Genomic DNA, 461,373 nt, shown 5'->3' with positions numbered 1-461,373 from the left:
TTCGCTGAGCGGTAGCCTGCTCGGGGCGATCGCCAGCCTCAACGACTTCAACGGTGGGGTCTCTCGTCTCACCGGTGGCACCAGCGCGATGGATCTTGCGCTCGGACACAGTAACTCGCTGATCGGTGACGTCTGGCAGACCGCGCGGAAAGCCATCAATCCGTTCCAGGGCCTCTCCGACACGTTCCATGCATTGACTCACACCGGCAACAGCGCTGCGATCGCTACCGCCGCGCAGGCCAATGCGACCAGTAAGGCAGTGAAGCCGGCCGAGACGCTGACGGACAAGATCAACCGGCAGACCAGCGCCACCGATCAACTCATCTCCACCATGTTCCGGATGCAGAATCTGGCCCTCGGGCTGTCCGGTAGCGAGATCACCTACCGGCAGTCGATTGCCGACGCGACACAGTCGGTGCGGGACAACGGCAAAAACCTGGATCTCAATACCGCGAAGGGTCGGGCCAACAAGACCGCGCTCAACAACCTTGCGCAGTCCGCGAACGACGTGACGGCAGGGATGCTGCGCGCCGGCCGTGGCACCGCTGCTGCCTCACAGGCCGCGCAGGCGTCCCGTGCGCAGTTCATCGGCATGGCCGAAAAGATGGGCCTGTCCAAGGCTGCGGCGAAGCGGCTCGCCGATCAGGTGCTGCTGACGCAGCGCCAGATCAACGCGATGCACGGCAAAAATGTTCCGATCACGTACACGATGAACGGCACCAACTTCACCCTCAACACCAGGACGCCTAGCCGCGTCGGTGGGCTCGCCGGAGGTGGTCCGGTCAGCGGTCCGGGCTCGGGCACCAGTGACCGCGCCGGCGTGTTTGCCCTGAGCAACAATGAGTACGTCGTCAAGGCCGCGTCCGCACAGAAGTACGGTCAGAAGGCCATGAGCTCGGTGAACTCCGGTACGGCGATGGTCGTTCCCGGAATGGCTGCCGGCGGAGCGGTCAACATCCATGGCACCGGTGTGTTCAAGGATCAGGCACAGCTGCGCAAGGTGCTCGGGGCTGGTTTCGCGCCGGCCGTCAGCAGTGCGGCGGGTGCCGGCGCAGGGGTTGAGCGGTGGCGCGGAGTCGCCCTGGCCGCGTTGGCAGCGGCGCATGAGCCGGCCTCGTGGATCGGATCACTGCTGCGGCGGATGAACCAGGAATCCGGCGGAAATCCGCGTGCCATCAACCTCTGGGACTCCAACGCCAAGCGCGGTATGCCGAGCCAAGGGCTCATGCAGACAGTGCCTGGGACGTTCGCGGCGTACGCCGGTCCGTACCGGGGTCGCGGGATCTACGACCCGTTCGCGAACATCTACGCGGCTATCAAGTACACCGTCGCGCGGTACGGCTCGGGGCCTGCCGGCTGGAACAGGCCCGGTGGCTACAAGAATGGCGGTTGGCTGATGCCTGGTCAGACCGCGTACAACGAAACCCGCAAGCCGGAGGCGGTGTTCAACCAAAGCCAACTCGCCTCGATGGGCCGTCGTAGCCAGGAGGTCAACATCAACGTGAACGGGACCGTGCTGGACTCCCGGACTGTCGACCAGATCATCTCGGAGATCCGCAAGCGGGTGTGGACGCACTCGAACGACGTTCACGCGGTGTTCGCCCGGTCTGGACGACGGCCCGGACGACGATGACGGATATCAGGATCTCCGACAACGGCGAGGTGAAACTGCTCGCTGCGCGGCTCCGTGCTATGGCCAACGGCGGTCTACAGCGCGAGCTCGCCACCGGTTTGGATAAGGCCACGAAGCACCTGGACCTGGACGTGCGCGAGTCCGCACTAGAGCATCTGCCGAAGCGCGGCGGACTGGCCGAGGTGGTCGCGAGCTCGCACATCGAGGTCGCGAAGATCACGCCGCTGCGGGTCCGGATCATTGCCCGAGGCATCAGTCAGCTTGCCTTGCTCAACAAAGGCTTCGTGAACCATCCCACCTACGGGCACCGGCCGTGGCGGTTCGAGGCGATCGCGAAGGCTCGGGGATGGTTCGACCGCCCGCTGCAGAAGAGTGCACCGGCAGTACGTCGAGAGCTCGAACGGGCCATGAATCGCACCGCGAGGCGCATCGTCGGAAAGTAGACTCCCGCGTGCTTACTGCCGTTGCCACGCCGGGGAACAAGCGACGGTCCGAGGATACTAGGGAATCCTCGGACCGTCGCTGTACGTCTAGCTGTGCCGGAGCTCGCGCAGGTTGCGGGCCAGTGCATCCTGGCAGACGGCGAGCAGCAACAACACGTCCGACAGATCCATGCCAGCCGGGTTGAGCGCGTCCTCCGTGCCGCGATCGTACGCGGCGCGTTCCGCCTCGGTGGCGTTCTCGTAATCGTAAGATCCAGTCATGGTCGGGGCCTCCAGTCAGGTGCCGATCTAGGGACCGGTCTGGAGTGCCTGCTCCGGCCGGTCCCGCCTTGTAGGTGGGTACTCATCGAGCATGCGCCCGCGAGCCGGCACGGCGCAACGTGCGACTTGTGGGCGGTACCTGATGTGACCTGGTGCTACCTGGTGAGCCTTGATGAGGCGTGGTGGGCGAGACGACCCGTGTCCAGCCGGCGGACAGGCACCTAGTGGCACGCCGGTGGCACGAAGAAGGCCACTCCCGGTGGAAGTGGCCCGTGACCTGCGTAAACGTTGCTCCCGCGACTGGACTCGAACCAGTAACCTGCCGGTTAACAGCCGGCTGCTCTGCCAATTGAGCTACGCGGGATCGTGGTAGTGCGTGACCCCGAAACCCTGAGGACCTGAGTAGGTTAGCAGGCGGGAAGCGAACTACAAAAACGGGATTCGGCTCCCTGCGGGGTCAGATTCCGAACTCGTCGCGGACCTGCCGGAGCGCGGCCTCCGCGGCGTCCACTACCCCCGGCTGGTCGGGCTCCAATCCCTTGTCCAGAACGAAGTTCCAGGTGACCGGGGTATCGGTGACAGCCGGATTCCGGCGGCCGACGATGCGTACGCCGCGTTTGCCGGCCAGCGGAACGTGGCGCTGGACGATGATGCTCGCGTCGACACGTTCACGCAGGAGCTGGCCGAAGCGTCCGGGGTCCTCGACCTTGAGCTCGGTCGCGCGCAGCGGCGTACCGAAATCGGTCGTCTCGTAGATGTGCAGCACCGATGCTTCGGAGTCCCAGTTGGCGCGCTCGATCTGCTCCCAGCCGACCCGGTGATCGGCGTCCGTGGAGTCCGACGGCAGGTAGACGGCTGTCCGCGTGCCGGCGGCCCAGCGGCCGTTGGTCAGCTGCACGGCGGCCAGGATGTCTTCCTTGCTCCCGGTCGCTTCGCGGGCGGCCGCCGAGACGGCGTCAGCCAGCTCACGCGGCCAGGCAGTGCGGAGAAGTCTCACATGTTCATCATCCCAGTCTGAGCAAAGTCGGTGGATCGAGGGTCAGGCGACGTAGTCGCGGAGCTGAGGGAGGGCTCGGCGGCGCAGGTGGCGGAGGGCTTCGCGTTCCAAGGTGCGAACTCGTTCGGTGGTCAGGTCGAGGCGGGTGGCGGTTTCTTCAGGAGTACAAGGGATCCGGCCCTGCAAGCCGTAGCGATGCAGCAGGACGGACTGGTGCAGGTCATCGAGGAATTGGAGGTGGTGAGCGAGGTCACGGCGGAGGGCGGCACGCAGAACGATCGGATCGTCGTCGATCACCGAATCGGACTCGTCGAGGTCCAGGCTCTCGGGTTGGATCCGCCACGCCTGGGCGCGCTCGACCCGCGCGACGGTGAGGCCGGCCGCGTGGGCCAGCTCGGGATTGGTCGGCTCGCGGCCCAGTTGCTGCGTCAGGTCGTTGCGGCTCGTCGCCACCCGGGACGCGTCGGCATACGCCTGGGCCGGCATCCGGACCAGCCGCGAGCGGTCCGAGATCGCGCGTCCGATCGACTGGCGGATCCACCAGATCGCGTACGTCGAGAACCGGTGCCCGAGCCGATGATCGAACCGCTCGACCGCTCGCATCAGCCCGATGTTGCCCTCCTGGATCAGATCGAGCAGCGAGATGCCCTTCCCGGCGTACCTCCGGGCCAGCGAGACAACCAACCGCAGGTTGCCCTCGATCATCCGGTGCCACGAGAGCCGCCCGAGCGCGACCACCTGCACGAGCTCGCCCGAGTCAGGCCGCCCCGGATCGCCGTTCAGCTGCTCCGCCGCCAGCAGTCCGGCCTCGATCCAGTGCGAGTGCTCGCTCACCTCCTCCAAGGTCAGTAGTTCGTGCTGCCCGATGTCGCGCAGGTACGCCACCAGCGCGGTCACGTCCGCCGGATCACAGTCCAGATCTGCCATCCCGTCCCTCTCGCCGCCGAATCTCCTTACCCAAGAGAGTGCCGCGATTCGGCCGGCCAGAACGCGGTGACTTCAAGTATGTGGATAACTACGAAAAGTCAGTTCCAGGCTGGGTAGGACGGCGCGACCTCGGCGTACCGATCGGACCAGGAGGGGAGCTCGGCGTCGTCGAGCCAGGCCTCGAGCCGGTCGAAGAAGGCGTGCGTGCCCGGGATGAAGCCGCGGGCGTTCTGCTCGGACAGGCCGGTGTGCGTGAAGGTCAGCAATGTCCCGTCGCCAGAAGGGCGCAGCTCATAGCGAACGACGCTGTCCTCGACGATGCGCTGATGCCATTCGTGCTCGAGCACGTATGGCGGCTCCCAGACCAGGATCCGGCCGGTCAGCCGCTTCGCGTCCGGCGCCGCCGGGGGATCGGTCGGGATCATCTCGATGGTGCCGCCGGTGCGCCCGTCGATCACGGTCTCGCCGAACCAGGCCTGGCGTTCGAGCGGATCGGTGAGCGCCGCCCACACGCGCTCGATCGGGTAGGGGAGGTGGCGGCGGAAGGTCATCGTGGTGCGGTCGCCGTCGATGGCGAGCTCGCCCAGGCGGTCAGGTGCGGTCATGCGGGGGCTCCTCGGGGTTGTCGGCCAGATGCTGCTCGAGGGCGTCGAGGTGCCGCGGCCAGTACTTGCGGTACCGGCTGATCCAGTTCTCGATCTCCATCAGCCGGTCGGCGCGCAGCGCATAGATGCGCTTCTGACCCTCCGGCCGTACGTCGACCAGCCCGACCTCGCGCAGGATCCGCAGATGCCGGGAGACGGCCGGCTGGGTCAGCCGGTGCAGATGCTCGACCAGCTCACCGGCGGGTCGCTCGCGCTCCGCCAGCAGATCGAGCACTTCCCGGCGGCTCGGCTCCGCGATCGCCTCGAACACGTCCATGCCGAGAAATATTACAGAAGGCATATATAGAGTTCAAGTGATATATCTCAGGCGTACGCGCGAAGCCCGCTGAGGAGGCCCTGGTGGAACGGGTTGGCATCGACCGCGTCGAACCAGGCCGCTCCGGTGACCAGCGGTTCGGGCGGAGGGACGACGACCGCCGCAGGTGTGGCGCCGGCCGGACCGCGCCGACGGAATTGATCCTCGAGCTCAGGGGCGGGCATATCGGGCAGGAGAACGAAGGTGTCAGCGGGCAGGGCAGCGGTTGCGTTGGGGGAGAAGGCCTCAGGAGCGTCGGCCGCGAGGGCGGCGAAGGTGGTCGCGGCCCGGGCGGCGGCGCCGGCCGGGTCCTGGCGAACCTTCTCGAGGTCGGCGAGGACCGTGGAGAAGGTGACCGACGAATCGCCGTAGTCGATGAAGCGTGAGAGTTTGCCCGTCTTGATCCGGGTGGCGGCAGGAGCCAGCGGATTCATCAGCGACGGTACGCCGTACCGAGCCCGCCCGCCCACGACGACCAGGCGGATGTCTGCTTCGCGAGCGACGATCAGCGAGCGGTAGAAATCGGGGTCCGAGCGGCGGACGACGATCAAGTCAGCCAGCGCGCCGCGTTCCAGTCGACCCAGCGGCCGCGGCCACACCCCGGACAGCGCGTCGCCGGGGTTCGAGGTCAGCATCCGGACAAGTTCCTCGTCCGTGAAGACCGACTGGGTCTTGTTCCACAGGTCAGCGACCTTCAACTCCCACAACACATTCCGCGTCCCCGACGGACCCCAGTCCGATCCGAGGCACAACCGCACCCCGGCGGCGTGCGCGGTTCTCACATCCGCCGTTGCCCCGTACAACCACAGGTTCGAGAACGGCGACCACACCAGCGTGGAATTCCCGGCCCGCATCGCGGCGAAATCATCGGCGTTCAATGCGCCGCCGTGAATCGCCACGAGTTGTGGTTTCACGACGTCGACGGCTTCCAGCAACTGGAACTCGGACCGCAGTTTCGGATCCGACCCCTCCGCCGAATGCGCGATGAATCCACGCCCGGCTGCGACCGCCGCGGCGTACGGCGCCAGTGCTTCCTTGCTGTCGGCAACAAGTGTGCTGACCCGGATGAAATCGTCGTGGGTGCCGAGTTTCTCCGAGTCGATGTTCCGGATCAGGTCGTTGTCCGGCGGCACGGCGCCGCGCGGGTTGCCCTGGATCGACGTCGTACCGCCGATGATCGCCCGCGTCTCGACGTACCTGAGCAGGGCTCGCCCCGCGGCCGCGCCGAGCAATCGGGCCGGCTGGCTGATCTGGGCGCTGTACGTCGGCGCGCCGCCCCACTGGTTGTGCGAGGTCCACGGCTTCTTCCGCGCCGGCTCGGTCCACAACGGCAGGCTGTTGTACATCAAGTGATTGTGTAGATCGATCAGCCCGGGATAGATCAGCCCGCCGGCGGCGAGTTGTACTGCGTTCTCGAAACCGGCCGGTATCGCGTCGATGGGAGTGACCGCCGCAATCAGTCCGTCATCGCCGACATACACCGCGCCACCGGGAAGAATCTGTCCGTCCGGTCGCATTGTCACCACGGTTCCACGCAGTACAAACATGGCTTGCCCTCCCGTAGAATTCCCCCTGCCGCCCCTGATCTTGAGCGTAAGGTCACGGATCGTCTCAGGGGAGATTTGGGGGGCAGAAGTATGGCGATGCTCGATTTCGATCCCGGCCCGCCGGACACGGTGGCGCAGCACTTCGCGAACGTCCCGAGTTATGCCGACGTCCAGGAGTTGTTCTGGTACGACTGGGGCCCGGTGTTCTACCGCGGCCGGCTCGACGGCTCGGGCCGGTTGCTCGCCGTCGCGTCCGATCCCGGACCGACGGAACGGATCGCCGGCCGCACGCTCGTGGGTGACGCCGGGCAGCGCGTGCAGGGCTTCCTGACGAAGCTCGGCCTGACCGTCAGCTACACACTCGTCAACGCATACTCCTACGCGCTGATACCGTCCCGCGCGCAGCAGGCCGCGCCGTTGCTCTCCAGACCCGATCAGCTGACCTGGCGCAACACTCTGCTCCAGTTGATCACCGGCCCGCAGTTGCAGGCGATCGTGGCGTTCGGCGTCCAGGCCAGGTCGGCCGTACACCTGTGGACCGACAAACCCGACGTACCGGTCTTCGAGGTGCCGCACCCGTCCAGTCGCAACGCGAAGGCACTTGTCGACGGCTGGCGCGCGGCGATCACCGAACTGCGCACGATCGTGACGCCGGACCCCGATGGCGACAACACCGGCGCCAACTACGGCCCGAAGTTCCTGGAGACCGACTACGCGGCCGTTCCGCCGCGCGACCTGCCCTTCGGTGTGCCGCCGTGGCTCGGCAACGACGCCTGGGGACGGCACGACAAACCACGTCATAACAACAGTGTCGAACGCCCGGACACCGACGTTCTGAACACGCTTGTCTGGCGCGCACCCAAACTGGACTGAAAGTTGTCCCCTGCTGCCGCTACCTTGGTCGGATGCGAGTGGCGACGTGGAATGTGAACTCGGTCAAGCAGCGGATGCCGCGGTTGCTCGACTGGCTCGACGAGCGGCAGCCGGACGTCGTGTGCCTGCAGGAGACCAAGCTCGCGGACGACGCCTTCAACGCCCTGCTCGGCGCCGAGCTGACCGATCGCGGTTACCAGATCGGTCTGTACGGCGAACCGCAGTGGAACGGCGTCGCGCTCCTGTCGAAGGTGGGGCTCGAGGACGTCGTCACGGGTGTCGCCGGCGCGCCCGGCTTCCCGAATCCTGAGGCGCGGGCCGTTGCCGCAACCTGTGGCGGCATCCGGATCCACTCGCTGTACGTGCCGAACGGGCGCGTCCCGGACTCCGATCACTACCACTACAAGCTGGCCTGGCTCGCTGCCCTGACCGAGGTCATCGCGAACGGTCCGGCCGACCAGATCGTCTGCGGTGACATGAACATCGCGCCGACCGACGCCGACGTTTTCGACCCGGCGGCGTACGTCGGTCAGACGCATGTGACTCCACCCGAGCGGCAGGCGCTGGCGGAGCTGATGGCCGCGAAGGACCTGCACGACGTCGTCCGCGACCGCTGGCCGAGCGACCGCATCTTCAGCTACTGGGACTACCGCGCCGGCATGTTCCATCAGGATCTCGGCATGCGGATCGACCTGATGCTCGCGACCGATCCGGTGGCGGAGCGGGTCAAGGCCGCGTGGATCGATCGCAAGGCTCGCAAGGGCACCGGGCCGAGCGACCATGCCCCGGTGATCATCGATCTCGACACCGCGCCGGACGGCGATATCGGTCCGGTCGTGCCACCGCCGTCCGCGCCGCGGACCGGCCGGAAGAAGACGACCAAGCTTCCCCAGAGCCGCTGATGCGCCGCCTCGCTGCAGTCGCGATCCTCGTACTCGCGACCCTCACCGCCTGCAGTGACGACAAACCGCCCGCGCCGAGCCCGGTCGCGTGGACGAAGGTCGACACCCCGGCAGAGCCTGTCACGCTCACCGCCCACGACGACCAACTGCTGATCGGCCTGCGTCATCGCGGCGCCAAGGTCGTCCCGGAGCTCCTGCTCCAGGACAGCACCGGCAAGCGCACGCCGATCACCGTCAAACCCAACCCGGCCAGCCCGTACGCGGCCGAAGCCATCTGGTACTCGATCGCGTACGACGGGAAGCAGCTCCTCGCGCTCGGCGGCGCGGCCGGCGGCGCGCACTCCAACACCCGCTGGACGGTCTGGTCCGGCACACCCCAAACCGGACTCATCGAACAGCCACAGGACTTCTTCACGTTCGGCGGCCAGACCGCGGGCGACCTCTACAGCGCAGTCATCACGCCGAGCGGTCGCGCGCTGCTCGGCTCGTGGGGCGGCGTGGAGACCGGGAACGACGCCATGGTCTGGCTGCCCCAGGGCAAGAACTGGACCCGGCAGGATCCGACGAAGACGGCGCTGCAGAGTACTCCGAACCTCCTGGTCGGCCCCGGCTTCGGTACGACGCTCGGCGAGAGCATCGTCCTCTTCGGCTCGCAGGTGCGCCTAGCGCCCAACGTGGTCGCCCAGGAGGCAGCCGTCTGGCGATCGACCAAGCTCAACCAGGGCTGGTCCCGGATCGTCCTGCCTGAGCCGGGCAACCGTAGCCAGGTGAACACCGCGACCTGCGCCAAGGACTGTGTGATCTCCGGGTACGTCGACGGTCAGCTCGCGCTCTGGCAGCTCGACGCATCCGGTACGGCGAAGCGTCTCCAAGGCGTGCCATCCGTCCCGGTCGGCGACAAGGACAAACTGCCGCCGCCGGTCGTCGACGGCGGCAAGATCATCCAGATCGTTGCCCAGGACAACAAGGTAAAAGTGCTCACCTACCAGGACAGTCACTGGACCGTCCAGGACTCACAAGGTCCGGCCGGCCAGGTGACCGACGACGTACTGATGCCGGATCACAAGCTCTACCTGATCGCCGGCACCACGCTCTGGCAGACCACACTCAGCTGACCTCTTAGCTGACCTCTTAGCTGAGGAGCCCTTTCACGTACGCCGCCTGGCCCGCGTGCTGCGCGCAGTCGTCGATGACGCTGACGAGTCGCACCCCGAGCGAGACCGGCGGGTTCCACCGCTTGTCGACGATCCGGTCCAGACCTTCGTCGGTCACCGTCGCGAGGAACTGCACAGTGCGCGCGTGCACGGCGTCGTAGTACCCGAGCAGCTGATCCGCTGACAGTTGAACCAGCGCCACCTGGTCGGACGTGTGTGCGTATCCGGTGTCGGCTGCGGGCAACGGCAGACCGAGCCGCTCGTGCCAGCCATCCGCCGTGTACACCTGGTCATATCCACCCGCGCCCGCGAGGTGGTCGTCCTGGACCCGGGTCAGGTGCCAGACGAGCCAGGCGATCGAGTTGGCCGAGTCACCCGGCCGCGCCGCGAGTGTCTTGTCGTCGAGCCCTGTCACGACATCGTGCAGGACCTCCTGAACCCGGCTGTGTGCGTCCAGCAGCAGTTCACTTGTCTTCATACCGGCCACCGTAGTCTTCGACTGGGACAGTTCTGAGAAGAGGGAGCAATCGTGGAATATCGCACGCTGGGCACGAGCGGCGCCGTGGTCTCGACCTACACGCTCGGCACCATGACGTTCGGCAACGAGACCGACGAGGCCGGTGCGCACGTACAGCTGGATCGATACACCGAGGCCGGCGGGAATTTCATCGACACCGCGGACGTGTACACCGGCGGTGTGTCCGAGCAGATCGTCGGACGCTGGCTGGCGAAGAGCTCCGCCCGCGACAACGTCGTACTGGCCACCAAGGGCCGGTTCCCGACCGGTGACGGGCCGAACGACGTCGGCACGTCGCGTATCCATCTGCGGAAGGCGCTGGATGCGTCGCTCGACCGGCTTGGCGTCGAGCACATCGACCTGTACCAGCTGCACGCGTGGGACCCGGTCACGCCGCTCGAGGAGACGCTGAGCTTCCTCGAGGACGCCGTACGGGCCGGCAAGATCGCGTACGGCGGGCTGTCGAACTTCACCGGGTGGCAGCTGCAGAAGGCGTGCGACCTGATCGGGTACCGCGGCTGGTCGAAGCTCGTGACGCTGCAGCCGCAGTACAACCTGCTCGTGCGTGAGATCGAGTGGGAGATCGTGCCGGCCGCGCAGGAGAACGGGCTGGGTCTGCTGCCGTGGTCGCCGCTCGGCGGCGGCTGGCTGACCGGGAAGTACTCGTTCGACGAGGAGCCGACCGGTGCGACTCGGCTGGGTGAGAACCCGGACCGCGGCGTCGAGTCCTGGTACCGGCGCAGCCGCAACCAGCGGGTCCGTGACGTGGTCGACGCGGTCCGGGAGATCGCCGAGGCTCGCGGGATCTCGATGGCGCAGGTCGCGCTCGCCTGGCTGGTCGACCGGCCGATGATCACGTCGGTGATCCTCGGCGCCCGCACGCTCGAGCAGCTCGACGACAACCTCGCAGCGGCGGATCTACACCTCACCGCGGAGGAGACCGCGAAGCTGGACGAGGCGAGTGATCCGGGCGCGGCGGACTACCCGTACGGCGGTCCTGGCGTGGCGCAGCGGGGCCGGCCGATCACCGGCGGGCGTTCCTGAGAGCAGTCTCAGGTAGCTGAGAAATCTCAGCGGAAATGCCCCCAGATTCCGCGTGTTCGTCCGCGATGGTTCCGGCGCGCCGCGGTTTGCGGGAGGCTGTGTGGGCCGACGAGCCATCACGCCCGGTGGCTCCCGGTCCGCACAGCCCGAAGGAGAGTCAGCAGTGATGATCCGCCACAATCGCAGGCTTCCCCTGGCCGCCGGCCTCGGCGCCGCTCTGGTCGCCGCCGTCGCCGTCCCAGCCGTTGCCCTAGGCCACGATCAGGGTGCGCCGACGACCACCCCGGTCAAGCATCTGGTAGTGATCTTCCAGGAGAACGTCGCGTTCGACCACTACTTCGCGACGTATCCGCGGGCCGCCGATCCGGCCGGCGAACCGGCGTTCACCGCGGCCCCGGGGACGCCAAGTGTGAACGGCCTCAACACCCCACTCGCGGCGCCGAACAACCCGAATTCGGCTCAGCCGTTCCGGCTCGGCCGGAACCAGGCGCAGACCTGCGACCAGGACCACAACTACACCGACGAGCAGATGGCGGTCGACGCGGGTCTGATGGACAAGGTCGTCGAGACCGTCGGTCGCGGCGCCGGCACCTGCGCGGACTACGGGCACGGAAAAGGCCTGGTGATGGGCTACTACGACGGCAATACCGTCACCGGTCTGTGGAACTACGCCCAGCACTTCGCGATGAGCGACAACTCCTACGGCACGACGTACGGTCCGTCGTCGGTGGGCGCCATCAACCTGGTCTCGGGACAGACCCACGGGTTCAGCGCCGACGGCGACGCCGTGCCGGCCGCCACCGGAACCATGATCGGCGATCCGCAGCCGGCCGGCGACAAGTGCAACACCCGCGACAGCTCGACGGTCACCGACTCGAAGAACAAGAACGTCGGAGACCTCCTGAACGCCAAGAACATCAGCTGGGGATGGTTCGAGGGCGGATTCGCCGACTGTACGGCGACGCACACGGACCTCGGCGGGGTCAGCAGCGCCGACTACATCCCGCACCACGAGCCGTTCCAGTACTACAAGAGCACCCAGAACCTGCAGCACACGCCGCCGGCGTCCGTCGACGAGATCGGTCACAACGGACCGGCAAATCATCAGTACGACCTGAAGGATTTCTGGGCGGCCGTGAACAACGGCAGCACGCCAGCTGTGAGCTACCTGAAGGCGGCTGCGTACCAAGACGGGCACGCGGGCTACTCGACTCCGCTGGACGAGCAGCACTTCGTGGTCGACACGATCAACCGGTTGCAGAAGTCGAAGGACTGGAAGAGCACGGCCGTCGTCATCGCCTACGACGACAGCGACGGGTGGTACGACCACCAGGTCGGTCCGGTGGTGAACCAGTCCGACGACCCGGCGCACGACGCGCTGACCGGTGCGAACTGCGGCACGAACCCGGCCAGGATCGCCGGTGGATATCTGGACCGGTGCGGGTACGGCCCCCGGCTCCCGCTGCTCGTGGTCTCGCCGTACGCGAGGCAGAATTTCGTCGACCACAGCGTCACGGACCAGACCTCGATCCTGAAGTTCGTCGAGGACAACTGGAAGACCGGTCCGATCGGCAACTACTCGTTCGACGAGAAGGCGGGCTCACTCGACAACCTGTTCGACTTCCACCACAAGGCGAAGGCGCTCTATCTGGACCCGGTCTCGGGTCAGCCGGTGAAGCACTAAGACCCGAGGGCAACGCGGAGAGCGGCGTACGACGCAACCAGCGCACGCCGCTCCTCCGCCAGCAGCGGGTCGGCGCGATCGCATCCGGCTCGGACCCAGCGGTCCGACAGGTCCATCGCCTCGACCCGTTTGCGCGCTGCCCGGCGTACTGCGTCGCGGTCCGCGTCGTACACGTAGGAGTAGAGGTCGATCAGTGCAGTCTCGAGCTGCTCCTTGGTGACATCCGGCGAGTGCTGGTGCTCGCGGTGGATGCGCCACCACTCGACCTCGAACGCGGCGGCGCGGGCCGGGTCGAAGAGCAGTCCGCTCGAGGCGGCGACGAGCTCGTAGAAGCGGCGCATGTACGCGCGCGCCGCATCCGGCTGGTTGTCGGGGTACGGCGCCCAGACCTGGTTGGCACGGAGTACGTACCAGGCTCCGCTGAGTGTCCGGTGCGGTGCCATGCCGAAGCCGGCGCTGACCATGCCGACCGCGGCGACGAGGAACTCGCGCCACTCATGCCGGTAGTAGGCGGTCCAAGCGTCCGTCTCGCGGTTGCCGACGACCACCGGGTCGAAGGACAGTGGACCTGTTCTGATACGCATGATCCCTCCCCCTGAGGAGATCCGATGAACGATGGTAGTCCGATCGCGGATGTGGTGGCGCGCATGCAGCAGCGCCTCGACGACCTGCCGGAAGAGCTCGCGCACCGGCGGTTCTTCCTCAGCACCTACCAGCGCACGACGCAGGCAGTGGGGAAGGCGATCGACGACGCCCGCTTCGAGGACCCGGCGTGGGTCGAGGTCTGGGACGTGAAGTTCGCCGAGTTGTACCTACAAGCCCACGATGCAGACATCGCGGCGCGGGTGGGGGAGGAAGGCCGGTCGTCGTGGGGTGGGGGGCCGGCTCGGCCTTGGCGGTTGGCGTTCGAGGCTTCGAGGGACTTGCCGGCGTTGGGGCATGTGTTGTTGGGGATCAATGCGCATGTGAACTACGACCTGCCGCAGGCTCTGCTGGAGGTGATCAGTGATGAGGACTTCTTGGAGCCGGCGTTGATGGATCGGCGGCGGCGTGATCACGAGCGGATCGACGGAGTGCTGTCGCAGCGGGTCGCGGCCGAGGACGGCGAGCTGGCGGCGACTGGAGCGCGCAGTTTGCTGGACCACGTGCTCACCCCGCTCAACCGGCTGGCCTCACAGCGCTTCCTGCGTGAGTCGCGCCAGAAGGTCTGGCACAACACGTTCGAGCTGCAGCGAGCGCGCGTCGGAGGCACCTACGACAAGCGACTGGCCGAGCTGGAGGTCCTGAGCGCCGCCAAGGTCGCCGACCTCCTAAGGCCGGGCCAGGTGTTGCTGCGGCTGGCCGTGACCGGCTTCGGCGTCACGCTGCCACCGGTCTAGCTCGGTAGTACGCCGGACCACAGGAAACCGACAGCCAAACAGAACAGCGTCACCAGGCCGAACACTCCGACCCACAGCAACGCCGGCACACCAGTCAGCCGCCGCAACTGATCAGCGTCCGAGCTACGCCCCTGCCCGCCACGCCGTGACCGCTGCAGCTCCATGACCGCTCGCGGCGCAGCCAACAGCAGGAACCACGTGAGCAGGTGAGCAAAAGCGGTCTGTACCTCGGCAGACCCCCACCACGACACTCCGAACACCACAGCGCCGAACACCAGCACAGACCACAGTCCGAAGAGATTGCGGATCTGCAGCAGCAGAATCACCAGCGCGAGCAACAGCCCCCACAGCAGCGCCACGGCGTACCCACGACTCAGCACGAACGCTGCAGCCAACCCAAAGAGCGCAGGACCGGGGTAGCCGGCGAGTAGTACTGCGATCATGCCCGCGCCGGTCGGCTTGCCGCGCGACACCGTAACGCCGGACGTGTCCGAGTGCAGTCTGATCCCGGACAGCTTCCGTCCGACCAGCAAGGCGATCAGACCGTGCGCGCCTTCGTGGGCGATCGTCACGACCTGCCGCGTGTGCCGCCACAACGGTCGCCAGGCGATCAGCAGCAGTGCGACCACACCGGTCCCGATCACCAACTTCAGAGACGGCTCGGGCTGGACCGACGTGATGCTGTTCCAGAACTCACTCACCCGCACATCCTGACAGGCAGGTGGTCAACCGCCCGCCGTTGACATCGTCTGGTGTGCGAACGACCGTTGAGAGATCGCGGGGGGAGGGGCCGTTTTGCTTTGGGGGAAAGATGTCTCAACCACGCACGATGACACGCACGGGGAAGAAGACCGCAGCCGCTGCGAAGAAGGCCGCCGCCAGACGGCGGACCACGGCAGCCGTCAAGGAAGCAGCGGCCGTCCCGCTGCCCGACTTCCTCGACTCCGCGGGAACGCTGACGCTCGATCAGCGCAGACTGCTGGTGGATCAAGCGCTCCTGCTGCTCGGTGAGAACTACGTGCACCTGCCGCTCAAGGTCGCGATGCACGCGGTCAACCCGCTGCAGCGCCTACGCGTGTTGCGCGCCCGGATGGAGCGCCAGACGGACGACACGATGCAGGAAGAGTGGATGTTCCACCGCGAGATGTCGAGCATCTTCCACTCGGTCCGCGACCTGCACACGAACTACCTGCTGCCGGTGCCGTTCGCCGGGAAGATCGCGTTCCTGCCGTTCATGATCGAGAAGTGCTACGACCCTGAAGACATAGGAGGCAACGAGCACTACCTCATCACCCGCACGATCACCGGCTACCAGGCGCCGCAGTTCGGTCCGGGCGCCGAGGTGACGCACTGGAACGGTACGCCGATCGCCCGCGCGGTCGCCCTCAACGGTGCGGTGTTCGCGGGCAGCAACGACGCCGCGAACCTCGCCCGCGGCCTCGAATCGCTCACGCTCCGGCCGCTCGTGATCCAATCCCCGCCCGACGAGGACTGGGTGACGCTGACGTACGTCGGTCTGGACGGCTCGAACCAGGAACTCCGCGAGCAATGGAAGGTCGCCACCAACCTCCCGCCGATGACCGACCTCGACGCAGTCAGCGAGGCGTCGGCGTTGATGGGCCTCGACCTCGACTCCGACGAGAAGTCCCGCGCGAAGAAGGCCTTGTACGTGCGCGACGTCGTCGAGCTCGAACGCGGTCAGAGTTCCGCCGAGCTCGCCGCACCGGCCGCTGTCGCCGGCGCCGACCTGCCGACCACAATGCCGGGCGTGTTCCGCGCCCGCGAGGTCGTCACGTCGTCCGGCAACTTCGGGCATCTGCGGATCTTCACGTTCAGCGTGCAGGACCCGGTCGCGTTCCGGGACGAGTTCGTCCGGCTGGCCGCGATCCTGCCGCAGAACGGCCTGATCGTCGACGTACGCGACAACGGCGGCGGACACATCTACGCCAGCGAGTTCACCCTCCAGACGATGACGCCGCGGCGGATCTCGCCGGAGCCGGTGCAGTTCATCAGTACGCCGCTCAACCTGAAGATCTGCCGGCGGCACAAGGACAACCCGGCCGGGATCGATCTCGGTCCGTGGTTCGACTCGCTCGACCTGGCGATCGAGACCGGTGCGCAGTACTCCGCGGCGAAGCCGATCACGCCCGAGGACGGCGCGAACGACGTCGGGCAGACGTACCACGGGCCGGTCGTGCTGATCACCGACGCACGGGTCTACTCGGCCACCGACATCTTCACGGCCGGGTTCGCCGACCACGAGATCGGCACCATCCTCGGCGTCGACGACAACACCGGTGCGGGCGGCGCGAACGTCTGGACCCACGGCCTGCTCGCATCCCTGCTCAACGAGCCACCTCCGCCCGACGAGACGTCGCCGTACATCGCCTTGCCGAACGGCGCGAACCTGCGGGTCGCAATCCGCCGCACCCTGCGCGTAGGCAAGCTCGCCGGTACGCCGGTCGAGGACCTCGGCGTGAAACCGCACGAGACGCACCGGATGACCAAGGCCGACCTGCTCGACGGCAATGTGGACCTGCTGAACAGGGCCGGTGCGCTGCTCGCCGCGCTACCGGTTCGCAGGCTCGACCTGAAGACGTCGCTCAGCGGCACGACGCTCACGGTCGCGATAGATGCCCAGAGCATCGATCGGGTCGACGTCTATCTCGACGAGCGCCCGATCAGCTCCGAGGATCTGACCGGGCCGCTGAGCATCGACATCCTCGAGGTGAATCCGGGCGCGCTGCTGCGGGCGGACGGATACACGTCGGGGAACCTGGTCGCGAGCCGTCGGGTTACCGTCTGAGGTATGCAGACCCTTCACCTGACCGCCGAGGAAGAGGCAATGCTCGGCGGTCGGGACGGGGACGGCGTCGCGCTCGCGATGCGCGTGATCGTCGGTCAGGCGCGGATCTCGGACGCGCCGCGGCTGGTCGAGATCACGTCAGCGCACGTCGACTCGTGCCTGTACCACGGCCAGGTCAGTCTGGACTTCGCCCACCGCCTGGTCGACCTGGGCGCTCGGGTACGCGTCCCGACGACGCTGAACGTCGGCTCGATGGACCTCATCCACCCGGCCCTCGTCCGCGATCAGGAGCTGGCGGCCGCGGGGCGGGAGCTGATGGCGGCGTACGTCGACCTCGGATGTACGCCGACGTTCACGTGCGCGCCGTACCAGCTCCCGAACCGGCCCGGGCTCGGGGAGCACATCGCGTGGGCGGAGTCGAACGCGATCGTGTTCGCGAACTCGGTCCTCGGCGCGCGCACGGATCGGTACGGCGACTTCCTCGACGTCTGCGCGGCGATCACCGGACGAGCGCCGTACGCCGGATTGCAGACGTCCGAGGCGCGGCAGGGGACCGTGGTATTCGACTGCCGGGCGTTGGGAGACTTCCTGCATTCGGAGCTGGCGTATCCGTTGCTCGGGCACCACATCGGGTCGGTGGTAGGTGCTGGAATCCCTGTGCTGGTAGGGATTCCAGCAGAGGTGACCGAGGATGATCTGAAGGCGCTGGGCGCGGCGGCCGCGTCGGCTGGGGGAGTTGCGTTGTTCCATGCGGTCGGCATTACGCCGGAGGCGCCGCGCGAGTTCGCTGAGCTTCCGGTGCGCGAGGTCGATCTCGACACCCTGCTCCGCGTCAGGCGCGAGTTGTCGACGACCGGTGAGCTCGATGCGGTGAGCGTCGGTACGCCGCACGCGTCGTACGCCGAATGTCTGCGGCTCGCGGAGTTGCTGAAAGACGGGCCGCCGCTGAAGGTGCCGTTCTACCTGTCGACCAACCGCCACACGCGGGAGCGGCTCAAGGGCGCCGAGCTGGACGTGTTGGAGAACGCCGGCGTGACCGTGGTCGTCGACACCTGCACGTACGTCACCGCGATCCTCTCGCCCGACTGGAAGAACGTGATGACGAACTCCGGCAAGTGGGCGCATTACGCACCCGGAAACATCAACGTCAGCGCGGTCCTCGGCTCGCTGGCCGAATGCGTCGCGTCGGCCCGTGCCGGTCGGGTCGTCTTCGAGTGATCATCCGAGGCCGCACTCTCCACCCCGGCACCGCGACCGGCGAGCCGATCCGCCTCACCGCGCCGCTCTCGTTCTGGGGCGGGACCGACGAACACGGTCGCATCGTCGACGCGCATCACCCGCAGTGCGGCGCCGTTCTCACCGGTCGCATCCTGATGATGGAGTCCGGCCGCGGCTCCAGCTCAGCCAGCAGCGTCCTGGCCGAACAGATCCGCGCCCGCACCGCACCCGCCGCGATCATCCTGACCCGCCCCGACCCGATCATCCCGCTCGGCGCCCTCGTCGCCGCCGAGCTCTACAACCTCGACCTCCCGGTCGTCCTCGCGCCGTACGACGCCATCCCGGACAACGCGCGGTTGCACGTTTCGGCCACACCGACCGAGGCAACCATCACCTGGACGACCGCATGAGTACGGCGGTTGCCGCGAAGAGGACTGCGCAGCCGGCGAGGGCGATCGGGAGGGTGGTCAGGCCGGCGAGGGTGGAGATCGTGATGCCGCAGACGATCTCGCCGAGGTACTCGAGCTGGGCCAGGAACGAGTGGGTCGTCGCGCGGATGTCTGCGGTCGTGCGGGTATTGATCCAGATCGTGCTGATGACCCGCGTCAGCGGGGTGACGATGCCGTTCAGGAGTACGACGGCGATCGCGCCGAGGGCCGGATCGCGGGCGAATGCGAGCAGGAGCATGCTGAGTACGCCGACGAGCGCTGCCAGCGCGTAATCGGTCGCGGCGTGGATCCCGGTGATGCGCCGCGTGACGAGCCGCAGAACGACCGCACCGACGGCCAGCCCGACCACCCCGAGCGCCGTGAACCAAAGGATCGACGGCGGCAGGCCGAGGTCGATCAGCTGCTTCTGGGTGAGCCGGCCGGCCGCATCCGAGGCGCCGTTGACGAGGAACGTCGCGGCGAAGATCAGCAGGATCGCGCGGCTCCGGCGTACGAGCGTGACACCGCGGACGAAGGTGGTCCACGACGTCGACCAGCGGGCCGTGCGGGTCGGGACGAAGTTGTGCTCGGTGAAGCGGAACGCGACGTACAGCGCGAGCGACATCATCGCGACGCCGGCAACCATGATCGTGACGTCGCGCCGGGTCGCCCAGGCGAGCAGACCGAGCGCGATCAGGCCGGTCGCGGCGCCGGTCAGCTGGGCGCGGGCGGCGCGCGTCAGGACGAAGTTGATCCGGTCGGGCCGATCGAGCTCGTCGGTGATCAGCGCGACGTCCGATCCGCTCGCGAACGTCCACGAGATACCCCACAGCACCTGGGTCGCGAGGAGAGCCGGGAACGACTCGAACAGTCCGGTCGCGAGCATCGCCGTACCCATCAGCACCTGGGAGATGACCAGCGACCACTTGCGGCTGATCGTGTCCGCGATGACACCGGCAGGTACTTCGAACACGAGCGCGAACGCACTCTGGACGGACCCGATCAGCACGAGCTGGGCCGGGGAGAGGCCGGCGTCGACGACCAGGTAGACGCTCGTGACCAGCCACCATCCGTTGTGCAGGACCGCGCGCATCCACGTCCACCGGATGAAGACCTTCTCCATGCCGATCGATCCTTCCGGGGACTACGGAGCGGCGCCAGCCAATATCCGACCGCTGTGAGGTGAGGATCACAGTGCAAAACGAATGACCGTTCTTGATCTCAGCAAGGCCACAGGCGCAGGGTGGAATTACAGAGAACGAGCGTTCGGTTTGAGGCTGGGGGTCGGCATGGCGCAGATGACTCTGGACCGGGTGGGGCAACCCGCGCTACCGGAGCTGGGGCGGAGTCGTAGGGGTGGGGTATGGCGGGTTGTCCGCGAGATCGCGCTGCTGGCGGTGCTGTTCGGGGTCTACAACCTCGGACGGTTCCTGTCGGCGGAGCACTCGGGGTCCGCGTTCAAGCACGCCCACGAGTTGATCCGCTGGGAGGCCCGGCTCGGGCTGCCGAGCGAGGCGACGCTCCAGCATCACGCGCTGCAGGTCGACGGGCTCGCCCGGGCCGCGAACCTGTTCTACGCGACCGTGCACTTCCCGCTGACCGCGATGGTCCTGCTGTGGTTGATGATTCGCCGCCCGGCGGAGTACGGGAAGGCGCGCTGGGCGCTCGCGTCGCTGACCGGGCTGGCGCTGATCGGGCACATGCTCTTCCCGCTTGCGCCGCCGCGGATGATGTCGGGCTGGGTGGACACGGGCGTGCTGCTCGGCCAGTCGGTCTACGGACCGAGCACGCACTCCGGGGTCGCGAATCAGTTCGCCGCGATGCCGAGCCTGCACGTCGGCTGGGCGTTGATGGTCGCGGTGTTCCTGATCCGCGCGACGCGGTCACGGTGGCGTTGGCTGTGGATCGCACATCCGCTGCTCACCTTCACGGTCGTCGTGGTCACCGCGAACCACTACTGGCTGGACGGTCTGGTCGCGATCGCGCTCGCAGTACCGCTGCTCCTGATCTTCGACAGTTCGTCGTCGGCGCGGACGAGGAAGGGCTCGCGTTCGAGCACCAGCCTGGCTGCGGCGGCGCCGATGTCGAACCAGAGCCCGATCAGCTCGAGCCGGCCCTGAGCCTCGGCCTCACGGACACACGCGAAACTCCGCAGGTTCTCGAGTTGTACGGCGACATTCGCGACGGACAGCTTGTCCGCGGGTGAGAGCTTCACGCCGGTGGCCGGATCGATGATGTCGGGCAGCGCGACCGCACGGCGTACCGACGGCTCCAGGTGCCGCAGCCAGCTCTCCAGGCCGGAACCCTCTGGTACGTCGGCAGCGAGCGCGGCAGCGGCGGCGCCGCAGGAGGAATGACCGCAGACGACGATCGACTTCACGCCGAGCACTTCGACGGCGTACTCGATCGCGGCGTCGACGGAGCTGCTGTTCGAGCCCTTCGGCGGCACGAGGTTGCCGATGTTCCGCACGCAGAACTGGTCGCCGGGACCGCTCGTGGTGATCATCGTCGGCACGATCCGCGAGTCCGCACAGGTGATGAACAGATGCTCGGGTCGTTGCCCCTCCGCCGCGAGTCGCGCGAGCAGCGGGCGGATCTCATCGGCCGAGGCCTCGAACTTGCGGACACCGTCCAGCATCTGCCGACCGGACTGAGCACGATTCAGCTCGACGATGCCGCCGCGGGCGATGTGCCCCCGCCGCCAGTCCTCGATCGCCTCGTACGCTGCGTGGTCGAGATGATCCACGGTGAGCTCGACCCGAACCGTCGCACCGGCCGGGATCGACCGCAGCGTCCGCACGAGTGACGCGACCCCCAGGAACACCAGCGTGCCGCGGATCCGGACGGTCCACACGCCGTCGGACTCGGTTGCGGTGACGGTCGCGCGGGCAAGCCGGTACAGCACGCGCACGACCGCGAGCACCAGGCCGAGCAGTACGCCTTCCGCGAGTCCGAGTGCGGCGACGCCGACCGCCGTCACGACGTACACGAGCAACTCGTCGTGCCTGCGCAACGTGCGGATGTGAGCGAGCTGCACCAATCGCAACCCGGTGACAAGCAGTACGCCGGCCAGTGCGGCCATCGGGATCAGCTCGAGCATCGCGCCGGCGGCGAGCACGAACGCCGCGATCCACAGGCCGTGCATGATCGCGGACGCCCGCGTCCGCGCGCCGGCGGCGACGTTCGTGGACGAGCGGACGATCACGCCGGTGACCGGCATACCGCCGAGGGCGCCGGACAGCGCATTTGCTGCGCCCTGGCCGATCAGCTCGCGATCGAGGTTGCTCCGGTTGCCGCGATGAAGCTTGTCAACGGCAACGGCCGACAGCAACGACTCGACGCTGGCGACCAGCGCAACGGTCAGCACGGCGGTCACGATCTCGATCGGCGCGCCTTCGGGCATCGTCGGCAGGATCAGACTCTGCAGCGGATGGTCCGGCAGGTCGACCCGTGTCACGTCGGGCATCCACACCGCGGCCAGCGCAGTCACCGCAACCACGGCGACGAGCGGTGCCGGAATCACCTTTATTTTGGGGATTCTGGGCCAGGCGAGCACGACCGCGACCGTCAAGATGCCGACGACAACGGAATGACCGTGATGCGTGATCAGTTGCGCGGGCAGCGCGATCACGTTGTCGATCAGCGAGCTCTGAGCCTTGCCGCCGAGCACGACATGCAGTTGCTGGACGGCGATCGTCACGCCGATCCCGGCAAGCATGCCGTGCACGACGGCGGGAGACAGTGAGAGCGCCAGCCGCCCGATGCGGGTGACGCCCAGCAGGATCTGCAGGACACCGGCGGCGCAGGTGACGGCAGCGGTCGCGGCCCAGCCGAACTGGGTAACGAGGCCGGCGACGACCACGGTCAGCCCGGCGGCCGGACCGCTGACCTGCAAGGGGGATCCGCCGAGCGCACCGGCGACCACGCCGCCGACCACAGCGGCCACCAGGCCGGCGATCAGCGGTGCGCCGGATGCGGCGGCGATCCCGAGGGAGAGGGGTACTGCGATAAGGAAGACGACCAACGATGCAGGGAGATCGTGGTGAAGGATGGTCTTCCAGAGCTTGGGAGGTGAAGAGGTCGGCACGGGTGGTCCTCCGGCGTCGGTGCTCAGGGCAACTGCTCGGGCATCAGGCGTCGAAACAAAGAGTGTCGATCTGGTTACCCACTGTACTGACCCGTTCAAGCCCGCACCAGCGGCAATATTTGCTCAGAGCATCGATTCGTCCGGGAACAGCACCCGGCGCGCGTGATCGGTGTCGGTGTACTCCCGGACCGCGACGATCACACCGTCCCGAACAGTGAAGACCGCTCCACATTTGTTGGCATACGCGCCACCGGCCCGGGCGGTCGCCTGCGCAGTCCACTCGGCGAACACCTGCTCGCCGTCGGCGATGACGTTCGTGAGTGCGATGGCAACTGGTGTATCCGGCGCGAAGAGCTTGCCGGCCACCGCACCCAGGAACTCGTCCATGACCAGATCCCTGCCCTTCCAGTCACCGGACAACGGAAGGTCGCCCGGGTAGGTCCAGACGACGTCCGGGGCGAAGCTGGCGTGCATGGTCGCCCGGTCACCCGCCGCCACCGCTTCGACGTACCGGGTCACGACGGTCTTCGGATCCATTGGTGTTGCCTCCTTGTGCAGAGTGAGTACGGCGTTGCCGCGGATGCGGCGATGACGAAGGTCGTCGAGTACGGCGTCGGTCCGGGACCAGTCCTCGACGCGGCCGAGCTCCGGATGGAGCCGGCCCGAGGAAACCAGCCGGACGAGCGTGGCCAGGTCCTGGTCGTCGGCGCCGTGGACGTAGTGGAAGTGCCGGATGCGCGCGGCCTCCGGGGCGGTGAAGAAGTCGAAGAAGTCGAGGGTGACCGGTTGCCGGCTGGCCTCACCGAACCAGATCAGGTCACCACCGGGGACCAGCTTCGACAACGCGACCGGCAGGCTCTCACCACCGACGGACTCGAGCACGAGGTCGAACGGACCACGCGCGTCGGCGACGTCGTACACGAGGGTCTCGGCGCCGAGTTCGAGCAGACGCGCGCCGCGGGCCGGGGAGGAGACGACCGCGGTGACGGCCGCGCCGGCGTTGGCCGCGAGTTCGGTGAAGTAGTGCCCGACCCCGCCGGATGCGCCGGTCAGCAGGATCCGTCGCCCGATCACGCTGCCCGCCGTACGCAACAACCGCAGCGCCGTCAGCCCCGCGAGCGGCAGCGCGGCGGCCTGCTCGAACGAGATGGCGTCCGGCAGTACTGCGACCTGCGTGGCCGGTGCGGTCACCCGCTCGGCCCACCCGGAGTGCGGCAGATGTGCGACCACCCGACTGCCGACAGGCGGACCGTCCTCAGCCGCCTCCAGAACCCGGCCCGCAATGTCCTTGCCGGGCCGCCAACCCTCCCTCGGGCGCTCCAACTGGAAGGTCTCGCCGCGATTGATGGAGAATGCCGCGACCTCGATCACCAGCTCGCCTTCGCCCGGCCGGACCTCGTCGACGTCGGCGAGCCCGACCTTTCCGGTGTCCACCGCAACCACTGCCCTCATTGCCGTTCCGCTCCTTCAACTAGACTCGGCAACGACGCTACGAGCGGGTCGTGGCGGGCCGGAAGACAGCACTTACTACTGCCATAGGCACCAAATGGATACCGACCAGGTCAGAGGCAAATGGGACGCCACCAAAGGGGCCTGCCCGACACGTCAGGTGCTGGGCCGGATCGGCGACACCTGGACGATGCTCGTCATCAGCACGCTCGAGAAGGGCGGCACGCTGCGCTCCGGGCAGCTCAAGTCGATCATCGAGGGCATCACCCAGAAGATGCTCACGCAGACGCTCCGCCACCTCGAGCGCGACGGCGTCGTACGGCGTGAGGTTGTTCCTACTGTTCCGGTGACGGTGACCTATACGCTGACGCCGCTCGGCCTGAGCCTGGCCGCGGCCGTCGCGACGATGCGCACCTGGGCCTACGCCCACATGGACGAGATCGCCGCAGCCCGCACCGAGTACGACGCCAACCTCTGAGGAGTCACGTGGATCTGCAACTGACCGGGAAGACTGCTGTCGTCACCGGGGCCAGCAAGGGCATCGGGCTTGCCTGTGTCGAGGCGCTCGCCCGTGAAGGCGTGACGGTGATCGGCATCTCCCGTGATCCCGCCAATCTCGCCAAGGCCCAGGAGCAGTTGCCGGATATCACCTTCGGAGTGGAAGCGGTCGACCTCACCGATCCCGACGCGACGAAGGCTGTCTTCGAGCGGATCGGTGTACCGGACATCCTGATCAACTGCGCGGGTGCGGCCCGGCGTACTCCGGTGGACGAGCTGGACAGCAAGGCGCTGCATGCGGCGATGGAGGCGAAGTACTTCACGTACATGCACGCGACCGAGGCCGTCATCCGCGGGATGGCGGAGCGCGGTAGCGGCGCGGTCGTGAACGTCGTCGGCCAGGGCGGCCGCGCCGCGAACCCGCTGCACATCGGCGGTGGCGCGGCCAACGCTGCGCTGATGCTGGCGTCGGTCGGCTATGCGAAGGCGTACGCCGGCAGCGGCGTGCGGGTGAACGTGATCAACCCGGGTACGACCCGCACCAACCGCGTCGACGAGGGGCTCGAGGCCGCGGTCCGCGCGACCGGCAAGCCGAAGGACGAGCTTCTCGCCGAGATGGTCCGCGACGTACCGATGGGCCGCTTCGGCGAACCCGAAGAGGTCGCGAACGTCGCCGTCTTCCTCGCCTCCCCACTGGCTGGCTACGTCACCGCCTCGATCATCACGATGGACGGCGCCACCACCGCAGGCATCTGATCACCGAACGGCTCCGTCGGCCGGCCGGGCAGCTGGGTTCGAGAACGGGGTGATCGGGCGTTCTTGGGGTACGCCGTCGATGGTGATGTCGACGTTCTCGTTGAAGAAGGCGACGTGGCCGGCGACCGGCAGCAGGGGTGCTGTTGGGAAGTCGTAGGACCAGGCGACGTCGGCGACCGACGGGACCGACCAGTACTCCGAGGTGCGGCCCTTGTACGGGCACGCGGTGACGGTCTCGGACGGGGTGAGGTGCTCCAGGTGGACCGACGTCTTCGGGAAGTAGTAGCGCGGCGGCAGCCCGGTCTCGAAGACGATGACCGTGGAGCTCGAGTCGGCGAGCGTGATGCCGTCCACGGCCACCTCGACCCGGCGGGTGGAGTTGATCGCGTCCACCCGCGAGTACGGGTTGCGGGGGTGGACGAAGACTTCCTCGTCTTCCTCGAACCAGCGGTCCAGCGCGTCCCATTGGAACCGGACGCGGTCCTTTGCGACGCCGTCGTCGTACACCCAGGCGTGGCCTGATCCGGCGTTGTGCACGCGGGCGACACCGTGCCCGAACGTCTTCGTCTCGCCGGTGTCGGTCAGTACGCCGTCGGCCACGTCCCCGAGCGGGAGGTAGTACTGCGGGTACGGCGGGAACTCCCACAGGTAGATCGCGTCCATCGTGTCGAGGACGACGCGGTCGTCGAGCATCGCGCGGATCCGCCGCGGGACCGGTGCGGTGCCGCCGGGCGGGATCAGGGGTTCGGGATAGGCGCTCATTGATCCAGTAAAGCGCGGGGCCGGCCCTGGTGGTGCCGGCCCCGCGGTCCGATGGACCGGATCAGACGGTGATCCAGTCGATGTCGGCGATGTAGCCGTTCGGGTTGCTGACCTTGATCGCGTTCGCCCCGGCCGTCAGCTTCATCGGGAGGTACGTGACCTGCGGCGTACCCCAGTCGTTGTCGCCGAGGCCGCTGTAGTTGACCCAGTAGCTGTCGGTGCCGTTGACCGTCAGCATGCTCTGCCGGCTGGTGTCGCCATCGGTGTAGGCGATCTTGACCAGGTACGTCCCGGTCGTCGGCACGGCGATGTTGTTGAGCGTCACCGTCGACCCGTAGCCGATGTTGCCGATCTTCGAGCCACCCGAACACAGGCTGCACCCGGAGACACTCGCGTCCCCGGTCAACGTGCTGCTCGACGCCTCGGCCTCGTACCGCGCGGGTCCGGCAGAGGTCACCATCGTCACCGGCGCACTAGCTCCAGACGTGTTCCCGCTCCTGACACCTCGCACGGTGAACGAGTACTGCGTCTGCGGCAACAAACCGCTGACCACTGCGCTGGTGCCCGACGAGGTCGCCACCTGCTTGCCATTGGCAAACACCTTGTACGACGTCGCGCCCGCGGCCGGCCGCCACGTCAGCGTGGTCGTCGTACGGCTGACGTCGGTCGCCGTCAGATCGGCGGGCGTGGCAACCGGAACGTGACTCGGACTGATCTTGTACAGCTTCGACCCGTGCGCCGGCAGCTGAGCGCTGACCGCTCCGCTGACCTTGCGCGTGTTCTGGTTCGCCCAGATATCGCGGACAGTCGCGTTCCCGTCGATACCGAGCTGGTCGAAGTTACCGGTCACCGTGGCGGGGGAGTCGGCCAGGTTGAACAGCGCGACCGTCGTACTGCCGTCCTTGTTGTGCGCGTACCAGACCTGCTGCAGCTGGTCCTGGTCCAGCGGACGCGCAGGGTTACCGGACTGGTCGATCGCGATGACCTCGCGGTTCGTGAGGAGCTTCAGGCCGTACGCGTCCAGCTTGGTCAGGTCGTCACCGGCGAACAGCGGCGCCGAGTTGATCGCCCAGAACGTCATGTAGCTCTGTCGTTCGGCGTCGGTCAGCCCGTCCATCGCGCCGACACCGACGTTGAGGGCGTCGAGGTTGTTCCAGTGGCCCGGTCCGGCGTCGTCGATCCACTGCGGGAGGTCCCACCAGCGTGCCTTCACCGAGCTGTCCCATTTGACGATCGTGTCGCAGTAGCACTCGACGTCGGTGTCGATCCGCCAGCCGTTCGAGTTCTGCTTCCACACGTCGGCGTACCGATGGCTGAGCGACCAGGACAGCGTGTACTGCATCGGCCGGCCGGCGTTCTGTACGGCGCGCCACCAGGCCTCGATATCCGCGGTGTTGTTGTGGTTCGGATCGTCCGGCGCGCCCTTCCAGGAGCCCGGGCCGACGCCGTCCATCTTGATGAAGTCGACACCCCAGGACGCGAACAGCTTGGCGATCGAGTCGGCGTACTTCTGCGCGCACGGGCTGTCGTAGTTGATCTTGTACGCCGCGTCCCAGCCGTTGGTCTTGCGCAGGTCGGGGTAGACGATGTCGCGCGTGAAGCAGCCGGGCGCGTCGTAGATCGGCGTGTTGCCGTCTCGATAGACATCCGTGCCCAGGCCGACGGTGGTGTAGATGCCGAACTTCAGGCCGAGCTTGTGGATGTCGTCGCCGACCGCCTTCATCCCGCGCGGGAACCGCTTCGCCATCGCGACCGGGCGGCCGTACTCGTCGCCGCCGTCCTGCCAGCCGGCGTCGACGTTGATGTACTCGTAGCCGTACGGCTTGAGCTTGGTGGCCAGGGCCTTCGCCTGGGTGAGGATGTTCTTCTCGCTGATGAAGCTGCCGGGGCCGTCGGGGTTGACGCCCGGGTAGTTGGTCGACTGCAGGCTCCAGCTGCTCCAGCCCATGTACGGCGTGGCGGCGACCTGCGGATAGCTGGGCTTGTGTTCCGGGGCGGCATCGGCGGGGGCGGTTGCGGCTGCCGTCGACACCAGGGCGATGGCAGCCAGCACGGTCAGAGTGGGGCGTCTCAAGGACATGCGATGTTCCTCCGGGGGAGGAGTGAGCGGACGCGGCCGAGCCTAGGTCGGGTTAATTTACCCAGTCAAGTATTCGGCGCCGGTGACTTCCTGTGACACGACTGCCATGGAACCTTGATCAACTTCGCTCCGCGGCCGGGTCGTCGTACCAGCAACAGGCCGGCTTCGTGAGGACGCCGGCCGGGTGTCGAGAACTACGGCGTCGACCTCGACCTCGGTACGCATGTGGTGGCCGGCAACGCACCGATCGAGGTGCGGACGACGCGCGCGTCGTACAGCTCGCCGGTGGTCGCGATGCAGTACGTCAACGGCAAGGCGACCCGGCAGTTGCCGAAGGGTCTTGTCACGGACTTCTCCGGGCTGGGGAAGTTCCTGCACATCACGCTCACCGATGCCTCGGGCAAGAAGGTGCTCGACAAGGACCAATCGCTGTGCCTGAACGGCGAGGGGTCACGGACCCGGCCGGACGCGCCCGCGACCTCGCCGTACCCGGACGGCTGTACGGCGAACCCGTTCACGCAAGGTGCGGTCTGGGGTCTGCAGACGGGATGGTCTTCGCGGACGTACGGCGGTGACGATCCGGTACAGCTTGCCAACGGCAAGTACAAGGCAACGGTCACGGTCAGCAAGGGGTATCGGGACTTCTTCAAGATCCCGGCGGCGGACGCATCGGTGAGCCTGAACGTGACGATCCAGAAGGGCGACACGTGCGTGCGCGGTTGCTTCGGAGGTAAGAAGGCGGCAGCGAGCTCGGTGGCGCTGAAGCCTCACACGGCCCGTCCGACCGGGAAGGCGAGCGTGCCGAAGGGCCCGAAGCCAGACCTGCGGCCGGTCCCGGCCTGGGGGATCGTCGTCGCGCCGGGCGACGAGGGTACGCCGGACGCGGCCAAGGACTTCCTGCAGTTCTCGGCGACCGTGTGGAACGCGGGTCCGTCGCCGCTGGTGCTGGACGGGTTCCGGCAGCAGGGCAAGGACCTGATGGACGCGTACCAGTACTTCTACGACACGCACGGCAAGGAGGTCGGCTACCAGAACACCGGGACGCTCGAGTGGGACGGCCGGCCCGGACACAACCACTGGCACTTCACCGACTTCGCCCGCTACAGCCTGCTGAACTCCAAGCAGACCGAGGTGGTCCGGAGCCAAAAGGAGGCGTTCTGCCTGGCCGCGACGGATGCCATCGACTACACGGTCAAGAACGCGAACTGGCACCCGTACAACACCGATCTGCACACCGCCTGCGGCGACCACGGCTCGCTGTCGGTGCGTGAGGTCCTTGACGTCGGCAACGGCGACACCTACGAGCAGTCGTTGCCCGGGCAATCCTTCGACATCACGAACCTTGCCAACGGCACGTACTACGTCCAGGTGAGCGCCAACCCGGAGAACCGCCTGTACGAGTCGAACACGAAGAACAACGTTGCCCTACGCAAGGTGATCCTGGGCGGCAGCAAGCACCACCGCACCGTCCAGGTCCCGCCTGTCGGCGTCATCACCACGCCGTGAGTAGATGCCCGGGGCAGGTCCGATCCGAGTGGAAGGCAGCAGCTCGGACCTGCCCCGGGTGCTATGTGTGGTGTTGCGGGCGGCGACGTGCGCGGCTCGGACGCAGGTGCGAGTCCATCCGCGCGTGCTGACGACGGCCCAGGACGAACGGGCGCGACGTACGGGTGATGGGAGTGGTCGCCGCCGGGGCAGCGAGCATGATCTCCGCCTGCTGCAGGTTGAGCCGGAGCGGGACCTGGTGCCACGGGGACCTGGTCCGGACGAGGACCAGCCGGAACTGGCCGTCCCGCCGCAGCCGCAGGCCGATCGCGATCGTCGCCACCGCCGGGATCAGCCCGGCGAGCAGCAGCGCCGACCGCGCCCCGAAGTGCTGTGCGAGGAACCCGACCGTCGGCCCGCCGATCGCGCCGCCCCCGATGAAGACCAGGTTGTAGATCCCGGAGACCCGGCCGCGCAGGCCGTCCGGAGTGGTCAACTGGACCATCGACTGGGCCGCGGTCAGGAACATCAGGGTCGCCATACCCATCGACGCGAGGACCGGGATGAAGGTCCACAGCGACGGTTGGATCGCGGCGAGTACTTCGGTGATCGTCAGCAGGCACGCGATACCGATCAGGTTGCGCAGCCGGGTCGGCCGCACACGGCGGGCCGACAGCAGCGCACCCGCCAGTGCGCCGAACGCGACGACCGAGTTCAGGATGCCGTACCCCGAAGCGCCGATCTGGAAGACCCGGTCGGCGAAGGCGGTCAGCGTGACCGCCAGGCTGATCGTGAACATGCCGTAGATCCCGACGAGCGCGATCGCCCACCGCACGGCCGGCTCGTGGAACGCATACAGCACGCCGTCGCGCAGGCCGTCCCGGATCCGGATCCCCGCGCTCGCCTTGCGGGCCGCGTGGTATCCGGGCATCTCGCTCTCCCGCATCCGCAGCAGCGCGCTGATCGAGGCGAAGAACGTGCAGGCGTTGATCGCGAACGCCCACGGCGTACCGAGGACGCCGAGCAGTACGCCGCCGAGCGCCGGGCCGACCATGCTGCCGAGCTGGAACGTCGACGACACCATGCTGATCGCGTTCCGCACCGTGTCGCGGGGGACGATCTCGGTGACGAACGACTGGCGGGTCGGGTTGTCGACCGCGGTCGCGAGACCCAGGACGAACGCCATCGTGTAGACGTGCCAGACCTGGACGTGGCCGGTGAACGCGACCGTCGCGAGGACGGCGGCACAGGTTCCGAAGGTGGTCTGGGTGGCGAGCAGGACCTTCCGCTTCGGGAAGCGATCCGCGATGACGCCGCCGTACAGGCCGAGCAGGAGGGTGGGGGTGAACTGCAGCGCGGTCGTGATGCCGACCGCGGTCGCGCTGCCGGTGAGTGTGAGCACCAGCCAGTCCTGCGCGATGCGCTGGATCCAGCCGCCGGTCGAGACGACCAGCAGTCCGCTGACCAGGAGACGGAAGTTGCGGACCCGCAGCGCGCTGAAGGTGTCCTTGAAGCCCGGGCGGCGCTGCGACTCCCGGAACTCGGTGCGGTCGGTGGTGCGGTGGAGGTGGAAATCGGTGGACGGGACAGAACCGGAGGTGGCCCGGGTGGTCAAGAGCGATCCCTACGCGTGTGGACTGGTCAGGGGAGGACACCTCCATCCTCACGGTTAGGTACTGGATTCCCCCAGCGAATTACTCCTATTAGTCTTATAGCGTCACGTAATGAAGGGGTGAATCGATGTACGACCCGGACCAGCTGCGCACGTTCCTGGCGGTGGCGCAGTCGCTCAGCTTCACGCAGGCCGCCGAGCGGCTGGGCATCCGGCAGCCCACGGTGAGCCAACATGTCCGCAAACTCGAGGTGGCCGTCGGGCGACCGCTCTTCGTCCGTGACACCCGCACTGTCACCCTGACCGCGGACGGCGAGGCGATGGCCGGATTCGCCCGGACCATCCTGGCCGCGCACGAAGAGGCCGCCGGGTACTTCACCGGCTCCGAACTCCGCGGCCGGCTGCGGTTCGGCGTGACCGACGACCTCGCGCTCACTCCGCTGCCGAAGATCCTGCGCGACTTCCGTCAGCTGTACCCGCGGATCGACCTCGAGCTGACCGTTGCCCAGAGCCCGAACCTGCTCCGCCGGGTCGAGTCCGGCCACCTCGACCTCGCCTACGTGAAGCACGGCGCCGGCGGCGGCTACGAGCCCAACGGCCGGCTGGTACGACGTGATCCGCTCGTCTGGGCCGGTATCGCGGGGACCCGGATCGCGCCCGACGGACCGGTGCCGCTGGTCGCGTACCAGGCGCCGTCGCTGAGCCGGTCGCTCGGCGTGCAGTCGCTCGAACAGGCCGGCCGCACCTGCCGGATCACGTGCATCGTGCGCGGCGTCAACGGCGTACTCGCGGCTGTCCGGGCCGGGCTGGGGATCGCGATCTTCGCGCGGTCGCTGATGCCCGCGGACCTGGTCGAGCCGCCGCCGAGCGCGGGCCTGCCGGAGTTGCCTTCGATCGACCTGGTGCTGATCACGAACCCGCGGGCCGCGAAGGAGCCGGCCGAGGCGCTGACGGCAGCGATCCTCGGCAGCAACGCGCCGCTGAAGCCGGACGCCGTGCTCGATCCGCAGGCGCCGGCTAGATCAGTGCGTCACCGCGCAACACCAGCGTGATGATGCTGACCGCGGCGATGGCGATCGTGACCAGGAACGGCGCGTTGCGCCAGAGCAGGATCGTGACGAGCAGTGCCGCGACGACGACGAGCGCGATCCAGCCGACGATGCCGATCGCCCCGGCGGGCGCGATCACCAAGAGCCCGGTCGCGAGTGCGAGCGGGAGCGGAGCGAGCAGGCGGGCGTAGGACCCGAGCCGCTGTGGCCACCCCCGTACGCCGGTCGCGAGGTCGTCGGCCAGATCGGGTACGACGTTTGCCAAATGGGCACCGATCCCCAGAAGAGCGCCCGCGGCGGTGGCCCACCACGGCGCCCAGACCTGTGCGGTACCGAGCGTCACGAACGAGGGCAGCGCGCCGAACGCGACGGCATACGGGAGCCAGGAGATCACGGTCGACTTGAGGCCCAGGTTGTACGCCCAGGCGCAGGCGACGAAGAGCAGATGAACCAGGCCGGCCGCCAGTCCGTTGGCAAGGGAGACCGGAATCGTGACGACCAACATGATGCCGGCGCCGATCGCGAGCGTCCGGCGACTCACCAGTCCGCGCACCACGGGCTTGTCCCGGCGGTTCACAATGGTGTCGCGGGCGGCATCAATCGCGTCATTGCTCCAGCCGATCGAGAGGTGGCCGGTGAGGATCGTTGCTGCGACGAGGAGACACCCGGCCGGACTTCGCCCGGCCGACCAGGCGACAGCCGTGACCAGAGCGGTCACGGCGACAGTGGGCCCGGGGTGGCAGGCAAGAGCCAGACCTTTGACGGTCTTCACCGACGTAACGATGCCACGATGACGCGGATCGCAGCGGTCCGGCCCGCGCTCCCGCCGTACCGCTATCCGCAGTCTTCGCTGACGGAGGCGTTCGCCTCGATCTGTCTGCCGGACGGCCGGAGTTCTGCGCTGCTGCGACGGCTGCACGCGAATGCGGGGGTGTCCTATCGGCATCTCGCGTTGCCGCTGGAGCGGTACGCCGCTTTGAAGGACTTCGGTGAGGCGAACGACGAGTGGATCGCGACGGCTGTCGAGCTCGGCGCGGAGGCGGTCGCGGGGGCGGTGAAGGACGCGGGGCTGGCGCTGGACGACGTCGACGTACTGATGTTCACGACGGTCACCGGGGTGGCGGCTCCGTCGATCGATGCGCGGGTGGCGATGCGGCTCGGGCTGCGGGAGGACGTGAAGCGGCTGCCGTTGTTCGGGCTCGGGTGCGTCGGGGGAGCAGCGGGGATTGCGCGGCTGCACGATTACCTGACGGCCTGGCCGACGCAGGTCGCCGTACTGCTGTCGGTGGAGCTGTGCTCGTTGACATTGCAGCGGGACGACGCCTCGTTGCCGAACCTGGTGGGTGGAGCGTTGTTCGGGGACGGCGCGGCTGCGGTGGTACTGACGGGGTCGGAGCATCCGCTCGCGTCCGGGCCTTCGGTGGTGGCGACGCGGTCGCGGCTGTACCCGGACTCGGAGCGGGTGATGGGGTGGGACATCGGGTCGGGCGGATTCCGGATCGTGCTCGGGGCGGACGTGCCTGAGGTGGTGCGCAAGTATCTGGGCGGTGACGTCCGGGGGTTCCTCGAGGATCACGGGCTGACCGTGCCGGAGATCGGTACGTGGGTGAGTCACCCGGGTGGACCGAAGGTGCTGGATGCGGTGTCCGAGACGCTGGAGCTGCGACCGGGAGCGCTGGATCTGACCTGGACCTCGCTGGATGCGGTCGGCAACTTGTCGTCGTCCTCGGTGCTGCACGTGCTCGGTGACACGCTCAAGCTGGATCCTTCTCCTGAGGGTCCGGGCGTGCTGCTGGCGATGGGACCTGGTTTCTGTTCCGAGCTCGTGCTGATGGAGTGGTGATGTACGGCTGGTATCTGGGCCTGGTGATCCTGGTTGCGTGCGAGCGCGTGGCCGAGCTCGTGGTGTCGCTGCGGAACGCGAAGTGGAGCTTCGCTCGGGGCGGGGTGGAGTCCGGGCGCGGGCACTATCCGTTCATGGTGGTGCTGCACACCGGACTGCTGGCCGCGTGCATGGTGGAGGCGTTGCACCGGCCGTTCATCCCGTGGCTGGGGTGGACGATGCTGGTCGTGGTGGTGCTCGCGCAGGGGTTGCGGTGGTGGTGCATCTCGGTCCTCGGACACCAGTGGAACACGCGCGTGATCGTCGTACCGGGGCTGCGGTTGGTTGCCGGCGGCCCGTATCGGTGGATCCGGCATCCCAACTATGTGGCGGTGGTCGCGGAGGGGATCGCGCTGCCGCTGGTCCACACCGCGTGGATCACAGCACTGGTCTTCACTGTGTTGAACATCCCGCTGCTCGCCGTCCGCATTCGCACCGAGGAGACCGCACTCAACTCCGCGCTGGTCAAGTGATCGACCTACTCGTTGCGGGCGCGGGTCCGGCCGGGGCGGCTACTGCGATCCGGGCTGCCCTGGCCGGCCTGTCGGTAGTCGTTGTCGAGCCGCGCTCCGGCCCTATCGACAAAGCGTGCGGCGAGGGGATCGCCCACAGCGCCGTCGAATACCTGACCCGCCTGGGCGTGGAACTTTCCGGCCGCCCGTTCCACGGAATCCGCTACGTAGACGCCACCCACCAGGTAGACGCCCGCTTCACCGCCGGACCCGGTCTCGGAGTACGCCGCACCACCCTCCAGTCAGCCCTCCTGAAGCGACTAGCCGAACTGAACGTCCCCGTCATCCACGACCGAGTCGGCCCCATCACCCAAAACACCACCTCGGTAACCGCCGCCAACCACACCGCCCACTACCTAGCCGCCGCCGACGGCCTCCACTCCCCAATCCGCCGCCAACTAGATCTCTCTGATGGAAAGTCTGATGAGGTACGTCGTGGGCTTCGGCAGCACTTCGCCGTGGCTCCCTGGACTGATCTTGTCGAGGTCTACTGGTCTCGTCTCGGTGAGGCCTACGTGACGCCGGTCGCCGACGACCTGGTCGGCGTCGCGATCCTCACTTCCGCGCGTGGCACCTTCGACTCGCATCTCGACGCCTTTCCCGCGCTCGAGCGCCGCCTGCGGGGAGCCGAGGCGGCGAGTGCGGTGATGGGCGCCGGTCCGCTCCGCCAGCGTGTGCACGCGCGCACGGCCGGCCATGTCCTGCTGGTAGGTGACGCCGCCGGGTACGTCGACGCGCTGACCGGTGAAGGCATCGCCGTCGCCCTGCGCACCTCCGCAGAGCTTGTCGACTGCATCCGCGCCAACCGCCCGCAGGACTACGAAGCAGCCTGGCGTCGCGTCTCCTGGGAGTGCCGCCTGCTGACCGCATCGTTGCTCTGGGCCCGCAGCCGCCCGCTGCTCGCCCCACGCATCGTCCCGGCCGCCGCCGCACTCCCCGGCGTCTACCGCACCATCGTCAACCGGTTGTCCTAGGCAACGGTAGGAGAAATACCGCAGGCCCGGCGATCGCTCAGACAATCGCCGGGCCTGCGTACGGCCCGAGCTTCCTGGTGAAAAGCTCGGACCCGAGCCGTTCCGGCCTCCTGGTGAAAGGCCGGACCGGCTGACAAGGAAGACTCTGTCAGCCGGATGTTGCCCAACAGTTGCCGGAATATGAAGCCTTGTTACACGGGCCTGTGGCGTACATCTCAGTGTCGGCTCAGTGCTCGGTGCGTACGGCGGCGATCTGCAGCTGCAACGCCAGCCGCTCGCGCGGATCCGAGAGATCCAGCTCCGCGATTTCCCCGATCCGCTTCATCCGATGCCGCAACGTGTTCGTATGCAGGTGCAACTCCCGCGCCGCCCGCTGCGGCTGCCCCGGATAATCAAGCCACGCCTGTAACGTTTCCACGTATCCCGTGTCATGGTCGATGTCGTGCCGCAGCAACGTCGCGAGCGGACCATCCAGCTTGGTGGTATCAAGCGACGTCACCGCTCGGTGAACAGTCAGCACGTGCCACGCCTCTTCGACCCGCAACGCCGGCCCGGGCGCGACACCCCGCCGTACGAGACCGAGCAACTCGACCGCCTCGGCCCGTGAGCTCGGCAGATCGGCAGGACCGCGCGCCGGACCACCGGCAGCCGCGTACGTGCCCGGCGCCTGCTCCTGCACGAGCTTCTGCAACCAGTTCCACGACCCTGGCCCGTCCGTGTCCGTGACAACGGCCAGCACCGTCCCGTCCAGATCAGCCAGCTGCGGCTCGCTCCACCCGTGCCGACGCCCGGTCGACTCCCACAGGTCCAGCTGCTGCGGTACGTCGTACCCGTCCGGCGAGCCGAGCGCCACCACCCGCCACGGCTGCCGCGGGAGCCGTACGTCGACCGGACTGTCCGGTGAGAACTGCCGCAGGATCGTCCGCAGCCGATCGATCGCACTCCGCCGCGCCACGTCGGCCTGAGCGCGCAACCGCAACAGGTGCAACGCCAACACGGATGCGGCGTTGCTGAGCTCCGCAGTGACCGCATCACTCACCGGACCGTCGACAACAGCCCAGATAGACCCCAGCCACTCACCACCAGCCCGGACCGGTACGACGAGACGCGGGCGGATGCCATTCGGACCGTCCGGCACCAGGAACGGCTCGCTGGACCGCGCCAGCCGCCGGAAGATTCCACGGGCCCGGAAATGCGCAATCACCTCGGCCGGCACCCGACGACCGACGATGGTGGACACACGGGTCGGGTCGGTGAAGTCCTGACCAGAGGAGTACGCCAGTACCCGCGACTGGTTGTCCTCGATGGTCACTGGCGCATCGACGATCGCTGCGGCCGCATCTGCCAGTGCGAACAGCTCCTGGTGTACTCCGGCGTCTCCGGCGGCAGGGGAGTCCGGCGCGGCGGCGCGGTCGATGACGCCACGCATCAGCCACACCACATGCGCCCACGTGACGCTCGGCTGCAGCGCGACAAGGGTGAGCCTGGTCTTTTCCGCTGCGGTGAGCACGGTCGGCTCGTGGGCGAGCGCCGTACGCAGAACGACGCCGGACGCGCTGCTGGCCGCACAGCGCTCTACGAGCTCCACAGCGTCCTCTGCGTCGCGCAGACCGAGTCCGAGCACCAGATCACCTGGCTGACCTGTCGCAGCCTCCTGCGGGTCAGCCAGGAACACGTCACGGACCTCGCTGTCGCCCTTGCCGGTCACCACCATCTCGAAGAGGGCGGGGCCGACGGCGGCAATCAGGTCAGGCGCAGTGATCACCAGGTTATTGTGCTCTCAGCACAGTAGTTTGTCTCGTCAATGGTGTGATCGCACCATGACAGCCGCTGGCGGGGGCCGCACCATCGATACATGACCACAGCTGGTTCCGCAGTACCGCACATCGTTCCTGACCGCGTTGCCGTCGTCGGCGCGGGCATGGTCGGCCTGGCCACCGCCTGGTTCCTCCAGGAGGCCGGTGTCGAGGTGACCGTGCTCGACCGTGAAGGTGTCGCCGCGGGCGCGTCCTGGGGCAATGCAGGCTGGCTGACACCCGGCCTGGCCACCCCGCTCCCGGAACCTGCGGTCCTCAAGTACGGCGTCCGTGCGGTGCTGAGCCCCGCCTCACCGGTGTATGTCCCACCGACCGCGAGCCCGCGGCTCCTCAAGTTCCTCACCCGCTTCGCTCGCAATAGCACCGCCGGACGCTGGAAGACAGCAATGGAGTCGCTGGTCCCGATCAACCGCCAGGCGCTGGACGCGTTCGACTTCCTGGCCAAGGCCGGTGTCGAGGCCCAGACGCACGAGGCCAAATCGTTCCTGGCCGCGTACCGCACCGTCGAGGAGCGCAGCGTGCTGCTCGAAGAGATCGAGGCCATCCACGCCGCGGGCCAGGGCATCGAGTTCGAGGCGATCAGCGGTGACGACGCCCGCGCGATCGAGCCCTCGCTGTCCGACGAGATCGGGGCCGCGATCCGGCTGCACGGACAGCGGTTCATCAACCCCGGTGCGTACGTGAAGTTGCTGGCCGACTCGGTGATCGCCCGCGGTGGGCAGATCATCAGCGGTGTCGTCGTGAAGGACATCGTCGACGAGATCCGCGGCGTCCGGTTGGTCACCGGCGACGGCGAGACCGACCCGTTCGACGCGGTCGTGATGGCGACCGGCGCGTGGCTGGGTGACCTGGCGCGGCAGTTCGGCGTTCGCACTGTGGTGCAGGCAGGTCGTGGGTACAGCTTCAGCGTGCCGATGGCGCACGTTCCGGCCGGGCCTGTCTACTTCCCGGCGCAGCGCATTGCCTGCACGCCGCTGGGCGACCGGCTCCGCGTCGCCGGGATGATGGAGTTCCGCAAGCCGGAGGCGAAGCTCGACCCGCGCCGGATCGACGCGATCGTCGAGGCCGCCCGGCCGCTGCTGCGTGACGCCGACCTGGACGCCCGGACGTTCGAGTGGGTCGGTCCGCGACCCTGTACTCCGGACGGCCTGCCGCTGATCGGCGCGACCGCGTCGCCGCGGGTCTTCGCGGCCGGCGGGCACGGTATGTGGGGTATCACCCTCGGCCCGATCACCGGTCAACTGCTGGCCGAGACCATCACCACCGGCCGTGCGCCGGAGGAACTGCGGCCGTTCAACCCACTCCGCTGACGACGCGGATGACGTGGCGGGACCCCGACGACGTGGTCCCGCCAGTCCGCTGACCGTCTCCTCGAGCAGCTCTTCGGTGACCCTCCTCGGGCAGCACCTCATCTGCCCGCACGACCTCGGCCACCACGTCGCCGCTCCGGTCAGCCCCAAGAGCGGGCCCTGGCGTTTTTCTCCTGCCCAGGGCCCGCTCTTTTCTGTTTTCTGTCGGTGGGCTGTGCGAGGGTTCCTGCCATGGTGCTCAGGTGGTACACGGTCGTGATCGACTGCCACGACGTCCGCAAGCAGGCGGCCTGGTGGGCCGAGGCGTTCGGCTGGAAGACGATCATCGAGACCGATGACGAGTGTGTGAATGTCCCTGGCTGGGTCGAGCAGGACTCCTTCCAGGACATGCCCTGGGAGCGGATCGGCCCAGGCATGGTGTTCGTCCCTGTGCCAGAGGGCAAGACGGTGAAGAACCGGCTGCATCTGGATTTCGCGCCGCACACGAGCCAGGACCGCGACGCCGAGATCGCCCGCCTGGAGGCACTGGGCGCCACCCGCGTCGACGTCGGCCAACCCGAGGGTCCGAGCTGGACCGTCCTGGCAGACCCCGAAGGCAACGAGTTCTGCGTCCTCAGCTCACGCGACTTCTAGATGCCCGCTGACCTGACGATCCAGACCGAAGTGCCGCCGTCCCGCATCCCGGAGCTAACAGACCTGATGCGTACGGCGTGGTGGATGTCGGACCGCACACCTGCCGAGGTCGCACGTCTCCTCGAGCACTCGGACATCGTCACCACGGTGTCCCTCGCCGACCGCCTGGTCGGCTTTGCGCGCGTGCTCACCGACTACACGCACCTCGCCCTGGTGCTGGACGTGATCGTCGACGAATCCCACCGCGGCTCCGGCCTGGGCGTCGCTTTGTTGGATGCCGTGGTCAACCATCCCGAGCTCGTCGACGTGCGCAGTCTCGAACTCGTCTGCCAGCCGGAGCTCATCCCGTTCTACCGACGGTGGGGGTTCACGGACCAGGTAGGCAGGTCCACGCTCATGCGTCGTACGGCCGATGCCCGCTTGACCTCTTGCTGATAGCTGACGACACAGGCACGATCACCAGGACTCGCCAACGACGTACGGAGGCCATGCCCGATGTCGGACGTGAACCAATCACCGCCTGGCCGTCCTGTGCCGTCCGCTCCGCCAGGACCGCCCGCTCACTTCGCACCCTCCAGCCGACCCGAAGCGCCTGCGTGGACCGTGAAGGCCAGGCCGGTGGTGGATGTGTCGTCGCGGATCCTCTGCCTGGTGATCGGCGGCGCGTTGCTCGTCGCCGGGCTCGTCGGGCTGTTCACCGGCGTCGGCCAAGGACCGCTCATCACCGTTCTCGCGGCGGGGCTGCTGCTGGTGATCATGCCGTCGATCGTCGACCGGATCAGGCGCCTGAAGTTCGGGGAGTTCGAAGTACACCTCGTCCGGCAGATCGCCGCGACCGCACGGAAGACCGCCGGCACCCTGCAGGCCCTGGGCATGGAGAAGCAGCTCGACGCCTACGCAACGATCTACACCGAGCTGCGCGGGCCCGAGCTGAAGGCTGTCCGCGGTGAGATCCTCGACCGGATCGTCCAGCGCGTCGCGAACGCGTCCGCCGTGGAGAAGTTCGACAAGGACGAGGTCAGGGAGCTGTTCTTCACCGGCTCGCCGATCGTCCGCGTCCTCGCCCTCGGCCTGATGGAGGGCGACCTGTCCCTCCTCGACAGCGAAGTACTTCACGAGGCGATCAGTAGGTCGCTCACCGGCAACGAGCAGTACCACGCGCTGAAGATCGTCCGGAACGGCTGGGGCCGCCTCGGACCTGACGAACGCACCCGGCTGATGACCGCGATCGACACCAATCGCCAGATCGGCGCCGGTCCGGACCGGAAGGCCGTGGCACAACAAATCCGGGAGCTCGCTGGGAGCTCCCGGATAGTTTGAACTGTTTGATGCAGCGTTGGTGCACGGGTCAGTGCGTGTGCGGCTCGCTGCCGTGCTCCGCCTCGTGGGCGGCGATCTGCGCCTTGACCTCTTCCATGTCCACCGCGCGCAGCTGACCGATCAGGTCCTCCAGGCTCGCCGACGGCAGCGCACCGGCCTGCGAGTACAGGACGACGCCGTCACGGACCGCCATCAGCGTGGGGATCGACGAGATCTGGAAGGCCTGCGCCAGCTCGCCCTGAGCCTCGGTGTCGACCTTGCCGAACGTGATGTCCGCATGCTGCTCGGACGACTTCTCATAGACCGGTCCGAACATCTTGCACGGGCCACACCACTCGGCCCAGAAATCCACCAGCACGAGACCGTCGCCACCGACCACCTCGTTGAAGTTGTCCTGGGTCAGCTCGACCGTTGCCACTACGACCTCCGAAAGTAGATGAGTACGACTAGCTCAACACCGATCGGCCCTCGACTTGTTCCCGGCCCCGGACCGCGCACGCCGGTCACTGTCGTACGCCGTACGACAGTGACCGGAATGCGGAGTCTCGTATGTGACCTGGGCCACGTCGTCAGATGGGTGAGTCCACGAAGGGTGACGCGTAGTCCTGCACCTCACCGAGAATCGACGCGGCCGCCTCGGGGGTGAGGTCGGCGCGCTCGCGCTCTGCAACAATCATTTGTTGCAGCAGCCGGGTCTCACCCGCAGTAGCGAGCCCGGTGATCTCCGGGTGACCGTTGAGCAGCCACGCGGTGGCGGCGGTGATGTAGCGCTGCTCGTCGAACGGCCGGTACCACGTGTCGTAGGCCTTCTGCTCGCCGTCCTGCCAGTTGCGGCGGGCAATCATCTTGATCGTCATCAGCGCTGCGTCCGACGCCTTCACGGCCTCGACCAGGCCGGCGTAATCAGCGGCGTACTGCGGATCCGTCGACAGCTTGTAGTTCAACGGGGTGAGCACGCTGTCGAAATCGAACCGGCGCAGGCCCTCGGTGTGCACCGACGGCGCCTGCTCGGTGTGGCCGGTGATGCCGATCGCCCGGACCATGCCTTCGTCCTTGGCCCGGATCGCCGCTTCCAGCGATCCGCCCTTGCCGGTGACGAGATCGAGGTTCTCCATGTCGCAGACGGCGTGCATCTGAATCAGATCCAGGTGGTCTGTCTGGAGTCGCTCCAGTGAACGGTTGATCTCGCTCCAGGCCTCCTCGACCGTCCGGCGGCCGGTCTTGGTGGCGAGGAAGATGCGGTCGCGGATCTCGGGCATCCGCGGTCCGAGCCGGAGCTCGGCGTCGCCGTAGTCGGCGGCCACGTCGAAATGGTTGATGCCGGCATCCAGAGCTTCCTGGATCGAGGCATCGGCGCGGTCCTGGTCGACTCCGCCGAGCGACGCGGCGCCGTAGATCAGTACCGAGCTCTGGTGTCCGAGTCTGCCCAGTCGGCGAGTTTCCATCCTGGTCCTCCACGGGGTAGCAGGTTCACTCCGACCCTATGCCCGGAAGCGTCTTGGGCAAGCGGTTGTCCACAGGCGATTTTGACCCCCTCGCCACGGGAGAGTTTTCCACAGGCGGATCGCCGGATCGGTTACTATCTGTGATCAGTTGGTGCATTCTGTACCTAGCTGTTCGCACGGATATTCGAAACCTGTCCACGGCGTGTGGCAGGGTGTGCGCTGCCCGGTCGACCTGAACGGTCATGAGAAGGAGCTATGACGACGGTGCCGAAGGTGTCACGCTTGGCCGGTAATAGTGACGGTGAGGGTGACACTTCCCGCGAGCGGGGTAACAGTATGGCTGCGGGGAGCGATGGACCATCCGGATCCTGGGCTGAGGTCTCCCGGAGGACGGTTGCTTGCCGTATCCTCCCGGCTACTGTCCGCGTAACTGCTGTCTGAGGGGCGGGTAGGGATGAGTTGGTGGCGAACTGCATTGAATCTGCCGCCAAAAGGTGAGCATTGGTCGGACCAGCGCCGGACCAAGAAGGCGGGCAAAGGACGCCCGCAGAGCACCGCACCGGAGTGGTGGGACCACCCCGGTGGCCCGGTGTCACCGACCCCTCGCCAGGCGCAGGGCGTAGCGGCGCAATACTCCGCTCCTCAGCAACAGGGACCGCCTCCGCCCGGTGGCGTGATGGCGCCGCCCCGTCGGCCGGCGCAGCGTCCTTCAGGTCCTTCAGGTCCTCCGGACGTGCCGCATCAGGACCCGGCGCACCGCACACCCGAACGTTTGAAACAGCGTTCCCCGCACGGATCCCACGGTGCTCACGCTGCGCCGGGCCCGGCCCGGGAGGTGCTGGAGCCTGGACAGACGCCGTGGTCGACCGAGCCGGAGTCGTCGTTTTCCACGTGGGCAAGGCGATTCTTCCGCGGCCTCGTCGTCGTCGTGCTGCTGCTGGCAGCCATCAGCGGCATCCGCTCCTGGATCAGCCCGAACCGGACACCGGAGACCGTCGTCAGCGGGCAGAGCAGCTTCCCGGCCGACGAGTCCCGTGCAGTCGCGACGCGGTACGCCGTTTCGTACCTGACGTGGGACGAGGACAACCCGGACGCGCGTCCTGCGCAGATCGGTCTCGACCTCGCGGCCGGACTGGACAGTCGCGCGGGATGGAACGGTCGCGGCAAACAAACGGCTGACGTTGCCTATCCGGGTGAGGTCACGCCCGACTCCAACGGCCTGACCGCTGTGGTGGATGTCCGGGTCCGGGTGCACACGTTCGCGCGGCAGGGCAGGGGCTGGAAGGCCGGACCGATCATCTGGGAGCGCGTGTCGGTCCCGGTCGCGCGGACCGCGGCGCGCGTTGTGACCAGCGGGCCGCCGACGTTCGTGCCGGACATCCGGGCGGCGCTGCCCGACAACATGCCCCAGGCAGGGGCACCGGACGACGACTTGACCGCGGCGACGCAGAAGGACGCGGAGGCGTTCTTCGGTGCGTATGCCGAGTCGGACAACAAGGTCTCGGCAGTGACCGCGCCCGGCTCGACCATCCGCAGCCTGAACGGTGCGGTGAAGTTCGGCGCGCTCAAGGATTGGCAGGTCTACACGGGTAACGACGACGAGCGGCGGGCGACCGCGGCCGTCACCTGGGACGGGGCGGGGGACACCACCTTGGACCAGACGTACACGCTCACGTTGAGGCGTACTGTCGCCACCGACGGAGCACAACGATGGCAAGTGGCTGCCGTCGGATGATTCCAGCGACTGGCCATCGGATGACCGAGGCAACAAGGGAGACACCGCAATGATGACGCACGAACTGGCTGCGAGCGTGGTTCAGCTTGCCGTGCCCATGGCCGACCCCAACGTCCCTACGGGCGCGGACTTCAAGGACTGGGTCCTGGTCATCGCGGGGAACATCTTCATCGCGATCCTCGTGTTGCGTGCCATCGGCCACTACTTCAAGCGCGAGTGGGGCGAGCTGTTCGGCCACATCGCGGCCGGGGTGCTGGTCGGCGGGCTGATCTACGCCAACAACCAGACCATCAACGTGCTCAAGGGCTTTTGGGGATTGCTGTCCGGAGGTAATTGATGCGCGTCGGCCGTACCCTCACTCACCACTTCGAGATCGAGACCCGGCAGTACGACCTGCTCGGCATCGACCTCGGAGAAGGCGCCCGGCGCCGGATGATCATCTTCGGTGCGGTGATCATCGTGCTCTGGATCGCGTTGCTGTTCCCGTTCATCGGGGTGCCGAAGAAGCCCACGGTCAGTCTGTATGTCGTTCCGCCGTTCGTGATCACCGCGTTCGGCTGGCGGCCCGGCAAGTTCCACGAACGCCGCCGCCGGGTGACCGAGTGGGCGCTGGCCGTGCGGTACGCGTTGCGTGCACATCGCCCGATCATCGGTCTCGGCGCGCGGGCCGCCGACAAGACGGAGTACCTGCCGTGGCGTGAGCGCGTCGCGACCCGGAAGGTTGCCGACCTGGCGAAGGCCAGAGTGACGCCGGAGTGGGAACGCGAGGTCGTGGTGGAGCTCGATCCGATGGTCCGCGCGGGTGCGGACATCACCGTGAACCAGCGGGCCCGCCTGCTGGGTTCGGATCACGTACAACGGGTGAGTCGCAGGACGTCGTCAGGGAAGGGCCGCGAATGAAGATCGCTGACAAACTCCTGAACCTGGTGGGGGTCGGCCGCGAGCGCGGCCTGCCGCCACCTCGTCTTGTTGCCATCGCTGACGGCCTGCTCGTGACCGAGCGCAGCGCCGAGGCATGGTTCCTGATCTCGGTGGCCAACACGGACCTCGCCACCGAGTCCGAGCAGGACGCAGCTCTGGACGCAGCCGTCAGCGCTGCAGCGACGATCCTCGGCGACAGGCTCAGCCACCTGAAGGTGGTGTGGGGCCGTTCGACCGGTCAGGACTACATCGACTCGATGGCCGGCCATTACCGGCTGGGCGACCACGAAGCATGGGCGCAGACCCGGGCCGACCGGATCGACGAGATGCGGATGCCTGAGCGGTACGTCGCGCTCGGCGTACATCTGAGTGACCGTGACCCGCGGGCGACCGCGCAGGTGCGCGGATCGATCAGCGACGCTCTTGGTACGACGTCGTGGCGGGTCAGTGCGCGCGAGCTCGCGCACCTGGACGAGCGGGTGCGCAAGCTCGCTCGTCAGCTCGGCTCGACGGTCTGGCGCGCGCACACCGCGCCCGCCGAGGTGATCTCCTGGCTGATCAGCCGGGAGATGCATCGCGGTGCGGTCGCGGCGCCGCGGCGTGGTCTGATCACGGGTGCGTCGCTGGCTCGGCTGACGTCGGGGCGCGTGGTGCCGTACACCGATCACCTGCGGATCTACGACACGCGTGGGCAGATCGCGGCGTACACGACTGTCCTGGCCATGACCGACTTCCCCGAGGAGCTCGAGACTCCGGGGGCGGGGGAGTGGCTGCGGACGCTGTCGGAGATCAAGGCGATCGACGACGACGGTGAGGAAATCGACGTCACTGTCGAGGCGTCTGTGCGTTTCCGGGTGCTGACGAAGAAGACTGCGCGCCACCTGGTCGACGAGACCCGGAAGAGCGCGAAGGAGCAGCGCCGTTCGGCCGCGAAGGGTACGGCGGAGGAGACCGCCGACGAGATCGTGGAGACCGAGCGTGTCATGCGTGAGGTCAAGCGCGACATCAACCGCAGTGGTCTGACGCTGGTCGAGGATCACCCGCGGTTGCTGGTCAGCGCGGACACGCGTGAGGACCTGGAAGCTTATGTAGACGCGGTGATCGCGCACTACGCGGACCGTGGCATCACTGTGGCCGCCGGTGCTGACGAGCAGCGCGACCTGTGGCTGGAGTCCTTGCCGGGTGACCAGTTGCGCGTGCCGGACCTCGGGCATGTGCGGGAGTCGACTGCGTTCTTCGGATCCTGGTTCTGGGGCGGTGCGTCGATCGGTGACGCGACCGGTCCGGCTATCGGCTATCTGACCGGGTCGACGCCTGGTCTGGTGCGGTTCGACGCGGCTGCTGGTTCTGCTCTTGGTGACGCGACGACGACGCTCTTCCTGGGCCGGTCCGGTCGAGGCAAGACGACTGCGGCGATGCTGGGCGGTCTGGACTCCGCGTTTGCCGGCGCTTGGGTCCCGTTGCTGGACCTGAAGGGCGATGCCGCGGGTGTGTCGGCGGTCGCCGCTGAGTACGGCGTACCGACTGCTGTCATTGAGATCACCGCACAGTTCTCCGGCGCTGCAGACCTGCTGCGCGTGCTGCCTGTTGACGATGCGCTGCTGCAGGCGCCTTCGCAGCTGATGCTTCTGCTGCCGCCGCATCTGCGTGGTGCGGCCGAGGCTCCGGTCATGGCCGCGACCCGCGCCGAGATCCAGTCGCCTGATCCGTCCTCGTGGGGCGTCATCCAGCGGTTGTGCGCTTCCGACTCGGAGACCGTGCGTACGGTGGGCTTCGCCCTGCGCGACCTGGTCGAGACCGGTCTCGGCTCGGTCGTCGCCGGCCCGCCGTCCGGCCTCTCGTCCCTCACCACGAACCCAGGTCTCTGGGTCGTGCAGATGCCCGGCCTCACGCTGCCGTCCCCCGAGTCGGCGCCCGAGTCCTGGTCCCCGATCGAACGCGTCGGCATGGCCTGCCTCCGCGGCTGCCTCGCCTGGATGGTCCGTACGACGGGCCGCCGCGAGTTCCGCGGCCGCTCGAAGGTCGTCATCGTCCCCGAGGTCCACCTGCTGACCAAGACCCCGGACGGCGCGTCCTTCCTGGACTACATCGCCCGTGTCGGCCGTGCACTCGGCGCCTCACTCGTCCTGGACACCCAGGACCCGGCGTCGATCTTGAAGCTTCCCGGTCTGGTCGAGCAGATCACGACCCTCTTCGCCTTCAGCCTGCGTTCCCGCGAGCAGGTCGACTCGCTCCTCGAGCTCCTGGGCCGCCCGCAGACCGCGCCGTACCAAACCCTGGTCCGCGGCATCAACACCGCCGCCAACGGCAAATCCATCCGCCACGGCCACTGCATCATGCGCGACCGCTGGGACGAAGTAGCCACCGTCCAGATCGACATCCCCAGCCAGCAGGTAGCAGCCCTCCTCCGCACCACCCCCGAATCCGAACACGCCAACACCCCCACCCAACCCGCCCTCCCCGCGGCCGCCCCCGAAGACCCCTTCGCCGAAGACGACCCCCACTTCGAACCAGCCGCCACCGCCACCGCCCAATCCGAAGCCCACACCCAAGCGCCGACGTACCAGGACGCCCCATCGCACAACGGCACCTCAAACGGCAACCCGTCCTACGCCGGCCCTCCCGCCGCACCTAACGCCGGCCCTCCCGCGGCGCCTAACGGCGGCCGGCCGGCCGCGCCCAACGGTGACGCGTCCTACGGCGCTCCCGCCGTACCCAGCGACGCCACGTCCTACCGAGGCACTCCCACCGCCCCGGACGGCCACACGTCCTATAACGGCACCCTCGCCGCGCCTCAGAACGGCGTACCTGCCTCACCGAACGGCGCCGCCCCGTCCCGCCCCAAGGCCCCGCAGCACCCCGCGCCTCAGGCCCAGCAATCACCGGCCCAACCGAGCGCACCGTTCCAATCTGCATCACAGCAAGCGCAGTCAGGTCCCCCCGCCCCCGGACCGACCTACGCTCCCACGCCCTCGCCGGCAGACGAAACCCCGGTAGCCCAGCAAAACGGCCACCCACCAACCCCCAACGGCCAGGACCACGCCCTCGAAACCGGCCACCCTCATTCCAACGGCCAGGACCCCCGCCCCACCCTCCGCCACGACTCCCCGATCGGCCCCGACGAGGTCTACGACCAAGAAGCCGACGAGGCCGCCTACAACGAAGCCATGTACCCCGCCCACCCCGACGACCCCACCCCCGACCCAGACCGCCCCACCGGCAACAAGGAGCACGTCGCATGAGGTGGCCCCGCCGCCTCAGAACCGCGGCCACGGTCCTCTCGATCTCCTTCATAATCACAGCCCAGGTAGCCCTAGCCGCCGACCCAAACCAAGGCCCCACCAACCCCACCGGCTTCGCCGACCTCCTGCCCACCCCCGACCTAACCCACGGCGACACCCGAACCCTGTTCGAGCAGTACAGCCCGATGAATTACGGCTTGGATTTCGACACGGGTCTGACCGACACCTTCAACATGATCTTCAACGGGTACGCCTACATCGTCATGATGTACATCCTGGCGATAACCCGCGCGGCGATCTCTGTCGGTTGGTGGCTGTTCTCATTCACCGACGTCAAGCCACTCACCGATGCAACCGCCACAACGATCGGTGCTACAGGCACGCAACTCGTCGGATGGTTGTTACCGTCAGCTCTGGCATTCGGTGCGGTAGCTGCCTACACGCAGCGTCGGGCCACAGGCAGCGCCCTTGGCCAAATGGTTTGGGTTCTCGTTGCGGGTGTGCTGAGCGTCAGCTTCGCAGTGGCACCGGCAACTTGGTTGCGCGGAGTCGACGGTGCGCGTCAGCTCGGGGCAGGTGCAGTGATGAGCGCATCGTCAGATGCCTTAGGGCCAACGATTCAGAGTCCGATTCCGTGGCCCGAGCCGGGTTTCACCGGCACAGCTAGAGACACCTTGCTGCGAAAATCGGCCGACGCGAGTTGGCGGGGATTCGCGGTGACGCCTTGGTGCATCGCAGAGTTCGGATCGATCTCGGCGTGCGAGCGTTACGGGAAGGGCATGCTCGACGTCGGTGTCAGCGCGGACGCCCGGAAGGACTACGTCAACAAGGTAATCGTTCCTGCCGAGGGCGGCGATGACGCTCCAACTGTGAAGTGGGTCAAGGGCGACAACCCATTCGGACGTACAGCCGTCGTCATGCTTGCCGCGATCGCTGCCACACTGTTCGGGTTCCTGAACATCGCCTTGGCTTTCACGGCTCTGATGGCGTTCATTGGGGCACTGTTGCTTCTTGTCGTCGGGGTGTTCTTCGCTTGTCTTTGGATCATCCCCGGTCGTCCTCGCCAATGGGGATTGAACTGGTTCGAGGCACTTGTAGGCCTTGTCCTGCAGTCCTTCCTGGCGATGCTTGTCTTCGGAACTGCACTGACCCTTGTCACGGCTGTGTTCACGTTGACCGGCCCGTTGGGTTGGCTGCCCGTTACCGGACTGGCAATTGTCGTGTTGATCGTCGGATTCCGGCTGCGGCGTTTGCTGGATAGCCTCACGACGATGATGCGGCCTGGTGCCGGCAGCATCATGTTGGGCGGGCTTGCGCGTCGTGGCGCGATGAGTGCGGTCAAGCGGGTCATGGGTGCCCTGAGCAGTCGGGGTGCAGCGCCGGCACCTACGGAGCGGAGTCGGGATCGCATCCGGACGACGGAGCCTGCTTCTCAACGGGTCTCGTCTGTTCGGGTGTATCGGCAGGCTCCTGTGGTTGGTTCTCTGGGGCGGGGTTCGGCTGGTAGTTCGCCGCATGAGCTCACCTCGGGCATGGGTGGTCGCCGCATGGATGGAGCGGCTGGAAGCCCGAGCGGGGCCGGTCCCGGTGGTCAGCATGCGGCGGCTGCTGGTGCTGCTGGCGGAGCGGCTGGTCGACTCGCTTCCGCAGCCACACCCAGCCGTACAACCTCGGGCCTCAACCTCGCTCGCGCGCGTTCGCAATCGAAGGATGCTGACAAGCGTCCGACGATCACGGTCACAAGTGCGGGAGTCGCAGCGACGACCAACTCCTCGTCGGGAGGAGCACGTCGAGCCAGTGGTGACGCGCAGAAGGCTCGTCATTCGCGGCGGCCCATTCCGGTGCCTTCCAATGATGTCCGCTACGAGCCGCGTGCACACACGCACTCCGCGAGCCTGCGCGAAGGGCCGCCGAAGGGACAACGAGTTCGGCGGAAGGCGTCGACGTCACAGCCGCGGAGGTTCCGGGAATACTCGGCTGTCACCAAGGACGGCGTGACGGTGCACGTGCCGACGCGTAGGTGATGTCGGATGGCCCGGAAACCCAAATCGCCGCACGACCGCCGGGAAGGCGCCAGTCAGTCGCGGCATCGCGCACCTGACCCGACCGGGCCGAAAACGGACGGTCGGGAAGGTCAGCCGCGCCCTGATGCCCCTGAGGGCTGGCGCTCGCTGATGAGCAACGACTACGACTACCCGGAAGAGTTGGACGATCTCCACGGTCGCGACCGGCGCCGTGCGAAGAAGAACTGGCGTCGTGATGATCATGTGCAGCGCATGGCCTGGCTACGCAATCAGCGCCAGGCCGAACCGACGAGCCCCGCGGCCATTGTGGTCCTGGTCGTCATCCTGATCGTGGTCATCCTCGGTGTCGGCGGTGGACTGCCGCGGCTGCTGGGCGGCAAGAACAAGGACGACGGAGCCCCGATCAGCTTGCTGACACCTGGTCGCTCGGTCGTGCTCCCGACTGCGCCGTCGACCCAGTCGAACGAACCCGTCGCTCCCGCGAGCTCGGACCTCACCACTCCGCCGCCCGAGACTCAACGACCGGCAGCCGAGGCGACAGCTATGGCGACCGATGTCGTCAGCGCGTGGGCGCGAGCCTTCTACACCCGCGACCCGGCAACGGAGACGTACGCCGCACTCGTGGCGAAATGCGCGAAATACATGACCTCCGAGGTGGCGTCGAGCTTCACCGCCGCGGGAGATCCGACGTACGAAGCGCTCAAGAGCGATGGCGGTAAGTCGACGGTTCTCGCAGCTCCGGTCACTGCTCCACCTGCAAATGCGGAGGCTCCGGTCGACACTCCGAGCCGCATCACCCGCTTCGTCAAGGTCACTATCGACGTCACCGGCAAGCACGCTCAGCGGTTCGACGTACCGCTGCTCATCACGCTGGCAAACCAGAACGGTCAGTGGGTCATCAGCGACGTGTCCGGCGGTACGGGACCGTGACGGCGGAGGACTGCGATGTTCGACGAGCGTGATCTCGGTCATGGGCTCCTGTCGGTCGTCGGGCGAGGGTGGGCTGCCAAAGGTGCGGCCGCGCTGGCGGTCATCGGGGTCGCAAGCCTGCTGATGCTTGCTCCGTTCGGTGGCGGTACGACGAACCAGGCTGCTTGCCCCGTCGGACTTCCCGGCCAGGGCGGCGACCCTAAGCCCAGCGGGCCACTTCGTACGACGCAGGTCGCTTTCGCCAAACTGATCGACAGCGTCGCCGTGCAGCGAGGCCTACCGGGCAAAGCGACGCTGATCGCTTTGATGACGGCATTGGTCGAGTCAGATCTCCAGAACCTCACCTACGGCGACGCCGACTCGGTCGGTCTGTTCCAGCAGCGACCCGCGGCGGGCTGGGGGTCGCGGCTTCAGATTATGAATCCGCGGTACGCCGCCAACGCGTTCTTCGGCGGCTCCCAGGCGCCAGATCCGCCCGGACTCGTGGACATCAATGGCTGGCCCTCGATGGCGCTAGGTGATGCTGCTCAGGCAGTCCAGGTATCCGCGTTCCCTGACAGGTACGCCGTACGCGAGCAAGAGGCCCGCGAGATCGCCTCTGCAGCCGGCATCGATCTGACCAGAGCTGGGAACCCGTACGCCGGTCGCACCGGCGCGCCGGCCGGTGGGTCAGTCGTCGATGGATTGCAGGACGACGACAACTGCGGTCAGTCGGGCGGATTGACCGCAGGCAAGCCGGTCAACGGCGTCTGGCCACAGCAGAAGGCGACCGTCACAGATCCGACTGGTACCGGTGGTTTGGTGACGCCGCGTACGGCGGCCTGGGTCGCGGCGGCGCGCAAGAATCTCGGCAACTTGAGCATGAGCTGCTGGGACGCGCACGCATGGAATCCGACCAGCGACCACCCTCGCGGCCTGGCATGTGACGTCATGGTCGGCACAGACGCCAGACAGTCCGCGCCCGCTCGCGCCCGCGGCGACCAGATCGCGAACTGGGCCGTGACCACCGCCGGACAGACAGGCGTGCACTACGTGATCTGGTACGGCAAGATCTGGTCCGCCCGCCGCGGCACCTGGATCCCGTACAACGGCGGCGGCGTCTACAACCCAACCGACGCCACCGGCGGCCACTTCGACCACGTCCACGTGTCCCTGTACTGATAATGAACGGACCCAACCCGCCCAACCCCGAGGAGAAGCGTCCAATGACCGGCCCCGGTGAACCCTACGACCAGAGTGGTGGTGAGGGGTCCAGGCCCGGCCCGGTGCCGCCCTATCCCGGCGCGCGAGGCTACAACCAGCCACAGCCACAGCCTCAGTTGCCCGGTCCTGCCGGTGGACACTCTCAATCTCGGCCACGCAACTTGCCCGAGGCCTCGGCCTGGACGGCCTTGTTGTCGGCCGTTCCGTGGTTCTTCTGGAGCCTGGTTCTCGTCATTTGGATCGCAGGTGCGATCGGATTCAAGTGGGGCTGGATCGTGATCGCACTCTGGATCCTGTCCGGTGCCATGATCCTGCTGCCGTCAACCGAGGAACTGCTGGCGAAGTACCTTTTCCGACTGCGCCGACCGACGCTTGTTGAGCAGCAGAGGCTGGGCCCGGCTTGGCAGCACCTTCTCGGCCGAGCCGGTGTGCCTGATCGACGGTTCTCATTGTGGATTCAGGAGTCGGACGAGGTTAGTGCGACACCAACTCCCGGGCACACCGTCGCGGTTACGCGATGGTCGCTCTACACCCTGCCTCCGCAGCACCTGGAAGCGGCTTTGGCTCACGAGTTGAGTCACCACCTCGGCGGGCGGGCGTGGCTGAGCCTGGTCAACTTCTGGTACTCGATCCCGGCTCGATGTGGGTTGATCGTCGTACGCGCGGTCGCGCGCCTGATGAGACGCGTGCCTGCTCTTGGATGCATCATCGGCGGCTTCATGATCATGGCGTACGCCGGCATTGTGCTTGCGGCGTTCACCTTCGGCCACGGGTATATCTGGCCGATTCTCTTTCTCACTCCATTTATCGCCCCGCCCTTCCTTGCCTGGCTCAATCGCTGGCATGTCAAGGAGGCTGACCGAAAGGCGGCCATGCTCGGGTACGGCGCCACCTTGGTGCAAGTCTTGTACGGATGGCAGATGCAGCATCAACAGGACCTGGGTCGCGAGAGCAGCCGTCGAGCGCAGGTGATGTCGAGCACGCCGTCGTTGGTGGAGCGCGTGCACACACTCGAGCAAGCAGGCGGAATTCCACCCGCCGCATGGGGCTGACGTGGAGTCGATTCTGGCCTGAGGAGGCAAGAGACCGCGGCGCACGGAGTCGGATCCGAAAATGCGCCGCGGTCTCGTCGGTATCAACGGTGTTAGCGCACCTCCGCCGACAGGAGAACGATACCTGAGTCAGGTGTCGGTGCGGGTGATGGTGTGGGTGGCGTTGGGGTTTGTGAAGGTTAGGAGGTTGTGGGCTTCTGACTCGATTGATTGCCAGGCTTGGTGGGAGAGCTTGGTGGTGGGGGCTATTTGTAGGGTGGTTTGGGTTTTGGATTTGGATTGGGTCCATAGGGCTTTGGTGTAGCCGTTGTGGAGGATTGTGCCTTTGGTTAGGAGGGTTTGTAGGGGGAGGGAAGTGGGGGTAGGGGTGGGGGAGAAGCGGGTGCGGTCGGCGTGGGAGAGGAGGAGGTTGTCGTATTCGGGGAGGAAGCGGGTGGGGGGTTCGGTGTCTTCGGGTGGGAGGGGGATGTCGGGGAGGTCGTAGAGGGGGCGGTTGGAGTCGGGGGTGGTGTAGGTGCGGAGGTCCAGGCGGTCGAAGATTTCGGCCAGGTGGGTGAGACCGGACCAGGTTTGGGCGTCGGCTACGGTCGCGGGGCCGTAGGCGGCTAGGTAGCGGAGTACCAAGGCTTCTGCGGAGGGCTTGGTGGTGATGGGGGAGTTGAGCCAGAGGTCGGCGGTGGTCATGGTGGGGTTGCCGCCTTTGTTCCAGATGCCTCGGGGTGGGATCTGGATGGTGGGGAGGAGGCAGCGGACGGCGTGGGCCAGGGCGGCGGGTTCGCGGTCGGGCCAGAGTTTGGCGAGGTGCTCGCGGAGTTGGACGGCCGTAGCGGGGCTCTCGGTCATGCGGTCGATGCCGGCTTGGAGTACGGCGTCCATGTCGAGGCCCTCGAGGCGGTGCCGGCCGTAGGTGATGTTCTGGTAGATCTCGCGGTCCAGGCGGGGCTGGATGAGCGGCCGGAAGGCGAGGAAGTCGCGGCTCGAGACCAGGTGGATGGTTGCCCGCATCAACGAACCGCGGACGGCCTGGCGGTCCTCCAGGAGCTTGACGAGTTCAGCAGGCTGGAAGTCCTTCAGCCGGGTCCAGAGGCCGACGTACGGCGCGAGCGGGGCCTGGGCCTGCATGCCGGCCAGGTGCTCGATCGCTTCGAGGGCGGTGGCGTCGTGGCGTTCGAGCAGCCATTGGCGGTCGAGCGTGGCACGGTTCAGTGCCTGCAGGCTCAGCGTCGTCATGACGGGATCCTCTCCTGAGTGTTGCTCCAACGCTAGAAGAGGTAGCGGTCAGAACCTGTCCGCTTCCAAGCCCAGACCTGCCGCGAACGCGGTGAGGAGATCACGCCCTGCAGGCCACAGGTCGAGGTCGCTGTCGCTGTTGATGTGGCCCAGACGGGGCAGGGGGATGTGAGGCGTTGCCCAGGATCGGGCGAGGCGGGCCGCAGCGGTGGGGCTGCAGTAGGGGTCGTCGGTGCTGGTGACGAGGACGGTGGGAACGGGGAGGCGAGGGGCGGGGAGGGAGGCGAAGGTCGGTAGGCGGTCCGTTGGGAAGGTCTGCGCCTGCGGGTCGGGAGGCGCGACCAGGAAGGCGCCGCGGATGCGAGTGGGTGGTGGTGACTGGGTCAGCCAGTGGGACAGGGCATGGCAGCCGAGGCTGTGCGTGACGAAGACGATGTCGTCAGCCGCACTCTCGACGGCCCGCGTGATCGCGTCGGACCAATCGGTGAGGTCCGGCGCCGACCACGACGACGGCTGAATCCGCAAGGCGGACGCGAGCCACTCGCTCTCCCACCGCGACTGCCAGTGATGTACGTCGGAGCCGTCGAGGCCGGGGATGATGACGAAGGTCATGAACTCTCCTTTGCGTGTGAACGCCTGCCATCATGGAGGAGTCATCGTCGTACGGCGCCCTGAGCGGATGAAATGAAGGTCGATGAGCGAGGCAACGATTGGTTCATTGGACCCGATCGACCGGGAGATCCTGGCGATCCTGCAGACCGACGGCAGGCTGAGCGGGGCCGATATCGGGCGGAAGGTGAACCTGTCGCAGCCCGCGGTATCGGCACGGATCCAGCGCCTGGAACGATCCGGCGTCATCACCGGGTATCGCGCGGTCGTCGACCCCGCCAAGGTCGGGCTCAACATCCACGCCGTCGTACGCGTCCGGACCACACACGCGCGGATCCCTGAGTCGCTCGAGCTGTTCGCGACGTTGCAGGAGGTCGTCGCGACGTACCGGCTGACCGGTGAGGACTGCTTCCTGCTCGACGTGCACGCGCCCGACGCCGGCCGGCTCGAGCAGGTGGTCGACGCGATCGGCCGGCTGGGGCCGGTGAGCACCTCGCTGGTACTGCGTGAGTACCCGGGCAAGCCGCTCGCCCTCGGATAACAGGATTTCCCTTGCCGCCGTGAAATCCGCAGAATCACGCGGAGTTCCGCTTCCCAGCGGGCGGTACGCCGAACTAGGGTTCGACGGATCGTAGTGGTTGCGTTACGCAACAGGAACGTGGGAGGGAAGCGAATGTCGAAAAGCCGGAAGGCGCTTGTGGCCGCCACCGCAGGACTGGCGACTGTCGCGCTCGGGTTGTCGTTCACCAGCGCCGCGGGGGCCGCGCCGCAGGCGGCGACAGCCAATCCGAACGGGCTCAAGCTGATCAAGACGAAGACGTCGTTGCTCGGCAAGCACTACTGGTACCAGCAGACCTTCAAGGGCCTGCCGGTCGTCGACGGGTACTACGCCAAGCACGTCGCGAAGGACGGCACGGTGCAGATCGCGGACGGGCGGGACGCCGTACCGGCGAACCTCGATGTCAGCGCGAAGGTCGCGCCGGCGTCCGCGACGCAGACCGCGAACGCGTCGGTCACAGCGCAGGCGGCCCGGTCGCGAGCGGCCGGGCCGAACAAGAGCTTCGCGAAGCAGCCGGACGCGACCAGCGGCGCCGCTCAACTCGCGGTTGTCGGCGGACCGGACGCCCGCCTGGTCTGGACCGTCACCAGCCGGTCGACCGAAGGCGTCAGCCAGTCGCTCGTCGACGCGAAGACCGGCAGTGTGGTCGCGTCGAAGGTCATCAGCGACAACGTCGACGGCCGCGGCTCGGTCTTCGACCCGAACCCGGTGGTCAGCACGCAGAACGAGAAGCTGACCGACATGAACGACAAGAACCAGGACGCGCTGTTCCTGGCGCAGAAGAACGTGGTCCTGCGCAACCTGGACGGTTCCGGGAAGCTCAACGGCGCCTTCGTCAACATCAAGGAAGGCAACGGCGGCCTCGCGCAGAACAAGAACAACACATTCGTCTACCAGCGCGCGAACAACAAGTTCGAACAGGTGATGGTGTACTACCACATCAACCAGGCGCAGGAGTACATCCAGTCGCTCGGGTTCAAGGACGCGAACAACGAGTCCCAGGACTTCTCGGTCGACACGATCCGCGACGACAACTCGTTCTACGACCCGTCGACGGACATGATCACCACCGGCGACGGCGGGGTCGACGACGCCGAGGACGCCGAGGTCATCTGGCACGAGTACGGTCACGCCATCCAGGACGACATCGTCCCGGGATTCGGCGAGTCCGAGCAGGGCGGTGCGATCGGTGAGGGCTTCGGCGACTACTGGGCCGTCACCATGTCGGTCCCGGTCAGCAAGGGCTTCAACCTGCCGTGCGTGATGGACTGGGACGCCACGTCGTACACGAGCGACGAGCCGCACTGCCTGCGTCGTACCGACACCGGCAAGACCACCGACGACATCGACGGTGAGGTGCACGACGACGGCGAGATCTGGTCGAACGCGCTGTGGGACATCCACCAGGCGCTCGGCCGGACCAAGGCGAACAAGCTGATCCTCGAGGCCACGTACTTCTACGACCCCGACACCTCGTTCGCCGCCGCGGCCCAGGACACCGTCCAGGCTGCCCGGCTGCTGTACGGCAAGGCCGCCGCGCAAACGGTGACCGACGCCTTCAAGGCCCGCAAGATCCTGAAGTAGCGGCTGCAGGTCGTGCGCCCACCACTACTGTGGGCGCATGACCTGGAGTACTGCGGATATTCCTGACCTCACCGGAAAACTGGCGCTCGTCACGGGTGCTACGAGCGGACTCGGGTACGAGACCGCGCTGGAGCTGCTGCGGCATGGCGCGGACGTGCTGGTCGCGGCGCGCAATCCGGAGAAGGCGGCGCGGGCTGCGGAGACGTTGACGCAGAAGGCCGGGAGAGCGCCGACCGTGCTCGAGTTGGACCTCGCTGATCTTGCGAGTGTCGAGAAGGCGGCCAACGAGGTCGGTACGTCGTACGAGCGGCTGGATCTGCTGATCAACAACGCCGGCGTGATGGCGCCGCCGTACCGGGAGACCGTCGACGGGTTCGAGCTCCAGCTCGGCACCAACCATCTCGGTCACTTCGCACTCACCGGCCGGCTGATGCCGTTGCTGGTCAAGGGCAGCCGTGTCGTGACGGTCAGCTCGTTCATGCACAAGACCGTTCGCGGCATCAGCAAGGCCGACCTTCGCCGGCCGGCGGGCAGCTACCGGAAGTGGGAGTCGTACGGGAAGTCGAAGCTCGCGAACCTGCTCTTCATGCTCGAGCTCGATCGCCGCGCGCGTGCTGCCGGGGTCGGCCTGCTGAGCGTCGGTGCGCATCCCGGGTACGCCTCGACGCACCTGCAGGCTGCTGGGCCTGAGCTTGCCGGCAATCTCCGTCAGGCGCAGCTCTGGGCCGCCGCGACCCGCCTCGTCGCGCAATCCGCCGCGGCCGGTGCGTGGCCGAGTCTGTACGCCGCGACGTACCCGGATCTGCGCCCCGGATCGTTCGTCGGACCGGGCTTCTTCGAGTACCGCGGTACGCCGAAGGTCGTACTGCCGACGCGGACTGCGCAGGACGCTGGGCTGGCCAAGGAGCTGTGGGACTGGTCTGTCGAGGCGACTGGGGTTGATCCAGCACTCACCGTGCCGAGGTAGTGACACAGCGGCAACTTTCTGGTTACCCTCCGGTAATTCCCGAACGCCGGAGGTTCCAGTGCGCAGACTTACGGTGGCAATCACCGGCGCCCTTGCGGTCGCTCTGACCCTGATCACGATCGGTCCGAGTGCTGATGCCAGCCAGACCGCGCCGGGCTTCAGCGCGGTATACCAGCGCATCCCCGGCGCCGGTGGGACCGAGATCGGCGCGGTCGTACTCACTCCGACCGGGCAGGGGGACGGCCCGTTCCCGCTCGTGGTGATGCCGTCGAGTTGGGGTGTGCCGAACGTGGAGTACGTCGGCCAGGGGACGAAGCTGGCCACGGCCGGGTTCCAGGTCATCTCGTACTCCAGCCGAGGCTTCTGGGATTCCGGCGGCGGCATCGACATCGCCGGACCGCCGACCGTCGCCGACGTCAGCAAGGTGATCGACTGGGCCGGTCAGCACACGCCGGCCGACACCAGCCGGGTCGCTGCAGTCGGGATCTCCTACGGCGCTGGTACGTCGCTGCTCGCCGCCGCGAAGGACTCGCGGATCAAGGCGGTCGGCGCGCTCAGCGGGTGGGCCGATCTGATCCGGTCGCTGGATCCGAACCACACCGTCGCGCTTCAGTCCGTCGCCGGTCTGCTTGCCCTGGGCAACATCACAGGCCGGCCCGGGCCGGAGATGGCTTCCCTGCAGACGAAGTTCGTCACCGGTGACTTCGACGGTGCGATCGCGGAGGCGAGTCAGCTCTCGCCGGCGCGGTCCGCGGCGACGATGGTAGACCAAATCAACGCGAAGAAACCGGCTGTGTTCCTGGCGAACGCGTTCGAGGATTCGATCTTCCCGCCGTCGCAGTACACGGACTTCTTCACCAGCCTGACGGGGCCGAAGCGGCTGCTGCTTGCGCATGGCGATCACGCGACGCCGGAGGTGACGGGAGCGCTTGGTCTACCAAATGAGACGTGGGACGAGCTTGTCGACTGGCTGCGCCACTACCTGACGGGTGCGGACAACGGTGCGGACGCCGAGCCGCCGGTGCAGCTGAAGTCGCAGCGTGGCACGTGGCGCGGGTATGCCAATTGGGCGGCGGTCGGGCAGCCGCGGACGTCGTACATGACCAAGGCAGGAGCGCTGCAGGGTGGTGCGTCGACTGGGTGGAGTCGGTCGATCGGAGCTGGTATACCAACGGTCGCGGATAGTGGGGTGGCGCTCGTATCCGGTGCGCTGCAAGGGCTGCTGTCGATTCCGACGGGTGTTGTGACTCCCTTGGTGGACAGGTCGTTCGCCGGGGTCTGGTCCGGGCCGGCGTTCAGTAGCGCGACGGTTGTGAATGGTATGCCGAAGTTGCATGTCACCGTGAAGCCGTCGGCGGCCAGTACTTCGCTCTTCGCCTATCTGTACGACGTTGATGCGCTGGGGGTCGGGTCGTTGATGTCGCACAAGCCGTACACGCTGCGCGGTGCTACGCCGGGGAAGGCGGTGCCGCTCGACGTAGGGCTGGAGGCGACGAGTTGGGAGGTGCCGGCCGGGCACCACCTCGTGCTGGTGGTGGACACCGTGGATCCGCGGTATCTCGGGCGGAGCGTGATCGGGTCGACGGTGACGTTCAGTTCGCCTGCCGGTGATCCGTCGTGGATCAGCGTTCCGGTGGCGGCGTGAGCGTCAGCCGCCGAGGATTCCTCGGCTTCACCGCGGCCGCGCTCGCTCCGATCCACCAGGCCGCGACCCGCGAAGCACCCGAACCGGGCGCGCCGAGCCCGGAGGCGCACGGCCGAGAGCCTGCAGGCGGTCAGGTGGAGGACCGCACGTTGTATCTCGGGACGTACGGGGACAGCATCGGCATCGCGACGTACGACGAGGCCGGGAAGATCAGCCCGGCCGGCAGCATCGCTGGTATACCAAACGCGTCCTTCGTGATCCGGTCCGGCAACTTCCTGTACGCCGTGAACGAGCAGGATGCCGGCGCCGTCACAGCGATCGACATCTCGGGCACCCCGCGAGTGCTGAATCGTCAACCCAACAAGGGATCCGGGCCTTGCCATGTCGCCAAGATCGGCGACTATCTGCTCAGTGCGAACTACGGATCCGGCGACATCGCGGTTCACCCGATCGCCGCAGATGGAAGCCTTGGGCAACAAACTGATCTGGTCAAGCACCAGGGCTCGGCGCCGCACGCGCACGAGATCGTGCAGGCGGGTCAGTACGTGCTCGGCGTCGACCTCGGCACGGACTCGATCTACACCTACACGCTCGCGGACGGGAAGCTCGGGCTGCAGCACCAGGCGAAGGTCAAGACCGGTGCCGGTCCGCGGCATTTGGTATTCCATCCGTCCGGCAACTACGCGTACGTCGCCGACGAGCTCGACAGCACGGTCACGATCTGCGGGTACGACGACGGCGTACTGACCGTGCTCGAGTCGCTCCCGGTGGGCGAAGGGGAGAACTATCCGGGGGAGGTGGTGATCTCCGCGGACGGACGCTTCGTCTACCTGACCAACCGCGGGCACAACAGCATCGCGATCTTCAGCACCGACGGCCCGCACCTCGAGCTCGTTGGTATACCAAACTGCGGCGGCGACTGGCCGCGGCACTGCGCGTTCGACCCGACCGGCCGCCTGCTCTTCGTCGCCAACCAGAAGTCGAACAACATCACCACGTTTGCGGTAGACCAAACGACCGGCGCCCTGACCCAGGCAAGCGACTTCAGCACGCCGACCCCGGTCTGCGTCAACGTTTGATCAGAAAGGGTTCGGGATGCGAAGTCCGGGCGTAACCCCGATCCTGGTAGGTACCGATCAGGGGAGGTGAGTGCGATGGCCGCACCGAGCCAGGTGCTCGCACCCCATTCGACGATCCGGTTCCGGCCGCCGCGGTTCGGGCTCGGCGGTTCGCATCTCGGCGAGCTGCCGGGCCCGGACGGCGACGCGACCGCGGTTGCCACCGTCGATGCGGCATACCAGGCGGGCATCCGGTTCTTCGACACGTCCCCGGCGTACGGCGACTCGGAACGACGACTCGGTACGGGGCTGCAGAAGCGCCCACGGGGTGAGTTCCTGGTGTCGACGAAGGTGGTCGGAGACGATCCGAAGACCTCGATCGACGAGAGCCGCGCGCAACTAGGACTCGCGATCGACCTCGCGTTCGCCCACGACGAGTCGGCCTACCCGAGGCTCGACCGGCTGAGGCGCGAAGGGATCATCAAGGCCGTAGGAGCAGTGTCGGACGACTGGCAGGAGCTCGACCGCCTGGTGCGCGACGTCGAGTTCGACTGCGTGCTGCTGACAGCGCAGTACTCGCTGCTCGACCGTACCGCCGTACCGCTGCTGGATCGTTGCCTAGCGCGCGGAGTCTCCGTCATCGTCTCCGGCGTACTCACACCACAGGTCCTCCACGCAGACACCGTCGAGTCCCGGCGCATCTCGGCAGTCTGCGAGCGGTACGGCGTTTCCCTCCCGCAGGCCGCACTCGCCTTTCCCAGCAGGCATTCCGCGGTCACGTCAGTATTGATCGCGGCATCGTCACCGGCCGAGATCCGCGCCGACGCAGCACTGGTCCGCCAGCCCGTACCGGAGAAGCTCTGGCGGGATCCGGAGTTGCTGCGCTTGCTATCCTGACGAGAGGAGTTCACGGCAAGCGGGCTCCCCGGACGAGCGGCGCCGTACCCGGTCTGTCAAGACGGCGCCCCACCCTGACGGAGGGGGTCGTCCTCATGCACGTACTCGACGTTCTCGAGATCGTTGGCGCGGTCACCATTCTGCTCGCGTTCGCCGCCGCTCAGGCAGGTCGCCTGCGCCAGCGGACCATCACCTACCAGCTTCTCAACCTGATCGGCTCAGGAGTCCTCGCCACCATCGCCGCGATCCAGCTCTCCTGGGGCTTCCTGCTGCTGGAGGGCAGTTGGGCCGTCATCAGTCTGATCGGCCTGCTAACCCTGAAACGACGGCAACAGACCGACTAGAACTTGTCGCCCGGGTTCGTCGCCGTGCCCGTGCCCGACGGGAGCGTGGTCGGGATACCGGTCGGGACCGGGCTCGGGCTGACCGTGATGGACGGTGAGGTCGAGCCGGTGCCCGGCGGCGGCGTGGTCGGCGTGACGGTGACGGTGGCCGTGTTCGTCGGTGTCGGGATGACGGGTTCCGGCTCGAGCGGCGCCGCGTGGCGGAACAGCAGCCACGCCAGGAAGACGGCCAGCGCCATGATCAGCGCCATCGTCAGCAACGCGAACGCGAGCGCCCACCGCGATGCCGGGCGCAGAGCGTTCGGCCACGGCAGCGGCCAGATCCGGAACAGACCAGGACGCCGGCGGCTCTCCCAGTAGTGACGGAACTCCGGCCCGCGCAGCTTGCCGATCTGCGGGATGCGATCCATCAGTACTGCGGACAGGATCTCCTCGCCGCGACGCTCCGCGATCAACCGCTCGTCGGACGCCGCGCTCGACCCGTCGTCCTCCCGGATCGGCCCGACCGCGACCCAGAGCGCGAGGTCGTCGTCATCGCCGTCGTTGTGGCCCAGTACGGCTTCCTCGGGCAGGTCGTCGACGGCGTACACGAACCGGTCGCGGGCGGCCGCGTCGTCCGCGGAGCCCTCGGTCATCATCGCGACGACGACGTTCCGGCCGGCCTCGTCGCTGGCCGTGTAGAGGTAGCCGGCGGCGTTAGCGCCGAGCCGGCCGCGGAGCCAGAACTCGCCGACCCGCGGCGGGTCCTCCGGTTGCAACGGGAGAGCTTCCGGAATCTCCAGCGCACGGCGCTCCTCCGGCGGGTCCGCCGGCTGCACCTCGGTCTGGGATTCGGTCGCAGTCATCACCCCAATCCCACCACATCCCTGGTAGCACTGTCGCCACGGCCGTGCGGTAACGGTCGGCGCGCGCGATTTGGCTCGGAGGGGCAGGATGGGGGAGGACCCGGTGGGCCCTGCGCCCGCTGGCCCCGGTGATCTGATGGAATGACCGGTGTTGCGAAGTGGGGAATGACATGGTCCGCGCACGCGGGCCCCGGAAGGACATGCATGACCGAGACGACGATGCCCACGGGTGCCGTGGCCCAGCAGTCCAGGCTGATCGGCGAGGCCGTCGCTGAGGTCAAGCGGGTGATCGTCGGCCAGGAGCACATGGTCGAGACCCTGATGGTGTCGCTGCTCGCGAAGGGTCACTGTCTGCTCGAGGGCGTCCCGGGTGTCGCGAAGACGCTGGCCGTCCGCACCTTCGCAAGCGTGGTCGGCGGCACGTTCGCCCGGATCCAGTTCACCCCGGACCTGGTCCCGTCCGACATCGTTGGCACCCGGATCTACCGGCAGACCCGCGAGACCTTCGACATCGAGCTCGGTCCGACGTTCGTGAACTTCGTGCTGGCCGACGAGGTCAACCGCGCACCGGCCAAGGTGCAGTCGGCGATGCTCGAGCTGATGGCCGAGCGGCAGGTGTCGATCGGCGGCCAGACCTTCCCGATGCCCAAGCCGTTCATCGTCATCGCGACCCAGAACCCGATCGAGTCCGAGGGCGTCTACCCGCTGCCCGAGGCGCAGCGCGACCGCTTCCTGGTCAAGATCGACGTACCGCACCCGCGCGGGCACGAGGAGTTCGAGATCCTCCGCCGGATGAGCGTCGACCCGCCGGAGCCGCGGCAGGTGCTCAAGCCCGAGACGATCATGGAGCTGCAGCGCTCGGCCGAGCAGGTGTTCGTCCACAACCTGGTCGCGGAGTACGCCGTACGCCTGGTGATGGCGACTCGTACGCCGACCGACTTCCACCTGCCCGACCTGGAGCCGATCATCGAGCTGGGCGTCAGCCCGCGCGCGACCCTCGGCCTGATCGCCGCCGGCCGGGCGCTGGCGCTGATCCACGGCCGGGACTACCTGCTGCCGAGCGACATCCAGACCGTCGCACTCGACGTCATGGGCCACCGTCTCGGCCTGACCTTCGACGCGGTCGCGGACAACATCGACCCGCGGGCCGTGATCGAGCGGATCCTGGCCACCGTCCCGCCGCCGCAGCCGGTGTGGCGCGACGGAGCCGACGGCACGGGCCGCCCGGAGTTTGTGTAGTGCCGAACCGACGAGACCCGCGGGCTGCGATGACGATCTCGCAGCTCGCTCCCGAGCGTGCGTTGCGGCGGCTGGAGCTGACCGTCGTACGGCGCCTCGAGGGCTACCTGCACGGCGAACACCTGGGGCTGCTCCCGGGTCCGGGCACCGAGCTGGCCGAAGCGCGTGAGTATCAGGTCGGCGACGACGTACGACGGATGGACTGGGCCGTCACCGCGCGGACCACGATCCCGCACGTCCGCGACCTGATCGCGGACCGTGAGCTGGAGACGTGGGCGCTGGTCGACCTGTCCGGCTCGATGGACTTCGGTACGTCGACCCTCGAGAAGCGCGAGCTCGCTGTGGCGGCTGTCGCGACCGTCGGGTTCCTGACCCACCGCCTCGGTGACCGCTTCGGCGGGCTGATGCTGCGCGACTCGGCGCTCCGGCGCTGGCCGGCGCGATCCGGGCGGCTTGCGCTCTACGGCCTGCTGCGCGCGTTGCTCGCCGAGCAGTTCAGTGGTGACGAGGAGGCGCATCGCAGCGATCTCGCCGCGGCGCTGGAGTCGATGGCCCGGACCCAGCGCAAGCGTGGACTGCGAGTGATCGTGTCCGACTTCCTGACCCCGCAGGACGGTGAGGTCGCGAGCCAGATCGAGCCGTCCTGGGAACGCGCGATGCGCAAGCTGACCGCTCAGCACCAGGTGCTCGCGGTCGAGATCGTCGACCCGCGCGAGCTCGAGCTGCCGAACATCGGCGTCGTCACGATCGGTGACCCGGAGACCGGCGAGGTGCGCGAGATCGACACCCGGCGGCGCAAGGTCCGGGAGGCGTTCGCGGTAGCCGCTCTCGCACAACGGGAACGAACCAGGGCCGCTCTGCGTAGGGTAGGTGCGGGGCATCTTGTACTGCGGACCGACCGTGACTGGGTCGCCGACACCGTGCGGTTCGTGCTCGCCTACCGGCGAGTGGCGCCCCGCCTGCACCAACCGCCGAAGGGAGTGGCTCGCTGATGGAGTTCCTGTCTCCGGCCAGATTGTGGTTGCTGCTGCTGATCCCGCTGATCGTCGCGGGGTACATCTTCCTCCAGCACCGTCGCTCGCAGTACGCGTTGCGGTTCACGAATATCGCGTTGCTGGACCGGGTCGCGCCGCGGCGGCCGCAGTGGCGGCGGCACCTCGCCGTCGGGCTGGCGCTGCTGGCCGCGATGACCTGCATCCTGGCGTTCGCGCAGCCGAAGGACAAGGTCAAGGTGCCGCGTGAGCGGGCCACGATCGTGGTCGCGATCGACGTCTCGCTGTCGATGATGGCGACCGACATCGAGCCGAACCGGCTGGAGGCCGCGAAGGAGTCGGCGAAGGAGTTCGTCAACAACCTGCCGACGAAGTTCAACGTGGCACTGGTCAACTTCGCGGGTACGGCGTCGATCATCGTGCCGCCGACCACGGACCGGGCGACCATCGACCGGTCGATCGACGGGCTCGAGCTGGCCGAGTCGACCGCGACCGGTGAAGGCATCTTCACCTCGCTGCAGGCGCTCACCCAGGTCCCGCCGGATCCCGCGCACCCGAACGACCCGGCCCCGGCCCGCATCGTGATGCTGTCGGACGGCAAGCGCACGGTCGGCCGGACGGCGCAGGAAGGCGCGCAGGCCGCCAAGGCGAAGAACACCCCGGTGTACACGATCTGCTTCGGCACCGACTCCGGCTTCATCGAGATGGACGGCATCCGGCAGCGAGTACCACCGGACCGCACCGAGCTCCGCAGCATCGCCGAGACCACCGGCGGCGAGGCATACACCGCGGAGTCCGCGGGCGAGCTCAAGGACGTCTACAAGGACATCGGCTCCTCGGTCGGGTACGACGAGGTCGACAAGGAGATCACCGCCCGGTACGCCGGTATCGCGATGCTCTTCACGCTGGCCGCCGCCGGCGCCTGCATCGCGCTCGCGACCCGGTTCCCGTAATCAGCCCGGCCCGGGAGCCTCGCCGCTCGTCGACCTGAATCGCGACACGATGGTGATGTAGTTGACACGGCGAGGTTACTGGTGTTGAAGGTGCTCGTGGTGCAAGATGTACGAGTCTGCCAGGACTGACAGGTGTGTTTCGAGAACGCTGGGGAAGGCGCCCCTCGAGCACAGGAGGTCCCGGTGGCGACAACTCGTGGCGTTCTGTACGTCCACACGGTGCCGTCAGCGTTGTGCCCTCATGTCGAGTGGGCCGCGGGCGGCATCCTAGGCGTGCCCGTAAAACTGGATTGGACACCGCAACCAGCGGCCCAGGGCACGTACCGGGCCGAGCTGTCCTGGCAGGCCGAGGCCGGCACCGCGGCCAAGCTGGCATCCGCCCTGCGCGGATGGCAGAAGCTGCGGTTCGAGGTCACTGAGGAGCCGAGCAACGGCGTCGAGGGCGAGCGGTACTCGTTCACGCCGGAGCTCGGGGTCTTCCACGCGACCACCGGCGTGCACGGCGACATCATGGTGCCGGAGGAGCGGCTGAAGGCGGCCATGCTGAAGGCGGCCAGCGGCGAGGCCGACCTGACCGAGGAGGTCGAGCGTTTGCTCGGTCGCCCCTGGGACGACGAGCTCGAGCCCTTCCGCTACGCCGGCGACGGTGCACCCGTCCGCTGGCTCCACCAAGTTGTCTAAGCGGTTCCTGAGAACTTGAGAAGAAAGCCGTGAAGGGCGGAGCTTTCCGCGAACTTTTCGATGAGACTGAGCATCAGACTTCTACAAGGGTGGGAGGGGCCGTGGCCGCTGGGCCACCGGGTGTCGGGACACCCCCGGTGGTTGTTAACAACAGCGGCCGCACCACGTGAAGGGCACGGATCTACGGATCCGTGCCCTTCCAGCCGTCAAAACCGTTAAAGCGGAATGTTGCCGTGGTTGCCGCGGACAGTCCCGCCGGCCTCTGCCTTCGCCAGGGCGGTTGCCAGGGCGGTGCGGGTGCGAGTGGGCTCGACGACCTCGTCGACGACGCCGATCTCGCGGGCGCGGTCGATGCCGCCGGCAATCGTCTCGTGTTCGGCGGCCAGTTCGGCCTCGACCTGCGGCCGCAGTTCAGGGTCGACCTCGGCCAGCTTCCGGCGGTGCAGCACCCGTACAGCCGCGACCGCACCCATCACAGCCACCTCGGCCCGAGGCCACGCGAACACGCGGGTTGCCCCCAACGACCGCGCATTCATCGCGATGTACGCCCCGCCGTAGGTCTTCCGCGTCACCAACGTCACCCGCGGTACGACGGCCTCAGCGAATGCGTGCAGCAGCTTCGCACCCCGCCGTACGACGCCGTCCCACTCCTGCCCGACCCCCGGCAGATAACCCGGTACGTCGACCAGCACGACCAGCGGTACGCCGAACGCGTCGCACATCCGGACGAACCGCGACGCCTTCTCCGCCGATAGCGCGTCCAGGCAACCACCGAGGCGGAGCGGATTGTTGGCGATCACGCCGACCGTCCGCCCACCGAGCCGGCCGAGCGTGGTGACGATATTCGGCGCCCATCGCTGGTGCAGTTCGACCGAGGAAGCCCCGTCGAGCACCCCTCCGACCAGCGGATGGACGTCGTAGGCACGCTTGGCCGACTCCGGCAGGAACCCGGACAGATCCGTGTCCGGGATGTCCGTGGACATCGAGCCCTGGTTCGCGAGCAGGTCGGTGAGCCGACGGGCCTGCTCCAGAGCGGCCGTCTCGGAGTCGGTCGTGATGTGGACGACCCCGGAGCGCCGGCCGTGCGGCTCGGGCCCGCCGAGCCGGAGCATGTCGACGTCCTCACCCGTGACCGAGCGGACCACGTCCGGCCCGGTCACGAAGATCCGTCCCTCGGGACCGAGGATGACGATGTCGGTCAGCGCCGGACCGTACGCCGCGCCGCCCGCCGCCGGGCCGAGCACGACGGAGATCTGCGGGATCTTCCCGGACGCCTGCGTCATCGCGTAGAAGATCTTGCCGACCGCGTGCAGGCTCAGCACGCCCTCGGCCAGCCGCGCGCCGCCCGAGTGCCACAGGCCGACGATCGGCACCTGCTCCTCGCGCGCGACCTCGTACGCCTTGACCACGACGTCGCAGCCCTCGTCACCCATCGCGCCGCCCATCACGGTGGCGTCCGAACAGAACGCGACGACCTTCGCCCCGGCGATCCGCCCTCGGGCCGCGATCATCCCCGACAGGTTGTCGGGGGTGATCAGCTCCAGGCTGCCCGGGTCCAACAGGTTCGTCAGCCGGGTGACCGGATTACGCGGGTCCACCTCACGGGGCAGTTTGGCGGGTTTCGCCGGGGCAACGGTCATGGGGTCCTCCGAAGGGAGTTACAGCGATTTGAACGCGATGGCGGCGTTGTGGCCGCCGAAACCGAACGAGTTGTTCAGCGCCGCGATGTCCCCTTCGGGCAGCTTGCGCTGCTCGGTCGCGACGTCAAGGTCGATCTGGTCGTCGAGCTTGTCCACGTTGATGGTCGGCGGCGAGACCCGGTTGTGCAGCGCGAGCACGGTCGCGACCGACTCCACCGCGCCGGCTCCACCGAGCAGGTGGCCGATCATCGACTTCGGCGCGGTCGCGACCGCGTGGTCGGCGTCCTTGCCGAGCGCCTGCCGGATCGCGAGCGACTCGGCGATGTCGCCCTGCGGCGTCGACGTGGCGTGTGCGTTGATGTGGAAGATGTCGGCCGGGGTCAGGTCGCCCTCGGACAACGCCCGCTCCATCGCCCGCCGCGCACCCGAGCCGGTCGGATCCGGCTGCGCGATGTCGTGGCCGTCGGCCGAGATGCCCGCTCCGGCGAGCTCGGCGTACATCTTCGCGCCGCGCGCCTTCGCGTGCTCGTACGACTCCAGGATCAGTACGCCGGCACCCTCGCCGAGCAGGAAGCCGTCGCGGTCGACGTCCCACGGACGCGAGGCGCGCTCCGGGTCGTCGTTGCGCTTGCTCAGCGCCTGCATCATCCCGAACGCGGCCAGCGGCAGCGCCATGATCGCGCCCTCGGAGCCACCGGCGATGATCACGTCCGCGCGGCCGAGCCGGATCTGGTCGAGCCCGAGCCAGATCGCCTCGTTGCCGGAGGCACAGGCCGAGACCGGGGTGTGTACGCCGGCCTTGGCGCCGAACTCCAGGCTCACGTACGCCGCGGACGAGTTCGGCATCAGCATCGGGATCGCCAGCGGCGACACCCGGCGCGGGTTCTGCTGCAGGGCGTCGTAGTTGGACAGCGTGGTGTGCAGGCCGCCGATACCGGAGGCGACTGCGACGCCGAGCCGCTCCTTGTCCATCCCGGAGTCCTCCAGGCCGGAGTCGGCCCAGGCCTCACGGGCGGCGACGACGGCGAGCTGCGCCGTCCGGTCCAGGCGGCGGGCCTTGACCCGCTCGATCACCTCGGTCGGGTCGACCGCGGCCGGTGCGGCGATCTGCACCGCCAGGTTCTGCACCCACTCGTCGGTCAGCCGCCGCGCACCGGAGCGTCCGGCCAGCAGCCCTTCCCAGGTGCTGGACACGTCGCCCCCGAGCGGGGTCGTGGCTCCGAGCCCAGTGATGACGACTCGGGTCTTCGACATGGTTACCTCATCCTTCACATGAGAGATCTGCGGTTGGGAGCGAGGGGTGTGTACTGCGTGGTGCTCATCGAGCCGGCATCGGCCGCAGCCCGATGAGCACCCGGGCCAGCACGGTTGACGGCGTACGTCAGCCGTTCTGGGCGCGCTCGATGAACGCGACCGCGTCGCCGACGGTCTTCAGGTTCTTGACCTCGTCGTCGGGGATCTTCACGTCGAACTTCTCCTCGGCGGCCACCACGACCTCCACCATGGAGAGCGAGTCGACGTCGAGGTCGTCGGTGAAGGACTTGTCCAGCTGGACGTCCTCCACCGGGATGCCGGCGATCTCGTTCACGATCTCGGCGAGGTTGGAACGGATCTCTTCGGTGCTGGCCATGTTCTCTGGTTCCCTTTCGGATTTCTGCTGGCTGTACAGCCGGTGCGGCCACCTGAGCCGCCCCGGACAACTATGGACTACGGCAGGCGGATGACCTGGGCGGCGTACACCAGTCCCGCACCGAAGCCGATGATCAGGGCGAGGTCGCCGCTCTTGGCTTCGCCGGCCTCCCGCATCGCGGTGATCGCGAGCGGGATCGACGCCGCCGAGGTGTTGCCCTGGCGCTCGATGTCGCGCGCGACCTTGACGTGCTCAGGTAGCTTCAGCGCCCGCCGCATCGCGTCGGTGATCCGCATGTTCGCCTGGTGCGGCACGAACAGGTCGAGTTGCTCGGCCTTCACACCGGCCACGTCGAGCGCCTGCTGCGCGGTCTTCGCCATCTCGAACGACGCCCAGCGGAACACCGGGTTGCCGTCCATCGTGAGGTGCGGCCAGTTGTGGTTGCCGAACACCTCCTGCCACGACTCCCGCTGGCTGATCACCTGGTGCTGCGTGCCGTCGGAACCCCACACCACCGGGCCGATCCCCGGTTCGTCGGTCGGTCCAACGATCGCGGCACCGGCGCCGTCGGCGAAGATGAACGCCGTACTGCGGTCGGTCCGGTCGGTGATGTCGCTGAGCCGCTCGACGCCGATCGCGAGCACGTACTTCGCGCTGCCGCCGCGGACCAGGTCGTTCGCCATCGCGACGCCGTAGCAGAAGCCCGCACAGGCAGCGGAGATGTCGAAGGCCGCAGCAGTCGGGGCGCCCACCGCGACCGCGACCTGGGTCGCGATCGCCGGCGTCTGGTACAGGTGGGTGACCGTCGAGACGATCACGCAGCCGATCTCGGACGGGTCGATTCCGGAGTCGGCCAGCGCGCCCTTGGCCGCGTTCACCGACATCATCAGCACGGTCTCGTCGTCGCTGGCCCAGCGCCGCTCCTTGATCCCGGAGCGGGTCTGGATCCACTCGTCGCTGGAGTCGATCTGCTCGAGGATCTCGGAGTTCGGCACGATGCGCCGCGGGCGGTACGACCCGATGCCGAGGACTCCGGCGTACGTCGAACCCGTCGACGCCGTGATCATGCGGGGCTCCCGGCCGGGTGCAGGCGGACCAGCGGCTGCCCCGGGGCGACCGGGTCGCCTTCCTCGGCGAGCCACTCGACCACGATGCCGCCGTGCGGAGCGGTGACAGCGACCTCGTCGCGCAGGCTCTTGACCGTCGCGACCACCTCGCCGGCCTCGACCTTGTCGCCGGTCTCGTGGGGGGTCTGCTCGGCGCGGGTGAAGGTGCCCTTGATCGGGGCGACCAGCAGGCGCCACGTCGGGGAGGCGTCGATCTCGGACGGGCTGCCGTGCTTGTCCACGAACGCGCGGGCGTCGTCGAGCTGGTCCGGGGTCTTGAGCGCGAACGTCTCGACACCCTTCAGTGTACGCCGGGCGATGCCGGTCAGCGTGCCCGCCGGCGGCAGCTCGAGGATGCCGGTCACGTCGAGGTCCGACATGGTCTGCATGCACAGGTCCCAGCGGACCGGCGCGTTCACCTGGTTGACGAGCCGCTGCAGGACGTCCCGGCCGTCGTGGATGACGTGGCCGTCGCGGTTCGAGATCAGACGGGTCCGCGGGTCGTGGGTGCTGATCGCGGTCGCGTACTTCGCCAGCGTCTGCACCGCCGGCTCCATGTGCCTGGTGTGGAACGCGCCGGCGACCGACAGCGGGATCAGCCGGGTCTTGGCCGGCGGGTCCGCGGCCAGCGCGGCCAGCTCCTCAACGGTGCCGGCGGCAACGATCTGGCCGGGGCCGTTGTCGTTCGCCGCGGTCAGGCTGTGCTCGGCGAGCTTGGCCAGGACCTCCTCGCGGTCACCGCCCAGGACAGCGGTCATCGAGGTCGCGGTCTGCGCGGCCGCGGCAGCCATCGCCTTGCCGCGCTCGCGGACCAGGACCATCGCCTGCTCGGCGGTCAGCACACCGGTACCGGCCGCGGCGGCGAGCTCACCGACGCTGTGGCCGGCGACCGCGCCGACCTTGGTGAAGGCGTCGGCCGGGTGCGGGAACACCGCCAGCGCGGCCAGCATGCTGGACGCGACCAGCAGCGGCTGCGCGATCGCGGTGTCGCGGATCGTGTCCGCGTCGGCCGCCGTGCCGTAGTGGGCGAGGTCGAGACCGGCCACCGCGGAGAGCCAGTTCAGCCGGCTCTCGAACACGGGATCCGCCAGCCACGGCTCGAGGAATCCTGGGGTCTGGGCACCCTGACCGGGTGCGACGATGACGAGCACGTGCCCACTCTCCCTCAACAGGGCCCGTCGGGAGCCGCAGGGCGAGCACGAATTCTTCCGGGCCGGTTTGTAGGGATCCTACAAAACGGCTGTTCCGGGCTCCGGATTGAGCAGGCGACCCAAGGTCAGTGCGACACGCAATGTGAAAGCGTCGCGGGGATCCAGCGGGTTGTACGCCGTGATGTCCGCCACACGCTTGAGTCGGTACCGGACGGTATTGGCGTGGATGAACATCGCGCGGGCCGTCGCCTCGATCGATCCGCCGGAGTCGAGGTACGCCGAAACCGTGTCGAGGAGCACGCCATCGCCGACCGTGAGCGGGCCGTAGACCTCATTGGCGAGCTGGCGGCGGGCGTGGCCGTCTCCGGAGAGTGACCGTTCGGGCAGGAGTTCATCGGCCTGCACCGGCCGGGGGGCACCGGGCCAGGCGGCCGCGGCGCGGAGGCCGGCTACGGCGGCGCGTGCCGAGGTGACGGCCGACATCAGGTCTTTCACGACAGGGCCGACGACGATCGGGCCGGGTCCAAACCATTGGGCCAGTTTTTGTACGATCTCGACAGGTTTGCTCGTACCGCCGAGTACCACGACCAGGCGGTCGCCCTGGATCGCGCAGAGCGCGTCGGCGCCGGCCTCACGGGCTGCGTTCCTGACCATGTCGGCGACGTGCGAAGCCGTTTGGGCGTCCTCGGCGCTCTGGGCCCGTCCGACGACAACGGCCACCTCGGCCGACCCCGTCGTACCGGCGGCTCCGGTCCAGCCGAGGGCGGAGGCGCGGGACCGGACTGATTCGTCTGCCTCGCCGCGGATCACCGAGTCGACGAGGAGGGCCTCCAGCCGGGCGTCCCAGGCGCCGCGCATCTCGGCGGCCTGCGCGTAGACGGTAGCGGCGGCGAAGGCGACCTCGCGGGCGTAGCGCTGGATGGCCTCGTGGACGATCGGTACGTCGTCGGGCGGTAGCAGCGTGCCGATGGTGGTCTCGATGGTTTCGATCGTCGTCCGCACCAGGTCAACCGTCTGGTGCAGCGAGATGACCCGGGTGAACTCGCGCGGCGCGGATCCGAAGATCCGGGTCGGCATCGAGGAGTGCGCCTCGGGATCGCGGAACCATTCGACGAACGCCGAGATCCCGGACTGCGCCACCAGCCCGATCCAGGACCGGTCCTGCGCCGAGAGCTCCCCGAACCAAGGCAGCTTCTCCTCCATCGCAGCCATTGCCGCGGTGGCGAGCGCCCCGGTCGCGCCCTGCAACCGCTCCGCCCGCGCCACGTGCGCACCCTTCGCCACGGACCGACCATAGACCCCGGATCCCCAGGCCATCACAATCGCAGCTCCGAGGCCGGGTCCCGCCTGGCCCCGGGCCGTAGGCCCGATTGTGATGGCCTGGGGATCCGCGCTGCCATGATGGGTGCATGACGGACAAGGCGGGCGTGGAGGACGCGATCGCGGCGTTGCGCGCGATCGGGTATTACCTCGAGCGGGACCGGCAGCCGACGCACCGGGTGAAGGCGTACCGGCGGGCCGCCGACACGATCGCCGCGCTGCCGGCCGCCGAGGTGCGTGCTCGCCGCCGGGCCGGGACGCTGACCGAGATCGCCGGTATCGGCCCGAAGACCGAGGCCGTCATCGTCGAGGCGATGGACGGCGCGACCCCGTCGTACCTGGTCAAGCTGGAAGAGGCTGCGGGGGAGCTGACCACGGCGGGCAACCAGCTGCGGGCGGACCTGAAGGCCGACCTGCATCTGCACTCCGAGTGGTCCGACGGTGGCAGCCCGATCGAGGAGATGGCGCGTACGGCGCATCGCCTCGGCCACTCGTACGTCGCGCTGACCGACCACTCGCCCCGGTTGACCGTCGCCAACGGGCTGTCCCGCGAACGCCGGCTGCAGCAGCTCGAGGTCGTTGCCGAGCTCAACAAAAAGCTCGCCGACGAGCTGGACGGGTTCCAGATCCTGAACGGGATCGAGGTCGACATCAACGAGGACGGCACGCTCGACTGCGACAGCGAGATCCTGGCGCGGCTCGACGTGGTCGTCGCGAGCGTGCATTCGAAGCTCCGGATGGCGTCCGAGCCGATGACCGAGCGGATGGTCCGCGCGATCGCGAACCCGCATGTCGACATCCTCGGCCACTGCACCGGCCGGTTGATCACCGGCGGCCGCGGTACCCGGCCCGAGTCGGAGTTCGACCCCGAGGTGGTCTTCGAGGCCTGCCGCCAGTTCGGGACGGCGGTCGAGATCAACTCGCGGCCCGAACGCCTCGACCCACCCAAACGCCTGCTCTCGATGGCCGTCGAGATGGAGTGCATGTTCTCGATCGACACCGACGCGCACGCGCCCGGTCAGCTCGACTGGCAGGTCTACGGCTGCGAGCGCGCCGAGGACTGCGGCGTCACGCCTGACCGCGTCATCAACACCTGGGACCAGCAGCAACTCCTGGAATGGACCGCATCATGAGTGATCTCGAGAAGGATCCGGCGGAAGTCATCGGCACCGGGGATTGCGAGGGCCCCGCGCTGGAGCTGCTCGAAGGGCGCGAGGTCGTGCTCGGACGATCGACGACGGTACGCCGGCTGCTGCCCAACAAGAACCGTCGCATGGTCGGCGCGTGGTGCTTCGTCGACCACTACGGCCCGGATGATCTGACCCAGCGCGTCGACTCGTACGACGTACCGGGGGAGCGCGGCATGCAGGTGCCGCCGCATCCGCACACCAGCCTGCAGACGGTCAGCTGGCTGTTCGAAGGCGAGATCGAGCACCGCGACAGTGTCGGATCGCATGCGTTCGTGCGGCCCGGCGAGCTCAACATCATGACCGCGGGCAACGGGATCGCCCACTCCGAGATCTCGGCCCCGACCGCGCCGCCGATGCTGCACGGAGCGCAACTGTGGGTCGCACTTCCCGAATCGGTGCGTACGACGACCCCGCCGGCCTTCAACGCGTACGCCGATCTGCCGCAGCTCGACTTCGACGGCGCGCACGCCACGGTGATGATCGGCACCGTCGCCGGTGTCACCTCGCCGGCGCCCGCGTTCACTCCGCTCGTCGGAGCCGACATCACCATCGAGCCCGGCCGGACGCTGGCCCTGCCGCTCACCCCGTCCAACGAGTACGCCGTACTCGTCGTCGACGGATCGCTCACGGTCGGGGAGCTGGCCCCGGCGTTCGGCGAGATGGTCTACCTCGGCGCCAACCGCCAGTCGATCGATCTGGTTGCCTCCGACAACGGAGTTCGTTTCCTCCTGCTCGGCGGCGAACCCTTCGAGGAGCAGCTGGTGATGTGGTGGAACTTCATTGGCCGCTCTCACGAAGAGATCGTCGCCGCCCGGCAGTCCTGGCAGGATGCGATCAGCGGCGGCGGCAACGACCGCTTCCGGCCCGTCCCCGGCTACGACGGCGATCCGCTCCCGGCGCCACCGCTGCCGGCTATCGCACTGAAGCCACGACCGCGGGCGCGCTGACGCGGCGGCGGTAGTAGGCCCAGGTCAGGACCAGGAGGGCGGGGCCCCAGAGGTTCAGCGGGGTGTAGCAGGTGAGCATCAGGACCTTCCAGCCCGTGCTGGAGAACGGGATGAACTGGTCGGTGTAGGCGTTGCGGAAGGCGTACGTCCAGAGCGCGATCAGGGACAGGCCGCCCAGGGTCGCGGGGATGATCGCGGCGTACGGGTGAACGGCGCGGCCGCCGATGAGCGGGATCCAGCGCGGAGCGACCTCGCCCCAGCGGCTGACCATGCCCAGGGCTGTCAACGCGACCAGCTCGGAGAAGACCGTCAGGCAGACGACGTACACCTTGCCGCCGGCGCCTGCGAGCCGGGCGGCATTGCCGTCCGGGTCCAGCATGCCCATCGACGAGCCGAAGACCAGCCCGAGTCGCCACAACCCGGACGGCAGCACCATGAACGGGATGAGGTGCGCCAGGCGGTACGCCCAGCGGGGGACAGGACGCTCAGTTGTGTTCACCCAGACAGCATCCGGCCGACGGCCCTGCCGTCACCTCACCCGCCAGAGGGAATGCGCTCCCTCCGGAGGACCTTTCACAGCAGGTCGTGATCGCGGGCGTACGCCGCAGCAGCCGTCCGTGACGGTACGTCGAGCTTCGCGAAGATGTTGGTGAGGTGCCGGGCGACCGTCTTGTCGCTCAGCACCAGCAGTCCCGCGATCTCGGCGTTACTGTTGCCTACCGCAACTAAGCGCAGGACGTCCAGCTCCCGTCCCGTCAGCCCGCCAGTACTGCGACCGATCAGTTTCTCGGCCTCCTGGCGCGCCCCGGCTGCCCCGAGTTCGGCGAACGTCCGGCATGCTGCGGTCAGCTCAGCGATCGCCGAGTCCTCGTCCCCGAGCAATCGAACCGCCCGCCCGACGAGCACCTTCGCCCGAGCCATCTCGTACGGCGCCCGCAGCTCACCCCACAGCTGCACCGCCGTCCGCGCCAGCGGCAGCGCCCGATCGGCATCCTCGCCCGCCAAGGCGACGAGGGCCGAGCAGTACGCCGCCGACGCCCGTAACCCCGCACACCCGAACTCCTCGGCGATCGTCGACAACTGACCAGCCGCCAGCTCGGCCTCAGCCGGCTCATCGCCTGCGATCAGCACCTCGACCGCCCCCGCCAGCAGCCGCGACCGATGCACCGGATCACCGGTCTCCGCAAGCAGCCGCCGTACGGCGGCAATCGCGCCCGACACCCGCCCGCGCGCTGTCATCAGCAGCGCACGCCCCGGCTGCGCCTCGTACCCGTAGCTGGCCGCCTGGTCGTACGACGACTCCGCCGCCACGTACTCACCAAGGACCCGCAGTACGTCGCCACGCTCGCTCATCGCCAGCCCCGCCGCCGCGTCGTACCCCAACGCCGCATACCGCTGGCACGCGTCCTCGAACTCTGCCAGCGCCTCCGGGTACGCCGCATGCAGCCGCAGGATCTGCCCTCGATGGACGGCGCACTGCCCGGTGAACGGCACCAGGTCCGGCTGCGTGTCGCACCAGCGGGTAAGTGCGGTCGTCCACGCCGATGCCCGCGCGAAGTCGAGGACTTCCTGGCACGCGTCGATCATCGCGCAGTAGACCGTGCCCGCGAAGACCGGTGACAGCTCGCCGGCCGCGACGCCGACCATCGCTTCGTCCAGCGTGGCAAGGCCTTCCGGCACATGACCGGCGTACATCATCATCCGGCCCTTGCAGACCAGACCTTGCGCGAGCAGGTCCGGATCGCCGTGCCGACGCGCCACGCTGACGATCTCGTCGCCGGTCGCTACCGCGCCGGCGAAGTCGCCGCGATCCACGCAGCGGAAGAAGTCGTGGATCAGCAGGTACCCGCGTTCGACCACGTCGGCGGGGTGGTCGGCCAGCAACCGCTCGGCCCGTGCGGCCCACCCGCTGCCGACGGCGCCCTCGCCGCGGCCGTTGTGCACCCGGGCCAGCCAGAACGCGAACCGGACCGCGCCCAGCACCTCGCCGTTGTCGATCCGCAGCCGGTATCCGCGCTGCAGCGCCCGGATGCACGCGTCGATGTCGCCGAGCAGGAACGTGGCCATCGCCAGGGTCATCAGATCGTCCGCGCCGAGACCGACCGTCCCCGGATCACCGTCGGCCGCGGTCAGCCGGTCATACGCAGCGGCCCAGTCGCGTCGCTCGAACGCGATCCGGGCTCGCTGCAGATCGTCGACAATCCCCATCAGATGTCCCCCACTGGCGAGCATGCCCTGCCGACTCAGGCGGGGGCAAGACTCCGCTCGGGGCGGACCCGGGCCGCGACCCGGCGGGCGATGTACGCCGCGTCCCGGCCGACCCCCGGCAGCACCATCGAACTGAACGCGTACTGGAACGACAGCCCGCAGAAGAACAGGCCCGGCGCGTTCTCCGCCACCCCGCGGTACTCGCGCGGCCAGCCGTCCGGGCCGACGATCGGGAGCTTGATCCAGTCGAACACCTGCTGGAAGCCGGTCGCCCAGACCACGTTCGCGACGTCCAGTACCCGTCCGTCGGCCAGCATCGGCAGACCGTCCTGCGTCCCCGTGACCCTGGCAGGGATCCGCTGGACCCCGCGCTCGGTCAGATCGGCCCGCTTGACCCGGATCATCGGGCCGCCGTGGTGGCGGATGTGGTCCATCTCTTTCCTTCCCACCGGCGTCCGGCGGGTGAGCACATGCCGCCACGCGAACAGAATGAGCGGCCAGAAGAAGACCTGGCTCGGCTTGCCCGGTGTGAACGGCACCTGCCCGGGATCGCGGCCGCACAGGATCGTCCCGTGCGTCTGTGCTACCTCGTACGCGATGTCGGTGCCGGAGTGCGACCCGCCGACCACGAGAACAGCGCCGTCCTTGAGCTGCTCCGGCCGCTGGTACTCCGACGAGTGCAGCTGCCGGATCGCCGGGTCGAGGTCGACGGCGAAGTCCGGGAGGTACGGCGTACGCCCGAAGGTGCCGGTGGCGACGACGATGTTGTCCGCGGTGAGCTGCTCGCGCCCGACGGTGACGATCCACTGGTCGTCGAGCCGTTCGAGCTTGTCGACGCGCGTGTTCTGCCGGATCGGGAGGTCGAAGCGCTCGGCGTACGACGCGAGATAGTCGGCGACCTCGTCCTTGCCGGGGTAGTGCCACGGGTCGGCCGGGAACGGGAAGCCGGGCAGACCGTCGTACTTCGCCGGCGAGTAGAGCTTGAGGCTGTCCCAGTGCGACCGCCACTGGTCTCCCACTCGCGCGTTGCCGTCGAGGATCGTGAACGGCTCACCGAGCCGCTGTAGGTGGTAACCGGTGGCGAGCCCGGCCTGTCCTGCGCCGATGATGATCGTGTTCATGCCTCGACGCTAGGTTTCGCGGGGCATCCGCCGCGTCGGACGGAATGCGCAACTTCGGCCCGGCCGCGACTACGAGGTTTGTCGTACGCGAGTCAGAGCTCGATCCAGTAGCGCCGGGTCAGGCCCAGCCAGGTCTCGCCGACGTCCTGCAGGACGCCGCCGTTGCGCTCGATCGTCCGAGCCGACGCCACATTGTCGTCGTCGCAGCTGACCATCACCCGGTCCATCCCGCGGGCGCGGGCCCGGTCGAGCACCTGGCCGAGCGCCCAGGTCGCCAGACCGCGACCACGGGCCGAGGGGCGTACGCCGTACCCGATGTGCCCACCGCCCGCGGCCAGCTTCTCGTTCAGCGCGTGCCGCAAGGTGATCGCGCCCAGGTAGTTGCCGTCCTCAACGATCCACCAGTACGTCGCGGGCACCCGGTCCGGCGTGATTTCCACCGAGTCGCTCTGCTGGCGCAAGCGCTCGACCCAGTCGGCGAAGCCCTCGGCCGTGGTCAGATCGTCGGCCTCCCATAGCCCGGCGCCGTCCTGGTGCTCGTCGCCCCACTCGCGGGACGACTCCAGGAAGGAGTCACGCAGTTCGACGGTCGGCTCGATCAGTTCAGGCATGGTCAAGAGGGTATGGCCGGTCGGCCGCGCGATCCCAGCGGATATGCAACGGGCCGCCCATCCGGAGATGGGCGGCCCGTGCCAGGCGTTGCGGCGTCAGGCGCCGGCGCCCTCTTGCTTCACACCGGCGACCGCGGTCGGGTCGTCGATCCGGTACTTGCGGGCCGCCTCGGCGGCGACCTCCGGCTTGACGTCACCGCGCTTGGCGAGGATCTCCAGCGTCGCGACGACGATCGACTCGGCGTCCACCTGGAAGTGCCGACGGGCCGCGGCCCGGGTGTCGGCCAGACCGAAGCCGTCGGTGCCGAGCGAGGTGTAGTCGTTCGGGACCCAGCGGGAGATCTGGTCCTGCACCGCGCGCATGAAGTCGCTGACGGCAACGACCGGGCCCTTGGTGTCCTTCAACTGCTCGGTCACGAACGGCACCTGCTCCGGCTCGTCCGGGTGCAACAGGTTGTGGTGCTCCGCGGCCACCGCGTCGCGGCGCAGCTCGTTCCACGAGGTGACGGACCAGATGTCCGCGGCAACGGAGTACTCCTCGGCGAGGATCTGCTGGGCCTTGCGCACCCACGGCAGCGCGACACCGGACCCGAGCAGCTGCACCCGCGGTACGTCGTCACCCTCGGCGGTCTGGTACTCGTCGAAGCGGTACATGCCCTTGAGCAGGCCGTTGACGTCGAGGTTCTCCGGCTCGGCCGGCTGTGCGACCGGCTCGTTGTACACCGTGAGGTAGTAGAAGACGTCCTCGCCGACCGGCTTGTCGGTGTCCAGGCCGTAGCCGTACATCCGGCGCAGGCCGTCCTTCACGATGTAGGCGATCTCGTACGCGAACGCCGGGTCGTAGTGCACGACGGCCGGGTTGGTCGAGGCGAGCAGCGGCGAGTGTCCGTCCGCGTGCTGCAGTCCCTCACCGGTCAGCGTCGTCCGGCCGGCGGTCGCGCCGATCAGGAAGCCGCGGCCGAGCTGGTCGCCGAACGCCCACATGAAGTCGCCGGTCCGCTGGAACCCGAACATCGAGTAGAAGATGTAGAACGGGATCATCGGCTCGCCGTGCGTGGCGTACGCCGTACCGGCCGCGATCACCGAGCCCATCGCGCCGGCCTCGCTGATGCCCTCGTGCAGCAGCTGTCCCGCCGTGGACTCCTTCCACGACAGCAGCAGGTTGCGGTCGACGGCCTCGTAGTTCTGCCCGTGCGGCGAGTAGATCTTCGCGGTCGGGAACATCGAGTCCATCCCGAACGTGCGGTACTCGTCCGGGGCGATCGGGACGATCCGGTGGCCGATCTCCGGGTCCTTCATCAGGTCGCGGAACAGCCGGACCAGCGCCATCGTGGTCGCGATCGGCGCGTGGCTGCCCTTGGCCAGCGGCTTGTACACATCGTCGCCCGGCAGCTTCAGCGTCTTCGGCTGCACCCGGCGGGCCGGCAGCGAACCGCCGAGCTGCTTACGCCGGTCCATCATGTACTGGTACTCCGGCGAGTCCGTGCCGGGGTGGAAGTACGGCGGGTTGTACGCGTCCTCGAGGTCCTTGTCCTCGATCGGCAGGTAGAGCCGGTCGCGGAACGCCTTCAGGTCGTCCGACGTCAGCTTCTTCATCTGGTGGGTCGCGTTGCGGCCCTCCAGCGCCTCGATCGTCCAGCCCTTGATGGTCTGGGCCAGGATCACGGTCGGCTGGCCGACGTGCTCGGTCGCGCTCTTGAACGCGGCGTACACCTTGCGGTAGTCGTGACCGCCGCGGGGCAGCTTGCGCAGGTCCTCGTCGGACAGGTTGCTGACCATCTGCTGCAGCCGCTGGTCGCCGCCGAAGAAGTTGTTCCGGATGTACTCGCCGGACTCGACGGAGTACGTCTGGAACTGGCCGTCGGGCGTGGTGTTCATCTTGTTCACCAGCGCGCCGTCGTGGTCCTGGGCCAGCAGGTTGTCCCACTCGCGGCCCCAGATCACCTTGATCACGTTCCAGCCCGCGCCGCGGAAGAACGCCTCCAGCTCCTGGATGACCTTGCCGTTGCCGCGGACCGGTCCGTCCAGCTGCTGCAGGTTGCAGTTGATCACGAAGGTGAGGTTGTCGAGCTCCTCGCGCGCGGCCAGGCCGATCGCGCCGAGCGACTCCGGCTCACCCATCTCGCCGTCACCGAGGAACGCCCAGACGTGCTGCTGGCTGGTGTCCTTGATACCGCGGTTGTGCAGGTACCGGTTGAAGCGCGCCTGGTAGATCGAGTTCAGCGCGGCCAGTCCCATCGAGACGGTCGGGAACTCCCAGAAGTCCGGCATCAGCCGCGGGTGCGGGTACGACGACAGGCCCTGGTGCGGGCCGCGCGACACCTCCTGGCGGAAGCCGTCCAGGTCGTTCTCGGAGAACCGGCCCTCGAGGAAGGCGCGCGCATACATACCCGGGGAGGCGTGACCCTGGATGAAGATCTGGTCGCCACCGCCCGGGTGGTCCTTGCCGCGGAAGAAGTGGTTGAAGCCGACCTCGTACAGGCTGGCCGCGGACTGATAGGTGGCGATGTGGCCGCCGACCTCCAGGCCCTTGCGGTTGGCCTTGCTCACCATTACCGCGGCGTTCCACCGGATGAAGGCCCGGATCCGGCGCTCGATGTGCTCGTCGCCGGGGAACCATGGCTCCCGCTCGGGCGGGATCGAGTTGATGTAGTCGGTGCTCCGCAGTGCGGGCACGCCGACCTGTCGCTCCCGGGCTCGCTCGATCAGTTTGAGCATCAGGTAGCGCGCTCGCGCCTTGCCCCGTTCGTCCAGGACCGCGTCGAGCGATTCGACCCATTCACGCGTCTCGTCGGGGTCGATGTCGGGGAGCTGGGTGGGCATCCCCTCGGTGATGATGGCTGGTGGTTCGTGTCCGGAAGCCACGGTGTCCTGCCGTTCTCTCTGGTTTCTCTTCACCGCAATCCTGTCACCTGTTCGGAATGCGTTCTACTTCGCCTTCCTTTCCGGCCCGATTCCGGCTGGCCGGGGCCGATCCCAGCGGACACGCCCGGTACCCGCCACGCGGATACCGGACACGTCACGGATCCCTGGTGCATACTTGCGCGACGCGGTACGTCACGATGGACTATCGCCAGCAGGATGGTACTGACACCCACCCCCGGGCATGCGGGGACCACGGAGGAGGACACGTGAGCGCGACCGCGGACCACGCGGACGGCAAGAGCGGAGTGCCGAACATGGCCTCCCGGCTCGGCCTGGAGGCCGGCTGGGTCGTCCAGGAGATCGGGTACGACGAGGATTGCGACGACGATTTCCGCGATGCGATCAGGGAGATCACCGGCGAGGCCTTCGTCGACGAGGACACCGACGAGGTCGTCGACGTGGTCCTGCTCTGGTTCCGCGAGGACGACGGTGACCTGGTCGACGCATTCTTCGACATCCTGACCGACCTGAAGGCCGGCGGGGTCGTCTGGCTGCTCACGCCGAAGGTCGGTCGCGACGGATACGTCGAGACCAGCGACATCACCGAGGCCGCCCCGGTGGCGGGCCTGGCCACGACCAGCACGCTGAGCGTGACTGACGACTGGTCCGCGACCAAACTGGTGGTTCCGAAGTCCGGCCGCCGCGGGTGACGATCCCGGCTGCAGGCAGCCGGGCCCCCGACTTCAGCACTCGGAACCAGTACGGCGAACAGGTCCGGCTGAGTGACTTCGCCGGCCGCCGGGACGTCGTACTGGTCTTCTATCCGTATGCCTTCAGCCAGGTCTGCACCAGCGAACTGGCCGCCCTCCGCGACCGCCCGGACGTGCTCGCGGCCGCCGAGTTCCTGGCGATCTCGTGCGACCCGATGTTCACCCTCCGCGCGTACTCCGATGCACAGGGTCTGGACTTCAGCCTGCTCACCGACTTCTGGCCGCACGGCGAGATCGCGTCGTCGTACGGCGTCTTCGACGCGGACCGCGGTTGTGCGTTGCGAGGCACCTTCGTCGTGGACCGCACGGGAGTGGTCCGGTGGTCCGTCGTCAACCCGATCCCGGAGGCCCGCAACCCCGACGAGTACGCAGCGGCATTAGCAGCCCTGAACCTCAGGTAGACTCCTCCGGTCGTTTGATCCGGGCGGATAGCTCAGCGGTAGAGCGCTTCCCTTACAAGGAAGATGTCGGGGGTTCGATCCCCTCTTCGCCCACCTCATCCGGTTCAGAAGACCGCCTTCACCAGGCGGTCGAGTGCCGGCGGGAAGACCTGCAGCAGGTCCACCTCGGCGTCTCCCATCGTGATCAGTGCGGTCAGCGTCCTGGTGCCGTCTGCGCTGCTGAACATCAGGGCGCCGTACCCGCCCGGTGCGCTGCCGTTGTGGTGGTAGATGGTCTCTGAACCGGTGTCCTGCGCGAACAGGCCGAGGCCGTAGTTGAGCGGTCCGCTCTTCGGCTCCGGCGCCCGCATCTCGGCCAGTAGGTCGGCGGGCAGGAGCTTCCCTCTCTGCAGCGCAGACATGAACACCTGCAGGTCCTGGGTGGTCGAGAGCATGCTCCCAGCGGCGAACAGGAGCGAGGGGTTCTGCTCCGTGACGTCGACCAGCTTCCAGTCGTCACCGTCCTGGTAGCGGAAGTACCCGTGCGAGTGGGCTCCAGGAATGTCCGTCCGGTCACCCGGCTCCAGCGTGCCGCTCAGCTCGAGCGGCTTGAGGATCCGCGACTCCAGCTCCGCGGCGAACGGGCGGCCGGTGACGGCCTCGATCAGCAGCGCGGCGACCGTGTAGTTGGTGTTGGCGTAGCTCTCCACTCGGTGCCCGGCTCGAACCGTGCCGGCTTGGCCAGCGCGAACTCGACCAGCTCGTCCGGCGTGTAGCCCTGCAGCCGGTGTTCGACCCAGTCCTTGCCGGTCGCCGGGAGGCCCGGTACGACAGTGCCGTCGGGGAAGTACTCGCCCGTGTAGTTGAACAGCCCGCTGGTGTGGTTGAGCAGCATCCGCACGGTGATCCGCGGGTCCAGCTCGAACCTGGTGAGCTGCGGCGCGACCGGGCCGTCCAACTCGAGCCTGCCCTCGGCCACCAGTTGCAGCACGACGGTAGAGACGAAGGTCTTGGTGACGCTGCCGACCCGGCCCTGTCCGTCCAGCGGCGGCTTCTCCGCGCTGCCGAGCTCACGGATTCCGGCGGTACCGACCCACTCTCCGTGCTCATCGTGCACGCGCAGTTCGAGTCCGCCGAAGCCGGCGTCGACGAACTCCTGGGCCGCCTTCTGCAGCTCCGGGCGGTCCTGGTGGTCGGTGGGGGTTTGCGTCCACATATCCGTGCTCCTCGGTCTGTTCGTTGCTGTCGAGAACCACGATGCCGATGCGTCCTGACACCGGACCGTCATCGCGCTGACACGTGGTCTAGGCGTCCAGCAAGGGCAGCGGTGCGAAGGAGTGGTCGGCCCAGAGGCGCCGCGACAGCTCCTCGGGGTACGGCGTGATGGTCAGCTCGGTAGTGAATTGGGCGACCTGCCGGTGTGTGGCGTCGTACTGCGGCCAACCGGGATCGCCGGCGTGGGCGAAGGCGGTCCACGCCGTCCGGAACAGCTGCGAGACCTGCTCCGCCGCAGGGAGTTGCTCTTGGTCGAGGAGGAAGCCGAGCAGGTGTGTGGTGCCGAAGACGAGAGGTACGTCGAGGCCGTGGCAGGCGCCGAGGCCGGTGTCGGGCCAGGCGAGCTCGTAGGCGTACGTACGTCCTCCGCCGGCGATGTGTGCCTCGGCCAGGCGGTGGCTCGGCATGCGGAAGAGCCAGTCGGAGTGGATCAGTTCGTAGAGGCGTTCTGCGGTCGCGTCCGGGTAGGCCTCGCGGTAGCCGTCTGGCGCGAGTATCCGCAGCGCGGTCGCGGCGTCCGCGTCGGTCAGGTTGCCGAGGCGACCGTCGGCGGCGAGCATCAGCCGGTACTCGTCTCGCGTGTGCCCGGCGATCAGCTCGACCTCGCGGGCGGCTCCGTCAGCCAACGCCTCGAACGGCGTACGCGGGAGGACGTCACCGTCGACGACCGGCGCGAACGGGATGCCCAGGTACGCCGGCGCGCCCCACCGGCTGATCTCCGGCTGCATCGCCGTGGCCAACATGTCCGAGGCGGCGACGAGGTCGGCCGTCGGGACGCGGCGCAGATCGTCGACCGTCGGCGCGACGTCCAGCAGGGCAGCGATCTCGGTCATGATGTCGGCGGCCAGCGGCGGTGCGAAGAACGTCCCGGGCGCACTCTGCGTGATCGCCCGGCGAAACAGACCGGCAGCTCGGGGCATGGCGAGGAGCGCGGCAACCGAGCCTGCCCCGGCCGACTCTCCGAACACCGTGACCCGATCCGGGTCGCCACCGAACACAGCGATGTTCGCGCGCACCCACTCCAGCGCGGCGACCTGATCGAGCAGGCCGCGGTTCGCCGGCGCGCCTTCCAGTTGCCCGAACCCGTCGACCCCGAGCCGGTGGTTGAACGTCACCACGACGACATCACCTTGGCAGGCCAGGCGTGTCCCGTCGTACGACGGATCGCCGGACTGCCCGATCGCGTACGCACCGCCGTAGACCCACACCATCACCGGAAGCTCCGAGGTGAGATCCGGCGACCAGACGTTGACCGTCAGCCAGTCGTCGCCGGTCGCCGGGTTCGACGGCGGTCCGAAGACGAGCGATTGGGGCGGCGGCGGTCCGAACGAGAACGCGTCGCGCACGCCGTCCCACGGCTCGGCCGGTTGCGGCGCCGCGAACCGCAGTACGCCGACCGGCGGCCGGGCGAACGGGATGCCGCGGAACACCGACAATCCGTTCTTGCTGTGTCCCCGAACGAGTCCGGTAGTCGTGCGGACCTCTGGGCCCGTCTCACTCATTGGCCCATGTTCTCGCCGTCTGCACGACCTGTCGCCAGGTTTGGCACCGTGGGCCGTATCGGAACGCGTTGACACTCGTTGTGATCGGTGTCGTGAGTCGCACAATTCTTAACCATCGGCTGGTGAGAACGGGCTCCTCCAGGGCGGGTCGCGGCTGGTAGGGTTCACGGCTGTCGGTCGGCGCGATGACATACCGGGTGCGCCCGGTCACGGCATCGTTCCGGCAGGCGGAAATACGGGGCTGCTTTCGGTTGAAGTGAGGCGGGTCTGCCCTGAACCCGCTCCGTCCAGTTCGGGAGGCGCGTGTCCGTGGGTCGCCAACTGGTCGGCGTCTCTATGCTCGTAGCCGGCGTGTGCACGCGTCCCGTCGTACCCGCACCTGAGCCCCCGATGCAGCCCGTCGTCCAGCTGGTGGTGGCCTCGGCGTGAGAAGTGGTGCAGACCGGCCGGCGATCTCCACCGGGCCGGCATTGATGATTCCCGCCGGGTACCCGCGCGACCTGCCGAGCGCGCTCCTGCGCGCCGCGCGTGACTTCAGTGCCGCCGGCGTGGTCGAGATCGGGCCGGATGGCCGCGAGACCAAGCTGGACTTCCCGACCCTGCTCGAGCTTGCTGCCCGGATACTGGCCGGCTTGCGCGCGAACGGTGTACGCGCCGGTGATCCCGCGGTCGTGCACTGCACCGAGCCGGTCGGATTCTTCGCCGCGTTCTGGGCCTGCACGCTCGGCGGCATCCGTCCGCTGCTCGTCGCGCCGAACCCCGGCGGCGACCGGACCGAGGAAGGCCGCGAGCGACTCCGCAAGATCACCGACCTGCTCGGCTGGACGGTCCTGATCGGCCGCCCGTCCGACCTGCCGAACGACCTCGGCCTCCCGGTCCTCGACCCCGACGCGATGGCCGGCCACGAGCCGACCTCGGACTTCCACCGGCCCGCCGCGGACGACGTCGCCGTACTGATGCTGTCGTCGGGATCGACCGGTGCGCCGAAGATCGTGCAGCTGACGCACCGCGGTCTGGTCGAGTTCGCCGCTGGTACGCCGGCGATGCTGCCGGTCCGACCGGGACAGACGACGCTGAACTGGTTGCCGCTTGATCGCAGCGGCGCGTTCTTGCTGTACCACCTGCTGCCCGTGTTCACAGGGTGCACGAACATCCATGTGAACACGGACTGGGTGCTGGCCAACCCACTGCGCTGGCTCGACCTGATGGATCAGCACCGCGTCAACCACTCGTGGTCGCCGAACTTCGGGTATCGGCTCGCGACGGCTGCTGTCGCGGGAGAGCCGGACCGGCATTGGGACCTGTCCGCGCTACGCAGTCTGGTCAGCGGCGGCGAGCAGATCACTGTGCCGGTGATGTCTGAGTTCCTGCGCGTGACGAATCGGTTCGGCGTCGTACCGGAGACGTTCGTCGCGGCGTGGGGGATGACCGAGACGGTCACCGGGATCACCTTTGCGCGGCCGGGTCTGACGCCGAATGTGCATCGCGTACGCATCCCACCGACCGGCGTGGTCGATTGGGTGGACCAGCGGCCGTCGTCCGGGAAGGTCGCCGTCGCGCGGCCCGGCAAGCCTCGGACCGAAGCACCTGGCGTTCTGTCGCTGGTGTCGGTCGGGGCACCGGCACCTGGTACGACGGTGCGCATCGTGGCACCGAACGGCGCCGTACTGCCGGAGGGGCGGATCGGTCAGCTGCAGGTCGCGTCGGCTCGGGTGACGCCCGGGTACCTCGGGAACCTCGAAGCCGATCGCACCGCGTTCCCGGTGGGGAACTGGCCGGCCCGCAAGTGGCTCGCAACCGGCGACCAGGGCTTCATCACCGGCGGCCAGGTCGTCATCACCGGCCGCGACAGCGAACGCATCATCATGTCTGGCAAGCTCCACTACGCCCACGACATCGAGTCCGTCGCGACAACTGTGGTCGGTGCCGAGCACGGTCTGGTGGCCGCCTGCGGCGTCGCCGACGAAGAGTCCGGGACCGACCGTCTGGTCGTGTTCTACGCGCTCACCCCTGACTCGGTCCCCGGCATGGACCAGGCCATCCGAAGCCTGATCCAGACCCGCCTCGGCCTCCCCGCGCAGGTCGTCGGCGTACCCCGCCGCGACTTCCCCACCACCCCCGGCGGCAAGATCCTCCGGCCCCTGCTGAAGCAGCGCTGGATCGACGGCACCCTCCTCCAACCCCCCGCCGCCCCCCACGTAGAACCAGCCGGCGCCACCCCCAACTCCGGCCCCACCGGCCAAGGCCCCTCGGCAACCCCCGAGACGACTCCGTACGCCGACGAGGACCCCTCAGAACGCACCACCGAACTCCCAGTAGTCCGCCTGGCCTGGAAACGCGAACTCCAAAACTCCATCCCCACACCCCCCCAACGCCCCACCCTCGGCACGCCACCCCAGACCCAGCCGACGTCCGAGCAGCCGACGTCTGAGCAGCCGACCTCCGCTGAGGCCGCCTCCGCGCAGCCCCTGCAGGAGCAGCCGGCATCTGCCCCCGTGGTGCCAGGTGCTGTGGCGTCCGAGCTCGCCCCCGAGCCCGCGCAGCAGCCCCCATCCGAGGAGGCGCTACCCGCTCCCGAGGCATCCGGCGCCGAGGTGTCGGAGTCCGAGGTGTCGGAGTCCGCTGCGTCCGAGTCCGCTGCGTCCGAGCTCACTTCGCCCTCGGCCCTCGAGCCCACGGCGTCCGAGCCAACGGACGCGCCGACTCCGGTGTACGCCGATGCGCCCGCAGACACCGCGCCCTCGCCCGACGCCACGTCCCCGGCAACCAGCGAACTCTCGCCGACGGCACGCTCCACACACCAGACCACGCAAGAACCTGACGCCGAGCTGCCCGCGTCCGACCTCACCACAGACCCCGCAGCTGAGCCCGAGCCACCGGCCGAGCCCACCACGCCAGCAGCACCCGCCTCTGCGTCCGAGCGCGACCTCACTCCTGAGCCGACCGCGGCAGAGTCGCCAGCGGCCCCGACGCCCGCAGCCGAGCCGCCCGCGTCCGAGGCCACCGCAGTGCCAGCGGCCGAGCCCGAGCTGACGTCCGAGTCCGCCGAGTCTGTCACGCGTACAGATCCCGCGCCTGACGACACCGCAGTACCTGCATCCGAACCTGAGGCTGTCGAGCCGGACTCGCCCGCAGCGCCCACGTCTGAGGACGAGTCTGAAGCTGGGGCGACCCAAGAACCAGCGGCGGAGCAGGCAGACGCCGTACCTGCCACTGCAGCCGAGGCAGACAACGAACATCTCGTCGACGAACCGCAGGACGCCGCGCAGGACCACTCAGATGTTCAGGCGGACGGTCTTGAGGACGACGCAGAGCACGAACGCTCTTCGCGCGACGAGACGACCGACGACGAGCCAAATGATGCGCAGCCGACACCGGTAGCTGCGGACGCAGACGGCGAGGAGCAGTCCACCACCGACGCCGCGGCCGACGAGCAAGCCGCGGACGCAGAGCTCGAGGCAACTGACTCCACCGAGTCCGAGGCAGCCGAGAGCGCCGAGCCTGAGGCAACCGCATCAACGGACTCCGACAAGCCCGACACCAGCGAAGCCGAAGATCCCGGCGCCGCCGAGCCCGACGTACCCGAGGCTGGCGAAGCCGAAGAGGCCGGCGCCGCCGAGCCCGACGTACCTGAGGCTGGCGAAGCCGACGAGGCTGAAGCCGCGATTGCCGAAGCCGCGGCGGGTGAGGCCGTGGCGGCTGAGACGACTGCGGCGGGTGACGACGCGGCCGTAGGCGGCGTCGTTGAGGATGAGCAGGAGACGGGTGCTGTTGAGGCTGCGGACTCGCAGGAGGCCGAGGCTGACGCTGAGGCAGTCGGGGCTGCGGCTGGCTCGGGTGAGGCTGCAGCGGCTTCGGACGCGGAGACTTCTGAGCAACCGGCAGGGGCGGTCGGGTCGGATCGCACGGAGGCTGCAGGTGTTGAGGAGGAGTCGGCCGCTGATGAGGCTGAGGACTCCGAGCAAACCGGCGCTGACGATGCCGAGGTAGCTGAGGCCGCGGGTCAGGGAATTGCCGCGGCAGGCGACGAGTCGTCTGAGGGCGCGGCCGAGGAAGACGGATCGCAGGACGTCGAGGGCGCGGAGACCGCCGCGCTTGATGCCGATGCCGATGCAGGTGAGGTCGGTGAGCGCGAAGCGGGTTCAGAGGTTGAGGCCGCCGCAGCCGGTGCGGAGGCGGCCGGAGAGCTCTCGCAGGATGCGGATGCTGAGCAGGGCGAGCTTGTTGCGGAGAGCCAGCCAATTGCCGAGCAGCCGGCTATCGAGGACGAGCAGTCGGCGGCGGAGGCTGGTACGACTGCTGTAGCTGCAAGTGCAGCACCCGCGACCGCAGCGTCCGCATCCGCAGGACCCGCCACCGGCGTACCGGCGTCCGAGATACCGGCGTCCGACGTACCGGCGTCCGGCGTGCCGGTGACCGAGGTACCTGCAACCGGCGTACCCGCGACTGCCGTACCCGCGGCCGCCGCGCCTGCGTCCGGCGTACTCGCGCCTGCCGCGACCGCCGCACCTCCCACTGCCTCGGCGCGGGTTGGTGTGGTTGAGCCGGTCGCCATTGTCGGGCTCGCCGGGCGGTTTCCTGGGGCTGAGGGGGTCGCGGAGTTTTGGGAGAACTTGGTTGGGGGTGTGGAGAGCGTTCGGCGGTTCTCTCCTGAGGAGGTGGGGCAGGGGGACGGGGCGGTTGCCGTCAGTGGCGTGTTGGAGCATGTCGAGTCGTTCGATGCGAAGTTCTTCGGGTTGAGTGATCGCGAGGCGGAGCTGATGGATCCGGCTCAGCGGTTGTTCCTCGAGGTTTGTCATCAGGCGTTGGAGCATGGTGGGTACGCCGGTACGTCCGGCCGTGTCGGCGTCTTCGCGGGCTCGGGCATGAACCTCTACAACCGCCAGCATCAGTCGCGCGACTCCCTCGCTACCCGGGTGGCATACCGCCTCGGTCTCACCGGCCCCGCGATCGGTGTGCAGTCGGCGTGGTCGTCGTCGCTGGTCGCCGTACACCTGGCCTGTCAGGCGTTGCGTTCGGGCGACGCGGATCTCGCGCTCGCCGGCGCCGCCGCCGTACAGGTGCCTCAGGCAACGAGTTATCACCCGACGCCGGAGTCGATCCTGTCGCCGAGCGGTCATGTGCGCGCGTTCGCCGCGGATGCCGACGGCACGGTCGGCGGCAACGGCGTCGCCGCGGTGCTGCTGAAGCGTCTCGACCAGGCCCTCGCCGACGGCGACACGGTGTACGCCGTGATCCGCGGTACTGCGGTCAGCAACGCCGACGCCCCGTCCGGGAACCAGGTCGAGCTGATCGAGCGCGCGCTCGAGCGGGCCGGGTTCGACGCCGACTCGCTCAGCTACATCGAGGCCAACGGGATCGGCAGCCCGACCGCCGACGCGGCCGAGATCCGCTCGCTGACGACCGCGCTCCGAAGGCACACCGACAAGGTCGGGTTCTGCACGATCGGCTCGGTGAAGCCGAACATCGGCCACCTCGACAGCGCCGCGGGTATGGCCGGCCTGATCAAGACGATCCTGATGCTGCAGCACCGGATGCTGGTCCCGACGATCAACTACACCGCGCCGAACCCGGCCCTCGCCCTCGACGGCAGCCCGTTCGTGATCGGCACCGAGGCGCGCGAATGGACGGCCGACGGTGCGACGCTGCGCGCGGGCGTCAGCGCGATCGATGCCGGCGGCACCAATGCGCACGTGATTCTCGAGGAGGCGCCCCGGCAGATCCGCCGCGGCGACGACGGCCCCGTCGTACTCCCGCTGTCCGCGCCCGACCCGGATGCGCTGGCCGACCTCGTCGAGCTGTACCGCACGGACCTCGACCACGGCACCGGCCACCGCCTCATCGACCTCGCCGGTACGGCGGCCCTCGGCCGGCCCGCGCACCGGCACCGGATCGCAGTCGCGGGTGGCACGGAGGCCGAGCTGGTCGAGGCGCTCGGGTCCGCGCAGGCAACCGAGGTACCGCGTGGCGGACCTGGCCCGCTGGGCTACGCGTTCACCGGACAAGGCGCCGCGCGTCGGGGTATGGCAGCCGGGCTCGCCGCGCGCTTCCAGGTGTTCCGCTCGGTGCTCGACGAGTGCGACCGCGTGTACCACGAGGAGACCGGCGGCAGCCTGCTTGAGCTGCTCCTGACTCCAGCGGCCGGTACTGCGGAAGGCGTGTGGCCGACCGAGACTGCGCAGCCGGCGCTGTTCGCGTTCGAGCTCGCCCTCGCGCGGCTCTGGCAGTCGTTCGGTGTGCAGCCCGCGCTTGTCGTCGGACACAGCGTGGGGGAGTACGCCGCGCTGTGCGTCGCGGGCGCGCTGTCGCTGCAGGACGGCGTACGACTGACCGCGAAGCGTGGCGAGCTGATGCAGCGCGGAACGGTGCCCGGGGCAATGGTCTCGGTCCGCGCGGACGCCGATCGGGTTCGCGAGATCGCCCGCACCGCAGGCGTGGAGGTTGCTGCAGGCAACGGTCCGCAATCCTTCGTGCTGACCGGGTCCGAGGTGATCGTCGGGCAACTCGCGGAGCAGTTGGATCGGCTCGAAGTCGCCTGGCAGCGACTGGATGTTGACCGGGCGTTCCACAGTTCGTTGGTCGACCCAATACTGGCCGACTTCGCCGAGATCGTCGGCGAGATCACGCTGAAGCCGTTGCGGACGCCGATGGTGTCGAGCTGGTCGGGCGATCTGCTCGAGTCCGGGACCGTGCTCGACGGCGACTACCTGGTCGGGCAGCTGCGCCAGCCGGTGTTGTTCGGGGATGCGGTCGAGGCGGTCACGGCCGCTGGTTGCCGGCGATTCCTGGAGCTCGGCCCGGACGCCGTACTGAGCCCGGCCGGTCGCCGGATCGCGCCGAACAGCACCTGGATCCCGGCGCAGCGCCTCGGCCAGGACCCGGTGCTCGCGACGATGAACGGGCTGGCCGAGCTGTACGAGCAGGGCACCGAGATCGCCTGGGCGAAGGTCTACCCCGGCGGCGGGCGCGTGCCGTTGCCGACGTACCCGTTCCGTCGCGTGTACCACCCGGTCGACCCGTCGGTGACGGTGCTGGTCGGCCCAGGTACGGCGGTTGCCGGGGACAACAATGCGGTCGCGGCGCGGGTGCAGCCGAACCCGTTCGAGCGGGCCGCGCGGGCGCAGGCGCCGGTGTTCGAGCCGCCGTCGAACGCGGCGGTGAAGCGGATCCCGCTGGACCCGCCGACGCAGCCTGCGGAGCCCGAGCCGATGGTCGTCGAGGAGAGCGAGCGCTCGCCGTTCGCGCTGCCGGCCGAGACGCACGCGATCGACGCGGACTACCTGACGCAGGCCGGAGCGCTGTCGGGGAGCGAGGCCGAGCGGTATCGCGAGTCGTTGAACGTCGTGCTCGATTCGACGTGCGAGCAGCTGAACCTCGATCCGTACGACCTGACGGTGGACCACACGTTCGCCGAGCTCGGTGCGACACCGGCGTCCATGGCGCCGGTGATCGACGAGATCAACAGCCGTTTCGACGCTGAGCTGGTGCCGGACGATCTGTTCCTCACGTACACAACGCCGCACAAGCTCGCGACTGCAGTAGCGGTCCAAACCGCCGAACCGGAAGCCGAGCCGGAGCCTGAAGCTGAGACCGAGCCCACGGTTGATGCGGAGGCCGAGGGTGCTGAGACGCCGGCCGCGGGTGCTGAGGTTGATGAGGAGCCGGTAGCAGAGCAGGTACGGGATCCGCGGGCCGCGTTGGCAGTCCTCGGGTCGGGCCTGGCCGAGCTTGCAGCGAAGGTGGACGAGGCCGCGGCCGCGACCAGCGAGGCTGAGCTGCCGGGTAGCGGGATGGCAGCGCTCATGTCGCAGCAGCTCCGCGTCGCAGGCCAGCTGGTCGACGGCGTCACCCAACTCATGCGTGAGCAACTTGCCCTTCTCGGCGACCAACCAGACGAAGCCGACGAGACAGAGCAGGCCGCACAAACAGAGCAGTCGGAGCAGGACGCGGCGGCAACCGATCAGCAGGACGACTCCTGGGTCGACGACGACCTAGAGGCCGCAGCGCAACGGCAAGCAACCGATGACGAGCGCCGCGCCGACCTCTCGTACTGGAACCGCGTGCTCGCCGGCGCCGAACCGTTGGTCCTCCCCGCGGATCACATCCGGGCAACCGGCGACGACACCGTTGCCTCGGTCAAGCAAGAGCTGGAGGAAGAGCTCGGCGACGCCGTGTTCGCCTTCAGCCGCGAGCGCAAGCTCAGCCCCGTGATGACGATGCTGGCCGCGGTCGCCACCGTCCTCGGCCGGTTCGCCGCGCAGGAGGACGTGACGATCGGCTCGGCGCTCACTCGCCCCAAGGGCGACACCTCGACCGCGCCCCGCCGCGCGCTCCCGTTGCGCATCGACCTCTCCGGTGAGCCCGACCTGGGCGAGCTTGCGCAGCGCATCCGCGACATTACCGCCGGCGCGTTCGACCACGCCGGCACCGACCTCGCCGTACTGGAGCGCGACCCGCTCTTCCAGATCGTCGTCGACTTCGAGGACGGCGACGACGAGCTGCCCGCGACCGTCGACCTCCGGTTCCGCCTGACCCACCACGGCGCCGGCATCACGTGTACGGCGGACTACCGGCCCGGATTGTTCGAGCAGGCAACGATCGAGCGACTGCTCGACTACCTCGCCGAAGTGTTGCGCAGGGCAACGAACCGGCCCGACCTCCGGATCCCGCAGCTGGTCATCCCGATCGAGGCAGACCTCAAGGCGCTCCGCGAACTCGAGGCCGACGTCGACCCGAGCGGTCCGATCGGCCGGGTACGCCGTGACGCGGTCGTCGCCGGCGAACTCAGCGGACTGCACACACTCTTCGAGCAGCAGGTCGCCCGTACGCCGGACGCGATCGCCCTGGTGCAAGGCGATCGCGAGCTCACGTACGCCGAACTCGACCGTCGCTCGAACGCGGTCGCGTGGCAGCTGGCCGACCTCGGCGTGAAACCCGGCCAGCTGGTCGCCGTACGCGTTGCCCGAGGCACCGAAATGGTCGTCGCGGTCCTCGCCGTACTCAAGTCCGGCGCCGCGTATCTGCCGCTGGACCCCGGCGTACCCGAGTCCCGCTGGGCGTTCATGGTGCAGGACGCCGCGGCCGTCGCGCTGGTCGGTGACGACGCCGCGCTGGCCGACCGGCTCGGTCTCAGGCTCGTCCCGGTCGCCGCAGCGGACGGCGATCCGCGAGCACGCCAGGCCCCGCCGGTGCGCGCGGCGGCCGATGATGTTGCCTACTGCATCTACACGTCCGGCTCGACCGGGAACCCGAAGGGCGTCCTCGTCCCGCACCGCGGTCCGGTCAACCTGGTCCGGCACTACCTGCGGACCCGCCGATCGCTGCGGACGCTGCAGTGGACCTCGTTCGGCTTCGACGTACACGTGCAGGAGATGTTCACGACGCTGGCCTCCGGTGCGGCGCTCGTACTCATCGGCGAGGATGACCGGTACGACCCGGACGCGGTGGTGGCCGCGCTGCGCGATCACAACGTCGAGCGGTTGTTCATGGCGTTCAGCCCGCTGACTGCGCTGCTGGCGACCATGCGTCGCCTGCCCGAACTGCCCGCGCTGCGCGAGATCGTCGCGGGCGGCGAGGCGATGGTGCTGACGCACAAGGTCAGAGACTTCCTCTCCGCGCACCCGGACTGCCGGCTGTTCAACGAGTACGGCCCGACCGAGGCGTCGATCGTGACCACGATCCACGAGGTCGACCCGGCCGAGGACCGGCCCTCGATCGGCCGCCCGATCGAGGGTGTCGTCGTATGCCTCCTGGATGCGTTCCTGCGGCCCGTGCCGGTCGGTGCCGTCGGCGAGATCCACCTCGGCGGCGCCGCCGTTGCCCAGGGCTACATCGGGCGCCCGGAGGAGACCGAGCACGCGTTCGTGCCGGATCCGGGCCACCCGGGCGCCCGTCTGTACCGCAGCCGCGATCTCGGCCGCTGGCGCGCCGACGGCATGCTCGAGTACCTCGGACGCGCCGACGACCAGGTGAAGATCCGCGGACACCGCGTCGAGCCCGGCGAGACCGAGCACGTGCTGGCTGACCAGCCCGGCGTGGTCGACGCGGTCGTGGTGGCCCAGGCGAACCCGGGCGGCGACATCTGCCTGATCGGGTACGTCGTCCTCGAGGACAGCGATCCCACCGTCCTCGCGCGGCTGATGCTTGACCTCGGCAAGGAACTGCCGATCTACCTCGTGCCGGCGGACCTGATCCCGATCGAGGAGCTCCCGCTGGACGACAACGGCCGCCTCGACCGCACCCGGCTCCCCGAACCGGAATGGCTCAAACCCTAGTTCTGCACCGTGGGCGGGGGATCAGGTTCGGTAACAGCCCTCCCGCAGCCACCGACCGCCGTCCACGATGCAGAACCCGCGTTCGATCTCGTCCCTCCACCAGATCGATCACTCACCAAGTCGGTCGGACGCCTCCGGAGGCTCGGTGGTTCCCAACCTGCGGGTCACACGATTGCGGCGGGTGAGTCTCCTCGCCCGCCGCTCCCGTGTCCGGTTGATCCAAGGCCCCCCTCGATCAACCGCTCCGGCCGGTCCCAGGCCCCCCTCAGACCGTCCGTGGATGACGGTGCCCCCACCCCATCCATCCCTTGAATCGGGCTGGACGGGGTAGTCGTTACACAGATTCCTGAGATTCGTAAAAATTGCGCAAAGATGCGCGAGATAAGCCTTTCCGAGCGGATGAAGTTGTGCGGTTCAGGCGACGGAGGCCCAGGCCAGGTGCGCCGCGCCGAGCAGGCCGGCGTTGTCCAGCTGAGCGGGCTCCACGGTCAGCTCCGCGACGAACGGCAGCTGCGCCAGCCGCTTCACCCACGCCTGCACCGGGTCGAACAGCACCGATCCAGCCTTCGCGACCCCTCCGCCGATCACGACTGTCGTCAGATCCACCGTGACCGCGGTCGCCACGATCCCGGCTGCCAGCGCCTGCGCGCCGTCGTCGAAGATCGCCAGCGCCAGCTCGTCACCTGCTGCAGCGTCAGCAGCCAGTACGGCGGCATCCACGTCCTCGTCCGCACGCCACCCGCGCCGCTTGGCCCGCGCAACCATCCGCGGCCCGCTCGCATAAGCCTCGACGCAGCCGTAGGACCCGCAGGCGCACGACTCGCCGTCCTGGTCGACCACGACGTGGCCGATGTGCGCCGCGTTGCCTGACTGCCCGATCCAGGGCTTGCCGTCGACGACCAGGCCGCCGCCGACGCCGGTCGAGACCACGATCCCGAGCAGGGTGTCCGCGTCCCGGCCGGCGCCGCTCCAGAACTCACCCAGCGCGAAGCAGTGTCCATCCAGCCCAAGAGCCACGGGTACGTCGCCGGTCAGCGCCCGCACGCGGTCGACCAAGGGAAAGTTGCGCCACCCGGCGATGTTCACGGGGGAGACCAGGCCGTGCTGCTGGTCGACCGGACCGGCGGAGCCGATGCCGACGGCCAGGGGAGTGACGTCGCCGCGGACGCGCTTGATCAGCTCACCGAGCGCGGCGAACACCTCGTCGGCGTCGCCGGGCGGGGTGGCGATCCGGTCGCCGGTGAGAATCGTGCCGTCCGCGGACACCAAAGCGGCGGCCATCTTCGTGCCGCCGATGTCGATTCCCAGCACGGTCTCCCGCGCCATCGCTTCGTCGTCGCTCATCGTCCCCCCGGTCAGGGCGGTCAGGTCGAGAGACAACGTTATCCGTAGTCGGCTCGAACAGACAGAGGTGAATGCAAGTAATCACGGTAAACCCGCAGGAAGACGGCAGTTAACTGCCATGACAGGTCCTGACAACGATGCCCCTCCGGGCGTCGAAAGGCGGCTAATTATTAGCTGTCGGTGACGGGGTGGCGCGCGAACCCCGCGGCAGGAGAGGGTTGGGGGATGAGTGATCAACTGGATCGGGACGCCGCCGGCTCGCTGGTTGTCGGCTTCAGTGGGACGACTGCCACCGACGAGCTCCGGCGGGCCGTCGCCGATGGGCTCGGGGCGGTCATCCTGTTCACGCGCAACGTCGCGAGTGCCGAGCAGGTGGCTGCCTTGACGGCCTCGCTCCGGGCGGAGCGCCCGGATCTGATCGTTGCGATCGATCACGAAGGCGGCGAGTTCAGCCACCTCGCCCCGGCGAACCCGTGGCCGCTCGCCTCACCGCGCCTGCTCGGCGACCTGGACGACGTCGACCTGACCCGCGCCTCGGCTCGCGACGCCGCGGCAACGCTCGCTGCGCTCGGCATCGACCTGATGCTCGCCCCGTCGGTCGACGTGAACAGCAACCCCGCGAACCCGATCATCTCCACCCGATCCTTCGGCCGTACTGCGGATGTCGTCTCGCGGCACGGCGTCGCCTTCGTCGAGGGCGTTCACGAAGCCGGCATCGCCGCCTGCCCCAAGCACTTCCCGGGCCACGGCGACGTGGCGGTCGACTCACACTCAGACCTCCCGCGCGTCGACCGCTCGATCGAGGAGGTCAAGGCGGTCGAGCTGGCACCGTTCCGGGCGACCATTGCCGCCGGCGCCGACGTCGTGATGAGCGCGCACATCGTGTTCTCGGCGTACGACGACCAGCCCGCCACGCTCTCGCACCGGGTGCTGACCGGCCTGCTCCGCGAGGAGCTCGGCTTCACCGGAGTCATCACCACCGACGCGCTCGAGATGCAGGCGATCACCAAGAACCGGTCGATCGAGGATGCTGCCGTCGCATCGATCGCCGCCGGCGCCGACCTGGCGATGATCGCGGTCGGTACGGCGGACGCACAGGCGCTGATTGCCCGCGTGGCCGATGCCGTGCGTACCGGCACGCTCCCCGCCGAGCGTGTCTCCGACGCGGTCGCGCGGGTCCGCGCTCTAGCCGCGTCGCTCGGTCAGCGCACCCGCCAGCCGGGTCTCGACGGTGCCCCGATCCGCGAGGTCGCCGCCCGCGTGGTGGCCAATCAGACGTTCCCCGCGCTCGGCCCCACGCCGTACGTCATCGATCTCACCCAGGGCCTGCACCCGGCCTGGAACCCGTACTTCTCCGGCCTCCCGGAGATCTTCACCCGCGTCGCTCCCGGCGCGGACGGCGTCGTACTGCGCGGCGAGCACCGCGACACCAACGCCGCCGAGCCCGAGAACGACGACATCGCCAAAGCCGCTCAGGCCGCTGAGGGCCGCCCGCTGGTGATCGCGATCCAGGACGCCGGCCGCACACCGTGGATGCGCGACGCCCTCACCCACCTTCTGCAGAAGCACACCGGTGACGTGTTCGTCCTCTGCACCGGCATCCCCGAGGACCGGTCCGTCGTCCCCGCCGGCATCCCGTCCGCGACAACCTCGGGCCGTAACGTCGTCGTTCTGGAGGCGGTCGCCAAGGAGCTGACCCGCTAGCCACCTTCAGCTCGGCCGGGAACCGAGCTCCAGGTCGAGGGCGTGTTGCTCGACGTAGTTGAGGGCGTGCCGGACGGCACCCACGGACACGATCGCGTCGCCGAGGGACGAGACGGCGACGCGTGGCGGCGTACTGGTGTAGCCGGCCAGGTGCTTCTCGAGGTCGGGCAACAACGCGGCGGCGGCCTCGGCGACCGCGCCGCCGAGGACGACGAGCTCGGGGTTGAACAGGATGCCGACGGTGGCGATCACCCGCGCGGTCCGGGCGGCGATGTCCTGAAGGATGCCTAGGGCAACTTCATCGCCGTCGGCCGCCGCGCTGAACACCTGCTCGGCGGTCACCTCGCCGGCGTCGGCGAGCTTGCGCAGCAACGTCTCGACGGACGGGTCGGCGACGGCCGCCGTACCGTTCTCGCGCGCGATCCGCGCGATGCCGTGCGTGTCACCCACACCCTCGATCAGCTTGAGGAACACCATCTCGCCGGCGCCGCCTCGGCTCCCGTGAAGGAGCCGCCCGGAATCCATCAGCCCGGACCCGAACCGCTCACCGGCCAGCAGTACGACGAGGTCGTCGACGTTGCGCGCCTCGCCGCGCCAGTGCTCGCCGAGGGTGGCGAGGTTCGCGTCGTTCTCGAGCAGGACGGGCCAGCCGTGCAGCTCGGTCAGCCGTTTCGCCAGGTCTCCGTCGAAGCGCCGCCAGAACTCGTCGTCGACCAGGATGTTTCCCTCCCGGTCGACCGGCGCCGCGACCCCGACGCCGGCCACCAGCACCTGCTCGTTCGACACGCCGGCGGCGGCGAGCGCCTCGATCACCGTCTCGTGCACGATCTCGGTCCGCTCGCCCGGCGTCTTCACCTCCGCCGCGGACCGCCCGGCCTTGGCGACGGTCTCGCCGCGCAGGTCGGAGACCAGCACGGTCGTCTTCGAGGCGCCGATGTCGATGCCGAGCACGTGTCCCGCGCGGTTGTTGTACTCGAACCGCCGCGACGGGCGGCCGACCGACGTACGGCCCGGGTCGAGCTCGACCACCCAGCCCATCGAGATCAGGTCGTTGCAGACCGCGTGCACGGTCGCCCGGGTGAGGCCGGTGGCCTCGATCAGGCCGGTACCTGTCATCACCCGCGCACGGGTGAGCACGCCCAGGACCTTGCCCGCGTTCACCCGCCGCAACATCGTCGGGGTGGCCGTCGGCGGGGTCGCCGGTGGTTTCGCCATGCTCCGCCTCTCCAGGAAATAGCCACTTGACCTGTCGTCCTACCGACCGCAGAATACATGCAGATTCTAAATTTAGAGCCTATATATAAACCCTGGGTTACCAACAGATTCCGAGTGAGGCGAATCGTGACGAGTCCGCAGACGACGGATCCCGACTGGTGGCGGCAGGCTGTCGTCTATCAGATCTACCCGCGCAGCTTCGCCGACGCCAACGGTGACGGCGTCGGGGACCTGCCGGGCATCATCAGTCGAGTCCCGTACCTGGTGGCGCTGGGGATCGACGCAGTCTGGCTGAGCCCGTTCTACCCGTCCGCGCTGGCCGACGGCGGGTACGACGTCGACGACTACCGCAACGTCGACCCACGGCTCGGGACCCTGGACGACTTCGACCAGCTGATCGAGGCACTGCACGCCGCGGGGATCAAGCTGATCGTCGACATCGTCCCGAACCACACCTCCGACCGGCACGAATGGTTCGTCGAGGCGCTCGAGGCGGCCAAGGGCGAGCCGGCCCGCGAGCGGTACATCTTCCGCGACGGCCCCGACGGCGCCCCCGACCAGCCGCCGTCGGACTGGGACTCCGTGTTCGGCGGTTCCGCCTGGGCGAAGACCGACGACGGCCAGTGGTACCTGCACATGTTCGCCGCCGAGCAGCCGGACCTGAACTGGCGGCACCCGGAGGTGCGCGCGGACTTCCTGGAGACGCTGAAGTTCTGGTCGGACCGTGGCGTCGACGGCTTCCGCGTCGACGTGGCGCACGCGCTGGTGAAGGACCTGTCCGAGCCGTTCCCGTCGAAGGCCTCGCTGCCGCGGCAGTCCGAGTCCAACGGCAAGCACCCGCTCTGGGACCAGGACGGCGTCCACGAGATCTACCGCGACTGGCGCAACCTGCTGAACACCTACGACCCGCCGAAGTCCGCTGTCGCCGAGGCGTTCGTACCGGCCGCCCGCCGGGCCCGGTACGCGAGCGCCGACGGGCTCGGTCAGGCGTTCAACTTCGACCTGCTGCAGGCCGACTTCGAGTACGAGAAGTTCCGCAAGGTGATCGAGGAGAACCTCGCGCTCGCGGAGGAGAACGGCTCGTCGTCGACGTGGGTGTTCTCGAACCACGACGTCGTCCGCCACGCCACGCGCTACGGCCTGCCGAAGAACCCGAAGGGCGGCTGGCAGGACGGTAAGGACTGGCTGCTGAGCAACGGCACCGAGCCCACGGTCGACGTCGCGCTCGGCCTGCGCCGGGCCCGCGCCGCCACGCTGCTGATGCTCGCGCTGCCGGGATCGGCGTACCTGTACCAGGGGGAGGAGCTCGGTCTGCAGGAGGTCGGCGAGCTGCCGGCCGCGAACCTGCAGGACCCGGCGTACTTCCGCTCGAAGGGCGCCGAGAAGGGTCGTGACGGCTGCCGGGTGCCGATCCCGTGGACCGTCGAGGGCCTGTCGTTCGGCTTCGGTCCGGGTGGGTCGCACCTGGTGCAGCCGAAGTGGTTCGGGGCGTACTCCGTGGAAGCGCAGGACGGCGACCAGGAGTCGACGCTGAGCCTGTACCGCAAGGCCCTCGCCGTACGGCGTGGTCTGCGCACCGGCAACTCGCTGACCTGGGTCGACGCGACGGACTGGGTCCTGCACTTCACCCGCGACGGCGGCTGGCAGTGCATCACGAACTTCGGCGCGGCTCCGGTCGAGCTGCCCGACGCCGCTGTCGTGCTGTCCAGCGGTCCGCTCGAGGGCGACAAGCTGCCGAGCGCCACAACTGCCTGGCTGATCTAGCCGGGTCCGAAGACTCGTTCCGGTCAAGCCGTCGGCCCCTGTCGGCGGCCCTCCCCCTGTGACTGGGACGACCCGCCGGGCGGGCGACGTGGTGGATGCGGCGGGGCGGTCGCACCGCCGCGCCCGGACCGGCGGAACTGGTTGTGGCGGGGGCACCGGGCGGCTGCCCCCGTCACAATCCTGTCAGGATAAGCGCGTGACGACGCTTGCTGATGTGATCTCGGTGATGGACCGGCTGTACAACCCTGCCTGGGCCGAGTCCTGGGATGCTGTCGGGTTGGTGACCGGGGATCCGGAGCAAGAGGTACGGCGGGTGTTGTTCGCCGTGGATCCGATGCGCGAGGTGGTCGACGAGGCGATCGGCGGCGGGTTCGACCTGCTCGTCACGCATCATCCGTTGTTGCTGCGCGGTGTGAACAGTGTCGCGACGACCACGCCGAAGGGCCGGGTCATCAACGACCTGATCCGCGGTGGCGTCGCGCTGCACGTCTGTCACACCAACGCCGACAACGCGAATCCAGGAGTGAGCGACGCGCTCGCCGCCGCGATCGGGCTGCGGGAGACGCGGCCGTTGAAGGCGATGCCGGCCGACCCGATGGACAAGGTGGTCGTGTTCGTCCCGGTCGAGGAGACGCAGGCGATGCTGGATGCGCTGGCGAAGGCCGGTGCCGGCCAGATCGGCGACTACGAGCGGGCGGCGTGGAGTGGCGTCGGCGAGGGGACGTTCCGGCCGCTCGAAGGCGCGAACCCGACGATCGGCAGCGTCGGCGAGATCGAGGTCGTCCCGGAGAACCGCATCGAGATGATCCTGCCGCGGCGCAAGCGCCGAGCGGTGGTCGAGGCTCTGATCGCGGCGCATTCGTACGAAGAACCGGCGTACGACATCTATGAGCTGGCGCAGCAGCCGAGTGAGCGCGGCGGCGGGCGGATCGGCGTACTCGCGGAGCCGTTGCCGCTGGCCGATTTCGGCCGGCTGGTCGCGGAGAGCCTGCCGCGGACCGAGCACGGCGTCCGGGTGTCCGGGGACCTGGACCGGATGATCGGGACCGTCGCGGTGGTCGGGGGAGCGGGCGATTCGGAGTTCGATCGGGTCCGATCCGCCGGCGTCGACGCGTACCTGACGGCGGACCTCCGCCACCATCCCGCCACCGAGGCGCGGGCGTACGGCGACCCGGCGCTGGTCGACGTGGCGCACTGGGCCAGCGAGTGGCCGTGGCTCGCGGATGCGGAGCGGCTCCTGCTCGCTGGGCTGGCGGCACAAGGCAGTACCGTGGACACTCACATCTCAACGCTCTGCACGGACGCATGGACCCTGCGAATCTGAGCGCGCCGCCACACTTCTGAAGGAGCCGACTCTGAACGCCGAGCCCGCCGTCCAACGCCGGTTGCTGGACCTGCAGGATCTGGACCTGCAGCTGGATCAGGTCGCGCACAAGCGCGCGTCGTTGCCCGAGCACCAGGCGCTCAAGGACCTGACGGGCGAGAAGTCCGTGGTCGACCGCGAACTGGTCACCGCCGACACCGAGGTCAGTGACCTGCAGCGCGAGCAGAAGAAGGCCGACAGCGACGTCGAGCAGGTCCGCCAGCGCCGCGCGCGCAACCAGCAGCGGCTCGACTCCGGCCAGGTCACCTCGCCGCGCGACCTGGAGAACCTGCAGCACGAGATCGGCTCGCTCGACCGCCGGATCTCCGACCTGGAGGACTCCGAGCTCGAGGTGATGGAGAAGCTCGAGGCCGCCGAGGTCGTGCAGGCCGACCTGCGGACCCGCGCCGAGGCGTTCGCCGGCCGCCAGTCCGAGCTGGAGACCTCCCGCGACGGAGCGCTCAAGGAGCTCGACGAGCAGCGCGCACAGCTCGGCGACAAGCGCACGGCCGTCGCAGCGGAGCTGCCCGAGACCCTGATCGCCCAGTACCAGCGGCTGCGCGAGCACAACGGCGGAATCGGCGCCGCGCCCCTCGTCGGCAAGCGCTGCATGGGCTGCCGGATGGAGCTCGCCCCGTCCGATCTCAACGCGATCAAGGCCGCCCCGCCGGACGCCGTACTGCGGTGTGAAGAGTGCGGCCGCATCCTCGTCCGTGCGTCGGAGAGCTCGGTATGACCTATTCGCACGTCATCGTCGAAGCTGACGGTGGATCGCGGGGCAATCCGGGACCGGCGGCGTACGGCGCTCTCGTGCGCGACCCGGCGACCGGCCAGGTGATCGCACAGCAGGGCAGGACGCTCGGCATCGCGACCAACAACGTCGCGGAGTACTCCGGACTCGTCGCCGGGCTGCAGCTTGCCGCGGAGTACGCGCCGGATGCCTCGATCGAGGTGCGGATGGACTCGAAGCTGGTCATCGAGCAGATGGCCGGCCGGTGGAAGATCAAGCACCCGGACCTGAAGCCGCTGGCGATCAAGGCGCAGAGCCTCGCACCGTTCGGCACCGAGTGGACCTGGGTGCCGCGCGCGCAGAACTCGGCCGCCGACGCGCTCGCGAACAACGCGCTCGACGGCGTGGACATCCCGCTGACACCCGCGCCGGCCGCCGCGAAGCCTGCAGTGGCGCAGGAGCCGTCGGATCTACAGAAGGCGTTGCAGGGCTGGGGTGCGCAGGCCGAGCCGCCGACGCAGCTGATCTTCCTCCGGCACGGCGAGACACCGCACACCGTGGAGAAGCGCTTCTCCGGGGCAGGTGGCGACGACCCGGCGTTGAGCGATACCGGTCGTGCGCAGGCTGTGGCTGCAGCGGAGTACCTGTCGCGGATCGGCGGGGTCGACGCGCTGGTGACGTCGCCGATGGTGCGCGCCCGGCAGACCGCCGACGCGGTGGCGAGCAAGCTCGGGCTCGAGCCGATCGTCGACGACGGCTGGATCGAGTGCTCGTTCGGCGACTGGGACGGGCACACGTTCGCCGAAGTACAGCAGAAGTGGCCGGATGCGCTGAACGCCTGGCTGGACTCGACTTCGGTGGCGCCGCCTGGCGGCGAGTCGTTCGATGCGTGTGCGCGGCGAGCGCGGTCGGCGCGGGACGGGCTGCTGGCCCGGTACCCCGGCAAGACCGTTGTCGTGGTCACGCACGTGACGCCGATCAAGCTGATGGTCCGATCGGTGCTCCAGGCCCCGATGTCGTCGATGTTCCGGATGGAACTGCGCCCGGCAACCCTCACCGAGATCCACTGGTACGCCGACGGCCTGGCGTCACTGCGCTCCTTCAATGTGCAGCCTGCTCTAGTCTGACGCCATGCCGCTGCAGAGAGTTCACTTCGCCGAGGATGTTCCGGAGGTGTTCCGGGCGTCGTTGCAGGACATTCGTCGGGAGCAGGAGGTCCCGGCCGACTTCCCGCCTGAGGTGACTGCTGCGGCCGTGGCAGCGGCGGCGAGCGTGCGGTTGCCGGAGCTCGACCGGACGGACATCGACTTCGTCACGATCGATCCGCCGGACTCGATGGACCTCGATCAGGCGCTGCACATCGAGCGGACCGGCGACGGGTACACCGTGTACTACGCGATCGCCGATGTCGCCGCGTTCGTCCAGGCCGGCGACCCGATCGACGCTGAGGCCCGCAAGCGCGGCGAGACGCTGTACGCGCCGGACAAGCGCACTCCGCTGCACCCGCCGGAGCTGTCCGAGGGCGAGGCATCGCTGCTTCCCGACCAAGTCCGACCGGCTCTGCTCTACACGATCACGGTCGACGCTCGCGGTGAAGGCACCGGTGTCACATGCGAGCGTGCCCTGGTGAAGTCGCGGGCCAAGCTCAACTACGCCGGCGTACAGAAGGATCTCGACGCGGGTACGGCGTCCGAGTCGTTGCAGCTGCTCCGCGAGGTCGGGAAGCTCCGCGAGGAACGCGAGCTGGAGCGCGGCGGCGTCAACCTGCCGATCCCGGACCAGGAAGTCGTCACTTCCAACCACGGCTGGGGTCTGGAGTTCCGCGCCCCGCTGCCGGTCGAGGGCTGGAACGCGCAGATCTCGCTGCTGACGGGCATGGCCGCCGCGCAGCTGATGATGAAGGGCAAGATCGGCATCCTGCGTACGCTGCCCGAATCGCACGACGACCTCCGGCGCAAGCTCGGCAACACCGCGAAGGCGCTGGGACTCGTCTGGCCGGACGAGACGACGTACGCCGAATTCATCCACGGGCTCGATCCGAAGGTGCCTGCGCACGCGGCGATGCTCGCGGCCTGCACGGTGCTGTTCCGCGGCGCCGGGTACGTGGCGTTCGCGGGGAGCGTGCCGGCGTCGCCGCAGCATGCCGCGATGAAAGCGGAGTACTCGCATGTCACCGCGCCGCTGCGTCGGCTGGTGGACCGCTGGACCGGGGAGATCTGCGTCGCGCTCTCGGCGGGTGCGGAGGTGCCGGCCTGGGTGCGGGAGTCGATGGACGAGATCCCGAAGATGATGGACGACGCGGATCGGCGCGCGCACGCGTACGAGCGGTCGATCGTCAGCATGGTCGAGGCGGGGCTGGTCGCGGATCAGGTCGGGTCCGAGTTCGACGGCGTGATCACCGATGTCGACGAGCGGGACAAGAACCGCGGCATCGTCGCACTGTCGGCGGTGGCGATCGAGGGCCGCGTCACCGGTACTGCGTTGCCACTCGGCAAGGAGGTCCGGGTGAAGCTCGTCGAGGCTGACATCGCCAAGCGGACCGTCTCCTTCGAGCTAGTCGGCTAGGTAGCCCTCCAGCGCGGCCGTCGTTCGCTCCAGGTCGCCGGTCGCGAGCAGGTCGATCAAGGCACCACGGAGCATCGCCAGAACGCCGGTACGCCGGGCCGCGGACTGGACGGCGTCCGGATCCGGCTGTGTTGCCTTGAGCAACTCGAGCCAGTCGTCGACCGTGGAGCGCGCGAAGTCGGCCCACGGACCCTCAGGTGCGACGAGGGAGCGCCCGTACGCCTCGACCCAGAACGTCATCAACGGCCGCCTCTCCGCAGCGGACATCCAGGTCCACAACTCGCGCGCGACGACGTCGAGTCCGGGCGGTACGTCGTGCTGATCCTGGATCCGCCGTAGGAGGTCGAGCTCGTCAGCGCGGGCGCGGGCGAGGAGCGCCCGGATCAGGCCGTCCTTGCTGTCGAACAGGAACAGCAGCACACGCGGGCTGGACCCGATCGCGGTCGCCAGCGGACGCAGCGACAGATCCGCCAGCCCGTGCGTGAGCGAGTAGGCGTACGCGCGCTCGAGCAGTTCCCGCTGGCGAGCAGAGGGGGCTTCCTTAGTCGTTGCCACGGGGCTAGTATCTCGTACTGAAACAGTCGTGTCAGTAGATCGGGTGGACGAATGATCAGAAAGCTGGGGCAGCCGGGCGATCTCGGCTGGGTGGTGCAGGCACACGCGGAGATTTACGCGGCGGAGTACGGCTGGAGTGCGCAGTACGAGGTGCTGATCGCGCAGATCGTGTCGGCGTACGCGTCCGATCACGACGGCGAGCGCGAGGCGGCGTGGATCGCCGAGGTGGACGGGGAGCGGGCCGGGAGCATCTTCTGCGTCCGCGGTCCGGACGAGACGACGGCACAGTTGCGGCTCCTGCTGGTGACACCGGCGGCGCGTGGGCTGAAACTCGGCGCGGCCTTGGTCGATACCTGCTTGGAGTTTGCTCGGGGTGCCGGTTACAAGCGGATGGTGTTGTGGACCAACGATCCGTTGGTTGCCGCGCGCCACATCTACCTGGCACGCGGGTTCCGGCTCACGGCCACCGAGCCGCACGAGATGTGGGGAGACTCGTTGGTTGGCCAGACCTACGAGTTGGACCTCTAGCTCCTGCAGGCGGGAGCGCCCGGTGATGCGGTCTTGTAGATCGCGTGCGACAGGAAGGTGTTGAGGTACCCGTTCGTGACGGTGAGGGCGTGGCGCGGGCCGACGCTGCCGAGCGGCAGGAACTTCCTGAGCGGGTAGGCCAGGTAGTAGACGCCGTAATCGGTGAAGTTGAAGTGCCGGCTGCCGGGGATCGTCGCACACCAGGACGTCTCGTTGCTTGCCTTGAGCAATGACAGTGCGCGGTTGCGGTCCGCGTCGTTCTTGGCGTCCGGGCCGCACACGCTGGTGATGCACGAATCGTCCGCGCCGAGCAGCATGATCGGCGCCTTGACCCCCTTCGTCACCACGTCACCGAACTGGCTGCCGTCCAGGTCGACCGCGGCCGCACAGCGCTGGTCCTGCCGGCATGCTTCGAGCGATGCCGCTCCGCCGAACGAGTGACCGACGTACGACGGTCCGACCGAGGAGTCGACGGAGCCCGGGAGCTGTTTCGCGACCATGCCCGCGGCGAAGCGGGCGTCGGCGGCCCAGACGGTGACGAGGTGGTCGCCGACCTGCTGCGAGCTCTCGCTGCTGTCGCCGAGGTTCGACGGGTTCGCTTCCGGTTTGCTCTCGACGGTCTGCCCGCCGAGGACGGTGAGGTTCGCGCTGTACGTCGGTGTGACGCCCGCGACCAGGTACCCGTGGCTGGCGAGATCCTCCGCAATGGAGGCGTACATCGGGGCGGACAGGCCCATGCCCGGCATCAGTACGACGACCGGGAAGCGGCCGGGTGCGACGGCGACGCGGTCGAGGGCCCGGTCCTGGAGGGTGTCGAACGGTCCTTGGAAGACCGAGATCGGTGACTTGAGGTGCAGGCCGTTCCACTGGCCCGGGGCGTACTGGACGCGGCGGCCGGTGGTCTCCTTCGCGACCGGGTACCAGAGCCAGACGGCGAGCTTCCGCGGGCCGTTCGCGTACGGGTCGCGGCGTGGTGTGTCGGTCCACTCGAACGTCCGCCGGCCGACCTGATAGTTCCCGGTCAGCTCGGGCAGCGATACCGGTTCGGACCGCTGGACGAGCACCCAACCGACGTACCCGGCGCCACCGAGCAGAACGATCAGCAGCAGGATCACGATCCCGGTCCGCATCCGTCTCCGCATGGCTCCAGTTTCTCATCGCCTGCGGGTCGAAACGGGCTCCGACCCACGCGCGCCGCGGCACGCGTGGGTCGGCAGTCCCAGCTGTCAGCTAACGGATTGGATGATCACGTCCCCCGAACCGATGAGGACGTTCGCGTCCGTCCGGACCTCCACGTTGCCGTAGAGAACCCGCCCGGAAGCAGCTACCGCAGTCGGCGTCACAGTTGCCGGCGCGGTCCACACCGCGCCTGCTGCCCGCAGCGCGTTGGCGTCCGTCACCGCGATCGTTCCGTACGCCGGGTTGGCGAGAACGTCACGGTAGTTGTACGTCGTCGACCCCGACGGCACGGCGAACCCGTCGACGAGGATGACCCAGATACCTACTGCCGGGTTGTTCACCGTGACCGCCTCCACGGCGGTACTGCCCGCACTCTGCGCCGCCAGCACGCAGCTTCCGCTCGTGCAGTTGTACGCGAACAGATCGAGGTCGGCATTGAGATCACTCGCGCCGCCGATCGCGGCCTTGAGCGAGGTCGTCCCTGGTGTCACGTTCACCTGGAACTGTTGCTGCGCGCCGTCCGCGATCGTCGGGGTGGCCAGCTTCGCGCTGCCCAGTGCGGTCCCGACAGCCCTACCGGTGAACGGACCCTGCAGGTTCGTCATCGTGTACGAGCGGCTGATCGGCTGCCCGAGCGTGCCGCTGGCGATGACGTCGGGGTTCGGCGAGACCGACGCCCCGAGCAGCGATGCCGTCAGCGTGTACGGCGTGTTCAGGAGGTCCGACGTACGCCGGGCCTCGACGGTGATCTCCCACACGCCGGGCAGCGGATTGCTGACCGTACGGCTGAGCGGATCCGTACACGACCCGCCGGGGACCGGTGGGCTGTAGCAGTACAGGCTGTTGGTCTCGGCGTCCTCGCTGGGAAGGCCGTACGGGCTGAAGCGCAGGAATCGCGCCTGGCCGGTGCCGGCCGTCGCATTCGGACCGGTCAGGTCCACCTTGAGTGCGGTGACGCCGGCGGGCACCCGGAAGAAGTAGCTCGTGGTCTGGTTGCGACCGATCTTCCCGGAGACCGTCTTGGCCGGAGTCGCCGTCGACAGCTCGTTCGGCACCACGATCGTGTTCAGGGTCTGGAACTCGATGCCCGGTGAACTGGTGTCGTCGAACTGCAGCAGCGCCGAGTGCGCGCCGACGGACTTGGCCTTGACCAGGACCGGCAGCGATACGTCGGTGTTGAGCGGCAGCATGACGTTGCCGGCGGTGACGAAGGTGCCGTCGCCGCTGAGCCACGACAGCTTGTACTTCACGTTGCCGGCCGGTCCGGAGGTACGCCGCAACGTGTAGGTGCGGGTGTACTGCGTACCGAGGACGACGCCCTCACGGTCGTTGATGCCGATACCGATACCAGGGGTCGCGAGGAAGCCGGACAGCGCCGTACTGACCGGAACCTTCGCGCTGATGGTGTCGGTCCGCGGGAGCTGCTTCAGCAGGTTCCACGCGGCGTTGACGTTAGCCAGGCCGTTGCCCTGCTCGTAGGCGCTGTAGTCGGTCAGGAACCGTGCTGACGAGAACAGCGACTTGCGCAGTTGCGCCGGCGTGACCGTGAGGCCGTTCGCCTTTGCGGCGCTGAGCAGCAGCGCGCCTGCGCCGGCCATCTGCGGCGAGGCCATCGACGTACCTTGGAACATGCCGTAGCCCGGTGGCAGCGTGTACGTGCCGACGACCGGTTGCCCTGGTTGCCAGGTCGGGACGGCCGATATCGCCGAGCCCGGTGCGACGATCTCCGGCTTGAGCGCGCCGTCCTCGGCAGGGCCGCGGGACGAGAACGGGTGCAGGTTCTCGGCCGGACCGGTCTTCGAGCCGTAGTTCGCCAGCCAGCTCGCGCTGGTGATGTACGACCCGACGGCCACGACCTTCGAGGCGACGGCGGGATCGCCCATGGTGTTCATACCCGGACCGCTGTTACCGGCCGAGAAGAACATCTGGACGCCGTACGTGTCGATCAACGAGTTGTAGAGCTGCGCGCGGGCGTTGTTGCCGTCGTTCAGCGCCGGCAGGCCGCCGATCGACATGTTGATCGCGTCCACGTGTGCCTGGGTGACCGCGTAGATCATGCCCTCGAGCAGCGCGTGGTTCGTGCAGCCCGCGATGAACAGGCAGACCCGGACCGAGACCAGCTTGGCGCCCGGTGCGGCACCGCTCATCTTTCCGCCGAGCAGCTTGTTGCCGGCCACGATGCCCGCGACGTGCGAACCGTGCGCGCCGGAGACGATCCCGATGTTCACCACGTTGTCCGTCGGGTCGGTCTGCACGACGAACGGCATCGACTCGTTGATCGGCGTGGCCGGGTTGTCGGTCCCGAAGGTGCCGATGTCGTAGTTGACCTTGTAGTCGGTCATCGGCCGGTCGTCGGAGAACGTGCCGTTCTGGTTCGTGTCCACCCAGACCCTGCCGGTGGCCTTGTTCCAGGCGACGCCGAACGTCCCGCTCGAGCCGGCCGGGTTGCCGTCGCGGTTGACGTCGTTGCCGAGCTCGCCACCCAGGCGCGGGTCACGTTCGTTGAAGGTGCCTGTCTGGACACTGCCCTCGCCGGGGAGGCCGACCGTGGCGCCGTCGACCGTGGTGTTCATCTGGATCCACGTCGGGTCGTTGTCCGCGTTCGTGTTGCCGACGAACGTCGGGTCGGTGTATGTGACCCAGTCGACGATCTTGCGCTCGCCGGTCGAGGTCGTGTTGAGCGCCGGGTGGCTCAGGTCGACCCCGGTGTCGAGGATGCCGACGGTGGTGCCGCGGCCGTCCCAGGTCGGGTGCTGGTTGACGAACTGCGCCGAGCCGATGTCACCCGTCGGCATGTACGGGTTGACCCGCGGAGTCGTTGCCTTCGGCGGCGGCTGCGGGGCCGGATCCACGGTGCCTTCCGGCCGCGGGTCCTCCAGCGGGATCACGTCGTCGACGTCAGCCGCCTTCACGCCCAGGACGTTCGCGACGTCCTCGGCCTTGTCGATGCTGATCTTGACGCGCAGGTACCCGATCGAGTCGGTGCGCTTCTCGACGGTTCCGCCGAGCTTCGCGACCTGCTTCGCGACCTCGTTGCTCTGGCCCTTGTCGGCGGCGACCAGCAGGGTGACCGTCTTCTGGCCCTTGGTCCGTGCCTTCTGCAACAACGCCTTGTCGCTGTAGCCGAGATCCTTCTTCGGCCTCGGCGGATCTGCCGCGGCCGGAGTTACCCCGATCAGCGCGCCGACCAGCACGGTTGACAGCGCGAGAACCCCGAATTTCCTGGTTCGAGACAGCATTGTCCGAATCCCCTCCCCATGACCCCGTAGCCGTGACTCGTTACAAGCTCGTGGACCCCCCGAAGCACGGTCGCACCAAAACCCGTTCATCGCCAGACCTCAACCCCACTCAAATTTCCTTGCCGACGGGTGTCGAATTCGCCGGGCCGGCTCCGACGTCGCCGGTGAATCTCATGCCGAGGAGGCTGGAATGAACGTGCCCGAGGTCGTGTCCCGGGAGGACTGGCTCGCCGCGCGGGTCGCGCTGCTGGCGGAGGAGAAGGCGTTCACAAAGCAGCGCGATGCGCTCAACACGCGGCGCCGCGAGCTGCCGATGGTGCTCGTCGACAAGCCGTACGCCTTCGCCGGGGAAAGTGGGCCGGCCGGAATGCTCGACCTGTTCGAGGGGCGGGACCAGCTGGTCGTGTACCACATCATGTACCAGCCCGAGTGGGACGCGGCGTGCCCGAACTGCACCGGCTTCGTCGACGAGATCGGCTCACTGGAACACCTCCACGGCGCGAACACGACGTTCGCGCTGGTGTCCCGGGCGCCCTACGAGAAGCTGGCCGCCTATCGGGCCGCACGCGGCTGGGTGTTCCCGTGGTACTCGTCGTACGGCAGCGACTTCAACTACGACTACCAGGTCACGCTGGACGATTCCGTCGTGCCGTTCGTCTACAACTACCGCACCAAGGCCGACTGGGACCAGCGCCCCGGCAACGACTTCATCCAGCAGGACCAGCCCTTCGACCTGCACGGCCTCAGCTGCTTCCTCAGGGTGGGCAACGAGGTTTACCACACCTACTCGACCTACGGCCGCGGCCCGGACTCGATGACCTTCACTCCGACTGCCCTCGACCTGACCGCCCTGGGCCGCCAGGAACCCTGGGAAAAGCCCGCCGGCCGCTCCGTCGAACCGGACGACGACCACTGCCACTGACAGCTGCGTTCGAGGGTGGGGAACGGGTCGGTCTGTAAGCCGGATTCTGTGGTGGCGATCATCCATCTACGGTGACCGTTGCCGGGCACCTCCAGCGGCCTACCCGCGAGCTCGGGCGGGCCGCCCTCGAACGCTCGCGCGGACGCCGGTTGCCCGGCGTCCTTCTTGGCCTTGCTCCACGTGGGGTTTACCTAGCCTCCGCAGTCACCTGTGGAGCTGGTGGTCTCTTACACCACCGTTTCACCCTCACCCGCACTCCTATGAACCACGGGGTTCATCGGAGCCGCTGGCGGTCTGTTCTCTGTGGCACTGTCCCGCGGGTTACCCCGGGTGGGCGTTACCCACCACGCTGCCCTGTGGAGTCCGGACTTTCCTCGGCGTCCCGTTAAGGACGACGCGATCGCCCGACCGACCCGTTCCGTCCCCTCAGGATACGGCCTCCTCGGACACCTCCGGCCACAGGCCGTCGGCACCGCGCTCATACGGGCGTACGTCGACCACCGCGTCCAGGTTCAACGGCCCGTAGATGTGCGGGAAGCTCATCCCGGTCCCGTCCAGGTCCTCGTCGCACAGGGCGGACACCAGCCGCGCGGTGTCGATCACCAGCAGGCAGAGCGGCTGGTCCACGTCGTCGTACGCGAAGTTGGCCACCATCGCGACCTGTTCGGGCCGGGACGCGTGGATGAAGGTGGCGCCGTCGTCGAGGCTCTTGCCGCGGGTCGACCACCGGTAGCACCCGGCCTCGCGCGCAGCCTCCCACTGGTCCACGAACGCGATGTGCAGAATCGTCGCCATAAACCCAACGCTAGCGCTCGCCGCGGTGGATTAGGGTGCTCGACATGGCGAACGAGGAGCAGACGGAGACCGAAACCGAGACCAAGCCCGCGAAGCCGGTCGACGATCTGGTGACGTCGCAGCACACGATCACCGTCGACGGGCAGGAGCTTCGGTACACGGCGACGACCGGGCGGATCGTGCTTCGCGAGGAGGTGTACACCGACGGCAAGTTCGAGGGGCTGAAGCCGAAGGCCGAGGTGTTCCTCACGGCGTACACGCTGGACGACGCCGATGCCGCGGAGCGTCCGGTGACGTTCGCGTTCAACGGCGGGCCCGGCTCTTCGAGCATCTGGCTGCACCTCGGGCTGCTCGGCCCGCGCCGCGTGGTGTCCGGCGATGTGGGTGAGCTCGCGCCCCCGCCGTACTCGATCGTCGACAACGAAGAGACGCTGCTCAAGTACAGCGACGTCGTGTTCATCGACCCGGTGTCGACCGGGTTCTCGCGCGCGGTCGAGGGGGAGAAGCCGGGGGACTACCACGGGTTCACCCGCGACCTGGAGTCGGTCGGCGAGGTGATCCGGCTGTGGACGTCGCGGAACGGGCGGTGGATGTCGCCGAAGTTCCTGGCCGGCGAGTCCTACGGTACGACGCGCGCGGCCGGGCTGTCCGCGCATCTGCAGCAGCGGTACGGGATGTACCTGAACGGCGTCATGCTGATCTCGGTCGTGCTGGAGTTCGGGTCGCTCGACTTCACGCCGGGCAACGACCTGCCGTACGCGCTGTTCCTGCCGACGTACGCCGCGATCGCGCACTACCACGGTCTCGTGCCGGACCAGACGCTCGAGGAACTGCTCGCCGACGCGGAACGGTTCGCGGCCGGGCGGTATCCGAATGCGCTTGCCCAGGGCAACCGGATTCCGGCGGACTACCGCGCCGAGGTCGTCACCCGGCTGGCGGCGCTGACGGGACTCAGCGAGGACTACATCGACCGCGTGAATCTGCGCATCGAGCACATGCGATTTTTCGGCGAGCTGCTGCGCTCACGACGCCAAACCGTCGGCCGCATCGACGGGCGCTTCACCGGCTGGAACGCCGACTACGGTTCGGAGACACCGGATCGCGACCCGTCGATGAACGCGATCACCGGTCCGTACGCCGCGGCACTCAACCACTACGTCCGCGTCGAGCTCGGCTACGAGAACGACCTGCCGTACGAGGTGCTGAACATGGACGCCGCGAAGAACTGGTCGTTCAAGGAGTTCGAGGGCCAGCAGATCATGGTCGCCGACAAGCTCGCCGAGGCGATGCGCGTCAACCCGCACCTGAAGGTGTACGTCGCCTCCGGGCACTACGACGGCGCGACGCCGTACTTCGCCACCGAGCACACGCTGGCGCGCCTGCAGATCCCCGCGGAGCTGACCGCCAACATCGAAACGAAGTACTACCCGGCGGGCCACATGATGTACATCCACGAAGACTCCCGCGTCCAGCAAGCCGCCGACCTCGGCACGTTCATCGGCGGCGCATCCAACCGATGATCCTGACCCGCCACCCCGGCGCGACGCAGCCGATCGCCGTACCAGGCGTCGTACTGCGCCCGCCGGCGGTGGCGGATGCTGTCGCACTCGGTCGCTTGTACTTCGAGGCCTATGAGCCCGGGGTAGCTGCCGAGTCCGAGCAGGACGCACTCGACGACATCAACCTCACCTTCGAGGACGGCTACGGCGTACTATCCCCAGCCCTCAGCCTCCTCGCCTGGGCCGACGACCAGCTCGTCGGCGCCCTCCTCGTCGTAGAACGCGCCCCCTGGCCCGACACCCCCGACTGCCCCTTCATCATCGAACTCTTCACCGCCCGGAGCCACCGGCGGCGGGGGATCGCACGGCTGCTGCTGACCTGCTGTGCTGGGACGACCGTCGCGCTACGCGTCGATGAGGGCAACGCTCCTGCACTCGCGCTCTACCGCGATCTGGGCTTCCGCGACGTGTGACTTGTTCGTCTGTGGATAACCGGATCGCCTTTAAAACAAGGGGATTCTGGTTTGGAAACTGTCGGTGGGTGTGTCTATCGTTGTGGGCATGGAACTTCTGGGTGAGCGGCCGGTCTGGTCGATGAGCGACAGCGAGCTGCTGCCGACCGTCGACCAGGTGGAGGCTGCGGTCACTCGGTTGTTGACCTACCGTTTGCTGCTGATCGCTCGTGTCGACGAGGTCGGTCTGGCTTCGGAGCTTGGTGCCCGCGACACCGCTGAGTTGCTTGCCATGCGCCACCGCATCGACCGCCGTGACGCGCATCGCGACGTCAAGCTGTCGCGCGGTCTGGCGAAGTACGGCGCGGTGTCGACGGCCCTCGCCGATGAGACTCGGCCGCTGCGTCCGGCCCAGGCGAGCGCGATCGTCACGGCGTTGGAGCGCGTCAGGTCGCGGGTCGCGGTGGAAGACCTCGAGGTGGCGGAGGAGCAGTTGGTCAACCTGGCCGGGCACCTGTCGTCAGGCGAGCTTGCCAAGGCCGCACGCCAGATCTGTGACTTGTTGGACTCCGACGGTCCCGAGCCCGACGAGAACGCCGCGTATGCCCGCGAGTCGCTGACCTTGGTCGAGGCCGAGAACGGCGTGAAGTTCCGTGGCTACCTGGCCAACGAGAACGCCGAGCTGCTCCGATCCCGCATCCACGCCGCCGCCCGCCCCCACAAGACCGTAGACGGCGAACTCGACCCACGCTCCCGCGAAAAGCGCCAAGCCGACGCCCTCACCGCCACCCTGACCATCGCCGCCGCAGCCGCCGAGACTGGCTTCAAGCCCCTCACTGCCGCGAGTCGCCCCACCAACGCCGCCCCCGCCAGCCATCCCAGCCCCGCACCCGCCGGTCCCCGCACCGCGGACGCGAGCCCAGGTTCGCGTACTGCGGAGGCGGGCGCCGGTTCCCGTGCAGGGGACGCGGGCGACGGTTCTCGTGCCGCGGAAGCGAGCGGTGGTGCTCGTCCTGCGGATGAAGGCGTCGAGGAGATTTCGCTTGGTCGTCCGGCCGACGACGGCGTAGTCGACGGTGATGGTGTAGTCGATGGCGTGGTCGGCGGCTCGGTGGCGGGCGGTGCGGGTGGTGCGGGTTGCTGGGTGCCTGGGTTCGGCGCGAAGGCGAACATCACTGTCACGATCGATTTCGAAGACTTGAAGTCTGCCGCCGCCGACGCGACCGGCGAGCTCGTGTACGGCGACGGGTTGTCGGCTGCGGCGATCCGTCGGATGGCGTGCGACGCGAAGATCATCCCGCTGGTGCTGGGCGCCAACTCCGAGCCTCTCGATGTCGGGCGGGCCGAGCGCCTGGTGACCCGGGCGATGCGGCGCGCCCTGAACGTCCGCGACAAGGGCTGCGTGGTGTGCGGCGCCCCGCCGATCCACTGCGACGCCCATCATCTCCGATCATGGATCGACGGCGGCGAAACCGCGATCCACAACCTGGTACTCCTCTGCCGGGCACACCATCGCGCCCTCCACGACGGCCACTGGATCATCACCATCACCAACGGACACGTCCAGGTATCCCGCCCCACCTGGGCCGACCCACCACCCCAACCAACACCACCCATCCCAACTCTCCTCGAGGCACCCACCGCCCCGCGGCCAAACACCCGCGCCCCCGCAGCAGCTCCCGCAGGACCTACCGCAGGACCTACCGCAGGAGCTACCGCAGCAGCTCCCGCAGGACCTGCCGCAGGAGCTACCGCGGGAGCTACCGCAGCAGCCCCCGCAGGAGCTGCGGAAGGAGCTGCCGCGGGAGCTACCGCAGCAGCCCCCGCAGGAGCTGCGGAAGGAGCTGCCGCAGGAGCTGCCGCGGGCCCTGCCGGAGGAGCTGCCGTGCGGAGCCGGCGTAGGACGCCGCCTTCGACCCGTTGGTCCGCCGACGAGACGACGATGCAGGAAGCCGCGCGCTTCGCCGTCCGGGGCGATCCCTCAGGTGATCCACCGGCCACACCATCTCCGGACCCCTTGGTGTCTGCAGACCTCCGCGTCGGCCTCCGCTGACCGGCAGACGCACCCGGACACCGCATGCGCACACCTCGGTGGTCCCGGACCCACTGCGCATCCTCACGCTCGGATTCGGCACCCTCGCACGGCGGCGGGGCCGCGGTCCAGCTCGGCACCGGCGATCACAGCGATCACCGACATCTGCGGGACCTGGATCACACGGGGCTCGGATTGGTGGGGTCTGGATTGCACGGGGCTTGGATTGGTGGGGTCTCGATCGCACCGGGCCTGGATCGCACGGCGCTTGGATCGCACGGGGCTTGGATCGGTGTGGCCTGGTTCGGTGGGGTCTGGATCGCACGGGTCCCGTGGCATCGCCTGCACTCCGCTGATGGCTTCCGTTCGGTAGTGCCGACGCGAGCTGGCGCGGGTCGGTTTCGCGGAGTGCGGGATGATCCCGTTGCGTGCGTGCGTGCGTGCGTGCGTGCGTGCGTGCGTGCGTGCGTGCGTGGGCTCGCATCAGCTCGAGTGCCCCCGTTCGCGCGGCCCTTTCCTGCAGCTCCGGCGAGGGTGAGTGATCTAGGGGCGGGGGCGGTCCGGTTGCGCGTGCTCCTCTTTTCCTGCGCCTGTCGGGTCGGTGGCGTGGCGTGGCGGGTCGATCCCGTTCCGTGGGCTCGCCTTCTCTGTACGTGCGGCGAGGGTGAGTGGTCCGGGACGCGACCGATTGACGGCAGCAGGTGGGAGCGAGGGATACGGAGAAGTTGCTGATGGCAAGTAAGTTAGCCGCCTTGGCCGAGCATTGCGGCGCAGGAAACCAGGGCCACGGCGAGCATCAGCCCTGCGACGAGATACGCCAGTCCGGTGGCCGAGAGTGCCAGCGCGCGATCGCCGGCCGGGCCATGCACCCCACGGAGTCCTTTCCGTGCGCAGCGCACCGCTGCGGCGCTGACCAGCCCTGCAGGAACGACCTGAAGCACAAGACCCCAGACATCGAACGTCGGATCTGAGTACGCGAGCGCGAACATCGCGTTGGCGGAGGCCCACAACACCAGCGGCGCGAGCAGGGCCAGCACAATCGTCGCCACAGCGGCCGTCCGTGACCGCTGCTGCCGCTGACCGGGTGGGCGCGCGGACACGCTACCGCCGAGCCTGTACGCCACCACCCACGCAGCTACACCAAACGCGACCAACCCGATGAACGACCAGACGGCTGCGTAGTTCCTCCCGTACGAATCAGTCTGCTGCACGGCTGGATCCGGCGAGTACGTGCAGGCCGCGCCAAGCAGCACCGCGCACGCAAGCCAGCTACGCCTCAGCCGCCTCCAGACCACGGAAGCCTCCTCGCCCCTACCGTCAGTAAAGGACGCGAGAGCGCACCTGTACAGGTGCGGAGCTCAGCCCGGGTAGATGCGGAAGCCGCTGAAGGTCTTGTGCTCGAACGACGCGTAGAAGTCCTCAGCAGTGTCGGTGACGAGGTCAACCCGTTGGGCGCCGGTGAGAGGTGCGGCGTACTCGAGGAGCGCCCGGCCGATGCCCTTGCGGCGGTGGTCGGGGTGGACGGCCATTTGGGAGAGGTGGGCCTGGATGTGGCCGTCGCTTTGGAGGTAGGCGAAACCGATGACCTGCTCGCCGTCGAGAGCGACGACCGTCGTGACGCCCGGTGCGGTGAGGACGGCGTGGGCGCGCACGGGATCGGCGGGAAGGCTTGGCCAGCCTTCTGCTGTGCAGATCGCGAGGATGCCGGGGAGGTGGGTCTCGACGTACTGCGTGATGGTCACGGCAGGGTTAGTACTTCGGCGCCGGTGTCGGTGACAACCAGCGTGTGTTCGAACTGCGCGGTGCGCGACTTGTCCTTGGTGGTGGCGGTCCAGCCGTCTTCCCACAGGTCGTACTCGTACGTGCCCAGGGTCAGCATCGGCTCGATCGTGAAGGTCATGCCGGGCTCGATGACGTCGTCGAAGCGCTCGTCGTCGTAGTGGGGGATGATCAGGCCGGAGTGGAACGACGTGGAGATGCCGTGGCCGGTGAAGTCGCGGACGACGCCGTACCCGAAGCGCTTGGCGTAGGACTCGATCACGCGGCCGATGATGCTGACCTGCCGGCCGGGCTTGACCGCCTTGATGCCGCGGTTCAGCGCCTCCAGCGTGCGCTCGACCAGCAGCCGGCTCTCCTCGTCGACATCGCCGACCAGGAACGTCGCGTTGGTGTCACCGTGCACCCCGTCGAGGAACGCCGTGATGTCGACGTTGACGATGTCGCCGTTCTCCAGCGGACGATCATCCGGGATGCCGTGGCAGATGACCTCGTTCACCGACGTGCACAGCGACTTCGGGTAGCCGCGGTATCCGAGCGTCGACGGGTACGCGTCGCGCTCGACCAGGTACTCATGGCCGACCGCGTCCAGCTCGTCGGTCGTCACACCCGGCTTCGCCGCGGCACCGACCGCCTGCAACGCCTGCGCGGCCAGCTTGCTCGCGACCCGCATCTTGTCGATCAGCTCGGGCGACGTCACGTACGAACCGTCGAACGGCGTCGGCGCCGGCTTGTCGACGTACTCCGGGCGCGGGATGGAGGCGGGAACGGCGCGGCGCGGCGAGATCTGGCCGGGAGTGAGGATCGACATGGTGAGATCATTCTATTCAGCTGCGACAAGACTCCCAGGAGGTGGTCATCCAGATGAGTGACGATCACAGCAACGAGTGGTACTACAACACCAAGACCGGCAAGGTCGAGCCGTACTCCGGTGCGAAGTCGGGCGACCGGCTGGGCCCGTACAGCTCCCCGGAGGAAGCCGCCCGCGCACTCGAGAAGGCCCAGGAACGCAACGAAGCCTGGGACAACGACCCGAAGTGGGACGACGACTGAGAACGTCGCACCGGCCACATGCCGAGGGGCACCACCGAACCCGGTGGTGCCCCTCAGGTTTGTAGCGGACGTCGCGCGAATGCGGACGACCGGATCAGCGGGCTACCCGCTTGGCCGCGGTCTTACGAGCCGGGGCCTTCTTCGCTGCGGTTTTCCGGACCGCGGTCTTCTTCGCCGCGACGCGCTTCGCGGGCGCCTTCTTGGCAGCGGCCTTCACCGGTGCCTTCTTGGCGGCGGTAGCGCGCTTCGCCGGCGCCTTCTTCGCCACCGTCTTCCGCGCGACGGTCTTCTTCGCCGTCGTCGTCTTCTTGGCGGCGGTCGTGCGCTTGGCCGTCGTCTTCTTCGCTGCCGTCGTCTTCTTGGCAGCAGTCGCGCGCTTCGCCGGCGCCTTCTTCGCAACGGTCTTGCGGGCCGTGACCTTCTTCGCCGGGGCCTTCTTCGCTACGGCCTTCTTGGCGGTGGTGGTCTTCTTGGCCGGCGCCTTCTTCGCCACCGTCTTCTTAGCGGCGGTCTTCTTGGCCGCACTCACCTTCTTCGTCGCTGTCTTCTTTGCTGCGCTGACCTTGCGCGCGGTTGTCGTCCGCTTCGCCGGGGCCTTCTTCGCGACAGTCTTCTTGGCGGGAGAAGCCTTTTTGGCTGTCGCCTTCCCTGCGGCTGCCTTCTTGGCTGGCACTCTGCCTCCTTGGTGCGGCTGAGGAAAACCACGGTGGATTCCTCGTCGTCATGATGATGACAACACTTGTGCGCCACGTAAAGCACCCGAAACGTCTACAGGTTAAGGAGAACTGGCGGCAAAGAGTGCCGCAAATGCCGAAAATCCTTGTGCAGAAGGGATTCCGCCGTGCCGTGAGCATGCCGGATAGGCTCAAGAATTTCTTGGCGACACGCGGCAGAATCTGCCGTGAAGTGCCCCGATCGGCGAGTGTTGTCCTCGGCAACGTCCTGCGAAGGTGAGGTGCAACAGCGACATGTTCAGCGTGTACGACGACCTCCGCAACACTGTCGAACTGCCCCGCGAAGTACGTCGTGTGGTCAGCATCGTGCCGTCGTTGACGGAGTCGATCGCGGTCACGCATCCATCGTTGATCGTTGGTGCGACCGACTGGTGTACGCATCCCGCGGACCTCGACGTCGCACGTGTTCGCGGTACCAAGAATCCCGACATCGATCGCATCCGCGAACTCGCACCGGACGTCGTCGTCGCGAACGCCGAAGAGAATCGCGCCGTCGATCTCGACGCGTTGCGCGAGCTCGGAATCGCGGTCTGGGCGACCGCACCGGCAACAGTGCCCGAATCACTCGACTCACTCGAACGCATGCTGTCCGCGATCACCGGTGACGTGCCGTCGTGGTTGCACGAAGCGCGAGCGGTCTGGACCACGTCGTACGACGGAATGCGCCGGCGGGCCGTGATACCGATCTGGCGGCGGCCGTGGATGGCGTTGGGACGGGACACGTTCGCGGGCGATCTACTCTCCCGGATCGGTATCGACAACGTCCTGCGAAATGAATCCGGCGAGCGTTATCCGAGGTTCGACCCGGACGCGTTACCGGAGTACGACATCGTCGTACTCCCGGACGAGCCTTATGCCTTTTCACCGACGGACGGACCGGAGGCGTTCGCGAAACCCGCACGCTGTATCTCCGGCCGTCATCTCACCTGGTACGGCCCGTCGCTGGTCGAAGCGCGCGAGCTGCTGACCCGACAGCTGGCGTGATGTCCGCCACGAGCTGCTCCGGCACCTAGACGGTTAGGTATGCCTCACCTACACTCGCCGGGTGCCGTCGATGACCGCGAAGAAGAAGTGCTGCAAGGACAAGCCGAGGTGCAAGAAGTGCCCGGTGGTGCTGATGCGCCTGTCCAAGGCAGGCTGCGCCGAGCGCATCGACAAGGTCCACTACAAGGTCGACAACAAGGTCCCGAAGAAGGTCCTCAAGGAGGCGCGAGCCCGCTAGGACGCTCGCCGCAAGGTGATCGCGTCGGCGGCCTGGCGAAGCAGCCCGGGGATCGTCACGTGTGCGGCCTGACCGGTCGCCTCGAGGTCGTCGCCGTACCACCAGCCGTGCTTGCTGATGGTCTGCAGTTCGAGCTCCTCCTGGTTCGCGAACGTCACGTCGACGCGGTCCACCGCGACCGCGAAGAAGGTCTGGTGCTGGATGATCTGGCACCCGCCCCACTCGAACTCGATCGTGTTCGTCGCGACCGGCGTACCGAGCGCGTCGGCCGGCAGCACGATGCCGACCTCTTCGCGCAGCTCACGGCTGGCTGCGTCGCCGACAGACTCACCGGCTTCGACACCGCCGCCGATCGTGAACCAGTACGGCACCTGCGGTTTCAGCGGATCCCAGCCGTGCAGCAGCAGCACCTTGCCGTCCGGACGCACCGGCAGCACGCGGGCCGTCGTACGGCGTCGGACCGTTCCTGGTGGTGGCAGCTGAGATTCACTCACACCACAAAACGGTAAGGGACGCGCCTTGCTATGTGTCGGCTGCTGCGGCGCGTCTCACATGGTTGCCGCAGACATCTACGATCGGTGGCATGGCGAGTATCGGTCTTGGGCTGGCAGCGCTGGGTCGTCCGGGGTACATCAACCTCGGGCACGACGAGGATCTCCCACTCGGGCGGGCGGTCGAGGATCTCCGGGTGCGCACACACCAGCTGCTCGAGCAGGCTTGGCAGGCAGGTGTTCGGTACTTCGACGCCGCGCGTTCGTACGGTCTTGCCGAGAAGTTCCTCGGCGAGTGGCTCACGCCGGACCGTCGTACACAACTCACGGTCGGGTCGAAGTGGGGCTACACGTACGTCGGTGAATGGCGGCATGACGCGGACACGCACGAGGTGAAGAGCCATGACCTCGCCACCTTCGAACGGCAATGGCCGGAGACCCTTCAAGCGCTTGGTGGGCCGCCGGACATCTACCTCGTCCACAGCCTGACCGCCGACAGTCCCGCGCTCGACGACAAGAGTCTGCTCGACCGTCTCCGCGAACTCACCGACTCCGGCGTTCGTGTCGGACTGTCCACGAGCGGCCCACACCAAGCCGAGACTCTCCGCAAGGCAGTCGACCTCGGTACGCCGTTCTCAGCCGTCCAAGCGACCTGGAACGTGCTGGAGCCCTCCGCCGGCTCAGCGCTGGCCGAGGCGCACGACGCAGGATGGTTCGTCGTCGTGAAGGAGGCGGTCGCGAACGGGCGCCTCACCAGCCGTGCCGGTGAGACGCCCTTCAACGAGTTCGCGCACCACCGCGGCATCGCTCCTGACGCGCTGGCGATCGGTGCAGCCATGGCTCAACCGTGGGCGGACATCGTCCTCAGCGGAGCCACGACTGCCTCCCAGCTGGCGAGCAACCTCGCCTATCGCGTTGACGGACCGTTGACCGAATTCATCCAGCAGCCCGAGGAGTACTGGACCGAACGCTCGGCCCTACCATGGATCTGAGCTGCTCACGAAGCGCTGCCGAGGCACCGCTCGACTTCGCGGTTGCGGTCAGCGCGGCGTCCGGCTGCGGAGCCGGGACCGGCGGGCACTTGACGTCGGACTGGTTGCCCGGCCGACGAGGCGGAAGCGCACCGGTCTGCAGGTAGGCCACGATGAGGTCGTCGGTGCAGGTCACGCCGGACAGCGAACCGGCGTGCGTCGTACCGCCGACACCTTCGATGAGCACCGAGTGCGGGAACGTCTTGCGGGTCTGCAAGGCGCCGGAGTACGGCGTTGCCGCGTCGAGCGTCTCGTTGATCAGCAGCGCGCTCTGGACGTGACGGCCGTCGACCTTCACCGGGTTGCCGGCCTTGGCGGGCCAGAATGCGCACGGCGCGTTGAACCACGCGTTGTTCCAGGTCAGGAACGGCGCCTTGGCGTAGATGCGCCAGTTGTCACGGCGCCAGGTGTTCCAGTTGGTCGGCCACTTCGCGTCGGTGCAGGACACCCCGAGGTAGACGGCGTACCCGTTGTCGTCGAACGGCGGGGAGCCGTACAGGTCGACCAGGGGAGCGGCGTTGCGATTGTGGACCCACTCGGAGAACGCGCTCGCCACATCCACCCAGCCGTACACGTAGTACGCGGCCTGGGTGAAGATGTCGTTCCACTCGTCCGGGCCGATCTTGCCGTCGGCGGGATGGCCGATGAGTTTGCGCATTTCGGCGTAATAGCGGGCTTCGACGACGCGCTCGGTGGTGCCGAGATGCCAGACGGAGTTGTGCGCGGCGACGTAGGCGAAGAACACCTTGACGCTCTTGTTGAAGGCGATGTCCTGGTCGAGGTTGGCCTTGTACCAGACGCGGGTCGCGTTCACGACGCCGTCGAAGACGACGCGACGGAAGCGGTTCGGGTACAGCGTGCCGTAGACCTGGCCGAGGTACGTGCCGTAGGAGAAGCCGTAGTAGTTGATCTGCGGTGCGCCGAGAGCCTTGCGGATGCTCTCCATGTCACGGACCGAGTCGAGCGTGGTCAGGTGACCGAGCAGCGCGTGCTGTGCGCTGTTGCAGGCCTTCGCGTAGGCCTTCGAACGGTTGATCCAGACCTGCTCGAGTTTCGGTGTCACCGGGACGTACAGCGGACGGTTGTAACCGGCGTAGTCCGGGATGCAGCTCAGTGCGGGCTGGCTCGAACCGACACCGCGCGGATCGAAACCGATCCAGTCGTAGGCGTCGCCGGCGCCGTTCGGCACGAACTCACCGAAGATCGCGTAGATCAATCCGGAACCGCCCGGTCCGCCCGGGTTCACCAGCATCGGACCCTGTGCCTGCGCATCCGGTGTCTTGTGCATCACCCGCGACACGGCGAGCTTGATCTTCGTTCCGTTCGGGCGGTCGTAGTCCAACGGCACCACGACGAACCCGCATTGCGCGCCCCGGCTGGCGAGCGTCGCATTTGTGCATGCTCCCCATTGGACCGGCGGTGGCGTGTAGCTCGCCGGCTTTCCGGATGTACTGGACGGTGCGGCACTCGCGGCTGGAATGGAGCTGATTACTCCGGCAACCAGCGCGAACGAGACGCCTGCGGCGACAAATAATCGACGAATTCTCATCGGCCCTCCCCTTATGCCGCAAACATCGTGAACCCGCGAAACCTGGGGAACAAGGGTTCGCGGGGAGTATCCGGAGAGCTACCCGGACAGCACGATGAGTGGCCTAGAAGGTGTGTTCGTCTCCCGGGAAGGCGCCCGATGCAACCTCCGACGCGTACGTCGCGGCGGCGGTCGAGAGGATGCCGCGCAGGTCGGCGTACTGCTTGACGAAGCGCGGCATGCTGCCCGAGCGAAGGCCGGCCATGTCCTGCCAGACGAGGACCTGCGCGTCGGTGTCGCGACCCGCGCCGATGCCGATGGTCGGGATCGGGACGCGTTTGGTGATCTCGGCGGCGACATCACCCGGGACCATTTCCAGCACGACCGAGAACGCACCGGCTTCGGCAAGCGCGACCGCGTCGTCGATGAGACCCGCGGCCTGATCGCCGCGACCCTGCACGCGGTACCCGCCGATGCTGTGCTCGCTCTGCGGGGTGAAGCCGATATGCGCCATCACCGGGATGCCCGACTGCGTGAGCTTCTCGACCATCGGCACCATGGTGCGGCCGCCCTCGAGCTTGACCGCGTGCACGCCGGCTTCCTTCATGAACCGTACGGCGGTGTGGAACGCCTGCTCCGGCGATGCCTGGTACGAACCGAACGGAAGGTCCGCGACGACCAGTGCATGCTCGACGGCACCCGCGACTGCACGCGCCAACGGGATCAGTTCGTCGACGGTGACGCGCAGCGTCGTGTCGTAGCCGTAGACGTTGTTCGCGGCGGAGTCGCCGACCAGCAGGACCGGAATGCCTGCCTGGTCGAAGATCTCGGCGGTGTACTGGTCGTAGGCCGTGAGCATCGCCCACTTCTCGCCGCGGCTCTTGAAGTCGCGGAGGTGATGGACGCGGTACCGCCGCGGTCGCTTGCTCGCATCGGTCGAACCGCCCGGCGCCGGTTGGTTGCCTCCGGCCGCGGACGGACCTTCGGCCCCGGCCGCCGTGCTCGCCGACACCTGCGCGCGACGCGCGGCCCGATGCGTGGAGACCGGCTCGGCCGGAATCTGGCTCGGCGCATCCTGCTGGACATTCGCCCGCCGCCGCGCACCGACCGGCCGCTGCCCGTCGGGCTCCTCGCTCACCGGCGCGTTGCTCTCGTACTCCGCACTCGGGTCGGACAAGTATCCGTTGCCCTGCTCCGGCTGATACCCCTCGATCATCTCCGGCATGTACGCCGTGATCGTCTGCGTCTCCGGGTTGGCCGGCGGAGCCCCAGCCCCACCCGGCCGCAACCGCGAGCCCTGCTCATCCCGCGCCCCGTCGTCCCGCCGAGCCGACTGCTCATCACGCACGTCCCGCCGTGACGACTGGTCCTGCCGCGAGCCCTCGTCACGCCTCGCCGACTGGTCCTGGCGTGCGGCGTTGTCGCGTCGGGCGACCTGCTCCTGCCGCGCGGCGTCGTCCTGGCGCGGCGCGAATTCCTGCCGGGCCCGCTCGTCGCGCGTCGGCGCCTGCTCCTGACGCGGCGCTTGCTCGTGGGTGCGCGGCTCCTGCCGGGAGGCCTGCTCTTGTTCCTGCCTGGCCAACTGCGCCTGCAGTGCAGCGAGCTCCTGCCGGGCCCTCTGCTCGTGCGACGGCACCTGCTCAGGACGCGGCGGCTCCTGACGCGGTGGCTCGAGGCGCTGCACCGGCTCCTGCGGTTGCTCCTGTGCCGGCGGCGCCTGACGCGGCGGTTGCTGCGGACCAAGTCCGTTGCTCAACCCATTGCTCAACCCATTGCTCGATGCGTGCCCGTTGCTCGATGCGTGCCCGTTGCTCTGCGCGGGCGGCAGCGGTGAAGGTGAAGGCTGCGGCGCCGGACTGCTCCAGCTCGCGCTGCCGTTGGACGTATGCGGGGGTCGTGGTGTCACGCCGTTGCTCGACTGCGGCGGAGCCGGCGGCCGTGGTGCCTGCTGACCAGGCTGCCCGGGCTGACCAGACTGTCCGGGCTGACCAGGCTGGCTTTGCGGTGCCCGTGCGCCGTTGCTCCCCGGACCGAACGGACTAGGCCGCCCCTGCTGCGGTGCCTGCGGTGGCTGTGCCGGCGGCTGCTGGGGCCGGAACGGACTCTCGCCCTGGTACCCGGGCCGCTCGTACGACTCGTCGCGCGATTCCCCGTAGTACTCAGGACGCTGCGGCGGTTGCTGCCGCGGCTGGTGCTGTGACGGCGGCGGCGCGGTCGGCAGGTACGGCGGCTTCGGGACATACGGCTGCTGCGGCACCGGGCCGCGCTCGTACGTCCGCGGTGCGTTCGGCAGCGACGGCGAGGGGTCGAGACCGGAGCCGCGATCCCGCCACGAGTCGTTGTCGTAGTCCGAGCGGCGGTGTTCCTCGGTTGTCCGATTCTTCGGTCCGGTCCCGTACGGCGAGGGCAGCTCCTCGTCGTCGTCCTGGGTACCGGCCGACAGGAAGTTGTCAACCATGCTGCCATCGTCCCACCGTTGCGGAGGGTGAGCGCCACCGGCTGACGGTGAGCGATCGCTCACATCGTCCGGGTAGGTGTCGCGGGGCAGGCCGGAGCGATCGTGGGTCTCGTCCGACGAGCCCCACGGGGATTCTTGGGATGGGCGGTACCGCCAGGAGTCGCTCAGTGCTCGGCTGCCTTTCGTGCGTCCTCACGCCATGCATTCGTGATCGGCAACCGGCGGTCCCGGCCGAAGGCCTTGTGGGTCAGCTTCGGGCCCGGTGGGTACTGCCGGCGCTTGTACTCCGCGCGGTCGACGAGCTGGATCACCTTCGTGACCAGCTCGGCGTCGAACCCGGCAGCGACGAGTTCCGCACTGCCGCGGTCCTGCTCGACGTAGTCGTCCAGCATGTCGTCGAGCAGGTCGTACGGCGGCAGCGAGTCGGTGTCCTGCTGCCCCGGGCGAAGCTCGGCGGACGGGGGTTTGGCGATCGAGTTCTCCGGGATCGGGGGCTGCTGCCCCTTCTCCTTGGCGTCCGCGTTGCGCCATTTCGCGAGCCGCCAGACGAGTGTCTTCGGCAGGTCCTTCAACGGTGCGTACCCGCCGACCGCGTCGCCGTAGATCGTCGAGTAGCCGACGGACAGCTCCGACTTGTTGCCGCAGGCAAGTACCAGGTGGCCGTCGGCGTTCGACAGGCCCATCCAGACCACCGCGCGGACGCGGGCCTGCAGGTTCTCCTCGGCCAGCCCGGTCAGGCCGAGCGTGTCGAGGAACGGCTGCACCATCGGCTGGATCGGCACGACGCGGTAGTTCAGCCCGGTGCGCGCGGCGAGCTCGGCGGCGTCGTCCTTGGAGTGGTCGCTGGAGTAGATGCTCGGGTTGGAGATCCCGAACACGTGCTCGGCTCCGATCGCGTCGCAGGCGATCGCGGCAACCAGCGACGAGTCGATGCCGCCGGACAGTCCGAGCAGGACGGACTTGAAGCCGTTCTTCTGGACGTAGTCACGCAGGCCGGTCACGATCGCCCCGTACATCTCGGCCTCGTCGGACAGCTGCGGCGCGATCACCGGCTCCATCGCGTCGTACGACTCGACCGGGTCCTCGTGCAGGACGGTGTGGACGATCTCGATGCCCTCGTAGGTGCCCTCCGGCGTACCTTCGGCGGCCGGCAGGTCGAGGTCGACGATCATGCTGCCCTGCTCGAACTGCGGGGCGCGGGCGAAGACCTTGCCGTCGGCATCGGTGACCAGCGAGTCGCCGTCGAAGACGAGCTCGTCCTGCCCGCCGACGAGGTTCACGTACGCGAGCGCGCAGCCGGCCTCGCGGGCGCGGCGCCGTACCAGGTCGCCGCGGGTGTCGTCCTTGTTGGCCTCGTACGGCGAGCTGTTGATCACGAGCAGGAGACCGGCGCCGGCTTCGTGGGTGACCGCGGCCGGGCCGCCGTCCTGCCAGAGGTCCTCGCAGATCACCAGCGCGACGTCGATGCCGTGGATCCGGATCACCTGCAGGGTGTTGCCGGGAACGAAGTGCCGGAACTCGTCGAAGACGCCGTAGTTCGGCAGGTGGTGCTTCACCGCGCTGGTGACGACCCGGCCCCGGTGGATCACCGCGGCGGAGTTGGTCGGGGAGCCCTTCGGCCGGCCGAGCCGGTCGACGCCCATCGCCGTACCGCCGGCCCGGTCGAGGTACCCGACGACCACGACGATCTCCCCGAGCCCCTCGTCGGCGAGCCGCTGCGCGAGGTCGTGGATCCGGCCCTGCGACGCATCCACGAACGATGCCCGCAGCGCCAGATCCTCCACCGGGTAGCCGGTCAGCCCGAGCTCGGGAAAGGCCACCACATGCGCACCTTGCTCGACCGCGTTCCGGGTCCACGCGACGATCTTGTCGGCGTTCCCAGCAATGTCACCCACGGTCACATTCAGCTGAGCAAGAGCAACTCGGAGTTGAGGCACGGGAGCACATTACTGGTTCCCCCCGCTCATCCCCACGCCCCTCGCCAACCTCTTACGTACGCCGAAGGTCCTGATCAGTAGCTGGTAGATGTACGGGCGACCAGTAGAGGGGTGATTGTGGTCCAGCCGAGGGATTCGTAGAGGGGGCGGCCGTGTGAGGAAGCGGAGAGGTAGGCGGCCGGGGTGGGGGTGGCTTGGGCTAGGGCTGTCATGAGGGCTCGGGCCAGGCCTCGGCGGCGGTGGGCGGGGTCGGTGGTGATGAGGTCGGCTACGGCGCCGGTGTGGAGGACGGCCATGCGGCCGGTGGCGGCTACTTCGCCGTACCCGCAGATCTGGGCGTCGATGATGGACGGCGTCGTGGAGAGCTCGAGGCTGTACGGCGGGGGCACGGGGTACGACGCCTGCTCCGCCAAGCTGATCGTCATCAGCCATTCGGTGCGGAGCGCCTCGACGGGTTTGAGGTCGGCGGCGAGGCGATCCGGGTTGTCGGTCGTGATCGCCAGCCAGGAGGTGCCAGGTGGATTGCTGTCGGTCAGGGCGAGATGCGCGGCGGCGGTCGCGTTCGCTTCTGTGGCGACGTACTCGACCCGTCGCTCCGGCTCGCCGACGCGTACGACGGTGACGTCGTCGACCTGCTGGTAGTCGGTCCACCCTCGCGATGCGGACCATCCGCGTTGCCAGCGGGTCAGGGCTTTCTCGTGCACCCGCCTATGGAACAGCGACGAAGGTTCACGTCCGAAGGGACTTTGGATGGACGCGGCACCGGTCCAGCGCGGATTGACTGGTGCCATGAGCACCCAAGCCGGACCGACCGGGCTGAGTGAGCGCGCACTCGGCCCGGACCTCGCGCGCGGATTCATGCTGCTGTTCATCGCCCTGGCCAACTCGCACTACTTCGTCTACAGCGACCGCGTCTTCGGCGGTTTCCCGATCGACGGCTCGGCGCCCGATCGCGTCGTCGGCATGATGATCTCGACCTTCGTCGACGGCCGCGCGTTCCCGATGTTCGGCGTGCTCTTCGGGTACGGCGTTGCCCAGATCGTCCGCCGTCAACGCGAAGCCGGCAAAGACTGGTGGCCGATCCGCAAGCTGCTCTGGTGGCGCAGTCTCGTCCTGATCGTGCTCGGTTTCCTGCACGCGATGCTGCTCTACATCGGCGACATCCTCGCGGCGTACGGCGTCCTGCTGTTCCTCGGCGTGTGGGCTCTGCGCTGGAAGGACCGCTGGCTGTTCATCGTCGCCGCGTTCGTCCTCATCCTCACCTCGCTGCCGAGCGAGGACTCGCTCGCGACCTCCTCCGACGCGGCCGATCCGGCGATGCTCCCGCCAGATTTCCTCGGCCAGTTCGCCGACCGCGTCGTCGTACAGCCGTTCATCGCCGGCCTCGGCTGGATCGGGTTCGTCACGCCGTTCCTGATCGGCCTCTGGGCCGGCCGCCGCCGCATCCTCGAACGGCCGGCGCAGCACCTCACCCTGCTCCGTACGACGGCCCTCCTCGGCCTCACGATCGCCGTCGCCGGCGCGCTCCCGGTCTCGCTGGTTGTCGGCGGAGTACTCACCCAACCGAGCGACCACGCGCTGTCCATCCTCGGACCGTTGCACGACGCAACGGGTGTCTTCGGCGGTTTCGGGTACGCCGCTTTGATCGTCCTGGTCGCGCGTAGATTGGGCGATCGCCAGGGCCCGGTCTCCCTGGCGATCGCAGCCGTCGGACAACGTTCGCTGACGTGTTACCTGTCCCAATCGGTCGTGTGGGCCGTCGTGTTCACGCCGTACCTGCTCGACCTCTCGCACACGCTCACCACAACCACGACGGCACTTCTGGCCGTCGCCACCTGGCTGTCGACCGTCCTGCTCGCCGACCGGATGCGGCGTGCGGACTACCGCGGCCCGTTCGAGATCCTGATCCGGAGGATCACCTATCAACCGAAGAGGACAGCGGCCACTCTGTCGCGCAACTCAGGCAACCGCGCGTAGAACACGTCACCCGGGCACTGCGTCGTGTTGTAGTCCCGGTGCCCGACGATCGCGACATGCGGATCGAGGCCGTACTTCGTGCACAGCCAGGCGCACGTCAGCACGGACATGTCGAACAGCGCGACCGTCACGTTCTCGGTGACGTAGATGCCCTCGTGCTCGATGCCGATCGTGTGGCTGTTCTGGTTCGCGGTCTGCGCGCCGAGCACGTTCTGGCCGTTGTTGATCGCCGACAACGACTTGCTCCGGCCCTCCATCAGGAATCCGCCGCGGCTGATCGTGAGCTGGTTGCCCATGTCGATCCAGCCGTTGGTGTCCATGTGCAGGTCCTGGATCCAGTGCTGGACCGAGTACGCCGCCGCGAGCGAGTAGTCCGTGACGTTCGGGCTCGCGGTGTGGTGGATGACGATGTGGTCGGGCTTGGCGATCACCTGGGTCGCCGACTTGGGCGGGCGCGCCGACCATTCGGTGCGCGTGTAACAGCGCGGCGCGGGGGCGGCGAGCGCTGTTGTGGGCATGGCTGCGGTCAGGGCCCCGCCGAGCAGTACGCCGCCGGCGGTCGCGCCGAGCAACGTACGCCGGGAGACCCGGGCGCGTTGGATATTTTCTGGGGCGGTCATGCTGTAGAAAATTCCCTACGAACAAGGCCTCCAAACCGGAATGATCTAATGACGTGGTGACACAGAGTCAGGAGGGGCGGGCAGATCAGCAGGCCGTCGTGCGTTTGGGCCCGGTAGGCAAGGGTTTGCGGGTCCTGGTCGCCGTGGTCGGCATCGGCTTGCTCATCAACGGATCGGTGCGCGCTTCCGACGATGCGTGGCCATTCGGCCCGATGTCGCAGTACGCGATGTCGGTGCCCGATGACGCCAAGATCGACTACACCCGGATCAGCGCGGTCACCGATGCCGGTACGACGGTCGACGTACCGCTGAACATCGAGGGCGCCGGCGTCGCCCGGGCCGAGATCGAGGCGCGGACCGGAGAGATCGTGAAGGACCCGTCGCTGCTGCAGCAGGTGGCGGACGGGTGGGCGCGCAAGCATCCTGACAAGCCTAAGTACGTGAAGCTCGAGTTGATCCGGGATACGACCCAGCTGGTCAAGGGCCGGGTCGAAGGGCCGCCGACGTCGCAGGTGCTGGCGACGTGGGAGGTGCGCCCATGAGCGAGCGAAGCGAGTTCATCATCAAGCACAGCGGGCCTCGTGCCTCAGCCGCGCCCGGAGCGAAGCGAGGACGTGGATGAGATTGGTCAACTGGTTCACGCCGGCGATCGCGCTGGGGCGGATCGCGTGGTTGCGGACGGTCCTGTACCTGTTCGTCATCCTCGACATGCACGCGTTCGTCCGCGACACCCGCGACAAAGGCGAGCACCCAGACCTCTACCAGCCGCTGCTGCTGGAGCGGTTGCTGCACCTGCCGACACCGTCGGTCGCGAACACCACCGCGCTGTACATCGTGCTGATCGTCGCCTGCCTGATCGGTGCGACGAACTACTTCCCGCGGATCGCCGGCTGGATCGTCGCGCCGGCGTTCACCTGGTGGGTCCTGATCGGGATGAGCGACGGCAAGGTCGACCACGACCACCTCGCGCTGGTGATCGCGCTGTGGGTCCTCCCGACCGTCGGCGGTGCCCGGCGCGGGCGGGCGTCGTACGGCGATCAGACCCGCTCCGAGGCGGCCGGGTGGGCGATCCGGTGCATCCAGATCTGCGTGATCGCGACGTACTTCCTGTCCTCGGTGGCGAAACTGCGCAGTGCCGGATGGGCGCTGACGTGGCCGGGGAGCGCCGTACTGACCTGGGCGATCGTGCGGCGGCCGCACCCTGTCGGGGAGTGGTTGCTGCACTATCCGTGGGTGCTGCACGTGATGCAGTGGGTCGGGATCATCGGGGAGTTCTGCTCGCCGGTCATCCTGTGGCTCAAGGGGCGGTGGCAGTTGTTCGGGGCCCTGTTCTTCCTCGGGTTCCACGCCGCGAACACGGCGATCCTGCTGATCCACTTCCTGCCGACGGTTGTGTGCTGGCTCGCGTTCGCTCCGCTGGAGCGGATCGTGCCGTGGTTCCAGGCCCGACGGTCAGACCACTCCGGAGAGACCGAACACGAGGCCGAAGAGGGCCGGGAGGCCCAGCAGCAGGCCGGCGCGTAGGCGGAAGCGGCGGCCGCCCGGGCCTGGAGTACGGACGATGCGGGAGAGCACGGCACCGGCGTACCCGAAGACCAGCGCGGCGAGCAGGATCTGCGTGGTCGGCAGGCTGTCCGCGTCGTGATGGGTCAGGCCGAGCGTCACCAGGCCGGGGCAGCAGAACGCGCACATGCCGAACCCGAGCTCCGGGACGGGGAGCCAGCGGCGGCCGAGCACATCCCGTTCGGCGGGTCGCTTCCGGCGCAGCGACTGCATGAATCGCGCCGTACTGACGATGAGGTCGCTGAGGCAGAGGACCGCGGCGACGATGAGCGCCGCATGAAAGATCGTCTGCACGGGAACACGCTAGGCCCCTGAGCATGCCTGTGTCCGCCTGGGCACGTAACGTCTGCTTAACAGAGGCGGGGCACACTGTGAGAAGTTCTGAACTTGGGCGAGAGGTGGACTGATGGACAAGCAGCAGGAGTTCGTGCTGCGCGCGCTGGAGGAGCGCGACGTACGCTTCGTGCGGCTCTGGTTCACCGACGTACTCGGGTTCCTGAAGTCGGTGGCCGTGGCGCCGGCGGAGCTGGAGAGCGCGTTCGCCGAGGGGCTCGGGTTCGACGGGTCGGCGATCGAGGGGTTCGCCCGGGTGACCGAGGCCGACATGCTGGCCAAGCCGGACCCGTCGACGTTCCAGATCCTGCCCTGGCGCGGCGAGACCATGGGTACGGCGCGGATGTTCTGCGACATCAACATGCCGGACGGGTCGGCGTCGTTCGCGGACCCGCGGCATGTGCTGAAGCGGACGCTGTCGAAGGCGGCCGATCTGGGGTTCACGTTCTACACGCATCCGGAGATCGAGTTCTACCTCTTCAAGTCGCTCACCGGTGCTCCCGGTACGACGCCGGAGCCGGTCGACTCGTCCGGGTACTTCGACCACACGCCGCAGGGGATCGGGAACGACTTCCGGCGTGAGGCGATCACGATGCTGGAATCGATGGGGATCTCGGTCGAGTTCAGCCACCACGAGGGCGGGCCCGGTCAGCAGGAGATCGACCTGCGGTACGCAGACGCGCTGTCGACCGCCGACAACATCATGACGTTCCGCGTCGTGGTGAAGGAGGTGGCCCTGTCGCAGGGCATCTACGCGTCCTTCATGCCGAAGCCGCTGTCGGATCAGCCGGGATCCGGGATGCACACGCACATGTCGCTGTTCGAGGGCGACCGGAACGCGTTCTTCGAGGGCGGAGCGCAGTACCAGCTGTCCAAGACCGGGCGTGCTTTTATCGCCGGGCTGCTGCATCACGCCGGTGAGATCACCGCGGTGACGAACCAATGGGTGAACTCTTACAAGCGGCTGGCCGTGGGGGATGAGGCGCCGTCGTTCATCTCGTGGGGTCACAACAACCGGTCGGCGTTGGTGCGCGTGCCGATGTACAAGCCGCACAAGGGACAGTCCTCGCGGGTCGAGTTCCGGTCGTTGGACTCTGCTGCCAATCCTTATCTGGCGTTCGCTTTGATGCTTGCTGCTGGGCTGAAGGGGATTGAGGAGGGCTACGAGCTGCCGGCGGAGGTCGAGGACGACATCTGGTCGTTGACTTCTCGCGAACGCAAGGCGCTCGGCATCAAGCCGCTTCCCGGCAGCCTCGCTGAAGCCATCAGCGCCATGGAAGACAGCGAGCTCGTCGCCGAAACCCTCGGCGAACACGTCTTCGACTTCTTCCTCCGCAACAAACGAGCCGAATGGCAGGACTACCGCCGCCAAGTAACCCCCTTCGAACTAAACAAGCTCCTACCCGTCTTGTAGGCGGTCCGCCCCGCCCCGGCTCCTCGTCGTACTAGCTGTCGACTTTGAAGGGGTCGTGTTCGGTGAGGAGTTTGTCTAGGCGGGCTTGGTCTACTCGGGTGGTTACGTCGGAGAGTTCTTGGCGGTCGCGGACTACCTTGCAGAGGACGACGGTTGACGTCACCGTGTAGAGCAGGCCGAGGGCCAGGAAGGCTCGTACCCACGGCTGGGCCGGTAGGTAGATCAGGGCGACTGTCATCGCGGTGAGTGAGATGCCGAAGGATGCGACCGCCTGCGCGTAGAACGCTGCGGTCTGCTGGGGCTGGATGCTTTTGCTCATGCCGGAATCGTCGACCACCTGAACCCACCCCACATGAGCAATTTCACTCAGGTTCGGCTAGCTGCAGGCTCGTAATCTCCGCGAAGGATTGTGGGATGCGGAGCAGACCGCAGGCGGACCGAAGCACGTCGGGCAAATGCTCGACGTGGAGAGGATCCGCGGGTGTCGCGATGGGTTCGTACGGGCCGTGCCAGACGTGCCAGTCGAAGGCGTAGAAGCCGCGCGCGCTGACGGCGTACCAGTCCGAGTAGTTGCCGCTGCGATCGGGATCGGTGGGTACGGCGCTGGTGATCACGGGCAGGCGCATGAGGTCGTCGATTGCGCGCTCGACGGTCTCCCGGGCCGCTAGCACCGCCGGGGGAATCGGTCCGTAGCCGGCGGTTGAGAGGACTGCGACCTGGCCGCATTGGTCGACGGCGAGGAAGTCCCACTCCCGGCCCCACAGTTCCGAACGGGTCACGGGGAGAACTGTACGAGCAGGTCAGCCGAGCAGGACTTCTTGGATGGTTGCCGGTTGGGTGGTTGAGAGGCGGTCGAGGACCGGGGCGCCGGCGACCAGCTTGCCGATGACGGTGGACGTCGGCGGGAGGGTGGCGGCGGTCGGGAGGATGAAGAAGGTGGCGGTGTTGCCGAGGCCGGGGGTGTTGCTGAGGGCAACGGTGCCGCGCGGGTAGGTTTCGTGGCCGGTTAGTTCGGGGGTGAAGTGGTAGCCGGGCCGGCCCGCGCCGCACTCGAGGATCGCCCGGGTGTGGCGCGGGCACGGGGTCTGGTTGTAGAAGCGTTTCAGGGCGAGATACGTGAAGCTGTGGACCGCGCACGGTGCCGCGCTGCGGTCCAGTGTCAGGACCAGGTCGCCGCGGTTCGTCCGGATGGTCGCCTTGACCAGGCCGAGCGTCGGCGCGAGCGAGTACGGCGGGCGCCCGCTCTGGCCGGGCACTCGCTCGTACTGGCAGCTCTTGAAGAATGCGGCCTGGGCGCGGGCTGCCCAGCCTTCGACGACGAGCGCGATGGCGGCGACCAGCAGGACGGCGACGACCCGTTTCCAGTGACGCATAGTTCCGAAGGTAACACTGAGTGCAACTAATGCAACAGAGTGTGTTCAGACTCCGGCGGTCTGTGGCGGCGCGTCGTCGGAGGCGTGCTTCGAGGCCCAGCGGGACGCCGCCGTCGAGTGCCGGTACGGCGGTTCGGTCGGCGCCACGTCAGCCGTCGGTGCGTCGGCAAAAACCTCGGCAACCGGCTCGACCACAGGAACGATCGGCGTACCGTCCGGAGCGAGCGCGTATACCTCTTCCACCGTGAGCAGCCCGACCGGGCGGACGCCTTCGGTGATGATCACGATGCAGCCGGGGATCACCTGCTGGGCGCGATTCCCCTTGGCAGGAACGAGAATCCCCTCGGCCGGCGTACGCCAGGCGCTCGGCGCGAACCGGCGCAGCGCGATCCCGGCCTGGCCGTCCTCCGGCGTTCGCGGCGGGAGGTACGCCGTCGCGGTGTAGTCGTAGTCGTAATCCGGCTCCGGCGGACCCGACACTCGCCCGCCCTGCTGGGGTGTCAGCCAGAGCACCGTTCCGCGCACGGCGAGCGACCCCGTCATCATGACCATGAGAAGCCATCATGCCGACTACTGAGCGAATCCGCTACACGACACCGTGTATTCCCCGCGATCTTCCCGCGATCCAGCTGAGACTTTGTGAACACGCCAACCATTGTGCTCCTCCCACGATGGTCGGTGGGTGCCCAACGAGCCGTCGCGACCTGAGGTTGGATAGGTTGTGGGGGTGGCTGAGGGTCGGAGAGGGTCGTGGGAGGGACGGCTTGTCCGGCTCGGGTTCGAGGACCCGCAGCGGGCGGCGGGGATGCTCGAGGAGTTGGACGCGCTCGACTCGCACAGTCCGATGGCCACCGAGCAGCTGATCACCACGCTGGGGGAGTCGGCCGATCCGGATCTCGCGCTGCACGGGCTCTGCGGGATGGCGGAGGCGCTGCACCGGCACGAGTACGACGTGGCCGCGTTCGCGCGCACGCTCGAGATGGACGAGGGCTTCCGCCGCCGGCTCGTGTACGTGCTCGGTGCGAGCGAAGCGCTCGGCCGGCATCTCGCCGTACATCCGCGCCATTGGTACGACCTTGCCGACCCGGCGCTGGCAGGTTCCCGCTCGTCGGTCGAGGACGTCGCCGCCAAGCTCGCCACTGCGGTCGATGCCGAGAACCCGATCGACGCGCTGCGGGTCGAGTACCGTCGCCTGCTGCTCCGGCTGGCCGCGCGTGATCTCGCCGAGGGCCTGCTCGTCGACGAGGTCGCCGCCGTACTCGCGGATCTGGCCGGCGGAGCGCTCGAGACCGCGCTGCACATCGCCCGCAACGAGTACTTCGCCGCGCACCCCGGCGCCGCCGACTGCCGGCTCGCGATCATTGCCATGGGCAAGTGCGGCGGCCGGGAGCTCAACTACGTCAGCGATGTCGACGTGCTGTTCGTCGCCGAGCCGCACGACGGCGAGCCCGAACTGCCCGCGCTGAAGACCGCGACCCAGCTCGCCGCCGCCACGATGCGGATCTGTTCGGCGCACACCGGAGAGGGCACGCTCTGGCCGGTCGACGCCGCGCTCCGCCCGGAGGGCAAGTCCGGTCCGCTCGTCCGCACCCTCGACAGCCACCTCGCGTACTACCAGCGCTGGGCGAAGACCTGGGAGTTCCAGGCGCTCCTCAAGGCCCGTCCCGTTGCGGGCGATGCGGCGCTCGGGCGGGAGTACTCCGAGAGGATCGGCGACCTCGCCTGGTCCGCAGCTGACCGCGAGGGCTTTGTCGACGACGTACAGGCGATGCGCCGCCGAGTCGTCGACCACATCCCGGCCGCGGACGTCGATCGCCAACTGAAGCTCGGCCCCGGCGGGCTGCGGGACGTCGAGTTCGCAGTACAACTGCTGCAACTCGTGCACGGGCGCAGCGACGAGTCGGTCCGCAGCGGTACGACGCTCGTCGCGCTCGAGTCCCTCACCACCAGTGGGTACGTCGGCCGCACCGACGGCGCCGTAATGGCCGATGCGTACCGCTTCTTGCGCTCGATGGAGCACCGCATCCAGCTGTACCGCCTGCGCCGTACCCATCAGGTCCCCGACGACGAGGCGGACCTGCGCCGCCTCGGCCGCTCGCTCGGCTTCACGAAGAACCCGGTCAAGGACCTGACCGCAGCCTGGAAGAAGCATGCGCTCGAGGTACGGCGGCTGCACGAGAAGCTGTTTTACCGGCCGCTGCTCGCCGCGGTCGCGCGCATCCCTGGCGACGAGGTGCGCCTGACGCCGGAGGCAGCCAGGCAGCGCCTGACCGCGCTCGGGTACGCCGATCCCGCGTCGGCGCTGCGGCACATCGAGGCGCTGTCCGAGGGAGTGTCGCGGCGTTCGTCGATCCAGAAGGCGTTGCTGCCCGCGATGCTCGGCTGGTTCGCCGAATCACCGGATCCGGACGCCGGCCTGCTCGCGTTCCGCACGATCTCCGACGCGCTCGGCTCGACACCGTGGTACCTGCGCCAGCTCCGCGACGAGGGGGCCTCGGCCGAACGCCTCGCGCACCTGCTGGCCAGCGGCCGGTACGCCGTCGACCTGCTGCAACGCGCGCCTGAAGCGACCGCGATGCTCGCCGACGAACGCGAACTCACACCGCGAACTCAAGACGCTCTGCTGGCTGAAATGTCCGCCGCCGCCCGTCGGCAGGACACACCGGAGGCAGCAGTGCAGGCGATCCGAGCAGTACGCCGACGGGAGCTGTTCCGCATCGCCGCAGCCGATCTGTCGGGCGTCGTCGATGTCGAGACCGTGGGTCAGGCGCTTACTGTCATCTCAGTCGGAACGCTGACCACGGCGCTCGAGGTCGCGCGGCGAGCCGTCGCGAAGGGCGAGCCCGAGCCGACGCGGATGTCGATCGTCGCGATGGGCCGCTTCGGCGGGCACGAGCTCGGCTACGGCAGCGACGCCGACGTGATGTTCGTCCACGACCCGAAGCCCGGCGCGGACGAGAAGGCGGCGACGGACTTCGCGACGCAGGCCGCGACCGAACTGCGCCGCCTGCTGGCGTTGCCAGGTACCGATCCTGCGGTCGCGGTCGACGCGGACCTGCGGCCTGAGGGTCGGCAAGGACCGCTCGTTCGGACGCTCGCGTCGTACGCCTCGTACTACGCCAGGTGGTCGGCGGTCTGGGAGGCGCAAGCCCTGCTGCGGGCCGACCCGTTGTGCGGCGACGCCGACCTGTGCCAGTCGTTCCGCGAACTGATCGATCCGCTTCGCTACCCGGAGAACGGGATCAGCGAGCGCGATGTGATGGAGATCCGCCGCATCAAGGCCCGCGTCGACGCCGAACGCCTCCCGCGAGGCGCCGACCCGGCCACCCACACCAAGCTCGGGCGAGGCGGTCTCGCCGACATCGAATGGACCGTCCAGCTCCTCCAGCTCCGCGAGGCGCACCGCGTTCCCACTCTCCGTACGACGCGCACGCTCGGAGCGCTGTACGCCGGCGTGGATGCCAACCTCGTCGACCCCACCGAGGCCGACACGCTCCGCGCGGCATGGGAAATGGCGACCCGCATCCGCAACGCGATCATGCTCGTCCGCGGCCGCCCGAGCGACTCGCTGCCGCGTGATCCCCGCGACCTCGCCGCGGTCGCCCAGATCTGCGGCTATCCACCGGGCGAATCCAGCCGCTTCTCCGACGACTACCTCCGCACCACCCGCCGCGCCCACAATACCGTCGCCCACCTGTTCTGGGACGACTAATAGACTCCTGGCGGTGGAAACAGTGGATCACGTCAGGCAACCGGGAGTCTTCAGCACAGTCCGGCGCAGCGTTCGGATGACGGCTGGGCAGACGCGGGTCTGGCAGACGCACTGGTCGGAGCTCGGCCGTACGGAGGAGGAGCTGCCGCCGGGTGAGCTGGATCTCGCCAAGTGGTTCGGCCGGGAAGCGCCTACCGTGCTGGAGATCGGTTCCGGCATGGGCGAGGCCACCGCGCAGCTCGCCGTCGCCGCGCCCGAGGTCAACCACCTGGCCGCCGAGGTGTACCCGGCCGGCCTGGGACAGCTGATGCTGTGGGTGGAGAAGTACGACCTGGACAACGTCCGGCTGCTCGAGGGCGACGCGCTCGACTTCCTCCGCGATCACGTCGCGCTGGCCACGCTGGCCGGCGTACGTATCTACTTCCCCGACCCGTGGCCGAAGAAACGGCACCACAAGCGCCGCTTGGTCAGCGCGCCGTTCGTCGCATTGGTTGCCTCCCGCCTCCGATCCGGCGGAACGTTGCACCTGGCAACAGACTGGGCGGACTACGCCGACCGCATGCTCGCGGTCTGCGAAGCCGAGCCCGCCCTGCGCAACCAGCACGACGGCTGGGCCCCACGTCCCGAGTGGCGCCCGGTGACCAAGTTCGAGTCCCGCGCGCAGGCCGAGGGCCGCGACGTCCGCGACCTCATCTACATCAAGGTCACGCCGACCGACTAGTGAAGTGCCACTGCCCGGCCGGCACCATGAAGATCGTGTACCCGTCGTCGTACGTCGCCTCGCCCGCAAACGACTGCGGTACGGCGGCAACGTCCGCGGCAGCCGCTGACGGCACATGGACCTCTGCCGTCGTACCGACCGGCACCTGCACCTCCAGCGACAGCACCCGACCGGTCCTCTGCCAGGAGACCGACACCCGCCCGCGGATCGTCTCGGTCCGGATGCTCGCCGAGTCCACCTCGTCGCGTGCATCCGGTCGGACCACGATCCGCTCGCAGCCCGCGTCGACCACGCGCAGCCCGGCGACGTTCTCGAAGATCCACTGCACGACCGTGCCCTGGAAGTAGTGGTTGCGCGACCGCGAGTCGTCCTCCCACTTCTCCCACATCGTGTCCGCGCCGAGGTCGAACCAGTAGCCCCAGCTCGGGTAACTCCGCTGCAGCGCGACCTTCGTTGCCATGTCGCCGTACCCGTGCGCAGTCAGCACGGGCAGCAGTACGCCGACGCCCAGGCATCCCGTGTTGAGATGGAACCCGCGCGCCTCGACATCAGCGGCCAACCCGGCCGCCACCTGCGCAACCAGGTCGTCCGGCACGATCCCGAACGCGAGCGGCAGGGCATTCGACGTCTGCCGGTAATCCGGATCCTCAGCCGACCGGTACCGTCCCGTTGAGCGATCCAGGAATGCCGCGTTCAACCCGTCCGCGAGCTCGCCGGCCGCCTTCCGATAGTCGTTGGGCTGCCCAATCAACTCACCGATCTCCGCCGCGACCACGACCGCCCGATACAGGTACGCCGCACCCGTCAGCCGCCGGTCTTCCGGTGCCGGACCGTTCCCGTAACCCGGCGGAAGCCAGTCGCCGAGCACGCTCACCGACAACCCGTCCTCGACCCGGGCGAGCTCCCAGGACAGATAACGAGTCAACGATTCCCAGTGCTCGCGCAGCAGCCGCTCATCGCCGTACCAGCGGTACATCTCGCGGAGCAGGAACGGGTACACCGTCGGCCACTCGGTCGCCGGGGAGAGGTCGGTGAACCCCCAGCCGCTCGTCGGCACGATCACCGGCAACTGCCCGGTGTCCGCCTGGCTGTCCCGGATGTCGCCGAGCCACTTGGTGAAGAACCGCGCGAGGTCGAGCGTCGCCAGCATCGTCGGCGAACCCACCTGTGCGTCGCCGGTCCACCCGTTCTTCTCGAAGAACGGCGTGTCCGTCGGGATCCCGTGCAGGTTGCTCAGGACCGTACGCCGCATCGCGTGTTCGAACTGTTCGTACGGCGCCTGCGACGAAGCGAACCGGGTCACACTGCTGACGTCCGAGTTCACCACCCGCATCTGTACGTCGGCCCGCGCGCCTTCGAGCTGCACGTAGCGGAAACCCTTGTAGGAGAACCGCGGCTCCCAGACCTCGGCAGCACCGTTGCCAGCCGCAACATACTCGTCGCGCTGGATCCGGTCGCCGTCGACGTGCTCGTTCTCGGCCACCACGTTGCCATCAGCAACCGTCTCGCCGTGTGTGAGGCTGATCGTCGTACCGGCCGGCGCCGTCACGGAGAGCTTCGTCCAGCCCGCAACGGTCCGCCCGAAGTCCACGATCCACACACCCGGCCGGACCTCTGAGACGTCGACCGGATCCACGGTCTCGACCACCCGGATCGGCTCGTGCGCCTGCGCAGTCACCTTCCCCTTCGGTGCCTCGACGACAGCGGCCGCCGACCAGGCCGAGTCGTCGAAGCCAGGCGCATCCCATCCGGGCAGCGCGCGGCGGGCGTCGTACGTCTCGCCCAGATAGAGCGAGTCGGACAGCGTCGGTCCGCCGGTGATGCGCCACGACTCGTCAGTGACGATCTCGTCGATGCGCCCGTCGTCGTACTCGACAACCAGCCGGGCGCACAGTCGAGGGTCAGCGGTCCACGGCGCCTGATGCCAACGCCAGACATTGACCGAGGTCAGGCCGAAGAACCCACGCCCCAGCTCAGCCCCGACCACGTTGTCGCCGGGCACGAGCAGCTCGGTCACATCGTGCGTACCATACAGTACGGTATGGTCGTAGGCCGTGAAGCCGGGATCGAGTACGGCGTCAGTCACCGCCTGCCCGTTGAGCCGCAGGTCGGCGTACCCGAGACCGCTCGCATACAACCGCGCCCGGCGCACGGTCCCGTCGACGGCGAACCCACGCCGCAGCAGCGGAGCGCTGTCGGTCGCCCCGCCGATCCACTGCGCCGACCCGAAGCCCTCATCACGCAGACCGGTCTCGAACCACTCCGGTGCAGCCCACTCGCCGGCGCCTTCGTCCCACAGCCGGACCGTCCAGTAGTACCGCGTCCGCGCCGCCGTCGGTCCGTCGTACTCGATGCCGAAGGTCCGCGCCGAGTCGACCTTGCCCGAGTCCCAGACATCTGCGCTGTCCGGAGTCAACAGCTCCGGCGCGGACGCGACGAGGATCTGGTAGGCCGTCTGCGTCGCGCCGTACCCGGGAGCGGTGGCGACCCAGCTGAACCGCGGCCGGTTCACGTCGACACCGAGCGGTCGGACGGCGTACTCGGTCTTCAGAGAGCGGGGAGTCAGCACGCACAGGACCGTAGGCATCGGACCACCGACGCTTCAACCATGTGACCAGAACCGGCCGATGATCGAATTTGATCGTTTGTCTCGATTAGTGATTCACCGTCCCAGATGCTGAAACCTGAGCATCTTGCTCGACTTTGTGCGCTTTCATGGATGAGTGCAGATCACCTCGAACGCTCCCGGCGATGCGCTGACGCGCCGCCGGCACGTTGATCTGCTCCGCGTGAACTCCTCGGGTTGTTGACCTTCGGCGTACCACTCCGCCTGTCTCCTCCCCGACCCGTAGGAGTAGTTCTGTGCGTCGTCTCATCCTGATCGCCTTGCTGGGCTCGATCGCCCAACTCGTCGACGGCACGCTCGGTATGGCATACGGCGTCACCGCCAGTACGGCCCTGCTGATGACCGGGATCTCCCCGGCCGTCGCCTCGGCCTCGGTGCACCTGTCCGAGGTCGGCACCACGCTCGCCTCGGGCCTGTCGCACTGGCGTTTCGGCAACGTCGACTGGCGCGTGGTCGCGCTGATCGGTGCGCCGGGCGCGGTCGGTGCGTTCGTCGGCGCGACGTTCCTGTCCAGCCTGTCGACCGAGTCGGCATCGTTGTGGGTGGCCGGTCTGCTGCTCCTGCTCGGCGTGTACATCCTGGTCCGGTTCGGCACCGGGAAGGTCCGCGCCGTGATCGAGGGCCGTCCGGCCGGGAAGTTCCTCGGTCCGCTCGGTCTGGTGGCCGGCTTCATCGACGCCACCGGCGGTGGCGGCTGGGGACCGGTCGCGAACTCCGCGCTGCTGTCCAGCGGCAAGCTGGCCCCGCGGCGCGCGGTCGGGTCGGTGAACGCGGCCGAGTTCCTGGTCTCGGTCGCCGCGAGCATCGGATTCCTGTTCGGCCTCGGTCGCGACAACCTGCCGTACGGCATCGTCGCCGCACTGCTGATCGGCGGCGTCATCGCGGCCCCGATCGCCGCCTGGCTGGTGTCCCGGCTGGCGACCCGCTGGCTCGGGGTCGCGGTCGGCCTGGTGCTGATCCTGACCAACGCCCGCACCCTGCTGAACGGCCTCGACGTCACCACCGGCCCGCGGTACACCGTCTACGCCGCCCTCGTCGCCGCCTGGGCAGGCCTCGTCCTCTACGGAGTCCGGATCGCGCGCCGCGCGCCGGTCACCAAAGCCGAAGCTGTCGCGGACGAGCGCGAGCTCGAGCCCGTTTCCTGAGCTCTCCCTTCCTTCAAGACAAAGGTCTTCTCGTGAGCATCTCCGCCATCCGTCCGTTCCGCCTGCTCGCCGCCACCCTGGCCCTGACCCTCGCCGCTGCCGGCTGCTCGCGCGCCGGCGGCAGCGACGACACGGCCGCCGCGTCGAGCGACAAGGGTCCGGCCACCGAGCTGCGGCTCGGCTACTTCCCGAACGTCACCCATGCCGCCGCGCTCGTCGGGCTCGGCAAGGGCCTGTTCACCAAGGACCTCGGCAGCACGAAGCTGGTGCCGACCAAGTTCAACGCCGGCCCCGAGGAGGTCGGCGCGCTGCTCGGCGGCTCACTCGACGCGGGCTTCATCGGCTCCGGTCCCGCCATCAACGCGTACGCGAAGTCCAACGGCGAGGCGGTCCGCCTGATCGCCGGCGCGACCTCCGGCGGCGCTCAGCTCGTGGTGAAGCCGACGATCACCAAGCCCGAGGACCTGATCGGCAAGACCGTGGTCACTCCGCAGCTCGGCAACACGCAGGACGTGTCGCTGAAGAAGTGGCTCGCCCAGAAGGGCCTGACCGGCAAGGTCAAGGTCACCAACCTGGAGAACGCGCAGACGCTCGACGCGTTCAAGAAGGGCGACGTGGACGCTGCCTGGCTGCCGGAGCCCTGGTCGTCGCGGCTGGTCCTCGACGCGGGTGCGAAGGTGCTGCTCGACGAGGCGTCGTTGTGGCCGGACGGGAAGTTCCCGACGACCGTGCTGATCGTCCGGACCCAGTTCCTGCAGGAGCACCCCGAGACCGTGAAGGCGCTGCTGACCGGGCTCCTCGCGGCGATCGACTACAGCAGCACGAACCCGGCCGACGCGAAGGCCGTCGTCAACGATCAGCTGAAGGCAGCGACCGGTAAGGCGTTGAAGCCGGCCGTGATCGACCGGGCGTTCAAGAACATCCAGATCACCGCGGACCCGATCGCGAGCACGTTCCCGCAGTTGGCCAAGGACCAGGTCACGGCCGGGATCGCGAAGCAAGCACCGACGGTGGCCGGCTTCGCGGACCTCGGCCCGCTCAACGACGTACTCAGCAAGGCAGGAAAGCCGACGGTGGACGCCGCCGGTCTGGACTCGAAGTAGCCGGACGAGTAGTAGGAGGCAGGCCATGACCGCGACCATCGAAACCTTGCCGGACGTGCTGAGCCCGGTGCGCTTTCATCAAGTAGGCAAGACGTTCGGGACCGGCCGGAAGTCGGTGGTCGCGTTGGACGGCGTCGATCTCGAGGTCGAGCCGGGTGAGTTCGTCTGCCTGTTGGGCGCGTCTGGCTGCGGCAAGACCACGCTGCTCAATCTCGTCGCGGGCCTGGACCAGCCGACGGCCGGGCGGATCGAGCTGAACTCGTCCCGTCCGGCGGTCGTCTTCCAGGAGCCTGCGCTGATGCCGTGGCTGACGGCCGCCGGGAACGTCGAGCTGCCGCTGCGGATGGCCGGCGTGCCGAAGTCGCAGCGCCGGGCGAAGGCGGCCGAGCTGCTCGAGCTGGTGCGGTTGGCGGGCCTGGGGGACAAGCGCCCGCACGAGCTGTCCGGCGGTATGCGGCAGCGCGTCGCCTTGGCGCGGGCGCTTGCGTCCACGGCGGACAGCACCGATGGCAAGCCGGCACTGCTGTTGATGGACGAGCCGTTCTCTGCGCTCGACGCGATCACCCGCGACGTCCTGCAGGGCGAGCTCCTGAGGATCTGGCGAGCGACTGGTACGGCGATCCTGTTCGTCACCCACGACGTCCGCGAGGCAGTGCGACTCGGTCAACGCGTCGTACTGCTCTCGTCGCGACCGGGCCGCGTCGTACAGGAGTGGGACGTCGAGGACGCGCCTGGAGCAGTCGACGAGATCAACACCGCACTCCGCAAGGTGATCAGCAGTCATGCCGCTTGACGTTCAGGAAGGATCCGTCGAGGCCGGCCTCGACGCGCTCGACACTCCGGTCAACATCACCGAGGGTTCTCGGGTACGGCGGATAGCTGCGCGTGTGCTGCCGCCGATCGGAGCGATCGTCGTCCTGGTCGCGATCTGGCAGGCGTTGTGGGCCGCGGCGTTCTGGCCCGAGTTCAAACTGCCCGCGCCGGCGGCGGTCTGGAGCCAGATCTGGCAGCTTGTGACCAGCGGCGACATCGCCGAACTGTTCTGGGTATCGGTCCATCGCGCGGTCATCGGCTTTGCGATCTCGCTAGTGATCGCCGTACCGCTCGGGCTGGCGATCGCCAACATCACCGTCGTACGCCGGGGTATCGGGCCGCTTGTCTCGGGCCTGCAGAGCCTGCCCTCGGTCGCGTGGGTGCCGGCCGCGATCCTGTGGTTCGGGCTCAACGACCGCGCCATCTACTGGGTCGTGCTGCTCGGCGCGGTGCCGTCGATCGCCAACGGGCTCGTCTCCGGTCTCGACCAGGTGCCGCCGATCCTGCCGCGGGTCGGCAAGGCCCTCGGCGCGGGCCGGTTCGGAGGCATCCGGTACATCCTGTTGCCGGCCGCGCTGCCCGGGTTCCTCGGCGGACTCAAGCAGGGCTGGGCGTTCTCGTGGCGCTCGCTGATGGCCGCGGAACTGATCGCGACCTCCCCGGAGCTCGGTGAGGGCCTCGGGCAGTATCTGCACAACGGCATGTCGCTCTCGGACATCTCGATGGTGTTCGCCGGCATCGTGCTGATCTTCGTGGTCGGCGTCGGCATCGAACTGCTGGTGTTCCGTCCGCTCGAGAACACGGTCCTGCGGGCACGAGGACTCACCGCCTCCGCCCGCTGATCGGTCCCGCGCCGTACTGTTGGGAACGTGGTTCGATTCCTGCCGTTCCTGATCAGCTTGGTGCTCAGCGTGTATGCGCTGTTCTCCTGCATCCAGACACCCGACGAGGACGTGCCGCACCTGCCCAAGCTGGTGTGGATCGTCCTGATCGTGTTCGTCCCGTTCGTGGGGCCGATCGTCTGGCTGCTCATGTCGCGCACGCAGGGCGGTGGCGGCCGCGAGGCCGTCGTACGGCCATCGCAGCCGGTCAGCCGCCCGTTGGCGCCCGATGACGATCCGGACTTCCTCAAGTCACTGGACCGCTACCGGGACCCGCGCACGACGATCAAGCCGCCGGAGCCCGAAGACCCGAAGAGCAAGGCCAAGGACGACGATTCCCCGTCCGAGAACGACGAGGGAACTGCCTGACGGTTTGTAGCAGGCAGCTCCTACGCTGATTTCCGCTGCTCGGGGAGGTCGTTGTCGCGCTCGGACTCCGTGGTGCCGCCCCAGACGCCGTACGGCTCTCCGACGGAGAGCGCGTGCTGCCGGCACTCGGGCTGGACCGGGCAGGTCCCGCACAGCGACTTGGCCACCATCTCGCGGGCGCGTTTGCGAACGCCACGCTCCGATTCGGGTGAGAAGAAGAGCTCCGGGTTGACGTCCCGGCATGCGGCTTGTGACTGCCAGTCCCACAGATCCATGAGCGGGCGGGGCAGGCGAGGCATCCCTCTCGACATGGCAACCTCCTTGACTCACCGTGAGCGCGGACGGGCGCTCGGTGAAAACTATGCTCATCTCTTACGTAGTTCAACCCTTGTTGTCTCGAAGTTCGGGCCATTCGTTATCACCACGTGCCGTTGCGGCCCGTGATCGGGGCCTATTCAGGCGCACAGCAGGCGGCACGGGTGTTCACGTCATCACCTCGTGTGACATGAGTCACTTACTCAGCCATGCTCCGAGAACGGCCGCGACCAGTCCGGTACCCAGGTTCAGCACCACGTTGAGCAACGCCTTACGGCGATGTCCGGAAGCGGCCAGCGCCGTCGTCTCGGCCGCGAACGTGCTGTACGTCGTGAACGCGCCGCAGAACCCGACGCCGACGAGCAAAGCGATCGTGTGATTGCCGACGCCGGTCAGCAACCCGAGCAGGAAACTGCCCAGGATGTTGACCGCGAAGGTTCCCCACGGCAACGGGGTCTCGATCCGGGCGCCGAGCAACAACCGGGCCACCATGTGCTTGTCCACCAGGAACCTGAGCGGTGCGCCGACCGCGGCGCCGAGAGCGACCAGCAGGATGTTCATCGCCGCCGACCGCCGACGTGCTCGCCGATCGTTGCCGCTGCCAACGCCGCAGTGATCGTGCCGAAGAAGTAGACGAATGCAACAACCATCTGCACGTGCAGCAGCCTCTCCGTGTCGACCGCGAACGTCGAGAACGTCGTGAAGCCACCGAGGATGCCGGTGCCGAGGAAGGGTCTCAGCAACGGATGATGTCGCGGGGTCAGACGCGCGAGCAGAACGCCGATCGCGAAGCACCCCAGCACGTTGGTGACGAAGGTGGCCCAGGGGAAACCGGTCGCTCCGTGCGGCACCGCTTCGGCCAGTCCGTAGCGGGCCAGAGAGCCGATCACGCCACCGAGAGCGACGACGCCGAGGATGCGCGGGAGCTCAGACTCCGGCATCGGAAGCCGGATCGTAGCGGTAGTACTCGTGGGCGCCGTGGGCCGTGTCCTTCTCGCCGGTCAGCGCCCGGATCACCGTTGCGTGGGTGATCGCGAGGACCGGTCCGTCGGTGCTGGCGGTGTGCCGGGCGAGGGCGGCGCGGGCACGCTCGCGAACCTGGGACAGCGGCTCCCAGGGTCGCTGGACGCCTTCCGGCCACTCCCCGTCGTACTCCTCGAACTCCGCCTGCGCGGCGTGGACGTCGGTGATGCTGCGCCAGAGGCCGGTCTGGTCCGGCAGCCAGTCGCGCAGGTCGTAGTCGACCCGTACGCCGAGCGCGAGCCGGTGGCCGATGATCGCGGCGCTGTGCAGGGCACGGGTGAGCGGCGAGGTGACCAGGTACGTCGCGCGGATGCCGCCGAGCAGGTCGGCGAGCTCCTCGGCCTGCTTCATCCCGACGGCACTGAGTGGGGCAGAGTCGGCCGCCATCCCCGGCAGACCCCGGGAATCGATCGGCTCGTAGTCCGGCTCACCGTGCCGGACGAGGTAGATCTGTGTCACGGCCACGTTCTACCTCAGATGCCTGGCCCCTGCCCATCCACGGGTGTGGCCGGGCGGCGGCGGAAGCGGATCGGTCAGCGATGTCGGGGGCTTCACCTGGTGCAGCTCGTCGAACAGGTTGTCGAGGCCGGCGCGGGGCGCCGACGGGCTCTGACCTTCGACCCAGCGAACCTCGGTCGCCCCTTGGTGCCCGTGCACCGCGAGCACCGAGTCGAGGTTGGGCCAGACGGCTGTGGCCGGGTTGTCACCCCGCCATCGCAAGGCCACCGAGCCGTCGCTGAACTCACATCCCTCAGCCACCACTCCGGTCCCCGAAACCCCACTCGGATCCCGATACCGAACCAACTCAAAGGTCCGCGGCCTCACCACCTGCAGCACTCCCCGTCGTCTAGCCGGTCTTGCAGCCATCAACGAGCCCACACCGCATCCGGTTACTGACCGGCAACCGCCCGCCGCATGAACACCCGCTCCGCCGGGTCCAGCCCGAACGCCGTTTCCGCGGTCCGGATCCGCACCAGTCCCGGCGTCAACTCGTCGCCGGCCATCTCCGAGAATCCGAGCCGCGCGTAGTACGGCCCGTTCCACGGAACACTGCGGAACGTGCTGAGCGTCAACGCCGGAATCCCTTGTCCGGCCGCCCATTGGTCGACGTACGCGATCAGCTCCCGCCCGATCCCGCGACCCTGATGTTCGGGATGCACGCTGACCTGCTCGATGTGCGCCGCGCCGTCGACGAGCTCGACGAGGACGAACCCGGTCACCCGGTCCGCCTCGTCGGCCGAGACCCAGAGCCGACCGTCCCGGCGGTACTCCTCGAAGGCTTCCAGTGCGGGCGGCGGGTGGTCCGCGACGTCCGTCATGCCGATGTCGCGGAAGAGCACGCCGGCGGCTGTCTCCAGGTCCTGGAGGGTGGGGAGTTCGTCTCGATGGGCGGTACGGATGTTCACGGGTGCTATTGTCGTCGACGTGAAGCGCAGCTATTGGCGATTTTTTGAGTGGCCGGCTCTGGTGCCGGGCAGCTCAGCCGATCGCTGACGCCCAACCGCAGACACCGCAGCCGGCCCGAAGCCAAGGACATCCGTCCTTGGCTTTTCTCGTCCCACCAGCCGGCTGCCTGCGCTGCAACGCGAGCGGACCGGCGGAAAGGTCCCCCGATGAACACCCTCCCGAAACCGACCGAACAGGCGCGCGTCGTCGATCGGCGGATCGAGAAGACCGTCCCCCTGATCACCCCGCAGGCCTTGCACGACGAGTTCCCGCTCAACGACGAACTCGCCGGGCGAGTGGCCGACGGACGGCAGGCGGTGGCCGACGTACTCAACGGCGTCGACGACCGGCTGCTCGTGGTCGTCGGCCCGTGCTCGGTCCACGACGCGGAGGCGGCCCTCGAGTACGCCGAACGACTGCGACCGGTCGCGGAGCGCCTCTCCGACGGCCTGCTGATCGCGATGCGCGTGTACTTCGAGAAGCCCCGCTCCACCCTCGGCTGGAAGGGCCTGATCAACGACCCCGGCCTCGACGGCTCCGGCGACGTCAACCGCGGTCTGCGTATCGCCCGCCAGTTGCTGGTCCAGGTCACAGAGCTCGGACTCCCGGCCGGCTGCGAGTTCCTCGACCCGATCACCCCGCAGTACATCGCTGACACCGTCGGCTGGGGTGCGATCGGCGCACGCACCGTCGAGAGCCAGGTGCACCGGCAGTTGTCGTCCGGCCTGTCGATGCCGATCGGGATGAAGAACCGCCCCGACGGTTCGATCGCCACGGCCGTCGACGCGATCAAGGCCGCCGCCGTACCGCACGTCTTCACCGGTGTCGACCACGACGGCGCGCCCGCGATCCTGCACACCCGCGGCAACCCGGACTGCCACCTCGTACTGCGTGGCTCCGACAGCGGCCCGAACTACGACGCGGACTCCGTCGCCGGCGCCGTCGAGCTCCTCCGCAAGGCAGGACTGCCGGAGCGGGTCGTCATCGACGCGAGCCACGGCAACAGCCGCAAGGACCACCGCCGCCAGCCGGTGGTGGCCGGAGAGATCGGCGCGCAGGTCGCGGCCGGCGACAAGGCGATCGTCGGCGTGATGCTCGAGTCGTTCCTGCAGGAGGGTCGCCAGGACCTCGACCCGACCCGGGAGCTGACCTACGGGCAGTCGGTCACCGACGCCTGCATGGGCTGGGAGACGACCGAGCAGACGCTCGAGAAGCTGCGTGATGCAGCAATCGCTCGGCGTAGGTCGTAGGCGGACAGCTGTTCATCCGGAGGTCTCACGGTGGCTACGGCCCGCCCCTAGGGTCCGGACCATGACTGAGATCTCCCGGCGCCTGGTGCTCGGTTCGATGGCGGGTGGGGCAGCGGTCTCGCTGCTCCCACCGTCGCTGCACACCGCGATGACGCAGCCTGTGCGGCGTGGTGGTCTGCGCGCGATCGAGCACGTGATCGTGCTGATGCAGGAGAACCGATCGTTCGACCACTACTTCGGGACGCTCCACGGGATCCGCGGGTACGGCGACCGCCAGCCGCTGCGGCTGCGCAACGGCAAGAGCATCTTCCACCAGCCGAAGCCCGGCGGCGGCGAGGTATTGCCGTTCTCGCTGAGCAAGGCCGCCGCCGACGAGGGCCGCAACCTCGACGACATCCAGTACCTCGGCGCGCTGGCCCACGGCTTCAGCGACGCCACCCAGGCCTGGGCCGGCGGCTGGAACGACGCCTGGGTGCAGGCCAGGACGGCCGCCACCATGACCCACTACGAGCGCGGCGACCTCCCGCTGCAGTACGAGCTCGCCGAGACGTTCACGATCTGCGACGCGTACCACTGCTCGGTCAACGGCTCGACCAATCCGAACCGCAACTACCTGTGGTCCGGCACGACCGGGTACGAGCCCGGTACGACGCAGCGCGCGGTCACCAACGCGGCGTACGACTACAACCACGCCGGCTACGACTGGACGGCGTACCCGGAACGGCTGGAGAAGGCCGGTGTCTCCTGGCAGATCTACCAGGAGTGGGACAACTTCACCGACAACGCGGTCGAGTACTTCAAGACGTTCAAGGACATCGGTCACCGGATCCTGGCGAACGTGCCGGGCTACCGGACGACCGAGGAGTTCTACGACAAGCTCTTCGCGAAGACCGACGCCGAACGCGCGGACGCGTTGAAGCTGCTCGACGCGGCCGTCGAGAAGCTGCCGATCAAGGACCAGAAGCTGTTCCGCAAGGCGATGTACCGGTCCGAGCCGGAGTCGCTCGTCCCGCGGCTGCGCGCCGACATCAAGGCCGGCACGCTGCCGAAGGTGAGCTGGCTGGTCCCGTCCGCGGTCGACTCCGAGCACCCCGGCTCGTCCACCCCGGTCGGCAGCGCGAACCTGATCTACGACGTCCTCGACGCGATCGCCTCCGACCCCGACACGTGGTCGAAGACCGTGCTGCTGATCAACTTCGACGAGAACGACGGGTACTTCGACCACGTGCCGCCGCCGGTCGCCCCGCAGCCCACCTCGGGCGAAGGCGACGACTGGTACGCCGGTAAGCCGATCGGCCTCGGCCCGCGTGTCCCGATGACCGTGGTCTCGCCGTGGTCGGTCGGCGGTCACGTGAACTCGCAGGTCTTCGACCACACCTCGGTACTGCGCTTCCTCGAGCAGTGGACCGGCGTCCGCGAGCCGAACATCAGCACCTGGCGCCGGACCGCGTGCGGCGACCTGCTATCGGCGTTCGACTTCGACCGCACGTACCGGCAGCCGCCGGTCGACCAGCCGGGTCCGGTGCCCGCGCCGATCACCCGCTGGCACCCCGCGCCGCCCGTCGACCAGGCGATCCCGGTGCAGGAGCCCGGCCGCCGTCCGGCCCGCGCATTGCCTTACGGGCCGTCGGTTTCCGGATCAGTTGCCAACGGCAAGCTGATGTTGGCCCTGAGCAACCATGGCTCGCAGTCGGCCCACTTCGCCATCTATCCGTACGGCGGCGAGCTCCCTGCGCCGACCCACCTCGACGTACATCACAGCCACGCCGACAAGAGCCCGAGCCAGTCGCCGACCGCCGTCGCGATCCCGGTCGACGGGCCGTTCGAAGTCGCAGTCCAGGGGCCGAACCGTTTCTGGGCGGAGGTTGCCGGTTCGTCCGACGGCGCCGCGGCGGCCCTCGACGTACGCATCGAGAACCGCGCCGGCGCGCTCCAGCTCCACCTTGTCAACGGCTCACGGAAGTCGCTGACCGTGAAGCTCAGGTCCCGCGGGTACGGCAGCAAGGCCACGACGATCGAGCTGCGCGGTAAGCAGACCAGCCCGATCTTCTGGCCGACCGACCATGGCTGGTACGACGTCGAGGTTACCTCGCCGGACGACACGACGTACCGCCGTCGCTTGTCCGGTCACCTCGAAACGGGGAAGCCCGGCATCACTGGATGAGGCGCTGATGGGGTAGGTGTGGAGCCATGACCTCCCCCTATCCAGCGACGAACTACCAGGAAGACAACCGCGGGCAGTTCCACTTCAGCACGCGGGCCGGCTGGATGAACGACGTGAACGCGCCGCTGTACTACCGCGGCGTGTATCACCTCTACTACCAGCACGCGCCGAACAGCCTGGTCTGGGACACCATGCACTGGGGTCACGCGACCAGCACCGACCTCGTGCACTGGACGCAAGAACCGATCGCCCTCGACCCGCAGATCCACCCCGGTGACCTGTGGTCGGGTGGCGGGGTCGTCGACCTCGAGAACGTCAGCGGTCTGAAAGACGGCGAGGACGACCCAGTCCTCGTGTACTCCGGCACGAACGGCGTGATCGTCTTCTACAGCCTGGACGGCGGCAATACGTTCCTGACGTACGCCGACGGCAAGAAGGTCGTCACACCCGGCGGCACGAGCCGCGACCCGAAGGTGTTCTGGGACCCGGTGTCGGAGACCTGGGGCATGGTTGTGTGGTCGGACGAGGGCGGGAACGGCGTCGACTTCTATACCTCGATCAACCTGCTCGATTGGACGTTCGCGTCGCGCTATTCGGCCGACTGGTTGTTCGAGTGCCCGAACCTGATCCGGATGGCGATCGACGACGGCTACCGCTGGCTTCTCCACGGCGGTAGCGGCAAGTACGTCGTCGGGGAGTGGGACGGTACGACCTACCACTCGGACTGGACCGAGCCGCAGAAGCTCAACCAGACCGAGACGTTTGCCGGCGCGGGGTACTACGCGGGCCTGACCTTCGAGAACGTGCCGGACGGGCGCATCGTGTCGATGGCCTGGCAGGGCGAGAACAAGGGCTCGATCTGGACCGGTAACGCATCGTTCCCGGTGGACCTCTCCCTGCACCACACCGACGATGGCCTTCGCGTTTTCAGCACGCCGATCCCGGAGTTGGCGTCGCTCCGCGAAAGCACGCAGACCTGGGAGAACCTGACGGTCGCCGACAGCTGGCAATTCGCGGCAGGCAGCACCTACGAGCTGGAAGCGACTGTCGACGTCAGCCAAGTCACGAGCTTCACGGTGAAGGTCGGCCGCGACGTGATGTACCAGGACCGAAAGCTCGACGGCGCCAAGCTCGAACCGGTGAACGGCAAGATCAAACTCCACCTACTGATCGACCGCGATCAGCTGGACGTGTTCGGGAACGACGGTGCGGTCTACCAGAGCTACAACGTTCGTCCGGCCGAGCTCGAGCTGGTGGCCGAGGGGCGTGCGGTCGTGGAGCAGCTGACGATCCACCAGCTCGGGTCTATCTGGCGATAGCCGCCGTACGCGCCTTGGTCACGGCGATCAGGTCGGCGGGGGACAGGCCGATGTCGAAACCGCGTCGCCCGCCCGACACGTAGACCGTCGGGTGGTCGGTGGCGGTGCTGTCAATGACCGTGGGCAGTGCGCGCTTCTGGCCGATCGGGCTGATGCCGCCGACGACGTACCCGGTGGTGCGCTCGGCGGCGGCCGGGTCGGCCATCACCGCCTTCTTGCCGCCGGCAGCGGCCGCGATCGCCTTCAGATCAAGCTGCTTCCCGACCGGTACGACGCCGACCGCGAGCTTCCCGTCGACCTCGACGAGCAGCGTCTTGAACACCTGCTCCGGGTCCAGGCCGAGCGCCTCGGCGGCCTCCAGCCCGTACGACTTCGCCGCCGGGTCGTGCTCGTACGCGTGGGTCGTGAATTCGACCTTCGCCTTCGTCAGCGCAACCGTCGCGGGCGTGCCCTGACTCTGCTTACTCTTCGCCACCCGGCGAGCCTAATCCCGCGGGCACGAGCCGGACGCAGCAGTGACCGGGTGACGGGGCCAGGCGGGCCTCGTACGGGAGGTCGAGCGCGTCGACGATGCCGGCCAGGAGGTGCAGGTTCATCCCGCAGACCAGCTTGGGCTGCTCCTGGGCGATGCGCTGGAACGGGCAGTTGACCAGCGCGATGCCGTCCTTGTCCGCGCGCGGTTCGAAGCCGTGCGACGCGAGGATCTCGATCACCGGGCTGTCCCCGGCGTCGCGGCCGATCGCTTCGCCGTACTCGCGGGCGCGGCGGTTGACGGCGGCGCGAGGCGACGTACCGCTGGCTTCGGCGTCTTCGACGGCAGCGGCGAGCAGGCGGCCGGCAACGGCGTACTGGCGCTCGGGGAGGGTGATCTCGATCTCGCGGTTGGAGCGCAGGTACAGCTTCGCGGGCCGTCCGGCGCCGGGGCCGGTGCGTCCACTCCGGCGCTCGAAGCAGGTGTCGAGCAGGCCCTCCTCGGTGAGCCGGTCCAGATGGAACGCGACCGTCGTCCGGGGGATACCGAGCTCGGCCGCGGCCTCGTCGCGGCTGACCGGGTCGGGTGAGCCGACGACGTACTCGTAGAGCCGGCGGCGGGTCGGCTCCTCCAACGCGGCGATCGCCTGAACCTCGGTGTCCCACGACGTGTCCACGGGATGATTCTATCGACAACTTGGGTTGATGTAACAGTTATAGTGGCAGTTCGTTGAGACCTCAGGGAGTGTGCAGATGGCGATCTCGGCCGACCTCGAGTCCGTCCCCCTCCATATCGTCGCGCGGCGGGCGGAGATCGATCTTCCGGCCGCGCAGCGCGCGGTGGCCGATCTGCTGACTGCGCTCGGGCGGGACCCGGAGAGCGCACACCTGGCGGACACCCCGCGCCGGGTCGCGAACGCGTACGCGGAGATGCTCACGCCGCGGGAGTTCGAGCTGACGACGTTCCCGAACGACGAGGGGTACGACGAGCTCGTCCTGGCCAAGGACATCCCGGTGCAGTCGTTGTGCGAGCACCACCTGCTGCCGTTCCAGGGCGTCGCCCACGTCGGGTACCTGCCGGGCGATCGGATCCTCGGGCTGTCGAAGCTGGCCCGGGTGGTGGAGCTGTTCGCGCGTGACTTCCAGGTGCAGGAGCGGCTGACGAAGCAGGTGGCCGACTGGCTGCAGGATCACCTCGACCCGAAGGGCGTCGGCGTGGTGATCGAGGCCGAGCATCAGTGCATGTCGCTGCGCGGCGTGCGGGCGGCCGGCTCGAAGACGGTGACGTCGTCGCTGCAGGGGATCCTGCGCGACAACCCCAGTTCGCGGCAGGAGTTCTTCGCGCTGACCGGCCTCACCCCGTAGGCCGGGCGGTCAGCCGAAACTCGCCTTTCAGGCCGACGCTACGGCCGACGGGTGGTGGTGGGTGCGGCGGCCGGTGGCGAGGATGTGCGTCAGCTCGCCCGGCAGCAGGTCGGTGCCCGGTACCGGCTCCATCTCGGAGACGTCCAGCCAGCGCACCACGGTCGCGCCGCAGTGGCCGTGAACGGCGAGGATGGAGTCCAGGTCCGGCCAGACGGCCGTGGAGGGGTTTGCGCCGTGCCAGCGGAGCGCGACCGAGCCGTCGGTGAAGACACAGCCTTCGGCGACGACGCCGGTACCGGAAACCCCGCTGATGTCGGTGTAACGAACGAGTTCGAATGTCTGGGGTTTCACCGGCTACACCCCGGGAGGCGACAGATTGGTGCCATGATCCTTTCCCCGTAGTCACGTGCTTGGGCTCTCGCCACAAACCGGGGACATTTACCGACTGTCAGCGGGGAAGGACGGTCTGTAGCGACTCATCTTCTCAACACAAGCTAGATCCAAAGGGCCGAACACGCCAGCCCTCAATCCGCGTGTCTCATTCCTCGACCCGTGATCGAATAGCGCGGTGTTCCTGACGCTTGGTACCGACCTGACTGGAATTGACGCGCCTGCGAGTGATTTCGGGTTCCTGTTGCACAAGAACCCGGCCCGGCCGCAGCTGATCGAGGTCACCGGCGGATCGGCCCACGTGTTCTACCCCGAGGCGACCGACGAGCGGTGTACGGCGGCGGTCCTGCTGGAGATCGACCCGATCGGGCTGGTCCGGTCCGGCCGCGGCAAGGCGGCGGAAGGATTCACGCTCGGGGAGTACGTGAACGATCGCCCGTACGCCGCCTCGAGCCTGCTCGCCGTGGCGCTGGCGAAGCTGTTCCGGACCGCGATGAACGGTCGCTGCGACGCGCGTCCCGAGTTGGCGGCGCGTGCGATCCCGCTCGAGATCCACGTGCCTGCCCTGCCGTGCTGGGGCGGGTCCGACCTGGCCGAGCGGTTGTTCGCGCCGCTCGGGTGGACCGTCGACGCGCGGCCGGTGCCGCTCGATCCACAGATCCCGGCCTGGGGTGATTCGCGGTACGTCGACCTGCGGCTGACCGGCGTACTGCGGTTGGCCGATGCGCTCAACCACTTGTATGTGATGCTGCCCGTGCTGGACGACGCCAAGCACTACTGGGTCGGCTCCGACGAGGTCGACAAGCTGGTGCGCGCCGGCGAGGGATGGCTCGGTGCGCATCCCGAGAAGGAGCTGATCTCGCGCCGCTATCTCGCGCACCGGCGGTATCTGGCCGATGCGGCGCTCGAGCGGCTCGCCGAGGTCGATGGCGTGGAGCTGGCCGACGAGTCGTCCGACGAAGGCTCGGTGTCGCTCGCAGTCGAACGTCGCGGCGTGGTGGCCGGCGTACTGCGTGAGCTCGGCGCGCGACGCGTCGCGGATATCGGCTGCGGTGAAGGCGCGCTGGTCGGCGAGCTCTTGAAGGACCCGATGATCGGCGAGCTGATCGCGACGGACGTGTCGGCGCGAGCGCTGATCGGAGCCAAACGTCGACTGCACTACGACGACCTGCCCGACCGGCAGCGCGACCGGTTGCGTTTCCTGCAGTCGTCCGTCACGTACTCCGACGAGCGCCTCGCCGGCCTTGACGCCGTCGTCCTCATGGAGGTCATCGAACACGTCGACCCACCCCGCCTACCCGCCCTGGCCCACTCGGTCTTCCGCGCCGCCCACCCCGCAGCCATCGTCATCACAACCCCGAACAGCGAGTACAACGCCCTCTTCCCCTCCCTCCCCGCCGGCAACTACCGCCACCCCGACCACCGCTTCGAATGGACCCGCCCCGAATTCGAAACCTGGTCCCACGAAGTCGCCACCCGCTACAACTACTCAGTCGAGTTCCGCCCCGTAGGCCCACCCGACCCCGCCCTGGGCCCGCCAACCCAGCTAGCACTGTTCCGACGGGAGGACGCACGATGAAGATCGACGTACCAGCGCTCTCCCTGGTGGTTCTGGTCGGAGCGAGCGGCTCCGGCAAGAGCACGTTCGCGCGGCAGCACTTTCTGGCGACCGAGGTGATCTCGAGCGACTTCTGTCGTGGGTTGGTGTCGGATGACGAGAATGATCAGGCTGCGACCAAGGACGCCTTCGAGGTGTTGAACTTCATCGCGGGGAAGCGGCTCGCGGCCGGGCGGTTGACGGTGATCGACGCGACCAACGTGCAGCCCGACGCGCGCAAGGAGCTGGTGAATCTCGCGCGGGAGTACGACGTACTGCCGGTGGCGATCGTGCTCGACCCGCCGGAGCGGGTGTGTATCGAGCGCACCGAGCAGCGTGCCGACCGGCAGTTCGGTGCGAAGGTGATCACCCGCCAGCGCTCACAGCTGAAGCGCGGCCTGCGGAGCCTCAAGCGTGAAGGCTTCCGGACCGTTCATGTGCTGAACAGCGTCGACGAGATCGATGCCGTCAGCATCGAACGCACCCGGCTCTTCAACGATCTCAAGGACCGGACCGGCCCGTTCGACATCATCGGCGACGTCCACGGCTGTCGCCCCGAGCTCGAGCAGCTGCTCACGGACCTCGGCTACACGATCACCCGCGACGCCACCGGGCGCCCGATCGACGCCGTACACCAGGACCGCCGCGCCGTGTTCGTCGGTGACCTCGTCGACCGCGGCCCCGACACACCCGGCGTACTGCGCCTCGTAATGGGCATGGTTGCCAACGGCAACGCGTACTGCGTGCCGGGCAACCACGAGGACAAGCTGCTCCGCGCGCTCCGAGGCAAGAACGTCAAGATCAGCCACGGCCTCGAGACCACGCTGGAGCAGCTCGCGCTGGAGCCGCAGGAGTTCCGCGACGAGGTCGAAACCTTCATCGATGGGCTGATCTCGCACTACGTGTTCGACGGCGGCAAGCTGGTCGTTTCGCACGCCGGTCTGGTCGAGCGCATGCATGGTCGTGCGTCCGGCCGCGTCCGCTCCTTCTGCCTGTACGGCGAGACGACGGGGGAGACCGACGAGTTCGGGCTGCCCGTGCGCTACCCGTGGGCGAACGACTACCGCGGTCGCGCGATGGTCGTCTACGGCCACACGCCGACGCCCGAGCCCGAGTGGATCAACAACACGATCTGCCTCGACACAGGCTGCGTCTTCGGTGGATCGCTGACCGCGCTGCGTTATCCCGAGCGCGAGCTGGTGTCGGTGAAGGCCGCCGAGGAGTACTACGCGCCGGCCAAACCGTTGCACGTGGCAACCGCCCCGTCGCGCGAGCCCGACGTACTCGAGCTGACCGACGTGACCGGTCGCCGAGTGATCGAGACCGCGACGCACGGGCGACTGAGCGTCCGCGCCGAGCAGGCCGGTGCGGCGCTCGAGGTGATGAGCCGGTTCGCGATCGATCCGCGGTTCCTGCTGTACCTGCCGCCGACGATGAGCCCGGTCGCGACGTCGCCCGAGCCGGGGCTGCTGGAGCACCCGCGGCAGGCGTTCGAGACGTATCGCGCGCAGGGCGTCACCGAGCTGGTGTGCGAGGAGAAGCACATGGGCTCGCGCGCGGTCGTGCTGCTGACACGGGACGACGATGTGGCGGAGAAACGCTTCGGCGTTGCTGGCCGGGGCGCTATCCACACCCGCACCGGCCGGTCGTTCTTCGACGCGGACCTGACCGACGAGCTCCTACTCCGGCTGCGCCGCGTGGCCTCCGATGCCGGCATCTTCGAGGAGCTCGACACGTCGTGGCTGCTGTTCGACGCGGAGTTGCTCCCGTGGAGCGCGAAGGCCGAGGACCTGCTCCGGAACCAGTACGCAGCCGTCGGCGCGGCCGCCCGTACGTCGTTGCCCGCAGCAACCGCCGCACTACGGTCCGCGGTCGACGCCGGGCTGGACATGGGCGAGCTGCTGGCGTCGATGGAGCGCCGTACGACGAACGCGGCGAAGTTCACTGAGGCGTACCGCCGCTACTGCTGGCCGACCGACGGGCTCGATGGAGTACGGCTGGCCCCGTTCCAGGTGCTGGCGTCCGAGGGGGCGACGTACCAGGACCGGCCGCACGCGTGGCATCTCGATGTCGCCGACCGGATGGTCGCCAAGGGCCCGGAGCTGATCACGCAGACGCGCCGGCTGTTCGTTGACGCGGACAACTGGGACGCCGGGATCGCCTGGTGGGAAGAGCTCACCGGGGCCGGGGGAGAGGGGCAGGGTGAGGGAGAGGGGAAGGGTGAGGGAGAGGGCATGGTCGTGAAGCCGGCCGCGAACCTGACCCGCACCGGGAAGGGTCTCGCACAGCCCGGTCTGAAGGTCCGCGGGCGGGAGTACCTGCGGCTCATCTACGGACCCGACTACACCGACCCCGCCAACTTCACCCGCCTCCGCGACCGCAACCTGGGCCACAAGCGCTCGCTAGCACTCCGCGAGTACGCCCTGGGCCTGGAGTCCCTCGACCGAGCCGCCCGCGGCGAACCCCTCTGGCGCATCCACGAATGCGTCTTCGCAGTGCTCGCGCTGGAGTCCGAGCCAGTCGACCCACGGCTCTGAATCATCCCCCATCTGGGCAGCTCGACAGGACGTATACGTCCACTACCCTCCAAACCGGCCCTGGCGACGCGTGCGCATGAGGGCAGTGGACCTATACGTCCTGTCGAGGTTGCACCTACCTGGCGAGGGGTGATGGTTTCCGGCGTGTAAACGTCTGCCGTTTTCTCTTGGCAAGGTGTGACATTGCACTTAAGGTCAGTGCAATGTCACACGGTACTGAGGTGAGGGTAGAGCTGACCGGTGGGCTGCTGGGGAGTTGGCAGCGGCGGAACCGGGTCGCGACGATTCCGCATGTCATCACCGAACTGCGGAAGGCCGGGAACCTGGAGAACCTGCGCCGGCTCGCCGATCCGTCGGTCGGGCCGTACCGCGGGCGGTACCCGTTCCTGGACACGGATCTGTACAAGACGCTCGAGGGGCTCGCGTACGAGGTGGGCCGCGAGGACGCGCCGGCCGGAGCACGGGAGTTCTTCGACGAGGTCGTCGCACTGCTGGAAGAGGCGCAGGCCGAGGACGGGTACCTGAACTCGTACTTCCAGGACCCGGACCAGCCCAAGCAGCCCTGGTCGGATCTCGGCTGGGGGCACGAGCTGTACAACCTCGGCCACCTCATCCAGGCCGCCGTCGCCGCGAACCGCCGGCTCGGCGACGACCGGCTGCTGACGATCTCCCGCAAGTTCACGGACCTCGTGGTGCGCAAGTACGGCGAGCACGGTGAGGAGGTCGTCGACGGGCACCCCGAGGTGGAGATGGCGCTCGTCGAGCTTTATCGAGAAACGGGCAACGCGGACTACTTGACCCAGGCGCGGCTGTTCGTCGATCGCCGCGGGCAGGGGAAGCTCAAGCACACGATCTTCCCGGGGGAGTACTTCCAGGATCACGTTCCGTTCCGCGAGCTGCCGTCGGTCATCGGGCACGCCGTCCGGATGGCCTATCTGGCCGCCGGCGCGACGGACGTCTACCTGGAGACGGGCGATCAGACCCTTCTCGCCGCGCTCGAGCGGCTCTGGGACGACATGGTCGCGACCAAGCTGTACCTCACGGGCGGGCTCGGCAGCCGGCACTCCGACGAGGCGATCGGCGACCGGTACGAGCTGCCGTCCGAGCGTGCGTACGCCGAGACCTGCGCGGCGATCGCAACGATGCAGTGGGCGTGGCGGATGTTCGTTGCCACCGGCAAAGCGTCGTACCTCGACGTCTACGAGACCGTGCTCTACAACGCCTATGCTGTTGGGCTTTCGGCGGACGGTACCGCTTTCTTCTACGACAACCCGCTGCAGCGCCGGCCGGATCACGAGCAGCGATCCGGCGCCGAAGACGGTGGTGAACTGCTGCGACGCGCGTGGTTCGGATGCCCCTGCTGCCCGCCGAACATCGTCCGCTGGATGTCCGAGCTGCAGGACCAGGTGGCCGTCGCCCGCGACGACGTGCTGTACGTCGGGGTGTACGCCGACGCCCGCATCACCGCCGGCGACCTGGCGATCAGCGTCTCCACCGACTACCCGTGGGACGGCGAGATCACCCTCACGGTCGAGAACGCGCCGGCCGAGGAACGCACGATCGCGCTCCGCATCCCCGCCTGGGCGACCGAGGCGACGCTCGCCCTGCCCGGCGCCGAGGACGAGACGCCGGCGCCGGCCGACGAGGGATGGGTCGCCGTCCGCCGCACCTTCGTCCCCGGCGACGTCGTGCGACTGACGTTGCCGATGGCACCGAGAGCGCACGGTTCGCACCCGTACCTGGACGCGACCCGTGGTGCGATCGCGGTGGCTCGCGGTCCGCTGGTTTATTGCGTCGAGCAACAAGATGTAGACGCGCCGGTCGACGACCTGCTGCTGACGCCGAGTGCTGTGAGTACGGCGATTGCGCGGCAGCGCGAAGACCATCTCGTGCTCGAGCTGACAGCCGGGGTCGCCCCCGAGCCGCCGGCCGAGCTGTATCCCGTCATCACCGGAGCAAGCAAACAATCCGCCGTCCAAGAAGTGCCGGCGACATTCGTCCCGTACTTCCTGTGGGGAAACCGTCAGGCCTTGGCCATGCGTGTGTGGCTGCGAACTGAAAGAGAAGGCTAATGAAGAGAACTTCAATGCTCGTCGGGCTGGTGGCAACCGCCGCGCTCACCCTCAGCGCGTGCGGTGGCGGCACGTCCGGTACCAGCGGCCAAACGGCCGCCGGTCCGGGTGCCAAGGCGGAACAGGGCGGCACCTTGCAGGTGCTCGCGAACGCGGCCTTCTCGCACCTCGACCCGGCCCGCGGCTTCGACGGCGGTGTCAACAACTTCTACCGGTTGATCTACCGGACGCTCACCACCCAGGGCGCCGCACCGGGTGCCGAAGGCACCAAGATCGTCCCGGACCTCGCCACCGACACCGGCAAGCCGAGCGACGGCGGCAAGACCTGGACGTTCACGCTCAAGGACGGAGTGTTCTTCGAGACGGGCGCGCCGATCACCAGCGCCGACGTGAAGTGGGGTGTCGAGCGCGCCTGGGATCCCGAGCTCGGCATCGGCTCGCCGTACGCGAAGCAGCTGATCGAGGCGCCGGCGTCGTACCAGGGCCCGTACAAGTCGGGTGACCTGGCAACGATCTCGACGCCGGACGCGAAGACGATCGTGTTCCACCTGAAGAAGCCGTTCGCGGACTTCGGCAGCGTGGTTGCGCAGAACACCTTCACCCCGGTGCCGAAGGGCCAGGGCGCAGGTAACCAGCTGGACAGCAAGCCGATCTCGTCCGGTCCGTACGAGCTCGCCGACTACAAGCCGGGCGCGTCGCTGAAGCTCGTCCGCAACGACAAGTGGGACAAGAAGACCGACAACGTCCGGACCGCGAACCCGGACGTGTTCCAGTGGACGTTCGGTCTTGACCCCGCCACGATCGACGAGCGGATGCTCGCCGGCCAGGGCACGGACGCCGACGCGATCGCCGGTACCGTCCAGGCCGCGACCGTGGCCCGGATGCAGACGCCGCAGCTCAAGCAGCGCACGATGACCGGCATCAACGGCTGTACGACGTACATGGGGCTCAACACCACGAAGAAGCCGCTGGACAACGTCAAGGTGCGGCAGGCGATCAACCTCGCGATCAACAAGCAGACCGTGCGCGACGCGGACGGCGGATCGGCGCTCGCCGAGATCGGGAACACGATCCAGCCGCCGACGATCACCGGCCGGGTGGACTACGACCCGTACCCGAGCCAGGACAACAAGGGCGACATCGACGGCGCCCGCAAGCTGCTGACCGAGGCCGGCCTGGCCAATGGCTTCACGATGACGCTCGACACCCGGGCGCAACCGAAGATGCAGGCGATGGCGGTCGCGATCCAGCAGGCGCTCGAGCCGCTGAAGGTCACCGTGAAGATCAACACGATCGACACCGCGACCTATTACGAGGTGATCGGTACGACGTCGCAGCAGCACGACGCGGCGATCACCGGCTGGTGCCCGGACTGGCCGTCCGGTGCGACCTTCCTGCCGCCGCTGTTCGACGGCCGCAACATCACCCCGAAGGGCAACACGAACCTCTCGCAGCTGAACGACCCGGGCGTCAACGCGAAGATCGACGAGATCTCCAAGCTCACCGACGTGAACGCGGCGAACGCGGCGTACGGCGAGCTGGACAAGCAGATCATGGCGCTCGCGCCGGTCGTACCGCTGCTGTACGAGAAGGTGCTGATGCTTGTCGGTAGCAACATTGGCGGCGCCTACCTGCACGACGGTTTCTCCGGCGGGATCGACCTGGTCTCGGTCGGCCTCAAGGACGCAGGGAAGTGACAACCAGCCCAACGCTTGTCGAGGTCGAGGAGGCGGTGCCATCAGGGCCGTTGGCGCCGCCCACCTCGGGCAAGCGGGTGGTCACCACGATCACCCGGGACAAGGGCGCGTTGGCGTGCCTGGTGTTCCTGGCGATCGTGGTGCTGATGGCGGTCGCCGCTCCGCTGATCACCAAGCTCAGCGGGTGGGGGCCGTACCAGTTCGACTCGGCGGCGATCAACTCCGACCTCGGCGGCGTACCGCACGGCTCGCTCGGCGGGATCAGCGGATCGCACTGGTTCGGCGTCGAACCGCAGAACGGCCGCGACCTGTTCGCCCGGATCGTGTACGGCGCTCGCGTGTCGATCACGATCTCGTTGTCGGCGACCCTGCTGACCGGGATCCTCGGCGTCGTGCTCGGCATGCTGGCCGGGTTCTACCGCGGCTGGGTCGACCAGGTGATCTCGCGGCTGATGGACTTCCTGATGGCGTTCCCCGCGCTGATCTTCATGATCGCGATCCTGTCGTCGCTGCCGTCGGGCAACCGGCCGGTGCTGCTGGTCGTGGTGATCAGCGTGTTCGGCTGGCCGTACCTGGCCCGAGTGATCCGCGGGCAGACGATGACGCTGGCCAACCGTGAGTTCGTCGAGGCGGCGCGCGCGTCCGGAGCCAAGGACACCCAAGTCGTGTTCCGGGAGATCCTGCCGAACCTGCGCGGTTCGATCGTGGTGATGACGACGCTGGCGATCCCCGGCTTCATCGGCACCGAGGCCGGCCTGTCGTTCCTCGGCGTCGGTGTCTCGCCGCCGACCGCGTCGTGGGGCCAGATGATCGCGAGCTCGGTCAGCTGGTACTCCGTCGACCCGATGTTCTTCGCGATCCCCGGTGCGTTCCTGTTCCTCACTGTGCTCTCGCTGACGGTGCTCGGCGACAAGATCCGCACGCTGATCGACCAAGGAGAGGCGGCATGACGCGCTATGTTCTCGGCCGGCTCGGCAGCGTCGTACTGATCCTGCTGGCCGTGTGCCTGTTCACGTATCTGATCTTCTTCAAGTTGTCGCCGGATCCCGCGGTGATGATCTGCGGCAAGACATGTACGCCGGACCGGATCAACTCGATCCGTGACGTACTCGGGCTGAACCAGCCGATCCTGACCCAGTTCTGGGAGTTCCTGCGCGGCATCTTCGCGGGCCGGCAGTACGGCTCGGTGCACTGCCCGGCGCCGTGTCTGGGCTACAGCTTCCAGACCAACGAGTCGGTGTGGAGCATGATCACCGCGCGGCTGCCCGTCAGCATCACGGTCGCGGTCGGCGCCGCCGTACTGTGGCTGCTCGCCGGCGTCATCGGCGGCCTCGTCAGCGCAGTGAAGCAAGGCACCTGGTGGGACCGTACGGCGATGGCGCTCGCGCTCGGCGGCGTGAGTATCCCGAACTACGTGCTCGCGCTGCTGCTCCAGTACGTGCTCGTGGTGAAGCTGCAGGTGCTGCCGTTCCCGTCGGCGGTGCCGTTCGCGGACAACCCGGTGTTGTGGTTCGAGTCGTACCTGATGCCGTGGGTCGTGCTGGCCGTCGGCTACGCCTGCCTGTACGCGCGCCTGACGCGGAGCAACGTCATCGACACGCTGTCGGAGAACTACTTCCGTACTGCGCGTGCCAAGGGGCTGAGCGGTTCGCTGATCATGCGCCGGCATGCACTGCGGCCGGCGTTGACGCCGATCACGACGATCTTCGGGATGGACTTCGCCGGGCTGCTCGGCGGTGCGTTGATCACCGAGACAGTGTTCGGGCTGAACGGGATCGGCAAGATGGCCGCCGACTCGATCGCCAAGAACGACCAGCCGGTGATCATGGCGGTGACCCTGCTGGCCGCCTTCTTCGTTGTCATCGGCAACGTTGTGGTGGACCTGCTGTACACGGCACTGGATCCGCGGGTGCGGGTGGTGTCGTCATGAGCGATCTCTTCATTGTCGACGATCTGACGGTCACCTTTCCGACAAGTCGTGGTCCGGTGGAGGTGGTGAAGAACCTGTCGTTCACGGTCGGTCGCGACGACACGCTCGGGATCGTCGGCGAGTCCGGGTCAGGCAAGTCGATGACCGCGCTCGCCGTGCTCGGTCTGCTGCCGCGCGGTGCGCAGACGTCCGGGAGCGTCCGGCTGGACGGCACGGAGTTGCTCGGCAAGTCGGAGCGAGACCTGAGAGCTGTGCGTGGCAACGCGATCTCGATGGTCTTCCAGGACCCGCTGTCGTCGCTGAATCCCTACTACACCGTGGGTCTGCAGATCTCGGAGATGTACCAGACGCATCAGGGCGGATCGCGACGCGCAGCCAAGCAGGTCGCGATCGAGGCGCTCGAGCGGGTCGGGATTCCTGATCCTGAGCGGCGGGTCGATCACTACCCGCACCAGTTCTCCGGTGGCCAACGGCAACGAGTCATGATCGCGATGGCGTTGTGCTGCTCGCCGTCGTTGCTCATCGCCGACGAACCGACAACTGCGCTCGATGTGACCGTGCAGGCGCAGATCCTGGAGCTGCTGGCCGAGCTGCAGTCGACGACCGGGACCGGGATGATCTTCATCACGCACGACCTGGCCGTGATCAGCTCGATCGCGCAGCGGGTGCTGGTGATGCGCGAGGGGGATCCGGTCGAGTACGGGACGGCGGAGCAGGTGTTCTCAGACCCCCAGCACGAGTACACGCGGATGCTGCTCGACGCCGTACCGAGGATCGATGACGAGGTGCCAGCATGACGTTGTTGCAGGTCCGCGGCGTGACGAAGCAGTTCGTCACCCGGGGCGAGGGTGCGATGGCGAAGAAGTCGACGTTCACGGCCGTGGACGACGTGAGCTTCGAGGTCGAGCTCGGTGAGACGCTCGCGATCGTGGGGGAGTCGGGCAGCGGCAAGTCGACGACTGCGCGGATCGCGGCCCGGTTGCTGGAGCCCACGAACGGATCGGTCGTGTTCGACGGGCAGGACGTGACCCGGGCCAAGGGCAAGGAGTTGGCGACGTTCCGGAACAACGTGCAGGTGGTGTTCCAGGACCCGTTCTCGTCGCTGAACCCGCGGTACACCGTGGAGCGGATCATCACCGCGCCGCTCAGCTACCAGGGCATCGCCCCGGAGGGCGGGCGTCGCGCGTTCACGCAGGAGTTGATGGAGCGCGTCGGGCTGAACCCGGATCACTACCGGCGCTACCCGGCGCAGTTCTCCGGCGGGCAGGCGCAGCGGATCGGGATCGCTCGTGCGCTCGCCGTGAACCCGAAGCTGGTGATCTGCGACGAGGCCGTGTCGGCGCTCGACGTGTCGATCCAGGCGCAGGTGCTGCAGTTGCTCATGCGGCTGCAGCGGGAGAGCGGGTTCAGCTACATCTTCATCGCGCACGACCTGGCCGTGGTCCGGCAGATCTCCCAGCGTGTGGCCGTGATGAACAGAGGCAGAATCGTCGAGGTGGGGTCGCGGGACCAGGTGTTCGGCGACCCGCAGGACGAGTACACGAAGACGCTCCTGGCCGCCGTACCGCGGATCAACCCGGAGTGGGACGCCAGACGCAGGCAGAAAGAGGCCTCATGATCAGCTACACGATTCCCGGCATGCACGTCCGTGAGCACACCGTCGACGTTCCGCTCGACTGGTCGAACCCGGGCGAGACGATCGCCGTCTTCGCCCGCGAGCTCGTCGATCCGACCCGCAAGAACGAGGACCTGCCGTGCCTGCTGTTCCTCCAGGGCGGTCCGGGCGGGAGGGGACCGCGGCCGATCGGTGTGACCGGGTGGATCGGGCAGGCCCTGAAGAACTATCGGGTCGTCCTGATGGACCAGCGGGGCACAGGCCGGAGTACGGCGGTCACCCGCCGGCGGATCGCAACGATGTCGGCCGAGGAAGGCGCCGACTACCTCGCGTGTTTCCGGGCGGACTCGATCATCGCCGACGCCGAGCACCTGCGGAAGACGGTCTTCGGCGACAAGCCGTGGTCGACGCTGGGTCAGAGCTACGGCGGATTCCTCACGCTCACCTATCTGTCGAAGGCGCCTGAGGGTCTGACCGCCTGCTACGTGACCGGTGGGCTGGCGTCGATCGATCCGTCGGCGGCCGAGGTGTACCGGCGTACCTATCCGCGGGTCGAGGCCAAGAACCGCGAGTTCTACAAGCGCTACCCGCACGACGTGGAGCAGGTCGGTGCGATCGCGGACCGGCTGGCGGCGGACGACGTACGGCTGCCGGATGGTGACCGGCTGACGGTGCGGCGGTTCCAGTCGCTCGGGATCGCGTTCGGGATGAAGCCCGGGTACGAGCGGGTCCACTGGCTGATCGACGAAGCGTTCGACGGTGACGAGCTCTCGGACACCTTCCTCGGGCAGGCTCTCGACCTGTCGTCGTACCTCGAGGAGCCGTTGTTCGCCTCGCTCCAGGAGAGCATCTACGGATCCGGCGAGGGCGCGACGGGGTGGGCCGCCGAGGCGGAGCGGGCGCAGCGTCCGCAGTTCGCCGAGGACGCACGGCCGCTGCTGTTCACCGGCGAGATGATGTATCCCTGGATGTTCGAGGAGATCCGCGGGCTGCGGCCGTTCCAGGGCGCGGTCGAGCTGATGGCACAGCGGCCGCAGTGGCCCGAGCTGTACGACCTCGAGCGGCTGGCGGCGAACGACGTACCGGTCGCTGCCGCGGTGTACTTCGACGACATGTACGTCGACTCCGGGCTGCAGCTCGACACCGCCGGGCGGGTCGGGAACCTGCAGGCATGGGTGACGAACGAGTACGAACACGACGGCCTCGGGTCGGACCGCGTGTTCGAGCGGCTCACCGAGTTGGTCGCGTCCGTCGGGGGTGGCATCCCGGCGCGGTGAGGGATGGTGTTTCACAATAGGCGGCGACCCTGGGAGGTGAACGATGACTGCCGATTCGACCGAGCCGATGCCGAGCGTACGGCGGCTCGCACAGCGCGAGAACCTGCGTGACAGCGTTGCCAACGCGCTGCGTGCGGCGGTGATCTCCGGTGAGCTGAAGCCGGGGGAGGTGTACTCCGCGCCGACGCTCGGCGCGCGGTTCGGCGTCTCCGCGACGCCGGTGCGCGAGGCGATGCTGGACCTGGTCCGCGAGGGCCTGGTGATCTCCTTGCGGAACAAGGGTTTCCGGGTCACCGAGGTGTCCGACGAGGACCTCGACAACGTGGCCGCGGTTCGGCAGTTGATCGAGCCGCCGACGATCCGGGACGTCGTACCGGTGATTCCGGCGGCTGACTACCCGCGGCTGCGCCGGCTGGCCGAGGACATCGTGGTGGCGGCCCAGGCGGGTGACCTGATCGCGTACATCGAGGCGGACCGGGTCTTCCACGTCACCCTGCTCGCGTACTCCGGCAACCAGAAGCTCGTCGACGTCGTCTCGGACCTGCGTTCCCAGACCCGCCTGCTCGGTCTCACGCCGCTGGTCGAGAGCGGCCGGCTGCTTCCGTCGGCCACCGAGCACCACGAGCTGATGGACATGGTCGAGGCCGGTGACGGCGAGGGCGCCGAGCAGCTGATGCGTCAGCACATCGGCCACGTGCGCGGATTGTGGGCCCGATCTCAGAGCAGCTGACGATGGAGTGAGTCGGCAACAAACGTCTCGAACTCGTCCGGAGTCCAACCGGACTCGTCGACCAGTTCCTGATAGACCCCAGGCGCGGCGAGCGCGCGGTAGATGGCCTGCGCCTGCTTGAGCGGGATCTGCAACTGGTCTTCCAGCGAGGCGATCATCGCGTCCATCACTTGGTTGCGTCCGGCAAGCTTCGAGCGCAGCAAGGCCCTTGTTTCGGGGCTTTCGTCGGTCGCGGCCTCGAAGATCAGTACGACGTCGAAGCCGGCGGCGTACAGGTTGGTGAGCCAGCCGGCCGCGCCGCGGAGTCGCTCGGCGGGGTCGTCGATCGCGAACACCTGGTCGGCTCGCTCGATAGCGCCGGCCTCGCTCAGCCATTCGTCGCAGATCAGCGAGAGGATCTCGCGCTTGGTGCCGAAGGCCGAGTAGACGGTCCGGGTCGCGACGCCGGCCTCCTTGGCGATGGCGTCGATGCTCGTGGCGCCGTACCCCTGCCCGGCGAAGAGCGCACGGGCCGCACGGGCGATCCGCAGGCGGGTCTCCTCGGCCTGCACCTGGCGATAGGACTTGACAGCCTCGGACATGTGGGCACACTATCACTGTGTTCAGTGCAGTGACACTGCATCGAGTGCACTGCTAGTGCAATTACTCCGAGGGGGAGTCATGGAAGGACCACGTGAGGTGCTGGAGCGGATCCTGCACGAGGGATTCGCGACCGGGAACGAGGCGATCGTCGACGAGCTGTGCGCGCCGGATCTGATCGAGCACCAGTTCCGCCCCGAGCCGGACGGCGAGGCCCGCGACCTGGTGAAGGCCGCGATCCGGCAGGTGCACCAGCTGATGCCGGACATCGTGTACACCCTGGAGGACTCGGTCGTCGTCGGCGACGTCGTCTGGGCTCACGGAAGGGCGCGGGGAACAGCCACCGGATCGTTCTTCGGCCCGCCGAGCAACGCGGTCATCGACATCGCGCTGTTCGAGGTGGCGCGCGTCGTCGACGGCCGGATCGTCGAGCACTGGGGCTGCCCGGACCGCTTCGCTCTGCTCGAGCAGACGGGCGCGCTGGCGCGACTGGCCGCCTGACCCGTCGTACGGATCACGAAGACTTGAGCGCCTGCTTCGCGGTGGAGGCGGCGTCGGCGCCGTACGCGGTGGTGAGGCGGTCGAGGAAGACGTCGTGGTCGAGGGTGTACTCCTGCGTCCCGACTGTTTCGAGGACCGTGGTGGCGAGGGTGCAGCCGAGGTGGGCGGCCGCTTCGTGGTCGAGGCCCGAGGCGCGGCCGGTGAGGTAGCCGGCGCGGAACGCGTCGCCGCCGCCGGTCGGGTCGACCAGGCCCGGAGCGGGCACGGCCGGGACCTTCGCCAGCACTCCGGTCGTGTCCTCGATCACCACGCCGTCGCCGCCGCGAGTGGTGACGCGCACGCCGACCCGCTCGAGGATCTCGTTGTGGCTCCAGCCGGTCTTCTGCACCATCAGGCCGGCCTCGTACTCGTTGCTGAACAGGTACGCCGCTCCGTCGATCAGCCGGCGGATGTCCGCACCCTCCATCCGCGCCAGCTGCTGTGACGGGTCCGCCGCGACGGCGATCCCGTGCTGCCTGGCCAGCTCGGTGTGCTTGATCATCGCGTCCGGGTCGTCGGCGCCGATCAGCACCAGGTCGACGCCGCCGGTGGCCTGATGGATCGCGCCCAGGTCGAGCTCCCGCGCCTCGGCCATCGCGCCGGTGTAGAACGAGGCGATCTGGTTCGCGTCCTGGTCCGTCGTACAGGTGAACCGCGCGGTGTGTACGTTCTCGCAGACGCGGACATGCGACACGTCCACGCCGGCCGCCGTCAGCGCCTCGCCGTACTCGGCGAAGTCGGCGCCGACCGACCCGACGAGCAGCGACCCGAAGCCGAGCTGGGCCATGCCGTAGCAGATGTTCGCGCCGACACCGCCGCGGTGCACCACCAGCTCGTCGACCAGGAACGACAAGGAGACCTTGTGCATCTGCTCCTCGAGGAACTGGTCCTTGAACTTGCCCGGGAACGTCATCAGGATGTCGGTCGCGATCGATCCGGCGACAGCGATGCGCATGCGGGGTGCTCCCTCGGGTGGGGTGGGTGTGCGGCGTGACGACAGCCAATAGAGACTACAGGCGACCGAACAAATACACGGAGGGCGGGAATTCATGGGCCATCAGGTACCGGTGACCGAGGAACTGCACGACTACATGGTCGCCCACGGCATGCCGCTGGACGAGATCGCGACCGAGCTGCGCGCCGAGACCGAGAAGCTCGGCAACCCCGCGGGGATGCTGACCACCGCGGACCAGGCCGGTCTGCTGACCACCCTGACCCGGCTGATCGGCGCCCGCCGTGCGGTCGAGATCGGCACCTTCACCGGCTTCTCCGCGCTGGCGATCTCGCGCGGTCTGCCGGACGACGGCGAGCTGATCTGCCTGGACGTCAGCGACGAGTGGACCTCGATCGGCCGCAAGTACTGGGAGCGGGCGGGCGTCGCGGACAAGATCGACCTGCGCATCGGTGACGCGCACGACTCCGCGGCGAAGCTCGACGGCGAGTTCGACCTGGCGTTCGTCGACGCCGACAAGGACTGGTACATCAGGTACTTCGAGACCGTCCTGCCGCTGATCCGCCCGAACGGGCTGATGCTGTTCGACAACACGCTGGCCGGCGGACGGGTGATCGACGCGGACGGCCCGGCCGACCGCAAGGAGTTCAACGCGCATGTCGCGCAGGACGATCGCGTCGACGTGGTCATGCTCGGCATCGGCGACGGGCTGACTCTGGTCCGCAAGAAGTGAGCAAGTCGGGGAGCAGGTCAGGGGGCAAGCCGAGCAGCAAGCCGGTGCCGCGGCTGGCGGTGGAGGGTCTGCAGCACAAGTACGGCGACCGGCCGGTGATCGAGGGGCTGACCTTCACGCTGGCGGCCGGGCAGGCGATCGCCTTGGTCGGGCCGAACGGCGCCGGCAAGACGACCGTGCTCAAGTGCATCGTCGGTTCGGCTGAGCCGGCCGCCGGGAAGATCCTGCTCGACGGGGTGCCGATCGACGAGCGGGTCGAGGTCGTCCGGCGTGATGTCGCGACGCTGCTCGACGACCTGGACTTCTTCCCGGACCTGACCGCGGCCGAGCATCTCGACCTGCTGGCCCGCGCCCACGGCAACGCCTCGCCGGAAGATCTCGTCGACACCACGCTCGACGACATCGGCCTGCTGACGGCCGCCGACCAGCTCCCCGGCTCGCTGTCGTCTGGTCAGCGCCGCCGCCTCGCACTGGCGACGGCGCTGGTCCGGCCGCGCAAGCTGATGGTGCTCGACGAACCGGAGGCGCGGCTGGACACCGACGGTGTGCAGTGGCTGTCGAACCGGCTGCTCGAGGAGAAGAAGTCCGGCACCTCGATCCTGTTCGCGAGCCACGATCCCGCGCTGGTCGAGACGGTCGCCGACTCCGTCGTCACCCTGACTCCGCTGCCATGACGGACGGGCCTGTTGTCTTCGATCCCAGCGACTTCGGCGCGATCCCGACGTCGCGGTCGTTGCGCCAGTGGATGCGCACGACCCGCCGACGGCATGCGGATCGGTCGTTCTGGCAGATCTTCGAGGACGTGTACCTGGTCCTGTTCACGTTGGCGATGGTCGGCGCGACGGCCGGCAACGTCGTACGGCACCTGAACTCGGACGCGGCCCGCTGTTCGTCGTACACCTGCGGGCAGTTGACCGAGTGGCTGCCGTGGATCATGGTGCCGTTGCTGGTGGCAATCACCGTGCGGATGCTGCTCGCGGTCGGACCGGTGTCGGCGTCGCGGGCCAGCGGGTTCTGGCTGCTCGCCACGCCGGTCAACCGAGCCGCGCTGCTGCGCCCGGCGTACCGGCTGGTGACCGCTGCGGTCGCGGTCGCCGGGCTCGTCGCAGCGGCGGTCGTCTGGGCTCTGATCGGGTCGAGCTTCGGGGTCGTGCTCGAGGCGGCGGTCCTGATCAGCGCGCTCCTGGTGTGCGCGGCGATCGGCACGGTCTGGGCGCAGCAGTCGACCCGACGCTCCCGGTGGACCCTCCGAATCGCGGACCTGCTGCTGATCGCCGCCCTCGTCCCCGCCGCGATCCTGGCCTTCCGGCACGAACCGACGCGCAATGTGCAGACCGCGAACGTCATCCTGACCTTCGCGGATATAGAGCAGGTGTCCGTCTTCGACCCAGGCGGGCTGCATCTGCTGGTGGTCTGCGTGATCGTCGTCGTGCTCTGCCTCGGCCTGACGACGATCACCTCGCGGACGCTCGACAGGCTCGGGCGATCGAGTGTGATCGCGGGCGGTGAGTTGCTGGCCGGCCTCGCGGGTGCGGCGAGCAGTCTGGACATCAGCATGCTCGGCGACGTGATCTCCGGGCGGCACTGGCGGTTGAAGGGGCGGGTGCGGTCACGGCGCGGCATGGGTTCGCGCGGCGGTGCGATCGTGCAGCGCGAGTTCTGGCGGATCCTGCGCTGGCCGCGTCGGCTCGTCATCGCGGGTGCGTTGCTCGTTGTCCCGTACGCCGTCGCGGGCGCGGGGTTCGACGTACTTGTTCCGATCGCGGCCGCGTTCGCCGGGTTCGTCGCCGTACGGCCGATGCTCGATGGACTGCGGACGGTCTGCCGTTCGACAGGCCTGGTGCGCGCGATGGGGATGGATCTGCGCGATCTGCGCGTGGTGATGGCGGTGGTTCCGGGGCTGTTCGCGGTGCTCTGGGCGGGGCTCGCGTTCCCCGCGATCGGCAGTCTCTCGGCGACGTTCGCGGTTGCGGGTGGCGTGATCTCCGGCGCGGTGCGGCAGGCGTCCGCGCGGCCGCCGACGTACGCCGGTCCGCTCGTCGCCTCGCCGATGGGGGCGATCCCGCCCGGACTGTTCTCCCAGCCGGCTCGCGGATTCGACCTGCTGCTCCTGTGTCTGGCGCCGGTGCTGCTCAACCTGCCGCCGCTGTGGGTCGTGGCCATACCGGCCTTCGTCCTGACCGTGATGTTCTCGGTGCGCCCGAAAACTGACTGATCCTCGACTTGGCTTATCTTGGCGTGAACAGGTACCTTGTCTCGCATGGTAGCCGAGAAGGTCTTCACGCAGCTGCGCCGCGGCACGCTGGAGTTCTGCGTCCTGGCGCTGTTGCAGGGAGAACCTCGTTACGGTTTCGAGTTGGTCAAGGCGCTGAGTGACGTCGACGGAATGGTCACGACCGAGGGCACGATCTACCCACTGCTGGCCCGGCTGCGCCGTGAAGGCCTGGTCGAGACGAGCTGGCAGGAGTCCGGATCGGGCCCGCCGCGGCGGTATTACACCTCGACACCCGAGGGCAGCCAGGCGTTGGCCGCGTTCACCGCGGACTGGCAACGGTTCTGCACCTCGGTCGACAAGATCTTGCAGAGTGGGAGACGGGGATGAACATGGAACTGGACAGCAATCGGCTGGTCGACGCGTACCTGGACGAGCTGGCCGCAGAGGCCGCGGCGCTGCCGGCCGGACGGCGCGACGAGCTGCTCGACGACATGAAGACGCACATCGCCGAGGCGCGCGCGGCAGGCGCCACCTCCGATGACGAGATCCGCGAGGTCCTGCAGCGGCTCGGCCGGCCGAGCGAGATCGTCGCCGCCGCCACCGACGGCCTGGTGCAGGTCGAGGTACCGCCACGGCTGCGTCCGTGGGACTTCGTCGCGGTCGGGCTGCTGCTGGTCGCGCCGTACCTGTTGTCGTTCAGCGTGATCGTGGCCATGGTCGGCTGGGTGATCGGTGTCGGGATGCTCTGGTCGTCGAACCGTTGGACCACGATCTGGAAGCTGATCGGCACCCTGACCTGGCCGCTCGGGTACGCCGTGGCACTGGCGCTGGACATGTTCTTCCAGGCCCCGATCCAGGTCAGCCTGGTGGCCGACTCGTTGGTCGCGATCGGGCTGACCGTCGCCCTCGTACTGAACGCCCGCGCGCCACGTCAGACTTCGTAGACCAGCCACTTGTTCTCGATCTCGGCCGGCAGATCGACGTCGTGCTGCTTCGCGAACAGCAGCAGCTGGCAGAAGACGTCGGCGAACTCCTGGTGGAAGGTGTCGCGGATCTGATCCGGGGTCGAGCCCTTGGAGCGGGCGCGGCCGGTGTGCTGGAGATAGGCCTGGGTGAGCTCGCCGACCTCCTCCTGCAGCTTGAGCAGGAACCAGTCCGGGTCCCGCTCGAAGCCGAGGCGCTCGCCGTACCGCACGGACAACTTCTCCAACCGCTCCGAGAGCGTCTCAAGATCCACCGCAATACCTAAACAGGCCCCACCGACAATCGCGGTGGGGCGTGCTAGGCCGGCTTGTCGCCGTTCGGGGTCGCGTCGACCGTGGGGAACGGGTCCAGGTCGGGGAGGCTTGGTTCGGGGTCGGTGGTGGGGTCGGGGCCGACCGGTTCCTGTGCCGGGTCGCCGTCTACCTGGATGCTCTTGGGTGCGGTGGCCCAGACGGCGGCGGCAGCGCGGGCGGCGTCGGCCGCGTCGGTCTGGCGTTCGTAGTTCTTGATGTCGAGTGCGTACGCCTTCACCACCGCGGTGAGGTCACGGCGCAGCTGCTTGTGCACCCAGAGGGCGTAGGCCTGCGAGCGGGCCTCGATGAAGTTCTTGAGCTCCTGCATCTGGGCGGGGGTCATGTCGTCGTCCTCCGAATTGCCAGGGGTGAATTCGCCGCGGGCGATCGCGGCACGGGCTGGATCGCCGGGGCAGTCTGTCGGCTCCGGACGGACCGCGGAGTGCGGCCGGATCGCCGTACCGCGGGGGTAGAGCCTGCGGAAGTCGGCGATCACCGCGCGGGTGGTCGCCTTCATCGCGGCGGACGGCTGCTCGCCGGTGACCAGCACCAGCAGGATCGCGCCGTACCGTTCGTTCACGTCGTTGTCGCCGTTCGCGCCGGACTGGGTCCGCAGACCGCGCAGCGTCCAGGCCCGCCCGGACTGGTCGACCGCGACCTGGTACGCGATATCGGACCAGCCGCGGCTGTCCATGTGGTAGTCCTGCCACCCGCGCAACGCGGACGCGACCGCCGCCTGGGTGTGGATGACCTTCGTCGACCCGGTGCCCGGCCAGTGGATCACCGCGCCCTCGACCCGGGACACGGTCAGGTTCCCCGGCCCGTCCTTCGGCGGTCGCGCATTCCACGCAGACCGGGGCAGATAGTTGACCATCGATACTCCTCACGTGCCTCACAGCGCCCATACCCATCGCTGGCGCTCGGTAATCAACCGATCACACCCGGCATGCAACGTCAAGCCGTGAGCAGCATCCTTTCAGTTCACTGGCGCAAGAGGGGAAGGACTTGGTCGCCGATGCGGATGGTTTCTTCGTGGTACGGGGTGTCGGAGAGGATGAAGTGGGTGATGCCCAGGTCGCGGTATCTGCGGAGGGACTTGGCGACGTCGTCGGGAGAGCCGACGAGCCAGGTGGTCCCGGCGCCGCCTCCGCCGTACTTGCCGGGGGCGGTGTAGAGGTTGCCGTCGAGGACCTCCCCGCGTTCGGCCAGGTCGAGGAGACGTTGCTGGCCGACGGCCTTGAACCAGCGGCGGTCGCGGTTGCCTTGCGCCTCAGCCATCTTCGCGACCTTCGCCTCGGCGTCGGCCCACGCCTCCTCGGCGGTATCCCGAACCAGCGTCGTGATCCGCAACCCGAACTCCAGCGGCGCATGCTCGCGACCGAGCTCGCTCTCCAAGTCCCGCAGGTGTGAGATCCGCTCGGCGATCCCGTCCAGCGGCTCGCCCCAGAACAGTTGTACGTCGGCATCCGTCGCGGCCACGCGCTGCGCCGCATCCGACGCGCCACCGAAGTACAGCCGCGGATGCAAGCGGCCCTCCCGTACGACGGGCCGTGTCGCGACCGTCGACCCGGTGACCGAGAAGTACTCGCCCGCGAACGTGACATCCTCCTCGGTCCACAATCGCCGTACCAGTTGGAGAAACTCCTTCGTCCGGGCGTAGCGCTGCGGCTGGTCGCCCTCACTGTCGCCGTACGCCGCGAGGTTGTCCTGGCCGGAGACGATGTTGATCAGCGCCCGCCCGCCGCTGAGCTGATCGAGCGTGCTCGCCGCGGACGCGAAGTGCGCCGGATGCCAGTAGCCGGGCCGGATCGCGGCCAGTGGCTGGAACGTCGTCGTACGCGCGGCGAGTGCGGTGGCGACGGTGAACGTGTCCGGCCGGCCCCACCCGGTGCCGAGCAGCGCGCCGGACCAGCCGTGGTCCTCGGTGAGGCGCGCGAGGTCGGTCAAGCGCTCGATGCTGTTGTGTCCCTGGACGGTGTCGTCGCCGCGATGACCCGCGACGACCTGGTTCGGGATGTACCAGAGGAAAGTCATACAAATCAGTTTAAGTTCACTCAATTAGTCGACTTAGGATGTCTTGCTGGTCAAGATGCGCTGCCAGGACGACCCTGGAGAGATGGACGAGCCACTGACTGCGAAGGAACGGGCGGCGCGGGGGAAGGCGGTCCGCAAGGAGGTGCCGCTCGAGGCGCACGCCGAGGTCCGGCTGAGCGACACCCGCGATCCGGTCGGGCTGCTGCTCACCCAGGCCGAGGGGCGCGTGCCGGAGCTGGTGCCGATCCGGCACGGCCGCATGCTCGTCTCGCCGTTCACGTTCTACCGCGGCGCCGCGCTGGTAATGGCGGCCGACCTCGCGGAGACGCCGGCGACCGGGCTGCAGGTGCAGCTGTGCGGAGACGCTCACCTGTCGAACTTCGGAGGGTACGCCTCGCCCGATCGGCGGCTCGTGTTCGACGTGAACGACTTCGACGAGACGCTGCCCGGATCGTTCGAGTGGGACGTGAAGCGGCTCGCGGCGAGCTTCGTGGTGGCGGGGCAGGACAACGGGTTCCATCCGAAGAAGTGCCGCAGGATCGTGCTGAGCGTCGTCCGCGCGTATCGCGAGACGATGCACGAGTTCGCCCGCCGGCCGATTCTTGCCGTCTGGTACGCGCGGCTGGATGTCGAGGATGTGGCCAAGCGGTTCAAGGCCACACTGCCGTCGGGTCAGCGGAAGAGTCTGAAGGCGGCCCGCGGACAGGTCGCGAAGGCGTACACCCGCGACAGCATGCAGGCGATCGGCAAGCTCACCACCACCGTCGACGGCCACCGGCGGATCGTCTCGAACCCGCCGCTGGTCATCCCGGTGAACGACATGGTCGGCACCGGCATCGACGGCGCCGAGGTGCTCGCCAGGCTGTAGGAGCTGATGACCGGTTACCGCGGCACTCTCGAGCAGGACCGCCGGCATCTCCTGAACCATTTCCGGCTTGCCGACATCGCGCACAAGGTCGTCGGCGTCGGCAGCGTCGGCACCCGCGCGTGGATCATGCTGCTGGAGTCCACGATTGCCGACGAGGCGTTGGTCCTCCAGGCGAAGCAGGCGGGCCCGTCGGCGTTGTCGTCGTACGCCGGATCGTCCGAGCAGCTGAACCAAGGCGAGCGGGTGGTCGTCGGCCAGCGGATGATGCAGGCCACCAGCGACATCTTCCTCGGCTGGCTGCGTGCCGACGCCCACCTTCGCCAAGGCCGTCGCCGACGGGCGCGTCGAAGCCCGCACCGGAGTTTGATCAGGTCCCGTTGTAACGCATCGTGACGAGAACCCGATGTAGCGGCCGACAGGGTCGCGCTCTGTGACCCGATCGTAGGGGGGAACACTCGTGGGACAGCAGATCGTCCTGCCGAGCCGAGCGGGTACGCCGGTCGCGCAGGGAATGCAGATGAAGCTGCGGCACCCGGTCGGTGTCTGGCTCGGACTGCCGTTGATCACGCTCGGGATCTATCACCTGGTCTGGTACTACAAGATCCACAAGGAGCTCGCGCACTTCGACCGCCGGCGCGTGGTTCCGGTGGCCGGCCCGATGCTGGTCCTGCTCTTCCTGAGCTGGACCTTGATCGCGCCGATGATCTCGTACTTCCGCACCGGCAAGCGGATCGCTGAGGCTCAGCGGGCCGCCGGTCTGCCGGTCACGTGCAGTGCCGGTATCGGGCTGCTGCTGATGTTCGTGCTCGGTCTGGGGACGCTGTACTACCAGCTCGAGCTCAACAAGGTGGTCAACTCGTACGGCGATGCCCCGGTGGGTGCGCCGCTCTCGTTGTACGTCTGACTCATCGCTGCGACTTGTCGGGGTCATGAGGAACACCTGTTGGACTGCAGGGCGGGAGCGTGATCTGGTGGCTGGAAACGTTCCCGTTCTAGGTCGGAGGGTGTTATGGCGCAGGCAGCGCAGCGTTCGTTGGGTGCAGGGGGAACGGCGGTCAGTGCGCTGGGCATGGGGTGTTGGGCGATCGGGGGACCGCATGCCCGGCAGGGGAGTCCGGTCGGTTGGGGTGTGATCGACGACGGCGAGTCGAAGCGGGCGTTGCGGCGCGCGTACGAGCTGGGGGTGACGTTCTTCGACACCGCCGACGTGTACGGCTGCGGGCACAGCGAGAAGCTGATCGCGGACGCGCTCGGGGACGTCCGGGACGACATCGTGATCGCCTCCAAGGCCGGTTACACCTACGTCGAGGAGACCCGCGAGGCGCCAGGTGAGAACGGCGACCCGGACTACATCCGCGGGGCCTGCGACGAGTCGCTCCGGCGCCTCAAGACGGACCGGATCGACCTGTACCAGTTCCACCTCGGCGGATACGACCTCGCCAAGGCGGACGACGTACTCGCGGTCTTCGAGGAACTGGTTGCCGCGGGCAAGGTCCGTGCGATCGGGTGGAGCACGGACGATCCGGAGCGGGCCGCGCTGTTCGCGAAAAGCCCGCACTGCAAGGCGATCCAGCAGCACTTCAACGTGTTCGGCGGGAACGCCGACGTACTCGCGCTGTGCGAGGACAAGGGGCTCGCGAGCATCGTGCGAGGTCCGCTCGGGATGGGCTTGCTGACGGGGAAGTTCGACCAGGACAGCAGCCTGCCCGAGGACGACGTACGGCACGGCTGGAACTTCCGGACCGGCGACCAGGCCGAGTCGTTGCGCCGCCTCGACGCGATCCGCGACGTACTCACGTCCGACGGCCGGACGCTCGCGCAGGGTGCGCTCGGCTGGCTGTGGGCGCGCAGCGAGGCGTTCGTCCCGATCCCCGGGTTCAAGACGGTCGCGCAGGTCGAGGAGAACGCCGGCGCGCTCCAGCACGGTCCGCTGGCCCCGGCGCAACTGGATGAGATTGCCACGATCCTGGGCCATTGACATCGTTGTCTGGTGCGACGACGATGTCTCCTCGGAAGCTCGGTGAAACGTTTCCAAGCCGCTCGAGGAGATCCGCCCATGGTCTTGCCCCGTCGTACCTTCCGTCTGCTCGTGGCCGGGGCGGTGACACTGGCGATCGGGCTTGTGTCGCCGCCGGCCGGAGCCACTCCGCCGCACGCCGACGGCCCGACCGCCACCGCGCGGGCCCGGGTCGCGGCCGACGAACTGATGAGCTCCTACGAGCCGAACAAGGCGTGGTTCCCCTCCAGCTGGTGGAACTCCGCGGTCGCGTTGCAGACCATCGGCGACTACATGCAACGCACCGGCGACCGCCGCTACCTGGCGCAGCTGGACAACACGTTCGAGAAGGACAAGGGCAAGTTCCCGGCCGGGTACCTGTCCGGTGACGAGCTGCTGGGCAACTTCACCAGTCGCGCGATCGACGACTCCGAGTGGTGGGGTCTGACCTGGATCCAGGCGTACGACCTGACGAAGAACCGCAAGTACCTCGACATGGCGGTCAAGATCGCGGAGTACGTCGAGGGGTACTGGGACCCGAGTTCGTGCGGCGGCGGAGTCTGGTGGAACGGCGAACGCACGTACAAGAACGCGGTCACCAACGGCCTCTGGATCCGGCTCACCGCGGAGCTGCACAACCGCATGCCGCACGACAAGCGCTGGCTCGGTCGCGCCCAGGAGGGCTGGAACTGGTTCACCGCGAGCGGCATGATCAACTCCGCCGGCCTGGTCAACGACGGCCTGAAGGACGACTGTACGAGCAACGGCGACACGGTCTGGAGCTACAACCAGGGCCTCGCGATCGGCGCCGGCCTCGAGCTCTACCGAGCCACCCATGACGCCAAGATCCTCCCGACCGTACGGCGGCTGGCGGACGCGGCGATCGCTCCGGGCGGCCTCGTCACCGACGGCGTCCTCACGGAGTACTGCGATGCGCCGGGCCGCACGTGTGACGACAACGGCAAGCAGTTCAAGGGCATCTTCATGCGCTACTGGACGGACCTCGCCGACACCACGCACGACCCGCGCTATACGGCTTTCGTCGCGCAGCAGGCGGCCACGGTCTGGGACAACGACCGCGACGCGTCCGACCGGCTGGGGGAGCGGTGGTCCGGCGCCGAGCCGAACGTCTTCGACTGGCGTACACAGGCCAGTGCGCTGAGCGCCCTGATCGCCGCCGTACCCACCGTGCCGCCGACGCGATCGTTGTCAGCGACAACCAATCCGGCGTTGCCCGTGGTGATGCCCGCGACCGGCAGCGCGACCCACGTGAAGGTCCAGGTCGACGTCCAGGCAACCGGCCAGGCTCCGCTCCAGGTCGTCGTGCGACCGGCCGCTCCTTCCGGGTGGACGGTGACGCCGGCGAAGACGACCGTGACGCTTCGCCCGCACGGCAACGCTTCGCCTGTGCATGCGTCGGTCCCTCTCGACGTCACGATCCCGGCCGGCACCGCGGACGGCCCCCACTCGGTCACCGCGACCGCGGCGTCCGGATCGCTGTCGTTCAGCACGCGGTCGGACATCCTGGTCGCACACAACGTCGACTTCGACACCGGTACGGCGGCCGAGACTCCGTGGCTGTTCGACGCGGACGGTTCGCAGAGCAACGGCGTACAGAACCGGTTCGCCGACGGGCACTCGTACTTCGTCTATCGCTTCCCGTTCCCGGCCGACACCACCAGCGCGTCCGCGACGTTGACGATCGACAACGAGTTCGTCGTACAGGTCAGCGGCGACGGGCAGACCTGGACCACGGTCGCCACCGAGACCAACCAGGAGCACGACGGGAACAACAAGGCAGCCCGCACGTTCGACCTCACGCCGTACCTCGGCGCCGCCGCCGGATCGAGCAGGGCCGGGTACGTGCGCGTGTCGGACTCCTTCCCCGACGACGGCTGGGGCGGCCGCGTCTACCACGTGACTGCGACGTACAACTAAGAGAACTATTCAGAAGTCCTGGACGGGTCCACAAGATCAGCCGGCGGGTTGATCTTCGAGGAAGAGCTTAAGAGAAAGACAAGGAAAGAAGAGATTTGGAGTGGTGGCTGGCTTCGGCGATCGGCTCGAGGTTTGTCTACACAACCGGCCGCCGGCATAGTTCGAGGCGGCTGGGCCGCCACCACTCAGCAACTCACGGCACGGGGCCCGGAAGAGGGGTGCGCACACCTGAGGCCACCGGGCTGCCTTCGCTCGGTGAGTGGCTCACGTCCGGACCGCACCCAGGTCACGAACTCCAGCCGCCGTATCAGGCCGGCGGTTCCGGCCTGCTTTGCGGAAGGAACTTTGCACCCAGCGGCAACTATGTTCCGGAAAGTCGGTCCACGGGACCCTCGCCCCGACCTACGAGCTCGGTGATCCCGTCGCGACCGAGCCGGAGTACAGCGTGATACCGCATCGACCCACCTGCAGGACGCTTCGTTCCGTCGTAACCCCGGCCTTTCTTCGACGCCCGGGGCCAAGCCACGTTCTGACCTGCGATCAGGGAAAGACAAGAGAAAAGGGAAACTTCTGAATAGTCCTCTGAGACGTACGACTAAGCAGCGGCGCGATCGGTGATCGATCGGCGGCGCAACGATGCGTCGAGGATGGCCGGTGTGTCGTAGTCCATGTCGAGCCGGCCGACATCGGTGCCCGGCGGAACGATCTTGTCGATCTGGTCGAGGATGGCGTCATCAAGTGTGACGTCCATCCCGGCCAGGGCGTCGTCGAGATGCTCCATGGTCCGCGGGCCGATGATCGCCGATGTGACGCCCGGATGCGCGATCGCGAATGCCATCGCCAGATGGGTCAGCTTGAGCCCGGCCGCGTCGGCGACCGGAATCAGCTGCTCCACGACGTCGAGCCGCCGCGCGTCGCTCATGTGCTTGAAGATCGCCGTACGCCGGAGATCCGCGGGCGCCCGCCCGGTCAGCTGCCCCTGAGCGAGCGGGCTCCAGACCAGCGCGCCCATCCCGTACTTCTGCACCATCGGCAGCACCTCGCGCTCGATCCCGCGATTGAGGATCGAGTACGGCGGTTGCTCGGTCCGGAACCGCTCCAGACCGCGACGCTCGGCAACCCACTGCGCCTCGACGATCTCGCTCGCCGGCGTCGCCGACGAACCGGCCGCGCGGACCTTCCCGCTCCGGATCAGATCGGTCAAGGCGGACAGGGTCTCCTCGAGATCGGTGTCCGGATCGGGCCGGTGCATCTGGAACACGTCGATGTAGTCGGTCTGCAGGCGACGCAGCGAGTCCTCGACCGCGGTGATGATCCAGCGTCGCGAGTTGCCCCGCTGGTTCGGGTCGTCGCCCATCGGCAGGTGCGATTTGGTCGCGAGTACGACGTGCTCGCGGCGGCCCTTGAGCGCAGCGCCGACGATCTCCTCGGACTCGCCGTGGGAGTAGAAGTCCGCGGTGTCGACGAAGTTGATCCCGGCGTCGAGTGCCTTGTCTATCATCCGGAGCGACAGGTCGCGGTCGTTGTTGCCGACGGCACCGAACATCATCGCGCCGAGGGCGTACGGGCTGACCTTGATACCGGTCCGGCCGAGCGTGCGGTAGTGCATGGGTTTCCTCCTTGGGTTCTCCTCCACCCTCTGCCGGCCGAGGGCGGCGGAGAAGGCCCACTTCATCCACGGACAGGTTGTCCCTGGATAGGCTTTGGGCCGTCGCGGATGATGGACGGTGTGATCGATCGTGACGGCCTGGCCGACTTCCTCCGCCGGCGCCGGGAGGTGCTGCACCCGGCCGACGTAGGACTTCCCGACGGCGCCCGACGCCGTACGCCGGGACTGCGCCGCGAGGAGGTCGCTCAACTCGCCGGCATGTCCACTGACTACTACTCGCGGCTGGAGCAGTCCCGCGGCGCGAACCCGTCCGAACCGATCATCGCCGGCCTTGCCCGCGCCCTCCGCTGCGACCTGAACGAGCGCGACCACCTGTACCACCTGGCCGGCCTCACGCCGCCACTACGCCGAGCCGGCCGCCACATCCCGCCCGGCCTGCTCGCGCTGGTGACCCGCCTCACCGACGTTCCGGTCGTGATCTGCACGGACCTCGACGAGGTGCTCTGGCAGAACGCGCTCGCCGATGTCGTTGTCGGTCCCAGCGTGGGGCGAAACCTGACCTGGCTCTGGTTCACCGACCCGGCGATCCGCAAGATCTTCCCCGCGGAAGACTGGGACGCCCATTCGGCCTTCCACGTCGCCGACCTGCGCGCGACGTACTCCCGTCGGATGGGCGACCGCGACGTCACCGAGCTGGTCGACGCCCTGACCGCTGACAGCGAGGAGTTCCGCACGCTGTGGTCCCGCCATGACGTCGCCGTCCACCTGCCACGCAAACGCTTCGTGAGCACCGAGGTCGGCGACCTGGACCTGACCTGCGAGACCCTGCTCACCCCGGCCGCAGACCTTCGCGTGCGCGCCTTCCTCCCCATCGAGGGCACCGACGCCCGGGAGAAGCTGGATCTCCTCGGCGTGATCGGCACGCAGAGCTTCGCCTAGCGGGGTCGGAGACCGTCCAGGAGCAGATCGAGCAGGCGCTCGGCCTGCTCGCGCTGCTGTTCGGGAGCCGCAGTGATCACAGCCCCGGCCATCGCCGCAACAACGTCATCGGCCGGTACGCCGGAGCGCAGCGTGCCCGCGGCCACGCCGGCCTCGAGGAAATGGCCGATGGCCCCGGCGAGCCGGGACCGGGTGTCCGACTGCGTGACCGCGCCCGAGGCCACGATGGCGCGGAGGCTGACTCCCATCGCACGCTTGGAGTCGACGAAGTCGAGGTAGCGGTGCATCCAGGCCAGCAACGCCTCGTCGGCGGGTCCGGCGGTCGCCAGCTCGGGCGCGGCGTCGCAGAGCCGACCGAGTTCCTGGTGGTAGACCGCCGTGAGGAGCGCCTCCCGGGTCGGGAAGTGCCGGTACAGCGTCGCCACACCGACCCTTGCCCGCGCCGCAACCCGGTCGAGCGAGAGGTGCACAGGTTCGCCCGCGCGGGCGGCCACGGCAAGTTCGGCCAGCTCGTCCCCGGCCGCCGCGACCACCTGCTCACGCTTCCGCGCCGCGTCAGCCCGCATAAATGGAGAAACCTCCAGTTAGTGTTACGGTAATTGGAGAAACCTCCACTTACTCTACCTGGGGACACCGCTATGACCTGTCAACGCCCCGGCGGCGCCATCACGCTCGGACCGTACGAGATCGCCCGGATCGGGTACGGCGCGATGCAGCTCGAGAAGCTCGACACGACAGCGGCGGGCGCCGTCCTGCGGCGCGCCGTCGAACTCGGCGTCAACCACCTCGACACCGCCTCGTTCTACGGCCACACGACGGTCAACCAACACATCCGGGCCGCCCTGCACCCGTACACCGATGACCTCGTCATCGTCAGCAAGGTCGGCGCTCGGCGGGTCGACGCGCCGGTGCCTCTGACCCTGGCCCAGCACCCGTCGCAGCTACGCGAGCAGGTTCAACTCGACCTCACGTCCCTCGGTCTCGACCAGGTCCCGGTGGTCAACCTCCGCCGCGCCGACCAAGGCCCAGGGCTGATCGCCGAAGGCGACCAGCGCGTCCCGCTCGACGACCAGCTCGCCGAACTGATTGCCCTACGCAACGAAGGCCTCATCGGCGCGATCGGCCTCAGCAACATCAGCACCGAGCAGCTCAAGCAGGCCCTCCCGGCCGGCATCGTCTGCGTCCAGAACGCCTACAGCCTGATCGACCGCTCCGCCGAGGAACAACTGCAGCTCTGCGCGACGAACGGCGTCGCCTGGATCCCGTACTTCCCGCTCGGCTCCGCCTTCGACCAGATCCCGTCACCCGCCGAGCACCCCGTCGTTCTGCGGACTGCCGCGCGGCTCGACGCCACGCCCGCCGCGGTCTGCCTGGCCTGGATCCTGGCGCACGCCGGCAACACCGCCCTGATCCCCGGCACCCGCAGTATCGCCCACCTCGAGGACAACCTGCGCACGGCCGAGGTCGAGCTCGACGGGGACGCCCTCGCCGAGCTCGACGCTGTCGTCAGTGCCTGAGCTGGATGCTCTGGGTGTACGCGTCCTGGTTGGGCGTGTTCACCCCGGGCCGGCCGCGGAAGTCGGTCCAGCACGGGTGGATCCGGAGGTCATTGCCGATGGCAACCGCTGAGTAGTCGCCGATGAACACCCCCTGCACCTCGGTGCCGTCCGGGTCGACGGCGAGGAACTGGACCTGCGGGTTCTGCGAGGCAGTAGTGATCCGCTGGGTGGCGGCCCGGCTGAGCGACTGGGTGCCGGAAGCGGCCCAGTACGCGTAGTCGAGGTTGATCCCGTTGCGGTCGTAATGCCTCGTGTACGACGCGATCGCGACCTTGCCGTCGCGCGCGGCGACCGCGCTGAAGAACTCGTCCTGCGGCGTACCGATGACCAAAGGCCGGGACCAGCTCTTGCCGTTACCGGACGAGGACACGACGTTGTCACCGTTGGTCTTGACCGATGCGCCGGTGGCCGCGTTGTACAGACCGTTGCGGTCGTCGGACCACACCACGGTCAGCTTCTCGTTCAGCCGGTCGTAGGCGAGTTGCGGATAGCTGTTGAGCCGGAAGTTCTCGCCGGTCAGCGTGTCCGGGAAGTCGTAGTTCGTGTCGACGATCGCGTGCCGGAACGTGCGTCCGTGGTCGGTCGAGGTCGCCACCACCGTGGCGTCACGGTCGCCCGCGGCGTCACACGCTGCGGTCGCGCAGACCGAGGCCTCGTAAGCGACGTACAGCCGCCCGTCGTTGCCGACCTGCGGGTTCGAGCCTTGGTCGAACGGCGTGATGCCGCCGTGGAACCCGTCCAGCGACGGCGGGATCCGCACCGGTGCCCCGAAGTGCGCACCGAAGTCGACGCTGGCCGACAGCATGATCGGCGACTCGAGGTAGTTGTCGTCGGTGTCGTAGGTGAACTTGGTCCAGCTCACGTACACCCTGCCGTTCGACGGATCAGCGGCCATCCACGGCTTGTCGTTGAAGATATGCGTCACGGCCGGCGTGCCGTCAGAGTTCACGCCGTCCATCGCGACGACATGGGGACCGCCCCAGTGCAGCCCGCCGTCGTGCGACACGTTGACGACGATCGCGGTCGCGTCCTGCCCACCGAGCGGAGCCGACCGACTGAACACGATGCTGGCGAAGTAGACGGTGTTGTTCGGCCCGAACGCGACGACCGGGTCGCCGGATCCGTCGAACCAGCTGAAGGCGCCGGTGCCGCCCGCGGCGATGGTCAGCCCTGGAATCACCACGTTCGTCCAGGTCCGGCCGCCGTTGAACGACGTGTACGCGAAGCTCGAACTGTCGTTGCGGTTCTCCCGGGCGTTGAACAGCCGGTAGTCGTTCGCGCCGGCGACGATGTTGTTCGGATTGCGCGGGTTGACCGCGATCGTGGTCTCGTTCTGCGCGGAACTGCACCCGGCTTGCGAGCCCACCGTGACCACGGTGTCGCCGACGATCTGGTCGACGTTCGGCGCGGGGTTCCCGTACGGGTTCGGATGGCCGAGATACGACTGGCACAGCGCCGACTGCGCCGGGTCATCCGTACCTTCCTGTTCCTCCTCGGCCAGCGCTTCCTTCAGCAACGGATTGTGTACGGCGGTGTTGCCCGGCGCGGCGCTGGCCGGCGTGCCCAGTGTCACCAGGGCGAGCGACCCGATCAGGCCGATCACTCCGAGGACCGCGGACCGGCGCATGATTGACGGCCTCACTTGTTCCCCCTTCCCAGCCCCCGAGGGATATCAAGCGCATTGTGCGCCTCGCCCCGAAGCCGGTCCAGAGCACGAGAAAGCCCCACCCGAATTCGCCGGATGGGGCTTTCTCAGTTACGTCTCAGGCAACTCAGACGTCGTAGTACAGCTCGAACTCGTGCGGGTGGGGGCGGAGCTGGATCGGGGCGATTTCCTGCTCGCGCTTGAGGTCGATCCAGGTCTCGATCAGGTCGGACGTGAAGACGTCGCCCTCGAGGAGGAAGGCATGGTCGGCCTCGAGGGAGTCGATCACGGCCGGCAGCGAGGTCGGGACCTGCGGGATGCCCGCGTGCTCCTCCGGGGGCAGCTCGTACAGGTCCTTGTCGACCGGGTCGGCCGGCTCGATCTTGTTGCGGATGCCGTCCAGGCCGGCCAGCAGCTGGGCCGAGAAGGCCAGGTACGGGTTCGCCGACGGGTCGGGGCAGCGGAACTCGATCCGCTTCGCCTTCGGGTTCGATCCGGTGATCGGGATCCGGATGCAGGCCGAGCGGTTGCGCTGCGAGTAGACCAGGTTGACCGGCGCCTCGAAGCCCGGCACCAGGCGGTGGTACGAGTTCACGGTCGGGTTGGTGAAGGCCAGCAGCGACGGGGCGTGCTTGAGCAGACCGCCGATGTACCAGCGGGCGATGTCGGACAGGCCGCCGTACCCGGACTCGTCGTAGAAGAGTGCGTCACCGTTGGAGAACAGCGACTGGTGGACGTGCATACCCGAGCCGTTGTCGCCGAAGATCGGCTTCGGCATGAAGGTCGCGGTCTTGCCGGCCGCCCACGCGGTGTTCTTGACGATGTACTTGAACTTCATCAGGTTGTCCGCGGTCTTCAGCAGCTCGTCGAAGCGGAAGTTGATCTCCGCCTGACCCGCGGTGCCGACCTCGTGGTGGGCCCGCTCGACGACCAGACCGGCCTTCTCCAGAGCCAGCGTGATGTCGTCGCGCAGCTCGCCGAAGTGGTCGGTCGGCGCGACCGGGAAGTAGCCGCCCTTGTAGCGGACCTTGTAGCCGCGGTTGCCGCCGTCCTCGACCCGGCCGGTGTTCCAGGCGCCGGCGACCGAGTCGATCGAGTAGTGTGCCGCGTTCGACTTGGTCTCGAACCGGACGTCGTCGAAGACGTAGAACTCGGCCTCGGGCGCGAAGAACGCGGTGTCCGCGATCCCGGTCGACTTCAGGTACTCCTGCGCCTTCCGCGCGATGTTGCGCGGGTCACGCGAGTAGGCCTCGCCGGTCAGCGGGTCGTGCACGAAGAAGTTGATGGCCAGCGTCTTCGCCCCGCGGAACGTGTCGAGGAAGGCCGTGGTGGGGTCGGGCAGCAGCTTCATGTCCGATTCGTGGATCTGCTGGAACCCGCGCACCGACGAACCGTCGAACATCAGGCCCTCTTCGAAGACCTCGGGCCCGAACGACGACACCGGGACGGTGAAGTGCTGCATGATGCCCGGCAGGTCGGAGAACCGGACATCGATGATCTCGATGCCCTCGTCCTTGACGTAGGCGAGCAGCTCCTCAGCGCTGGAAAACATACGTACTCCTAGGGTGGCTCAGAGATTGCATCTGAACGTAGGGCCCGCCGGTTTCTCCGTCGTGACCCTGATGTTTCGCGGATGTTACGCCCAGCGTGTCCGCGCTGACCCACTGGTGTACGGCGATTACGCCCTGAGATCTTACGGTCCGCCTGAAGCGGCCCATGGGCTGTTCCGTAGGCTAGTCATCATGGCATCGTCGGCGCGGCCGGGCACAGGACCCACCGAAGAATTCCGTTTTCCGGGGAGCCGGCTGGGTCTGCCCGAGGAGGGCGCGGGCTCAGTGGCGGGCTGGGGCCGCCGTCTGCTGGCCCTGCTGGTGGACTGGCTCATCGCCGGGCTGATCGCGTCGGTCGTGGTCGGTAAGCCGATGTGGGGAGGCGGCAACGACTACAACACGTCACACCTGGCGATCTTCTTCCTGGTGACCGCGATCCTCACCGGCCTGGCCGGCGGCACAATCGGTCACCGGCTCTTCGGGCTGCGCGTCCTCAACCTGAAGAACAAGGAGGTCCCGCAGGTCGGGCTGCTCGGGGGAGTGATCAGGTCGTTCCTGATCTGCCTGCTGATCCCGGCGGTGATCTTCGACCGTGACCACCGCGGCCTGCACGATCTCGCCGCGAAGACGGTCGTCGTACGGCGCTGAACCGGGGACAAGTCAGCGGCGCGTGAGCCGCAGTTGTACGTCGTCGAGGTAACCGGTGCGGAAGCCGGCCTCGGAGTACGCGAGGTAGAACTCCCACATCCGCCCGAACGTGTCGTCGAAGCCGAGCGCGGAGATCTCCGGCCAGCGCTCGATGAAGCGGTTCCGCCAGACTCGCAGCGTGCGTGCGTAGTCCGCGCCCAGGTGCCGTACGACGTCCGCGCGCAGCCCGGTGTGCTGTGCGGTGACGTCCTCGATCACCTTGATCGACGGGATCAGGCCGCCCGGGAAGATGTACTTCTGCACCCAGGTGAACGTGTTCCGGGTCGCGAGCATCCGCTCGTGCGGCATCACGATCGCCTGTACGACGCCGACGCCGCCCGGCGCGAGCCGCCGCTCGATCGCCTCGAAGTACACGGGCCAGTACTTCTCGCCGACCGCCTCGATCATCTCCACGCTCAGTACGGCGTCGAACTCGCCGATCTGGTCGCGGTAGTCCCGCAACGCGACCTGCACCCGGTCGCCGACGCCCGCATCCGCGATCTTGCGCTGCGCCAGCAACGCCTGCTGCGAAGCGATCGTGATCGCCGTCACCCACGCGCCCCGCTGGGCCGCCCGGATCGCGAGACTCGCCCAGCCGCACCCGATGTCGAGCACGCGCGACCCGGACTGAATCCCGGCCGCATCGAGGATCGAGTCGAGCTTGCGCAACTGGGCGGCGGTCAGCTCGTCGTACGACGCCGTGGCCAGGTCGCTGTGAGCAGTGTCACCGAAGTACGCCGCAGAGTAGGTCAAGGTCGGATCGAGGAACTCGCTGAACATCGCGTTGCTCAGGTCGTAGTGGCGGCTGATGTTCTCGCGCGCGCCGGCCCGGTCGTTCTCCTGGTCACCCGGCTGGGAGCGGGTGACGAGCCAGCGCAGCGACTGCGCCCACTTCGGCAGCAGGTGCCGGGTCTCGTCGTTGCTGAACCGCTCCGCGAACGGGACCAGCAGGTCGGCCAGGTCGGTGCCGGGCTCAGGGTCCCAGTCGCCGGCCAGGAACGCCTCGCCGAACCCGGACCCGGCGTCGTGCCCGAGCCGGTCCAGGAACGGCAACGTCCGGTGCACCCGCATCGCGGGCCCGCCGAGACCGTACGAGCGGTTGCTGTCGAGGTGGATCGTGGCGGGAAGATCCTTGGCGATCAGCTTGATCGCCGTCGCCGCGCCGTACCTCCGGACCGGATTCGAGCGTGGCCGCGCCAACGTCGGCCACGTCTCGGCCACCGGTTGGTGCACACGTCGGCGCACTGGCGGCATCAGATCCGTCATGTCAGCTGTTCCCCTGTAATCCGTCCTGGTCGCACCCTAAGGGCTCCCAGCCTCCCCACGGCGCATGTCTGAACAGATCAACTGTCGAGCATGCCGCTTGGTTACCGTCCCCGCATCGCCTGGCGGGCGCCCTTCAGGCTGCTCGGCACCGGCCCCTTCGGCATCGGCACCTGCGGGCGAACCGCGTCGAGCGCCTTCAGCCGCTGCAGCAGATCGGTGATCTCCGACGGCTGCATCACCGCCGGCAGCTTCATGACGTACTTGGTCAGCTTGCGGATGTCGATCTCGCCCTCGCCCTGACCGGCGATGACCTGCGTCACCGGCGCGCCGCCGGCGACCCGGTTGTGCTTCTTGGCCTCGGCCGTCAGCAGGTTCTTCACCCGGCTCGCCTGACCCTCGCCGACCAGGACGATGCCCGGCCGCCCGACCACGCGGTGGACGATGTCGGCGTTCTTGGTGACCGCGATCGCGGGCGTCACGTTCCAGCCGCGGCGCAGCGTCTGCAGCGCGGACGCGGCCGCACCGGCCTGCCCCTCGATCTGGCTGTACGCCGCCTTCTCGACCTTGCGGCCGAACACCAGCGTCGCGGCCAGGAAGCCGAGCGCGACACCGAGCGGGATCCAGATCAGCAGCGGGCCGACCAGGAAACCGCCGAGCACGGCCAGCCCGACGATGCCGAGGAAGATCCCGGCGAGCACCAGCCCGACCGTCGGGTCGGACTTCTGGGTCAGCTTGTACGCCGAGACGATCTGCTTGAGCCGGCTGGTCTTCTCTTCGGGCGCGTCGTTCTTGGCCATGTCTACCTGTCCTGGTTCTTCATACGTGACTCAACGGCCTGACGGTACAGCCGACCGGCCCGGTACGACGAACGCACAAGCGGCCCGGACATGACTCCGGCGAAACCGATCTCCTGCGCCTCGGCGTCCAGCTCGACGAACTCCTCGGGCTTGACCCAGCGCTCGACCGGGTGGTGCCGCACCGAGGGACGCAGGTACTGCGTGATCGTGATGATCTCGCAGCCCGCCGCGTGCAGGTCCTTCAGTGCCTGGCTGACCTCGTCGCGGGTCTCGCCCATGCCGAGGATCAGGTTCGACTTGGTGACCAGGCCGTAGTCGCGGGCCTGGGTGATGACGTCCAGCGAGCGCTCGTAGCGGAAGCCGGGCCGGATCCGGCGGAAGATCCGCGGCACGGTCTCGACGTTGTGCGCGAACACCTCGGGCCGGGAGGAGAACACCTCGGCCAGCTGCTCGGGTACGGCGTTGAAGTCCGGCGCGAGCATCTCGACACCGGTGCCCGGGTTGAGCTCGTGGATCTGGCGGATCGTCTCGGCGTACAGCCAGGCGCCGCCGTCGTCCAGGTCGTCGCGGGCGACGCCGGTCACGGTCGCGTAGCGCAGGCCCATGGTCCGGACCGACTCGGCCACGCGGCGCGGCTCGTCGCGGTCCAGCTCCTCGGGCTTGCCGGTGTCGATCTGGCAGAAGTCACAGCGCCGCGTGCACTGGTCACCGCCGATGAGGAAGGTCGCCTCGCGGTCCTCCCAGCACTCGAAGATGTTCGGGCAGCCGGCTTCCTGGCACACCGTGTGCAGTCCCTCGGATTTCACGAGCTTCTGCAGCGCCTGGTACTCCGGGCCCATCTTGGCGCGGGTCTTGATCCACTCGGGTTTGCGCTCGATCGGGGTCTCCGCGTTGCGCACCTCGAGCCTGAGCAGTTTCCGTCCTTCTGGGGCGATGGTCACGCCCCTAAGAGTACGCGGCGGCCGACAGGCGTCATCAGGCCCTAGGCTGATGAGCTATGTCCCCGAGTACATGGACCCGGCCCGCGCCGACGGCTCGCGAGCAGCGGTACGACGTACTCCTGGGGCTCGGGATGGCCCTGGCGTCCCTGCTCGGCACCGAGCTCGCCCGCGGCGGCTCGCCGACGCACGTCAACCTCGGTATCGGCGGCGTCGAGCCGTACGTGCTGAGCGCGGCGATCGCCATGCCGATGTGCTTCCGGCGGCGGTGGCCGATCCCGGTGCTGCTGGTGGTCGCGGTGCTGTTCGTGGTGAACGGCGAGCGGGCGCTGTTCGCGTTCGGCGGCAACCTCGTCACCCAGGCGACGATGTTCATGGCGGTGTACGCCGCGGTGGCTTGGTCCCGCGACCGGCGGCTGATGAAGGCCGCGGTGGCGGTCGTGTTCCTGGTGATGTTCGGCTGGCTGACGCTCAACTTCGTCAAGGCGCTGCAGAACAACGCGATCGAAGGGCCGAACCACGCGCTGTTCTCGCCGTACGTCTCGAACGTGGTCCTGGCCGTCGCGTTGAACGTCCTCTATTTCTTCGGCGCGTACTTCTGGGGCCGTACGGCGTGGGGGACCGCCCGGCAGCGCGCCGAGCTGGAGCAGCAGGCGACCGAGCTGGCCGCGCAGCAGGAGGCGAACTCGCGGCGTGCGGTGATCGACGAGCGGCTGCGGATCTCCCGGGAGCTGCACGACGTCGTCGCGCACCACATCAGCAGCATCGGCGTCCAGGCCGGGGGAGCCCGGCGGGTGATGGACGCCGACCCGGACGCCGCGAAGAACGCGCTGAACGTGATCGAGGAGTCCAGCCGGAGCGCCGTGAACGAGATGCGGCAGCTGCTCGGCATGCTCCGCGCGGCGGATCCCGACATCGACGTCACGGCGCCGGACCCGAAGGCGCCGCAGGCAGGCGCCGACAGGCTGCCCGCGCTGATCTCGGAGGTGAACGGCCAGGGTCTCGAGGTCGGTTTCCACCAGATCGGTGCACCGGCCGAGCTGCCGAAGACCGTGTCCGTGTCGGTGTACCGGATCGCCCAGGAGGCGCTCGCGAACGTCCGGAAGCATTCGACGGCGCGCAGTGCGCATCTCACGCTGCGTTATCTCGGTGACACAGTCGAGCTCGAAGTGCTCGACGACGGCCGCCCCAAGCACGCGCCGGTCGGCAGCCGGCTCGGCCATGTCGGGATCCGGGAACGCGTCGGCCTGCTCGGCGGTGAGAGCGAGATCGGCCCCCGGCCCGTGGGAGGATTCCGGGTCCGGGTCCGCATCCCGCTGGATCACCCGATGCTGGACCAACCGGTGGCTGGAGGGCTCGATGACTGACGACCCGATGCGGGTCCTGCTGGTGGATGACCAGGATCTGGTCCGCGCCGGGTTCCGGATGATCCTGTCGGTCGAGTCGGATATCGAGGTCGTCGGTGAGGCGTCCGACGGCGAGAAGGCGATCGAGCTGGCGCTGGCGCTGCGGCCCGACGTCGTACTGATGGATGTCCAGATGCCCGGTATGGACGGCATCACCGCGACCCAGCGGATCGTCTCGGAGGACGCCGGGAAGGTGGTCATCCTCACGACCTTCGACCGCGACGACTACCTCTTCGAGTCGCTCGGAGCCGGTGCGAGCGGCTTCCTGCTGAAGAACACCGCGCCCGAGGATTTGGTGGAGGCGATCCAGATCGTCCACTCGGGTCACGCGCTGCTAGCGCCCGAGGTGACCCGACGGGTCATCAAGCGGTTCACCGGCGGCGGCGAGCGCGTGTATCGCCCGGACCTCCTCGCCGAGCTCACCGAGCGCGAGCGCGAGGTCCTCGGCCTGATCGCCCGCGGCCTCACCAACACCGAGATCGCCACCCAGCTCTTCGTCGGCGAGGCCACCGTCAAGACCCACGTCTCCCGCGTCCTTCTCAAGCTCGGCCTGCGCGACCGCGTCCAGGCCGTCGTCTTCGCCTACGAGTGCGGTCTGGTCACCCCCGGGGATGACACCTCCGCCTAGCGGGTGACGTGCGCGATCACCCTCGCGGGCGACGTACCGGGAGGCATGTCCTCACTAGGTTTGTCAGTGTCGGGTGCACGCCCGACCGGGGGCTGACCTGAACGGGAACGGTGACACATGCTGAGGGTGGCTGGGCTCACCCGGCGGTTCGGTGATCATCTGGCGCTGGACGACGTGACCTTTGACGTCGTACCTGGACGGATGACCGGATTCGTCGGGGCCAACGGTGCCGGTAAGACGACGACGATGCGGATCATCCTCGGCGTCCTGGCCGCGAACGCCGGCGAGGTGCGCTGGAACGGCGAGCTGCTGACCCAGGAGGTACGGCGCGACGTCGGGTACATGCCCGAAGAGCGCGGGCTGTACCCGAAGATGAAGATCCGCGACCAGCTGGTGTTCTTCGGCCGGCTGCACGGGCTCTCGCCGGACCGCGCCTTGGAACGGACCGACAAGCTGCTCGAACGGCTCGGGCTCGCTGAGCGGGCGACCGACGCGCTCGAGACGCTGTCGCTGGGCAACCAGCAGCGGGTACAGATCGCGGCCGCGCTGGTGCACGAACCGATCGCGCTGGTGCTCGACGAGCCGTTCAGCGGCCTCGACCCGCTCGCGGTCGACGCGATGGTGGACCTGCTCCGCGAGGAGGTCACGGCCGAGGTGCCGGTGCTGTTCTCGAGTCATCAGCTCGACCTGGTCGAGCGGCTGTGCGACGACCTCGTCGTACTGTCCCGCGGCAAGGTGGTCGCCGCCGGTTCGGTCGCGGATCTGTCGGCCGGCTCGTCGACGACGTACCGGCTCGTGGTGGACGGCGACGCGGGCTGGCTGCGCGACGTCCGGGGCATCGAAGTACGCGATGTGGCCGGTGGTACGGCGCTGTTCGACGTACTGGACGGGGCTGTCGAGCAGAAGATCCTTCAAGAGGCGCTCAGCCGCGGACCGGTCCGGCAGTTCGGGCCGGAGCGGGTGGCGCTCAGCGACGTCTTCCGGGAGGCGACCCGATGAACGTGTTGGACAGGCCGTGGGCGCTGATCGCCGAGCGCGAGATCAGCACCAAGCTCCGGGACAAGACCTTCATCGGCTCGACCCTGGTGATGCTGTTCATCGTGATGGTCGCGGTGATCCTGCCGGCGATCCTCGCGGGCAAGGGCGGGGCGGACAAGATCGCGGTGATCGACGACGGGGGCGCCAAAGTCGTCCAGCAAGCATCGACGACAGCGGGCGGCGACGGCTATGAACTGGTCCGCGCCAGCGACCGACCGGCCGCGGAAAAGCTCGTCTCCGATGGAGATGCAAAAGCAGCCCTGCTACCGGCGGCCGGTGGCTACACCGTCGTCGGGAAGGACCACGTCGACTCGGGCATCGAGAGCGCGCTGCGCGAGGCGGCTGCGACCGTCGGCATGGAGACGAACGCCTCCAAGGCGGGCCTGACTCCGGCGCAGCTGCACTCCGGTACGAAGGTCGACGTACAGCTGCTGAAACCCGGTCCCTTGCCGGACCTCGTCTCGCAGTTCGTCAACATCGGGCTCGCGCTGGTGTTCTACATGACCGCGCTCGGGTTCGGCATGATGATCGCGCAGAGCGTCGTACAGGAGAAGGAGAGCCGGGTCGTCGAGATCCTGGCCGCGGCGGTGCCGATCCGGTCGCTGCTGTGGGGCAAGGTGCTCGGCAACACCGTCCTGGCGCTGTCGCAGATCGTGGTGATCGCGGCCGCGTCGCTGATCGGGCTGCTGGCCACTGATCAGGCCGACATCCTCGAGGTGGTCGCGCCGGTGGCCGGGTGGTTCGTCGTGTTCTTCGTCCTCGGATTCGTGGCGCTGGCCGGGCTGTGGGCGGTCGCGGGTTCGCTGGCCACGCGGCAGGAGGACCTCGGGTCGACCACGCTGCCGGGGCAGATGATCCTGATGATCCCGTTCTTCTTCTCGGTCTTCGCGGGGTCGTCGGCCAAGACGGTGGCGTCGTTCGTCCCGATCGCGTCGTCGATGTCGATGCCGGGCCGGATGCTGACCGAGGACGTGCCGATCTGGCAGCCGCTGGTCGCGATCGCGCTGCTGCTCGGCGCGACCGTGCTGATCGTCCGGCTGGGCGCGCGCCTGTACGAGCGGACGTTGCTGCAGACGGGCCGCCGGCTCGGTTACCGCGAGGCCCTTGCCCTCGAAACTTCGTAGCACATCGTTACAGCCAGGCCCGGCGTTACAGCTCCGGGCCTGGCTGTGACGAAACCGCAATGTAGGGTACCTGTGTGCTGTGCCTACACCTGGACTACGGTCACAACGCATGAACGTCGAGCTGCGCCACCTGCGGGTGGTGGTCCTGGTGGCAGAAGCGGGGTCCGTCGGACGGGCCGCCCGCTGGCTCAAGGTCAGCCAACCGAGCCTGACCGCGCAGCTGAAGCGGATCGAGGCCGCGTTCGGCGGGGAGCTGTTCGAGCGCTCCCGCACCGGGGTCACGCCCACGCCTCTTGGCCGGTACGCCGTGGATCGCGCGCGAGCCATCCTGGTCGACGTCGACCACCTGTCCGCGACGGTGTCCGCGATGACGGCGGTCGAGTCGTCCGCAGTACGGCTCGGTGGATTCCCGACCGCGCCGATGTCCGGGATCGCGTCCCGGCTTCGCTCGCACGGGGAGATCGAGCAGGTCAGCATCGAGGTCGAGTGGTCCACCAGCGTGCTGTTGCAGCAGCTGGAGAGCGGGCGGCTGGATTTTGCGCTGCTCCGTGAGTTCCCGGGGTTCGAGCTGCGGCTGCCTTCCGGTGTCGAATCCACCACGGTCGTCGAGTCGGAGTCGGCGTACGTCGCTCTCTCGGCCGATCACCCGGTCGCGGAGTCGACCCGGACACGCGGCGAGGTCGAGCTGGCGTTGTTGTCGGACGAGGAATGGATCGGGGAGCCGCCGGACGACAGCGGGTTCCACGTGCTGTTCCGCGCGGCGTGCGAGGCGGCCGGATTCCAGCCGAAGGTCGAGCACCACTCGGTGGACACCTCGGTCCTGATGGGCTTCGTGACGAGCGGTCAGGGCGTGGCGCTGATCTCGCCCACGTCGTACCGGATGTTGTCGTCGGACGTCACGACGCGCACGCTGGTGGGCGATCCGATCCACCGGAAGCTGGTGCTCGCGTGGAGCACGGAGTCACCGCGCGCCCAGATGGCCGGCGACGTCCTCGGCATGGCCAGCGCCGCCTACGACGAGGCAATCACCGAACACGCCCGCCGAGGCGCCCACCAGCGCATGCATGTCGCCTGAGCACTAGGCGGGCTTGACCACCGGGTTCTCGAACGCCAGGTGAAACTCCCCGGTGTCCTCGGGGTCCTCCATCCGCTCCCGGTACTGCGACCCCACCTGCTCCTTAGGAGCCACGCGCTTCTCCGCCTGGGGCTCCGGCTTCGGCTGCTCGACCTGGGCCGGCGACTTGGGCTGCTCGACCGGCTTGGCATCCTTGGCCTCCGGCGCGCTCGCCTCCGCTGGCTTGGGCTGCGCGACCGGAACCGGCTGAGTCTCCTCGACAGGCATCGCCTGCGTCTCCTCGACCGGCTCGGCGTCCTTGGCCTCCGGCGCGCTCTCCTCGGCAGGCTTGATCTCCGCGGAGGGAGTCGTCTCTTCGGGCTTGGGCTCCGGCGTCTCGACCTCATCCGACTCGGACTGCGAGACCGGCATCGCCTGAGTCTCCTCCGCTACGGGCCCTTCCTGCGCAGGAGCTTCCTGCTCTTCAACCTGCGCCTCGGCGGTGGCTGACTCGTCTTCCTGCACCGGGGCGGCGGCGACGGTCTCGTCACCGACGTAGTTGCCCCGAGCATCAGCCTCCGGGAACTGCCGCGTCTGCTCGAACTCAGCACCGACCGGGAACTGCCGCGTCTGCTCGTCCGCCTGGTTCCGCGGCCGCACCGGCTCCGGCTCGTCGAACAGATCGTCGTACCGCGTGTGGCTCTCGTACGCGACCGGCTCGGCATAGGTGCTCCCGGCAACCGGGTACACCGCCGCGACATCCGCCTCCTGCTGCGCCTGTGCCGCCTCCTGCTCGCGCTGCAGCCGCTCGTCCTCGGCCCGCTCGCGCCGACGCCGCTGCACACTGCGAACAATCAGCTGGATCGCGTACACCAGCGAGATCACCGCGAGGATCGGTACGACGCCGTTCAGCGTGTACTGCTTCGACCCGTCGATCATCCCGTTGGTGACGCCGGGGACGTCGTTCAGGAAGTTCGTGGTCCGGTTCGGGATCCAGAGCCAGCAGTAGATCATCGTGCCGAAGGCGAGGAACGCCCCGAGCGCGCCGGCGCCGGAGAAGTACGACACCACGGCCCAGAAGACCAGCGCGCCGATGCCGAAGGCAAGCGCCAGCTCCTTCGCATTCAGCTCGATACCACCCGGGGCCGCGAGTACTCCGAAAACGGCCGGTCCGGCCAGAGCAACGGCTACGCCGAGCAAGAACCCAAGAAATTTGGCCACAACCCCAAGGTAGCGACGATCAGCCGTCACGCCGTGCAGACACTTCGGTACGCCACACCAGACACATCCGCCCCAAGCGCACCGGCAATCGTTTGCCTAGGCTGTCCACGTGGACCGTCCTCCGAACATCCTCGTAGTCCTGTCCGACGAGCACACCGCCGCCGCAGCCGGGTGGGCCGGCCATCCGCACGTACAGACGCCGCATCTGGACCGCCTGGCCGCACAGGGCGTTTCGTTCGACCGCGCCTACACGAACAGCCCGATGTGCGTCCCCTCCCGGCTCTCGATGATGTCAGGGCAGTACGTGCACCAGATCGGGGCCTGGGACAACGGCGTGATCCCCGGCCCGACGTACCGCACCTGGGGTCACCATCTGCGCGAGGCCGGTTACACCTCGCTCATCGCCGGACGCACGCACTTCAACGGACCAGACCGCCTGCTGGGCTTCGACAAGCGCCTCACAGACGACCTGGACTTCTGGCTGGACCACAGCGGCCGCCCACCCCGCCGTACGCCGGACTGGCGACGTCCGTCCAACTCACACGTCACCGAACAGGGCGCAGGCGACCACGTCCACACGCAGCACGACGGAGCCGCAACCGACGCAGCAGTGGACTTCCTGCGTGCCCCTGGCGAGGACCCGTTCCTGCTGTACGTCGGGTACATGCACCCGCACTTCCCGTTGGTCGCCCCACCGGAGTTCCGCGCGCTGTACGACGCCGCCGATGTCGAACTGCCCTCTGTCGCCGACGAGCAGCACCCAGTGATCTCGTTGCTGCGCCACGGCTTCCGCAACGACGAACCGCTGACAGAGGAGCAGATCCGCGAGGCAACGGTCTGCTACTGGGCATTGATCAGTCACCTCGACCACCAGATCGGCCGACTGCTCGACGCGATCCCGGACGACACCGTGGTCATCTACACCAGCGACCACGGCGAAATGGCCGGTCGCCACGGCATCTGGCAGAAGCAGTGCTTCTACGAGCCCGCAGTTCGCATCCCTCTCCTGCTCCGCCACCCGGCCCGGTCGCCTGCCCGCACCGATGCCCACGTCAGCCTCGTCGACCTACTGCCAACGCTCAGAGACAGTGCTGGGCTGGCATCCGACTCGGCTCTGCCAGGCCATTCGTTGCTCGACCCAATGGATCGCCCCGTGCTCTCGGAGTACCACGCCCAAGGCATGCTCGACGGCGGCTTCATGCTCAAGTCCGGCCCCTGGAAGTACTGCTACTACGGCCCCGCCAACCCGCCGCAGGTCTTCAACCTCGACGACGACCCACTGGAGCTGAACGACCTGTCAGCCGACACACCTCTGGTGCAACGCCTGGACGCAGAGCTGAGATTGCTGCTGGACCCCGATGCGACCGATCTACGCGCGAAGACAGATCAGGCCGAGCGCCTGACTGCTTCGACCTCGAGAGGATGAGTGTGGTGCCTGCTCCGAACATTCTGCTGATCGTTTCCGACGACCACGGGTACGCCGACCGCGGTGGTCTCGGACTGCACGCCGACGTACACACCCCGTCCTTGGACCGCCTCGCCGCGGAGGGCGTGACCTGCACAGACGCGTACGTGACGGCGCCGATCTGCAGCCCGTCCCGCGCCGCGATCATCTCGGGGCTGTACCAGCAGCGGTGGGGCGGCCAATGGTTCGACTCGGCCTCCTTCCCGCCGGACGACGTACCGAGCCTGGCGGAGATCCTGCAGAACCAGGGTTATCGCACGGGGTATTTCGGCAAGGTGCACTACGGCAAGGAGGACGTGGGGGACAGGGCCTGCCCACCGCACCACGGCTTCGAGGAAACGCTCTACGGCTTGGCAGGCCAGTCCTCCGGGCGCCTGAACTACCTGCACCACTCGGAAGACGCAATGACGTCGTACGGGCAGCCGGCGGCACACCACATGGCTGTGCAACCGCTGCTGTCGGGCGACACCCCTGTTGAACACGAGGGCTTCCTGACGGCCGAGTTCGGTCGACGAGCAGCCGATTTCATGAGTACTGCGGACGAGCGCCCGTACTTCTGCATGGTCGCGTTCAACGCAGTACACAACTTCTGCTGGCAACTGCCGGAGTCCGAGCTGGAGGCGCGCGGCCTGCCTGCGTTCAGGGACTGGTCGCCAGACACGGACGGCTCCTTCATGGAGTGGTACGACGACGTGATCGTGCCGAACCTCCCGCATGGACGCGAATACTATCTCGCCCAGCTCGAGCTGATGGACGCGGAGATCGGTCGCCTCCTCGACGCGGCCGACGAGAACACCATCATCGTTTATCTCACCGACAACGGCGGATCGACCTGCAACTTCGGCGACAACGCCCCGCTGCGGGGCACGAAGTACACGCTCTGGGACGGCGGAATCCGCATCCCGATGATCTGGCGCTGGCCGGCTCAGCTGCCCGCGGGCCGCAGTACCGACGCTCTGGTCAGCAGCATGGACCTGGTGCCCACGCTGGCCAGCGCAGCCGGCGCGACCGTCAGCGAAACGGACGGCCTGGACATCCTCCCTGCCCTGGCCGGCACGTCATCCACAGCCCACGACACCCTCCACTGGGACTGCGGCTTCCAATGGGCTGTCCGCTCAGGCTCCTGGAAACTCAGCTGGGTCGCCGACGACACCAACACTCAGCACCTGAAGAGCTACGAACACGCACCCATGGGCAACGGCTGGTCCCTGACGGACCTGTCCACCGACATAGCCGAACAGACCAACCAGTACGCCGGGCGTCCGGAGGTTGTCGCCCGTCTCCAGGACTTGCACACCACCTGGCGAACCGAGGTGGGTCTAGCTAGCGGAGACTCAGACCGTTAGCCCGTAGGTGATCGCTGTCGGACCCTCGTCTGCGTGCTCGATGTCCGGGCTGCGCTCGTACTCTTCCCAGGCGAGGAGTTCATCGAGGTGCCGACGGACCGAATCCAGCACCTCTGTCACCGCCACCTCGCGGCCGAGCTCGTTCGACAGGGTCGTCACGTCGGCGTCCGAGATCCCGCACGGCACGATCCGGTCGAACCAGGCCAGATCGTTGTTGCAGTTCAATGCGAACCCGTGCATCGTCACGCCCTGAGCGACCCGGATCCCGATCGCCGCGATCTTCCGCTCCCGACCACGCTCGTCGGCTGCGACCCAGACACCGCTACGCCCCTTGACCCGCCCGGTCTTCACCCCGAAGTCCGCGCAGACTGCGATCAGGGCCTCCTCGAGCCGCCGCACGTAGTCCACGACGTACACATGTGAGGCGAGCTTGACGATCGGGTAGCCCACCAGCTGTCCCGGCCCGTGCCACGTGATCTTCCCGCCACGGTCCACGTCGACGACCGGCGTACCGTCGAACGGCCGCTCCTGCGGCTCGGTCCGCTTGCCGGCCGTGTACACCGGCGGGTGCTCGAGCAGGATCACCCTGTCCGACCCGGTGCCCTCGGCAACCTCCGCATGAAACCGCCGCTGCTCCGCCCACGCGGTCTCGTAGTCCACCGCGTCGGCTCCGAAGCCCGCTTCTACATACTTGATAACCCTCACCCGACCGAGTGTAAGCGCCCCTCAGCATCGCCCCGCCGAAGCCCCTCGACACCGATTTGGCTTAATCGAACACATGTTCTAATGTTATCGCATGGCGACCACGCAGGTGTCACCCCAGCCACCCGGAGAACGCACCCTCACGGGGCCCACCAGCATGGCTACGTCACCGGCCATGGTGTCGACTGAGTGGCCGGAGTACTTCGACGACGATCGGCCGGCGTCCTTCAACGCCGAGCTGGCCGATCGTTTCGACAGAGGAATGGCAGCCGATCTGGCATCGATGGAGGCCGCCGGCGTGCTCATTCCACCGGACGATCCGGACGCCGAGGGCGAACCGAGGTTCCTGTGCGAGGACGACTTCTACGACGACCTCCCGCCGATGTCAGCCGTCGACGCCCTCGAATGGGAGCTGTGGGCCGGTGTCGATCAGGATGAGGCGGAGCGGGCTATGCTGCGCCGCGACGCACCGGACTGGGTCTTCCTGCCGCCAGGTGCCGCACTGGCCGCGGCGCTGGAACCCGTCCGCCCGCAGTACGAATCACCGATCGCGTTGATCGAGCTGATGAAGGCCGCCAGCCGAATGTCATCGTGGGCCGAGTCCATCAAGCTCGCCGCGATGGCATCCTTCTACCGCCAGCGCAAGGCCCAGCACGCCGAGCAGCCACGGCCCAGCCAGATCGACAACTCGGGCCGGCCGATCGACCCTGAACGCTCCTGGGCCGCCGAGATCGCCGCCGCCCTGCACCTGACCACAGACACCGCCGGGCGCCACATCGACACCGCGCTACACCTGACCGGTCCGTTGACCGCAACCCACACAGCCCTGAAAACCGGGGCACTTACCTGGTCCAAGGCCCTCTCGGTCTCCGAGTCCACCCGCTCCCTGCCGGACTCAGCCGCCCAAGCAGTCGAGTCCCACGTACTGCGCAACGCCCACTCCCAAACCCACGCCAACCTCCGCCGATCCTTGCGCAAGCAGGTCGCCAAACACGCCGCCGCCACCGAGGCCGCCAGTCATCGCGAAGCCGTCCACAACCGCACCTGCAAGATCTTCCCCCTCTCCGACGGCATGGCCGGCCTCTGGGTCGTCCACACCGCCGACAAGATCCAGCAAATGTGGGTCGTCGTCCAAGCCCTCGCCAACCTAGCCAAACGCCCCGCCCCGCCGGCCCCAACCCCATTAGCCGGGCCCACCACCCAGCACCCGCCGGCCAGCCCCACCGCCACGGACGCCAACGGCGCCGCCGCTGAGGCCGCCGCCGATGCCGCCAACGGTGACGCCGACGCCGCTGAGGCCGCCGCCGATGCCGCCAACGGTGACGCCGCCGCCGACGACGCTGACGCTGCCCCTGAGAACCGTTCGCGTGACGAGCGGACTGCTGAACAGCGCCGGGCCGATGTCGCCGCAGACCTGTTCGAACAAGTCCTGCACAACGGAGTCGACTGGCTCGGCCGCCGCCTACCAGACCAGCACCGGCGCCGCCCGCACATCGAAGTACTGATCCCCGCCAACACCCTGCTGGGTTTGGACGACGATCCTTGCGAACTCACCGGGTACGGCCCCATCCCCGCCGAGCTGGCACGCCGCATCGCCGCCGACGGCACCTGGCGAAGACTCCTCACCGACCCCACGAACGGGACCGTGCTCGAAGCCTCCACCCACCGCCACGACCCCGGCGCCCTGGTCAGCGAAACTCTGCTCGCACGCCATCCAACCTGCGCGTGGCCGGGCTGCAACCGAGCCGCCCGCGAATGCGACCGCGACCACGGCACCCCCTTCGCCCGGTCGCGACGTACCAGCCTGTCCGGCCTCGCGCCGTACTGCGAGTACCACCACGTCATCAAAGACACCCCCGACTGGGGCTGGACCACAACCAACCACCCCGACGGCTCGATCACCCTGACCGCCCCCACAGGCCACCGCTACACAACGGTCCCACCGCCCCGAGGCCCGGTCACCCACCACCCGACCCTCATCCAACGCCCTCCGGGCCCCACCACCAGCGAGCCTGCGTACCCCCACGGATCTCCAAGCTTGCAGCGACCCGGAACCGAGCAGGTCCACCGAACCCACGGCACGGGCCTCCCCCCGTTCTGAACAGCAGCGTCCAGATGTGCTGGGCCGGCGACCGCATCCCGCCTGTGGATAACTCCGACGGCGGATGTCGCGATCGGTGCATCCTCTTTGGCATGGACCTCGCCGACTTCACCGGGTACAGCCTGCGCCGACAGCTCGGTTCCGGACCGGCCGGCACCGTCTGGCAGGTGCGGGACCGTACGTCGGGCCGCAACGCCGTGCTCAAACAGATCCCGCTCACCGCCGTTCCTGACCTGAGGAGACTCCGTGAAGACCTGAGCCTGCTGACCGGCATCCGCCACCCGCACATCGCCCGCCTGATGGAGTTCCGCGAGACCGAAACCGACCTGATCCTCATCAGCCAGTACGTCCCCGCCGGCAGCCTCGCCACACTCCTGTCCCGTCGTGGCCCCCTATCGCGCGGCGAGTTGGTAACCCTCCTCACCCCACTGGCCGAGGCAGTCAACTACCTCCACCGCGCCCACTTGACCCACGGCGCCATCACCCTCCACAACGTCCTACTGGACGCCGACGGCCGCCCCGTCCTGACCGACGCAGCCCTCCACCCCGCCCCACCAGCCACCGACCTAACAGCCCTAGCCACGCTGTCCCACCAAGCAGGCGCCGACCCCACCGTCTTCGCTCCAGCCCTCTTCACCAAAACCCCATCCACCGCCCTGCCCCGCCACCTCCTATCTCTAGCCGCCCCCACCCCCATCGACCTAGCAGTCCCCGACCCCGCGACAGCTGATTCGACCGGATCGGCCGCTACCGCTGGCGAACTGCCCGCGATGCCTGCTGGTGCTCCGGATGACCCGGACGTCATCCGTCCTGCCCCGCCCGCCGGGCCGGATCTGTCTGCTCTCCTCAGCGCCCCACGTCCGAAGACCTCCGATGAGACTCCCGGCGACGACGATCCGATCGCACTTTCCCGCGGCCAGCTAGCCGCACCTCCACCCAAGCCGCCCACCGCACCCTCGACCCCACCCGCTCACTCCGAACCGTCCTCAACCCCGACAGGAGGGTCAAAGCGCAGCCGCCCAAACCGCCGCACCCGATCCCGCCGAGGCCGCGTACTCAGACGCCTCCCACACCCGCCACGCAACACCCTCCTCGCGAGCATCCGGCGCCTCGTCCGACGCCCGCCGTATGGCACGCTCGCCGCTGCTGGTCTGGGTGTCGTTGTCGTGCTCGTCGTCGCGATCGTCCTGTTGCGGAGCTTGGACGCACCCGCGACCGCCCAAGCAGATCCCGCCCATCCTCGGTCCACGCACCCAACCTGCACACCGTCGCAGCCGGCCCAACCAACCTGCGGCCTTCCGCCGTCCACCCAGCAGACCACCACGCGGCCACAATCCGGGGAGCCGCCTGAAACGCCGTCTCAGCCGATCCGCTCGCGGCCGACCGGCCCCCAACCGACTGCCGTGCAACCGACTGCCGTGCAATCGACTGCCGTGCAATCGCCGGGTGGGCAATCGACTGCCGTGCAACCGACGGGTCTGGAATCGACGGGTCTGCAATCGAGTGGCGTGCGCTCGGCGACACCCGAGCAGACGGCGGCTTCTGCGCGGCCTACGGCTGGAGAGTGGACTGCTTCCACGCAGGCGGTTGCCTGGACGAGGCCTCTGCAGGCGCTCGATGCCCAGCGGGCTCAAGCGTTCTGGACGCTCGACCTAGAAGCCCTCGACCGCATCTACGTGCCGGGCAGCACGCCTTGGCGGTCCGACCATGCGCTCCTGTCCAGCTACCGCGAACAGCAGATCCGAGTGGAAGGTCTCCGGGTCCAGATCGACAGCTCCACAATCGCCCGCCGCACGCCAACCACAGTCACCCTCAAGACAACCGACCACCTGGCCGCCGGCCAAGCGGTCGATCAGGCCGGCGCCAAGACCCCACTTCCACCCGGAACCCCGACGACCAAACTCATCACCCTGACAACCAACCCAACCACCAAGGCCTGGCGAATCACGGCCATTACCCAAGCCTGACCCACACCAAGCAACAAGACCGACGCAGGTTGTCAGGCGAGCGCAGCAGAGAGGGCGGTGGTGACCGTCGGGTGGTGGAAGGGGAAGCCGGCGGACTGGAGACGAGTTGGCAAGGCTCGCTTGCTTCCCAGGAGTTCCCACGCAAACTCGCCCAGCGCGGCCTTCATCAAGAACGCAGGGACCGGCACGAACGCCGGTCGGTTGAGCGCCGTAGCGAGCGCCTCGGTGAATTCCGAATTGGTGGCCGGGGTAGGGAGAGCGACGTTCACCGGACCGTTGATGGTGTCGTTCTCGGCGACGAAGCGGACGGCTCGGATCCAGTCGGTCAGCGAGACGACGGGGAAGTACTGGCGGCCGGACCCGAGGCGACCGCCGAGGCCGACACGAAAAGGAAGGGAGAGGAGCTGGAACGCAGGAGCCCTGCGATCGAGTACGACGCCGGTGCGAAGTGCGGCGACCCGGCTGCCTGCCGCACGGGCGGGCTCGAGCGCGCCTTCCCAGAGGCGTACGACGTCGGAGAGGAAGCCCTCGCCGAGTTCGGAGTCCTCGGTGAGGATGCGGTCGCCGAGATCCGTCCCGTAGCCGCCGACCCCGCTCTGCGTGATCAGGACCGGATGCCGGTCGAGCTGCGACGCGGCCGTCGCCAGAGTCGCCGTTGTACTGACGCGGCTCTCGCGGATCGTGTTGCGGTACGTCGGGGTCCACGGGCGGCCGATGTTCGCGCCGGCCAGGTTGACCAGGATGTCGGGGTCGCCGAGGGACGCGGGGTCGAGTTCACCGGCGGCCGGGTCCCAGCTGATCTCGTCGGGCGTGGACGGAGTACGGCGTACCAGGCGGAGGACCTGGTGGCCGTCGGCAACCAAGTCGCGGGTCAGGGCCTTGCCGAGGAAGCCGGATGCCCCGGCCAGCACGTACTTCATCCCGCTTGCTCCTTCTGGGGTTCGAACACAGTCGGGTTCGCTGTACACAAAAGCGCCGGTGCCCGTCTCCGGGGAGACAATGCACCGGCGCCTTCACTGACGGATCAGAAGCTGATCGGATCAGACGTCGAACTGGGCCTCTTCGAGGCGCTTCTTGACCGCGGTCAGGTAGCGGGCCGCGTCGGCGCCGTCGACCAGACGGTGGTCGTAGGTCAGCGCCAGGTACACCATCTGCCGGATCGCGATCGTCTCACCGAGCTCCGGGTGGGTGATGACGACCGGCCGCTTCACCACGGCACCGGTCCCGAGCATGCCGACCTGCGGCTGGTTCAGGATCGGGGTGTCGAACAGCGCGCCCCGGCTACCGGTGTTGGTGATCGTGAACGTGCCGCCAGCCATCTCGTCCGGCAGCACCTTGTTGTTGCGGGTGCGGTCGGCGAGGTCGGCGATCTTCTTCGCCAGGCCGGCGATGTTCAGGTCGCCCGCGTTGTGTACGACGGGGACCATCAGGCCGCGCTCGACATCCACCGCGATGCCCAGGTGCTCGGCAGCGTGGTAGGTGATCTCGCCCTTCTCCTCGTCGATCGACGCGTTGAGCTTCGGGTACTGCTTCAGGGCGTCGACCGCGGCGAGTGCGAAGAACGGCAGGAACGACAGCTTCGTGCCCTCGCGGGCCTCGAACTCGGCCTTCTTCGCGTTGCGCAGCTTGGCGATCTCGGTGACGTCGACCTCGACGACTGTGGTCAGCTGGGCCGACACCTTCAGCGAGTTGACCATGTGGGCCGCGATCGCCTTGCGGATCCGGCTCATCTTCTCGGTCGTGCCACGCAGCGGGCTGATCGTCGCAGCCTGCGCGGGCGCCGCGGCCGGAGCAGCAGCCGGAGCGGCCGGGGCTGCGGCGGCAGCCTTCTTGGCCTCGGCGGCTGCGATCACGTCCTGCTTGCGGATCCGGCCACCGACACCAGTTCCCTGTACGGCGTTGAGGTCGACCTGGTGCTCCGTGGCCAGCTTGCGGACCAGGGGAGTGACGTAGTTCGGACCGTCGGTCGCAGCACCGTTCGGCGACGGAGCAGCTGCCGCCGGAGCAGCCGCGGGTGCCGGCGCCGGAGCGGCCGAAGCCTGCGCCGGGGCGGACTGCGGAGCCGGGGCGGCCTGCGGCGCGGGAGCGGCAGCAGCCGGAGCCTGCGGCGCGGGGGCAGCGGCCGGAGCCGGGGCAGGAGCGGGAGCAGCCGCCGGAGCCGGGGCGGCAGCGGGGGCGGCCTGGGCAGGAGCTGCGTCGCCTGAGCCGACGATTGCCAGCTCTGCGCCGACCTCGACGGTCTCGTCCTCGGCGACCTTGATCTCGAGGAGCTTGCCGGCGATCGGCGACGGGATCTCGGTGTCGACCTTGTCGGTGGAGACCTCGAGCAAGGGCTCGTCGACCGCGACGTCGTCACCGACCTGCTTGAGCCAGCGGGTGACCGTACCCTCGGTGACGCTCTCGCCGAGCGCGGGCAACGTCACCGACGTACCGGAAGCAGCACCGGAACCACCCGACGGGGCAGCGGCCGCGGCTTCCTGCGCGGCGGCCGGCTGCTCCTGCACGGGAGCGGGGGCAGCCTGCGCCGGAGCGGCCGGCTGCTCAGCGGCGGGTGCAGCCTCGGCAGGTGCAGCTTCGGCGGGTGCAGCCTCAGCAGGCGCGGCCTCGGCCGGAGCGGATTCGGCGGGTGCAGCTTCGGCGGGTGCGGCCGGAGCGGAGGTGGCTTCGCCCGCGTCGCCGATGACGGCGAGTTCGGCGCCGACCTCGACGGTCTCGTCCTCGGCGGCCTTGATCTCGAGCAGGGTGCCGGCCACCGGCGACGGGATCTCGGTGTCGACCTTGTCGGTCGAGACCTCCAGCAGGGGCTCATCGACGGCAACGGTGTCGCCGACCTGCTTGAGCCAGCGGGTGACGGTTCCTTCGGTGACGCTCTCCCCGAGGGCCGGCAGGGATACAGAGGTCGGCATGACGGTCGTTGCTCCTTCGTCTGATCGGTCGAGTGTCAGCCTACGGTGCCGCCGGAGCGGGCGAGATCCGGGTCACGGGCCCGTCACGCTCCAGCAGCTCAAACCTACTGGGACGATCCAGCAGGGTCAGTCATGGAAGTGCAAAGGTTTCCCCGCGAGCGCCAGGTGCGCTTCGCCGAGGGCCTCGTTCTGGGTCGGGTGGGCGTGGACCAGCGGCGCGACGTCGGCCGGGTACGCCTCCCAGTTGTAGATCAGCTGCGCCTCGCCGATCAGCTCACCGACACGCGAGCCGACCATGTGCAGGCCCACGACCGCGCCGTCCCGAGCGCGGACCAGCTTCACGAAGCCGGACGTCTTCAGGATCTGCGACTTGCCGTTGCCGCCGAGGTTGTAGTTGAGGATTTCGACGTCGCCGTACTGCGTGCGGGCCTGCTCCTCGGTCAGTCCGACCGACGCGACCTCCGGCTCGGAGTACGTCACCCGCGGGATGCCGGCCTCGTCGATCGGCGTCGGCGCGAGACCGGCGAGGTGCTCGACGACGAAGATGCCCTGCTGGAACCCGCGGTGTGCGAGCTGCAGCCCCGGCACGATGTCGCCGACCGCGTACACGCCCGGCACGCTCGTCTGCAGTGTCGAGTCGACGGTCACGAACCCGCGATCGAGCGCGACCCCGACCTCTTCGTACCCGAGGCCCGTGGTGTTCGGTCCGCGGCCGACGGCGACGAGCAGTACTTCGGCCTCGATCACCTCACCGCCCGCGACCGTCACCTGTACGCCGGAATCCGTCACCGCGACGGACTCGAACCGCGTACCGGTCTTGAAGGCGATCTTCCGCTTCCGGAACGCCCGCTCGAGCGTCTTGGAGCAGTCCGCGTCCTCGGCCGGGACGAGGCGGGGGAGGGCCTCGACGATCGTCACGCGAGTGCCGAACGACGTCCACGCCGAAGCGAACTCGACCCCGATCACGCCACCGCCCAGCACGACGGCCGACTCCGGGACGCGGTCGAGCGTCAGCGCGTGCTCGCTCGCGATCACCCGGTGCCCGTCGACCTCCAGCCCCGGCAGCGAACGAGAGTAGGAGCCAGAGGCAAGGATCACGTTGCGACCCGTGTACGTCGTGTCGCCGACCTGGACCGTGGTGGGGGAGGTGAGCCGCCCTTCGCCCTCGACGACCGTGATGCCGCGTGCCTTGATCTGCCCTTGCAGGCCCTTGAAGAGCCGGTCGACCACGCCGTCCTTGTACTTGTTCACGCCGCCCATGTCGACACCCTCGAGCGTCGTCCGGACACCGAACTGCTCGCCCTCACGGGCCGAGTCGGCGATCTCAGCGGCGTGCAGCAGCGCCTTGGTCGGGATACATCCGCGATGCAGACAGGTCCCGCCGACCTTGTCCTTCTCCACCAGCGCCACCGACATACCGAGCGTCGCGGCACGCAGTGCGGCGGCGTAGCCACCGCTGCCGCCGCCGAGAATCACCAGGTCGTACGTCGTACCGGTGCCGGTCGGGGTGCCGGTCGGGGTATCAGTCACAGGTTCCTCCGTGAGTCAGGTCCAAGGCAGGCGGTCCCGGATCGCGGTTCCGGCCCGGCGCAATCTTGTCACCGATCCGGCCCCGATCCACGCCGGGGCCGTACCGGTGCGGGCAGATCGCTACTGCCCGCAACCGTTATCCAGGATTTCGGCCATGACTTGCACACATAGTGGACACTTACCTCATGAAGTGGTTCGGTCGCCGGCAGAAGGCCGGAACGATGCGCCGGGCGGAAACTCCGGACCAGGCGCACCTGAAGGAGTTCGTCCAGACCCGCCAGGGAGTCGAGGGATTCGTCGAGCCGCGCACCGCGGTCACGGAATACACACTGCTCCTGGTCGCGATCGACGGTGAATGGACCCGCCGCCGGGTCCCGTCGGTGCAGTGGGCCCACAACTTCCTCAACAAGCTCGGCATCCCGTCGTACGACGCGGCCGTGGTCGGGTATCCGCCCCGGATGCGCGAGTACAACGCCCGGATGAAGAAGAACGGTCTGGCCTGAAGGATCGGCACAGCGGAGCGGACCGGACTGAGAGATGAAGGACGAGAAGGAGTTCTTCAGCACCGGCGGCCAGAAATGGGTCGACACCGGTGGCGGCATCTCGGAGCGGGTGCTGAGCCGCGACCCCGATGGAACGCTGACCAGGCTCGCCCGCTGGGCGCCCGGCACCTTGTCAGGTGAGGAAATCATCCGCCACGAGTATGTCGAAGAGGTCTACCTGCTCGAGGGTGAGCTGACTGATCTCACCCTCGAGCAGACGTTCCGGCCCGGCGACTACGCCTGCCGGCCGCCGGGCATGCGGCACGGTCCCTACAGAACAGAGACCGGCTGCACCATGCTGGAGATTCGTTACTCAGCTCGCTGACGCGGCCAGCTCGACCAGCGTGCGCACCGCGTAACCCGTGCCGCCGTTCGGGATGTAGCCGGACGCGCCGCCGTCGTTGAACGCCGGGCCGGCCACATCCAGGTGCACCCAGTCGATGCCCTCAGCAACGAAGTCGCCGAGGAAGGCGGCCGCGGCCAGCGCGCCGCCCCAGGCCTCGCCGGTGATGTTGGCCAGGTCCGCGACCTTCGAGTGCGACTTCAGCTTGTCGAGCATCTCGGCCGGGATCGGCAGCGGCCACATCGACTCACCGGCAGCGATCGCGGCGTCGACGACGCGGTCGCGCGCGGTGTCGGTGTTCGCGAACGCGCCGGCCACCTTGGTGCCCAGGGCAACGACACAGGCGCCGGTCAGGGTCGCCACGTCGACGATCAGGTCGGGCTGGTCCTCGGACGCCCGCACCAGCGCGTCGCCGAGCACGAGCCGGCCCTCGGCGTCGGTGTTCAGCACCTCGACGGTCTTGCCGCCGTACATCGTCAGTACGTCGGACGGCCGCGCCGCCGAGCCGGACGGCATGTTCTCGGCCATCGCGGCGTACGTCGTCACCTGCACCGGCAGGCCGAGCCGCGCGATGGCGAGCGTCGCGCCGATGACCGCGGCGGCGCCGGCCATGTCGGACTTCATGCTGACCATGCCGGTCGAGGTCTTCAGCGACAGACCGCCGGAGTCGAACGTGATGCCCTTGCCGACGAAGGCCAGGTGAGTGACCGGCTTCTTGGGGGTGTACGAAAGCCGGACCAGTCGCGGCGGGTTGGTCGAGCCCTGGCCGACGCCGAGGATGCCGCCGTACCCGCCCTTGGCGAGCGCCTTCTCGTCGAGCACCTCGACCTTGACGCCGTACTCCTTGCCGAGCTTGACCGCGTCGGCGGCGAACTCGACCGGGTGCAGGTCCGACGGCGGGGTGTTGACCCAGTCGCGCACCTGCGCGACGGCGTCCGCGGTCACCTCGGCGCGCTCGAGCGCGGCCTTGGCGTCCTTGTTGCGGGCCAGGTCGGTGAGCAGCGTCAGGTTGCCCGGCGCTTCAGAGCTGTCCGACGACTTGTACGCCGTGAAGGCGTAGCGCCCCATCAAGGCGCCCTCGGCCACCGCGCGGACGCAATCCGCGTCCGGGGTCGGCAGCGCGAGCGCGACCGACTGCGAGATCTTCACCGCGCGCACACCGGTGCCGGCAGCGGTCCGCAGGTCCTCGGTCTTCAGCGCGCCGTCGGGGGCCGCGCCGAGGCCGACCGCGATCAGCGTCGCCGACTTGCCCGGCTTCGGCCCGGGCACCTTGGTCACCTCCCCGGCCTTGCCGGTGGCGCCGAGTCCGGACAGCACCTCCACCAGCTTCCCGCCGTACGCGGCGTTCAGCGACTCGGTGCCGGCCGGCAGAGTGACGCCGCCGCCGAGTTTGACCACGCCGATGACCACGGCGTCGGTCTTGACGCCAGCGGCATCTGACTTGCTCAGGGTGATGGTGGTCACGAAATCCTCAGTCCTCCTTGACCGGCTGGCAGATGGCCGGTCGTCACGGTACGTGCAAGCTGCCTGAGCATGCTACGCGTCCGGTAGTTTCCCCTCCATGACCGAGTCGACCGATTTGAAGAAGTCCCCGCTGCACGAGCGCCATGTCGCGCTCGGCGCCAAGTTCGCCGAGTTCGGCGGCTGGGAGATGCCTCTGGAGTACAGCGGGGTGGTAGCCGAACATACTGCGGTCCGTACGTCGGTCGGCGTCTTCGACGTGAGCCACCTGGGCAAGGCGACCGTGAAGGGCCCGGGCGCCGCGGCGTACGTGAACGCGTGCCTGACCAACGATCTGGGCAAGATCGCGCCGGGCCAGGCGCAGTACACACTGTGCTGCAACGCGCGCGGGGGAGTGGTCGACGACCTGATCGCGTACCTGCACGCCGACGACGACGTGTTCCTGATCCCGAACGCCGCCAACACCGCCGAGGTCGTCCGTCTGCTGCAGGCCGATGCCCCCGACGGCGTCGAGGTGGCGAACGTCCACGACGACTACGCGATCCTCGCCATCCAGGGCGCGAACAGCGACGAGGTCGTCGCCGCGATCGGCCTTCCGACCGGACACGACGCGGTGGAGCCTTTGAACTACATGGCGTTCGCCACAGCAGACTTCGGCGGTACGCCGGTTGTCGTGTGCCGCACTGGTTATACGGGCGAGCGCGGCTATGAGCTCGTCGTACCGAACGCTGCCGCTGTGGCGGTGTTCGACGCACTGCTGGAGGCCGGGAAGCCGCACAACATCGTGCCGGCCGGGCTCGGCGCCCGCGACACGCTGCGGACCGAGATGGGATACCCGCTGCACGGCCAGGACATCACGCCGGACATCACGCCCGTCCAGGCACGCTCCGGATGGGCTGTCGGCTGGAAGAAGGAGCACTTCTGGGGCGACCAGGCTCTGCGCGCGGAGAAGGAGGCCGGACCGGCGAAGATCCTGCGTGGTCTCCGGGCGGCCGGCAGGGGTATTCCGCGGCCGCATATGTCCGTTCTGGGCGAATCCGGAACAGCGCTCGGTGAAGTCACGTCCGGGACGTTCTCGCCGACCTTGAAGAAGGGCGTCGCGCTGGCACTGCTGGACGCGACGGTAAAGGAAGGCGACCAGGTATCGGTTGACATCCGGGGCCGGCAGGAGCTGTTCGACGTCGTCAAACCGCCGTTCGTCACCGTCCACGTCCGGTAAGGCCATTTTGGTCACGTTCTGTAATATCGTGGCACAAATTGGCCACTGTCGGTGCTGTGCCGACGCGTTTTGCGAAGAATTGACTGCGAACAGTGACGATTCGGGGCAAATGTTCCGTTCCAGTACCCGTTCCGGTAACGATTTGTGCACTGGTGCCGGGCACCGCTGGTTTGGTGTCACAGTGTCAGGCAGGCTAGCCCGCGGTTGTGGGGAATCGGCTCTGTCAAGGGGATTTGACGCGAGCCTCCACAGAGCAAAGGCTCGGCACGCTATCCACCGATAAGTGCCGGATCTGCGGACCGAAATCCGGCCGACTGACTGACGGAGTGCGAATGAGTATTGGGTCGCCCGACTCGACCGTAGGGATCGAGGACCACCCGGCGTCGGCAGAGCCGGTGCGCACCGCGGCCACCCCGCACGGGAAGTCGCCGAGCCGGATCGCGTTCGACCGGTTGCGCAAGGACCGGGTTGCGGTGATCTGCGCGTCGATCGTATTGTTCTTCATCCTGATCGCGATCTTCGCTCCGCTGCTGGCCAAGCTCGAGGGCCAGGACTACAGCACCTTCCACACCGACCTGATCGACGAGTACGGGTACCCGACGATCGGGATCAACGGCTCGCACTGGTTCGGCGTCGAGCCGAAGACCGGCCGGGACAACTTCGCCCGCTGGGTGTTCGGCGCCCGCCCGTCGCTGATCATCGCGTTCCTGGCCACCGTCGTCGGCACCGTGATCGGCGTCGTGATGGGTCTGCTGGCCGGCTTCCTCGGCGGCTGGGTCGACCGCGTGATCTCCTGGCTGATCGACTTCGTGCTGAGCCTGCCGTACCTGCTCTTCGCGATCGCGCTGGTGCCGATCGTCGAGTCGATGCGCGGCGGTTCGTTCAACCTGACGCCGCAGGAACAGGCGTCGATCCGCTTCTATGTATTGATTTTCGCCTCTCGTTCTTCGGCTGGGCAGGCTTGGCCCGGATCATCCGGGGCGAGGTGCTTTCGCTGCGCGAGCGTGAGTTCGTGCTCGCCGCCAAGGCGATCGGCGTACCGACCCGGCAGGTCCTGTTCAAGGAACTGCTGCCCAACCTGGTCGCCCCGATCGTCATCTCGGCCTCGCTGGCGCTGCCCGCCTACGTGACCGCGGAGGCTGGACTTTCCTTCCTCGGTGTCGGACTGGTCGAACCGATCCCCTCGTGGGGTCAGACGATCTCCGTCGCCACAAACTGGTTCAAGGCCGACCCGATGTACCTCTGGCTGCCTGTGATCGGGATCACCGCTCTGGTGCTCGCTCTCGCGCTGCTCGGAGACGCGATCCGGGACGCCTTCGACCCCAAGACTCGCCGGTAGTTCGGCGATTGCCCCAGCGGCAGAAAAGGAGAAACCCGACCATGCAGTGGAAACGGATAACCGCGGTTGCGGCGACGGTCATGCTGGCCGCCGTGGCCTGTGGCAGCCCGTCCTCGAACAGCGGTAGCAAAGGTGACACCAACAGCACGGGGGGCGCTCAGGTCAAGGCCACGGACCCCACTGCGAAGGGCCCTGCCGCTGACGTCGACGGAGCGAAGAAGGGCGGCACGATCACCGTCCTCAGCGACGTGACGCCGGACACCTTCGACCCGACGAACATCTACTACGTCGACGGCAACCAGATCGGCAAGCTGTTCTACCGCGCGCTGACGCAGTACCGCCTGGACGGCCCGGACCACAAGCCGGTCCTGGTTCCGGACCTGGCCGAGGACCTCGGCACGAAGTCCGCGGACGGCCTGACCTGGACGTTCAAGCTGAAGCAGGGCATCAAGTACCAGGACGGCACGCCGGTCAAGGCTGCCGACTACGCGTACGCGATCAAGCGGTCCTTCGCGCACGACCTGTACGACGCCGGACCGACGTACCAGCTGCAGTTCTTCCTGGACGGCGACAAGTACAAGGGCCCGTACGGCCCGAACGGCGCCGACTACAAGGGTGTCGAGACGCCGGACGACAACACGCTGGTGATTCACCTGGCGAAGAAGTTCGACGACCTGCCGTACTACGTCGCGTTCCCGATGTTCGCGCCGATCCCGCAGGCCAAGGACACCCAGAAGAACTACGAGCAGCACCCGATGGTGACCGGTCCGTACCAGGTCCAGTCCTACACCCCGGGTACCGAGCTCAAGCTCACGAAGAACCCGAGCTGGGACCCGAACACCGACCCGGTGCGGCACCAGTACGTCGACGGCTGGGACTTCAAGTTCAGCCAGGACCTGATCAAGGCCCAGCGTCAGGTGCTGGCCAGCTCCGGTCCGGACGCCGACGCGCTGAACTACTCGAACCTGGACGTCTCGCTGCTGCCTGAGGTCAAGGACCAGTCGCAGCTCGTCAAGGGTCAGTCGCCGTGCACGATCATGTACACCATGGACACCCGGAAGATTCCGTTGGACGTCCGCAAGCTGATCGCCAAGGCGCACCCGTACGACGCGTGGCGCAAGGTTGCCGGTCTGAACCCGACCGACGACCCGCCGGCCTCGACGATCCTGCCGCCGGCTGTCCCGGGCTTCGACAAGTACGAGCTCCCGGGTCTGACCGGTACCGGTAAGGGTGCCGAGGACGACGCGGTGGCCGCCGAGGTCAAGTCCGAGCTGGCGAAGATCGGCAAGTCGAACTTCGAGCTCAGCTGGTACTACTCGATCGACGACAAGATCTCGACCCAGACGACGCAGCTGCGCAAGCAGATGTTCGAGAAGGCCGGCTTCAAGGTCCGCGCCATCGGCGTCCCGAAGGCCAAGATCCGTACGTTCACCGGTGACCAGAACGCTCCGGTCAACATCGGCAAGACCCCGACCGGTTGGTGCTCCGACTGGCCGAGCGGCACCAGCTGGTTCCCGGTGCTGTTCAAGTCCGACGCGATCGCGCTCGGCAACAGCGTCGGTCAGCTGCAGGACAAGGCCCTCGACGCCGAGATCGACGCGGTCACGGCCAAGACGCCGGACGAGCAGCTGAAGGAATGGAAGAACGTCGACAAGGACATCCTGGAGAAGTACCTCCCCGTCCTGCCGCTGTACTACAGCTCGACCAACTCGCCGATCGGTAAGAACATCGGGCACGCGATCAACGACCCGACACAGGGTATGCCCGAGTTCACCTCGATGTTCCTGAAGCAGCCCTGATCCAAGTCCGTTCTGAAGTAGTAGTCAGTCATTGAACGGTGATGTGGTGCCCGGACCACCGTCCGGGCACCACATCGATCGGTGAGGAGACAATCCCGTGCTCTATTTCGTGGCGCGCCGACTGGTCAGCGCGCTCAGTGTCGTGTTGGCAACGCTCATCGCGACCTTCGCGTTGTTCTTCGTCGCGCCGACCGATCCGGCCGGTGCGATCTGCGGCGAGCGCCAGTGCACCCAGCAGCGCTACAACGAGATCAGGCAGAACCTGCATCTCGACCGGCCGAAGGTGCAGCAGTTCGCGGAGTACACGGCGGGAATCTTCACCGGCCGCGACTTCACCACGTCGGGCGTGACGCAGCACTGCGCTGCGCCGTGTCTCGGCTTCTCGTTCAAGAACGACCGCCCGGTCACCGAGATGATCAAGACCCGGTTCCCGGTGACGGTCTCACTCGTGCTCGGGTACGCCGTCCTGGTGCTGACGATAGGTGTGTTCGTCGGGTCCATGGCGGCGAAGAGACGCGGGACCCTGGGCGACCGGGCACTGATGACCAGCACGCTGGTGGTCAGTTCGGTGCCGTACTACATCGTCGCCCTGATGGTCGCCCTCTACCTGACCGTGCTCTATCCGATTCTTCCACGCGGTGAATGGACACCGATCTCGGAGAATCCGGCGAAATGGGCAGCCGGTCTGCTGACACCCTGGCTGGTGCTCGGCATCTACAACTGCACCGCGTACGCGCGGTACTCACGCGGCTCCATGGTCGAGACGCTGAGCGAAGACTTCATCCGTACCGCGCGGGCCAAAGGCCTGTCCGACCGCGTGGTCACCTACAAGCACGCGCTGCGCTCCGGGTTGATCCCGGTCGTGACGATCTTCGGTCTGGATGTCGCCGGCAGCCTCGGCGGCGCGATCTTCACCGAACGGATCTTCGACCTCCCCGGTCTCGGCGTCCTCGTGCTCGACAGTTTGAACAGCTACGACCTGCCGGTGATCATGGGCACCGTGCTGGTCGCCTCCGTCATCATCGTCGTGATGAACCTGCTGGTGGACATCGGCTACAGCCTGATCGACCCGCGGGTGAGGCTCTCGTGAGCAACCCAGCGCCCCAGGACAGGGCTCCCGAAGACCGGAAGGACAGCATGGCCGAGAGCGCAGCCACACCGCCGGCCGCCGCCGCGGCGGCCAAGCGTGGCCCGTCGGTCGCCACCCGTGAGCGTCGCGACGGTTTGGTCAACCCCAGCGGCGAGACGCCGTACCTGGTGGTCGAGGACCTGAGTGTGAAGTTCCCGACCGCCGACGGTCTGGTCAGCGCGGTGAACGGGCTGAGCTACTCGGTCCCGCTCGGCCGCACGCTGGCGATCGTCGGCGAGTCCGGCTCCGGCAAGTCGGTGTCGAGTATGGCCGTGATGGGCCTGCACGACCGCAAGCGGACCCGGATCAGCGGGTCGATCCGGCTCGGCGGTGACGAACTCATCGGCCTGTCCGAGAACGACCTGATGAAGATCCGCGGCGACGCGGTGTCGATGGTGTTCCAGGACCCGCAGTCCTCGCTGCACCCGCTGTACACGATCGGCAACCAGCTGACCGAGGCGTACCGCGTGCACCACAAGGTCTCCAAGGACGTCGCCAAGAAGCGGGCGCTGGAGATGCTCGAACTGGTCGGCATCCCGAACCCGCCGCGGCGCTTCGCGCAGTACCCGCACGAGTTCTCCGGCGGTATGCGGCAGCGCGCGATGATCGCGATGAGCCTGATCAACGACCCGAAGCTGGTGATCGCCGACGAGCCGACCACCGCGCTGGACGTGACCGTGCAGGCGCAGATCCTGGACCTGCTGAACAACCTGCAGAAGGAGTTCGGCTCCGCGATCGTGCTGATCACGCACGACCTCGGCGTGGTGGCCGAGATGGCCGACGACGTCCTGGTGATGTACGCCGGGCGCTGCGTCGAGTACGGCACCGCCGCCGACGTACTGGCGAACCCGCGGATGCCGTACACCTGGGGTCTGCTCGAGTCGATCCCGACCGTGTCGGCCGCGAGCGAGCGGCTGCGCCCGATCAAGGGCCTGCCGCCGTCGCTGCTGAACCTGCCGGACGGATGTTCGTTCGCCGCGCGGTGCCCGTACGTCGAGCGCGTCAAGGGCGAGCTTTGCACCACCCAACTGCCGGAGCTGCTGCCGGTGGACGGCGCCGGTGCCCACACTTCCCGTTGTCACCTGCACGACAAGGCCTCGATCTACGAGGCCGAGGTCGCGCCGAGACTGGGCTGACGAGGGGACTGAGGAGATATGAGCGAAACGTTGCTGCAGGTCCGCGACCTGAAGATGCACTTCCCGATCAAGGAAGCGGCGGGTCTCGGCCGGACCAAGAAGGTCGTGCAGGCCGTCGACGGCGTCAGCTTCGATCTGAAGCAGAGCGGCAGCCTGGGTCTGGTCGGTGAGTCCGGTTGCGGCAAGTCGACCACCGGCCGGATGATCACCCGGCTGCTGACCCCGACGGCCGGCCAGATCCTGTTCAAGGGCACCGACATCGCGCAGCTGAAGGAGCGGGAACTGCGCCCGTTCCGCCGGCAGTTGCAGATCGTGTTCCAGGACCCGTACAGCTCGCTGAACCCGCGCCAGACGGTCAGCAACATCATCAGTACGCCGCTGCGCGTGCACAACCTGGTCAAGAAGGGCAAGGAGCTTGCCCGGGTCCAGGAGCTGCTGGAGCGGGTCGGTCTGAACCCGGAGCACCACAACCGGTACCCGAACGAGTTCTCCGGCGGCCAGCGGCAGCGCATCGGCATTGCCCGGGCGCTCGCGGTGGAGCCCGAGGTGATCATCGCCGACGAGCCGGTGTCCGCACTGGACGTGTCGATCCAGGCCCAGGTGATGAACCTGCTCGAGGACCTGCGCCGCGATCTCGGGATCGCGTTCGTGTTCATCGCGCACGACCTCGGCGTGGTCCGGCACTTCTGTGACGAGGTCGCGGTGATGTACCTCGGCAAGATCGTCGAGCAGGGCTCGCGGGACCAGATCTACAACGCCCCGCAGCACCCGTACACGCAGGCGCTGCTGTCGGCGGCGCCGGACCTCGGCACGATCCGCGGGGTGCCGCCGAAGGAGCGGATCCGCCTGGTCGGCGACGTACCTTCGCCGATCGACCCGCCGAGCGGCTGCCGGTTCCGGACCCGCTGCTGGAAGGCGGAGGACATCTGCGCGACCCAGGAGCCCCTGCTGGAGATCAAGCCGCAGTCCTCCCCGGGCCACACGGCCGCCTGCCACTTCGCGGAGCCCAAGGTCGACCTGACCGCCGCCACCGCGTAACCAACGGAGAAAGCCCTCGTCAACGGCGACGGGGGCTTTCTCGTGCGTGCTGGCTGACGTACTTGTTGGCTTACTTGTGGGTCCAGACGTAGCCCATGAAGCCGTCCATGTGCCAGCCCGCCTTGACGTACGAGGCCGCCGTCGCGGACCGCAGTACCCGCCAGCCGAGGCCGTTCTTCGAGACCCGGTAGACCGCGACCCGGTCCGACGCGGCGGCCACCGGGATCCGGCCGACGACGCCCTCGTAGACCCACTGGCCGGACGCGGCCAGCTTGATGCGCTCGGCGGTGGAGATCGACAGCAGGTACGACGATCCCGACTTCATCCGCAGCCGGTACACCGGCACGGTCCCGCGGATCGCCGTGTTCGCGACGTATCCCGGTACCTGGCCGGTGAACTTGAAGCCGAGCTTCTGCGAACTCAGGTATTCGGCCTGGCTCGCCGTGTAGAAGTACCCCTTACTGCCCGAGGTCCGCATCTCGATCAGCTGGGTCCGGTACGACGTGGCCGTAGCCGTGTTCTGTGCAGCGCCTGCGCTGTTGGCGACCAGCACGCCACCGACCGCCAGCGCGGCCGTGGTCACACCGGCCGCAATAACCTTCCACTTCATCTGCTGTCAAGCCTTTCGATCCTGGTCAAATTAGATGCCAAAGGCAACTAGCCCGTCCAGGACGTTAGCTCGCACAAGGGTCGTACCGGGCCGTCCTCCCGGCCCGTGGTGTGCTCAGGCGCGGCCGTGGGCCTGGCGGCTCCGGCGGCTGAGGGAGTCGATGGTGACGGCGATCAGCAGTACGCCGGCGGTCACCATGTAGCGGACGCTCGAGTCCAGGCTCAGCAGCGCGAGGCCGTTGGAGATCGACATGATCACCAGCGCGCCGAGCAGTGCGGAGTACGCCGAACCGCGGCCACCGAACAGGCTGGTGCCGCCGATGACGGCCGCCGCGATCGCGTTCAGGTTGGTGTCACCGCCGCCGCTGCTCTGATTCACCGCGACCAGCCGGGCCGCGGCCAGCAGACCGCCGATGGCGGCGAACGTCGAGCAGGCCGCGAACACGGACAGGTAGATCATCCGCACGTTGATACCGGCCCGCCGGGCGGCTTCTACATTGCCGCCGACCGCGACGACCGAGCGGCCCCAGCGGGTACGCCGTACCGCGAGATCCGTCGCGACCACCAGCGCGAGGAACAGCAGGAACATCGACGAGACACCGCGGTCGCCGTTCAGGATCAGCACTGCCACCAGCAGCACGACAGCCATCGCGGCGGCCTTGATCACGATCATCGACGTCGGAGCCGTTGATAGACCCGCCGCGGCCCGGGCGCCCCGGGTGCGGAGACGGGTCAGCACGTACGCCGCGACGACGACGGCGATCAGCGCGTAGGCGATCGCGGGGGAGAGGAAGCTCCGGGTCGCGAAACCGACCAGCGCCGAGTCGTACGGGAGGTTCAGCGAACCTTCCTTCCCCAGCACCAGCAACTGCAGGCCGAGGAAGCCGAGCAGGCCGGCCAGCGTGATCACGAAGCTCGGTACGCCGAAGCGCGTGTAGAGCGCGCCGTAGAACAAGCCGATGACCAGGCCGAGGGCGACGCCGACGACCAGCGAGAGCACCAGCGGCCAGCCCTTGTTGACGAAGGTGACGCCGAGAACCGCCCCGGACAGACCGCTGACCGACCCGACCGACAGGTCGATCTCACCGAGCAGCAGGACCAGGACGATGCCGAGGGCAATCACTCCGACCGAGGTGGTCTGCAGCGTCAGGTTCACCAGGTTGCGGCTCGACAGGAACGACCCGTTCGCGATCTGGAAGACCGCCCAGATGATCACCAGACCGATCACCACCGGGACTGAGCCCAGGTCGCCGGAGCGCAACCGGGCGGTGAAGGCGGAGACGGCGCCGCTGATCCCGCTGGTCGCGATCAGCCGTTCGTCCTGCAGGTCGGCGGGTAGCTGTTCGATCCCGTTCGCTTCGGGTGTGGCCGGCGTGCTGGTGGTGTCCTGGGGACGGGTGCCCGATCCGTGCAGGCTCATGATGCGGGACCCTCCTCCCGGCTTCGGCGCGCTGCACGCTCCGAGACCGCGTTGTCAGTGGCGCCGGTGATGGCGGCGATGATGTCTTGCGTCCTGGTCTCGCTGACCACGAAGACGCCGTTGTTGCGGCCGAGACGAAGTACGGCGACCCGGTCGGCCACCGCCATCACGTCGGCCATGTTGTGGCTGATCAGGATCACGGCCAGGCCGCGTTCGCGCAGCCGCTCGACCAGGTTGAGGACCTCGGCGGTCTGAGCGACGCCGAGGGCCGCGGTCGGTTCGTCCAGCATCACGACCTTGGGCCGGCCGAGCAGGCTGCGGGCGATCGCGACGGTCTGGCGCTGACCGCCGGACAGGCTGGCGACCGGGATCCGGACCGACGGGATCTTCGCGGACAGCTGCCGGAGCAGCTCCCACGACTGGCGTTCCATCTCGACCTCGTCGAGGACGCGGCCCTTGCGGAGCTCGCGGCCGAGGTACAGGTTCGCGACGACGTCGAGGTTGTCGCACAGCGCCAGGTCCTGGAACACGGTGGCGATCCCGAGCTGCTGCGCCTCGGCCGGGCTGCCGACGCGTACGGCGCGGCCGTCGAACACCATGGTCCCGTCGTCAGCGGTGTAGACGCCGGCGATGGTCTTCACCAGCGTCGACTTGCCGGCGCCGTTGTCGCCGACCAGCGCCAGGACTTCGCCGGCCCGGACCTCCAGCTCGATGTTCTTCAGGGCCTGTACGGCGCCGAACCGCTTGGAGATCCCCTGCAGCGTCAGCACGGTACCGGCGCCGACGTCGGGAGGAGCCGGGGTAGCCGAGGGAAGTGTCACGAGATCAGCCTCCAGGACTTATTTCACGCCATGATCCTCGCCGGGGCGCGGTTGGGGAGAGGTCCGGCGTAGCCCCCCGCACCTCACTGCGGGGGGCTACGCCGAGGGCGGGCCGGTTCCGACTAGTTGCTGGACAGGCCGGCCGCGGCGCAGGCGGCGGCGAACGACGCGGTGCAGATGTCGCTGACCTTGTAGATGTTGTCCTTGATCACGGTGTCCTTGATGTTGGCCTTCGTCACCGCGACCGGGTCGAGGATCGTCGACGGCACCCCGTTCTTGTCGGTGGTCGACTCGGGCTTGCCGCCGTTCGCCAGCGCCACCGCACCCTTGGCGGCGGCCTCGGCCTGCGGCTTGACCGCCTTGTAGATCGTCATCGCCTGGTCGCCGGCGACGATCCGCTGGATCGCGGCCAGCTCCGAGTCCTGACCGGTCACCGGTGGCAGCGGCGTCACGCCACCGCCCTTGAGCGCTGCGATCGCACCGCCGGCGGTGCCGTCGTTGGCGGCGTACACGCCGACCAGTCCGTTCTTGATCGCGCTCAGCTGGCCTTCCATCCAGGCCTGCGCCTTGTCCGGACTCCAGTCCGGGGTGTCGAACTCGGCGGCGATCTTGAACCCGCTCGAGTCGAGCACGCTATGCGCGCCCTTCTTGAAGTCGGCCGCGTTCGGGTCGGTCGGCGAGCCGTTGATCATTGCGATGTTGCCCGACGTCTTACCGGCCGCCTTCAGGTCGTCGACCAGGGTCTGCGCCTGGAGCTTGCCGACGGCTTCGTTCTCGAACGAGACGTAGTAGTTGGCGTTCTCGATGAACCGGTCGTACGCGACCACCGGAACGTTCTGCCCCTTCGCGGAGCTGACGACGGCGGCGGCCGCCTTGCCGTCGACCGGGTCGAGGACGAGCACGTTCGCACCCTGGGTCAGCGCGGCCTCGGCCTGCTGTTGCTGCTTCGACGCGTCCTGGTCCGCGTTGCTGTAGATCAGCTCGCAGTTGCCGCAGGCAGCCTTGAGGGCTTCGGTGAACAGCGGACGGTCGAGCGCCTCGTACCGGGTGGTCTTGGACTCGGGCAGCAACAGCGCGATCTTCTTCGCGCCGCCTGAGCCGCTGCCGGAGTCGTTGTCGGAGCCGCAGGCCACCAGGGAGACGGCCAGGGCCGAGACGGCGATGCCGAGCCCGACGAGACGAGTTGCTGAGAAGGACATATGGCGGCTCCTTGACGAGACGGCCCGGTTGGCCTGCCCGAAGTCAAGCCCCCCTGAGTCTTGGCGTCAAGACTTGAATTCAAGAAATGGAGATATTGGTGTGACTCAGCACCGACGCTCGGTGGATGGCACCGACGATGTCGGCCTCGTCGCCGAGCTCGGCCGGGCGGAGTTCGACGGTCGCGGCGGCGCTCGGGATCGCGCAACGGTCCAGCGCTTCACGCAGCGGGGCGAGGATGAGTTCGCCGGCTTCGGCCATCAGGCCGCCGACGACGACAACCTCAGGGTTGAGCAGGTTCACCACGCCGGCCACCGCCACGCCGACCCGGCGGCCGGCGTCCTCGATCACGCGACGGCAGCCGACGTCTCCGCCGAGGGCGCGGATCACGATGTCCTTCAACCGCAGTGGTCCGTGCGAGGCGGCCAGGCTGTTGATCAGCGCCCGCGAGCCGACGAACGTGTCCAGGCAGCCGCGGTTGCCGCACCGGCAGATCGGCCCGTTCTCGTCGATCGTGACGTGCCCGATCTCGCCCGCCGTACCGGCTGAGCCGCGGAACACGTCGCCGTTGATCACGATCCCCGCCCCGACGCCGTACGAGAACTTCAGATAGCAGCCGTTCCGTACGCCGCGGAGCGCGCCGGCCCGCAATTCGCCCAGCGCAGCAAGGTTTGCGGTGTTGTCGAGGGCGACCGGGGCGCGGAGGTGAGCGGCCATCGCCTCGGTCACGTTCACGCCGCGCCAGCCGGGCAGTACGGCGTCGGAGCCGGCCTCGCCGCTGACCGAGTCGACCGGCATCGGCAGCCCGAACCCGATCGCGGAGATGTTCTCGACGCCGGAGCTGACCGTCTCGGCCAGATCGGCGAGCAGCCGGGCGGCGCGCTCCATGCCGTCGTCGGCGACGTGGTCGGCCTGCAGCGGCATCAGTTGGTGGGCGAGGATCTCGCGGGACTCGTCGGCGATCGCGACCCGGACGTCACGCTCGCCGAACGCGACACCGGCGAGCAGACCGCCGCCGGATGCGAGCGAGACGAGTACGGCGCGGCGGCCGTTGCGGATGCTGCGGGACAGGCCGACCATGCCGGCCTGGTCCAGCTCCTTGACCATGTTCGACACGGTGGCCGCGGACAGGCCGGACGCGGCGGCGATCTCGACCTGGGTGAGCGGGCCGTGCTGCCGGACGACCCCGAGAACGCGCGCACGGTTGGCTTCGCGGAGCGAAGCCTGCGATCCCGGCGCCGGGCGGGTTGCGTTCATTACATAAAGATAACGGATCGCGGGGCGAGCGCGGCCGCTCCGCGCTCGTGAACCAGGAACATCGTCTGCAACCTCGCTGTCACTACCCCACTAGAACGTTCAACGGCGACAGTAGACCACTTCGGTTTGAGGGTGGTGGAGACAGGCTTTCAGACGGTCAGAGCGAGGGTGAGCAGGGCCAGCGGGAGGGCCAGCTCGATGGTCGCGCCGAGGACGTCGCCGGTCGTGCCGCCGAGGGCGGTCTGTGCGCGGCGGGTGGTGGCGAGGCTCGTTGCGACGGCCAGCAGGACGGCGGCGGCGGAGCCTGCGAGGCGGCTCGAGGACGGCCAGGTCAGGGCGAGGGCGGCGGCGAGTACTACGGCCGTGGCGGCCGTGGCTGTGAGCGGGCGGACCGTGCCGGCGACGAACGTACCGAGGCCGTCGGGGCGGGCCGCGGGGACCGACGTACGGCAGGACCAGGGGAGGGTGAGGCGGCTCGCGGTGGTGGCGATCAGGACGGCTTGCCAGCCGTAGCCGGACTGGATGCAGGCGCTGAGGGCGGCGACGTCGAGGAGCAGTACGCCGACGATCGCGACGACACCGAACGGGCCGATGTCGCTCTGCTTCATGATCCGCAACATGGTCTCGCGATCCCGCCGGGACCCGAGCGCATCCGAGAAGTCAGCCAACCCGTCGAGGTGCAATCCGCCCGACAGTGCAGCAATCACCAGCACTCCCACCACGGCCGCCAGCAGGTCCGCCTCCGGCTTCACCAGCTGCGCCAGCGCGATCACACCCGCCGCAACCCCACCGATCACCAGCCCCACAACCGGCGCCAGCACCATCGCCCGCCCACCAACCACCCGATCAACCCGCGAGGGAACACCCGCCGGAAGCACCGTGAGCGTCCCGAACGCGAGCCGCACCGCGTCAGCCCATCCGGTCGTGCTCGTCATGTCAGCGGGACGGTTCGGCCGGCGATGGTCCAGAGGACCTGGTCGGAGGCGAGGGAGATGGTGGTGTTGAGGCGGCCCATCAGGTCTCGGAAGAGGCGGGTGCCGGGGTCGGCGGGGACTATGCCGGAGCCTACGTCGTTGCTGACGGCAACCACTCGCCGAGGAGTGGTGGACCAGGCGTCGGCCAGTTCCGCGATCTGTTGTTCGACGGCGTCGGCGCGGTGCAGGTTGGTCCAGACATCGGCCGTGTCCATGGTCCGGGAGAGCCAGAGCGTCAGGCAGTCGATCAGGAGGGGCGGGCCGGGAGTGGAGAGGAGTGGGACCAGGTCGATCGTCTCGGCCAGACCCCAGGAGTCCGGGCGGCGGGACTGATGTTTGGCGACGCGGGCGGCCCATTCGGCGTTGCCTGAGTCGTCCCCGCCGGTGGCGACGTACAGGACGTCGGACTCCAACGACAGCAGGCGTTCGGCGGCGATGGATTTGCCGGAGCGGGCTCCGCCGAGGATCAGGGTTCGGTCAGACATCGGTCCTCCGCTCGAAAACTACCGGCGCCTCGAAGGCCGCCTTCCGCGCCGTACGGCGGAACGCGTTCAGGATGGGCCGCCCCAGCAGCAGGACAAGTACGGCGGACAGGATGCCGCGCGGGATGTCCCAGCCCAGCGAGGTCGCCACCACGAACAGGAAATATCGGTGCAGGTTCGCCGCCAGTTCGTCACCGGGGACGAAGGAGAAGTCGCTGCCGAACGTCGCGTACGGCCAGAACCACAGGTTCATGATCACGCCGTACAACACCCCCGACACCATCGAGTACGCCGCCAGCAGCAGCAACTCCAACCGCCCGCCGACCCGCGGCAACAGCCCCGCAAGACACCCGACCCACGCGCACGCGAACATCTGGAACGGCATCCACGGCCCGACCCCGCCGCTGATCAACGCCCCGCCCAGCAACGACACCGCCCCGAGCACGAACCCGAACCCGGCGCCGAACGCCCGCCCCGCCAGCACGAGCACGAAGAACCCCGGTTCGAGCCCCGCCGTACCCGGACCCAACGCCCGCAACGCCGCACCGACCGCCGCGAGCATGCCGACCAGCGAGATCACCTTCGCGTCGATCCCGGACTCGGACAGCTCCGCGAGTACGACGGCCACCAGCAACGGCAGCAGCAACACGAACAGCCACGGCGCATCCGTCGTGTGCCCGATCGCGGATGCACCCGCCTGGGACGTCCGGAAGAACAGCGGCCACGCGAACGCGAGTACGCCGACCAGCGACGCGACCAGCAACGTCGCCGTACTCCGCGGCTTCAGCCGGATCAGCCTCACGACGCCCGGTCCAATGCGTCAGCGACTTCTCCGACGGTCAGGAACGGCAACGGGGCAAGGATCTTCGCCACCTGCGGCGCGAACGCCGGCGACCCGGCAATCACCTCGGCCGTATCGCCGTCGCTGACCAACTCGCCCTCTGCGAGCACCATCACCCGAGTGGCGACCTCAGCGACCATCTCGACGTCATGCGTCGACAACACGACCGCGTGCCCGGCCGCGGCCAGCTCGCGCAGAATCGCAACCAGACGGCGCTTGGCGCCGTAGTCCAGCCCGCGCGTCGGCTCGTCCAGCAACAGCAACGGCGGAGCCCCGCACAGTACGACGGCCAGCGCCAGGCAGAGCCGCTGCCCCTCGGACAGGTCCCGTGGATGCTGGTCCAAAGCCACATCTGGAGCCAGCCGCTCGAGCAGCGCTCGGCAACTACCTGCGGGCACTTTGAAGTCGGAGTCCGCGGCAGAACACTCGTCGGCGACCGTCGCGGCATACAGGAGGTCCGCAGGCTCTTGTGGGACCAGTCCGACTGCCTTCACCAGCTGCGCCGGCTTCATCCGGTGCGGGTCGGTACCGGCCGCGACCGCAGTGCCCGACCGAGCCGGCAGGATGCCGACGAGGGTGTTGAGCAGCGTCGACTTGCCCGCGCCGTTGCGGCCCATCAGCGCGACGACTTCACCGGCCTTCACGCTGAGCGAGACACCACGCAGCGCCATCACGTTGCCGTAGCCAACGACCAGATCAGCACACCGAGCCAACTCATCACCCAGCGCAGCAACCGACCTCACCGGTGCAGCACTGTCCAGCTGACGACGTAGCGCGACCGCCGCCCGCCGAGCGTCCCGCACGGACAGGGGGAGCGGCGACCAACCAGCCAGCCGTCCCAGCTCCACCACAGGTGGTGCGACAGGTGCCGTGACCATGCGCTCAGCAGGTAGCCCTGTCGACACCGCAGCGGCACCACCCGGTACTTCGATCACGCGGTCGGCGTACTGGATCACGCGCTCGAGCCGATGCTCAGCCAGCACCACAGTGACGCCCAGGTCGTGCACCAACCGCTGCAGTGCAGCCAGCACCTCTTCGGCCGCCTGTGGGTCCAGCGCAGACGTCGGCTCATCCAGCACGAGTACGGCGGGATGCGACGTGAGAGCTGCTCCGATAGCGGTCCGCTGCCGCTGGCCGCCCGACAACGACGCCAGTGCACGGTCCCGTACGTCGGCCAGCCCCAGCAGGTCGAGCGTCTCCTCGACGCGTCGCCGCATCACATCCGGCGCGATGCCCAGCGACTCCATGCTGTACGCCAGCTCGTCCTCGACCGTGTCGGTGACGAACCCCGCCATCGGGTCCTGACCGACCATCCCGACCACGTCCGCGAGGTCCCGCGGCCGGTACTCCCGGGTGTCCCGTCCGTCGACGAGCACCCGACCGGACAGCGTGCCGCCGGTGAAGTGCGGCACCAGTCCGTTGATTGCCCGCAGCAACGTGGACTTGCCGGACCCGGTCCGCCCGATCACCAGCGCCAGCTCGCCCTCCGGCACGATGAGACTCACATCGCGGAGTGCCGGCTCAGTGGCCCCGTCGTACGTCACAGAGACGCGGTCGAACTCGATCATGCGACCGCCTTCTTCAACGGCGGTGCGGCCAACGCAGGCACCAGCCCGATCAGTACGCCGATAACCGGTAGCCAGGGAACCGGTGGTACGACCAACGGACCGTCCAGCAACAGACCGTGCACGCCACGTGCCGCGGCGGTCACCATCGCACCCGCAGCCACCGCACCAGCGGCCACGACCAGCCACTCGGGCAACGCCCACGGATCAGGCCGGTACCTCGTCCTGGCCACCCGCTGGCGCCCGATCGCCATCGCACCGACCGCCAGCAGTACGCCGACCGCCAGTGCGCCCGCGGCGAACGGGAAAGACATGGAGTCCGTCAGCAGCGCGTAGACGCCGAGCAGGATGCCCAGCAGTCCGAGCAGCACGCACAGCGCTGTGAGCCGACGCTGAGCGCGCGGGGCATGCGCCGTACGGCCGTAGCCGCGGGAGTCCATCGCGGCAGCGAGCTCGACCGACCGGTCCAGGGCACCTTCCAACACGGGCATGGCCGTCGTACGGAAGGAGGCGCGGGTGCGGCCGCGCAAACGGCGTGCGGCGCGGATGCGGCGACCGTCGGTCACCAGTTGAGGCGCGAAGGTCAGTGCGACCACGCAGGCCACGCCCATCTCGTAGAGCGCTGCTGGCAACGACTTCAGCAGGCGCCGTGGACTGGCCAGTGCGTTGGCAGCACCTACACAGCAGAGCATGACGGCCAGCTGCGCACCGTCGTACAGGGCGGTCATCAGAGCCTCTGCCGTGACCTCTCCGCCGAGCTTGACGCCCGCAGCCCACTCAGGCAACGGGATCTGCGGCAGCGTGAACAGCACCGTGTTTCCCTGCGAGCGGGTCGACAGGAGCGCCTGCAGGACCACGCGGACGCCGATGACCAACAGACCGAGCTTCAGGAACGCAGTGAAGCTGTGTGCCCACGGTGCATCGCTCCGGCGCGCTGCCACGACGAATCCGGTCACCGCGAGGATCAGGGCGAGCAGGACCGGGTTGCGGGTCCTGCTGGCCGCCACAGCCATGCAGAGCGCCCACAACCACCAGGCCCCCGGGTGGAGTGCCCGGGGGAGCGTGAGGTGGTGGACGGCGCGCACGACTACTGAGCCACTACTTGGCCGCAGTACGGCGGCGGTTCAGCAAGAAGCCGCCTCCGCCCAGAAGCACCACGACGATTGCCGCGATGATGATGCCGGTCCATGGCGCTCCGCTGTCGTCCTTCGAGGACGCGGCCGGTGTGGGCTGGACGGCCGTCGAGCCCACTGCCGGGCCCACCTGCAGGGTGACAGGCGTGTCGGTGGCGGGGACGTTGATGCTTTTCACCTGGTCGCCGCAGCCCTTGGACGGATAGCCGGCGACGCCGCAGGTGAGGCCCTTCTCGATGCGGACCGGTGCGACGGCGGCCAGGACCTGCGCGCCGTTCGACTTCGGGTCCGTCACCACACAGGTGCCGGTCGGCTGGGCAGGGGTGTCACCGGTGACCGCGTCCTCCGGCGTACCGGGGTCGACGACCAGCGCCACCCGCTTCTTGCCGGTCTCGGGCGGGGTCTTGCCGCAGATCGCGTCGAAGTCGCCGGCGGCCCGGGGCACCCGCGGCTTCGCGCCGCCGACGGCGAACCGCCAGCCCTCGATGCCGCCGTCGGCCGGGACGTAGGCGTCCGCGCCCTTCTGCGAGAAGGCCCAGGTGCCGTTGGTCCACTGGTAATAGCCCCAGAACCGGTAGCCGTCCTCGGCCTGCGCTGTAGTCGCGACAGTCCCAGCAAGCAGGAGACCCGCCAGCAGGCTGAAGACCAGTCGTACGGTCCGATGTGCAGTCATTCTCGTGTCCTCGTTCGGGCCGCAGCCCGGTGGAGGAGATCCCGCCTGCACCGGCAGGGTAGGGGCTCCACCCGCGGACCACGGCGGGTAGGTGAGCCTGTCTGCTTGCGTCACAGTGGTCCGGCTCGCCACCCGTCTCCAGTTGGAGACGGGTGGCCTACGGTTGCGGGTCAGCGCCGGACTTCGACCGGCTTCCCTGTGACGCAGGCGTGTGGTTCGACCGGAACTCTACTCTGCCGACGACAGACTCATCGGCCCGTAGACCTCACGGTTGTCCTCGAGCAGGTAGACCTGGCTGACGCCGCGGTCGGCCAGATCGCGCCAGACCTCGCCCAGCCAGCTCTCCGCGTCACCCTGGGCCGAGAACTCCGCCCCGCCGACCTCACCGGGGTCGACCAGGGCGCCGGAGGCGGTCTCGAACCGCCAGTTCCAGCTCATCACGCCACCCGCGCCTGCGGCGAGTTCTGCGCGGTCTTGGCCGGGTCACGCTCGACGATGCCGCCGAGGACCTCGTCGATCCGCTTCAGCAGACCGTCGTCCAGCTTCACGCCGGAGGCCTTCACGTTCTCGGTGACCTGCTCGGGCCGGGAGGCGCCGACGATCGCGGACGAGACGTTCGGGTTCTGCAGCACCCAGGCGACCGCCAGCTGGGACAGGGACAGGTCGACCTCGGCCGCGATCGGCTTCAGCTCCTGGACCCGGGTCAGCACGTCGTCGGTCAGGAAGCGCTTGATGAAGGTCGCGCCGCCCTTCTCGTCGGTGGCCCGGGAGCCCTCCGGCGGCTGCTGACCGGGCAGGTACTTGCCGGTGAGCACACCCTGTGCGATCGGCGAGAACACCACCTGGCCGATGCCGAGCTCCTCGGAGGCCGGGACCACCTCGGCCTCGATCACCCGCCAGAGCATGCTGTACTGCGGCTGGTTCGAGACGAACGGGATCCGCAGCTCGCGGGCCAGCCGGTGGCCCTCCTGCAGCTGCTCCGCGGTCCACTCCGAGACGCCGATGTACAGCGCCTTGCCCTGCCGGACGACGTCGGCGAACGCCTCCATCGTCTCCTCCAGCGGCGTCTCGGTGTCGTACCGGTGCGCCTGGTAGAGGTCGACGTACTCCGTGCCGAGCCGCTTCAGCGAGCCGTTGATCGACTCGTGGATGTGCTTGCGGGACAGGCCGGTGTCGTTCGGGCCCTTCGGGCCGGTGGGCCAGTACACCTTGGTGAAGATCTCCAGTGACTCGCGTCGCTCACCGGCCAGCGCCTCGCCGAGCACCGACTCGGCCGCCGTGTTGGCGTAGGTGTCCGCGGTGTCGAACGTCGTGATGCCGGCGTCCAGCGCCGCCCGCACGCAGGCCTTCGCCTGCTCGTTCTCCACCTGCGACCCGTGCGTGAGCCAGTTCCCGTACGAGATCTCGCTGACCTTCAAACCGCTGTTGCCGAGAAAGCGAAAGTCCATACGTCTGACCCTACCGTCCGATCAGGATGCCAATTCTTAGTGAGGCTTCTCGCCGCGTTTCACCATCGGCTTCGGCAGCCGCCAGCGGCGCATCTGCATGGTCCGGCGAACGGCGTAGAACCCGAGGCCCTTGGTCGACTCCTTCGGGTACTTCACCCCGACTGCCTTCTTCAGACCGGCCGTCAGCAGGAACCAGTCCGCCGCGATCAGCAGGATCATCGCCAGGAACAGCAGGTTGACCATCCCGGCCAGCCACGGGAACTGCGGCGAGAAGACCACGCCGACCAGCGACACCACCAGCAGGATCGGCAGCGCGAACTCCATCACGGAGTACCGGGCGTCGACGTAGTCCCGGGCGAACCGGCGCACCGGGCCCTTGTCGGCGGCCGGCAGGTACCGGTCGTCGCCGGTCTGCATGGCCGACTGCATCTTGGACCGCTCGGTCCGCACCTTCTCCCGGCGGATCGCCGAGGCCTCTTTGCGGTTGCGTGGCTTTTTGAACGCGGCCTTGCGCGCCGCCTCGGCGTCGCGGCGGCTCGGGGTCGGGCGACCCTTGCCTCCCGCCTTGCCCTGGGGCTCGGCGGGTACGGTGGTATCTGTTTCAGACTTGGAACGACGGAACACGGGGTCAGAACCTCATTCGCAGGGCAGGTCGCGACTCGGGGTGGTCCCCGGACCTCCTTACCACTTTATCGGGGCCGGTCCTGATGGTGTGGTGACCCATAGGGACATAGGGTGGATGACACGCACGCCGGGTCGTCAGTCCGGCACAGAAGGGGTACGGATATCGATGAGCATCTTCAAGCGGATGTCGACGATCTTCAAGGCCAAGGCGAACTCCGCCCTGGACAAGGCCGAGGATCCTCGCGAAACCCTTGACTACTCGTATCAGAAGCAGCTCGAGCTGCTCCAGAAGGTACGGCGGGGCGTGGCCGACGTGGCCACCAGTCGCAAGCGGGTGGAGTTGCAGGCCTCCCAGCTGCAGTCCCAGTCGGCGAAGCTGCAGGAGCAGGCCCAGAAGGCGCTCTCGATGGGCCGTGAGGACCTGGCTCGGGAGGCTCTGACCCGCAAGTCCGGGCTGCAGGGCCAGATCGACGACCTGACCACCCAGCACGCCCAGCTGCAGGGTGAGGAGGAGAAGCTGACGCTCGCCTCCCAGCGGCTGCAGGCCAAGGTCGAGTCGTTCCGGACCCGCAAGGAGACCATCAAGGCCACCTACACCGCGGCCGAGGCGCAGACCCGGATCAACGAGGCCTTCTCCGGCATCTCCGAGGAGATGAGCGACGTCGGTCTGGCGGTCCAGCGGGCCGAGGACAAGACCCAGCAGATGCAGGCCCGGGCCGGTGCGATCGACGAGCTGCTCGCCTCCGGCGCGCTCGACGACGCCAGCGGCACGGTCAAGGACAACATCACCCTGGAGCTGGACCGGATGTCGTCCGGCTCCGACGTGGAGAACGAGCTGGCCGCGATGAAGGCCCAGCTCTCCGGCGGCAGCGCGCCCAAGGAGATCTCCGGTGAGGCACCGGGCGCGGCTCAGCAGTCCGCCCAGACCGCCCAGCAGCCAGTGCAGCAGCCGGCCACGCAGCCTGTGACGGAGCCGGTGAGACCTCAGGACGGAGATGTTCGGTGATCGTTCGCATCATGGGTGAGGGTCAGTGGCGACTGGCCGACGAGAAGCTCGACGCGCTCAACACCGTCGACGGCGACCTGGAGAAGGCCGTGTCGTCGGGTGACGAGACCGCGTACCAGTCCGCCTTCGTCGCGTTACTGGACTTCGTCCGGTCCGGCGAGAAGGTGCCGGACGACGAGCTGCACGACTCCGACGCCATCCTGCCCCCGTCGGACAGCTCGCTCGCCGAGATGCGTGAACTGATCAGCGGCGACGGCTTGATCGCCGGCTGATCACTTCCAGTAGTCGAACGAGACCCCTGGGGCCCTGAAAACGGGTCCCAGGGGTCTTTTGCTGTGAGTGGGGTAGCGCGCCGGTAAACACTGGTGATCAATGCTTTTGTCCGCCGCGTTCCCGTAGTACTGTCTGGGTCACGCCGTTGTGGGGGCGGTGTTGGGCGAGGTCCGTGGCGGGGTGTGGGTTGGTCACGGGTTTCGGTATCACCTGTGGGGGGTGACTGTGCGTGACTGAGTTTGTCATGTCCGAAGGGCTCACTGAGCCGGCTGATCTACGGCCGGCGCCGTCAGGGGAGCGTCGTCGGCCGGTCTGGGTTGTTCCGGACGAGGTGCCGGCAGTGCTGCCGCGCTCGGCCCGGTTCACCGAGGCACGCTGGGTGGCGAAGTACCGTCGGGCATCGTTGGCGGCTGATCTCGGCGCCGGGGTGATCGGTGCCGCGCTGGCACTGGTGGCCCGGTTCGGGGCCTCGATCAACCTCGGCTACTTCGTGCTGGGCGCATTGCTGCCGATCGCGTGGATCGCGTGTGTGGCTTTGCAACGCGGCTACGAGACCAGGTACTTCGGCACCGGACCGGAGGAATTCCGCTCGATCATCCGGGCCGCGGTCGCATTGACCGCGGTGGTCGCGATCACGTCGTACGCGACCAAGAGTGAGGTGGCCCGAGGATTCGTGATCCTCGCGGTGCCGACGACCTGTATCGCGGCGATGGTCGGCCGCTGGTTCCTGCACCGGCAGATCTCCTGGCGGCGGTTCGCCGGCCGGTGCATGCGCCGGGTACTCGTTGTCGGACGCAACGACCAGGTGATGACGCTGACGCGGCACCTGGAGGAGCGGCCGGCCGACGGGTACGTCGTGGTGGCGAGCTGTCTGCCACGCGGCGACGTGTTCGAGGACGCCGAGTTCGAACGGCTGGGCCGGACCGAGATGGACATCCTGGCCGGCGTCGACCAGTTCGACGTCGAAGTGGTCGCTGTAGCTGCCGATCCGGAGCTGGCGGGCCACTCGTTGCGCAAGCTGTCCTGGGCGCTCGAGCAGCGCGGGGTCGAGCTGATCGTCTCGCCGGGCATCGTCGAGGTCGCCGGTCCGCGGATCTCGATCCGTCCGGTCGCCGGCCTGTCGTTGCTGCACCTGGAGCGGCCGTCGGTGAGCGGCGGACCGCACATGCTGAAGAGCATCTTCGACCGGGTGGTCGGATGCCTGCTGCTGCTGGGTGTCTCGCCGATCCTGCTGGTCACCGCGCTGCTGGTGAAGCTCACCAGCCGTGGCCCGGTGCTGTTCCGCCAGACCCGGGTGGGCCGTGGCGGCGAGCAGTTCAAGATGCTGAAGTTCCGCACGATGGTGGCCGATGCCGAGGCCCGCAAGGCCGAGCTGCACACGCTGAACCAGGGCAACGGGATCTTGTTCAAGATGCGGGACGACCCGCGAATCACGAAGGTCGGCAAGTACCTGCGCCGGTTCTCGATCGACGAGCTGCCGCAACTGGTGAACGTGCTCCGGGGGGACATGTCGCTGGTCGGACCGCGGCCGCCGCTACCGGCGGAGGTCGCGCAGTACGCGATCGAGGACGCGCGGCGGATGCTCGTGAAGCCGGGCCTGACCGGCCTGTGGCAGGTCAGCGGTCGCAGTGACCTGACCTGGGAAGAGTCGATGCGGCTCGACCTGCGGTACGCCGACAACTGGTCGATCGCGCTGGACCTGCTCATTTTGTGGAAGACCGCTCGTGCCGTGCTGGGGAGCGACGGCGCGTACTGAAGCAACGCCTTATAGAAGTGCATTCCCGAGGGGGGAATTCGTGACTGCTGTACTGGAAGGATCAGGCGTGGCCCGATCCGAAGCCGCGACCTTGGTGATCGAGGCCGCGGCGGGGGACCAAGGGGCCTGGAGCCGGCTGGTCGACCACTATGCGCGGCTCGTCTGGGCCGTAACCCGCAGTTTCCGGCTGAGCGACAGCGACGCCGCTGACGTTTCGCAGATGGTTTGGCTGCGGTTGCTCGAACACATCAACCGGGTCGACCCCGAGCGGGTCGGCGCCTGGCTGGTCGTCACCACCCGGCGCGAATGCCTGCGGGTGCTGGCGTTCCGTAAGCGGGTGCTGCTGACGTACGAGGCAACGGCGTTCGAGGACGTCGCCGGCGACCAGCCGGAGCTGGACTACGAGCTGCTGGCCGGTGAACGCGCGGACGACGTCCGGCGGGCGCTGGAAAGCCTGCCGGACCGCTGGCAGCAGCTGCTCGGCATGCTGATGGCCGACCCGCCGGCGCCGTACGCCGAGATCTCCGCGACGATCGGGATCCCGATCGGCAGCATCGGCCCGATCCGCGGCCGCTGCCTGGACAAACTCAGACTGCTGCTTGCCTCCTGAGGCAGCAGAGCCCGGTCCGGGCCGCAGATCGTGCTCAGTTCAGAGCATGATCCACGCGGTCCGGACCGGGCGTTGTGCTGTGCCCGGCCAGCGGAGCAGGAAGCTGACCAGCCGGGCGCCGTTCGGTCCCTCGGCGTCGCCGCCGCGGGACTCGACCACCACCGGACCGGACGGCGAGACCCGCAGCTCGATGGTCAGACCGGTCCGGCCGCTCTCGTGGATATCCACGTCGAGCGTGATCCCCTGACCGGAGAACCGCAACCGGCGTACGTCGCCGGACCCGGGCGCGTCGAGGATGCTGTCGAAGATCAGGTCGAGGACGTCGAGATCCCGCTCGTGCCGCCCGAACGCGGCGTAGCCGACCGAGCGGAGCAGGGCGATCTGCTCACCGACAGCACGCTCCGGCGGTGGCCCGATCATCACCGCTCACCGCTGACTTTGATCACGCTGTCGGAGTCCTGCCCGTACGGCGCACCCTGCCAGCTGGCCCAGTTCACCCCGTTGCCCTGCTCGTGCACGATGAAGTTCCACGGGCCGGAGTACGTGTTGTTGAAGAACCGGTTGCCCTGGTGGAACGTGATCGCATCCTGGATCGTGGCGTTCTTGTACGGCGACCAGTTCGGGAACGTGCCCCAGTTGGAGAACAGCCCGTTGTAGCCGCAGCCGGTGCGGACCGCGCAGGTCTTCCCGATGTTGTCCGGGTCGAGCGCGAAGACGTTGTCGTGCACCCGCACGTTCTGCGTCTTCCACCGGCAGTCGCTGCGGTACGGCTGGGTTTTGATCGTGGTCGCGTTGCAAGTCTTGGCCGTGACGACAGACGGGTTCACCATGGTGCCCGAACCGGTGCTGGTGTTCGCGGGCGAGCCGGCGAACCGGTCGGCGTTCTCCCAGAGCACGACGCCGGCCCAGTTGTCGGTGAAGACGTTGCCGCTGATCTCGAAGGTCTGGTTGAAGACCCCGGGCGCCCGCGGGTCGCTGCCGGACTCGGAGATGTACAGCGCCGGCGTCGGGAAGCCCGCGTTCTCCGGCCCCTTGCCGAGGCCGTTACGGACGAAGGCGTTGCCGCGGATCCCGGCGTTGTAGCTGGTCTCGTAGATCAGGCCCTCGGCGGCGTTGCTGGAGATGTAGTTGCCCTCGATCACGAAGCCGGTGTTGTTGGTGTCGGCCCACAACCCGGCGGAGTGGTTGTCGTGCACCCAGTTCGCGCGCACGACGGCGCCGGTGACCTCCCAGAACTTGCCGCCGCCGGTGCAGCCGCAGCCGCCCTTGAGCCGCTCCCAGTCGTCGGTGTTGTTACCGGCGATCTCGTTGTGGTCGATCGTGATCCCGGCCACCTTGCCCGGGTTGTAGGCATTGAAGCCGTACTGGCCGTTCTCGGAAAGACAGTTGCTGCGGACAACGTTGTGGTCGCCGATCATCAGCCCGGCGCCGGCGTTGTGCCGGATCGTGTTCGCCTGCACCGTCCAGCGGGCGGCCGCGTCGTGGTTGACGACGCCCTCGTCGTTGTTGGTCCGCGGCGCGCCGAAGTTCTGGATGGTCAGGTTCCTGATCGTGACGCCGGTGGCGTACCCGGTGAACGCGTACCGGTTCTTCTTGCCGCCGTCGAGGATCGCCCCGGGCGCCCCGACGTACACGTTGCCGTCCTTCGGGATGACCTGGGCGAACTGTGCGGTGCCGAGCCGGTGCGTGCCCGGTGACAGCCAGAAGGTGGTCCCGGCCGGGTTCTGGGTGGTCAGGTCGTTCAGGTTCTGGGTGGTGCTGACCGCGACCGCGCCCGCCGGGGCGGTTGCCGGGCCCTCGAGGACGCTCGCGTTCGCGCAGATCCTCGCCGGTGGTGCCGTCGGCGCCGGCGGGGCGGGCGACGCCGCGACGGCCGGTGCGGACGTAGCGGGGTCGGCCGCCTTGGCCTGATCGTCCTTGAAGTAGGTGAGCCCGGCGGCCACCAGGGCGGCCGCTACGACAAGCCCCCCGGTCGCCAGGACGGGCGGACGGCGGTACCACGCGCGAGCTGCGGGCGGCTCGCGGCGTTGGGTGCTGTTTCCTTCGGGGGGCATGGCGTCCTCGACCTCAACGGTGGGCGGTGACAGGGTGCTCGATCGCGTACCGGTAGATCTCGAGCAGTTGCTCGATGCTCCGCTCCGGCCGGTGTTTCGTCTCGTACGTCGTGCGCGCCTGCCGGCCGAGCTCGTCGTACCGCGCGGGGGACGCGTCGACGTCGAGCAGCAGCTTGGCGAGCGCATCCGGACGGCCCGGCTCGAACAGCGCGCCGTCGACTCCGTCGGTGATCAGTTCCGGGAACGACCCGTGGCCCGAGGCCAGCGGCGGCACTCCGACCGCCATCGCCTCGATCACCACCAGGCCGAACGTTTCCTCCCACTCCGAGGGCAGCACGACCCCGCGCGACTGCCCGATCAGCTCGAACACCTGCTCCTTGCTCATCAGCCCGCGCAGATCCACCGACGGCCGGGTGGCCGCCCAGGCGGTGACCTCGTCGAGCATCGGCCCGCCGCCGGCGATCACGAGCTTGAGCGCGTCGTCACCGGCGATGGCGCGGTACGCGTCCCAGCCCTTCATCAGCAGCGGAGCGCCCTTGGCCGCGTCCAGCCGGCCGACGTAGGTCACCTGCCGTTGCCGCCGTCCGCCGACGGGGCCGTCGTACGGCACCGCGTTGGGCTTGACGAACGACCGCTCCGGATCGAAGTTCATTGCCCCCAGCAACCGACGCTGCGACTCGGAGATGAAGATGTACGCCGATACCAGCCGCCGCCAGCTCCGACGGTGACCGCGGGCGTTCAGCACTGTGGTCGACGTCGCGAGCGCGGATCCGCGGTAGCAGCGATGGACGACCGCGGCGGTCGGGTTGCCGCCGGCGCAGTCGTGGCACACCTCGCCGTTGCGGAAGAAGTCGCCGCTTGCGCAGAGCAGTTTGTAGTTGTGCAGAGTGATGACCACCGGTACGCCGGCCGAGTTGCACGCGTACAGCACCGACGGGCTGAGCAGCGGGAACGTGTTGTGGACGTGGACGACGTCGGGCCGGTCCTCGGCCAGCGCCGTCGCGAGATCGCGCCGGCTGGTCGGGTTCCAGACCACCCGGCCGGGCAGCGTCGCCTTCTGCACGGCGGACCAGTTCTCGATATCGTCGCTGTGCCGTTCGAAGTGCCGGACGTCGTGCCCGAGTGCGGTCAGCGCCGCGCTCTCCTGATCGACGACCCGGTTCTCGCCGCTCGGTGCGGTCGACCGGTATCTGTTGTGTACCAGCAGGATCTTCATCGCGGTCCCTCGCGGGTCGACGTGTTGTAGACGAGTGACGCGGCCAGCGTCAGGTCGAGCAGGTACGACGACGCTTCGCTCAGGCCGCTCTCGGTGAACGAGGCGATCACGCAGTACGTGACCAGGAAGAGTGCGAGCGCCCGGTGCGGTCCCTGCGGGCGGAACCAGGCGGCGATCAGCACGAACAGCACGAGCATGATCGTGATCGCGACACCGACCAGCCCGACGTCGTAGTACGTGCCGAGCCAGTTGCTGTCGATCGGCAGGCCGTTGAACGACTTGTTCGACAGCCCGAACCCGAACAGGGTCTCGAAGGTCGTCCGCGGCTGGGCCAGGATCGCGTCCCACACGAGCTTCCGACCGGTCAGTGCGCCGAGCTCCTGGGCGTCCTGCCCGCGGGCGAGCCAGGTCGTCACGACCGAGCTGAGGGTGAGTGCCCCGACCGAGAAGACGACGATGCCGATCGTGAATGCCTTGCGTACCCGCGAGCGTCCGGTGAACAGGCTCAGCCCGGCGATCAGTACGCCGACCACCAGCGCGAGCAACGCGGTTCGGGTATGGGTCAGCAGCAGAACCGGAAAGCACACCACCACACTGGTGAGTGCGATCCAGCGGCGGAGGTGGCCGGACATCCAGAGCACGATCGTGAGGCCGGCGGCGCCCGCGGTGTAGTGCCCGACCTGGGTCGGCGGGATCGGCCAGAGGACGCCGGCGAGGCGGTTCTCGGTCATCGCCAGACCCGGTGCCACGAGCAGGCCGACGACCACCGAGCCGACGATCGCCCACAGGATCATCAGGTGCGTCCGCACCAGCAACAGGTCGCGGCGGGGCCACCACGGCGTCAGCAGCCACAGCACCACAGCGAATCCGCACAGCCGTCCGGCCCGGAACAGCGCACCGAACAGGAACTCGGCCCGGATGCTGGCCAGCATCGCTTCGGCGGCCAGGACCATCACCAGGAAGACGAAGACGCTCGGCCGGATCCGGACCGGGCGGTTCACCGACAACGCCACCATCAACGCGCCGACCAGCGCCCCCTGGGCGATCAGCTTGCCGACCGATCCCGGGATCGGCAGGATGTGCGGCGCGCCCGGGAAGAACGTCATCACGTTGAGCACCAGCAGCGCCCACGCCAGCTGCACACGGTGCCGCCGCCGTACCTCCGGCGCGACGACCCGCCTGGTGGGGCGGTGGCCGATCCGGGTGGTCAGCTGGGTACCGAGGCGGGTGGTGATCGTCGTCATCGGCGGAACATCTCGACATCCACGCTCAGCGGACGTCCGGCCTCGGCCTCGGTGATGCCGACGCCCTCGTCGGTGCGGTCCGGACGCAGTACGACGGCACTGTTGATCTCGAGCCCGGCCAGCCGCAGCATCTCGCCGGTGGCCTGGATCTTCGTCGTGGTCGACTGACCCGCGGTCACCACGACGGTGGCGTTGGATGCCCATGTGGCCAGGTGATCGGCGCCGAGCTCCGGCGTCAAAGTGGCAAGAGTCAGGACGACGTCGGCGACCTCCCAGGCCGAGTCGAGCGCGATGTCACCGGAATCCGACGGCCGGTTGCTGTCGCTCAGGTGCAGGTAGCAGCCCTGGGCCGGGCCGCGGGTCTGGTCGGCCCGGTGGACGTCGACGCGCTGCCCGGGCGCGCTGAAGCGCGACTCGTGCGTACCCGGCGTCTTGACTCCGAGGACCCCGGCCAGCCGGCCGGACTCGGTCAGGTCGGCAACCAGCACATGCTTGCCGTCCTCGGCCAGCGCCACCGCCAGCGACGCCACCACGAGCGCACAGGTGTTCACGTCGTCGACGCTCACGACGGCCATCGCCGGTGTGGGGTGCTCACCCCAGAAGATGCGCTGATCGAGGTGCTGCACCATCAACTGCACTTCCGGCGCGGTCCGCTGCGAGGGGCGCAGGTACCGCGGCCGGGGCAGCAGCTGCAGACGCGAGGGTCGCGGGCTGCTCAGCCGGATCCGGGCGCCCAGCGCCTGCGAGATGTCCTGTCGCTTCCACAGCCGGTCGGAGATCAGCGCGCGGACGACGACGAACGCCAGGCCGATGAACAGACCGGCGATCAGGCCGGTGCCGGCGTTGATCACGAGCGTCTTCTTGAGCGAGACCGGTACTGGTGCGGCCACGTCGAGCACCCGGCTGCTGTTCATCCGTAACGCCTCGACCTGCGAGTCGAGCAGCTGCTGCCGGACGTACACGTACTGGTCGCGGGCGGCGCCGAGCCGGACCCCCTCCGGGCTGTTCGGGTGCTTCAGCTCGTTCGCGGTCGGGTCGTCGCCGGTTGCCCGGACCGCCTGCTCGGCCACGGCCAGGTCGTTCTTGGCCTGGGTCTCGTCACGCACGAGCGGGGCGTCCTGCAAGGCAATCTGCTCTTTGCGGTAGATCAGGAAGACCCGCGCGATCACGCCGGCCAGCTTGGTCGCGTCGTCGCTGGTCCTGCCCGCCGCGTTGATCTGGAGCACCCGGTCGGTGTTCGCGACGACGGTGTACTCCTTGAGCAGGTCGTCCTGGCTGATCGGCAGCTTGAGCAGGTCGATCACGCGCTGCGCCACGGTGTGCGTGGTCGCCAGGCTGACATCCGTGGCCATCGCCTTGGTCGGGTCCTCACCGTCGCGGTGGGTGATCAGCAACCGGGTGGCGGACACGCTCGGAGCGGGCACCGCGAAGGTGGCTCCGAGTCCGACGAGAAAGCCCACCATCGCGAGCACGACCCAGACCCGCAGATGGCGGCGGATCGCGTCGCGGAGGAACCGCAGCGTGACCAGTGCGTCCGGCGGGTGCGCGTTCGTCGGCTGGTCGTCGAACAGCCCGTCGTCGTCCGCCCAGGCTGGGTCGCTCACCACAGGTTCCGTGTATGGCTGGTTGCTCATTTGGTCCTCCTCGCGGTGCCGGTGAGGAGGGTGGGCAGCCGCGAGCTCGACCGGCGCATCGACTGGGAGACGCGCCCGATGGTGCGATCCGTCGGGTCCGGATCGGTGACGACGATGCCGTCGATGGAGCGGTCGTCGGCCGCCGCGGCAACCGCCAGCCGCGCGAGTTCCTCGGCGGTGACGGTGCCGGCCGACAGGGCGACGATCGTGTTGGTTGTCGGTTCGGAGCCGACCACGATCGGGTCCTCCCGGTCGACGACGATCAGATGGATGCTCAGCGTCGGGTCACCCGACGGTTCCTGGTGCGAGTCGACCACGATCGAGGTGGTGATGCCGATGGAGTTGGCCAGCGTGGCCAGCTGCGGGCCGAGCGGCAGCGCCTTGTCGTCGCCGGCGAACGAGAGGACGGCCAGCGAGACCGGTGCCTGGCCCTTCACGTCCAGGCCGAGGTGGTGCAGCGTCTTGCGCAGCCCCCACGCCTCGACCGCTGTCGGTGAGTAGTGCTCGAGGAGATAGGCCCAGTCGGACACGTCGTTCGCCTGGTACGACGAGACAGACGCCAGTACCGGCAGACCGACCGCGTCCGCGATCTCGTCCCGCAGCCGCAGCCGGCGGTCGCCGCGCTCCTTGGCCAGTACGCCGATCGATCCGACCACCGCGCCGATCAGGGCGCCGAGAAGTCCGTAGATGCCGAGATGAATCAGCACGTTTCCACCGCGTGCGGTTGTCGCCTGCTCCAACACCCGTGCCCCCGTTTTCTTCCCCAGATCGCCGGGCAGGTTCTGGTCCGTGGTGACGAAGACCAGGTAAACCCCGGCAACAGCGTTCGCCAGCGCCATCGACTGGCTGGCCGTCGTACCCTTGGCGTCGATCTTGATGACGTCCTCGGTGACGGCGGTGACCTTGACCCGGCTGCGGACGACCTCGGTCGTCAGGGCTGGGTTCAGGTTCTGCCCGGCGCTCTTGAGCACCGGCTCGCTCTCCGCGATGAACACCTGCGTGTCGGTGCTCTGCGTGCCCGCGGCCTTCTGTGCGTCGGTCGTCGGCGCGGGCGGCAGCACCACCAGCGAAGTGGCGGTGTGCAGCGGCGGCACGAAGAACCCGACGGCGACCCCGCCGAACAGGCCGGCCGCCGCCACGGCCGCAACGATCCATCGATGCCTGCGGATTGCTCGCCAGGACTTCTTGACGTCGAGCTGCTGTGCGCTCACAGTCCCCTCCAGTCGACCGCCACTTCTTGTCTCGTTAATAGAGGGCGGCGAACCGAGGGTGATACAGATCAGGACCGGAATCGAAAGGTGCTTACCGCGGGCTCTTCCGCGGCCAGGTGTCCGGTCCCGACGAGTGTCGTGATCGGGACCTTGTGGCCGAATCGCGGTGAGTACCAGCCCAGCAACGGATCGTCGCCGCCGCGGTGCGCTGTCCAGGTCAGTCCGGCCGGCAGTTCGACGATCGCCGAGCCGGCGGCCCACTCCAGCCGTCCGGTCGACACGTCCAGCTCGACGGACACCTCGGGCCCCAGATGCCAGGCAATACGTACGTCGGACGCGGCATCCAGCCGGTCCTCGACCCGCAGTACGCCGTGGTCGAGTACTGCGGTACGCCGGTGCGTGAGCGGTGAATCGCCGACCCGGTAGCCGTCGTGTTCGGCTTCCCAGCTGTTGGGCGTGTGCCGGCATACTTTGCCTGTCGCACCGCGCAGCCAGAGGAACGCTCCGCCCAGGGTGGACTGTTCGGCGCCCGCGACCTCGACGGTGTTGTGGGCGATCGTGGAGCGGAAGTAGTTCCGCCACCCCTCTTCACCGTGGTAGCAGTACGTGCCGGGGTCCGCCAGGATGTCGACGCCGTCGACGCGGACCTCGAGCGAGAGGGCGTCGGAGTGCGCATGCGCGGCGATGGAGAGGAAACCGTGCGGGCCGGCGTCGGCGCGGCACCAGATCTCCGGACCGTCGTTGCTGCGCAGAATCGTCAGACCGGCGTCCTCGAAGTGATCCGGTCGTACGGCGGGGCGGTCCGGCTGCTGGTCTTTGACCAGCGAGCTGATGATGTACGACGTCGCAGTGGGCGGGCAGTCCGGCCACCAGGGCGCTGCACCGACGGCAGCCGCGCCGAGCGACAGGAACGCCGACCAGTGGTGGATGTCCGGCGGATCAAGGACCAGGACCATGCCCTCGTCGTCATCGCCCTGGCGTGGTGGCCGGAGCGTGGTGTCGACGATTGCTGCGGCTACGTCGATCGTGCGGGTGAGCAGCGCCCACGTGTGCTGGCTGAGCGGGTGACCGGACCAGTCTGCCTCCAGAGCGGCGTACAGGCCGAGCTCGGAGACGAAGCGGTGGTAGTCGGTGGCCAGCTCGCGGTTCACGCCGGACGGGAACGTGTTGGCGTCGAGTTCCTTCTCCAGCAGGGCTGCCGCGTCCTGGCGCCAGCGGTTGCTCTTGGTGAACCAGGGAAACGCACAGGCCGCGACGAGCTGGCCTGCAGCCTCGGCGATCACATGGTTGTTGGCTGAGGACCCGTGGCTCTGGAACGCGGCCAGGTAGCGCTGGTGCCAGTAGATCTGCTGGTGCGCCAGTTCGTTGTGCTCGAACAGGTCGGTGATCTCTGGCCAGTCGTTCAGCAGACGGCGGATCCACGTCCAGCTGATCAGGCGGATGCCGATCTCGATACCGCTGGCCCAGTGCACTCCGGACAGGAACGGGTTCGTCCGCCACCAGTCGTTGAGGTGGTCGGCCACACGTTCGGCGTACCGGTCGTCGTGGGTCAGGAACCAGGCGGCGGCCAGCTGGGTCAGGTGGTGGTGGCGGGACAGCTCCCACACCTGCTTGATGTTGCCGACCGCTTCCTCGTTGCGGTGGTTCAGCTTGAAGACGTACTGCGCCGGGTCCGACCGGCGGCCCGTGATCGGGTCGCGGAACCAGTCCGGTTTCGTCAGGTCGGTCCGGTCGATACCGAGTACCTCGAGGTTGCCGGCCATGATCGCGTCGGCCGTCCGGATCACGGCCTTGCGGGCCTCCTCCGGTACGGCGCACGCGGTGTGCGCCGGGAGCGTCGTACTGAAGGTCAGCTCTTTGCGGAGCGGAAGGTGGACGGCCGTGTGCTGCCCGGGCCTGACCTGTTGGTAGGCCCAGGCAGTACGGCGTCCGGTATCGCGAGCGCGCAGGATGAGTTCGGTGGGGGACATCCGGCGCAGGCGGCGGACGTACCAGCCCAAGGGCTGGCGGCTCACACCTTCTCCGGTTTGCCCGAGGCCAGGCTCCGGTCTACTGCGATCGTGGCGCGGGTGGTGGCGACGAGCTCGTCGAAGGAGATCGGCATCGGGCCGCCGGACTTCACCGCGGCGACGAACTGTGCCAGCTCGGTCTGCTGGCCCTTGTCGGTGCTGCGGGACTTCTTCGTCGACGGCTTGCGGCCGGCCCACACCGACGCGCTCTGGAAGTTGTCCAGGCGCCCGTTGCGGCCGCCGCCGGTGATGTCGAGCGTCTCCTTCGGGAAGCGCGAGTTGCCGCCGGCGACATAGTTGATCGTGCCGACCGAACCGTTCGCGAACCGGAGTGTGACGATCACGTCGCCGGTGTCGGGGCCGGGTACGGCGTACACCTCGGTCGGGAGGCTGTTCAGCCACCAGGTCAGGGTGTCGATGAAGTGCCCGCCCTCACCGGCGAACCGGGTGCCTTCCTTGCCGGCGTCGAGGTACCAGCTGGTGGAGTCGAGCTTGCCGGCGTTGACCAGGTAGCGCAGCGAGAAGGCGCCGCCCGGGTCGCCGAAGCGGCCCTTCAGGTCGGTCAGCAGCGGGGCGAACCGGCGGTTGAACCCGACCATCAGCCGATCGTTGCCGGTGGCATCAACCGTGGCGACGATCCGGTCCAGCTCCTCGTCGGTCAGCGCCAGCGGCTTCTCGACGAAGACCGCCTTCCCGGTCTCGAGCGCCCGGCATGCCAGCTCGGCGTGCGTGCTGTGCCGGGTCACGACGAAGATCGCGTCGAGGCTGTCGTCGGACAGCACCTCCTGCGCATCCGTCGAAATCTGCTCGAACCCGAACCGCCGCTGAGCATTGGCCGCCGACAACGACTTGTTGGTCGCCACCCGAGCCAACACCGCGTTCTCGTCCTTCTGCAGATGAGGCAGAAGCATGCTGGACGCATAATTCCCAGCCCCGACAAACCCAAGCCGAACAGATCCAGTGGTCGGATTCGCAGATCGCGCAACCGTTGCGGCGGGTCCCGTCTCCTGCTGCGGTACGTCGGGGTACTCGAACAGGAAGCCGACGCCTGGGAGGGCGCCTGAGCTCAGTTGTTGGTAGACGTCTGTGGCGTCGGCGATGGGGAACTGGCCGGCGATGAGGCTGGCTACGTCGATCTGTTCGCGGGCGATCAGGTCGATGAAGCATTCGAGGTTGCGGCGTTCGGTCCAGCGGACGTAGCCGGCCGGGTAGTCGATGCCCTGGAGTTCGTAGCGGTCGTCGTAGCGGCCGGGGCCGTAGGAACGCGAGAACCGGACATCGAGTTCCTTGTCGTAGTACGCGTTCCAGGGGAGATCCAGCTTGGTCTTGCCGATGTCGACGACCCGGGCACGGTCGCGTGCCAGCCGCGCAGCCGTCTCGACCGGACCATTGGAGTGACCGCCCGCGGCCAGCAGAATACGGTCGGCCCCCAGGCCGTTCGATGCCTCAAGCAACGACCGCTCCAGCGAAGCGATACCTGCCTCGTCGGGGGAGGAGCACGCGAGCGCACCCGCCTTCTCCGCCATCCGGCAGCGGTCCGCGACCGTGTCGATGCCGAAGACGCGCACCCCGGCCGCGACCAGCAACCGCACGACGAGCTGCCCGACCAGGCCGAGCCCGATCACCACAGCGGTCTCGCCAAGCTGTACCTCAGCCTGCCGCACACCCTGCATCGCGATCGCACCGACGGTCGAGAACGCGGCCTGCTCGGCCGGCACGCCGTCCGGCACCGGCACGCACAGGTTCAACGGCACCCAGTTGTACTCCGCATGCAACGCGAACTCGTTCCCCGCCGCGGCGACCAGCTGCCCGACACTGAACTCCTCCGCACCGGCGCCGACCTCGACAACCACACCGCACAGCGAGTACCCGAGTGGCGTGTACGAGTCGAGCTTGTTCATCACCTTCTTGTAGGTGTTCAACGCGCCCTGCTGCGCAACGGAGTCCAGCACCTTCCGCACCTGGTCCGGCCGCGCCTTCGCCTTGCCGACCAGCGACAGCTTCGCCTCGCCGACCTTCATCAGCTCGGTACCGGTCGAGATCAGCGAGTACAGCGAACGGATCAGCACGCCACCGGGCGCACAGGTGGGCGGAGGCACGTCCAGCACAGCCAGCTCACCGGACTTGTAGTTCTGTGCAACCTGCTTCATGTCCGTCCTTACAAAGAAGTGATGGTGACGCCCAGCGACCGCATGTGGCGGGTCCAGGTCTCCAAGGTCAGCAACTGCCAGATCTGCTTCGAGTAGTCCTCGCGCCCGGCCCGCTCGTCGTCGACGAGCTTCTGTACGGCGGCCCGCTGCAGGAACCCGCTACCGACCAGCTCACCGCGCAGCAGCGTGTCGTCGACGAGCTCGCGCAGGTCGTTCCGCACCCACGCGCGCAGCGGCGCACTGAACGACGCCTTCGGCCGGTAGATGATCTCCTTCGGCAGCCACGCCTCGGCCGCCTTCTTCAACGCCAGCTTGCTGACCCGGCGGTGGATCTTCTCGCTGCCCGGGATCGAGAACGCCGCGCGCGCCACGATCGGGTCCACGAACGGCGTCCGTACCTCGGTCGACGCCGCCATGCTGGACCGGTCCGTGTAGGCGAGGTTCAGGCCCGGCAGGAACATCCGCGAGTCCGCGAGGCACATCCGGTTGACGTGATCGTCGAGCGTCGTGTCGTGGTAGATGTCGGCGTGCTCGGACAGCAGCTTCCCGACGTACGGCTCCAGGTCCGGGCTCAACAGCCCGGCCAGCTGGTCCCCGTCGTACATCGTGTAGCTGCGCCGGAACGCCGTCTCCTCGGACAGGTTCGCGAAGGTCTCGAACCGCTTGGCCCACCGCGCGTACCGCAGGCCGCGCCCGTTCACGGTCACCGGCAACCGTCGTACCGCCGGGCCGATCACACCGTTGCGCAGTACGCCGGGAAGCCGCTGGTACTGCGCTCCCATCACGCACGCGAGGTGCTTGCGGTAACCGCCGAACAGCTCGTCGGCGCCCATCCCGGACAGCAGGACCTTCACGCCGGCGTCCCGCGCGGTGTCGCACATCAGCAGCGTGTTGATCGCGGCCGGGTCGCCGATCGGCTCGTCGAGGATGTCGACGATCCGCGGAAGCAACTCGACGACATCCGGAGCGATCTCGATCTCGTGCAGGTCGATGCCGAACTGCTGCGCCACCTTGCGCGCGTAGATCGCGTCGTCGGGCATCGCCTCGAGCTTCTGGTCCTGCGCCCGGAACGTGATCGTGTACGAGTCGACGCTCGGATCCATGCGCTTGGCCAGCACGGTCACCAGGCTGGAATCCAGCCCGCCGCTGAGGAACGTGGAGACCGGTACGTCGGCGACCATGTGCGCGGCGACCGACTCCTCGATGATCGTGCGCAGGTCGGCGCGCGGACCGGCCGCGGCCTCGGTCGCGACGTCGGTCACCCGCCAGTACATCTCGTGCCGGCTGCTGCCGTCCGGCCGGAACTCGGCCCATGAACCCGGCGGAAGCTTCTCGACGCCGTCGATCGCGCAACGCTGCTCGGGCAGCCAGTAGTAGAGCATCGACGCGATCAGCGCGCCGGGCTCGGTCCGCAGCTCGGACCCGACGGCCGTGACGAGTGCCTTCAGCTCGGACGCGAAGACGACTCCGCCCTGGCGCCGGAGGAAGTACAGCGGCTTGATGCCGAGTGGGTCGCGGGCGAGGTACATGCTGCCGCTGTCCTCGTCGAGCATCGCGAACGCGAACATGCCCCGGAACCGCTTCAGTGCGTCCGGACCCCAGCGGCGCCACGCTTCCAGCACCACCTCGGTGTCGCCGTTGGTGCGGAAGCCGACGCCGGCCTTGGACAGCTCGGCGCGCAGTTCCTTGTAGTTGTAGAGCTCGCCGTTGTAGCAGATCGTCAGACCGCGCTTGCTGAACGGCTGGTCGGCTTCCGACGACAGGTCGATGATCGACAACCGGCGGTGCGCGAGGAACGCCCGTACGTCGCCCTCGTCGAACGCGTAGACGCGGTCGGCGTCCGGACCGCGGTGCGCGATCCGGTCGCTCATCGCCTCGGCGAGCGCAAAACCGTCGTGCTGCTGGTAGCAGCCGGCGATGCCGCACACGTCAGGACCCCGTCGCGCGTGCGACGTCACCGAGGTGGCTGACGTGACCGGTCAACGCGTCGTACACCTGCAGGTACGCCTTCTGCTGGTGTTTCCACGCCAGCACCTGCTCGACCCGTTCGCGGCCGAGCTTGCCCATCCGGCGCCGGCGTACCTCGTCGTCGAGCAGCTCGACGATCGCTTCGCCGTACTGCGCTACGTCGTTCGGCTCGACGTACACCGCGGCGTCCGCGGCGGAGACCTTGGTCTCGATCAGGTCGAAGGCGACGACCGGGAGCTCGAACGCCATGTACTCCATGGTCTTGTTCATCGTCGACACGTCGTTGAGCGGATTCTTCGGGTCCGGGGACAGGCCGATGTCCGCGGTCGACATCACCGCGCGCACGGTCTCGTCCGGCACCCGGCCGGTGAACTCGATGTAGTCCCGCAGACCGAGGTCGTCCCGCAACGCGACCACCTCGTCGAACGAGTCGCCGCCGCCCATCAGCGTGAACGCGATGTCCTTGCGGCCGAGATTGTTGACAATGTGATCCGCGGCGCGGATGACGATGTCGACACCGTCCTGCGGGCCCATCACGCCGATGTACGTGACCAGGTAGCGGTGCCCGCGGCGGAGCGTCTCGTCCGCGACGGCCGGGTCGCGCTGCAGCTTGTCCGGGTCCGGCCCGGTGCGGACCACGGTCACGTCGTGGTTCGCCTTGCCGCTGCGGGTGATCGCGATCCGGCGGTACGAGTCGTTCGTCGACGTCACGTGGTCGGCGGTGCGGTGCGTCGTCCGCTCGAGGAACCGCAGTCCCTTGTACGGCAGGCTGGTCGTACCGCCGAAGCGGGACTGGAACAGCTCCGGGCACAGGTCGTGGTGATCGAAGACGAACTTCGTCCCGTCCAGGCGGCGCAGCAGCATCGCGATCGGCCAGAAGATGTCCGGCGGGTTGCAGGCCTGCATCACCTTGAACTTGCCGGCCTTGCGGGCGCGGAAGACCAGCCGCAGCGTCAGCAGGAACGAGTACGCGTACTCCCAGACGAAGCTGACCTTGCTCCCGCCCGGTGCGTAGGCCTTGTACTTGTGCACGGTCACGCCGTCGATGACCTGGTACGCCGGGTCGCCCGGCCCCTTCGGGCACACGACCGTCACGTCGTACCCCGAGGCCACCAGCGCCTGGCACTCCAGCCAGACGCGGCGGTCGAACGGCACCCAGAGGTTCTGGATGATGATGAGGACCCGCGGACCGCTCACCAGCCCACTCCTTCGTATCCGGGCAGCGCTTCCACGTCGGCGCCGAGCCGGCCGATCAGGTCGATCGTCCGTGCGGGCGGCGCTTCGAGCAGGGCGTTGATCGCGGCAGTGTCGGTGGCCGAGACGATGGCCAGGTCGGCGCCGGCGAGGGCCGCCGACGGGTCGTCGGTGAGGACGCGCTGGAGATGCGGCAGCTTCGACTGCACGTGGCGCAGGTTCGCGCCGACCAAGCGGGTCGGGTTCACGATCGCGTCGTAGATGCGCAGGTTGTAGCCCTTGCCGATCAGGCGCTCGGCCAGCTCGACGTTCGGGCTCTCGCGCAGGTCGTCGGTCGCGTGCTTGAAACTCAGGCCGAGCAGCGCGATCTCACGGCCTGGGCCGGCGATCACGCGGTCGACGACATCGCGGACGCTCCGCTCGTTGGTGGCCAGCGTGCCGGCCAGCAGCGGGAGCTCGGTGTCGTTGATCCGCGCCAGGTGCAGGACCGAGCGCAGGTCCTTCGGCAGGCACGAGCCGCCGAACGCGAAGCCGGGCTTCAGGTAGTACGGCGAGATGTTCAGGCTGGTGTCCTGGACGAAGATCTTCATCACCTCACGCGAGTCCACCCCGAAGTGCCGGAAGATCCGGCCCATCTCGTTCGCGAACGAGACCTTGGTGGCGTGGAACGCGTTACAGGCGTACTTGAGCGCCTCCGCCGTCCGGACGTCGACGACCTCCACGTCCTTGCCGAGGAAGCTGAACAGGTCGGTCAGAGCGGTACCGACCTTCGGGTTACGGGTGCCGACGACAACGAACGGCGGCGCGTAGAAGTCGGCCAGGCCGGATCCTTCGCGCAGGAACTCCGGGCACATCGCCGTACCGAAGGTCAGACCCTCCGGCGGCGGTACGTCGGCCAGCACCTTCTCGACCACCTCGTCGACCGTCCCCGGCGGGACCGTCGAGCGGACCACGATGCTGTGGAACCCCGACGCCGGCCGGACGACGGTCTGCGCGGCCTCCGCGATATCGCGGACCGCGCGTTTGATGTAGGTCAGATCGGTACTGCCCGCCGGAGTCGACGGCGTACCGACACAGATCAGCGAGACATCGGCCCGCTCGAGCGCGACCCGTGGATCGGTGGTCGCGTGCAGGCGACCTGAGGTCGCACCGTCCGCCACCAGCTCGTCCAGACCCGGCTCGACCACCGGGCTGTGTCCCTGAGTGATCGGATCGACCTTCGCAGTATCGACATCGACCCCCCAGACGTCGTGGCCGGCGGCAGCCAGGCACGCGGCCGTAACAGATCCGACGTACCCCAGGCCGAACACGGCAACCTTCATAACGCCCCCCACAGGCTCATGACGCGGCATCCCCACGTCCGCAGCGCCCATGAGAGCGCCGTCGCCGACCCCCTGATACACGCCCGCCGAAATCCGCCCGGAGAAATTTGAATCGGCCGGTAAAGAAATTGCGTGTATCAGGCGCTTGTCCGGGGGTTCTGTATTGGGCGACAGGGCTGCACTGGGGTGAGGGGAAACAGATGAGGGTTCTGGTCACCGGGGATCGGGGTTATATCGGGGCCGTGATGGTGCCGTTCCTGCGGGCCGCCGGGCATCAGGTGGACGGTCTGGATACGGGCCTGTACGAAGGGTGTGACCTGCTCGGCGGGCCGGACCCGATCGGGGACAGGGCGCCGCGGGACATGCGGGACGTGACCGCGCGCGAGCTCGAGGGGTACGACGCGGTGGTCTGTCTGGCCGCGCTGTCGAACGATCCACTCGGCAACCTGGACAAGGCGGCGACGTACTCGGTCAACCTGGACGGCACGCTGAACGTCGCGCAGGCCGCCAAGGACGCGGGCGTCGAGCGCTTCCTGTTCGCGTCGTCGTGCAGCTTGTACGGCGCGGCCGGCTCCGAGGCGGTCGGCGAGGACGCCGAGATGTTCCCGGTCACGGCGTACGGCGAGACCAAGGCGCTGGCCGAGCAGGAGCTGTCGAAGCTTGCCGACGACACCTTCAGCCCGACCTACCTGCGCAACGCGACCGCGTACGGCGCGTCAACCCGGCTGCGGCTGGACATCGTCGTCAACAATCTGACCGCGATTGCGCTGACGTCCGGCCAGGTCCGGCTGGAGAGCGACGGTACGCCGTGGCGCCCGCTGGTCCACATCGAGGACATCAGCCGCGCGTTCCTGACCGTGCTCGAGTCGCCGCGGGAGACGATCCACGACGAGGCGTTCAACGTCGGCCGGTCCGAGGACGTCGTCCAGGTCCGCGACATCGCCGAGATGGTCCGCGAGGCGGTGCCCGGCTCGACGCTGTCGATCGCCGAGGGCGCCGGCCCCGACCTGCGCAACTACAAGGTCGACTTCAGCAAGCTCAACGAGACGTTCCCGGAGCTGCAGCTGCAGTGGACGGTCCGCAAGGGCGTCGAGGAGATGTACGACGCCTACCAGCGGCACGGCCTCACGCTGGACGACTTCAACTCCGCCCAGTTCGTCCGCCTGCGCCGGATCCAGCAGCTGCTCAGCGCCGGGCTCGTCGACGGCCAGCTGCGGCGCCAGACCGACGGGCAGTTCCCGGGACCGAAGGAGATGCAGTGATGAACAGCTGCCGGATCTGCGGCGCGGAGCTCACGCGCACGTTCGTCGACCTCGGCATGTCGCCGCCGTGCGAGAGCTACCTGCGCGCGGACCAGATCGACAGCGGTGAGACGTTCTATCCGCTGAATGTGCGGATCTGCGACAACTGCCTGCTCGTCCAGCTCCCGGCGTACGTCGCCGCGGACGACGTGTTCAGCGACTACCTGTACTTCTCGTCGTACTCGACCAGCTGGGTGGAGCACGCCCGCCGGTTCGTCGTCGACATGCAGGAGCGGCTGGACCTCGGCGCGGAGAGTCTGATCGTCGAGGCCGCCAGTAACGACGGCTACCTGCTGCAGCACGCGACCGCCCTCGGTATCCCGGTGCTCGGCATCGAACCGGCCGCGAACATCGCCAAGATCGCGAACGAGAACGGCATCCGCACCGAGAGCTACTTCCTCGGCGAGGAGACCGGCAAGGACGCGGCGGCCCGGCACGGGCAGGCGGACCTTGTCGTCGGCAACAACGTGTTCGCGCACGTGCCGGACATCGTCGACTTCGCCAAGGGCCTGCGCGCGCTGGTGAAGGACGACGGCCTGGTGTCGCTGGAGTTCCCGCACCTGCTGCGGCTGATCGAGCGTCGCCAGTACGACACGATCTACCACGAGCACTACCAGTACCTGACGCTGAAGACCGCCGCGCTGGCGCTGGAGAAGGCCGGCCTCAAGGTTGTCGACGTACAGGAGCTGGCCAGTCACGGCGGGTCGCTGCGGCTGTTCAGTACGCCGATCGAGACCGCCGGCGAGCCGACCGAGCTGGTCGGCAAGGTGCTGCAGGACGAGGCGGACGCCGGCCTGCACACGGTCGAGGGCCACCTCGGATTCGCCGACGAGGTGTTCGCGATCAAGTCCGACCTGCTGGAGTTCCTGATCCAGGCTCGCCGCGAAGGCAAGACGGTGGCCGGGTACGGCGCTCCCGGCAAGGGGAACACGCTGCTCAACCACTGCGGCATCCGCGAGGACCTGCTGCCGTACACGGTCGACCGCAGCCCGCACAAGCACGGGATGTACCTGCCCGGTACCCACATCCCGATCTTCGCCCCGGAGCGCCTGGCCGAGACGCGCCCCGACTACATCGTGATCCTGCCGTGGAACCTGCGCGCGGAGATCGTCCATCAGCTCGGCTACGCACGGGAGTGGGGCGCGAAGTTCGTCGTACCCATCCCGCAGCTCGAAGTGATCTGAACGAAAGTCGTTGGGGGGAAGGAAAGTCAGATGAAGGTCGTGATCTTCTGCGGGGGCCTCGGGCTGCGGATGCGCAGCGGCGTCGATTCCGCACCGAAACCGATGATGACGATCGGCGACCGGCCGGTCCTGTGGCACATCATGCGGTATTACGCGCACTTCGGCCACACCGAGTTCATCCTCTGCCTGGGCTTCGGGGGAGCCGCGGTCAAGAACTACTTCCTGAACTACGAGGAGACCGTCTCCAACGACTTCGTGATGACGAAGGGCGGCGAGCACATCGAGCTGCTCGACTCCGACATCAGCGAGTGGAAGATCACCTTCGTCGACACCGGCATCGACACCTCGATCGGTGAGCGGCTGCGCCGGGTCCGGCCGTTCCTGGAGGACGACGACGCCTTCCTGGCCAACTACGGTGACGTGCTCACCGACGCGCCGATGGACAAGATCGTCGATCACGTGATGACCAGCGACATCACCGCCAGCCTGCTCGCGGTGCCGCCGCAGGCCTCGTTCCACACGGTCGAGTTCGGCACCGACGCCCGGGTCACCGGGCTGCGGTCGGCGGTCGACCTGAACGTCTGGATCAACGGTGGGTTCTTCGTCATCAAGAAGGAGATCTTCGACGTCCTGAACGAGGGCGAGGACCTGGTCGGCGACGCGTTCCCGCGGCTGGCCGCGATGCGCAAGCTCGAGGCCATCCCGCACCACGGGTTCTGGGCGCCGATGGACACGCTCAAGGAGCGCAGCCAGCTCGAGGAGCTGTACCGCTCAGGCAAGAAGCCGTGGGCGCTGTGGAGCCACCAGGTCCGCCAGCAGCAGGCACAGGTGCTGGACAAGGAACCCGCGGTGTCGGTGGACGCGCCGGTAGTGGTGGCGCTCTGATGCTTCCGTTCCAGCTCGGCCTGATCGACGGGCCGGTCCATCTGGTTGCCCTCGGCGCTCATCCGGACGACATCGAGATCGGCTGCGGCGGCACGCTGCTGAAGCTGGCCGAGTCGGTGCCGGAGCTGACCGCCGAGTTCGTGATCGCGACCGGTACGCCGTCGCGCCTGGAGGAGGCCCGCCGCGCGGCGGAGCTGTTCCTGCCGGACTGCGAGGTCAGCGTCACGTCGGCCGAGCTGCCGGACGGCCGGTTGCCGGCGTACTGGAACCAGACCAAGGAGTTGCTCGAGGCAACGGCTCGGGGCAGCCGTCGTCCGGACCTGGTGTTTGCCCCGAGCAAGCATGACGCGCACCAGGACCACCGGTTGATCGCCGAGCTGGCGCCGACGGTGTGGCGCAACCATCTGGTGCTGCACTACGAGATCCCGAAGTGGGACGGCGACATCAGCCGGCCGTGGCTGTACGTCGAGCTCACCGAGGAGCAGATGCAGGAGAAGATCGCGCTGCTGCACAAGGCGTACCCGTCCCAGGTCCCGCACGACTGGTTCGACGGAGAGGTCTTCTCCGGGCTGGCCCGGTTGCGCGGGATGGAGTGCCGGGCGACCTACGCCGAAGCCTTCACGACGGCGAAAGCCACGCTGACATGGTGAATGAGGGAGATGCGGTGAGCTTCAAGTGTCGCGGGTGCGCGTCGGAGAACGTCGTACTCGTGGTGGACGTCGGCGACCAGCCGCTCGCCGACTACTTCCCGCCGGCTGACAACCCCGGTCCCGATCCGCGCTGGCCGCTGTCGCTCTGGCTGTGCCGGGACTGCACGCTGGTGCAGCTCGGTCCGGTGCAGGCGCAGCTGGCCGAGGAGCCGCTGGCCGTCGAATCCGCGACCAGCCGCGCGCATGCGGAGGCTTCGGTCAAGGAGATCCTGCGGGACTACCCGGAGCTTCTCGGGACGGTGGTGTTCGAGTTCGGCAGTCCGCACGGCGGGTCGTGGCTCGATCACCTGTACGCCGCGGGTTCGCGGCTGGCCGGTGAGGACGAGAAGGCCGGCTTGGTGATCGATGTCCACGGGATCGTGCACGAGCCGCAGTACGGCGACTCGCTGAAGCTGCGGGCGGACCGGCTCGCGCCGGGCGGTCTGCTGGTGATGGAGTTCCACCACCTGCTGCCGTTGTTCATCGGCAACCAGTTCGACACGATCCGGCACGGCCACTGGGCCTACGTCTCGCTGCGTGCGCTGCAGAACATCGCCGCGCTGCACGGTCTAACCATCGAGTCGGTGCAGCAGGCCGAGATGTACGGCGGCAGCCTGATGGTGATGCTGCGGCACACCGCGGACGCGAAGCCGGACGCCTCGGTCGACGTGGTCCTGGACGACGAGGAAGCGGCCGGGATCGCGGACGAGGTCCAGCTCGGCAGCCTGCACGAGGCTGCCCGGCACGCGGCCGGCGCACTGCACGAAGAGCTGACCCGCCACAAGGCAGCGGGCCGTACGGTCCTGGGGTACGGCGCGCCGTCGAAGGCGCCGGTGCTCCTGGACCTGAGCAAGGTGACGACGGACCTGCTGCCGTTCACCGTCGATCTGGCGCCGGGTAAACACGGTCGCCGGATCCCCGGTGCCTGCATGGTGCCGATCCGCCCGATCGAGGAGCTGAAGGCCGCCCGGCCGGACGTCGTCCTCGTGCTGACCTGGGATATCGCCGACGAGATCGTGGCGCAACTGGAAGCCGACGGCGGCTGGGGCGCCACCTACCTGGTCCCGTTGCCGGAGCCGCACGAGATGGGGACTCGTCGTCAAGACGCAAGGTGAACTGGGGAGAGGAACCGGAATGACATCCGTTGTGAGCAGCCTGCGCAGTTCGGGGCTGGATATGGTCAAGCGCATACTCCGCGGGCCGATGGCCCGATTGACAGCGGTCCACCGGCTGCGGTGGCGGGTGACGTCTCGAGAGGCGCTGTTCACGCAGGTCTACGAGACGTCGGGATGGGACAGCACCGAGTCCGGGTCCGGCACGGGATCCGAGCTGCGGGCTACCGTCGACATCCGCGAGCGCCTGCCGGAGATCCTGACCCGGCTCGACGTCAAGACGATGCTCGACGCCCCGTGCGGGGACCTGAACTGGATGCGCCACATTCCGCTTCCGGTGGAGAAGTACCACGGTGTCGACATCGTCGCGAGCGTGATCGAGAAGAACCGGGCGGAGTACGGCGACGAGCAGCGGGACTTCGCGGTCGCCGACCTGACCAAGGACAAGCTGCCCGAGGTCGACCTGGTCCTGTGCCGGGACTGCCTGGTGCACGTCTCGTTCCAGGACGCGGCGGACATTCTGGAGAACTTCCGCGCCACCGGTGCGGAGTGGCTGGTGATCAACACCTACGCGAACGTCGAGCGGAACCACAACCAGTTCACCGGCCGCAACTGGCGGCAACTGAACATGTCGCTCCCGCCCTTCAACTTCCCCGCGCCGCTCGAGTCCTTCCCGGACGGCGGCGAGGTCGACCCGAACCGGCTCGGACTGTGGCGCCTCCAGGACCTGCCGGCCGTCCAGCGAAGCGCCCTGTGACCCGACTGTGAGCCAACTATGAAAGCTGTCCTGCGCCGCCTCACCTGGGGACTCGCCGACCAGGCTGTGACCAGCCTGGTCAGCTTCCTGGTGGGCGTTGTCGTCGCCCGGCAGCTGGGCGCGCTGCAGTTCGGCGCGTTCAGCCTGGCCTGGGTGACGTACGGCGTGGTCCTGAACATCTCCCGCGGCCTGGGGACCGATCCGCTCGCGGTCCGGTTCAGCGGCCTGGAGCGACCGGTGTGGCGGACCGCGGTCGCGAAGTCGTCCGGGATGGCGATCGTCGTCGGTCTCGGCACCGGCGCGATCTGCGCGCTTGTCGGGCTGCTGCTCGGCGGGCACGCCGGCCAGGCATTCATTGCCCTGGGCATCGTGTTGCCGGGCCTGATGCTGCAGGACAGCTGGCGGTTCGCGTTCTTCGCGTCGGGGCAGGGCGGGAAGGCTTTCGTCAGCGACATCACCTGGGCGCTCGGCCTGGTGCCGCTGCTGTATCTGGCTTCCCAGCACGCCAGCGTGACCCGGTTCGTGCTCGCGTGGGGTGGAGCCGGGGTGTTCGCGGCGCTCGTGAGCGGGCTGCAGGCAGGCATCCTGCCACGGCCGGCACTCGCTCGCCGCTGGCTGTCCGAACACCGCGATCTCAGCCTGCGCTACCTGACCGAGAACGTCACGCTCAGCGGCGCCTACCAGCTCCGGATGTACGGACTGGGCGCGTTCGCAGGCGTCGCCGCCGTCGGTACGGTGCGCGGCGCGGAGATGCTGCTCGGACCGTTCTTCATCGTGCTGTCGGGTATCGGGCTGGTCGCCGTACCGGAAGCCGCCCGGGTACTGCGAAGGTCTGTCCGGGCGCTGCCGTGGTTCTGTCTGGCACTTGGCGGCGCGCAGGCGCTGGCTGCGCTGGCCTGGGGTCTGCTCCTGCTGTTCGCACTGCCGGACAAGTGGGGCCACGCACTACTCGGCGAGGTCTGGCTGACCGCGTCCGCATTGGTGCTTCCGGCAACTTTGTCGGTGGCGAGCGCCGGCTTCAACACCGGTGCCGCGGCCGGCCTGCGCGCGCTCGGTATTGCCCGCCGCAGTCTCAAGGCCCAGCTGTGTGCCTCGGCGTTCTACCTCGTCGGCGGCGTGCTGGGCGGTGCGCTCGACGGTGCGCGCGGTTCGGCCTGGGGCGCCGCGTGTGCGACGTTCGCAGCGGCGTTCGTCTGGTGGTACACGCTGCGCGTCGGCGTCCGGGAGCGCAAGCAGCTCGAGTCGGCGGTGGATTCCGGGGAGTCCCAGCCGGCCGTTCCTGAAGTGAGAAGCACATGAACGCCGTACCGCGGCTGACCGTCGGGCTGCCGGTCTACAACGGCGAGAAGTATCTCGCCGAGTCCCTCGACGCCCTGCTGGGCCAGTCGTACGGCGAGTTCGAGCTGATCATCTCCGACAACGCGTCGACCGACGCGACCGAGGAGATCTGCCGCGAGTACGCCGCCAAGGACCCGCGGATCACGTACCTGCGCCAGCCGGCCAACATCGGCGCCACACCGAACCACAACTTCGTCTTCGAGCAGTCGCACACCGAGCTGTTCAAGTGGGCCTCGTACGACGACCTGTACGGACGCGAGTTGCTGGCGCGCTGCGTCGATGCGCTCGACAACGATCGCGAACTCGTGCTGGCCCACTCGTGGGAGGCGTTCATCGACGCGGCCGGCGAGATCCTCCTCACGGTCGACTATCCGCTCGCGACGGCCTCGCCGGATCCGGTCGAGCGGTTCCGGAGCCTGCTGTTCGCCGTCGGCGGCGACGACTTCTACGGTGTGATGCGCTCGGAGACGCTGCGCCGTACGCCGCTGCACGGCAGCTACCACCACGCGGACCGCACGTTGATGGCCGAGATCGCGCTGTCCGGGCGGTTCTACCAGGTGCCCGAGGTTCTCTTCTTCCGCCGCGACCACCCGGACCGCGCCGAGCGGGCGAAGCCGACGATCCGCAGCCGCAGCGCCAACATGGAGCCGCGGCGCGCGCACCGGCTGAGCAACCCGACCGCGCGGTTGCTCGCCGAGTACGTCGGCGGCTTCGTCGGCGCGATCCGGCGGGCGCCACTCTCGTCGGCCGAGCGCCGCCGCTGCTACACGCACCTGCTGCGCTGGCTGGCGAGCCGGGCGGCGCACAGATCGTCGGCCCGGATCGAAGACACGGTTCCCGCCAGGCACCCGCAGACTCTTGCAGAGATGAGGAGAAGATGAACGCAGTACCGCGGCTGAGCATCGGTCTGCCGGTCTACAACGGCGAGAAATACCTCGCGGAGGCGCTCGACGCCCTGCTCGGGCAGACGTACGCCGACTTCGAGCTGATCATCTCCGACAACGCCTCGACCGACGGCACGGAGCGGATCTGCCGGGAGTACCTGGCCCGCGACCCGCGCATCCGCTACATCCGCCAGCCGGTGAACGTCGGCGCGTCCCCGAACCACAACGTCGTGTTCACCGAGTCGCGGGGCGAGCTGTTCAAGTGGGCGTCGTACGACGACCTGTACGCGCGGGATCTGCTGGAGCGTTGCATCGAGGTGCTCGACGAGCACCCGGACGCGGTGCTGTGCCACTCGTGGAGCGCGATCATCGACGAGGCCGGCGACATCGTCGCGAAGGTCGGCTACCCGTTGACCACCGACTCGCCGGACCCGGTCGAGCGATTCCGGAGCCTGCTGTTCGACGTCGGCGGCGATGACGACTACGGCGTCGTCCGGGCCGACGTACTGCGGCGGACCGCGCTGAACGAGAGCTTCTACCACGCCGACCGGACGATCGTGGCCGACATCGCGCTGCACGGCAGGTTCCTCCACGTGCCGGCGTCGTTGTTCTTTCGTCGCGATCACCCGGACAGCGCGCTGCGGTCGAACCGCACGGTCCGTTCCTGGTGCGGCAACCTCGACCCGCGCCGCCGCAAGCACTCGACTGTCCGGCTGCTCGCGGAGTACCCGCTGGGTTACGTCCGGATGCTGTTCCGCGCGCCGCTGACCGGCGGCCAGCGAGTGCGTTGCCTCTGGCAACTTGTCCGCTGGATGACGAGCCGCGCGGTGCCGCCGTCGATGCGGCAGCAGGACACACCGGTCGAGCAGGTCAGCGAGGTCGTGTCGGTATCCAAGGTGGTCGCGGGCCAGAGCGGACGAATCGCATGAACGACAACGGTTTGCGGATCGGGTTCTTCGGCCTGCTGGGCCATGGGAACCTCGGCAACGACGGGTCGCTGGAGGCGTTCCTCGCCTACCTGGCCAAGTCGTACCCGGACGCGGAGATCGACTTCCTCTGCTCCGGTCCCGAGGTGGTCGAGAAGCGTTACGGCCTGGCCGCGACCCGGATGAACTGGAACCGCGACGAGTACAACACGGCCAGCAGCCTGCGGTCGGTCGCGCTCAAGGGGATCGGCAAGGTCGTCGACTTCTTCTGGACCTCCTCCTGGGTCAGGCGCCACGACGTCGTGGTCGTGCCCGGAATGGGTGTGCTGGAAGGCGGTCTACCGCTGCGCTGGTGGGGCTTCCCGTACTCGCTGCTCCTGCTGACGGCAGCCGGTCGCCTGACCGGCACGAAGGTCGCGCTGGTCAGCGTCGGCGCCAACACGTCGGGACGGCGGATGACCCGCCGCGTATTCACGCTGGCAGCCCGCCTCGCGTACTACCGCTCGTTCCGCGACCAGCTGTCGAAGGACGCGATGCGCGCCACCGGCCTGGGTATCGCGGACGACCCGGTCTACCCGGACCTGGCGTTCTCGCTGCCGATCCCCGCCGTACGGTCAGCGACCCCGCCGGGAGCGCCCACGACCGTCGGAGTCGGCGTGATGACGTACCGGGGCACGGACGACGACCGCGACCGCGCCGAAGAGGTCTTCGACGAGTACGTCGCGAAGATGACTCGCTTCGTGCACTGGCTGGTCGACCACGGGCACCGGGTCCGGCTGCTCACCGGCGACCACGAGGACGAGCTGGTGTCGGCCGCGATCCTCGCCGACGTACGCGAGAACCGGTCCGACCTCGATCCGTCCTGGGTCGTAGAAGACCCGCCGAAGTCGCTGGACGACCTGATGGAGCAGATGGCGGCGCTCGACACGGTCGTCGCCACCCGGTTCCACAACGTGGTGTGCGCGTTGATGCTGTCCAAGCCGACCGTGTCGATCGGGTACGCCGCGAAGAACGACGTACTGATGGCCGACATGGGTCTCGCGGAGTTCTGCCAGAACATCCGCTCACTCGATGTGGATCGGCTGATCGCCCAGTACACGGCGCTCGAGTCCCGCCGCGACGTGGTCGGACCGGCAATGGACGAGCGGAACGCTGTCAACCGCAGCCGGCTCGAGGACCAGTACGACGTCCTGTCGTCGAAGGTCTTCCCCGCGCAGGCGGAAAACTTGGAGGGACGCTCATGAAGGTGACGCAGGTACCCGAGATCGCCGGGGTCTATCTGTTCGAGCCCACGCCGCACGTCGACGACCGGGGTTTCTTCAGCCGGACGTTCGACGCCGAGATCGCGCGGTCGGTCGGGATCGACCCGGACGGGTTCGCGCAGGACAGCCTGTCGCGGTCCCGCAAGGGCGTGCTGCGCGGGATGCATCTGCGCTCCGGACAGGGCGAGGCGAAGCTGGTCCGCTGCTCGGCCGGCGAGGTGTTCGACGTCGTGGTCGACCTCCGGCCGGACTCTCCGACGTACCTGGGTCAGGCGCATTTCACGCTGTCGGGGGACACCCAGTCATCGGTGTACATCCCGGCCGGGTGCGGGCACGGTTTCCAGGCGCTGACCGAACCAGCGGACATCGCGTACCGGATCGACCGGCCCCACGATCCGTCCGAGGACGTCGTGATCGCGTACGACGACCCCGATCTCGCCATCCCGTGGCCGCTGCCGGTCACGCTGATGTCGGCCCGCGACCAACGGGCCGTATCTGTTGCCGACCTCGCCGCGGGCGTCCTGACCGCCCGCTGATCGATCACCAACACCGGAAGGGGGCCCTCATGGCTCACACCGCATCGATATCGCAGCTCCAGACGCCGCCCTGGGCGCTCGTCAACGGCGAGCTCGTGCCGTACACCGACGTCAAGATCCACATCGGCGCCGAGGCGCTGACCCGCGCGCTGAGCGTCTTCGAAGGCGTGAAGGGCTACTGGGACTCCGCCGGCGAGCTCTTCTCGATCCGGACTCCGCGCCGTCACTACGACCGGCTCTGCCGCTCGGCTTCGCTCTTCCACATCCCGGTCCGGTTCAGCTACGAGGAGTTCGTCGCCGGGCTCGAGAAGCTGGCCGGCGAGCTGCTGGTGCCGGACAAGGACCTGTGGTTCCGGCCGACCATGTACGTGACCCACGGGCACTGGGGTGAAGCGACCGAGGCCGACCTGGTGGTCACCGCCTTCAGCCAGCGCAAGCTCGACCCGGACCCGATGCGGCTCGGCGTGACGAGTTGGCGGCGGGCCGGCGACCTGGTCCTGCCGACGCGCGTGAAGAGCAGCGCGAACTACGTCGGTGCCCGGATGGCCCGCATCGAAGTACGCCGGCTCGGGTACGACGACGCGATCATGCTCAACGACGCCGGCCGGGTAGCGGAAGCGACCGGGGCCTGCGTGCTGATCGCCCAGCGCGGACGGATCGTGACGCCGCCGACCAGCGAGTCGTGCCTGGACAGCATCACGGTCGACATCCTCGAAGAGGTGGCCAAGGACCTCGGGATGCCGTTCGACCGGCGCCCGATCGAGCGGACCGAGCTGCTCGCCGCCGACGAGTGCGGCCTGGCCGGCACCATCTCGGAGCTGACGCTGGTCTCCGAGCTCGACGGCGTCGAGTACGACCAGTCCGGACTGCTCGCGCAGCTCCGGCAGCGTTACCTGGAACTCATGCGTGGCGACCTGGTCCTGCCGGGCGTCGAGCTGGCGCCGCTGGCCGACGTGTCACGTCAACTAGTGCCGGCGGAGGCCGGAGTCTAGGTCGGCAGGTCCGGCCGGGGGGAATCAAGACCAGGAGGGGTCCTATGCATTCCATTTATGTCGACGCAGAGTTCAGCGACGACGAGCGCAGGCAGAAGTTGTACGACGGCGACCTGTTCGTCTACTCACCGCGGCCGTCGACGCTGGCGCTGACCGAGTTCGCCGGTGAGATGGCCCGACAGGCCTTCCACCCGCTGGACCCGGAGACGGCCCAGTTCGACATGGCCGTCGAGGACTACGCGGCCCTGCTCGCCGAGCTGAAGCCGCGGTTCATCCACCACCCGGAGTCGAAGCGGCTGATCCAGGAGATGCTGGTCGACTTCGGCTGCGACCCCGAGCAGGTGTACTTCGACGTGCCGCGGATGCGCAGCTCGACGTCGGACGACTACCTGACGACAGGGATCGCGTTCGCGTTCCACCCGCACCGCGACACCTGGTACTCCGCGCCGTTCACACAGCTGAACTGGTGGCTGCCGATCTTCGCGATCGGCGACGACAACGGGCTGGCGTTCCACCCGCGGTACTGGCAGACCCCGGTGAAGAACAGCTCCCGCGTCTACAACTACGCCGAGTGGAACGCGACCAGCCGGAAGATCGCGGCGACCCAGATCGGCACCGACACCCGGATCCAGCCGGTGCCGGAGGAAGAGGTCGAGCTGGTGCCGCAGATCCGCCCGATCTGCAAGCCGGGCGGGATCATCCTGTTCTCCGGGGCGCAGCTGCACTCCAGCGTGCCGAACACCTCGGGCCGGACCCGGTTCAGCATCGACCTGCGCACCGTGCACCTCGGTGACGCGGTCGAGGGCCGGATGGCGCCGAACATCGACTCCGAGTGCACCGGTACGACGATGGGCGACTACCTGCGGGTCAGCGACCTCGAGCACATCCCGGCCGAGGTGGTCGCGGAATACGACACCCCGAGTCACGCGACTGTCTGAACACTGTCTGACCAGTCGTCAAGTTTTTGGTCCGGCCGGCGTCACCGCGACGCCGGCCGGACCGCCTTGTTTTCTTGATCATTTCGTGATGAAGCAACAGGCTCGCGGCTCACAATGCAAGTTCTCCACAAGGAAGGCGGCCTGGTGGTCGCCGAGGCCCGTGGTGCGTAGTAATCTTCGGTGACTCGTCGCCGACGCGCGGGTGAATTCTGGGGACGGACAGCTGCGGGAAGCCCTGGGCACGGAGCGTGTCCGAGTGGCCGCAACGTGAGACCGAAGGACTGGTGTGAGCGGAGCTGAAGCGCCCGGCCGGATGGACGGGCACGGACCGCTCTGGGTCGTGCCGCATGAGGTCCCGGCGATCGTTCCGCTGTCGTCGCGCTCGACCGAGCCCCGCTGGGTCGGTGTCTACCGCTGGGCCGCTGTCGGCGGTGACCTCCTGGCCGCGATGCTCGGTGTCTCGATCGCGCTGCTGACCAGGTTCGGATACCACGTCGGTCCCAGCTATCTCGTCGTGAGCAGCCTGCTGCCGCCGGCGTGGGTCGGTGTCGTCGCGCTGTCGAAGGGCTACGACCCTCGGTACTTCGGCGCCGGGCCGGACGAGTTCCGGTCGCTGATGCGTTCCGGTGTCGGTCTGACGGCCGCCGTCGCGATGACGTCGTACGTGACGAAGACCGAGATCGCCCGGGGCTTCGTGGTGCTGGCGATCCCGGTGATGGTGATCTCCGCCCTGCTGCTGCGGTACGCGCTGCGGAAGGATCTGCATCGCCACCGCGTCAGAGGTCGCTGCATGCACAGGGTTCTCGTGGTCGGGCGAAGTGGCCCGGCCGCGACGCTTTGTGAGCACCTGGAGAAGCGCCCGACCGACGGGTTCCGCGTCGTGGCGACCTGCCGGCCGCGGGGAGACCGGCACGGCAACGGCCCGCTGCAGCCCGACGAGCTCGACGAGCCGGACATCCTGGCCGCCGCCGACCGGCACGCGGTCGATGTGGTTGCCATCTCGACCGATCCGGAGCTGGTCGGCCAGTCGCTGCGCCGCCTGTCGTGGGCGTTGGAGCAGCGCGGTATCGAGCTGATCGTCTCGCCCGGCATCATCGAGGTGGCCGGTCCGCGGATCTCGGTCCGCCCGGTCGCCGGTCTGTCCTTGCTGCACCTGGAGCGGCCGTCCGTCAGCGGTGGGCCGCACCTGATGAAGGCCATCTTCGACCGAACCGTTGCCCTCGGCTTCATCGCCGTCCTGTCTCCGTTGCTGATCGGCCTCGCACTCGCGGTCAAGGTGTCCAGCCCCGGGCCGGTGCTCTTCCGGCAGCAGCGGATCGGCCGCGGGGGCGTCGAGTTCACGATGCTGAAGTTCCGGAGCATGTACTCCGACGCCGAGCAGCGGCTCGGTGATCTGTACGCGTTGAGCGACGGCAACGGCGTGATCTTCAAGATGCGCGACGACCCGCGGATGACTCCGCTCGGCCGGTGGATCCGGAGGTTCTCGCTCGACGAGTTGCCGCAGCTGTTCAACGTGCTGCGCGGCGACATGTCGCTGGTCGGTCCGCGGCCGCCGCTGGCCGAGGAGGTCGCGCTGTACGCCGCCGACGACTCGCGGCGGATGCTCGTGAAGCCCGGAATGACCGGCCTGTGGCAGGTCAGCGGCCGCAGCGACCTGTCCTGGGACGAGTCGGTCCGCCTCGACCTGCGCTACGTCGATAACTGGTCGATGACCCTGGACCTGCTGATCCTCTGGAAGACCGTGCGTGCGGTGGCCTACGGCGCGGGAGCGTACTGACATGGACCTTCACGCACCCGTGTATGTCGCGGGCCACCGCGGCCTCGTCGGCTCCGCGATCTGGCGGCGTCTGGAAGCTGCCGGGTTCACGCAGCTGATCGGCGCGTCCTCGTCGGAGCTCGACCTGCGCGACCGCGATGCCACGTTCGCGTTCCTGGCCGAGCACCATCCCGCGGTGGTCGTTGACGCAGCGGCTCGGGTCGGTGGGATCCTCGCGAACCGCGACCACCCGACCGAGTTCCTCAGCGACAACCTGCGCATCCAGGTGAACCTGATGGACGCGGCTCTCGAAGTACGGACGCCGCGGCTGTTGTTCCTCGGATCGTCGTGCATCTATCCGAAGTACGCCGAGCAGCCGATCCGCGAGTCGAGCCTGCTGACCGGTGAGCTCGAGCCGACCAACGACGCGTACGCGATCGCGAAGATCGCCGGCATCATGCAGGTCCAGGCGGTCCGCCGGCAGTACGGCCTGCGCTGGATCTCGGCGATGCCGACCAATCTCTACGGGCCGAACGACAACTTCGATCCGGCCACGTCGCATGTGCTGCCGGCGTTGATCCGCCGCTTCCACGAGGCTCACGAGTCGGATGCCCCCGAGGTCGTGCTGTGGGGGAGCGGTACGCCGCGACGCGAGTTCCTGCACGTGGACGACCTGGCCGACGCGTGTCTGCACCTGCTCGAGCAGTACGACGCCCCGGAGCCGATCAACGTCGGCGTCGGCACGGACATCTCGATCCGTGAGCTGGCCGAGCTGGTCGCCCGCGTCGTCGGGTACACAGGGGCCTTGAGCAACGATCTGTCCAAGCCGGACGGCACTCCGCGCAAGCTGCTCGACGTGAGCAAGCTGCTGGCGTTGGGCTGGAAGCCGTCCGTCGATCTAGAAGACGGTGTGGCCGCCACCTACCGCTGGTATGTGGAGAACCACTCATGAAGAAAGCCTTCGTTACCGGGATCACCGGCCAGGACGGCTCGTACCTGGCGGAGCTGCTGCTGGCCAAGGGCTACGAAGTACACGGCCTGATCCGGCGCGCGTCGACGTTCAACACCAAGCGGATCGACCACCTGTACGAGGATCCGCACGCGAAGGACAAGCGGCTGTTCCTGCACTACGGCGATCTGACCGACGGCTCGCGGCTCGTCACGCTGCTGGCGTCGATCCAGCCGGCCGAGGTGTACCACCTGGCCGCGCAGTCGCATGTGCGGGTGAGCTTCGACGAGCCGGAGTACACCGGTGACACCACCGGAATGGGGACGACCCGGCTGCTCGAGGCGATCCGGATGATCGGGCTGGACTGCCGGTTCTACCAGGCGTCCTCGTCGGAGATGTTCGGCGCGACGCCCCCGCCGCAGAACGAGGACACCCCGTTCTACCCGCGTTCGCCGTACGGCGCCGCGAAGCTCTACGGCTACTGGATGACCCGGAACTACCGCGAGGCGTACGACATGTTCGCGGTGAACGGAATCCTGTTCAACCACGAGTCGCCGCGCCGGGGCGAGACGTTCGTGACCCGGAAGATCACCCGTGCGGTCGCCGCCATCAAGACCGGCCGGCAGGATCGCCTGTACCTGGGCAATCTCGATGCCAGCCGGGACTGGGGCTACGCCCCGGAGTACGTCGAGGGCATGTGGCGGATGCTGCAGCACGACACCCCGGCCGACTACGTGATCGCGACCGGCACGTCGTACTCGGTCAGGGATTTCGTCTCGCGCGCCTTCGACCATGTAGGGCTCGACTGGGAGGAGTATGTCGACTACGACGCGCGCTACGTGCGCCCGACCGAGGTCGACTCGCTGATCGGGGACGCGTCCAAAGCCATGACCGAGCTGGGCTGGAAGGCCCAGGTGCACGTGCCGGAGCTGGTTCAGATCATGGTCGACGCGGATCTCGCCGCGCTGACCCCGGAGGACTGACTGATGACCGATATGCAGACCGCGGCGACAACTGGGTCGGCTGTGTCGACTGTGGCCGAGCGGGTCGATGTCCTCGGCATCCATGTCAGCATCACCAATCCGGACCACACGGTTGCGACGTTCGCCCGCTGGATCGACGACGAGGCGCGCGAGCTGGTCTGCGTCACGGACATGAACGCGCTGCTGCACGCGCGTGCCGACGAGCGGCTCACCGAGGTCTACAACACCGCCGGGCTGACGGTCCCGGACGGTATGCCGCTGGTCTGGGCGGGCCAGAAGGCCGGGTTCGAGCAGATGGACCGGGTCGCCGGGCCGGACCTGCTCGAGCGCGTGATGGCCGAGGCGGCCGGGCGCGGCTGGACGCAGTACTTCTACGGCGGCGCCGAGGGTGTCGCCGAGGAGCTGCGTAAGGTCTTCCAGGAGCGTCACCCGGCGTTGAAGGTCGTCGGCACCGAGTGCCCGCCGTACCGGCCGCTGACCGAGGCCGAGGACGCGGCCGCGGTCGCCCGGATGAACGAGGCGCGGCCGGACATCATCTGGGTCGGGCTCGGCGCGCCGAAGCAGGAGCGCTGGATGGCCGACCACCGCGACCGGCTGAACGCGACGATCCTGATCGGCGTCGGGGCGGCGTTCGACTTCCACACCGGCCGGCTGGAGCGTGCACCGCTGTGGATGCAGCGCGCGGGGCTGGAGTGGAGCTACCGGCTGTACAAGGAGCCGCGCCGGCTCTGGAAGCGCTACGTGCTGGGCATCCCGCGTTTCCTCGTGGGTGTCCTCCGTCATCCGCCGCGTCCGCTCTAGAGTGAGCCGGTGAAGTTCCGGCGGCCGAAGTTGCGTCGGCTGGCCGGACCGGCCAGCCGTGCCAGTTGGGGTTTGGCCGACCAGGCGCTGTCGAGTCTCAGCAACCTGGCGGTCGGGGTCGTCGTCGCGCGCTCGAGCACGGTCGCCGACTTCGGTGTCTACGCGCTGGCCTTCGGCGGCTACACGATCGCCCTCAACGTGTCCCGGGCAGTCTCCACCGAACCCCTCGCCGTCCGCCATTCCGGCGATCGCACGCCTGAATGGCAGCGCGCGGTCCGGGCGAGCACGGCAACCGCCTTGCTGACAGGCCTTCTGGCGATGGTGGTCGGCCTGGCCATCGCGGCGTTCCCGGGCGTCCCGTCCAGGGGAGTGCTGATCGCCTTCGCGGTGACGATGCCGGGATTGCTGCTGCAGGATGCCTGGCGCTGGGCCTTCTTCGTCGTGGGCGAGGGCACCAAGGCGTTCGTGAACGACCTGATCTGGTTGCTGGCGATGCTCGCGATCTTCGGCGGCCTCTACCTGACCGGTACGACGTCGGCGTTCAGCCTCACGTTCGGCTGGGGACTCGGTGCGGTCATCGCCGCGATAGCCGGCCGGTTCCAGGCCGGCGTGGCGCCGCGGCGGCAGCTGATTCGTGAATGGGTGAAGCGAAACTGGGACCTGAGCCCGAAGTACGTCGGGGAGATGCTCGCGGTCTCAGGCACGATCCAGGTCTACATGCTCGGCATCACAGCGGCCGCCGGCCTGGTCGCCACTGCGGGCATCCGCGGCGCCCAGGTGCTGCTCGGTCCCGTCAACGTGCTGAACCAGGGCATCCGGATGATCTCCGTGCCCGAAGCTGCCCGTGCTCTGCGGCATTCGTACCGCCGGCTGTGGCTCGTGGGCCTGGCCATCTCGTTCGGCGTCGGCGCCGGCGCGCTGGCCTGGGGGGCTGTCTTCCTCTTGCTACCGGCCGTTGTCGGCCGTGAACTGCTCGGTCCGGGCGTGTGGACGCAGGCACACAGCGTCCTGATCCCGGTCATCCTGCTGCAGGCGCTCGGCGCTTCGAACGCCGGTGCCTTCGCCATCATGCGAGCCCTGACCGCTGCCACTCGCGGCCTGCGCGTCCGCCTGATCTCGTCGGTCATCCTGATCACCTGCGGCGTCGGCGGCGCCTTCCTCTGGGGCCCGAAGGGCGCGGCCTGGGGCCTGGCCGGCGCCTCGTTCACCACATTGCTGCTGTGGTGGAACGAGGCCCACCGAGCCATCGCCGCCCACCGCCGCACCGCTGACCCCCACCCCGCCGCCTAACCCCACCCCGCGGCCTAACCCCACCCCGCGGCCTAACCCCACCCCGCGGCCTAACCCCACCCGCCGCCTAACCCCCACCCGGCCGCCTAACCCACCCCGCCGACCCCGGCCCACGCAGCCCACCCCGCCCGGGCACTCCCGTGTCCGTCTCAGGGGTCAACCCCCAAGCAGGTCGGTTGGCCCCTCGGACTCAGGTGGGCCAACCGACCGCCTCAGGGGTTGACCCCTCAGACGAACCCGGGCCGGCCAGCGGCAGAGGTCCGAACGGGCCGGGGATGGCGATCACGCCGTACGGCGGGTCAGGCGGTACGGCGGGTCAGGCGGTACGGCGGGTCAGGCGGTACGGCGGGTCAGGCGGTACGGCGGGTCAGGCGGTACGGCGGGATCGGGCGAAGGCGGCTCGGATCGCAGCGGCGGTCCGGGCCGGATGGTCCAGGTCCGGCCACATGGTGCGCACGATCTCGAGTCCGGCCGCACGCAATCGGTCCTCGCGGATCTTCTCCTCGACGAGTACGTCGCTCGAAGCGCCGGTGTACTTCAGCCTTCCGTCGAACTCGACGACGGTGTTGTACTCGGAGAAGTCGAAATCGACACGCCCGATGATCCCGTCCCGATCGCGGTAGACGACCTGGAGCTCCGGCGCGGGCAGCCCCTGGTTGTGCATCAGGACCCGCATCCGAGACTCTCCGACCGACTCCGACCGGCCGCTCGCGAAGCTGAGCGCGGCCCGGGCTGTGGCGCTTCCCGGCCAGAACTCGGTGAGTCGAAGCAGCCGGTTCAGATCGTCCTGGTCGACGCCGCCATCGCGAAGTGCCGCATCAGCGAAGATCACGCCGGACTCGAACGACGCGACGCAGGCGGATTCGACGACAGCTCTGGGCAAGGCCGTCGCGGTCAGAGCTCCGACCGCTACGAGGTCGTCGGGTGTCAGAACGCCCCGGTGATATCGGACCCCCGCGACGGGGCCGCTGTGCCTGCGGACGTCCAGGCGACTGAGGTGCACCTCTGACAGGTCGACGCCCCACAAAGGTAGTCCGTGCAGGAGCAGGGACGATTGGTGGCTGACGGCAACGGCTCCGGGGCGCATCGCGTTCATGACGGCGTACACCAGGAGTCGATGTCGGGCCAACTCCCGCTCCCAGGGAGGCAGGCGGCTCAGGTCGCCGGCTTCGGCGTACTGCCCGTAGCGCACCCGCAACCATCGTCCAGCTCGGACCCGGTCCCTGACCCCGCGCGGCGTGTACCCGCACGCGAAGGCCTGCGCCCGGCTGAACACGCCACCCTGGCTTGCGGCGACCACGGCGAGCATCGGATTCATCCCGCAAGGATCGGCGATCGGCGCCGTCCGGCGCATCCCCGAACCCGAGCCCTGTGGACAACCCGAGCCGGCCCACCCCACCCAGGCCGAGCCGACCCACCCCACCCAGGCCGAGCCGACCCACCCCACCCACGTACGTCTCAGGGGTCAACCCCGCTGATTGTCGGTTGCGCAGGAAGAATCTTCCGGTCCAACCGTCAAGCAGCGGGGTTGACCCCTGAGACGTTCAAAGGTGGGGGTGCGGCTGGAGGTGCGGGCCGCGCCGATCCCGCGTTAAGGGATCTTTACGCTCGCGGTGGCGCCCTTCATGATGTTTCGTCCGTCGTGGACCTCGATGTGGTACGCGTATGTCGAGCCGCGCTTGAGGCCGCGATCCACCACCTGGTAGGACTTCCGCGCCTGCCAGAAGTACGACGTGTGGGCGGTCGACCCGACGTTCAGCGAACCGCGGAACACGTTGTACGTCAGCGACAGGTTGTCCAGGTCGTACACGTCGGAGTACGTCACGTAGACCCGGCCGGACGTTGTCGCACTCAGCGTCGGCGCCTTCGGTACGGCGGGAGCCGCGCCGCCCGGCGTGTTCGTGAACCGGGTGATGCCGACCTGGATCTGGCCGTTCACGTGCAGGAAGTCACCGCCGACCCACAGGTCGGTCGCGGTACCGGCCATCGCCAGCGGGCCGACCTTCGTGGTGCTCTTCAGGTTCGCGTCGGTGTTCGGGAACCACGGTCCGAGATTGCCGTTGATCGCGCTCTCGACCAGCAGGTAGTGCGTCCCGCTGCCGTTGGCGAAGCCGTTCGGCGACGACGAGCAGTCGTGGGCGTGGGAGCCCTTGTAGAGCCAGTTGCCGATCGCCTTGATCGCCTCGGTCGCACCCAGGCACTTGTTCTGCCACAGCAGCTTGCCGGTCGAGACCTGCGCCGCGAGGACGCCGTCGTAGCAGCCGCCGCCGTCACCGCCGTTGGAGACGTACACGTTGTCGCCGAGCGTGTCGATGTCCTTCACGCGCGTGGTGCAGGTCGCGGTCGGCTTCGGGATCGCGGCCGCCGCCGGGAAGTCGAAGGCCGCGCCGGTGGTGTTGTTCAGCATCGCCAGCGAGTAGTGGTCCTTGCCGTTGATCGTGCTGAACGGGCCGCCCGCGAAGACCCGGGTGCCGTTGTCGGACACGTCGAGCGCGTACACGTCGTTGTTCGCGTTCGGGTTCCACGGCAGCAGGTCGCCCTGGATCAGCCGGACCGCGCCGAGCCGGTTGCGGACGGCCCCGTCGATCTTGCCGAACGCGCCGCCGATGAACACGCTGTTGCCGTAGATCGCCAGTGCCTTCACGCGGGCCGCGACCACCGGGTCCCAGGCCTGCACGATCTTGCCGGTGGCGACGCTGAACATCGCGATCTTGCTGCGACGCAGGCCGTTGACCATGGTGAAGTCGCCGCCGATCACGACCCACTTGCCGTCCGGGCTGGTGGCGATCGCGTAGACCGGACCGTTCACGGTCGGCGCGAACGCGGTCGGCTTCCCGGTGGTCCGGTCGAAGGCGGCGACGTAGCTGCGGAGAGTCTCAGGCGCCTGACCCGACGCCATGCCCGGCTGCCGGAGCCTGGTGAACAGACCGCCGGCGTACACGGTGTTCCCGGCGATGGCCAGGGCGTTCACGCTGTTGTTGGTCTGCCACGACGGCTGCTTGATCGCGGATACGGCGGATGCGAAGCCCGGAGTCGCCGCCTCCACCGGCGGTCCCGAGGGAATCAACGCCGCGGCCACGACAGCCGCTGCGGTGACAAGGGCCAGCACTAACTTCTTCATTTATGTCCTTCGACAGGCGGGGGTCGTACAGCGCGTGCCTCATCACGCACCAGCGGCGGACATTACCGCTGTGGGAGGCCCACCGGAAGCGGGCCTCCCAACCGCGTTATAGGTTTGTGCCAAACCTTGCAGAAAGCGGCCTTTTCACTTTGCTGCGTAGTGGTTTTGGACCTGTACCGGTGTCAGTGCGTACGGGTAGACCGCCGCCTCGTCGATCCCCATGCCGGTCTGGGTCGCACCGCCGCCGGGCCACGAGTTCGTGAGGTCGTAGCCGACCCGCCACCAGCCGTAGTACAGCGACGCCTGACCCACCAGCGAGCTGCCGCTGAGGACGCCGTCGACGTACAGCTTCATCATCCCGTTGTCGAACGTGCCGACCACGTGGTGCCACTGGCCGTCGTTCTTGCCCGACGGGCTGGTCAGCGTGCGCTGGCTGCCGTCGTTGACGCCGAAGACGATCGAGCCGTTGGTCCGCATGTACAGCATCCGGTCGTTGAGCGGGCTGCTCTGGGTCTTCCCGTTACCGAAGCCGATGATCCGGCCGCCGCGGCCGACACCGCTCTGCTTCACCCAGGCCTCGACCGTGAACTGCTGCGGGAAGCTGTACCCCTTCTCGCCGACCATCCGGCCGGTGGACGAGCTGGTCGTCATCGCCGTGTTGCCGGCGATCGCACCCGCGCCGCCGAGCGTCACGCCGGTGAACGTGCCGTTGTTGCTCTGACCGGAGCCGTCGACCGACGTCGTCGTACCGGCCGCTTCACCGAGTCGCCAGTACGCCTGCGGCCCGTCGGCGTTGACGATCTGGTCGTACGCCGTCGATGCGGCCGAAGCGACCGTGATCGGGTCGGAGTAGTTGCCGCGAACCGCCGTCACGCCGTCGGTGACCTCGATGCGGTAGTTGGTGGACTCACCTGGCGCCGAGGACGTGTCGGTGTAGCTCAGCCACGGCCGGTCCCACGGCGTGGACTTGGCCGTCCAGGTCGCGATCGTGGTGTTGCTGAACCCCTTCAGCAGCCGGTAGGTCAGCGTGCTGTCGTCGTTGTCGACCACGGTCGGGAAGTGGATCTGTACGACGCCCGGCTGGACGCTGTACGGGAGCAGCTTGGCCGGCTTGGCCGGTGCCGCACCCGGGGCAGCGTTGGTGAAGTGCGTCAGACCCTGCTGCGCGACCCCGTTGACGTGCAGGAAGTCGCCGCCGGCCCAGAGGTCGTTGCCGTTGGTCGCGAACGCCAGCGGGCCGACGTTGGTCGCGCTGTTCGGGTCCGCGTCGGTGTTCGGGTACCACGGGCCGAGCGAGCCGTCGGACAGCTTCTCGCTGAGCAGGAAGCGGTAGTCGAAGCCCTGCGGGAAGCCACCGGCGCCCTGGTTGGCGCAGTCGTGGGCGTGCGAGCCCTTGTACAGCCAGCCGTTGACGACCTTGACCGCTTCGGTCGCGCCGAGGCACTGGTTCTTCCACTTCAGCGTGTTCGTCGCGATGTCGACTGCCCAGGTGCCGTCGAAGCAGCCGCCGCCGTCACCGCCGTTCCCGAAGTACACGGTGTCGCCGCTTGCGTCGATCGACTTCACCCGGGTCGTGCAGGACCCGTTCGGCGGCGGTACGGCGGAGGCGCCCGGGAAGGGCAGTACTGCGCCGCTCACCGGGTCGAGGCTCGTCACGGTGTTCTGGTTGGTGCCGTTGACGGTGCTGAACTGGCCGCCGGCGTACACCTTGGACGCGTCATCCGCCGCGTCGACGGCGTACACGTCGCCGTTCACGTCCGGCGCCCACGGCAGCAGCGTGGCGGTGTCGGTCGTCACCGCGGCGAGCCGGTTGCGGGTCAGGCCGTTCACCAGGCCGAACGAGCCGCCGAAGTACACCGTCGTACCGGAGACGGCGATCGTCTTGACCCGGTAGGACACGGACGGCTTCCAGTTCGAGACCAGTGCGCCGGTTGCGGTGTCGAAGGCGGCGATCCGGTTGCGGGTCTGGCCGTTGACCGTGGTGAAGTCGCCCCCGACGAAGATCCGCGAGCCGTCCGCGGAGGCGGCCACGGCGTAGACCTGCCCGTTCAGCACCGGGTTGAACGCGGTGACCAGTGCGCCGGTGGTCGCGTCGAACGCGGCCAGGTAAGCCTGCGCGACCTCGCCGGTCCCGGCAGCGGCGCCCGGCGGACGGACGCTGGTGAAACGGCCTCCGGCGTACGCCTTCCCGGCGGCGACGGCGATGCCCTGGACGCTGGCGTTGGTCTGCCAGGTCGAGCTGTTGACCGCCGAGAGCGAGGCCTCGGTGCTCTGCGCGGGCGGCGCGAACGCCACCACCAGCGCACCGGCGAGCAGAGTGCCCACGACCCCCAGCCGCGTGAACAGACGTGTCTTCGTCATGCTGCGATGTCCCCCCTTGGACATAAAAATGAAAACCCCAGATTCCCCCGAGAAGAGAGTAGGGCACCGGAGGAGATGCTGTGATCACATTCCGGTGCCTATATCCTGAGGCGCTGGCGTCCGAGCGTTGGCGAGGGAGCGTGAGGTAGGCAATGGAACCCGGCACCGTGGTCTGGCGGGAAACCGCTCAGTCTCTGCTGCGGCAGAAGTGGCTGATCATGGGCTGCATCGTGCTCGGATTGCTCGGCGCCTCCGTGTTCGCCCTCTCCCAGACGACCCGCTGGACCGCCTCGAGCCAGCTGGTGATCGGCCCGGCCGTGCCGCCGGCCCTGGTCGGGAAGCTGTCCGACGGCGCCGACAAGACCGGCCCGCTCGGGATGGACCTGCCGGCCGAAACCCAGGCCCGCGTGATGGCCAGCCCGACGCTGCTGGCCGCCGTGGTGAAGCAGCTCGGCATGCCGACCGACGACAAGACGATCCAGGACCTGGCGTCGGTGACCCGGGTGAAGGCGGTCACCGACAACGCCTACCTGGTCACGACCGACGGGCCGACGGCGCAGAAGGCGGTCGATCGGGCGAACGCGATCGCGAGCATCTACCTGGCGCAGCGCAACACCGAGGCCAAGGCACTGCTCACCAACCTGGCGGAGCAGGCGCAGGCCCGGTCGAAGACGGCCACCCAGCAGTCCCGCAGCCTGGTCAGCCAGATCGACGAGGCGGTCGGCCGCGGCGACAACCAGACCGCGGCGGCGCTGCGCGACCAGCGGGTCGGCCTCGCGACCGAGGCGCGGCAGGCGGCTGACGACGCGGCCGCGATGCTCAAGGCGCTCGCCACGGTCGGCGCCGGGAGCCAATTGGTGACCCCGGCAACGACCGACACCGCGAGCTCGTCGCCGATCGTTGCCCGCGACATCCTCGTCGGCGGGATCCTCGGTCTGGTGCTCGGCTTCGGTCTCGCGCTGCTGCGGTCCCACCTGACGCCGTACATCCTGACCCGCGACCAGGCGGCGCGGGCGACGAGTTCGCCCGTGATCGCGGCCTCCGAGGGCCATCGCCGCCGGTTCTGGCAGCGGTCGGCTCCGGAGCTCCCGCAGTACGAGATCACCGCGCTGGGGGCCGAGGCGAGTGGTGCGCTGGCGCGTCGCGAGCTGAGCCCGCGCGCGTTCGCCGGCGGCGGTCCGGGGGCACTGCTGGTGGTCTCGGCTTCGCCCACGCCGAACTCGGCCGGCATCGCGCTCGCCATGGCCGAGGCGAACGCTCGCGACGGCCGGGAGACCCTGCTGGTCCTCGCCGACATCGAAGGTACGCCGGTGTTGCCGCACCTCACCGGGCATGAAGGACTCACCGACCTGGTGATGGAGCCGGCCGCGACCCGGGCGATCCGGGCCCGCAAGCTGTTCCGCCCGGGCACGGTCGCGGACCTGTACGTCCTGCCGCCGGGCCTGAACCACGAGGAGACCGCCGAGGCGGTCGGCCCGTCGCTGGTCCCGGGCATCGTCGCGGACCTGCCGCCGGGTTACTCCGTCGTGATCCACGGTCCGGCCTCGGTCGGACGGCACGGCATCACGCCGCTGGCCGCCGCGGTCGACGCGTCCGTGCTGGTGGTCCAGGTCGGCCTCGACAAGGAGATGGACGTCGCGCGGCTGACCGGTGCGCTGCAGTTCGCGGGCGCGCCGGTGCTCGGCGTCGTACTGATCGGGGCGGCGTCACAGGACGAGACGCTCGGGATCCCGCTGAACTACAAGCCGCTGGACTCGGCTCCGCCGATGCGCTGATGCAGAGCACCTACTCGCGCGCGAATCGATTGGCCCCGGCGGTGCCGGGGACGGTCGAGGGCGAGATCGAACGGCCGGCCTGGTTCTGGCTCATGCTGTGGTGCCTGTTCGTGCTCGGCGTCCAGCCCTGGTCGTCGCGGGTCGCGGCGCCGCAGGGCACCACCGGGTCCACGAACAGCATCGCGAAGGGTGTGCTCCTCGGGGTGGTCTTCCTGGTTGCGCTCGCGGCGACCAAGCCGGGTTTCCGGACCCGGGTGAATCCGGCCAGCTGGCTGTACGTCATGTATGTGCTGTTCGCGTGTGCGACAGCCTTCCTGCTGGCCCAACCGATGGGGCCGTTGACCAGGTTGGCCCGGTTCCTGATCGGGCTGGTGTTCGTCTTCCTCCTGTGGAGACCGCTGGTCCAGGTGCCAGAGCGACTGGTCCGGGCCCATCTGTGGGCCCACCTGTTGCTGGCGGCAACCGTCGTACTGAGCCTTGTCTACGATCCGGGCCAGGCTTGGCGGCCGCTGAGCTCGCTGGGCACGGGGTCGCGACTGCAGGGCGTCATCATCCCGATGCTGCCGCCGCGCGTCGGCGAGGTCGGGGCGATCCTGGCCGGGTTGGCGTTGATCGGGCTGGTCTGCCGGAAGCTGTCGACCCTGCCGGCCGTCGCGCTGATCGGGCTGGGCGGCGTCCTGATCGCGGCCAGCCGGACCCGGACGTCGGCGGCCGCGCTCGCGTTCGGGCTCGTGGTGGCCCTCATCATCACCCGCAAGACCTGGCTCGGCCGGATTGCGTGCCTCGTGGTCCCTGCGTTGATCGGGCTCGCGTTCCTGACCATCGGGTCACTGCACACCTGGCTGCTGCGCGGTCAGGGCACGCGGCAGATCACCTCGTTGAGCGGCCGTACGACGAGTTGGCAGGCGGTCGTGGACGAGAAGGTGTCGACGCAGACCGCGATCATCGGCCACGGCCTCGGCAACAAACGGGTCCTGCTGACCCGTGGCGAGGGTGACGTCGACGTGATGGCGATCGACAACAGCTGGCTCGGGCTCTACTGGGAGACCGGTCTACTGGCGGTCGCGATCGTCGCGGTCGCGCTGATCGTCGCGTGGGTCTCGGTCCTCCGCGCGCCCACGCCGTACATCAAGGCCAGTGGCGCGCTGCTGCTGGCCTATGTCACCGCAGCCTCGCTCAACGAGAGCGGTCTGTCCGACCTGTCGTCGATGACCGTGCATCTGCTGGTCGCCGCCGCCATCTGCGACGCCGACCGGATCCGGCATCGAAGACGGACGGCGTCACAGCTGGCGGGCTCAGCTGCTCACTGAGTCCTGGTCGAAGCCGGACTGCTGCCACTCCGACCAGGTCATGGTCTTGCCCCGGTAGGCGAAGTGGTCCGCGCCCTGGTAGCTGTTGCGGCGGAACGTGATCGCGCCGGGCTGCGTCGGGGAGCGCTTGTTCTCCACCACGCCGAGCGACGACGCCGCGTCGCTCGTCACGACCAGGTTGCCCTCGACGAGGACGTTGCGCAGGACGTAGGTGCCGCGCGGACCGTCGCCGCGCGTACGGGACTGGATCGACAGGGCGTTGCGGTTGTCCTTGATCAGGTTGCCGCGGACCTGGACGTCGGAGGACGTGTTGACGTTGATACCGCCGCCGTCCCAGAGCGTGCCGCCCGAACCGCGGCCGGTGCCGAAGCCGTTGTGCTCGACAACGTTCTGGTCGATCACGGCGGAGTAGCTGATCTCGTAGCGGATGCCGTCCGCCGCGTTGTCGCGGATCCGGTTCCCGGTGATCCGGCGGTCGTACTCCGCGATGTCGCTCCACATGCCGATGCCGCGGTTCGCGATGATGTCGTTGCCGCTGACCTCGCCGGACGAGCGGGTGGACTTGATCCCGCCGGACTCCCAGTCCGCGATCCAGAAGCCGTCGGTGTTGTTACGGGTGACCAGGTTCGCGGTGATCTTCACGCCGGCCGACTTGTACTGCCCGATGCCGAGCTGCCCGTTGTCGGCGACGGTGTTGCGGCTGACCACGGTGTTGTCGCCCTCGATCACCATGATGCCGACGGCGTGGTTCCAGCGGACCTCGTTCGCGGTCACCTTCCAGCCGGCGCCGGCCTGCAATGCGCCGGCCTGCGGGCGGCTCGCGAACTGCTGGATGGTCAGGCCGGTCACGGTGACGTTGTCCGCGGACTTGTCGATCGCGGTCTGGGTCTTGGCCATCTCGATGACATGGCCGGTCGGCTCGTCGCCCAGGTAGAGGGCGTTGGCCTTGTAGTCACCGAAGAACGTGCCTGGCTTGAGCTGGCTCAGACTCATCACGCGGGTCAGGTGGTTGCCGTCCTGGAACAGCTGCTCGCCGAGCTGGCAGGGCTTGGTCTTGTTGTCCTCGCACTGCCCCTTCAGCGGGTACGCCTCGGGCAGCACCCCCTGCACCACCCACGCAGCCCCGGACTGCTTCCAGCCGGTCAACCGGATGGATCCACTGAGGACCGCTCCCGGTTCGCCGCCAAGTGTGTCTCCGCTGCGGGGGTGGATGGGCCGCGTGATCCGGTGGATGCCCTTCGCGAAGCAGAAGACTGTCGATGGTGAGGCTGCGTCGATGATCGGCTGGGGATCGGTGCCCACCGGGATGCTTGTGCCTTCGCAGGGCTTCGCCGTACTCGGGCCGGTTGGTCCGAGTACGGCGGCCGCTGCGGTCGGGGGAGCGGTGGGGACGGTGACTGTGGTGGTCGCCGACGGCGCTGACCTGGGCGGCTCGGTTTTGCCCGAGCAGCCCGACACCATCAGCAGCGCGACACCAGCGGTCGCGACAACCCCACGCCTCATCCAGGTCCCTTCACCCGCCCCCGGCGAACAGATCTGCGTGAGACTACCTGCTCTAGAGGTACGTGTCCTTCGCGAGGTCGTAGGCGAGTGCCTTCGCGACGGTGAACGCGTCGTCCTCGTCGAGGCGGTGCTGTACGACGAGGTTGGCGAGGTAGCCGGCGTCGATGCGTCGGGCCAGGTCGTGGCGGGCCGGGATCGACAGGTACGCACGGGTGTCGTCCACGAAACCGGACATGTTGTAGAAGCCCGCCGTCTCGGTCACGAGCTCACGGAACCGCCGCATGCCGTCGGGGCTGTCCAGGAACCACCACGGCGCGCCCAGCCGGACGGCCGGGTAGACCCCGGCCAGCGGCGCGAGCTCCCGGGAGTAGACGGTCTCGTCGACGGTGAAGAGCACGATCCGGAAGCCGTCCGCGTGCCCGAACCGCTCGAGCAGCGGCCGCAACGATCGCGTGAACTCGGTCGTCACGGGGATGTCGTGCCCCTGGTCCGGGCCGTACGTCGCGAAGATCGCCGGGTCGTGGTCGCGCAGGACGCCGGGGTGCAACTGCATGACGAGGCCGTCCTCGGCCGACATCACTGCCGACTGGTAGAGCATGTTTCCGGCGAACGCCGCCGCGTCGTCGGCGGTCACGTCACCCTTCAACGCACTCGTGTAGATCCGGCTCGCTTCCGCATCCGACAGCGGTACGGCGGCTGCGCTCAAGTGACCGTGGTCTGTGGCCCGTGCACCGGCCGCGACGAACGCCTGCCTCCTTTGCCGGATCGCTGCCAGGAATCCGTCGTACGTCGTGGTGTCGACGTCGGCCAAGGTCCCGAGTTGGGCGATGAGTTCTGGCCAGCCGGCGCGGTCGGGGTGCGCGACGGCGTCGGGGCGGAAGGTCGGGACGACCCGGCCGGGGAGGTCCGCGGCGAGCTTCGCGTGCTGGGCTAGGTCGTCGGTGGCTGCGTCGGTGGTGGAGATCAGCTCGATGTTGAAGCGGTCGAGCAGGGCCCGTGGGCGGAACTCGGGCTCGGCGAGGCGTGCGCTGATCTGGTCGTACAGCTCGTCGGCGTTGTCGGCGGACGGGTGCACGGTGATGCCGAGGACCTCGGCGAACTCGTGCTCGAGCCAGTAGCGGCTCGGGGTGCCGAGGAACAGGTGCCAGTTCGCGCAGAACTCACGCCAGATCTCCCGCGGCTGTGCCGTCTCTTGGGCGGTCTTCTTGCCGTCGCGGCGGGGGAGACCGAGCTTGTCGGGGGAGATGCCCTGGGAGACCAGCATCCGGGTCACGTAGTGGTCCGGTACGACGAGCAGCTCGGCCGGGTCGCCGAACGGTGCGTCGGTGGCGAACAGCCCGATGTCGACGTGCCCGTGCAGGCAGAGCAGCGGCAGGTCCTTCGTCGAGGCGTGAATCCGCCGGGCGACATCACGCGCCTCTCCGGCCGGCAAAGCACGATCCGGATGAGGCTGCAGGGCCTTCGACATGGGTCCTCCGATGCGATGGGCTGAAACGTATCCTGCAAAGGATTGCAGGCGGCTCTTGTCAGCACAAGCAGCCGTCCACACCCTGACCGCTTGACATAACCTGCAACCGATTGCAAACTCAACCCCGACTGGAAGGGAACGGTGGCGTGGCGGCGACTATTCGGGATGTGGCCCGGTTGGCCGGGGTGTCGGCCTCGACCGTTTCGCGGGCGTTGTCGTTGCCGGGGATGGTGAATGCGGCTACGCGGGCGCGGGTTGCGGCTGCGGTTGAGCAGTTGGGGTACGAGCCCAATCGGGCGGCTCGCGGACTGATCACCGGGCGGACCGGGACCATCGGTCTGGTCGTGCCGGATCTCGCCAACCCGTTCTTCGCGAGCGTCACCAAAGGCGTGCAGGCACGTGCCCGCCGCCACGACGTCGCCGTCTTCGTCGCGGACACCGACGAGGACCCGGCCGCCGAGGCCGGGCTCGTCCGGGCGTTGTCCAAGCAGGTCGACGGTGTCATCCTGTGCTCGCCCCGCGCCAGCAGCGACGAACTCGCGGCCATCGCCCAGGACACCACCGTCGTCCTGGTCAACCGTGCCGCCGAGGGGATCCCGGGCGTCACCTACGACAACGAGGGCGGCATGCGCCAGGCCGTCGCCCATCTTGTTGCCCTCGGCCACCACCGGATCGCCTGGGTCGGCGGACCGGCCACCTCCTGGTCCACCCAGCACCGCGGCCTCGGCCTCCGCAACGCGGTCGAGGAACTGCGCGCGACGCTCGCCCCGGTAGGCAACTTCGCCCCGACGTACGAAGGCGGCATGGCCGCCGCCGACCAGGTGATCGCGACCGGCGCCACCGCCGTCGTCGCCTACAACGACCTCGTCGCGATCGGCCTGCTGGCGCGTCTGCACGCCCGCGGACTCGCGGTCCCCGGCGACCTGAGCGTGGTCGGCGTCGACGACATCGCGATGTCGTCGATGGCCCGACCGGCTCTGACCACGGTCCGCCTGCCCAAGCAGGAGGCCGGCCGGATCGCCGTGGAGTTGCTGCTCACGATGCTCGACGACCCGGAGAGCGCGGCCACCTCGGCCGGCACCCACGGAGGACTGCACGGAGAACTGCACGGGGAACTGATCGTCCGGGACAGCACCGGACCAGCACCACACACAGAGAAAGGTGCTCTGGCTTGACCAGGCTGAGTCTCACCAACCTTCCCGTCGTACCCGCCGTCGACCCGCACGCGCTGTCGGTCGGCATCGTCCACCTCGGCCTCGGCGCGTTCCACCGGGCCCACCAGGCGGTGGTGACCGAGCGGGCGGCGGTTGCCACCGGCGAGACGCGGTGGGGGATCGCGGGCGTCAGCCAGCGCTCCGCCACCGTCCGCGACCAGCTGGCACCGCAGGACGGGTTGTACTCCGTTCTGGAGCGCGGGCTCGGTGATCCGACCGTCCAGGTCGTCGGCAGCATCCGCGACGTACTCACGGCGCCGGAGGACCCGGACGCGGTGGTCGCGCGGATCGCGGACCCGGCGGTCACCGTGGTGACGCTGACCGTCACGGAGAAGGGCTACCGCGCGTCCGGCACCGGGCTGAATCTGGACGACCCGGAGATCCAGGCCGACCTGACCGGCCGTCCGCCGCGGACGGTCGTCGGCCAGCTCGTCGCGGGGATCGCGCGGCGCGAGGAGCCGCTGACGATCGTGTCCTGCGACAACCTGGTTGCCAACGGCCCGTTCCTGCGCAAGCTGGTGACTGACTACTTCGATGCCCTGGGCAAGGTCCCGGAGACGTTCGAGGCGACGAGGTTCCCGGCCAGCATGGTCGACCGGATCGTGCCCGCCACGACCGAGGACGACCGTGCGGAGGCGGCGCGGCTGCTCGGCGTACGGGACGAGGCTGTGGTGGTCGCAGAGCCCTTCCTGCAATGGGTGATCGAGAACGACTTCGCCGGCGACCGACCCGCGTGGGAGCGCGGCGGCGCCGTCCTCACCACAGACGTAGCGCCGTGGGAGCAGGCCAAGCTGCGGATGCTCAACGCCACCCACTCGATGCTCGCCTACCTCGGTGCACTGCGCGGCTACGAGACGATCGCCGAGGCAGTCCGCGACGAAGAGCTGTCCCGGTTGTCGCAGGCGCTGATGACCGACGACGTCGTACCGACGCTGACGCCGCCGGACGGGCTCGACCTCACGGCGTACGGCGCGAGTGTGCTGGAGCGGTTCGCGAACCCGGCTCTGAAGCACCGGACCCGCCAGGTCGCGATGGACGGCTCGGTCAAGCTGCCCGTCCGCATGCTCGGCACCGTCCGCGACCGCCTGGCCGCCGGCGCCGAGCCGCGCACGATCTCGCTCGCCGTCGCCGCCTGGATGGTCTACGTACTGCGGACGCCGGATCTCGACGACCCGCAGGCGGACAAGCTGAAGGCTGCGGTGGCGGGCGTTTCCGAGCCGGCCAAGGTGGTCGACGCGTTGCTCGCCGTGGACTCCGTGTTCACTCCCGACCTGCGTGACTCAGCCGTGTTCCGCGAACTGCTGGTCGAGCACGTCAGCGCCCTCGCCACCTGAGTCCCAACCGCAGCGGTCGTCGAGGTCGCGACCGGGAGCGCAACCGCAGCAGCCCCTGCCTCAGGGCTGGCCGGTCTCATCGCGGTGTCTCCGTTGTCCGATCCGTTCCCCACCCGCTGCCTGGCCGCCAGCTCGACCCGCTCCGGACCCCGTGCCCGCTGGACGGACGTCAGCTCGACCCGCTCCGGAACCCGTGTTCGCTGGGCGGACGTCAGCTCGGCCCGCTCCGGATCCCGTGTTCGCTGGGCGGACGTCAGCTCGACCCGCCCCGGACCCGTGTTCGCTGGACGGACGTCTCAGGGGTCAACCCCTCGGATTGCCGGTTTGCCTGCCTGTAGGCGAGGTGTCAACCGGCAACCTCAGGGGTTGACCCCTGAGACGTCCGTGCAGGGCGGCGGGGCCGTGGTGGCGGTGGTGGCGGCGGTGGTGGCGGCGGTGGTGGTTGCGGCGGTGGCGTGGTGGGGTTAGTTGGTTGGGAGGATCGTTAGTACGCCGGTCGCGTCCAGGATCGCCCTGCCGATGGTGAACGCGCTCGCGGCGTCCTGACCGGTCGCTCGCCACTGCTGCGCGGTGTACCACTGACCGGTCTTCTGGAACCGTTCGGCGGCGAGGCTGTCGAGGATGTACACGTTGTTGTCCAGGCTGACCTCGCCCGCCGGGATCGCCGCGCCGGAGTTCTGCACCATGCCGGTCGCGGTGGTTCCGCCGCGCATCGTCACCTGGTTGCCGGAGACAACGATGTCGCGGAGCACGTTGGTGCCCCACGGGCCGGAGCCGCGGGTGCGGGACTGGATCGAGATCCCGTTGACGTTGTTCGCGACCACGTTGTCCCGGACCTGGACGTTCGACGAGGTGTTGACGTTGATCCCGCCGCCGTCCCATAACGACGTACCCGAACCGCGGCCGGTGCCGAAGCCGTTGCCGCTGATCGAGTTGCCCACGATCACGCCGTTGCGGCCGATCTCGTAGCGGATCCCGTCGGCCGCGTTGTCGATGATCTGGTTGTTGCTGAACGTGCGGCTGTCGTCGTACGCGTCGCTCCACAGCCCGATGCCGCGATTGTCCTGGATCAGGTTGCCGGTCACCGAACCGCCGCTCGACCAGGTCGTCTTGACGCCGCCGGACTCCCAGTCGGCGATCCAGAAGCCGTCGGTGTTGTTGTCGCTGATGTCGTTGGCCGCGATCGTGCCCTTCAGCGTGCTGTACTGCCCTACGCCGAGCTGACCGTTGTCGTGGATCCAGTTCTTCTCGAGTACGGCGCTGTCCGCGTTCTGCAGCATCGCGCCGATGGCGTGGTTCCAGCGGAGCTCGTTCGCGAACACGTGCCAGCCGAGGCCGAGAACGACCGCTCCGCCCTGTGGGGGAGTGGCGAAGTGCTCGACGGTCAGGCCGCGCACGGTGACGTTGTTGCCTCCGGGCGCGATCGCGGTCGGCGTACTCGACATCTCCACCGCATGGCCGGCCGGGATGTCGCCGAGGTAGATCGCGTTCGCGGCGTAGTCGGCGTAGAAGGTGCCGCGGGCAACCTTGTCGCGGGAGGCCACCCGGGTCAGGTGTTTGCCGTCGTAGAACACCTGCTCGGCCAGGTAGCAGATGTTGGCCTTGTTGTCCTCGCACTGCCCGGTCTGCGGGTATGCCGGTGGCAGCACGCCCGTCGTCACCCAGGCGGCGTTGGAGAGAGTCCACTTCGTCAGCCGCATGGACCCCGTGAGTACGGCGCCGTCGTCGCTCGCGAGCACCTGGTCGGCCTTGGGGTGGATCGTTTCGGAGATCCGATGCAGGCCGGACGCGAAACAGAACGTCGTACCGGCGGGCCAGTCGTCGACGACCTGGGCGGCGTTGTCGGTGGTCTTGATCGTGACCCCGCTGCACGTCGGCGCCAGCGCGGGTCCGCTGCGGAACGTGCCGTCCGCGGGCGGTGTCACGGGTGTCGTGGCCGCCTGCGCGGGCAGGGGGCCAGGGGCAACCAGACTGGTGCCGATTGCAACTATTGCCAGAACTGCTCTCTTCATTGCGGAGCCTCCGGTGGCACAGGTGAGCCCTGAGCGCACCCCCCATGGCGCGGCTTCGCTTTGCAGATTACCCCTACATCACGTAGTCATGGCAATACGTAGCGCACAAATATGTTGCGGTGAGCAAGCGATCAGTTCGCAAGGAAGGTGCCGATGGCATCGAGCCCGGCCGACTGCCACCCGGCGGCGGTGAGCTTCGTGCCGAACCGGCTGAACCGCTGCGTGCCGAGGTCGTCCAGCACGTACTTGTTGCCGCTGAAAACGACTTCACCGGCCGGTACGGCGGCGCCGGCGTTCTGGACCATGCCGGTCGCCTGCGTGCCGGCGGTCATCTCGATCGTGTTCCCGGTGACCTGTACGTCGCGGAGCAGGTACGTGCCCCACGGGCCGGTGCCGCGGGTCCGGGACTGGATCGCAATGCCGTTGACGTTGCCCGAGACCTTGTTGCCCTTGATCGTGATGCCGGACGAGGTGTTGATGTTGATCCCGCCGCCGTCCCACAGCGACGTACCCGAGCCGCGTCCGGTGCCGAAGCCGTTGCCGGTGACCGTGTTGCCCTCGATCGTGCCGTTGCGGCTGATCTCGTAACGGATGCCGTCCGCGGCGTTCCCGACGATCTGGTTGCCGCTGATCACCCGGCCGTCGTCGGCGACGTCGGCCCACATCCCGACGCCCTTGTTGGACTTGATCACGTTGCCGCTGACCGTGCCGGACGAGCGGGTGGACTTGATGCCGCCGGACTCCCAGTCGGCGATCCAGAAGCCGTCGGTGTTGTTCGAGGTGATGATGTTGCCGGTGACGGCCGCCGCGGCCGAGCTGTACTGGCCGAGGCCGAGCTGGCCGTTGTACTGGATCAGGTTCTTGTCGACCTTGGTGCTGTTGGCCTTCACCAGCATCACGCCGACCGCGTGGTTCCAGCGGACGTCGTTGGCGGTGACCTTCCAGCCCGGTCCTGAGACAAGCGCGCCGGCCTGCGGTGCGCTGGCGAAGTGCTCGATGGTCAGACCGCGTACGACGACCCCGGTCGCGTTCGACTCGATCGCTGTCGCCGTCTTCGACATCTCCACCGCGTGCCCGACCGGGTTGCTGCCGAGGTAGATCGCGTTGGCCGCGTAGTCCGCGTAGAACGTGCCGGCCTTGACCGCCGAGACGCTCGCGACCCGGGTCAGATGGACGTCGTCGAGGAACAGCTGCTCCCGCAGGTAGCAGATGTTCGCCTTGTTGTCCTCGCACTCACCGCTCTTGCCGTACGCCGCCGGCAGCGCGCCGCGCACTACCCATGCGGAGCCGGATTTCGCCCAGCCGGTCAGCGGAACCGACCCGGTCAGGACGGCGCGCTTGGCGCTCGCGAGCACCTGGTTCGCCTTCGGGCGGATGGTCGAGCTGATCCGGTGCAGGCCGGCCGCGAAGCAGAACGTCGTACCGGCCGGCTTGGAGTTCACGATCGACTGTGCGTTGTCGCCGGGCTCGATCACCGTGCCGACGCAAGGACCCGCGACAGCCGGGCCGGCCTCGTCCGAGTCCACGGTGGGGGTCGTGGGGAGCTTGGGCTCGACCGGCTCGGTGGGGGTGGCTGTCGGCTTCTTGGTCGGCGTCGTCGACGCGCCGGGCTTCTTCGAAGGCGCGGCCGTGGAGCGAGTGGCCTTCGGCTGTGGCTTGCCGGGAGTCGTGGTCGTCTTTCCTGGCCGGTGCGACGGCAGCACCCGGGACGCGGCCTGCTCGGCCGTCACGGACCTGGCGGCGGTCGTCGCCTTGTTCTCGTTGGCGATCACGGGCATTGCGACCGTAACGACTGCCAGCGCCGCAGCGATAAGCGCTGCGAACCACAACTTCTTCAATGCACTCTCCTGGGAGCGGGAAACCAGGTGCAGCCGTCTGCGTGACGAGGGCGGGACTTAAGGTAGTGCCATGCGGGTCGCCATGTTGCACAACCGTTACCGGACCGGTCAACCCAGTGGCGAGAACACCGTTGTCGCGCAAACGGTTGATTTATTGCGCAGCTCAGGACATGAGATCGACCTCTACGCCCGAAACAGCGACGACATCGCGCAGTTGAGCCGGAAAGATCGCGCACTGTTACCGTTTCGCTCCGTTTGGTCATTTTCGGCGGAACGCGATTTAACACTTCTATTGCAAGCGCAGCGGCCCGATCTGGTGCACGTTCACAACACTTTTCCGTTGTTCAGCGCCTCGGTGCTGCGGGCGGCGTACCGCTTGGACCTTCCGGTGGTCGCGACCTTGCACAACTTCCGGCTGCTGTGTGCGAACGCGGTGCTGCAGCGCGACGGGGCGCCGTGTGAGTCATGCGTCGGCAAGCTTCCGCTGGCCGCGGTGCGGCACGGCTGCTACCGCGAGTCCCGCGTGCAGACGTTGCCGCTCGCGGCGAGCATCGGCGTACACAACACGCTGCACACCTGGCAGCGGTACGTCGACACGTTCGTCGTGCCGTCCGGGTTCGTCCGCGATCGGTATGCCGCGGCCGGCTTCGACCCGGAGCGGTTCGAGGTGAAGCCCCACGCCGTGCCGCACTCCGGCGAGGTGCGCAGCGGCGCGGGTGACGGCGTGGTGTTCCTCGGGCGGCTGAGCGAGGACAAGGGGTTCGCGGATCTGCTGCAGGCGTGGGACTTCTCGCTCGGGAAGCTGATCGTCGTCGGCGACGGTCCGCTGCGAGCCGCGGCCGAGGAACGGGCCCGAAAAGACCTGTCTGTTCAGGTGCTTGGTCAACGACCGTGGGCAGAGTGCATGGAACTGCTGCGCTGCGCGCGCGTCGCCGTCGTACCGGCACGTTCGTATGAGAGCTTCGGACTCGTGGTGGTAGAGGCTTTCGCGCACGGCGTTCCGGTGGTCGCTTCCCGGCTCGGGGCGCTCGCGGAGCTTGTTGACGACGGAGAAACCGGTGCATTGGCCGTCCCCGGTGATCCGGAGGGATTGCGGAAGGCGATCGGGTTGGTGGCTGATCCCGAGACTTCGATAGCCTTCGGCGAACGAGCCCGACAGGTTTACCTGGACCGCTTCACTCCGGAGCGTGATCTGGTGGCCACGGAGAGGATTTACACCGATGCGATCGCCCGGCACGCCGACAGCGGCCGGACGCGTCGGGGATCCTGGGCGCGCCGTGCCGGACAGGTATAAAGTTCCGCGGGACGCAGGGGGCGGCGTCGCGCCAGAGGGATCGCAGGAATTCGTGTTGGGGGATGGCAGTTTGGCCAGGGTGCCGCGGGTCGGATGTGTGGCCGGGGTCTTCGACCTGTTCCACGTCGGGCATGTCGACGTGCTCGAGCGGGCACGCCGGCACAGCGACCGGCTGGTGGTCGCCGTGTTGTCCGACGAGTGGGCGCTGGACGCTTGGGGCGCGCGGCCGTTCGTGCCGCTGCTCGAGCGCGCGCAGATCGTCGAGCACCTGCGGTGTGTCGACGAAGTGGTTGCCGTGGACGACGTGCGGTCCGAGTGGCTGACCGGCGTACTGGGGGTACAGACCGTGTTCGCTGCCACTGGCACCGACGGTGTGCTGGGCGTTGAGGAGCTGGACGGTATTCCGCCCGCGCTGGTCACCGTCCTGCCGGCCGGCCGGGGCTCCCGCAGCCCGATCCTGCGCGCCGCGATCGACCAGCGGCAGTCACGCAGTTCCGTCGCATGAGCTCATTGCGCGAGACGGTCGCGCAGCTGTCCCAGGCGCAGAAGCCGTCCGCCGGTACGCCGGCGTACTCGCGGTTCGTGAATCGGCGGATCGGGCGCGTGTTCGCGGCGGCCGCGTTCCTCGGGCGGCGGACGCCGAACCAGGTCAGCCTGGCTTCGGGTTTCTGTTCGCTGGTGGGAATCGTGCTTGTGGCAACGGTTCGGCCGTCGTTCCTGCTGGCGCTGGTCGTGACGCTGCTGCTCGTGCTCGGCTACGGGCTGGACTCCGCCGACGGGCAACTGGCCCGGTTGCGCGGCGGCGGGTCGCCGCTGGGTGAGTGGCTCGACCACATGATCGACGCCGTCAAGATCGTGCTGCTGCACAGCGCCGTGCTGATCTCGTTCTACCGATTCGATGCCTTTGACAACGAGTTGGTGCTGCTCGTCCCGCTCGCCTACGTCTGTATGTCGTCGGTGCTGTTCTTCGGGCTGATCCTGATCGACCAGCTCCGGCGCCGCCACGGCGGAGCCGCGATTCCCAACCAGCGCGGTGATTCGGTGATCAAGTCGTTGCTCATCGCACCGACCGACTACGGCGTGCTGTGCCTGGTGTTCTTTGCCTTCGGTGCGCCGTCGCTGTTCCTCGTGCTGTACGGCGCTCTGCTCGTGCTGAATCTGCTCTTCCTCGCGGGCGCGGTGGCGAAGTGGTACCGGGAGATGGCGGTCATGGGGGTGCAGGCCTGATGGCGCTCGTCGGGTATGCCCCCGGTGTCTACGACATGTTCCACATCGGGCATCTGAACATCCTGCGTCGCGCTCGCGAGCACTGTGATCACCTGATCGCCGGTGTGGTCGAGGACGACGTGGTGGCGCGGATCAAGGGCCGTCCGCCGGTGGTTCCGCACCAGGAGCGGATGGATGTCATTCGAGCGCTCGACCTCGTCGACGAGGTGGTCAGCGACTGGTCGAGCGACAAGTTCGAGATGTGGAAACAACTGCGCTACGACGTTCTCTTCAAGGGTGATGATTGGAAGGGAACGGAAAAGGGGACGAGACTGGAGAGGCTGCTGGGTGAGGTCGGCGCACAGGTGCACTACTTCCCGTACACCGCCTCCACCTCGAGCACCGATCTGCGCAGGCTTCTGGAGGGGATGAGCTGATGCCGGGCCGGCCGAAGGTACTGCTCAGCGCGTACGTCTGCCGGCCGACCGGCGGGTCCGAGCCGGGTGCGGGATGGGCCTGGGCGAAGGCGGCCGCGCGGGACCACGACGTGTGGCTGCTGACCCGCGGCAAGTTCCTCCACGAGATCGACGCCGAGCTGGCGGTCCGGCCGGTGCCCGGGCTGACCGTCGTACCGCTGGAGATGCCGCGCTGGATCCTGCGCCTGCGGCGCCGGCCTTCGGACGTGTACTGGTACTACCCGTTGTGGCAGGGCCTGGCCCGGCGTACGGCGCGACGCCTGCACGGCGAGCAGGCGTTCGATGTGATCCATCATTTGACCTTCGCGGTGGACTGGATGGGCGCCGGCGTGGTTGAGGAGTCGTCGGCGAAGGTGATCTGGGGACCGGTCGGCGGATCGACCACCGCGCCGCTCGCGATGTCGCACTGGCTCGGTCCGCGCGGCGTCGTCGGAGAGCTGGTACGCCGTGCGTACACCGGACTCCGCCGCCGGCTGACCGGGCGGCGGATGGCGCAGACCGCCGACCTGATGGTTGCCCAGAACAACGATGTGGCGGAGGCGTTCCGGCCGTACGCGAAGGAGATCGTCGTCCAGCCGAATGTGGCGATCCGGCGCTTCACCGCCTCCGGTCCGTACGAGCCGTTCGGTGCCCCCGGCATCAAAACCGCGCTCTTCGTCGGGCGGTTGATCCCGTGGAAGGGCGTGCTGCTCGCGATCAGCGCGCTGGCCCGGACCGAGGCGTCCAACTGGGAGCTGCGCATCATCGGCGACGGTCCCGACTGGGGACGCGCCGAGGGGCTGGCGTGGCAGCTCGGAGTACGCGACCGGGTCGAGTTCATGGGCGCGCTGCCACGTGAGGACGTGCTGGCGGCGATGTTCCGCGCTGACGCACTCATCGCCCCTGCGCTCCGGGAGGCTGCCGGCTGGGCGGTCACCGAGGCGCTGGCGTCAGGCTGTCCCGTGGTGTGCGTCGATCGCGGCGGACCGGCAGTCATCGTCGGCCCCGACGAGGGCGTGAGTGTGCCGTGGCAGGGCGACCTGGTCGGCGGGCTGGCCAAGGGGCTGGCGTCGCTCCGCGGCCGGATCACGCCGGTCGATCGCTGGGGCCCCGATCGGCTCCCGGAGATCCTCGCCGAGTGGTACGCACCGGCTCGCGTGTCGCACTGAAGAAACTCTCCGGCCCGATGTCGGGGCTCTAGTCCCGGGCCGTCTTACCGGGCAGCGCCAGCATCCGGTCCAGGGCCAGCTTCGCGTACTTCTCGGTGTCGGCGTCGACCTTGATCGGGTTGACCACGTGACCGGCGACCAGGTTCTCGAGCGCCCAGACGAAGTGCGGCAGGTCGATGCGGTTCATCGTCGCGCAGTAGCAGACCGTCTTGTCGAGGAACACGATGTTCTTGTCGGTGTGCTGCTTCGCGAGGCGCTGCACCAGGTTGAGCTCGGTGCCGACGGCCCACGACGTACCGGGCTCGGCGGTCTCCAGGGCCTGGATGATGTACTCCGTCGACCCGACCAGATCGGCCTTCGTGACGACCTCGTGGCGGCACTCCGGGTGGACGATCACGTTCACGCCGGGGACCCGCGAGCGCACATCGTCGACCGACTCGGGGGTGAAGCGGCCGTGCACCGAGCAGTGCCCGCGCCACAGGATCATCTTCGCCGCGGCCAGCTGCTCACGGGTCAGTCCGCCGCCCGGCTTGTGCGGGTCGTAGACCACGCAGTCGTCGAGGCTCAGGCCCATCTGCTGTACGGCGGTGTTGCGGCCGAGGTGCTGGTCCGGCAGGAAGAGCACTTTCTCGCCCTTCTCGAACGCCCAGCCGAGCGCGGTCTCCGCGTTGCTCGACGTACACACGACGCCGCCGTTGCGGCCGCAGAACGCCTTGATGTCGGCGGAGGAGTTCATGTAGGTGACGGGCACGGTCACGTCGGCGACACCGGCGTCGGCGAGCGCGTCCCAGGCCGCCTCGACCTGCTGGATGCGCGCCATGTCGGCCATCGAGCAGCCGGCTGCCAGGTCCGGCAGGATCACGGTCTGGTCGTCGTTGGTGAGAATGTCGGCGGACTCGGCCATGAAGTGCACACCGCAGAAGACGATGTACGGCGCGTCCGGCCGGTTGGCGGCGTCCCGCGCGAGCTTGAACGAGTCGCCGGTGACGTCCGCGAACTGGATCACCTCGTCGCGCTGGTAGTGGTGCCCGAGCACGAACACCTGGTCACCCAGCGCCGCCTTCGCCTTCAGCGCCCGCTCGACCAGATCCGGGTCGGACGCCGGCGGAAGCGCTCCCGGGCACTCGACCCCGCGCTCGGAGTGCGGGTCGGTGTTCTGCCCCAGGAACAGCAACGGAAGGGCCTTCGAACCGTTTGCGATCGTCGTCACGTCAGACATCGTTGCACGTCGTCCGCCCACGACCGCGTGGTGCGCGTCAGTGCCCAGACTGTGAAATCAGTACCCTCACAACGTGAAGAGCGCAGACGTGCCGGTCGCGGGTCTGGTGCTGGCCGCGGGGGCCGGCCGCCGGATGGGTACCCCGAAGGCCTTGGTCCACGACCCGGCCGGCATCCCGTGGGTCGTTCGTGCGTCCCGCCTGCTCGCGGACGCCGGCTGCTCCCCGGTCGTCGTCGTCATCGGAGCCGCGGCAGACCAGGTGCGCGCCGACCTGACCACCGAGCCGGTCCAGGTAGTCGAGGCAACGGACTGGAACGAGGGCATGGGCGTCTCTCTCCGCGCGGGCTTGAAGACCCTCCGCGACCTCCCCGCCGCCTCCGGCACGCCGCCCGAGCCGGCCGGAACAGGCGAGGTGGTGGCGGTCGTGGTTGTGCCGGTGGATGTGCCCGGGTTGACGGCTGCGGCTGTGCGGCGGGTTGCCGAAGGGGCTGAAGCAGGAGCGCTGGCGCGGGCGACGTACCACGGTGCACCCGGGCATCCTGTGTTGATGGGGCGGGCGCATTGGGACGGGGTGATCGCGTCCGCGCGCGGCGACGAGGGGGCGCGGGGGTACCTGCGCGAGCACCGGGCTGAGCAGGTGGAGTGTTCGGACATCGCGGACGGGGCCGACGTCGACGCCGCAGCTGACCTGCCGCGCGGCCATGGCTGACGCGGTTTCCGGAACATCACGGCCACCAGGCGACGAATTGTTTCCGGAAACCCGAGCAGCCCGAGCGCCGGCGGGGCCGGTGAGGGTTGGCAAGGGTGTGAAGTAGGTGAATGCTGAAGGAGTGAGTGCCGTCGGCTCGGCGGCTGAGCTGGCCGAGCGTCTGCGGGCGACCGGATACCTCGCCGGAGAGGGCTTGGCAACGGTCGGCTATCTCGCGCTCGCGCTGCACCGGCCGCTCCTGCTGGAAGGCGAGCCCGGCACCGGCAAGACCTCACTGGCCGCCGGGATCGCCGAGGCGCTCGACCTGGACCTGATCCGGCTGCAGTGCTACGAGGGCATCGACGCCTCCCAGGCGCTCTACGACTGGGACTTCCCGCGCCAGATCCTGCACCTGCGGACCGTCGAGGCCACCAGCTCCGACGCCGTCGTCGAAGAGGTGGAGAAGAGCCTGTTCGACGAGCGTTTCCTGCTGTCCCGCCCGGTACTGCGTGCGCTCCGCGAGAGCCCCGCCGTACTGCTCGTCGACGAGATCGACCGCGCCGACGACGAGTTCGAGGCGTTCCTGCTCGAGGTGCTGTCGACGTACGAGGTGACGATCCCGGAGCTCGGTACGATCACCGCCGAGGTGCCGCCGATCGTCGTACTGACCTCGAACCGGACCCGCGAGGTGCACGACGCGCTCAAGCGCCGCTGTCTCTACCACTGGATCGACCATCCCGGTCTGGCCCGCGAGGTCGAGATCGTCCGCACCCGGCTGCCCGGGGTCTCGGCCCGGCTCGCTGAGCAGGTCGCCCGGTCGGTGCACCGGATCCGCGAGCTCGACCTGCTGAAACCGCCCGGCGTCGCGGAGACCCTCGACTGGGCCCGCGCCCTGGAAGCACTCGGGGCCGACGTCCTCGACGTCGAGTCCGCGGCCGCGACCCTCGGCGCGGTGCTCAAGTACCGCGAGGACACCGACCGCGTCCGCGAATCACTCGACCGGCTCCTGGCGAGCTGACCATGACGACCGAGGCGACGAGCGCGGAGCCGGATCTCGCGTTGACTGGCTTCGCCTCGGCGCTCCGCCATGCGGGCCTCGCCGTCACCGCGGACCGGGTCCACCTGTTCCTCCGTTCGGTGGCTGCCCTCGACGCGACGATGACCGCCGACGTCTACTGGGCCGGCCGCGCCGCACTCTGCAGCGGGCCTGACGACACCGCCCGATACGACGAGGTGTTCGCCGCCTGGTTCTCCGGGCAGCGATCGCGCGGCGTCGTCCGGCGTACTCCGCAGGCCTCCGTCCAGGCCGCCCTCGGCGACGACGGCGAGGGGCAGGACGGCAAGCGCACGCTCAACGTCGCAGCGAGTGCGACGGAGGTTCTCCGGCACCGCGATGTCGCCGACCTGTCCGCTACCGATCGCGCCGAGCTGGCCCGCCTCTTCGGCACGCTCCGCCCGCGAGCCCCAGTACGCCGGGCCACCCGCCGCCGTCCGTCACATCGCGGCGATGTCGACCCGCGGCGAACGCTGCGCGCACAACTGCGGCAGGTCGGCGAACCTAGCCGCGTGCACTACCGCCGCCGTGGCGTCCGGCCCCGACGGGTCGTCGTACTGATCGACGTGTCCGGGTCGATGCGCCCGTATGCCGACAGCCTGCTGCGGCTTGCCCACACGATGGTCCAGCAGGCACCGCGTGCGGTGGAGGTCTTCACGATCGGCACGCGGTTGACCCGCGTCACCGGGGCGCTGCGGAGGCGTGATGCGGACTTCGCGTTGCGGTCGGCGGGTGACGTCGTACCGGACTGGTCGGGTGGGACCCGGCTGGGTGAGGTGCTGAAGGTGTTCCTCGATCGTTGGGGTCAGCGCGGTACGGCCCGGCGTGCGGTCGTGGTGGTGTGCAGCGACGGGTGGGAGCGTGGCGACGCGACGTTGTTGGGGGCACAGATGGAGCGGCTTGCCGGTCTCGCGCACCGGGTGGTGTGGCTCAATCCGCACCGCGGCAAGCCCGGGTACGAACCTGTGCAGGCCGGGATCGTCGCCGTACTGCCGCACCTGGACGACCTGGTCGCAGGTCACAGCCTGACCAGCTTCGCCGAGCTTCTGGAGGTGGTCGCCGATGCGTGATGTTCTCGACCGGTTGCTGAGCTGGTGGAACGCGGGCGAATCGGTTGCCGTCGGCACCGTTGTCGCGACCTTCGAGTCGGCACCGCGGCCGCCCGGCGCGGTGATGCTCGTCGGCCCCGGCCTGGAGGCGGTCGGCAGCGTCTCCGGCGGCTGCGTCGAGGGCGCGGTCTACCAACTCGGCGAGGAGGTCCTCGCCTCAGGCACCCCCGTCCTCCAACGCTACGGCGTAAGCGACGAGTCAGCCTTCGCCGTAGGCCTGACCTGCGGCGGCATCCTCGACATCTTCGTCGAAAAAGTCGACCGCACCTCGTTCCCAGAACTAGCGGAGGTAGCAGCCGACATAGCAGCAGGCCGCCCGGTAGCAGTCGCAACAGTGGTCGCGCATCCGGATCCAGCCCGGATCGGGCACCGGCTGATAGTCCGGCCTGAAGGAACGCAGACCGCGGGCAGTCTTGGGTCGGAGCGGGCTGATGACGCTGTGTTGGATGACGCGCGGGGATTGTTGGCCAACGGGCGGACGGAGACGTTGGAGTACGGGCCGGACGGGCAGCGGCGGGGGGAAGGGATGCGCGTGTTCGTCTCGTCGTATGCGCCGGTGCCGCGTTTGCTGGTGTTTGGGGCGATCGACTTCGCGGCTGCGGTTGCGCGGCTCGGTTCGTTCCTCGGGTACCGCGTGACCGTGTGCGATGCACGTGCCGTCTTCGCGACCGCGTCCCGGTTCCCGTCGGCCGACGAGGTGATTGTGGACTGGCCGCACCGATACCTGTCGGGGGAGTCCGCGGCGGGCCGGATCGACGACCGGACGGTGATCTGCGTGCTGACGCATGACCCGAAGTTCGACGTACCGCTGCTGGAGGTCGCGTTGCGCTTGCCGCAGGTCGCGTACATCGGCGCGATGGGTTCGCGGCGGACGCACGACGATCGCCTGAAGCGGTTGCGGGAGGCCGGGCTGACCGAGGCGGAGGTGGCCCGGCTGGCCAGCCCGATCGGTCTCGACCTCGGCGCCCGGACGCCGGAGGAGACCGCGGTCAGTATCGCGGCCGAGATCATCGCCCAGCGCTGGGGCGGCGCCGGGCAGCGGCTATCGGCCGCGGCGGGACCGATTCACCACTGATCGGCTCTTGTGGCCAACATCACACGGGGAGCAGGATCGAACGTACGGCGGTGCTGACATGTGGAGGCGGGGCAATGACCCGGATCACAGTGAAGGTCGACGGAAGCAGTTTCACCGACGAGGTGGAACCGCGCACGCTGCTCGTGCATTACCTGCGCGAGCAGCTGGGGAAGACAGGCACCGTGGTCGGCTGTGACACCGGGAACTGCGGTTCCTGCACGGTCCACCTGGACGGGCGGAGCATCAAGTCCTGTTCGCTGCTCGCGGTCCAGGCCGACGGTCACGAGGTGACCACGATCGAAGGTTTGGGGAGCAACGGTCAGCTGCATCCGATGCAGCAGGCGTTCCACGAGAACCACGCGCTGCAGTGCGGCTACTGCACGCCCGGCATGATCATGCAGTCGATCGATCTGCTGGCCGACAACCCGGACCCGAGCGAGGACGACGTGCGGCTCGGCATCGAGGGCAACCTCTGCCGCTGCACCGGCTATCAGAACATCGTCAAGGCCGTCCGCGCCGCTGCCGCCGCGGGAGGTGCGCAATGACCACCACCGAGGACCGCCCGGCGACCGAGATCGGCAATCCGCGCCGCCGCAAGGAGGACGCCCGGCTGATCACCGGCCGGACCCGTTGGACCGACAACATCGTCCTGCCGGGGATGCAGCACATCGCGATGGTGCGCAGCCCGTTCGCGCACGCGCGGATCACCTCGATCGACACCGAGGCGGCGCGCGCGTCGACCGGGGTCGTTGCCGTGATCACCGGTGCGGACATCGCCGACGAGCAAGGAGCGTTGCCGAACGCCTGGGCCGTCGTGTCCGACCAGCAGGCGCCGGTGCATCCGTCGATGGCGGTCGATCACGTCGCGTTCGCCGGCGAGATCGTTGCCATGGTCGTCGCCCGTACGGCGGCCGAGGCGAACGACGCCGCCGAGCTGGTCGACGTCGACTACGAGGAACTCGCGCCGGCCCTCGAGCTCCGGGCCGCGGCTCGCGACGAGGTCATCGCCCATCCGGATCTCGGGACGAACGTGTCCGCGGTGTGGGCGTACGACTCGGCCGAGTCCGGCACCGGCGGGGACGTCGAGGCGGCGATCGCGGCTGCTCGCGACGGTGGCATCGTGATCGAGAGGGAGTTCCGGCAGCAGCGGTTGATCCCGGCGTTCATGGAGCCGCGGGCGATCGTCGTCGACCCGACCACCGAACAGATGACGGTGTGGTCGTCGACGCAGGTGCCGCACTTCGTGAAGATCTTCATCGCCCTCGTTCTCGGCATCCCGGAGCACAAGATCCGCGTGATCGCGCCGGACGTCGGCGGCGGGTTCGGCGGCAAGCTCCAGTTCACTCCGGAGGAAGTCCTCACGGTCATCGCGGCCCGCCGTACCGGAAAGCCCTGTAAGTACTGCGAAACCAGGTCCGAGTCGTTCATGGCCGCGCACCACGGGCGGGACCAATGGCAGCAGGTCACGCTGGCGGCGAATGCCGACGGCACCGTGACCGGGCTCAAGGTCGAGCTGACCGCCGACATGGGCGCGTATCTCGGCCTGGTGACGTCGGCGATCCCGTTGCTGGGAGCCTTTATGTACAACGGGATCTACAAGTTCCCGTCGTACCACCTCGGCATCACGAACGTGTTCACGAACAAGACCTGGACCGACGCGTACCGCGGCGCCGGCCGGCCGGAGGCGACGTACGCGATCGAGCGGGTGATGGACGAGCTCGCCGTGCGGGTCGGCGTCGACCCGCTGGAGATCCGCGAGCGGAACTGGATCAAGCACGAGGAGTTCCCGTTCTCGACGGTGTCCGGGTTGCAGTACGACTCCGGCAACTACGAGGCCGCGACCGCGAAGGCGCGTGACCTCTTCAGGTACGACGACCTGCGCAAGGAGCAGGCGGAGCGCCGGGAGTCCGGCGACCCGGTCCAGCTCGGCATCGGCATCTCGACGTACACCGAGATGTGCGGGCTGGCGCCGTCGCGCTGGCTCGGCTCGATGGGGTACGTCGGCGGCGGCTGGGAGCACGCGGCGGTCCGGATGCTGCCGACCGGGAAGGTCGAGGTGGTCACCGGGACGAGTCCGCACGGGCAGGGCCACGAGACCGCGTGGAGCCAACTGGTAGCGGATCGTCTGGGCGTCGCGTTCGAGGATGTCGAAGTACTGCACGGTGACACACAGGTCGCCGTACGCGGCCTGGACACCTACGGCTCGCGCTCGCTGGCTGTCGGCGGGATGGCGGTCCTGGCGGCCGCCGACAAGGTGATCGAGAAGGCGAAGCCGATCGCGGCCCAGCTGCTGGAGGCGAACGCGGACGACCTCGAGTTCTCGGCCGGCCGGTACGGCGTTCGCGGTACCGATGCGGGGCTGACGCTGGCGGAGCTGGCGTTCGCGGTCTTCCAGGGACACAAGCTCGACGGGTCCGCGGAAGGGTGTCTCGACGCGGACGCGACGCTCGATCCGGACGACTTCTCGTTCCCGCACGGCACGCATCTGTGCGCGGTCGAGGTCGACACCGAAACAGGATTGTCGACAATCCGATCGTATGTGAGCGTCGACGACGTCGGGGTTGTCGTCAATCCACTCATCGTCGAGGGTCAGGTGCACGGCGGTCTCGCGCAGGGCATCGCGCAGGCGCTCTACGAGGAAGCTGTGCACGACGACTCCGGGACGCTGATCAGCGGCTCGTTCGACCAGTATTTGTTGCCGGGGGCACCCGATCTGCCGCGGTTCGAGACGGCGCGGACCGAGACGCCGGCGACCACGAACCAGCTCGGCGTGAAGGGCGTCGGCGAGGCCGGCACGATCGCGTCCACACCGGCGGTCGTCAATGCGATCGTCGACGCGCTCCGGCCGCTCGGTGTCACGGACGTGACGATGCCGTGTACGCCGTACCGCGTGTGGAAGGCGATCCAGGAAGGAGAGCAGTCATGATCCCGGCGCCGTTCGAGTACTTCGCTCCGGCAACGATCGACGAGGCGTTGGGGTTGTTGCGGGAGCACTCCGACGCGAAGGTGCTGGCCGGCGGGCAGAGCCTGATGCCGGCGCTGCGGTTGCGGCTGGCGGCGCCGGACACGATCGTCGACCTCGGCAAGATCGACGAACTCCGCGGCGTACGCGACGACGGTGACGTGCTGGTGATCGGCGCGATGACGCCGCACAGCGTCGTACAGGCCTCACCGGCGGTGAATGAGCACGCCCGGCTGATTTCGTTGGCGACGGCAACGGTCGGGGATCCGCAGATCCGGCATCGCGGCACGTTCGGCGGTTCGTTGGCCCATGCGGATCCGGCCGCCGATCTGCCGGCCGTCGCGGTGGCGCTGGACGCCTCGTTCGTGATCGCCGGCACTCAGGGTCGTCGGACGGTGTCCGCAGCGGACTTCTTCCAGGGCGTGTTCAGTACGGCGCTCGGCGAGGACGAGTTGCTGGTCGAGGTGCGGGTGCCGAAGTACACCGGGTGGGGCGCGCACTACGAGAAGTTCAACCGGGTCGCGCAGGCCTGGTCGATCGTCTCCGTCGCGGCGGCGGTCCGGCTCGACGGCGACTCGATCGCGGAGGCGCGGGTTGCCCTCGGCAACATGGGTTCGACGCCGGTCCGGGCGACCGCGGTCGAGGAAGCGCTGGTCGGCCGGCCCGCGACGGCGGACGCCGTACGGGAAGCCGCGGCGCGCGCGGCGGACGGGACGTCACCGGTGACGGATCTCAACGGTGACGCGGACTATCGGCGGCATCTGGCCACGGTGCTCACCCGGCGTGCGGTCCTGGCGGCGGCGGGTACGGCGTGAAGCTCGAGCACACGTTCGTCGTACCGGCTCCGGTGGAGCAGACGTGGGCCGCGTTCAACGATCTCGAACGGGTGGTGCCGTGTTTCCCCGGCGCCACCCTGACGACGTACGACGGGGACGAGTTCACCGGCTCGTGCAAGGTCAAGCTCGGGCCGGTGTCGCTGCAGTACTCCGGCAACGGCACCTTCCTCGAACGTGATCCGGCCGACCATCACGCGGTGATAGAGGCCAAGGGCAAGGACCGGCGCGGCAACGGTACGGCGACCGCCCGCGTCACGGCCCGCCTGGCCGAGGCCGGTCCAGGGTCCACCGAGGTCACCGTCGACACCGACCTGACGATCACCGGCCGCCCAGCCCAGTTCGGCCGCGGCCTGATCCAGGACGTGTCCAACAAGCTCCTCGACCAATTCACCACCTGCCTGAAAACCAAGCTCGACACCACACCAACCGACAACAGTCCGCAGCCCCACGACACCCCAACGCCCCACGACACCCCAACGCCCCACGACGCACCTGCGACCCACGACGAACCTGCGGCCCACGACGCTCCACCGGCCAGCGCGCCGCCGCCTCCGCCCGACGCTCCACCTCTGACAGCCTCGTCGGAACCTGCGGCGGTCTCCCTCGACCTCGGCAACACCGTCCTCCCGATCCTCGCCCGCCGCGCCGCTCCGTACCTAATCGGCGCCGTCCTCGCCCTACTCCTCCGCCGCCTGATCCGCCGCTGACCCGTCGTAGTACACCTCGCCCGCAAACACCGCCGGCAACACGGGCCGATGCCCGGCGATGACCGTCAACTGTGCGGCCTCCTCAGCCGTGAACCACCCAGACTCGCTAACCTCCGCCGAGGGCCCGGCCTCGCCACTGACTGCCTCCGCGCGGAACACCACACCGACGATCTGGACGCGGTTGCCGTCCGGGTAGACGACCACGACGTCCGGGTTGGAGTAGACGCCGACCAGCCCCGTCACGCGCACCGACAGGCCGGTCTCCTCGAGCGTCTCCCGTTCCGCGGCCTCGGCGGGACGTTCGCCCGGCTCGACAGCGCCGCCCGGCATGCACCACTCGTCGTTGTCGGTGCGCTTGGTCAGGAGCAGCCGGTCGCCATCCATCACCGCTGCTGCAGCGCCGATCCGCAACCGTGCCGTCGCTCCGATCCGGTCGCCGAACTCATGCCGTGTGTAGCCCGGCACGTGTGGCGTGTCATTGCCCATCTCGTAGTCCCTCCCGGCACAGGTGGTCGGCCGCTCTGGTTGTCTCCGGCAACCGATACCGCGGCGCCAGGTGCAGCACGCGCTCGACGGCGGTCGGCAGACTCACGCGATGCCCGACCGACACGTAGACCGGCTTGACCCCGTCCTGTGTCCGCACCGCAGCCCCGACGACCTCGCCACTGTCGATCAGTTCCGCGGTCGCGCCGCGTTCCCGGCCCAGCTCCACGTGCGTCCCGACGAAGGTGGTCTTCGCGGCTCCGATCGCGGGGATCCCCGTCAGCACACCGAGATGGCAGGCGAGCCCGAACCGGCGTGGATGCGCGAGCCCCTGCCCGTCACACACCAACAGCTCCGGCGTGATCGTGAGCTGCTCCAGCGCGGCGAGCAACGCCGGCACCTCCCGGAACGCGAACAATCCCGGCACATACGGAAACGTCGTCTCGCCGAGCACGACCGCCCGATCGACCTCCTCGAGCGTCTGCCAGTCGAGCACAACGACCGCCGCCGCCAGCCGATCCGCGGCCAGCCGATCCGCGGCCGGCCGATCGCCCTGCGCCCAATTCCCGGCGTATGCGACGTCCAGGCCGGCGACGTACCGCGGTGCCTCGCCGACGTCGCTGGGATCTACTTGCCCCCGAAGCTTCTCCTGCACAGCGATTGCCTCAGCCGCTGTGGCTGGCCAAGTCGAGGTCATTCGAACGTGGGTGGCCCGCTCGGAGGCCATTCGACGAGCTCTGGGGCGGTCATGTCCACCGATCTAACCCTGTCCCGGGTGCCTAACGACAGGAGGTGGTGGGTGATCGCGGCCGGTTCGCGCTCTGCCCAGGCGGGCGCGGCGATGTACGTAGATGACTACGTCCTGTCGTTAGGCCGCACGTCGGACGGATGGCCCGGGATCGGGCGGGGTGGGGGAGGATGTGGAAATGCGGATTCTGATTGCGCCGGACAAGTTCGCGGGAACGTTGACGGCTGTGGAGGCGGCTGCGGCCATCGAGGAAGGCTGGCGGCGGCGCGACCCCGAGGCTGAGGTGCTGGTTGCGCCCATGGCCGACGGCGGGCCCGGCTTCATCGACGTACTGTCCGCGGTCGTCGACGGGACCCTGCTCTCGGTCACGGTCCGTGGCCCGCTGGGCGACGAGACTCCGGCGACGGTGCTGATGGCAGGCGAGACGGCGTACGTCGAGACCGCGCAGGCGTGCGGGCTGCACCTCGTGGAGCCGAAGGACCGCCGGCCCGAGGACGCGACGACGTACGGCGTCGGGCAACTGATCGCGGCCGCGGTCGACGCCGGAGCGAAGCGGATCATCCTCGGCCTCGGTGGCTCGGGGACGAACGATGCCGGTGCCGGCATGCTCGCTGCTCTGGGAGCGACGGGTGAGTCAGGTCACTTGGACGGTGGAGCTACGGGCCTTGCTGAGCTGACCGAAGTTGACCTGCAGCCGGCGCGTGACCGGGTTGCGGGGGTCGAGTTCGTGGCGGCGAGTGACGTCGAGAATCCGATGCTCGGGCTGCGGGGCGCGATCAACATCTTCGGCTCGCAGAAGGGCATCGCGGACGAGCGGAAGCCGGCGGTCGACGGATGGCTGACCCACTTCGCGGAGCTCGCCGATCGGAAGACGGCCGACAAGAAGGGCGCGGGCGCCGCGGGCGGGCTCGGGTATGCGTTGCTGCTGCTCGGCGCCGAGCGGGTGTCCGGGATCGACCTGGTGGCAGAGCTCACGGGGCTGAAGCAGAAGGCAGCCCGCGTAGACCTCGTCCTGAGCGGTGAGGGCGCGTTCGACTTCCAGTCCCGGGACGGGAAGGTGATCGCCGGGGTCGCGAAGGTCGCGAACGACGCGATGCGGCCCTGCGTCGTACTGGCCGGGAAGGTGCTGATCGGGTCGCGGGAGATGCGTACGATGGGTGTCGAGTCGGCGTACGCGCTGGTCGACGTGGTCGGCGAGGAGCAGGCTTTCGCGGACCCGCACGGCTCGCTCGCGACGGTCGCGGAGCGTGTTGCCCGCACGTGGGCGCGCTGATCAGGGATTGACCGTGGTAGTTGATCCGTGAAATTCGTGTGCGACCATGGGAATGAGCGCGGACCGGCCGGTGTTGGTGCGTGTTGACAAGAGACTTCCGTGCTGACGAGCTGTCTGTCGGCACTTGAGCAGATGACTGGAGTCAGGGATGACTGAAGCGCAGACCGAGCAGGCCGTCGCCACTGGTGTTCTCCTCACCGACGGGGCCGCCGCCAAGGTGAAGGCGCTGCTCGACCAGGAAGGCCGCGACGACCTCGCGCTCCGGGTCGCCGTACAGCCGGGCGGGTGCTCCGGGCTGCGGTACCAGCTGTTCTTCGACGAGCGTCAGCTCGACGGTGACGTGGTGGCCGACTTCGGTGGCGTGAGCGTTGTCACCGACCGGATGAGCGCGCCGTACCTCAAGGGCGCGTCGATCGACTTCGTGGACACGATCGAGAAGCAGGGCTTCACGATCGACAACCCGAACGCGACCGGCTCCTGCGCCTGCGGCGACTCGTTCAACTGATCCACCCCTGAAGCCCCTGGGCGCCCGAGCGGCGGCCAGGGGCTTCGGCATGTCCGGACTTCGGTGTGACATGTCCCACCGTGTGAAACCAACGCTTGTTGGGCACTGGCCCGCCGACGTCGCCGTGGATTGGTTGGCGAAGGAGGGTTTCGTCAGCCGTGACTGACCTCTCCTTCGCGCGCCCGCTTCGGGAGTAGGAAGGTGACGGCGAGGCTGACCACGAACAGGCCGATCGCGACCAGGACCGACGTCTTGGTGGCGCCGAGGAAGGCGTGTGACGGGAGCAGCTGGAAGAACACGGTGCCGATCACCGCGACGCCGATTGCTCCGCCGTACTGCTGCATGGCAGTCAGTACGCCGGACGCCGAACCGGCGGCTTGGTCGTCGATCGAGGCCAGGATGATGTCGAACAACGGCGCGAACACCAGGCCGGCGCCGATCCCGGTGGCGAGCGTCGCCGGCACCAGGTTCCAGATCGTCGTCGCGTCGCCGTAGGTGTGCAGCGTGAACCAGACGCCGGCCATCGCCACAGTCATCACCGCGACGCCGAGCTGTAGCGCCTTGCGGCCGAGCTTCGGGGCGAGCAGGCCGCCGGACAGCGGCGCGCCGATCGCGATACCGAGCGAGAACGGCACCATCGCGAGGCCTGCCTTCAGCGGGCTGTAGTGCAGTCCGAGCTGGGTGAACAGGTTGAACACCAGCATGAAGCCGTTCATCGCGAGGAAGAACGTGGTAATCACGCCGAGGCCGGCGACGTACCCGCGGTTGCGGAACAGCGACGGGTCGATGACCGGGTTGCCGGATCGGCGCTCGCGCCAGCCGAACAGCGCAAAGACGACAATCGAACCGGCCAACATCAGGATTGTCCACAATGGCCAGCCGAGCTCGCGGCCCTGGACGAGCGGGTAGATCAGCAGACCTGAGGCGAGGCTGACCAACAGCACGCCGGCGGTGTCGAGGCGGGAGGCGCCGGGCGTCTTCACCTCGGGCATGAACTTCAGCGCGCCGACGAGGGCCGCGATGCCGATCGGCACGTTGATGAAGAAGATGGTGCGCCAGCCGGCGTCGAACCAGTTCGCGTCGATCAGCACACCGGCCAGGATCGGGCCGGCGACTGCCGACAATCCCATCACCGGACCGAACATCGCGAACGCCTTGCCGAGCTCGTCCGACGGGAAGATCGACTTCAGGATCGCGAAGCCCTGCGGGATCATCACCGCGCCGAGCAGGCCCTGTGCGACCCGGCTGCCGATCAGCAGCTCCGGGCTGGTCGCGAATCCGCAGACTGCGGAGGCGACGGTGAACCCGAGGGCGCCGATCACGAACAACCGCCGGCGGCCGACCAGGTCGCCGAGCCGGCCGAAGGTGATCAACCCGATCGCGAAGGCCAGCGTGTAGCCAGCCAGCATCCACTGCATCGCGGACTCGGAGCCGCCGAGGTTGGCGCGGATCGAGGGGGCGGCGATGTTGACGATCGTCGCGTCGACCAGGTCCATGATCTCGGCGATGAGGATCGTCGCGAGCACGATCCAGCGCCAGCGGTACGGCGTACTCGCGGTGGTGGCAGCTGCCGCTGTGCCGTCTGTGGTGGCTGCGTCGTCTGTGGTGTCAGGCGGATTGTCTACAACTGTCGTGGTGCTCATCGTGGGCCCCCTCAGGATTTCGAACGGTGTTCGTTGACGAACACTGTTCTACTATCGAACAGTGTTCGCGTCAAGTACAGTGTTCGTATGACCCAACCCCCGTGGCAGCCGATCACCCCCGCGAAGCCCACCCGGACGCCGAAGGAGCCGCTCAACCGGGAGCGGATCGTCGACGCCGCGATGCGGGTGCTCGTGGAGTCGGGGTACGACGCGGTGTCGATGCGGAAGGTCGCCCAGGCGCTCGGCACCGGACCGGCGTCGCTCTACGCGCATGTCGCGAACAAGCGCGAGCTGGATCAGCTCCTGGTCGAGCGGGCCGCCGCGCAGATGAGGTTCGACGAGCCGGTGGATCCGGCCCGCTGGCAGGAGCAGCTCAAGGCGATGATGCGCGAGATGCTGCGCGCGATGCGGGCCAATCCGGGCGTGGCTCGGGCCGCGATCGGCGCCGTACCGCTGGGGGAGCGGGCGTTGATGAGCACCGAGCGGATGCTGACGCTGCTGAAGGCCGGCAACATCCCGGACCAGGCGGCGGCCTGGGCGGTCGACCTGATTCCGCTCTACGTGACGGCGGTCGCGTTCGAGGAGACGGTGCAGAGCGCGACGGACTGGAAGCCCGAGGATGTCGAGCGATTCATCAGCGGGCTCCGCTCGTACTTCGAGTCGCTGCCGGCAGACCGCTTCCCGCTGACCGTCGCGCTGTCGGGTGTGCTGACGTCCGGCGCCGCCGGTGACGAGCGGTTCGAATTCGGCATTGCCGTCATCGTTGCCGGTCTGGCGTCACTCGCCGAGAAGAACTGATCAACTGCGAGTACACCACCGCCAGTCTGGGCAAGCTGGCTGAATCGGGTCTAGTTGATTGGTTCCTGTAGTTCGGTGACCCAGCCGGCCGGGTCCTCGGGTGTGTCTAGGTAGAGCTCGCGCGCCGGTTCGACCGCGCGATGGTTGTTCTCGTCGATCCAGCGCGCCAACGCCTGCCAGGCCGGCAAGACCTGATCGATCGGTCCGCGATGTACCAGCGTCGCGGCTCGCATCGCCGGCAGGTCGATCACGTCGAGTCCGTTGAGGTTGCCCCCGGCATCGACCGCTGCCGGAACCGTTGCCCGTACGACGACCTCGTCCTCGGATTCGTGATTGCGTTCATACAGACAGGTCAACCGGCCGGACGGATGTACGTCGGCGTCGGGCAACCGTCGTCCGAGCTCTGCGCACAACGGCTGCACCACCGGCGTGATGTCCTCGGGCGTGAAGCTCGCCGCGGTCGCTGTCAGAGCAACCAGCCGTACGGCGGGAAGCTCCTTGACGACGATGTCCGCAGCCGGCACCTCGGCCTCCAGACCGCGCAACCGCGACTCGACCTGCGCGAGCCGCGCGTAGCTCTCTGCGACGGTTGTCTGCAATTCTGCTCGTCGCATTGTCAACAATGCGCGCATCTCGGTCGGACCGAGATCGTCTGCAATCAGCGCGCCGACCTGTTCAAGCGTGAAGCCGAGATCCTTGAGCGCGACGATCCGGTTGAGATCGGCGAGCTGCCCGGCGGTGTAACTGCGGTAACCGGTCGACGGGTCGACGTACGCGGGCCGCAGCAGGCCGAGGGCGTCGTAATGCCGCAGCATCCGAATCGACACCCGCCCGTGCCGTGCAAACTCGCCGATCGCGAACATGGGAGCAGTCAACCAGCCAGCAGTTCCGCGAACGTGATCGCGGTGTCGTCCTCGTGCCACGGACCGATCACCTGAGCGCCGACAGGCAGACCGCCCTGGGTGCGTCCGATCGGCATGTTGAGGGCGGGATGGCCGATCAACGAAGCGTGGGAGATCCAGAAAACCTGCGCTTCGTACGGCTGCCCGTCGATTGTCGTCGAGCCGTGCGGGAAGGCGACCGTGAAGCTGGTCGGACAGAGGAACACGTCGACGTCCTCGAAGTACCGCTGCCACTTGGCCCGCGTGATCATCCGCGCGCGTTCGATCGCGAGCAGCTCGTCGACGGTCATCCCCGTCGGTTCGCCTCCGTGCAATGCGAAGAACAGGCCGACCTGCTGACCGAACTCCTCAGCCTGTTCACCCGGATCCACCTCGTCCGGCCAGCCTTCGACGATCTTCGCCCCGCTCCGGGCGATCCGGTCGATCGTCTCAGCCATTGCGTCGCCGACCTCGCTGGAGACCGGCGCTGCCGGGTGATCGGTCACGACGCCGACGCGGAAGTCTTCCAGCCGCTGGTGCCGCGGCGGCGTCAGCGACCATGAGTACGGCGCTTCGGGGCCGGCGGTCGCACGGAGAGCGATGCGCAGATCGGCGGCGGAGCGGGCGAGTGGTCCGATTGTCGACAAGTTCGGCAGTTCGCTCGGCAGATACGGCGTACCGGGGACCTGGAAGCCGCGTTGCGGGACGAGGCCGTTGGTCGGCTTGAGTCCGTAGATCCCGCAGTACGCCGCTGGGAGCCGGATCGAGCCGACGAGGTCGGAGCCGTACTCGAGGTACGTGAGGCCCGCGGCGAGTGCGGCCGCCCCGCCGCCGCTCGAGCCGCCAGGGGTTCGACCGGGGTCGGCGGGGTTGTTTGTCCGCCCGTAGATCTCGTTCGCGGTCTGCCCGAAGTCGGCGAGCATCGTGTGCACATTGCTCTTGCCGACAATGATCGCGCCGGCCCGCTGCAGCCGCTCCACGACGGTCGCGTCCTCGTCGGCGACGTACTCCGCGAACGCCGGATTGCCCCAGGTCGAGTGCATGCCTGCGACGTTGAGACAGTCCTTCACCGTCATCGGTACGCCGTGCAGCGGGCCTACGGGCGGTGTCGCATCCGCGGCATCGGCCGCGGCGAGTGCGTACTCGGGCCGGACCTCGACTACCGCGTTGATTGTCTTATCGTCGACAATCCGCGCCAGCAGTTGTTCGGTCACTTCACGCGACTTGACCTGCCTCGTGCGGATCCGCTCGGCAATCTCTCCAGCTGTCGTCATGCGGCCGGTCTACGGCCTGACACAGTGTCAGAGTCAAACCTCGGAGCCGTTGTGAATCACCCGTCGGATCCGATCGTCGAGTGAGGTGCAGTCCAGCGAGGTTCCATCCAGCAGGACGAGATCGGCTCGCTTGCCGATCGCTACCTCGCCGCGATCGTCCGCAAGGTCGAGCAAGCGCGCCGCATCGATCGTTGCCGCCCGCAACGCCCCGGCGTCACCCAGCCCTGCAGCCGCCAGATGCCTGAGTTCCCACAGCGCTTCGGTGTGCGGCCGAACGGGATTGTCGGTGCCCATCGCGATCCGAACCCCAGCCTCGATCGCCAGCCGCATCGACTCCCGATGCGCCTCGGCCGCACCCTCAGGTGCATGCTCAGGATCGGACTGCGTGACGGACAATGTCGGCACGTACCAGGTCCCCGCCGCAGCCATCGCCGTGACAGCTGCCTCGTCCAGGTAGGTTCCGTGCTCGATGCTCGCCGCCCCGGCACGCGCGGCCAGTTCGACCGCTCGCGCTCCGTGGGCGTGCACCATCACCTTCCGGCCGCCGCGCCGCCGGGCTTCGTCCACCAGCGCGCTCATCTCGTCGGCGGTGAGCTCGACGTCGTGTAGACCCTTCCCGATCGCCATCGACCCGGTCGCGGTCACCTTGATCCAGTCCGCCCCGGCCCGCACCATCCGCCGTACGACGGCTCGCGCCCCGTCAGTCCCGTCGAAGATCGGATCCGGCAGCGAGGGATCCTCGAAGAAGTCGACCGGTCCGGTCCGAGGCGCCCACAGGTCCCCGATGCCACCCGTCGTACCCACCTGCCGCAGGCTGATCAGCAACTCGGGCCCGTCGATCCAGCCCTTCTCCACCGCCATCCGAACACCGGCATCGGCGCCCCACGCATCCCGCACGGTCGTCACACCCAACCGCAGCAGCGTCCGCAACACCGGCACCGCGGACAACGGCCGCACCGACCGCGGTGACCCGAACGGATCGAGCCGCGTCTGCGCAATACACACGTGCGTATGGCAGTCGATAAACCCAGGCACGATCAGCCCGCCATCGCAGTCAATCGCCTCGTCGCCATCCAGCCCGATCCCGACGCCGACGATCCGATCCCCGTCGACCACAACGTCCGCCGTACGCACCTCGCCCGAGGTGACGTCGAGAACCGAACCGGACTGCAGGAGAACGCGACGTGTCATCCGGGCATCCTGCCAACCGCCCGGCTCACGACCGCGGAGGTTGCCTACGCGAGAAGGCGGAGGGCTGCCAGGGCGTACGTGCGGGCCGCGGTGACGAGTTCGGCGACGGGGACCGACTCGTCCGCGCGGTGGGCCTGGGTGGTGACGGAGCCGGGCCCCAGTACGACGACGGGCACGCCGAGGTCGCGGGCGATGTAGCCGCCGTCACAGGCTGCGGTCCAGCCCGCGAGTGGCATCGGCTGGCCTCCGCCGTCGAGGCGGGCGGCTTCGGTGATGCGGACCAGATCGGCGTTGTCGGCGGTCTCGAAGGCGGGCATCTCCATCGGCATGGCGAGTTCGACGGTCAGGCCGCGGTCCTCGAGGTGGAGGGCAGCGACGCGGCGGCCTAGGTCGGCCAGGACCTCGGCGGGGGACTCACCGGGCAAGAGGCGGCGGTCGGCGACGACCACGCATTCAGCGGGGACGATCGAGCCGCCGGTACCGCCGTTGATCTGGCCGACGCTCCAGGTCGCCGGGCCGAGCAGCGCATGGGGTGCGGTCGCTAGTTCCGCGTGCAGGCGTTCGATCTCGGCAACGACGGCGGCCGCGCCGTAGATCGCGTTGGCTCCGCCGTCCGGGTTTCCGGCATGTGAGGCGCGACCGTGCACCGAGACCTGGAGATACGAGTCACCACGGGCGGCGATGATCGTCTGCAGATCAGTCGGCTCGGCGGTGATGCATCCGACGTACCTCTGCGACGGGCTGTTGATGGACGAGCTGGCTGAGCCATGCCTCGCCCCTGCCCTTTCCGCTTCAAGTCTATCGGCGGACGGCCCGGCAGCGCCTGGGTTATCCACAGCGGCTGCGATGTATGCGCGGATGCCCTTGCCGGTTTCTTCTTCGTCTACTACTGCGGCTAGTTCGACCGGGCCGGTCAGGGGAGTGTCGCGGAGGGCGGCTAGAGCGATGAGGGCTGCGGCGAGGCCGCCCTTCATGTCGGAGGCGCCGCGGCCGTAGATGCGGCCGTCGCGGAGGAGGCCGCCGTACGGGTCGACGGTCCAGCCGTCGCCGACCGGTACGACGTCGGTGTGGCCGAGCAGCAACAGGCCGGGATTGTTGCCTCCGGCAAGTGTGATCGTGACGTTGTCCCGGCCGGGTTCGACTGGTGACAGCTGTACGTCGAGCCCGAGCTCACGAGCCGCCGCGGCGAGGACGACCGCGGTGGCGGCCTCCTCGCCGGGCGGGTTCTGCCCGTGGGCACGGACCAGGTCCTGCGTGACCCGGACCAGCAGGTCCTCGTCGATCCGGTCCAGCACCTTCTGTTCGGCGGGTCTCAGGCTCATGCCCACCAACCTTAGGCTCAGCGGCCGGACAGGTACGCCCGCCAGCCTCCCGTCGAGGTGATGTCGCGGGTCGGGTCCGCAGCGTCTGCCGTGCACACGAAGCCGAGGACCTGTTGTCCGTCGGACAGTTCCAGCGGCCCGATCGCCAGCGGCGGATCGATGGTCGCGGCGAATCCGCCCAGCTCAGCCGCCGGCAGCCGCCACACCTCAACCTCGATCCCCGGACCGTCAGCACCCGTCAACGTCCGGGTCAGCCCCGGCCGAGGCCCGTCGACCAGATACATCCGGTACGACGACGCCGTACGGGCATCGAAAGCGAGCCGAGCACCGCGCCGTACCAGCTGGTCATTGAGAGGCTGCCCGGACAGATGCGCGCCCGCGACAGCCAGCAGAACATCGGTCTCAACAGCCGCGGTCGGCACAGGTTCACCGCACCACAGCGCCGCCAGATCGATCAGCGCATGATCGTGACCAGCCGGCGCCAGCAGTTGGATCCCGAACGGCAAACCGTCGGCACGATCCGGCCCCGGGAACGCGACCGCGCACAGATCCAGCAGATTGACCATGTTCGTGAACCGACCGAGCCGACTGTTCACACCGATCGGATCCGCCGCCACCTCGGCCAGCGTGGGATGCCCGGGCGTAACAGGCAGCAGCAGCGCATCGAGCTGCGTCCAAAGATGTTCACTCGCCCGAGCAAGCGTCGCGAGTCGATCGAACCCGGCGAAGGCAGCAGACGCCGTCAAAGCCGCACCGCCCCGCACGATCGCCCGCACAGTGGGGTCGACTGCAGGATTGTCGACAAGCTTGTCCCCGAACGCCAGCCAGCGCTCCGCCAGCCAAGGCCCGGAGTACAGCAGATCAGCCGCCTCCAACAGCGGCCGCACATCCACCTTCACGACCTCACCAAGCCGATGAGCCTCGGAAAGCGTGTCCTGCCAGGCGGCCTCGTGCAGCGGATCCAGGTCCAACCCCACATCCGGTACGCCGATCACGCGTCCACCGCGAGCGCGGGGTAAATCATCAGCACGTCGCGACCAGGCATCATCGGGGTCAAAGGCAACCATGACGTCGTACGCCGCCCGCGCAGTCGCCACGCTGCCGGCCATTACCGTCACGCAGTCGAGCGATCGGCAAGCCGGTACGACGCCGCGCGCCGACACAAGCCCGCGACTCGGCTTGATCCCGACGAGCCGATTGAACGCCGCAGGCACCCGCCCGCTGCCGGCCGTATCCGTGCCGAGCGCGAAATCGACCTGCCCACTCGCGACGGCGACCGCGCTGCCCGAGCTGGATCCGCCCGACACATGCCGCTCGGAGAAGACCGAGTGGCACGCGCCGTACGGCGACCGGGTGCCGACCAGCCCGGTCGCGTACTGATCGAGGTTCGTCTTCCCCAGCGGTACGGCGCCGGCCGCGATCAGCCGATCGACGACAATCGCATTGTCTACAACAGGCTGCGAGTTTCGCGGGTCCCCGGCCGTCGTCGGCACCCCGGCGAGATCGATGTTGTCCTTGAGCGCCATCGTCATCCCGCGCAGCGGCCCGTCCAGAGGCTCGACCGGGTCGACCCTGGTGATCCACTCGTTGTTCATGCGCCCCACCGAGCCCGCTCCGCCTCGAACGCGGCGCGGCGTCTGGCCCGCACGGTCGCAATGTCCACAGGTGCCTCCTGCTCGATCCGGCGTATGTCGGCGATCGAGAACGTCGCCGGTGTGGTCTTCAGGTCTGCCCGCCCGGCGGCGATCTCGGCCCGCTCGTGGGCGAGTTGCTCCGCGCTGACCGGCGTGAATCTGATCAGGTCGAACTGCCTCAGCAACCAAGGCTGCTCGTCGGTGGGGGAGAGCCGCCAGACCGGGACGGTGCGTCCGACCAACTGGTACCCACCGGGACCCTCCATCCCGTACACGCACAGGTAGATCCCGCCGATCCCGACCGCGTTCTGCGGGGTCCAGGTCCGGGCCGGGTTGTACTTCGTGGTGACGAGCCGGTGCCGCGGATCGACCGGTACCGCGACCGGCGCACCGAGATAGACGTCGCCGAGACCGACCACCAGGTACGTCGCGGCCTGCACGATCTCGAAGACCTCGTCCCGCGTGTCGAGATCGTTGACCCGCCGGATGAACTCGACATTGTCCGGGCACCACGGCGCGTCCGGCCGGACCGAGGTCGCGTACCGGCGCATCGCCTCGTGCGCCTCGGGGTGGTCGAACGCGATCGGCAGCACCACCTCGCGAGCCGGAAGCACCACAGTCTCAGGATCGTCCAGACCCGCGGCGAGGAACGCCAGCCGTTCCGCGAGTGTGGTCAAAGCGAGCCTGGACGAGTCGACCGCGACCAGTACGGACCGCACGCCTTCGACGATCTCCGCGACGCCCGCCGGCTGGTCCTGCCGCAGGGCTTGAGCCAGCAGGTGGATCCAGACGCGGACGGTGAGGTCGAGCTCGGCCGGTCCGGCCTCGACGAGTAGGTGTCGCTCGCCGGCACATCTGATCGTGTACGACGGTGCCGTCGCGGAACGCTCGCCGTGGTGCAGGATCTCCGGGCGGCTCGGCGTACCGGTTGAAACGGCAATGGAGGCTGGTTCCTGGCGCAGATCCGTCAGCCAACGGCGGCGGTGCTCGATCGCTTCTGTCGCTGCAACTAGTGTCACCGGAACTAGTTGCACTGCGTCGCCAGCGCGCAGTTGGCCGAGCATCCAGCGATCGGCCTCGATCACGACGGCGGGTACGACGAATCCGCCCAGGGACGGGCCGTCCTTGCCGACGATGACCGGGGTGTCGCCGGACAGCATGATTCCGCCGACCGGGTACGCCGAGTCGTGCACGTTCGACGGATGCAGCCCGGCCTCGCCGCCGTCGGTCCGCGCCCAGCCGGGAGTCGGTCCGATCAGCCGGACGCCGGTGCGGTCGGACCGATGGTCGACAATCCAACTGTTGGCAAAGAACTCATCGACACCTTCGTCAGTGAGATGCTCCGGCGCTCCGTGAGGTCCGGGGATCACGCGCAGCTGCCAAGAATCCGACATCGTCGGCAACTCCACCGACACCGGGGACAACAAGTTCTCCTGCCGACCGAGTGGCATCTGGTCGCCGGCCTCGAGCGGCTTGCCGCCGTGACCACCGAAGCCGCCGAGGATGAACGTCGACCGGCTGCCGAGCACGCGCGGTACGTCGAGCCCGCCCTGGATCGCGACGTACCCGCGCATCCCGGGACCGTCGAGCGGGCCGATGTCCAGCACCGAGCCGGCCGGCCACCGGACGACCATCCCTGGCCGGATGCGCAGATTGTCGACGGTCGCATTGCGGACAGCGCCGCCGACGCAGACCAGTCGGTCCTCGTCGCAGGTGAGCACCGGTCCGTTGAGCACACACTCGAGCCCGGCCGCGGTGTCCGGATTGCCGACCGCCGCGTTGAGCAGGGCGAACGTCAGTTCGTCGGCGGCCCCGGACGGCGGTACGCCGACATCCCACAGGCCGGGCCGGCCGGCGAGATCCTGCACCGTGGTTTGGGTGCCTGGGGCAACAACTGTGACGGCGGCCAACGTCACCACCAGCCCAGCAGCTGGATCGGCGTCGGATCCCAGCCGTTACAAGGATTGTTGACCTGCGGACAATTGCTGATCAGCACGAACAGGTCGCGACTCGCGGTGACCTCGACGTACTTGCCGGGCGCGGACAGACCGTCCTCGAACGTCAGGCCGCCGGTCGACGTCACCGGTACGTTCATGAAGAAGTTGATGTTGTGGGCGAGCTGACGCTGACCGATGCCGGCCACCGCGCCGTAGCGCAGGAACGTCTGCCGGCAAGCGTGCTGGTGGCGGGTGAACTCGCCGTACCGGATGACGTTGCTCTCCTGCGAGCACGCGCCGCCGACGGTGTCATGCCGGCCGCAGGTGTCGTCCGTGATCACGGCGAGCTCGTCGAGCCTGGTCGAGATCAGGCGCGATCCGGTGGTCAGGAACACGGCGCGCTGCTCGCGGATCGTGTCGAAGGCGGAGTACCGGTTGTCGATGTCGTGGGCGTCGTAGAAGAGCGTGTCGACGGCTTGGTTCCCGTGCAGGTCGACGATCCGCAGGCGCCCACCAGTTGGCACGCTGACGAGTGCGCCGTCGCCGGCTTCGACCACGGAGTCGAGGGCGACGGTCGTCGCGGTGATGGTCATGCGATCAGCTCCCGGGTCAGGCGCAATGCGCGGACCGCTTCCTCGCGCAGGTCGGGGTCTTCCACGTGTGCAGGCGATTCGAGCTGTACGGCGACGCCTGCCGCGGGGCCGTCCGACAATGCGTGGGGTGCGGTCGAGACGAAGATCAGGAGGTCCTGGTCGGCTCGGAGAGTCACGGTGTCGCCTGCATGGGCGTGGCCGGGGATGTAGGCGAGTGAGGCTCGTGGGTCGTCCGCGACGGCGACCTTGCTGAAGAAGTTGATGCAGCCGTGCAGGTCCGCTTCGCCGAAGCCGTGCTTGGTGAGTTCGAGCAGGAGGAGGCGATCGGGGAGCGCACCGGTGAGGCAGTCGTGCCAGTCGAGGGTTGAGGCGACGACGGTCGCCAGGGCGAGGCCGCGGTCCGACATCAGGACCATGCCGGGCTTGATGCGTGCGGACATCTGGGACTTCAGAGTGTCGGGGATGTTGAGGCGGTCGAGGCGGTCGGCGCCGACGATCAGTACGGTCGCGTTCGCGCCGTCGGCCAGTGCTGTCAGTGTGATCGTGCGTCCCGCACGCACCGGCGCCGACCAGGCGGCAGAACCAGGCATCTCGTGGTTCATGCGCTGGCTCCCTCTGCCTCGACGGTTGAAGCGGTGGCTGGGAGCGGCATGCCGATCGAGGCGTAGTACGCGCTGCGCTGGGTCCGATATGCGAGGAGTCCGCCAGCCGCTACGACGGCGAGGGTGATCAGCGGGAGGTAGTGGAGGTACCAGCCGTCGCCGGCCGGGTCGTAGACCTCGGCGCGTGGCCAGCCGAGGTTGATTGCCATCGTGAGTCCGTAGGCGACCGCGACAATGTTGACAATCAGACCAAAGCGCCCGAGCGAGAACAGCGGCCGGCCGTTCTCGTCGACTCCGGCGGGCAGACCGCCGCCGGTCAGGCGGCGTACCAGCAGGGGAGCCGTCACCATCAGATACGCGACGTAAAGCAGCATGATGCAGACGCTCGCGAGACCGAGGAACAGGCCCGCGTTCCCCACGTTGACGACCAGGCACACGGCGGCCAGCACACCAGGCACGACGGTCGCGGCGACCGGCGTACCGGTCCGCTTGGACACCTTGCGCAGCTCGCGCGATCCCGGCAGGACGTTGTCGCGGGCCATCGAGAAGATCATCCGAGCCGCAGCCGTCTGGATCGCCAGCGTGCACACGCAGACCGCGAGCGCGACGTCGAGCAGCAGCAGCTTCCCGGGCGTCGTACCGAGCCGGCTCGTCAGCACATAGGGGAGACCTTGCGTCGCCAGATCGCCGTCGGTCAATGAAGGCGCGGCCATCAGCGCTGCGATGATCAGGAACGCACCACCGATGCCAGAGGCAACGACCGCCCGGATGATCGTCCGTGGTGTCGTGGCGCGCGGTTTGTGCGTCTCCTCCGACAGTTCGCCCGCGCTGTCGAAGCCGACCAGCACGTACGCCGCCATCAACGCCGAGATCAGCAGCGGTACGACGTACCCGGTCGTGCTGTCCAGGTTCGTTGTGTGCAGTACGACGGACGGACCGCGCTCGGCGCGCATTGTCAGCAATACGATGATCAGAACGACGCCAATCAGCTCACAGGTGACGCCGACCGAGTTCACGATTGCGGTGATCCGCACGCTGGTCGCGTTCAGGAGAGTGGTCGCGGCGAGCAGGATGCAGCCGAGGAGTACGGCGTTCGCGGCGCCGTCCTTCGAAGCGAGCGCGGGATCGCTGCCGACCAGCTGGAACCCGGGCCACACTGCAGGCAGAACGACCTGCAGGGCGATCGCCGCGGTGGCCAGCGTGATGATCTGAGCGATCACCATCGTCCACCCCGCGAACCAGCCGATCACGGCGCCGCCGAGGCGACGGGCCCACTGGTAGATCGCGCCCGACAACGGGTACCGCGCGGCGAGTTCGGCAAAGCACAACGCCACCATCAGCTGGCCGGCGAGGACCGCGGGCCACGTCCAGAAGAACGCCGTACCGCCGAAGCCGAAGCCCAGGCCGAAGAGCTGGAAGACCGTGGTGAGAATCGAGACGAACGAGAAGCCGGCCGCGAACGACGCGTAGCTGCCGACCCGGCGCGAGAGCTGCTGGGCGTAGCCGAAATGGCTGAGGTCGTGCGCGCCGATTTGATCCGTGGTCAGTGTTTCGGGGGGTGCTGACATTCCGGCCTCCGCTTGGGATCGGGCCCGGAATGCACGCACAGCAGCCCGGGGCCTTTCAAGGCCTCCCGGGCTTTTGTCCCGCCGTGGAACGACACCCTGCTACGAGCGTCGTCTCCCCTCTCGGACCAGTCCTGCCGTCAGCTCGACCAGCAGCGGAACCCTAGGGGCGCCCCGCCGTCCCGGCGGGTCCTTTCCAGTTCAGGGCCCGCCGGTTTCAGCAGTCGTCCTCGCTTGTAACGCCGAAGTAAAGAAAACCTCTCACTGTTTCCGGCTTACAGCCCTTCGCGGAAACCTTCGCGCCAGGACGCGTACCCGGGCTGCCAGCCGAAGGTCTGCTTGGCCAGCGTGTTGTCGGCCCCGCGAATCTCGGTGAAGGCCGCGACCCCGACATCGCCGACCGCGAGCCGCCCGAGCCAGGCCGGCACGTGTCGCGGCGGCTTCGCGCCGAGGATGCGAGCGAACTCCGGCAGCCACACCGCCGCCTGCGCCGGGTCGTCGTCCGCGACGTGGAATACCCCGGTCACGTCGCTCTCGACTGCCTTCACGGTCGCCGAGGCGGCGTCGTCGTAGTGGATGAACGACCAGACCCCGGTGCCGTCGCCGATCAGCGGCAGGCGCCGCTTCTGGATCAGCTCCACCATCGAGCCGCCCTTGCCGATGTCGCCGGTCGGGCCGTAGAAGCTGCCGTACCGGAGGGCGACGCCCTCGATCCCGTCGGCGTTCAGTACCGCCGACTCGAGGTGCTTGATCCCGGCCATCGTCTGCTGCTGCGCGGGCACCGGGTTCGGGTCGAGCGGGTCCGCCTCGGTCTTGGTGGCGGATCCACCGTGCTGCAAGTTCCAGCCGGCGTACGACTGGACGACGAACCGTCGTACGCCGGCAGCCTGGGATGCGGCGAGCAGGTTGTCGGTGCCCTCGGTCCGCAGCCGGTTCGTCATCGCGAAGCTGTCGTCGAAGTGCTTGAAGTCGATCCCGCTCTTGAGCGCCGTCATCTGGTGGACGACGACCTCCGGGCGCACCTTCTCCACGGCGGCGCGGACGGCGGCGGCGTCGAGCCCGTCCGCGAGTACGACGTCCGCCCCGAACGACCGCACGCTGCTCGCGCCGGACTCCGACCGGGTCATCCCGGTCACCTCGTGCCCGGCCGCGATCAGCTGCGGCACCAGCGACCGGCCCAATCCACCGGTCGCACCTGCTACCAAGACCTTCATGTCATCCTCCGTCGTCGGTCGTTACGACCCGGAGGACACGCGGCGGCCTCAGCTTTGTGACATGACCCGGATCACACCTCGGAGGTCAGCGTGAACTCGGTCGGCCCGAACGACACGTTGAGCTCACCGTCGACGGTCATCGAATCACCGGCGACCCGACAGGTGAACTTGGCAACGAACGGCGTCTCGACCCAGCGAAGCGTGGCCACGAACGCGTCGCCGTCGCCGTACGCGCTGGTAACGATCCGCAGGCCGGCCTCGGGGCTTGCGTCGTCGACGCTGCCCGGGCCGGACTGCTCGCGCCAGTCGCCGGGCGCGCAAACGATGTCATGCGATCCGCCCCCGCCGAACTCCTCGAAGGTGAAGACCCCGGTCCCGTCCGGGTCGAGCCGTACGGCGGTCAGCCCGGCATCGTTGCGCTCGGTGAACCGATACGTCCGCCCGTCTCCGCCGACCGGCGTCGAACCAGTTGGCGGCAACAACTCCAACTTCGAAGGGCGGGAGACCGACGGGACTTCCTTGCCCTCGAGCGCCGGGAGCAGATACTCCCAGACCGTGTTGAGGATCGCCTGCATGTCGCGCGTCGCACTCGTGACGATGAGCGCAGCGTCGTACTCCGGGAACACCAGGCAGAACTGCCCGAACGCGCCATCACCGCGGTACGTGTTGTGACGCCCGCGCCAGAACTGGAAGCCGTAGCCCTGCTTCCAGTCCGGGTTCTCCTCGTTGTCGTTCGGCACCTGCTTCGAGGTGGCCGCTTCGTACCACTCGGCCGGAACGAGCTGCTCGCCCTTCCACTCGCCGTGCTGCAGTAGGAGCTGCCCGAAGGAGGCCAGCGACTCGGTGTTGATGCTGAGACCCCAGCCACCGGTCGTGATGCCCTCCCTCGACACCTGCCAGGTCGCTTCGGTCGCGCCGAGCGGCTCGAACAGCCGCGGCCGCAGGTAGTCGAGCAGCCGCTCGCCGGTCAGCCGCTGCACGATCGCGGACAGCATGTACGTCGCGCCGCTGTTGTAGACGAACACCGTGCCGGGCTCGTGCGCCACCTCGAGGCCGAGGAAGATCTTCACCATCCGGCGGTCGCGGCTGAGCGCCTCGACGGTGTCCTGCGAGTGCCCGGTCGTCATCGTCAGCAGATGCCGGATCTTCATCGCGGCCAGGTTCTCGCTGACCGTCTCCGGCAACTCGTCGGCGTCGAAGAACGAGATGACCTGGTCGTCCAGCGACAGCAGCCCAGCGTCGATCGCCAGCCCGACGCCCGTGGACGTGAAGCTCTTCGAGACCGAGAACAGCAGGTGCGGGTCGTCCAGCCGGTACGGCGCCCAGGCCTCCTCCAGCACGACCTGGCCGTGCCGCAGCAGCATGATGGTCTGGATCTCCGGCTGTCCGGCGTCGAGCGCTCCGACAAAACTGTCGAGCGCCGCGGCCGACAACCCCTGGGCTTCTGGCGTACTCCGTGGAAGTCTGCTCACCCCGAGCACGCTATCTCTCCGAACGGACAAAAATAAGTGAGTCCTGCCAGGCGGGCAGCCGTCATCGTGAATCCGATCAAGGTCGACGTCGACCCGTTCCGCCGTACCGTCGAAGCCGCGCTGGCCGAGCGGGGGTACGACGAACCGCTGTGGCTGGAGACGACCGAGGACGACGCCGGGGTCGGGATGGCCCGGCAGGCGATCGAGGAGAAGGTCGATCTGGTGCTGGTCGCGGGCGGCGACGGCACGGTCCGGGTCGTCTGCGCCGAGCTGGCCGGGACCGCGATCCCGGCCGCCGTGCTGCCGGGCGGGACCGGGAACCTGCTCGCCCGCAACCTCGGCATCTCGCTGGAGATGGACGATGCGCTGAGCGAGCTCCTCGACGGTTCGGACCAGCGGATCGACAGCGTGCAGATCAAGGGTGATCAGCTGCCGGACGACCGGTTCGTGGTGATGGCGGGTCTCGGCCTGGACGCCGCGATCATCGAGGACGCGCCCGACGACCTGAAGAAGCGGGTCGGCTGGGCGGCGTACGTCGTCTCGACGCTCAAGAACCTGAATCACCCGTTCGTCCACGTCGAGATCACCGTCGACGACGAGCCGCCGGTACGCCGTCGGGCGCGGACCGTGGTGATCGGCAACGTCGGCACGCTGCAGGCGAACATCCCGCTCTTCCCGGACGCGGCACCCGACGACGGCCGGATCGACGTGGTCGTGCTCGCGCCGCGCCGGATCAGCCACTGGCCCCGGCTGGCGCTCGGTCTGGTGATCAAGTCCTGGCGCGAGCGCGATGTCGAACGGTTCATCGGCAAGCGGATCCAGGTGCGCGCCGACCGCCCAGTAGGCCGCCAGCTCGACGGCGACGCGATCGCCGAAGGTACGTCGCTGGTCGCGGAGGTGGATGCGTCAGCGCTCGTCGTCCGCGTGCCGTGACGGCTGGACGTGGTGCGCTGACGGCTGGGCGTGGTGGCCCGACGGCTGGACGTGGGTCAGTTTGTCGGGGTTGACGATGCCGTGGATCGCGGTGATCCGGCCCTCGACGACCACGAACGACCAGATCGCGACCGTGCGGTCGCTGTGGTCGTGGATCCTCAGCGCGGGTTGACCGCCGACGTGGACCGGCTCGGTGGTCAGCTCGCGGAACTTGCCGAACGCGCCGATGAGCAGGCGGGCGACGTTGCCGGCGCCGTGTACCGGTCGAGGGAAGCCGCCCTTGCCGCCGCCGTCGCCGGTGAAGGTGACGTCCGGCGCGAGCAGTTCGACCAGGCTGTCCAGCTCGCCTTCCTGGGCGGCCGCGGTGAAGCGGCGTACCAACTCGTCGCGTTCGTGCGGTGAGGCGTCGAAGCGCGGTCGATTGTCGGCAATCCGACGACGCGCGCGGACGGCGAGCTGGCGGCAGCTGGCCGGCGTCTTGCAGAGGATGCCCGCGAGCTCGTCGTACGAGTAGCCGAAGACGTCGCCGAGCAGGAAGACCGCGCGCTGGTCGGGGGAGAGGCGTTCGAGGACGACGAGGAACGCGGTGGACAGCGAGTCCGAGAGCGCGGCGCGGTCGGCCAGGTCGACGTACTCGTCGACGGCGGGTTCCGGCAGCCACGGGCCGAAGTACTGCTCGCGCTGGCGCCGTGCCGAGCGGAGTTGGTCGATCGCGAGCCTGGTCGTGACGGTGGTCAGGAAGGCCTTGGGTGATACGACGTCGGGCTCGCGGTGCAGGCGCAGGTACGCCTCCTGCACGACGTCCTCAGCGTCACCGAATGTGCCCAGCATCCGGTACGCGATCGAGAGCAACAGCGGCCTGAGTTCCTCCATCACACCTTCACAGACGATCGACCACTCTTCCCGGTGACAGTTTTGTCGATTGTCACAGGATCCGATTGTCGATCGTCTGCAATCGACATGAACACGATCACCTGGATCTTCACCGGCGCGCTCGCCGTCGTCTTCACGATCTCGGGCGTCCTGAAGGCCACGATGTCCCGCACCCGCCTCATCACCAGCGGCCAAACCGGCATCGCCCCATTCCCGATGCCACTGGTCCGCTGCGTCGCCCTCTGCGAACTCCTAGCCGTAGCCGGCCTCTTCGCCCCCTGGCTCACAGACACCGCCCGAGTCCTCACACCCCTGGCCGCCACCGGCCTGGTCATCGTGATGATCGGCGCCGCCACCTCCCACTCCTCCCTCCGCGAACCGCGCTCAACCGCCGCCAACACCATCCTCCTGGCACTAGCCGCCTTCGTCGCAGCAGCCCGGTTCGCCTCCCTGACCTGACACAGTGGGGCCCATGCAGGCATACCTCGACTCGTTGGTGGATGACGGCGCGGCCGGCGTGCTGCTGCACTACCGCTCCGGCGACCAGACCTGGGTCGGCTCCAGCGGCCGCTCCCAGCTCGATCCGGACCGCCCGGTGGATCCGGACGGATGGTTCCGGGTCGGCAGCGTCACGAAGACGTTCACAGCCGTCCTAGTCCTGCAGTTGGTGGCCGAAGGCAAGCTGCGACTGGACGATCCGGTCGGCGAGTGGGTGCCCGGCGTACCGGATTCGATCAGCTTGCGGCAGCTGCTCAACCACACGAGCGGCCTCTACAACTACACCGACGATCTGCCCGCCGATCGGCATCTTCGTGACCGGTATTTGCACCGCGACCCAGCGGAGGCGTTGCGGACCGGGCTGGCGAAGGCGAGGTTGTTCGAGCCGGGTGGTTCGTGGTCGTACTCGAACACGAACTACATCGTGCTCGGCCTGCTGGTCGAAGCGGTGACCGGCAAGGCGTATGCCGATGAGGTACGGACGCGCGTCCTGGAGCGGCTCGGACTCGAGCGGACGCTCTTGCCTGGCGATGACGTGGATCTGCCCGAGCCGCACGCGCGTGGGTATCTGCAGATCGCCGGCGAGTGGGTCGATCTGGCCAGGTTCAACGCGTCGCAGGCGTGGGCGGCGGGCGAGATCGTCTCGACGGCCGCCGACCTCAACCGCTTCTACGCCGCGGTGCTCGGTGGGAAGCTACTCGGAGAGCCCGAGCAGGAAGCGATGCTGACCGTGGTGCCGGTGGACGACTCCTTCGGCTACGCACTGGGAATCGAGCGCAGGCGTCTGCCGGACGGTCAGGTCGTCTGGGGGCACACCGGTGGGATCTTCGGCTACCAGACGATCAGCTATCACGCGGCTGATCTGTCCCGGCAGCTGACGTTGTCCTACACCGGCACCACCCTGGTGGTCCCGGAGACCGGCCAGGTGCTGGCCGGTCTCCTGAGCTGACTACCGCTGGAGGAGTACGGCGACCGTGCGCGCAGGGACTGTGGCTGTGCCGGTGGTGGCGGTCCAGGTGGTCTGTTTTACGACTGGATCTGAACCTGTGGCTTGGACGGGAGACAGGGACAGGTTGGCGCCGGTCAGCGCCGGGATCTGTTGAGTTACAGAGGATCCTGTCGAGTTGAAGACGACCAGGGCCCCCTTCAGGGCTGGATCCACGTTTGGGCCTACCGTGTCGTCGATTCGCATGGTGATGACGCCTGGGGTGGTGCCGCTGAGGGGGAAGCTGAGTTTCTGGTTGATGAGGTCGGCGGTGCCTAGGCGGAACAGCGGGGTCGAGAAGCGGAGCTTGAGTAGGTCGGCGGCTGCTGCGGATGCCGTGGCCACATCGGTGGACGACGGCTTGAGGGCCGGGTTGGCCAGGAGCGGCTGCATGTACGGCCAATTCGCTTCGTTGTCGGCCTTCGGTGGGAGACCGTGGCCGAAGCCGTTGTCGGCGCCGGTCCAGTCGAGGGTGTTGAACCAGTCGCCGGAGTCGTAGGAGTTGCGGTCCAGCGACTTGCTTCGCAGCAGGTCCGCTCCCGCGTGCCAGAACGACGGTGTTTGGGCCAGCGCGGTCGTTGCCAGGGACAACGTGTTCATCCGGATCCGGTCCGGCATCGGCAGGTCTGTCGGCAGCTTGTACGTCAGCGTGTCCCACAACGTTTCGTTGTCATGGGCATCGACATAGCTGATCACCTCGTCCGGCTGGTCGGCGTACCCAGCCGGTGTAGTCGACCCCGTCGCCGCGCACCGTCGTACCCGATTCGACGGAGCGGAAGGTGAACGAGCGCAGGTTGCCGGCCAGGCCGAGTTGGACCAGGTCGGTGTCGTGCGCGAGCCGCTTGGCGCGCTCGTCCGGCGTACCGTTGACCGGATCGCCGTTCGGGTCGCTCGCCTCGCCGGAGCCGAAGCCCTGGATCCGCGGATTGTCGTCAAATGGTCCACCGCCGCGCACTGCGTCCCGCATACGGTCGGAGAACGTGCCGATCCCGGTGCCGCCGAGATTGCCCTGGCGGGCCTGGACGAACAGGGCGTCGTTGGCGACCTCGCCGAAGTTCCAGCCCTCGCCGTACAGGTAGATCGACTTACCGTCGACGCCGTCCTTGGCGAGCGTCAGCTTGTCGAGCGCGGCGCGGATCTTCAGCATGTTCGCTTTGGTGTGGTGGCCCATCAGGTCGTAGCGGAAGCCGTCGACGTGGTAGTTCTTTGCCCAGCTCACGGTGCCGTCGACCATGATCTTCTCGGCCATCGCGTGTTCGGTGGCGATGTTGCTGCAGCAGGTCGAGTTCTCGACCTTCCCGGTCGCATTGAGCCGCTGGTAGTACCCGGGCACGATCTGGTCGAGCACCGACGTCGGCGCCTCACCGGCGGCCGGCGTGTGGTTGAAGACCTGATCGAGTACGACGCGGAGCCCGGACTTGTGCAGCCCGCCGACCATCGTGCGGAACTCCGAGACCCGAGCCGGCCCGTCCTTCTGCGTCGCGTACGAACCCTCCGGCGCGAGCCAGTGGTACGGGTCGTAACCCCAGTTGAACCCGTCCTTCGCGGCGACGGCTGTCACGCACGCCTGCTGCTGGTCCGAGTCCGGCGGCAGCGCCTTCAGGTCACAGGCCGGGGTCTGCTGACCGGTCTCGGGGATTGATGCAATGTCGAATGTCGGCAATAGGTGCACCGTGTTGAGCCCGGCCGCAGCCAGCGCCTTGAGGTGTTTGGTTCCGTCGCCGTCGTCGGCGAAGGCGAGATACGTACCGCGGTGCGCGGCGGGAACCGTGTTGTCGTTGATCGAGAAGTCGCGGACATGCAACTCGTAGATCGTCGAGTCGACACCCCGCGCGAGCTTCGGCGCCGGCGTCTTCGACCACAACGCGGGCTGACCCGCCGGATCATTCAGGTCGGCGGCGACGGAGTACGTCGAGTCCGTCGTCAACGCGACCGAGTAGGGATCCGTGACGACATTCGTCTCCACCTTCCCGGTACTCGGCGCGAAGACCGTTACCTCGAAGCGGTACGACGCGTTCTTCCACGAGCGTGATCCGCTGACGGCCCACGAGCCGTCATCGTTGCGCTTCATCGGTACAACCGCCGAGCCCACCATCAATCGCACGTTCTGCGCGGTGGGCGCCCACAACGTGAAGGTGGGTGCGCCGCCGTGCCACGTCACGCCGTACGCGCGGCCGGCCGCGCTCTTGTAGAGATCGTCGAGGACGCCCGGTATCTGCACCCCCGTCGCATCGAGCAGTCGGCCGGCGTCGTCGTACTGCGCCAGACCGAGTTGCCCGGTGAGGATCTTGCGGGCGTCGGCGTTGTCCAGGCGGAGCGTCGTGTACCCCGGTTTCACAATCCGCGAGTCGTATCGTAGGGATGTCGACAATCCACCAATGTCGTCAGCGTCGACCTTCAACGAGCCCGTGTCGGACCAGTGCAGCCGCCACCGGTACCTCTCCGGGTGGGCGACAGCCGGTACGGCGAGCGTGTTGCGGTCCAGCCAGTACGCCTTCGTCTGGCTCAGGTCCGGCGTCGCACCGGGCTTGGACGTCGTCACCGTGAACTGGTGCGTCGCGAGCACGTACGAGAACGTGACGACCAAACCGTCACTCGGCACTGTGACCGGGACGTTCTGAGCCGGATAGCTCTCGTCCCAGGACAGGTTGTGCGCGACCTTCGCCTCATAGTTGCCCGCTCCCAACTCGCTGGTGGACCAGGTGTACGTCCCGTCCCCGTCCTCGTCGGTCAACCAGGGTCGCATGCAGGACGGGTCCCAGTCGGCCGGACAGCCCAGCTCGGACTGGAACGAGCCCGGCACCGTGATGATCGGCCCCTGCGCACTGGACGTGACGTAGTGCCGCCCGTGTTCGTAGTAGAAGCTGACCGGTCCGGCAGGCGCTGTGTAGGAGATGTTCGCGCCGTTCAGCACGCCGCCGGCGCCGTAGTTCTCGTCCCAGGTCTTGTTGATCGCCGCCTTGTACGCGTGCTCACCGGCCGGGATCGTGTACGTGCCCTTCCACACCTTGTCCTTCGGGTCGAGCGTCAGCTGGGCCTGGTCGCAGTCCGGCGCCCAGTCCGCCGTACAGCCCATCTCGCTGTTGTGGTCACCCGGCACCGACACGTTGGCAGGCTGGACGACCGGACCGGTCCCGCCACCGCCCCCGCCGGCCGCAGGTGCGTCGCCCACAACGCCGTACGACCCGGACACCGAGTAGTTGCCCGCAGCATCCCGCAGTACGGCGCGGTACTCGAGGAGAGTGCCCTTCGCCAGACCGGACACGTCCTGGAAGACCCGGTACGGCGCGTTGTCGTCCGCACCGAGCCGCGTCCACGCCGTCGTACCCACAGGCCGGTAGCCGAAGGTCACAGTGACCGGAGTGTTCGCAGGAACAGCAGCGGCGATCTCAGCGCGCCCACCGACCGTCGCACCGAGCTCCGGCGAGCTCATGTACACAGCAGGTGCTTTAGCCGGCTTCGGGACCTTCGTCTGAGCCTGGTAAACCGTGACGGACAGCGGAGCCTGACTGAGGACCACACGTCCTTCACGGTCTGTCTTCACAGCCTTGGAGCCGCCGTAGACAGGCTTGAGCCACGTGTTCGGCCCGTACGTCGGCACTGTCGCCGACGCCGCAGTCTTCGAGTTGTTGGCGACCACCAGGTACTCGACGTTGTCGCTACCCAGCCGGCTGAACGCATAGAGCCCGTTGGTGTTCGAGGAGTACCGGTGCACCTGCCGTCCGTCCGACAGTGCCGGGTACTTCGCGCGCAGCTTCGCCAGCGCCGCGATGTGCTTGTACATCGGCGAGTTGACGTCGTACCGGTCCTTGCTGCCGATCGTCGTCGTACCGGTGCCGTCGACGACCTCGTCGTCCGCGTAGTCGGCGGTCTTGGTCGCGAACATGTCCTGCCGCGCGTCCTTGTCACCGCCCGGACCGGTGAAGCCCTGCTCGTCGCCGTAGTAGATGACCGGCTGGCCACGCGTCAGGTACATCAGCGAGTGCGCCAGCTCGTCCCGCGCGAGCAGATCCTGACCGGAGGCGCCACCTTGCTTGAGGAACATGCCGACGCGGCCCATGTCGTGGTTGCCGAGGAACGTCGGCAGCTCGTACGCGTTCGAGTTCGTGTCGGTGTAGTAGTCGTCGTCGGCATAGAAGTCCTGCAGCTTGGTACTCGGATCGCCCTTCGCGTAGGCGACCGCGTTCTGCTGGAACCCGAAGTCGAGCGTCGCCTGCAGGTCGCCCTTGGTGGTGTACGTCGACATGAACTGCGGGTTCGCGTCGAAGACCTCGCCGAACATGAAGAAGTTCTTCGAGCCCGCACCGCGAGCCGCGGCCAGGATCTGCGGCGAGAACTTCTGCCAGAACTCGATGTTGACGTGCTTGACGGTGTCGATCCGGAACCCGTCGATCCCGAACTCGGCCCAGGTCTTGTAGACGTCGATCATCCCGTCGCGGACCTTCGGCTGCTCGGTGAACAGGTCGTCCAGCCCGACGAAGTCGCCGTACTCCGCGCTCTCGCCGGCGAACGTCGAATCGCCGCGGTTGTGGTACAGCGTCGGGTCGTTCAACCAGGCCGGCACCTTCACGGTCGCGTCGGCCGGGGTCCGGAAGTACGGGACGTTCGGGAACGAGGTCTGCGCGTCGAGCTGCGGGAACGTGTCGCCGCCGGCGTACTGCTTGTCGTCGAAAACGTTGCCCTGAGCATCCTTGTACGGCGACGTCGACTTCGGGATGTAGCCGTAGTTGTGGGACTGGTAGTCGATCACGTCCGCGGTGTGGTTGGTGATGATGTCGAAGAAGACCTTCATCCCCTTGCGGTGCGCAAGATCGATCAAGCGCTTCATGTCCGCGTTGGTTCCGAGGTGCGGGTCGATCTGGGTGAAGTCGGTGATCCAGTACCCGTGGTACCCGGCGCTCACGTTCGCCCCGGCCCCCTGCACCGGACGGTTCTTGAACGACGGGGTCAGCCAGATGGACGTCGTACCCAGCGACTTGATGTAGTCGAGTTTCTGCACCACACCGGCCAGGTCGCCGCCGTGGTAGAAGCCCTTGTCGGTCGGATCGAGCCCGGTCTGCAGACGATCGCCCGTGAGTCCGCCGGCGTCGTTCGACGTGTCACCGTTGGCGAACCGGTCGGCCATCAGGAAGTAGAACCGTTCCTTGGTCAGGTCCGGTCGCAGACTCGGCGATGCCAGCGTCTTGTCCGCGGCGGTGACCGTCGACCCCGCGAGGTCGACCGGCTTGACCATCACAACGTGACTAGTGTCGTCGTAACTAAACTGCAGCTTGGCCGGTCCCGCGATGCTCAGCGGGATGTTCGGCCCGTTCAGCACGCCGCCCGCGCCGTAGTTCTCGTCCCAGCCCTTGTTGATCGTGACCTTGTACTCATAGGTCCCCGCCGGTACGTCGAACACCTTCGTGTACGGCGCACCCGCCCCGAGACTGGTTGCGTCACAGCCCGGGTCCCAGTCGGTCGCACACCCCAGCTCACTCTGCAGTGATCCCGCCAATGTGACGACCCGATCCACTGCGACTTGAGCGGGCGCCGGAGACGCCGTACCCAGCCCGAGCACGACCACAGCGGCCGCGGTGAAACCTGCCGTCCAACGCCTGAACCCGCGCATCACGGTCCCCTCCCGCCGATTCACCTGCCGGGGACGCTAGCCGTCGGTTTTTACCGTGAGGAGAGCTCGAATGTCACGGTAAGGTCACGAGCTCCGGCAGGGTGGTCTCGATCGGGGTCCGCAGCACAGTCGCGGCCTGTTCGTCGTACGGCGTTTGCTGGGCGTTCACGATGATGAGCGGCTTGCCGGCGTTCAGGGCGAGGTCGCAGAGACCTGCGGCCGGGTAGACCTGCAGTGAGGTGCCGACGGCCAGGAACAGGTCGGCGGCCTCGGTGGCGGCGACGGCCCGATCGAGTACGTCACGGTCGAGCGACTGGCCGAACGAAACCGTTGCCGACTTGAGGATGCCGCCGCAGACCTCACAGGCCGGGTCCTCGTCTCCGGACTGGAGCCGGGGGAGTACGTCGGCCATGGGGATACGCCGGCGGCACTGCAGGCAGTCGACGTACCAGACCGTCCCGTGCAGCTCGTGGACGAGTGACGGCGACGATCCGGCCTTCTGGTGCAGCCCGTCGACGTTCTGCGTGACCAGGCCGGTCAGACGACCCTGCCGCTCGAGCTCGACCAGTGCGAGATGCCCGGGGTTCGGCTCGGCTGTCCACGCCGGCACAGCGAGACGGTGCTTCCAGGTGGCCACGCGGACGTCGCGGCTGCCGACGTACTCGTCGATGTCGAACATCGCCTCCGCAGCCGGGTCCTTCGTCCACACACCCTGCGGCCCCCGGAAGTCGGGGATCCCGGAAGCGGTCGAGATCCCGGCCCCGGTCAGCACGGCAATGCGTTCGGCGTCGATCACGCTCTCGAACCTATGTGGCGCGAGGGCTGTGAGGGGGGATCCATTCGGAGGCGAGGATCGACATGACGATCTCGTCGATCCATTCGCCCTCCCAGAGAAGCGCATCCCGCAGTAGGCCCTCGACCTTGAAGCCGGCCTTCTCGTAGGCGCGCTGGGCCCGTGGGTTGAATGCGTAGACGCCGAGGCTGATCCGGTGCAGGCCGATCTGGCCGATGCCGTACCCGACGATCAGCCGGGTCGCCTCGGTGCCGAGGCCGCGGCCCTGGCCGGCCGGGCCGATCAGGATCCGGAAGTTGCAGCACTTGTTGTCCGGGTCCCAGTCGTTCAGCACGGCCTCGCCGACGACCTGTCCGGAAGCGCGGTCGACGATCGCCAGGTCGAGCCGGTCGGTCTGGTCCTTCCGGGTGCGCATCCACTCCCGGGCGCGCTCCTCGCTGATCTCCTCATGGCTCCCGGTCAGCCGGGCCACGTCCGGGTCGTCCATCGCGGCAGCGAGCGCTTCGTAGTCACCCTCGTCCAGCGGTCTCAGTACGACGAGATCGCCGGTCAGCGTCGGTTTGTGCGCGAAGTCGGTCACCCCTCCGAGTCTGTCAGCTGACGCGCCGTACGACGTAGCGTTTTTCGGCTGATTCCACGAGCTCCTGGGATCGCATCCTGCACCAGGCCGGGATGTCGACGGCCGCGGCCGGGTCATCGGCCAGAACAGTGACTGTTTCGCCGACGGCAACACTCGGTAGCGCCTTGGCCAGTTTGATCACCGGGAGTGGGCAGAGCAGGCCGCGGCAATCCAGCTCGACGCTCACATCCCCACCTCCGCCCGGATCCGCTGGACGATGCCCGGCAGCACCTGGCAGAACCTGTCGACATCCTCGTACCTGGTCTCACGGCTCAAGGACACCCGCACGTTCCCATGGGTCAGCACGCCCATCGCGGCGAGGACATGTGACGGCTTGAGGGTGCTCGACGTACAGGCGGATCCACTGGAGACCGCGAAGCCTTCCGCGTCCAGTGCGGTCACCAGTGCCTCGCCGTCGACGTACAGGCAGGAGAACGTGAGGATGTGGGGCAGCCGGTCGTCCGGGTCGCCCACCACTTCCACATCCGGTACGTCGGCCTGCACGCGTCGCCGTACCTCGTCGATCCAGGCCCGGTGCTGCTTGTTGAGTTCCTCGGCCTCACTCAGCCGGGCCTGCAGCGCTGCCGCCGCAGCTAACGCATGAGGTACGTCGGGGAACCCGGGGGAGAGCCCGTCCTCGCGCTCGTCCATCGGCCAGGCCGGAGCGATCCGCGTCCCCTTCCGCACTGCCAGCAATCCGACACCGGCCGGTCCGCCCCACTTGTGCGCACTGGCCGCCAGCACCGACCACCCCTCCGGCACAGCGTCATGCCCCACGGACGCCGACGCATCAACAAACAGCGGTACGTCGCCACACTCCTCGGCGATCGCAGTGATCGGTTGCCTGGTGCCCACTTCGTGATTCGCCGACTGAACCGCAGCTACAGCGACACCCGGCTGCTGTACGGCGCGCGCGAAGGCTTCCTGATCTACCCGGCCCCGAATGTCCACCCCGACTTCAACACCCTCGTCGCCGGCACTGTGGAGAACGGCCGAGTGCTCGACGGCCGTGTGGACGACCGCGGGTCCGATGCGCCGCCGGGCAGCGCGGATCGCGGACAGGCCGGCCTGGATGGCCGTCGTACCGGAAGTCGTCAGGTAGAGCTCGTCCGGGCGTACTCCGATCGCATCCGCGAGCACCGCGCGGGCGTTGTCCAGCAGCAGCCGGGCGGTCCGTCCTTCGTGGTGCAGACGCACCGGATCGGCCCATCCGGAATCCACTGCCGACAGCAACATTTCCCGTGCTGCCGGGTGCATCGGCTCCGCCGATGCCGCGTCCAGATACCCACGCTCGCTCACACGGGAAACGCTAAGCCCTACCTATGCGCAAGGACGCGAAAGGTGTCCAGTAGTGTTTGGTCGTCAGTCTCACTTGGGAAGGGAAAGGCGCCCCGTGGGTTCGAACGGCACGCCCGGAGTGGAGGAGCGACCGGCAGGTTCTGCCGGCGCCACACGACCGGCGAAGCGTCGCCTGCTGGTCGGCAGTGCAGTGGTGCTAGGCACCCTCATGCTGACCGGTTGCTCGACGGCGACCACTGAGCAGTGGAAACGACTCGGTCTCCCCGAGGGCGCATCCGACCGGACCGAAGCGGTCCGAAGCCTCTGGATCGGCGCGTGGATCGCCGCGCTGATCGTCGGCGTGATGGTCTGGGGCCTGATCCTCTGGGTCTCGGTCCGGTACCGCAAGCGCAACGACGAGGCACCCCGGCAGGTGCGGTACAACCTGCCGCTAGAGGTGCTCTACACGTTGGCGCCGTTCGCGATCATCGGCGTGCTCTTCTTCTACACGGTGGAGCACGGCAACAAGATCACCGCGATGTCGAACAGCCCGCAGCACACCGTGAACGTGGTGGGCCAGCAGTGGCAGTGGACCTTCAACTACAAGGACACTGTCGACGGGCAGCAGGGTGTCTGGGAGACCGGCACGATGGACAAGCCGGCCACCCTGTGGCTGCCGGTGAACGAGTCGGTCCACTTCGACCTGACCTCGCCGGACGTGATCCACTCGTTCTGGGTGCCGTCGTTCTACTTCAAGCTCGACGTGATCCCGGGCCGGACGAACAAGTTCGAGCTGACCCCGACCAAGATCGGCACCTTCGAGGGCAAGTGCGCGGAGCTCTGCGGGCTCTACCACAGCCGGATGGTCTTCAGCGTCAAGATCGTCAGTCGCGACGACTACGACACGCACCTCCGTGAGTTGGCCGCCAAGGGCCAGACCGGCGCTGCCACCGGAGGCTCCGACGCCACCACCATTCCCGGCACAGGAGAGGGCGAGAAGTGACCGACTTCGCCGAGCGCACCGGCGCCATCGGTACCAGCACCACCTACCCGCTGCGACGCACCAAGGGTCAGATCCTGGTCAAGTGGATCACCACGACCGACCACAAGCTGATCGGGCACATGTACCTGATCACCTCGTTCGCGTTCTTCCTGATCGGCGGCGTGATGGCGCTGATCATCCGCGCCGAGCTGGCCAAGCCGGGCCTGCAGATCGTCAACGAAGAGGTCTACAACCAGCTCTTCACGATGCACGGCACGATCATGCTGCTGCTGTTCGCGACCCCGCTGTTCGTCGGCTTCGCGAACGAGATCATGCCGATCCAGATCGGCGCACCTGACGTCGCGTTCCCACGGTTGAACATGTTCAGCTACTGGCTGTTCCTGTTCGGCGGTCTGATCACGGTCAGCGGCTTCTTCACCCCGGGCGGCGCGGCCGACTTCGGCTGGTTCGCCTACGCCCCGCTGTCCAACGCGGTCCGCTCGCCCGGTGTCGGCGGCGACCTGTGGATCATGGGTCTGTGGATGGCCGGTCTGGGCACGATCCTCGGTGCGGTCAACTTCGTGACGACGATCATCACGATGCGCGCACCGGGTATGACGATGTTCCGGATGCCGATCTTCACCTGGAACATCCTGGTCACCTCGATCCTCGTCCTGATCGCGTTCCCGATCCTGGCCGGCGCGCTGCTCGTGCTCGAGGCGGACAGATCCTTGGGTGCCCATGTGTTCGACGCCGCGAACGGGGGGCCACTGCTGTGGCAACACCTGTTCTGGTTCTTCGGACATCCAGAGGTCTACATCATTGCTTTGCCATTCTTCGGCATCATCACCGAGATCCTCCCGGTCTTCAGCCGCAAGCCGGTCTTCGGCTACATCGGCCTGGTCAGCGCGACCCTGGGTATCGCGGTCCTCTCGGTGGCGGTCTGGGCGCACCACATGTTCGTGACCGGCGCGGTGAACCTGCCGTTCTTCTCGTTCATGACGTTCCTGATCGCGGTGCCCACCGGAGTGAAGTTCTTCAACTGGATCGGCACGATCTGGGGCGGGTCGGTGTCGTTCGACACCCCGATGCTCTGGGCGGTCGGCTTCCTGACGACCTTCCTCTTCGGCGGCCTGACCGGCATCATCCTGGCCTCGCCGGCCCTGGACTACCAGCTGTCCGACTCGTACTTCGTGGTCGCGCACTTCCACTACGTCGTCTTCGGCACCGTGGTGTTCGCGATGTTCGCCGGGTTCTATTTCTGGTGGCCGAAGTTCACCGGCCGGATGCTGAACGAGCGTCTCGGCAAGTTGCACTTCTGGCTGCTGTTCATCGGCTTCCACACGACGTTCCTGGTGCAGCACTGGCTGGGCGTCGAGGGCATGCCGCGTCGGTACGCGGACTACAAGGCCTCCGAGGGCTTCACCACGCTGAACGAGGTCTCCAGCGTCGGCGCCTTCATCCTGGGCATGTCGATGCTTCCGTTCTTCTACAACGTGTACAAGTCGCGGAAGTCGCCGAAGGTCGGCGTCGACGACCCGTGGGGCTGGGGCCGTTCGCTGGAGTGGGCGACCAGTTCGCCCCCGCCGCGGCACAACTTCGAGAAGCTGCCCCGGATCCGTTCGGAGTCCCCGGCGTTCGACCTGCACCACGCGGAGCTGGCTCTGGCGGAGTACCCGGACAACCGGGCCGGAGCCGACAACCTGCTCGACGCGGGTGAGGATCAGGGGCGCGTGGAGCATCTCGAGGAGATCGCCGATAGCGAGACCGAGGGGAAGGACAAGGCGTGAAGGTCGAAGCCTGGGTCTTCGGGATCCTGAGCGTTTTCGTCGTGGTCGTCACGCCGATCTACTGGCTGATGTCCAACGACCCCACCGGCACCACCGCGCTGGTGATGACGTTCTTCCTGTCGCTGCTGGTGGCGTTCTACCTGAGCGTCACCGCGCGCCGGATGGACGCCCGGCCGGAGGACCGCAAGGAAGCGGAGATCGCGGAAGGAGCCGGTGAGCTCGGCTTCTTCCCGCCGTACTCCTGGTGGCCGCTGTGGTGCGCGCTGACGCTGGCGGTCGTTGTGCTCGGCATCGTCTTCGGCTGGTGGCTGTTCATCGCCGGCGTCGGGATCGGCATCGTGACGCTGAGCGGGTTCATCTTCGAGTACTACCGCGGCGACCACGCTCACTGAGTGTGCTGACGCTGCTCACTAGTTGAGCTTCGTACGAAAAACGCCGTCCGGGAACGAACCGGGCGGCGTCTTCGTGCGTCTTTAGGAATGCCACCGGTACGGACCGTTGTGGTCCGTACCAGTTCGGTGGCGGTGCGGTGCGAAGAAATGTCGCTGCGGCAGGTTACCCTTACCGCGGTTTGACTAAACAGGGGAGAGCTGGGGAATGGTGAGCGGTTCGGTGAGGAAGCACGGGCTTGCCGTGGCGGGGATCTGCGTGCTGCTGCTGGCCGGCACGGCCTGCAGTGACACGAAGGCCGACGGAGGTAACGGCAGCGGCGGTCAGTCGACGCCCTCCACGTCGCAGAGCAACTCGCCCGGTGCATCGACCAGCCCGGGTGCCTCGACCAGTCCGTCGGAGACGGCCGCGGCCAGCATCGCCGTCGTGCCCGCCACGGGCGCCTCCTCGGTGCAGCCGGACAAGCCGGTGACCGTGACCACGACGGCCGGCAAGTTGGCCGAGGTCACGCTGAAGGACGACGACGGTGACAAGGTCGCCGGCAGCTTCAACACGGACAAGACCCAGTGGACCTCGACGGACCACCTCAAGCCGGGCGCGTCGTACACCGTGAGCGGCTCTGCGGAGGGCAGCGACGGCGGCACCGTGCCGATCAGCTCGACGTTCAAGACGCTGAAGGCGACCAAGAGCCTGAAGGCCTCGGTGGTCCCGCTGAACGGCGAGACCGTCGGCGTGGCGCTGCCGATCCAGATCTACTGGAACAACCCGGTCAAGGACCGCGCCGCGGTCGAGAAGCGGCTCAAGGTCACCACCTCGGTCCCGGTCACCGGTACCTGGCACTGGGTGAACAGCAAGCAGGTGAACTACCGGCCGATGAACTACTGGCCGGCCGGCACCAAGGTGTCGGTGAACATCGACACCCAGGGCGTCAACGCCGGCAACAACACCTGGGGCACCTCCAGCCGCAAGATCGCCTTCAGCATCGGCAAGTCGGTCGTCAGCAATGTCAACGTCAAGAAGCACTCGATGACCGTGACGATCAACGGCAAGCTGGCCCGCACCATCCCGATCACCGCCGGCAAGGACGGGTTCACCACCCGCAGCGGCGTGAAGGTGATCATGGAGAAGTTCACCACCAAGCGGATGGACGCGGCGACGATCGGCATCAAGCCGGGCGACCCGAACTACTACAACATCAGCGACGTGAAGTGGGCCCAGCGCGTCACCAGCTCCGGCGAGTTCATCCACGGCGCCCCGTGGTCGGCCGGCAGCCAGGGCAGCGCCAACGTCAGCCACGGCTGCGTCGGCATGAGCCTCGCGGACGCCCAGTGGTTCTTCAACCAGACCCTCCGCGGCGACCCCGTCACCGTCACCGGCACCTCCCGCCACATGGAGCCCGGCAACGGCTGGACCGACTGGAACACCACCTGGGCCGCCTACAAGAAGGGCTCCGCCCTCTCCTGACGCTCCGTAGAAGCGCACCAACAGCCTCCTCCCAGATGCCTGTGGGAGGAGGCTGTTGCGTTCTCAGCGTGCCTACGGACCGGCCGACGCGAACGCCGACGCGTCGCGGAGGGCCGCCGCGTCAGCTTTCCACCGGGATCGGTGTGCTCCAGCGGGTGGGGGATCGGCCCAGGTGGGGCGGGTTACGTGGACGGTGTCGTTGGTGATGGAGATGGTCCAGGTGCCGTGGTGTAGGTCGACGTGGTGGCGGCGGCAGAGGAGGGCGAGATTTGAGATCTTGGTTTCGCCGCCGTCGATCCAGGAGAGCATGTGGTGGGCGTCGCACATGATCGGCGGTGCGCCGCAGATCACGCAGCCGTTGTCGCGGGCGTTGAGGGCGCGGCGCATTGCGCGGGTGACGAGGCGCTCGGAGCGGCCTACGTCCAGCGGCTCCGAGTTCGAGCCGAGCACCAGCGGGATGATCTGCGCGTCGCAGGCGAGGCGGCGTACGGTCGCGGACGACAGCCCGTCGCCGTACACGAGCTGGCCGCTCGCATCGGCAGTGGCTGCTTTCAGGTCTTCGAAGTCGATGGTGACTGTCACCTGCGCCTTGGGCGCCGACTGCCCGGCCTCGACCGCTGCGGCGGCGTTGCCGAGGGCGGCGGTCAGGGCGTCGGCCTGGCGCTTGTCGCGGGAGCGCAGGTCGGGCTCGCCGTCGACGGTCTTGTGGGGGCGGGCGCCGGCGTGGATCAGGGCACGGAGCAGTTCGGCGTTCTCGTTGGCGAGGTAGCCGCGGAACTTCACTCCGCGATCCGCGGGCATCAAGGTGAGCGACTCGCGGTCGTACGCCTTGAGCTCCTCCGGCTCGGGACCGTCGGTGTCGAGGATGTCCCGCATCCGGTTGCCGGCCTGACGCAGCTCACCCGGTGACAGGTGTGCGGCGAGCTTCACCAGCTGCCGCTCGGCCGCATCGCGCTCGTCGATCGGCACGTGAGCCGGAACACGCTCCAGCGCGGTCACGATCGCGTCTGCCTGCGCGGGCCTCAGCAGCCATGCATCAGCCTCCGCGCCGTCAGCCTCCGCGCCGTCAGCGTTCGCGCCGTCATCGTCCGGGTCGTCGGCCTCCTCGTCAGTCCGGTCGAGGGCAGCGGGTGACGCGCCGGTCCGGTCGAGGGCAGCGGAAACCGCCGGGTACTTCGACAGCGCCTGTGCGAGTCGGAGCGTACGGCGGGCCGTCGGCGCGTCCAGGCGGTAGCGGAAGCGCAGCAGCTCCGCGGTGTCCCGAGCGCCGAGCTCGGCCGCGTACCCGGTGCTCTCGATGCCGGCGACCACACTCAATCGGTAGGACTCCATGCGGGCGATCTCGGCGTCCAGCGCGTCGAGAGTCGACAGCAGTTCGCCGCCGCCCATCGACCACACCGGCCGCTCGCCCAGGAGTTCCATACCTCGACCCTAGGCGGCTCCGCCGACGATCTACGAACCAGAATCCCCTTATTCTGTGGGCAATTCGTGGGCCCACGCAGTCAACAGCCCGGCAACCACCTCCTCCGCATGGAGGGACGGCAGCGAGTGGTGAGTCGCGGTCTCGAGTTGTACGACGGCCGCCGCCGGGCTGAGCGTGGTGACGCGTCGGGTCAGCCGGGCCGGGTCCTGGCTCTTGCTGCGGCCGGCGACGAAGACCAGGGGAGCGATGGCCCGCAGTCGGTCGTCCGTGGGGCGTTTGGTGCGAACGAAGGGCGTTGAGGGTTGCTCGGCGGCCAGGCCGGCCAGCTCCAGGACCTGCGGGTCGACAGGTAGGCCTTGGGTCTCCCAGCGGAGGAACGAGATGCTGCGGGCCTGGGACGGCCGGAGGAGGCCCGGGAGCGCTCGGAGGATGTAGGGGAGGCGCAGACCGAGATAGCAGTCCGTCGGGTCGAGCAGCGCGAGCCGATCCACGCGCTCAGGGTGGGCGATCGCGTAGGTCAGCGCGATCCACGCGCCGTACGAGTGACCGCAGAAGGCCGCCCGGTCGATGCCGAGGCCAGCGAGGGCGCCCGACAGCCAGATGTGCAGGTCGTCCGGCGTCTTCGGTGTACGCCCGGTGTTGGTACTGCGGCCGGCGTCGACGATCAGGTCGATCGCATACACCCGGTACTGCTCGGCGAGCTGCGGCGCGACGGTGAACCAGACAGATGAGGTCGCGCCATGTCCGGGAAGCAGTACGACGGGCGGGCCGTCCGCGGGACCGCAGGCGTTGACGTGCGTCGTACCGAACTCGTCGGTCAGCTCGATTTGCTCGACCGGTACGTCCCAGCGGGTGAGGAGAGCGTCGTACGCGTCCTGGAAGGTCATGTCGCCGAGAATAGCTCACTGAGTGAGGTAACCTGGCGGGCATGCGTGAAGGAGTGACGCCGGCCGACCCCGAGCGGGCGGCCGCCCTGGAGTTGGTGCACCGGCTGCGGGACATCGTGCTCAGGTGGGAGCTCGCGATCGGGGAGTTCGCCAGGACGACGGGGTTGCACACCACCGACGTACGCGCGCTGGTGAGCCTCCTGGACGCCGAACGGGCCGAGGCGGAGGCCACGCCCAGTTGGCTGGCTCAGCAGCTCGGAATGACCTCTCAGGCGACGACAGCCGTCATCCACCGCCTGGAGGCTGCCGGGCACCTCGAACGGCTCAGGAGCCGCACAGACGGCCGCAGCGCCCGCCTCCAGGTCTCCGACAGCGCCGTCGACCTCGGCTGGCAGTTCTTCGGCCCGCTCCTCGACCGCATGATCGCCAGCACCCAGATCCTCGACCCCGACCAGCAGAAGCTCGTGAAGAGCTACCTGACCGCAGTCTCCGACGCCCTGGGATAAACGCAAAGGGCCCCGGCGAGTGCCAGGGCCCTGTGCGTTCGGTACTTCGTCAGCTGCGGTCGCTGGTGACCTCGCGGTAGGTCTCCGTGTCTTCCGTCAGCTCGTGGATCTCGTCGGCGTCGTGCGCGTGCTCGTGCGCCTCTTCGAGCTCCTGTGCGGTCGGCTTCTGCACCGCGTCGGCGAAGTAGAACCGGGACAGTGCGGCCCGGGCCTTGTTGAGGGCCCGGCGCGGCGCCCGTACGCCGTTGTCGTCGGTCTCCGGACCGATCTCGTGCGGTACGACGCGGTCCCGTGCGGTCAGCGAATACGCCTCGTACGTCGAGATCGGCTGGTGCTTCTCGGTGTACTTGCCCTCGGGCGAGCGCACGATGACTCCGGTCTCGAGGCCGTGGGTGAGTCGGGCGTAGTCGGCCCGCTGCAGCGAGATCGCCCAGCGGCGCGCCACCCAGAAGGCCAGGATCGGCCCCAGGATCACCGCGAATCGCAGGAACCAGGTCACGTGGTTGAGCGAGACCCCGAAGTGGGTCGCGATCAGGTCGTTACCGCCACCGATCCACAGCAGGGCGTAGAAGGTGATGAACCCGACGCCGACGCCGGTGCGGGTCGGGACGTCCCGCGGACGGTCCAGCAGGTGGTGCTCGCGCTTGTCACCGCTGATCCAGCCCTCGATGAACGGATACAGCGCGACCAGCGTGACGAACGCGGGCGGGATGATCAACGCCGGGATGAGCAGGTTCCAACCCAGCGTGATGCCCCAGAAGTGCGACTCGAAGCCGGGGAATATTCGCACCGCGCCTTCCAGCCAGCCCATGTACCAGTCGGGCTGTGAACCGGCCGTCACCTCGGCCGGGTTGTACGGCCCGTACAGCCAGACCGGGTTGATCTGCATCAGCGCACCCATCAGGGCGGTGATGCCGAAGACCACGAAGAAGAAGCCGCCGGCCTTGGCCGTGTACACCGGGAACAGCGGGTAGCCGACCACGTTCTTCTGCGTCCGGCCGGGTCCGGCGTACTGCGTGTGCTTGTGGTACACGACCAGGAACAGGTGGGCCGTGACGAGGCCCAGGATGATGCCCGGTATCAGCAGCACGTGGACGATGAAGAATCTCGAGACGAACTCGTCGCCCGGGAACTCACCGCCGAAGATGAAGAAGTTCATGTACGTGCCGACGATCGGTGACGCCTGGATCATGCCGTTGGTGATCCGCAGACCGGTGCCGGACAGCAGGTCGTCGGGCAGGCCGTAGCCGATGAAGCCCTCGATGATGCCGAGGAACAGCATCCCGAAGCCGATCAGCCAGTTCAGCTCACGCGGCTTGCGGAACGCGCCGGTGAAGAACATCCGGAGCAGGTGCACCATCATCGCGGCGATGAACAGCACGGCCGCCCAGTGGTGGATCTGCCGGACCAGCAGACCGCCGCGGACGTCGAAGGTGATGTCCAGCGTGGAGGCGTAGGCCTCCGACATGTGCAGACCCTTGAGCAGGCTGTACGAGCCGTTGTACTGGACCTCGGCCATCGACGGCTTGAACCAGAAGGTCAGGAACGTGCCGGTCAGGATCAGGATGATGAAGCTGTAGAGCGCGATCTCGCCCAGCATGAACGACCAGTGGTCCGGGAAGACCTTGCGCAGGTTCTTCTTCCCGATCTTCGCGATGCCGAGGCGATCGTCGACCCACTTGACCGGCGGTGGGAATTCTTGTGTGTTCGACACTGGTGTCACCCTCGTTCCCAGAAGCTAGGGCCGACCGGCTCGGTGAAGCCGCTCTGCGCGACCAGATAACCCTCGCTGTCCAATGCCAACGGTAGCTGAGGCAGCGGCCGGGCCGCAGGACCGAAGACGACCTTGGCGCTGTCGGACAGGTCGAAGGTCGACTGGTGACAGGGGCAGAGCACGTGGTGGGTGGTCTGCTCGTACAGCGAGATCGGGCAGCCGACGTGGGTGCAGATCTTCGAGTAGCACAGGATGCCGTCGATGCCCCAGTTCTCCCGGCCGGGCTTGGTGCGGATCTCGCTCGGCTTGATCCGGACCACGATCACCGCGGCCTTGGCCTTGGCGTTCTGGTACTCGGTCGGGTTCTCCTCCTGCAGCGGGGCCAGGTTGGCCGGCGCCGCGTTGACCAGCTGGCCGACGATCAGGTCGGACGGCTTGATCGGGCGGTCGGTGACGTCGTTGACGACCCGGATGCCCTTGGCCCAGATCGTGTTGTAGAGCGACCGGCCCGGCAGCGGTCCGAGGTCGCGCAGGAAGATGATGGCCGGCAGCCCGAGCACGCCCAGCGCGCCGATCAGCGAGTTGCGGATCATCTTGCGCCGGCCGAAGCCCGACTCGGCGGTGCCCTGCTTGAACGCCTCGGTGATCTCGGCGATCTGCTCCGGCGAGGAGTGCGCGGCGTGCCGGTCCTCGGAGATCTCCTCGTCGACCATCAGCTTCTTGGCCCACTGGATCGCACCGGCGCCGATCAGGAACAGCGCGAGCCCGATGCACAGGCCCATGACCATGTTGTTCGCGTTGCCGGACAGCGGCCCGAACTGAAGGATCGAGTCCCGCCCGATCGCGAAGTACGCGACACAGGCCCCGAGCACCAGCAGCGTGGCCAGGCCGAACATCGCGGAGACCTGCCGCTCGACGCGGTCGGCGGCCTTCGGGTCGATGTCGGTGATCCGCGGTTCGTGCGGCTCCAGACCGGGGTCCGGAATCGGCTCGGCCACCTCGACCGCGCCGTGGTGCTCGCCGTCGTCCTTCACCACCGGAAGGTTCTTGTCGTCACTCATGAGCCTTCGCTCCCTTGGCCTTGACGCCCTTGGCGCCGATCCAGACCGCTACGCACACCAGCAGACCGATGCCGACGAGCCAGCCCCACAGACCCTCGGAGACCGGGCCGAGCCGGCCGAGGCCGAAGCCGCCCGGGTCCTTCTGGTTCTGCAGTGCCTTCAGGTAGGCGATGATGTCCGCCTTGTCCTGCGGCTGCATGACCTGGTCGGAGAAGACCGGCATCTGCTGCGGGCCGGTCAGCATGGCCTCGTAGATGTGCTTCTCACTGACGCCCATCAACGACGGCGCGTACTTGCCGTTCGGCAGCGCGCCGCCGCGACCGGCGAAGTTGTGGCAGGCCGTGCAGTTGGTGCGGAACAGCTCGCCGCCACGGGTGATCTGCTCGTCGGTGGCCTTGCTCACGTCGTACGAGTCCTGCGCGGGGACCGCCGGGCCGGGGGCCAGCGAGGCGATGTACGCGGCCAGGGCCTCGATCTCCTCCTGCGTGTACGCCGGGGTCTTGCGCGGGATCTGTGCACCCGGCTGCATCGCGGGCATCCGGCCGGTGCCGACCTGGAAGTCGACCGCGGCGGCGCCGACGCCGATCAGCGACGGGCCGGCCATCTTGCCCGCGCCGTTCCCGCCGCCCTCGGCGTTCAGGCCGTGGCAGCTGGAGCAGCCGACCGAGAAGAGCTTCTTGCCCTCTTCGATCTGCTGGGACTGGGCCGAGTTGTCCGCCACCGCGTCGTCAGGGGCGAAAGCGGCGTACGCCGAACCCACTGCCAGGAGGCCGAACAGGAGCACGACGAGGCCGGCGGACCGGTGCCGTCGTCGCGCGGAGAGAAAGCGCGCCGGTGACAAGGAAGATCTCTTCTCACTCATTTGAGCAGGTAGATGGTCGCGAACAGGGCGATCCAGACCACGTCGACGAAGTGCCAGTAGTACGACACGACAATCGCCGAGACGGCCTGTTCGTGGGTGAACTTTCGAGCCATGTACGTCCTGGCCAGGACGAACACGAAGGCGATGAGGCCGCCGGTCACGTGCAGCGCGTGGAAACCGGTGGCCAGGTAGAAGACCGAGCCGTAGGCGGTGGACGAGATCGTCAGACCCTCGTGCACCAGCCCGGTGTACTCCGTCACCTGACCGGCGACGAACACGGCGCCCATGATGTACGTGAGGATGAACCACTCACGCATGCCCCAGTTGCGCGGGTTCGTCACAGAGCCGATCCGGCCCACCTTGCCGTGCTCGGCGGCGAACACGCCTGCCTGGCAGGTGAAGGACGACGCGACCAGGATGAACGTGTTCACCGAGGCGAACGGGACGTCCAGGAGGTGCGTCGACACCTGCCACAGCGTCTCCGTCCCCGGAGCCGCGGCGGCGGTCGTTACCGACCGGATCGTGAAGTACGCCGCGAACAGTGCGGCGAAGAACATCAGTTCGCTCGAGAGCCAGACGATCGTGCCGACACTGACCATGCTGGGACGGTCGTGGTGTCCGTGTTCACGAGACGCTGGGAGCGCGGTTGCAGTGGCCACGCCGTCATTATGTCGGTCCTCGCGTTCAGCGCTACGACCACCCCCGTGCATGTCGTGAACCGGGTGTTCCTACTGTGGAAGCGTGCTTCCCCTCCACGCCACGCCCGGCGACCAGATCGAGCCGCTGACACCGGTCCGGTTGCTGACGGCATGGACCTTCGAGCCGGTGTTACTCGGCGTGATCATCATTCTCGGCGGCCTCTACCTGTACGGCGTCCACAAGCTGCGTAAACGCGGTGACAAATGGTCCCGGGCGCGCACGTTCACGTTCGTCGGACTGGGCCTCGGGAGTGCCGTGATCGCCACCCAGTCGGCGCTCGGCACCTATGACACGGTCCTGATCAGCGTGCACATGGTGCAGCACATGATCCTGTCGATGCTGACGCCGCTGATGCTGGCGCTCGGCGCGCCGATCACGCTGGCGCTCCGGACGCTACCGCAGCGCCCCCGGAAATGGTTGCTCTCCGTGTTGCATTCGCGGATCGCCAAGGTGCTGTGCTTCCCGTTGATCGGCTTCACGCTGTTCGTCCTGAGCCCGTGGGCGCTGTACTTCAGCGGCTGGTACGACGCGACGCTGCACTCCGCCGTACTCCACGACTTGTTGCACCTGCACTTCATTCTGGTGGGGTCGCTGTTCTTCTGGCCGCTGCTCGGCCTGGACCCGGTGCCGGGCCGGGTGATCTACCCGTTCCGGCTGATGCTGACGTTCCTGACGCTGCCGTTCCACGCGTTCCTCGGCATCACGATCATGTCGGCCAGCAAGCTGATCGCCGAGGACTGGTACACCAGCTTCGGGCGGTCCTGGTCGCCGTCGCCGCTGCGCGACCAGTACATCGCCGGCGGTCTGTTGTGGGGTTCGGGCGACCTCGTCGGCGTGGTGTTCTTCGCCGTACTGTTCGTCCAGTGGGTGCGGGAGTCGCAGCGCGAAGCGCGCCGCGAGGACCGGCGCCTGGACCGGTTGGAGGAACAGGCTCGCCGGGCCGAACAGTCGCCCCGGTAGCATTCGGCGTGTCCAGTCTTCTTTGAACAAGCTTGGGATGGATCGATGAGTTCAGAGCGTCCGCTGAAGGTGCTGCTCTACAGCGACGACCGTACGACGCGGGAGTCCGTCCGGCTGGCCCTCGGCAAGCGTCCGGCGGCGGACCTGCCCGAGCTCGAGTACATCGAGTGCGCGACCGAGCCGGCCGTGATCAAGACCATGGACAAGGGCGGGATCGACCTCGCGATCCTGGACGGCGAAGCGGTGCCGGCCGGCGGTCTGGGCATCGCCCGGCAGTTGAAGGACGAAATCTTCCAGTGCCCGCCGATCCTGGTCCTCACCGGCCGTCCGCAGGACGCGTGGCTGGCGACCTGGTCGCGGGCCGAGGGCGCGGTCTCGCACCCGATCGACCCGGTCCGGATGGCCCAGGTCACCGCGGACCTGCTCCGCCTGCGGCTGTCCAAGCTGCCCGCCACGACCGCCTGATCCATGACCGCCTACACCTGGCCTCAGGTGCTCGGGCCGCTGATGCGGCGCGAAGACCTGGAGGCCTCCGCCACTGCGTGGGCGATGGAGCAGATCCTGTCGGGCGCCGCGACGCCGGCGCAGTTGGCCGGGTTCGTGATCGCGCTGCGGTCCAAGGGTGAGACGGTCACCGAGGTCGAGGGCCTGGTTGCGACCATGCGCGACTTCGCCACCCGGATCACCGTGCCCGGCCGAACGCTCGACGTTGTCGGCACCGGTGGTGATCAAGCCCACACGGTGAACATCAGCACGATGTCGGCGATCGTCGCGGCCGGCGCCGGCGCGAAGGTCGTGAAGCACGGCAACCGCGCTGCCTCGTCCGCGTGCGGCGCCGCCGACGTGCTCGAGGAGTTGGGGATCCCGCTCGACCTGACCGGGCCGCAGGTGGCCGAGGTGGGGGAGCGGGTCGGGATCACGTTCTGCTTCGCGTCGGCGTTCCACCCGGCCCTGCGCAACGCGGCAGTGCCGCGGCGGGAGCTCGGCGTACCGACGACGTTCAACCTGCTCGGCCCGCTGGCGAACCCGGGCGATCCGTCCGCGCAGGCGGTCGGGGTTGCGGACGGGCGGGTGGCCGGGCTGATGGCCGGCGTACTTGCGCGGCGTGGGATCGACGCGCTGGTGTTCCACGGCGACGACGGGCTCGACGAGCTGACCACGCGTACGACGTCGCAGGTGTGGGTGGTCGGCGGCGGGAAGGTCGAGGGACCGGTCACGCTGGATCCGCGCGAGCTGGGGATCGCGCCGGTGTCCGCGGATGCGTTGCGCGGCGCGGACGCGACGTACAACGCGAAGGTCGTCAGGGCGCTGGTCGACGGTGAGCCGGGGGCGGTGCGGGACGTCGTACTGCTGAACGCCGGGGCCGCGCTGGCGGCGTACACGCCGGAGGAGGGTTCTGTGACGGCGCGGATCCGGGCCGGGATGGACCGCGCGGCCGAGGCGATCGACTCCGGTGCCGCGAAGGACGTGCTGGAGCGGTGGATCGCTGCTTGCGCTTCGGTGCGCTGAGTTCGGGGAAGGGCCGGCGGGGGTGACCCGCCGGCCCTTTCGTTATTTGTTGATCGCGATCTGGCTGACCTTGTAGCGCCAGACGTTCTGCCAGGCGGGGGTCGAGCCGGCGATGTCGGCGATCGCGACGTCCGCCGTACCGTCGCCGCGGTCGATCACCGCGATCATCACGGTGGAGTAGGTCTCGGTCAGCATCGGCACCTTCACGACGACCTTGGCGACGAGTTCGTGGCCGGGGTGGCCGTTGACCGTGATCGCCTTGTGCGTCGTGCCCTTCATCACCTGTGCGTCCTTGTCGTACAGGTTGATGATCGCGCGCGAGCCGATCTGCACGGCGGCTTCCTTCAGGCCGGCCGCGGTGTTCTTGTACGGGATGTCAGGTGGGAGCTGGCCGAAGGCGGTGTAGTTGCCCCACGACGCGCCCTTGCCGTTGTAGTTCTTGTGCACGGTGAGCCAGATCGCGGCGCCACCCCACAGGCCGGTCGTCTCGCCGTAGTTGCCCCAGGCCGAGCTCATGATCGGCATCGTGTCGTTGTTCGAGGCAACCATCGAGGTCCCGAGCACCTTGCCGTACGGCGTCGGCGTCTCCGACGGCTTCACCGACGGGCTGACAGTGTCGATCGGCGCACCACCCGACGGCAACGCGACCGGACTGACGGCATCCGCCTTCGTCCAGATCCAGCCCACACTCAACCCGGTCGTGGCAAGCGCCGCTACAACCAACACAATCGCCCCAACCAACCGAGCCCGCCCACTAATCCCAGGCAGCCCACCGCCATCCCCGCTCCCACCAGGCAACCGCCCAGCAACCCGAGAACCACCCGCAGCGTGCGAGCCAGTTGCTCCGGCAGCATGTGCTCCAGCCTGACCGGCAACCTGAGAGCCTGCCGCGCCGACTGCTTGTGTACCGGCAGCTGCGCCAGCGTGCGCACCGCCCGCGCCCTGCCCAGCCGCTCGCGAGATCGTCTGCCCGAGCGTCGGTTGCCCGGCCCCGCCAGCCTGCTGCGGCTGCACAGCATGCTGCCCATGCTGAGGCCCAGTTGCTTGCGTCTGCCACCCAACCTGCCGCGGCCCCCGCGAAGGCGCACCCTGCGGCGGCCCCCACATCTGCCCGCCTTGCGGCTGCCCAGCCTGCGGCCGCCCGAGGGGCGGTTGCTGCGGAGCGCCGTGGCCCGGCCGGGCCTGCCCAAACGGTTGGCCAGCTTGCGACTGCCCAGCCTGCGACTGACCAACAGGCGGCTGTGGCGGACCTGCTTGCGCCGGCTGACGCTGACCTGGCTGTGGTTGCCCGGCATGAGCCGGACGAGCGTGCCCCGGACCTGGCTGACCTGAGCCCGGCTGCCCGCCGCTCGTCGTACCTGCCTGGCCCTGGTTTGGCTGTGGACCGCCGGCGACCGGCTGACCTGGCCACGGCTGGCCGCCGTACTCCGGGCCTACCTGAGCCGCGCCTGGTTGCTGCGGCGGCTGGCCTGGGTGTGGCTGGCCTGTGTACTGCGGACCTTGCGGTCGGGCGGCGTGCTGCGGTCCCGCGTGCTGGGGGCCGGGCTGCTGTGGGTTGGCCTGCTGGGCAGGTGGTTGTGCGCCCCACGTCTGTCCACCCGGCTGCTGTCCGCCTGGTTGGGGTGGGAGTTGCCAGCCTGGGTTTTGGGGGGCTGCGTGTTGGGGGCGGGTGGGGGGCGGTGGGGGTGGGGCGGGGGCGGGGGACTGGCCGAAGAGGGCGTCTGAGGTGTTGGGCGGAGGTTCGGGGGTGTTCTGCGCAGGCTGGATCCACGGGTTGGCGAGGGGCTCGCCGGGTGTGGGTACTGCGGGTGGACCGCCGTCGCCGGTGCGAGGCGGGGTCTGGTCTTCGTTCTCAGCCAACGTTGATTCCCTTGTAGGCCTGGCTCTCGGCCGCCTTGAGGTCTGGGCGGTTGTTGGGGATGCCGCTGATGTAGGCGACCGCCGTACCGTCGCCGAGGTCGAAAACGGCAACCGTCAGCGTAAGCACTCGATCGGTCACTGCCGCCGACTTCGCGGTAACGGTTTGCTGGTAGAACCAGCCCGATTTGTTCGTCCGCTTCACCGCGCCGTTCGCGACGGTCCGGTACGTGGCCGGGATCGACCCGTACATGCTCGTCCGCAGCTGCCCGGCCAGCGCCGCCGCGGTCGCCTTCGCGTCGCCGTTGAAGCCCGATCCGGTACCGAGCCCGCCGACGAAGATGTCCGCGGTCCAGTCGTCGGCGCCGCTGACGTGCTCCTGCAGGACGATGTGCTGCCCGCTGGAGTCCAGCAGTTGCTGGACCAGACGCTTGCGGTCCGACCACGGCGGGTTCCGGCGCGGGAACGAGATCGCGTCCGAGGAGATCCGGCCGGTGCCCTCGTGCAGCTTCGGGTTCTTCGACTGGCCCGGCTTGGTGCTGCTCTGGTTCGTCGGCGTACCGCTCGACTGCGTCGGCGCACCGGTCGGGGTCGGATCGGCCTTCTTGTCGTCGCCCCCGCCGGTGATCAGCACGACAGCTAGGACGATCAGCAGCACGAACGCGATCCCACCGCCGACGAACAACGGCAGCTTGGCCCCGGACCGCCCGCCACCAGCGCCAGAGCCCTTCGACTTCTTGGTCCCGACGCCGCTGCTCAGGTCGGTCTGCCCACCCCAAGCCTCATTCTCGTCCTCACCCCAGGCGCGCGGCCCCTGCTCCCCCCAAGCCTGCTGCACGCCGCCCTGCTGGCCGCCGTTCTGCTGTTCCCCCCAGGCCTGCTGTACGCCGCCCTGCTGGCCGCCGTTCTGCTGTTCCCCCCAGGCCTGCTGTACGCCGCTTTGCTGGCCGCCGTTCTGCTGAACACCCCACGGCTGTTGCTCGCCCTGCCCGTTGCCCCAGGGTGGCTGTTCGCCGCCCTGCCCGTCGCCCCAGGGCTGCTGTTCGGCGTGCTCGTTGGTGCCCCAGGGCTGCTGGTCGGCCTGCTGGTTGTTGCCCCAGGGCTGGGCGCCGTTCTGCTGCGCGGGTGCTGGGTTCTGTTGGCCTTGGTGGTTCTGGTCCCAGCTCGGCTCGGGGGCCCAGCCGTTGGAGGTCTGCTGGTCGCCGTTCTGTTCTACTGGCCAGCTCTGTCCGGCCCACTGGTGGTCGCCGGTCTGCTGACCGTTCTGCGTCTCGGCAGTCGCCTGCGGACCCCATGGACCTGACTCCTGCACCGCGTGCTGGTCACCAACAGCCCAACCGTTGTCCGCCGGCGGCGCGTCATTCCCCGCGGCACCCTGCTGCGGCCCCCAAGCCTGCCCAGCACCCCAACCCTGCCCCTGGTCGGCCTGCCCGCCGCTCGAACCCTGCCCCTGCGTGGCGCCCCAGCTCTGGCCCTGGTCGGGGTGGTGCTCAGGCGGCTGTGTGGGGTGTTGTTGGGAGGGCTGGTCGGCCCAGAGTTGGACTGGTACGGGTTGTTCCTGCGTTGCGTCGTCTGCGTCCGGCATGGTCCAGAGCGGCGCGGCCGGGTGGTCCGGGGTCTGGAGGTCCTCTTCGTCGCTGGCCTCTACGCCCCACGACGGCTGATCGCTGGACTGCTGTTCCTGCTCGTCGCCCGCCTGGCTGCCCCAGTCCGGCTGCAGGTGTGCGGCAACCTCGGCTGCGTCTGCCGCCTGAACCTCGGGGTCCTGCTCAGTCACATCCGCAGCCGCCACAGCACCGCCGCCATCCGGGACGGCGGCGTCGGCGGGCTGGACGTTCTCCTTCGGGGTCGGAGCGAACCTCGGCTGCTCTGTGAAGCTGACGTCCGACCAACCCTCCGTCGGCTCGGCAGGCGCGGGCTCGGTCGGTGTGGGAGCGAGCTTGAGGGTCCAGCTGGAAGGTTCCTCGGACTGCACAGCTGGTACGTCGGCAGCCGTCGCAGCCTGCTCTGCCTCGAGCTCCTCGTCCGTGACCTCACGCTGCGTCCAGTGTTCCGGGGGCGCAGGTGCGATCTCCGGCGCGCCCCAGGTCGCCTGGGCACGCTCCGCCGCGCTCGGGCCCGTGTCCTGGGCAGGCTCCTCCGGCTGGGCAGGCTCCTCAGGAGTCACTGCACGCAGGCGCGGTCCACCGTTCGCGCGGGTGCTGGCGTCGGTCGGCTCGAGGTCCCAGAGTTGCGGAGTAGCCGCCGGCTGCCACCAACCACCAGACTCCGCCTCGTCGCCCTGAGACTCCTGCACAGACCGCAGCCCCGGCCCGGACGCCTCAGCCCCAGCCGACTCCAGCCCGACCGGCTCCCGCCGGCCCGACTCCTGCCAGACGGACTCCTGCCGGCCCGACTTCAGCTGGACCGGTTCCTGCGCAGGTTCCGAGTGTTCGGGGGTGTTCTCGTGGTCGACGTCGGTCTCGTTGGTCCACTTCTCGCCGTTCCAGAAGCGGATGGTGTTTGGCTGGCCGGTGGGGTCGGGGTACCAGCCGGCGGGGGGATTGCTCATCCGCGTCCTCGCTCGGCGGTCGCCGCAAACGCAGGACGCGGGAACCCACGAAGTACGCCGTTGTCGGCACGGAACTGGCCCCGGACGTTCATGTGTTCACCGTAACTTCAGCTCGTGTCAGTCTGGTCGATCAGAGCGGTGGTCAGACACCGTTCTCTTCGCCGAGGCTGAAGGCCGCCTCCAGGTCGTGGCTGGAGTACGCGCGGAACGCGATATGCGTCTCGGTGCTGACGACGCCGGGCACCCGGTTGACGTGCTCGGGGATGACCGTGGCCAGGTCGTCGTGCCGCGCGACCCGGACGAGCGCGATCAGGTCGAGTCCGCCGGTGACGGAGTACACCTCGCTGACGCCCTCGATCGCCGCCACCTGCTCGGCGACCTCCGGGATCCGTGCGACGTCGGCCTTGATGAACACGATCGCGGTGACCATGCCGTCCTCTCCTCAGAGCTCACACTTCAACCGGCTGAATCATAGTGTGGTCGAGGCCCCGCAACGCCCTCGACGTCGGTTCGTCCGCGGGCAGGAACGCCTCCATCCGCAGTTCCGACACGGTCACGTCGATCGCCGTACCGAACCTGGTCAGCGTGGTGATGAGGTGTAGGTCACCGTGCGGGGAGCGGAGGTGGAGCGGTACGGCGAGACCCAGGTGGTCGGGCGCCGGCCGGGGTGGGACCAGGGCGGTGAGCTCGTGGATGAGGGCGACGGACCCGGGCGACGGGTTCTGCGCGGCCTCGCGGGTCAGCGCGTCGATGACGTGCCAGGACCATTGGGCGAAGTTGACGATTCGGGGAGCGAGGCCGCCCGGGTCCAGCAGGAGCCGGGGGATGTTGATAGGCCCCGTCAACAGGCGATCTTCCACGTCGGCGGTGAGGGCGTGGAAGGCGCGGTTGGCGAGGACCAGATCGCCGCTGCGGTCGACGACGACTGCCGGATACGGGCGATGCCCCTCGAGGATCGCCTCCAGCGCGGTGCGGATTGCGCCAAGGCCAGGCGCGCCGTACGGCGTCTCGTCGTACGCCGGCGCGTAGCCACCGGCGACGAGCAGCTGGTTGCGCTCGCGCAGCGGCACCTGGAGCGACTCGGCGAGCCGGATGATCATGTCCCGCCCCGGCGACGATCGACCGCTCTCGATGAAGCTGACATGCCGCTGCGTCGTCCCGGCACGGATGGCCAGCTCGAGCTGGCTCACTCGTCGTCGGGTCCGCCACGACCGCAGGTCCGCGGACAGCTCTGATGTCATGCGCCAGTTCTAACGCACGCCACCGACAATCCATACCCGGCAGGGAATTGTCGGCCTACACCCACGCCCGGCAAGGTCGTACCCATGAACAGCAAAGACCTCGCAAACCGCTATGTAGCAGTCTGGAACGAGCCCGACGCCGACGCCCGCCGCAAGGCGATCGAGGAGCTGTGGACGGAGGACGGCCTACACCTCCTCGAGCCGCCCGAGGACATCGCCAAGCGCGCGACCGAGATCGGCGTCACCGCAAACCTGGAAGCCCGCGGCCACGAAGAGCTCGTACGTCGGGTCACCCGCGCGTACGACGAGTTCGTGGCGCCCGGTCAGTACGAGTTCGTGCCGCACGGCGAGCCGGCCGCCCTCCGCGACCTGGTGAAGCTCCGCTGGGCGATGGTCCCGGCCGGCGGGGGAGAGGCCCTTGCCATCGGCATCGATCTCCTCCTGCTCGCACCCGACGGCCGAATCCTCACCGACTACCAGTTCATCGAGGTCTAACCCACCCGAGCCGGACCCAGCGGGCGGAGGTGGCGGCGGCGTTCGGTGGGGTGGTGGTGGGCGTCGGAGTGGGAGTTGTCGAGGCGGGTGAGGTGACGGCCGGCGCCGCTGACCGGGCAGGTCCAGGTGCCGTCCATCTCGACCAGGCGGACACCGGGGAGCTCGAGCCAGCGCAGGATCAGCTCGATCTCCTCCGGCGACGCGGCCGCCACCGGGCCGATCCCCGGCAGCACGGTCTCGGCGGAAGCCCTGAGCATCTCGAGATGCGGGCGCGGGTCCGTGCCGCGTGGCGTGAACCCGGCCGCAGCGAGCCGACCGCGCCGGATGACATGCAGCTCCCAGCCGCCGTCCTCGGTCCGCCGGGCCGCACAGATCTCCGCGCATCCGGTCACCGACGCCATCCGCTGCATCCGCGCCGAGCTCCGCACGAACGCACTCAACCGATCCCGATGCACGGCGGCATCCTCGAACCGCTCGTCCGCCGACAACACATCGATCCGCCGGTCCAGCGCGTCAACCACGGGCGTTGGATCCACGGTCAGCGCAGTCCGCAGCGCCGCCACGAACTCGCCGTACGAATCCATTGAGATCCGCCCGTCGCACGGCGCCACGCAGCGACCCATCTCCGCCAGCACACACGGCGACAACGAAGGGTGCTTCGACATCCGCGCGGTGCACTGCCGGATCGGGAACGCCTCGTGCAGCGCGGCCATCGCCCGCTCGGCCGTCTTCCGCGAACTGAACGGCCCGAGGTACCCGGCGTCGTCGTCACGCACCTGTTTGACCAGCGACAAGCGCGGAAAAGGCTCGACGGTGACCTTCAGCCAATGCTGCCGCTCAGGGAACTTCGACCGCCGGTTGTACCGCGGCTTGTGCTCCCCGATCAGCCGCAGCTCACGGACCTCGGCCTCCAGCGGCGTACCGCACTCGATGCCGCGGACGCCGGTCGCGATGCCGACCATCTCGCCGATCCGGTTGCGGGTCTCCGAGGCGGTGAAGTACGACCGGACACGGGTGCGCAGGTCCTTCGACTTCCCGACATACAGCACCTCGCCGCGGTCGTCGGTGAACAGGTACACACCCGGTGCGTGCGGCAACGACTCGGCGAGGTGACGCTTGGCCCGCACGGCCGGCGCGACCCGCGACGAGTACGTCTGCAGGTCCTCCAACGTTTGCACGCCCAACGACCCGACCCGCTCGAACAGCCCGTGCAGCACGTCGACGGTCGCCCGCGCGTCGGACAGTGCCCGGTGGTTCGGCGTGACCGTGGTGCGGAACAGTTTGGCCAGCGTCCCGAGCTTGCAGTTCGGCGCCTCGTCCGGGGTGATGACTCGCCGCGCCAGCAGTGCGGTGTCGACGACGGCGAAGTCGGGCCAGTCGTATCCGTGCACGAGGCTCTCGTGTTTCAGGAAGCCCATGTCGAACGGCGCGTTGTGCGCGACCATCACGCACCCGTGGGCGAACTCGAGGAACGCCGGCAGCACCGACTCGATCCGCGGTGACGTGGCAACCATCGAGTTCGTGATGCCGGTCAGTACGGCGATGAACGGCGGGATCGTCTCCGATGGGTTGACCAACGTCTGGAACTCGCCGACCACCTCACCGGCCCGCACCTTCACCGCGCCGATCTCGGTGATGCCGCCCTCGCCGGGTGGATTGCCCGTCGTCTCGAGGTCGACGACGCAGAACGTGATGGCGTGCAGCGGCGTACCCAGGTCGTCGAAGCTGTGCTGCACACCGCGGATCGGCATCGCTGGATCCGCGGCCTGTGCACGCCCTGGGCTGGTCATGGTCACGACGCTAAGAGCCGCCACCGACAATTCCGCAGGTGACACGCCTGCGAGTCGACTAGGCTCTCTGTATGCGTACACAGGCGATCACTGCGAATCAGGGCAACAGGCCCGTTCGCTGTGGTCTGCGTCACTGGAGCAGCAGCTGCCAGGTAGTCGTTCCGGCCGGACTGCGGACCGGTGACTGAGGCCGGCACCGCCGCGAGCTCCGCCGCTACGACTTTGCCTGAACCGGTCCGGCAACGCGTCCTCAACCTCGCCGCACACGCACTCGGTCAGCTCCCCGCAACCGACATCCCGGCACCGCTGCGCCGGTTCGCCAGCTTCGCGCCGGCGAAACGGGCCAAGCTGTCCGCCTCGGTGCTCGGTCCGATCCTCGAGACCGACGAACACTTCCGCAAGCTGACGGCCTACGAGGTACGGCGGGAGCACCCGGAGCTCGGCGACGCCGTTGCCGACGGCGTCGCGGTCCCGGCGGCCGACCCGGTCGAGGTGGCCGCACTTGCGTACCTGCTTCGCCCGGACGACTGGGAGCAGCACATCGCAGCAGCCGCTCAGGTCCCGGTGGAGAACCCGCGCGCCGACGACGAGGCCGTGCACCGGCTCGCCGACCAGCTCGACCAAGCCCGCACCGAGACTCGTCAGGTCCGCGAACGTCTTCGTGAACAGGTCAACGAGCTCAAGGCCGAGAACGTCACGCTCCGCCGCAAGCTCAACGAAGCACGGCAGAAGATCACCGGTCTGCAGACCGATCTCGAGCAACGCACCAAAGAGGCCGAGACCGCCGACGAACGCGTCGATGCCGCCCGCGCCGAAGTTGAGCGGGAGCTGCGCAAGCTGCGGACCCGGATCACCGAGCTGGAAGCAGTCGAGCACGCGGCCCGTCGTACGGCGGGACAGGAGCGGGAGCTCGCGACGACACGCACCCGGCTGCTGCTCGATACGGTGCTAGAGGCAGCGAGTGGACTGCGGCGAGAGCTGGCCCTGCCGCCCGGGGGAGAGCTCCGCCCTGCCGACACAGTGGCCGGCTCAGAGCCCGAAGCGGCTCCGGTCGGACGTACGGCGCCTGAGGACGACCCGGCCTTGTTCGACGAACTGCTGGCGTTGCCGCAGGTGCATCTGATCATCGACGGCTACAACGTGACGAAGACCGCATGGCCGAACTCACCGCTGCATTCGCAACGTCAGCGCCTCGTCACCGCGCTGGGTGCGTTGGTCGCGCAACGTCGCGTCGAGATCACGGTGGTCTTCGACGGCGCCGAATTGTCGGGCCCTGTGCAACTGAATCCACCGCGCGGGGTGCGGGTGCGGTTCAGCCCGGCCGGGGTGATCGCCGATGACGTGATCCGGCAACTGGTTCGCGCCGAGCCTCCGGGCCGGCCGGTCGTGGTCGTGTCGACCGACCGCGAAGTTGCCGAAAGCATCATCAAACTCGGCGCTCGCGCACTCTCCGCGACCAGCCTCATCTCACGCATCGCTCGCACCTGACAACAGAAATTGTCGGCGGGGTTCTCTAGCGTCCTTCTCAGCCGGATGCAAGTCCGGGTGCTTCCCCACTTGGAGGATGTTGTGCTGATCGACTGCGACGCCTGTGTGATGAAGGGTCCGGGCTGCCAGGACTGCGTGGTGACGGTCGTGCTCGGATTCGCCGCCGAGCGGGCCGGGAGCCTGCGGATCGACGACGACGAGCTGGCCGCGCTGGACGCCCTCGCCGATTCCGGCCTGGTGCCACCGTTACGCCTAGTACACGCCGTCAGCAGTGTCGAGCTGGATGCTGCTGCTCAAAACCCTTCCGACGAAGGCGAAACGATCGTTGGGTCGGGATGATCCTTCGTTAATTTTGGATCAAACCCGAGGGGCGAATTGCACTGGTCACGAAACGGTCACTACTGTTACGTCTCGTTGCCTCAGGGTGTCGGCCGCTCCGGCCGACCGGGCAGCGGCAAGCCGAGGGAGTGATCCGGCGAAGCCTACGGACCGATCGTCCGTGGCGGGCCTGGTCAACGGGGACGGCGCGAGCAGAGGAAGGGACCGACCGGGCTGTGTCCATCGGACGCATCAACCGCACCAAGGGAATCGCCCTCGCCGCCATCACCAGCACCGCTGTCGCTGCGGGAGTGATCCTGATCCAGGGAGCGGCCAACGCCGACCCCGCGCCCACGCTGGAGGAGGCGAAGAAGCAGGTCGCCGAGCTGCAGCACCAGGCCGAGGTGTCGGGTGAGTCGGCGAACGACCTCCGCGGGCAGATCAGCGCCTCCGGTGCCAGGGTGAAGGCGCTGGAGACCGCGATCGCCAAGCAGCAGGGCCAGGTCGACGGTGTGAAGCGGCAGATCGGATCCCTCGCGGTCGCCGGCTACCAGACCTCGGGCATCTCCACGACGGCGCAGCTGCTGCTGTCGACGAACCCGGACCAGTTCCTCAGCCAGGCCTCCACCGCCCAGGCCTTCGCCGGGCAGCAGAACTCCGCGCTGCGTCGCTACCAGGTCGCCCAGGGCAAGCTCACCGACCTGCAGGCCAGCGAGCAGACCGAGCTGGCCTCCCTGCAGGCCGTGCAGGCCAAGCAGGACGCGTTCAAGAAGCAGCTCCAGACCAACCTCGACAACGCGGAGAAGGTGCTCGACAAGCTCAGCGCCGCCGACCGCAAGCGGATCGAGGAAGAGAACGCCAAGGACGCCGAGAAGGCGCGCGGCGAGCGCCCGACCCGCGGCGGCGACCGGGAAGACGAGAACCTGCCGAACGTGCCGGCCAGCGGCCGTGCGGCGATCGCGGTGAACGCCGCGCTGTCCCAGCTCGGCGACCCCTACGTCTGGGGCGCCGACGGACCCAGCTCCTACGACTGCTCCGGCCTGATGATGTACGCCTGGGGCAAGGCCGGCGTCTCGCTGTCGCACTCGTCGAAGGCGCAGACCGGTGAGGGCCGCCCGGTCAGCAAGTCCGACCTGATGCCGGGCGACCTGATCTTCTACTACTCCCCGGTGAGCCACGTCGCGATGTATCTCGGCAACGGCCGGATCGTGCATGCCCCGCGTCCGGGCAAGAGCGTCGAGATCGCCCCGATGGACGAGATGCCGTTCAACTCCGCGGTCCGCCCGGGCTGACCTGCGCCCTTGACATACTCTGCGGCTCCGGGGGATCCCTCCCCCGGAGCCGATTCATTTGATGACGTAATGTCGGAGGAGGCCGGGTGTCCCGCCTGACTGGGGCAGGTGAGCAGCGAAGGGCCGAGGTGATCGACGATCAGCGCGATACGGTGCCGCTGCCAGTGATCCCGTCAGCTGGTGACCCACGGGAGCCGAGTGGCCACCCGCCGCTCGCGCCGATCCTGAAGAAGGTCGCTCTCGGTGTCGCCGTCTGTCTCGTCGCCGGAGCCGGGTACGCCGGTCTGCGGCAGGTCGCCAACGCGCCCGCCGACCCGAACGGTTCGCCGGCGCACTCGCATCCGGCCACCTCGGCGACGCCGGACCAGGCCGAGGCCGGAGTACGTCGGGCCGTCGCGGGCGAGGCCGTCCTGCAGAAGATGACCGACGCGGTCGAGAACGACAACCGCACCGAGTTCCTGGACACCATCGACCCGAAGGCCACGGACTTCCGGGGCAGCGCGCGGACGATCTTCTCGAACCTCACCACCCTCCCGATCAGCACGTTCCAGTTGCGCTACGTGAGCGATGACCCCGGCGCGCTGACGCCGGACCGGCAGACCCAGCTCGGCGGCACCCAGTCCTGGCTGGCCCAGGTCGAGGTCTCCTGGCAGCTCTCCGGGTACGACGTGAAGCCGGCCCGCGAGACCCTTCCGGTCACGTTCGTCACGCGCGACGGGACGACGTACGCCGCCTCGTTCTCGGAGCGGTTCGCGGCGGGGCAGCGGCGACCGGTGTGGGCGCTCGGCCAGGTCGAGGTGGCCAAGGGCAAGCACAGCCTGGTGGTCAGCCTCGGCTCGGAGTCGGAGGCGAAGAGCTACGTGTCGGTCGCCGACAAGGCGGTCGAGTCGGTGAGCAAGGTCTGGGGCAAGAACTGGCGGCAGAAGGTGATCGTCTACCTGCCCGCCAAACAGGCCCAGATGGAAGGCATCCTCGGCGCTGCGCCGAACACGTACACCCAGATCGCTGCGGTCACGTTCGCCGAGCTGGACTCGCCGGCCGTCGGCGCGCCGGTGCGGATCGTGGCCAACCCGAAGCTGTTCGAAGAGCTCGGCAAGCAGGGCCGCCGGATCGTGCTGACACACGAGACCACCCACGTCGCGTCGACCGCGACAGCTTCCCCGGTGCCGTTGTGGCTGGCCGAGGGTTTCGCGGACTACGTCGCGTTCACCGCCGTACCAGTGCAGGACGAGTCGGCGGCGAAGGAACTGTTCAAGGCGGTCCGCGCCGGGAAGGTGCCGACCACGTTGCCTACGCCCGAGGCGTTCGCCGCGTCGGCGACCGAGCTGCCGCAGGCCTACGAGTCGGCGTGGCTTGCGTGCCGGCTGATCGCCGAGCATGACGGACAGGCCAAGCTGGTCAAGTTCTACCGGGCTGTGCACACCTCGAAGAGCTCGACCGGTCTCGCGGACGCGTTCAAGTCGGTGCTGGGGACGACCGAGGCCGAGTTCGTCGCCGAGTGGCAGAAGTACCTCGAGAGGCTCGCCGGTGCCTGAACCGGCCGGCCGGTCGGCTCCCTGGATTGCCGGCGGCGTGCTCGCCGTCGCGCTCGTCTTCACGATCGCCGTCACGACTCCGTGGCACCTGATCGACCTGCCGAAACCCGATGCCACGCTCGACTTCACCACCGCCGAGATCGCCCGCCAGAACGCGTTCCGCCACGAGATCCTGCCGTGGTCGACGGCGTCCTGGATCATCTCGCTGGTGGTTCCGCTGGTCATCGGCTTCACTCCGCTCGGCCGCCGGCTGTACGACGCTCTGCACGTTCGGCTGTGGTTCGTCGCCGTACCGATCACGGTCGCCGGCGTCGTCCTGATCACGAGTCTGCTCACCGTTCCGACCGACGTCTTCGCGGAGCGGGTCAGTCTCAAGTACGGCCTGTCGGTGGAGAACTGGCGGCTGTGGGTGTGGGACCGCGGCGTCAACTGGGTCATCACCTCGCTCGGGCTCGCGGTGGTCGCCGTCATCCTGATGGCGTTCGCGAAGATCTGGCGGCAGCGCTGGTGGTTGCCCGGGGCAATCGTTGCGGCGCTGCTCGTGCTCGGCGTCTCGTTCGCGTACCCGGTGCTGATCGAGCCGCGGTTCAACCACTTCACGTCGATGCCGGCCGGTGCCCAGCGCAACGAATTCCTGGCGCTCGCGAAGCAGGACGGCGTACCGGTGAAGGATGTGCTGGTTGCGGACGCGTCGAAGCGGACGACGGCGTTGAACGCGTACGTCTCCGGCTTCGGTTCGACCCGTCGGCTGGTCGTCTACGACACGCTTCTCAAGGACACTCCGCCCGCGCAGGTACGGCTCGTCGTCGCGCACGAGCTCGGTCACGCGGCGGAGGACGACGTACTGCACGGCACGCTGATCGGCGTTCTCGGTACGGCGTTCGGTGTGACGCTGCTGTACTTGCTGCTCGGGAACCGGATGGCCGATCCGCGGCGGTCCGCGCTGCTGGTCGCGTTGATCGCCGCCGCGACGACGCTGGCGAGCCCGGTGCAGAATCTGGTCAGCCGGAAGATCGAGGCCCGCGCCGACTACCACTCGCTCCGGCTGACGAACGATCCGCAGAACTTCGTCGCGATGCAGCACGAACTGGCCGTGCAGAACATCTCCGGTCTCGACCCGAGCCGCTGGCGGTACTGGATGTTCGCCGACCACCCGACCCCGCCGGAGCGGATCGCGATGGGCCGGGCCTGGGGGACCGAGAACGGCGACCCGGTCCCGCCCCTGGTCAAGCGATGACCGTTCTGGTCGTCACCAACGATTTCCCGCCACGGCAGGGCGGGATCGAGACATTCGTCCGCTCCCTCTGCGACGAGCTTCCGGACGTCGTCGTCTACACCTCGCGAGAGCCGGGCGACACGGCGTACGACGCCACACTGCCGTTCCCGGTGATCCGCGACCGTACGTCGATGTTGTTGCCTACGGCACGTACTACGAAGCGCGCGGTCGGACTGATGCGGCAGTACGGCGCGGATCGGGTCCTGTTCGGGGCGGCGGCACCGCTGGGGCTGATGGGCCCCGCGCTGCGCCGGGCGGGGGCGCGGCGGATCGTCGCGATGACGCATGGGCACGAGACGTGGTGGGCCGGCGTACCCGGTGCTCGGCAGGCGTTGCGGCGGATCGGGGATGCGGCCGACACCGTGACGACCGTGTCGGGGTGGTGTGAGGAGCAGATCAAGCCTGCGTTTTCACCAGCGGCGGCTGCACGGGTTCGCAGGCTGACGCCGGGAGTCGACACGCACCGGTTCGCCCCGGACTGTGGGGGAGAGCAGGTTCGCAAAGGCCTGCGGCTGGAAGGCGTTCCGGTTGTCGTCTGCGTCTCGCGGCTGATCCGGCGGAAGGGGCAGGACACGCTGATCCACGCATGGCCGCGCGTTCGGGAGTCGGCGCCGGGTGCCACATTGCTGCTGGTCGGCGGCGGGCCGGACCGGGAGTACCTCGAGGAGCTGGCGGCGTCGACCGGGGTGTCGGAGTCGGTGGTGTTCACCGGGCCGGTTCCGTGGGCCGACATCCCGCCGTACATCGATGCTGCCGATGTCTTCGCGATGCCTTGCCGGACAAGGCGATTCGGACTCGAGCCGGAGGCGCTCGGGATCGTGACACTGGAGGCGTCCGCGACGGGCAAGCCGGTCGTGGTCGGCGACTCCGGGGGTGCCGGCGACACCGTCCGGCACGGCGAGACGGGCTATCTGGTCGACCCGTACAACCCGGTGCCGACCGGCGTACGGATCGCCGAGCTGCTCACCGACCCGGCCCACGCCCGGCGGCTGGGCGCGGCCGGTCGGGAGTGGGTACGACGCGACTGGTCGTGGGCCCGCAGCGGCGACGTACTGCGGGAACTCCTGGAGGTCTAGAATCCCCAGTCCGCGAACGGTTCGAAGGCCGCCGTGTTCGTGATCCGCTGGAGGTGGGTTCCGTCCTTGCGGGCGGTGTAGATGTCCTCCTGCTGGTCGATCGACAACGACATCACGATTCTGGTCCCGTCCGGCGACCATCCGGGCGCGAAGGCGTGGTAATCCTTGCCGCCGGCATCGAGAGTGATCGGCGTCAGCTCGGCATCTCGGAGCCGGATCAGGGACAGTCCGCCTTCCGCGGTCGCGAACAGGATCGTGCGACCGTCGGGCGACCACCGGGCGGTCGCCAGTTCGTGCCCTTGCGCAAGACCGTACGGCGTGAGTTGGCGCAGGTGATGGCCGTCGGTGCCGACCACGAACAGCGCGGTGTCCTCACCCCGGAACCGAACGATCACGGCCTTGTCTCCGTCGGGTGAGTAGTCACCGGCGACGTCGGACGCGCCGTACGGGTTCGTCGTCAGCCGGATGGGATGGCCGCCGTCCGACGATCGGATGCTGAAGACGCCGGGCTTGTCGCCGCCGAATCCGCACAGGATCCGCTTGCCGTCAGGGGACCAGGCGCCGCAGAGCAGATCGGAGGGCGCGCCCGGTGGCTCGAGCATCCGGAAGCCGGATCCGTCGGGCCGCACGGTCGCCGGCCGGAACGGCAAGAGCTCGCCGGCTGCATCGAACCGCAGCAGGTTCGAGATCAGCAACTTGCTGCCGTCGGGGGACCACCGCGCCGACCCGAAGTCCTCGACGAGCTCCGGAATCGCCACCTTCCGGACGCCCGAACCGTCCGCACGGGCAACGAACAGATTCGACCCGCCGGAGTCGAGCTGCCGGCTGAACACGATCCGGCCGCCGTTGCCGGCAGTCGGGGCGGCTGACCCGCACAGGGCCAGCATCAACGCGATCGAGAGTGCCAGTGCACGCTTCATCGGTAGCCTCTTCAGTAGCCGGGGATCTCGAAGGTCTGGGTGCGGTTGTTTTGCCGCAGTGTCACCACGACGGTCCCGCCGAGGTGGGTGAAGGCGCCGCGCACGGTCGCGCTCGCCGTCGTGCCGGCCGGAGTGCATACGGTGAAGGTGCCGTCGATCCCATCCGGGGTCCAGGTGGTCGAGCCCGAGACCGAGACGTCCCGCGTGAACCGGGCCGCGTCGTACACGAACGGTCTCTCCGAGCTGTCGTCGTACGTCACCGTGCCACCACGAAGTCCGCCGGCGACGAGGCCGGAGATCGAGGCGATGTGCTGGAGGCCGTCCATGACGGTCTCCGCGGTGACGGTGGCGAGCCGGCGTACGTCGGTTGCTGCAGGTGGACCGGCTGTCTGCCGGGCCGGCGGTGCGGTCGCTGCCGTCAACGGGAAGCTGCCGGGCATCCACCAGCCTGCGGGCGGGGTCCGAGCACAGGATGTGTCGCCGACAGCCAGGGTCTCGATGAACCGCTGCAGCAAGACCGTCCCGCAGGAGCCCGTGAACCACGTCGCGTGCCCGACCGCCGCCAGTTCGACGTACGTCGACCCGACGAGGACCCGGGACGCGATTCGGCCGGCCTCCGGCGTGACACCGACGTCGTACTCGCCCGTCACGATCAGAGCCGGTACGCCGCGAACCTTCGTACCACTGGGGTAGCTCGGCCGGTCCTCCCAGCTCGATGCGATGCACGGCAGCGGCTGGAAGCCCAGGTAGCCCTCGTGATCCCAGGCGCCCTTGGAAATCGGTCCGTAGCGCGCCGGCTCGGCCGCGAAGGCCGCTGCGTACTGCTGGTGTCGCCGGGCCGGGCTCGCGTCCTTGTCCCACTGCACAGGCTGGTCGACGCACATCCGGGCGAGCGCGTGGCCGTTGGAGAACTCCCGCGGATCACCGGCATCGAAGCCGTTCGCCGGGTCGACGTCCGCCGCCAGCCGCAGGAGCGGAACGGGATCACCACGCTGGAGCGCCACCGCTGCCTGGGTGATCTCTCCCGGACCGACGAAGCTGCCGCCGTTGAACGGCATGATCGCGGTCGCGAGCAGGTTCTCGGTCACGGTGATCCGGTGCGGGACACCGTGCGAGTCGACGCCGACACCGCTGACCGGCGTACGCCGTAGCCGGTCGGCAAGCCAGGTCAACGAGGCGGCCGGGTCGGGGTTGGCTGCCGCGCAGGCCGGAGAGCGCCCGCAGACCGCATTCACGAGAGCGGGGTAGTGCTTCGGCTGATAGGCGTAGAAGGGATCGGTGTCGACGGTCAGCGCCGGTGCGCCGAGGGAGATCGACCGGACGTTCTGCTTCCACCGCGTCGCGTAGGTGACCATGTCGTTGGCGGCGTACGACGCGCCGACCAGGTCGATGTCGCCGTACGCCAGCGCGCGCCGGACCTGCTCGAGGTCGTCGGCCACATCCGTTGTGCTGTAGAGATTCGCGGCATCGCCGAGCTGGTCATGGCACTTGGCCGCCGAGGCGTAGAACGGCCCGCCGTGCTGCCAGTCGGGGCAGTCGATCGCCGCCGACAGACCGACGCCACGCTGGTCGACGAAGACCAGATCACGGGTCTCGGCGACGGCCGACAACAGGTCGACGTACGGGTACTTGTCGAACGCGCTGATCGACGCTCCGGGACCACCCAAGGTGACGAACACCGCGCCGGCTGGTGCGGCGGCAGGACCGGTGTGCGGGAAGACCTCGACGTGCAGCGGCACTGTGCGGCCGTCGGGATGCCGGCGGTCGAGTGGAACTGGCAGCGTGCCGCAGCGGAACGCCGGATCGTCCGCGCACGGGCCGAGCTCGAGCCGATCACTGCGAAGAGATGTGGGTGCGGCAGGCTGAGTGCCTGCGGCAAGGAACGCGATGCAGGCTGTCAGCGACAGCACGACGGAGCGGACGCGACGTCCTTTGATCATCAGCATGGCTGGATCCCCCTCCCGCACGGGGCGTACCCCCGCCTACCGGCCAGCCAATCAGCCGGTGCGCGAACCCGCATCGGGGCGGCCACCAGACCGCGATTGAGGGCTGGCCCTGATTGACGCGCGGTCCGGCGGGCCCGACGATGTGGGGATGGGGGCGGCGCGGATCCTCATCGTGGACGACCACGTCCTGTTCCGGAGCTCGGCCCGCCGGATGCTGGAGTCGCACGGTTTCGTCGTGATCGGCGAATCCGGTGACGGCAGCTCGGCGATCATGGCTGTTCGCACGCTGCGACCCGACGTGGTGCTGCTCGACGTCCAGTTGCCGGATATGAACGGGTTCGAGGTCGCCAGGCAGTTGGCCGAGGAGCCGGACGCCCCGGCGGTGATCCTGACCTCGATCCGGGACGCGTCCGACTACCGCACCCGCTTGGCAGGAACTCCGGCGCGCGGCTTCATTCCGAAGGCCGAGCTGTCCGAGCCGAGAATCACTGCCCTGCTTGCGGGGGCGCCATGATCCGGCGACTTGTATTCGTGCTGGTGGCACTTGCCGGAGCCGTCGTCTGCCTGCTGTTGTGGCGCGTCGGCCAGGCCAGCTGGCAGTGGGGCTTTCTGCCCTGGCTGTATCTGGTGGCCGGTCTGATCGCGTGGGACCGGCAGCCGCGCAACCGCACCGGCATCCTGCTCGTCCTGACCGGCATCGCCTACCTGATGTTCCTGTTCGAGGGCCCGCACATCCCGCTCGTGTGGACGATCGGTGTCGCGTTCGAGCAGGCTTATCTGCCCGCTCTCGTCGCGCTCCTGCTGTCCTTCCCCAGCGGTCGGCTCACCCGTCGGTGGGAGCAGTTGGCAGTGCTCGGCGCCGGTCTGGCCATGGTGTGCTGGACGACGATCCCGATCCTCGGCATCGATCCGTCCGACTTCGCCTGTTCGGACTGTCCGCCCGACCTCAACCTGCTCCACGCCGGTCCGGGCGTCGTGAGCCTGCTCGACCGGATCTACGCCGCCTTCCCGGCACGTGTCTACTTCATGGTGCCGATGTTCGTCGGTCTCGCGGTGGTCTGCGTGGTCAGGTGGTGGCGAGCGAGCCGTCCGCTGCGACGGATCTCGGGTCCCGTGCTGGTTGCCGCCGTACCGCTTCTGCTGGCGATGAGCGCCCAGATCATCGCCAACCACCTGAAGCTCTACGACACGCATCCCGGCATCAGCCAGGCGATCAACCTGGTCGCGGTGTACGCCGGACTCGTCCACCCCGTGGCGATCCTGGTGGGACTGTCACTGGGGTGGGCGCGGCAGGCGCGGATCGGCGAGCTCGTGACGGAGCTCGCCGAGCACTCCGGGCTGGACCTGGTCGAGCGCACGATGGCGCGCGTACTGGGCGATCCGTGCCTGGCCATCGGCCGGTGGGACACCGGGAGGCAGCGGTTTCTCACCTCGACCGGCGCCGCCCTGGATCTCCCGCGCGCCGGCTCGACCCAGTCGACGACGTACCTCGAGCACGACGGCCGCCCGATGGTTGCCGTGGTCCACGATCGCGCGTTGCTGGACGGTGGCGACCTGCTGAACTCGGCCGGGGCGGCGGTGCGGATGGCGGTCGACAACGATCGGTTGCGGACCGAGCTGAGCGCCCAGCTGGCGGAGGTCCGTGCATCCCGGTCCAGAATTGTGGTTGCCGCAGACAACGAACGTCGGCGGCTCGAGCGGGACCTGCACGACGGTGCGCAACAGCGGCTGGTGTCGCTGGCGCTCGACGCGCGGACTGCGGCGGCGAAGCTGGCGGCCGGCGATGATCCGGCCGTCGCGGACTCGGTGGCAGCGATCGCGGACGGGTTGACCACGGCACTGGCCGAGCTGCGCGAACTGGCCAGGGGGATCCATCCGTCGATCCTGGTCGACGAAGGGCTGGTGCCCGCGCTGCGGTCGTTGAGCGAACGGTCCGCGGTACCCGTTCGGCTGCTCGCCGTACCGCCCGAACGGTTCGAGCCGGCCATCGAGGCGGTGGCGTACTTCGTCATCTCCGAGGCGCTCGCCAACGCGGCCAAACACGCTTCCGCCGAGGAGGTGTCGGTCGCCGTACGGCGGGTCGACGGGCGGCTGCTGGTGGAGATCCGTGACGACGGCAAAGGCGGTGCCGATCCGGAGGGATCAGGTCTGCGGGGCCTGGCCGACCGGGTCGCCGCCGTCGACGGGCGGCTCAGCGTGGACAGCCCACCGGGCCGCGGAACCTCTGTACTGGCGGAGATCCCATGCGTGTCGTGATCGCCGAGGACTCGCTGCTCTTCCGCGAAGGGATGGCGCGGCTGCTGACCGAGGCCGGGTTCGACGTGGTCGGCCAGGCCGGAGACGCCGACGAGCTGCGGATCCTGGTCGATCGGCACCGGCCGGACGTGGCGATCGTCGACATCCGGATGCCGCCCGGGTACGGCAAGGAGGGTCTGACAGCGGCGCAGGAGATCCGCGCCCAGCACCCGGGGACCGCCGTACTCGTGCTGTCCCAGTACGTCGAACCGCAGTACGCGCTGACCCTGCTGTCCACCGGTGCCACCGGGACCGGCTACCTGCTCAAGGACCGGGTGGTTCAGCTGACCGACTTCACCGATGCGGTACGCCGGATCGGTCGCGGCGACCTGGTCATCGATCCGGCCGTGGTCGAGCAGCTCCTCGGCCGGCCGCGCAGCCCGGTCGAACGGCTGTCCGATCGCGAGCGTGATGTCCTCGAGCTGATGGCCCAGGGCCGGTCGAACCAGTCGATCACCGACGCGCTGGTGCTCAGTCCGAAGACCGTCGAGGCGCACGTCCGGTCGATCTTCCACAAGTTCGGTCTGCCGCCGGGGCTCGACGACCATCGACGGGTCCGGGCAGTGCTGATGTTCCTGCGGGCCTCCGACGCCTGAGGAATTTCTGGACAGCTGATGCGTTGAATCGTGTACTGTGAGCCACATGCACCGGATGTTCCGACTTGCCGCAGCCGTACGAGCTTCCCGCTCCCCGGCTGCCGCTGCCTGACATCTTCGAAACCCCCACCGGCGACCGGAAACGGTTCGCCGGTGTTGTTGTTTCTGCTACCCGGTGGTCTGGTTCCGGTCCGTATCAGACCAAGGACCAGAGATGACCATCAGCAGGACTTTCATCGACTTCTTCATCGAGCGCGACCACGTCCCGACCACCGGGTCCACGCTCATCCCGCGGCTGGGTGATCCGGTGCTCTTCACGACCTCCGGGATGCATCCGCTCACGCCCTACCTGGAAGGCGAACCACATCCGCTGGGGCGCAGACTCGTGGGCATCCAGCGATGCCTGCGAACCACCGACCTCGACGAGGTGGGGGACCCGACCCACCTGACCGTGTTCGAGATGCTCGGCTCGTGGTCGCTCGGCGACTACGGGAGCAGCGAGACGCTGAAGTGGGGCTACGAGCTGCTCACCACCCGCTTCGGCCTCGACCCGCGGCGGATGTACGTGACCGTGTTCGGCGGTGACGAGCAGGTGCCTCTGGACCAGGAATCGCTGCGGACCTGGCAGGAGCTCGGCCTGCCGATCGAGCTGACCGTCGAGGACAACTGGTGGTCGAACGGCCCGACCGGTCCGTGCGGCCCGGACTCGGAGATCTTCGTCTGGACCGGCGACGGCGAGCCGGAGGGGACGCCGACCACGGACGACCGCTGGGTCGAGGTGTGGAACCACGTGATGATGCGTTACCGCCGCCTCGACGACGGCTCGCTCGAGCCGCTCAAGCAGCAGAACATCGACACCGGTCTCGGACTCGAGCGGCTGACGATGCTGCTCGAGGACAAGCCCTCGGTGTACGAGACCTCGCTGTTCGAGCCGTGGATGCGGACGATCCCGAAGCTGTGGAAGCTCGACGAGCGGTCGCAGCGGATCGTGATCGACCACCTGCGGTCCAGCATCGTGATCGTCGGCGACGGCGTGCATCCGTCGAACACCGGCCGCGGGTACGTGCTGCGCCGGCTGATCCGCCGGATGCTGACCACGCTGTGGCGCGACGACGACTCACGTTCGCTGTCCGACGTGCCGATCGAGCTGTTCGAGCACACGCTGAGTCATTTCCACCAGGGCGAGACGGTGACGCTGATTCGGCGGATCCTGATCGACGAGGAGATCCGGTTCAGCAACCTGCTCGACCGCGGCCGCAAGGTGCTCAGCCACGAGCGCTTCCACAAGTCGCTCGACGACACCGACTACGAGTACCTGCACGAGACCCACGGCCTGCCGCGGGAGTTGGTGGACTCGCTCAGATGACCGGATCCAGTACGTCGGTCCGGGGAGCGTCGGAGTCCGGAATCTCCGGCGAGGCGACCTTCCCGACCGACGACTGGGCCACGAAGGCACCGACCAGGACGATCACGCCGCCGATGATCTGGTTGGTCTTCAACGTCTCACCGAGCAGGATCAGCGCGAAGATGCACGCCGCCACGACCTCGACGTACGCGACCGCGCCGGCAATCGCCGCGGACAGGCGCTGCACGGCGGCCGCGCCGGCCAGGTAGGCAACGACCGTACTCACGAGGATCAGCCAGGCGGCCATCAGCCAGCCGGGTGCGTGCCGGTGGCCGATCGCGATCGAGTCGACGAGCACGTGCCATGGCGTACCCCAAGGTGCGGCGATCACGGTGAGTACGACGGCACCGACCACGCTGCCGGCCGCCGTCATCACCAGCGGATCCGCGGCGCCGGTGAGCTTGTCGATCAGGATGAAGTACGTCGCCTGGCAGGCGGCCGCACCGAGTCCGGCGAGCAGGCCGATCGGGTCGATCTGCAGGCCGGTCCAGATCTCGGCCACTGTCGCGAGACCGACGACCGCGATGCTGACGCCGATCGCGGCCGACCGCGGTACGGCGACCTTCTGCCCGAACTTCAGCCACGCGACCACCAGGATCGGGCCGGAGAATTCGAGCATCAGCGCGACCCCGACCGGCAGCCGGCTTGCCGCGAGGAAGAACAGCGTCTGGCAGCCGGCGATCCCGGTCAGGCCGTACAGCACGAGCGCCTTCCAGGACGCCCGCGCCGCGCGGAGACCGGCGCGGCCGCGGAACGCCAGCACCAGCGGGACGAGTACGACGGCGGCGCCGAGGATGCGCAGCCAGGCCGCCTGCTCAGGGGTGAACCCGGCCCCGATCAGCGCCTTGGCGAACGGGCCCGAGCCGCCGAACGTGATCGCGGAGAAGATCGCGAACCCCAACCCCACCGACTTCGTGCTGTACATGGGCATAACGGTCTCATGCTCATTACAGGCCTGTCGAGCGGGATCTCACAGGACGTTCACCGCCCGCGCCGCGACCACCGCGATCGTCAGCAGCGAGATCAGCGACTGGGCGCCCATCAGCGTCTTGGTGCGTGCGGTCAGCGGCATGGTGTCGGTCGGGCTGAACGCGGTTGCCGCGGTCAGCGACACGAACAGGTAGTCGGTGAATCCGGGCAGCCAGCGCTCCCAGCCGGGCAGGTCGACGGTCAGTTGCGGGAACAGCAGGTCGACCCGCTCCTCCATGCGTACGTGTTCGGGCGCCCGCGCGAACGGCCCGCCGCGATCGACCTCCCAGTACCAGACCCCGAACGCGACGACGTTGGTCACCCAGATCACGACGGCGCCCTTCACCAGCACGTCACCGTTGTTGGCGGAGCCATGGTTCAGGAAGTAGATCAGTCCGCCGAGGTACACGGCGTTGGCGACCACCAGCAGGCCGACGAGCACCAGCGCGACCCAGCGCAGCCAGGGCTCGTCCCGGGACAGGTGGAACGGGTTCATCCACACCAGCGGCAGCAGGAGCAGCAGCCCGAGGCTCGGCAACAACCATTGCGGCAGCACGTTGATCTGTGTCGGTACGAGCACCTGCAGGATCAGCGCCGCGCACACCGCCAGGGACGCCGGCCATCGCCGGATGTGGCGCATGGTCGGCGCTGGAGCTTTCTGAACCTTGTTCACTCCCGCATTCTGTCCCCGATGCCGTGCTATCCGACGGAGGCGTCGACGACGGCCTGTCCAACCTCGGTACGCCGGTAGTGGACCTGATGGCCGGTACGACGCCGTGTGGCGAGACCGGCGTCGTACAGAGCGGACAGGTGTTCGGCAACCGTTGCCAGCGCGAGGCCGTACTGGTTGGCGAGGGCGCTGGTCGTGGCCGGTGGGTCGAGCGCGACGAGGAGGGTGGCGCGGGTGCGGCCGAGGAGGCGGGCCAGTGGGTCCGGGGGAGCGGGTGCGTCGGACCAGAGCCGGGCGGCGCCGCGGGCTGGGTAGACGAGGGTCGGGTGGTAGGCCGGGTCCGCGACGATGACGAGGTACGGCCAGGCGAAGACTCCGGGTACGAGGAGCAGGCCCTGGCCGGTGAGGTCGCGGTCCTCGGAGCGGTACCGGGTGGCGATCAGACGGTCGTCTTCCCAGGCGAGCGTGGGGTGCAGGTCGTCGAACAGGCCTGCCAGGCCGCCGTCGGTCAGTTGCTGACCGCGGTACGCGATGTCGTCTTCGAGCACGCGGCTGATGAGTGGCCAGTCGGGCTTGATCAGGCTCTCCCAGGCGCTCTCGATCTCGTCGGCCAGTCGTTCACGCGTGCCGGCGAGATCCTCGAGCATCTTGTCGATCTCGGGCGCCGCCGGGTTCTTCAGCTCGTCCCGCGAGCGGATCAGTTCCGTCCGCACCGTCTCGAGCGGGGTACTGCGCACGCGGGCGATCTCGGTCGCGAACTTCGCGCGGGACGCCTTGGGCGGCGGCGTCAGGAAGTCCGGCGTGAACCCGACCCGGGGCTGCACAGCCTTCAGCCCACGCAGATCGAGCGCGCTCGCCGCTTCGCGGTTCGCGTCGATCCAATCCCCGTACAGCGGCCGGTGCTTCGACCCGTTCAGCACCCGTACCGCGGACATCGTCTCCCACAGCGGCGACGCCCCGAACCGGCAGCGCAGGGCGTCCGCCTGCGTGAACCGCAGTACGGTCATGAGCGCGAACTTTCGGTCACAACCAAAACTCTACGCCCGGCTCCCGATCGTCGTGCACCCTCGCGGCGTGAGGTCCTACGGAGCTGTCCTGAGCGTTCCCGGTATGCGGGCGGTGTTCGGCGCGCACGCGGTGTCGATGCTGGGGACCGTTGCCGCGCAGGTCGCGTTGTCGATCCTGGTCTTCGAGCGGACCGGCTCGCCGTTGCTGTCGGCACTCGTCCTGGCCTGCTCGTTCCTTCCGTACGCCGTCGGTGGCGTGCTGCTGTCCTCGGTCGCGGACCGGTTCCCGGCGCGGCGCGTGCTGGTGGTCTGCGATCTGCTGAGCGCGGCCTGCGTGGCCGCCATGCTGGTGCCAGGGATGCCGGTGGCTGGGCTGCTCGGGTTGTTGCTCGGGACCGGGCTCATCGCGCCGCTCTTCGCCGGAGCGCGGGCGGCGAGCCTGGCCCACCTGCTGCCGACAGACCTGTTCCCGATCGGCAGATCGTTGCTGCGGGCAATCAGTCAGGTCGCGGTGCTGAGTGGCTTCGCGCTGGGTGGGATCGCGGTCGCACTGGTCGGTGCGAACTGGCTCCTCGCGCTGGATGCGGTGAGCTTCGCCGCGTCGGCCGTCCTGATCGGCGCCGGAACGCCGTACACGCCGCCGGGTGAGCGGAAGAGCAACACGATCCGGGACTCGTGGTCCGGGTTGCAGCTGCTGTTTGCCAATCGAAAGCTTCGCTACCTGATCCTGCTGACCTGGGTCGCCCCGGCGTTCTCGTCGGTCCCGGATGGCCTGGCCGTCGCGTACACCGGTCAGGTCGGCGTCGCCGCCGCGGCTGCCAGCGTGCTGTTCACTGGCTACGCGGTCGGCTCTGTACTCGGCGAGCTCGTCGTCGCGCGGTTTCCCCCTTCCGTGCGACGACGGCTCGTCGTCCCGTTCCTGCTCACCAGCCAGCTGCCGGCGATCGCGTTCCTGGCTGAGCCGCCGATCCCGGTCGCGGCCGTCCTGCTCGCGATCGCCGGCGCCGGCTACGCGTTCAACCAGGGCATCGACCCGCTGATCCTGCAGGCCGTCGATCCGTCGTACCGCGGACGCCTGTTCACCGTCCAGACCAGCGGCCTGATGGCAATCCAAGGCGTCAGCATCGCCCTGGCCGGCGTGGTCGGCTCGTTCCTCGCCCCCAACCTCACCATCGCCGCCGCCGGCATCCTCGGCACGGCGACCACCCTCCTGATCGCCCGTCAGGCGCTCACCACGGAGCAACGTCGTCCAGCGAGCCAGGTCCTCTGAACGCTCCGGTTGGGCCGTCTGTGGGCAGCATTGCGAGGGCGACCGGGACAGCTGCTCCGTCGGCGACGGTGCGTTCGCCGCGCGGGACGGAGGCCTGCGCGTTGAGGTCGGTCGGGACGAGGCCGGGGGTTGCGGCGTTCACCTTGATGCCGTCGGCGCGGAGGGCGCTGGCGTAGACGAGGGTGAGCGCATTGAGGGCTGCTTTTGAGGAGCTGTAGGCGAGCAGGCCTTGGGTCGCGAGGCGGCCGTCCACTTCGGAGAGGAGGTTGACGGAGCCGAGACCGCTGGACATGTTCACGATCCGCGCGTTCGGCGACTGGCGTAGTAGCGGTACGAAGGCGTGAATCGCGGACACGACTCCGAACACGTTCACGTCGTACGCCGCGCGTACCTGGTCGGCCGTGATGTCCGCGACCGACGTACCCCACTCGGCGACGATGCCGGCGTTGTTCACCAGCACGTCCAGCCGGCCGGAGTCCGCCTCGACCTGCTTCGCGGCCGCGTCGACCGACTCCGGGTCCGTCACGTCGAGCTGCACGAACCGTACGTCGAGACCCTCGTCCTTGAGCTCCGCCGCGGCGGCCGAGCCCAGCTCCGGGTTGCGTGCTGCCAGATAGACCGTGAGTCCGCGCTGGCCGAGTTGCCGGACGATCTCGCGGCCGATGCCTTTGTTTCCGCCCGTCACCAGGGCGACTTCGTTCTGATTCATGTCTCCAGTTGAGCCGGACCGACCGCCGCGCACCAACACCGATCAGGTAGTCCGCCATACCCTGGAGGTATGCCGGAACCTGAGATCCGCGAACTGCGGTACTTCCGCGCGGTCGCCGAGGACCTGAACATCACCCGCGCGGCCGAGCGGCTGGGGATCGCCCAGCCGCCGCTGTCGCGGGCGATGCGCCAGCTCGAGCACCGCCTCGGCGTCGATCTGTTCGACCGGTCGGGCCAACGCCTCGAGCTGACCGACGCGGGGGAGACGTTGCTCAAGGAGTCCGGGCCGGTGCTCGACGCGCTGGATTCCGCCGTACGTCGGACGCAGCGGGCGGGGCAGTCGTCGCGGGGACTCGTGGTGACGGCGAAGCCCGGCGTGGCGACCGAGCTGCTGCATCGGATCGTCTCTGAACTCCGCGGCGAGTTTCCTGGGATCGAGGTCGTCGTGAGCGGGTTCGGGGAGCAGGCGGACATGGTGCGGGACGGGCGGGCGGATGTGGCGTTGGTGAGCCGGCCGTTCGATGACCCCGGGCTGGAGATGGAGGAGTTGTACACGGAGCCTCGGGTAGCCGCTCTGCCTGTGGGACACGAGCTTGCCGAGCGCGACGTGTTGCACGCGGAGGATCTGGCTGGGATTCCGGCGCCGCGGTGGAGTCGGTCCAATGTTGCCGAGCGCAACTACTGGTCGGCGCGGCCGGACGATCCGGTCGAAGGGCCGATCGTGCAGGACTCGTCGCAGTTGCTGGAGGTGGTCGCGTTCGGGCAGGCCGTCGCGCTCGTGCCCCAGTCGATGGCCGAGCGCAACATCCGGCCGGACGTCGTCTATCGACCCGTGGCCGACGTCGAGGCCTACCGGATGTTCGTGGTCTGGCCGGCCGGCAGCCGCTCGAAGGAGCTGGCGCGGTTCGTCGAGGCAGCGATCAGGCACTCGACCGGACGACCAACGGCGCCGTAACGAGCGACAGGAAACAATGGAGAGAGCTAGGCCAAGAGGAGAACGCGTAGAGCTTCGGCCCAGTCAGTCCAGCCCGCATTCCGGAAAGAAGTTTGCGCTCAGTGGCAGTTATGTTCCGGAGAGCTTGTCCGCGGCAGCCGACTGATGCCTACCTCGTGGTTCGAACGCTGACTGATGTGTTCAGTGGTGGTAAGTAGCTCCGACCGCGGCCTTGCGGTAGGTCGGGAGGGCGTCGGCGAGGGTGGCGTAGTGGTCGAGGGGGCGGTCGGTGCGGGTGGCGCGGATCAGGTCGGCGAGCCATTGGGCGGCGCCGGAGGCGCGCAACCAGCCGCCGTTCTCGACGGCGAGGTCGTGGGCGTCGGCGAGTACGGCGAGACCGGCGGCCTCCATCGCGGTGACCCGGCGGAGGTCTACCACCAGGCGGGGCAGCTTGGTCGTGATCACATGGCGCAGTTCGTCGGCGAAGGCGGTCAGCGCGCTGACCTCGACCGGACCGGCGACCCGGACGATCGCGCACTCACCGACGGCACTCCAGTTGCAGGCAAAGGGGCGGTTCGCATCGGGTTTCATGTCATGACCTGTACCCGGCGGCTAACCTCCGCGAGCGTCAGTCGCGGCCGAGGATGCCCTGTTCGTAGCCCTTGGCAACGGCCGCGGCCCGGTCGGTGACACCGAGCTTGGTGAAGACGTGGCTGAGGTGGGTCTTCACCGTGGCTTCGCTGATGAACAGCTCGCGGGCGATGTCGCGGTTCGGCGTACCCTTCGCGACCAGCTCTAGAACCTGCCGTTCGCGCGCGGCGAGCGGACTCGGTGCCGGCGTACGGACAGCCGTCACGAGTCGTGAGGCGACCGCAGGGGAGAGCACCGTGCGACCCTCGGCGGCTTGGCGTACGGCGTTGAACAGGTCGTCCTGCGGCGCGTCCTTCAGCAGGTAACCGGTGGCGCCGGCCTCGATCGCCGGAAGCGTGTCGGTGTCGGTGTCCCAGGTGGTGAGGACGAGCACCTTCGAGCGAATGCCGCGCCGGGTCAGCTCCGTGATGGCGTCGAGCCCGCCACCGCCGGGCATCCGCAGATCCATCAGGATCACGTCCGGGTCGAGGTCCGCCGCCAGCTCGACCGCCTCCACGCCGTTCGAGGCCTCGCCGAGCACGGTGAAGCCCGGCACCGACTCGAACATGCCACGCAGGCCGTTGCGGACCACGGGATGGTCGTCGACGAGCATCAGCGAGATCACAGGCAGGTTGTCAGGCATGGGGCACCAACGGTACGCGAGCCGACACCGCCGTACCGAAGCCTGGTTCGGCCTCGACGGTGAGGGATCCGGCGATGCGTTCGGCACGGGCCCGCATGCCGTCGAGGCCGAAGCCGCCGGTGCGCGTGCGGGCGGGGAGCGACATCGGGTCGAAGCCCTTGCCGTCGTCGCGGACGTCCAACGTGACCTCACTGTCCATGAAGCTGAGGGTGACGCCGACCCGGGTGGCCGCCGCGTGTTTCGCGACGTTCGCCAGCGCCTCTTGGGTGATGCGGAGGATCGTCGCCGAGATCTCGCCGTGCAGGTGCTGCGGTGTCCCGGTGACGGTGAACTCGGCCCGTACGCCGCTGCGCCCGGACCACTGCTCGACGATCTTCCGCAGTGCTTCGGGGAGACCGTCGTTCGACAGGCCGACCGGGGCGAGGTTGTGGACCGAGCGTCGCGCCTCGCCGAGGCTGTGCCGGGCCAGGTCGGTCGCGAGGCCCACATGGTCCTTGACCGTCGCCGGGTCGGAGGTGTTCGCGACAACCTGCAGTTGGGCGATGATGCCGGTCAGACCCTGCGCGATCGTGTCGTGGATCTCCGCGGCCAGCCGGCGGCGTTCGTCGGCGATGCCGGCCTCGCGGGCCTGGACCAGAAGCTGTGCTTGTAATGCGGCGTTCTCGTCGTGCGCCTGCTGGAGCTCGGCGATCGTGGCGGCCCGGGCCCGCGACCGCGCCTCCTCCTGGTCGGCGAAGTGCTTCGCGACCGTCAGCAGCGCGTTGTTCGCGATCAACAGGCCCCCGAACACCAGCCAGCGAGCCACGTCGTGGACCGGGATGCCGCTGGCCTGAGCTGCGGAGATCGGGATGGAGCAGGCGAACAGAGCGGTCCGCCTGGCCCGTCGCCCGGGGATCCTCTCGTCGGCGTCGTAGTACCCGGCCGCGGCGTAGAAGGCGAAGAAGCCGTTCAGCAGTGTGAGCGCGAAGCCGATCGCCCACCGCAGCACGTAGTACGTGACCGACAGCTTGCTCGGAACCGTTTGCTTCCAGCCGACCCGGCTCCAGCACAGCTCGACGACCAGAGCAGACCCCACCAGCACTGCGGCCACGGTGCGCTGGTCGTTGAACGGCGTGATCAGGCCGGCTGTCACCAAAGCCAGGAAGGTGCCCAGGGCGAGCAGGAAGTACGGCGCCCAGCGGCGGAAGACTTCCTGCCGCCGGTCGAGGACGTCTCCTGCTGCCGTGGTCACGGTCCCAGTTTGCATGACTGACCGATCATTCCCAGCGGAACCACTTGGCGGCGGCTGCGGACAGGAGCACTGCCCAGACCGCCAGCACGCCGAGGTGGGACCAGGAGGGCCAGTCTCCGGTCGCTGCCTGACCGAGTGCGCGAGCCGCGGCACCGAACGGAGTCAGCTCGACGATCGTCCGCAGTACGTGCGGCATGGACTGCACCGGCAGCCAGACGCCCGCGCAGAACATGCTCGGGAAGAACACTGCCGAGCCGATCGCGGTGGCGATCTTCGCGGTGCGGGCGAGCGCGGACACCAGCGCTCCGAGCGCGAAGGCCGCGGCCGCCGCGAGGAGCAGCGCCAGCGCATAGCCGGCAGCCTGTTTCGGCAACTGGACATCGAACGCGATCCGGCCGAAGGCCAGGCACACCAGCGCCGACACGATCGCGGCCGACCCGTTCAGCCCCATCTGGGCGGTCAGCAGCGCGGACGGCTTGACCGGGGTCGCCGACATCCGGCGCAGGATGCCGCGCTCGCGGTAGCCGGTGATGATCGGCGGCATCGTCTGCAGACCGGTCACGATCAGCGCGACCAGGACGAGGATCGGCACGTACAGGTCGATGATCCGCAGCCCGCCGAGGCCGGCGTCGGCCTTCCGGAACGACGGGATGCTTCCCAGGATCACCAGCAGCAGCGGCGGGAAGCCGAGGATCCAGAACAAGGTCCCGGGCTCCCGGCGGAACAGCCGGGCCTCGGCACGCAGTACGGCGGCCCTCGGCGAGGTGCTGCGAACGGTCGGGGCGATGGCGCTCATGAGTTGGCTCCTGTCAGATCAAGGAAGGCGTCGTCGAGGGTGGCGTCGGTGACGCGGAGTTGGTGGGCGGTGATGCGGTGGCGGGCGAGCAGCGACAGGACAGCGGTCACGGTCTCGTCGGTGCCGCCGAGGGTGATCCGGCCGTCCTTCTGCTCGATGGACGCGAGCGCGGGCAGCCCGGCCAGGTCCACGTCGTCGAGCGGAGCCGACGGGGTGAAGGAGATGACGGTCGATCCCGCCGTACGGCTGATCAGGCCTTGGGGTGTGTCGAGCGCGGTGATCTTGCCCTTGTCGATGACCGCGATCCGGTCACACAACCGCTGCGCCTCCTCCATGAAGTGTGTGACCAGGAGGACGGTGACGCCGCGGGCGCGGACATCCTCGACGACCTCCCAGGTGTCGCGACGGGCACGCGGGTCGAGGCCGGTGGTCAGCTCGTCGAGTACGACGACGCGCGGGTTGCCGATCAGCGCGAGCGCGATGAACAGCCGCTGCTTCTGGCCGCCGCTGAGGACGCCGAAGCGCGACGTCAGCTGATCCGTCAGGCCGAGCCGCTCGGCCAGCGGGCGCCAGTCGGCCGGGTTCGGGTACAGGGCGGCGTACAGCTCGAGGGCCTCGCGCACGGTGAGCTTGGCCTGCAGCTCGCTCTCCTGGAGCTGCGCACCGAGCACCTGGGTGACGGCCGCGTGGTCGGCGACCGGGTCGAGCCCGGCGACGCGGACCAGGCCGCTGTCGGGAACGCGCAGTCCCTCGACGCATTCGACCGTGGTGGTCTTGCCGGCGCCGTTCGGGCCGAGGATCCCGAAGATCTCGCCCTCGTCGACGGTGAAGGACAGGTCGTCAACGACGGCGCGGCCGCCGTACGACTTACGCAGGTTGCCGACTTCGACGATCGGCCTGTTCGTGGTCATGTATTGAGCTTCGCCGAACGACCACCCGGCGGGCATCGCCCAACAAGCTCGAGGCGGGATCAGCCAAATGGCTGATCCCGCCGTACGACTACTTCGCGTACAGGGCCTCGACGTCGGTGCCGTATTTCTCCATGACGATGTGGCGGCGGAGGGAGAGTTTGAGGGAGAGTTCGCCGGATTCCTGGGTCCAGTCGATCGGGAGGATCGAGAACTTCTTGATTGCTTCGGCGTGGGAGACCGAGGTGTTGGCCTCGTCGATCGCCTTCTGGAACTCGGCGATCAGGTCCGGGTCCTGGGTCAGCGCCGCCGGGTCGGTCGGCTTGCCGCGCTCGGTCGCCCAGGGGACGATCGTCTCTGGGTCGATCGTGATCAGCGCGGCGATGAACGGCTTGCCGTCGCCGACGACCATGCACTGGCTGACCAGCGGGTGCAGCCGGATCTGGTCCTCGAGCATGCTCGGCGCGACGTTCTTGCCGCCGGCCGTCACCAGGATCTCCTTCTTCCGGCCGGTGATCTTGATGAACCCGTCGACGTCGAACTCACCGAGATCGCCGGTGTGGAACCAGCCCTCCGCGTCGATCGCGGCCGCGGTCGCCTCGTCGTTCTTCCAGTAGCCCTGCATCACCTGGCCGCCCTTGAACAGCAGCTCACCGTCCTCCGCGACCGCGACCGTCACGCCGGGCAGCGGCCGGCCGACGGTACCGATGCGGATGTCGTCAGGCAGATTCACCGCAACGGCAGCGGTGGTCTCGGTGAGCCCGTAGCCCTCGAGAACCGGTACGCCGATCCCGCGGAAGAAGTGTCCGAGCCGGTCGCCGAGGGGAGCCCCACCGGAGACGGCGTACTGCACCTGGCCACCGAGCACCGCCCGCAGCTTGCCGTAGACGAGCCGGTCGAACAGCATGTGCTTCGCCTTCAGCCCGAACGACGCACCGCCCTTGTCCTGCGCCTGCGAGTACGCGATCGCGGTGTCAGCGGCGGCGTCGAAGATCTTGCCCTTGCCGTCGGAGTGCGCCTTCTGGCTGGCCGAGTTGAACACCTTCTCGAACACCCGCGGCACACTCAGGATGAACGTCGGCTTGAACGCACCGAGGTCCTCGACCAGGTTCTTCACGTCGGCGCTGTGGCCGACCTTGACCCGCTTCATCACGCAGCCGACCTGGATGATCCGGGCGAACACGTGCGCCAGCGGCAGGAACAGCAGCGTGCTCGCGCCGGTGGTGTCGAACAGGCCGTCGAGGATCTTCACCGCGGGACCGAGCTCGTCGAGGAAGTTCGAGTGGCTGATCTTGCAGCCCTTCGGGCGTCCCGTCGTACCGGAGGTGTAGATCAGCGTGGCCAGGTCGTTGGCCGTGACCGCGGAGCGGCGCTTGTCGAACTCGGCGTCACTGATGTCCTGGCCGAGCGCGGTGAGCTGGTCGACGGCGCCGGCCTCGATCTGCCAGACCTCTTGTAGCGCGGGTGCTTCGGCCCGGGCGGACTCGACGACCGCGCCGTGGGTCGCGTTCTCGACGACGGCGACGACCGCCTCGGAGTCGGTGAGGATCCACTGGATCTGCGACGGGGAGGAGGTTTCGTAGATCGGCACGGTGACCGAGCCGATGCTCCAGATCGCATAGTCGATCAGGGTCCACTCGTACCGCGTCGGGCTGAGCAGGGCCACTCGCTCGCCGGGCTTCACGCCGGCCGCCATCAGGCCCTTCGCGACGCCGATGACCTGCTGGGCGAACTCGGCGGCGGTCACGTCCTGCCAGCCGCCACCTGCTACCCGGCGGCTGAAGACCGCGGTGTCAGGATGGGAAGACGCGTTCGCCCACACCGGGTCGCTCAGGCTCCCGCTGGCGGGCTCGGTCACAGCAGGAACGGTGTACTCACGCATCCGCGTCGTCTCCTCAGTCGGTCACGAATTGTCGACTTCCGGCGCACGCTACAGTCACCTACCCACAAGTAGCCACCTTTATGTGACCCAAGGAACTAGGTTCGAAGGCATGCCCACGCTCGACATCAGTTGCGACGACCTGGTCGTTGCTGATCCAGCCTACGTCGCCGAGCGACTCGGATCGGACACCCTCTGGCGCGAGTGGTGGCCGGACCTGACCCTGACGCCGTCCGAACGACGCGGCGCGGAGGGGGTCCGCTGGGCCGTCACCGGAGCAGCCGTCGGTACGGCGGAGTGGTGGCTGGAGCCGGTCCGCGACGGCGTCGTCGTGCACTGGTACCTCCGCGTCGACCCGGCCCGACCGGTCCGCGGCCGCGCCCTCGAACGGCTCAAGGAGCGGTACGTCGCGACGTACCGGGAGCACCTGTGGCGGTTCAAGGACGAAGCCGAAGCGGGCCGCGCGGCGGGCGAAGGACGTACCTCGTCCGATCCCGCGATAGTCTCCGTTGAGGACCCCGAGACCGACACTGAGAACCGACCGGCGAAGAGGTGAATCGATGGCGGAACAGACCACCTCGACCATCCAGGTGAACGCGAGCCCCAAAGAAATCATGGCGGTGATCGCGGACTTCGCGGCGTACCCGGAGTGGGCCGATTCGATGCGGGAGACCGAGGTGCTGTCCACCGACGAGGCCGGCCGGCCGAACAAGGTGCGTTTCAAGGTCGACGCCGGCGCGATCTCGGACGAGTACACGCTGGCCTACGTCTGGTCCCGCAACGAGGTGACCTGGACGCTGGTCGAGGCGAAGATGGTCAAGGGTATGGACGGCGCCTATGTGTTGAAGGACCTGGGCCCTGACGGTGGTGGGGGGACCGAAGTGACGTACCGGCTGGCTGTCGACGTGGCGATCCCGATGATCGGCATGCTCAAGCGGAAGGCCGAGAAGGTCATCATCGACACCGCCCTCAAGGGCCTCAAGAAGCGCGTCGAGTCCTGATCCAGTGACTCGGGTTCTGCTGTATACGGGTAAAGGCGGGGTCGGCAAGACGACCTCTGCCGCGGGTACTGCCACGCTCGCCGCTCTGCGCGGGCTGCGGACGCTGGTGCTGTCGACGGATGCCGCGCACTCGCTGTCGGACGCGTTCGACTCCGAGGTCGGCCCGGAGCCGACGGAGATCGACGATCTGCTGTTCGTGCAGCAGATCGACGCGCAGCGCAAGTTCGAGCGGTCCTGGGGTGACATCCAGAACTACCTGCGGTCGGTGCTGCACATGGTCGGGGTCGACCCGATCGAGGCCGAGGAGCTGACCGTGCTGCCCGGCGCCGCGGAGGTGCTCGCCCTGCTCGAGGTGCGCGACCACGTCCGGTCCGGTCGCTGGGACGTGATCGTCGTCGACTGTGCGCCGACCGCGGAGACGCTCCGGCTGCTGGGGCTGCCCGAGGCGCTGAATTGGTACCTCGACCGGATCTTCAACGCCGAACGCAAGATGATGCGCACGTTCCGGCCGTTCCTGAGCCGCGGGTCGAGCCTGCCGGTCCCGGACGACAACGTCTTCGACGCGTTGCGCCGCCTGCAGAGCGACCTCTCCGACATCCGCACGCTGCTGGCCGGCCCGGACGCCTCGGTGCGGCTGGTGCTGACGCCGGAGGCGGTCGTGGTCGCCGAGGCGCGGCGGTCGCTGACGAGGCTCTCGCTGTACGGGTACCGCGTGGACGGCGTCGTGGCCAACCGGGTCTTCCCGGCTGCCGGTGCGGACACCTGGCGGCGGCAGTGGGTTGCTGCACAACGGGGGATCCTGGAGGAGGTCGCCGACTCGTTCCGGCCGCTGCCGATCTGGGAGTCGCCGTACCGGGTCTGTGAGCCGGTGGGCGTCGAGGAGCTGGCCGCGTTCGCCGTCGAGATGTACGGCGGGGACGACCCCTTCGCCCGTGCCACGGATGAGACGTCGCTGTGGGTGGATCGGCACATCGACACCGACGGGCGGACGTACACGCTGACGATGCCGTTGCCCTTGGCATCGGCCAGCGAGCTGGAGCTGGCCCGTCACGGTGACGAGCTGATCATCACCGTCGGGTCGTACCGGCGGGTCCTGCCGTTGCCGGCGGCGCTGGCGCGTGGAGTGGTCGCAGGTGCACGGCTCGATGACGGACGGCTGCAGGTGCGGTTCGCGCCGCGGGAGAGTGCGCGGCCTGTCGCCCCGACGGAGATGCCCAGCGGATCGGGTCCGCTGGAGTCTGCGCAGGAGCTGGCCCAGGGCCTGACAGCGGAGTACCACGAGCAGCTGGCTCGCCGTACGGCGGCGATCGGGGAGGGCTTGTGAGCAAGGACCCGGTCGGCTCGGTGGCCGAGGAGGCGGCCAAGCTGTTCGCGGTGCTGCAGCATGCGGCCACGGACGCTCCGCCGCGGCGCGAGCCGGCCGCCGAGTCGTCTGCTGAAGCTGCTGAATCTGCTGAAGCGGCGGAGCACGAGCACAAGCTGGGGCCCGACTGCGTGTGGTGTCCGGTGTGCCAGCTGATCCACCGGGTGCGGAACACCAGCCCGGAGACGATCGAGCAGCTGTCGACGGCGGCCGCGCATCTGCTGGGCTCGTTGAGATCTCTGCTGGAGGCCGCCGCGGACGCGGCCCGGCAGTCGCGGGAGGACGCAGCGTCGCGGCCGAAGAGCTCCGCACAGCCCGAGGAGGAACCGGCCCCGACCAAGGTGGACCGGATCGACGTGAGTGAGGACCCCGAACCATGGGACTGACGATCGGCATCGATGTCGGCGGTACGAAGATCGCGGCCGGCGTGGTCGACGAGCACGGCACGATCGGGGCCCGCACGCACCGCGACACCCCGGCGGACTCCGCCGACGGGACCGCGGCGGCGATCTGCGACGCGGCGGCCGAGCTGATCGCCGGGCACGACATCGAGGCGGTCGGGATCGGTGCCGCCGGGTTCGTCTCGTCGGACCGCTCGACCGTGCTGTTCGCGCCGAACCTGGCCTGGCGGGGCGAGCCGCTCGGCGCGCGCGTCTCGGAGACGCTGAACATCCCGGTGGTCGTCGAGAACGACGCGAACGCCGCGGCCTGGGGCGAGTTCGCGTTCGGCGCGGCGAAGGACGTCGAGCACATGCTCTGTCTCACGGTCGGCACCGGCATCGGCGGCGCTGTGGTGAGCGACGGCGAGATGCTTCGCGGCGCTCACGGCGTCGCAGCTGAGCTCGGCCACATGCGCGTCGTACCAGGCGGGCATCGGTGCGGGTGCGGATCGCGCGGTTGCTTGGAGCAGTACGCGTCCGGCCGGGCGCTGGTGCGTGAGGGGCGGGCTCAGGCGGAGTCGGGTTCGATCGCGGCGGCGCAGATGCTGAGCGTTTGCGGGATCACCGACCCGGCGGAGCTGACCGGGCCGATGATCACCGAGGCGGCGATGGCCGGCGACCCGTGCGCGGTGGAGCTGCTCGAGGACCTGGGCCGCTGGCTCGGCGAAGGGCTGGCGAGCCTCGCGACGATGTTCGACCCGACGCTGATCGTGATCGGCGGCGGCGTGAGTGCCGCGAGGGACCTGCTGATGAAGTCCGCCGAGATCGCCTTCGAGAAGGTCCTCCCGGCCAAGTCCAACCGGCCCCATCCGACCTTCACCCTCGCGCTGCTGGGCAACGACGCCGGCCTCATCGGCGCCGCCGACCTGGCCCGCCGACCGGCTCCTGTCCAGGCTCTCGCTCGGTGATCTGGGATACTGGGAGCGGACCGGCGGGGGTCGGGGGTACCGCGAGGAAGGTCGAACCTTGGCTCTGACGCAGGCTTTGACGATCGGGATCGATATCGGCGGGACCAAGGTCGCCGCCGGGGTGGTCGACCCGGAGGCCAACATCCTGGACCGGGTACGGCGGGACACGCCGACCACGGACCCGAAGGAGACCGAGGACGCGATCGCGGAGATCGTGCACGACCTCGAGTCGCGGCACGACGTGATCGCGGTCGGGATCGGCGCGGCCGGGTTCGTCGACGTGACCCGGTCCTCGGTTTTGTTCGCACCGCACCTCGCCTGGCGGCACGAGCCGCTGCGGGACGCGGTCGAGCGCCGGCTCGGGCTGCCGGTCGTGGTCGAGAACGACGCGAACGCGGCGGCCTGGTCCGAGTGGCGCTTCGGCGGCGGACAAGGTGAGAGCCACCTGGTCTGCGTCACGCTCGGCACCGGCATCGGCGGCGCGATCCTGAACGACGGCTCCCTGCAGCGCGGGAAGTTCGGCATCGCCGGCGAGTTCGGCCACATGCAGGTCGTCCCGGGCGGTCACCGCTGCGAGTGCGGCAACCGCGGCTGCTGGGAGCAGTACGCGTCCGGTAACGCGCTCACCCGCGAGGCCCGCGAGCTGGCGACATCCGGCTCACCCGTCGCGCACAACCTGCTGCGTGCGGCCGGCGGCGACCCGCGCAAGATCAACGGCCCGATGGTGACCGAGCTGGCCAAGGACGGCGATCCGGTCGCGGTCGAGCTGCTCGAGGACGTCGGCCGCTGGCTCGGCATCGGCCTCGCGAACCTGGCGGCCGCGCTCGACCCCGGCACGTTCGTCATCGGCGGCGGCGTGTCCGACGCGGGTGAGTTGCTGCTGGCGCCGGCCCGCGAGGCGTTCAAGCGCACGTTGACCGGCCGCGGCTTCCGCCCGGAGGCCCGGATCGTCCGCGCGGTCCTCGGCCCGGAGGCCGGCCTGGTCGGCGCGGCTGACTTGGCTCGCGAGGAGGCGACCTGGTTGCGTCGGGTCCGCGTCAAGACGACCGCGGTCACCGCGAAGACGGCCGCCGCGCGCGGACGCTCGACCCGCTTGGAGCGGGCCGCCCGGAAGTCGGCCGCCCGGCGTACCGGAATGCGCGCCGCAGCGACCGAGACCGAGCTGCACCCGGCTGACGTGAACGGCGACAACGAGGCATGAGCGACAGGCCGCCTGCAAAGGCGGTGCTGCGGGTGCTGTCGTACAACGTGCACCGCTGGGGCGACGACCGTACGGCGCTCGCCCGGGTGGTGAAGGCGTGCGCGCCGGACGTGATGCTGGTGCAGGAGGCGCCGACCTGGTTCGGTACCCGGCGCAAGCGACGCGCGATGGCGGCAACCTTCGACCTGCGGTACGTCGCGGCGTCGGCCCGCAACGCGATCTTCGTTGCCGACGGCATCAACCTGACAGGCATCCGCGGCCGTCGCATCTGGCGCCCGTTCGTCCGGCGCCGCCTGAACTTCATCGCCACCCAACTCCCTGGCGGCGCCGTCGGCGGCGTACTCGTCCTAGGCACGACCCGCGTGGCCGTCGTCGTCTGCCACCTCGGCCTGCACCCCCGCGGCCGAGTCCACGAAGTCGCGCAAGTCCTCACGCTCTGCCGCTCCTTCGACGCGCCCTACCTGCTCGCGGGCGATATCAACGAGGAGCCCGACGGTCCCGTCTGGAAACGCCTTGCCGAGGAGGGCCTGCTCGACCTCGACGCGGGCCCGACGTTCAATTCGGCAACGCCGCACAAGCGGATCGACGCGGCCCAACTCTCCCCTCAGCTGACCGCCCGCCTCCGCCACGTCCCCGCCACCCACGAAGACTTGGCGGCGGCCACCGACCACCTCCCGCTACTGGTCGAACTCACCGCAGCAGGCAAACGGATCAGCTCTTCTTGCGGTTGAGGAAAGCGCGCATCGCGTCCTGGGCCACGGGGGAGCCGAAGAGGGACGCCGAGAGCTCGGCGAGGTCCTTGCCGTTGGCATCGATGTTGGCGAGGAGGTCGCGGTTGAGCAGTTTCTTCGTCTCGCGCATACCCTGCGGGACGCCCTTCAGCAGACCGTCGAGCACTGTGTCGACCGCCGCATCCAGGTCGGCGTCCGGCACCGTCAGCGTGAGCAACCCGAGCCGGGCCGCCTCCAGTGCGTCGAACCCGTTGCCGGTGAGGAACGTGTACGCCGCCGCGCGGTCGGTCAGCCGCGGAATGACGGTCAGCGAAATCGTCGCCGCCGCGAGCCCCAGCCGTACTTCGGTCAACGCGAACGTCGCGCTCTCCCCGGCGATGCTGATATCGGCGGCCGCAACGATCCCGATCCCACCGGCCCGCACCGCCCCGGCCACCCGCGCGACCACCGGCTTCGGGTGCGCGACGATCGCCCGCTGTACGTCGACCATCCGCTGCGCCCCGACCCCCATCCCGACGGTCGTCGCCTCGGACAGATCGGCCCCCGAGCAGAACACATCCAGCGCCGACCGAATCACGACCACCCGCACCAGATCATCCGCCCCCGCCGCCTCGAGCTGCTCCAACAGCTCACCCGTCAGCTGCTGCGACAACGCGTTCTTGTTCTGCGGCGAGTCCAGCGTGATCGTCGCGACGCCATCGGCCACTTCCAGGTGCACGAGTTCGGTCATGGCGCCATCCAACACCGTCACGGGCCGGAGGGGGAGGCCTTTGGGTTGAGGGGGTCCGCGTGGCGGTGGGTGATTTTCCACTCACCGTGCTCGGCGCGGAACACCATGGTGGCCCTCAACACATGCGGAACAGGCTCGGGTTGAGTGATGTGGTGGACCGTGCATCGCTCGATCGCGACCGTGTACGCCGTGTCTGCGCCGACATGCTTCTCGAGGTACTCGAACTCGACCTTGGCGCCGGTGTCGCGGAACTGTGACGACGCCCACTCGTACCGGGGCCCGATCTGCGAGAAGCCGACCTCGTGGCCGCCGAAGCCGCCGAAGATCGAGGTCTGTTCGCTGTGCGACACCAGCGGCAGCCACAACGACGGATCCCCGTTGACGAAGGCGGTGTTGGCCTCCTCGAACCGGCGCAGGAACGATTCGAAGTCTTCAATCACCCAGCCAGTCTCACCCCGGCACGGGGTCACTTGCTGTCGGCGTACTCCGGTGACAGCTCGCGGGCCAGGTGCTCGATGAACAGGCCGACGTCGGTCACGATGCCCCGTGCCTGCGACGAACCGCGGTCGGCGAGCTTGGTCACCGTCGCCGGGTTGATGTCCACGCAGGTCAGCGGGATCGACGCGGGCAGGATGTTGCCGGTGGCAACCGAGTGCAGCATCGTCGCCGCCATCAGGCAGTACCCGACCCCGTCCAGCTCGGCCCGCATCGCGCGCTGCCCCTCGAGTACGTCGGTGTAGACGTCCGGCAGCGGCCCGTCGTCGCGCACCGACCCGACCAGCACGAACTTCCCGCCGGTCTTCACCAGCGCGTGCATCACGCCCGAGGTGAGAACGCCCTGATCGACCGCGGCCTTGATCGAACCGGCCTTCCGGATCGTGTTGATCGCACGGATGTGGTGCTCGTGCCCGTGCTCCACACCCCGCCCGCGGGCAAGATCAACCCCGAGCGACGTCCCGTACAGCGAGGACTCGATGTCGTGCGTCGCGAGCGCGTTGCCGGCGAACAGTACGTCGACGTACCCGGCCTCGACGATCGCGACCATCGCCGGCGCCGCGCCGGTGTGAACGATGCCGGGACCGCCGACCCACAGCACCTTCTGTCCGTTGGCCTTCGCCTCACGCATCCCGTCCGCGACCTGCTTGACCAGGACCCGCTGCGGCTTCTCCGACGACACGTCCGACTCCATGAAGCCGAACCCCTCGTCGGTGTTCACCACGATCGGGGGAGTGACCCGCACGCCCTGCGCGCTGGTGATGATCTTCATCCCGGCGCGGACGTCGGACATCGGAATGGTCCGCACGGAGTCGTAAGGGTCGCCCTCGACGAGCAGACCGCAGTCCATTTCCGGGTTCTGCACCGGCACCCAGTGGCCGCCGAGCCGCACGCTGGTCGGCAGGTTCGTGGTCGAGTAGAACCCGTCCGGGAACACGCCGTCCTGCGAGACCTCGGAGATCTCCGGCGTACCGGGGTCGACCAGGTTGGCGCCCTTGGTCTGGATCCGCATCAGCAGCCGCTGCAGCGACTCCTCGTCGTCCGCGCCGACCGTCATCCGGACCGTGGACGGGTCGTCCTTGTCGTAGCCGAGGTCGAACTTGTCCAGCGTGTACTCACCGCCGTACCCGCGGATGTCGTCGAGGACGCGGGACAGCAGCCCGGAGTCCATCAGGTGGCCGGTGATCTCGACCGTCTCGGTGACCTGCACGGGTGCCCTCCCTCGCGATTCGTCGGATTGTCCGACGATCCGCATGCTAGCTCAGACGACCGCCCCGTCGTCGCCCCCGTCACCAGGTGGAAGGCGGTCCTTCATCCGGAAGACCAGGGTCAGGAAGCCGCCGATGAAGCCGGCGACCGCGAGCGTGGTGATCCGGCCGGTGCCGAAGTCGAGGACGGCGGCCGCGATCAGCAGCAGCGGACCGCCGAGCAGCCCGAGCCAGGCGAGCCGGGTGATCCAGTCGAGCCGCGGACCGCGCGGCGGGTCCGGCGGGACGAAGTGGTCGTGCGGATCGTCGGCCTTGCGGACCGGCTTCTCGTCCTCGTCGTCTTCCGACGTCTCCGAGACGGTCAACCCGGTCGGCACGTCGATCAGCGGCTCGTACTTGTCGTCGACGTCCTCGCTCGCCGGCCACCGCGGGACCGGGTCCTCGCCGCCGTCATGGCCCGGCGCGGACGGCTGGCTGAACTGCTGGACCAGCGACTCCCACTCCGCGTCCTCGGTACTGCGATCGATCACCGGGCGGGCCTTGTCCACCGCCTCGGCGTCGACGAAAATCTCGTCGTACCCGACCGGAATGCGGACCGGTTCCTCGGCCTCCTCCGGCGTCCGGGCCTCGCTCTGGTTCTCGCAGTACGCCGCGATCCCGGCCGCGGCGAGCGCGTCCAGCACCGGCTGGGCGACCAACGGGTCGATCCCCCCGAGTGACGCGTACGACGCCGCGGTCAGTCCGTTGTCACGCATCGGTGGTACCGCTCAGCCGCTTGATGAAGGCTGATGAGTCCGCGAAGATCCGCGCTGCGTCGTTGTCCAGGGTTGCCACGTGATAGCTGTCCTCGAGCAGGGTCTCGGTCACGTCGCGGGACGAGATCGAGGCCAGCACCGTCCGCCCCGAGCTCGGCTCCACCACATGATCGACAGTACTGCGGAACAGCAGCACCGGCTGCGTGACTTCGGCCAAATCATTGCGAGTGAGCTTCCACAGCTGCGACAGCGAATGCAGCGCGCGCAGCGGCATCTTGTCGTACGCGCCCTCGTCGACGTCCGGTTTCTTGATGTCGTTCGAGATACCGGGGAACGACGGCAGCAGCTTGGCCAGCACCGGCAGCAGCACCAGCCGCTTGTCGTCGGTGCGCACAGACGGGTTGATCAGGACCAGACCGGAAACATCCGTCCCGTGCTGCTCGGCCAGCCGCAGGACGAGGCAGCCGCCCATCGACAGTCCGACGAGGAAGACCTGGTCGTGCTCCTTGCGCAGGCGCATCAGCTCGTTGTCGAGTACGGCGTACCAGTCGGGCCAGCCGGTCTTGTTCATCTCCTGCCAGCTGGTCCCGTGACCGGGCAGCCGCGGTACGGCGACGCCGTACCCCTGGGCGGCGAGATGTTCCGCGAAGGGCAGCATCGACTTCGGCGAACCGGTGAACCCGTGGCTGAGCAGGACTCCGACGGCCGCGTTCGCCCCGCTTCCGGGACTGCGAAACTCCTCCGCGTGGGCTTGCACTGGCACGCTCGACTCCTCGCCGTTCCGTTCCTCACAGACGCCCCAGCCGAGGACGGCCGGAGCGCACCTCAATCGTCGCATCTGGGCTGCATCCAGTCTGCATCCAGGTGACAACACGGTGAGCAACACCCACATTCCTGGCGGTGACATTGCCTGAGGGGGAAGCTGGAACGTAGTGTCCGTGTGTCGGGCGAGTGACGGAGGTCGAGGCGAATGCTGTACCTGTTCCTGAGACGGTTCCTGGTCGCCCCATTGATCAAGCTGCTCTTCCGGCCCAAGGTGACCGGGCTCGAGCACGTGCCGACCGACGGTCCGGCGCTGCTGGTCAGCAACCACCTGGCCTTCTGCGACTCGATCTTCCTGCCGGTCTCGGTACCGCGGCAGATCGTCTTCCCGGCCAAATCGGAGTACTTCACCGGTCCGGGCCTGAAAGGCAAGCTGGTTGCCACGTTCTTCCGGTCGGTGGGCCAGATCCCGATCGACCGGTCCGGCGGGCGCGCCTCGCTGGCCGCGCTGAACACCGGGCTGAGGATCCTCGAGGAGGGCGGCCTGTTCGGGATCTACCCCGAGGGCACCCGCTCGCCTGACGGCCGGCTGTACAAGGGCAAGACCGGCGTCGCGCGGATGGCGATCGTGGCCGGCGTCCCGGTGATCCCGGTCGCGATGATCGACACCGAGAAGCTGCAGCCGCCGGGCAAGATCCGGCCGAACTTCTTCTACCGCGAGAAGGGCCGGCCGCTGCCGCGCCTGGTCCGTCCGGGCGTCGCGTTCGGCAAGCCGCTGGACTTCTCCCGCTACGAGGGCATGGAGCGGGACCGCTTCGTCCTGCGCTCGGTCACCGACGAGATCATGTACGCGCTGATGGAGCTGTCCGGTCAGGAGTACGTCGACATGTACGCCGACAAGGCCAAGGAGCTGATCAAGGCCGGCGAATCGGTCGACGAGCACCTGCGACTCGGCGACACCAAGGCGAGCTGACGCGGTTCCGGGCCGGTCCCGGGCGAGGATGTCGCCATGGACAGCGACCTGAACGTGCTGGGCGGACCGCTGGAGGAGTGCGGGACCGATCCGGTCACCGGCTTCTACCGCGACGGCTGCTGCACGAGCGGCCCCGAAGACCTCGGCAGCCACACCGTCTGCGCGGTGATGACCGCGGACTTCCTCGCCCACCAGGCCTCGGTCGGGAACGACTTGATCACACCCCGCCCCGAGTACAACTTTCAGGGTCTCGAGCCGGGGGACCGCTGGTGCGTGGTCGCCGCCCGCTGGCTGCAGGCGTACCACGCCGGCGCCGCGTCTCCCGTCGTACTCGCCTCCACCCACGCCCGTACGCTCGACACGATCCCGCTCACGGCGCTCCGCGAGCACGCGGTCGACGTACCGTCTGATCCGGGCTCATTGACCTGAGACGGTCACGGTCGGTTCTGGGCTCTGGCCTAGAGTTGGCCCCATGCAATTCGCGACGTTGACGGCAGGGGAAGTGCCGGGGGTTCCGAGTCTGGACGAGCTGCGAGGGCTGAAGCCGCTGCAGCAGCCGGAATGGCCGGACGGAGCCGTGCTGGACCAGGTGATGGCCGAGCTCCGGACGCTGCCGCCGCTGGTGTTCGCCGGTGAGTGCGACGACCTGACCACGAAGATCGGTGCGGTCGCCCGCGGCGAGGCGTTCATCCTGCAGGGCGGCGACTGCGCCGAGACGTTCGCCGGCGTGACCGCGGAGAACATCCGGGCCAAGCTTCGGGTCCTCCTGCAGATGTCGGTCGTCCTGCAGTACGCCGCGAGCGTGCCGGTGGTGAAGATCGGCCGGATCGCCGGGCAGTACGCGAAGCCGCGGAGCTCCGGCGAGGAGACGCGGGACGGCGTCACACTGCCGTCGTACCGCGGTGACGCCGTCAACGGCTTCGACTTCACGCCCGAGTCGCGCATCCCGGACCCGAACCGGCTGCGCGGTGTCTACAACGCGGCCGCCGCGACGCTGAACCTGACCCGCGCGTTCACGACGGGTGGGTACGCCGACCTGCACCAGGTGCACGCCTGGAACACGGACTTCGTGAAGTCGTCGCCGGTCGGCCGCCGGTACGAGCAGCTGGCGTCCGAGATCGAGCGGGCGCTGGCGTTCATGCGGGCCTGCGGCGCGACGGCTGACGAGTTCAAGACCGTCGACTTCTACGCCTCGCACGAGGCGCTCATCCTCGAGTACGAACACGCCCTGACCCGGATCGACTCGCGGACCGAGCAGCCGTACGACGTGTCCGGCCACCTGCTCTGGGTGGGGGAGCGGACCCGTCAGCTGGACGGCGCGCACGTCGAGTTCCTCGCTTCGCTGTCGAACCCGCTCGGCGTCAAGATCGGGCCGACCACGACTCCGGAGTACATCCGGGCGTTGATCGACAAGCTGAACCCGAAGGGGATCGAGGGTCGGCTGACGTTCATCACGCGGATGGGTGCGGGCAAGATCCGCGAGGCGTTGCCGCCCTTGCTCGAGGCCGTGCGCGATCACGGCTCGCCGATCGCGTGGGTGTCCGACCCGATGCACGGCAACACCTACGAGACGCCGAACGGGTACAAGACCCGCAACTTCGACGACGTGATGGACGAGGTGCAGGGCTTCTTCGACGCGCACGAGCAGGTCGGGACGTGGCCGGGCGGCGTACACATGGAGCTGACCGGCGACGACGTCACCGAGTGTCTCGGCGGCGGTGAGGAGCTGGTCGCGGAGGACCTCGTGAACCGGTACGAGACGGCTTGCGACCCGCGGCTGAACCGGCACCAGTCGCTGGAGCTCGCCTTCCTGGTCGCGGAGCGGCTGCGGGGCGCGCAGGCATGATCGATCTTCGCTCGGACACCGTCACCCGTCCGTCGGCGGAGATGCTGGCCGCGATGACGTCGGCGCCCGTCGGCGATGACGTGTACGGCGAGGATCCGACCGTCAACGCCTTGGAGGAGCACGTCGCGGGGCTGCTCGGGCACGAGGCCGGGCTGTTCACAGTCACCGGATCGCTCGCGAACGTGCTCGGCGTACGGGCGTTGGTGCCGCGTGGCGGCGAGGTGCTCTGCGAGGCGAACGCGCACATCGTCCGCGCCGAGCTCGGCTCGCACGCGGCCGCCAGCGGCGTCACCACGCGGACCTGGAGTGCGCCGGCCGGGCAGATCGACCTCGAGCAGATCCGCGCGCTGATCGCGCCCGACCTCGGGCCGTACTTCGTCACCACGTCGGCGGTCTCGGTCGAGAACACGCACAACTTCGGCGGCGGCGCGATCCAGCACGGGTACGACGCTCTTGCCGACGAGCTCGATGCTCGGGACATCCCGCTGCACCTGGACGGCGCCCGGCTGTGGAACGCCTCTGTGGCGTCGGGTGTGCCGGTCGCGGCCTATGCCTCGCGGGCTGCGGCGGCGAGCGTGTGCCTGTCCAAGGGCCTCGGCGCTCCCGTCGGCTCGGTGTTGGTCGGCTCGACGGAGCTCATCCGCGAGGCGCGGATCTGGCGCAAGCGTCTCGGCGGTGGTTGGCGGCAGGCGGGTGTGCTCGCCGCGGCCGGGCTGTACGCCGTTGCGCACAACGTCGAGCGGCTCGCCTCCGACCACGCAAATGCTCGCGCGATCGCCGAAGTGTTAGCGGATGCTGCGCCCGGCTCGGTCAAGCCGGACCAGGTCGACACGAATATCGTGGTCGCCGACCTGGCGAGTACCGGACGCACGGTCGCCGAGGTGGTGGCTGGCGCGAGGGAGGCCGGCGTACTGGTCGGCGGCGTCGGCGCCACTCAGCTCCGGATCGTGACGCATCTCGACGCATCCGCGGAGGACTGCCGCATGGCTGCGACAATCCTCGCGCGTCTGGTCAGCTGAATCGGTAGCGGCCGGCCCGGTGGATCTCAGTGTCGCGTCGGGCCGGCCGATGAGCTGATGCCCGCTTGTCCCATATACGTCACGAGACCCGCGAAGTGTTGAGCTTTCCGCTCGATGCCGTCGCTGCCCGACGCCCTCGGCACTAACGGCTCGGATGCGCCAGGTAGGCTGCCGATGTCGGGTTGCAGCGTTCGGGGAGAGCCGTGCGAGAGATCGTCGTGTTCAGCGGAAATGCCCATACCGAGTTGGCGGACCAGATCTGTAGTGATCTCGGCGTACCGCTTTCACCGGTCGAGATCCATCGTTTCAGCAACGACTGCCTGCAGGTCCAACTCCAGGCGAACTGTCGGCAGCGAGACGTGTACATCGTGCAACCACTGGTGCCGCCGACGCAGGAGCACCTGATGGAGCTCCTGCTGATGATCGACGCCGCTCGCGGCGCGTCGGCCCAGCAGATCACGGCGGTCATCCCGCACTACGCGTACGCACGCTCCGACAAGAAGGACTCGTCCCGCATCTCGATCGGCGGCCGCCTCGTCGCGGACATGCTGACGACGGCCGGCGCTCATCGAGTCCTGACGATGGCGCTGCATGCGCCGCAGGTCCACGGGTTCTTCTCCGTACCGGTCGACCACCTGACCGCGATCGGCGTACTCGCCGACCACTTCCGCGGCCGCGACCTGAACGACACCGTCGTCGTCAGCCCCGACCTGGGCAATGCCAAAACCGCGACCCAGTTCGCCCGGTTGTTAGGCACACCCGTCGCCGCCGGCAGCAAGCAGCGCCTGGCCGACGACCGGGTCGTGATCGACGCCATCGTCGGCGACGTAGCCGGCAAACGCGCGATCATCCTCGACGACGAGATCGCCACCGGCGGCTCCATCATCGAACTCCTCGACCGCCTCAAAGACCGAGGCTGCACCCAAGCAGCCGTCGCCTGCACCCACGGCCTCTTCGCCGGCCCCGCCGTGGAGCGTCTCCGCTCCCACCCCTCCATCACCGAGGTCATCAGCACCGACACCGTCCCCCGCCCCGACGGCTTCCCCGAGCTACAGGTCACCTCGGTAGCCGGCCTCTTCGCCGAAGCCATCAAACGAATCCACGACGGCGAATCAGTCAGCAGCCTCTTCGACGGCGTAGACCCGACCCACGCCCCACCCCAACCCAAACTCCCCTTCTAAAACAGGGCATTCACCCCCGCGCTCTCCGCGGGGAGGACCGGGACGTTCGACGATCCGGTGTACTTCCGTTGGGTCCCAATCGCTCCTTATGACGTCGCCAACGGCGATTAAGCCCTCCGAGAGGACAACAGAATGCTCCGCAGGACGATCGCCGTGGCGAGTGCGGCCGGCCTGGCGCTGACCCTCGGGCCGGTACTCCAACCGGCCCAGGCCGCCCCGACCGTGCCAACCGCGTACACCGCCGCCGCCGAGGTGGCCGCGGCCTGCGCGCTCGTGGTCGGCTCCTTCAACCAGACCTGGGGCCAGAACCGCGAGGTCGTCACCGCGACCGCACCACCGGCCGAAGGCGTGGTGGTCAGCACGCCGAACATCTACCAGTCGCCCTTCGGTATCGGCAGCACGCCGACCACATTCTCGGAGACTCCGATGACGGGCGGCCGGACGGCCCGGGTCGGGAAGCTGGTCATCGGCGGGTACCTGTACGACAGCTCGGCCATCGTCCGTTCCGACGGTTCGCTGGTGCGGGGATCGAACGTGCTGAAGAAGTACGGCGGTGGCTGGAGCGGGAAGCGTTTCCTCGTCCAGGCGCGCTACAAAGCCTCGGCCGCGAGCAAGCCGTCGCGTACGACGCTGTACGCGCAGGACACGTCCGGCCGGTTCGGGCGCTGGACCGACCTCGGTACGGGCTTCCGCAACACCGGGTACGTCGGCGGACTCAACACGATGAAGGCGTTCGCACTGATCGCCACGACGGCCACGTACGACCTGTTCCTCGTGAACAACCGGGCCGGCGGCCTGTACACGCTGAAGATCCCGACCACCAGCCCGCTCAAGCCGGTGGCGACGCCGGTCCGCACGACGAGCTGGCAGAGATTCGAGAAGATGACCGCGGCCCCGTGCGGAAGCGGCTCGACCGTCCTCGCGCAGGACCACGACAACGGCAGCTACTACGTCTACGCCGTCGGCCACGCGAACGGCACCAGCACCGCGATCAGGAACCTCGGCAAGGTCACCCTCAACTGGGGCGACTTCGACCGCTTCCGCTTCGCCCCCGCCTACGACCCCCTCAACGGCGGCTGATCCCTCGGTCGGCCGTGTGCTTGCTTGGCGCGGACGATGTCCGGGTCCCTGGGGTCGAGCGGGAGCACAGCGTCGTCGTCGTACCGTCTGTCTTTTCTGCGAATGACCTTGGCTATCCGAATCTGTCGCATCGGTACTCCTTGGAAGGGCGGGCCTGGCGCCGAGGTGTTGGAGGGGTTCTCAAGACGCCAGGCCCGCCGGCTAGGTGGGGATCGGCGACGACAGCAGGTACCACGCCGCGCTGTTGGGCGAGAGTTTGTCGCCCGCTTCCTGGTGACTCGCGAGCAGTAGTTCGCCGTCGACCGGCAGAGCGACCACTCTCGACGAGCAGTTGACGACGCAGCAGAATCCGTCGCCGCGGGTGAAGGCCAGTACGCCGGGTTCGGTCGCCAGCCAATCGAAGTCGTTCGAAGCCAGTGCCGGAAGCCGCCGGCGTACGCCGAGTGCCTCGCGGTACAGATGCAGCATCGATTCGCCCCAGCCCAGCTGATGGTCCACAGCATGCGTGGCGAACCAGTCAGGCTGCGGCAACCAGGGATCTGACCAGGAGAAGCCGAAAGCGTCCTGGCCGGCCGACCAGGGCAAGGGAATCCGGCAGCCGTCCCGGCCCCGCCGTGCCCCGTTGCTGCGGTGGAACATCGGATCGGTCAGCACACTGTCCGGCAGATCCGTGACCTCGGGCAGACCGAGCTCCTCGCCTTGATAGAGGTACGCCGCTCCCGGCAGCGCGAGCATCAGCAGCGCACTCGCCCGCGCACGTGCGGTCCCGAGATCGACGTCCCCGGCGTGTGAGCCTGGGGCCCCACCGCCGTAGCGGGTGACGGATCTCGGCATGTCGTGGTTGTTCAGCACCCAGGCGACCGAGGAGCCGGCGTCCTGGATCGTTCCCAGCCCGCGGTCGACGACGTCGGAGAGAATCTGCGCGTCCCAGTGCGCGCGGAGGAACTCGAAGTAGAAGGTTTGATGCAGTTCGTCCGGCCGCTGGTACAGCGCGAGTTGCCGGGTGTCCAGTACGCCGACCTCACCGATCAGCACGCGTTCGCGGCCGGTGAAGGCCGAGTATCCATCGGCGATCTGCCGCCACCGGCGCCAGACGTCGTGCACCTCGGGCTGGTTCCATGCGTGCGGGTTGAGCGGGTCGCCGGTGAGTTCGTCGTCGATCGCCTGCCCGTGGTCCGGCAGTCCGACCGCCTTGTGCAACCCGTGCGCTACGTCGATGCGGACGCCGTCGACACCGCGCTCGAGCCAGAATCGCAGTACCTGCTCGAAGTACGCCGCCACGTCCGGGTGGCGCCAGTTGAAGTCGGCCTGCTCCGGCGCGAAGCTGTGCAGGTACCACTGGCCGTCGGGAACCTGTTGCCAGGCCGGGCCGCCGAAGACGGAGCGCCAGTTGTTGGGCGGTTCCTCGCCCCGGCCGTCGGCGAAGTGGAACCGCTCGCGCTCAGGGCTCCCCGGGCCCGCGGCCAGCGCCGCGGTGAACCAGGGATGCTCGGTCGAGCAGTGGTTCGGGACAAGGTCGATGAGGACCTTGATGTCATGCCGGTGCGCGTCCTGAACCAGACGGTCGAAACCGTCGAGCGTGCCGTAGCGGGGATCGACCGAGAAGTAGTCGGAGACGTCGTACCCGTGGTCGTGCTGCGGTGAGGGGTAGAACGGGTTGAGCCAGATGCCGTCCACTCCCAGGGCCCGCAGGTACGGCAGCTTCGCGCGGACGCCGGCCAGATCACCGACACCGTCGCCGTCGGAGTCGTGGAAGCTGCGCAGGTAGACCTGGTAGATGACGGCGGTCCGCCACCAGTCGGCTCCGGGCCGGGGCCTTGTCGTGAACATCGCGATCGGTCCCTCTGGTCGTTCCCCAGGCCGCTGATCTCGTCACTACGATCCGCTATCGGAGGGCGGGCGTCAGCAAGGCCAGCGTCCAGACGGGCTACCCGCTAACCGGAATCCTGGTGGCTGGCTGACCGGTACTCAGTGGGCGTCGAGATACCGGACCACAGCCAGCACCCGGCGATGGTCGTCGCTGGTCTCGGGGAGGCGCAGCTTGGCGAAGACATGCCGGACATGCTTCTCCACAGTCGCTTCGGTCACCCACAGCCGGCGTGCGATGCCCGAGTTGGAGCGACCCTCGGCCATCAGTGCGAGCACTTCGTGCTCTCGTGGACTGAGCTCGGCGAGCGGGTCGCCATCCCGGCGGGCGTTGACCAGTTCCTGGACCAGGGCAGGGTCCATCACCGAGCCGCCTCTGAGGATCCGCTCCATCGTCTCGATGAAGTCGCCCACATCCGTCACCCGGCTCTTGAGGAGGTAGCCGATCCGCTGGCCGGACGCGAGCAGCTCCATGGCGTGCTCGACCTCGGCGTGGGCCGACAGGACAAGGATCCCGGTGGCCGGGAAGTCGCGCCGAATCTCCCGGGCGGCGTCCAGCCCTTCGGTGCTGTGCGTCGGTGGCATCCGGATGTCCACCACAACCAGGTCGGGCGAAAGGTCCCGCACCAGCGGGAGGATCCACACACTGTCGCCGGTCTGCCCGACGACCTCGAACCCCGCCTGCTCGAGGAGGCTGGCCAGCCCCTGGCGCAGGAGTACGTCGTCCTCGGCCAGGAGAACGCGGGTGCGTGTCGCACCGCCATCGACGGCCGAGTCGATCGTCATCACCCCACGGTAGACCTACCCGTCGTCGAGGATCCGGCGAAGAGTGACACCTGACAACGCTGTCTTGGACAGCAGAGCCGCGGCCGGCACGCTCTCGACCAGATCGATCAGGTCCTCCGCCGCGTGGGTGGAGATCAGAATGACCTGCGCGGGGTCCACATTCGTCTCGGTCTGGATCCGCCGGGCCAGGTCGAGGCCGCTCTCGCTGCCGAGGTTCACGTCGACGAGTACGACGTCGGGCTCGGCGCGGTCCAGTCGCGCCAGCGCCTCGTCGATCGTCGAGGCGACTCCGACCACGGTGACCCCGTCACTTTCGAGGCGGGACCTGGCGGCGTCCAGGAAGTCAGTGCTGTCGTCGACGATGAAGCAGCGCAACCCCATGGCTCCAGAATCACGCGACGGGGGGCCCGGCGCATTCCAGCTAACGCGACTCTCTGTGCAATCGAACGTTGGCTCCGGCGCACGTCAGCTGCCGGTCAGCGGGAACTCAGCGGTCAAGGTGGTTCCGGCGCCGCGGGGACTGTCGAGGTTCAGCCGGCCGCCTAGTGCCTCCACCCGGTCGCGGAGGCCGAGCAGCCCGGTGCCCCGGCTGAAGTCCGCGCCGCCTTGTCCGTTGTCGCGGATCTCGACGCGGAGCGCGTCGCCGGTGATGTCGGTGGTGACCACGACCAGCGAAGCGTGCGAGTGTTTCGCCGCGTTGGTCAGAGCCTCGGACACGAAGTAGTAGGCGCTCGCCTCGAGCCGCTCCGACAGGCGCAGCTGCGCACGGAGCGTCAGGCGGATGGGGATCGTCGACCGGCGGCCCAGTGACTTCAGTGCCGGACTGAGGCCGCCCTCGGCGAGGATCGCCGGGTGGATTCCGCGCGCCGTCTCGCGGAGCTCGTCCAAGGCGTCGGTCAGTCCGCCATGGACCTGGTCCAGCTCCGCGTTGAGCACGGACAACTCAGGCGGCACTTTCGTCTGGGCTGTCTGCAGCCGGAGCGCGAGTGAGACGAGCCGCTGCTGTGCGCCGTCATGCAGATTGCGCTCGATCTGGCGGCGCGTCCGGTCGGCGGTGACCACCACGCGGGCGCGGGATGCCATCAGTTCGGCCCGGGCCTCCGCGTTCTCGATCGCGGTGGCGACGAGCTCGGTGAAGCCCGCGATCTGTGCCTCGGTCGCGGCCGGGAACGGTACGTCGTTGGTCTTCGAGGCGGCAACGACACCCCAGAGCCGGCCGCCCACGGTGATCGGGCAGCCGATCGAGGAACGGATTCCCAGGGTCTGCGCCTCCTGCGCGATCGCGCCTGACGCACCGGCGAAGCTGTCCAACCGGATCGGTCCGGCGCGGCGGCGTACCTCACGGGCGATGCTCAGGCCGTCGAGATCGAACCGCTCGCCGACGGTCAGATGGGCGGGCACCCGGCTCCAGGCCCCGACACCGGTGACCGTCCCGTCCGGTTCGTACCGCTCCATCCGCGCGAGATCGGCGTCGCAGAGTCGCCCCACCTCTTCGGTCACGGCTGTGAACAGGACACTGGGCGCCACCCCTTGAGCCACCTGAGTGGCGACCCGCCGGAGCGCGGATTGTTCGTTCGACAGCCGTTGGGCCTCCAGCGCCGCCCGCCGTAGCCGAGCCGCAAGCTCGCCCACGACCACCGCCGTCACGAGAAACACACCCAAGCCGATCGCGTTCTGGGCGTCGGCAAGCAGGAGGGAGTGCAGCGGGCTGACGAAGAAGTACGCGTACGCCCACACGCTGAGCACCGCCGTGACGACGGCGAGTGGCGTACCCCAGAAGATCGCGATGGGCAGTACCGCGAGCAGATAGAGCACCAGCAGGCTGAGTGTCGGGACATGTGGCTCGCCGAGCTTGATGAGCCCGGTCACGGCAGCGACCAGCAGACCGGCTGCGAGCAGTCCAGTCAGCCGGCGGGCAACCGCTGAGCTCGTCCGGCGACGGTCCATCCCACCACACTTTCCCCTGGACGAACGCTAACCGATAGGCCCCGACACTGACGACCACTTGCCTGAGTGGGAGCCGGCGCCGTCCCAGACTTGGCGCGCTTCCAGGAGTGCGGTGATTTCATGGTGGTGTGGAGCATGATCGGGAAGAGCTTCTCGAGGTGGGGAGCGCTTCGAGACGTGGGCGCCGGATCGCCGGGTGGGGCCTGATCCTGCTGGCTGTGCTGACCCTGATCGTTCTTCGGGCCTCGACGGGTCCGGCACATACGCCGACTACCACCCCGTCCGAGCTGAACAGCGTCATCCCCGACGGACGGGCGGCGAACCCGTGGCCGACAACTCCCGGCGCGTGTGGAGCAGACGTACCGCTGCCTATCGTGTCCAGTACGGCCTCGGCCGAGCACACCGGGATCCAGGCGCTGCTCGGCGGGGACCGGCTACGGCAGGTCGACTTCGACAGCGGCCGGACAACGACCTTGCCTGACGAAGTCGTCCGGCCGGGCGAGTACGCCGCTGTGCTGGCCGGCGATCCGATCACGGCGTACGCGACCACCGGCTCCTGCGCGGAGGCGGCGCCGTATGCCATGCTGCGCGTCGGGGTCGATCACCATGTGAGTGTCATCCGGCCACTCGGTCCTACCGAGTCTCCCCTGACCGATGGCAATCGCCTGTGGATCGCATCCTTTGCCAGCGACATCAACAACCCCTACGGAACGATCGCTCCTCTCGCCGGCGGGCAGCGGGTGCGGCTGCCGCTCGGCTTCTACGCGTCCGCCATCGTGGGCGACACGGTCGTCGGTCTGATGCAGCCCGATCCGGGAATCTCACCGATGTGGCTCGCGCTCGTCGATGCACGCACCGGTCGGTTGCAGGCCAAGCTGGATCAACATGTGGCACCGCTCGCGACGGGGGCAGGCCAAGTCTTCTGGACCAGCGGCTGCCACGACGACCCGTCATCGTGCATGCTGCACCGCCGGGCCGTCGCCGGCGGTAAGACCACCGTATTCCCGCTTCCACGCCCCGCCTGCTGCGGCGTCGTCAGCCCCGACGGCAAGACGCTCGCCTTCCTCCTCGACCACCCCACGCCCGACTCCGACATCGAAGGCCGCCCGCTCCCGCCCCTCGACATCGCGACGCTGGATCTCGACACCGGCCGCCTGGAGATCGTCCCCGGCATCGAACTCCCTGCCAAATCCCAACCGGCGCTGGCCTTCGCCAAAGAGGGCTGGCTGGTAATAGCCCTGGACGCAGGATCCCGCACCCGCCTCCTGGCCTGGCACCCAGGCCTACGCCACGTCTACGAAACCGCCGCACTCCCAGGCGTCGTCCATCCTCCACCAACCCTCGTCATCACCAGCCATTGACGTACGCGACTCACGCTCCCAACGACTCGGATCGCCCCGTCGGTCGCAAGGCCGGAGTGCGTGATGCCGGCCACCAGCCAGGGAGCGTTGGGCAGCAGGACCACTCCCAAAGGCCATCGGCCGTAGGCCCCTGGTCGCCAGCCGCGAGCTGTTCGACGCTTTCATCACGGGAGGTCGGCGCGTGGCTTCTCCACAGTGACCCAAGTCGGACTTGCTGCATCCGGGAGTCGGTAATCGGGCGAAGGACTGCGAGCAACGGCTTCCTGCTCGGTCGGCTGCCAGCGCCTGAAGCGCAACAACTCGGGGAACTGTACGAGCGGGGGAATCTCACGCTGCGCGCGGAGCATCTCCTCGTGAACCGGGATGCTGATGATCAGGACCACGCGATCACCGCCATGCTCGACAGTCTCCGTGAGCCTGGCATCCGTGTCCGGATTGCGCTCGACCCACTCCCGAACGACCGGCAGGTCTGGTGAAGCCGTCGCCGGACCCTCCCGATAACGCATACCAATCACCTCCGCTTCAGGGAACCATGCTCGACGACGGCAGGTACAGCGCCGTCGCCTGGTCGACCTGCGCGACGTACGCCGTCTACTGGCCGGCCAGCTTGGCGACGACCGGGGCGAGGGTGTCGGCGAAGGCGGCGCCGATGACGAAGTACGACAGGCCGATCTCCTCGCGGCGGCGTTGGATTTCTTCGGCGGCTGCGCCGGGGTCACTGGGAAGGATGACGAGCGAGTCGGCCGCGCGGAGCGCTGCGGTGTCGAGGGTGGGCGGCGCCATGAACGCAGCGACACCGTCACCGACGGCGGCGACATGCTGGGCGAGTTCGATGTCGGTGCGGCCGGCGAAGTCGCGTACCCGCTTCGTGGTTTCGACCCGATCGTCGTCGGGCGAGAGCACGAACGTGACTGCGTCGGCGACCTCGAGGGCCAGAGCCTGCGACTTCGGTCCGCTCACCGCCATGACCACCGGCGTGTGCAGATCGGGGCCGTCAAACGTACGCAGCGCAGCCACGGTGTCGCGCATTCTGGCGCGACGCTCAGCTGGCGAGACTGCAGGCAGGCCCAGTTCGACTTCGATGCCGGGTCGGCCGGCGCCGATGCCCATTTCGAAGCGGCCTTCTGTGAGTACTGAGAGCGAGTGGGCTTCCCACGCTGTGCTCCACGGTTCGCGCAGCGCAGCGGCATAGACCCACGAGCCGATCCGCAGGTCAGTGAGCGCGGCCGCGGTCGCCAGCGTGGGGCCCAGTGCTGGCTGCCACGTAGGCACGTCGGGCATCAGCAACGTCGAGTAACCGCTGCCGGCGATGCGGCGCACCTGGTCTCGCCACGCCGGCAGGTCCGAAAGGATCGGCGCGACTACCCCGAAGCGGAAAGCTCTGGTCGTACGCCCGGCCTGGTCGTTCATGGTGGTTCTCCTCGAGTCTGGGACCTTGTCAGGTCCGGTTGCTCTATCCACGAACCCGCCACCCACAATCCGACAACCCCACCCAAGAACGTTCACACACGCGTACCGCCCCCGGGAATTGCCCACGGCAATCCAGCATGGGTCGTAAGGGTTTAGCGCCAGAAGGTCCAACCGTCGGGGGCCTTTGGGAATGTGGGGGGCGGGCTCCAGCCTGGGAGTGGTCGCCAGTCGGGCGGGGTGGGTGGCCAGTTCGGGGGAGGCTGGAAGCGGTATCGCTTGTCTCGGACGTGCCAGAACAGTGACCACCCGGCCGCGGCTAGGGCCAACGCGAGGAGCGCCGCGCCGGCTGCGGCGAAGGTTGTGGGTTCAGGTCCGCACCCGGTCGCGTCCGGGGCGCAGGGGTCGGATGGAACTCCCAGCATCATCACGCCAAGGAAGCCGAGCACTGCGAAGAGGCCCGACGCGCACCACCCAACGGTGATGAGGATCCGGTGGGTGGGCGCGTCGGAGAAGCCATGAAACACGCGGGGGTCCGGGGGCGCTGACCAGCTCACGTCGTCATTACAGACCCCATACGGCGGCGTCCGGGCAGTCTTGCCTCCGGTTGGCATCCAACTGTGACCTTCGGGTGTAGGTCTGTCAGCGGCGGCGGCCCCAGCGGCCTGCGCCGACGCCGGCCAGGTGGAGCGCGATGCAAAGGAGGCCGGCCATCAGCAGTGTCTGCGGCGTGAATGCGTCACTTACGCGGGCGTCGGCCCAGTCCAGAATGAGTGCCAGGCCGAAGATGACAGCGGCGATGATCGCGAACATTTCGTTCTCCTTCGAACGATCGGGCGGAAGTAGCTTTCAAGTACCCATCTGCTATTCCAGCCGCGCGCTGATCGCCGTACGAAACGGAATGTTTCCGTGGTGGTCGTGGAGGGTAGAGGCGTCCAATTGATTTCGTTGACGATGCGCCTCAGGTTGTGGCTTTGGTGAGGAGGGCGATGATGATTTGCTGCTCGGCTTTCGCTTCCTCCGAACCGGTGCCGCCGCGGCCCGTTGTGCGGTGGGCGAGGTCGGACGGGGTTGAGCCGTGGTCGTTTGGCAAGTGTGGGTTGGCGCCTGCGCGGAGGAGTTGATCGACGGCGGCTGAGCATCGGTTGCGGACTGCTCGGTGTAGGGGAGTGGCGCCGCCGGCGGCAGTTGCGTTCGGGTCGGCGCCTGCTTCGATCAGGAACTGGATGATGGCTTGCTGAGCCGTTGGGTTCCAGTTCGTTGATCCTGGTACGCCGTTGGTTGCGGCGTGCAAGGGTTGTGCGCCGCGTCGGTTTCGGGCGCTGATGTCGGCGCCGCGGGCGATCAGGTCCCGGGCGAGCTGGACGTCGTACGCGAATGCTGCGGCGTGAAGGGCAGTGTCGCCTTCGTAGAGTTGCGCGTGGCACTGGCCGATGAACAACTCATCGGGGCGCGCCAAGCGTGCCGTGACCAGCGATGGTGTGGACTCGAGGGATGCCGTCGCGGATCGTCGGTCGCCTGTTGCGATTGCCCTTAGCAGGCTGGGGAGGTTTTTCACATTGCCTCGCTACGGACTACGCCTTTGCGGGTGTGCCCAGGCTTCTGAAGGTGAGCAGTACGAAAGGAATGGCGAGGAGGACTGCTCCTGCGATGGCCGAGGCCGTGCTCGGTGTTCTGGTGCTCGAGTCCAGGAGGGTGTAGCGGATGATGAAGGCGAGGCTCAGGTTGATTGCGCCCACTGCGAAGATCGTCTGTCCGTCGCTCCATTTATCCACGTCCAGCACGTGTTTGGGCAGGTTGCTGATGCCCGCCACGATCAGTCCGGTCGGAACCAAAGCGATGTACATGCTCAGCAGAAGCCACAAGATCTCGGTGAACTTGCCGCTCCAACTGTCCGTACCGGTCACCAGCGCTACAGCGCCGACTACTGCCGAATAGGCTCCCAATGCCTTCAGCACCTTGTCCATGCCGCCCCCTTGCTCCGATGGCGATCACGCCATCCGCGACGGCATCGGCCTTGCCGTCCGTCGCTCCCGCCCCGTCCCCCCGGGATGAGGTCAGTGTGGCACCAGCACCTCATTCACGCCACGATCAAATCCACAGAGATTGCCTCCGGCCCATGAATTGCAACCTCTCCTTGATTCGGTGCGACTTTCGCTAACTAGGCTGGCGGTATGAGCCTCGACATTCCTGACCAGGTCCGCAAGACGGTCATGGCAGACGGGAACGAATCCTGGCTGGACGAGCTGCCGGGCCTGGTCGATTCGCTGGCCCAGGACTGGTCTCTGACGATCGGGTCGAGCTTCGCGGGTGGTCATGCCGCCCTGGTCGTCGAGGTGACGCTGGCTGACGGGACTCCGGCGGTCCTCAAGATCGGTGTGCCGGGTCGCGACGTCGGGCCCGAGGCCACGGTGATGCGCCTGGCGAATGGAGAGGGATGCGCCAGGCTGTTGGCTGAAGACCTGGATCGACAAGCACTTCTGATGGAGCGCCTGGGGAGTCCGATGTACGACGTCGTGGCCGATCCCGCCAGCCGCCACACCTTGCTGTGCGACGTGGCGGTTCGCTTGTGGCGTCCGATCGGTGCCGACGTTGACCTTCGAACCGGTGCGATGCTGGCCGAGCAGTACGCCGATCGGCTGCCGGAGCTGTGGGAGCAGGCGGGACGACCGTGTTCGCCGGCCACTGTGGCGGATGCGCTGGATTGCATGGATCGTCGTCGTGCTGCTCACGACGATCGGTCCGCGGTTCTGGTCCACGGTGATGTCCACGAGATGAACGCCTTGCAGGCGAGCGACGGCACCTACAAGCTCATCGATCCAGCCGGACTGCGGGCCGAACCAGCGTGCGATCTCGGCACCATCGTGCGATGCAATCCCGACCTCGGCGATGATCTCCGGGCGCGGACCGAGCGACTGGCTTCTCGTACGGGCGTGGACGCCACCGCCATCTGGGAATGGGGAACCATCCACCGGGTCTTCAGCGGCGTCTACGCCTGCACCATCGGCTTCCAGCCCTTCGGCAACCTCCTCCTCGCCGAAGCAGACCGCCTTACGGCGTAATCCCCGGATCGTGCAGCAGTCCGAACCGTCGATCCCGGGCTCATCGTCGGTATCGTCGAGGTGTGGCGGGCTGGGAGAGTCTGCGGGTGGATCTGCTGCGGTTGCGTGAGGAGTCGCCGGGGGCGTTGGTGGTGTGGCCGAATCCGCACACCGAGCGGCGGTCCGAGCGGCGGTTTCGGATCGTGTTGGCGGCCTGGGCGACGGAGATTGCGGGCACGCTGAAGGCGAAGTACGGCGACCTGGTGGATCTGCAGGTTGGGGCGATGACCTTTCCGGGCGGAGAGTTGGTGGCGAGTGAGGCTGCGCTCCAGCTGCCGGGAGTCCCTGCCGACGCTGCCGGGCTCGACGTCGAGGCGGTGCGTCCGTTGTCGGTTCGGTCCGGACGGCATGCGGCCGAAGAGCTGCTGGTGACGAATCGCGCCGATCACACGCAGACGTTGATGACCGCGCGGGACCTGCACTCGACGGTGACCGATCGCGCAGGCAACGTCGTTGGTCGGTATGCAGGACCGCGCAATGCGGGACGCCGCGGACTCCCGATTGAGCCTCAGCAGAGCCGGCCTGCAACTGTCTTGATTGGTACGGCCTCGGTGGTTCCTGAGTTGGGGTATGCGGTTCCGCCGGGGGAGTGGAAGCTGGTTGTCTTGTTGGTGACCGACGAGGGGTTCGTGTTGTCGCGGCCGTTGGAGATCACCGTTACGCCGTGAAGACGTTGGGAGTTGGCTTTGAGCGAGCAGGGGTGGCAGCGGTTTCTGGCTGCGGAGGGTGGAGGCGATTGGGTGGTGCTGCACGGCGGCGCGGTGGCGGCCTTCCCGGTGGCGTCGCTGGTTGAGGCGGCGCGGTTGGCTGAGGTGGTAGCTCAGGTTGCAGGTGCCGAGGTGATTCTGACCTTGACCGATCGCCAGCTCACCGTGCGGTTGGCGCGTGGTGTCTTTCAGTTGGAGGAGGCGCATGTTGAGGTGGCGCGGGCGGTCTCGGCGGCAGCTCGAGCGCATGGTGCGACGGCTGATCGGAGCCTGGCGCAGGAGGTGTCGTTTGCTGTGGCGGCTCAGCCTGACGCGATTGATGTCGGGTTCTGGCGCGCGGTTCTTGGGTACGACGAATTGGACTACGACAACGGGGTCGACCCGCTCGGCCACGGATCGACGTTCTGGATGCAGGACCTTGACCCGAACAAGCCCCTCCGACACGCGATGCACGTCGACGTATCCGTCGCCCGCGAACAGGCTGAGCAGCGCCTCGCCGCAGCGCTGGCAGCCGGTGGCCGGATCGTCGATGATTCCACGGCCCCAGGCGCCTGGATCCTCGCCGACCGCGCCGGAAACAAGGTCTGCATCGCCGCCTGGCCTGACGGCGCTCCCGGCCTGGGCTAGGCCGACCTGTCCCCTCCGCCGTCCCCCGGATCGCGCGGGCGTCCACTGGGCCTGGCTACAGGCGGGAGAGTTCCGATGCCACGAACACACTGTCTTGGCCGGTGCAGGAGGAGGTGACGTCTGCGGCGGCTGTGGCGATGGAGCCTCCTCCGAGGGATACCTCGTCACCTACACGGGCGACCGTCTGGCCGGTTGCGTCGATCAGGGCGGACCTGTTGTCGCGGATTGCGACGGTCCAGCCGGCCGGCCAGGCGACGTCGATCAGTCTGTCGCTAGAGGCGATGCTGCCCAGCTCGTCGATGTAGCTGAAAGGAGCGCGGAGTACGAGGCAGTTCGTCGCCGGGTCGACGTCGAGGGTTCCCATCATCTGGGACTGCATCCGCCAGTACGAAATCGTGCGCTGGACCGTCATGCCGGGCAGGCGGGTGTCGGTCATCGGAGCGCCTCCAAAAGGTCGTGAAATCAGTATGGCCTGGCGATAGTGTCGGTCAGGTGAGATGGCTGGAGGACGGGTCGGCGGGGGCGGTTGCGGAGGCGTTGGAGGAGGTTGGGCTCGGCGGATACCCGGTGGTGGTTCGGGAGTCGGTGGGTGGTGACCCGACGTGGTGGTCTGCCAGCGCCGTTGTGGGTGAGCAGTACGTCGTGAAGTTCGCGTGGTCGCAGCCCGCGGCGCTGCGCTTGGCGCACGAGATCGATGTGTTGGCAGCGTTGAAGCCGACAGTTCCGTACCTGCCGGAGGTGGTTGCCAGCAGCACCGATCCGCTGTTGTTGGCGACTGCGCTGGTGCCTGGCGAGTCTTTGTTCGAGGTTGTGGACTCGATCGACCGGGACGAGGCCGGCCGGCAGCTCGCTGAGTTCCTCGGCGAGTTGCACAACCAAACAGAACGTGATTTCCCCGCCGCATCGTTGCAGCCGGCCACGACCGACGTACTGCGTGAGCAGTTCCCGAAATGGGCTCGCCCGGATCAGCGCGCCGACGTGATCAGCTGGTGCGACTGGGCAGACGACGTACTCGCGACGCCGGGTCGGCAGGTGCTGGTGCACGGCGACCTGCACGGCGGGAATCAGGTGTGGGACCACGGGAAGCTCCGTGCGGTGGTGGATTTCGAGACGGCGGGTCTCGCTGATGCGGAGTACGACCTGCGGGTCTTTCCCGGGACGGGTCCAGGCGTTGAGTTGCTGACGGCCACCATGCGTCACTACCCGCAAGAGCTGTCGGTCGAGCGGGTGATGGCGTGGCATCTGCGTACGGCGCTCGCGGACGCCCTATGGCGGAGCGAGGCCGGCGTACCGCTGCCGGACCACCGCACTCCGGAAGCGTGGGTCGATGACCTAGCCGACCGATTCGAAGCTCTCGGTATCAACCCTCAAGGCTGAAGTCCTTGTCCCCGGCCGCCGAAGAGTGGCCTACTGGGTTCACGAGAGGGGGAGATGCGATGAAGCCCTTTGCGGTGCAGGCAAGCGACGGGGTGAGGCTCTCGACTCCGATCAAGGGGTCGGCTGTAGTCCTGGCGGACACGCTGCAGACCAATGGTTCGCTGACGGTGCTGGAGCTGGAGATAGCGGCGTACGACGGGCCGGCGGCCCATACGCACCTTCGTGAGGACGAGGTGTGGTACGTCCTCGACGGTGACTTCCGGTTCAAGGCCGGCGACGAGATGCTGCGAGCCACGACGGGCGGCATGGCCTTCGGCCCACGTGGGGTGCCGCATGCCTTCCAGAACATCGGCGACACGGTGGGACGGTTGCTGATCATCACCACGCCGTCTGGTCTCGAGCGGTTCTTCGAGCAGGCCGGCAAGCTGTCACATCCGGTGGACCCCGAAGAGCTCGCGGCAATCGGCCGCGCCAACTGGCTCGAGTTCGGCGGCCCACCCCTGGCCGTCTCCGACCCGCTCTAGCGGAGCTTGTTGGTGGCGAGCCAGTTGTCGACGTGGCTCATGGTGGTTTGGAGGATGTCGCCGAACAGGATCATGTGGTCGGCGTGGAGGAGTTCCTGGTAGGTGGCGTTGCGGTACTTCGCGGCGGTGGCGCGGCAGACTGCTGGTACGACGGTGCGGTCCTGGGCGCCGCCGAAGATCAGGACCGGGCCGGTGATCGCTGAGTAGTCGACGCGCGAGGCCTTGCGGCGGTCGAGTTGGGGGAAGGCCATCTCGCAGTACGCGCGGCCTGATTCGCAGACGAGGTCCGCGAAGAGCGCGCGGGAGGCCTCCTCCGTCTGCGTGATCCGGCCGCCGACGTGGAACTTGTCCCAGGTCGGCCGGAGCGGCTTGGTCCACGGCCGCGGCTGGAGGTAGTGGCTCAGGAACAGACGGCTCATCGACGGGTACATGGCGAAGATCCCGGCCCCCGGCGCCGGGCATACGCCAATCAGACCGGCGTGCTTGGTCCGCGCCGCGACGAGCTGCGCCAGCAACCCACCCAACGAATGCCCGAGGATCAACGGCGGCGAATCGAGCGCCTCACACACCTCGACCAGATCGTCGGCATAGTCCGTCAGGCTGAGCGACGCGATCTGCGCCGAGCCTTCCTCCAAAGACAGCTCATGGTGGCGCAACGTCGGCGTGTGAACCACAAACCCACGGTCTTCGAAGGCTGCGCGGGCCTCATGGAAATGACTCCCGCGACCCCAGGTCCCGTGGATGAGAACAACATGCTCGACATCGCTCATGTCGCCGAAACCTATCCGACCAGAGTGTGGAGGTCACCCAAGCCGCTCCGGTTCGTGGGTGACTGGTGTGGACTCACCGGCTGAGCGCGATGGGGCGGCATTCATTCATAGGATGGCTTGTATGGCGGACTCGGTGCGGATGGGTGTGGTCGGGGCGGGGAGCATCTCGGTGCGGGGGATCCTGCCGCATTTGTCGCAGCCTGATCTTGCGGGGCGGGTGACCCTTGCCGCTGTGTGCGATCCGGTAGCCGGGCGGGCCGAGGCGGCGGCTGAGCGGTTTGGGGTGGAGCGGGGGTTTACGGCGTACGAGGAGCTGTTGGCTCGGGGTGATGTGGATGCGGTGACGATTGCGTCGCCGATCGGGTTGCACTACGAGCAGGGGAAGCTCGCGTTGCAGGCCGGCAAGCACGTGCACTTCAACAAGACGATGACGATCACCGTTGCCGAGGCCACCGAGTTGATCGAGCTTGCGGCCGCCAACGGGCTGCGGATCGTTGCCTCGCCGGGGGAGATGCTGCGTCCGCACCACATTCGTACGCGCGAGCTCATCGCCGAGGGTGCGATCGGCACGTTGTCGTGGGTGAGCTGCGGCGCGTCGTTCGGTACCTATCACGAGAACGAGTCCGTGCGCGGCGGCAACGACGTACTGAGCAACATCGACCCCTCGTGGTACTTCCGCAAACCCGGCGGCGGGCCGATGTACGACATGACGGTCTACGCGCTGCACACCGTCACCGGCATCCTCGGTACGGCGAAGCGCGTGACGGCGATGTCCGGCGTACGGATCCCGGTCCGCAGCAGCGCAGGCGTCGACGTACAGACCGATGCCGACGACAACACCATCGTGCTGATCGACTTCGGCGACAACGTGTACTGCGTCGCGACCGGCACCGCGGCGGGACCGATCCGCGGCGGTTTCGGCGGCGCGTACTACGGCACGGAAGGCACGATCGACGGCCTCCTGCTCAACGGCGAGCCGTTCGACTTCCCCAACCGCGACCCCGCCGAGCTCGCACCGCGCGGCCCGGGCAACCAGGGGCTCCTCCCGCACGTCACCGGCGCGCACCGCGACATCGAGGAACAGCACGTGTACGAGGACGTCATGCAGCTGGTCGACTGGGTCCGCGACGGCACGCCCTCCATCGTCACCGCCGAACACGCCCGCCACGTCATCGACATCATCGAATCCGCCTACCGCGCCGCAGCCACCGGCCAGACCCAGGAACTCACCACCACCTTCTGACCTACCCTGACCAGCCACGAGCACTGGCCCGCCAAGCTTGAAACGCAGCTGGGCCTGCCTTCTTAACCCTCGCAACAAACCCGATGAAGCTGTTCGGGCGTGAGCGTCTATCGTCTGCGGCATGCAATCTCTGTCTCCACGGGCGCGGGCGCTCGGTGCGGCTGTGCTCTGCCTGGTGATCGCGGTCGCGGCCGGACTCGCGGTGGACAGCCGGCTCGACCGGCATTGGATCCTGCGCGGGCTTACGGCCTTCCTCGCGATCTGCTGTGCGGCGCTGCTGCTGACTGATCAGAGCCGGCGGCTCCGGCAGATCATCACGGCGATCGGGCTGGCGATGTTTGGACTGATCATCCCCTGGTCGCAGACGACGTGGTCGAAGCCGCCGGAGATCAAGTTCGCGCTGCAGGTCGCGACCGACGCGAAGAGCGCGGCCGAGAAGGCATCCAGCAGCAGCGTCACGGTCGCGAACGTGAAGACCGCGGCCGAGGCGCACGGCGGCGCCGTCGGCTCCTTCCCCACCGAGAAGACCCCGCAGGTGCACGGCGCGGACGCGTTCCCGGTCATCGTCCGCGCCAAGCGCGACCAGGGCCGCCCGTGGGCCTGCGTCTCGTTCACCGGCCTCGACGCAAAGGTCCGCCCCTGCTGAGATCCGCGGGAGGACAGGAGGTGTCGGTCCGATCGCCGATCCTCGACAGCTCTTCAGGCGTGAGTCGCCGGTGTAGTACACATATACGTCCTGTCCTCAGGTACGCCGGGCCAGCTCCACGACGGCCGGGAACCAGGCGGACAACTGCCCAGGATCCGTGATCGCCCGCCACACTTTCTCCGGCGGATGCGGAAACAGCCGCACGAACCTGATCGCCACCCGCCCGTCCTCGGCCTCGAACACGCTCCCTCGCCGACTGTCCATGCCCTCAATATAACCCAGCAGGCATATAAACCATCAGGGGATCGGCGTCGCCGCGTCGAACCACCCGGCCGGGTCGTTCGGTGAGGCGGTCAGTACAAACGACGCTAAGGTCCGATCTGCTGAGTCCAGGTTGCGAGCAATCGATTTCCCATACGCCCGATCACCGCTAGGGTCGCGGGTATGACTCTTGGGAATCTCACCGGTATCAGTGCGCTCGCCGATGTCGAGTCGCGGTCCATCAGTGCGGAGAACCCGACCGGCGAGCCCGGTCAGGGTGGGCGGCGGACAGAGGGGACCGGGGCGCATGCGGCCCGCGATCTCGGTCAGGGGTGGAAGGTCTCGCCGTCGATCGAGATCGGGCCGGGGGAGACCGCGACGCTGGCGGATATCGCCGGCTCCGGCTGCGTCACCCACATCTGGCTGACCACGCACGTCGACCACTGGCGCCGGCTGGTGCTGCGCGGCTACTGGGACGGCGACACCGCGCCGGCGATCGAGACTCCGGTCGGCGACTTCTTCTGCTCCGGCTGGGGCAAGTTCGCGCAGGTCAGCTCGCTGCCCGTCGCGGTGAACCCGAACGGCGGTTTCAACTGCTACTGGGAGATGCCGTTCAAGGAGCACGCCACGTTCACGCTGGAGAACACGCACGACGAGAAGGTGGTCGTGTATTTCCAGGTGGACTACTGGCTCGGCGCTGTGCCCGACAAGTCGGCGTACCTGCATGCGCAGTGGCGGCGGAGCAATCCGCTCGAGTCGAAGACTGTTCACACCCTGCTGGACGGTGTGGAGGGGCCGGGGCACTACGTCGGCACCTACCTGGCCTGGGGCGTCAACAGCACCGGGTGGTGGGGTGAGGGTGAGGTGAAGTTCTACCTGGACGGTGACGACGAGTTCCCGACCATCTGCGGCACTGGTACCGAGGACTACTTCGGCGGCGCGTGGAACTTCGATGTACCTCACCTGGGCGGCTACACCGAGTTCAGTACGCCGTACCTCGGTATGCCGCAGGTGATCCGCCCGGACGGGCAGTACCAGAGCCAGCAACGCTTCGGCATGTACCGCTTCCATCTGCCAGACCCGATCCGCTTCAAGGAGAAGCTGCGCGTCGACGTACAGGCTCTCGGCTGGCGCTCCGGCGGCCGCTACTTGCCGCTCCAGGACGACATCGCATCGACCGCCTTCTTCTACTCCGGCAGGACGAGTACGGAGCGGCCGGACGCCCCGACCCACGACGTCATGGAGATCTGCTAACCCGCCTGGGTCTCGATCCACCGTCGAGGCCACCGCGATGGATTAAGGCGTGGGCAAAGGATTCTGCAGAGCCGTGTCGGCGAGGACGACGAGCGCCGCGGTCCACGCGAGCGGCGCCTCGCCGGCCGGCTCCAGATCCCGGTTCACCTTTTCCGGCAAGGCACCGGTGCTGGTCCGATGCTGATCGAGCCATGACAGCAGGGTGTTCGCCGTGGCCTGATCCCCGCGCGCTGCAGCGCTCAGCGCGAACAATGCGGTCTGAGGGGTCCAAGACACTCCGTCGGCGCGCCAGGATTCGCCGGGAGTCACACCACCGTTGGGCTGCGTGAGTACGGCGTGCGCGCGGTCGATCGCGGTCGAGACGACGGCACGGGCCGGGGCGAACGGCGGACCGAGGACCGTTACGATCGCGTCCGCGCCACCGCCGATGCTGACCGGTTCGACCCCCGGCTCGACGAAGCTCGTCGCTGCCGCCGGAGTGCGTGGATAGTCCGGTCCGAAGACCCGATCGGTTGCTGCCGACAACGTTTCGAGCGCGGCTTGCCAGCGGGTCGCCTCAGCCGGCTGGTGCTGGTCGGTGGCGATCCGGACCGCCGACCGCAGCCCGGTCAGGAGCGGCGCGACCGTGCCGAGAGTCAGCTCCGTCTCACGCCGCTCCCAGTAGTCCGACGACGGTGCGGGCAATCCGTCCGGCGCGAGCTCGGTGACGATCTGGTCGGCCGACTCGCGGACCATCTCCCAGTACCTGTCGCCCGCCCGGCAGAACCAGGTCGCCCACAGCACCCACCCGGACCCGTCCAGCTGCGACGCGCGACCGTCGTCAACCCGCCCGCCGGTCTCGGTGTACCGCGCCTCCCACCGTCCCGTCGACGGCCGGACGCGATTCAGAAACGCCAGTACGTCGAGCGCCTCGTCGTACTGGCCGATCGCGCACCGGGCGACGGCGACGAACGACGCGTCCCGCGGCCAGACATACCGCCACGGGCCGTTCCAGCCGGCCAGCGTGGCGCCGTTCGGGAGCGTGAGACCGTCCAGGTCGGCCAGTGCGTGCTGCACCAGGTCGTCGTACTTGCCGCTGACGAGGGCGGAGTCGGCGTGCGTGGCCGTACGGCCGGGGATGCCGTCCGAGACGAGGCGGGGCTGCGGGTTGCGGATCAGGTTGCTGGTCGTCCCGGCGGCAAGGATCGCGAGCAGAAGGGCAATGACGGCGTACGGGAACCAGCGGTGCCGGCTGCCTCCCCGCATAGTCCCCTCCTATTGAGCCAGGTGCTGCACTTCCGCCTCGAATTTACGCCGCGGCGCCAGCTCGACCAGGTACATCGCCGACACCACCAGCGCTCCACCCACCAGCATCCGCCACGTGAGGCTGTCGGAGCCGAACAGTACTGCGAACGTCGAGGCGAACACTGGCTCCATTGTCATCGCAATCGCGGCCCGCGTGGGAGTCAGGTGTGCCTGCGCCCACGTCTGCACGATCAGCGCGAGCGCTCCGGCGACCAGCGCCATATAGACCACCGCGACCCAGTCGCGCCCGGAGCTCGGCACCGAGAACCCGCCGGGCAGCGCGCCGATCCCGCAGACGCACGTGATCACGATCATCTGCAGCGCCGACAATCCGAACGCGTTTTTCGGGGTCGACCACGCGCCCAGCCCGATGATGTGCAGCGCATAGAGCCCGGCGGAGGCCAGCGTCAGCAGCTCGCCGGTGCCGAGCGTCAGCCCGCGCAGGGACAGTACGCCGAGGCCGACCGTGGCGAGGATCACGGCGAACCAGGCCCAGCGGCCGATCTTGTGCCGCAGGATGACCGCGCCGAGCAGCGGGGTGAAGACGACGTACATGCCGGTGACGAAGCCGGACACGCTCGCCGAGGTGTGCCGCAGGCCTTCGGTCTGCACGAGCTGGGCGATGCCGTAGGTGATGCCCAGGGCAACGGCCCGCCCGCGGTCCAGGCGGCTCAGCTTCGAGATGGCCGGCGGATGGATCAGCACCAGCGCGACCGACGCGATCAGGAATCGCAACGCCAGGTAGTCGGCGACGTCCATCCTGGTGAGCAGGTCCTTGGTCAGGAAGAACGTCGACCCCCACGCCGCCGCGACCGCCAGCAGGGCGAGTACGGCGATACGCGGGCGGTTCACGCCGCACATCACATCAGAAGCCTTCAGTAGAAGGCAAAACGGGCTAGAGCACTGTGATGATGACCGTGCTGCCCGGCTGCGCCTTCTTTCCGGCGCTCGGGTTCTGCGCGGCGACGATGTTGAGCCCCAGGTTGAACGGCGCCTTCTGCACCGTCACCTTGAAGCCCGCGTCGGTGAGGATCTTCTGCGCGTCCGCGGTGCTCTTCCGCTTGACGTCCGGTACGTCGACCAGCGGCGGGCCGAGCGAGACCACCATCGTGACCTTGTCCTTGGCGAACAACGTGCCGCTGTTCGGGGTCTGGCTGATCACGTTGCCCTCGGCGACCTTCTCGTCGTACTGCGTGGTGCGGCCGACGGTGAAGCCGAGCTTGCGGAGTGCCTTGCTGGCGTCGTGGTAGGACTTGCCGGTCCAGTCGGGCACGGTGATCGGCCGTTTGCCCTTGCTGACCGCGAAGTTCACCGCTGTGCCCGGCTTGACGACCGTGTTGAACCGCGGGCTGATCGCCATCACCCTGCCCTCCGGCACGGTCTCGCTGTACTGCTCTTTGATCTGCCCGGTGATCAGTTTGATCGGCGACAACGCCTGCTGAGCGGCGTCCAGTTGCAGACCGACGAGCTGCGGCACCCGGTAGCGCTCAGGGCCCTTCGAAACGGTGAGACCGATATCACCGTTCTTCCGGATCCGATCGCCGGCCGCCGGGTCGGTCCGCATGACCGATCCCAAGGGCACGTCCTCGGAGTAGTCCTGGTTGTCCAGGCTCGTGCGCAGGCCGGACTTCTCCGCCTCCGCTGCTGCGACCGCGGGCGCCATGCTCACCAGGTTGGGCGTGGAGGTGTAGCGGTGGATGCCGTAGTACCAGGCCGCTGTGCCGATGGCGATCGCTGCGGCCAGGATGACGATCAGGGCGATCGGTCCGCGGTTTCTGCGCTGCTGCTGCTGCTGCTGCCGCTGCTGCTGGGGTCCGGTCGGTGGCTTGGCCGGAGCGCCGGTCGGCCGACCACGATCCACCGGCACGACGATGGTGTCGTGGCGGAGCGGTTCGCTGTCGAGCGGTGCCTCTCCGCGCGTGTAGCCGTCGTCGTACCCGCTGTCCTGCCGGATCTGCTGGATCGGCACAGTCAGGTCGCCGGTCAGCTCCGGGTCGTCCGGCAGCCCTTCCTCGAGCGCGCTGCGTACGCGATGCACCTGTCGGCTGAACACCCGCGCGTCGGTCGGCCGCAGGTCCCGGTCACGCGCGGTCGCACGCTGCACGAGCGCATCGACGTACGGCGGGATGCTCGGCACTTCGAGCGACGGAGCGGGTACGTCGGCGTGGACGTGCGCGTACGCGACCTGGATCGGGGTGTCGCCGGAGTGGGGCTTGTTGCCGGTGAGCAACTCGTACAGGAGGATGCCGGCCGAGTAGACGTCCGAGCGGGCGTCCGCACTGCCGTCGGTGACCAGCTCTGGCGCCAGGTACGACACCGTGCCCATCAGGAGACCCTGTGTGGCGGTGTTGCCGCTTGCGCTGACCGCACGGGCCAGGCCGAAGTCGGCGACCTTCACAGCGCCCTTGTCGGAGATCAGCACGTTCTCGGGCTTGATGTCGCGGTGCACGATGCCGGCGTCGTGAGCGGCCGACAGCGCGGACAGGACCGGGGTGAGCAGGTCGAGCGCGCGGGCGGGGGACAGCGGTGCCTGCTCGCGGATGACGTCACGCAGCGTGCGGCCCGGCACGTACTCCATCGCCAGGAACAGCGTGCCGTCGTCGTCACCCTGGTCGAAGACCGCGACCACGTTCGGGTTCGAGAGGCGGGCGGCGGCCCGGGCCTCGGCCACGAACCGGCGGGCGAACTGCGCGTCGTCACCGAGTCCGTCGTGCATCACCTTGAGCGCGACGGTGCGGTCCAGCCGGGTGTCGAGAGCCCGGTAGACGGTCGCCATGCCGCCCTTCGCGACACGCGCGTCCACGCGGTACCGGCCGTCGAGCACTCGCCCGACGAGGCGGTCGCTGACCTGCGTGTCCACGTCATCCGTCACTTGCGGTGAGCCGCCTCTCCAAACGTTCTGCTCAGAGAGTGTAGATAACGCCTCAGCGTGACTGGCTCAGGCTCACCGCAGGGGGTCCCAACCGCGTTCGAGCTGAGCCTTGATCCGGAGCACATTCTTGACGTACAGCTTCGTGTCCGGATACACGCCGTTCTTCTTCACGCCGCCCAGGCCCTGGTAGTACCCGGCGACCGCGAGGTCGAGGCGGGCCGCGCCGGTCAGCCGGCTCAGCAGCACGACTCCGGCGGTGACGTTGTCCTGCGGCTTGAGCAGGTCGAGCTTGCGGCCGACGATGCTCGAGGCGAACTTGCCGGTCGACGGGATCACCTGCATCGCGCCGATCGCGTTGGCGGGGGAGACGACCCGTTGCTTCCAGCCGGACTCCTGCCAGCTCACCGCGAGCGCGAGCTGCGGGTCGACGCCGTACCGCTTCGAGGTCGTCACGATCAGTGACCGCATCTGCGTCCGGGTCTGCAGCTTGCGCTGCTTCAGGATCGCCCGGTTGCGGTTGGCCTGCGCGACGATGTGATCGGCGTACGTGCGGCCGGCGAACGTGTTGTCGGTGCGTGCCTTCTTGGGCGGCTTCTTCGGGTGCAGCTTCACCGGGACCTGCAGCGGCTTGCCGGCGTAGATGCGGTCGCCGGAGCGCAGCCCGTTCGCGGCGAGCAGGTTGGCTTGCGAGCACTTGAACCGCTTCGCGATCTTCGAGACGGTGTCGCCGCGTTTGACGACGTACGTCACCCGGCCGAGCTGGGAACGCTTGGCCGGCTGAGCGGTCCTCGTGGGCGACCTCTTGGCGGGGACCTTCAGGACCTCGCCCGCGTAGATCGCGTTGCCGTTGCCGGGCAGCTTGTTCAGCGCGACCAGCGTCATGACCGACGTGCCGTAGCGGCCGGCGATGTGGCTGAGGGTGTCGCCCTGCTTCACCTTGTACGCGCCGAAGCCGGGTGAGCCGGCCGTGATCACGGCCGCGGTCAGGACCGGCACGGCGAGTCCGCTCAGCACCCGTAGGACCTTGTGCATGGCAACCATCTCCCCGTGTGACGTCCTGTTGACCGTAAGCGCTGGTACAGGTGTGACAACAGGGGGCCATGGGGTGCGTGTTACGCCTGTGATGCAATGTTTACAATTCAAGGCTGAACTACATTGTTGTCGTTCACAAGCATTCCGGTTGCTGCAGGCAACTGTGAGTCAGTGCCCGAACCGACTGGCGAGCCTGAACCGGCTGGCGAGGAAGGGTTTCGCGAGATCCGGCAGCGTTCCGGTGCGGACGGTCTCGGCCAGCACCTGCGCGGTGACCGGCGTCAGCAGCACGCCGTTCCGGTAGTGGCCAGTTGCCCAAAGCAACCGATCCAGACCGGACGGTCCGAGGATCGGCGCATTGTCCGGAGTCGCGGGACGGAGGCCGGCGATCGCCTCGACCAGTTCGAGCTCGTCGATGATCGGCAGGACGGTCCGGGCGTCGCGCAGCAGTGCGAACACGCCGCCCGCCAGCACGCGAGTGTCGTAGCCGAGCTCGGTGGTGGTCGCGCCAACGACGAGCTCGCCACCAGGCCGCGGCACCAGGTAGACGGAGAAGCCACGCGCCGTCGCCCGCACGGTGTGCTGCAGCGCAGGACGGTATGCCTCGGGCACTCGCAGTCGCAGTACCTCACCCTTGACGGGGCGGACCGGCGGACGCAGTTCCTCGGGTACGCCGTCGAGCTGCGACGACCACGGTCCGGTCGCAGCGATCACGTGACCCGCCTGCACGGTGTCGCCGTTTTCCAGCAGTACGCCGACAGCCGTCGTACCGGACGTGAGGACGCGAGACACGCGTTGGCGGATGAGTTGGACGCCGGAGAGGTCGACGGCGCGCAGGAGGGTGGCGACCGCTTGCCTGTTGTCGACGGAGTGGTCACCCGGGACCCAGACGCCACCGGACACGCCTGTGGCGAGTAGTGGTTCGCGACGGCGGGCGTCGCGACCGGACAGCTCTTCCACCTCGAGTCCGAGCCGGTGCTGGTAGTCGGCGAGCCTGCGGAGCGCTGCTGCGTCGTCGACGTCGTACGCGACCGACAGCGTGCCGGTCCGGTGCAGGCCGGCGGGTTGGCCGGTCAGCTCTTCCAGTTCCTCGGCGAAGGCGGGCCAGGCGTTCACGGACGCGAGGTTGAGTGCCAGCAGGTCGTCCTCGCCGTACTCGACCTCGGTGACCGGTGCGAGCATTCCTGCAGCGACGTTGGAGGTCTGAGCGCCCGGTGTCGGGTCGCACACCGTCACCTGGACACCGTCCGCGGCCAGTCGCCATGCGGTCGCAAGACCGATGAGTCCGGCGCCGATCACCACCACGTCAGGCATGGCACAGAGCCTACGGCTGCGCTGGCATGGCAGGCTTTGGGGTGTGACTGACCACACCGAACGGCTCGACGACGCCCGCCTCTACCTGTGTACGGATGCCCGCGAGAAGCAGGGTGACCTCGAGCAGTTCCTCGACGCTGCCCTGGCCGGCGGCGTGGACATCGTGCAGCTCCGGCAGAAGGAGATGGAGGCCGCCGACGAGCTGGCTGCGCTGGAAGTGTTCGCCGACGCGTGCAAGCGGCACGGCAAGCTGCTGGCAGTCAACGACCGCGCTGACATCGCCTTCGCCGCAGGAGCCGACGTACTGCACCTGGGGCAGCGTGACTTGCCGGTGCATGCCGCTCGAGCGGTCACCGGACCGGGGCCGATCATCGGGCGGTCGACGCACACATTCAGCCAGGTGAACGCCGCGGTGGCCGAGCAGGGGTCGGACTACTTCTGTGTCGGTCCGACGTGGGCGACGCCGACCAAGCCGGGACGTCAGGCCGCCGGTCTGGAGCTGGTGTCGTACGCCGCGGGCCGCCGCCAGTCGAAGCCGTGGTTCGCGATCGGCGGGATCGACCTGGAGCGGCTGGACGACGTACTCGAAGCGGGTGCGACGCGCGTGGTCGTCGTACGCGCGATCACCGACGCGGACGACCCGGGGGAGGCGGCCGCCGAGTTCAGTCGGAGACTTCGGTGATCAACAACCCGAAGGCCGCGCGGATCGTCGCGGTCGTGGTGATCGCCATGCTGGTGATCACCCTGGCGGCATCGCTGTTCGGGTGCTCGGCGGACACGAAGGCCTCCAGCGACGTCGATCCGGAGAGCGGTCTCAAGATCGTCGCGGTGGCCGACCTGCCGAAGGAGGCGCAGGCCACGCTGAAGCTGATCGACCAGGGCGGACCGTACCCGTACAGCCGCGACGGCGTGGTGTTCGGGAATCTTGAGAAGATTCTTCCGAAGCACGACCGCGGCTACTACCACGAGTACACCGTGAAGACGCCGGGCGAGAAGGACCGTGGTGCCCGCCGGATCGTGACCGGTAACGCTCAGGAGCGTTACTACACGGACGACCACTACAAGTCCTTCCGCCGCATCGCGGAAGACGGGGGAACTTCATGACCGATCTACGCGCGCTGCTGTCGGACGGGCTCCGTCCGGGCGTCTACCGCTGGCCATCGACGGCAACTGCCGACCAGGTACGCCGTGATGCTGCCGACGCCGGGTTCGGATTCGTCCTGCTCGACACCGCCGAGATCCAGGACAAGGCAGGGTTCCTGGACCTGTGTGCGACTGCCTTCGACCTGCCGCGCTGGTTCGGCCGGAACTGGGACGCGCTGGCCGACTCGCTCAGCGACCGGTCGACCGGAGAGCCCGAGGTCGTGCTGTGGTCGGGCCTACGGCACCTGCTCGAGCACGACCATGACACCGTCGACGTGGCCCTGCAGATCTTCGCCGAGGACACCACCAACTCCGGTCAGCTCCGGGTCCTCATCCACGAGCGGGCCGGCGCCGAAGCGCCGGACCTGTTGGGCTCACTGCCGATCCTGTAGGCGCTCGGTCAGCTCGTCGAGATCCTCGGCGAACAAGAGATTGCGGCCGCGGTTGCTCTCCCGGACCCAGTCGGCCAGCGGCTTGCTCGCCGCGACGCGCGACGAGATGTCGCCGACGACGGCAAGGCCCATCTGGTACATCACGAACTTCTGCGTGATCGCACCGGCCAGCCCGGTCCGCAGTTCGAAGAACTCGTCACCGAGCTGCTCCGGCGTGAACGCGATCCACTCGGCCCCGTGTGCGTAGTGCGCGTCGACGATGAGCTGCACGGCGTCGCCCTCGGTGGCGACGGCCGTGTCACTGACGAACACCTTCACGCCGGCAAGCTCAACCATGTGCTTCAAAATACCTTATCTATCCCTCTGTTGCTATTTATAGGGAATTCTAAGGAACTTGCCATAGTCTAGTGAGATGGCGCAGGAGCTGTACTCGGTCGAGCAGGTGGCGAATCGGCTGGGGCTGCACGTTCGCACGATCCGGAACTACGTCCGCGACGGCCGCCTCAAGGCGGTGCGGATCGGCAAGCAGTACCGGATCACCCGCGAGGACCTCGAGGAGTTCACCGGCGCACCTACCGCCGTGGTCGACGTCGACCGGTCCGCCCGGCACGTCGAGGCGTCGAGCATCGTCCACATCGACGCCGTCGATCGCGCGACCGCGGACCGCATCACCACGCACATCCTCGGCGCGCTCAACCAGCCCGAGGCGGTCAACCTCAAGGCCGAGGCCATCTACGACGAGGACCGTGCCGTCCTCAAGGTCATCGTCCTCGGCAACCTTCCTGCCACCGCCGACCTGCTGCGGCTGATCAACCTGATGGCCGACCAGTAGCAGCTACACCGAGCGGGAGGTCGCCGCGATCGCCAAGTCCGTCAGGGCTTTCCGGCTCGCGTCGTCGGCAAGCGGCGCCTCGTCCAGAGCATCGAGGGCATCTTCGGTGCGGTTGGTGATCAGGTCCTCGCAGGCCCGGACGGCGCGGGAGTCCTGCAGGATCTCGCGCAGCAGCTGGATCTCGTCGTCGTCCAGATCCGGCCGCCCGAACAGCCGGTCGAACTCGGACAGCTGGACCTCGGACGCATGATCGATCGCGTAGGCGATCAGGACCGTGCGCTTGCCCTCGCGCAGATCGTCCCCGGCCGGCTTGCCGGTGACCGCCGGATCACCGAAGACTCCGAGCAGATCGTCCCGCAGTTGGAACGCCTCACCCAGCGGCAACCCGTAGCCCGACAACGCCGAGATCAACCGCGAGTCGGCGCCGGCCAGCGCGGCACCCACGTGGAGCGGGCGCTCGATCGTGTACGTCGCGGACTTGTACCGCAGGACTCGCAGGGCCAGATCCATGTCCGACTCGCCGCTCGCCTGCGCCAGCAGATCGAGGTATTGCCCGGCGGTCACCTCGACGCGCACCGCGTCGAAGTACTGCTCGGCCCGGGCCAGCGCCGCCGCGTCGAACCCTGACGTGTGCAGCAGCTCGTCGGCCCAGATCAGGCACAGATCCCCGAGCAGGATCGCCGCGCCGATCCCGAAACCGACCGGATCGCTGCCGTGGCCGCTCTTCTCGGCCCGCTCCCGTTGCAGCGCCTCGAACCGGCGATGAGCGGCCGGCGCACCCCGTCGTACGTCGGAGGAATCCATCACGTCGTCATGGACGAGCGCGCTGACGTGCAGCATCTCCAGGCTCGCCGCGGCGGTCAGGATCGGCAGCGCCGGATCACCGCCGGCGGCCCGGAAACCCCAGTAGCAGAAGGACGGACGCAGCCGCTTGCCGCCGCTGGTCGCGTCCCGTGCGGCCTGCACCTGCTCGGTCAGCTCCGGCCCGATCGCCGCCAGCCGCTCCTCCTGCCGGTCCAGGAACCCACTCAGCGCCAGCTGGATCCCGGCCGGAATATCCACATCGCCATCCACGTCTCGGAGCGTAGTCGGTAGGCAGACAGGGCTGACCACCGCGGGTAACCTGTGCGGCATGGCGAACGGGCTTCCTTCGACGCGTCCCGGCGGGGCGCCGACGATCCGCGAACTGCTTGCGTCCGGAGACCGGTCCTTCTCGTTCGAGTTCTTCCCACCGAAGACGCCCGAGGCGGAGGAGGTGCTCTGGCGGTCGATCCGTGAGATCGAGCAGCTGCACCCGACCTTCGTCTCGATCACGTACGGCGCCGGCGGGACGACCCGCGACGGCACGATCCGCGTCACCGAGCGGGTCGCCCAGGACACCTCGCTGACCCCGCTCGGTCACCTGACCTGCGTCTCGCACTCGCGGGACGAGCTGCGCTCGGTGATCGGTGCGTACGCCGGAGCCGGCGTCCGGAACATGCTCGCGCTGCGCGGCGACCCGCCCGGCGGGCCGAACCAGCCGTGGGTAGCGCACCCCGAAGGCCTCAACCACGCGGTCGAGCTGGTCGAGCTGATCCGTTCACTCGGCGACTTCAGCGTCGGCGTCGCGGCGTTCCCGGACAAGCACCCCGAAGCGACCTCGCTGGAGGCGGACGCCCAGGTGCTCGCCGCCAAGGCGCAGGCGGGTGCCGACTACGCCATCACCCAGATGTTCTTCGGCGCCGACGACTACTTCCGGCTGGTCGACCGCTCCGCCGCGCTCGGCTGCGACATGCCGGTGCTGCCGGGCATCATGCCGGTCACGAACATCAAGCAGATCCAGCGGATGGCCGAGCTCACCGGGATGGCGTTGCCCGAGGCCGTGACGTCGCGGCTGCTCGCGGTCGAGGACGAGCCGGCGGCGGTTCGCGAGGCCGGTATCGAAATCGCGACCGAGCTCTGCGAACGCCTGCTGGCCGGCGGAGCGCCGGGCATCCACTTCATCACGCTGAACAGGTCGACAGCGACCCGACAGGTCTTCCGCAACCTCAGCTCGACCGTCGTATCCTGACGCAATGGCTGACCCGTCGGACCTGTTGATCGACCGCACGCTCGTCCTGCTCCGGCACGCGAAGGCGGTGCCGCCCGAGTCGAGGCCGGATCTGCCCGACCTCGACCGGCCGCTCGCCGACCGCGGTCGCGCCGACGCCGCCGCGGCCGGCCGGCATCTCGTTGCCCAGGGCATCGAAGCGGACCTGGTCCTGTGCTCGCCGTCGAAGCGCACCCGCGAGACCTGGAAGTACGTCGCCGAGGCCGGCGTCAGCGCGGCCGACGCCTGGTACGACAAGCGGATCTACAGCGCCGACGCCGACGGGCTCCTCGACGTCATCCACGAGGCCCCGGCCGAGGCCCGCACCGTGATCGTCGTCGGCCATGCGCCCGGCATCCCGTGGCTCGCCGACGAGCTGGCGCTGGACGGCACCAGCCCGGAGCGCGTCGAGCTCACCCAGAAGTACCCGACGTCCGGTCTCACGATCCTGCACCTCACCTGCCGCTGGCCGGACCTCGCCGCAAACGAGGCCGACCTCGTGCAATACGTCGTACCGCGCGGCTAGCTGTCCTGGGGCAGCCAGTGCGTCGTGCTGTTGACCGTGATCAACCGCTGAGTGGCCCGGGTCAGTACGACGTACAGTGCGCGGACTCCGCCTAGTGTGTCGCTGACGATGCGGTCCGGCTCGACGACCACGACCGCGTCGTACTCGAGGCCCTTGGACTCCAGTGGGCTGAGTGCGACGACGCGTGGGTCGCCCAGCTCGGCCAGCACTTGGTCGACGGCAGGGCGCAGCTTCGGCGTCACGATGACGCCGACTGTTCCCTCGACCAGCTGGAGCAGCTCGGCGGCGGCGTCGGCGGCGGCCTCCGAGACCTTGCCGTCGTCGAAGATCCGGTGCTCCGGCTCCACTCCGGTACTGCGGACCGCGTTGGGCAGGTCTGCGTCGGGGATGGACTGCCTGATCACCTCACCGGCGAACGAGTAGATCTCGGCCGAGTTCCGGTAGTTGGTGGACAGCCGGAACGAGTGCCGCTGCAGGTGCGAGAGCATCGAGTCCATCGCGGCCCGTGCCTCGTCCGGGTCCGGCCAGGAGCTCTGCGCCGGGTCGCCGACGATCGTCCAGCTGGCCTGCGGTCCGCGGCGGGTGACCATCCGCCACTGCATGGGGGAGAGGTCCTGCGCCTCGTCCACCAGCACGTGCGCGTACTCCTCCGGCTCCTCCGCCTCACGGGCGGCAGCGGCCCTGGCGCGGCGCTCGGAGCTGGTCAGCACCTCGTTGACGCCGTCGCTCAGCCCCTCCAGCCAGTCGAACTCCTCATCGGTGTTCTCCTGCAGCGGTGGACGACCGAGGAACGCGCTCAGCTCGTCCAGCAAGGCCACGTCGGCGATGGTGAACTCATTCGTCGTACGGATCCCTCGGGCGAGCGCGTCGATCTCCGCCGGGGTCATGTCGTTCCGCGCCCAGCGCTGCAGCCGGCGTGGGTCACCGAGCCAGCGCAGCACGGACTCCGGCGTCACCACCGGCCACCACTGGCTGAAGAACGTCCGGAAAGCCGGAGTGTCGCCAACACGATCACCGAACGCCTCACGGTCGCCCAGCGGCCCGTTGCGCAGGTCCTCCGGGAACCGCTGCCACAGTGCGGCAATCAGGCCCTTCCGAGCCTCACCGGTTGCCTTGTTGCGAGCAGTCCGGCGCAGCGCGTTCCGGCGTACGTTGTCGAGCTGGTTGGCCTCCAGTTCGACCGTGGCGCCGCCGATGAACACGCGAAGGGTGGTCGGTGCATTCGGCACCCGGTCGCGGGCAGCACGCGACAGCACGGCGCGCATCCGCAGCGAGCCCTTGATCGCGGCCACGTCGGCCTCGTCGACCGCGGTGGCCTTCACACCGTCGACCAGCTCACCAACGGCTCGCAGCGAGACCGTGTTCTCACCAAGGCTCGGCAGAACCCGCTCGATGTACGCCATGAACGCAGCAGACGGCCCGACAACCAGTACGCCGCCGCGCTCGAAGCGCCTGCGGTCGCTGTAGAGCAGGTACGCCGCCCGGTGCAGAGCGACCACGGTCTTGCCCGTGCCCGGTCCGCCGCCGATGACGGTGACACCACGGGCTGGTGCGCGGATCGCCTCGTCCTGCTCGGCCTGGATCGTGGCGACGATGTCGCGCATCGTGTGACCACGGGCCCGCGACAGCGAGGCCATCAGCGCGCCCTCACCCATCACCGGCAGGTCCTCGGGCGCGCGCTCCGGCGCCAGCAGGTCGTCCTCGAGCCCGACGATCCGCGGGCCCTTGTTCCGCAGCACGCGGCGCCGGACGACCTTCAGGCGGTCCGTCGCGGTGGCCCGGTAGAACGGCTCGGCCGCGGGCGCACGCCAGTCGATCACGAGCGGCTCGTACTCCGCGTCGCGGACGCCGATCCGGCCGACGTACAGCTTGTCGAGGTCGGCCGCTGTTCCGGCGGGCGGCTCGTCGTCACCGTGGTCGGAATCGAGCCGGCCGAAAACCAGGCCCTCGTGCTCGGCGTCGAGCTCGGCGATCCGGCGGGCAGCGGCGAACACGAGCACGTCCCGCTCGTACAGGCCGGTCTGCTCTTCGTCGCGGACCCGGCCGACGTTCTGCGCCTGGCCACGCTGGTGGCCCTCGACCGCGATCCGGGATGCGGACCGCGCGGCCTCATCGACCCGGCCGTACACCCGGTCGATGTGTTGTTGCTCAGCCGCCAGCTCCGCCCGCTCCACGTTGTCAAAGTTGTCGTGATCGGCCGATGTGGGGGTTTGATCCACCGAGGTCCTCTCTACCGCCGGGCACCACCCCGACACAGAACACAGGAACAACCAATCTTAGTTTGTTCCCTTGTCCAACCCCACCGCGGCCTCAGGCCTTCCCGATGGCGTCGGCCACAATCGCGGCGCCGAGCGTGGTGGCGGGCACGCCGGAGCCCGGGTGTGCGCCGGCGCCGACGCAGTACAGGCCCTTCACCGGGGACACGTTCGAGGCGCGGCGGCGGGCGGTCCGGTAGCCCTCCCAGGCCACGCCGGCCCACCAGGACGGCGAGGTCTGCCGGGAGACCACGTTGTCCCGGACGGGCAGCCCGCGCGCGACCAGCAGGTCCAGTACGTCGTCGGTGGGATAGCCGTGGACCAGCACCGACCAGGCCTGGTGACCGGCCGGCGCCGTACCGCCGGTGCGGACCACGACCGTCGGTGTCCCATGCAGCACGGTCTCGAACGGCAGCTCCGGAACGGGATCCTTCAGGCCGAGGTGGACGACGTACGCCGCCTGGGCCTGGTGTGTCGCGAGGATCCGCTTGCGGACCTTCTTCGCCGCTGGATCGGCCACAAAGCTCTCGTAGAGCACCCGTGGGTCGACGTCACTCACTACGACGTCCGCTGCGAGCTCTGTGCCGTCAGTGAGCCGTACGCCGGTCACTGCGCCGCCGGTCGTCGTCACGGCGACCACCTCTGCGCTGGTGTGGACGGTGATCTTCCGCTCGCTCGCTCGTTGCACCAAAGCGTCGGCCAGGGCACCGAAGCCGCCTGCGATCGTCCAGCGGCCGAACGTGCGCTCCAAGTACGACCACACGCCGACGTACCCGGGCGTGAGAGTGGCGTCCGAACCGCCTTGGGCTGCGAAATGCCGCAGTACCGCACGGGCCCGCTCGTCGCTCAACTCGCGCTGTGCGACTTTCTCGAGCGACTGCCAGGGCTTGAGGGCTCGGATCGTCTTGATGGGCAGCTTGTCCTCGAGCGGTGGCTCCAGTGAGGTCTTCCGGAGGATCTGCCACGTGTCGCCGTACGAATCGACCAGTGCGGTCCACTGCTCGGCCACTGCCGCACCTGCGAGGTCGGTCCAGGCCTCCTCCTGCAGTCCGCGGTCGCTGATCGGCAGGTCGAGCACAGAGCCGTCAGTGAACATGTGGCGGCGTGGCTCGTTCACCGGCTCCAGCTGGACCAGGCTCTCGATCGGACGGCCGCTCTTGCGGAACAGGTCGCGCAGCGCAGCCGGCAGCGTCGTACTGGCTGCTCCGGCGTCCCAGGTGAAGCCGTCTGCTTCGACTCGGCCGAGCACTCCGCCGAGATGCTCGTTCTGCTCGCAGATGGTGACCTGGTGACCCAGCTTTGCCAGCCGCACTGCACTGGCCAGACCGGCCAGACCGGCCCCCACAACAATTACGTTCGCCATTACTTTTCTTCCCCCACCCCTCCACCCCGGTCAGGCAAGGCAGCACTGCTCCCAGTTGCAGGGGTACTTCGTCTCTCGCGCCAGGCCTTGAACCTGCGATACCCGCGCCGGATGAACCGGAACGCGAAATACACCCCGATCAGTCCGAGGATCAGCAGGACACTCGCGACGATCAGCGCGGCCTCCGGGTGGAAGGCGGCCAGCGTCACCACACTGGCGACCGCGACGTCCTCACCGGAGGACGCGGCGATGTTGGTGACCGGCTCGGGGGAGGTGTTGATCGCCAGCCGCAGACTGGCCTTCACCGTGTGCGAGAGCAGCGCCACCAGACCGCCTGTCGTCGCGATGATCGCCTGGTGCAGTGTGCTCGCCTCGCCGGACAGCATCGCGGCCAGGATCGCGCCGATCGTCGGCCGGATCACCGTCGAGATCGCGTCCCACGCGGAGTCGACGTACGGGATCTTGTCGGCGACGAACTCGAACGCGAAGAGAACACCCGCTGCGATCAGCACCGGTGTCGTGGTCAGGGCGTGCGGCACGTCGTCGGCGCCGGCGAACCGGCCCAGCAGACCGAGAATCAGCACGCAGACATAGGCATTCACGCCACTGGCCCAGCCAGTCGTGATCGCCAACGGCAGCGCTTCCACTGTCCTGCCCGCACCCTTTCCGGTAACCCTCAGTGGCCGTAGTTCACGACCCACGTTTTCGTCAGTATCGAACCCTCGTACGTGAGTTTTGGTTAACCGTTGACATCCGCGTCGCCTCGACTCACAGTGACTAGGCTGCCAGTCTGTGTGACCGGCACCCGCCCGAGGGGTTCAGGAGAACATCATGCTGCGTCGTCCGAAGATTCTTGCCGCACTCGCTGCGGTAGCGCTGCCGGCCGCCCTGGTCGGCGTGTCGTTGGGAGGTCCACCCGCCGAGGCGTCGCCTGCGCCTGCCAAGCCCGCACCGTCCGCCGTCGCCGCCACGGCGTACAGCGCGGCCGCTGCGAAGTACGGCGTACCGGAGTCCGTCCTGCTCGCGGTCTCGTACGCCGAGTCGCGCTGGGACGACCACGCCGGCGCGCCGAGCACGTCAGGCGGCTACGGCCCCATGCACCTCACCTCGCTGGGTGCGTCCGAGGTAGCCGACCTGTCCGGCAAGCAGAAGGTCGCCACCGCCGAGTCGCTGCAGACGCTGAAGAAGGCGTCCGAGCTGACCGGGCTGGACGCGTCCTCGCTGCGCACCGACGTCACCGCGAACATCAACGGCGGCGCCGCGGTGCTGGCGTCGTACCAGAAGTCGCTCGGCCTGCCGGTCGGCGCGACCACCTCACCGGCCGAGTGGTACGGCGCAGTGGCGTCGTACGCCGAGTCCGGCGACAAGGTCGGCGCTGCCGGGTTCGCCGACGACGTCTACTCGATCATGGCCAAAGGCGCCGCCCGTACGACGAACACCGGCCAGCAGATCGTAATGCCGGCCGTCGCGGTCAAGCCGGACAAGGCACAGGTCGGCAAGCTGCCGCTGCCGGCCGGAGTACAGCCGTCGAAGTCGGACGTGGAGTGCCCGCCGACGCTCGGCTGCGAGTGGCTGCCGGCGCCGTACTCGACCTTCGGTACGGCGGGTGACTACGGCAACCACGACCTCGCCAATCGGCCGAAGACCGGCAAGATCGACTACATCGTCATCCACGACACCGAGGGCACCTGGCAGGGCGTGCTGAACCTCGTGCAGGACCCGACGTACGTGAGCTGGAACTACACCATGCGGTCGTCCGACGGACACACCTGGCAGCACGTGAAGGCCAAGGACGTCGCCTGGCACGCCGGTAACTGGTACGTGAACATGCACAGCATCGGCATCGAGCACGAGGGCTTCGCACCGCAGGGCGCCACCTGGTTCACCGAGTCGCTGTACCGCAACTCGGCCAAGCTGGTGAAGTACCTGGCCGCGAAGAACAACATCCCGCTCGACCGCGCGCACATCATCGGCCACGACCAGGTGCCGGGCACGGTCCCGTCCACGGTCTCCGGCATGCACTGGGACCCGGGACCGTACTGGGACTGGGAGCACTACTTCGACCTGCTCGGTGCGCCGATCTACGGACACAAGGTCTTCCCGGTCCGCGCCGGTTCGATCGTGACGATCAAGCCGGGCTTCGCGAACAACATCCAGGTCGTGTCCAACTGCGACGCACCGAACACCACGTGCACGCCGCAGGGCACCAACTTCGTGTACCTGCGTCAGTCGCCGGACGACAACGCCCCGCTGGTCAAGGACATCGGACTGCACCCGAACGGGATCGATGGCACCACTGACGTGTCCGACATGGGCTCGCGGGCCGCAGCGGGTTCGCAGTACGTCGTGGCGCAGCGTCAGGGCGACTGGGTGGCGGTCTGGTACCTGGGTGCGCTGGGCTGGTTCAAGAGCCCGGCCAACGCACCGGATGCCTTCGCCAAGCCGGGTCTGGTCGTGAAGCCGAAGGCCGGTCTCGCGTCGGTGCCCGTCTACGGACGTGCGTACCCGGAGCAGTCGGCGTACCCGACCGGCATCCCGTACCAGACGGTGACGCCGTTGCAGTACTCGATCGCCGCGGGTCAGTCCTACCCGGTCGGTGACCTGAACATCGAGACGGACTACTACCGGGCCGTGACGTTCGACGGGCAGCCGCCGACCGACCACGTCCAGGTGCTCGGCAAGGACAAGTACTACCAGATCTGGTTCGGCCACCGGATGGCCTACGTACGGGCTGCCGACGTAGACGTCCGACCGGCGATCTAGTCTGTCGCACGTGATCGACGAAGCCGTCCAGCAACTGCTGGACGGCTTCGTCACGTCAGTACGAGAAGTTGCCGCAGTCGAGGCGGTCTGGCTGCACGGCTCACTGGCACTGGGGGACTACCAGTTGGGCCGCAGCGACCTGGACGTGATCGTCGTGACGTCGTCACCGCCTCCGCCCGCTGTCGCCGACGTCCACCGGCAACTGATCCGCAACTCACCACTGGCTGCAAAGCTGCATTGCTCCTACATGACGGACCTGGCCGACCTCTCCGTGCGGCATCCGACGTTTGCTCAGAAGCGGTACTTCGACCGCCCGGTGACTCCGGTGACTCGGCGAGAGCTTGCCATCGGCAACCGCACGCTGTTCGGTCCGACGCCCGCCGAGCTGTTGCCGGCGACAACCGACGAGGAGCTCTTCGCCTTCGTCCGGCGGGACCTGCGGGAGTTCTGGCTCCCGGCGACCCGCAAGCGCACCAACTGGTACGCCGACATCTGGGTCGACCTCAGCCTGCTCACGCTCGCCCGTGCCCACGTGACTCTGGCGACGGGCGACCTCATCACCAAGCGCGCCGCGCTCGACGTACTGCCCGGTCTCGGTGCTCCCGCGTCGGTGATCGACGACATCAGGGCACGCCGCTACGGACCAGCGCCTCGGACGTTGCCGTGGTGGCGGCACCGCCGAGGCGTGCTGACCCGGCGGTTTGTGAGTACGGCGATTCCCGCCGTACTCAGTTGACCGTGACGGGCCTGCCCTCGGTGAGCTTGAGCAGCTCGTCGTACGTCGTCGGGAAGACCGAGTGCGGGATTCCGGCGGCGGCCCAGATCACGTCGTACTGCTCGAGCGCGGCGTCGACGTACGTCGGGACGCGGCCCGGGTGCCCGACCGGGGCGACGCCGCCGATCGACTGACCGGTGTGCTCCTTCACGAACTCCGGGGTGGCTCGCTTCAGCTTGGCGATCCCGAGCTCGGCGGCGACCTTCGCGGTGTCCACGCGGTGCGCGCCCGAGGTGAGGATGAGAACCGGTGCACCGTCGCCGTTGAAGATCAGGCTGTTCGCGATCGCGCCGACCTCGCAGCCGAGCTCGGCCGCCGCGGCAGCCGCCGTCGGCACCGCCTCGTCCAGGATCACGATCTCGCCGGTGGCGCCTGCCGCCGCGAGCGCGTCGGCAACCTTCTGCACATTGGGATGACTGCTCACCCGACTGAGCTTATGCGAGCGTGGCCGCGCCGAACGACACGTTAAAGCGGTCGCACCAGATCACCATGCTGCGGAAGTCCCCGAGCTTCACTTCCGCCGGGATCGGATAGTTCTGATTGCCGTGGTTGCCCTTGAGGCTGCCCAGGCTCCGGTAAGCGCCGTCGTCGAAGATATGCCAACCCGCGCGGCCGGCGACCACCTCGGCATCGCTCAGCCACACCTTGAGGTCGGGGCCGTCGGAGGTGTCGAGGTTCTCGATCCGCAGCACCCGGCTGCCGTCCGGCAGGGCGAGCACGGCGACGGTGCCGGACGTCCGGTGTTCGTGAGTGATCAGCTTCCCGGTCAGGAGAACCTTCGGCCGGGGCTTGACAACCGGCGTCGGTTTTGCCGCGTGCGCAGAAACTGTCGGTGGCGTGGTCGACGATGAAGTCATGGAGATCGGAGCAGTGCCGGGCAGCGCCTCGTCGACGACCGTGTCGGTGAGCAGCCGCCACGGCTGGAAGAGCGGCAGCGCGACCGCCGCGACCGCGATGGCAACCGCCGCCGCGGTGATTCCTGCCGCCCGTCTCCGCATCGTTCGTCCTTCCGTCCCGGGCTTTCCAGTCTGGCGTCCGGCGACGTCGCGTGGCGACGCGCCGGAATTACGGGCCGTTGACGATTGTCGGCGGGCGACGATACGCTTCCAGTGTTCGAACAGATGTTCGATTACCTCGGCCCCGGTTTCGTCGGGAGGCCGGACCGGGGTGAGCCGGACAGCTGGACGGCTCCGGTGCGGAGTTGCGGCCGCATCGGAATCCGGTGGTCCCGGCGGGCCGGGCACCGGGGTGGACCTCGACCCCCACCCCGGGCTCACCCGCCGGGCCTCGGACCCGGCAGTGAAACAGGGACTGCCATCGATTACAGGCGGCGTACAGAGGAGGCGATGGGCCATGTGGGAGTTCGACGACGCAGTCGAGGTGCACTCGGTGTTCGTGGACGGCATCGAGACCCCGGACCAGTTCCTCTGGCGCGGCCGCCTCTGGCGGGTCACCGCACTCAGGTCCCAGTGGACCGAGACCGCCGTCTGGTGGGAGCGCGGCGTCATCGGCCCGGGGGCCATCCACGACCCGCGCGCCCAGCGCCCGGCGCAGTCCGACGTGTTGCCGGCCCGGATCGACGCGGCCATGGTCGCCGAAGCCTGCTCGGCCGCTGTCGGGGTGCTGGATGCCGACTGGGGACCGGAGCGCACGGTGTTCAGGGTGGAAGCCGGCTCCGGCCGGTATGGCCGCCGTGAGTTGTTCGATCTCGCCCACGACCCGGTCTCGGGTCGTTGGCAACTGGAGAGGGTGACCGACCGATGACTGTTTCACCGGTGTCGCCGGCAGCTGCCGGCGCGGCCAGCCGAGAGCTGTCCCGTGCCCGTGCCGCGCTGGTCGAGGCCACGGAGACCACTGACCACCTGATCCGCTACTCGAGCGCCCACGTCGCGGCGCTCCGGGTCGCGGCCGCGGTGCTCGCCGTCCGCGCTCGCCCGGTCCGCTCGGGCAGCCGCCGCCGGGTGCAGCGCAACGCCTGGGTGCTGCTGGCCGAGGTCGCGCCGGAGTTCGGCGAGTGGGCGACGTTCTTCGCCGCCGGTGCCTCCCAGCGTGCCGCCGCCGAGGCGGGCCTGGAGCGTGCCGTCACCACCCGCGAGGCCGACGATCTGGTCCGTGCGGTCGACACGTTCTACGGCCAGGTGGAGGCCAGCCTGCGACTGTCCACCACCCCGGTGCTCACGGCCACCACCGACCCGCAGTCCGTTCTGACCCAACCCTGGATGCAAGCCAGCTGACGAGTCTGGCGCTGAGGTACTTGAGGAGATCCCGACCGTGAACGAACAGCCGAGAGGCCTGGGCAAGGACCTGTGCGGTCGTGTGCACGCCCACACCGGCGCCGAGTGTTACCTGCCTGACACCCACTACCCGCGCCCCCACCACTCGCTGACCGATCAGACCTGGCATGACGGCCTGTGCACCCAGTGCGCCGGTTCCGGCATCCTGGACGACGCCCTGTGCGCAGCCTGCAACGGCACCGCCTTCGAGCCATTGACGCTTCCGGAGACGTACCAACCTGGCTGATCACCCATCCGCTGCTCCTCGCTGGCACCAGGAGGGAACTAAGGTCAGCCACGTGAGTGACCTTCCTGTTCTGGATGCTGAGGACCAGCGGGTGCTGGGGAGCTTGCTGGAGAAGCAGGCGACCGTGCCGGCGTCGTACCCGCTCACCGCTAACGCGCTGCGGACGGCGTGCAATCAGACCAGCAACCGGGATCCGGTCGTCGACTACGACCAGGGGACCGTTGAGCGGGTCGCGCGGTCGCTGCGGGATCGCGAGCTGCTGCGGATCGTCTGGGTCGACACCGGTCGCCGGACGCTGAAGTACCACCAGACCCTCGACGAGAAGCTCGAGCTCGCGCCGGACGAGCGAGCGCTGATCACGGTGTTGCTGCTGCGTGGTGCGCAGGCGCCTGGTGAGCTGCGGACGCGGACCGAGCGGATCCACAAGTTCGACGACCGGACCGACGTGGAGGCGTGCCTGCGGCGGATGGCCGCACGCCCCGAGCCGCTGGTGCGTGAGCTGGAGCGCCGCGCCGGTCAGCACGACCGCCGATGGATCCACCTCCTCGGCCCGGTGCCCGAAGAGGAAGCGATCGCTGTCGTCGAGTCGGTCGACCGCGACACGGTCATCGCCGACGGCACCGAAGCGCGTGACGCCCGGGTGCGTTCGTCGTACGACGCGGTGGCGACGGCGTACGCCGATGAGCTGCTCCACGAACTCGACGGGTTGCCCTTCGAGCGGTGGCTGCTCGACCGGGTCGTTGCCCAGGCCAACGGTCTCCCGGTGGTCGAGGTCGGCTCGGGGCCCGGGCACATCACGGCGTACCTGGCCGACTACGGCGTTGACGCAACCGGTGTCGACATCTCGCCGGAGATGGTCGCCGAGGCGCGGCGGCGCTTCCCGGATCGCATGTTCGAGGTCGGGGATCTCCGTCGGCTCGGCCGTCCGCCGACCAGCTCCGGTTGGGCCGCAGTGCTCGCCTGGTACTCGCTCATCCACCTCGCCGCGTCGGAGCTTCCGGAGGCGATCGCCGCCCTGACTCGTCCGCTCGATCCCGGCGGTTGGCTGGTGCTCGCACTCCACGCCGGCGCGGAGGTCCGCCACGTCGAGGAGTTCCTCGGCCATGAGGTCAACCTGGACTACGTCCTCTACGACCCGACCCAGGTCGTGAACATCGTCGAGGCCGCCGGCCTGACGGACGTCGAGTGGTACCTCCGCGGCCCGATCGCCGCCCGCGCCGAAACCACCCGCCGCCTGTACGTCATCGCCCGTAGGCCGTCGTAACAAGCCCTGTGCTCGCGTCAGGCCTTCGCGTACGTCTCCGCCGCGAGTGACTCGAACTCCAGGGCGACCGCAGGCCCGTTGCCGACGACCCAGGCGTCGTGTCCCGGCTCGATGACGTACGCCGTGCCTGGCACCAACTGCGCCTTGGTGCCGTCGTTGTGCACGATCTCCATCTCGCCGGAAAGCAGCGCCCCCACATGGCGGACCTGACAGGCCTCGCCACCGACGACGGGCTGGATGCACTCGGACCAGCGCCAGCCCGGTTGTACGGTGAGCCGGGCGACGCTGGCGCCCGGCAACTTCACGACGTCGACTGTCGTCTTGTCCGGCGAACGTCGTTCGTCAGGCTCGTCGAATGACTTGCTGAAGATGGCCATGATCCCTCCCTGGTGATCGGCTCTCCCTTCCATTCACCATTGCTCCGCTACCCGGCAGGCGATAGGTGTCAGAACTTATGGACTGCTTACGACGGACGGCACCTGACGGCGGACGGGATCCGTCTGCCGGACGGGGGGTGGGGTGGAAGTAGGGTGTGGCGCGGCGGTGCTGATGGGGGACTGGCTGGAGGGTTGATGGTGGATCGGCGACGGCGGAGCTTGCGTACGGCGTTGGTTGGCGAGGCGTTGCGCGTTGCGTTGGCAGGCCGGAGCCGGACCGATCCCGGCGGCGGATTGGACATCGTCGACCTCGGCGGCGGCACCGGCGGGTTCGCGGTTCCGTTGGCGGTAGAAGGACATCGCGTGACGGTCGTCGACCCGAGCCCGGACGCGCTGGCATCGCTGGAGCGACGGGCCAGCGACGAGGGCGTGAGCAAGCTGGTTCGCGGCGTCCAGGGTGACGCGGCGGAGCTCCCCGGGCTGGCGGGGGAGTCAAGCGCTGACGCCGTGCTTTGCCATGGCGTGCTCGAGGTCGTCGACGACCCGGTGCAGGCGCTGCAGGCGATGGCGTCGGTGCTGCGGGAGGGCGGCGTGCTGAGTCTGCTTGTTGCCCAGCGCAACGCCGTCGTACTGGCTCGTGCGCTGGCCGGTCATCTGGCCGAGGCGCGGATCGCGCTGCAGGACCCGGACGGGCGCTGGGGTCCGACCGATCCGATGCCGCGGCGGTTCGACGAGGCCGGGATCACGGCGCAGCTGGCCGATGCCGGATTCATGGTGCACACGGTGCACGGGGTGCGGACATTCGCCGACCTGGTGCCGGCTGCGTTCGTCGACTCCGAGCCCGGCGCCGCCGACTCGCTGGCCGAGCTCGAGCGCGCCGCCAGTCAGCACCCGGCGTTCCGCGCGCTGGCTACTCAGCTGCACATTCTCGCGACGCGCTGAGCCGTTCGCCGGAGGTCCGGCGTACGGCCGATCGCGACGGAGGGTGACGAGCGGGCTACCTGAGGCACGGTCACCGGGTCGTCGCTGTGAACCGACTGTGAGCGACACGCCGGAATACATGGGTTTGGGACCTGTTCTGCCGGGGCAGTTGCCGGACCGTGACGCGCTGGACAGCCGGTCAGGGTTTCGTGTCAGCCACCTGCGGCCTAGACTGAAGGCGGCCTATCGAGATCGCGCTCATCATGGAGGGATCGACGGTGCCCCTCTCGGAAGAAGAGCAGCGCCAGTTCGAGCAGCTCGAACGCGCCCTCGCTGCGGAAGACCCGAAGTTCGTTTCCGCCATGCGGGGAACCAATGTGCGCTTGTACTACAAGCGGCGGGCAGTGCTTGCCGGCGTTGGATTTGTGCTGGGCATCGTCGTACTGATGACCGGTGCGATCATCCCCAACACCATCATCGGCGTCGTCGGCTTCGTGATGATGGTCGCGTGTCTGTACATCGCGGCGCTGAGCATGAAGCGGATCAGCAACGCGGGGGAGTCCGACGACATCCCGCCGCCGCCGACCACCAAACGCCACCGGACCAAGCACGACTCCTCCGGCAGCTTCATGGAACGCATGGAAGACCGCTGGCGCCGCCGCCGCGACGAAGACCTCTAACCCACAACCTTTTCCCACACCCGTGCCCCCGCGGCACGGGTGTGCTGGTTTTCCCCGAGGTAGAGCCGACGCCGCTAGCCGCGCCACCCACGCGAGCGAACTGACAGCGCTGTCGCGCTGGCGCAGGGCCGACGCTTTGCGTCGGGGTGAACCCACGCCCGAGCAGGCTCAGGCGACTGCTCGGTGCCAGCGGCTCGTTCGTCGTCCGGCTGTTGCTGGGGAGCGTGGGCGGCTGCTCACGCACCCCGGTTGCTAGTTGGTGTGGGCACGTTTGGGGAGGACCAAGGCGCGCAGGCGGGCTAGTAGGAGGTCGAATTCGTCCAGGAGGTCTGAGGCTTCTGTGCTGCCTCGGTTCAGGTACCAGCGCCAGGACGGGGGGAGGAAGCGGGCGCGCAGGCGGCGGCGGCGTGAGGCTCGGGTCCATAGGGCCTTGCGGATGGCGGTTGCCTCCGGGCGGAGGTCGAGTTCGGGATCAGCGTCGCCGGCGTACCGGAGGGCTTCGATCCCGCGGGCCAGTTTGCGGGCCGCCGGATGGGTTTCGTCGGGGAGCTTGGTGAGCAGCCACTGGCCAGTCTGGCGGGGCGTGGAGATCTCGGACCAGTCGAGGCCCAGATCTCGTGCCGTGTCGCGGATCTCCGCCCACAGCCCCTCGGCGCTTACCCGCCCCGGCGGCCGCAGGAAGCGGCGTCGTCGGGTGGCCGCGCGGATCATCCACGGGATGCACAGCAGCAGGCCGGCACCGAGTACGCCGGCGATGACCTGTCCGCCGCCGTTGGTGAACCAGTTGCCGGAGTCAACGATCGGGATGCCGCTCTGGTCCGGCAGGTTCGGGTCGTGCCGCGGCTTGTCGATCCCCGGGGTATCGCCGGCGCCCGGCGTGCTCGGCACGGTGGTCGGCACGGTCGTCGGGCTGGTCGCGTCGCCGGTCGCGGGCACGGTCCAGTTCGGCGTGGCCGAGACGCGGGCGGACGGCGTCGGCTCGAACCGGACCCAGCCGATGCCCTGGAAGTACAGCTCCGGCCACGCGTGCATGTCGTGCATCCGGACGGTGAACTCGCCGTCCTTGCCGGCCTGCCCGGGCAGGAAGCCGATCCCGACCCGCGAAGGGATCCCCATGATCCGCGCCATCAGCGCCATCCCGGTCGCGAACTGCTCGCAGTACCCGGTCTTGTTCTTCAGCAGGAAGTCCTCGAGCGCGGTCATTCCGCTGCCCTTGGCGTTCGCGGTGCTGTAGGTGAAGTCGCCGCTGCGGAACCAGTTCTGGATCAGCACCGCGGCCTCGAACTTGTTGTCCCCGGCGGCGGCGGTGACCTCGAACGTCTTCTGCTTGATGTCGTTCGGCGTCTTCTGCGGAACCACCAGCGTGTACTGGTCCGGGCCGGCCGTGGTGATCGAGTCGTGCAACTGCTGCGGCGTCGGTTGTATGTCGTACGACGAGAGCTTGTACTTCTTACCGGCGACGATCGACCCGTTCGTCGAGACGACGTCCAGCGCCTCCGCGTCGTACTGCCAGTCCTTCTTCAGCGAGATCGAGTGCAGCGGGTACGGGACCGGGGCGAACTGGGAGCGGAACGTCCGGGTGACGTCGATCTCCATGTTGCTCTGCGAGACCTTCGACAGATCACCGGAGTACCCGGGCGGCGGCGTCACGTCGCCGCTGATCTTGTGCCCTTCGTCCCCCCGCGGCGCGATCCGCCAGGTGTTGCCGTCGAAGAGGTCGAGCGCAGTCAGTCGCAGGTACGTTCCGCCGGACGGGCCGCCTTTGTAGGTGAGTGCGACGACGTTGTCGCCACGCTTCAGGTTCTTGCCCATGTCGAGCATCGGGTCGGTCGACGAGATCGACGCGCCGAGCCCGTTGGCGGTGCCGCCACCCGCCAGACCGTTGCCGATGACACCTTCCGGCAGGGCAGGCAGCAAGGCGGGCAGGAGAGCAGCGATCGCGACGACGGTCAGCCCGATCCGACGACCTGCCTGGCCGAGTGCCGACGCCTCGACAGGCTCGGCCGCGTCGAGGTGCGAAACGCCCGAGATCCGGCGGCCCCACCGGCTGAGCCGGCTGCGGCCTTCCGCCGACAGCAGGACGATGTAGCCGATCGCCGGCGGGATGAACAGCAGTGCCGGCAGACCGCCGTGCACGGTCGCGGCAGGCACCGTGTACATGATCAGCAGCAGCAAGCCCGACCACGCGGCCTGCCGCAGCTGTACGGCGATGATGTGGATCAGCAGCCCGGTCGCAGTGATCACCGAAACCGCGAACAGCGTCAGATGAGAGTCCTGCGGCAGCGGCGCGCTGAATCGGTTGATCGAGTCCATCGCGTCGACCATCTGCGAGTTGAACTCGAGCGCGGTCGCCTTCCACGGAATCAGCCCGAACTTCATCGTCCCGTGCAGGAAGAACAGCGACAACAGCTCCACCAGCGCGAACAGCTGAACGATCGGTACGACGATCCGCGGGGTCCGCAGGTTCTGCAGCAGGACCCCGATCCCTGTCACCACCGCGCACAGGAACGCGCTGATGAACAGGAACGGCCCGGAGAACACCGGCGTCAGCACGAGCGACCCGAGAACAGTCGCTCCCCAAGCAGCGATAGAGATCCTTGCGTGACCGGTCACGAGGCCTCCCGGCCTGGACTGAGGCGTGGCATCAATACAGTCATGCGATCCGTCCGCTCCGTAGTCCTAGGCCGGACCACACGGTGGGGAGGTGGTCGCCGCGGCGGACTCTGGCTACTCGCCAGCCGTTGCGGCGTAGTTCGTTCTCAGTCGCGTCTGTGGCGGCGGTCAGCCGGGCCGCCTTCTCGGTCGCCTCGGCACCGACCGCCCAGCTCGCGGCGTCGAGCAGCAGGGCGACTCCCGTCGCCTGGCTGGTCCGCCAGCGGTTCAGGGCGATGACGTCGTCGGTGCTGCAGGCGCCGACGATCGCGATCACCAGGCTCGGCTCCTGCGCGTGCCGGTCGACGGTCAGCAGTGGACCGAGCTCGGCGTACTTGTGCTCCTCGACAGTCGCGCACTCGGTCAGCAGTTGCTGCTGGTTGAGTGGCTGATGCACCGACGCGGAGGTCCGGTGGGTGATCGCGTTCAGCGTGGTCGGCCCGCCGAGCATCGTGGTCACGTACCCGCGCCGGATCCGGTCGATGCCGGCCGACGCGGCCGCGCTGACGGCCCACTCCAGGCTGGACGACGGACCGTGGCCGTGGTGCGAGATCGTCCGCGCGTCCAGGAACAACGCGCACCGGCTCTGCCAGGGCTGCTCCTCGCGGCGAACCATCAGCTCACCGCGGCGAGCCGTCGACCGCCAGTGCACCCGTCGCAGGTCGTCACCGTCGCGGTACTCGCGGACCGTCGCGTCCTCCTCACCAGCAGAGGCGATTGCCCGCGGCCGGTTCTCGCCCGAGCCGGCCCGGTCTGCACCGAGACGGATCTCGGGCAGCCGGTAGACCCGCGGCGTGACCAGCAGGTGCTGGCTGCGCGTGAACGTCCGGCTGGTCTCCACCAGCCCGAACGGGTCTGCCACCGTCAGCATCAACGGCCCGACCTGGAACAGTCCACGGACGTCGGACTTGACCGGATACGTGACCGTACGACGCCAGTTCGGGCTGACACGGTCGACGACGAACCGCGGCCGGTGACCTAGTACATAAGGAATGCGGTCCTCGAGCAGCAGCAGGCCCGCGGGCATCCGGCCCTGATTGCTCAGGGTCAGCTCCACGGTGGCCTGCGTCCCGACCGGAACCTGGTCCGGCGCGAGGCTCCGCCGTACCTGCAGGCGCAGCCGCGTCCGGCCGACGACGAGCGCCGCGACGACCGGCAACGCCGCCAGCAGGATGCCGACGCGCAGCAGGTCCTTCTGGCCGAGCAGCAGCGCGCACAGCGATGCGGTGAGACCGGCTGCGACGAACGCCCGCCCTCTGGTGGTCAGTCCGCGCAGTGCCTGCCGCATGTCTCAGTCCCGGCGGGTGCGGGGGAGGGCCACGCTGGACACCAACCCGGAGATGATGTCGGCTGATCCGCGCCCACCGAGATGCGCCTCAGCCGCTGGGAGAACCCGGTGCGCGAGGACCGGCACCGCGAGCTCCTGGATGTCGTCAGGCAGTACGAACTCGCGTGCGTCGAGCGCGGCCGCCGCACGCGCCGCCCGGATCAGGTGCAGCGTCGACCGCGGGCTGGCGCCGAGCCGGAGCTCCTGCGACCGCCGGGTCGCGCCGACCAGGGCGACGGCGTACTCCTTGACCGACTCGGACACGTGCACGGACTGCACCGTCTTGACCAGCCGCAGGATCTGCTGGCCGTCGGTGACCGGCTGCAGACTCAGCAGCGGGTCGTCGGCGGCGTGCCCGTCGAGCATCCGCAGCTCCGCGGCCGGTTCCGGATAGCCCATCGAGACGCGTGCCATGAACCGGTCGCGCTGCGCCTCGGGCAGCGGGTAGGTGCCTTCCATCTCGATCGGGTTCTGCGTCGCGATGACCATGAACGGTGCGTCCAGGTGGTACGTCGTGGTGTCGACGGTGACCTGGCGCTCCTCCATCGACTCCAGCAACGCGGCCTGGGTCTTCGGCGAGGCACGGTTGATCTCGTCGCCGACGACGATGTTCGCGAACACCGCGCCGGGCTTGAACTCGAAGTCGCGGATCTCCTGGTTGAAGACGGAGACGCCGGTGATGTCCGACGGCAGCAGGTCCGGTGTGAACTGGATCCGGCGCACAGTGCAGTCGATCGACTTCGCCAGCGCCTTCGCCAGCATCGTCTTGCCGACGCCCGGCACGTCCTCGATCAGTAGATGTCCCTCGGCCAGCAGCACGGTGATGGCGACCTCGACCACGTCGGGTTTGCCCTCGATCACCTGCTCCATGGCCCGGCGGACGCGGCCCGCCACCTCGGACAGCTCGTCGAAGTCCCCGGCTCCTGCCAGCGGCGAGCTGGTCGCGGTGGTGCTCACTCTGTGTCCTCCCCATTCGTTGACTGCCGACACATTCTCACCCGCTGTAGGGGTCGGGCCTAGTGCGGCGGGGGTTTCGTTACCTGGCGTTTCGGTGTTCATCGGCGCACGCCCTCACGGGGTCGGAGTCGTCCCTCCAAGCGTACGGGCGGGAAAAGCATGCGTGCGCCGTACGACGTTCGGAGCCCGTAGAAGGTTCACGACAAACCGCGCCGAATGGTTCATCGGGCCCTCGGTGGAGCGAAGTGGAGGAAGGGAGTGGAGCGAAGTGGAGGACTCAACGGCTGAGCCGGCAGCGACACGCGGGAAAGCAGGCGTGGGATTCAGGCGGCGCTGGGGCGGAAGGGGGCGGAAGTTGGTTGACGGTGGTGGAAAGTGGAGTAAGGTGGAGCGCAGTGGAACTGAAGTGGTGGAAACACTCGCCTGAGTCGGAGAGTCCGCAACGGGGAGGTGGAGCGTGTTCCTCGGAACTCACTTCCCCAAGCTCGACGACAAGGGCCGGCTGTTCCTGCCGGCGAAGTTCCGCGACGAGCTGGCCGACGGTCTGGTGATCACACGTGGGCAGGAGCGATCGCTGTCCGTGTGGCCGGAGCGTGAGTTCGTCCAGCTGACCGAGCAGTTGAAGCAGGCTCCGATCACCAACAAGGGTGCGCGGGACTACCTACGGATGTTGTTCGCCGGCGCCTCCAACGAGATGCCGGACAAGCAGGGCCGGGTCACCATCCCACCGATGCTGCGCGATTACGCGTCACTGGATCGCGACTGCGTCGTCATCGGGGCGATGAACCGGGTGGAGATCTGGAACACGGAGAACTGGAACCGGTACTCCGCGGAGCAGGAGCAGGCGTTCGCCGACCTCTCCGAGGAAGTGCTGCCAGGCATCTTCTAGCTGCACAGATGAACGATGGACAGCTGAACAGAGTGCGAGGACACACCGACCGTCCGGTGAGATCACGGGTCCGACTTCCGACCTGCAGTGTTGGCGTCACTTCCCCGGCGCCAAGGCCATCAGGTACTTCCCCGGGAGGCGTACCCGCGATCTGACCGGACGGTGCTGTCTACGTACCACACAAGACCTGCGGGGGCAGGGTCGCTCCCGCGGCGACGGGAAGGGTCGAGATGAACGCTGCGGAGCGGCATGTGCCGGTGATGCTGGAGCGCGTGGTCGCGCTGCTGGCGCCGGCACTCGCGCATCCCGGCGCTGTCTTCGTCGACGCGACCCTCGGCCTCGGCGGTCACTCCGAGGCGTTCCTGCGGGAGTTCCCCGACATCCGGCTGATCGGCTTCGACCGGGACCCGGCCGCGCTGCGGCTGGCCGGTGAGCGACTGGCGCCGTACGAGGAGCGGATCACGCTCGTGCACGCCGTGTACGACCAGCTTCCGCGCGCACTCGCGGATCTCGACGTACCGGCGATCGACGGGATCCTGTTCGACCTCGGCGTCTCGTCGATGCAGCTGGACGAGGCCGACCGCGGGTTCGCGTACTCGCAGGACGCGCCGCTGGACATGCGGATGGACTCGACCGGCCCGACCACGGCGGCCGACATCGTCAACACCTACAGCGCGGCCGACCTGGCCCGGATCCTGTTCCAGTACGGCGAGGAGAAGTTCGCCCGCCGGATCGCGGACCGGATCGTGCGCGAGCGGGAGACCGAACCGTTCACGAACAGCGCGCGGCTGTCCGAGCTGGTGCGGAACGCGATTCCGCAGGCGGCCCGGCGGACCGGGGGACACCCTGCGAAGCGGACCTTCCAGGCGCTGCGGATCGAGGTGAACGGCGAGCTCGACGTACTGCGTCGCGCCCTGCCCGCAGCACTGCAGGCGCTGGCGTTGCACGGGCGGATCGTGGTCATGAGCTACCACTCGCTCGAGGACCGGATCACCAAGCAGGCATTGGCGGCCGGCACGAAGAGCGACGTACCGGACGACCTGCCGGTGATCCCGGCCGGACATGAGCCCTATCTGAAACTACTGACCCGCGGCGCCGAGCGCCCGACCGAGGAAGAGGTCGCGGCGAATCCGCGGGCCGCGTCCGCTCGGGTGCGGGCGGCGACACGAATCCGGGAGAAGGGACTGGTGGCCTGATGAGTACTGTCTTCAGCCCGCAGAAGGCGCGGGTGACGCCTGTCCCTGCGAAGAAGCGCTCTGAGCCGCGGCTCAGGGTGGTGTACGGCGCGCCGTTCCGGCCGCCGCGGATGCCGTTCGTCATCTTCGTGGTGTCGCTGCTGGCCGCCGGACTGGTCGGTCTGCTGCTGCTGAACACGCAACTGCAGAGCGGGACGTTCGAGGTCACCAAGCTGAGCAGCCAGGCGGATCAGCTGCGCGACCAGCAGGAGCTGCTGGAGAAGCAGGTCCGCACGCTCGAGTCGCCGCAGAACCTGTCCGACCGCGCGCTGCGGATGGGCATGGTGCCGAACCCGAACCCCGTGTTCCTGCGGCTGTCGGACGGCCGGGTGCTCGGTGTGCCGGCCGAGGGCAAGGCCGGGACCGGTACGGCGATGTTCGGCCCGGGTACGCCGACCGGCACCGCCACCAAGCCGCCGGTTGTGAAGCCGACAACAAAGACGCCCGTGACGCCGACCACCAAGACACCTGTGAAGCCGCCGGCGGGCACCACCAAGCCGCCGGCGGGCACCACCAAGCCGCCGACGGGTACGACGAAGCCGCCGACCGGGACGACGAAGCCGCCGGTCACGACGAAGAAGCCTGCTACGACCACACGGGGATGATCGGATGACGGATCGACGGGGTAACGAGCCGCCACGCAAGCGTGGTGCCACACCTGGCCGGGACAACCCGCCGCGCAAGGCTCAACCCCGTCGTCCGTCCACTACGGACAGTGTCCGCACGACCCCGCCCCGCCCCGAATCCACCCGGGACCGCCTCCTCCGCAAGGCCCGCGAGGAGGAGCAGGCAGCGAGCCGTCCGGTGAAGAAGGCGGCAGCGAAGAAGGCGCCGGCGAAGAAGGCTGCTGCGAAGCGGCCTGCTCCCGGCGGTGCCGCGCCGCGCAAGCAAGCTTCTGTGAAGGGCGCGGCCAAGAAGACGGCCAAGCGCCCGGTGAAGAAGGGTGCTGCCAGGAAGAGGCCGCCGCAGAACCGGCCTCAGCCGCGGCCCAAGAAGCGGAGGGTGCCGAAGGCGCCCCGGATGTTGCGGTTGGGGCGGCCGGCGGTTCGGTTGCGGGTGACGTTCGGGGTGATGGCGTTCGTGCTGTCGCTGTTCGCCGGGCGGCTGGTGTTGCTGCAGGGCGTGGACCCGGACAGCTACGCGCAGGCTGCGACCCGGGAGAACACCAAGCCGTTCATCCTGCACGCGACCCGCGGCGCCATCACCGATCGCAACGGCGTCGAGCTGGCCGTGTCCGAGGACGCGGTCGCGATCACCGCGGACCCGACACAGACCAAGCCGGTGGCGCAGCAGCTCGCCTCGATCATCGCGCCCAAGGTCACGACTACGACGTACGCCAAGCTGGTCGCCGCGATGACCGGGAAGGGCCGCTTCGCCTATCTCGCGCATCAGGTGCCGCCGACGACGTGGAGCGCGATCCAGGCCGAGATCAAGACCGCGAACGCGACCATCACCCAGCAGAACAAGGGCAAACCGCAGGATCAGGCCGCCCCGCTGCTGGCCGGGCTGTACACCGAGGACGACCCGATCCGCAGCCACCCGAACGGCAGCGTCGCCGCGACCGTGGTCGGCGTGACGGGTGCCGACGGCAAGGGACTGTCGGGGCTCGAGTACGGGCTGAACGACAAGCTCTCCGGCCACGACGGCAAGGCGATGTACGAGGTCGACACCAAGGGCAACAAGATCCCGAACGCGAACCACACGGTCGAGGAGCCGAAGCCCGGCGTCGGCGTACAGCTGACCCTGGACAGGGATCTGCAGTACTTCGCGGAGAAGCGGATCGAGGAGGCGGTCAAGCAGTACAAGGCCAGCTCCGGCACGGTGATCGTCGAGGACGTGAAATCCGGCGAGCTGCTGGCGATGGCCAACTATCCGACCTTCGACCCGAACAAGCCGTACAAGCCCAGCGACCTGAACAACCCCGCGCTCGAGCGCACCTACGAGCCGGGCAGTGTGCAGAAGGTGGCCACCATGGCCGCGCTCGCCGACGCCGGCCTGATCGACCTGAACACCAAGCTCCGGGTGCCGGGCAGCATCGAGGTTCAGCGGCGCAAGATCAAGGACCACTGGGACCACGGCCCGCTGAACCTGACCATCGCCGGTGTGGTCGCGAAATCGTCGAACGTCGGCACGATCATGGCCGCGCAGCAGATGCGGATCCCGCAGTTCGTGAAGTACCTGCACGACTTCGGGTTCGGCCAGCCGACCGGCCTGAACTTCCCCGGCGAGAGCAACGGCAAGCTGATGGACGGCGACGAGTGGCCTGAGATCACCCGGTCGAACGTCGCGTTCGGCCAGGGCCTGTCGGTGAACGCCGTGCAGATGACGGCCGCGGTGAACACGGTCGCCAACGGCGGCGTCTACGTGCCGCCGAAGCTGGTCCGCAACTACGTCGACGCGAACGGCACCGTGGTCCCGAACCAGACGGCGGCGCCGCACCGGGTGGTGAGCGAGAAGGCCGCCAAGGAGGTCGCCACGATGATGGAGGCGGTGACCGCCAAGAAGGGCACGGCGCCGCAGGCCGCGATCGACGGTTACCTGGTGGCCGGCAAGACCGGTACGGCGCAGGAGGTCGACTCGGCCTGCAGCTGCTACCGCAAGTGGGCCACTTCTTTTGCCGGATTTGCTCCGGCCGACAACCCGCGCTTCGTTACTTACGTCGTACTGCACGACCCGAGTGACGGCGTTCGGGGTGGTGGCCTGCAAGGAGGACCGGTGTTCCGAGACGTGATGAGCTACGCGCTGCAGAAGTACGTTGTCCCGCCGACCGGAGCAAAGCAGCCCAACGTTCCCATCACCTGGTGATGGTGACGCAGGGTCAGGTAGGAGTCACAGGGTCCGGAGCGGTAGCCTCAGGGCCCGTGTCCACCCCTACCGCCGCAGGCGGCGCGGTCGCAGCGATCAGGCCACGGCACGTCGTGCCGGTCAGCCTCGCCGACCTCGCGAGCGTCGCCCACACACAGCTGCCGGCAGAGTCGCCGGCAGCGGTCACCGGCGTCACCCTCGACTCGCGCTCTGTCCTCCCGGGCGACCTGTACGCCGCCCTGCCCGGTGCCGTCACGCATGGCGCGGAGTACGTCGCCAAAGCCCAGCAGGCGGGCGCCGTCGCCGTACTGACCGACCCCACCGGCGCTGAGCGGGCCGCTGCGAGCGGTCTGCCGGTGCTGGTCGTCGACAACCCGCGCAGCGTGCTCGGTGCGGTCGCGTCCCGTGTGTACGGCGAGCCGACCAGTGAGCTGCGGCTGCTCGGAGTCACGGGGACCAACGGCAAGACCACGACCAGCTTCCTGCTGGACGCGGTACTGCGGGGGCTCGGCCCGGCGGCGTTGATCGGGACGATTCAAACGCGTGTTGGCGACGAGGTCGTGAAGAGCGTCCGGACCACTCCGGAGGCCACCGACCTGCAGGCTCTGTTCGCGGTGATGCGGGAGCAGGCGGTCGCGTGGTGCGCGATGGAGGTGTCGAGCCACGCGCTCGCGCTGGGCCGCGTCGACGGTGCCCGGTTCGCGGTCGCGGGGTTCACCAACCTCACGCAGGACCATCTGGACTTCCACAAGACGTTCGAGGACTACTTCCAGGCGAAGGCCTCGTTGTTCACCCCGGAGCGGTGTGATGTCGCGGTGGTGACCATCGACGACGAGTACGGGCGCAGGCTCGCGGCACAGACCGTCGTACCGCTTGTCACCGTGTCGGCCAAGGGCGAAGCCGATTGGACTGTCGCCAACCGGCATCAGTCCGAGCACGGCACGACGGTGTTCGACGTTCAAGGGCCGGGCGAGACGCTGACGCTGGAGATCGCGCTTCCGGGCGAGTTCAACATCGCCAATGCTCTGCTCGCGACCGTGATGCTGCGACAGGCCGGCGTACCCGCTGATGCGATCGCAGCCGGGCTGCGTACGGCGACCGTGCCCGGGCGGATGGAGCTGTTCACCCGCGAGGACGGACTGGCCGTGATCGTCGACTACGCGCACACCCCGGACGCGGTCGAGCTGGCGCTGCAGGCGGCGCGTGGCGCGACCAAGGGCCGGCTGTTCGCCGTCGTCGGTTGTGGCGGTGACCGCGACCCGTGGAAGCGGCCGGCGATGGGCGCCGCTGCAGCCCGGACCGCGGATGTGGTGATCGTGACCGACGACAACCCGCGCAGCGAGGACCCGGCGACGATCCGGGCCGCCGCAGTGCAGGGTGCGCGGGAGGCGGTCCCAGCCGTCGACCTGCACGAGATCGGCGACCGCCGGCAGGCCATCGCGTCCGCGATCGAGCTGGCCGGCCCCGGCGACACCGTCGTCGTCCTCGGAAAAGGCCATGAGACCGGCCAGGACGTCGGCGGTGTGATCCACCCGTTCGACGACCGCGAAACCGTGCGTGACCTGTTGGAGGCAGACCGGTGATCCCTGTCAGTTGCGGCGAGATCGCCGACGCCGTCCGCGGCGAGCTCGTGGGCGTCGAGCCCGCGGCCGTCGTCGACGGCGCGGTGGTGATCGATTCGCGAGCCGCCGAACCGCGCGGGCTGTTCGTCGCCCTGCCCGGTGAGCGCGTCGACGGGCACGACTACGTCGGTACGGCGACCGCGGCCGGCGTCACCGCCGCGCTGACCACCCGGCCGATCGAGGGGAGTCCGTGCATCGTCGTCGACGACACCCAGCGGGCCCTCGGCGACCTGGCCCGGTTCGTGGTCGGCAAGCTGCCGGACCTGAAGGTGATCGCACTCACCGGTTCGTCCGGCAAGACCAGCACCAAGGACCTGATCGCCCAGGTCATCCGCCCGTACGGCGAGACCGTGTCGCCGGAAGGCTCGTTCAACAACGAGATCGGGCATCCGCTCACCGCGCTGCAGGCGACCGCGGCGACGAAGTACCTCGTCGCCGAGATGGGGACCCGGCATCGGGGCGACATCGCCTACCTGACCGCGATCACGCCGCCGGGCATCGGCCTGGTGCTGAACATCGGCACCTCGCACATCGGCGAGTTCGGATCCCAGGACAACATCGCGATCGCCAAGGCCGAGCTGATCGAGGCGGTGCCGGCCGACGGCATCGCGATCCTGAACGCCGACGACCACCGCGTCGCCGCGATGCGGAGCCGGACGCAGGCCCGGGTGCTGACCTTCGGCGAGGCGGCCGAGGCCGACATTCGCGCGGAGGGCGTCAAGCTCGATGCGGAAGGACGTCCCGCGTTCGCCTTGCACATCGGGGACTTCAGCGGCGACGTGCAACTGCAATTCATCGGCGAGCACTACGTGTCGAACGCCCTCGCCGCCGCGGCGGTCGGGTCGGCGATCGGCCTCACGCCGGAGCAGATCATGCAGGGCCTGAACGCCGCCACCCGCATCTCTGCCGCGCGGATGGAGCTGACCGAGCGGGCCGATGGTGTGACGATCATCAACGACGCGTTCAACGCCAACCCGGACTCGACGCGCGCGGCGCTGAAGTCGCTGGTCGCCATCGGCCGGTCGCGCGGTGCCCGGACCTGGGCGGTGCTCGGCGAGATGCTCGAGCTCGGCGACACCTCCGCCGACGAGCACGACGCGATCGGGCGTCTCGTCGTACGGCTGGACGTGAACCGGCTGCTCGTGGTCGGCGAGGGAGCGAAACCGATCCATCTCGGCGCCTCGCTGGAAGGCTCGTGGGGCAACGAGTCCGCGTTCGTCGACACGATCCCGGAAGCGCTCGAGCTGCTCAGGTCCGAGCTGCGCGCGGGGGACGTCGTACTGGTGAAGTCTTCCAAGGGCTCGAAACTGCGCAGCCTCGCTGACGTATTGGTGGAGGACGTCCGGGGGGACAACAAGTGATCTCGATCCTGTTCGGTGGCGCCGTCGCGATGGTGCTGACGCTGATCGGCACGCGCTGGGCGATCAGATGGCTGGCCAAGCGCGGCTACGGCCAGGAGATCCGCGCCGACGGCCCGACCTCGCACCACATCAAGCGCGGTACGCCGACCATGGGCGGCACGGTCTTCATCGTCGCGACGATCGTCGGGTACTTCGCGGCGAAGCTGTTCACGATGACGCCGCCGAGCGCCTCGGCGATCCTGGTGCTGTTCCTGTTCGCCGGGATGGGCGCGGTCGGCTTCCTGGACGACTTCATCAAGATCTTCCGGCAGCGCAGCCTCGGCCTGCGCAGCAAGGCGAAACTGGCCGGCCAGACCTTCGTCGCGGTGGTGTTCGCGGTGCTCGCGTTGCAGTTCCCGGACGAGCGCGGGCAGAGGCCGGCCTCGCCGTTCATCTCGTTCATCCGCGACATCGGCTGGCTGGAACTGCCGGCCATCCTGGTGATCATCTGGATCCTGCTGCTGATCGCCGGTATGTCGAACGGCGTCAACCTCGTCGACGGTCTGGACGGTCTGGCGACCGGCGCGTCGATGATGGTGTTCGGCGCGTACACGCTGATCTGCATCTGGCAGTTCAACCAGAGCTGTGCGACCGCCAACGGCGTCGGCGCCAAGTGTTACGAGGTCCGAGATCCACACGACCTTGCCGTGGTCGCCGCGTGTTTGACCGGTGCGCTCTTCGGCTTCCTGTGGTGGAACGCCTCGCCGGCCAAGATCTTCATGGGCGACACCGGTTCGCTGTCGCTCGGCGGCGCCCTGGCCGGTATGGCGGTGATGACCCGGACCGAGCTGCTCGTGCTGCTGCTCGGCGGCCTGTTCGTCATCGTCACCGCTTCGGTCATCCTGCAGGTCGGCTACTTCAAGGCCACCAAGGGCAAACGCCTGTTCCGGATGGCGCCGCTGCATCACCACTTCGAGATGCTCGGCTGGGAACAGGTCAACATCGTCATCCGGTTCTGGATCATTCAAGGGTTGTGCGTGGTGATCGGTCTCGGGGTCTTCTACGCGGAATGGGTGACCGGATGAGTCTCGACGCACGGACGGACGACGGCTGGGCGACGACGCGGTTCGTCGTGCTCGGCTTCGGTACTGCGGGCTACGCCTGCGCGGACTCGCTGATCCAGGCCGGCGCCGAGCACCTCGTCGTGCTCGACGATCGCGACAACGAGGCGCTGCGCGAGAAGGCAGTGATCTTGGAGACGCTCGGCGCCACGATCACCCTCGGCCCGGGCAGTGCGGCGGAGTTGCCGAAGGAGGTTGACGTCGTCGTCACGTCTCCCGGCGTGCCGCCGCACGCGCCGTTGCTCGCACAGGCGGCTGAGCGCGACGTACCGATCTGGAGTGAGATCGAGCTGGCGTGGCGACTGCGCGACCCGGCGACCGCCGCGCCGTGGTTGTGCATCACCGGCACCAACGGCAAGACCACCACGGTGCAAATGCTGACCGCGATGCTGCAGGCCGCCGGTCTCCGAGCCGTTGCCGCGGGCAACGTCGGGCTGCCGTTGCTCGAGGCCGTGATGGACCCCGAGCCGTACGACGTGATCGCGGTCGAGCTGTCCAGCTACCAGTTGCACTACACGCACTCGATGTCGGCGCACTCGGCCGCCGTGCTGAACATCGCACCGGATCACGTCGACTGGCACGGCTCGCTGGATGCCTACGCCAAGGACAAGGGCCGCATCTTCGAGAACTGCCAGATCGCGTGCGTCTACAACGTCGCGGATCAAGCGACCGAAGAGCTCGTGATGGACGCGGACGTGATCGAGGGCTGCCGCGCGATCGGCTTCACCCTCGGTACGCCGGGACTGTCGATGCTCGGGATCGTCGACGACCTGCTGGTGGATCGGGCCTTCGTCGAGCAGCGCACGACATCGGCGCTCGAGCTGGCGATGATCTCCGACGTCACGCCGGCTGCTCCGCACAACATCGCGAACGCGCTGGCCGCGGCGGCGTTGGCGCGTTCGTTCGGCGTACCGCCGACCGCGATCCGTGACGGGCTGCGCGGCTTCCGGCCGGACAAGCACCGGATCGCGCATGTCGCGGATGTTGCCGGGGTCAACTATGTCGACGACTCGAAGGCAACCAACCCGCACGCCGCGCAGGCATCGCTGCTCGCCTACGAGCAGGTGGTGTGGATCGCCGGCGGTCAGGCCAAGGGCGCGACGTTCGACGAGCTCGTGATCGCGGCCCGCGAACGGTTGCGGGCCGTCGTACTGATGGGCCAGGACAAGCAGGTGATCGCCGAAGCACTCGAGCGACACGCACCAGATGTCCCGAGGATCGTCGTCGAGGCAACAGACACTGGAGCTATGCAGATCGTGGTGGGGGAGGCGGCGAAGCTCGCACAGGTGGGTGACACCGTGCTGCTCGCGCCTGGCTGCGCATCCTGGGACATGTTCGCCAACTACGGAGCCCGTGGGGACGCCTTCACCGAAGCCGTACACGCTTTGGGGCGTGGCTGATGGTCCCACGCCTACTGCGCGGCACTCGGCACGGCACCTCGACGCACTGGAGGAAAGGCCACGATGAAACCACATCGAGGCCTCCCCTCCAGCACGCCGAGGCGCCGCACCGAGCACCTGCTCGCTACGGCGTGGGACCATCAGCCACGCCCCACGGCAACTGATCCGGAGGTGATCGCGTGACGTCGATCGCGGATCAGCCCGAGGGCAGGAAGAACGGCGAACGGGCCTGGGTCGCGGCGATCCGGGACGTGCTCGACCGGCCGCTGACGTCGTACCACATCGTGCTCGGCGCGACCGGTCTGCTGCTCGTGCTCGGGCTGATGATGGTGCTCTCGGCATCGAGTGTGCTGTCGCTGCGCATCAACGGGAACAGCTACACGATCTTCGTCCGTCAGCTGATCTGGGTCGTGGTCGGCCTGCCGATGGCGTACGTCGCCTCGCGGATGACGCCACGGCATTTCCGCATGCTCGCGTACGTCGCGCTGCTCGGATCGATCTTCCTGCTGGTGCTGACCTACATCCCGGGCCTCGGCGTCGGCGTGAACGGCAACACCAACTGGCTGAACCTCGGCGGACCGCTGCAGATCCAGCCGAGTGAGTTCGCCAAGCTGGCGATGGTGATGTGGTGCGCGGATCTGTACGCCCGCAAGGAGAAACTGCTCACCCAG

Annotated in this window: 423 protein-coding genes, 2 tRNA genes, 1 other RNA gene, 3 pseudogenes and 3 riboswitches (2 of these 432 running past the window's edge); of the genes and pseudogenes, 232 read left to right on the top strand and 197 right to left on the bottom strand. The window is 68.3% G+C overall.

All coding sequences use genetic code 11. The features are described from left to right. Positions 1–1,633, top strand: the 3' portion of a protein-coding gene (locus EV645_RS28260) for a lytic transglycosylase domain-containing protein (protein ID WP_130447038.1). Its footprint begins 1,019 nt before the window's first position; 1,633 of the gene's 2,652 nt are visible here — the last part of the coding sequence; the start codon falls outside the window, past its left edge; it ends in the stop codon at positions 1,631–1,633. Continuing rightward, complete coding sequence (locus EV645_RS28255; protein ID WP_130447037.1) at positions 1,630–2,076, top strand: hypothetical protein; 447 nt, start codon at positions 1,630–1,632, stop codon at positions 2,074–2,076. The genes EV645_RS28260 and EV645_RS28255 overlap by 4 nt, the downstream gene beginning before the upstream one ends. A gap of 87 nt (positions 2,077–2,163) precedes the next feature. Here EV645_RS28255 and EV645_RS41955 read toward each other — a convergent pair whose 3' ends face one another. The 7 genes from EV645_RS41955 to EV645_RS28225 form a co-directional block, all read right to left on the bottom strand. Further along, positions 2,164–2,337 (bottom strand): hypothetical protein, encoded by a 174-nt coding sequence (locus EV645_RS41955; RefSeq protein ID WP_157997170.1) that lies wholly within the window; start codon positions 2,335–2,337, stop codon positions 2,164–2,166. Positions 2,338–2,628: 291 nt separating this feature from the next. Beyond that, positions 2,629–2,701 (bottom strand) — tRNA-Asn (locus EV645_RS28250). A gap of 93 nt (positions 2,702–2,794) precedes the next feature. Continuing rightward, complete coding sequence (locus tag EV645_RS28245) at positions 2,795–3,334, bottom strand: hypothetical protein (RefSeq protein ID WP_130447036.1); 540 nt, start codon at positions 3,332–3,334, stop codon at positions 2,795–2,797. Positions 3,335–3,376: 42 nt separating this feature from the next. Then, entirely contained in the window at positions 3,377–4,261 is an 885-nt protein-coding gene (locus EV645_RS28240; protein ID WP_130447035.1) for a sigma-70 family RNA polymerase sigma factor, read from the bottom strand. A gap of 98 nt (positions 4,262–4,359) precedes the next feature. Beyond that, complete coding sequence (locus EV645_RS28235; protein WP_130447034.1) at positions 4,360–4,866, bottom strand: SRPBCC family protein; 507 nt, start codon at positions 4,864–4,866, stop codon at positions 4,360–4,362. Further along, positions 4,853–5,182, bottom strand: coding sequence for an ArsR/SmtB family transcription factor (locus EV645_RS28230; protein ID WP_130447033.1), 330 nt, complete (start codon positions 5,180–5,182; stop codon positions 4,853–4,855). The genes EV645_RS28235 and EV645_RS28230 overlap by 14 nt, the downstream gene beginning before the upstream one ends. 47 nt (positions 5,183–5,229) lie before the next feature. After that, positions 5,230–6,738 carry an amidohydrolase family protein gene (locus EV645_RS28225; protein ID WP_242000739.1) on the bottom strand — a complete coding sequence of 503 codons (1,509 nt, stop codon included), beginning with the start codon at positions 6,736–6,738 and terminating at the stop codon, positions 5,230–5,232. Between the two features lie 120 nt (positions 6,739–6,858). Between EV645_RS28225 and EV645_RS28220 the strand changes: the two genes are divergently transcribed. The 3 genes from EV645_RS28220 to EV645_RS28210 are packed head-to-tail and all read left to right on the top strand — an operon-like array spanning position 6,859 to position 9,658. Then, positions 6,859–7,641: a uracil-DNA glycosylase family protein gene (locus tag EV645_RS28220; protein WP_130447031.1), complete on the top strand. Its 783-nt coding sequence runs from the start codon at positions 6,859–6,861 to the stop codon at positions 7,639–7,641. 32 nt (positions 7,642–7,673) lie between these two features. Further along, positions 7,674–8,543 (top strand): exodeoxyribonuclease III, encoded by an 870-nt coding sequence (locus EV645_RS28215; RefSeq protein ID WP_130447030.1) that lies wholly within the window; start codon positions 7,674–7,676, stop codon positions 8,541–8,543. Continuing rightward, the gene (locus EV645_RS28210) at positions 8,543–9,658 is read left to right on the top strand and encodes a hypothetical protein (RefSeq protein ID WP_130447029.1); all 1,116 of its coding nucleotides are present in this window, start codon (positions 8,543–8,545) and stop codon (positions 9,656–9,658) included. The genes EV645_RS28215 and EV645_RS28210 overlap by 1 nt, the downstream gene beginning before the upstream one ends. Before the next feature lie 16 nt (positions 9,659–9,674). On the opposite strand, the gene EV645_RS28205 is transcribed toward EV645_RS28210, so the two are convergent. Continuing rightward, positions 9,675–10,175, bottom strand: a complete 501-nt coding sequence (locus EV645_RS28205; protein WP_130447028.1) for a mycothiol transferase — start codon at positions 10,173–10,175, stop codon at positions 9,675–9,677. A gap of 51 nt (positions 10,176–10,226) precedes the next feature. Here EV645_RS28205 and EV645_RS28200 point away from each other — a divergent pair, with 51 nt between their 5' ends. Together EV645_RS28200 and EV645_RS28195 are read left to right on the top strand one after the other, a co-directional pair. Further along, the gene (locus tag EV645_RS28200) at positions 10,227–11,258 is read left to right on the top strand and encodes an aldo/keto reductase (protein ID WP_130447027.1); all 1,032 of its coding nucleotides are present in this window, start codon (positions 10,227–10,229) and stop codon (positions 11,256–11,258) included. Positions 11,259–11,424: 166 nt separating this feature from the next. Continuing rightward, complete coding sequence (locus EV645_RS28195; protein WP_130447026.1) at positions 11,425–12,942, top strand: phospholipase C; 1,518 nt, start codon at positions 11,425–11,427, stop codon at positions 12,940–12,942. Here the strand turns inward: EV645_RS28195 and EV645_RS28190 are convergent. Beyond that, positions 12,939–13,526: a hypothetical protein gene (locus EV645_RS28190; RefSeq protein WP_130447025.1), complete on the bottom strand. Its 588-nt coding sequence runs from the start codon at positions 13,524–13,526 to the stop codon at positions 12,939–12,941. The genes EV645_RS28195 and EV645_RS28190 overlap by 4 nt on opposite strands. A 24-nt stretch (positions 13,527–13,550) precedes the next feature. On the opposite strand from EV645_RS28190, the gene EV645_RS28185 reads away from it, so the two are divergent. After that, positions 13,551–14,321, top strand: coding sequence for a DUF5995 family protein (locus EV645_RS28185; protein WP_130447024.1), 771 nt, complete (start codon positions 13,551–13,553; stop codon positions 14,319–14,321). On the opposite strand, the gene EV645_RS28180 is transcribed toward EV645_RS28185, so the two are convergent. Continuing rightward, positions 14,318–15,022, bottom strand: a complete 705-nt coding sequence (locus EV645_RS28180) for a M50 family metallopeptidase (RefSeq protein WP_130447023.1) — start codon at positions 15,020–15,022, stop codon at positions 14,318–14,320. The genes EV645_RS28185 and EV645_RS28180 overlap by 4 nt on opposite strands. Before the next feature lie 128 nt (positions 15,023–15,150). Between EV645_RS28180 and EV645_RS28175 the strand changes: the two genes are divergently transcribed. The 3 genes from EV645_RS28175 to EV645_RS28165 are packed head-to-tail and all read left to right on the top strand — an operon-like array spanning position 15,151 to position 18,755. Beyond that, positions 15,151–17,127: a S41 family peptidase gene (locus tag EV645_RS28175; RefSeq protein WP_130447022.1), complete on the top strand. Its 1,977-nt coding sequence runs from the start codon at positions 15,151–15,153 to the stop codon at positions 17,125–17,127. 3 nt (positions 17,128–17,130) lie between these two features. Then, on the top strand, positions 17,131–18,345 hold the full coding sequence (locus EV645_RS28170; protein ID WP_130447021.1) for an aconitase X: 1,215 nt from the start codon (positions 17,131–17,133) through the stop codon (positions 18,343–18,345). Next, positions 18,342–18,755 carry an aconitase X swivel domain-containing protein gene (locus EV645_RS28165; RefSeq protein ID WP_242000711.1) on the top strand — a complete coding sequence of 138 codons (414 nt, stop codon included), beginning with the start codon at positions 18,342–18,344 and terminating at the stop codon, positions 18,753–18,755. The genes EV645_RS28170 and EV645_RS28165 overlap by 4 nt, the downstream gene beginning before the upstream one ends. Here the strand turns inward: EV645_RS28165 and EV645_RS28160 are convergent. After that, positions 18,736–19,896: an MFS transporter gene (locus tag EV645_RS28160; protein WP_130447019.1), complete on the bottom strand. Its 1,161-nt coding sequence runs from the start codon at positions 19,894–19,896 to the stop codon at positions 18,736–18,738. The two genes, EV645_RS28165 and EV645_RS28160, sit on opposite strands and share 20 nt — an antisense overlap. 166 nt (positions 19,897–20,062) lie before the next feature. On the opposite strand from EV645_RS28160, the gene EV645_RS28155 reads away from it, so the two are divergent. Beyond that, positions 20,063–20,893 carry a phosphatase PAP2 family protein gene (locus EV645_RS28155; protein ID WP_242000710.1) on the top strand — a complete coding sequence of 277 codons (831 nt, stop codon included), beginning with the start codon at positions 20,063–20,065 and terminating at the stop codon, positions 20,891–20,893. Positions 20,894–20,907: 14 nt separating this feature from the next. On the opposite strand, the pseudogene EV645_RS28150 reads toward EV645_RS28155, so the two are convergent. Then, positions 20,908–22,860: pseudogene (locus tag EV645_RS28150) on the bottom strand (SulP family inorganic anion transporter); the annotation flags it as partial. Positions 22,861–22,983: 123 nt separating this feature from the next. Next, the gene (locus EV645_RS28145; RefSeq protein WP_130447017.1) at positions 22,984–24,312 is read right to left on the bottom strand and encodes a nuclear transport factor 2 family protein; all 1,329 of its coding nucleotides are present in this window, start codon (positions 24,310–24,312) and stop codon (positions 22,984–22,986) included. Between the two features lie 94 nt (positions 24,313–24,406). Here EV645_RS28145 and EV645_RS28140 point away from each other — a divergent pair, with 94 nt between their 5' ends. Continuing rightward, on the top strand, positions 24,407–24,787 hold the full coding sequence (locus tag EV645_RS28140) for a winged helix-turn-helix transcriptional regulator (RefSeq protein WP_130447016.1): 381 nt from the start codon (positions 24,407–24,409) through the stop codon (positions 24,785–24,787). A gap of 8 nt (positions 24,788–24,795) precedes the next feature. Beyond that, positions 24,796–25,563, top strand: coding sequence for an SDR family NAD(P)-dependent oxidoreductase (locus EV645_RS28135; protein ID WP_130447015.1), 768 nt, complete (start codon positions 24,796–24,798; stop codon positions 25,561–25,563). Here EV645_RS28135 and EV645_RS28130 read toward each other — a convergent pair whose 3' ends face one another. Together EV645_RS28130 and EV645_RS28125 are read right to left on the bottom strand one after the other, a co-directional pair. Then, positions 25,564–26,325 (bottom strand): DUF427 domain-containing protein, encoded by a 762-nt coding sequence (locus EV645_RS28130; protein WP_130447014.1) that lies wholly within the window; start codon positions 26,323–26,325, stop codon positions 25,564–25,566. A gap of 61 nt (positions 26,326–26,386) precedes the next feature. Then, positions 26,387–28,405, bottom strand: a complete 2,019-nt coding sequence (locus EV645_RS28125; RefSeq protein WP_130447013.1) for a fibronectin type III domain-containing protein — start codon at positions 28,403–28,405, stop codon at positions 26,387–26,389. A gap of 228 nt (positions 28,406–28,633) precedes the next feature. Here EV645_RS28125 and EV645_RS28120 point away from each other — a divergent pair, with 228 nt between their 5' ends. Next, positions 28,634–29,911 (top strand): lysyl oxidase family protein, encoded by a 1,278-nt coding sequence (locus EV645_RS28120; protein ID WP_242000709.1) that lies wholly within the window; start codon positions 28,634–28,636, stop codon positions 29,909–29,911. A 61-nt stretch (positions 29,912–29,972) separates the two neighbouring features. On the opposite strand, the gene EV645_RS28115 is transcribed toward EV645_RS28120, so the two are convergent. Next, positions 29,973–31,505: an MFS transporter gene (locus EV645_RS28115; protein ID WP_130447011.1), complete on the bottom strand. Its 1,533-nt coding sequence runs from the start codon at positions 31,503–31,505 to the stop codon at positions 29,973–29,975. Between the two features lie 125 nt (positions 31,506–31,630). Between EV645_RS28115 and EV645_RS28110 the strand changes: the two genes are divergently transcribed. After that, positions 31,631–32,554, top strand: coding sequence for a LysR substrate-binding domain-containing protein (locus EV645_RS28110; protein ID WP_130447010.1), 924 nt, complete (start codon positions 31,631–31,633; stop codon positions 32,552–32,554). Here EV645_RS28110 and EV645_RS28105 read toward each other — a convergent pair. Continuing rightward, entirely contained in the window at positions 32,520–33,323 is an 804-nt protein-coding gene (locus EV645_RS28105) for a UbiA family prenyltransferase (protein WP_242000708.1), read from the bottom strand. The two genes, EV645_RS28110 and EV645_RS28105, sit on opposite strands and share 35 nt — an antisense overlap. A gap of 18 nt (positions 33,324–33,341) precedes the next feature. On the opposite strand from EV645_RS28105, the gene EV645_RS28100 reads away from it, so the two are divergent. The 3 genes from EV645_RS28100 to EV645_RS28090 are packed head-to-tail and all read left to right on the top strand — an operon-like array spanning position 33,342 to position 35,919. After that, complete coding sequence (locus tag EV645_RS28100) at positions 33,342–34,394, top strand: type III polyketide synthase (RefSeq protein ID WP_130447009.1); 1,053 nt, start codon at positions 33,342–33,344, stop codon at positions 34,392–34,394. Then, on the top strand, positions 34,394–34,906 hold the full coding sequence (locus EV645_RS28095; RefSeq protein WP_130447008.1) for an isoprenylcysteine carboxyl methyltransferase family protein: 513 nt from the start codon (positions 34,394–34,396) through the stop codon (positions 34,904–34,906). The genes EV645_RS28100 and EV645_RS28095 overlap by 1 nt, the downstream gene beginning before the upstream one ends. Beyond that, positions 34,903–35,919 (top strand): NAD(P)/FAD-dependent oxidoreductase, encoded by a 1,017-nt coding sequence (locus tag EV645_RS28090; protein ID WP_130447007.1) that lies wholly within the window; start codon positions 34,903–34,905, stop codon positions 35,917–35,919. Before EV645_RS28095 ends, EV645_RS28090 begins: the two co-directional genes overlap by 4 nt. A 226-nt stretch (positions 35,920–36,145) precedes the next feature. Here the strand turns inward: EV645_RS28090 and EV645_RS28085 are convergent, their stop codons facing one another. Beyond that, positions 36,146–37,684, bottom strand: coding sequence for a PucR family transcriptional regulator (locus EV645_RS28085; protein ID WP_130447006.1), 1,539 nt, complete (start codon positions 37,682–37,684; stop codon positions 36,146–36,148). Between the two features lie 90 nt (positions 37,685–37,774). Between EV645_RS28085 and EV645_RS28080 the strand changes: the two genes are divergently transcribed. The 4 genes from EV645_RS28080 to EV645_RS28065 all read left to right on the top strand — a co-directional run bounded on the left by EV645_RS28080 (position 37,775) and on the right by EV645_RS28065 (position 40,999). Next, positions 37,775–39,046: an NAD(P)/FAD-dependent oxidoreductase gene (locus tag EV645_RS28080; RefSeq protein WP_130447005.1), complete on the top strand. Its 1,272-nt coding sequence runs from the start codon at positions 37,775–37,777 to the stop codon at positions 39,044–39,046. Between the two features lie 231 nt (positions 39,047–39,277). Beyond that, the gene (locus EV645_RS28075) at positions 39,278–39,679 is read left to right on the top strand and encodes a VOC family protein (protein ID WP_130447004.1); all 402 of its coding nucleotides are present in this window, start codon (positions 39,278–39,280) and stop codon (positions 39,677–39,679) included. Continuing rightward, positions 39,680–40,114: a GNAT family N-acetyltransferase gene (locus tag EV645_RS28070; protein WP_130447003.1), complete on the top strand. Its 435-nt coding sequence runs from the start codon at positions 39,680–39,682 to the stop codon at positions 40,112–40,114. It abuts the gene before it with no gap. A 168-nt stretch (positions 40,115–40,282) separates the two neighbouring features. Next, on the top strand, positions 40,283–40,999 hold the full coding sequence (locus tag EV645_RS28065; protein ID WP_157997169.1) for a hypothetical protein: 717 nt from the start codon (positions 40,283–40,285) through the stop codon (positions 40,997–40,999). A gap of 28 nt (positions 41,000–41,027) precedes the next feature. On the opposite strand, the gene trxA is transcribed toward EV645_RS28065, so the two are convergent. Together trxA and EV645_RS28055 are read right to left on the bottom strand one after the other, a co-directional pair. Continuing rightward, positions 41,028–41,417, bottom strand: a complete 390-nt coding sequence (gene trxA, locus EV645_RS28060; protein ID WP_130447001.1) for a thioredoxin — start codon at positions 41,415–41,417, stop codon at positions 41,028–41,030. A gap of 151 nt (positions 41,418–41,568) precedes the next feature. Then, positions 41,569–42,444 (bottom strand): aldo/keto reductase, encoded by an 876-nt coding sequence (locus tag EV645_RS28055; protein ID WP_130447000.1) that lies wholly within the window; start codon positions 42,442–42,444, stop codon positions 41,569–41,571. Positions 42,445–43,279: 835 nt separating this feature from the next. On the opposite strand from EV645_RS28055, the gene EV645_RS28050 reads away from it, so the two are divergent. The 8 genes from EV645_RS28050 (at position 43,280) to EV645_RS28015 (ending at position 53,551) form a co-directional block, all read left to right on the top strand. Further along, positions 43,280–44,179: a conjugal transfer protein gene (locus tag EV645_RS28050; RefSeq protein ID WP_157997168.1), complete on the top strand. Its 900-nt coding sequence runs from the start codon at positions 43,280–43,282 to the stop codon at positions 44,177–44,179. A gap of 49 nt (positions 44,180–44,228) precedes the next feature. Beyond that, a complete protein-coding gene (locus tag EV645_RS28045; RefSeq protein ID WP_130446998.1) occupies positions 44,229–44,516 on the top strand; it encodes a hypothetical protein in 288 nt (95 codons plus the stop codon). Then, positions 44,516–45,079: a hypothetical protein gene (locus tag EV645_RS28040; protein WP_130446997.1), complete on the top strand. Its 564-nt coding sequence runs from the start codon at positions 44,516–44,518 to the stop codon at positions 45,077–45,079. Before EV645_RS28045 ends, EV645_RS28040 begins: the two co-directional genes overlap by 1 nt. Further along, the gene (locus EV645_RS28035) at positions 45,076–48,342 is read left to right on the top strand and encodes an ATP-binding protein (protein ID WP_130446996.1); all 3,267 of its coding nucleotides are present in this window, start codon (positions 45,076–45,078) and stop codon (positions 48,340–48,342) included. The genes EV645_RS28040 and EV645_RS28035 overlap by 4 nt, the downstream gene beginning before the upstream one ends. Then, positions 48,339–50,366 (top strand): ABC transporter permease, encoded by a 2,028-nt coding sequence (locus EV645_RS28030; RefSeq protein ID WP_130446995.1) that lies wholly within the window; start codon positions 48,339–48,341, stop codon positions 50,364–50,366. The genes EV645_RS28035 and EV645_RS28030 overlap by 4 nt, the downstream gene beginning before the upstream one ends. Before the next feature lie 150 nt (positions 50,367–50,516). Beyond that, positions 50,517–51,296, top strand: a complete 780-nt coding sequence (locus EV645_RS28025) for a hypothetical protein (RefSeq protein ID WP_130446994.1) — start codon at positions 50,517–50,519, stop codon at positions 51,294–51,296. Between the two features lie 15 nt (positions 51,297–51,311). Continuing rightward, complete coding sequence (locus tag EV645_RS28020) at positions 51,312–52,457, top strand: VldE C-terminal domain-containing protein (protein WP_130446993.1); 1,146 nt, start codon at positions 51,312–51,314, stop codon at positions 52,455–52,457. Positions 52,458–52,501: 44 nt separating this feature from the next. Next, positions 52,502–53,551, top strand: a complete 1,050-nt coding sequence (locus EV645_RS28015; RefSeq protein ID WP_157997167.1) for a M48 family metalloprotease — start codon at positions 52,502–52,504, stop codon at positions 53,549–53,551. Between the two features lie 129 nt (positions 53,552–53,680). Here the strand turns inward: EV645_RS28015 and EV645_RS28010 are convergent, their stop codons facing one another. Both EV645_RS28010 and EV645_RS28005 read right to left on the bottom strand, forming a co-directional pair. Next, complete coding sequence (locus EV645_RS28010; protein ID WP_130446991.1) at positions 53,681–54,781, bottom strand: winged helix DNA-binding domain-containing protein; 1,101 nt, start codon at positions 54,779–54,781, stop codon at positions 53,681–53,683. 48 nt (positions 54,782–54,829) lie between these two features. Further along, positions 54,830–55,393 carry an RBBP9/YdeN family alpha/beta hydrolase gene (locus tag EV645_RS28005; protein WP_130446990.1) on the bottom strand — a complete coding sequence of 188 codons (564 nt, stop codon included), beginning with the start codon at positions 55,391–55,393 and terminating at the stop codon, positions 54,830–54,832. 82 nt (positions 55,394–55,475) lie between these two features. On the opposite strand from EV645_RS28005, the gene EV645_RS28000 reads away from it, so the two are divergent. From EV645_RS28000 to EV645_RS27970, 7 genes are all read left to right on the top strand, one after another. Then, positions 55,476–55,931 (top strand): Lrp/AsnC family transcriptional regulator, encoded by a 456-nt coding sequence (locus tag EV645_RS28000; protein ID WP_198681889.1) that lies wholly within the window; start codon positions 55,476–55,478, stop codon positions 55,929–55,931. A gap of 132 nt (positions 55,932–56,063) precedes the next feature. Further along, positions 56,064–57,533, top strand: a complete 1,470-nt coding sequence (locus tag EV645_RS27995; protein ID WP_130446989.1) for a M4 family metallopeptidase — start codon at positions 56,064–56,066, stop codon at positions 57,531–57,533. Positions 57,534–57,570: 37 nt separating this feature from the next. After that, positions 57,571–58,500 (top strand): oxidoreductase, encoded by a 930-nt coding sequence (locus EV645_RS27990; protein ID WP_130446988.1) that lies wholly within the window; start codon positions 57,571–57,573, stop codon positions 58,498–58,500. A gap of 58 nt (positions 58,501–58,558) precedes the next feature. After that, on the top strand, positions 58,559–60,145 hold the full coding sequence (locus EV645_RS27985) for an alpha/beta fold hydrolase (RefSeq protein WP_130446987.1): 1,587 nt from the start codon (positions 58,559–58,561) through the stop codon (positions 60,143–60,145). Beyond that, on the top strand, positions 60,142–61,224 hold the full coding sequence (locus EV645_RS27980; RefSeq protein WP_242000707.1) for a lactonase family protein: 1,083 nt from the start codon (positions 60,142–60,144) through the stop codon (positions 61,222–61,224). Before EV645_RS27985 ends, EV645_RS27980 begins: the two co-directional genes overlap by 4 nt. Positions 61,225–61,299: 75 nt before the next feature. Beyond that, positions 61,300–62,100, top strand: coding sequence for an aldo/keto reductase (locus EV645_RS27975; RefSeq protein WP_130446986.1), 801 nt, complete (start codon positions 61,300–61,302; stop codon positions 62,098–62,100). A gap of 5 nt (positions 62,101–62,105) precedes the next feature. Next, positions 62,106–62,171, top strand: a riboswitch (guanidine-III (ykkC-III) riboswitch). A 24-nt stretch (positions 62,172–62,195) separates the two neighbouring features. Continuing rightward, positions 62,196–62,444 carry a CBU_0592 family membrane protein gene (locus EV645_RS27970; protein WP_130446985.1) on the top strand — a complete coding sequence of 83 codons (249 nt, stop codon included), beginning with the start codon at positions 62,196–62,198 and terminating at the stop codon, positions 62,442–62,444. On the opposite strand, the gene EV645_RS27965 is transcribed toward EV645_RS27970, so the two are convergent. Beyond that, entirely contained in the window at positions 62,441–63,289 is an 849-nt protein-coding gene (locus EV645_RS27965) for a hypothetical protein (RefSeq protein WP_130446984.1), read from the bottom strand. The two genes, EV645_RS27970 and EV645_RS27965, sit on opposite strands and share 4 nt — an antisense overlap. 204 nt (positions 63,290–63,493) lie before the next feature. On the opposite strand from EV645_RS27965, the gene EV645_RS27960 reads away from it, so the two are divergent. The 4 genes from EV645_RS27960 (at position 63,494) to EV645_RS27945 (ending at position 67,154) form a co-directional block, all read left to right on the top strand. Next, on the top strand, positions 63,494–64,528 hold the full coding sequence (locus EV645_RS27960; protein ID WP_130446983.1) for an AAA family ATPase: 1,035 nt from the start codon (positions 63,494–63,496) through the stop codon (positions 64,526–64,528). Positions 64,529–64,557: 29 nt separating this feature from the next. Continuing rightward, positions 64,558–65,520 (top strand): DUF58 domain-containing protein, encoded by a 963-nt coding sequence (locus EV645_RS27955; RefSeq protein WP_130447314.1) that lies wholly within the window; start codon positions 64,558–64,560, stop codon positions 65,518–65,520. Beyond that, positions 65,520–66,473, top strand: a complete 954-nt coding sequence (locus EV645_RS27950; protein ID WP_130446982.1) for a VWA domain-containing protein — start codon at positions 65,520–65,522, stop codon at positions 66,471–66,473. The genes EV645_RS27955 and EV645_RS27950 overlap by 1 nt, the downstream gene beginning before the upstream one ends. Positions 66,474–66,656: 183 nt before the next feature. Then, entirely contained in the window at positions 66,657–67,154 is a 498-nt protein-coding gene (locus EV645_RS27945; RefSeq protein WP_130446981.1) for a DUF3145 domain-containing protein, read from the top strand. A 215-nt stretch (positions 67,155–67,369) separates the two neighbouring features. Here the strand turns inward: EV645_RS27945 and EV645_RS27940 are convergent, their stop codons facing one another. From EV645_RS27940 to EV645_RS27915, 6 genes are all read right to left on the bottom strand, one after another. Further along, a complete protein-coding gene (locus EV645_RS27940; RefSeq protein ID WP_130446980.1) occupies positions 67,370–68,794 on the bottom strand; it encodes a carboxyl transferase domain-containing protein in 1,425 nt (474 codons plus the stop codon). An 18-nt stretch (positions 68,795–68,812) separates the two neighbouring features. Next, entirely contained in the window at positions 68,813–70,048 is a 1,236-nt protein-coding gene (gene fabF / locus EV645_RS27935) for a beta-ketoacyl-ACP synthase II (RefSeq protein WP_130446979.1), read from the bottom strand. A 127-nt stretch (positions 70,049–70,175) separates the two neighbouring features. Next, positions 70,176–70,424 (bottom strand): acyl carrier protein, encoded by a 249-nt coding sequence (locus EV645_RS27930; protein ID WP_130446978.1) that lies wholly within the window; start codon positions 70,422–70,424, stop codon positions 70,176–70,178. Between the two features lie 77 nt (positions 70,425–70,501). Further along, a complete protein-coding gene (locus tag EV645_RS27925) occupies positions 70,502–71,491 on the bottom strand; it encodes a beta-ketoacyl-ACP synthase III (protein WP_130446977.1) in 990 nt (329 codons plus the stop codon). Next, positions 71,488–72,681, bottom strand: coding sequence for an acyltransferase domain-containing protein (locus tag EV645_RS27920; RefSeq protein ID WP_130446976.1), 1,194 nt, complete (start codon positions 72,679–72,681; stop codon positions 71,488–71,490). Before EV645_RS27920 ends, EV645_RS27925 begins: the two co-directional genes overlap by 4 nt. A 78-nt stretch (positions 72,682–72,759) precedes the next feature. Beyond that, entirely contained in the window at positions 72,760–73,965 is a 1,206-nt protein-coding gene (locus EV645_RS27915) for a PucR family transcriptional regulator (protein ID WP_242000705.1), read from the bottom strand. Positions 73,966–74,090: 125 nt separating this feature from the next. Between EV645_RS27915 and EV645_RS27910 the strand changes: the two genes are divergently transcribed. Then, a complete protein-coding gene (locus EV645_RS27910; RefSeq protein ID WP_130446974.1) occupies positions 74,091–75,134 on the top strand; it encodes a PHP domain-containing protein in 1,044 nt (347 codons plus the stop codon). After that, the gene (locus tag EV645_RS27905; protein ID WP_130446973.1) at positions 75,131–76,138 is read left to right on the top strand and encodes a pirin family protein; all 1,008 of its coding nucleotides are present in this window, start codon (positions 75,131–75,133) and stop codon (positions 76,136–76,138) included. The genes EV645_RS27910 and EV645_RS27905 overlap by 4 nt, the downstream gene beginning before the upstream one ends. On the opposite strand, the gene EV645_RS27900 is transcribed toward EV645_RS27905, so the two are convergent. The 5 genes from EV645_RS27900 to aceE all read right to left on the bottom strand — a co-directional run bounded on the left by EV645_RS27900 (position 76,104) and on the right by aceE (position 82,943). After that, positions 76,104–76,637, bottom strand: coding sequence for a hypothetical protein (locus EV645_RS27900; RefSeq protein WP_242000704.1), 534 nt, complete (start codon positions 76,635–76,637; stop codon positions 76,104–76,106). The two genes, EV645_RS27905 and EV645_RS27900, sit on opposite strands and share 35 nt — an antisense overlap. Before the next feature lie 74 nt (positions 76,638–76,711). Further along, entirely contained in the window at positions 76,712–78,346 is a 1,635-nt protein-coding gene (locus tag EV645_RS27895; protein ID WP_130446972.1) for a helix-turn-helix transcriptional regulator, read from the bottom strand. 35 nt (positions 78,347–78,381) lie between these two features. After that, entirely contained in the window at positions 78,382–79,467 is a 1,086-nt protein-coding gene (locus EV645_RS27890) for a flavin-containing monooxygenase (RefSeq protein WP_130446971.1), read from the bottom strand. 92 nt (positions 79,468–79,559) lie between these two features. Continuing rightward, positions 79,560–80,078, bottom strand: coding sequence for a GNAT family N-acetyltransferase (locus EV645_RS27885; protein WP_130446970.1), 519 nt, complete (start codon positions 80,076–80,078; stop codon positions 79,560–79,562). A gap of 96 nt (positions 80,079–80,174) precedes the next feature. Then, a complete protein-coding gene (gene aceE, locus EV645_RS27880; protein WP_130446969.1) occupies positions 80,175–82,943 on the bottom strand; it encodes a pyruvate dehydrogenase (acetyl-transferring), homodimeric type in 2,769 nt (922 codons plus the stop codon). Positions 82,944–83,209: 266 nt separating this feature from the next. Here aceE and EV645_RS27875 point away from each other — a divergent pair, with 266 nt between their 5' ends. The 3 genes from EV645_RS27875 (at position 83,210) to EV645_RS27865 (ending at position 84,207) form a co-directional block, all read left to right on the top strand. Further along, on the top strand, positions 83,210–83,653 hold the full coding sequence (locus EV645_RS27875; protein WP_198681888.1) for a DUF3052 domain-containing protein: 444 nt from the start codon (positions 83,210–83,212) through the stop codon (positions 83,651–83,653). Then, a complete protein-coding gene (locus tag EV645_RS27870) occupies positions 83,650–84,114 on the top strand; it encodes a peroxiredoxin (protein WP_130446968.1) in 465 nt (154 codons plus the stop codon). The genes EV645_RS27875 and EV645_RS27870 overlap by 4 nt, the downstream gene beginning before the upstream one ends. A 21-nt stretch (positions 84,115–84,135) precedes the next feature. Further along, positions 84,136–84,207: transfer RNA gene (locus EV645_RS27865), tRNA-Val, on the top strand. A gap of 11 nt (positions 84,208–84,218) precedes the next feature. On the opposite strand, the gene EV645_RS43245 is transcribed toward EV645_RS27865, so the two are convergent. From EV645_RS43245 to EV645_RS27855, 3 genes are all read right to left on the bottom strand, one after another. Further along, on the bottom strand, positions 84,219–84,803 hold the full coding sequence (locus tag EV645_RS43245) for a serine hydrolase domain-containing protein (RefSeq protein WP_198681887.1): 585 nt from the start codon (positions 84,801–84,803) through the stop codon (positions 84,219–84,221). Next, positions 84,758–85,309, bottom strand: a complete 552-nt coding sequence (locus tag EV645_RS43240; RefSeq protein WP_198681886.1) for a serine hydrolase domain-containing protein — start codon at positions 85,307–85,309, stop codon at positions 84,758–84,760. Before EV645_RS43240 ends, EV645_RS43245 begins: the two co-directional genes overlap by 46 nt. An 88-nt stretch (positions 85,310–85,397) precedes the next feature. Continuing rightward, positions 85,398–86,870: a carboxylesterase/lipase family protein gene (locus tag EV645_RS27855; RefSeq protein WP_130446967.1), complete on the bottom strand. Its 1,473-nt coding sequence runs from the start codon at positions 86,868–86,870 to the stop codon at positions 85,398–85,400. A gap of 425 nt (positions 86,871–87,295) precedes the next feature. Here EV645_RS27855 and EV645_RS27850 point away from each other — a divergent pair, with 425 nt between their 5' ends. Then, on the top strand, positions 87,296–97,144 hold the full coding sequence (locus EV645_RS27850) for a non-ribosomal peptide synthetase/type I polyketide synthase (protein ID WP_130446966.1): 9,849 nt from the start codon (positions 87,296–87,298) through the stop codon (positions 97,142–97,144). Between the two features lie 414 nt (positions 97,145–97,558). Here EV645_RS27850 and EV645_RS27845 read toward each other — a convergent pair whose 3' ends face one another. Then, positions 97,559–98,488, bottom strand: a complete 930-nt coding sequence (locus tag EV645_RS27845; RefSeq protein ID WP_130446965.1) for an ROK family protein — start codon at positions 98,486–98,488, stop codon at positions 97,559–97,561. Between the two features lie 225 nt (positions 98,489–98,713). Between EV645_RS27845 and nagZ the strand changes: the two genes are divergently transcribed. Then, complete coding sequence (nagZ, locus tag EV645_RS27840; protein WP_130446964.1) at positions 98,714–100,192, top strand: beta-N-acetylhexosaminidase; 1,479 nt, start codon at positions 98,714–98,716, stop codon at positions 100,190–100,192. 6 nt (positions 100,193–100,198) lie between these two features. Here the strand turns inward: nagZ and EV645_RS27835 are convergent, their stop codons facing one another. Beyond that, complete coding sequence (locus tag EV645_RS27835) at positions 100,199–101,407, bottom strand: ROK family transcriptional regulator (RefSeq protein ID WP_130446963.1); 1,209 nt, start codon at positions 101,405–101,407, stop codon at positions 100,199–100,201. Positions 101,408–101,533: 126 nt separating this feature from the next. Here EV645_RS27835 and EV645_RS27830 point away from each other — a divergent pair, with 126 nt between their 5' ends. The 5 genes from EV645_RS27830 to EV645_RS27810 all read left to right on the top strand — a co-directional run bounded on the left by EV645_RS27830 (position 101,534) and on the right by EV645_RS27810 (position 107,829). Then, complete coding sequence (locus EV645_RS27830) at positions 101,534–103,171, top strand: glycoside hydrolase family 13 protein (protein WP_242000703.1); 1,638 nt, start codon at positions 101,534–101,536, stop codon at positions 103,169–103,171. A gap of 196 nt (positions 103,172–103,367) precedes the next feature. Then, the gene (locus EV645_RS27825; RefSeq protein WP_130446961.1) at positions 103,368–104,495 is read left to right on the top strand and encodes a Nif3-like dinuclear metal center hexameric protein; all 1,128 of its coding nucleotides are present in this window, start codon (positions 103,368–103,370) and stop codon (positions 104,493–104,495) included. Positions 104,496–104,556: 61 nt separating this feature from the next. Then, entirely contained in the window at positions 104,557–105,270 is a 714-nt protein-coding gene (locus tag EV645_RS27820; RefSeq protein WP_198681885.1) for a zinc ribbon domain-containing protein, read from the top strand. After that, positions 105,267–106,391 carry a bifunctional RNase H/acid phosphatase gene (locus EV645_RS27815; protein WP_130446959.1) on the top strand — a complete coding sequence of 375 codons (1,125 nt, stop codon included), beginning with the start codon at positions 105,267–105,269 and terminating at the stop codon, positions 106,389–106,391. Before EV645_RS27820 ends, EV645_RS27815 begins: the two co-directional genes overlap by 4 nt. A gap of 4 nt (positions 106,392–106,395) precedes the next feature. Beyond that, positions 106,396–107,829, top strand: a complete 1,434-nt coding sequence (locus tag EV645_RS27810) for an RNB domain-containing ribonuclease (RefSeq protein WP_130446958.1) — start codon at positions 106,396–106,398, stop codon at positions 107,827–107,829. Here EV645_RS27810 and EV645_RS27805 read toward each other — a convergent pair. After that, on the bottom strand, positions 107,818–108,384 hold the full coding sequence (locus EV645_RS27805) for a TetR/AcrR family transcriptional regulator (RefSeq protein ID WP_130446957.1): 567 nt from the start codon (positions 108,382–108,384) through the stop codon (positions 107,818–107,820). The two genes, EV645_RS27810 and EV645_RS27805, sit on opposite strands and share 12 nt — an antisense overlap. Positions 108,385–108,435: 51 nt before the next feature. Between EV645_RS27805 and EV645_RS27800 the strand changes: the two genes are divergently transcribed. Continuing rightward, positions 108,436–108,912, top strand: a complete 477-nt coding sequence (locus EV645_RS27800; RefSeq protein WP_130446956.1) for a GNAT family N-acetyltransferase — start codon at positions 108,436–108,438, stop codon at positions 108,910–108,912. Here the strand turns inward: EV645_RS27800 and EV645_RS27795 are convergent. Next, a complete protein-coding gene (locus EV645_RS27795; protein ID WP_130446955.1) occupies positions 108,909–110,054 on the bottom strand; it encodes an alpha/beta hydrolase in 1,146 nt (381 codons plus the stop codon). The genes EV645_RS27800 and EV645_RS27795 overlap by 4 nt on opposite strands. A gap of 84 nt (positions 110,055–110,138) precedes the next feature. Then, entirely contained in the window at positions 110,139–113,330 is a 3,192-nt protein-coding gene (locus EV645_RS27790; protein WP_130446954.1) for a S8 family serine peptidase, read from the bottom strand. A 190-nt stretch (positions 113,331–113,520) separates the two neighbouring features. Between EV645_RS27790 and EV645_RS27785 the strand changes: the two genes are divergently transcribed. Beyond that, a complete protein-coding gene (locus tag EV645_RS27785; RefSeq protein WP_130446953.1) occupies positions 113,521–114,252 on the top strand; it encodes a DUF899 domain-containing protein in 732 nt (243 codons plus the stop codon). Positions 114,253–114,271: 19 nt separating this feature from the next. Here EV645_RS27785 and rnpB read toward each other — a convergent pair. Next, positions 114,272–114,668: RNase P RNA component class A (rnpB, locus tag EV645_RS27780), an RNA gene on the bottom strand. A 10-nt stretch (positions 114,669–114,678) separates the two neighbouring features. Continuing rightward, entirely contained in the window at positions 114,679–115,047 is a 369-nt protein-coding gene (locus tag EV645_RS27775) for a DUF952 domain-containing protein (protein ID WP_130446952.1), read from the bottom strand. A gap of 44 nt (positions 115,048–115,091) precedes the next feature. On the opposite strand from EV645_RS27775, the gene EV645_RS27770 reads away from it, so the two are divergent. From EV645_RS27770 to EV645_RS43235, 3 genes are all read left to right on the top strand, one after another. After that, positions 115,092–116,567: a S10 family peptidase gene (locus EV645_RS27770; protein ID WP_130446951.1), complete on the top strand. Its 1,476-nt coding sequence runs from the start codon at positions 115,092–115,094 to the stop codon at positions 116,565–116,567. After that, a complete protein-coding gene (locus EV645_RS27765) occupies positions 116,564–117,019 on the top strand; it encodes a GNAT family N-acetyltransferase (protein ID WP_130446950.1) in 456 nt (151 codons plus the stop codon). Before EV645_RS27770 ends, EV645_RS27765 begins: the two co-directional genes overlap by 4 nt. A gap of 88 nt (positions 117,020–117,107) precedes the next feature. Then, on the top strand, positions 117,108–119,051 hold the full coding sequence (locus EV645_RS43235; protein ID WP_157997166.1) for an HNH endonuclease signature motif containing protein: 1,944 nt from the start codon (positions 117,108–117,110) through the stop codon (positions 119,049–119,051). A 722-nt stretch (positions 119,052–119,773) separates the two neighbouring features. Here EV645_RS43235 and EV645_RS27745 read toward each other — a convergent pair. From EV645_RS27745 to map, 3 genes are all read right to left on the bottom strand, one after another. Beyond that, entirely contained in the window at positions 119,774–120,241 is a 468-nt protein-coding gene (locus EV645_RS27745; RefSeq protein WP_130446949.1) for a hypothetical protein, read from the bottom strand. A 147-nt stretch (positions 120,242–120,388) separates the two neighbouring features. Continuing rightward, positions 120,389–120,772 (bottom strand): GNAT family N-acetyltransferase, encoded by a 384-nt coding sequence (locus EV645_RS27740; protein ID WP_130446948.1) that lies wholly within the window; start codon positions 120,770–120,772, stop codon positions 120,389–120,391. Beyond that, complete coding sequence (map, locus tag EV645_RS27735; RefSeq protein WP_130446947.1) at positions 120,769–121,617, bottom strand: type I methionyl aminopeptidase; 849 nt, start codon at positions 121,615–121,617, stop codon at positions 120,769–120,771. Before map ends, EV645_RS27740 begins: the two co-directional genes overlap by 4 nt. 53 nt (positions 121,618–121,670) lie before the next feature. Between map and EV645_RS27730 the strand changes: the two genes are divergently transcribed. Continuing rightward, positions 121,671–121,859: a hypothetical protein gene (locus EV645_RS27730; RefSeq protein WP_130446946.1), complete on the top strand. Its 189-nt coding sequence runs from the start codon at positions 121,671–121,673 to the stop codon at positions 121,857–121,859. Positions 121,860–121,953: 94 nt separating this feature from the next. On the opposite strand, the gene EV645_RS27725 is transcribed toward EV645_RS27730, so the two are convergent. After that, positions 121,954–122,532, bottom strand: coding sequence for a histone H1 (locus EV645_RS27725; protein ID WP_130446945.1), 579 nt, complete (start codon positions 122,530–122,532; stop codon positions 121,954–121,956). 295 nt (positions 122,533–122,827) lie between these two features. Between EV645_RS27725 and EV645_RS27720 the strand changes: the two genes are divergently transcribed. Both EV645_RS27720 and EV645_RS41945 read left to right on the top strand, forming a co-directional pair. After that, positions 122,828–123,577: a helical backbone metal receptor gene (locus EV645_RS27720; protein WP_130446944.1), complete on the top strand. Its 750-nt coding sequence runs from the start codon at positions 122,828–122,830 to the stop codon at positions 123,575–123,577. Between the two features lie 61 nt (positions 123,578–123,638). Continuing rightward, positions 123,639–123,815, top strand: coding sequence for a hypothetical protein (locus tag EV645_RS41945; protein ID WP_157997165.1), 177 nt, complete (start codon positions 123,639–123,641; stop codon positions 123,813–123,815). Here the strand turns inward: EV645_RS41945 and EV645_RS27715 are convergent. Continuing rightward, entirely contained in the window at positions 123,812–124,309 is a 498-nt protein-coding gene (locus EV645_RS27715; RefSeq protein WP_130446943.1) for an NUDIX hydrolase, read from the bottom strand. The genes EV645_RS41945 and EV645_RS27715 overlap by 4 nt on opposite strands. Positions 124,310–124,398: 89 nt before the next feature. On the opposite strand from EV645_RS27715, the gene EV645_RS27710 reads away from it, so the two are divergent. Next, entirely contained in the window at positions 124,399–125,298 is a 900-nt protein-coding gene (locus EV645_RS27710) for an aldo/keto reductase (protein WP_130446942.1), read from the top strand. On the opposite strand, the gene EV645_RS27705 is transcribed toward EV645_RS27710, so the two are convergent. The 4 genes from EV645_RS27705 to EV645_RS27690 all read right to left on the bottom strand — a co-directional run bounded on the left by EV645_RS27705 (position 125,243) and on the right by EV645_RS27690 (position 131,964). Further along, positions 125,243–126,685 (bottom strand): alpha/beta fold hydrolase, encoded by a 1,443-nt coding sequence (locus tag EV645_RS27705; protein ID WP_198681884.1) that lies wholly within the window; start codon positions 126,683–126,685, stop codon positions 125,243–125,245. The genes EV645_RS27710 and EV645_RS27705 overlap by 56 nt on opposite strands. 304 nt (positions 126,686–126,989) lie before the next feature. Next, the gene (panB, locus tag EV645_RS42880; RefSeq protein WP_242000702.1) at positions 126,990–129,323 is read right to left on the bottom strand and encodes a 3-methyl-2-oxobutanoate hydroxymethyltransferase; all 2,334 of its coding nucleotides are present in this window, start codon (positions 129,321–129,323) and stop codon (positions 126,990–126,992) included. Positions 129,324–129,487: 164 nt separating this feature from the next. Continuing rightward, complete coding sequence (locus EV645_RS27695) at positions 129,488–131,260, bottom strand: NAD+ synthase (RefSeq protein WP_130446940.1); 1,773 nt, start codon at positions 131,258–131,260, stop codon at positions 129,488–129,490. A 74-nt stretch (positions 131,261–131,334) separates the two neighbouring features. After that, positions 131,335–131,964 (bottom strand): GNAT family N-acetyltransferase, encoded by a 630-nt coding sequence (locus tag EV645_RS27690; RefSeq protein WP_157997164.1) that lies wholly within the window; start codon positions 131,962–131,964, stop codon positions 131,335–131,337. 85 nt (positions 131,965–132,049) lie between these two features. On the opposite strand from EV645_RS27690, the gene EV645_RS27685 reads away from it, so the two are divergent. After that, positions 132,050–133,237: a DUF418 domain-containing protein gene (locus EV645_RS27685; RefSeq protein WP_242000700.1), complete on the top strand. Its 1,188-nt coding sequence runs from the start codon at positions 132,050–132,052 to the stop codon at positions 133,235–133,237. Here EV645_RS27685 and EV645_RS27680 read toward each other — a convergent pair. Then, on the bottom strand, positions 133,183–133,857 hold the full coding sequence (locus EV645_RS27680; RefSeq protein WP_130446937.1) for a peptidoglycan recognition protein family protein: 675 nt from the start codon (positions 133,855–133,857) through the stop codon (positions 133,183–133,185). The two genes, EV645_RS27685 and EV645_RS27680, sit on opposite strands and share 55 nt — an antisense overlap. Positions 133,858–133,955: 98 nt before the next feature. Here EV645_RS27680 and EV645_RS27675 point away from each other — a divergent pair, with 98 nt between their 5' ends. Then, positions 133,956–134,399: a hypothetical protein gene (locus EV645_RS27675; protein WP_242000699.1), complete on the top strand. Its 444-nt coding sequence runs from the start codon at positions 133,956–133,958 to the stop codon at positions 134,397–134,399. A 76-nt stretch (positions 134,400–134,475) separates the two neighbouring features. Further along, positions 134,476–135,381, top strand: a complete 906-nt coding sequence (locus EV645_RS27670) for an HTTM domain-containing protein (RefSeq protein ID WP_130446935.1) — start codon at positions 134,476–134,478, stop codon at positions 135,379–135,381. On the opposite strand, the gene EV645_RS27665 is transcribed toward EV645_RS27670, so the two are convergent. Next, positions 135,310–135,714: a hypothetical protein gene (locus EV645_RS27665; protein WP_130446934.1), complete on the bottom strand. Its 405-nt coding sequence runs from the start codon at positions 135,712–135,714 to the stop codon at positions 135,310–135,312. The genes EV645_RS27670 and EV645_RS27665 overlap by 72 nt on opposite strands. 112 nt (positions 135,715–135,826) lie before the next feature. Here EV645_RS27665 and glnA (EV645_RS27660) point away from each other — a divergent pair, with 112 nt between their 5' ends. Next, positions 135,827–137,167 carry a type I glutamate--ammonia ligase gene (glnA, locus tag EV645_RS27660; RefSeq protein WP_130446933.1) on the top strand — a complete coding sequence of 447 codons (1,341 nt, stop codon included), beginning with the start codon at positions 135,827–135,829 and terminating at the stop codon, positions 137,165–137,167. 31 nt (positions 137,168–137,198) lie between these two features. Here the strand turns inward: glnA (EV645_RS27660) and EV645_RS27655 are convergent, their stop codons facing one another. Genes EV645_RS27655 through EV645_RS27640 form a run of 4 tightly spaced genes read right to left on the bottom strand, consistent with a single transcriptional unit; the run spans position 137,199 to position 139,092 of the window. After that, complete coding sequence (locus tag EV645_RS27655; protein ID WP_130446932.1) at positions 137,199–137,486, bottom strand: YiaA/YiaB family inner membrane protein; 288 nt, start codon at positions 137,484–137,486, stop codon at positions 137,199–137,201. Between the two features lie 43 nt (positions 137,487–137,529). Further along, positions 137,530–137,946, bottom strand: a complete 417-nt coding sequence (locus EV645_RS27650; protein ID WP_130446931.1) for a hypothetical protein — start codon at positions 137,944–137,946, stop codon at positions 137,530–137,532. A gap of 21 nt (positions 137,947–137,967) precedes the next feature. Beyond that, positions 137,968–138,540, bottom strand: coding sequence for a peptidylprolyl isomerase (locus tag EV645_RS27645; RefSeq protein WP_130446930.1), 573 nt, complete (start codon positions 138,538–138,540; stop codon positions 137,968–137,970). Between the two features lie 45 nt (positions 138,541–138,585). Then, the gene (locus EV645_RS27640) at positions 138,586–139,092 is read right to left on the bottom strand and encodes a hypothetical protein (RefSeq protein WP_130446929.1); all 507 of its coding nucleotides are present in this window, start codon (positions 139,090–139,092) and stop codon (positions 138,586–138,588) included. Between the two features lie 175 nt (positions 139,093–139,267). On the opposite strand from EV645_RS27640, the gene EV645_RS27635 reads away from it, so the two are divergent. Continuing rightward, entirely contained in the window at positions 139,268–142,252 is a 2,985-nt protein-coding gene (locus tag EV645_RS27635) for a bifunctional [glutamine synthetase] adenylyltransferase/[glutamine synthetase]-adenylyl-L-tyrosine phosphorylase (RefSeq protein ID WP_130446928.1), read from the top strand. 13 nt (positions 142,253–142,265) lie between these two features. Beyond that, the gene (trmB, locus tag EV645_RS27630; protein WP_130446927.1) at positions 142,266–142,973 is read left to right on the top strand and encodes a tRNA (guanosine(46)-N7)-methyltransferase TrmB; all 708 of its coding nucleotides are present in this window, start codon (positions 142,266–142,268) and stop codon (positions 142,971–142,973) included. On the opposite strand, the gene EV645_RS27625 is transcribed toward trmB, so the two are convergent. Beyond that, positions 142,957–145,560, bottom strand: a complete 2,604-nt coding sequence (locus EV645_RS27625; RefSeq protein ID WP_130446926.1) for a family 78 glycoside hydrolase catalytic domain — start codon at positions 145,558–145,560, stop codon at positions 142,957–142,959. The genes trmB and EV645_RS27625 overlap by 17 nt on opposite strands. A 136-nt stretch (positions 145,561–145,696) precedes the next feature. Between EV645_RS27625 and EV645_RS43430 the strand changes: the two genes are divergently transcribed. From EV645_RS43430 to EV645_RS27600, 6 genes are read left to right on the top strand one after another with little or no spacing between them, the layout of a single operon-like run. Continuing rightward, positions 145,697–145,783 (top strand): putative leader peptide, encoded by an 87-nt coding sequence (locus EV645_RS43430; protein ID WP_363867744.1) that lies wholly within the window; start codon positions 145,697–145,699, stop codon positions 145,781–145,783. Positions 145,784–145,835: 52 nt separating this feature from the next. Next, a complete protein-coding gene (locus tag EV645_RS27620) occupies positions 145,836–146,744 on the top strand; it encodes a sulfite exporter TauE/SafE family protein (RefSeq protein WP_130446925.1) in 909 nt (302 codons plus the stop codon). Between the two features lie 32 nt (positions 146,745–146,776). Next, on the top strand, positions 146,777–147,847 hold the full coding sequence (locus EV645_RS27615; protein WP_130446924.1) for an ABC transporter substrate-binding protein: 1,071 nt from the start codon (positions 146,777–146,779) through the stop codon (positions 147,845–147,847). A gap of 25 nt (positions 147,848–147,872) precedes the next feature. Next, the gene (locus EV645_RS27610; RefSeq protein ID WP_130446923.1) at positions 147,873–148,640 is read left to right on the top strand and encodes an ABC transporter ATP-binding protein; all 768 of its coding nucleotides are present in this window, start codon (positions 147,873–147,875) and stop codon (positions 148,638–148,640) included. Next, positions 148,630–149,502 carry an ABC transporter permease gene (locus EV645_RS27605; RefSeq protein ID WP_130446922.1) on the top strand — a complete coding sequence of 291 codons (873 nt, stop codon included), beginning with the start codon at positions 148,630–148,632 and terminating at the stop codon, positions 149,500–149,502. The genes EV645_RS27610 and EV645_RS27605 overlap by 11 nt, the downstream gene beginning before the upstream one ends. Positions 149,503–149,529: 27 nt before the next feature. Next, on the top strand, positions 149,530–149,910 hold the full coding sequence (locus EV645_RS27600; RefSeq protein WP_130446921.1) for a PLD nuclease N-terminal domain-containing protein: 381 nt from the start codon (positions 149,530–149,532) through the stop codon (positions 149,908–149,910). Positions 149,911–149,930: 20 nt separating this feature from the next. Here the strand turns inward: EV645_RS27600 and EV645_RS27595 are convergent, their stop codons facing one another. The 6 genes from EV645_RS27595 to EV645_RS27570 form a co-directional block, all read right to left on the bottom strand. Next, positions 149,931–150,221, bottom strand: coding sequence for a WhiB family transcriptional regulator (locus EV645_RS27595; protein ID WP_130446920.1), 291 nt, complete (start codon positions 150,219–150,221; stop codon positions 149,931–149,933). A 199-nt stretch (positions 150,222–150,420) separates the two neighbouring features. Continuing rightward, on the bottom strand, positions 150,421–150,786 hold the full coding sequence (crcB, locus tag EV645_RS27590; RefSeq protein ID WP_130446919.1) for a fluoride efflux transporter CrcB: 366 nt from the start codon (positions 150,784–150,786) through the stop codon (positions 150,421–150,423). After that, positions 150,783–151,166, bottom strand: a complete 384-nt coding sequence (locus tag EV645_RS27585) for a fluoride efflux transporter FluC (RefSeq protein WP_130446918.1) — start codon at positions 151,164–151,166, stop codon at positions 150,783–150,785. Before EV645_RS27585 ends, crcB begins: the two co-directional genes overlap by 4 nt. Then, positions 151,153–151,707: a histidine phosphatase family protein gene (locus tag EV645_RS27580; protein WP_130446917.1), complete on the bottom strand. Its 555-nt coding sequence runs from the start codon at positions 151,705–151,707 to the stop codon at positions 151,153–151,155. Before EV645_RS27580 ends, EV645_RS27585 begins: the two co-directional genes overlap by 14 nt. 9 nt (positions 151,708–151,716) lie before the next feature. Then, positions 151,717–152,007: a hypothetical protein gene (locus tag EV645_RS27575; protein ID WP_338419157.1), complete on the bottom strand. Its 291-nt coding sequence runs from the start codon at positions 152,005–152,007 to the stop codon at positions 151,717–151,719. A gap of 131 nt (positions 152,008–152,138) precedes the next feature. Continuing rightward, positions 152,139–152,654 (bottom strand): GNAT family N-acetyltransferase, encoded by a 516-nt coding sequence (locus EV645_RS27570; RefSeq protein ID WP_130446916.1) that lies wholly within the window; start codon positions 152,652–152,654, stop codon positions 152,139–152,141. A gap of 207 nt (positions 152,655–152,861) precedes the next feature. On the opposite strand from EV645_RS27570, the gene EV645_RS27565 reads away from it, so the two are divergent. The 3 genes from EV645_RS27565 (at position 152,862) to EV645_RS27555 (ending at position 157,427) form a co-directional block, all read left to right on the top strand. Further along, on the top strand, positions 152,862–153,944 hold the full coding sequence (locus EV645_RS27565) for a 3-deoxy-7-phosphoheptulonate synthase (protein WP_130446915.1): 1,083 nt from the start codon (positions 152,862–152,864) through the stop codon (positions 153,942–153,944). 61 nt (positions 153,945–154,005) lie between these two features. Further along, positions 154,006–156,108 (top strand): phosphocholine-specific phospholipase C, encoded by a 2,103-nt coding sequence (locus EV645_RS27560; protein WP_130446914.1) that lies wholly within the window; start codon positions 154,006–154,008, stop codon positions 156,106–156,108. 26 nt (positions 156,109–156,134) lie between these two features. After that, on the top strand, positions 156,135–157,427 hold the full coding sequence (locus EV645_RS27555; protein WP_130446913.1) for a glycoside hydrolase family 32 protein: 1,293 nt from the start codon (positions 156,135–156,137) through the stop codon (positions 157,425–157,427). On the opposite strand, the gene ybaK is transcribed toward EV645_RS27555, so the two are convergent. Both ybaK and EV645_RS27545 read right to left on the bottom strand, forming a co-directional pair. After that, entirely contained in the window at positions 157,414–157,902 is a 489-nt protein-coding gene (gene ybaK, locus EV645_RS27550; RefSeq protein WP_130446912.1) for a Cys-tRNA(Pro) deacylase, read from the bottom strand. The genes EV645_RS27555 and ybaK overlap by 14 nt on opposite strands. Next, complete coding sequence (locus EV645_RS27545) at positions 157,889–158,575, bottom strand: helix-turn-helix transcriptional regulator (RefSeq protein WP_130446911.1); 687 nt, start codon at positions 158,573–158,575, stop codon at positions 157,889–157,891. The genes ybaK and EV645_RS27545 overlap by 14 nt, the downstream gene beginning before the upstream one ends. 76 nt (positions 158,576–158,651) lie before the next feature. Here EV645_RS27545 and folE point away from each other — a divergent pair, with 76 nt between their 5' ends. Next, positions 158,652–159,263 (top strand): GTP cyclohydrolase I FolE, encoded by a 612-nt coding sequence (gene folE, locus EV645_RS27540; protein WP_130446910.1) that lies wholly within the window; start codon positions 158,652–158,654, stop codon positions 159,261–159,263. Between the two features lie 27 nt (positions 159,264–159,290). On the opposite strand, the gene EV645_RS27535 is transcribed toward folE, so the two are convergent. After that, a complete protein-coding gene (locus tag EV645_RS27535; RefSeq protein ID WP_130446909.1) occupies positions 159,291–159,614 on the bottom strand; it encodes a hypothetical protein in 324 nt (107 codons plus the stop codon). A gap of 217 nt (positions 159,615–159,831) precedes the next feature. Between EV645_RS27535 and EV645_RS27530 the strand changes: the two genes are divergently transcribed. From EV645_RS27530 to EV645_RS27485, 10 genes are all read left to right on the top strand, one after another. After that, positions 159,832–161,232, top strand: a complete 1,401-nt coding sequence (locus EV645_RS27530) for a 3' terminal RNA ribose 2'-O-methyltransferase Hen1 (protein WP_130446908.1) — start codon at positions 159,832–159,834, stop codon at positions 161,230–161,232. Continuing rightward, a complete protein-coding gene (locus EV645_RS27525) occupies positions 161,229–163,787 on the top strand; it encodes a polynucleotide kinase-phosphatase (RefSeq protein WP_130446907.1) in 2,559 nt (852 codons plus the stop codon). The genes EV645_RS27530 and EV645_RS27525 overlap by 4 nt, the downstream gene beginning before the upstream one ends. A gap of 221 nt (positions 163,788–164,008) precedes the next feature. Then, entirely contained in the window at positions 164,009–165,859 is a 1,851-nt protein-coding gene (locus EV645_RS27520) for a glycoside hydrolase family 127 protein (RefSeq protein ID WP_242000698.1), read from the top strand. Next, on the top strand, positions 165,859–167,556 hold the full coding sequence (locus tag EV645_RS27515; RefSeq protein ID WP_242000697.1) for an ABC transporter substrate-binding protein: 1,698 nt from the start codon (positions 165,859–165,861) through the stop codon (positions 167,554–167,556). Before EV645_RS27520 ends, EV645_RS27515 begins: the two co-directional genes overlap by 1 nt. Beyond that, positions 167,553–168,506: an ABC transporter permease gene (locus EV645_RS27510; protein ID WP_130446905.1), complete on the top strand. Its 954-nt coding sequence runs from the start codon at positions 167,553–167,555 to the stop codon at positions 168,504–168,506. The genes EV645_RS27515 and EV645_RS27510 overlap by 4 nt, the downstream gene beginning before the upstream one ends. Further along, on the top strand, positions 168,503–169,486 hold the full coding sequence (locus EV645_RS27505) for an ABC transporter permease (protein WP_130446904.1): 984 nt from the start codon (positions 168,503–168,505) through the stop codon (positions 169,484–169,486). Before EV645_RS27510 ends, EV645_RS27505 begins: the two co-directional genes overlap by 4 nt. Beyond that, positions 169,483–170,283, top strand: a complete 801-nt coding sequence (locus tag EV645_RS27500; protein WP_130446903.1) for an ABC transporter ATP-binding protein — start codon at positions 169,483–169,485, stop codon at positions 170,281–170,283. The genes EV645_RS27505 and EV645_RS27500 overlap by 4 nt, the downstream gene beginning before the upstream one ends. Further along, positions 170,280–171,104, top strand: coding sequence for an ABC transporter ATP-binding protein (locus EV645_RS27495; RefSeq protein ID WP_130446902.1), 825 nt, complete (start codon positions 170,280–170,282; stop codon positions 171,102–171,104). Before EV645_RS27500 ends, EV645_RS27495 begins: the two co-directional genes overlap by 4 nt. Beyond that, positions 171,101–172,378: an alpha/beta fold hydrolase gene (locus EV645_RS27490; RefSeq protein ID WP_130446901.1), complete on the top strand. Its 1,278-nt coding sequence runs from the start codon at positions 171,101–171,103 to the stop codon at positions 172,376–172,378. Before EV645_RS27495 ends, EV645_RS27490 begins: the two co-directional genes overlap by 4 nt. 43 nt (positions 172,379–172,421) lie before the next feature. Then, positions 172,422–173,108: a GntR family transcriptional regulator gene (locus EV645_RS27485; protein ID WP_130446900.1), complete on the top strand. Its 687-nt coding sequence runs from the start codon at positions 172,422–172,424 to the stop codon at positions 173,106–173,108. Here the strand turns inward: EV645_RS27485 and EV645_RS27480 are convergent. After that, the gene (locus EV645_RS27480) at positions 173,096–173,689 is read right to left on the bottom strand and encodes a TetR/AcrR family transcriptional regulator (RefSeq protein WP_130446899.1); all 594 of its coding nucleotides are present in this window, start codon (positions 173,687–173,689) and stop codon (positions 173,096–173,098) included. The two genes, EV645_RS27485 and EV645_RS27480, sit on opposite strands and share 13 nt — an antisense overlap. 79 nt (positions 173,690–173,768) lie before the next feature. Between EV645_RS27480 and EV645_RS27475 the strand changes: the two genes are divergently transcribed. Then, positions 173,769–174,188, top strand: a complete 420-nt coding sequence (locus EV645_RS27475; protein WP_130446898.1) for an ester cyclase — start codon at positions 173,769–173,771, stop codon at positions 174,186–174,188. 13 nt (positions 174,189–174,201) lie between these two features. Here EV645_RS27475 and EV645_RS27470 read toward each other — a convergent pair whose 3' ends face one another. After that, a complete protein-coding gene (locus tag EV645_RS27470) occupies positions 174,202–175,182 on the bottom strand; it encodes a carbohydrate kinase family protein (protein ID WP_130446897.1) in 981 nt (326 codons plus the stop codon). A gap of 94 nt (positions 175,183–175,276) precedes the next feature. On the opposite strand from EV645_RS27470, the gene EV645_RS27465 reads away from it, so the two are divergent. From EV645_RS27465 to EV645_RS27445, 5 genes are read left to right on the top strand one after another with little or no spacing between them, the layout of a single operon-like run. Next, on the top strand, positions 175,277–175,912 hold the full coding sequence (locus EV645_RS27465) for an O-methyltransferase (protein WP_130446896.1): 636 nt from the start codon (positions 175,277–175,279) through the stop codon (positions 175,910–175,912). Beyond that, positions 175,909–176,586: an ABC transporter ATP-binding protein gene (locus EV645_RS27460; RefSeq protein WP_422386644.1), complete on the top strand. Its 678-nt coding sequence runs from the start codon at positions 175,909–175,911 to the stop codon at positions 176,584–176,586. The genes EV645_RS27465 and EV645_RS27460 overlap by 4 nt, the downstream gene beginning before the upstream one ends. Next, entirely contained in the window at positions 176,583–178,127 is a 1,545-nt protein-coding gene (locus tag EV645_RS27455; protein ID WP_130446895.1) for a DUF6297 family protein, read from the top strand. Before EV645_RS27460 ends, EV645_RS27455 begins: the two co-directional genes overlap by 4 nt. A 45-nt stretch (positions 178,128–178,172) precedes the next feature. Then, positions 178,173–178,514 (top strand): PadR family transcriptional regulator, encoded by a 342-nt coding sequence (locus EV645_RS27450; protein ID WP_130446894.1) that lies wholly within the window; start codon positions 178,173–178,175, stop codon positions 178,512–178,514. Then, positions 178,511–179,071, top strand: coding sequence for an HAAS signaling domain-containing protein (locus EV645_RS27445; protein WP_130446893.1), 561 nt, complete (start codon positions 178,511–178,513; stop codon positions 179,069–179,071). Before EV645_RS27450 ends, EV645_RS27445 begins: the two co-directional genes overlap by 4 nt. Here the strand turns inward: EV645_RS27445 and EV645_RS27440 are convergent. The 3 genes from EV645_RS27440 to EV645_RS27430 all read right to left on the bottom strand — a co-directional run bounded on the left by EV645_RS27440 (position 179,059) and on the right by EV645_RS27430 (position 181,438). After that, positions 179,059–179,364: a nucleoside triphosphate pyrophosphohydrolase family protein gene (locus EV645_RS27440; RefSeq protein WP_198681883.1), complete on the bottom strand. Its 306-nt coding sequence runs from the start codon at positions 179,362–179,364 to the stop codon at positions 179,059–179,061. The genes EV645_RS27445 and EV645_RS27440 overlap by 13 nt on opposite strands. Before the next feature lie 44 nt (positions 179,365–179,408). Continuing rightward, positions 179,409–180,278: a peptidoglycan recognition protein family protein gene (locus EV645_RS27435; protein ID WP_130446892.1), complete on the bottom strand. Its 870-nt coding sequence runs from the start codon at positions 180,276–180,278 to the stop codon at positions 179,409–179,411. 107 nt (positions 180,279–180,385) lie between these two features. After that, entirely contained in the window at positions 180,386–181,438 is a 1,053-nt protein-coding gene (locus EV645_RS27430; protein WP_130446891.1) for an LLM class flavin-dependent oxidoreductase, read from the bottom strand. 55 nt (positions 181,439–181,493) lie between these two features. On the opposite strand from EV645_RS27430, the pseudogene EV645_RS42875 reads away from it, so the two are divergent. The 4 genes and pseudogenes from EV645_RS42875 to EV645_RS27405 all read left to right on the top strand — a co-directional run bounded on the left by EV645_RS42875 (position 181,494) and on the right by EV645_RS27405 (position 186,240). Further along, positions 181,494–182,699: pseudogene (locus EV645_RS42875) on the top strand (DUF2252 domain-containing protein). 64 nt (positions 182,700–182,763) lie between these two features. Then, a complete protein-coding gene (locus tag EV645_RS27415; protein ID WP_242000696.1) occupies positions 182,764–183,210 on the top strand; it encodes a DUF4234 domain-containing protein in 447 nt (148 codons plus the stop codon). 105 nt (positions 183,211–183,315) lie between these two features. Continuing rightward, positions 183,316–184,284: an aldo/keto reductase gene (locus tag EV645_RS27410; protein WP_130446888.1), complete on the top strand. Its 969-nt coding sequence runs from the start codon at positions 183,316–183,318 to the stop codon at positions 184,282–184,284. A gap of 78 nt (positions 184,285–184,362) precedes the next feature. After that, a complete protein-coding gene (locus EV645_RS27405) occupies positions 184,363–186,240 on the top strand; it encodes a glycoside hydrolase family 76 protein (RefSeq protein WP_130446887.1) in 1,878 nt (625 codons plus the stop codon). 595 nt (positions 186,241–186,835) lie between these two features. Here EV645_RS27405 and EV645_RS27400 read toward each other — a convergent pair. Beyond that, on the bottom strand, positions 186,836–187,849 hold the full coding sequence (locus EV645_RS27400) for an aldo/keto reductase (RefSeq protein WP_130446886.1): 1,014 nt from the start codon (positions 187,847–187,849) through the stop codon (positions 186,836–186,838). A 120-nt stretch (positions 187,850–187,969) separates the two neighbouring features. Between EV645_RS27400 and EV645_RS27395 the strand changes: the two genes are divergently transcribed. Continuing rightward, the gene (locus tag EV645_RS27395; RefSeq protein WP_130446885.1) at positions 187,970–188,788 is read left to right on the top strand and encodes a helix-turn-helix transcriptional regulator; all 819 of its coding nucleotides are present in this window, start codon (positions 187,970–187,972) and stop codon (positions 188,786–188,788) included. Here the strand turns inward: EV645_RS27395 and EV645_RS27390 are convergent. Next, on the bottom strand, positions 188,785–189,354 hold the full coding sequence (locus EV645_RS27390; protein WP_130446884.1) for a TetR/AcrR family transcriptional regulator: 570 nt from the start codon (positions 189,352–189,354) through the stop codon (positions 188,785–188,787). The genes EV645_RS27395 and EV645_RS27390 overlap by 4 nt on opposite strands. 72 nt (positions 189,355–189,426) lie before the next feature. Here EV645_RS27390 and EV645_RS27385 point away from each other — a divergent pair, with 72 nt between their 5' ends. Continuing rightward, positions 189,427–190,305: an aldo/keto reductase gene (locus tag EV645_RS27385; protein ID WP_130446883.1), complete on the top strand. Its 879-nt coding sequence runs from the start codon at positions 189,427–189,429 to the stop codon at positions 190,303–190,305. Here the strand turns inward: EV645_RS27385 and EV645_RS27380 are convergent. Together EV645_RS27380 and glnA (EV645_RS27375) are read right to left on the bottom strand one after the other, a co-directional pair. After that, a complete protein-coding gene (locus EV645_RS27380) occupies positions 190,295–191,989 on the bottom strand; it encodes a sialidase family protein (protein WP_198681882.1) in 1,695 nt (564 codons plus the stop codon). The genes EV645_RS27385 and EV645_RS27380 overlap by 11 nt on opposite strands. 130 nt (positions 191,990–192,119) lie before the next feature. Next, positions 192,120–193,544: a type I glutamate--ammonia ligase gene (gene glnA / locus EV645_RS27375; protein WP_130446882.1), complete on the bottom strand. Its 1,425-nt coding sequence runs from the start codon at positions 193,542–193,544 to the stop codon at positions 192,120–192,122. Positions 193,545–193,734: 190 nt separating this feature from the next. Between glnA (EV645_RS27375) and EV645_RS27370 the strand changes: the two genes are divergently transcribed. Beyond that, on the top strand, positions 193,735–194,190 hold the full coding sequence (locus EV645_RS27370) for an RDD family protein (RefSeq protein WP_130446881.1): 456 nt from the start codon (positions 193,735–193,737) through the stop codon (positions 194,188–194,190). Between the two features lie 12 nt (positions 194,191–194,202). Here the strand turns inward: EV645_RS27370 and EV645_RS27365 are convergent, their stop codons facing one another. The 3 genes from EV645_RS27365 to lipA all read right to left on the bottom strand — a co-directional run bounded on the left by EV645_RS27365 (position 194,203) and on the right by lipA (position 197,233). Then, on the bottom strand, positions 194,203–195,495 hold the full coding sequence (locus EV645_RS27365) for an SAM-dependent methyltransferase (protein ID WP_130446880.1): 1,293 nt from the start codon (positions 195,493–195,495) through the stop codon (positions 194,203–194,205). Between the two features lie 101 nt (positions 195,496–195,596). Further along, the gene (locus tag EV645_RS27360; protein WP_130446879.1) at positions 195,597–196,292 is read right to left on the bottom strand and encodes a DUF4191 domain-containing protein; all 696 of its coding nucleotides are present in this window, start codon (positions 196,290–196,292) and stop codon (positions 195,597–195,599) included. Positions 196,293–196,294: 2 nt separating this feature from the next. Next, entirely contained in the window at positions 196,295–197,233 is a 939-nt protein-coding gene (gene lipA / locus EV645_RS27355; RefSeq protein ID WP_130446878.1) for a lipoyl synthase, read from the bottom strand. A gap of 56 nt (positions 197,234–197,289) precedes the next feature. Here lipA and EV645_RS27350 point away from each other — a divergent pair, with 56 nt between their 5' ends. From EV645_RS27350 to EV645_RS27330, 5 genes are all read left to right on the top strand, one after another. Further along, a complete protein-coding gene (locus EV645_RS27350) occupies positions 197,290–198,597 on the top strand; it encodes a sensor histidine kinase (protein ID WP_130446877.1) in 1,308 nt (435 codons plus the stop codon). Next, entirely contained in the window at positions 198,590–199,264 is a 675-nt protein-coding gene (locus EV645_RS27345; RefSeq protein ID WP_130446876.1) for a response regulator, read from the top strand. Before EV645_RS27350 ends, EV645_RS27345 begins: the two co-directional genes overlap by 8 nt. Before the next feature lie 117 nt (positions 199,265–199,381). Further along, positions 199,382–200,263, top strand: a complete 882-nt coding sequence (locus EV645_RS27340; protein ID WP_130446875.1) for an ABC transporter ATP-binding protein — start codon at positions 199,382–199,384, stop codon at positions 200,261–200,263. Then, a complete protein-coding gene (locus EV645_RS27335) occupies positions 200,260–201,426 on the top strand; it encodes an ABC transporter permease (protein ID WP_130446874.1) in 1,167 nt (388 codons plus the stop codon). The genes EV645_RS27340 and EV645_RS27335 overlap by 4 nt, the downstream gene beginning before the upstream one ends. Positions 201,427–201,535: 109 nt before the next feature. Further along, complete coding sequence (locus tag EV645_RS27330) at positions 201,536–202,501, top strand: LysR family transcriptional regulator (RefSeq protein WP_130446873.1); 966 nt, start codon at positions 201,536–201,538, stop codon at positions 202,499–202,501. 3 nt (positions 202,502–202,504) lie between these two features. Here the strand turns inward: EV645_RS27330 and EV645_RS27325 are convergent, their stop codons facing one another. Beyond that, positions 202,505–203,701: a ZIP family metal transporter gene (locus EV645_RS27325; RefSeq protein ID WP_130446872.1), complete on the bottom strand. Its 1,197-nt coding sequence runs from the start codon at positions 203,699–203,701 to the stop codon at positions 202,505–202,507. A gap of 109 nt (positions 203,702–203,810) precedes the next feature. Between EV645_RS27325 and EV645_RS27320 the strand changes: the two genes are divergently transcribed. Beyond that, positions 203,811–205,127, top strand: a complete 1,317-nt coding sequence (locus EV645_RS27320) for a sulfatase family protein (protein ID WP_130446871.1) — start codon at positions 203,811–203,813, stop codon at positions 205,125–205,127. A gap of 5 nt (positions 205,128–205,132) precedes the next feature. Beyond that, a complete protein-coding gene (locus EV645_RS27315; RefSeq protein WP_242000695.1) occupies positions 205,133–206,512 on the top strand; it encodes a sulfatase family protein in 1,380 nt (459 codons plus the stop codon). Here the strand turns inward: EV645_RS27315 and lipB are convergent. Further along, positions 206,501–207,217 carry a lipoyl(octanoyl) transferase LipB gene (gene lipB, locus EV645_RS27310; protein ID WP_130446869.1) on the bottom strand — a complete coding sequence of 239 codons (717 nt, stop codon included), beginning with the start codon at positions 207,215–207,217 and terminating at the stop codon, positions 206,501–206,503. The two genes, EV645_RS27315 and lipB, sit on opposite strands and share 12 nt — an antisense overlap. A gap of 172 nt (positions 207,218–207,389) precedes the next feature. Between lipB and EV645_RS27305 the strand changes: the two genes are divergently transcribed. Next, a complete protein-coding gene (locus EV645_RS27305; RefSeq protein WP_157997162.1) occupies positions 207,390–209,315 on the top strand; it encodes an HNH endonuclease signature motif containing protein in 1,926 nt (641 codons plus the stop codon). A 92-nt stretch (positions 209,316–209,407) separates the two neighbouring features. Then, positions 209,408–211,282 (top strand): protein kinase domain-containing protein, encoded by a 1,875-nt coding sequence (locus EV645_RS27300; RefSeq protein WP_157997161.1) that lies wholly within the window; start codon positions 209,408–209,410, stop codon positions 211,280–211,282. Positions 211,283–211,314: 32 nt separating this feature from the next. Here the strand turns inward: EV645_RS27300 and EV645_RS27295 are convergent, their stop codons facing one another. The 3 genes from EV645_RS27295 to lpdA all read right to left on the bottom strand — a co-directional run bounded on the left by EV645_RS27295 (position 211,315) and on the right by lpdA (position 215,718). Continuing rightward, on the bottom strand, positions 211,315–212,202 hold the full coding sequence (locus EV645_RS27295) for a TIGR01777 family oxidoreductase (RefSeq protein WP_130446866.1): 888 nt from the start codon (positions 212,200–212,202) through the stop codon (positions 211,315–211,317). A gap of 120 nt (positions 212,203–212,322) precedes the next feature. Next, positions 212,323–214,188 (bottom strand): 2-oxoglutarate dehydrogenase, E2 component, dihydrolipoamide succinyltransferase, encoded by a 1,866-nt coding sequence (gene sucB, locus EV645_RS27290; protein WP_130446865.1) that lies wholly within the window; start codon positions 214,186–214,188, stop codon positions 212,323–212,325. 126 nt (positions 214,189–214,314) lie between these two features. Next, positions 214,315–215,718 carry a dihydrolipoyl dehydrogenase gene (lpdA, locus tag EV645_RS27285; protein WP_130446864.1) on the bottom strand — a complete coding sequence of 468 codons (1,404 nt, stop codon included), beginning with the start codon at positions 215,716–215,718 and terminating at the stop codon, positions 214,315–214,317. A 185-nt stretch (positions 215,719–215,903) separates the two neighbouring features. Here lpdA and EV645_RS27280 point away from each other — a divergent pair, with 185 nt between their 5' ends. Both EV645_RS27280 and EV645_RS27275 read left to right on the top strand, forming a co-directional pair. After that, positions 215,904–216,221 (top strand): hypothetical protein, encoded by a 318-nt coding sequence (locus EV645_RS27280; protein WP_130446863.1) that lies wholly within the window; start codon positions 215,904–215,906, stop codon positions 216,219–216,221. Between the two features lie 34 nt (positions 216,222–216,255). After that, positions 216,256–216,585: a cupin domain-containing protein gene (locus tag EV645_RS27275; RefSeq protein ID WP_130446862.1), complete on the top strand. Its 330-nt coding sequence runs from the start codon at positions 216,256–216,258 to the stop codon at positions 216,583–216,585. Here the strand turns inward: EV645_RS27275 and EV645_RS27270 are convergent. Next, complete coding sequence (locus tag EV645_RS27270; protein WP_130446861.1) at positions 216,574–218,067, bottom strand: leucyl aminopeptidase; 1,494 nt, start codon at positions 218,065–218,067, stop codon at positions 216,574–216,576. The two genes, EV645_RS27275 and EV645_RS27270, sit on opposite strands and share 12 nt — an antisense overlap. Before the next feature lie 97 nt (positions 218,068–218,164). Here EV645_RS27270 and gcvT point away from each other — a divergent pair, with 97 nt between their 5' ends. From gcvT to EV645_RS27240, 7 genes and pseudogenes are all read left to right on the top strand, one after another. Next, positions 218,165–219,283, top strand: a complete 1,119-nt coding sequence (gcvT, locus tag EV645_RS27265; RefSeq protein ID WP_130446860.1) for a glycine cleavage system aminomethyltransferase GcvT — start codon at positions 218,165–218,167, stop codon at positions 219,281–219,283. Positions 219,284–219,615: 332 nt separating this feature from the next. After that, a pseudogene (locus EV645_RS42870) lies at positions 219,616–219,777 on the top strand (ABC transporter permease); the annotation flags it as partial. A gap of 491 nt (positions 219,778–220,268) precedes the next feature. Further along, positions 220,269–220,622, top strand: coding sequence for an ABC transporter permease (locus tag EV645_RS42865; RefSeq protein WP_242000694.1), 354 nt, complete (start codon positions 220,269–220,271; stop codon positions 220,620–220,622). Positions 220,623–220,663: 41 nt separating this feature from the next. Further along, positions 220,664–222,421, top strand: a complete 1,758-nt coding sequence (locus EV645_RS27255) for an ABC transporter substrate-binding protein (RefSeq protein WP_130446859.1) — start codon at positions 220,664–220,666, stop codon at positions 222,419–222,421. Between the two features lie 97 nt (positions 222,422–222,518). Continuing rightward, a complete protein-coding gene (locus tag EV645_RS27250; RefSeq protein WP_130446858.1) occupies positions 222,519–223,511 on the top strand; it encodes an ABC transporter permease in 993 nt (330 codons plus the stop codon). A 47-nt stretch (positions 223,512–223,558) separates the two neighbouring features. After that, positions 223,559–224,686 carry an ABC transporter ATP-binding protein gene (locus EV645_RS27245; RefSeq protein WP_242000693.1) on the top strand — a complete coding sequence of 376 codons (1,128 nt, stop codon included), beginning with the start codon at positions 223,559–223,561 and terminating at the stop codon, positions 224,684–224,686. A gap of 18 nt (positions 224,687–224,704) precedes the next feature. Continuing rightward, positions 224,705–225,724, top strand: coding sequence for an ABC transporter ATP-binding protein (locus tag EV645_RS27240; RefSeq protein WP_130446856.1), 1,020 nt, complete (start codon positions 224,705–224,707; stop codon positions 225,722–225,724). Between the two features lie 70 nt (positions 225,725–225,794). On the opposite strand, the gene EV645_RS27235 is transcribed toward EV645_RS27240, so the two are convergent. The 14 genes from EV645_RS27235 to EV645_RS27170 all read right to left on the bottom strand — a co-directional run bounded on the left by EV645_RS27235 (position 225,795) and on the right by EV645_RS27170 (position 238,768). Then, a complete protein-coding gene (locus EV645_RS27235; protein WP_130446855.1) occupies positions 225,795–226,334 on the bottom strand; it encodes a hypothetical protein in 540 nt (179 codons plus the stop codon). A 114-nt stretch (positions 226,335–226,448) separates the two neighbouring features. Further along, positions 226,449–227,753, bottom strand: coding sequence for a sugar ABC transporter permease (locus tag EV645_RS27230; RefSeq protein WP_198681881.1), 1,305 nt, complete (start codon positions 227,751–227,753; stop codon positions 226,449–226,451). Continuing rightward, entirely contained in the window at positions 227,750–228,574 is an 825-nt protein-coding gene (locus EV645_RS27225; RefSeq protein ID WP_242000692.1) for an ATP-binding cassette domain-containing protein, read from the bottom strand. Before EV645_RS27225 ends, EV645_RS27230 begins: the two co-directional genes overlap by 4 nt. 122 nt (positions 228,575–228,696) lie before the next feature. After that, on the bottom strand, positions 228,697–229,773 hold the full coding sequence (locus EV645_RS27220) for an ABC transporter substrate-binding protein (protein WP_130446854.1): 1,077 nt from the start codon (positions 229,771–229,773) through the stop codon (positions 228,697–228,699). A 79-nt stretch (positions 229,774–229,852) separates the two neighbouring features. Continuing rightward, complete coding sequence (locus EV645_RS27215; protein WP_130446853.1) at positions 229,853–231,028, bottom strand: ROK family transcriptional regulator; 1,176 nt, start codon at positions 231,026–231,028, stop codon at positions 229,853–229,855. A 149-nt stretch (positions 231,029–231,177) separates the two neighbouring features. Then, the gene (cobS, locus tag EV645_RS27210) at positions 231,178–231,963 is read right to left on the bottom strand and encodes an adenosylcobinamide-GDP ribazoletransferase (protein ID WP_130446852.1); all 786 of its coding nucleotides are present in this window, start codon (positions 231,961–231,963) and stop codon (positions 231,178–231,180) included. After that, complete coding sequence (locus EV645_RS27205; protein ID WP_130446851.1) at positions 231,960–232,487, bottom strand: bifunctional adenosylcobinamide kinase/adenosylcobinamide-phosphate guanylyltransferase; 528 nt, start codon at positions 232,485–232,487, stop codon at positions 231,960–231,962. Before EV645_RS27205 ends, cobS begins: the two co-directional genes overlap by 4 nt. Beyond that, positions 232,480–233,286 (bottom strand): ECF transporter S component family protein, encoded by an 807-nt coding sequence (locus EV645_RS27200; RefSeq protein ID WP_130446850.1) that lies wholly within the window; start codon positions 233,284–233,286, stop codon positions 232,480–232,482. The genes EV645_RS27205 and EV645_RS27200 overlap by 8 nt, the downstream gene beginning before the upstream one ends. Then, positions 233,283–234,893 (bottom strand): ABC transporter ATP-binding protein, encoded by a 1,611-nt coding sequence (locus EV645_RS27195; protein ID WP_130446849.1) that lies wholly within the window; start codon positions 234,891–234,893, stop codon positions 233,283–233,285. Before EV645_RS27195 ends, EV645_RS27200 begins: the two co-directional genes overlap by 4 nt. Continuing rightward, the gene (locus EV645_RS27190; protein WP_130446848.1) at positions 234,890–235,975 is read right to left on the bottom strand and encodes an energy-coupling factor transporter transmembrane component T; all 1,086 of its coding nucleotides are present in this window, start codon (positions 235,973–235,975) and stop codon (positions 234,890–234,892) included. The genes EV645_RS27195 and EV645_RS27190 overlap by 4 nt, the downstream gene beginning before the upstream one ends. 13 nt (positions 235,976–235,988) lie before the next feature. After that, the gene (locus EV645_RS27185) at positions 235,989–236,696 is read right to left on the bottom strand and encodes an SCO2322 family protein (protein ID WP_130446847.1); all 708 of its coding nucleotides are present in this window, start codon (positions 236,694–236,696) and stop codon (positions 235,989–235,991) included. A gap of 105 nt (positions 236,697–236,801) precedes the next feature. Next, positions 236,802–236,936: riboswitch (cobalamin riboswitch) on the bottom strand. After that, entirely contained in the window at positions 236,925–237,134 is a 210-nt protein-coding gene (locus EV645_RS27180) for a hypothetical protein (protein WP_130446846.1), read from the bottom strand. Its footprint overlaps the riboswitch before it by 12 nt. Next, positions 237,134–238,144: an aldo/keto reductase family protein gene (locus tag EV645_RS27175; protein ID WP_130446845.1), complete on the bottom strand. Its 1,011-nt coding sequence runs from the start codon at positions 238,142–238,144 to the stop codon at positions 237,134–237,136. Before EV645_RS27175 ends, EV645_RS27180 begins: the two co-directional genes overlap by 1 nt. A 36-nt stretch (positions 238,145–238,180) precedes the next feature. Next, a complete protein-coding gene (locus EV645_RS27170) occupies positions 238,181–238,768 on the bottom strand; it encodes a DUF3043 domain-containing protein (protein ID WP_130446844.1) in 588 nt (195 codons plus the stop codon). Positions 238,769–238,934: 166 nt separating this feature from the next. Between EV645_RS27170 and EV645_RS27165 the strand changes: the two genes are divergently transcribed. From EV645_RS27165 to EV645_RS27150, 4 genes are all read left to right on the top strand, one after another. Then, positions 238,935–239,774, top strand: a complete 840-nt coding sequence (locus tag EV645_RS27165; protein WP_130446843.1) for a PspA/IM30 family protein — start codon at positions 238,935–238,937, stop codon at positions 239,772–239,774. Further along, a complete protein-coding gene (gene pspAA / locus EV645_RS27160) occupies positions 239,771–240,046 on the top strand; it encodes a PspA-associated protein PspAA (protein WP_130446842.1) in 276 nt (91 codons plus the stop codon). The genes EV645_RS27165 and pspAA overlap by 4 nt, the downstream gene beginning before the upstream one ends. Before the next feature lie 230 nt (positions 240,047–240,276). Next, positions 240,277–241,803: a sugar transferase gene (locus EV645_RS27155; protein WP_242000690.1), complete on the top strand. Its 1,527-nt coding sequence runs from the start codon at positions 240,277–240,279 to the stop codon at positions 241,801–241,803. A 67-nt stretch (positions 241,804–241,870) separates the two neighbouring features. Continuing rightward, a complete protein-coding gene (locus EV645_RS27150; protein ID WP_157997160.1) occupies positions 241,871–242,413 on the top strand; it encodes an RNA polymerase sigma factor in 543 nt (180 codons plus the stop codon). Between the two features lie 39 nt (positions 242,414–242,452). On the opposite strand, the gene EV645_RS27145 is transcribed toward EV645_RS27150, so the two are convergent. From EV645_RS27145 to EV645_RS27095, 11 genes are all read right to left on the bottom strand, one after another. Further along, positions 242,453–242,833: a hypothetical protein gene (locus tag EV645_RS27145; RefSeq protein ID WP_130446840.1), complete on the bottom strand. Its 381-nt coding sequence runs from the start codon at positions 242,831–242,833 to the stop codon at positions 242,453–242,455. Further along, on the bottom strand, positions 242,833–244,467 hold the full coding sequence (locus tag EV645_RS27140; protein ID WP_130446839.1) for a right-handed parallel beta-helix repeat-containing protein: 1,635 nt from the start codon (positions 244,465–244,467) through the stop codon (positions 242,833–242,835). Before EV645_RS27140 ends, EV645_RS27145 begins: the two co-directional genes overlap by 1 nt. A gap of 13 nt (positions 244,468–244,480) precedes the next feature. Beyond that, positions 244,481–245,683, bottom strand: coding sequence for a glycosyltransferase (locus EV645_RS27135; protein ID WP_130446838.1), 1,203 nt, complete (start codon positions 245,681–245,683; stop codon positions 244,481–244,483). Next, a complete protein-coding gene (locus EV645_RS27130) occupies positions 245,680–246,927 on the bottom strand; it encodes an O-antigen ligase family protein (RefSeq protein WP_130446837.1) in 1,248 nt (415 codons plus the stop codon). Before EV645_RS27130 ends, EV645_RS27135 begins: the two co-directional genes overlap by 4 nt. Continuing rightward, positions 246,924–248,561, bottom strand: coding sequence for a YveK family protein (locus tag EV645_RS27125; RefSeq protein WP_130446836.1), 1,638 nt, complete (start codon positions 248,559–248,561; stop codon positions 246,924–246,926). The genes EV645_RS27130 and EV645_RS27125 overlap by 4 nt, the downstream gene beginning before the upstream one ends. Further along, positions 248,558–249,772, bottom strand: coding sequence for a Wzz/FepE/Etk N-terminal domain-containing protein (locus EV645_RS27120; RefSeq protein WP_198681880.1), 1,215 nt, complete (start codon positions 249,770–249,772; stop codon positions 248,558–248,560). The genes EV645_RS27125 and EV645_RS27120 overlap by 4 nt, the downstream gene beginning before the upstream one ends. 68 nt (positions 249,773–249,840) lie before the next feature. Further along, complete coding sequence (locus EV645_RS27115; protein WP_198681879.1) at positions 249,841–251,787, bottom strand: heparinase II/III family protein; 1,947 nt, start codon at positions 251,785–251,787, stop codon at positions 249,841–249,843. Then, a complete protein-coding gene (locus EV645_RS27110) occupies positions 251,784–253,931 on the bottom strand; it encodes a bi-domain-containing oxidoreductase (protein WP_130446834.1) in 2,148 nt (715 codons plus the stop codon). Before EV645_RS27110 ends, EV645_RS27115 begins: the two co-directional genes overlap by 4 nt. A gap of 8 nt (positions 253,932–253,939) precedes the next feature. Beyond that, a complete protein-coding gene (gene asnB, locus EV645_RS27105) occupies positions 253,940–255,859 on the bottom strand; it encodes an asparagine synthase (glutamine-hydrolyzing) (protein WP_130446833.1) in 1,920 nt (639 codons plus the stop codon). A 1-nt stretch (position 255,860) separates the two neighbouring features. Further along, on the bottom strand, positions 255,861–257,096 hold the full coding sequence (locus EV645_RS27100) for a glycosyltransferase family 4 protein (protein ID WP_206751456.1): 1,236 nt from the start codon (positions 257,094–257,096) through the stop codon (positions 255,861–255,863). After that, complete coding sequence (locus EV645_RS27095) at positions 257,093–258,415, bottom strand: UDP-glucose dehydrogenase family protein (protein ID WP_157997159.1); 1,323 nt, start codon at positions 258,413–258,415, stop codon at positions 257,093–257,095. The genes EV645_RS27100 and EV645_RS27095 overlap by 4 nt, the downstream gene beginning before the upstream one ends. A gap of 200 nt (positions 258,416–258,615) precedes the next feature. On the opposite strand from EV645_RS27095, the gene EV645_RS27090 reads away from it, so the two are divergent. From EV645_RS27090 to EV645_RS27005, 18 genes are all read left to right on the top strand, one after another. Next, positions 258,616–259,677, top strand: a complete 1,062-nt coding sequence (locus EV645_RS27090; protein ID WP_130446830.1) for an NAD-dependent epimerase/dehydratase family protein — start codon at positions 258,616–258,618, stop codon at positions 259,675–259,677. Further along, a complete protein-coding gene (locus EV645_RS27085; RefSeq protein WP_130446829.1) occupies positions 259,677–260,900 on the top strand; it encodes a class I SAM-dependent methyltransferase in 1,224 nt (407 codons plus the stop codon). Before EV645_RS27090 ends, EV645_RS27085 begins: the two co-directional genes overlap by 1 nt. Before the next feature lie 30 nt (positions 260,901–260,930). Beyond that, the gene (locus tag EV645_RS27080) at positions 260,931–261,785 is read left to right on the top strand and encodes a glycosyltransferase family protein (RefSeq protein ID WP_198681878.1); all 855 of its coding nucleotides are present in this window, start codon (positions 260,931–260,933) and stop codon (positions 261,783–261,785) included. Next, positions 261,785–262,435 (top strand): PIG-L deacetylase family protein, encoded by a 651-nt coding sequence (locus tag EV645_RS27075; RefSeq protein ID WP_130446828.1) that lies wholly within the window; start codon positions 261,785–261,787, stop codon positions 262,433–262,435. Before EV645_RS27080 ends, EV645_RS27075 begins: the two co-directional genes overlap by 1 nt. 14 nt (positions 262,436–262,449) lie before the next feature. Continuing rightward, positions 262,450–263,589 carry a methyltransferase C-terminal domain-containing protein gene (locus EV645_RS27070; protein WP_198681877.1) on the top strand — a complete coding sequence of 380 codons (1,140 nt, stop codon included), beginning with the start codon at positions 262,450–262,452 and terminating at the stop codon, positions 263,587–263,589. A gap of 19 nt (positions 263,590–263,608) precedes the next feature. Next, entirely contained in the window at positions 263,609–264,343 is a 735-nt protein-coding gene (locus EV645_RS27065) for a class I SAM-dependent methyltransferase (RefSeq protein WP_130446826.1), read from the top strand. An 18-nt stretch (positions 264,344–264,361) separates the two neighbouring features. Then, the gene (locus EV645_RS27060) at positions 264,362–265,642 is read left to right on the top strand and encodes an MATE family efflux transporter (RefSeq protein WP_198681876.1); all 1,281 of its coding nucleotides are present in this window, start codon (positions 264,362–264,364) and stop codon (positions 265,640–265,642) included. After that, positions 265,639–266,562, top strand: a complete 924-nt coding sequence (locus tag EV645_RS27055) for a glycosyltransferase family 2 protein (protein ID WP_130446825.1) — start codon at positions 265,639–265,641, stop codon at positions 266,560–266,562. The genes EV645_RS27060 and EV645_RS27055 overlap by 4 nt, the downstream gene beginning before the upstream one ends. Further along, positions 266,559–267,494, top strand: coding sequence for a glycosyltransferase family 2 protein (locus EV645_RS27050; protein WP_130446824.1), 936 nt, complete (start codon positions 266,559–266,561; stop codon positions 267,492–267,494). The genes EV645_RS27055 and EV645_RS27050 overlap by 4 nt, the downstream gene beginning before the upstream one ends. Next, the gene (locus EV645_RS27045; protein ID WP_130446823.1) at positions 267,491–268,735 is read left to right on the top strand and encodes a polysaccharide pyruvyl transferase family protein; all 1,245 of its coding nucleotides are present in this window, start codon (positions 267,491–267,493) and stop codon (positions 268,733–268,735) included. Before EV645_RS27050 ends, EV645_RS27045 begins: the two co-directional genes overlap by 4 nt. Next, positions 268,732–269,289: a dTDP-4-dehydrorhamnose 3,5-epimerase family protein gene (locus EV645_RS27040; RefSeq protein WP_130446822.1), complete on the top strand. Its 558-nt coding sequence runs from the start codon at positions 268,732–268,734 to the stop codon at positions 269,287–269,289. Before EV645_RS27045 ends, EV645_RS27040 begins: the two co-directional genes overlap by 4 nt. Before the next feature lie 29 nt (positions 269,290–269,318). Then, positions 269,319–270,281, top strand: a complete 963-nt coding sequence (locus tag EV645_RS27035) for an aminotransferase class IV (protein WP_130446821.1) — start codon at positions 269,319–269,321, stop codon at positions 270,279–270,281. A gap of 44 nt (positions 270,282–270,325) precedes the next feature. Beyond that, positions 270,326–271,219 carry a phytanoyl-CoA dioxygenase family protein gene (locus EV645_RS27030; protein WP_130446820.1) on the top strand — a complete coding sequence of 298 codons (894 nt, stop codon included), beginning with the start codon at positions 270,326–270,328 and terminating at the stop codon, positions 271,217–271,219. Positions 271,220–271,505: 286 nt separating this feature from the next. Further along, the gene (locus EV645_RS27025; RefSeq protein WP_242000689.1) at positions 271,506–272,996 is read left to right on the top strand and encodes a sugar transferase; all 1,491 of its coding nucleotides are present in this window, start codon (positions 271,506–271,508) and stop codon (positions 272,994–272,996) included. Position 272,997: 1 nt separating this feature from the next. Further along, the gene (locus EV645_RS27020; protein WP_130446819.1) at positions 272,998–273,927 is read left to right on the top strand and encodes a GDP-L-fucose synthase family protein; all 930 of its coding nucleotides are present in this window, start codon (positions 272,998–273,000) and stop codon (positions 273,925–273,927) included. Continuing rightward, a complete protein-coding gene (gene gmd / locus EV645_RS27015; RefSeq protein WP_130446818.1) occupies positions 273,924–274,907 on the top strand; it encodes a GDP-mannose 4,6-dehydratase in 984 nt (327 codons plus the stop codon). The genes EV645_RS27020 and gmd overlap by 4 nt, the downstream gene beginning before the upstream one ends. 3 nt (positions 274,908–274,910) lie before the next feature. Then, positions 274,911–275,708, top strand: coding sequence for a WecB/TagA/CpsF family glycosyltransferase (locus EV645_RS27010; RefSeq protein WP_242000688.1), 798 nt, complete (start codon positions 274,911–274,913; stop codon positions 275,706–275,708). Positions 275,709–275,717: 9 nt separating this feature from the next. Next, positions 275,718–276,998 (top strand): MATE family efflux transporter, encoded by a 1,281-nt coding sequence (locus EV645_RS27005; protein ID WP_242000687.1) that lies wholly within the window; start codon positions 275,718–275,720, stop codon positions 276,996–276,998. 367 nt (positions 276,999–277,365) lie between these two features. Here the strand turns inward: EV645_RS27005 and EV645_RS27000 are convergent, their stop codons facing one another. The 3 genes from EV645_RS27000 to EV645_RS26990 form a co-directional block, all read right to left on the bottom strand. Next, positions 277,366–278,316, bottom strand: a complete 951-nt coding sequence (locus tag EV645_RS27000; protein ID WP_157997158.1) for a type IV toxin-antitoxin system AbiEi family antitoxin domain-containing protein — start codon at positions 278,314–278,316, stop codon at positions 277,366–277,368. Positions 278,317–278,589: 273 nt separating this feature from the next. Continuing rightward, positions 278,590–280,119 (bottom strand): WD40 repeat domain-containing protein, encoded by a 1,530-nt coding sequence (locus EV645_RS26995; protein ID WP_130446816.1) that lies wholly within the window; start codon positions 280,117–280,119, stop codon positions 278,590–278,592. Between the two features lie 144 nt (positions 280,120–280,263). Then, positions 280,264–282,480: a LamG domain-containing protein gene (locus EV645_RS26990; protein ID WP_130446815.1), complete on the bottom strand. Its 2,217-nt coding sequence runs from the start codon at positions 282,478–282,480 to the stop codon at positions 280,264–280,266. Positions 282,481–282,632: 152 nt separating this feature from the next. Here EV645_RS26990 and EV645_RS26985 point away from each other — a divergent pair, with 152 nt between their 5' ends. Then, positions 282,633–284,255: a Wzz/FepE/Etk N-terminal domain-containing protein gene (locus tag EV645_RS26985; RefSeq protein WP_130446814.1), complete on the top strand. Its 1,623-nt coding sequence runs from the start codon at positions 282,633–282,635 to the stop codon at positions 284,253–284,255. After that, positions 284,255–285,565: an O-antigen ligase family protein gene (locus EV645_RS26980; protein ID WP_242000686.1), complete on the top strand. Its 1,311-nt coding sequence runs from the start codon at positions 284,255–284,257 to the stop codon at positions 285,563–285,565. Before EV645_RS26985 ends, EV645_RS26980 begins: the two co-directional genes overlap by 1 nt. On the opposite strand, the gene EV645_RS26975 is transcribed toward EV645_RS26980, so the two are convergent. Continuing rightward, on the bottom strand, positions 285,551–287,068 hold the full coding sequence (locus EV645_RS26975) for a right-handed parallel beta-helix repeat-containing protein (protein WP_242000685.1): 1,518 nt from the start codon (positions 287,066–287,068) through the stop codon (positions 285,551–285,553). The two genes, EV645_RS26980 and EV645_RS26975, sit on opposite strands and share 15 nt — an antisense overlap. Positions 287,069–287,120: 52 nt before the next feature. Beyond that, a complete protein-coding gene (gene uxaC / locus EV645_RS26970; protein ID WP_130446813.1) occupies positions 287,121–288,536 on the bottom strand; it encodes a glucuronate isomerase in 1,416 nt (471 codons plus the stop codon). A 146-nt stretch (positions 288,537–288,682) separates the two neighbouring features. On the opposite strand from uxaC, the gene EV645_RS26965 reads away from it, so the two are divergent. Continuing rightward, positions 288,683–289,711 carry a LacI family DNA-binding transcriptional regulator gene (locus tag EV645_RS26965; protein WP_130446812.1) on the top strand — a complete coding sequence of 343 codons (1,029 nt, stop codon included), beginning with the start codon at positions 288,683–288,685 and terminating at the stop codon, positions 289,709–289,711. Next, complete coding sequence (locus EV645_RS26960) at positions 289,708–291,084, top strand: mannitol dehydrogenase family protein (RefSeq protein WP_130446811.1); 1,377 nt, start codon at positions 289,708–289,710, stop codon at positions 291,082–291,084. Before EV645_RS26965 ends, EV645_RS26960 begins: the two co-directional genes overlap by 4 nt. 464 nt (positions 291,085–291,548) lie before the next feature. Here the strand turns inward: EV645_RS26960 and EV645_RS26955 are convergent, their stop codons facing one another. Beyond that, positions 291,549–293,096: a right-handed parallel beta-helix repeat-containing protein gene (locus EV645_RS26955; RefSeq protein ID WP_130446810.1), complete on the bottom strand. Its 1,548-nt coding sequence runs from the start codon at positions 293,094–293,096 to the stop codon at positions 291,549–291,551. Positions 293,097–293,227: 131 nt separating this feature from the next. Next, positions 293,228–294,934 (bottom strand): right-handed parallel beta-helix repeat-containing protein, encoded by a 1,707-nt coding sequence (locus EV645_RS26950; protein WP_242000684.1) that lies wholly within the window; start codon positions 294,932–294,934, stop codon positions 293,228–293,230. Positions 294,935–295,004: 70 nt separating this feature from the next. On the opposite strand from EV645_RS26950, the gene EV645_RS26945 reads away from it, so the two are divergent. The 5 genes from EV645_RS26945 to EV645_RS26925 all read left to right on the top strand — a co-directional run bounded on the left by EV645_RS26945 (position 295,005) and on the right by EV645_RS26925 (position 299,058). Further along, positions 295,005–296,228 carry a glycosyltransferase family 4 protein gene (locus tag EV645_RS26945; RefSeq protein WP_130446809.1) on the top strand — a complete coding sequence of 408 codons (1,224 nt, stop codon included), beginning with the start codon at positions 295,005–295,007 and terminating at the stop codon, positions 296,226–296,228. A 79-nt stretch (positions 296,229–296,307) separates the two neighbouring features. Beyond that, positions 296,308–296,733 carry an adenylyltransferase/cytidyltransferase family protein gene (locus tag EV645_RS26940; protein ID WP_130447295.1) on the top strand — a complete coding sequence of 142 codons (426 nt, stop codon included), beginning with the start codon at positions 296,308–296,310 and terminating at the stop codon, positions 296,731–296,733. Continuing rightward, positions 296,730–297,455 (top strand): CDP-alcohol phosphatidyltransferase family protein, encoded by a 726-nt coding sequence (locus tag EV645_RS26935; RefSeq protein WP_130446808.1) that lies wholly within the window; start codon positions 296,730–296,732, stop codon positions 297,453–297,455. Before EV645_RS26940 ends, EV645_RS26935 begins: the two co-directional genes overlap by 4 nt. Next, on the top strand, positions 297,455–297,871 hold the full coding sequence (locus EV645_RS26930) for an FAD synthase family protein (protein WP_130446807.1): 417 nt from the start codon (positions 297,455–297,457) through the stop codon (positions 297,869–297,871). The genes EV645_RS26935 and EV645_RS26930 overlap by 1 nt, the downstream gene beginning before the upstream one ends. After that, complete coding sequence (locus EV645_RS26925; RefSeq protein WP_130446806.1) at positions 297,871–299,058, top strand: glycosyltransferase; 1,188 nt, start codon at positions 297,871–297,873, stop codon at positions 299,056–299,058. The genes EV645_RS26930 and EV645_RS26925 overlap by 1 nt, the downstream gene beginning before the upstream one ends. Positions 299,059–299,086: 28 nt before the next feature. Here the strand turns inward: EV645_RS26925 and nadA are convergent, their stop codons facing one another. After that, the gene (gene nadA / locus EV645_RS26920; RefSeq protein WP_206751455.1) at positions 299,087–300,277 is read right to left on the bottom strand and encodes a quinolinate synthase NadA; all 1,191 of its coding nucleotides are present in this window, start codon (positions 300,275–300,277) and stop codon (positions 299,087–299,089) included. Positions 300,278–300,350: 73 nt separating this feature from the next. On the opposite strand from nadA, the gene EV645_RS26915 reads away from it, so the two are divergent. The 8 genes from EV645_RS26915 (at position 300,351) to EV645_RS26880 (ending at position 308,708) form a co-directional block, all read left to right on the top strand. Then, positions 300,351–300,986 (top strand): nucleotidyltransferase family protein, encoded by a 636-nt coding sequence (locus tag EV645_RS26915; RefSeq protein WP_242000683.1) that lies wholly within the window; start codon positions 300,351–300,353, stop codon positions 300,984–300,986. A 106-nt stretch (positions 300,987–301,092) separates the two neighbouring features. After that, entirely contained in the window at positions 301,093–301,983 is an 891-nt protein-coding gene (locus tag EV645_RS26910; protein ID WP_242000682.1) for an AAA family ATPase, read from the top strand. A 2-nt stretch (positions 301,984–301,985) separates the two neighbouring features. Then, complete coding sequence (locus tag EV645_RS26905; RefSeq protein ID WP_130446804.1) at positions 301,986–303,089, top strand: vWA domain-containing protein; 1,104 nt, start codon at positions 301,986–301,988, stop codon at positions 303,087–303,089. Beyond that, a complete protein-coding gene (locus EV645_RS26900; protein WP_130446803.1) occupies positions 303,082–304,203 on the top strand; it encodes an XdhC family protein in 1,122 nt (373 codons plus the stop codon). The genes EV645_RS26905 and EV645_RS26900 overlap by 8 nt, the downstream gene beginning before the upstream one ends. A 74-nt stretch (positions 304,204–304,277) precedes the next feature. After that, positions 304,278–304,748, top strand: a complete 471-nt coding sequence (locus EV645_RS26895; protein WP_130446802.1) for a (2Fe-2S)-binding protein — start codon at positions 304,278–304,280, stop codon at positions 304,746–304,748. Next, positions 304,745–307,129 (top strand): xanthine dehydrogenase family protein molybdopterin-binding subunit, encoded by a 2,385-nt coding sequence (locus EV645_RS26890; RefSeq protein ID WP_130446801.1) that lies wholly within the window; start codon positions 304,745–304,747, stop codon positions 307,127–307,129. Before EV645_RS26895 ends, EV645_RS26890 begins: the two co-directional genes overlap by 4 nt. Further along, the gene (locus tag EV645_RS26885) at positions 307,126–307,980 is read left to right on the top strand and encodes an FAD binding domain-containing protein (protein WP_130446800.1); all 855 of its coding nucleotides are present in this window, start codon (positions 307,126–307,128) and stop codon (positions 307,978–307,980) included. The genes EV645_RS26890 and EV645_RS26885 overlap by 4 nt, the downstream gene beginning before the upstream one ends. After that, entirely contained in the window at positions 307,977–308,708 is a 732-nt protein-coding gene (locus EV645_RS26880; RefSeq protein ID WP_130446799.1) for an SRPBCC family protein, read from the top strand. The genes EV645_RS26885 and EV645_RS26880 overlap by 4 nt, the downstream gene beginning before the upstream one ends. Here EV645_RS26880 and EV645_RS26875 read toward each other — a convergent pair. Both EV645_RS26875 and nfi read right to left on the bottom strand, forming a co-directional pair. Next, positions 308,679–309,194, bottom strand: coding sequence for an NUDIX domain-containing protein (locus EV645_RS26875; protein WP_130446798.1), 516 nt, complete (start codon positions 309,192–309,194; stop codon positions 308,679–308,681). The two genes, EV645_RS26880 and EV645_RS26875, sit on opposite strands and share 30 nt — an antisense overlap. Next, entirely contained in the window at positions 309,184–309,888 is a 705-nt protein-coding gene (gene nfi, locus EV645_RS26870) for a deoxyribonuclease V (RefSeq protein ID WP_130446797.1), read from the bottom strand. Before nfi ends, EV645_RS26875 begins: the two co-directional genes overlap by 11 nt. Before the next feature lie 229 nt (positions 309,889–310,117). Here nfi and EV645_RS26865 point away from each other — a divergent pair, with 229 nt between their 5' ends. Next, complete coding sequence (locus EV645_RS26865) at positions 310,118–311,212, top strand: glycerate kinase family protein (RefSeq protein WP_130446796.1); 1,095 nt, start codon at positions 310,118–310,120, stop codon at positions 311,210–311,212. Positions 311,213–311,360: 148 nt separating this feature from the next. Next, positions 311,361–311,717 carry a HesB/IscA family protein gene (locus tag EV645_RS26860; protein ID WP_130446795.1) on the top strand — a complete coding sequence of 119 codons (357 nt, stop codon included), beginning with the start codon at positions 311,361–311,363 and terminating at the stop codon, positions 311,715–311,717. Between the two features lie 152 nt (positions 311,718–311,869). Here EV645_RS26860 and EV645_RS26855 read toward each other — a convergent pair whose 3' ends face one another. Then, the gene (locus tag EV645_RS26855; RefSeq protein ID WP_130446794.1) at positions 311,870–313,360 is read right to left on the bottom strand and encodes a DHA2 family efflux MFS transporter permease subunit; all 1,491 of its coding nucleotides are present in this window, start codon (positions 313,358–313,360) and stop codon (positions 311,870–311,872) included. A gap of 87 nt (positions 313,361–313,447) precedes the next feature. On the opposite strand from EV645_RS26855, the gene EV645_RS26850 reads away from it, so the two are divergent. Beyond that, positions 313,448–314,158, top strand: coding sequence for a TetR/AcrR family transcriptional regulator (locus EV645_RS26850; RefSeq protein WP_130446793.1), 711 nt, complete (start codon positions 313,448–313,450; stop codon positions 314,156–314,158). Between the two features lie 50 nt (positions 314,159–314,208). Here EV645_RS26850 and EV645_RS26845 read toward each other — a convergent pair whose 3' ends face one another. The 11 genes from EV645_RS26845 to EV645_RS26795 form a co-directional block, all read right to left on the bottom strand. Beyond that, the gene (locus EV645_RS26845) at positions 314,209–315,021 is read right to left on the bottom strand and encodes a MerR family transcriptional regulator (RefSeq protein WP_130446792.1); all 813 of its coding nucleotides are present in this window, start codon (positions 315,019–315,021) and stop codon (positions 314,209–314,211) included. 8 nt (positions 315,022–315,029) lie between these two features. Then, complete coding sequence (locus EV645_RS26840) at positions 315,030–316,313, bottom strand: amidase family protein (protein WP_130446791.1); 1,284 nt, start codon at positions 316,311–316,313, stop codon at positions 315,030–315,032. 33 nt (positions 316,314–316,346) lie between these two features. After that, complete coding sequence (locus EV645_RS26835) at positions 316,347–317,504, bottom strand: amidohydrolase family protein (RefSeq protein WP_130446790.1); 1,158 nt, start codon at positions 317,502–317,504, stop codon at positions 316,347–316,349. A 44-nt stretch (positions 317,505–317,548) separates the two neighbouring features. Continuing rightward, positions 317,549–318,826, bottom strand: coding sequence for a M20 family metallopeptidase (locus EV645_RS26830; RefSeq protein ID WP_130446789.1), 1,278 nt, complete (start codon positions 318,824–318,826; stop codon positions 317,549–317,551). A 17-nt stretch (positions 318,827–318,843) separates the two neighbouring features. Next, on the bottom strand, positions 318,844–320,421 hold the full coding sequence (atzF, locus tag EV645_RS26825; protein WP_130446788.1) for an allophanate hydrolase: 1,578 nt from the start codon (positions 320,419–320,421) through the stop codon (positions 318,844–318,846). Further along, complete coding sequence (locus tag EV645_RS26820; RefSeq protein WP_242000681.1) at positions 320,418–322,379, bottom strand: 5-oxoprolinase/urea amidolyase family protein; 1,962 nt, start codon at positions 322,377–322,379, stop codon at positions 320,418–320,420. The genes atzF and EV645_RS26820 overlap by 4 nt, the downstream gene beginning before the upstream one ends. Further along, positions 322,373–322,990, bottom strand: a complete 618-nt coding sequence (locus EV645_RS26815) for an urea amidolyase associated protein UAAP2 (protein WP_130446787.1) — start codon at positions 322,988–322,990, stop codon at positions 322,373–322,375. The genes EV645_RS26820 and EV645_RS26815 overlap by 7 nt, the downstream gene beginning before the upstream one ends. After that, positions 322,987–323,592, bottom strand: coding sequence for a DUF1989 domain-containing protein (locus tag EV645_RS26810; RefSeq protein WP_130446786.1), 606 nt, complete (start codon positions 323,590–323,592; stop codon positions 322,987–322,989). Before EV645_RS26810 ends, EV645_RS26815 begins: the two co-directional genes overlap by 4 nt. After that, the gene (locus tag EV645_RS26805; protein WP_130446785.1) at positions 323,589–325,160 is read right to left on the bottom strand and encodes an amino acid permease; all 1,572 of its coding nucleotides are present in this window, start codon (positions 325,158–325,160) and stop codon (positions 323,589–323,591) included. The genes EV645_RS26810 and EV645_RS26805 overlap by 4 nt, the downstream gene beginning before the upstream one ends. 60 nt (positions 325,161–325,220) lie before the next feature. Further along, a riboswitch (guanidine-I (ykkC/yxkD leader) is annotated at positions 325,221–325,335 on the bottom strand. Positions 325,336–325,432: 97 nt separating this feature from the next. After that, entirely contained in the window at positions 325,433–326,371 is a 939-nt protein-coding gene (locus EV645_RS26800) for an NAD-dependent epimerase/dehydratase family protein (RefSeq protein WP_130446784.1), read from the bottom strand. A gap of 71 nt (positions 326,372–326,442) precedes the next feature. Beyond that, complete coding sequence (locus EV645_RS26795; protein ID WP_242000680.1) at positions 326,443–327,843, bottom strand: serine hydrolase domain-containing protein; 1,401 nt, start codon at positions 327,841–327,843, stop codon at positions 326,443–326,445. A 36-nt stretch (positions 327,844–327,879) separates the two neighbouring features. Here EV645_RS26795 and EV645_RS26790 point away from each other — a divergent pair, with 36 nt between their 5' ends. Then, positions 327,880–328,776: a diacylglycerol/lipid kinase family protein gene (locus tag EV645_RS26790; protein ID WP_130446782.1), complete on the top strand. Its 897-nt coding sequence runs from the start codon at positions 327,880–327,882 to the stop codon at positions 328,774–328,776. On the opposite strand, the gene sigJ is transcribed toward EV645_RS26790, so the two are convergent. Beyond that, complete coding sequence (gene sigJ / locus EV645_RS26785; protein ID WP_130446781.1) at positions 328,750–329,649, bottom strand: RNA polymerase sigma factor SigJ; 900 nt, start codon at positions 329,647–329,649, stop codon at positions 328,750–328,752. The genes EV645_RS26790 and sigJ overlap by 27 nt on opposite strands. 87 nt (positions 329,650–329,736) lie before the next feature. On the opposite strand from sigJ, the gene EV645_RS26780 reads away from it, so the two are divergent. Continuing rightward, the gene (locus tag EV645_RS26780) at positions 329,737–330,108 is read left to right on the top strand and encodes a DoxX family protein (RefSeq protein ID WP_130446780.1); all 372 of its coding nucleotides are present in this window, start codon (positions 329,737–329,739) and stop codon (positions 330,106–330,108) included. A gap of 13 nt (positions 330,109–330,121) precedes the next feature. Next, positions 330,122–331,096, top strand: a complete 975-nt coding sequence (locus tag EV645_RS26775; RefSeq protein WP_130446779.1) for a serine hydrolase domain-containing protein — start codon at positions 330,122–330,124, stop codon at positions 331,094–331,096. Here the strand turns inward: EV645_RS26775 and EV645_RS42860 are convergent, their stop codons facing one another. The 6 genes from EV645_RS42860 to EV645_RS26755 form a co-directional block, all read right to left on the bottom strand. Then, a complete protein-coding gene (locus EV645_RS42860) occupies positions 331,097–331,828 on the bottom strand; it encodes an alpha-1,6-glucosidase domain-containing protein (protein WP_242000679.1) in 732 nt (243 codons plus the stop codon). Beyond that, complete coding sequence (locus EV645_RS26770; protein WP_242000678.1) at positions 331,803–336,740, bottom strand: pullulanase X25 domain-containing protein; 4,938 nt, start codon at positions 336,738–336,740, stop codon at positions 331,803–331,805. Before EV645_RS26770 ends, EV645_RS42860 begins: the two co-directional genes overlap by 26 nt. A gap of 73 nt (positions 336,741–336,813) precedes the next feature. Further along, complete coding sequence (locus EV645_RS26765; protein ID WP_242000677.1) at positions 336,814–337,536, bottom strand: SIR2 family NAD-dependent protein deacylase; 723 nt, start codon at positions 337,534–337,536, stop codon at positions 336,814–336,816. 10 nt (positions 337,537–337,546) lie between these two features. Beyond that, positions 337,547–338,113: a GNAT family N-acetyltransferase gene (locus tag EV645_RS26760; protein WP_130446777.1), complete on the bottom strand. Its 567-nt coding sequence runs from the start codon at positions 338,111–338,113 to the stop codon at positions 337,547–337,549. A gap of 13 nt (positions 338,114–338,126) precedes the next feature. Continuing rightward, positions 338,127–338,339: a sulfurtransferase TusA family protein gene (locus EV645_RS42350; protein ID WP_198681874.1), complete on the bottom strand. Its 213-nt coding sequence runs from the start codon at positions 338,337–338,339 to the stop codon at positions 338,127–338,129. Then, on the bottom strand, positions 338,336–339,451 hold the full coding sequence (locus tag EV645_RS26755) for a cysteine desulfurase family protein (protein WP_198681873.1): 1,116 nt from the start codon (positions 339,449–339,451) through the stop codon (positions 338,336–338,338). The genes EV645_RS42350 and EV645_RS26755 overlap by 4 nt, the downstream gene beginning before the upstream one ends. Positions 339,452–339,545: 94 nt before the next feature. Between EV645_RS26755 and ctaC the strand changes: the two genes are divergently transcribed. The 4 genes from ctaC to EV645_RS26735 all read left to right on the top strand — a co-directional run bounded on the left by ctaC (position 339,546) and on the right by EV645_RS26735 (position 344,056). Beyond that, positions 339,546–340,433, top strand: a complete 888-nt coding sequence (gene ctaC / locus EV645_RS26750; protein ID WP_130446776.1) for an aa3-type cytochrome oxidase subunit II — start codon at positions 339,546–339,548, stop codon at positions 340,431–340,433. A gap of 26 nt (positions 340,434–340,459) precedes the next feature. After that, entirely contained in the window at positions 340,460–342,202 is a 1,743-nt protein-coding gene (gene ctaD / locus EV645_RS26745) for an aa3-type cytochrome oxidase subunit I (RefSeq protein ID WP_479684499.1), read from the top strand. Beyond that, positions 342,199–342,594, top strand: a complete 396-nt coding sequence (locus EV645_RS26740) for a cytochrome c oxidase subunit 4 (RefSeq protein ID WP_130446774.1) — start codon at positions 342,199–342,201, stop codon at positions 342,592–342,594. Before ctaD ends, EV645_RS26740 begins: the two co-directional genes overlap by 4 nt. 424 nt (positions 342,595–343,018) lie before the next feature. After that, complete coding sequence (locus tag EV645_RS26735) at positions 343,019–344,056, top strand: L,D-transpeptidase (RefSeq protein ID WP_242000676.1); 1,038 nt, start codon at positions 343,019–343,021, stop codon at positions 344,054–344,056. Between the two features lie 72 nt (positions 344,057–344,128). On the opposite strand, the gene EV645_RS26730 is transcribed toward EV645_RS26735, so the two are convergent. Then, on the bottom strand, positions 344,129–345,478 hold the full coding sequence (locus tag EV645_RS26730) for an HNH endonuclease (protein ID WP_130446772.1): 1,350 nt from the start codon (positions 345,476–345,478) through the stop codon (positions 344,129–344,131). 48 nt (positions 345,479–345,526) lie between these two features. After that, positions 345,527–346,366: an alpha/beta fold hydrolase gene (locus tag EV645_RS26725; protein WP_130446771.1), complete on the bottom strand. Its 840-nt coding sequence runs from the start codon at positions 346,364–346,366 to the stop codon at positions 345,527–345,529. Positions 346,367–346,407: 41 nt separating this feature from the next. On the opposite strand from EV645_RS26725, the gene EV645_RS26720 reads away from it, so the two are divergent. Beyond that, entirely contained in the window at positions 346,408–346,872 is a 465-nt protein-coding gene (locus tag EV645_RS26720; protein WP_130446770.1) for a MarR family winged helix-turn-helix transcriptional regulator, read from the top strand. 49 nt (positions 346,873–346,921) lie between these two features. Here the strand turns inward: EV645_RS26720 and qcrB are convergent, their stop codons facing one another. The 4 genes from qcrB to ctaE are packed head-to-tail and all read right to left on the bottom strand — an operon-like array spanning position 346,922 to position 351,219. Then, a complete protein-coding gene (gene qcrB / locus EV645_RS26715; protein WP_422386643.1) occupies positions 346,922–348,586 on the bottom strand; it encodes a cytochrome bc1 complex cytochrome b subunit in 1,665 nt (554 codons plus the stop codon). A gap of 5 nt (positions 348,587–348,591) precedes the next feature. Continuing rightward, positions 348,592–349,647, bottom strand: coding sequence for a cytochrome bc1 complex Rieske iron-sulfur subunit (gene qcrA, locus EV645_RS26710; RefSeq protein WP_130446768.1), 1,056 nt, complete (start codon positions 349,645–349,647; stop codon positions 348,592–348,594). After that, positions 349,640–350,509 carry a cytochrome bc1 complex diheme cytochrome c subunit gene (gene qcrC, locus EV645_RS26705; protein ID WP_130446767.1) on the bottom strand — a complete coding sequence of 290 codons (870 nt, stop codon included), beginning with the start codon at positions 350,507–350,509 and terminating at the stop codon, positions 349,640–349,642. The genes qcrA and qcrC overlap by 8 nt, the downstream gene beginning before the upstream one ends. Next, complete coding sequence (ctaE, locus tag EV645_RS26700; RefSeq protein WP_198681872.1) at positions 350,506–351,219, bottom strand: aa3-type cytochrome oxidase subunit III; 714 nt, start codon at positions 351,217–351,219, stop codon at positions 350,506–350,508. The genes qcrC and ctaE overlap by 4 nt, the downstream gene beginning before the upstream one ends. 31 nt (positions 351,220–351,250) lie before the next feature. Between ctaE and EV645_RS26695 the strand changes: the two genes are divergently transcribed. The 3 genes from EV645_RS26695 to trpD are packed head-to-tail and all read left to right on the top strand — an operon-like array spanning position 351,251 to position 353,677. Next, positions 351,251–352,168: a cytochrome c oxidase assembly protein gene (locus EV645_RS26695; RefSeq protein ID WP_130446765.1), complete on the top strand. Its 918-nt coding sequence runs from the start codon at positions 351,251–351,253 to the stop codon at positions 352,166–352,168. A gap of 45 nt (positions 352,169–352,213) precedes the next feature. Beyond that, on the top strand, positions 352,214–352,633 hold the full coding sequence (locus tag EV645_RS26690) for an Rv3143 family two-component system response regulator (RefSeq protein WP_130446764.1): 420 nt from the start codon (positions 352,214–352,216) through the stop codon (positions 352,631–352,633). A 3-nt stretch (positions 352,634–352,636) separates the two neighbouring features. Then, on the top strand, positions 352,637–353,677 hold the full coding sequence (gene trpD, locus EV645_RS26685) for an anthranilate phosphoribosyltransferase (protein WP_130446763.1): 1,041 nt from the start codon (positions 352,637–352,639) through the stop codon (positions 353,675–353,677). 42 nt (positions 353,678–353,719) lie between these two features. Here trpD and EV645_RS26680 read toward each other — a convergent pair whose 3' ends face one another. After that, on the bottom strand, positions 353,720–354,403 hold the full coding sequence (locus tag EV645_RS26680; RefSeq protein WP_242000674.1) for a hypothetical protein: 684 nt from the start codon (positions 354,401–354,403) through the stop codon (positions 353,720–353,722). A 477-nt stretch (positions 354,404–354,880) separates the two neighbouring features. Here EV645_RS26680 and EV645_RS43230 point away from each other — a divergent pair, with 477 nt between their 5' ends. Further along, complete coding sequence (locus EV645_RS43230) at positions 354,881–355,009, top strand: hypothetical protein (RefSeq protein ID WP_277877098.1); 129 nt, start codon at positions 354,881–354,883, stop codon at positions 355,007–355,009. Between the two features lie 520 nt (positions 355,010–355,529). On the opposite strand, the gene EV645_RS26675 is transcribed toward EV645_RS43230, so the two are convergent. The 3 genes from EV645_RS26675 to EV645_RS26665 form a co-directional block, all read right to left on the bottom strand. Further along, positions 355,530–358,085 (bottom strand): DUF2510 domain-containing protein, encoded by a 2,556-nt coding sequence (locus tag EV645_RS26675; RefSeq protein ID WP_130446762.1) that lies wholly within the window; start codon positions 358,083–358,085, stop codon positions 355,530–355,532. 142 nt (positions 358,086–358,227) lie between these two features. Then, positions 358,228–358,515 (bottom strand): Lrp/AsnC family transcriptional regulator, encoded by a 288-nt coding sequence (locus EV645_RS26670; protein WP_130446761.1) that lies wholly within the window; start codon positions 358,513–358,515, stop codon positions 358,228–358,230. A gap of 19 nt (positions 358,516–358,534) precedes the next feature. Further along, complete coding sequence (locus tag EV645_RS26665) at positions 358,535–359,326, bottom strand: helix-turn-helix domain-containing protein (protein ID WP_130446760.1); 792 nt, start codon at positions 359,324–359,326, stop codon at positions 358,535–358,537. 84 nt (positions 359,327–359,410) lie between these two features. Here EV645_RS26665 and EV645_RS26660 point away from each other — a divergent pair, with 84 nt between their 5' ends. Continuing rightward, complete coding sequence (locus EV645_RS26660; protein ID WP_130446759.1) at positions 359,411–359,821, top strand: hypothetical protein; 411 nt, start codon at positions 359,411–359,413, stop codon at positions 359,819–359,821. Here EV645_RS26660 and EV645_RS26655 read toward each other — a convergent pair. Then, positions 359,818–361,611, bottom strand: a complete 1,794-nt coding sequence (locus EV645_RS26655; RefSeq protein ID WP_130446758.1) for a DEDD exonuclease domain-containing protein — start codon at positions 361,609–361,611, stop codon at positions 359,818–359,820. The two genes, EV645_RS26660 and EV645_RS26655, sit on opposite strands and share 4 nt — an antisense overlap. A gap of 180 nt (positions 361,612–361,791) precedes the next feature. Between EV645_RS26655 and EV645_RS26650 the strand changes: the two genes are divergently transcribed. The 6 genes from EV645_RS26650 to EV645_RS26625 all read left to right on the top strand — a co-directional run bounded on the left by EV645_RS26650 (position 361,792) and on the right by EV645_RS26625 (position 368,596). Further along, positions 361,792–363,099, top strand: coding sequence for an NYN domain-containing protein (locus tag EV645_RS26650; protein ID WP_130446757.1), 1,308 nt, complete (start codon positions 361,792–361,794; stop codon positions 363,097–363,099). A gap of 81 nt (positions 363,100–363,180) precedes the next feature. Then, positions 363,181–363,438 (top strand): hypothetical protein, encoded by a 258-nt coding sequence (locus tag EV645_RS26645; protein WP_130446756.1) that lies wholly within the window; start codon positions 363,181–363,183, stop codon positions 363,436–363,438. Positions 363,439–363,653: 215 nt separating this feature from the next. Beyond that, positions 363,654–364,709 carry a C40 family peptidase gene (locus EV645_RS26640; protein ID WP_130446755.1) on the top strand — a complete coding sequence of 352 codons (1,056 nt, stop codon included), beginning with the start codon at positions 363,654–363,656 and terminating at the stop codon, positions 364,707–364,709. An 86-nt stretch (positions 364,710–364,795) separates the two neighbouring features. Beyond that, positions 364,796–366,244: a hypothetical protein gene (locus EV645_RS26635; protein ID WP_130446754.1), complete on the top strand. Its 1,449-nt coding sequence runs from the start codon at positions 364,796–364,798 to the stop codon at positions 366,242–366,244. Continuing rightward, a complete protein-coding gene (locus EV645_RS26630; RefSeq protein WP_130446753.1) occupies positions 366,237–367,481 on the top strand; it encodes a M48 family metallopeptidase in 1,245 nt (414 codons plus the stop codon). The genes EV645_RS26635 and EV645_RS26630 overlap by 8 nt, the downstream gene beginning before the upstream one ends. Further along, positions 367,478–368,596 carry a glycosyltransferase family 4 protein gene (locus tag EV645_RS26625; RefSeq protein ID WP_130446752.1) on the top strand — a complete coding sequence of 373 codons (1,119 nt, stop codon included), beginning with the start codon at positions 367,478–367,480 and terminating at the stop codon, positions 368,594–368,596. Before EV645_RS26630 ends, EV645_RS26625 begins: the two co-directional genes overlap by 4 nt. Here EV645_RS26625 and EV645_RS26620 read toward each other — a convergent pair. Further along, on the bottom strand, positions 368,593–369,516 hold the full coding sequence (locus tag EV645_RS26620; RefSeq protein ID WP_157997157.1) for a TolB family protein: 924 nt from the start codon (positions 369,514–369,516) through the stop codon (positions 368,593–368,595). The two genes, EV645_RS26625 and EV645_RS26620, sit on opposite strands and share 4 nt — an antisense overlap. A gap of 11 nt (positions 369,517–369,527) precedes the next feature. After that, the gene (locus tag EV645_RS26615; protein ID WP_130446750.1) at positions 369,528–371,462 is read right to left on the bottom strand and encodes an alpha/beta fold hydrolase; all 1,935 of its coding nucleotides are present in this window, start codon (positions 371,460–371,462) and stop codon (positions 369,528–369,530) included. A 148-nt stretch (positions 371,463–371,610) separates the two neighbouring features. On the opposite strand from EV645_RS26615, the gene EV645_RS26610 reads away from it, so the two are divergent. From EV645_RS26610 to EV645_RS26595, 4 genes are all read left to right on the top strand, one after another. After that, complete coding sequence (locus EV645_RS26610; protein ID WP_130446749.1) at positions 371,611–371,976, top strand: response regulator; 366 nt, start codon at positions 371,611–371,613, stop codon at positions 371,974–371,976. 23 nt (positions 371,977–371,999) lie between these two features. Further along, positions 372,000–373,718 (top strand): sensor histidine kinase, encoded by a 1,719-nt coding sequence (locus EV645_RS26605; RefSeq protein WP_157997156.1) that lies wholly within the window; start codon positions 372,000–372,002, stop codon positions 373,716–373,718. Continuing rightward, a complete protein-coding gene (locus tag EV645_RS26600) occupies positions 373,706–374,353 on the top strand; it encodes a response regulator transcription factor (RefSeq protein WP_130446747.1) in 648 nt (215 codons plus the stop codon). The genes EV645_RS26605 and EV645_RS26600 overlap by 13 nt, the downstream gene beginning before the upstream one ends. 214 nt (positions 374,354–374,567) lie before the next feature. Continuing rightward, complete coding sequence (locus EV645_RS26595) at positions 374,568–375,719, top strand: alanine--tRNA ligase-related protein (protein ID WP_130446746.1); 1,152 nt, start codon at positions 374,568–374,570, stop codon at positions 375,717–375,719. On the opposite strand, the gene EV645_RS26590 is transcribed toward EV645_RS26595, so the two are convergent. From EV645_RS26590 to EV645_RS26580, 3 genes are read right to left on the bottom strand one after another with little or no spacing between them, the layout of a single operon-like run. Further along, positions 375,712–376,683 (bottom strand): EamA family transporter, encoded by a 972-nt coding sequence (locus tag EV645_RS26590; RefSeq protein WP_242000673.1) that lies wholly within the window; start codon positions 376,681–376,683, stop codon positions 375,712–375,714. The two genes, EV645_RS26595 and EV645_RS26590, sit on opposite strands and share 8 nt — an antisense overlap. Positions 376,684–376,728: 45 nt before the next feature. Continuing rightward, complete coding sequence (locus tag EV645_RS26585; RefSeq protein ID WP_130446744.1) at positions 376,729–377,400, bottom strand: hypothetical protein; 672 nt, start codon at positions 377,398–377,400, stop codon at positions 376,729–376,731. Positions 377,401–377,426: 26 nt separating this feature from the next. Beyond that, positions 377,427–378,404, bottom strand: coding sequence for a DUF5937 family protein (locus EV645_RS26580; RefSeq protein ID WP_130446743.1), 978 nt, complete (start codon positions 378,402–378,404; stop codon positions 377,427–377,429). A 67-nt stretch (positions 378,405–378,471) separates the two neighbouring features. Between EV645_RS26580 and EV645_RS26575 the strand changes: the two genes are divergently transcribed. Beyond that, positions 378,472–379,674 (top strand): MFS transporter, encoded by a 1,203-nt coding sequence (locus EV645_RS26575; RefSeq protein ID WP_242000672.1) that lies wholly within the window; start codon positions 378,472–378,474, stop codon positions 379,672–379,674. On the opposite strand, the gene EV645_RS26570 is transcribed toward EV645_RS26575, so the two are convergent. After that, positions 379,634–380,383, bottom strand: coding sequence for an SDR family oxidoreductase (locus tag EV645_RS26570; RefSeq protein ID WP_130446742.1), 750 nt, complete (start codon positions 380,381–380,383; stop codon positions 379,634–379,636). The two genes, EV645_RS26575 and EV645_RS26570, sit on opposite strands and share 41 nt — an antisense overlap. A 69-nt stretch (positions 380,384–380,452) precedes the next feature. Between EV645_RS26570 and EV645_RS26565 the strand changes: the two genes are divergently transcribed. Then, complete coding sequence (locus EV645_RS26565) at positions 380,453–381,337, top strand: LysR family transcriptional regulator (protein WP_130446741.1); 885 nt, start codon at positions 380,453–380,455, stop codon at positions 381,335–381,337. Positions 381,338–381,517: 180 nt separating this feature from the next. Here the strand turns inward: EV645_RS26565 and EV645_RS26560 are convergent, their stop codons facing one another. The 6 genes from EV645_RS26560 to EV645_RS26535 form a co-directional block, all read right to left on the bottom strand. Beyond that, positions 381,518–381,907, bottom strand: coding sequence for an STAS domain-containing protein (locus tag EV645_RS26560; protein WP_130446740.1), 390 nt, complete (start codon positions 381,905–381,907; stop codon positions 381,518–381,520). A 37-nt stretch (positions 381,908–381,944) separates the two neighbouring features. After that, positions 381,945–382,589 (bottom strand): response regulator, encoded by a 645-nt coding sequence (locus tag EV645_RS26555; RefSeq protein WP_130446739.1) that lies wholly within the window; start codon positions 382,587–382,589, stop codon positions 381,945–381,947. Beyond that, complete coding sequence (locus tag EV645_RS26550; RefSeq protein ID WP_242000671.1) at positions 382,582–383,820, bottom strand: sensor histidine kinase; 1,239 nt, start codon at positions 383,818–383,820, stop codon at positions 382,582–382,584. The genes EV645_RS26555 and EV645_RS26550 overlap by 8 nt, the downstream gene beginning before the upstream one ends. A gap of 25 nt (positions 383,821–383,845) precedes the next feature. Continuing rightward, a complete protein-coding gene (locus tag EV645_RS26545; RefSeq protein WP_130446737.1) occupies positions 383,846–384,616 on the bottom strand; it encodes an ABC transporter permease in 771 nt (256 codons plus the stop codon). Beyond that, on the bottom strand, positions 384,613–385,527 hold the full coding sequence (locus EV645_RS26540) for an ABC transporter ATP-binding protein (protein ID WP_130446736.1): 915 nt from the start codon (positions 385,525–385,527) through the stop codon (positions 384,613–384,615). Before EV645_RS26540 ends, EV645_RS26545 begins: the two co-directional genes overlap by 4 nt. Before the next feature lie 88 nt (positions 385,528–385,615). Beyond that, on the bottom strand, positions 385,616–387,406 hold the full coding sequence (locus EV645_RS26535) for an AMP-dependent synthetase/ligase (protein ID WP_130446735.1): 1,791 nt from the start codon (positions 387,404–387,406) through the stop codon (positions 385,616–385,618). A 109-nt stretch (positions 387,407–387,515) separates the two neighbouring features. On the opposite strand from EV645_RS26535, the gene EV645_RS26530 reads away from it, so the two are divergent. The 7 genes from EV645_RS26530 to EV645_RS26500 are packed head-to-tail and all read left to right on the top strand — an operon-like array spanning position 387,516 to position 393,047. Beyond that, positions 387,516–387,959, top strand: a complete 444-nt coding sequence (locus EV645_RS26530; protein ID WP_130446734.1) for a polyketide cyclase / dehydrase and lipid transport — start codon at positions 387,516–387,518, stop codon at positions 387,957–387,959. Positions 387,960–387,963: 4 nt separating this feature from the next. After that, complete coding sequence (locus EV645_RS26525; protein WP_130446733.1) at positions 387,964–388,404, top strand: SRPBCC family protein; 441 nt, start codon at positions 387,964–387,966, stop codon at positions 388,402–388,404. A 4-nt stretch (positions 388,405–388,408) separates the two neighbouring features. After that, positions 388,409–389,728 carry an ArsA family ATPase gene (locus EV645_RS26520; protein WP_130446732.1) on the top strand — a complete coding sequence of 440 codons (1,320 nt, stop codon included), beginning with the start codon at positions 388,409–388,411 and terminating at the stop codon, positions 389,726–389,728. Continuing rightward, positions 389,725–390,153, top strand: coding sequence for a hypothetical protein (locus EV645_RS26515; RefSeq protein ID WP_130446731.1), 429 nt, complete (start codon positions 389,725–389,727; stop codon positions 390,151–390,153). The genes EV645_RS26520 and EV645_RS26515 overlap by 4 nt, the downstream gene beginning before the upstream one ends. Then, a complete protein-coding gene (locus EV645_RS26510) occupies positions 390,144–391,115 on the top strand; it encodes an ROK family glucokinase (RefSeq protein ID WP_130446730.1) in 972 nt (323 codons plus the stop codon). The genes EV645_RS26515 and EV645_RS26510 overlap by 10 nt, the downstream gene beginning before the upstream one ends. Before the next feature lie 58 nt (positions 391,116–391,173). Next, a complete protein-coding gene (locus EV645_RS26505; RefSeq protein WP_130446729.1) occupies positions 391,174–392,316 on the top strand; it encodes an ROK family glucokinase in 1,143 nt (380 codons plus the stop codon). Further along, positions 392,313–393,047, top strand: a complete 735-nt coding sequence (locus tag EV645_RS26500) for an endonuclease/exonuclease/phosphatase family protein (RefSeq protein ID WP_130446728.1) — start codon at positions 392,313–392,315, stop codon at positions 393,045–393,047. Before EV645_RS26505 ends, EV645_RS26500 begins: the two co-directional genes overlap by 4 nt. Here the strand turns inward: EV645_RS26500 and EV645_RS26495 are convergent. Genes EV645_RS26495 through EV645_RS26475 form a run of 5 tightly spaced genes read right to left on the bottom strand, consistent with a single transcriptional unit; the run spans position 393,028 to position 396,998 of the window. Then, a complete protein-coding gene (locus EV645_RS26495) occupies positions 393,028–393,777 on the bottom strand; it encodes an enoyl-CoA hydratase-related protein (RefSeq protein WP_130446727.1) in 750 nt (249 codons plus the stop codon). The genes EV645_RS26500 and EV645_RS26495 overlap by 20 nt on opposite strands. Positions 393,778–393,794: 17 nt before the next feature. Further along, complete coding sequence (locus EV645_RS26490) at positions 393,795–394,217, bottom strand: YybH family protein (protein ID WP_157997155.1); 423 nt, start codon at positions 394,215–394,217, stop codon at positions 393,795–393,797. A 26-nt stretch (positions 394,218–394,243) separates the two neighbouring features. Then, entirely contained in the window at positions 394,244–395,482 is a 1,239-nt protein-coding gene (locus EV645_RS26485; RefSeq protein ID WP_130446725.1) for an ornithine cyclodeaminase, nickel-pincer nucleotide-dependent, read from the bottom strand. Between the two features lie 51 nt (positions 395,483–395,533). After that, a complete protein-coding gene (locus EV645_RS26480) occupies positions 395,534–396,235 on the bottom strand; it encodes a hypothetical protein (protein WP_130446724.1) in 702 nt (233 codons plus the stop codon). Further along, entirely contained in the window at positions 396,228–396,998 is a 771-nt protein-coding gene (locus EV645_RS26475; protein ID WP_242000670.1) for an alpha/beta hydrolase, read from the bottom strand. Before EV645_RS26475 ends, EV645_RS26480 begins: the two co-directional genes overlap by 8 nt. Before the next feature lie 207 nt (positions 396,999–397,205). On the opposite strand from EV645_RS26475, the gene EV645_RS26470 reads away from it, so the two are divergent. The 6 genes from EV645_RS26470 to EV645_RS26445 all read left to right on the top strand — a co-directional run bounded on the left by EV645_RS26470 (position 397,206) and on the right by EV645_RS26445 (position 403,096). Then, a complete protein-coding gene (locus EV645_RS26470) occupies positions 397,206–397,970 on the top strand; it encodes a lysophospholipid acyltransferase family protein (protein WP_130446722.1) in 765 nt (254 codons plus the stop codon). Positions 397,971–398,006: 36 nt separating this feature from the next. Further along, positions 398,007–398,399: a DUF2237 family protein gene (locus tag EV645_RS26465; RefSeq protein WP_130446721.1), complete on the top strand. Its 393-nt coding sequence runs from the start codon at positions 398,007–398,009 to the stop codon at positions 398,397–398,399. A 43-nt stretch (positions 398,400–398,442) separates the two neighbouring features. Then, positions 398,443–399,816, top strand: a complete 1,374-nt coding sequence (locus EV645_RS26460; RefSeq protein WP_242000669.1) for a class II 3-deoxy-7-phosphoheptulonate synthase — start codon at positions 398,443–398,445, stop codon at positions 399,814–399,816. Next, the gene (locus tag EV645_RS26455) at positions 399,813–400,835 is read left to right on the top strand and encodes a threonine aldolase family protein (protein ID WP_130446720.1); all 1,023 of its coding nucleotides are present in this window, start codon (positions 399,813–399,815) and stop codon (positions 400,833–400,835) included. The genes EV645_RS26460 and EV645_RS26455 overlap by 4 nt, the downstream gene beginning before the upstream one ends. Positions 400,836–401,038: 203 nt before the next feature. Continuing rightward, entirely contained in the window at positions 401,039–402,016 is a 978-nt protein-coding gene (locus tag EV645_RS26450; protein ID WP_130446719.1) for a ribose-phosphate diphosphokinase, read from the top strand. 132 nt (positions 402,017–402,148) lie between these two features. After that, the gene (locus EV645_RS26445; protein WP_130446718.1) at positions 402,149–403,096 is read left to right on the top strand and encodes a hypothetical protein; all 948 of its coding nucleotides are present in this window, start codon (positions 402,149–402,151) and stop codon (positions 403,094–403,096) included. Between the two features lie 201 nt (positions 403,097–403,297). On the opposite strand, the gene EV645_RS26440 is transcribed toward EV645_RS26445, so the two are convergent. The 4 genes from EV645_RS26440 to EV645_RS26425 form a co-directional block, all read right to left on the bottom strand. Then, a complete protein-coding gene (locus tag EV645_RS26440; RefSeq protein WP_130446717.1) occupies positions 403,298–404,926 on the bottom strand; it encodes a glycoside hydrolase family 13 protein in 1,629 nt (542 codons plus the stop codon). A 138-nt stretch (positions 404,927–405,064) separates the two neighbouring features. Next, a complete protein-coding gene (locus EV645_RS26435) occupies positions 405,065–405,748 on the bottom strand; it encodes a response regulator (protein ID WP_130446716.1) in 684 nt (227 codons plus the stop codon). A gap of 15 nt (positions 405,749–405,763) precedes the next feature. Continuing rightward, positions 405,764–406,129: a response regulator gene (locus EV645_RS26430; RefSeq protein WP_130446715.1), complete on the bottom strand. Its 366-nt coding sequence runs from the start codon at positions 406,127–406,129 to the stop codon at positions 405,764–405,766. A gap of 84 nt (positions 406,130–406,213) precedes the next feature. Continuing rightward, on the bottom strand, positions 406,214–407,695 hold the full coding sequence (locus EV645_RS26425; protein ID WP_130446714.1) for a sensor histidine kinase: 1,482 nt from the start codon (positions 407,693–407,695) through the stop codon (positions 406,214–406,216). A gap of 128 nt (positions 407,696–407,823) precedes the next feature. On the opposite strand from EV645_RS26425, the gene EV645_RS26420 reads away from it, so the two are divergent. Beyond that, complete coding sequence (locus tag EV645_RS26420) at positions 407,824–409,056, top strand: TolB-like translocation protein (RefSeq protein WP_130446713.1); 1,233 nt, start codon at positions 407,824–407,826, stop codon at positions 409,054–409,056. 164 nt (positions 409,057–409,220) lie between these two features. Here EV645_RS26420 and EV645_RS26415 read toward each other — a convergent pair whose 3' ends face one another. From EV645_RS26415 to EV645_RS26400, 5 genes are all read right to left on the bottom strand, one after another. After that, entirely contained in the window at positions 409,221–409,562 is a 342-nt protein-coding gene (locus tag EV645_RS26415) for a hypothetical protein (protein ID WP_130446712.1), read from the bottom strand. A gap of 85 nt (positions 409,563–409,647) precedes the next feature. Then, positions 409,648–410,466, bottom strand: coding sequence for an LLM class flavin-dependent oxidoreductase (locus EV645_RS26410; RefSeq protein ID WP_130446711.1), 819 nt, complete (start codon positions 410,464–410,466; stop codon positions 409,648–409,650). A gap of 639 nt (positions 410,467–411,105) precedes the next feature. Further along, entirely contained in the window at positions 411,106–411,276 is a 171-nt protein-coding gene (locus tag EV645_RS42345; protein ID WP_198681871.1) for a hypothetical protein, read from the bottom strand. A gap of 148 nt (positions 411,277–411,424) precedes the next feature. Continuing rightward, on the bottom strand, positions 411,425–411,922 hold the full coding sequence (locus EV645_RS26405; RefSeq protein ID WP_198681870.1) for an ankyrin repeat domain-containing protein: 498 nt from the start codon (positions 411,920–411,922) through the stop codon (positions 411,425–411,427). 115 nt (positions 411,923–412,037) lie between these two features. Then, positions 412,038–412,430, bottom strand: a complete 393-nt coding sequence (locus EV645_RS26400; protein ID WP_130446709.1) for a hypothetical protein — start codon at positions 412,428–412,430, stop codon at positions 412,038–412,040. Positions 412,431–412,637: 207 nt separating this feature from the next. Between EV645_RS26400 and EV645_RS26395 the strand changes: the two genes are divergently transcribed. From EV645_RS26395 to EV645_RS26385, 3 genes are all read left to right on the top strand, one after another. Continuing rightward, positions 412,638–413,525, top strand: coding sequence for an aminoglycoside phosphotransferase family protein (locus EV645_RS26395; RefSeq protein ID WP_130446708.1), 888 nt, complete (start codon positions 412,638–412,640; stop codon positions 413,523–413,525). A 62-nt stretch (positions 413,526–413,587) separates the two neighbouring features. Continuing rightward, positions 413,588–414,232 carry a hypothetical protein gene (locus EV645_RS26390; RefSeq protein ID WP_130446707.1) on the top strand — a complete coding sequence of 215 codons (645 nt, stop codon included), beginning with the start codon at positions 413,588–413,590 and terminating at the stop codon, positions 414,230–414,232. 18 nt (positions 414,233–414,250) lie between these two features. Beyond that, positions 414,251–414,898 carry a VOC family protein gene (locus EV645_RS26385; protein WP_130446706.1) on the top strand — a complete coding sequence of 216 codons (648 nt, stop codon included), beginning with the start codon at positions 414,251–414,253 and terminating at the stop codon, positions 414,896–414,898. A 55-nt stretch (positions 414,899–414,953) separates the two neighbouring features. Here the strand turns inward: EV645_RS26385 and EV645_RS26380 are convergent, their stop codons facing one another. Next, positions 414,954–415,334 carry a hypothetical protein gene (locus EV645_RS26380; protein WP_130446705.1) on the bottom strand — a complete coding sequence of 127 codons (381 nt, stop codon included), beginning with the start codon at positions 415,332–415,334 and terminating at the stop codon, positions 414,954–414,956. 56 nt (positions 415,335–415,390) lie between these two features. On the opposite strand from EV645_RS26380, the gene EV645_RS26375 reads away from it, so the two are divergent. Then, positions 415,391–416,275 carry a phosphotransferase family protein gene (locus tag EV645_RS26375; protein ID WP_198681869.1) on the top strand — a complete coding sequence of 295 codons (885 nt, stop codon included), beginning with the start codon at positions 415,391–415,393 and terminating at the stop codon, positions 416,273–416,275. Positions 416,276–416,334: 59 nt separating this feature from the next. Further along, the gene (locus EV645_RS26370) at positions 416,335–416,799 is read left to right on the top strand and encodes a cupin domain-containing protein (protein WP_130446704.1); all 465 of its coding nucleotides are present in this window, start codon (positions 416,335–416,337) and stop codon (positions 416,797–416,799) included. Here EV645_RS26370 and EV645_RS26365 read toward each other — a convergent pair. After that, a complete protein-coding gene (locus tag EV645_RS26365; protein WP_130446703.1) occupies positions 416,796–417,569 on the bottom strand; it encodes an alpha/beta hydrolase in 774 nt (257 codons plus the stop codon). The two genes, EV645_RS26370 and EV645_RS26365, sit on opposite strands and share 4 nt — an antisense overlap. A gap of 121 nt (positions 417,570–417,690) precedes the next feature. Between EV645_RS26365 and EV645_RS26360 the strand changes: the two genes are divergently transcribed. Together EV645_RS26360 and EV645_RS26355 are read left to right on the top strand one after the other, a co-directional pair. After that, positions 417,691–418,812: a Gfo/Idh/MocA family protein gene (locus EV645_RS26360; RefSeq protein WP_130446702.1), complete on the top strand. Its 1,122-nt coding sequence runs from the start codon at positions 417,691–417,693 to the stop codon at positions 418,810–418,812. 121 nt (positions 418,813–418,933) lie between these two features. After that, the gene (locus EV645_RS26355) at positions 418,934–419,458 is read left to right on the top strand and encodes a hypothetical protein (RefSeq protein ID WP_130446701.1); all 525 of its coding nucleotides are present in this window, start codon (positions 418,934–418,936) and stop codon (positions 419,456–419,458) included. A gap of 96 nt (positions 419,459–419,554) precedes the next feature. On the opposite strand, the gene EV645_RS26350 is transcribed toward EV645_RS26355, so the two are convergent. Next, positions 419,555–419,722: an SRPBCC domain-containing protein gene (locus EV645_RS26350; protein ID WP_130446700.1), complete on the bottom strand. Its 168-nt coding sequence runs from the start codon at positions 419,720–419,722 to the stop codon at positions 419,555–419,557. A 180-nt stretch (positions 419,723–419,902) separates the two neighbouring features. On the opposite strand from EV645_RS26350, the gene EV645_RS26345 reads away from it, so the two are divergent. After that, on the top strand, positions 419,903–420,973 hold the full coding sequence (locus EV645_RS26345) for a glycoside hydrolase family 172 protein (protein WP_130446699.1): 1,071 nt from the start codon (positions 419,903–419,905) through the stop codon (positions 420,971–420,973). Positions 420,974–421,015: 42 nt separating this feature from the next. Here the strand turns inward: EV645_RS26345 and EV645_RS26340 are convergent, their stop codons facing one another. The 5 genes from EV645_RS26340 to thiO form a co-directional block, all read right to left on the bottom strand. Next, positions 421,016–422,218 carry a glycoside hydrolase family 15 protein gene (locus tag EV645_RS26340; RefSeq protein WP_130446698.1) on the bottom strand — a complete coding sequence of 401 codons (1,203 nt, stop codon included), beginning with the start codon at positions 422,216–422,218 and terminating at the stop codon, positions 421,016–421,018. A 9-nt stretch (positions 422,219–422,227) separates the two neighbouring features. Beyond that, positions 422,228–423,118 (bottom strand): DMT family transporter, encoded by an 891-nt coding sequence (locus tag EV645_RS26335; protein WP_130446697.1) that lies wholly within the window; start codon positions 423,116–423,118, stop codon positions 422,228–422,230. A gap of 34 nt (positions 423,119–423,152) precedes the next feature. Next, on the bottom strand, positions 423,153–425,129 hold the full coding sequence (gene pknB / locus EV645_RS26330) for a Stk1 family PASTA domain-containing Ser/Thr kinase (protein ID WP_130446696.1): 1,977 nt from the start codon (positions 425,127–425,129) through the stop codon (positions 423,153–423,155). Positions 425,130–425,201: 72 nt separating this feature from the next. Continuing rightward, positions 425,202–426,161: a lytic transglycosylase domain-containing protein gene (locus tag EV645_RS26325; protein WP_242000668.1), complete on the bottom strand. Its 960-nt coding sequence runs from the start codon at positions 426,159–426,161 to the stop codon at positions 425,202–425,204. A gap of 168 nt (positions 426,162–426,329) precedes the next feature. Next, positions 426,330–427,475 (bottom strand): glycine oxidase ThiO, encoded by a 1,146-nt coding sequence (thiO, locus tag EV645_RS26320; protein WP_130446694.1) that lies wholly within the window; start codon positions 427,473–427,475, stop codon positions 426,330–426,332. A gap of 43 nt (positions 427,476–427,518) precedes the next feature. Here thiO and thiE point away from each other — a divergent pair, with 43 nt between their 5' ends. The 3 genes from thiE to EV645_RS26305 are packed head-to-tail and all read left to right on the top strand — an operon-like array spanning position 427,519 to position 429,010. Further along, entirely contained in the window at positions 427,519–428,157 is a 639-nt protein-coding gene (gene thiE / locus EV645_RS26315; protein ID WP_206751454.1) for a thiamine phosphate synthase, read from the top strand. Next, on the top strand, positions 428,154–428,579 hold the full coding sequence (locus EV645_RS26310) for a guanyl-specific ribonuclease (protein WP_198681868.1): 426 nt from the start codon (positions 428,154–428,156) through the stop codon (positions 428,577–428,579). The genes thiE and EV645_RS26310 overlap by 4 nt, the downstream gene beginning before the upstream one ends. Beyond that, on the top strand, positions 428,576–429,010 hold the full coding sequence (locus EV645_RS26305) for a barstar family protein (protein WP_130446692.1): 435 nt from the start codon (positions 428,576–428,578) through the stop codon (positions 429,008–429,010). The genes EV645_RS26310 and EV645_RS26305 overlap by 4 nt, the downstream gene beginning before the upstream one ends. Here the strand turns inward: EV645_RS26305 and EV645_RS26300 are convergent. Continuing rightward, positions 428,993–429,346 (bottom strand): DUF4180 domain-containing protein, encoded by a 354-nt coding sequence (locus tag EV645_RS26300; protein ID WP_130446691.1) that lies wholly within the window; start codon positions 429,344–429,346, stop codon positions 428,993–428,995. The genes EV645_RS26305 and EV645_RS26300 overlap by 18 nt on opposite strands. A gap of 76 nt (positions 429,347–429,422) precedes the next feature. Between EV645_RS26300 and EV645_RS26295 the strand changes: the two genes are divergently transcribed. Then, the gene (locus EV645_RS26295; RefSeq protein WP_130446690.1) at positions 429,423–429,842 is read left to right on the top strand and encodes a helix-turn-helix domain-containing protein; all 420 of its coding nucleotides are present in this window, start codon (positions 429,423–429,425) and stop codon (positions 429,840–429,842) included. A 3-nt stretch (positions 429,843–429,845) separates the two neighbouring features. Here EV645_RS26295 and EV645_RS26290 read toward each other — a convergent pair whose 3' ends face one another. Then, positions 429,846–430,916 (bottom strand): polyprenyl synthetase family protein, encoded by a 1,071-nt coding sequence (locus EV645_RS26290; RefSeq protein ID WP_242000667.1) that lies wholly within the window; start codon positions 430,914–430,916, stop codon positions 429,846–429,848. 58 nt (positions 430,917–430,974) lie between these two features. Here EV645_RS26290 and metF point away from each other — a divergent pair, with 58 nt between their 5' ends. Both metF and EV645_RS26280 read left to right on the top strand, forming a co-directional pair. Further along, on the top strand, positions 430,975–431,892 hold the full coding sequence (gene metF, locus EV645_RS26285; RefSeq protein WP_130446688.1) for a methylenetetrahydrofolate reductase [NAD(P)H]: 918 nt from the start codon (positions 430,975–430,977) through the stop codon (positions 431,890–431,892). Between the two features lie 4 nt (positions 431,893–431,896). Next, positions 431,897–432,436, top strand: coding sequence for a SixA phosphatase family protein (locus EV645_RS26280; protein WP_130446687.1), 540 nt, complete (start codon positions 431,897–431,899; stop codon positions 432,434–432,436). Here the strand turns inward: EV645_RS26280 and EV645_RS26275 are convergent. From EV645_RS26275 to EV645_RS26265, 3 genes are all read right to left on the bottom strand, one after another. Beyond that, the gene (locus EV645_RS26275) at positions 432,433–434,655 is read right to left on the bottom strand and encodes a HelD family protein (RefSeq protein WP_130446686.1); all 2,223 of its coding nucleotides are present in this window, start codon (positions 434,653–434,655) and stop codon (positions 432,433–432,435) included. The two genes, EV645_RS26280 and EV645_RS26275, sit on opposite strands and share 4 nt — an antisense overlap. Before the next feature lie 91 nt (positions 434,656–434,746). Further along, entirely contained in the window at positions 434,747–436,054 is a 1,308-nt protein-coding gene (locus EV645_RS26270) for a phytoene desaturase family protein (protein ID WP_130446685.1), read from the bottom strand. Next, positions 436,054–436,701: a DUF4126 domain-containing protein gene (locus tag EV645_RS26265; RefSeq protein ID WP_130446684.1), complete on the bottom strand. Its 648-nt coding sequence runs from the start codon at positions 436,699–436,701 to the stop codon at positions 436,054–436,056. Before EV645_RS26265 ends, EV645_RS26270 begins: the two co-directional genes overlap by 1 nt. A gap of 184 nt (positions 436,702–436,885) precedes the next feature. Here EV645_RS26265 and EV645_RS26260 point away from each other — a divergent pair, with 184 nt between their 5' ends. Together EV645_RS26260 and EV645_RS26255 are read left to right on the top strand one after the other, a co-directional pair. Then, entirely contained in the window at positions 436,886–438,817 is a 1,932-nt protein-coding gene (locus EV645_RS26260; protein WP_130446683.1) for an N-acetylmuramoyl-L-alanine amidase, read from the top strand. Between the two features lie 10 nt (positions 438,818–438,827). Then, complete coding sequence (locus EV645_RS26255) at positions 438,828–439,553, top strand: nucleotidyltransferase domain-containing protein (protein ID WP_130446682.1); 726 nt, start codon at positions 438,828–438,830, stop codon at positions 439,551–439,553. On the opposite strand, the gene EV645_RS26250 is transcribed toward EV645_RS26255, so the two are convergent. Beyond that, positions 439,546–440,016 (bottom strand): YbaK/EbsC family protein, encoded by a 471-nt coding sequence (locus EV645_RS26250; RefSeq protein WP_130446681.1) that lies wholly within the window; start codon positions 440,014–440,016, stop codon positions 439,546–439,548. The genes EV645_RS26255 and EV645_RS26250 overlap by 8 nt on opposite strands. 10 nt (positions 440,017–440,026) lie before the next feature. Beyond that, positions 440,027–440,836, bottom strand: a complete 810-nt coding sequence (locus EV645_RS26245) for a DM13 domain-containing protein (protein ID WP_242000666.1) — start codon at positions 440,834–440,836, stop codon at positions 440,027–440,029. A gap of 109 nt (positions 440,837–440,945) precedes the next feature. On the opposite strand from EV645_RS26245, the gene EV645_RS26240 reads away from it, so the two are divergent. From EV645_RS26240 to EV645_RS26225, 4 genes are read left to right on the top strand one after another with little or no spacing between them, the layout of a single operon-like run. Further along, complete coding sequence (locus EV645_RS26240) at positions 440,946–441,356, top strand: DUF6504 family protein (RefSeq protein WP_130446680.1); 411 nt, start codon at positions 440,946–440,948, stop codon at positions 441,354–441,356. Continuing rightward, a complete protein-coding gene (locus EV645_RS26235) occupies positions 441,353–441,826 on the top strand; it encodes an SAV_6107 family HEPN domain-containing protein (protein WP_130446679.1) in 474 nt (157 codons plus the stop codon). The genes EV645_RS26240 and EV645_RS26235 overlap by 4 nt, the downstream gene beginning before the upstream one ends. A gap of 37 nt (positions 441,827–441,863) precedes the next feature. Beyond that, entirely contained in the window at positions 441,864–442,112 is a 249-nt protein-coding gene (locus EV645_RS26230) for a hypothetical protein (protein ID WP_130446678.1), read from the top strand. Between the two features lie 52 nt (positions 442,113–442,164). Further along, positions 442,165–443,376, top strand: a complete 1,212-nt coding sequence (locus tag EV645_RS26225) for a DUF480 domain-containing protein (protein WP_198681867.1) — start codon at positions 442,165–442,167, stop codon at positions 443,374–443,376. 17 nt (positions 443,377–443,393) lie between these two features. Here EV645_RS26225 and EV645_RS26220 read toward each other — a convergent pair whose 3' ends face one another. Then, positions 443,394–443,753: a cupin domain-containing protein gene (locus EV645_RS26220; RefSeq protein WP_130446677.1), complete on the bottom strand. Its 360-nt coding sequence runs from the start codon at positions 443,751–443,753 to the stop codon at positions 443,394–443,396. 195 nt (positions 443,754–443,948) lie between these two features. Here EV645_RS26220 and EV645_RS26215 point away from each other — a divergent pair, with 195 nt between their 5' ends. Further along, positions 443,949–444,695, top strand: coding sequence for a methyltransferase domain-containing protein (locus EV645_RS26215; protein ID WP_130446676.1), 747 nt, complete (start codon positions 443,949–443,951; stop codon positions 444,693–444,695). Positions 444,696–444,937: 242 nt separating this feature from the next. Then, complete coding sequence (locus tag EV645_RS26210) at positions 444,938–445,354, top strand: DUF3040 domain-containing protein (protein WP_242000665.1); 417 nt, start codon at positions 444,938–444,940, stop codon at positions 445,352–445,354. Between the two features lie 252 nt (positions 445,355–445,606). Here EV645_RS26210 and EV645_RS26205 read toward each other — a convergent pair whose 3' ends face one another. The 3 genes from EV645_RS26205 to EV645_RS26195 are packed head-to-tail and all read right to left on the bottom strand — an operon-like array spanning position 445,607 to position 450,203. Next, positions 445,607–447,967 (bottom strand): transglutaminase TgpA family protein, encoded by a 2,361-nt coding sequence (locus tag EV645_RS26205; protein ID WP_130446675.1) that lies wholly within the window; start codon positions 447,965–447,967, stop codon positions 445,607–445,609. Positions 447,968–448,007: 40 nt separating this feature from the next. Beyond that, on the bottom strand, positions 448,008–449,294 hold the full coding sequence (locus tag EV645_RS26200) for a DUF58 domain-containing protein (RefSeq protein ID WP_130446674.1): 1,287 nt from the start codon (positions 449,292–449,294) through the stop codon (positions 448,008–448,010). 3 nt (positions 449,295–449,297) lie between these two features. Next, positions 449,298–450,203 (bottom strand): AAA family ATPase, encoded by a 906-nt coding sequence (locus tag EV645_RS26195; protein ID WP_422386647.1) that lies wholly within the window; start codon positions 450,201–450,203, stop codon positions 449,298–449,300. Between the two features lie 544 nt (positions 450,204–450,747). On the opposite strand from EV645_RS26195, the gene mraZ reads away from it, so the two are divergent. The 9 genes from mraZ to ftsW all read left to right on the top strand — a co-directional run. After that, positions 450,748–451,179 (top strand): division/cell wall cluster transcriptional repressor MraZ, encoded by a 432-nt coding sequence (mraZ, locus tag EV645_RS26190; protein ID WP_130446673.1) that lies wholly within the window; start codon positions 450,748–450,750, stop codon positions 451,177–451,179. A gap of 230 nt (positions 451,180–451,409) precedes the next feature. Continuing rightward, positions 451,410–452,375, top strand: a complete 966-nt coding sequence (gene rsmH, locus EV645_RS26185; RefSeq protein ID WP_130446672.1) for a 16S rRNA (cytosine(1402)-N(4))-methyltransferase RsmH — start codon at positions 451,410–451,412, stop codon at positions 452,373–452,375. Further along, positions 452,375–453,019 (top strand): cell division protein FtsL, encoded by a 645-nt coding sequence (gene ftsL / locus EV645_RS26180; RefSeq protein WP_242000664.1) that lies wholly within the window; start codon positions 452,375–452,377, stop codon positions 453,017–453,019. Before rsmH ends, ftsL begins: the two co-directional genes overlap by 1 nt. Positions 453,020–453,023: 4 nt before the next feature. Further along, entirely contained in the window at positions 453,024–455,219 is a 2,196-nt protein-coding gene (locus tag EV645_RS26175; RefSeq protein ID WP_242000663.1) for a peptidoglycan D,D-transpeptidase FtsI family protein, read from the top strand. After that, entirely contained in the window at positions 455,219–456,802 is a 1,584-nt protein-coding gene (locus EV645_RS26170) for a UDP-N-acetylmuramoyl-L-alanyl-D-glutamate--2,6-diaminopimelate ligase (RefSeq protein WP_198681923.1), read from the top strand. The genes EV645_RS26175 and EV645_RS26170 overlap by 1 nt, the downstream gene beginning before the upstream one ends. Further along, on the top strand, positions 456,799–458,202 hold the full coding sequence (locus tag EV645_RS26165; RefSeq protein ID WP_130446670.1) for a UDP-N-acetylmuramoyl-tripeptide--D-alanyl-D-alanine ligase: 1,404 nt from the start codon (positions 456,799–456,801) through the stop codon (positions 458,200–458,202). The genes EV645_RS26170 and EV645_RS26165 overlap by 4 nt, the downstream gene beginning before the upstream one ends. A 29-nt stretch (positions 458,203–458,231) precedes the next feature. Then, entirely contained in the window at positions 458,232–459,266 is a 1,035-nt protein-coding gene (gene mraY, locus EV645_RS26160; protein ID WP_422386646.1) for a phospho-N-acetylmuramoyl-pentapeptide-transferase, read from the top strand. Continuing rightward, complete coding sequence (gene murD, locus EV645_RS26155; RefSeq protein WP_130446668.1) at positions 459,263–460,702, top strand: UDP-N-acetylmuramoyl-L-alanine--D-glutamate ligase; 1,440 nt, start codon at positions 459,263–459,265, stop codon at positions 460,700–460,702. Before mraY ends, murD begins: the two co-directional genes overlap by 4 nt. 179 nt (positions 460,703–460,881) lie before the next feature. After that, a protein-coding gene (gene ftsW / locus EV645_RS26150; RefSeq protein ID WP_130446667.1) for a putative lipid II flippase FtsW crosses the window boundary here: on the top strand, positions 460,882–461,373 show its start. It continues 759 nt past the right edge of the window; 492 of the gene's 1,251 nt are visible here — the first part of the coding sequence; its start codon is at positions 460,882–460,884; its stop codon lies off the right edge, out of view.

The sequence above is a fragment of the Kribbella rubisoli genome (assembly GCF_004217145.1).
GTDB lineage: Bacteria > Actinomycetota > Actinomycetes > Propionibacteriales > Kribbellaceae > Kribbella > Kribbella rubisoli.
This window is presented reverse-complemented; position numbering and strand designations above follow the sequence as displayed.

Coding starts and splice junctions, on each gene's coding strand:
- EV645_RS26470 (WP_130446722.1), top strand. CDS start 397,206: ATGCTGTACCTGTTCCTGAGACGGTTCCTGGTCGCCCCATTGATCAAG.
- EV645_RS27220 (WP_130446854.1), bottom strand. CDS start 229,773: ATGTCCTTCTCAGCAACTCGTCTCGTCGGGCTCGGCATCGCCGTCTCG.
- EV645_RS28140 (WP_130447016.1), top strand. CDS start 24,407: ATGGATACCGACCAGGTCAGAGGCAAATGGGACGCCACCAAAGGGGCC.
- EV645_RS26805 (WP_130446785.1), bottom strand. CDS start 325,160: ATGTCAGCACCCCCCGAAACACTGACCACGGATCAAATCGGCGCGCAC.
- EV645_RS26570 (WP_130446742.1), bottom strand. CDS start 380,383: ATGAATCAGAACGAAGTCGCCCTGGTGACGGGCGGAAACAAAGGCATC.
- EV645_RS27065 (WP_130446826.1), top strand. CDS start 263,609: ATGACATCCGTTGTGAGCAGCCTGCGCAGTTCGGGGCTGGATATGGTC.
- EV645_RS27965 (WP_130446984.1), bottom strand. CDS start 63,289: ATGACTGCGACCGAATCCCAGACCGAGGTGCAGCCGGCGGACCCGCCG.
- EV645_RS27435 (WP_130446892.1), bottom strand. CDS start 180,278: ATGGTCAACTATCTGCCCCGGTCTGCGTGGAATGCGCGACCGCCGAAG.
- EV645_RS26850 (WP_130446793.1), top strand. CDS start 313,448: ATGACCCAACCCCCGTGGCAGCCGATCACCCCCGCGAAGCCCACCCGG.
- EV645_RS28030 (WP_130446995.1), top strand. CDS start 48,339: ATGAGGTGGCCCCGCCGCCTCAGAACCGCGGCCACGGTCCTCTCGATC.
- EV645_RS27125 (WP_130446836.1), bottom strand. CDS start 248,561: ATGAGCAACCAGCCATACACGGAACCTGTGGTGAGCGACCCAGCCTGG.
- EV645_RS26840 (WP_130446791.1), bottom strand. CDS start 316,313: ATGACGACAGCTGGAGAGATTGCCGAGCGGATCCGCACGAGGCAGGTC.
- EV645_RS26345 (WP_130446699.1), top strand. CDS start 419,903: ATGACTCTTGGGAATCTCACCGGTATCAGTGCGCTCGCCGATGTCGAG.
- EV645_RS27730 (WP_130446946.1), top strand. CDS start 121,671: ATGAGTGACGATCACAGCAACGAGTGGTACTACAACACCAAGACCGGC.
- EV645_RS27925 (WP_130446977.1), bottom strand. CDS start 71,491: ATGATCACGGCGTCGACGGGTTCGACGTACGCCGGAGTCCTCGGCATC.
- EV645_RS27895 (WP_130446972.1), bottom strand. CDS start 78,346: ATGGGGATTGTCGACGATCTGCAGCGAGCCCGGATCGCGTTCGAGCGA.
- EV645_RS27010 (WP_242000688.1), top strand. CDS start 274,911: ATGACCGATATGCAGACCGCGGCGACAACTGGGTCGGCTGTGTCGACT.
- EV645_RS27465 (WP_130446896.1), top strand. CDS start 175,277: ATGGGCCATCAGGTACCGGTGACCGAGGAACTGCACGACTACATGGTC.
- EV645_RS26770 (WP_242000678.1), bottom strand. CDS start 336,740: ATGCGCGGGTTCAGGCGTTGGACGGCAGGTTTCACCGCGGCCGCTGTG.
- EV645_RS26620 (WP_157997157.1), bottom strand. CDS start 369,516: ATGAAGCGTGCACTGGCACTCTCGATCGCGTTGATGCTGGCCCTGTGC.
- EV645_RS26530 (WP_130446734.1), top strand. CDS start 387,516: ATGCCCACGCTCGACATCAGTTGCGACGACCTGGTCGTTGCTGATCCA.
- EV645_RS27490 (WP_130446901.1), top strand. CDS start 171,101: ATGATCAGCTACACGATTCCCGGCATGCACGTCCGTGAGCACACCGTC.
- EV645_RS27365 (WP_130446880.1), bottom strand. CDS start 195,495: ATGACGGATCTGATGCCGCCAGTGCGCCGACGTGTGCACCAACCGGTG.
- EV645_RS26560 (WP_130446740.1), bottom strand. CDS start 381,907: ATGAAACCCGATGCGAACCGCCCCTTTGCCTGCAACTGGAGTGCCGTC.
- EV645_RS27360 (WP_130446879.1), bottom strand. CDS start 196,292: ATGGCCAAGAACGACGCGCCCGAAGAGAAGACCAGCCGGCTCAAGCAG.
- EV645_RS27110 (WP_130446834.1), bottom strand. CDS start 253,931: ATGAAGCAGGTTGCACAGAACTACAAGTCCGGTGAGCTGGCTGTGCTG.
- EV645_RS27855 (WP_130446967.1), bottom strand. CDS start 86,870: ATGAGTGAGACGGGCCCAGAGGTCCGCACGACTACCGGACTCGTTCGG.
- EV645_RS26430 (WP_130446715.1), bottom strand. CDS start 406,129: ATGGGGTTGCGCTGCTTCATCGTCGACGACAGCACTGACTTCCTGGAC.
- EV645_RS26955 (WP_130446810.1), bottom strand. CDS start 293,096: ATGAAGAGAGCAGTTCTGGCAATAGTTGCAATCGGCACCAGTCTGGTT.
- EV645_RS26240 (WP_130446680.1), top strand. CDS start 440,946: ATGTGGGAGTTCGACGACGCAGTCGAGGTGCACTCGGTGTTCGTGGAC.
- EV645_RS27430 (WP_130446891.1), bottom strand. CDS start 181,438: ATGACTTTCCTCTGGTACATCCCGAACCAGGTCGTCGCGGGTCATCGC.
- EV645_RS27040 (WP_130446822.1), top strand. CDS start 268,732: ATGAAGGTGACGCAGGTACCCGAGATCGCCGGGGTCTATCTGTTCGAG.
- EV645_RS27655 (WP_130446932.1), bottom strand. CDS start 137,486: ATGAGCAAAAGCATCCAGCCCCAGCAGACCGCAGCGTTCTACGCGCAG.
- EV645_RS26980 (WP_242000686.1), top strand. CDS start 284,255: ATGCAGAGCACCTACTCGCGCGCGAATCGATTGGCCCCGGCGGTGCCG.
- EV645_RS28000 (WP_198681889.1), top strand. CDS start 55,476: ATGAGCGAGGCAACGATTGGTTCATTGGACCCGATCGACCGGGAGATC.
- EV645_RS26175 (WP_242000663.1), top strand. CDS start 453,024: ATGACGGATCGACGGGGTAACGAGCCGCCACGCAAGCGTGGTGCCACA.
- EV645_RS27195 (WP_130446849.1), bottom strand. CDS start 234,893: ATGATCGAGTTCGACCGCGTCTCTGTGACGTACGACGGGGCCACTGAG.
- EV645_RS28015 (WP_157997167.1), top strand. CDS start 52,502: ATGACCGGCCCCGGTGAACCCTACGACCAGAGTGGTGGTGAGGGGTCC.
- EV645_RS28075 (WP_130447004.1), top strand. CDS start 39,278: ATGGTGCTCAGGTGGTACACGGTCGTGATCGACTGCCACGACGTCCGC.
- EV645_RS26610 (WP_130446749.1), top strand. CDS start 371,611: ATGGGGGCGGCGCGGATCCTCATCGTGGACGACCACGTCCTGTTCCGG.
- EV645_RS28045 (WP_130446998.1), top strand. CDS start 44,229: ATGATGACGCACGAACTGGCTGCGAGCGTGGTTCAGCTTGCCGTGCCC.
- EV645_RS27455 (WP_130446895.1), top strand. CDS start 176,583: ATGACGGACGGGCCTGTTGTCTTCGATCCCAGCGACTTCGGCGCGATC.
- EV645_RS28160 (WP_130447019.1), bottom strand. CDS start 19,896: ATGGAGAAGGTCTTCATCCGGTGGACGTGGATGCGCGCGGTCCTGCAC.
- EV645_RS28230 (WP_130447033.1), bottom strand. CDS start 5,182: ATGGACGTGTTCGAGGCGATCGCGGAGCCGAGCCGCCGGGAAGTGCTC.
- EV645_RS28225 (WP_242000739.1), bottom strand. CDS start 6,738: ATGCGACCGGACGGACAGATTCTTCCCGGTGGCGCGGTGTATGTCGGC.
- EV645_RS27475 (WP_130446898.1), top strand. CDS start 173,769: ATGGAAGGACCACGTGAGGTGCTGGAGCGGATCCTGCACGAGGGATTC.
- EV645_RS27085 (WP_130446829.1), top strand. CDS start 259,677: ATGAACAGCTGCCGGATCTGCGGCGCGGAGCTCACGCGCACGTTCGTC.
- EV645_RS26360 (WP_130446702.1), top strand. CDS start 417,691: ATGGCGGACTCGGTGCGGATGGGTGTGGTCGGGGCGGGGAGCATCTCG.
- EV645_RS27020 (WP_130446819.1), top strand. CDS start 272,998: ATGGACCTTCACGCACCCGTGTATGTCGCGGGCCACCGCGGCCTCGTC.
- EV645_RS27175 (WP_130446845.1), bottom strand. CDS start 238,144: ATGGACTTTCGCTTTCTCGGCAACAGCGGTTTGAAGGTCAGCGAGATC.
- EV645_RS26665 (WP_130446760.1), bottom strand. CDS start 359,326: ATGACATCAGAGCTGTCCGCGGACCTGCGGTCGTGGCGGACCCGACGA.
- EV645_RS28095 (WP_130447008.1), top strand. CDS start 34,394: ATGTACGGCTGGTATCTGGGCCTGGTGATCCTGGTTGCGTGCGAGCGC.
- EV645_RS27910 (WP_130446974.1), top strand. CDS start 74,091: ATGACGGACAAGGCGGGCGTGGAGGACGCGATCGCGGCGTTGCGCGCG.
- EV645_RS27710 (WP_130446942.1), top strand. CDS start 124,399: ATGGCGAGTATCGGTCTTGGGCTGGCAGCGCTGGGTCGTCCGGGGTAC.
- EV645_RS27135 (WP_130446838.1), bottom strand. CDS start 245,683: ATGAAGATCCTGCTGGTACACAACAGATACCGGTCGACCGCACCGAGC.
- EV645_RS43235 (WP_157997166.1), top strand. CDS start 117,108: ATGGAACTTCTGGGTGAGCGGCCGGTCTGGTCGATGAGCGACAGCGAG.
- EV645_RS28205 (WP_130447028.1), bottom strand. CDS start 10,175: ATGAAGACAAGTGAACTGCTGCTGGACGCACACAGCCGGGTTCAGGAG.
- EV645_RS27495 (WP_130446902.1), top strand. CDS start 170,280: ATGACGTTGTTGCAGGTCCGCGGCGTGACGAAGCAGTTCGTCACCCGG.
- EV645_RS27930 (WP_130446978.1), bottom strand. CDS start 70,424: ATGGCCAGCACCGAAGAGATCCGTTCCAACCTCGCCGAGATCGTGAAC.
- EV645_RS26350 (WP_130446700.1), bottom strand. CDS start 419,722: ATGGACAGTCGGCGAGGGAGCGTGTTCGAGGCCGAGGACGGGCGGGTG.
- EV645_RS26975 (WP_242000685.1), bottom strand. CDS start 287,068: ATGAGGCGTGGGGTTGTCGCGACCGCTGGTGTCGCGCTGCTGATGGTG.
- EV645_RS26590 (WP_242000673.1), bottom strand. CDS start 376,683: ATGTACAGCACGAAGTCGGTGGGGTTGGGGTTCGCGATCTTCTCCGCG.
- EV645_RS27330 (WP_130446873.1), top strand. CDS start 201,536: ATGAACGTCGAGCTGCGCCACCTGCGGGTGGTGGTCCTGGTGGCAGAA.
- EV645_RS27640 (WP_130446929.1), bottom strand. CDS start 139,092: ATGGTCATGATGACGGGGTCGCTCGCCGTGCGCGGAACGGTGCTCTGG.
- EV645_RS27555 (WP_130446913.1), top strand. CDS start 156,135: ATGACCTCCCCCTATCCAGCGACGAACTACCAGGAAGACAACCGCGGG.
- EV645_RS27275 (WP_130446862.1), top strand. CDS start 216,256: ATGAAGGACGAGAAGGAGTTCTTCAGCACCGGCGGCCAGAAATGGGTC.
- EV645_RS26655 (WP_130446758.1), bottom strand. CDS start 361,611: ATGACCAGCCCAGGGCGTGCACAGGCCGCGGATCCAGCGATGCCGATC.
- EV645_RS26730 (WP_130446772.1), bottom strand. CDS start 345,478: ATGGAACTCCTGGGCGAGCGGCCGGTGTGGTCGATGGGCGGCGGCGAA.
- EV645_RS26425 (WP_130446714.1), bottom strand. CDS start 407,695: ATGGACCGTCGCCGGACGAGCTCAGCGGTTGCCCGCCGGCTGACTGGA.
- EV645_RS28185 (WP_130447024.1), top strand. CDS start 13,551: ATGAACGATGGTAGTCCGATCGCGGATGTGGTGGCGCGCATGCAGCAG.
- EV645_RS27080 (WP_198681878.1), top strand. CDS start 260,931: ATGAAGGTCGTGATCTTCTGCGGGGGCCTCGGGCTGCGGATGCGCAGC.
- EV645_RS26855 (WP_130446794.1), bottom strand. CDS start 313,360: ATGAGCACCACGACAGTTGTAGACAATCCGCCTGACACCACAGACGAC.
- EV645_RS26675 (WP_130446762.1), bottom strand. CDS start 358,085: ATGAGCAATCCCCCCGCCGGCTGGTACCCCGACCCCACCGGCCAGCCA.
- nfi (WP_130446797.1), bottom strand. CDS start 309,888: ATGACCTCGACTTGGCCAGCCACAGCGGCTGAGGCAATCGCTGTGCAG.
- EV645_RS43240 (WP_198681886.1), bottom strand. CDS start 85,309: ATGTGGACGCAAACCCCCACCGACCACCAGGACCGCCCGGAGCTGCAG.
- EV645_RS26340 (WP_130446698.1), bottom strand. CDS start 422,218: ATGCGGGGAGGCAGCCGGCACCGCTGGTTCCCGTACGCCGTCATTGCC.
- EV645_RS26985 (WP_130446814.1), top strand. CDS start 282,633: ATGGAACCCGGCACCGTGGTCTGGCGGGAAACCGCTCAGTCTCTGCTG.
- qcrA (WP_130446768.1), bottom strand. CDS start 349,647: ATGAGTGACGACAAGAACCTTCCGGTGGTGAAGGACGACGGCGAGCAC.
- EV645_RS28010 (WP_130446991.1), bottom strand. CDS start 54,781: ATGACGACGCTGAGCCTGCAGGCACTGAACCGTGCCACGCTCGACCGC.
- EV645_RS26465 (WP_130446721.1), top strand. CDS start 398,007: ATGGACAGCGACCTGAACGTGCTGGGCGGACCGCTGGAGGAGTGCGGG.
- EV645_RS27095 (WP_157997159.1), bottom strand. CDS start 258,415: ATGAAGGTTGCCGTGTTCGGCCTGGGGTACGTCGGATCTGTTACGGCC.
- EV645_RS26780 (WP_130446780.1), top strand. CDS start 329,737: ATGAACACGATCACCTGGATCTTCACCGGCGCGCTCGCCGTCGTCTTC.
- EV645_RS28025 (WP_130446994.1), top strand. CDS start 50,517: ATGAGCAACGACTACGACTACCCGGAAGAGTTGGACGATCTCCACGGT.
- EV645_RS27140 (WP_130446839.1), bottom strand. CDS start 244,467: ATGCCCCCCGAAGGAAACAGCACCCAACGCCGCGAGCCGCCCGCAGCT.
- EV645_RS28145 (WP_130447017.1), bottom strand. CDS start 24,312: ATGAGGGCAGTGGTTGCGGTGGACACCGGAAAGGTCGGGCTCGCCGAC.
- gmd (WP_130446818.1), top strand. CDS start 273,924: ATGAAGAAAGCCTTCGTTACCGGGATCACCGGCCAGGACGGCTCGTAC.
- EV645_RS26830 (WP_130446789.1), bottom strand. CDS start 318,826: ATGAGCCTGAGACCCGCCGAACAGAAGGTGCTGGACCGGATCGACGAG.
- EV645_RS27215 (WP_130446853.1), bottom strand. CDS start 231,028: ATGAACGCAACCCGCCCGGCGCCGGGATCGCAGGCTTCGCTCCGCGAA.
- EV645_RS28220 (WP_130447031.1), top strand. CDS start 6,859: ATGGCGATGCTCGATTTCGATCCCGGCCCGCCGGACACGGTGGCGCAG.
- EV645_RS26355 (WP_130446701.1), top strand. CDS start 418,934: ATGCAATCTCTGTCTCCACGGGCGCGGGCGCTCGGTGCGGCTGTGCTC.
- EV645_RS28235 (WP_130447034.1), bottom strand. CDS start 4,866: ATGACCGCACCTGACCGCCTGGGCGAGCTCGCCATCGACGGCGACCGC.
- EV645_RS26990 (WP_130446815.1), bottom strand. CDS start 282,480: ATGACGAAGACACGTCTGTTCACGCGGCTGGGGGTCGTGGGCACTCTG.
- EV645_RS26905 (WP_130446804.1), top strand. CDS start 301,986: ATGACGACCGAGGCGACGAGCGCGGAGCCGGATCTCGCGTTGACTGGC.
- metF (WP_130446688.1), top strand. CDS start 430,975: ATGGCGAACGGGCTTCCTTCGACGCGTCCCGGCGGGGCGCCGACGATC.
- EV645_RS27525 (WP_130446907.1), top strand. CDS start 161,229: ATGAAGATCGACGTACCAGCGCTCTCCCTGGTGGTTCTGGTCGGAGCG.
- EV645_RS26670 (WP_130446761.1), bottom strand. CDS start 358,515: ATGGTCACCGCGATCGTGTTCATCAAGGCCGACGTCGCACGGATCCCG.
- thiO (WP_130446694.1), bottom strand. CDS start 427,475: ATGCCTGACGTGGTGGTGATCGGCGCCGGACTCATCGGTCTTGCGACC.
- EV645_RS27505 (WP_130446904.1), top strand. CDS start 168,503: ATGACGCGCTATGTTCTCGGCCGGCTCGGCAGCGTCGTACTGATCCTG.
- EV645_RS27280 (WP_130446863.1), top strand. CDS start 215,904: ATGAAGTGGTTCGGTCGCCGGCAGAAGGCCGGAACGATGCGCCGGGCG.
- EV645_RS27500 (WP_130446903.1), top strand. CDS start 169,483: ATGAGCGATCTCTTCATTGTCGACGATCTGACGGTCACCTTTCCGACA.
- EV645_RS27245 (WP_242000693.1), top strand. CDS start 223,559: ATGGCCGAGAGCGCAGCCACACCGCCGGCCGCCGCCGCGGCGGCCAAG.
- EV645_RS26860 (WP_130446795.1), top strand. CDS start 311,361: ATGACTGAAGCGCAGACCGAGCAGGCCGTCGCCACTGGTGTTCTCCTC.
- glnA (WP_130446882.1), bottom strand. CDS start 193,544: ATGTTTTCCAGCGCTGAGGAGCTGCTCGCCTACGTCAAGGACGAGGGC.
- EV645_RS26900 (WP_130446803.1), top strand. CDS start 303,082: ATGCGTGATGTTCTCGACCGGTTGCTGAGCTGGTGGAACGCGGGCGAA.
- EV645_RS27685 (WP_242000700.1), top strand. CDS start 132,050: ATGAGCACCCAAGCCGGACCGACCGGGCTGAGTGAGCGCGCACTCGGC.
- EV645_RS28110 (WP_130447010.1), top strand. CDS start 31,631: ATGTACGACCCGGACCAGCTGCGCACGTTCCTGGCGGTGGCGCAGTCG.
- EV645_RS26600 (WP_130446747.1), top strand. CDS start 373,706: ATGCGTGTCGTGATCGCCGAGGACTCGCTGCTCTTCCGCGAAGGGATG.
- EV645_RS27185 (WP_130446847.1), bottom strand. CDS start 236,696: ATGACTGCACATCGGACCGTACGACTGGTCTTCAGCCTGCTGGCGGGT.
- EV645_RS28005 (WP_130446990.1), bottom strand. CDS start 55,393: ATGACCTTCGTCATCATCCCCGGCCTCGACGGCTCCGACGTACATCAC.
- EV645_RS26270 (WP_130446685.1), bottom strand. CDS start 436,054: ATGGCGAACGTAATTGTTGTGGGGGCCGGTCTGGCCGGTCTGGCCAGT.
- EV645_RS27765 (WP_130446950.1), top strand. CDS start 116,564: ATGATCCTGACCCGCCACCCCGGCGCGACGCAGCCGATCGCCGTACCA.
- EV645_RS26835 (WP_130446790.1), bottom strand. CDS start 317,504: ATGACACGTCGCGTTCTCCTGCAGTCCGGTTCGGTTCTCGACGTCACC.
- EV645_RS27165 (WP_130446843.1), top strand. CDS start 238,935: ATGAGCATCTTCAAGCGGATGTCGACGATCTTCAAGGCCAAGGCGAAC.
- EV645_RS28070 (WP_130447003.1), top strand. CDS start 39,680: ATGCCCGCTGACCTGACGATCCAGACCGAAGTGCCGCCGTCCCGCATC.
- EV645_RS27815 (WP_130446959.1), top strand. CDS start 105,267: ATGACCTATTCGCACGTCATCGTCGAAGCTGACGGTGGATCGCGGGGC.
- EV645_RS28040 (WP_130446997.1), top strand. CDS start 44,516: ATGCGCGTCGGCCGTACCCTCACTCACCACTTCGAGATCGAGACCCGG.
- EV645_RS28130 (WP_130447014.1), bottom strand. CDS start 26,325: ATGAGCGCCTATCCCGAACCCCTGATCCCGCCCGGCGGCACCGCACCG.
- EV645_RS26945 (WP_130446809.1), top strand. CDS start 295,005: ATGCGGGTCGCCATGTTGCACAACCGTTACCGGACCGGTCAACCCAGT.
- EV645_RS28210 (WP_130447029.1), top strand. CDS start 8,543: ATGCGCCGCCTCGCTGCAGTCGCGATCCTCGTACTCGCGACCCTCACC.
- EV645_RS26890 (WP_130446801.1), top strand. CDS start 304,745: ATGACCACCACCGAGGACCGCCCGGCGACCGAGATCGGCAATCCGCGC.
- EV645_RS27885 (WP_130446970.1), bottom strand. CDS start 80,078: ATGCCTGAACTGATCGAGCCGACCGTCGAACTGCGTGACTCCTTCCTG.
- EV645_RS28020 (WP_130446993.1), top strand. CDS start 51,312: ATGTTCGACGAGCGTGATCTCGGTCATGGGCTCCTGTCGGTCGTCGGG.
- EV645_RS26400 (WP_130446709.1), bottom strand. CDS start 412,430: ATGGACAAGGTGCTGAAGGCATTGGGAGCCTATTCGGCAGTAGTCGGC.
- EV645_RS26930 (WP_130446807.1), top strand. CDS start 297,455: ATGGCGCTCGTCGGGTATGCCCCCGGTGTCTACGACATGTTCCACATC.
- EV645_RS27845 (WP_130446965.1), bottom strand. CDS start 98,488: ATGAGCGACGACGAAGCGATGGCGCGGGAGACCGTGCTGGGAATCGAC.
- EV645_RS27890 (WP_130446971.1), bottom strand. CDS start 79,467: ATGAACACGATCATCATCGGCGCAGGACAGGCCGGGCTCGCCACCGGT.
- EV645_RS26260 (WP_130446683.1), top strand. CDS start 436,886: ATGCTGCGTCGTCCGAAGATTCTTGCCGCACTCGCTGCGGTAGCGCTG.
- EV645_RS27560 (WP_130446914.1), top strand. CDS start 154,006: ATGACTGAGATCTCCCGGCGCCTGGTGCTCGGTTCGATGGCGGGTGGG.
- EV645_RS26300 (WP_130446691.1), bottom strand. CDS start 429,346: ATGGTTGAGCTTGCCGGCGTGAAGGTGTTCGTCAGTGACACGGCCGTC.
- EV645_RS26625 (WP_130446752.1), top strand. CDS start 367,478: ATGACCGTTCTGGTCGTCACCAACGATTTCCCGCCACGGCAGGGCGGG.
- EV645_RS28190 (WP_130447025.1), bottom strand. CDS start 13,526: ATGCGTATCAGAACAGGTCCACTGTCCTTCGACCCGGTGGTCGTCGGC.
- EV645_RS27230 (WP_198681881.1), bottom strand. CDS start 227,753: ATGAGCCTGCACGGATCGGGCACCCGTCCCCAGGACACCACCAGCACG.
- murD (WP_130446668.1), top strand. CDS start 459,263: ATGAGTCTCGACGCACGGACGGACGACGGCTGGGCGACGACGCGGTTC.
- EV645_RS26295 (WP_130446690.1), top strand. CDS start 429,423: ATGGCGCAGGAGCTGTACTCGGTCGAGCAGGTGGCGAATCGGCTGGGG.
- EV645_RS28155 (WP_242000710.1), top strand. CDS start 20,063: ATGGCGCAGATGACTCTGGACCGGGTGGGGCAACCCGCGCTACCGGAG.
- EV645_RS26305 (WP_130446692.1), top strand. CDS start 428,576: ATGACCGATCTACGCGCGCTGCTGTCGGACGGGCTCCGTCCGGGCGTC.
- mraY (WP_422386646.1), top strand. CDS start 458,232: ATGGTGCTGACGCTGATCGGCACGCGCTGGGCGATCAGATGGCTGGCC.
- EV645_RS27955 (WP_130447314.1), top strand. CDS start 64,558: ATGACGATCTCGCAGCTCGCTCCCGAGCGTGCGTTGCGGCGGCTGGAG.
- EV645_RS26925 (WP_130446806.1), top strand. CDS start 297,871: ATGCCGGGCCGGCCGAAGGTACTGCTCAGCGCGTACGTCTGCCGGCCG.
- EV645_RS27905 (WP_130446973.1), top strand. CDS start 75,131: ATGAGTGATCTCGAGAAGGATCCGGCGGAAGTCATCGGCACCGGGGAT.
- EV645_RS28195 (WP_130447026.1), top strand. CDS start 11,425: ATGATCCGCCACAATCGCAGGCTTCCCCTGGCCGCCGGCCTCGGCGCC.
- EV645_RS27990 (WP_130446988.1), top strand. CDS start 57,571: ATGACCTGGAGTACTGCGGATATTCCTGACCTCACCGGAAAACTGGCG.
- EV645_RS27385 (WP_130446883.1), top strand. CDS start 189,427: ATGACCTGTCAACGCCCCGGCGGCGCCATCACGCTCGGACCGTACGAG.
- EV645_RS26995 (WP_130446816.1), bottom strand. CDS start 280,119: ATGAAGAAGTTAGTGCTGGCCCTTGTCACCGCAGCGGCTGTCGTGGCC.
- EV645_RS28170 (WP_130447021.1), top strand. CDS start 17,131: ATGCAGACCCTTCACCTGACCGCCGAGGAAGAGGCAATGCTCGGCGGT.
- EV645_RS26865 (WP_130446796.1), top strand. CDS start 310,118: ATGCGGATTCTGATTGCGCCGGACAAGTTCGCGGGAACGTTGACGGCT.
- EV645_RS27515 (WP_242000697.1), top strand. CDS start 165,859: ATGAAGAGAACTTCAATGCTCGTCGGGCTGGTGGCAACCGCCGCGCTC.
- EV645_RS27485 (WP_130446900.1), top strand. CDS start 172,422: ATGACTGCCGATTCGACCGAGCCGATGCCGAGCGTACGGCGGCTCGCA.
- EV645_RS27300 (WP_157997161.1), top strand. CDS start 209,408: ATGGACCTCGCCGACTTCACCGGGTACAGCCTGCGCCGACAGCTCGGT.
- EV645_RS27680 (WP_130446937.1), bottom strand. CDS start 133,857: ATGACCGCCCCAGAAAATATCCAACGCGCCCGGGTCTCCCGGCGTACG.
- EV645_RS26495 (WP_130446727.1), bottom strand. CDS start 393,777: ATGACCGAACTCGTGCACCTGGAAGTGGCCGATGGCGTCGCGACGATC.
- map (WP_130446947.1), bottom strand. CDS start 121,617: ATGTCGATCCTCACTCCCGGCCAGATCTCGCCGCGCCGCGCCGTTCCC.
- EV645_RS27390 (WP_130446884.1), bottom strand. CDS start 189,354: ATGCGGGCTGACGCGGCGCGGAAGCGTGAGCAGGTGGTCGCGGCGGCC.
- sucB (WP_130446865.1), bottom strand. CDS start 214,188: ATGCCGACCTCTGTATCCCTGCCGGCCCTCGGGGAGAGCGTCACCGAA.
- EV645_RS27180 (WP_130446846.1), bottom strand. CDS start 237,134: ATGAGCTGGAACTGGCGGTTCGAGACCGCCTCCGGCGCCCTGGTCGAC.
- EV645_RS26615 (WP_130446750.1), bottom strand. CDS start 371,462: ATGCTGATGATCAAAGGACGTCGCGTCCGCTCCGTCGTGCTGTCGCTG.
- EV645_RS27145 (WP_130446840.1), bottom strand. CDS start 242,833: ATGATCGGGCCACCGCCGGAGCGTGCTGTCGGTGAGCAGATCGCCCTG.
- EV645_RS26440 (WP_130446717.1), bottom strand. CDS start 404,926: ATGTTCACGACAAGGCCCCGGCCCGGAGCCGACTGGTGGCGGACCGCC.
- EV645_RS27335 (WP_130446874.1), top strand. CDS start 200,260: ATGAACGTGTTGGACAGGCCGTGGGCGCTGATCGCCGAGCGCGAGATC.
- EV645_RS27800 (WP_130446956.1), top strand. CDS start 108,436: ATGATCAGAAAGCTGGGGCAGCCGGGCGATCTCGGCTGGGTGGTGCAG.
- trpD (WP_130446763.1), top strand. CDS start 352,637: ATGACCGCCTACACCTGGCCTCAGGTGCTCGGGCCGCTGATGCGGCGC.
- nadA (WP_206751455.1), bottom strand. CDS start 300,277: ATGTCTGACGTGACGACGATCGCAAACGGTTCGAAGGCCCTTCCGTTG.
- EV645_RS26510 (WP_130446730.1), top strand. CDS start 390,144: ATGGGACTGACGATCGGCATCGATGTCGGCGGTACGAAGATCGCGGCC.
- EV645_RS27670 (WP_130446935.1), top strand. CDS start 134,476: ATGAGATTGGTCAACTGGTTCACGCCGGCGATCGCGCTGGGGCGGATC.
- EV645_RS26540 (WP_130446736.1), bottom strand. CDS start 385,527: ATGACCACGAACAGGCCGATCGTCGAAGTCGGCAACCTGCGTAAGTCG.
- EV645_RS28035 (WP_130446996.1), top strand. CDS start 45,076: ATGAAGATCGCTGACAAACTCCTGAACCTGGTGGGGGTCGGCCGCGAG.
- EV645_RS26815 (WP_130446787.1), bottom strand. CDS start 322,990: ATGACCATCACCGCGACGACCGTCGCCCTCGACTCCGTGGTCGAAGCC.
- EV645_RS27795 (WP_130446955.1), bottom strand. CDS start 110,054: ATGCGGAGACGGATGCGGACCGGGATCGTGATCCTGCTGCTGATCGTT.
- EV645_RS26480 (WP_130446724.1), bottom strand. CDS start 396,235: ATGCGTGACAACGGACTGACCGCGGCGTCGTACGCGTCACTCGGGGGG.
- EV645_RS27470 (WP_130446897.1), bottom strand. CDS start 175,182: ATGCGCATCGCTGTCGCCGGATCGATCGCGACCGACATCCTGATGACG.
- EV645_RS26380 (WP_130446705.1), bottom strand. CDS start 415,334: ATGACCGACACCCGCCTGCCCGGCATGACGGTCCAGCGCACGATTTCG.
- EV645_RS26885 (WP_130446800.1), top strand. CDS start 307,126: ATGATCCCGGCGCCGTTCGAGTACTTCGCTCCGGCAACGATCGACGAG.
- EV645_RS26720 (WP_130446770.1), top strand. CDS start 346,408: ATGCGTGAAGGAGTGACGCCGGCCGACCCCGAGCGGGCGGCCGCCCTG.
- EV645_RS27055 (WP_130446825.1), top strand. CDS start 265,639: ATGAACGCCGTACCGCGGCTGACCGTCGGGCTGCCGGTCTACAACGGC.
- EV645_RS28175 (WP_130447022.1), top strand. CDS start 15,151: ATGACACGCACGGGGAAGAAGACCGCAGCCGCTGCGAAGAAGGCCGCC.
- EV645_RS27790 (WP_130446954.1), bottom strand. CDS start 113,330: ATGCTGTCTCGAACCAGGAAATTCGGGGTTCTCGCGCTGTCAACCGTG.
- EV645_RS27345 (WP_130446876.1), top strand. CDS start 198,590: ATGACTGACGACCCGATGCGGGTCCTGCTGGTGGATGACCAGGATCTG.
- EV645_RS26445 (WP_130446718.1), top strand. CDS start 402,149: ATGCTCCGCAGGACGATCGCCGTGGCGAGTGCGGCCGGCCTGGCGCTG.
- EV645_RS27050 (WP_130446824.1), top strand. CDS start 266,559: ATGAACGCAGTACCGCGGCTGAGCATCGGTCTGCCGGTCTACAACGGC.
- EV645_RS27775 (WP_130446952.1), bottom strand. CDS start 115,047: ATGGCGACGATTCTGCACATCGCGTTCGTGGACCAGTGGGAGGCTGCG.
- EV645_RS26660 (WP_130446759.1), top strand. CDS start 359,411: ATGAACAGCAAAGACCTCGCAAACCGCTATGTAGCAGTCTGGAACGAG.
- EV645_RS26195 (WP_422386647.1), bottom strand. CDS start 450,203: ATGGAGCAGGTGATCGAGGGCAAACCCGACGTGGTCGAGGTCGCCATC.
- panB (WP_242000702.1), bottom strand. CDS start 129,323: ATGGTTGACAACTTCCTGTCGGCCGGTACCCAGGACGACGACGAGGAG.
- EV645_RS27400 (WP_130446886.1), bottom strand. CDS start 187,849: ATGCACTACCGCACGCTCGGCCGGACCGGTATCAAGGTCAGCCCGTAC.
- EV645_RS28125 (WP_130447013.1), bottom strand. CDS start 28,405: ATGTCCTTGAGACGCCCCACTCTGACCGTGCTGGCTGCCATCGCCCTG.
- EV645_RS26545 (WP_130446737.1), bottom strand. CDS start 384,616: ATGAGCGCCATCGCCCCGACCGTTCGCAGCACCTCGCCGAGGGCCGCC.
- folE (WP_130446910.1), top strand. CDS start 158,652: ATGGCGATCTCGGCCGACCTCGAGTCCGTCCCCCTCCATATCGTCGCG.
- EV645_RS26215 (WP_130446676.1), top strand. CDS start 443,949: ATGGTGGATCGGCGACGGCGGAGCTTGCGTACGGCGTTGGTTGGCGAG.
- EV645_RS26200 (WP_130446674.1), bottom strand. CDS start 449,294: ATGCGGCAGGCACTGCGCGGACTGACCACCAGAGGGCGGGCGTTCGTC.
- EV645_RS26210 (WP_242000665.1), top strand. CDS start 444,938: ATGGAGGGATCGACGGTGCCCCTCTCGGAAGAAGAGCAGCGCCAGTTC.
- atzF (WP_130446788.1), bottom strand. CDS start 320,421: ATGAACAACGAGTGGATCACCAGGGTCGACCCGGTCGAGCCTCTGGAC.
- EV645_RS26220 (WP_130446677.1), bottom strand. CDS start 443,753: ATGGCCATCTTCAGCAAGTCATTCGACGAGCCTGACGAACGACGTTCG.
- EV645_RS27565 (WP_130446915.1), top strand. CDS start 152,862: ATGAACACCCTCCCGAAACCGACCGAACAGGCGCGCGTCGTCGATCGG.
- EV645_RS27240 (WP_130446856.1), top strand. CDS start 224,705: ATGAGCGAAACGTTGCTGCAGGTCCGCGACCTGAAGATGCACTTCCCG.
- EV645_RS27605 (WP_130446922.1), top strand. CDS start 148,630: ATGCCGCTTGACGTTCAGGAAGGATCCGTCGAGGCCGGCCTCGACGCG.
- EV645_RS26725 (WP_130446771.1), bottom strand. CDS start 346,366: ATGACCTTCCAGGACGCGTACGACGCTCTCCTCACCCGCTGGGACGTA.
- EV645_RS27405 (WP_130446887.1), top strand. CDS start 184,363: ATGGTCTTGCCCCGTCGTACCTTCCGTCTGCTCGTGGCCGGGGCGGTG.
- EV645_RS26325 (WP_242000668.1), bottom strand. CDS start 426,161: ATGCACAAGGTCCTACGGGTGCTGAGCGGACTCGCCGTGCCGGTCCTG.
- EV645_RS27410 (WP_130446888.1), top strand. CDS start 183,316: ATGGCGCAGGCAGCGCAGCGTTCGTTGGGTGCAGGGGGAACGGCGGTC.
- EV645_RS27785 (WP_130446953.1), top strand. CDS start 113,521: ATGAACGTGCCCGAGGTCGTGTCCCGGGAGGACTGGCTCGCCGCGCGG.
- EV645_RS27370 (WP_130446881.1), top strand. CDS start 193,735: ATGGCATCGTCGGCGCGGCCGGGCACAGGACCCACCGAAGAATTCCGT.
- EV645_RS27075 (WP_130446828.1), top strand. CDS start 261,785: ATGCTTCCGTTCCAGCTCGGCCTGATCGACGGGCCGGTCCATCTGGTT.
- glnA (WP_130446933.1), top strand. CDS start 135,827: ATGGACAAGCAGCAGGAGTTCGTGCTGCGCGCGCTGGAGGAGCGCGAC.
- EV645_RS27255 (WP_130446859.1), top strand. CDS start 220,664: ATGCAGTGGAAACGGATAACCGCGGTTGCGGCGACGGTCATGCTGGCC.
- EV645_RS26690 (WP_130446764.1), top strand. CDS start 352,214: ATGAGTTCAGAGCGTCCGCTGAAGGTGCTGCTCTACAGCGACGACCGT.
- EV645_RS42345 (WP_198681871.1), bottom strand. CDS start 411,276: ATGTTCGCGATCATCGCCGCTGTCATCTTCGGCCTGGCACTCATTCTG.
- EV645_RS27645 (WP_130446930.1), bottom strand. CDS start 138,540: ATGCGTCACTGGAAACGGGTCGTCGCCGTCCTGCTGGTCGCCGCCATC.
- EV645_RS27810 (WP_130446958.1), top strand. CDS start 106,396: ATGCCGCTGCAGAGAGTTCACTTCGCCGAGGATGTTCCGGAGGTGTTC.
- EV645_RS27340 (WP_130446875.1), top strand. CDS start 199,382: ATGCTGAGGGTGGCTGGGCTCACCCGGCGGTTCGGTGATCATCTGGCG.
- EV645_RS27835 (WP_130446963.1), bottom strand. CDS start 101,407: ATGGCGAAACCACCGGCGACCCCGCCGACGGCCACCCCGACGATGTTG.
- EV645_RS27060 (WP_198681876.1), top strand. CDS start 264,362: ATGAAAGCTGTCCTGCGCCGCCTCACCTGGGGACTCGCCGACCAGGCT.
- EV645_RS26775 (WP_130446779.1), top strand. CDS start 330,122: ATGCAGGCATACCTCGACTCGTTGGTGGATGACGGCGCGGCCGGCGTG.
- gcvT (WP_130446860.1), top strand. CDS start 218,165: ATGACCGAGTCGACCGATTTGAAGAAGTCCCCGCTGCACGAGCGCCAT.
- EV645_RS26435 (WP_130446716.1), bottom strand. CDS start 405,748: ATGACGATCGACTCGGCCGTCGATGGCGGTGCGACACGCACCCGCGTT.
- EV645_RS26875 (WP_130446798.1), bottom strand. CDS start 309,194: ATGGGCAATGACACGCCACACGTGCCGGGCTACACACGGCATGAGTTC.
- EV645_RS26335 (WP_130446697.1), bottom strand. CDS start 423,118: ATGTGCGGCGTGAACCGCCCGCGTATCGCCGTACTCGCCCTGCTGGCG.
- fabF (WP_130446979.1), bottom strand. CDS start 70,048: ATGTCGAAGACCCGAGTCGTCATCACTGGGCTCGGAGCCACGACCCCG.
- EV645_RS27305 (WP_157997162.1), top strand. CDS start 207,390: ATGGTGTCGACTGAGTGGCCGGAGTACTTCGACGACGATCGGCCGGCG.
- EV645_RS27130 (WP_130446837.1), bottom strand. CDS start 246,927: ATGACGACGATCACCACCCGCCTCGGTACCCAGCTGACCACCCGGATC.
- EV645_RS28255 (WP_130447037.1), top strand. CDS start 1,630: ATGACGGATATCAGGATCTCCGACAACGGCGAGGTGAAACTGCTCGCT.
- EV645_RS27205 (WP_130446851.1), bottom strand. CDS start 232,487: ATGTCTGACCGAACCCTGATCCTCGGCGGAGCCCGCTCCGGCAAATCC.
- EV645_RS28100 (WP_130447009.1), top strand. CDS start 33,342: ATGACGCGGATCGCAGCGGTCCGGCCCGCGCTCCCGCCGTACCGCTAT.
- EV645_RS26580 (WP_130446743.1), bottom strand. CDS start 378,404: ATGACCGTACTGCGGTTCACGCAGGCGGACGCCCTGCGCTGCCGGTTC.
- EV645_RS27480 (WP_130446899.1), bottom strand. CDS start 173,689: ATGTCCGAGGCTGTCAAGTCCTATCGCCAGGTGCAGGCCGAGGAGACC.
- EV645_RS27975 (WP_130446986.1), top strand. CDS start 61,300: ATGGCCGCACCGAGCCAGGTGCTCGCACCCCATTCGACGATCCGGTTC.
- EV645_RS27625 (WP_130446926.1), bottom strand. CDS start 145,560: ATGCCTACGGTCCTGTGCGTGCTGACTCCCCGCTCTCTGAAGACCGAG.
- EV645_RS27235 (WP_130446855.1), bottom strand. CDS start 226,334: ATGAAGTGGAAGGTTATTGCGGCCGGTGTGACCACGGCCGCGCTGGCG.
- EV645_RS26895 (WP_130446802.1), top strand. CDS start 304,278: ATGACCCGGATCACAGTGAAGGTCGACGGAAGCAGTTTCACCGACGAG.
- ftsL (WP_242000664.1), top strand. CDS start 452,375: ATGAGTACTGTCTTCAGCCCGCAGAAGGCGCGGGTGACGCCTGTCCCT.
- EV645_RS26280 (WP_130446687.1), top strand. CDS start 431,897: ATGGCTGACCCGTCGGACCTGTTGATCGACCGCACGCTCGTCCTGCTC.
- EV645_RS27610 (WP_130446923.1), top strand. CDS start 147,873: ATGACCGCGACCATCGAAACCTTGCCGGACGTGCTGAGCCCGGTGCGC.
- ctaE (WP_198681872.1), bottom strand. CDS start 351,219: ATGCACGGGGGTGGTCGTAGCGCTGAACGCGAGGACCGACATAATGAC.
- EV645_RS27770 (WP_130446951.1), top strand. CDS start 115,092: ATGGCGAACGAGGAGCAGACGGAGACCGAAACCGAGACCAAGCCCGCG.
- EV645_RS26415 (WP_130446712.1), bottom strand. CDS start 409,562: ATGCGTTATCGGGAGGGTCCGGCGACGGCTTCACCAGACCTGCCGGTC.
- EV645_RS26935 (WP_130446808.1), top strand. CDS start 296,730: ATGAGCTCATTGCGCGAGACGGTCGCGCAGCTGTCCCAGGCGCAGAAG.
- sigJ (WP_130446781.1), bottom strand. CDS start 329,649: ATGGAGGAACTCAGGCCGCTGTTGCTCTCGATCGCGTACCGGATGCTG.
- EV645_RS27090 (WP_130446830.1), top strand. CDS start 258,616: ATGAGGGTTCTGGTCACCGGGGATCGGGGTTATATCGGGGCCGTGATG.
- cobS (WP_130446852.1), bottom strand. CDS start 231,963: ATGACGAGCACGACCGGATGGGCTGACGCGGTGCGGCTCGCGTTCGGG.
- rsmH (WP_130446672.1), top strand. CDS start 451,410: ATGAACGCTGCGGAGCGGCATGTGCCGGTGATGCTGGAGCGCGTGGTC.
- EV645_RS27030 (WP_130446820.1), top strand. CDS start 270,326: ATGCATTCCATTTATGTCGACGCAGAGTTCAGCGACGACGAGCGCAGG.
- EV645_RS27000 (WP_157997158.1), bottom strand. CDS start 278,316: ATGAATCCGATGCTCGCCGTGGTCGCCGCAAGCCAGGGTGGCGTGTTC.
- EV645_RS27950 (WP_130446982.1), top strand. CDS start 65,520: ATGGAGTTCCTGTCTCCGGCCAGATTGTGGTTGCTGCTGCTGATCCCG.
- EV645_RS27445 (WP_130446893.1), top strand. CDS start 178,511: ATGAACATGGAACTGGACAGCAATCGGCTGGTCGACGCGTACCTGGAC.
- EV645_RS27450 (WP_130446894.1), top strand. CDS start 178,173: ATGGTAGCCGAGAAGGTCTTCACGCAGCTGCGCCGCGGCACGCTGGAG.
- EV645_RS26535 (WP_130446735.1), bottom strand. CDS start 387,406: ATGCGTGAGTACACCGTTCCTGCTGTGACCGAGCCCGCCAGCGGGAGC.
- EV645_RS28055 (WP_130447000.1), bottom strand. CDS start 42,444: ATGGAAACTCGCCGACTGGGCAGACTCGGACACCAGAGCTCGGTACTG.
- EV645_RS27995 (WP_130446989.1), top strand. CDS start 56,064: ATGTCGAAAAGCCGGAAGGCGCTTGTGGCCGCCACCGCAGGACTGGCG.
- EV645_RS26410 (WP_130446711.1), bottom strand. CDS start 410,466: ATGAACGACCAGGCCGGGCGTACGACCAGAGCTTTCCGCTTCGGGGTA.
- EV645_RS28080 (WP_130447005.1), top strand. CDS start 37,775: ATGACCACAGCTGGTTCCGCAGTACCGCACATCGTTCCTGACCGCGTT.
- EV645_RS27940 (WP_130446980.1), bottom strand. CDS start 68,794: ATGACCGTTGCCCCGGCGAAACCCGCCAAACTGCCCCGTGAGGTGGAC.
- EV645_RS26595 (WP_130446746.1), top strand. CDS start 374,568: ATGACCATCAGCAGGACTTTCATCGACTTCTTCATCGAGCGCGACCAC.
- EV645_RS26525 (WP_130446733.1), top strand. CDS start 387,964: ATGGCGGAACAGACCACCTCGACCATCCAGGTGAACGCGAGCCCCAAA.
- EV645_RS26455 (WP_130446720.1), top strand. CDS start 399,813: ATGATCGATCTTCGCTCGGACACCGTCACCCGTCCGTCGGCGGAGATG.
- EV645_RS26500 (WP_130446728.1), top strand. CDS start 392,313: ATGAGCGACAGGCCGCCTGCAAAGGCGGTGCTGCGGGTGCTGTCGTAC.
- EV645_RS28240 (WP_130447035.1), bottom strand. CDS start 4,261: ATGGCAGATCTGGACTGTGATCCGGCGGACGTGACCGCGCTGGTGGCG.
- EV645_RS26395 (WP_130446708.1), top strand. CDS start 412,638: ATGAGCCTCGACATTCCTGACCAGGTCCGCAAGACGGTCATGGCAGAC.
- EV645_RS27720 (WP_130446944.1), top strand. CDS start 122,828: ATGTTCAGCGTGTACGACGACCTCCGCAACACTGTCGAACTGCCCCGC.
- crcB (WP_130446919.1), bottom strand. CDS start 150,786: ATGAACATCCTGCTGGTCGCTCTCGGCGCCGCGGTCGGCGCACCGCTC.
- qcrC (WP_130446767.1), bottom strand. CDS start 350,509: ATGAGTGAGAAGAGATCTTCCTTGTCACCGGCGCGCTTTCTCTCCGCG.
- EV645_RS27970 (WP_130446985.1), top strand. CDS start 62,196: ATGCACGTACTCGACGTTCTCGAGATCGTTGGCGCGGTCACCATTCTG.
- EV645_RS27585 (WP_130446918.1), bottom strand. CDS start 151,166: ATGCCGGAGTCTGAGCTCCCGCGCATCCTCGGCGTCGTCGCTCTCGGT.
- EV645_RS26235 (WP_130446679.1), top strand. CDS start 441,353: ATGACTGTTTCACCGGTGTCGCCGGCAGCTGCCGGCGCGGCCAGCCGA.
- EV645_RS26365 (WP_130446703.1), bottom strand. CDS start 417,569: ATGAGCGATGTCGAGCATGTTGTTCTCATCCACGGGACCTGGGGTCGC.
- EV645_RS26170 (WP_198681923.1), top strand. CDS start 455,219: ATGGTGACGCAGGGTCAGGTAGGAGTCACAGGGTCCGGAGCGGTAGCC.
- EV645_RS27595 (WP_130446920.1), bottom strand. CDS start 150,221: ATGTCGAGAGGGATGCCTCGCCTGCCCCGCCCGCTCATGGATCTGTGG.
- EV645_RS41955 (WP_157997170.1), bottom strand. CDS start 2,337: ATGACTGGATCTTACGATTACGAGAACGCCACCGAGGCGGAACGCGCC.
- EV645_RS26810 (WP_130446786.1), bottom strand. CDS start 323,592: ATGAACCACGAGATGCCTGGTTCTGCCGCCTGGTCGGCGCCGGTGCGT.
- EV645_RS26370 (WP_130446704.1), top strand. CDS start 416,335: ATGAAGCCCTTTGCGGTGCAGGCAAGCGACGGGGTGAGGCTCTCGACT.
- EV645_RS26555 (WP_130446739.1), bottom strand. CDS start 382,589: ATGCCTGACAACCTGCCTGTGATCTCGCTGATGCTCGTCGACGACCAT.
- EV645_RS26800 (WP_130446784.1), bottom strand. CDS start 326,371: ATGAAGGTCTTGGTAGCAGGTGCGACCGGTGGATTGGGCCGGTCGCTG.
- EV645_RS26460 (WP_242000669.1), top strand. CDS start 398,443: ATGCAATTCGCGACGTTGACGGCAGGGGAAGTGCCGGGGGTTCCGAGT.
- EV645_RS26845 (WP_130446792.1), bottom strand. CDS start 315,021: ATGTTCGCGATCGGCGAGTTTGCACGGCACGGGCGGGTGTCGATTCGG.
- EV645_RS27960 (WP_130446983.1), top strand. CDS start 63,494: ATGACCGAGACGACGATGCCCACGGGTGCCGTGGCCCAGCAGTCCAGG.
- EV645_RS27350 (WP_130446877.1), top strand. CDS start 197,290: ATGTCCCCGAGTACATGGACCCGGCCCGCGCCGACGGCTCGCGAGCAG.
- EV645_RS28215 (WP_130447030.1), top strand. CDS start 7,674: ATGCGAGTGGCGACGTGGAATGTGAACTCGGTCAAGCAGCGGATGCCG.
- EV645_RS27295 (WP_130446866.1), bottom strand. CDS start 212,202: ATGAAGTACGTGCTGGCCGGGGCATCCGGCTTCCTCGGCAAGGCCCTG.
- nagZ (WP_130446964.1), top strand. CDS start 98,714: ATGAGTGATCAACTGGATCGGGACGCCGCCGGCTCGCTGGTTGTCGGC.
- EV645_RS26565 (WP_130446741.1), top strand. CDS start 380,453: ATGCCGGAACCTGAGATCCGCGAACTGCGGTACTTCCGCGCGGTCGCC.
- uxaC (WP_130446813.1), bottom strand. CDS start 288,536: ATGTCGAAGGCCCTGCAGCCTCATCCGGATCGTGCTTTGCCGGCCGGA.
- EV645_RS27045 (WP_130446823.1), top strand. CDS start 267,491: ATGAACGACAACGGTTTGCGGATCGGGTTCTTCGGCCTGCTGGGCCAT.
- EV645_RS27035 (WP_130446821.1), top strand. CDS start 269,319: ATGGCTCACACCGCATCGATATCGCAGCTCCAGACGCCGCCCTGGGCG.